The sequence below is a fragment of the Nocardioides montaniterrae genome (assembly GCF_054782655.1).
The window spans coordinates 1-363780 of record NZ_BAAGSB010000003.1 but is presented as its reverse complement, the minus strand read 5'-3'; the positions used below and the strand labels follow the sequence as shown (position 1 = coordinate 363780).

The 363780-nt window shown below is 70.6% G+C and carries 352 protein-coding genes, 3 tRNA genes, 1 rRNA gene and 1 riboswitch; of the genes, 165 read left to right on the top strand and 191 right to left on the bottom strand.

What is annotated here, in order from left to right; translation table 11 throughout:
- A 5S ribosomal RNA gene (rrf, locus tag ACYVJ3_RS07950) occupies positions 1–90 on the top strand; the annotation flags it as partial.
- A gap of 190 nt (positions 91–280) precedes the next feature.
- Complete coding sequence (locus tag ACYVJ3_RS07945; RefSeq protein ID WP_460852240.1) at positions 281–616, top strand: single-stranded DNA-binding protein; 336 nt, start codon at positions 281–283, stop codon at positions 614–616.
- Here ACYVJ3_RS07945 and ACYVJ3_RS07940 read toward each other — a convergent pair.
- Positions 576–1715, bottom strand: coding sequence for a DUF1015 family protein (locus tag ACYVJ3_RS07940; RefSeq protein WP_460852239.1), 1140 nt, complete (start codon positions 1713–1715; stop codon positions 576–578). The genes ACYVJ3_RS07945 and ACYVJ3_RS07940 overlap by 41 nt on opposite strands.
- A 62-nt stretch (positions 1716–1777) precedes the next feature.
- Between ACYVJ3_RS07940 and ACYVJ3_RS07935 the strand changes: the two genes are divergently transcribed.
- The 14 genes from ACYVJ3_RS07935 (at position 1778) to ACYVJ3_RS07870 (ending at position 16805) form a co-directional block, all read left to right on the top strand.
- Positions 1778–1954, top strand: a complete 177-nt coding sequence (locus ACYVJ3_RS07935) for a hypothetical protein (RefSeq protein ID WP_460852238.1) — start codon at positions 1778–1780, stop codon at positions 1952–1954.
- A gap of 2 nt (positions 1955–1956) precedes the next feature.
- On the top strand, positions 1957–2799 hold the full coding sequence (locus tag ACYVJ3_RS07930; RefSeq protein ID WP_460852237.1) for a TlyA family RNA methyltransferase: 843 nt from the start codon (positions 1957–1959) through the stop codon (positions 2797–2799).
- The gene (locus ACYVJ3_RS07925; protein WP_460852235.1) at positions 2796–3767 is read left to right on the top strand and encodes an NAD kinase; all 972 of its coding nucleotides are present in this window, start codon (positions 2796–2798) and stop codon (positions 3765–3767) included. The genes ACYVJ3_RS07930 and ACYVJ3_RS07925 overlap by 4 nt, the downstream gene beginning before the upstream one ends.
- Positions 3764–5500, top strand: coding sequence for a DNA repair protein RecN (gene recN / locus ACYVJ3_RS07920; RefSeq protein WP_460852233.1), 1737 nt, complete (start codon positions 3764–3766; stop codon positions 5498–5500). Before ACYVJ3_RS07925 ends, recN begins: the two co-directional genes overlap by 4 nt.
- A gap of 207 nt (positions 5501–5707) precedes the next feature.
- Entirely contained in the window at positions 5708–7399 is a 1692-nt protein-coding gene (locus ACYVJ3_RS07915; protein WP_460852232.1) for a CTP synthase, read from the top strand.
- Between the two features lie 66 nt (positions 7400–7465).
- Positions 7466–8584, top strand: coding sequence for an alanine dehydrogenase (gene ald, locus ACYVJ3_RS07910; protein WP_460852230.1), 1119 nt, complete (start codon positions 7466–7468; stop codon positions 8582–8584).
- A gap of 16 nt (positions 8585–8600) precedes the next feature.
- Positions 8601–9563: a site-specific tyrosine recombinase XerD gene (gene xerD, locus ACYVJ3_RS07905; protein ID WP_460852229.1), complete on the top strand. Its 963-nt coding sequence runs from the start codon at positions 8601–8603 to the stop codon at positions 9561–9563.
- Entirely contained in the window at positions 9560–12100 is a 2541-nt protein-coding gene (locus tag ACYVJ3_RS07900; protein WP_460852227.1) for a DEAD/DEAH box helicase, read from the top strand. Before xerD ends, ACYVJ3_RS07900 begins: the two co-directional genes overlap by 4 nt.
- Positions 12101–12125: 25 nt before the next feature.
- The gene (locus ACYVJ3_RS07895; protein ID WP_460852225.1) at positions 12126–13046 is read left to right on the top strand and encodes a methylenetetrahydrofolate reductase; all 921 of its coding nucleotides are present in this window, start codon (positions 12126–12128) and stop codon (positions 13044–13046) included.
- A gap of 309 nt (positions 13047–13355) precedes the next feature.
- Entirely contained in the window at positions 13356–14171 is an 816-nt protein-coding gene (locus tag ACYVJ3_RS07890; RefSeq protein ID WP_460852259.1) for a ParA family protein, read from the top strand.
- 86 nt (positions 14172–14257) lie between these two features.
- The gene (locus ACYVJ3_RS07885; RefSeq protein WP_460852224.1) at positions 14258–14533 is read left to right on the top strand and encodes a hypothetical protein; all 276 of its coding nucleotides are present in this window, start codon (positions 14258–14260) and stop codon (positions 14531–14533) included.
- Between the two features lie 7 nt (positions 14534–14540).
- Positions 14541–15392 carry a segregation and condensation protein A gene (locus tag ACYVJ3_RS07880; RefSeq protein ID WP_460852222.1) on the top strand — a complete coding sequence of 284 codons (852 nt, stop codon included), beginning with the start codon at positions 14541–14543 and terminating at the stop codon, positions 15390–15392.
- The gene (gene scpB, locus ACYVJ3_RS07875) at positions 15385–16053 is read left to right on the top strand and encodes an SMC-Scp complex subunit ScpB (RefSeq protein ID WP_460852218.1); all 669 of its coding nucleotides are present in this window, start codon (positions 15385–15387) and stop codon (positions 16051–16053) included. The genes ACYVJ3_RS07880 and scpB overlap by 8 nt, the downstream gene beginning before the upstream one ends.
- Entirely contained in the window at positions 16053–16805 is a 753-nt protein-coding gene (locus ACYVJ3_RS07870; protein ID WP_460852217.1) for a pseudouridine synthase, read from the top strand. Before scpB ends, ACYVJ3_RS07870 begins: the two co-directional genes overlap by 1 nt.
- Positions 16806–16820: 15 nt before the next feature.
- Here the strand turns inward: ACYVJ3_RS07870 and ACYVJ3_RS07865 are convergent, their stop codons facing one another.
- A complete protein-coding gene (locus ACYVJ3_RS07865) occupies positions 16821–17822 on the bottom strand; it encodes an IS481 family transposase (RefSeq protein WP_460852216.1) in 1002 nt (333 codons plus the stop codon).
- Positions 17823–18001: 179 nt separating this feature from the next.
- Between ACYVJ3_RS07865 and ACYVJ3_RS07860 the strand changes: the two genes are divergently transcribed.
- The 6 genes from ACYVJ3_RS07860 to ACYVJ3_RS07835 all read left to right on the top strand — a co-directional run bounded on the left by ACYVJ3_RS07860 (position 18002) and on the right by ACYVJ3_RS07835 (position 24791).
- Entirely contained in the window at positions 18002–19696 is a 1695-nt protein-coding gene (locus ACYVJ3_RS07860; protein ID WP_460852215.1) for a prephenate dehydrogenase, read from the top strand.
- A 10-nt stretch (positions 19697–19706) separates the two neighbouring features.
- Positions 19707–20405 (top strand): (d)CMP kinase, encoded by a 699-nt coding sequence (gene cmk, locus ACYVJ3_RS07855; protein ID WP_460852213.1) that lies wholly within the window; start codon positions 19707–19709, stop codon positions 20403–20405.
- On the top strand, positions 20402–21094 hold the full coding sequence (locus tag ACYVJ3_RS07850; protein WP_460852212.1) for a lysophospholipid acyltransferase family protein: 693 nt from the start codon (positions 20402–20404) through the stop codon (positions 21092–21094). The genes cmk and ACYVJ3_RS07850 overlap by 4 nt, the downstream gene beginning before the upstream one ends.
- Positions 21087–22451 carry a ribosome biogenesis GTPase Der gene (der, locus tag ACYVJ3_RS07845; RefSeq protein ID WP_460852211.1) on the top strand — a complete coding sequence of 455 codons (1365 nt, stop codon included), beginning with the start codon at positions 21087–21089 and terminating at the stop codon, positions 22449–22451. Before ACYVJ3_RS07850 ends, der begins: the two co-directional genes overlap by 8 nt.
- Positions 22452–22557: 106 nt before the next feature.
- Entirely contained in the window at positions 22558–23145 is a 588-nt protein-coding gene (locus ACYVJ3_RS07840) for a hypothetical protein (protein ID WP_460852210.1), read from the top strand.
- Positions 23145–24791, top strand: coding sequence for a DNA polymerase Y family protein (locus tag ACYVJ3_RS07835; RefSeq protein WP_460852209.1), 1647 nt, complete (start codon positions 23145–23147; stop codon positions 24789–24791). Before ACYVJ3_RS07840 ends, ACYVJ3_RS07835 begins: the two co-directional genes overlap by 1 nt.
- Before the next feature lies 1 nt (position 24792).
- On the opposite strand, the gene ACYVJ3_RS07830 is transcribed toward ACYVJ3_RS07835, so the two are convergent.
- Complete coding sequence (locus ACYVJ3_RS07830; protein WP_460852208.1) at positions 24793–25035, bottom strand: DUF1272 domain-containing protein; 243 nt, start codon at positions 25033–25035, stop codon at positions 24793–24795.
- Between the two features lie 17 nt (positions 25036–25052).
- Positions 25053–25238 carry a hypothetical protein gene (locus ACYVJ3_RS07825; protein WP_460852207.1) on the bottom strand — a complete coding sequence of 62 codons (186 nt, stop codon included), beginning with the start codon at positions 25236–25238 and terminating at the stop codon, positions 25053–25055.
- Positions 25239–25316: 78 nt separating this feature from the next.
- Between ACYVJ3_RS07825 and ACYVJ3_RS07820 the strand changes: the two genes are divergently transcribed.
- Both ACYVJ3_RS07820 and ACYVJ3_RS07815 read left to right on the top strand, forming a co-directional pair.
- The gene (locus ACYVJ3_RS07820; protein ID WP_460852206.1) at positions 25317–28625 is read left to right on the top strand and encodes an error-prone DNA polymerase; all 3309 of its coding nucleotides are present in this window, start codon (positions 25317–25319) and stop codon (positions 28623–28625) included.
- Positions 28626–28686: 61 nt separating this feature from the next.
- Positions 28687–28760 (top strand) — tRNA-Pro (locus ACYVJ3_RS07815).
- Positions 28761–28821: 61 nt separating this feature from the next.
- On the opposite strand, the gene ACYVJ3_RS07810 is transcribed toward ACYVJ3_RS07815, so the two are convergent.
- Genes ACYVJ3_RS07810 through ACYVJ3_RS07795 form a run of 4 tightly spaced genes read right to left on the bottom strand, consistent with a single transcriptional unit; the run spans position 28822 to position 31461 of the window.
- A complete protein-coding gene (locus ACYVJ3_RS07810) occupies positions 28822–29376 on the bottom strand; it encodes a type 1 glutamine amidotransferase domain-containing protein (RefSeq protein WP_460852204.1) in 555 nt (184 codons plus the stop codon).
- Positions 29376–29954 (bottom strand): hemerythrin domain-containing protein, encoded by a 579-nt coding sequence (locus tag ACYVJ3_RS07805; RefSeq protein WP_460852203.1) that lies wholly within the window; start codon positions 29952–29954, stop codon positions 29376–29378. The genes ACYVJ3_RS07810 and ACYVJ3_RS07805 overlap by 1 nt, the downstream gene beginning before the upstream one ends.
- 24 nt (positions 29955–29978) lie before the next feature.
- Positions 29979–30560 (bottom strand): DUF2231 domain-containing protein, encoded by a 582-nt coding sequence (locus tag ACYVJ3_RS07800; protein ID WP_460852202.1) that lies wholly within the window; start codon positions 30558–30560, stop codon positions 29979–29981.
- Between the two features lie 52 nt (positions 30561–30612).
- Complete coding sequence (locus tag ACYVJ3_RS07795) at positions 30613–31461, bottom strand: sigma-70 family RNA polymerase sigma factor (RefSeq protein ID WP_460852200.1); 849 nt, start codon at positions 31459–31461, stop codon at positions 30613–30615.
- Between the two features lie 440 nt (positions 31462–31901).
- On the opposite strand from ACYVJ3_RS07795, the gene ACYVJ3_RS07790 reads away from it, so the two are divergent.
- A complete protein-coding gene (locus tag ACYVJ3_RS07790; RefSeq protein ID WP_460852199.1) occupies positions 31902–32144 on the top strand; it encodes a DUF6458 family protein in 243 nt (80 codons plus the stop codon).
- On the opposite strand, the gene ACYVJ3_RS07785 is transcribed toward ACYVJ3_RS07790, so the two are convergent.
- A complete protein-coding gene (locus tag ACYVJ3_RS07785) occupies positions 32130–32663 on the bottom strand; it encodes a DUF6328 family protein (protein WP_460852198.1) in 534 nt (177 codons plus the stop codon). The genes ACYVJ3_RS07790 and ACYVJ3_RS07785 overlap by 15 nt on opposite strands.
- A 48-nt stretch (positions 32664–32711) precedes the next feature.
- Between ACYVJ3_RS07785 and ACYVJ3_RS07780 the strand changes: the two genes are divergently transcribed.
- The 18 genes from ACYVJ3_RS07780 to gcvP all read left to right on the top strand — a co-directional run bounded on the left by ACYVJ3_RS07780 (position 32712) and on the right by gcvP (position 49461).
- Entirely contained in the window at positions 32712–33038 is a 327-nt protein-coding gene (locus ACYVJ3_RS07780) for a plasmid stabilization protein (protein WP_460852197.1), read from the top strand.
- Positions 33035–34363, top strand: a complete 1329-nt coding sequence (locus ACYVJ3_RS07775) for a thiamine pyrophosphate-binding protein (protein ID WP_460852195.1) — start codon at positions 33035–33037, stop codon at positions 34361–34363. The genes ACYVJ3_RS07780 and ACYVJ3_RS07775 overlap by 4 nt, the downstream gene beginning before the upstream one ends.
- A 92-nt stretch (positions 34364–34455) precedes the next feature.
- Positions 34456–34605, top strand: a complete 150-nt coding sequence (locus ACYVJ3_RS07770; RefSeq protein WP_460852193.1) for a hypothetical protein — start codon at positions 34456–34458, stop codon at positions 34603–34605.
- Positions 34606–34667: 62 nt separating this feature from the next.
- The gene (locus ACYVJ3_RS07765) at positions 34668–35348 is read left to right on the top strand and encodes a GAF and ANTAR domain-containing protein (protein WP_460852192.1); all 681 of its coding nucleotides are present in this window, start codon (positions 34668–34670) and stop codon (positions 35346–35348) included.
- Between the two features lie 28 nt (positions 35349–35376).
- Complete coding sequence (locus ACYVJ3_RS07760) at positions 35377–36048, top strand: acyltransferase (RefSeq protein ID WP_460852190.1); 672 nt, start codon at positions 35377–35379, stop codon at positions 36046–36048.
- 92 nt (positions 36049–36140) lie between these two features.
- A complete protein-coding gene (locus ACYVJ3_RS07755) occupies positions 36141–38048 on the top strand; it encodes an acetoacetate--CoA ligase (RefSeq protein ID WP_460852188.1) in 1908 nt (635 codons plus the stop codon).
- A 144-nt stretch (positions 38049–38192) separates the two neighbouring features.
- Positions 38193–39539 (top strand): hemolysin family protein, encoded by a 1347-nt coding sequence (locus ACYVJ3_RS07750; protein WP_460852187.1) that lies wholly within the window; start codon positions 38193–38195, stop codon positions 39537–39539.
- Positions 39536–40609, top strand: coding sequence for a hemolysin family protein (locus tag ACYVJ3_RS07745; RefSeq protein ID WP_460852186.1), 1074 nt, complete (start codon positions 39536–39538; stop codon positions 40607–40609). The genes ACYVJ3_RS07750 and ACYVJ3_RS07745 overlap by 4 nt, the downstream gene beginning before the upstream one ends.
- Positions 40606–41271, top strand: a complete 666-nt coding sequence (locus tag ACYVJ3_RS07740; protein WP_460852185.1) for a CDP-alcohol phosphatidyltransferase family protein — start codon at positions 40606–40608, stop codon at positions 41269–41271. Before ACYVJ3_RS07745 ends, ACYVJ3_RS07740 begins: the two co-directional genes overlap by 4 nt.
- A gap of 8 nt (positions 41272–41279) precedes the next feature.
- Positions 41280–42143, top strand: coding sequence for a DUF881 domain-containing protein (locus ACYVJ3_RS07735; protein ID WP_460852183.1), 864 nt, complete (start codon positions 41280–41282; stop codon positions 42141–42143).
- Positions 42140–42472: a small basic family protein gene (locus ACYVJ3_RS07730; protein WP_460852182.1), complete on the top strand. Its 333-nt coding sequence runs from the start codon at positions 42140–42142 to the stop codon at positions 42470–42472. The genes ACYVJ3_RS07735 and ACYVJ3_RS07730 overlap by 4 nt, the downstream gene beginning before the upstream one ends.
- Positions 42465–43217 carry a DUF881 domain-containing protein gene (locus tag ACYVJ3_RS07725; RefSeq protein ID WP_460852180.1) on the top strand — a complete coding sequence of 251 codons (753 nt, stop codon included), beginning with the start codon at positions 42465–42467 and terminating at the stop codon, positions 43215–43217. The genes ACYVJ3_RS07730 and ACYVJ3_RS07725 overlap by 8 nt, the downstream gene beginning before the upstream one ends.
- Before the next feature lie 70 nt (positions 43218–43287).
- Positions 43288–43674 carry a glycine cleavage system protein GcvH gene (gcvH, locus tag ACYVJ3_RS07720; RefSeq protein WP_460852179.1) on the top strand — a complete coding sequence of 129 codons (387 nt, stop codon included), beginning with the start codon at positions 43288–43290 and terminating at the stop codon, positions 43672–43674.
- 90 nt (positions 43675–43764) lie between these two features.
- Positions 43765–44271, top strand: coding sequence for an FHA domain-containing protein (locus ACYVJ3_RS07715; RefSeq protein WP_460852178.1), 507 nt, complete (start codon positions 43765–43767; stop codon positions 44269–44271).
- Between the two features lie 4 nt (positions 44272–44275).
- Complete coding sequence (gene ftsR, locus ACYVJ3_RS07710) at positions 44276–45028, top strand: transcriptional regulator FtsR (protein ID WP_460852176.1); 753 nt, start codon at positions 44276–44278, stop codon at positions 45026–45028.
- Between the two features lie 31 nt (positions 45029–45059).
- Positions 45060–45527, top strand: coding sequence for a bifunctional nuclease family protein (locus ACYVJ3_RS07705; RefSeq protein ID WP_460852175.1), 468 nt, complete (start codon positions 45060–45062; stop codon positions 45525–45527).
- A gap of 263 nt (positions 45528–45790) precedes the next feature.
- Positions 45791–46339 (top strand): MerR family transcriptional regulator, encoded by a 549-nt coding sequence (locus tag ACYVJ3_RS07700; RefSeq protein ID WP_460852258.1) that lies wholly within the window; start codon positions 45791–45793, stop codon positions 46337–46339.
- A gap of 131 nt (positions 46340–46470) precedes the next feature.
- Positions 46471–46561, top strand: a riboswitch (glycine riboswitch).
- Between the two features lie 77 nt (positions 46562–46638).
- Positions 46639–49461, top strand: coding sequence for an aminomethyl-transferring glycine dehydrogenase (gene gcvP / locus ACYVJ3_RS07695; protein WP_460852173.1), 2823 nt, complete (start codon positions 46639–46641; stop codon positions 49459–49461).
- A 112-nt stretch (positions 49462–49573) separates the two neighbouring features.
- On the opposite strand, the gene ACYVJ3_RS07690 is transcribed toward gcvP, so the two are convergent.
- Entirely contained in the window at positions 49574–50977 is a 1404-nt protein-coding gene (locus tag ACYVJ3_RS07690; protein ID WP_460852172.1) for a DNA recombination protein RmuC, read from the bottom strand.
- An 85-nt stretch (positions 50978–51062) separates the two neighbouring features.
- On the opposite strand from ACYVJ3_RS07690, the gene ACYVJ3_RS07685 reads away from it, so the two are divergent.
- A complete protein-coding gene (locus ACYVJ3_RS07685; protein WP_460852171.1) occupies positions 51063–51938 on the top strand; it encodes an SDR family NAD(P)-dependent oxidoreductase in 876 nt (291 codons plus the stop codon).
- Here the strand turns inward: ACYVJ3_RS07685 and ACYVJ3_RS07680 are convergent.
- Complete coding sequence (locus ACYVJ3_RS07680) at positions 51925–52674, bottom strand: peptidylprolyl isomerase (RefSeq protein ID WP_460852169.1); 750 nt, start codon at positions 52672–52674, stop codon at positions 51925–51927. The two genes, ACYVJ3_RS07685 and ACYVJ3_RS07680, sit on opposite strands and share 14 nt — an antisense overlap.
- 64 nt (positions 52675–52738) lie before the next feature.
- Between ACYVJ3_RS07680 and ACYVJ3_RS07675 the strand changes: the two genes are divergently transcribed.
- The 5 genes from ACYVJ3_RS07675 (at position 52739) to ACYVJ3_RS07655 (ending at position 56423) form a co-directional block, all read left to right on the top strand.
- Positions 52739–52939: a hypothetical protein gene (locus ACYVJ3_RS07675; protein ID WP_460852167.1), complete on the top strand. Its 201-nt coding sequence runs from the start codon at positions 52739–52741 to the stop codon at positions 52937–52939.
- A gap of 29 nt (positions 52940–52968) precedes the next feature.
- Positions 52969–53517, top strand: a complete 549-nt coding sequence (locus tag ACYVJ3_RS07670; protein WP_460852166.1) for a cysteine hydrolase family protein — start codon at positions 52969–52971, stop codon at positions 53515–53517.
- A gap of 83 nt (positions 53518–53600) precedes the next feature.
- A complete protein-coding gene (locus ACYVJ3_RS07665; protein ID WP_460852165.1) occupies positions 53601–54002 on the top strand; it encodes a hypothetical protein in 402 nt (133 codons plus the stop codon).
- 61 nt (positions 54003–54063) lie between these two features.
- Positions 54064–55422: a cytochrome ubiquinol oxidase subunit I gene (locus ACYVJ3_RS07660; RefSeq protein WP_460852257.1), complete on the top strand. Its 1359-nt coding sequence runs from the start codon at positions 54064–54066 to the stop codon at positions 55420–55422.
- Positions 55419–56423, top strand: coding sequence for a cytochrome d ubiquinol oxidase subunit II (locus tag ACYVJ3_RS07655; protein ID WP_460852163.1), 1005 nt, complete (start codon positions 55419–55421; stop codon positions 56421–56423). The genes ACYVJ3_RS07660 and ACYVJ3_RS07655 overlap by 4 nt, the downstream gene beginning before the upstream one ends.
- A 1-nt stretch (position 56424) precedes the next feature.
- Here ACYVJ3_RS07655 and ACYVJ3_RS07650 read toward each other — a convergent pair whose 3' ends face one another.
- The 3 genes from ACYVJ3_RS07650 to ACYVJ3_RS07640 all read right to left on the bottom strand — a co-directional run bounded on the left by ACYVJ3_RS07650 (position 56425) and on the right by ACYVJ3_RS07640 (position 58707).
- Positions 56425–56718 (bottom strand): Fe-S cluster assembly protein HesB, encoded by a 294-nt coding sequence (locus tag ACYVJ3_RS07650; protein ID WP_460852162.1) that lies wholly within the window; start codon positions 56716–56718, stop codon positions 56425–56427.
- A 94-nt stretch (positions 56719–56812) separates the two neighbouring features.
- Positions 56813–57829 carry a peptidoglycan-binding protein gene (locus ACYVJ3_RS07645; protein WP_460852160.1) on the bottom strand — a complete coding sequence of 339 codons (1017 nt, stop codon included), beginning with the start codon at positions 57827–57829 and terminating at the stop codon, positions 56813–56815.
- Positions 57830–57918: 89 nt separating this feature from the next.
- On the bottom strand, positions 57919–58707 hold the full coding sequence (locus ACYVJ3_RS07640; RefSeq protein ID WP_460852158.1) for a helix-turn-helix transcriptional regulator: 789 nt from the start codon (positions 58705–58707) through the stop codon (positions 57919–57921).
- A 191-nt stretch (positions 58708–58898) separates the two neighbouring features.
- Between ACYVJ3_RS07640 and ACYVJ3_RS07635 the strand changes: the two genes are divergently transcribed.
- Positions 58899–59531: a LysE family translocator gene (locus ACYVJ3_RS07635; RefSeq protein WP_460852157.1), complete on the top strand. Its 633-nt coding sequence runs from the start codon at positions 58899–58901 to the stop codon at positions 59529–59531.
- Between the two features lie 64 nt (positions 59532–59595).
- Positions 59596–59949, top strand: coding sequence for a hypothetical protein (locus ACYVJ3_RS07630; protein ID WP_460852156.1), 354 nt, complete (start codon positions 59596–59598; stop codon positions 59947–59949).
- A gap of 191 nt (positions 59950–60140) precedes the next feature.
- Here ACYVJ3_RS07630 and ACYVJ3_RS07625 read toward each other — a convergent pair whose 3' ends face one another.
- Positions 60141–60776: a TetR/AcrR family transcriptional regulator gene (locus tag ACYVJ3_RS07625; RefSeq protein WP_460852155.1), complete on the bottom strand. Its 636-nt coding sequence runs from the start codon at positions 60774–60776 to the stop codon at positions 60141–60143.
- A 101-nt stretch (positions 60777–60877) separates the two neighbouring features.
- On the opposite strand from ACYVJ3_RS07625, the gene ACYVJ3_RS07620 reads away from it, so the two are divergent.
- The 7 genes from ACYVJ3_RS07620 to ACYVJ3_RS07590 all read left to right on the top strand — a co-directional run bounded on the left by ACYVJ3_RS07620 (position 60878) and on the right by ACYVJ3_RS07590 (position 68154).
- Positions 60878–62737 carry an acyl-CoA dehydrogenase family protein gene (locus tag ACYVJ3_RS07620; RefSeq protein ID WP_460852153.1) on the top strand — a complete coding sequence of 620 codons (1860 nt, stop codon included), beginning with the start codon at positions 60878–60880 and terminating at the stop codon, positions 62735–62737.
- 14 nt (positions 62738–62751) lie between these two features.
- Positions 62752–63600 (top strand): SDR family NAD(P)-dependent oxidoreductase, encoded by an 849-nt coding sequence (locus ACYVJ3_RS07615; RefSeq protein ID WP_460852151.1) that lies wholly within the window; start codon positions 62752–62754, stop codon positions 63598–63600.
- Complete coding sequence (locus tag ACYVJ3_RS07610; protein ID WP_460852149.1) at positions 63597–64679, top strand: oxygenase MpaB family protein; 1083 nt, start codon at positions 63597–63599, stop codon at positions 64677–64679. Before ACYVJ3_RS07615 ends, ACYVJ3_RS07610 begins: the two co-directional genes overlap by 4 nt.
- 103 nt (positions 64680–64782) lie before the next feature.
- The gene (locus ACYVJ3_RS07605) at positions 64783–65190 is read left to right on the top strand and encodes a hypothetical protein (protein WP_460852148.1); all 408 of its coding nucleotides are present in this window, start codon (positions 64783–64785) and stop codon (positions 65188–65190) included.
- Positions 65106–66068, top strand: a complete 963-nt coding sequence (locus tag ACYVJ3_RS07600; RefSeq protein WP_460852147.1) for an SDR family NAD(P)-dependent oxidoreductase — start codon at positions 65106–65108, stop codon at positions 66066–66068. The genes ACYVJ3_RS07605 and ACYVJ3_RS07600 overlap by 85 nt, the downstream gene beginning before the upstream one ends.
- Complete coding sequence (locus tag ACYVJ3_RS07595; protein ID WP_460852146.1) at positions 66065–67318, top strand: NADH:flavin oxidoreductase/NADH oxidase family protein; 1254 nt, start codon at positions 66065–66067, stop codon at positions 67316–67318. The genes ACYVJ3_RS07600 and ACYVJ3_RS07595 overlap by 4 nt, the downstream gene beginning before the upstream one ends.
- A 236-nt stretch (positions 67319–67554) precedes the next feature.
- Positions 67555–68154, top strand: coding sequence for a flavin reductase family protein (locus ACYVJ3_RS07590; protein ID WP_460852145.1), 600 nt, complete (start codon positions 67555–67557; stop codon positions 68152–68154).
- Positions 68155–68158: 4 nt separating this feature from the next.
- On the opposite strand, the gene ACYVJ3_RS07585 is transcribed toward ACYVJ3_RS07590, so the two are convergent.
- From ACYVJ3_RS07585 to ACYVJ3_RS07560, 6 genes are all read right to left on the bottom strand, one after another.
- Positions 68159–71614, bottom strand: coding sequence for an indolepyruvate ferredoxin oxidoreductase family protein (locus ACYVJ3_RS07585; protein ID WP_460852144.1), 3456 nt, complete (start codon positions 71612–71614; stop codon positions 68159–68161).
- Entirely contained in the window at positions 71611–72720 is a 1110-nt protein-coding gene (locus tag ACYVJ3_RS07580; protein WP_460852142.1) for a Glu/Leu/Phe/Val dehydrogenase dimerization domain-containing protein, read from the bottom strand. The genes ACYVJ3_RS07585 and ACYVJ3_RS07580 overlap by 4 nt, the downstream gene beginning before the upstream one ends.
- Positions 72721–72883: 163 nt before the next feature.
- A complete protein-coding gene (locus ACYVJ3_RS07575; RefSeq protein WP_460852141.1) occupies positions 72884–74365 on the bottom strand; it encodes a flavin-containing monooxygenase in 1482 nt (493 codons plus the stop codon).
- Positions 74365–75204, bottom strand: coding sequence for an SDR family oxidoreductase (locus ACYVJ3_RS07570; protein WP_460852139.1), 840 nt, complete (start codon positions 75202–75204; stop codon positions 74365–74367). Before ACYVJ3_RS07570 ends, ACYVJ3_RS07575 begins: the two co-directional genes overlap by 1 nt.
- The gene (locus ACYVJ3_RS07565) at positions 75201–76676 is read right to left on the bottom strand and encodes a flavin-containing monooxygenase (protein ID WP_460852138.1); all 1476 of its coding nucleotides are present in this window, start codon (positions 76674–76676) and stop codon (positions 75201–75203) included. The genes ACYVJ3_RS07570 and ACYVJ3_RS07565 overlap by 4 nt, the downstream gene beginning before the upstream one ends.
- Positions 76673–77638 (bottom strand): patatin-like phospholipase family protein, encoded by a 966-nt coding sequence (locus ACYVJ3_RS07560; RefSeq protein WP_460852137.1) that lies wholly within the window; start codon positions 77636–77638, stop codon positions 76673–76675. The genes ACYVJ3_RS07565 and ACYVJ3_RS07560 overlap by 4 nt, the downstream gene beginning before the upstream one ends.
- A 75-nt stretch (positions 77639–77713) precedes the next feature.
- Here ACYVJ3_RS07560 and ACYVJ3_RS07555 point away from each other — a divergent pair, with 75 nt between their 5' ends.
- From ACYVJ3_RS07555 to ACYVJ3_RS07545, 3 genes are all read left to right on the top strand, one after another.
- A complete protein-coding gene (locus ACYVJ3_RS07555) occupies positions 77714–78349 on the top strand; it encodes a TetR/AcrR family transcriptional regulator (RefSeq protein ID WP_460852135.1) in 636 nt (211 codons plus the stop codon).
- Positions 78350–78435: 86 nt separating this feature from the next.
- Positions 78436–78891, top strand: a complete 456-nt coding sequence (locus tag ACYVJ3_RS07550; RefSeq protein WP_460852133.1) for a VanZ family protein — start codon at positions 78436–78438, stop codon at positions 78889–78891.
- A 90-nt stretch (positions 78892–78981) separates the two neighbouring features.
- Positions 78982–79482: an asparaginase domain-containing protein gene (locus ACYVJ3_RS07545; RefSeq protein ID WP_460852132.1), complete on the top strand. Its 501-nt coding sequence runs from the start codon at positions 78982–78984 to the stop codon at positions 79480–79482.
- Positions 79483–79564: 82 nt separating this feature from the next.
- Here ACYVJ3_RS07545 and ACYVJ3_RS07540 read toward each other — a convergent pair whose 3' ends face one another.
- A complete protein-coding gene (locus tag ACYVJ3_RS07540) occupies positions 79565–81904 on the bottom strand; it encodes an ATP-binding cassette domain-containing protein (RefSeq protein ID WP_460852130.1) in 2340 nt (779 codons plus the stop codon).
- A 119-nt stretch (positions 81905–82023) separates the two neighbouring features.
- Between ACYVJ3_RS07540 and ACYVJ3_RS07535 the strand changes: the two genes are divergently transcribed.
- Positions 82024–82176 (top strand): hypothetical protein, encoded by a 153-nt coding sequence (locus ACYVJ3_RS07535; RefSeq protein WP_460852128.1) that lies wholly within the window; start codon positions 82024–82026, stop codon positions 82174–82176.
- Here ACYVJ3_RS07535 and ACYVJ3_RS07530 read toward each other — a convergent pair.
- Complete coding sequence (locus ACYVJ3_RS07530) at positions 82173–83957, bottom strand: chloride channel protein (RefSeq protein ID WP_460852126.1); 1785 nt, start codon at positions 83955–83957, stop codon at positions 82173–82175. The two genes, ACYVJ3_RS07535 and ACYVJ3_RS07530, sit on opposite strands and share 4 nt — an antisense overlap.
- A gap of 66 nt (positions 83958–84023) precedes the next feature.
- Between ACYVJ3_RS07530 and ACYVJ3_RS07525 the strand changes: the two genes are divergently transcribed.
- Both ACYVJ3_RS07525 and ACYVJ3_RS07520 read left to right on the top strand, forming a co-directional pair.
- Positions 84024–84434, top strand: coding sequence for a MarR family winged helix-turn-helix transcriptional regulator (locus tag ACYVJ3_RS07525; protein WP_460852125.1), 411 nt, complete (start codon positions 84024–84026; stop codon positions 84432–84434).
- 9 nt (positions 84435–84443) lie between these two features.
- A complete protein-coding gene (locus tag ACYVJ3_RS07520) occupies positions 84444–85502 on the top strand; it encodes a tellurite resistance/C4-dicarboxylate transporter family protein (RefSeq protein ID WP_460852124.1) in 1059 nt (352 codons plus the stop codon).
- Here the strand turns inward: ACYVJ3_RS07520 and ACYVJ3_RS07515 are convergent.
- On the bottom strand, positions 85480–86496 hold the full coding sequence (locus ACYVJ3_RS07515; RefSeq protein ID WP_460852122.1) for a zinc-dependent alcohol dehydrogenase family protein: 1017 nt from the start codon (positions 86494–86496) through the stop codon (positions 85480–85482). The genes ACYVJ3_RS07520 and ACYVJ3_RS07515 overlap by 23 nt on opposite strands.
- A 146-nt stretch (positions 86497–86642) precedes the next feature.
- Here ACYVJ3_RS07515 and ACYVJ3_RS07510 point away from each other — a divergent pair, with 146 nt between their 5' ends.
- The 4 genes from ACYVJ3_RS07510 (at position 86643) to ACYVJ3_RS07495 (ending at position 90823) form a co-directional block, all read left to right on the top strand.
- Positions 86643–88187: a helix-turn-helix domain-containing protein gene (locus tag ACYVJ3_RS07510; protein ID WP_460852120.1), complete on the top strand. Its 1545-nt coding sequence runs from the start codon at positions 86643–86645 to the stop codon at positions 88185–88187.
- A gap of 12 nt (positions 88188–88199) precedes the next feature.
- Positions 88200–88982: a glycerophosphodiester phosphodiesterase gene (locus ACYVJ3_RS07505; RefSeq protein WP_460852118.1), complete on the top strand. Its 783-nt coding sequence runs from the start codon at positions 88200–88202 to the stop codon at positions 88980–88982.
- A complete protein-coding gene (locus tag ACYVJ3_RS07500; protein WP_460852115.1) occupies positions 88979–90355 on the top strand; it encodes an MFS transporter in 1377 nt (458 codons plus the stop codon). The genes ACYVJ3_RS07505 and ACYVJ3_RS07500 overlap by 4 nt, the downstream gene beginning before the upstream one ends.
- A gap of 78 nt (positions 90356–90433) precedes the next feature.
- On the top strand, positions 90434–90823 hold the full coding sequence (locus tag ACYVJ3_RS07495; RefSeq protein WP_460852114.1) for an RNA polymerase-binding protein RbpA: 390 nt from the start codon (positions 90434–90436) through the stop codon (positions 90821–90823).
- Positions 90824–90856: 33 nt separating this feature from the next.
- Here the strand turns inward: ACYVJ3_RS07495 and ACYVJ3_RS07490 are convergent, their stop codons facing one another.
- From ACYVJ3_RS07490 to ACYVJ3_RS07480, 3 genes are all read right to left on the bottom strand, one after another.
- Entirely contained in the window at positions 90857–91270 is a 414-nt protein-coding gene (locus ACYVJ3_RS07490; protein ID WP_460852111.1) for an FxsA family protein, read from the bottom strand.
- On the bottom strand, positions 91176–92810 hold the full coding sequence (lnt, locus tag ACYVJ3_RS07485; protein ID WP_460852109.1) for an apolipoprotein N-acyltransferase: 1635 nt from the start codon (positions 92808–92810) through the stop codon (positions 91176–91178). The genes ACYVJ3_RS07490 and lnt overlap by 95 nt, the downstream gene beginning before the upstream one ends.
- A 436-nt stretch (positions 92811–93246) precedes the next feature.
- Complete coding sequence (locus ACYVJ3_RS07480; RefSeq protein WP_460852108.1) at positions 93247–93705, bottom strand: Lrp/AsnC family transcriptional regulator; 459 nt, start codon at positions 93703–93705, stop codon at positions 93247–93249.
- Positions 93706–93741: 36 nt separating this feature from the next.
- On the opposite strand from ACYVJ3_RS07480, the gene ACYVJ3_RS07475 reads away from it, so the two are divergent.
- Entirely contained in the window at positions 93742–94662 is a 921-nt protein-coding gene (locus ACYVJ3_RS07475) for a 5'-3' exonuclease (RefSeq protein WP_460852106.1), read from the top strand.
- A gap of 72 nt (positions 94663–94734) precedes the next feature.
- Here ACYVJ3_RS07475 and ACYVJ3_RS07470 read toward each other — a convergent pair whose 3' ends face one another.
- The 9 genes from ACYVJ3_RS07470 to pafA all read right to left on the bottom strand — a co-directional run bounded on the left by ACYVJ3_RS07470 (position 94735) and on the right by pafA (position 104467).
- Positions 94735–97464, bottom strand: coding sequence for a DEAD/DEAH box helicase (locus ACYVJ3_RS07470; RefSeq protein WP_460852105.1), 2730 nt, complete (start codon positions 97462–97464; stop codon positions 94735–94737).
- Positions 97461–98342, bottom strand: a complete 882-nt coding sequence (locus tag ACYVJ3_RS07465; protein WP_460852104.1) for a diacylglycerol/lipid kinase family protein — start codon at positions 98340–98342, stop codon at positions 97461–97463. Before ACYVJ3_RS07465 ends, ACYVJ3_RS07470 begins: the two co-directional genes overlap by 4 nt.
- A gap of 30 nt (positions 98343–98372) precedes the next feature.
- Positions 98373–98768, bottom strand: a complete 396-nt coding sequence (locus ACYVJ3_RS07460) for a hypothetical protein (protein WP_460852101.1) — start codon at positions 98766–98768, stop codon at positions 98373–98375.
- The gene (gene tatC / locus ACYVJ3_RS07455; RefSeq protein WP_460852100.1) at positions 98765–99601 is read right to left on the bottom strand and encodes a twin-arginine translocase subunit TatC; all 837 of its coding nucleotides are present in this window, start codon (positions 99599–99601) and stop codon (positions 98765–98767) included. Before tatC ends, ACYVJ3_RS07460 begins: the two co-directional genes overlap by 4 nt.
- Positions 99602–99630: 29 nt before the next feature.
- Positions 99631–99870: a Sec-independent protein translocase subunit TatA gene (locus ACYVJ3_RS07450; RefSeq protein WP_460852098.1), complete on the bottom strand. Its 240-nt coding sequence runs from the start codon at positions 99868–99870 to the stop codon at positions 99631–99633.
- Positions 99871–99882: 12 nt separating this feature from the next.
- Positions 99883–100920 (bottom strand): helix-turn-helix transcriptional regulator, encoded by a 1038-nt coding sequence (locus ACYVJ3_RS07445; protein ID WP_460852096.1) that lies wholly within the window; start codon positions 100918–100920, stop codon positions 99883–99885.
- Positions 100917–101876, bottom strand: coding sequence for a helix-turn-helix transcriptional regulator (locus tag ACYVJ3_RS07440; RefSeq protein ID WP_460852094.1), 960 nt, complete (start codon positions 101874–101876; stop codon positions 100917–100919). Before ACYVJ3_RS07440 ends, ACYVJ3_RS07445 begins: the two co-directional genes overlap by 4 nt.
- 167 nt (positions 101877–102043) lie before the next feature.
- Positions 102044–103060: an FKBP-type peptidyl-prolyl cis-trans isomerase gene (locus tag ACYVJ3_RS07435; protein ID WP_460852093.1), complete on the bottom strand. Its 1017-nt coding sequence runs from the start codon at positions 103058–103060 to the stop codon at positions 102044–102046.
- Between the two features lie 45 nt (positions 103061–103105).
- Positions 103106–104467 (bottom strand): Pup--protein ligase, encoded by a 1362-nt coding sequence (gene pafA, locus ACYVJ3_RS07430; RefSeq protein WP_460852091.1) that lies wholly within the window; start codon positions 104465–104467, stop codon positions 103106–103108.
- Between the two features lie 48 nt (positions 104468–104515).
- On the opposite strand from pafA, the gene ACYVJ3_RS07425 reads away from it, so the two are divergent.
- Together ACYVJ3_RS07425 and ACYVJ3_RS07420 are read left to right on the top strand one after the other, a co-directional pair.
- Entirely contained in the window at positions 104516–104905 is a 390-nt protein-coding gene (locus ACYVJ3_RS07425) for a nuclear transport factor 2 family protein (RefSeq protein WP_460852089.1), read from the top strand.
- A 56-nt stretch (positions 104906–104961) separates the two neighbouring features.
- Positions 104962–106380: an FAD-dependent oxidoreductase gene (locus ACYVJ3_RS07420; protein WP_460852087.1), complete on the top strand. Its 1419-nt coding sequence runs from the start codon at positions 104962–104964 to the stop codon at positions 106378–106380.
- 39 nt (positions 106381–106419) lie between these two features.
- On the opposite strand, the gene ACYVJ3_RS07415 is transcribed toward ACYVJ3_RS07420, so the two are convergent.
- The 10 genes from ACYVJ3_RS07415 to ACYVJ3_RS07370 all read right to left on the bottom strand — a co-directional run bounded on the left by ACYVJ3_RS07415 (position 106420) and on the right by ACYVJ3_RS07370 (position 116132).
- Positions 106420–107385 (bottom strand): hypothetical protein, encoded by a 966-nt coding sequence (locus ACYVJ3_RS07415; RefSeq protein ID WP_460852085.1) that lies wholly within the window; start codon positions 107383–107385, stop codon positions 106420–106422.
- A gap of 181 nt (positions 107386–107566) precedes the next feature.
- Positions 107567–108430, bottom strand: coding sequence for a proteasome subunit alpha (gene prcA, locus ACYVJ3_RS07410; RefSeq protein ID WP_460852083.1), 864 nt, complete (start codon positions 108428–108430; stop codon positions 107567–107569).
- A 4-nt stretch (positions 108431–108434) separates the two neighbouring features.
- Complete coding sequence (gene prcB, locus ACYVJ3_RS07405) at positions 108435–109268, bottom strand: proteasome subunit beta (protein WP_460852255.1); 834 nt, start codon at positions 109266–109268, stop codon at positions 108435–108437.
- 23 nt (positions 109269–109291) lie between these two features.
- Complete coding sequence (locus ACYVJ3_RS07400; protein WP_460852081.1) at positions 109292–109489, bottom strand: ubiquitin-like protein Pup; 198 nt, start codon at positions 109487–109489, stop codon at positions 109292–109294.
- A gap of 17 nt (positions 109490–109506) precedes the next feature.
- Positions 109507–111015: a depupylase/deamidase Dop gene (dop, locus tag ACYVJ3_RS07395; protein ID WP_460852080.1), complete on the bottom strand. Its 1509-nt coding sequence runs from the start codon at positions 111013–111015 to the stop codon at positions 109507–109509.
- 101 nt (positions 111016–111116) lie between these two features.
- Positions 111117–111851, bottom strand: coding sequence for an MBL fold metallo-hydrolase (locus ACYVJ3_RS07390; RefSeq protein ID WP_460852078.1), 735 nt, complete (start codon positions 111849–111851; stop codon positions 111117–111119).
- Between the two features lie 75 nt (positions 111852–111926).
- Entirely contained in the window at positions 111927–113576 is a 1650-nt protein-coding gene (gene arc / locus ACYVJ3_RS07385; RefSeq protein ID WP_460852077.1) for a proteasome ATPase, read from the bottom strand.
- An 84-nt stretch (positions 113577–113660) separates the two neighbouring features.
- Positions 113661–114626 carry a tRNA (adenine-N1)-methyltransferase gene (locus ACYVJ3_RS07380; protein WP_460852076.1) on the bottom strand — a complete coding sequence of 322 codons (966 nt, stop codon included), beginning with the start codon at positions 114624–114626 and terminating at the stop codon, positions 113661–113663.
- An 84-nt stretch (positions 114627–114710) separates the two neighbouring features.
- Positions 114711–115793 carry a site-2 protease family protein gene (locus ACYVJ3_RS07375; RefSeq protein WP_460852074.1) on the bottom strand — a complete coding sequence of 361 codons (1083 nt, stop codon included), beginning with the start codon at positions 115791–115793 and terminating at the stop codon, positions 114711–114713.
- A gap of 9 nt (positions 115794–115802) precedes the next feature.
- Positions 115803–116132, bottom strand: coding sequence for a hypothetical protein (locus ACYVJ3_RS07370; protein WP_460852072.1), 330 nt, complete (start codon positions 116130–116132; stop codon positions 115803–115805).
- Between the two features lie 225 nt (positions 116133–116357).
- On the opposite strand from ACYVJ3_RS07370, the gene ACYVJ3_RS07365 reads away from it, so the two are divergent.
- Entirely contained in the window at positions 116358–116954 is a 597-nt protein-coding gene (locus ACYVJ3_RS07365) for a hypothetical protein (protein WP_460852070.1), read from the top strand.
- Here the strand turns inward: ACYVJ3_RS07365 and ACYVJ3_RS07360 are convergent.
- The 4 genes from ACYVJ3_RS07360 to ACYVJ3_RS07345 form a co-directional block, all read right to left on the bottom strand.
- Complete coding sequence (locus ACYVJ3_RS07360) at positions 116951–117598, bottom strand: HAD family hydrolase (RefSeq protein ID WP_460852069.1); 648 nt, start codon at positions 117596–117598, stop codon at positions 116951–116953. The two genes, ACYVJ3_RS07365 and ACYVJ3_RS07360, sit on opposite strands and share 4 nt — an antisense overlap.
- 58 nt (positions 117599–117656) lie before the next feature.
- Complete coding sequence (locus ACYVJ3_RS07355; RefSeq protein ID WP_460852068.1) at positions 117657–122438, bottom strand: DUF5724 domain-containing protein; 4782 nt, start codon at positions 122436–122438, stop codon at positions 117657–117659.
- 2 nt (positions 122439–122440) lie between these two features.
- On the bottom strand, positions 122441–122842 hold the full coding sequence (locus ACYVJ3_RS07350) for a hypothetical protein (protein WP_460852066.1): 402 nt from the start codon (positions 122840–122842) through the stop codon (positions 122441–122443).
- A gap of 211 nt (positions 122843–123053) precedes the next feature.
- Positions 123054–123839, bottom strand: a complete 786-nt coding sequence (locus tag ACYVJ3_RS07345; RefSeq protein WP_460852065.1) for an alpha/beta fold hydrolase — start codon at positions 123837–123839, stop codon at positions 123054–123056.
- 42 nt (positions 123840–123881) lie between these two features.
- Between ACYVJ3_RS07345 and ACYVJ3_RS07340 the strand changes: the two genes are divergently transcribed.
- The gene (locus ACYVJ3_RS07340; RefSeq protein ID WP_460852064.1) at positions 123882–125651 is read left to right on the top strand and encodes a GNAT family N-acetyltransferase; all 1770 of its coding nucleotides are present in this window, start codon (positions 123882–123884) and stop codon (positions 125649–125651) included.
- A gap of 30 nt (positions 125652–125681) precedes the next feature.
- Here ACYVJ3_RS07340 and fahA read toward each other — a convergent pair whose 3' ends face one another.
- Genes fahA through hppD form a run of 4 tightly spaced genes read right to left on the bottom strand, consistent with a single transcriptional unit; the run spans position 125682 to position 129989 of the window.
- Positions 125682–126863 carry a fumarylacetoacetase gene (gene fahA, locus ACYVJ3_RS07335; RefSeq protein WP_460852063.1) on the bottom strand — a complete coding sequence of 394 codons (1182 nt, stop codon included), beginning with the start codon at positions 126861–126863 and terminating at the stop codon, positions 125682–125684.
- Positions 126860–127579 (bottom strand): hypothetical protein, encoded by a 720-nt coding sequence (locus ACYVJ3_RS07330; protein ID WP_460852062.1) that lies wholly within the window; start codon positions 127577–127579, stop codon positions 126860–126862. Before ACYVJ3_RS07330 ends, fahA begins: the two co-directional genes overlap by 4 nt.
- A complete protein-coding gene (locus ACYVJ3_RS07325; RefSeq protein ID WP_460852061.1) occupies positions 127576–128778 on the bottom strand; it encodes a homogentisate 1,2-dioxygenase domain-containing protein in 1203 nt (400 codons plus the stop codon). The genes ACYVJ3_RS07330 and ACYVJ3_RS07325 overlap by 4 nt, the downstream gene beginning before the upstream one ends.
- A gap of 32 nt (positions 128779–128810) precedes the next feature.
- Positions 128811–129989, bottom strand: coding sequence for a 4-hydroxyphenylpyruvate dioxygenase (hppD, locus tag ACYVJ3_RS07320; protein WP_460852059.1), 1179 nt, complete (start codon positions 129987–129989; stop codon positions 128811–128813).
- 119 nt (positions 129990–130108) lie between these two features.
- Between hppD and ACYVJ3_RS07315 the strand changes: the two genes are divergently transcribed.
- Together ACYVJ3_RS07315 and ACYVJ3_RS07310 are read left to right on the top strand one after the other, a co-directional pair.
- Positions 130109–130627: an Lrp/AsnC family transcriptional regulator gene (locus ACYVJ3_RS07315; protein WP_460852057.1), complete on the top strand. Its 519-nt coding sequence runs from the start codon at positions 130109–130111 to the stop codon at positions 130625–130627.
- Positions 130624–131691, top strand: coding sequence for a histidinol-phosphate transaminase (locus tag ACYVJ3_RS07310; protein ID WP_460852056.1), 1068 nt, complete (start codon positions 130624–130626; stop codon positions 131689–131691). The genes ACYVJ3_RS07315 and ACYVJ3_RS07310 overlap by 4 nt, the downstream gene beginning before the upstream one ends.
- Here ACYVJ3_RS07310 and ACYVJ3_RS07305 read toward each other — a convergent pair.
- Positions 131679–132575 carry a phenylalanine 4-monooxygenase gene (locus tag ACYVJ3_RS07305; RefSeq protein ID WP_460852054.1) on the bottom strand — a complete coding sequence of 299 codons (897 nt, stop codon included), beginning with the start codon at positions 132573–132575 and terminating at the stop codon, positions 131679–131681. The genes ACYVJ3_RS07310 and ACYVJ3_RS07305 overlap by 13 nt on opposite strands.
- Positions 132576–132666: 91 nt before the next feature.
- Positions 132667–136425, bottom strand: coding sequence for a methionine synthase (metH, locus tag ACYVJ3_RS07300; RefSeq protein ID WP_460852053.1), 3759 nt, complete (start codon positions 136423–136425; stop codon positions 132667–132669).
- Between the two features lie 183 nt (positions 136426–136608).
- Between metH and ACYVJ3_RS07295 the strand changes: the two genes are divergently transcribed.
- Entirely contained in the window at positions 136609–137454 is an 846-nt protein-coding gene (locus tag ACYVJ3_RS07295; protein WP_460852049.1) for a PAC2 family protein, read from the top strand.
- A gap of 114 nt (positions 137455–137568) precedes the next feature.
- Here ACYVJ3_RS07295 and mshC read toward each other — a convergent pair whose 3' ends face one another.
- From mshC to ACYVJ3_RS07275, 4 genes are all read right to left on the bottom strand, one after another.
- Entirely contained in the window at positions 137569–138792 is a 1224-nt protein-coding gene (mshC, locus tag ACYVJ3_RS07290; protein ID WP_460852047.1) for a cysteine--1-D-myo-inosityl 2-amino-2-deoxy-alpha-D-glucopyranoside ligase, read from the bottom strand.
- Positions 138793–138854: 62 nt separating this feature from the next.
- Positions 138855–139595 (bottom strand): SCO1664 family protein, encoded by a 741-nt coding sequence (locus tag ACYVJ3_RS07285; protein ID WP_460852044.1) that lies wholly within the window; start codon positions 139593–139595, stop codon positions 138855–138857.
- An 8-nt stretch (positions 139596–139603) separates the two neighbouring features.
- On the bottom strand, positions 139604–140149 hold the full coding sequence (locus ACYVJ3_RS07280) for a DUF3090 domain-containing protein (RefSeq protein ID WP_460852043.1): 546 nt from the start codon (positions 140147–140149) through the stop codon (positions 139604–139606).
- A gap of 10 nt (positions 140150–140159) precedes the next feature.
- The gene (locus ACYVJ3_RS07275; RefSeq protein ID WP_460852042.1) at positions 140160–140873 is read right to left on the bottom strand and encodes a histidine phosphatase family protein; all 714 of its coding nucleotides are present in this window, start codon (positions 140871–140873) and stop codon (positions 140160–140162) included.
- Between the two features lie 50 nt (positions 140874–140923).
- Between ACYVJ3_RS07275 and corA the strand changes: the two genes are divergently transcribed.
- On the top strand, positions 140924–141904 hold the full coding sequence (corA, locus tag ACYVJ3_RS07270) for a magnesium/cobalt transporter CorA (protein WP_460852041.1): 981 nt from the start codon (positions 140924–140926) through the stop codon (positions 141902–141904).
- Positions 141905–141975: 71 nt separating this feature from the next.
- Here the strand turns inward: corA and ACYVJ3_RS07265 are convergent, their stop codons facing one another.
- Complete coding sequence (locus ACYVJ3_RS07265) at positions 141976–142803, bottom strand: undecaprenyl-diphosphate phosphatase (protein WP_460852253.1); 828 nt, start codon at positions 142801–142803, stop codon at positions 141976–141978.
- Positions 142804–142903: 100 nt separating this feature from the next.
- On the opposite strand from ACYVJ3_RS07265, the gene ACYVJ3_RS07260 reads away from it, so the two are divergent.
- Together ACYVJ3_RS07260 and ACYVJ3_RS07255 are read left to right on the top strand one after the other, a co-directional pair.
- Positions 142904–143863 (top strand): aldo/keto reductase, encoded by a 960-nt coding sequence (locus ACYVJ3_RS07260; protein WP_460852038.1) that lies wholly within the window; start codon positions 142904–142906, stop codon positions 143861–143863.
- On the top strand, positions 143860–144099 hold the full coding sequence (locus tag ACYVJ3_RS07255; RefSeq protein WP_460852036.1) for a DUF5703 family protein: 240 nt from the start codon (positions 143860–143862) through the stop codon (positions 144097–144099). Before ACYVJ3_RS07260 ends, ACYVJ3_RS07255 begins: the two co-directional genes overlap by 4 nt.
- A 73-nt stretch (positions 144100–144172) precedes the next feature.
- Here the strand turns inward: ACYVJ3_RS07255 and ACYVJ3_RS07250 are convergent, their stop codons facing one another.
- Positions 144173–145498 carry a M20/M25/M40 family metallo-hydrolase gene (locus ACYVJ3_RS07250; RefSeq protein WP_460852035.1) on the bottom strand — a complete coding sequence of 442 codons (1326 nt, stop codon included), beginning with the start codon at positions 145496–145498 and terminating at the stop codon, positions 144173–144175.
- Entirely contained in the window at positions 145491–145784 is a 294-nt protein-coding gene (locus tag ACYVJ3_RS07245) for a hypothetical protein (protein ID WP_460852034.1), read from the bottom strand. Before ACYVJ3_RS07245 ends, ACYVJ3_RS07250 begins: the two co-directional genes overlap by 8 nt.
- Before the next feature lie 182 nt (positions 145785–145966).
- On the opposite strand from ACYVJ3_RS07245, the gene ACYVJ3_RS07240 reads away from it, so the two are divergent.
- Both ACYVJ3_RS07240 and ACYVJ3_RS07235 read left to right on the top strand, forming a co-directional pair.
- The gene (locus tag ACYVJ3_RS07240; RefSeq protein WP_460852033.1) at positions 145967–146542 is read left to right on the top strand and encodes a M23 family metallopeptidase; all 576 of its coding nucleotides are present in this window, start codon (positions 145967–145969) and stop codon (positions 146540–146542) included.
- Between the two features lie 93 nt (positions 146543–146635).
- Positions 146636–146791 carry a DUF6131 family protein gene (locus ACYVJ3_RS07235; RefSeq protein WP_460852031.1) on the top strand — a complete coding sequence of 52 codons (156 nt, stop codon included), beginning with the start codon at positions 146636–146638 and terminating at the stop codon, positions 146789–146791.
- Between the two features lie 10 nt (positions 146792–146801).
- On the opposite strand, the gene ACYVJ3_RS07230 is transcribed toward ACYVJ3_RS07235, so the two are convergent.
- From ACYVJ3_RS07230 to ACYVJ3_RS07170, 13 genes are all read right to left on the bottom strand, one after another.
- Positions 146802–147065 carry a hypothetical protein gene (locus ACYVJ3_RS07230; RefSeq protein ID WP_460852030.1) on the bottom strand — a complete coding sequence of 88 codons (264 nt, stop codon included), beginning with the start codon at positions 147063–147065 and terminating at the stop codon, positions 146802–146804.
- 67 nt (positions 147066–147132) lie between these two features.
- Positions 147133–148116 (bottom strand): cation diffusion facilitator family transporter, encoded by a 984-nt coding sequence (locus ACYVJ3_RS07225; RefSeq protein WP_460852028.1) that lies wholly within the window; start codon positions 148114–148116, stop codon positions 147133–147135.
- The gene (locus ACYVJ3_RS07220) at positions 148113–149045 is read right to left on the bottom strand and encodes a Dyp-type peroxidase (RefSeq protein ID WP_460852027.1); all 933 of its coding nucleotides are present in this window, start codon (positions 149043–149045) and stop codon (positions 148113–148115) included. Before ACYVJ3_RS07220 ends, ACYVJ3_RS07225 begins: the two co-directional genes overlap by 4 nt.
- Positions 149046–149061: 16 nt before the next feature.
- A complete protein-coding gene (locus tag ACYVJ3_RS07215) occupies positions 149062–150252 on the bottom strand; it encodes a hypothetical protein (RefSeq protein ID WP_460852026.1) in 1191 nt (396 codons plus the stop codon).
- Positions 150230–151072, bottom strand: coding sequence for a phosphate/phosphite/phosphonate ABC transporter substrate-binding protein (locus ACYVJ3_RS07210; protein WP_460852025.1), 843 nt, complete (start codon positions 151070–151072; stop codon positions 150230–150232). The genes ACYVJ3_RS07215 and ACYVJ3_RS07210 overlap by 23 nt, the downstream gene beginning before the upstream one ends.
- Positions 151072–152214: an acyl-CoA dehydrogenase family protein gene (locus tag ACYVJ3_RS07205; protein ID WP_460852024.1), complete on the bottom strand. Its 1143-nt coding sequence runs from the start codon at positions 152212–152214 to the stop codon at positions 151072–151074. The genes ACYVJ3_RS07210 and ACYVJ3_RS07205 overlap by 1 nt, the downstream gene beginning before the upstream one ends.
- A gap of 116 nt (positions 152215–152330) precedes the next feature.
- On the bottom strand, positions 152331–153674 hold the full coding sequence (locus ACYVJ3_RS07200) for an NAD-binding protein (RefSeq protein WP_460852023.1): 1344 nt from the start codon (positions 153672–153674) through the stop codon (positions 152331–152333).
- Positions 153653–154852: a cytochrome d ubiquinol oxidase subunit II gene (locus ACYVJ3_RS07195; protein ID WP_460852021.1), complete on the bottom strand. Its 1200-nt coding sequence runs from the start codon at positions 154850–154852 to the stop codon at positions 153653–153655. Before ACYVJ3_RS07195 ends, ACYVJ3_RS07200 begins: the two co-directional genes overlap by 22 nt.
- Entirely contained in the window at positions 154849–156231 is a 1383-nt protein-coding gene (locus ACYVJ3_RS07190) for a cytochrome ubiquinol oxidase subunit I (RefSeq protein WP_460852020.1), read from the bottom strand. Before ACYVJ3_RS07190 ends, ACYVJ3_RS07195 begins: the two co-directional genes overlap by 4 nt.
- A 28-nt stretch (positions 156232–156259) precedes the next feature.
- The gene (locus ACYVJ3_RS07185; RefSeq protein WP_460852019.1) at positions 156260–157117 is read right to left on the bottom strand and encodes a formate/nitrite transporter family protein; all 858 of its coding nucleotides are present in this window, start codon (positions 157115–157117) and stop codon (positions 156260–156262) included.
- A gap of 186 nt (positions 157118–157303) precedes the next feature.
- A complete protein-coding gene (gene selB / locus ACYVJ3_RS07180) occupies positions 157304–159076 on the bottom strand; it encodes a selenocysteine-specific translation elongation factor (RefSeq protein WP_460852017.1) in 1773 nt (590 codons plus the stop codon).
- Position 159077: 1 nt separating this feature from the next.
- Positions 159078–160382, bottom strand: a complete 1305-nt coding sequence (selA, locus tag ACYVJ3_RS07175; protein ID WP_460852015.1) for an L-seryl-tRNA(Sec) selenium transferase — start codon at positions 160380–160382, stop codon at positions 159078–159080.
- 33 nt (positions 160383–160415) lie between these two features.
- Positions 160416–160511 (bottom strand) — tRNA-Sec (locus tag ACYVJ3_RS07170).
- Between the two features lie 36 nt (positions 160512–160547).
- Here ACYVJ3_RS07170 and selD point away from each other — a divergent pair.
- The gene (gene selD, locus ACYVJ3_RS07165) at positions 160548–161531 is read left to right on the top strand and encodes a selenide, water dikinase SelD (protein ID WP_460852014.1); all 984 of its coding nucleotides are present in this window, start codon (positions 160548–160550) and stop codon (positions 161529–161531) included.
- Between the two features lie 121 nt (positions 161532–161652).
- On the opposite strand, the gene nrfD is transcribed toward selD, so the two are convergent.
- From nrfD to ACYVJ3_RS07145, 4 genes are all read right to left on the bottom strand, one after another.
- On the bottom strand, positions 161653–162744 hold the full coding sequence (nrfD, locus tag ACYVJ3_RS07160) for an NrfD/PsrC family molybdoenzyme membrane anchor subunit (protein ID WP_460852012.1): 1092 nt from the start codon (positions 162742–162744) through the stop codon (positions 161653–161655).
- Positions 162741–163736, bottom strand: a complete 996-nt coding sequence (locus tag ACYVJ3_RS07155; protein ID WP_460852011.1) for a 4Fe-4S dicluster domain-containing protein — start codon at positions 163734–163736, stop codon at positions 162741–162743. Before ACYVJ3_RS07155 ends, nrfD begins: the two co-directional genes overlap by 4 nt.
- On the bottom strand, positions 163736–167032 hold the full coding sequence (gene fdh, locus ACYVJ3_RS07150) for a formate dehydrogenase (RefSeq protein ID WP_460852010.1): 3297 nt from the start codon (positions 167030–167032) through the stop codon (positions 163736–163738). Before fdh ends, ACYVJ3_RS07155 begins: the two co-directional genes overlap by 1 nt.
- Before the next feature lie 64 nt (positions 167033–167096).
- A complete protein-coding gene (locus ACYVJ3_RS07145; RefSeq protein WP_460852009.1) occupies positions 167097–168308 on the bottom strand; it encodes a PucR family transcriptional regulator in 1212 nt (403 codons plus the stop codon).
- 180 nt (positions 168309–168488) lie between these two features.
- On the opposite strand from ACYVJ3_RS07145, the gene ACYVJ3_RS07140 reads away from it, so the two are divergent.
- On the top strand, positions 168489–168851 hold the full coding sequence (locus ACYVJ3_RS07140; RefSeq protein WP_460852008.1) for a thioesterase family protein: 363 nt from the start codon (positions 168489–168491) through the stop codon (positions 168849–168851).
- Here the strand turns inward: ACYVJ3_RS07140 and ACYVJ3_RS07135 are convergent.
- From ACYVJ3_RS07135 to ACYVJ3_RS07075, 13 genes are all read right to left on the bottom strand, one after another.
- Positions 168842–169765 carry an FUSC family protein gene (locus ACYVJ3_RS07135; RefSeq protein WP_460852006.1) on the bottom strand — a complete coding sequence of 308 codons (924 nt, stop codon included), beginning with the start codon at positions 169763–169765 and terminating at the stop codon, positions 168842–168844. The two genes, ACYVJ3_RS07140 and ACYVJ3_RS07135, sit on opposite strands and share 10 nt — an antisense overlap.
- A gap of 252 nt (positions 169766–170017) precedes the next feature.
- Positions 170018–170497 carry a hypothetical protein gene (locus ACYVJ3_RS07130; RefSeq protein ID WP_460852005.1) on the bottom strand — a complete coding sequence of 160 codons (480 nt, stop codon included), beginning with the start codon at positions 170495–170497 and terminating at the stop codon, positions 170018–170020.
- On the bottom strand, positions 170494–171039 hold the full coding sequence (locus ACYVJ3_RS07125; RefSeq protein ID WP_460852003.1) for a hypothetical protein: 546 nt from the start codon (positions 171037–171039) through the stop codon (positions 170494–170496). The genes ACYVJ3_RS07130 and ACYVJ3_RS07125 overlap by 4 nt, the downstream gene beginning before the upstream one ends.
- Entirely contained in the window at positions 171036–172343 is a 1308-nt protein-coding gene (locus tag ACYVJ3_RS07120) for an MCE family protein (RefSeq protein WP_460852001.1), read from the bottom strand. The genes ACYVJ3_RS07125 and ACYVJ3_RS07120 overlap by 4 nt, the downstream gene beginning before the upstream one ends.
- The gene (locus ACYVJ3_RS07115; RefSeq protein ID WP_460851999.1) at positions 172343–173542 is read right to left on the bottom strand and encodes an MCE family protein; all 1200 of its coding nucleotides are present in this window, start codon (positions 173540–173542) and stop codon (positions 172343–172345) included. The genes ACYVJ3_RS07120 and ACYVJ3_RS07115 overlap by 1 nt, the downstream gene beginning before the upstream one ends.
- Complete coding sequence (locus ACYVJ3_RS07110; RefSeq protein WP_460851998.1) at positions 173542–174771, bottom strand: MCE family protein; 1230 nt, start codon at positions 174769–174771, stop codon at positions 173542–173544. Before ACYVJ3_RS07110 ends, ACYVJ3_RS07115 begins: the two co-directional genes overlap by 1 nt.
- Positions 174768–175751: an MCE family protein gene (locus tag ACYVJ3_RS07105; protein ID WP_460851997.1), complete on the bottom strand. Its 984-nt coding sequence runs from the start codon at positions 175749–175751 to the stop codon at positions 174768–174770. The genes ACYVJ3_RS07110 and ACYVJ3_RS07105 overlap by 4 nt, the downstream gene beginning before the upstream one ends.
- Positions 175748–176779, bottom strand: a complete 1032-nt coding sequence (locus ACYVJ3_RS07100) for an MCE family protein (protein WP_460851996.1) — start codon at positions 176777–176779, stop codon at positions 175748–175750. The genes ACYVJ3_RS07105 and ACYVJ3_RS07100 overlap by 4 nt, the downstream gene beginning before the upstream one ends.
- Positions 176776–177945 (bottom strand): MCE family protein, encoded by a 1170-nt coding sequence (locus ACYVJ3_RS07095; RefSeq protein ID WP_460851994.1) that lies wholly within the window; start codon positions 177943–177945, stop codon positions 176776–176778. The genes ACYVJ3_RS07100 and ACYVJ3_RS07095 overlap by 4 nt, the downstream gene beginning before the upstream one ends.
- Before the next feature lie 5 nt (positions 177946–177950).
- Positions 177951–178805: an ABC transporter permease gene (locus ACYVJ3_RS07090; RefSeq protein ID WP_460851992.1), complete on the bottom strand. Its 855-nt coding sequence runs from the start codon at positions 178803–178805 to the stop codon at positions 177951–177953.
- 1 nt (position 178806) lies between these two features.
- The gene (locus ACYVJ3_RS07085) at positions 178807–179661 is read right to left on the bottom strand and encodes an MlaE family ABC transporter permease (RefSeq protein ID WP_460851991.1); all 855 of its coding nucleotides are present in this window, start codon (positions 179659–179661) and stop codon (positions 178807–178809) included.
- Complete coding sequence (locus tag ACYVJ3_RS07080) at positions 179658–181406, bottom strand: FAD-dependent oxidoreductase (RefSeq protein WP_460851989.1); 1749 nt, start codon at positions 181404–181406, stop codon at positions 179658–179660. Before ACYVJ3_RS07080 ends, ACYVJ3_RS07085 begins: the two co-directional genes overlap by 4 nt.
- Positions 181407–181539: 133 nt before the next feature.
- Positions 181540–182805, bottom strand: a complete 1266-nt coding sequence (locus ACYVJ3_RS07075) for a helix-turn-helix domain-containing protein (protein ID WP_460851988.1) — start codon at positions 182803–182805, stop codon at positions 181540–181542.
- A 187-nt stretch (positions 182806–182992) separates the two neighbouring features.
- Between ACYVJ3_RS07075 and ACYVJ3_RS07070 the strand changes: the two genes are divergently transcribed.
- From ACYVJ3_RS07070 to ACYVJ3_RS07040, 7 genes are all read left to right on the top strand, one after another.
- On the top strand, positions 182993–184465 hold the full coding sequence (locus tag ACYVJ3_RS07070; protein WP_460851987.1) for a class I adenylate-forming enzyme family protein: 1473 nt from the start codon (positions 182993–182995) through the stop codon (positions 184463–184465).
- A gap of 5 nt (positions 184466–184470) precedes the next feature.
- On the top strand, positions 184471–186237 hold the full coding sequence (locus ACYVJ3_RS07065; protein ID WP_460851986.1) for a DUF3556 domain-containing protein: 1767 nt from the start codon (positions 184471–184473) through the stop codon (positions 186235–186237).
- Positions 186234–187664 carry a phytoene desaturase family protein gene (locus tag ACYVJ3_RS07060; protein WP_460851985.1) on the top strand — a complete coding sequence of 477 codons (1431 nt, stop codon included), beginning with the start codon at positions 186234–186236 and terminating at the stop codon, positions 187662–187664. The genes ACYVJ3_RS07065 and ACYVJ3_RS07060 overlap by 4 nt, the downstream gene beginning before the upstream one ends.
- 1 nt (position 187665) lies before the next feature.
- Positions 187666–189012: a WS/DGAT/MGAT family O-acyltransferase gene (locus ACYVJ3_RS07055; RefSeq protein ID WP_460851983.1), complete on the top strand. Its 1347-nt coding sequence runs from the start codon at positions 187666–187668 to the stop codon at positions 189010–189012.
- Entirely contained in the window at positions 189009–189803 is a 795-nt protein-coding gene (locus ACYVJ3_RS07050; RefSeq protein ID WP_460851981.1) for an SDR family NAD(P)-dependent oxidoreductase, read from the top strand. Before ACYVJ3_RS07055 ends, ACYVJ3_RS07050 begins: the two co-directional genes overlap by 4 nt.
- 21 nt (positions 189804–189824) lie before the next feature.
- A complete protein-coding gene (locus tag ACYVJ3_RS07045) occupies positions 189825–190607 on the top strand; it encodes an SDR family oxidoreductase (RefSeq protein ID WP_460851980.1) in 783 nt (260 codons plus the stop codon).
- Between the two features lie 104 nt (positions 190608–190711).
- The gene (locus ACYVJ3_RS07040; RefSeq protein ID WP_460851979.1) at positions 190712–191977 is read left to right on the top strand and encodes a PucR family transcriptional regulator; all 1266 of its coding nucleotides are present in this window, start codon (positions 190712–190714) and stop codon (positions 191975–191977) included.
- A gap of 18 nt (positions 191978–191995) precedes the next feature.
- Here ACYVJ3_RS07040 and ACYVJ3_RS07035 read toward each other — a convergent pair whose 3' ends face one another.
- From ACYVJ3_RS07035 to ACYVJ3_RS07020, 4 genes are all read right to left on the bottom strand, one after another.
- Positions 191996–193015, bottom strand: coding sequence for an aromatic ring-hydroxylating dioxygenase subunit alpha (locus ACYVJ3_RS07035; protein WP_460851976.1), 1020 nt, complete (start codon positions 193013–193015; stop codon positions 191996–191998).
- Positions 193012–195417, bottom strand: a complete 2406-nt coding sequence (locus tag ACYVJ3_RS07030; RefSeq protein ID WP_460851975.1) for a cytochrome P450 — start codon at positions 195415–195417, stop codon at positions 193012–193014. The genes ACYVJ3_RS07035 and ACYVJ3_RS07030 overlap by 4 nt, the downstream gene beginning before the upstream one ends.
- 277 nt (positions 195418–195694) lie before the next feature.
- Positions 195695–195783: transfer RNA gene (locus ACYVJ3_RS07025), tRNA-Leu, on the bottom strand.
- A 78-nt stretch (positions 195784–195861) separates the two neighbouring features.
- Positions 195862–196317: an HNH endonuclease gene (locus tag ACYVJ3_RS07020; protein WP_460851974.1), complete on the bottom strand. Its 456-nt coding sequence runs from the start codon at positions 196315–196317 to the stop codon at positions 195862–195864.
- A 65-nt stretch (positions 196318–196382) separates the two neighbouring features.
- Here ACYVJ3_RS07020 and ACYVJ3_RS07015 point away from each other — a divergent pair, with 65 nt between their 5' ends.
- Positions 196383–196982 (top strand): LysR substrate-binding domain-containing protein, encoded by a 600-nt coding sequence (locus ACYVJ3_RS07015; protein ID WP_460851972.1) that lies wholly within the window; start codon positions 196383–196385, stop codon positions 196980–196982.
- Between the two features lie 24 nt (positions 196983–197006).
- Here ACYVJ3_RS07015 and ACYVJ3_RS07010 read toward each other — a convergent pair whose 3' ends face one another.
- Positions 197007–197561, bottom strand: coding sequence for a nucleosidase (locus ACYVJ3_RS07010; RefSeq protein WP_460851971.1), 555 nt, complete (start codon positions 197559–197561; stop codon positions 197007–197009).
- 153 nt (positions 197562–197714) lie between these two features.
- Between ACYVJ3_RS07010 and ACYVJ3_RS07005 the strand changes: the two genes are divergently transcribed.
- The gene (locus ACYVJ3_RS07005) at positions 197715–198197 is read left to right on the top strand and encodes a hypothetical protein (RefSeq protein ID WP_460851969.1); all 483 of its coding nucleotides are present in this window, start codon (positions 197715–197717) and stop codon (positions 198195–198197) included.
- An 81-nt stretch (positions 198198–198278) separates the two neighbouring features.
- Here the strand turns inward: ACYVJ3_RS07005 and ACYVJ3_RS07000 are convergent, their stop codons facing one another.
- Positions 198279–199493 (bottom strand): acyl-CoA dehydrogenase family protein, encoded by a 1215-nt coding sequence (locus ACYVJ3_RS07000; protein ID WP_460851968.1) that lies wholly within the window; start codon positions 199491–199493, stop codon positions 198279–198281.
- Positions 199493–200857, bottom strand: coding sequence for an acyl-CoA dehydrogenase family protein (locus ACYVJ3_RS06995; protein WP_460851966.1), 1365 nt, complete (start codon positions 200855–200857; stop codon positions 199493–199495). The genes ACYVJ3_RS07000 and ACYVJ3_RS06995 overlap by 1 nt, the downstream gene beginning before the upstream one ends.
- Before the next feature lie 96 nt (positions 200858–200953).
- On the opposite strand from ACYVJ3_RS06995, the gene def reads away from it, so the two are divergent.
- Positions 200954–201568, top strand: a complete 615-nt coding sequence (gene def / locus ACYVJ3_RS06990; protein ID WP_460851965.1) for a peptide deformylase — start codon at positions 200954–200956, stop codon at positions 201566–201568.
- 2 nt (positions 201569–201570) lie between these two features.
- Positions 201571–202485, top strand: coding sequence for an alpha/beta hydrolase (locus ACYVJ3_RS06985; protein WP_460851963.1), 915 nt, complete (start codon positions 201571–201573; stop codon positions 202483–202485).
- A gap of 18 nt (positions 202486–202503) precedes the next feature.
- Here ACYVJ3_RS06985 and ACYVJ3_RS06980 read toward each other — a convergent pair whose 3' ends face one another.
- The 5 genes from ACYVJ3_RS06980 to ACYVJ3_RS06960 form a co-directional block, all read right to left on the bottom strand.
- Complete coding sequence (locus tag ACYVJ3_RS06980; protein ID WP_460851962.1) at positions 202504–203118, bottom strand: hypothetical protein; 615 nt, start codon at positions 203116–203118, stop codon at positions 202504–202506.
- Positions 203119–203216: 98 nt separating this feature from the next.
- The gene (locus ACYVJ3_RS06975; RefSeq protein ID WP_460851960.1) at positions 203217–203609 is read right to left on the bottom strand and encodes a hypothetical protein; all 393 of its coding nucleotides are present in this window, start codon (positions 203607–203609) and stop codon (positions 203217–203219) included.
- Between the two features lie 48 nt (positions 203610–203657).
- Positions 203658–204731 (bottom strand): threonine aldolase family protein, encoded by a 1074-nt coding sequence (locus ACYVJ3_RS06970; RefSeq protein WP_460851958.1) that lies wholly within the window; start codon positions 204729–204731, stop codon positions 203658–203660.
- Positions 204728–206041: a DUF6421 family protein gene (locus tag ACYVJ3_RS06965; RefSeq protein WP_460851957.1), complete on the bottom strand. Its 1314-nt coding sequence runs from the start codon at positions 206039–206041 to the stop codon at positions 204728–204730. The genes ACYVJ3_RS06970 and ACYVJ3_RS06965 overlap by 4 nt, the downstream gene beginning before the upstream one ends.
- Positions 206042–206074: 33 nt before the next feature.
- On the bottom strand, positions 206075–206917 hold the full coding sequence (locus ACYVJ3_RS06960; RefSeq protein WP_460851956.1) for a serine protein kinase RIO: 843 nt from the start codon (positions 206915–206917) through the stop codon (positions 206075–206077).
- A gap of 296 nt (positions 206918–207213) precedes the next feature.
- On the opposite strand from ACYVJ3_RS06960, the gene ACYVJ3_RS06955 reads away from it, so the two are divergent.
- Complete coding sequence (locus ACYVJ3_RS06955; RefSeq protein ID WP_460851954.1) at positions 207214–208104, top strand: trypsin-like serine peptidase; 891 nt, start codon at positions 207214–207216, stop codon at positions 208102–208104.
- A gap of 8 nt (positions 208105–208112) precedes the next feature.
- On the opposite strand, the gene ACYVJ3_RS06950 is transcribed toward ACYVJ3_RS06955, so the two are convergent.
- Together ACYVJ3_RS06950 and cobA are read right to left on the bottom strand one after the other, a co-directional pair.
- Positions 208113–208916: a TrmH family RNA methyltransferase gene (locus ACYVJ3_RS06950; RefSeq protein WP_460851952.1), complete on the bottom strand. Its 804-nt coding sequence runs from the start codon at positions 208914–208916 to the stop codon at positions 208113–208115.
- A gap of 11 nt (positions 208917–208927) precedes the next feature.
- Entirely contained in the window at positions 208928–210169 is a 1242-nt protein-coding gene (gene cobA, locus ACYVJ3_RS06945) for a uroporphyrinogen-III C-methyltransferase (RefSeq protein WP_460851951.1), read from the bottom strand.
- Between the two features lie 62 nt (positions 210170–210231).
- Here cobA and ACYVJ3_RS06940 point away from each other — a divergent pair, with 62 nt between their 5' ends.
- Positions 210232–210759 carry a YbhB/YbcL family Raf kinase inhibitor-like protein gene (locus ACYVJ3_RS06940; RefSeq protein ID WP_460851950.1) on the top strand — a complete coding sequence of 176 codons (528 nt, stop codon included), beginning with the start codon at positions 210232–210234 and terminating at the stop codon, positions 210757–210759.
- 126 nt (positions 210760–210885) lie between these two features.
- Here ACYVJ3_RS06940 and ACYVJ3_RS06935 read toward each other — a convergent pair whose 3' ends face one another.
- Positions 210886–212100 carry an MFS transporter gene (locus ACYVJ3_RS06935; protein ID WP_460851948.1) on the bottom strand — a complete coding sequence of 405 codons (1215 nt, stop codon included), beginning with the start codon at positions 212098–212100 and terminating at the stop codon, positions 210886–210888.
- Complete coding sequence (locus ACYVJ3_RS06930) at positions 212093–212812, bottom strand: phosphotransferase (protein ID WP_460851946.1); 720 nt, start codon at positions 212810–212812, stop codon at positions 212093–212095. The genes ACYVJ3_RS06935 and ACYVJ3_RS06930 overlap by 8 nt, the downstream gene beginning before the upstream one ends.
- A gap of 25 nt (positions 212813–212837) precedes the next feature.
- On the opposite strand from ACYVJ3_RS06930, the gene ACYVJ3_RS06925 reads away from it, so the two are divergent.
- Together ACYVJ3_RS06925 and ACYVJ3_RS06920 are read left to right on the top strand one after the other, a co-directional pair.
- The gene (locus ACYVJ3_RS06925) at positions 212838–213791 is read left to right on the top strand and encodes an alpha/beta hydrolase (RefSeq protein ID WP_460851944.1); all 954 of its coding nucleotides are present in this window, start codon (positions 212838–212840) and stop codon (positions 213789–213791) included.
- Positions 213792–213818: 27 nt separating this feature from the next.
- The gene (locus tag ACYVJ3_RS06920) at positions 213819–214181 is read left to right on the top strand and encodes a DUF4267 domain-containing protein (RefSeq protein ID WP_460851943.1); all 363 of its coding nucleotides are present in this window, start codon (positions 213819–213821) and stop codon (positions 214179–214181) included.
- A 6-nt stretch (positions 214182–214187) separates the two neighbouring features.
- Here the strand turns inward: ACYVJ3_RS06920 and ACYVJ3_RS06915 are convergent, their stop codons facing one another.
- The 4 genes from ACYVJ3_RS06915 to ACYVJ3_RS06900 are packed head-to-tail and all read right to left on the bottom strand — an operon-like array spanning position 214188 to position 217025.
- Positions 214188–214586 carry a DUF4190 domain-containing protein gene (locus tag ACYVJ3_RS06915; protein ID WP_460851942.1) on the bottom strand — a complete coding sequence of 133 codons (399 nt, stop codon included), beginning with the start codon at positions 214584–214586 and terminating at the stop codon, positions 214188–214190.
- On the bottom strand, positions 214583–215701 hold the full coding sequence (locus tag ACYVJ3_RS06910; RefSeq protein ID WP_460851940.1) for an SPFH domain-containing protein: 1119 nt from the start codon (positions 215699–215701) through the stop codon (positions 214583–214585). The genes ACYVJ3_RS06915 and ACYVJ3_RS06910 overlap by 4 nt, the downstream gene beginning before the upstream one ends.
- A complete protein-coding gene (locus ACYVJ3_RS06905) occupies positions 215701–216174 on the bottom strand; it encodes an NfeD family protein (protein ID WP_460851938.1) in 474 nt (157 codons plus the stop codon). Before ACYVJ3_RS06905 ends, ACYVJ3_RS06910 begins: the two co-directional genes overlap by 1 nt.
- 56 nt (positions 216175–216230) lie before the next feature.
- On the bottom strand, positions 216231–217025 hold the full coding sequence (locus ACYVJ3_RS06900) for an ABC transporter ATP-binding protein (RefSeq protein ID WP_460851936.1): 795 nt from the start codon (positions 217023–217025) through the stop codon (positions 216231–216233).
- A 31-nt stretch (positions 217026–217056) separates the two neighbouring features.
- On the opposite strand from ACYVJ3_RS06900, the gene ACYVJ3_RS06895 reads away from it, so the two are divergent.
- Together ACYVJ3_RS06895 and serB are read left to right on the top strand one after the other, a co-directional pair.
- Positions 217057–217809, top strand: a complete 753-nt coding sequence (locus ACYVJ3_RS06895) for a hypothetical protein (RefSeq protein ID WP_460851934.1) — start codon at positions 217057–217059, stop codon at positions 217807–217809.
- Entirely contained in the window at positions 217806–219008 is a 1203-nt protein-coding gene (serB, locus tag ACYVJ3_RS06890; protein ID WP_460851932.1) for a phosphoserine phosphatase SerB, read from the top strand. The genes ACYVJ3_RS06895 and serB overlap by 4 nt, the downstream gene beginning before the upstream one ends.
- A gap of 115 nt (positions 219009–219123) precedes the next feature.
- Here the strand turns inward: serB and ACYVJ3_RS06885 are convergent, their stop codons facing one another.
- Positions 219124–219633, bottom strand: a complete 510-nt coding sequence (locus ACYVJ3_RS06885; RefSeq protein WP_460851930.1) for a SixA phosphatase family protein — start codon at positions 219631–219633, stop codon at positions 219124–219126.
- Positions 219634–219640: 7 nt separating this feature from the next.
- Positions 219641–219856, bottom strand: a complete 216-nt coding sequence (locus ACYVJ3_RS06880) for a dodecin (protein ID WP_460851929.1) — start codon at positions 219854–219856, stop codon at positions 219641–219643.
- A 55-nt stretch (positions 219857–219911) separates the two neighbouring features.
- Between ACYVJ3_RS06880 and ACYVJ3_RS06875 the strand changes: the two genes are divergently transcribed.
- A complete protein-coding gene (locus ACYVJ3_RS06875; protein WP_460851927.1) occupies positions 219912–220247 on the top strand; it encodes a DUF3099 domain-containing protein in 336 nt (111 codons plus the stop codon).
- Positions 220237–220428 (top strand): acetone carboxylase, encoded by a 192-nt coding sequence (locus tag ACYVJ3_RS06870; protein ID WP_460851925.1) that lies wholly within the window; start codon positions 220237–220239, stop codon positions 220426–220428. The genes ACYVJ3_RS06875 and ACYVJ3_RS06870 overlap by 11 nt, the downstream gene beginning before the upstream one ends.
- Before the next feature lies 1 nt (position 220429).
- On the opposite strand, the gene moaA is transcribed toward ACYVJ3_RS06870, so the two are convergent.
- Positions 220430–221425 (bottom strand): GTP 3',8-cyclase MoaA, encoded by a 996-nt coding sequence (moaA, locus tag ACYVJ3_RS06865; protein WP_460851923.1) that lies wholly within the window; start codon positions 221423–221425, stop codon positions 220430–220432.
- Positions 221426–221461: 36 nt separating this feature from the next.
- Between moaA and ACYVJ3_RS06860 the strand changes: the two genes are divergently transcribed.
- On the top strand, positions 221462–222295 hold the full coding sequence (locus ACYVJ3_RS06860) for an SURF1 family cytochrome oxidase biogenesis protein (protein ID WP_460851921.1): 834 nt from the start codon (positions 221462–221464) through the stop codon (positions 222293–222295).
- A gap of 4 nt (positions 222296–222299) precedes the next feature.
- Here ACYVJ3_RS06860 and ACYVJ3_RS06855 read toward each other — a convergent pair whose 3' ends face one another.
- From ACYVJ3_RS06855 to glpK, 3 genes are read right to left on the bottom strand one after another with little or no spacing between them, the layout of a single operon-like run.
- A complete protein-coding gene (locus ACYVJ3_RS06855) occupies positions 222300–223070 on the bottom strand; it encodes an SDR family oxidoreductase (protein ID WP_460851920.1) in 771 nt (256 codons plus the stop codon).
- Positions 223071–223122: 52 nt separating this feature from the next.
- Entirely contained in the window at positions 223123–224865 is a 1743-nt protein-coding gene (locus ACYVJ3_RS06850) for a glycerol-3-phosphate dehydrogenase/oxidase (RefSeq protein ID WP_460851918.1), read from the bottom strand.
- A gap of 34 nt (positions 224866–224899) precedes the next feature.
- Entirely contained in the window at positions 224900–226426 is a 1527-nt protein-coding gene (gene glpK / locus ACYVJ3_RS06845) for a glycerol kinase GlpK (RefSeq protein ID WP_460851917.1), read from the bottom strand.
- A 31-nt stretch (positions 226427–226457) separates the two neighbouring features.
- On the opposite strand from glpK, the gene ACYVJ3_RS06840 reads away from it, so the two are divergent.
- Positions 226458–227183: an ABC transporter ATP-binding protein gene (locus ACYVJ3_RS06840; RefSeq protein WP_460851916.1), complete on the top strand. Its 726-nt coding sequence runs from the start codon at positions 226458–226460 to the stop codon at positions 227181–227183.
- A gap of 6 nt (positions 227184–227189) precedes the next feature.
- Positions 227190–229742, top strand: coding sequence for an ABC transporter permease (locus ACYVJ3_RS06835; protein WP_460851915.1), 2553 nt, complete (start codon positions 227190–227192; stop codon positions 229740–229742).
- 17 nt (positions 229743–229759) lie between these two features.
- Here the strand turns inward: ACYVJ3_RS06835 and ypfJ are convergent, their stop codons facing one another.
- Positions 229760–230770 carry a KPN_02809 family neutral zinc metallopeptidase gene (gene ypfJ / locus ACYVJ3_RS06830; protein WP_460851914.1) on the bottom strand — a complete coding sequence of 337 codons (1011 nt, stop codon included), beginning with the start codon at positions 230768–230770 and terminating at the stop codon, positions 229760–229762.
- A gap of 95 nt (positions 230771–230865) precedes the next feature.
- Here ypfJ and ACYVJ3_RS06825 point away from each other — a divergent pair, with 95 nt between their 5' ends.
- A complete protein-coding gene (locus ACYVJ3_RS06825) occupies positions 230866–232464 on the top strand; it encodes an ABC-F family ATP-binding cassette domain-containing protein (RefSeq protein ID WP_460851912.1) in 1599 nt (532 codons plus the stop codon).
- Positions 232465–232596: 132 nt separating this feature from the next.
- Here the strand turns inward: ACYVJ3_RS06825 and ACYVJ3_RS06820 are convergent, their stop codons facing one another.
- Genes ACYVJ3_RS06820 through ACYVJ3_RS06810 form a run of 3 tightly spaced genes read right to left on the bottom strand, consistent with a single transcriptional unit; the run spans position 232597 to position 235956 of the window.
- Complete coding sequence (locus ACYVJ3_RS06820; protein ID WP_460851910.1) at positions 232597–233502, bottom strand: phosphotransferase; 906 nt, start codon at positions 233500–233502, stop codon at positions 232597–232599.
- 31 nt (positions 233503–233533) lie between these two features.
- Positions 233534–235093, bottom strand: a complete 1560-nt coding sequence (locus ACYVJ3_RS06815) for an ABC transporter permease (protein WP_460851908.1) — start codon at positions 235091–235093, stop codon at positions 233534–233536.
- Positions 235090–235956, bottom strand: a complete 867-nt coding sequence (locus ACYVJ3_RS06810) for an ABC transporter ATP-binding protein (protein ID WP_460852252.1) — start codon at positions 235954–235956, stop codon at positions 235090–235092. The genes ACYVJ3_RS06815 and ACYVJ3_RS06810 overlap by 4 nt, the downstream gene beginning before the upstream one ends.
- A 113-nt stretch (positions 235957–236069) precedes the next feature.
- On the opposite strand from ACYVJ3_RS06810, the gene ACYVJ3_RS06805 reads away from it, so the two are divergent.
- A complete protein-coding gene (locus ACYVJ3_RS06805) occupies positions 236070–236570 on the top strand; it encodes an SRPBCC family protein (protein WP_460851906.1) in 501 nt (166 codons plus the stop codon).
- Between the two features lie 41 nt (positions 236571–236611).
- The gene (locus ACYVJ3_RS06800) at positions 236612–237160 is read left to right on the top strand and encodes a hypothetical protein (protein ID WP_460851905.1); all 549 of its coding nucleotides are present in this window, start codon (positions 236612–236614) and stop codon (positions 237158–237160) included.
- Here ACYVJ3_RS06800 and ACYVJ3_RS06795 read toward each other — a convergent pair.
- The 11 genes from ACYVJ3_RS06795 to ACYVJ3_RS06745 all read right to left on the bottom strand — a co-directional run bounded on the left by ACYVJ3_RS06795 (position 237157) and on the right by ACYVJ3_RS06745 (position 245128).
- On the bottom strand, positions 237157–237654 hold the full coding sequence (locus ACYVJ3_RS06795) for an ASCH domain-containing protein (protein ID WP_460851903.1): 498 nt from the start codon (positions 237652–237654) through the stop codon (positions 237157–237159). The genes ACYVJ3_RS06800 and ACYVJ3_RS06795 overlap by 4 nt on opposite strands.
- A 102-nt stretch (positions 237655–237756) precedes the next feature.
- Entirely contained in the window at positions 237757–238125 is a 369-nt protein-coding gene (locus ACYVJ3_RS06790; protein ID WP_460851902.1) for a metal-sulfur cluster assembly factor, read from the bottom strand.
- Entirely contained in the window at positions 238122–238574 is a 453-nt protein-coding gene (sufU, locus tag ACYVJ3_RS06785; RefSeq protein WP_460851901.1) for a Fe-S cluster assembly sulfur transfer protein SufU, read from the bottom strand. Before sufU ends, ACYVJ3_RS06790 begins: the two co-directional genes overlap by 4 nt.
- Before the next feature lie 14 nt (positions 238575–238588).
- Entirely contained in the window at positions 238589–239836 is a 1248-nt protein-coding gene (locus ACYVJ3_RS06780) for an aminotransferase class V-fold PLP-dependent enzyme (protein WP_460851900.1), read from the bottom strand.
- A gap of 54 nt (positions 239837–239890) precedes the next feature.
- Positions 239891–240649 (bottom strand): Fe-S cluster assembly ATPase SufC, encoded by a 759-nt coding sequence (sufC, locus tag ACYVJ3_RS06775; protein WP_460851898.1) that lies wholly within the window; start codon positions 240647–240649, stop codon positions 239891–239893.
- The gene (locus tag ACYVJ3_RS06770; protein WP_460851897.1) at positions 240646–240993 is read right to left on the bottom strand and encodes a non-heme iron oxygenase ferredoxin subunit; all 348 of its coding nucleotides are present in this window, start codon (positions 240991–240993) and stop codon (positions 240646–240648) included. The genes sufC and ACYVJ3_RS06770 overlap by 4 nt, the downstream gene beginning before the upstream one ends.
- Positions 240990–242162, bottom strand: coding sequence for a Fe-S cluster assembly protein SufD (gene sufD, locus ACYVJ3_RS06765; RefSeq protein ID WP_460851896.1), 1173 nt, complete (start codon positions 242160–242162; stop codon positions 240990–240992). Before sufD ends, ACYVJ3_RS06770 begins: the two co-directional genes overlap by 4 nt.
- Positions 242159–243577: a Fe-S cluster assembly protein SufB gene (gene sufB / locus ACYVJ3_RS06760; protein ID WP_460851895.1), complete on the bottom strand. Its 1419-nt coding sequence runs from the start codon at positions 243575–243577 to the stop codon at positions 242159–242161. Before sufB ends, sufD begins: the two co-directional genes overlap by 4 nt.
- Positions 243574–244269 carry a helix-turn-helix transcriptional regulator gene (locus tag ACYVJ3_RS06755; protein WP_460851894.1) on the bottom strand — a complete coding sequence of 232 codons (696 nt, stop codon included), beginning with the start codon at positions 244267–244269 and terminating at the stop codon, positions 243574–243576. The genes sufB and ACYVJ3_RS06755 overlap by 4 nt, the downstream gene beginning before the upstream one ends.
- Before the next feature lie 90 nt (positions 244270–244359).
- A complete protein-coding gene (locus ACYVJ3_RS06750) occupies positions 244360–244770 on the bottom strand; it encodes a hypothetical protein (RefSeq protein WP_460851893.1) in 411 nt (136 codons plus the stop codon).
- A complete protein-coding gene (locus ACYVJ3_RS06745; RefSeq protein WP_460851891.1) occupies positions 244763–245128 on the bottom strand; it encodes a hypothetical protein in 366 nt (121 codons plus the stop codon). Before ACYVJ3_RS06745 ends, ACYVJ3_RS06750 begins: the two co-directional genes overlap by 8 nt.
- 88 nt (positions 245129–245216) lie before the next feature.
- Here ACYVJ3_RS06745 and ACYVJ3_RS06740 point away from each other — a divergent pair, with 88 nt between their 5' ends.
- The 4 genes from ACYVJ3_RS06740 to ACYVJ3_RS06725 all read left to right on the top strand — a co-directional run bounded on the left by ACYVJ3_RS06740 (position 245217) and on the right by ACYVJ3_RS06725 (position 248764).
- The gene (locus ACYVJ3_RS06740) at positions 245217–246029 is read left to right on the top strand and encodes an ABC transporter ATP-binding protein (protein ID WP_460852250.1); all 813 of its coding nucleotides are present in this window, start codon (positions 245217–245219) and stop codon (positions 246027–246029) included.
- Positions 246022–246792, top strand: a complete 771-nt coding sequence (locus ACYVJ3_RS06735) for an ABC transporter permease (RefSeq protein WP_460851890.1) — start codon at positions 246022–246024, stop codon at positions 246790–246792. Before ACYVJ3_RS06740 ends, ACYVJ3_RS06735 begins: the two co-directional genes overlap by 8 nt.
- A complete protein-coding gene (locus ACYVJ3_RS06730; protein ID WP_460851889.1) occupies positions 246783–247676 on the top strand; it encodes a COX15/CtaA family protein in 894 nt (297 codons plus the stop codon). The genes ACYVJ3_RS06735 and ACYVJ3_RS06730 overlap by 10 nt, the downstream gene beginning before the upstream one ends.
- Before the next feature lie 353 nt (positions 247677–248029).
- Complete coding sequence (locus tag ACYVJ3_RS06725) at positions 248030–248764, top strand: endonuclease domain-containing protein (protein WP_460851887.1); 735 nt, start codon at positions 248030–248032, stop codon at positions 248762–248764.
- Between the two features lie 104 nt (positions 248765–248868).
- Here the strand turns inward: ACYVJ3_RS06725 and ACYVJ3_RS06720 are convergent, their stop codons facing one another.
- Positions 248869–249813: a heme o synthase gene (locus ACYVJ3_RS06720; RefSeq protein ID WP_460852249.1), complete on the bottom strand. Its 945-nt coding sequence runs from the start codon at positions 249811–249813 to the stop codon at positions 248869–248871.
- A 116-nt stretch (positions 249814–249929) separates the two neighbouring features.
- On the opposite strand from ACYVJ3_RS06720, the gene tkt reads away from it, so the two are divergent.
- From tkt to ACYVJ3_RS06690, 6 genes are read left to right on the top strand one after another with little or no spacing between them, the layout of a single operon-like run.
- Complete coding sequence (tkt, locus tag ACYVJ3_RS06715) at positions 249930–252044, top strand: transketolase (protein WP_460851886.1); 2115 nt, start codon at positions 249930–249932, stop codon at positions 252042–252044.
- A gap of 52 nt (positions 252045–252096) precedes the next feature.
- Positions 252097–253215, top strand: a complete 1119-nt coding sequence (gene tal / locus ACYVJ3_RS06710) for a transaldolase (RefSeq protein ID WP_460851885.1) — start codon at positions 252097–252099, stop codon at positions 253213–253215.
- Entirely contained in the window at positions 253212–254888 is a 1677-nt protein-coding gene (pgi, locus tag ACYVJ3_RS06705) for a glucose-6-phosphate isomerase (protein ID WP_460851883.1), read from the top strand. The genes tal and pgi overlap by 4 nt, the downstream gene beginning before the upstream one ends.
- The gene (gene pgl, locus ACYVJ3_RS06700) at positions 254885–255619 is read left to right on the top strand and encodes a 6-phosphogluconolactonase (RefSeq protein ID WP_460851881.1); all 735 of its coding nucleotides are present in this window, start codon (positions 254885–254887) and stop codon (positions 255617–255619) included. Before pgi ends, pgl begins: the two co-directional genes overlap by 4 nt.
- A 38-nt stretch (positions 255620–255657) precedes the next feature.
- Positions 255658–256269, top strand: coding sequence for a DJ-1/PfpI family protein (locus tag ACYVJ3_RS06695; RefSeq protein WP_460851880.1), 612 nt, complete (start codon positions 255658–255660; stop codon positions 256267–256269).
- Positions 256270–256271: 2 nt separating this feature from the next.
- Positions 256272–256742: a CYTH domain-containing protein gene (locus tag ACYVJ3_RS06690; protein WP_460851877.1), complete on the top strand. Its 471-nt coding sequence runs from the start codon at positions 256272–256274 to the stop codon at positions 256740–256742.
- Positions 256743–256877: 135 nt separating this feature from the next.
- Here ACYVJ3_RS06690 and ACYVJ3_RS06685 read toward each other — a convergent pair whose 3' ends face one another.
- The 10 genes from ACYVJ3_RS06685 to ACYVJ3_RS06640 all read right to left on the bottom strand — a co-directional run bounded on the left by ACYVJ3_RS06685 (position 256878) and on the right by ACYVJ3_RS06640 (position 266108).
- Positions 256878–257237 (bottom strand): RNA polymerase-binding protein RbpA, encoded by a 360-nt coding sequence (locus ACYVJ3_RS06685; RefSeq protein ID WP_460851876.1) that lies wholly within the window; start codon positions 257235–257237, stop codon positions 256878–256880.
- A 67-nt stretch (positions 257238–257304) separates the two neighbouring features.
- The gene (secG, locus tag ACYVJ3_RS06680) at positions 257305–257538 is read right to left on the bottom strand and encodes a preprotein translocase subunit SecG (RefSeq protein WP_460852246.1); all 234 of its coding nucleotides are present in this window, start codon (positions 257536–257538) and stop codon (positions 257305–257307) included.
- Between the two features lie 50 nt (positions 257539–257588).
- Entirely contained in the window at positions 257589–258383 is a 795-nt protein-coding gene (gene tpiA, locus ACYVJ3_RS06675) for a triose-phosphate isomerase (protein ID WP_460851874.1), read from the bottom strand.
- On the bottom strand, positions 258383–259588 hold the full coding sequence (locus ACYVJ3_RS06670) for a phosphoglycerate kinase (RefSeq protein WP_460851873.1): 1206 nt from the start codon (positions 259586–259588) through the stop codon (positions 258383–258385). Before ACYVJ3_RS06670 ends, tpiA begins: the two co-directional genes overlap by 1 nt.
- 55 nt (positions 259589–259643) lie before the next feature.
- Entirely contained in the window at positions 259644–260648 is a 1005-nt protein-coding gene (gap, locus tag ACYVJ3_RS06665; RefSeq protein WP_460851872.1) for a type I glyceraldehyde-3-phosphate dehydrogenase, read from the bottom strand.
- 144 nt (positions 260649–260792) lie between these two features.
- On the bottom strand, positions 260793–261776 hold the full coding sequence (gene whiA / locus ACYVJ3_RS06660) for a DNA-binding protein WhiA (RefSeq protein WP_460851870.1): 984 nt from the start codon (positions 261774–261776) through the stop codon (positions 260793–260795).
- Positions 261777–261833: 57 nt separating this feature from the next.
- Positions 261834–262820, bottom strand: a complete 987-nt coding sequence (locus tag ACYVJ3_RS06655; protein WP_460851869.1) for a gluconeogenesis factor YvcK family protein — start codon at positions 262818–262820, stop codon at positions 261834–261836.
- Between the two features lies 1 nt (position 262821).
- On the bottom strand, positions 262822–263682 hold the full coding sequence (rapZ, locus tag ACYVJ3_RS06650; protein WP_460851868.1) for an RNase adapter RapZ: 861 nt from the start codon (positions 263680–263682) through the stop codon (positions 262822–262824).
- On the bottom strand, positions 263675–265639 hold the full coding sequence (gene uvrC, locus ACYVJ3_RS06645; protein WP_460851866.1) for an excinuclease ABC subunit UvrC: 1965 nt from the start codon (positions 265637–265639) through the stop codon (positions 263675–263677). Before uvrC ends, rapZ begins: the two co-directional genes overlap by 8 nt.
- Positions 265640–265682: 43 nt before the next feature.
- Entirely contained in the window at positions 265683–266108 is a 426-nt protein-coding gene (locus ACYVJ3_RS06640; protein ID WP_460851865.1) for a hypothetical protein, read from the bottom strand.
- 107 nt (positions 266109–266215) lie between these two features.
- Between ACYVJ3_RS06640 and ACYVJ3_RS06635 the strand changes: the two genes are divergently transcribed.
- Entirely contained in the window at positions 266216–267496 is a 1281-nt protein-coding gene (locus ACYVJ3_RS06635; protein ID WP_460851863.1) for a tetratricopeptide repeat protein, read from the top strand.
- On the opposite strand, the gene ACYVJ3_RS06630 is transcribed toward ACYVJ3_RS06635, so the two are convergent.
- Entirely contained in the window at positions 267486–267896 is a 411-nt protein-coding gene (locus ACYVJ3_RS06630) for a Rieske (2Fe-2S) protein (RefSeq protein ID WP_460851862.1), read from the bottom strand. The two genes, ACYVJ3_RS06635 and ACYVJ3_RS06630, sit on opposite strands and share 11 nt — an antisense overlap.
- Before the next feature lie 49 nt (positions 267897–267945).
- Positions 267946–270828: an excinuclease ABC subunit UvrA gene (gene uvrA, locus ACYVJ3_RS06625; protein ID WP_460851861.1), complete on the bottom strand. Its 2883-nt coding sequence runs from the start codon at positions 270826–270828 to the stop codon at positions 267946–267948.
- A gap of 60 nt (positions 270829–270888) precedes the next feature.
- Between uvrA and ACYVJ3_RS06620 the strand changes: the two genes are divergently transcribed.
- The 3 genes from ACYVJ3_RS06620 to ACYVJ3_RS06610 are packed head-to-tail and all read left to right on the top strand — an operon-like array spanning position 270889 to position 272491.
- Positions 270889–271566 (top strand): maleylpyruvate isomerase family mycothiol-dependent enzyme, encoded by a 678-nt coding sequence (locus ACYVJ3_RS06620; protein WP_460851859.1) that lies wholly within the window; start codon positions 270889–270891, stop codon positions 271564–271566.
- Positions 271563–272237: an MBL fold metallo-hydrolase gene (locus ACYVJ3_RS06615; protein WP_460852244.1), complete on the top strand. Its 675-nt coding sequence runs from the start codon at positions 271563–271565 to the stop codon at positions 272235–272237. The genes ACYVJ3_RS06620 and ACYVJ3_RS06615 overlap by 4 nt, the downstream gene beginning before the upstream one ends.
- The gene (locus ACYVJ3_RS06610) at positions 272231–272491 is read left to right on the top strand and encodes a hypothetical protein (RefSeq protein ID WP_460851857.1); all 261 of its coding nucleotides are present in this window, start codon (positions 272231–272233) and stop codon (positions 272489–272491) included. The genes ACYVJ3_RS06615 and ACYVJ3_RS06610 overlap by 7 nt, the downstream gene beginning before the upstream one ends.
- A gap of 12 nt (positions 272492–272503) precedes the next feature.
- Here the strand turns inward: ACYVJ3_RS06610 and ACYVJ3_RS06605 are convergent, their stop codons facing one another.
- Positions 272504–272938, bottom strand: coding sequence for a MarR family winged helix-turn-helix transcriptional regulator (locus tag ACYVJ3_RS06605; RefSeq protein WP_460851855.1), 435 nt, complete (start codon positions 272936–272938; stop codon positions 272504–272506).
- Between the two features lies 1 nt (position 272939).
- On the bottom strand, positions 272940–274673 hold the full coding sequence (locus ACYVJ3_RS06600; RefSeq protein ID WP_460851853.1) for an MFS transporter: 1734 nt from the start codon (positions 274671–274673) through the stop codon (positions 272940–272942).
- Positions 274674–274759: 86 nt separating this feature from the next.
- Here ACYVJ3_RS06600 and ACYVJ3_RS06595 point away from each other — a divergent pair, with 86 nt between their 5' ends.
- Positions 274760–276700: a GMC family oxidoreductase N-terminal domain-containing protein gene (locus tag ACYVJ3_RS06595; RefSeq protein ID WP_460851852.1), complete on the top strand. Its 1941-nt coding sequence runs from the start codon at positions 274760–274762 to the stop codon at positions 276698–276700.
- A gap of 388 nt (positions 276701–277088) precedes the next feature.
- Positions 277089–278321 carry an HNH endonuclease signature motif containing protein gene (locus ACYVJ3_RS06590; protein ID WP_460851851.1) on the top strand — a complete coding sequence of 411 codons (1233 nt, stop codon included), beginning with the start codon at positions 277089–277091 and terminating at the stop codon, positions 278319–278321.
- Positions 278322–278793: 472 nt separating this feature from the next.
- On the opposite strand, the gene ACYVJ3_RS06585 is transcribed toward ACYVJ3_RS06590, so the two are convergent.
- Genes ACYVJ3_RS06585 through ACYVJ3_RS06575 form a run of 3 tightly spaced genes read right to left on the bottom strand, consistent with a single transcriptional unit; the run spans position 278794 to position 281334 of the window.
- Positions 278794–279885: a 2Fe-2S iron-sulfur cluster-binding protein gene (locus ACYVJ3_RS06585; RefSeq protein WP_460851849.1), complete on the bottom strand. Its 1092-nt coding sequence runs from the start codon at positions 279883–279885 to the stop codon at positions 278794–278796.
- A 10-nt stretch (positions 279886–279895) separates the two neighbouring features.
- Complete coding sequence (locus ACYVJ3_RS06580) at positions 279896–280198, bottom strand: hypothetical protein (protein WP_460851848.1); 303 nt, start codon at positions 280196–280198, stop codon at positions 279896–279898.
- Positions 280198–281334: a Rieske 2Fe-2S domain-containing protein gene (locus ACYVJ3_RS06575; protein WP_460851847.1), complete on the bottom strand. Its 1137-nt coding sequence runs from the start codon at positions 281332–281334 to the stop codon at positions 280198–280200. The genes ACYVJ3_RS06580 and ACYVJ3_RS06575 overlap by 1 nt, the downstream gene beginning before the upstream one ends.
- A gap of 37 nt (positions 281335–281371) precedes the next feature.
- On the opposite strand from ACYVJ3_RS06575, the gene ACYVJ3_RS06570 reads away from it, so the two are divergent.
- Genes ACYVJ3_RS06570 through ACYVJ3_RS06560 form a run of 3 tightly spaced genes read left to right on the top strand, consistent with a single transcriptional unit; the run spans position 281372 to position 285063 of the window.
- Entirely contained in the window at positions 281372–282547 is a 1176-nt protein-coding gene (locus ACYVJ3_RS06570; RefSeq protein WP_460851845.1) for an acyl-CoA dehydrogenase family protein, read from the top strand.
- A 15-nt stretch (positions 282548–282562) separates the two neighbouring features.
- Entirely contained in the window at positions 282563–283579 is a 1017-nt protein-coding gene (locus tag ACYVJ3_RS06565; protein WP_460851844.1) for an acyl-CoA dehydrogenase family protein, read from the top strand.
- The gene (locus ACYVJ3_RS06560) at positions 283576–285063 is read left to right on the top strand and encodes an AMP-binding protein (protein ID WP_460851843.1); all 1488 of its coding nucleotides are present in this window, start codon (positions 283576–283578) and stop codon (positions 285061–285063) included. Before ACYVJ3_RS06565 ends, ACYVJ3_RS06560 begins: the two co-directional genes overlap by 4 nt.
- Here ACYVJ3_RS06560 and ACYVJ3_RS06555 read toward each other — a convergent pair.
- Genes ACYVJ3_RS06555 through ACYVJ3_RS06545 form a run of 3 tightly spaced genes read right to left on the bottom strand, consistent with a single transcriptional unit; the run spans position 285048 to position 288483 of the window.
- Entirely contained in the window at positions 285048–285704 is a 657-nt protein-coding gene (locus ACYVJ3_RS06555) for an SDR family oxidoreductase (protein WP_460851841.1), read from the bottom strand. The genes ACYVJ3_RS06560 and ACYVJ3_RS06555 overlap by 16 nt on opposite strands.
- Before the next feature lie 9 nt (positions 285705–285713).
- Positions 285714–286820, bottom strand: a complete 1107-nt coding sequence (locus ACYVJ3_RS06550) for an NAD(P)H-dependent flavin oxidoreductase (protein ID WP_460851839.1) — start codon at positions 286818–286820, stop codon at positions 285714–285716.
- A gap of 43 nt (positions 286821–286863) precedes the next feature.
- Positions 286864–288483: an acyl-CoA synthetase gene (locus ACYVJ3_RS06545; RefSeq protein WP_460851837.1), complete on the bottom strand. Its 1620-nt coding sequence runs from the start codon at positions 288481–288483 to the stop codon at positions 286864–286866.
- A 48-nt stretch (positions 288484–288531) separates the two neighbouring features.
- Between ACYVJ3_RS06545 and ACYVJ3_RS06540 the strand changes: the two genes are divergently transcribed.
- Genes ACYVJ3_RS06540 through ACYVJ3_RS06525 form a run of 4 tightly spaced genes read left to right on the top strand, consistent with a single transcriptional unit; the run spans position 288532 to position 291318 of the window.
- On the top strand, positions 288532–289314 hold the full coding sequence (locus tag ACYVJ3_RS06540; RefSeq protein ID WP_460851836.1) for a crotonase/enoyl-CoA hydratase family protein: 783 nt from the start codon (positions 288532–288534) through the stop codon (positions 289312–289314).
- Between the two features lie 44 nt (positions 289315–289358).
- Complete coding sequence (locus ACYVJ3_RS06535) at positions 289359–290069, top strand: hypothetical protein (RefSeq protein WP_460851835.1); 711 nt, start codon at positions 289359–289361, stop codon at positions 290067–290069.
- A gap of 52 nt (positions 290070–290121) precedes the next feature.
- Positions 290122–290583, top strand: a complete 462-nt coding sequence (locus ACYVJ3_RS06530) for a hypothetical protein (RefSeq protein WP_460851833.1) — start codon at positions 290122–290124, stop codon at positions 290581–290583.
- A gap of 48 nt (positions 290584–290631) precedes the next feature.
- Positions 290632–291318, top strand: coding sequence for a hypothetical protein (locus ACYVJ3_RS06525; RefSeq protein WP_460851831.1), 687 nt, complete (start codon positions 290632–290634; stop codon positions 291316–291318).
- Between the two features lie 276 nt (positions 291319–291594).
- On the opposite strand, the gene ACYVJ3_RS06520 is transcribed toward ACYVJ3_RS06525, so the two are convergent.
- Genes ACYVJ3_RS06520 through ACYVJ3_RS06500 form a run of 5 tightly spaced genes read right to left on the bottom strand, consistent with a single transcriptional unit; the run spans position 291595 to position 297177 of the window.
- Complete coding sequence (locus tag ACYVJ3_RS06520) at positions 291595–292203, bottom strand: HAD family hydrolase (protein WP_460851830.1); 609 nt, start codon at positions 292201–292203, stop codon at positions 291595–291597.
- Between the two features lie 33 nt (positions 292204–292236).
- Positions 292237–293838, bottom strand: coding sequence for a fatty-acid--CoA ligase FadD8 (gene fadD8 / locus ACYVJ3_RS06515; RefSeq protein WP_460851829.1), 1602 nt, complete (start codon positions 293836–293838; stop codon positions 292237–292239).
- Positions 293839–293859: 21 nt separating this feature from the next.
- Positions 293860–295371: a flavin-containing monooxygenase gene (locus tag ACYVJ3_RS06510; RefSeq protein WP_460851827.1), complete on the bottom strand. Its 1512-nt coding sequence runs from the start codon at positions 295369–295371 to the stop codon at positions 293860–293862.
- Positions 295368–296177 (bottom strand): alpha/beta fold hydrolase, encoded by an 810-nt coding sequence (locus tag ACYVJ3_RS06505; RefSeq protein ID WP_460851826.1) that lies wholly within the window; start codon positions 296175–296177, stop codon positions 295368–295370. The genes ACYVJ3_RS06510 and ACYVJ3_RS06505 overlap by 4 nt, the downstream gene beginning before the upstream one ends.
- A gap of 19 nt (positions 296178–296196) precedes the next feature.
- On the bottom strand, positions 296197–297177 hold the full coding sequence (locus ACYVJ3_RS06500; RefSeq protein WP_460851825.1) for an AurF N-oxygenase family protein: 981 nt from the start codon (positions 297175–297177) through the stop codon (positions 296197–296199).
- Between the two features lie 164 nt (positions 297178–297341).
- On the opposite strand from ACYVJ3_RS06500, the gene ACYVJ3_RS06495 reads away from it, so the two are divergent.
- Both ACYVJ3_RS06495 and ACYVJ3_RS06490 read left to right on the top strand, forming a co-directional pair.
- The gene (locus ACYVJ3_RS06495; RefSeq protein ID WP_460851824.1) at positions 297342–298871 is read left to right on the top strand and encodes an FAD-dependent oxidoreductase; all 1530 of its coding nucleotides are present in this window, start codon (positions 297342–297344) and stop codon (positions 298869–298871) included.
- A 26-nt stretch (positions 298872–298897) separates the two neighbouring features.
- Positions 298898–299614, top strand: a complete 717-nt coding sequence (locus ACYVJ3_RS06490) for a TetR/AcrR family transcriptional regulator (RefSeq protein ID WP_460851823.1) — start codon at positions 298898–298900, stop codon at positions 299612–299614.
- Between the two features lie 9 nt (positions 299615–299623).
- Here the strand turns inward: ACYVJ3_RS06490 and ACYVJ3_RS06485 are convergent, their stop codons facing one another.
- A complete protein-coding gene (locus tag ACYVJ3_RS06485) occupies positions 299624–300667 on the bottom strand; it encodes an LLM class F420-dependent oxidoreductase (protein WP_460851821.1) in 1044 nt (347 codons plus the stop codon).
- Positions 300668–300772: 105 nt separating this feature from the next.
- Here ACYVJ3_RS06485 and ACYVJ3_RS06480 point away from each other — a divergent pair, with 105 nt between their 5' ends.
- The 7 genes from ACYVJ3_RS06480 to ACYVJ3_RS06450 all read left to right on the top strand — a co-directional run bounded on the left by ACYVJ3_RS06480 (position 300773) and on the right by ACYVJ3_RS06450 (position 306662).
- Positions 300773–301738 carry a Zn-ribbon domain-containing OB-fold protein gene (locus tag ACYVJ3_RS06480; protein WP_460851819.1) on the top strand — a complete coding sequence of 322 codons (966 nt, stop codon included), beginning with the start codon at positions 300773–300775 and terminating at the stop codon, positions 301736–301738.
- A gap of 9 nt (positions 301739–301747) precedes the next feature.
- Positions 301748–302806, top strand: coding sequence for a thiolase domain-containing protein (locus tag ACYVJ3_RS06475; RefSeq protein ID WP_460851817.1), 1059 nt, complete (start codon positions 301748–301750; stop codon positions 302804–302806).
- Complete coding sequence (locus tag ACYVJ3_RS06470; protein ID WP_460851816.1) at positions 302803–303966, top strand: thiolase domain-containing protein; 1164 nt, start codon at positions 302803–302805, stop codon at positions 303964–303966. Before ACYVJ3_RS06475 ends, ACYVJ3_RS06470 begins: the two co-directional genes overlap by 4 nt.
- Positions 303966–304778, top strand: a complete 813-nt coding sequence (locus tag ACYVJ3_RS06465) for an enoyl-CoA hydratase (protein ID WP_460851814.1) — start codon at positions 303966–303968, stop codon at positions 304776–304778. Before ACYVJ3_RS06470 ends, ACYVJ3_RS06465 begins: the two co-directional genes overlap by 1 nt.
- Positions 304779–304878: 100 nt before the next feature.
- Positions 304879–305340: a nitronate monooxygenase family protein gene (locus ACYVJ3_RS06460; protein ID WP_460851813.1), complete on the top strand. Its 462-nt coding sequence runs from the start codon at positions 304879–304881 to the stop codon at positions 305338–305340.
- A gap of 10 nt (positions 305341–305350) precedes the next feature.
- The gene (gene map, locus ACYVJ3_RS06455; RefSeq protein WP_460851811.1) at positions 305351–306118 is read left to right on the top strand and encodes a type I methionyl aminopeptidase; all 768 of its coding nucleotides are present in this window, start codon (positions 305351–305353) and stop codon (positions 306116–306118) included.
- A 4-nt stretch (positions 306119–306122) separates the two neighbouring features.
- Entirely contained in the window at positions 306123–306662 is a 540-nt protein-coding gene (locus ACYVJ3_RS06450) for an MOSC domain-containing protein (RefSeq protein WP_460851809.1), read from the top strand.
- 124 nt (positions 306663–306786) lie between these two features.
- On the opposite strand, the gene ACYVJ3_RS06445 is transcribed toward ACYVJ3_RS06450, so the two are convergent.
- Positions 306787–308034: a cytochrome P450 gene (locus tag ACYVJ3_RS06445; protein ID WP_460851808.1), complete on the bottom strand. Its 1248-nt coding sequence runs from the start codon at positions 308032–308034 to the stop codon at positions 306787–306789.
- A gap of 153 nt (positions 308035–308187) precedes the next feature.
- Here ACYVJ3_RS06445 and ACYVJ3_RS06440 point away from each other — a divergent pair, with 153 nt between their 5' ends.
- The 3 genes from ACYVJ3_RS06440 to ACYVJ3_RS06430 are packed head-to-tail and all read left to right on the top strand — an operon-like array spanning position 308188 to position 311420.
- On the top strand, positions 308188–309306 hold the full coding sequence (locus ACYVJ3_RS06440; RefSeq protein ID WP_460851806.1) for a steroid 3-ketoacyl-CoA thiolase: 1119 nt from the start codon (positions 308188–308190) through the stop codon (positions 309304–309306).
- A 37-nt stretch (positions 309307–309343) separates the two neighbouring features.
- A complete protein-coding gene (locus ACYVJ3_RS06435; RefSeq protein ID WP_460851804.1) occupies positions 309344–310777 on the top strand; it encodes an NAD(P)/FAD-dependent oxidoreductase in 1434 nt (477 codons plus the stop codon).
- A gap of 13 nt (positions 310778–310790) precedes the next feature.
- The gene (locus ACYVJ3_RS06430; protein ID WP_460851803.1) at positions 310791–311420 is read left to right on the top strand and encodes a trimeric intracellular cation channel family protein; all 630 of its coding nucleotides are present in this window, start codon (positions 310791–310793) and stop codon (positions 311418–311420) included.
- Between the two features lie 163 nt (positions 311421–311583).
- Here the strand turns inward: ACYVJ3_RS06430 and ACYVJ3_RS06425 are convergent, their stop codons facing one another.
- Positions 311584–312462, bottom strand: coding sequence for an SDR family oxidoreductase (locus tag ACYVJ3_RS06425; RefSeq protein ID WP_460851801.1), 879 nt, complete (start codon positions 312460–312462; stop codon positions 311584–311586).
- On the bottom strand, positions 312459–313223 hold the full coding sequence (locus ACYVJ3_RS06420; RefSeq protein ID WP_460851800.1) for an SDR family oxidoreductase: 765 nt from the start codon (positions 313221–313223) through the stop codon (positions 312459–312461). The genes ACYVJ3_RS06425 and ACYVJ3_RS06420 overlap by 4 nt, the downstream gene beginning before the upstream one ends.
- Positions 313224–313263: 40 nt before the next feature.
- On the opposite strand from ACYVJ3_RS06420, the gene ACYVJ3_RS06415 reads away from it, so the two are divergent.
- Genes ACYVJ3_RS06415 through ACYVJ3_RS06400 form a run of 4 tightly spaced genes read left to right on the top strand, consistent with a single transcriptional unit; the run spans position 313264 to position 316739 of the window.
- Positions 313264–314034 (top strand): enoyl-CoA hydratase family protein, encoded by a 771-nt coding sequence (locus ACYVJ3_RS06415; protein WP_460851798.1) that lies wholly within the window; start codon positions 313264–313266, stop codon positions 314032–314034.
- Positions 314031–314918, top strand: a complete 888-nt coding sequence (locus tag ACYVJ3_RS06410; protein ID WP_460851796.1) for a CoA transferase subunit A — start codon at positions 314031–314033, stop codon at positions 314916–314918. Before ACYVJ3_RS06415 ends, ACYVJ3_RS06410 begins: the two co-directional genes overlap by 4 nt.
- Entirely contained in the window at positions 314915–315667 is a 753-nt protein-coding gene (locus ACYVJ3_RS06405) for a CoA-transferase subunit beta (RefSeq protein WP_460851794.1), read from the top strand. The genes ACYVJ3_RS06410 and ACYVJ3_RS06405 overlap by 4 nt, the downstream gene beginning before the upstream one ends.
- A complete protein-coding gene (locus ACYVJ3_RS06400; protein WP_460851792.1) occupies positions 315660–316739 on the top strand; it encodes an NAD(P)H-dependent flavin oxidoreductase in 1080 nt (359 codons plus the stop codon). Before ACYVJ3_RS06405 ends, ACYVJ3_RS06400 begins: the two co-directional genes overlap by 8 nt.
- Before the next feature lie 64 nt (positions 316740–316803).
- Here ACYVJ3_RS06400 and ACYVJ3_RS06395 read toward each other — a convergent pair whose 3' ends face one another.
- Complete coding sequence (locus ACYVJ3_RS06395; RefSeq protein WP_460851791.1) at positions 316804–319104, bottom strand: M4 family metallopeptidase; 2301 nt, start codon at positions 319102–319104, stop codon at positions 316804–316806.
- Positions 319105–319419: 315 nt separating this feature from the next.
- Here ACYVJ3_RS06395 and ACYVJ3_RS06390 point away from each other — a divergent pair, with 315 nt between their 5' ends.
- Positions 319420–319779, top strand: coding sequence for a hypothetical protein (locus tag ACYVJ3_RS06390; protein ID WP_460851790.1), 360 nt, complete (start codon positions 319420–319422; stop codon positions 319777–319779).
- Between the two features lie 21 nt (positions 319780–319800).
- Here ACYVJ3_RS06390 and ACYVJ3_RS06385 read toward each other — a convergent pair whose 3' ends face one another.
- Genes ACYVJ3_RS06385 through ACYVJ3_RS06365 form a run of 5 tightly spaced genes read right to left on the bottom strand, consistent with a single transcriptional unit; the run spans position 319801 to position 324047 of the window.
- Positions 319801–320964 (bottom strand): acetyl-CoA C-acetyltransferase, encoded by a 1164-nt coding sequence (locus ACYVJ3_RS06385; protein ID WP_460851788.1) that lies wholly within the window; start codon positions 320962–320964, stop codon positions 319801–319803.
- Positions 320957–321547, bottom strand: coding sequence for a TetR/AcrR family transcriptional regulator (locus tag ACYVJ3_RS06380; RefSeq protein ID WP_460851786.1), 591 nt, complete (start codon positions 321545–321547; stop codon positions 320957–320959). The genes ACYVJ3_RS06385 and ACYVJ3_RS06380 overlap by 8 nt, the downstream gene beginning before the upstream one ends.
- Positions 321525–322328: an SDR family oxidoreductase gene (locus tag ACYVJ3_RS06375; protein ID WP_460851784.1), complete on the bottom strand. Its 804-nt coding sequence runs from the start codon at positions 322326–322328 to the stop codon at positions 321525–321527. Before ACYVJ3_RS06375 ends, ACYVJ3_RS06380 begins: the two co-directional genes overlap by 23 nt.
- Positions 322325–323533 (bottom strand): acyl-CoA dehydrogenase family protein, encoded by a 1209-nt coding sequence (locus ACYVJ3_RS06370; RefSeq protein ID WP_460851783.1) that lies wholly within the window; start codon positions 323531–323533, stop codon positions 322325–322327. The genes ACYVJ3_RS06375 and ACYVJ3_RS06370 overlap by 4 nt, the downstream gene beginning before the upstream one ends.
- Positions 323534–323561: 28 nt before the next feature.
- Positions 323562–324047 (bottom strand): winged helix-turn-helix transcriptional regulator, encoded by a 486-nt coding sequence (locus ACYVJ3_RS06365; RefSeq protein WP_460851782.1) that lies wholly within the window; start codon positions 324045–324047, stop codon positions 323562–323564.
- A gap of 61 nt (positions 324048–324108) precedes the next feature.
- On the opposite strand from ACYVJ3_RS06365, the gene ACYVJ3_RS06360 reads away from it, so the two are divergent.
- From ACYVJ3_RS06360 to ACYVJ3_RS06335, 6 genes are all read left to right on the top strand, one after another.
- Entirely contained in the window at positions 324109–325521 is a 1413-nt protein-coding gene (locus ACYVJ3_RS06360; RefSeq protein WP_460851781.1) for an MFS transporter, read from the top strand.
- A gap of 45 nt (positions 325522–325566) precedes the next feature.
- Entirely contained in the window at positions 325567–327075 is a 1509-nt protein-coding gene (locus tag ACYVJ3_RS06355; protein WP_460851778.1) for a FadD3 family acyl-CoA ligase, read from the top strand.
- Position 327076: 1 nt separating this feature from the next.
- A complete protein-coding gene (locus ACYVJ3_RS06350) occupies positions 327077–328231 on the top strand; it encodes an acyl-CoA dehydrogenase family protein (RefSeq protein WP_460851776.1) in 1155 nt (384 codons plus the stop codon).
- Entirely contained in the window at positions 328228–328890 is a 663-nt protein-coding gene (locus tag ACYVJ3_RS06345; RefSeq protein WP_460851774.1) for an acyl-CoA dehydrogenase family protein, read from the top strand. The genes ACYVJ3_RS06350 and ACYVJ3_RS06345 overlap by 4 nt, the downstream gene beginning before the upstream one ends.
- Positions 328890–329840: an acyl-CoA dehydrogenase family protein gene (locus ACYVJ3_RS06340; protein WP_460851772.1), complete on the top strand. Its 951-nt coding sequence runs from the start codon at positions 328890–328892 to the stop codon at positions 329838–329840. Before ACYVJ3_RS06345 ends, ACYVJ3_RS06340 begins: the two co-directional genes overlap by 1 nt.
- Before the next feature lie 88 nt (positions 329841–329928).
- The gene (locus ACYVJ3_RS06335; protein ID WP_460851770.1) at positions 329929–331290 is read left to right on the top strand and encodes a helix-turn-helix domain-containing protein; all 1362 of its coding nucleotides are present in this window, start codon (positions 329929–329931) and stop codon (positions 331288–331290) included.
- A gap of 4 nt (positions 331291–331294) precedes the next feature.
- Here the strand turns inward: ACYVJ3_RS06335 and ACYVJ3_RS06330 are convergent, their stop codons facing one another.
- The 8 genes from ACYVJ3_RS06330 to ACYVJ3_RS06295 all read right to left on the bottom strand — a co-directional run bounded on the left by ACYVJ3_RS06330 (position 331295) and on the right by ACYVJ3_RS06295 (position 339792).
- The gene (locus ACYVJ3_RS06330; protein ID WP_460851768.1) at positions 331295–331420 is read right to left on the bottom strand and encodes a hypothetical protein; all 126 of its coding nucleotides are present in this window, start codon (positions 331418–331420) and stop codon (positions 331295–331297) included.
- Positions 331421–331901: 481 nt separating this feature from the next.
- Positions 331902–332867: a trypsin-like serine peptidase gene (locus tag ACYVJ3_RS06325; RefSeq protein WP_460851766.1), complete on the bottom strand. Its 966-nt coding sequence runs from the start codon at positions 332865–332867 to the stop codon at positions 331902–331904.
- Positions 332868–332922: 55 nt separating this feature from the next.
- Complete coding sequence (locus tag ACYVJ3_RS06320) at positions 332923–333588, bottom strand: flavin reductase family protein (RefSeq protein WP_460851765.1); 666 nt, start codon at positions 333586–333588, stop codon at positions 332923–332925.
- A gap of 9 nt (positions 333589–333597) precedes the next feature.
- Entirely contained in the window at positions 333598–334497 is a 900-nt protein-coding gene (gene hsaC, locus ACYVJ3_RS06315) for an iron-dependent extradiol dioxygenase HsaC (protein WP_460851763.1), read from the bottom strand.
- Positions 334494–335408, bottom strand: coding sequence for a 4,5:9,10-diseco-3-hydroxy-5,9,17-trioxoandrosta-1(10),2-diene-4-oate hydrolase (hsaD, locus tag ACYVJ3_RS06310; protein ID WP_460851761.1), 915 nt, complete (start codon positions 335406–335408; stop codon positions 334494–334496). The genes hsaC and hsaD overlap by 4 nt, the downstream gene beginning before the upstream one ends.
- Positions 335408–336592: a 3-hydroxy-9,10-secoandrosta-1,3,5(10)-triene-9,17-dione monooxygenase oxygenase subunit gene (gene hsaA / locus ACYVJ3_RS06305; RefSeq protein WP_460851760.1), complete on the bottom strand. Its 1185-nt coding sequence runs from the start codon at positions 336590–336592 to the stop codon at positions 335408–335410. Before hsaA ends, hsaD begins: the two co-directional genes overlap by 1 nt.
- Positions 336593–336656: 64 nt before the next feature.
- Positions 336657–338123: an FAD-binding oxidoreductase gene (locus ACYVJ3_RS06300; RefSeq protein ID WP_460851759.1), complete on the bottom strand. Its 1467-nt coding sequence runs from the start codon at positions 338121–338123 to the stop codon at positions 336657–336659.
- 19 nt (positions 338124–338142) lie between these two features.
- Positions 338143–339792, bottom strand: a complete 1650-nt coding sequence (locus ACYVJ3_RS06295; RefSeq protein WP_460851758.1) for a long-chain fatty acid--CoA ligase — start codon at positions 339790–339792, stop codon at positions 338143–338145.
- 69 nt (positions 339793–339861) lie between these two features.
- On the opposite strand from ACYVJ3_RS06295, the gene arr reads away from it, so the two are divergent.
- Positions 339862–340296, top strand: a complete 435-nt coding sequence (gene arr, locus ACYVJ3_RS06290) for an NAD(+)--rifampin ADP-ribosyltransferase (protein ID WP_460851757.1) — start codon at positions 339862–339864, stop codon at positions 340294–340296.
- Positions 340297–340306: 10 nt separating this feature from the next.
- On the opposite strand, the gene ACYVJ3_RS06285 is transcribed toward arr, so the two are convergent.
- The 4 genes from ACYVJ3_RS06285 to ACYVJ3_RS06270 all read right to left on the bottom strand — a co-directional run bounded on the left by ACYVJ3_RS06285 (position 340307) and on the right by ACYVJ3_RS06270 (position 344303).
- A complete protein-coding gene (locus ACYVJ3_RS06285; protein ID WP_460851755.1) occupies positions 340307–341362 on the bottom strand; it encodes a hypothetical protein in 1056 nt (351 codons plus the stop codon).
- 154 nt (positions 341363–341516) lie between these two features.
- Complete coding sequence (dmpG, locus tag ACYVJ3_RS06280) at positions 341517–342587, bottom strand: 4-hydroxy-2-oxovalerate aldolase (RefSeq protein ID WP_460851754.1); 1071 nt, start codon at positions 342585–342587, stop codon at positions 341517–341519.
- Position 342588: 1 nt separating this feature from the next.
- Entirely contained in the window at positions 342589–343485 is an 897-nt protein-coding gene (locus ACYVJ3_RS06275) for an acetaldehyde dehydrogenase (acetylating) (RefSeq protein WP_460851753.1), read from the bottom strand.
- A complete protein-coding gene (locus tag ACYVJ3_RS06270) occupies positions 343482–344303 on the bottom strand; it encodes a 2-keto-4-pentenoate hydratase (RefSeq protein WP_460851751.1) in 822 nt (273 codons plus the stop codon). Before ACYVJ3_RS06270 ends, ACYVJ3_RS06275 begins: the two co-directional genes overlap by 4 nt.
- 35 nt (positions 344304–344338) lie before the next feature.
- On the opposite strand from ACYVJ3_RS06270, the gene kstD reads away from it, so the two are divergent.
- The 5 genes from kstD (at position 344339) to ACYVJ3_RS06245 (ending at position 349161) form a co-directional block, all read left to right on the top strand.
- The gene (kstD, locus tag ACYVJ3_RS06265) at positions 344339–346051 is read left to right on the top strand and encodes a 3-oxosteroid 1-dehydrogenase (RefSeq protein WP_460851749.1); all 1713 of its coding nucleotides are present in this window, start codon (positions 344339–344341) and stop codon (positions 346049–346051) included.
- Positions 346041–346880 carry a MaoC/PaaZ C-terminal domain-containing protein gene (locus tag ACYVJ3_RS06260; protein ID WP_460851748.1) on the top strand — a complete coding sequence of 280 codons (840 nt, stop codon included), beginning with the start codon at positions 346041–346043 and terminating at the stop codon, positions 346878–346880. Before kstD ends, ACYVJ3_RS06260 begins: the two co-directional genes overlap by 11 nt.
- A 34-nt stretch (positions 346881–346914) precedes the next feature.
- On the top strand, positions 346915–347355 hold the full coding sequence (locus ACYVJ3_RS06255) for an SRPBCC family protein (RefSeq protein ID WP_460851746.1): 441 nt from the start codon (positions 346915–346917) through the stop codon (positions 347353–347355).
- 5 nt (positions 347356–347360) lie between these two features.
- On the top strand, positions 347361–348659 hold the full coding sequence (locus ACYVJ3_RS06250) for a cytochrome P450 (protein WP_460851743.1): 1299 nt from the start codon (positions 347361–347363) through the stop codon (positions 348657–348659).
- Between the two features lie 61 nt (positions 348660–348720).
- Positions 348721–349161, top strand: a complete 441-nt coding sequence (locus ACYVJ3_RS06245) for an OsmC family peroxiredoxin (RefSeq protein WP_460851741.1) — start codon at positions 348721–348723, stop codon at positions 349159–349161.
- Here the strand turns inward: ACYVJ3_RS06245 and ACYVJ3_RS06240 are convergent.
- Positions 349133–349519 (bottom strand): hypothetical protein, encoded by a 387-nt coding sequence (locus ACYVJ3_RS06240; protein ID WP_460851739.1) that lies wholly within the window; start codon positions 349517–349519, stop codon positions 349133–349135. The genes ACYVJ3_RS06245 and ACYVJ3_RS06240 overlap by 29 nt on opposite strands.
- Before the next feature lie 71 nt (positions 349520–349590).
- On the opposite strand from ACYVJ3_RS06240, the gene ACYVJ3_RS06235 reads away from it, so the two are divergent.
- The gene (locus ACYVJ3_RS06235; protein ID WP_460851737.1) at positions 349591–350100 is read left to right on the top strand and encodes a macro domain-containing protein; all 510 of its coding nucleotides are present in this window, start codon (positions 349591–349593) and stop codon (positions 350098–350100) included.
- A 42-nt stretch (positions 350101–350142) separates the two neighbouring features.
- Here ACYVJ3_RS06235 and ACYVJ3_RS06230 read toward each other — a convergent pair whose 3' ends face one another.
- From ACYVJ3_RS06230 to ACYVJ3_RS06200, 7 genes are read right to left on the bottom strand one after another with little or no spacing between them, the layout of a single operon-like run.
- Positions 350143–350634: a DinB family protein gene (locus ACYVJ3_RS06230; RefSeq protein ID WP_460851736.1), complete on the bottom strand. Its 492-nt coding sequence runs from the start codon at positions 350632–350634 to the stop codon at positions 350143–350145.
- Positions 350635–350643: 9 nt separating this feature from the next.
- Positions 350644–351813, bottom strand: a complete 1170-nt coding sequence (locus ACYVJ3_RS06225; RefSeq protein WP_460851734.1) for a lipid-transfer protein — start codon at positions 351811–351813, stop codon at positions 350644–350646.
- On the bottom strand, positions 351810–352187 hold the full coding sequence (locus ACYVJ3_RS06220) for a MaoC family dehydratase (RefSeq protein WP_460851733.1): 378 nt from the start codon (positions 352185–352187) through the stop codon (positions 351810–351812). Before ACYVJ3_RS06220 ends, ACYVJ3_RS06225 begins: the two co-directional genes overlap by 4 nt.
- Positions 352184–352606 (bottom strand): Zn-ribbon domain-containing OB-fold protein, encoded by a 423-nt coding sequence (locus ACYVJ3_RS06215; protein WP_460851731.1) that lies wholly within the window; start codon positions 352604–352606, stop codon positions 352184–352186. The genes ACYVJ3_RS06220 and ACYVJ3_RS06215 overlap by 4 nt, the downstream gene beginning before the upstream one ends.
- Positions 352603–353115 (bottom strand): FAS1-like dehydratase domain-containing protein, encoded by a 513-nt coding sequence (locus ACYVJ3_RS06210; protein ID WP_460851730.1) that lies wholly within the window; start codon positions 353113–353115, stop codon positions 352603–352605. The genes ACYVJ3_RS06215 and ACYVJ3_RS06210 overlap by 4 nt, the downstream gene beginning before the upstream one ends.
- Complete coding sequence (locus ACYVJ3_RS06205; protein ID WP_460851728.1) at positions 353112–355259, bottom strand: acyl-CoA dehydrogenase; 2148 nt, start codon at positions 355257–355259, stop codon at positions 353112–353114. The genes ACYVJ3_RS06210 and ACYVJ3_RS06205 overlap by 4 nt, the downstream gene beginning before the upstream one ends.
- A 25-nt stretch (positions 355260–355284) precedes the next feature.
- A complete protein-coding gene (locus ACYVJ3_RS06200; protein ID WP_460851727.1) occupies positions 355285–356694 on the bottom strand; it encodes a WS/DGAT/MGAT family O-acyltransferase in 1410 nt (469 codons plus the stop codon).
- Between the two features lie 60 nt (positions 356695–356754).
- Here ACYVJ3_RS06200 and ACYVJ3_RS06195 point away from each other — a divergent pair, with 60 nt between their 5' ends.
- The gene (locus ACYVJ3_RS06195; protein ID WP_460851726.1) at positions 356755–358014 is read left to right on the top strand and encodes an alpha/beta hydrolase fold domain-containing protein; all 1260 of its coding nucleotides are present in this window, start codon (positions 356755–356757) and stop codon (positions 358012–358014) included.
- 54 nt (positions 358015–358068) lie between these two features.
- The gene (locus ACYVJ3_RS06190; RefSeq protein ID WP_460851725.1) at positions 358069–359256 is read left to right on the top strand and encodes an MFS transporter; all 1188 of its coding nucleotides are present in this window, start codon (positions 358069–358071) and stop codon (positions 359254–359256) included.
- A gap of 16 nt (positions 359257–359272) precedes the next feature.
- Here ACYVJ3_RS06190 and ACYVJ3_RS06185 read toward each other — a convergent pair whose 3' ends face one another.
- A complete protein-coding gene (locus ACYVJ3_RS06185; RefSeq protein WP_460851722.1) occupies positions 359273–361261 on the bottom strand; it encodes an acyl-CoA dehydrogenase family protein in 1989 nt (662 codons plus the stop codon).
- Positions 361262–361311: 50 nt separating this feature from the next.
- Between ACYVJ3_RS06185 and ACYVJ3_RS06180 the strand changes: the two genes are divergently transcribed.
- Together ACYVJ3_RS06180 and ACYVJ3_RS06175 are read left to right on the top strand one after the other, a co-directional pair.
- Positions 361312–361935, top strand: a complete 624-nt coding sequence (locus ACYVJ3_RS06180; RefSeq protein WP_460852242.1) for a class I SAM-dependent methyltransferase — start codon at positions 361312–361314, stop codon at positions 361933–361935.
- A 487-nt stretch (positions 361936–362422) separates the two neighbouring features.
- A complete protein-coding gene (locus ACYVJ3_RS06175; RefSeq protein ID WP_460851720.1) occupies positions 362423–363658 on the top strand; it encodes an HNH endonuclease signature motif containing protein in 1236 nt (411 codons plus the stop codon).
- The last annotated feature ends 122 nt before the right edge of the window (positions 363659–363780 follow it).

Here is a 363780-nt window from a genome sequence, read left to right as displayed (position 1 = left end):
CCCGGTCCCATCCCGAACCCGGAAGTTAAGCCTGCCAGCGCCGATGGTACTGCACTGGAGACGGTGTGGGAGAGTAGGACGCCGCCGGACAAATATTTGACGAGGGTCAGCGCTCAGCGCTGGCCCTCGTCGTCATTTTTGGCACCTTTGGTCACTTTTGGGGCCAGTTTTGGTGCGGTCGGCTGTGGATGGAGCCGCTCCTCCACAGCGTTCGTGAATCCAGCCGGCCAATGTCGGCGGCGTCCGGAAGCCTGCTCGAAACGGAGCAGAGGAGGTCGCCATGGTGGCGGTGAACGAGGTTCGTCTGGTGGGTCGGCTCAGCGCCGATCCGGTGGAGCGGGAGCTCCCGAGCGGTGATGTGGTCGTGATGTCGCGTCTCGTCGTCCAACGAGATGAGGCCGGGCCGGTTCATCGCCGGCAGACGGTGGATGTCTTGGACTGCTCGGGCTGGGCAGCACGGGTGCAACGCACGATGCGTGGGTGGGAGGCGGGCGATGTCGTCGAGGTCCGAGGCGCGGTACGACGACGGTTCTTCCAGATCGCCGGGCGGACGGCGGCTCGGGTCGAGATCGAGGTCAGCTCTGCGCGTCGGGTCCGTCGTGCAGAGACCGGATGAGCACGCCGAGACTCGGCTTGGGCTGGAAGGACGTGGCCTTCTCCGGCAGCAGCCGATTGGCCGCGGCGACCTGCACGACTGTGTCGACTGGCGGAGCCGGCAGCAGCACGCCGATGGTGCCTGAGCGGTGCACGGAGCTGAGGGCGTCCTCGACCGTGTGGTGGTAGCCGATGGTCGTCGGGCCGTGCGCCAGCGCGGGGAGGAGGTCCTGGTGGAGCACCTCCACCGCGGTGCGCCCGTCCAGGGGCCCGAGCGTGAGGACGGCCCATCGGGTCCCGTCGGTGATCGGTAGGCGCTCAGCTGCCAGCGCGCTCACGGCTTGTGACTCGGTGGCCTCTTCGACGACCAAGCCGATTCCGCGGGCGGTGCTGATCATGTCCTCGAACGTCGTACCTCCCAGCGTGCGGTGGATGGGGCCGAGGAAGAGGGGAGTCGAACGCTGGTCGACCAGCATCGCGAGTCCGCTGTCGCAGGCGCCTCCGGGCTGACGGCGCTGGAGGCGGAGGTAGGCGGCGTACCGATGGTGACCGTCGGCGATGAGTGCCCGCGAGGAGGCGAGCTCAGCAGCGATCTCCCGCCAGCGCTCCGGGTCGGTGATCGCCCAGATCCGATGTTGCTGCTGGCTGCGGTCGCTGAATTCGTGGTCCGGCTTCGTGGCGACGATCCCGGCCAGGACGCGTTGCAGCTCGTCGGTGGCGTTGTGGACCAGAAGGATCGGCGCGGGGTTGAGCTGCATCTCCGCCATCCGGTCGGCGAGGTCGTCAGCCTGGGCCGGATAGACGCCTTCGTGGGGGAGCACGGCGCGGTCCTCGGGCCGGAGCGCACGCCGCGAGACGTTCAGTGCACCGACGAGGCCGCGGACGGTGATGCCGTTCGCGGTGTACTCGTGGAGGTAGAGGGCAGGTTCCTCATCGCGTTCGAGCAGCCCGCGTGACTGCCAGCGTGTGAGGCGGGCTGCGACGTCTCGGTACGGGCGCGCGAAGGCTCGACCGGTCGTGGGATCCCCGACCCGCCGCGGAACCAACCGAAGGGCGGCGAACGGGGTGAGCTGGAGTGGACCTGCGACGTACGGCGGAGGAACAAGTTGCACGACGTCCATCCGGAGATCCTACGAAGCGAGTGGTCACCCTTGTCACAGGTGGGGCGCGGTAGCCTCGAACCATGACCGAGGTTCCTGGCGCGACGCCGTCGCCGACCGGCAACGAGGCGGTCGACACTGTCATCGACATGGTCGCCGCGCTCGACGAACGGCCGCTCGCGGAGCATGCCGCAGTGTTCGAGGACGCCCACGCGCAGCTGCGCGTCGCTCTCGACCGCTCGCCGGGCGATTCCGCCTGACGATGCCGCCGCGACGCCTCAGGCTCGATGCCGAGCTGGTACGACGCAAGCTTGCTCCCTCGCGGGAGCGTGCGGCGCAGCTGATCGCCGATGGTCGCGTCCTCGTCTCCGGGCAGCCCGCCACCAAGGCCGCGACCGGGGTGACCACGGACGTGGCGATCGTGGTCAAGCAAGGAGCCAACGGCCCGGACTACGTCTCACGAGGCGCCCACAAGCTGCTCGGCGCGCTCGCAGCGTTCGGCCCGTTGGGGCTCACGGTCGAAGGCCGGCGCTGCTTGGACGCGGGGGCCTCCACCGGTGGGTTCACCGATGTGCTCCTTCGTGCTGGCGCCCGCCAGGTCGTCGCGGCGGATGTGGGGTACGGGCAGCTGGACTGGTCGTTGCAGAGTGATGCGCGGGTCGACGTCCACGACCGGACGAACGTGCGCACCCTGACCGCCGAGCAGATCGGTGGCACCGTGGATGTCGTCGTGGGCGACCTCTCCTTCATCTCGCTGACGCTGGTGCTGGATGCGTTGCTCGGGGTCACCGACGACGACGGCGACCTCGCGCTCATGGTCAAGCCTCAGTTCGAGGTGGGCAAGGAGCGGCTCGGCAAGGGTGGCGTCGTACGGGATCCGGAGCTGCGCGCGGAGGTCGTGCTCGACGTCGCCCGGGCCGCTGCGACGAAGGGGTGGGGCGCACGGGCGGTGACGGTGAGCCCGTTGCCCGGGCCCAAGGGGAACGTGGAGTTCTTCCTCTGGCTGCGCAAGGGCGAGCCGACGGTGGCCGACGAGGTGATCGCCGAGGTCGTACGCCGCGGGACCGAGGGAATGGGGGCGCCGGGTGAGAGGGTGGAGCCATGACCGAGTCCGCTGACGCCGTGCGCCGTGTCCTGGTGCTCGCGCACATCGCGCGACCTGAGGTGCGCGATGTCGCACGCTCGTTCGTCAAGGAGCTCACCGGGCACGGGCTCGTCGTACGTCTGCTGCGGGACGAGGCGGTCGCGCTCGACGTGGACCCGACCGACTACCTTCCCGCGGTCGAGCTGACCGACTCGGAGAGCGATGCGAGCCACGGGTGCGAGCTGACGGTCGTCATCGGCGGTGACGGCAGCATCCTGCGGGCCGCCGAGGTCACCCACGAGAGCCTGACGCCCGTCCTGGGCGTGAACCTCGGCCATGTCGGGTTCCTCGCCGAGGCCGAGGCCGAGGACGTCGCCGCGACGATCGAGGCGATCATCGAGCAGCGGTACACGACCGAGGACCGGTTGACGCTCGACGTGCGCGCCTACCTCGAGGGCGAGCTGTTCTACTCCACGTTCGCGGTCAACGAGGCGAGCGTGGAGAAGGCCGCGCGCGAGCGGATGCTCGAGGTCGTCGTCGAGATCGACGGACGACCGCTCTCACGCTTCGGGTGCGACGGGGTCGTCTGTGCGACACCGACCGGCTCGACGGCGTACAACTTCAGCGCCGGGGGACCGGTGGTCTGGCCGCAGGTCGAGGCACTCTGCATCGTCCCGCTCAGCGCGCACGCACTCTTCGCGCGCCCCATGGTGGTTGCGCCCTCCTCGGTGATGGCCGTCGAGGTGCTGGCCGGCACCAAGGGTGCCGGTGTGCTGTGGTGCGATGGCCGGCGCAGCGTCGACCTGCCGCCGGGTGCACGGATCGAGGTCAGCCGAGGCAGGTCGCCGGTCCGCCTGGTCCGGCTGCACGAGGCGCCGTTCACCGACAAGCTGGTCGCGAAGTTCGGGCTCTCCGTCGAGGGCTGGCGGGGTTCGGCGGAGCGCCGGCGGAGAGTGGCGCTCGGCGCCGATACGGGGGAGCAGGCATGATCGAGGAGCTGCGGATCAGCTCACTCGGTGTCATCGACTCCTCCACCCTCGAGCTCGGGCCCGGCCTGACTGTGATCACCGGCGAGACCGGCGCGGGAAAGACCATGGTCGTCAGCGCGCTGGGCCTCCTGCTGGGTGGCCGTGCGGACAGCGGGGCGGTCCGGTCCGGTGCCAAGCAGGCGCGGGTCGAAGGCGTCGTACGCGTCGGCTCGATCAGTGGCCTGGCGGCCGCGGTCGAGGAGGTCGGCGGCGAGGTCGAGGACGACACCGTCGTCCTGGCCCGCAACGTCAATGCCGAGGGCCGCTCACGGGCGTACGTCGGCGGGGCCGGCGTACCGATCGCGACGCTCGCGGCGGTGGCCGAGCCATTGGTGGCCGTCCACGGTCAGTCCGACCAGCACCGCCTGCTCAAGGCGCAGACACAGCGCGAGGCGCTCGACCGGTACGCCGGGACCGAGGCGCTGCTGGCGCGCTATTCCGAGCTGTACGCCGCCCTCGCCGCGACCGAGAAGGAGCTCGCCGAGGTGCGGGCCAGCGCGCGCGAGCGTGCGCGGGAGGCCGACCTGCTGCGCTTCGGCGTGGACGAGGTCGCCGCGGTCGCCCCTCAGCCCGGCGAGGACGCCGACCTGGCGCTCGAGGAGTCGCGGCTCGGGCACGCCGACACCCTTCGCAGCGCCGCCGAGCAGGCTCGCGAGGCCCTCTCCAGCGAGATCGGGTCACCCGACGCCATGGGCGCGGTCGCTGCGGCCCGTGGCCTGCTCCAAGGCGTGCGCGAGCACGACAAGGAGGCGGCGGCCCTGGCCGACCGGGTCACCGAGGTCAGCTACCTGCTCTCCGACGTCGCCGCCGACGTGGCGTCGTACGCCTCGAGCGTGGACACCGACCCCCACCGGCTCGCCGCGGTCTCCGAGCGGCGGGCTGCGCTCACGGCTCTGACGCGGAAGTACGGCGAGACCATCGATGCGGTGCTCGCATGGGCGGACACCTCGAGCGCGCGTCTGCTGGAGCTGGACAACACCGACGAGACCATCGCCGAGCTCGTGGGCCGGCGTACCGAGCTGCGCGAGCGCCTCGCCGACGTGGCTGCCGAGCTGTCGGCCGCCCGCGGCGATGCCGCGGTGGAGCTGGCCAAGCGGGTCAGCGACGAGCTGACCCTCCTCGCGATGCCGCACGCGCAGCTGACCGTCAACGTGTCGCAGACCCAGGGTGCCGTCGTCGACGCCGATGAGCCGCCTGCCGAGCTGTTGCAGGTGGGCGAGCGCTGGCTGCGGTTCGGGCGCCACGGCATCGACGAGGTGGAGCTGTTGCTCGCGGCCAACACCGGCAGCGAGCCCCGGCCCCTGCACAAGGGTGCGTCGGGCGGTGAGCTCTCGCGGGTCATGCTCGCGGTCGAGGTCTGCCTGGCGGGCACCAACCCGGTGCCGACGTTCGTCTTCGACGAGGTCGACGCCGGCGTGGGCGGAGCGGCCGCCGTCGAGATCGGCCGTCGGCTCGCCAGGCTGGCCGAGGACGCCCAGGTCCTGGTCGTCACGCACCTGCCGCAGGTCGCGGCGTTCGCGGACCGACACGTCGTGGTGCAGAAGTCCTCCGACGGCACGGTCACCAGCTCGGGCCTGACCGTCCTGGACGACGCTGCGCGCGAGCGGGAGCTGTCCCGGATGCTCGCCGGCATGGCCGAGTCCGACAGCGCGTTGGCACACGCCCGCGAGCTGCTGGACATGGCGCGGGGCTGACCTGATCGCGCCGATGGTGTCGTCGGCGGGTTCGGGCTCAGGCCCTCAGGCCGCTGCCTGCCGGTGGGTCGGAGGCGGCCGAACCACCTCCCGTCACGCTGCCGGCCACGCGTGCCGGCGTACCGGAAAGCCGCGGGCGGAAGGAAACGCGATCGTGAACGGCGGAGAATCGACCTTCATGCCCTAGCATGGAATCCCGTGGTGAACATGGCGTCGGGTAGTCGGACCAAGCACATCTTCGTGACCGGAGGAGTCGCCTCCTCGCTCGGCAAGGGCCTCACCGCCTCGAGCCTCGGTCGCCTTCTCAAGCTGCGCGGTCTGCGGGTGACGATGCAGAAGCTCGACCCGTACCTGAACGTCGATCCCGGCACGATGAACCCGTTCCAGCACGGTGAGGTCTTCGTGACCGACGACGGCGCCGAGACCGACCTCGACATCGGTCACTACGAGCGCTTCCTCGACACCAACCTGGTCGGCAACGCCAACGTCACCACGGGCCAGGTCTACTCCAACGTCATCGCCAAGGAGCGTCGCGGCGACTACCTCGGCGAGACCGTCCAGGTCATCCCGCACATCACCAACGAGATCGTCGACCGCATCCTGGCGATGCACGGTGACGACGTCGATGTCGTGATCACCGAGATCGGCGGCACCGTGGGCGACATCGAGTCGCTGCCGTTCCTCGAGGCCGCTCGCCAGGTCCGCCAGCGCATCGGCCGCGACAACGTCTTCTTCGTGCACGTCTCCCTGGTGCCCTACATCGGCCCCTCCAAGGAGCTGAAGACCAAGCCGACCCAGCACTCCGTCGCCGCGCTGCGCCAGATCGGCCTGCAGCCCGACGCCGTCGTGTGCCGCGCCGACCGCGAGCTGCCGCAGGGCATCAAGGCGAAGATCGCGCTCATGTGCGACGTCGACGAGGCCGCCGTCGTGACCGCGGCCGACGCGCCGTCCATCTACGACATCCCGAAGGTCCTGCACCGCGAAGGGCTCGACGCGTACGTCGTCCGCAAGCTCGACCTGCCGTTCCGCGACGTCGACTGGGCGCTGTGGGACGACCTGCTCAAGCGGGTGCACCACCCCAAGGAGGAGGTCACCGTCGCGCTGGTCGGCAAGTACATCGACCTGCCCGACGCCTACCTCTCCGTCGCCGAGGCACTCCGCTCGGGCGGCTTCGCCAACGAGGCGAAGGTCAACATCGAGTGGATCGCCTCCGACGAGTGCGAGACCCCGGCGGGGGCGGCCAAGCACCTCGCGGGCGTCGACGCCGTGCTCGTGCCCGGCGGCTTCGGCATCCGTGGCCTGGAGGGCAAGCTCGGAGCGCTGACCTACGCGCGCACCCACGGCATCCCGACCCTCGGCATCTGCCTGGGCCTGCAGTGCATGGTGATCGAGTACGCCCGCACCGAGCTCGGCCTGACCAAGGCCGCTTCGACCGAGTTCGACCCGAGCACTCCGGAGCCGGTCATCGCGACCATCGAGGAGCAGAAGTCGTACGTCGAGGGCGCCGGCGACCTGGGCGGCACGATGCGCCTCGGCTCCCAGCCGGCCGACCTGACCCCGGGCTCGATCGCCGCCGAGGTCTACGGCGAGACCCGGGTCGAGGAGCGCCACCGCCACCGCTACGAGGTCAACAACGACTATGTCGAGCAGCTCGCCGAGGCGGGTCTGGTCTTCTCGGGCACCAACCCGGACAACGGCCTGGTCGAGTTCGTCGAGCTGCCGCGCGAGGTGCACCCGTACTACATCGCCACGCAGGCGCACCCCGAGCTCAAGTCGCGCCCCACGCGCCCGCACCCGCTGTTCGCCGGCCTGATCGAGGCGGCGATCAAGCGCCAGCGCGAGATGCGGATCCCGATCGACGAGACCAACCTGTATCCGGAGCACACCGCCGACGACTGAGGCGTCGCTGGATCGTTACCTCGAAGACCTCCTGCCGGGTGGCGCCGCGCGCGTAGCATCGCCAGCGTGCGAATCGGCGTACCGAAAGAAGTCAAGAACCACGAGTATCGCGTCGCGATCACGCCCATCGGCGTGCACGAGCTGCGGGCCCACGGACACGACGTCGTCGTGGAGACGGGTGCCGGCCTCGGCTCCTCGATCACCGACGACGACTACCGCGGCGCGGGGGCGGAGATCCTGGCGACCGCGGACGCCGTCTGGGAGTCCGCGGACATGGTGCTCAAGGTCAAGGAGCCGGTCGCCGAGGAGTACCACCGCATGCGTGCGGGACAGGTGCTGTTCACCTACCTCCACCTCGCGGCCGACCAGCAGCTGACCGGCGAGCTGATCGCGCGCGAGGTCACCGCGATCGCCTACGAGACCGTGCAGCTGCCGTCCGGTGCGCTGCCGCTGCTCTACCCGATGTCCGAGGTGGCCGGCTGCCTCGCCCCGCAGGTCGGAGCGCACTCGCTGCTGAAGGCGCAGGGCGGAAGAGGCGTGCTGATGGGCGGTGTCGGCGGTGTCGCCAACGCCAAGGTGGTCATCATCGGCGCCGGTGTCTCGGGTCAGAACGCCGCCAACATCGCGCTCGGCATGGGCGCGGACGTCACCCTGCTGGACACCGACCTCGACAAGCTGCGGATGTCGTTCTGGCGCTACAACAACCGGGTGCACGGGCTCGCCTCGTCGCGGCTCGCGATCGAGCAGCAGGTGATGGAGGCCGACATGGTGATCGGTGCCGTGCTGATCCCCGGCGCCAAGGCGCCCAAGCTGGTCTCCAACGACCTCGTCTCGCGGATGAAGCCCGGCTCGGTGCTGGTCGACATCGCGGTCGACCAGGGCGGCTGCTTCGAGGACACGCACCCGACCACCCACGCGGATCCGACGTACGTCGTGCACGACTCGGTCTTCTACTGCGTGGCCAACATGCCCGGTGCGGTGCCGAACACCTCGACGTACGCACTGACCAACGCGACGCTGCCGTACGCCGTGGCGCTGGCCGACAAGGGATGGCAGCGTGCCTGCCGCGAGGACCGGAGCCTCGCGCTCGGGCTCAGCACGCACGCCGGTCAGCTGACCAACGGTCCGGTCGGTGAGGCCGTCGGGATCGCCGCCGTGACACCGGAGTCGGTGCTGGCGGGGTGACCGTTAGCCTGACCGGGTGAGTGGGAGTCCGGTCGAGCGCGCGGTGCGCGTGTACCTGGACCACCTCACGGTCGAGAAGGGCGTCGCGGACAACACGCTGAAGTCCTACCGGCGCGACCTGCGGCGCTACCTGGAGTTCCTCGCCGCGGTCGGCGTCGACTCGATGGACGCGATCTCGGAGACGACCGTGACCGAGTTCCTGATGCGCCTGCAGGAGGGCGACACCGAGCACCAGCCGCTCACGGCCAGCTCGCGGGCGCGCACCATCGTCGCCGTGCGTGGCTTCCACAAGTTCGCCGTCGCCGACGGCCTGGCGGCGCAGGATCCCGCGGCGGCCGTGAAGCCGCCGACGCCGGCCAAGCGCCTGCCCAAGGCACTCCCGCTCTCGGACGTCGAGGCGCTGCTGGAGGCCGCGGGCCTCGGCGACACCGCGCTGTCGCTGCGCGACCGTGCGTTGCTCGAGCTGCTCTACGGCACCGGCGCCCGCATCTCCGAGGTCGTCGGTCTCGACGTGGACGACCTCGACCTCGACCCGCCCGAGGACGGGCTCGCCGGCACGGTGCTGCTGCGCGGCAAGGGCGGCAAGGAACGGATCGTGCCGGTCGGCTCCTACGCCCGCGAGGCGGTGGCGGCGTACCTCACCCGTGGCCGGCCGGCGATCGTCGAGGCGTCGACGGGCGCGAGCGCGAGGGCGCGTGGGGCCGCGCTGTTCCTCAACGCGCGTGGCGGCCGGCTGTCTCGCCAGTCGGCGTGGGCCGTGCTGGTCAAGGCCGCCGAGCGCGCGGGCATCACCCGCGACGTCTCCCCGCACACGCTGCGCCACTCGTTCGCCACGCACCTCCTCGACGGCGGGGCCGACGTACGTGTCGTGCAGGAGCTGCTCGGCCACGCATCGGTGACCACCACGCAGATCTACACCCTGGTGACCGTCGACAACCTGCGTGAGGTCTTCGCGACCGCGCACCCGCGGGCCCGATGAGCTCGACAGGGTCCGGGGGCGACGCGGCGTACGACCGCATCCTGAGGTACGCCGAGGAGCGCGGGCTCGAGCTCTACCCGCACCAGGAGGAGGCGATCCTCGAGCTGCTCGCCGGCAACAACGTGGTGCTGGCGACCCCGACCGGGTCGGGCAAGTCGCTGGTGGCGATGGCAGCCGCGATGGCTGCGCAGGCCGATGACCGGGTGACGTTCTACACCGCGCCGATCAAGGCGCTGGTGAGCGAGAAGTTCTTCGAGCTGTGTGCCGTCTTCGGTGCCGACGAGGTCGGCATGCTGACCGGTGATGTCGCGGTGAACGCCGACGCGCCGATCATCTGCTGCACCGCCGAGATCCTCGCCAACATCGCGCTGCGCGAGGGCGCGACTGCCGACGTGGGCATGGTGGTGATGGACGAGTTCCACTTCTACGGCGAGCCGGGGCGCGGGTGGGCCTGGCAGGTGCCGCTGGTCGAGCTGCCGCAGGCCCAGTTCCTGCTGATGTCGGCCACCCTCGGCGACATGACCGCGCTCGGCGAGGACCTGACCGGGCGCAACGGCCGCGACACCGCGATCGTCGACCAGGCCGAGCGGCCGGTGCCACTGGACTTCCAGTGGTCGCTCGAGCCGATGGCCGACAAGCTCGAGGAGCTGGTCTCGACCGGGCAGGGCCCGGTGTACGTCGTGCACTTCACCCAGGCCGCCGCCGTCGAGCACGCCACGTCGTTGCTGGGATCCCGACAGGGGTCTCGGCAGGCTCGACCACCGCACGCGGAGGAGATCGCCGCGAAGCTGGTCGACGTACGCTTCTCGGCCGGCTTCGGCAAGACCCTGGTGAAGCTGCTCAAGGCGGGCATCGGGGTGCACCATGCCGGGATGCTGCCGCGCTACCGGCGGTTGGTCGAGCAGCTCGCGCAGCAGGGCCTGCTCACCGTCATCTGCGGCACCGACACGCTCGGCGTCGGCATCAACGTCCCGATCCGGACGGTCCTGTTCACCGCGCTCGCGAAGTACGACGGCACACGGATGCGGGTCCTCAAGACCCGCGAGTTCCTGCAGATCGCTGGTCGCGCCGGACGGGCCGGATACGACACGGCGGGCACCGTCGTCGTGCAGGCGCCCGAGCACATCATCGAGAACGAGAAGGCCAAGGCGAAGTCGGCCGCGAAGAACGCCGCGATGAGCGAGGAGAAGCGCGCCAAGCGCGCCTCCAAGCCGACACTGAAGAAGCCACCGCCCGGCACCGTGGTGTGGACCGAGCAGACCTACCTCAAGCTCGTCGAGGGGCGGCCCGAGCCGCTGCAGTCGCGGATGAAGGTCGACAACGCGATGCTCGTCAACGTCTTCTCGCGCGAGGAGAGCGCCTTCTCCGTGATGGAGCGGCTGCTGCTCGGCGGACACGAGAGCCGTGCCGACGGACTCAGGCTCGCTCGCCGCGCCATCCGACTGACGCGCAGCCTGGTCACCTCGGGCGTCCTCACGCGGCTGGAGGCCGAGGACGGGTTCGGCCGTCGGTACGTGCTGACCGAGGATCTCCCGATCGACTTCGCGCTCAACCAGCCGCTGGCGCACTTCGCGCTGGAGGTCCTCGACGTGCTCGACCGGGACGCGGCGACGTACACCCTCGACGTCGTCTCCGTGGTCGAGGCGGTCCTCGAGGCGCCGCGTCCGCTGCTGATGGCACAGCAGTTCGCCGCGCGCGGCGAGGTGATCAACGCGCTCAAGGCTGAGGGTGTCGAGTACGACGAGCGGATGGCGCTGGTCGAGGACGTGACCTGGCCGCAGCCGCTCGTGGAGCTGCTCGAGCCGCTCTACGAGACCTATCGCGAGCACCACCCGTGGCTCGACCCCGATGCACTCGGTCCGAAGTCGGTCGTGCGCGAGATGTGGGAGACGGGCATGGGGTTCACCGATCTCGTGGCCCGCTACCAGCTGGCACGCTCCGAGGGCCTGGTCCTGCGCTACCTCACCGACGTCTACCGCGCGCTGCGCCAGACGGTCGGCGCGGCGTACCGCACCGAGGAGCTCGAGCTCCTCATCGACTGGCTCGGGGAGACCGTCCGACAGGTCGACTCCTCGCTGCTCGACGAGTGGGAGGCGCTGAGCGACCCGTCGCACGCGACGCGCGCGGTCGCCGAGCACGCTCCGCCGCCCCCGCCGCGGCCACTCTCGCAACAGGGCCGGGTGTTCGAGGTGATGGTGCGCAACGCGATGTGGCGTCGGGTGGACCTGGTGGCGCGCGACAAGGTCGACGAGCTTGCCGCGCTCGATCCCGACTCCGACTTCGGCGCCGACGACTGGGACGCCGCGATCGAGGACTACTACGCCGAGCACGACCGCGTGCTCACCGACGGCGACGCACGGGGGCCGTCGCTGCTGACCGTGGAGCGGTCGCCGTCGCGCTGGCAGGTGACCCAGACGATCCACGACCCCGCCGGCCACCACGACTGGGTGGTCGAGGCGAGCGTCGACCTCGCCGCCTCCGACGAGGCCGGCGAGGCCGTCGTACGGACCATCGGGATGCGGCGGCTCGGAGGATGAGCGCGGCGCGCCGTACGGTTCGGGCATGGACCTCGTACGTCGCATCGCGGACCGCCAGGGCGAGTTCCTGCTCTTCGCGCTGACCCCGCCACGCCTGGCGACCGAGCCGACGCGCGTGCAGGAGATCGCCGACGCGACGATCGAGCGGCTGCGTCCGGTGGGTGTCGACGGCCTCGTCCTCTACGACATCGACGACGAGACCTCGCGCAACCCGGTCGAGCGGCCGTTCCCCTTCTCGCCGACGCTGGATCCCGCGGACTACCTCGGGGAGAACCTGGGGGCGTGGGAGAAGCCGGTCGTGGTCTACCGCGCCGTCGGCAAGTACGACGAGGGTGACCTGCGTGGCTGGCTGTCCGCGCAGGATCCCGCGCGGAGGCTGACCGTGTTCGTCGGTGCCGCCTCGCGGTCGGATCGGCCGACGACCAGCCTGGCCGAGGCGCAGGCCCTGCGCGAGGAGGTGCACCCCGGGCTGGGTCTCGGAGGCGTCGCGATCCCCGAGCGCCACGCCCGCCGCGGCGACGAGCACCTGCGGCTGCTGGTCAAGCAGGAGGCCGGGTGCCGGTTCTTCGTCACCCAGGTCGTGTTCGATGCGAACGCCGCCAAGGATCTGGTGTCGGACTACCACTACGAGTGCGTGACCCGCGGGGTCGAGCCGGTGCCGATCGTGTTCACGTTCTCCGTCTGTGGCTCGATGAGGACGCTGAGCTTCCTGCAGTGGCTCGGGGTCGAGGTACCTCGTTGGATCCAGAACGAGCTCGAGCACGCGGTCGACACCCTGGAGGCGTCGTACCGCCAAGCGGCGGCGATCGCGACCGACCTGCTGGCGTACTGCCGTGAGCTGGGTGTCCCGGTCGGACTCAACGTGGAGAGCGTGTCGATCCGGAAGGTCGAGATCGAGGCGTCGGTGCGACTCGCCGAGCGGCTGAGGGGCGAGCTCCGGGCGTAGCTGTGGGGGACTTGTCGACATTTTCGTCGGCGTCCCTGCGTGTCGGCGCGATGTCTCCGTGTCGACATTGTTGGATTGGGGTTGTCCGAGGCGGTGGGGAAGCCGCCTCAACAACAACTCGAGGTGGGTTACGTGGTCGGTGGATTCTTCGGCGGTTCCAGTGCACCGGACATGCCCCCGCGGGCGGTCCTCCCGACGCCCCCGCTGGGCGATGCGGACGGTGTCCAGCAGGAGACGGTCGCGCAGACGCTGCCGTTCGAGAAGCCGGTCGCGAAGCTGACCGGCGAGATCGGTCCGACCGGTCGTCCGATGCCGGTCTTCGCGGACCCGGCGCCCATCACCCGGCACGGCGGTGCCCGGGTCGTGTCGATGTGCAACCAGAAGGGTGGCGTCGGCAAGACCACGACGACCATCAACCTGGGTGCCTCGCTGGCCGAGTTCGGCCGCAAGGTGCTGCTGGTCGACTTCGACCCGCAGGGCTCGCTCTCGGTCGGCCTCGGCCTGAACCCGCACGAGATGGACCTGACGGTCTACAACCTGCTCATGCAGCGCGACGTCGACTTCCACGACGTCGTCGTCGACTCCGGCGTCCCCGGTGTCGACCTGCTGCCCTCCAACATCGACCTCTCGGCCGCCGAGGTGCAGCTGGTGCACGAGGTCGGCCGCGAGCAGACCCTGCAGCGCGTGCTGGCTCCCGCGATCGCCGAGTACGACGTCATCCTCATCGACTGCCAGCCGTCGCTCGGCCTGCTCACGGTCAACGCGTTGACCGCCTCCGACGGCGTCATCGTGCCGCTGGAGTGCGAGTACTTCGCGCTGCGCGGCGTGGCGCTGCTCAAGAACACGATCGACAAGGTCCAGGAGCGGCTCAACCCGCGCCTGGAGATCGAGGGCATCCTCGGGACGATGTTCGACGGCCGGACGCTGCACAGCCGCGAGGTCATGGACCGTTTGGTGCAGGCATGGGGCGACAAGGTCTTCCACACCGTCATCCGCCGCACGGTGAAGTTCTCGGACGCGACCGTGGCGGGCGAGCCGATCACGGAGTACGCCTCGACCTCCACCGGCGCCGACCACTACCGCCAGCTGGCGCGGGAGGTGTCGCTGCGGTGGCCCGTCGCGTGAGCCTGCCGGCCGCGGACGACCTGTTCCGTCCGACGGCTGGATCACCGGAGGGCTCCAAGGAGCACGGTGTCAATGAGCTACGTGCGGTGCCGGACGCACCGGACGCAAAGACCCCGGACTCGCCCGACTCGGCCGTGGGGAAGCGGCCGAGCGGGCGGGTCCGGCACGACGAGAAGATCACCGTCTACGTCACGGCTGCCGAGCTCATGCAGATCGAGCGAGCACGGCTGACCCTGCGCGGTGAGCACGGACTTGCCGTCGATCGCGGGCGCCTGGTCCGCGAGGCGCTGCACATCGTGCTCGGCGAGCTCGACGACCAGGGGGAGGACTCCTCGCTGGTCGCGCGCCTGCGTGAGTCATGATGCGGGCGTGACCGTCGAGGGGCGGCCTGTCGAGGAGTCGGTCGAGCACGGCGGCTTCGCGGTCCGGCTGGCGAACTTCGAGGGCCCGTTCGACCTGCTGCTGAGCCTGATCTCCAAGCACAAGCTCGACGTCACCGAGATCGCGCTCTCCCAGGTCACCGACGAGTTCATCGCGCACGTCAAGGCACTGCCGGACGCCGATCTCGAGGAGACGACGTCGTTCCTGCTCGTGGCCTCGACGCTGCTCGACCTCAAGGCGGCGCGGTTGCTGCCGCAGGGCGACGTCGAGGACGAGGAGGACCTGGCGCTGCTCGAGGCGCGCGACCTGCTCTTCGCCCGGCTGCTGCAGTACAAGGCCTACAAGCAGATCGCGGGCGTGCTCGACCGACGGCTGCTCGAGGAGGCGAAGCGCTTCCCGCGGGCCGTCGGCCTCGAGGAGAGGTACGCCGGGCTGCTGCCCGAGGTGCTGATCGGTATCGGGCTCGACCAGTTCGCCGCGCTCGCGGCGAAGGCGATGGAGCCCAAGCCCGAGCTGCAACTGTCCCTGCACCACATCCACGCACCGACGGTGTCGGTGCGGGAGCAGGCAGGCATCGTGCTGGAGCGGCTGCGGCGCAGCGGCACCCTGACGTTCCGGGCGCTGTGCGGCGACTCGCCGGACACGCACACCACGGTGGCGCGCTTCCTCTCCCTGCTGGAGCTGTTCCGCGAGGGGGCGGTGGCGTTCGACCAGGTCACCCCGTTGGGCGAGCTGACCATCCGCTGGACCGGCAACGACGACACAGACGTCGAGGACCTGATCACCGACGAGTTCGACGGGGACCCCACCCGTCAGGACGAGGAGAAGACCGATGATTGAGCCGACCGAGGAGGCGCTCGCGGTGCCGTTGGCCGCGCTGCGGCCCGCGTTGGAGGCCGTGCTGATGGTGGCCGACCAGCCGCTCGACGAGATCGCGCTCGCCACGGCCGTGGGCTATCCGGCCGACCAGGTCGGTGAGGCGCTCGCGTCGCTGTCGGCCGAGTACACCGAACAGGGACGCGGGTTCGACCTGCGCAACGTCGCCGGTGGCTGGCGCTTCTACACGCGCGAGGAGTTCGCGCCCGTGGTCGAGGGATTCGTCCTCGAGGGGCAGCAGGCGCGGCTGACGCAGGCCGCGCTGGAGACGCTCGCGGTCGTGGCGTACCAGCAGCCCGTGTCGCGGGCGCGCGTCTCGGCGATCCGTGGGGTCAACGTCGACGGCGTCATGCGGACGCTCCTCAACCGAGGGCTGGTCGAGGAGGCCGGTAGGGACGGCGAGCACGGCGCGACGTTGTATCGCACGACGTCCTACTTCCTGGAGCGGATCGGCATCGTGTCGTTGGAGGAGCTGCCGGAGCTGGCGCCGCACATGCCGGATCTCGCCGAGCTCGAGGACGAGCTGGCGGAGATGTCGGGGGGCTCGGCGGACGTGGTCTCGGTGGGGTCGAGCGCCGATGGCGACGACGGCGACGACGGCGACGGCGACGAGGGGGAGGACTGATGGGGCGCGACATCGAGACCGACGACGACGGTCTGGTCCGGCTGCAGAAGCTGCTGGCCCAGTCGGGCGTGGCGTCGCGTCGCAAGTGCGAGGAGCTGATGCTCGACGGGGAGGTCGAGGTGGATGGCGAGATCGTCACCCGCCTCGGCACCAAGGTCGACCCGCGAGTCGCGGTGATCAAGGTGTCCGGCAAGCGGCTGCCGCCCATCTCCGACCACGTCTACCTGGTGCTCAACAAGCCGCGGGGCGTCGTCTCGACGATGTCGGACCCGGAGGGGCGCCGTACGATCTCGGACTTCGTGGCGGACCGGCCGGAGCGCCTGTTCCACGTGGGACGCCTCGACACCGACACGTCCGGTCTGCTGCTGCTGACGAACGACGGCGACTTCGCGCACCGGATGGCGCACCCGTCCTACGAGGTGGAGAAGACGTACGTCGCGGAGGTCGCCGGCCGCATCGCCAAGGACACCGTGGCGGATCTGCTCGCCGGGGTGACCCTGGAGGACGGGCCGGTCGAGGTACGACGCATCCGCGTCATCGACACCAAGGCGGCCGCGTCGATCGTCGAGCTGGTGATCCACGAGGGACGCAACCGCATCGTTCGTCGCCTTCTCGACCACGTCGGTCACCCGGTCAAGCAGCTGTCGCGGATCAAGTTCGGGCCAGTGGAGCTCGGCACGCTCAAGCACGGCAAGCTGCGCGAGCTCACCGACGACGAGCTGGGTCAGCTGCTGGAGATCGTCGGTCGCTGACGGGTCTGTGGACCGCTAGGTGTAGTTCCCCGTGACGTTGTGAACGCGGTCGGCGGGGGCGAGGCCTGCGATGCCGGTGTGGGGTCGGTGGTGATTGTAGGAGTGGACCCAGGCGTCGTAGGTGGCTGAACGGGCGTCGTTGGACGGGTAGGCCTGGGCGTAGGCCCACTCGGTCATCAGGGTGCGGTTGAAGCGTTCTACCTTGCCGTTGGTCTGGGGCCGGTATGGCCGGGTCCGACGGTGCTTCACGCCTTCGCCCAAGGCAGCGGCGAAGGCGCCAGATCGGTAGCACGGACCGTTGTCGGTCATTACCGCGCTGACGGTGATGCCGGCGTCAGCGAAGAACGCCTGGGCTCGTTTCCAGAAACCGGCAGCGGTCTCCTTCTTCTCGTCCAGCAGTTGTTCGGAGTAGGCCAGCCGGGTGTGGTCATCGATGGCGTGGTGCAAGAAGATGTAGCCGCGTGACGCGGCATCACCGGCGCGGAAGGCCTTGTTGCGTGCGACATGTGCCCGCCGATCCTGGGCCGATCCGCGGCCGTGGACGCGCCAGCCACCACCGTCGGGGATCCGGCCAAGCTTCTTGATGTCGACGTGCACGAGTTCGCCCGGCGCACTGGCCTCGTAACGGACCGGTTTGGGTCTACGGACCGGCAGACCTGTGGCCTGGTCGATGTTGACCAGCAGCGGCATCCGGTAGCGGGCCAGCACGCGGCCGACGGTCGACCGCGGGACACCGAGGTGATATCCGATCCGATGCGGTCCCCACCGACGTGTGTAGCGCAGATTCACGATCCGATGCTCGATCCTCCGCGGGACCTGCTTCGGGCAGGAGCGCGGTCGTGATGGGCGGTCGGTCATCGGCTGACCGGCCCGCAGCCGACGCGCCCACTTCGACGCGGTGGCTGGTGAGACCTGGAACCGTTCAGCTGCCCGGCGCACCGGCCAGCCCTGGATCACAATCAGCTCGGCAAGGCGCTGACGACCGACCGGAGTGAGCGGAGCATTAGCGTGAGTCACGAGGACCTCCAGTTGAGGGTTGGTGTGGTAACCCCCTCCGTACTGGAGGTCCTCGCTATTCGTCTATGCCAAGCCGTTCACAACCTGTCGGGGAACTACAGCTAGGGACTATGGGCCAACTGGCCCATAGTCCCTAGCGGCCGGCGGTGATGTCGGTGCTGGAAGCCAGGCTGTCCTGCATGGCACTCATCTCCACCCGTGAAGCGGCAGGTCTGCTCGGACAGCTCGGTCTCAGCTGGTCAGCTTCGCAGCACCTGTTGGCGACGGGTATCGCCGGCCATCCGGTGCGGACCGGTGCTTCGAACCTCTACGACAGCGAGCGCGTGGGTGCTCTGCTCTCGCGTCCGGCCCTGACCGCCGGCGACCTGCAGGAGATCTTTCCTGCCGGGTGCCTGGTCGGACGGGTGCCCCGGGGGACCGTCGTGGATGTCACCGCCGGTTGGCAGGCGGCGGCGACGGTCATGGCAGGGCCATGGCCGCTGGAGTGGCGGCACGAGATGGGCATCGACCTCCGCCAGAGGCGCGACGAGCCGCTGGGGATGCTGCTGACCGTGTCCGGCGTGGTCACGGCATCCGGCTCGGTGACCGGCGTGCGTCATGTCGATGGGACGGATCGGGCGCGGCTCGACCTGCGGCCGCCCGGACCGTGGGCCTCCGACGTCCGCGGTCGGCTGCTGGCCCTGGGCCGCGGTCGTGCGCTGACCTGGGTGTGTGGGTGGACCGGCGTGGGCCCGCGGCGTCTGCGGGCGACAGCGGCCGGGAACGCGCGCGACGCTAGGGTTGCGCCCGTGGATGAAGCGAACGGCGCCGGTCGCCTCGTCGGCCCCGTCGAGGTCGTCGGGACCGGATTGATCGGCACCTCGATCGCCCTGGCCTGCCGACGTGCGGGCCTCGAGGTGCTGCTCAGTGACGCCGATCCCGACCACGTCCGGACCGCGAGCGGCCTGGGTGCAGGGCGGCCGCGCAGGCCCGAGGACGTGCCCCAGCTGGTCGTCGTGGCGGTTCCGCCCGATCACCTCGGCGGGACGATCCTGCAGGCGCTGGACCTCGCCGGGCCGGACACCGTCGTCACCGACGTCGGCAGCGTCAAGGAGGGGCCGCTGCAGGCGGTGCAGAGCCACCCGAACGCGGCTCGTTACGTCGGCAGCCACCCGATGGCAGGCACCGAGCGGTCGGGCCCGCTGACCGCGTCGCCCACCCTGTTCGACGGTCGGCCGTGGGCCGTGACCGCGACCGGCGCCAACACCGCGAGCGCGGTCCAGCTGGTCGAGAGCCTGGTGCAGGTGTGCGGCGGGGTCGTCGTACGTCTGGAGCCGGTCGAGCACGACCGCGCGGTCGCGCGTACGTCGCACGTGCCGCACCTGATGTCAGCGCTGGTGGCCGGGACGCTGGCCGGCGCGGCCCCCAACCACCTCGCGCTCTCCGGTCAGGGGATCCGCGATGTCACCCGGGTCGCCGGGGGAGACGCGCGGCTCTACACCCAGATCATCGGCGGCAATGCCAAGGCGGTGGCCGACCTGCTGGGCGAGGTGCGGTCGCGGCTCGACCTGGCCATCGAAGCCGTCCAGGCTGGTGACCGCGAGGGTCTCGCGTCCTTGCTGCTGCAGGGCAACGTCGGCACCCAGGCGATCCCCGGCAAGCACGGCGGTCCGCTGCGCCCGATGACGGCGGTGCGGGTGACGGTGCCCGACCACCCGGGCGAGCTCAAGCGCCTCTTCATGGACGCCGGCGACAGCGGGGTCAACATCGAGGACGTGCGCATCGACCACGATCCTGGCCGTGAGTACGGCCTGGTCGAGATCGACGTCGAGTCCTCGCAGGCCGAGGAGCTGATCGGGGCGCTCCAGGCTCGGGGCTGGGAGACCCAACGGTAGGCTCCCGCCCGTGAACTTGGCGCCTGTGGACCTGGACTCGCTCGTCGTTGCCGTCGATGGAACCTCCGGTTCCGGGAAGTCCAGCACGTGCCGCGCGGTGGCCGGCCGGTTCGGTCTGCGCTACCTCGACACCGGTGCGATGTTCCGCGCCGTGGCGCTGTGGATGCTGCGCAACGGCATCGACATCCACGACCCCGCGGCGGTCGCGGCCCATGCCACGAATCCGGTCCTGGTCTCCGGCACCGACCCGAGCGCTCCGACGATCACCGTCGATGGGGTCGACGCGTCGGTGGACATCCGCTCCGACGAGGTCAACGCCGCCGTCTCCCCGGTCAGCGCCGTGCCCGAGGTGCGTCAGCGGCTGCTCGACGAGCAGCGACGCATCATCGGTGACGGCGGCATCGTCGTCGAGGGTCGTGACATCGCCTCCGTCGTGTGGCCGGACGCCGAGGTCAAGGTCTACCTCTCCGCCGACCCGGCTGCTCGCGCAGCGCGGCGGGCGCTGGAGAACGGCGTCGGCGCCGACAGCGACAAGGTCGCGGCCACCGAGGCGTCCCTGCTCGCTCGCGACAAGATCGACTCCGGGCGCGCGACCGCACCGCTGACCATGGTCGAGGGAGCGGTGCACATCGACTCCACCGACCTGACGCTCGAGCAGGTCGTCGACCTCGTCGCGGGGCTCATCACGGGACCCGTCGACGACTCATGAAGCACCCGCCCCGGTGGCTGCTCCACGGGGGACGGCCGGCATCGCGGCGGCTGGTCAGGCTGCGGTACGACGTACGTCTGCACCATGCGGAGCGGTTCCCGTCCACGGGTCCGGTGATCGTGGCCGCCAACCACATCGGGATCATCGACGGCCCGTTGATGGCGATCTTCTCGCCGAGGCCGGTGCACGCACTGACCAAGCTGGAGATGTTCCAGGGACGTGCCGGTGGCTTCCTGCGGCTCGCCGGCCAGGTGCCGCTGGATCGCGGACGCACCGACCCGGCGGCGATCCGCGCCAGCCTGCACGTCCTCGACCACGGGGGCGCGGTCGGCGTGTTCCCCGAGGGGACACGGGGCGACGGCGAGCTGACGACGTTCCGCCCGGGCGCGGCGTACCTCGCCATGGTGAGTGGCGCGCCCGTCGTGCCGCTGACGTTCCTGGGCACCCGCGAGGCCGGTGGGCCGGCCGGCTCGCTGCCACCTCGGGGCGCTCGGATCGAGATGGTGTTCGGGCGGCCCTTCCGTGTCGCTGCGCACACCTGGCCGCGGACCAAGGCGCAGGTCGCGGCCATCAATGCGGACCTGCGCGACCACATGCGGGAGGATCTGTGGAGAGCAGTGAGCGAGACCGGCAGATCGTTGCCGGGGCCGCTGCCCGTCGATGCTTCGAAGAGGGACCGTGATGACTGACCAGCCGACCGACCTGACCACCGACCCGGCCGGGTACGGCCGCCTTCCGGTGCTCGCCGTGGTGGGACGCCCCAACGTGGGCAAGTCCACCCTGGTGAACCGGATCCTCGGACGGCGCGAGGCGGTCGTCCAGGACATCCCCGGGGTCACCCGCGACCGCGTCTCCTACGACGCCGACTGGAACGGCAAGGCCTTCACCCTCGTCGACACCGGCGGCTGGGACCCCGACGCTCGTGGCCTGGCCGAGCGGATCAAGGAGCAGGCCGAGATCGCGGTCTCCCTCGCCGACGCGGTGATGTTCGTCGTCGACGCGACCATCGGGATCACCGACGCCGACGAGGCCGTCGTACGCGTCCTGCGACGCTCCGGCAAGCCCGTCCTGCTGGCCGCGAACAAGGTCGACGACGAGCGTCAGGAGGCCGAGGCGTTCGCGCTGTGGAACCTCGGCCTGGGCGAGCCGTTCATGGTCTCCGCGCTGCACGGCCGCGGCTCGGGTGACCTGCTGGACGCCGTCCTGGCGATCCTTCCCGACCTGCCCGACGAGCAGGACCACGAGGTCGGCGGCCCGCGTCGCATCGCGATCGTCGGTCGCCCGAACGTCGGCAAGTCCTCGCTGCTCAACAAGCTGGCCGGCGAGAACCGTGTCGTCGTCGACAACGTCGCCGGCACGACCGTCGACCCCGTCGACGAGGTGGTCGAGCTCGGTGGACGCGAGTGGCGCTTCATCGACACCGCCGGCATCCGCAAGCGGGTCAAGGAGGCCTCGGGCCACGAGTACTACGCCTGGCTGCGTACGTCGACCGCGATCGAGCGGGCGGAGGTCTGCGTGCTCGTGCTGGACGGCCAGGAGTCGATCGCCGAGCAGGACCTGCGGATCCTCCAGGAGGTCCGCGAGGCCGGCAAGGCCCTCGTCATCGCCTTCAACAAGTGGGACCTCGTCGACGAGGAGCGCCGCTACTACCTCGACCGCGAGATCGAGCGCGACCTGGTGCAGGTCCAGTGGGCGCCACGGATCAACATCACCGCCAAGACCGGCTGGCACATCGACCGGCTGGTGCCGGCGCTGGACAAGGCGATCGAGGGCTGGGAGACCCGGGTCACCACCGGCGCGCTCAACGCGTTCCTGGGCCGACTCGTCGCCGAGCACCCGCACCCGGTGCGCTCCGGCAAGCAGCCCAAGGTCCTCTTCGGCACCCAGGTCACCGTCGCGCCGCCGACGTTCAAGCTGTTCACCTCCGGCAAGCTCGACCAGGGTTACGAGCGGTTCATCGAGCGTCGTCTGCGCGAGGAGTTCGGCTTCGTCGGTACGCCGATCGTGATCGACGTCAAGGCACGCGAGAAGCGCAAGCGCAAGTAGTCACCCTTCCGGTGGTTGAGTAGCCCGAGCCGCTAGGCGAGGGCGTATCGAAACCACGGCTCAGGCCCCTCTTGCATTGATCGAACATCTGTTCGATCATGGAGGAATGAGTCTGGCGGTCGTCGAGCAGCTGCGGGGGCAGATCTCCGCGCTGCAGGGCGGGCCGACCCGGCTGACCGTCCCGGTGCTGCCGATGTTCGACGGCCTGGTGCAGCTGCGCACCGGCGGCTCGTACGCCGTGCAGTCGGCCTCCTTGGCGATGGCGCTCGCTGCGGGGGCGTCGAAGGCAGGGGAGTGGGTCGGCTTCGCCGGCTGGGACGACTTCGGCGCCGAGGCGGCGCACCAGCTCGGCATCGACCTGGGTCGCACGGTCGTCGTACCGACACCGGGTGAGCACTGGCTCGAGGTGACGGCCGCGCTGGTCGACGTGCTCAAGGTCGTCGTGCTGCGGCCGACCTCGAAGGTCGACGCCAAGTCCGCCTCGATCCTCGACGCGCGGTTGCGGGCGCGATCCGGCGTGCTGGTGGTGCACGGTGACTGGCCGCGCTGCGAGGCACGGCTGGCCTCGCTGGAGAACGAGTGGACCGGTGTCGGTCAGGGGTCGGGGCGGTTGCGGTCGCGACGGATGACGGTCTCGGTCGACGTGATGGGTCGCCCGCGGTCTCGTGGGATCGACTTCCCGCTGGTCGGCTGATGGCGCGCGTCCTGGTCGTCTGGTGCCCGGACTGGTCGGTGACCGCGGCGCTCGCCGAGGCGGCGGATGGTTTCGATACGTCCTCGCTCGTTCCTCGCTCGGACTACTCAACCAACGACCTCTCCTCCCGCGCGCCGGCGGTGGTGCTGCACGGCAACATCGTCCAGGTCTGCAACCAGGCGGCCCGTGACGAGGGCGTGCGCCGGGGGCTGCGTCGGCGTGACGCGCAGTCGCGGTGTCCCGAGGTGGTGCTGCTCAAGGCGGACCCCGACCGGGACGCGCGCTGGTTCGAGCCGGTGCTCGGGGTGGTCGAGGACCTGCGGCCCGGGGTCGCGCCGATCCGGCCGGGGTTGATGGCGGTCTCGGCGGCCGGTCGATTCGGGGCGGGGGCGACCGGGAGCGAGGAGTCGACGGTCGCGCTGCTGGCCGAGCACCTGGTCGCGGCCGGGGTCTGGGACTGCCGGTTCGGGGTCGCCGACGATCTCTACACCGCCGAGCGCGCCGCGCGTGGCGCTCCGGTGCAGGGCTGCGTCGTGGTCGCGCCGGGGGAGTCCGCCGAGTTCCTGCGGGGACTCGCGATCACCGTGCTCGCCGACGACGGCGAGGAGGGCCGCGAGGTCGCCGACCTGCTGCGACGGCTCGGGCTGACCCGGCTGGGCGAGTTCGCGGCGTTCGGTCCCGACGAGGTCAGCAACCGGTTCGGCGCCTACGGCACCGATCTCTGGCGCCGGGTGCACGGGCGAGGCCGGTCGCTGGTCGCCGGCCGCGAGCCGCCGCCGGAGCTGGCCTGCGAGGTCTCCTTCGAGCCGCCGCTCGAGTCGGCCGAGGCGGTGACGTTCTCGGTGCGGACCACGGCGGAGAAGTTCGTCGCGGGTCTCGCCGATCGGCAGCTGGTCGCGACCGGCGTACGCATCGAGGCGGAGTTCGAGGGTGAGGGCGGGCTGAGCGCGCGGACCTGGCTGCACCCGCGTTGCTTCACCTCCCGCGACCTCGTCGACCGGGTCCACTGGCAGCTCCAGGCCGGCATGGCGACGTCCGGCCTCCGCAGCCGCAAGAGCGCGGGTGCGATCACGGCGCCGGTCGGGCTGGTCCGCTTCCTGCCCGAGACCGTCGAGCCCTCCAGCGACCATGCCGACGGGCTCTGGGGCGGCGGAGCCGAGGAGCAGGTCCTGCGCGGGGTCGCCAGGGTCCAGGCGATGGTGGGGTACGACGCGGTCCGGGTGCCCGTCCTCCAAGGTGGCCGGGGTGCCGCGGACCGTCAGGCGCTGATGCCGTGGGGCACTCGGCCGGCGGGGCTCCGGCGTACGGACGAGCCGTGGCCGGGGGCGATCCCCGGCCCCGCGCCCAGCAGGGTGTTCGCGACGCCGGTCGAGGCGGAGGTGCTCGACGCCCATGGCCAGGAGGTCGGGGTGACCGAGCGTGGTGTCGTCACCGGCGCGCCCGCCCGGCTGCGGGTCGGATCAGGCCCGCGGGCGGTCTGGTCGATGCTCGCCGGCTGGGCCGGGCCGTGGCCCGTCGAGGAGCGCTGGTGGCTGGACGCCTCGGCCGCTCGGTCGGTGCGGTTCCAGCTGGTCGGGGTCGACGGGAGGGCCTGGCTCGCGCGGCTGGCTGAGGCCGGCTGGGTCGTCGAGGCGGCGTACGAGTAGCTCAGCCCTGGTGCAGACCGGGCTGGTGGACGCGCTCCGTCGAAGCCGGTGAGGTGGCGAGGCCTGCTGCCGGTCGGCGAGGACGCCTGACCATCTCGCCGCCGCAGTTGGGGCAGACGTCGTCGAGGCACTGGTGGGCGCAGGCGGCGCACCACGTGCACTCGAAGGTGCAGATCACGGCGTCGGCGGAGTCGGGCGGGAGGTCGACGTCGCAGCACTCGCACGAGGGCCTCATCTCCAGCATGGCCCAAGTATGCGGCCTCAGCCGCCGGGCGTCTGGCTGCTGTCGTGACGGGTCCCCTCGGGGTCGTCGGTGCGCTCGTCGGACTCCTCGAGGATCGCCTCGGCCTGGGCCTCGGGGTCGTCGCTGCCGGCCCGCTCCTCCTCGGGCCAGAGGTTCTCGGCTCGTCGCTGGACGCGGTCGTCGTCGGGGGTGGTGTCGGCCATGGGGTCGCGGTACCCGGCGTGGGAAGGAACAAGCGGGGCCGGGTTGACGTCGAACACCTGTTCGATCAATGATGGGGCATGGGGTGGAACAACCCGCCGGTTCCCTGGGCGGAGATCGAACGGCGGCTCTCGGGGCGGCCGCCGAGCGAGGCGGCCAGGCTGGACGCGCCGGTCTCGCGGCGCCGACCCAAGCCGGCGCCGGCCGCCATCGAGCGGCCGGCCGAGGTGACGCCGTACGCCGAGCTCCACGCCCACAGCCACTTCAGCTTCCTGGATGGGGCGAGCAGCCCGCGCCAGCTGGTCGAGGAGGCGACCCGACTGGGCCTGCGCGGGCTGGCGCTGACCGATCACGACGGGTTCGCCGGGGCGCCACTCTTCGCTGAGGCCGCGACCGAGCAGGGGATGGCGACCGTCTACGGCGCCGAGCTGACGCTGCCCGACCAGCACCTGCTGGTGCTCGCCCGTGGGGTCCAGGGGTATCACCGGCTCTCCGGTGCGATGACCGAGGCGGGGCTGAGGGCCCCGGAGAAGGGGCGGCCGCAGCACGACCTCGACGAGCTGGTCGACCTCGGACGCGACCACTGGGTGATCCTCACTGGCTGCCGGCTGGGCGCCGTCCGGACCGCGCTGGCCCGCGATGGTGCACGGGGCGCGGCACAGGCCCTCGACCGGCTCGTCGACCGCTTCGGAGCCGACAACGTGGTGGTCGAGCTGATCGCCCGCGACCACCCCGGCGCCGATGACGACAACGACCTGCTGGCCGCCCTGGCCGCCGACCGCAGGCTCCCGGTGGTCGCGACCGGCAACGTGCACCACGCGACCCCGGCGCAACGGCGGCTGGCCACGGCGATGGCGGCGATCGGCGCCCGCAGCTCGATCGCCGACCTCGAGGGCCGGCTGGACCTCTCCGGCTCCGCGCACCTGCGCAGCGGGGCGGAGATGCTGGCACGCTTCGGTCGCCATCCCGACGCGATCAGCCGGTCCGTCGTACTCGCTCAGGAGCTGGCGTTCGACCTGCGCAAGGCGACACCCAAGCTGCCCAAGCAGGGCATCCCCGCGGGCTTCACGCCGGACACCTGGCTGCGGCACCTCACCGAACGCGGCTTCGTCACGATGTACGCCGGCACCGAGCACGAGCAGCAGGCCCGTGAGCGCATCGAGCGGGAGCTGCGGGTGATCGCCGAGAAGGACTTCGCCGGCTACTTCATCATCGTCCACGACATCGTCGCCTTCGCCCGCTCGAAGGGGATCCTCTGCCAGGGGCGAGGGTCGGCCGCGAGCTCGGCGGTCTGCTACGCCCTCGGCATCACCGCGATCGACTCGGTCTTCTTCAACCTGCCCTTCGAGCGGTTCATCTCCGAGCACCGCGAGGAGGAGCCCGACATCGACGTCGACTTCGACTCCGACCGGCGCGAGGAGGTCATCCAGTGGGTCTACGACACCTACGGCCGACGCAACGCCGCGCAGGTCTGCAACATCGTCAGCTATCGCCCGCGGATGGCGATCCGCGACGCCGCCAAGGCGCTCGGCTTCTCGCCCGGCCAGCAGGACGCGTGGTCCAAGCAGGTCGACGGCTGGGGGCACGAGGTGCCCGAGGAGACCGGCGTACCCCCGCAGGTGCGTGAGCTCGCCGAGCAGTTCCTGACCGCGCCACGCCACCTCGGCATCCACTCCGGCGGGATGGTGCTGACCGAGCAGCCGATCGGCGAGGTCTGCCCGATCGAGAAGGCCCGGATGCCCGGGCGCACCGTGCTCCAGTGGGACAAGGACGGCTGCGAGACGATGGGGCTGGTCAAGTTCGACCTGCTCGGGCTGGGCATGCTCGGCGCGCTCGACCACACGATGCGGCTCGTCGCCGAGCAGACCGGCAAGCAGTGGACGCTCCAGAGCATCCCCAAGGAGGAGCCCGAGGTCTACGACATGCTCGGGCGGGCCGACTCGATCGGCGTCTTCCAGGTCGAGTCGCGCGCGCAGATCGGCACGCTGCCGCGGCTCAAGCCGCGCAGCTTCTACGACCTCACCATCGAGATCGCGCTGATCCGGCCCGGCCCGATCCAGGGCGGCGCGGTGCACCCGTTCATCCGCCGCAAGACCGGTCGCGAGGAGATCACCTACGACCACCCGCTGCTCATCCCGGTGCTCGAGCGCACCCTCGGTGTGCCGCTCTTCCAGGAGCAGCTGATGCAGATGGCCGTCGCGCTCGGTGACTGCACCGGCGACGACGCCGACCTGCTGCGCCGCGCGATGGGGTCCAAGCGCGGGATCGAACGCATCGAGAAGGTCAAGGACAAGCTCTACCGCGGCATGGCCGAGAAGGGGATCACCGGCGACCAGGCCGACGCGATCTACGTCAAGATCCTCTCCTTCGCCGGCTTCGGGTTCGCCGAGTCGCACGCGCTGTCCTTCGCGCTGCTGGTCTACGCCTCGTCGTGGTTCAAGCTGCACTACCCGGCCGCGTTCCTGGCGGGGTTGCTGCGCAACCAGCCGATGGGCTTCTACTCGCCACAGTCGCTGGTCGCCGACGCGCGCCGGCACGGCGTCACCGTGCTGCGTCCCGACATCGCGCTCTCGGGTGCCCAGGCGGGGCTGGAGGCCGTCGTACCTGATGATCTGGCCCCGAAATCGGGTGAAAGGGGGCCAGATGATCAGGTGCGATACGACGGCGCCTTCGCGGTCCGGCTCGGGCTGGACGCGGTCAAGGGGATCGGCCTGGAGCTCGCCCGGCGGATCGAGGCCGAGCGGGCAGAGGCGGCGTACGTCGACATCACCGACCTGGCCCGGCGTACCGGACTCACCTCCCAGCAGCTCGAGGCGCTCGCGACCGCCGGCGCGTTCGAGGGCTTCGGGTTGGATCGGCGCCAGGCCCTCTGGATGAGTGGGTACGCCGAGAGCGCGACCCACCTGCCCGGCACCACCGCGACGCCCGCTCCTCCGCAGCTGCCGGCCATGGACGAGGTCGACCTGACCCTGGCCGACCTGTGGGCGACCCGGATCTCGCCGGACAAGCACCCGATCGAGCACTGGCGTGCCCGACTCAAGGAGAACGGCATCGTGGCGGTGGGGGAGGTCTCCACGATCGAGGCCGGACGGCGCGTGCACGTGGCCGGCCTGATCACCCACCGCCAGCGCCCCGGCACCGCTCAGGGGATCACCTTCCTCAACCTCGAGGACGAGTCCGGGATGCTCAACGTGATCTGCTCCCAGGGCGTGATGCGCGTCCACCGCCAGGCCGCACGCAACCGGGTCGCCGTCGTGATCCGTGGGCGCCTCGAGCGCCAGGACGGTGTCACCAACCTGATCGCCGACCGGGTCGAGCCGCTCGACGTGCTCCTGCCGGGTGCCGGTGCTGCGCTCCAGTCGCGCCAGGCCTCGCGCGACTTCAGGTGACCCGATTCCAGCTCGATCGCGGTCCTGCGATAACCTTCACAGGCTCCGGAAACGGGGTGTTCGGGCTGTAGCGCAGCTTGGTAGCGCACTTGACTGGGGGTCAAGGGGTCGCAGGTTCAAATCCTGTCAGCCCGACCGAAGTCGAAGGGGCTCCGCGGAATCCGCGGAGCCCCTTCGTCCTTGTCGGGAGGAAGTCCTACGTCGCCTCGGCCGAGGCGCTGCCGTGGTTGATCGCCTCGAGCAGGGCTGCGGTGAAGGCAGGCAGGTCGTCGGGCTTGCGACTGGTGATCAGGTTGTCGTCGACGACCAGGCGCTCGTCCACCCACTCACCCCCGGCGTTGCGGATGTCGGTGGCCAGGCTGGGCCACGACGTCAGCCGTCGGCCCTTGACGGCGTCGGCCTCGACGAGCGTCCACGGCGCGTGGCAGATCGCGGCTACCGGCTTGCCCGAGGCGAGGAATGCCGCCGTGAAGGCGACCGCGTCGTCATCGGCGCGGAGCTGGTCGGAGTTGGCGACGCCGCCGGGCAGCACGAGTGCGGCGTACTCCTCAGCCGTGCCGGAGTCCGCGAGGGCCGCGGTGGGCCAGACGTCGGCCGGGTCGAGGTGGTCGTACAGCGCGGCATCGCCCCCGCGCGGACTGAACAGGACCGGTTCGTGGCCGGCGTCCTTGATCGCTTCCCACGGCGCGGTCAGCTCGACGCGCTCGATGCCCTCGTTCGCGACCAGGAAGGCGACCTTGGCGCCGCCCATCAGCTCGCCTTGGCGATCGCATCGCGGGTCCGGTCGACGATGGAGGCGATCGGCAGGGTCAGCACCGTGGCGGTGGCGTGTCCGGCCACGGCGGGGTGCGGGCGTGTCGGCGCGATGCGCTCGGCAGCCATCAACACGCTGCCCAGGCGTTGTCGTTGCTCGACGGAGCAACCGGCGACCACGGCCGGGAACTCCAGCGTCTCCTCCGCCTCGGCGTGCTCCACAACGGAGCGCTCGAAGGCCGTGAACAGCGCGTGGAACTCCGCGCTGTCGGGGGCCATCTGGTCGAGGTCGGCGAGCACCTTCGTCGCGTCGGCCTCCTCCTCGATGCGTCCCTGGACCACCGCGTCGTCGGTGACCTGCGAGGAGACCGGGCGCACGATCAGCTGCTCGGCGGTCTCGTGGACGACGAGCAGGGCGCGCAGCTCGGCGAACAGCCGGCCGCGCTCGCTGCCGACGGCGTCGTGGACGTCGGTGAACAGGGTCCGGATCCGCGCGTGCTGCTCCAGCAGGATGCGGATCACGTCCCCCTCGGGCAGCTCGGCGGCCGCCAGCATGTCATCGGTCGCTCCAGGCATGGGTTCCTCCTGTCGTGGTGGCATTCAGGGAGTCGGGGCCGTACCCGGCGCGGGCGGCGTCATGCGGTCGTACGCCGGCCGGCGCGCCGCAGCGCCGCGGTTGAGCGCCAGCTCGCCGCCGAGGTAGCCGGCAGCGGTCATCACCACGCCGCCCAGGAGCGCCGATGCGGTCGCGCGCAGGTGGCGACCCCGCAGACGGCGCCACGCGGACTCGGCGTACAGCGTGACGGCGAGGGCGTTCCCGGCAGCGTGGAGGACGCCGAGACGGCGAGACTCGCCCTCGAGCCGCGTCCAGTCGGCCAACCCGGTGGCGGCTGTCGGCGCGGCGCTGACGACACCGAGCGTGCAGAGGATCGCTGCGGCGCGGTGCGACTTCGGGCCGCCCAGGATGTCGAGCACGCTGGTCGCGGTCCACAGGCCGACCGGTACGTCGGTGAGGACCGGGTGGGCGGAGTGCCCCATCAGCCCGCCGCCCTCGAGGCGTTCGGCGAGGCCGGAGGAGCGCAACGCCTCACCGAGGCGTTCGTACGCCGGCTCGAGTGCTCTCGCCGCAGGGGACTCGGCGAGGCGGGAGAGGAGGTCGGCACGGGTCTCGACGGTGGTCATGGTGCCGCCGTACCCGTGCCGACCTTCCCCATGCGTCTCCGGGCGGGCGGGTTCAGGCCGCGGTGCGGCCCTTGCCCTCCAGCGCACGACGCATGTCACCGAGGATGCGGGTGATCAGCCGCGAGACCTGCATCTGGGTGACGCCGATCTGCGCGCCGATCTCCTTCTGGGTGAGACCGTCGTAGAACCGCAGCCGCAGGATCTTCTGGTCGCGAGGCGCCAGCTCGCGGAGGATCGGTGCGAGCATCACGCGTGCCTCGGCCGACTCGAAGCCGGCCTCCACATCAGGAAGCAGCTCGCCGAGCGACATCGCCGACTCGTCGGCGACCGGACGGTCCAGGGACGTGGGCGAGAAGCATCCGTCTGCCGCCATGGCCTGCTCCACATCGGCAAGCGGCTCACCGATCTCCTCGGCGATCCGGGCGAGGTCCGGCTCGCGGCCGGTCTCCTGCTCCAGCAGCGAGCGGGCCGCGAACGCCGCGGCCTGCAGCTCCTGGACCCGGCGCGGCGGACGCACCGTCCAGCCGTGGTCACGGAAGAACTTCTTCACCTCGCCGCGGATGGTGGGTACGGCGTACGCCAGGAACTCCTCGGACCGCTCGGAGTCGAAGTCGCGGGCGGCCCGGGTGAGGGCGGCGTAGGCGACCTGGTCGAGGTCCTCCAGCGGAATGCCTCGGCCGGCGTAGCGCGACGCGAGCGTGTGCGCCACTTCCATGTTGAGCTCGACGACGGCGTCGAGTGCTTCCTTGCGCTCCTGCGGAGTCGCTGCGTCCCGCGCCCGAGCCAGGAGCGCGGCGGTCTCCGCGCGCCGACGACGGCGGCTCGCGGACATCTTCGAATCAGGTGCGGGCCGGGTCGGCGCCTCGGCCTGCGCTGTGTGGAGCTGTGCTGTGTCCTGCATGGTTCCCCCTCAGGGGCCGTGCGGTGCCCACCTTCTTCTCAAGCGGGCTGGTTGCGCTGCTGCGCGGACATCTCCGACGTTATCGCTGGCCGGGGTCGATGCCAAGACCCGGGTCCGCGCATGTCTGTCCATGCCTCGGGTAGCGGTGAGGGGACGGGGCAGCCGCAGGTGCTGCCATCCACCGATCGACGGAGGCTCGATGGAAGAGCTCGTCGAGGCCGGCATCATCACCGGGACCGCCGACAAGGACTACGACCTCATCCGGTTCGTCGCGACCTGCCTGCGCAGCGCGGCTCGACTGGAGGGCTACATCGAGGACGCGCGCAGGTCGGGCGACGCGCAGGCGGCGGATCTCTTCGCCCGCGCACAGTCCGGCGCCGTCCGCGGTGCGGAGGAGGCCAAGGCGCTCCTGGCATGCCGGCTCACGAGGAAGGAGATGGATGCAGATGGGTATCGGAGTAGGAGTGGTGCTGGTCCTGGCGGGGCTGATCCTGGTGCTGGACGTCGTCAACTACGACATCCCGCGCGTGGATGACCACGAGCTCGGCTGGCTGCTGGTCGTGGTCGGCGCGCTGTCGATCGTGCTCTCGCTGATCTTCGGTGCGATGGCGTCGCGTCGCCGCGTCGAGGTCGACCGGAGGGACTCGACCGTCGTGCACCACGACGACTCAGCGGTCCGCTGATCGTCGTGCGGCTGCCGGGACGAGGAGCCAGAGCAGCACGAAGGTGACGGCCGCGCCCGCGAACGCCGTGAGCGCGAGCGGGCGGGTCGTCACCACGTCGACCACCAGGAAGAAGACTCCGCTGGTCGTCAGCGCGAGGGTGCACAAGCCCAGGCGGGCGCAGATGTTCGCGGCCTCGATCAGCCAGCGACGCCGCTGGTGCCGGAACAGCACCCGGTGGAACGCCACCGGTGCGACCAGCAGCGCGGTGGCCACCATCGCGCCGGTGAAGACCAGGACGTACGTCGCGCGCTGCACGCCGTCGAGCGCCTCGAACCGGTTCGAGAACGGCACGGTCAGCAGGAACCCGGACAACAGCTGTACGCCGGTCTGGCTGACCCGCAGCTCCTGCAGCAGCTCGTTCCAGTTGCGGTCCTGGACGTCGGGGTCATCGGGATCGGGGCGCACCATGCGGGCCCGGTTCCCGGCGTACGAGCGGTGCATGCGCCGTACGCCGCCGGGTACGGCCGCGACAGGCACCGAACGAGCAGATCGACGCACATCGACGCAGATCGAGAGGTGAGCAGGATGCCGCAGAAGGCTTGGAGCAAGAAGCGCGAGCGCCAGTACGAGCACATCAAGGACGGCCTCGAGGACCGCGGGCACGACGAGGACGAGGCCGAGGAGATCGCCTCGCGCACCGTCAACAAGGAGCGGGCCCGCCACGGCGAGAGCCGGACGGCGAGCCGGAGCTCGACCCACGACATCTCCTCGGGCCGCAGGGGCGGCCTCCGCTCGCACAAGGGCGAGGGTGGGCGAACCCGCGACCAGCTCTACGCCGAGGCGCGCAAGAAGAACATCAAGGGCCGGTCCACGATGAGCAAGGCCGAGCTCGAGCGCGCCGTCGGGCGATGAGCCGGGTGCAGGTCTCCGACTTCATCCTCGAACGCCTGCGGGAGTGGGGCGTCACCGAGGTCTTCGGCTACCCCGGTGACGGGATCAACGGCCTGATCGGGGCCTTCGGGCGCGCCGATGACCGTCCCCGGTTCATCCAGGCGCGCCACGAGGAGATGGCGGCCTTCGAGGCGGTGGGCTACGCCAAGCTCAGCGACCGTCTCGGGGTCTGCATGGCCACCTCCGGGCCGGGTGCGATCCACCTCCTCAACGGCCTGTACGACGCCAAGCTTGATCACGTGCCGGTCCTGGCCGTCGTCGGGCAGACCGCGCGCACGGCGCTCGGTGGCTCCTACCAGCAGGAGGTCGACCTCCCCGCGCTCTTCAGCGACGTCGCGGAGTACGTCGAGACCGTCGTGGTGCCCGAGCAGCTGCCGGCGGTGCTCGACCGGGCGATCCGGGTGGCCACCGCGCGGCGTGCCCCGACCGTCGTCATCGTGCCGTCGGACGTGCAGGACCTCGAGCACGTCCCGCCGGGTCACGCGTTCAAGATGGTCCCGTCCAGCGCCGCCGAGAGCGAGCTCCCGCGCGCCTGTCCCGACGACGAGGCGCTCGACCGCGCCGCCGCGCTGCTCAACGCGGGGGAGAGGGTCGCCCTGCTGGTCGGCTCCGGCGCCCGGGGCGCCGCCGCCGAGGTCCGGCAGGTCGCCGACATCCTCGGAGCCGGGGTGGCGAAGGCGCTGCTCGGAAAGGACGTGATCGGCGACGACGTCCCGTTCGTCACGGGCTCCATCGGGCTGCTCGGCACTCGGCCGAGCTATGAGCTGATGCGTGACTCCGACACGCTCCTGGTGGTCGGGTCGAGCTTCCCCTACAGCCAGTTCCTGCCGGCGTACGACGCGGCGCGGGCGATCCAGATCGACGCGGACCCGACCATGATCGGGATGCGCTACCCGTTCGAGATCAACCTCGTCGGCGACGCCCGGCGTACCCTTGCGGCGCTCGTGCCGAGGCTGGAGCGCAAGGCGGACCGCTCGTGGCAGGAGACGGTCGAGCACAACGTCGAGCGCTGGTGGGGCGCCATGGCCTCCGAGGCTGCCGCTCCCGCCGACCCGGTCAACCCGATGCGGCTGTTCAGCGAGCTCTCCGCTCGCCTGCCCGACGACGTGATCGTCACCGCGGACGCCGGGTCGTCGGCCAACTGGTACGCCCGTGTCCTCCGCTTCCGCGAGGGCATGCGCGGGACGCTCTCGGGAACGCTCGCCACGATGGGCTGCGCGGTCCCGTACGCCGTCGGCGCCAAGACTACGCCGCGTTCGCGCGCTCGCTCGGGTTCACGGCGCTGACCGTCACCGAGGCCGAGCAGGTCGGTCCGGCGTGGGACGAGGCCCTCTCCTGCGGCGGTCCCGCGCTGCTCGACGTACACGTCGATCCGGACGTGCCGCCCATCCCGCCGCACGCCGATCTCGACCAGATGCGGAACACCGCGGCGGCCCTGGCGAAGGGCGACGAACGACGCTGGGGCGTGGTCCGCCAGGGGCTGCGCGCGAAGGCGCGGGAGGTGTTCGCCAGCGGCCGAGACGAGTGACGAGGTCCTTGACATGCGGGGAAGAATGGAAGCACCCCATACACCCCGCTCGGAGGCCTTCGTTGGTCGAGAACAACATCGGCGACGCCTTTGCCGACCTGGCGCACGACCTGCACAACCAAGAGGGCGTCGAGGAGACGCTGGACCTGCTGGTCGCGGCCGCGCCCGCACTCGTCGGCAGCGATTCTGCCGGCGTCCTGCTGACCCGCAGGGGCCGGCTCTGCGAGGCGGGCCCGGGCTCGGACCTGTCGGCGGAGAAGGCCGACCAGCTGCAGCTGGAGTACCAAGCCGGTCCCGCCTGGCGCGCCGTCACGGAGCAGCGCACGATCCACGTCCGCGACGTGCGCGAGGCACAGTGCCAGGCATGGGGTGAGGCCGCCGAGGAGCTGGGCATCCGCAGCGCCCTCGCCGTGCGTCTGTGGACCGCCACCTCCACGCAGGGTGCGATCACGTTCTACGCCCGCACCCCCGGGACGTTCGACTCCAACACGTTCGCTATCGCCGAGATCGTCGGTCGGCACGCATCCGTCGCGCTCGCCTCGGCCCGTCACGAGGAGTCCCTCAACCGGGCGATCGACGGGCGCAAGCTGGTCGGTCAGGCGCAGGGCATCTTGATGGAACGCTTCGCGCTCGACGACCAGCAGGCGTTCGCGGTGCTGCGTCGCTACTCCCAGGAGCACAACGTCAAGCTGACCGAGGTCGCTCGCGAGCTCGTCGACACGCGGCGCCTGCCCGAGGAGTGACGGCGTACGTCGCTGGTAGTTTCCGAAGGTGCGACGCAGCGTCCGGAGGGTCCTGAACCGCGGCGTGCTCGCCGCATGGAGCTGGGCGGAGCGCGTCGGCGTCATCGCCCCCGGCACGGAGCTGGCCGAGGAGTTCGGTCACCTCGGTGAGGGCGCATGCCTGGCGTTCCCGCTCAACACGTTGTACGGCGTCGCCGGCATGCACATCGGTGCGGCCACCTTGGTCGGCAAGTACTCCGTGCTCTCGGTCGGCTACGGGCCGACCCAGGCGGTCCTTCCCCAGCGCGGGCTGGTCATCGGCGAGCGCTGCGTCATCGGGGCGCGCGCGTGCATCACCGCCCACGAGTCGATCGAGATCGGCGACGACGTCTGGTTCGGCCAGGACGTGTTCGTCTCCGACGCCAGCCACGGGTACGCCGACCCCGAGCGACCGATCGGCCAGCAGTTCGGCGCCCACCAGCCGGTGCGAATCGGCTCGGGCTCCTGGATCGGCCACGGCGCGATGATCCTGCCCGGCACCACGATCGGTCGGAACGTGGTCGTCGCCGCCGGCTCGGTGGTGCGTGGCGACGTGCCCGACCACACCGTCGTCGGCGGGGTGCCCGCCCGGGTCCTGCGGCAGTACGACGGCCTCGACGGCTGGGTGTCCGCGCGGCCGCTCGTGGTGGAGGCCGTGGTCCCGGAGGTCGTCCTCCCGTGAGCGCGCTGCGCGGCCGCACGGGCCGCGGAGGTCGCCGGAAGGGCCCCGAACGGGGGTTAACAACCATTAACCGGCGGGGCTAGGGTGCCCGTATGAGCACCGATCGCCGCACCCGGGTCGAGGAGTTCGCCGAGCACGCGTCCGTGCTCGCGGGGAGGCGGCTGCGCGCCTCCCGGGCCGAGGAGTACGACGACCTGTGGCGCTGGTCCGTCGAGGATCTGGACACCTTCTGGCGGGCCGTGGCGAGCTTCGTCGGCGAGGACCTCCCCGGGCCGGCACTGGCCGAGGAGCGGATGCCGGGCGCGGTCTGGTTCCCGCAGGCGCGCGTCAACTACGCCGCCGCCGTCTTCCGCGACCGCCCCGACGACGCGGTCGCTGTCGTCGCCGCGACGGAGGACCCCGACGCGACGCGCACCCTCACCTGGCGCGAGCTGCGCGACCAGGTCGCCTCGCTGGCGGCCGCCTTCGAGCAGCTCGGCGTGGGGGAGGGTGATCGCGTCGTCGGCTACCTGCCCAACGGTGCCGAGGCGATCGTCGCGCTGCTGGCCACCGTGAGCCTGGGGGCCACCTGGTCGGTGTGCGGGATGGACTACGCCGCCTCGGCCGCATGCGCCCGCTTCGAGCAGCTCGAGCCGAAGGTGTTGGTGCACGCGTCGGCGTACGTCAACGGCGGCCGCACCCATGCCCGCAGCGACGTCGTCGCCGAGATCGCGGCGGCGTTGCCGACGCTGCGCGCCAGGCTCGACATCGCCAGCGCCCAGTGGCGCGGCGCCACGTCCGGTGGCGTGGACTTCGCCCCGCGTGACGTCCCGTTCGACCACCCGCTCTGGGTGCTGTTCTCCTCGGGCACGACGGGCAAGCCGAAGGGTCTGGTGCACAGCCACGGCGGCGCTCTGCTCGAGCAGGCGAAGGTCGCCGCACTGCACTTCGACCTGGGGCCGGGCGACCGCCTGCTCTGGTACACCACGCCCAGCTGGATGATGTGGAACTTCAACGTCGGCGGGCTCCTCACCGGCGCCTCGATCGTCGCGTACGACGGCAGCCCGGCGTACCCCGTCACCGATCGGCTCTGGTCGCTCGCGGCCGAGCACGGCGTCACCGCGCTCGGCATGAGCCCGGGCTACGTCGCGGCGTGCCAGAAGGCCGGCGTCGGTCCGTCCGGTCACGACCTGAACCGGCTGAAGCGGGTCGGCATCTCCGGGTCTGCCTTCCCGGCGACCAGCCACGAGGCGTTGCAGGACGAGCTCGGGCCCGAGGTGCAGATCTGCTCGATCAGCGGTGGCACCGACGTGGTGAGCGCGTTCGTCGGCCCGGTGCCGACCGTGCCGGTGTGGCCGGGGGAGCTGTCGCGTCCCTGCCTCGGTGTCGCCGTCGACGCGTTCGACCCGGCCGGGAGGAGCGTGCGCGGCGAGGTCGGCGAGCTCGTCATCACCCGCCCGATGCCGTCGATGCCGGTCCACTTCTGGGCCGATCCCGACGGCTCCCGCTACCGCGACGCCTACTTCGACACCTACCCCGGCGTGTGGCGCCACGGCGACTGGATCACCCTGACCGACCACGGCTCGGTGGTCATCCACGGCCGTTCCGACGCGACACTCAACCGCAACGGCATCCGGATGGGCAGCGCCGACATCTACGAGCCGGTCGAGGCGCTCCCCGAGATCAAGGAGGCGCTCGTCATCGGTGTCGAGGAGCACGGCGGCGGCTACTGGATGCCGCTGTTCGTGGTGCTCGCCGACGGTGCCGTTCTCGACGACGCGCTGCAGGCGCGCATCAAGGACGCGATCAGCACCCACGCGTCACGTCGCCACGTCCCCGACGAGGTGTACGCCGCTCCGGGCATCCCGCACACCCGCACCGGCAAGAAGCTCGAGGTCCCCGTCAAGAAGGTGCTGCTCGGTCAGGATCTCTCCGGTGCCCTCGACCCCGGCAGCGTGGACGCCCCCGAGCTGCTCGAGTGGTACGCCGGGATCGGCAGCGCCCGTCGCGGCGACGTGTAACTACGTGTCCTGTGCTCTGCCAGGGCGGTCGACAACCCGGGTAGTGCACACAACGCCCGGGTAGTGCACGCAACACCGAGTTACATGTCGCGGGTGCGCCGATAGAGTGGCGCTCGACCCGACCCCCGCACGACAAGGACTTCGATGACCGCCTGGCTCCTGCTGGGACTCGCCATCCTCCTGGTCCTCGCCTGCGGGGCGTTCGTGGCCGCCGAGTTCGCCTTCGTCACGGTCGACCGCGCACGCGTCGACAAGGCGGCCGCGGCCGGCGACGGCTCGGCGGTCGGCGTGCAGCGGGCGCTGCGCACGCTCTCGACCCAGCTCTCCGGGGCCCAGGTCGGCATCACGCTGACCAACCTCGCGATCGGCTTCCTGGCCCAGCCGGCGATCGCCGACATCATCGACGGCCCGCTCGGCGCGACCGGCCTCCCCGCCGGCGCCGTCGGACCGGTCTCGGTGGCGGTCGCGCTGACCCTGAGCACCGTCTTCACGATGCTGATCGGCGAGCTGGTCCCCAAGAACATCGCCCTCGCGCTCCCGCTCGGCACGGCACGCACGCTGCAGGGGCCGATGCGCCTGTTCACCACCCTGTTCACGCTGCCCATCAAGGTGCTCAACGGCAGCGCCAACGCCGTCGTACGCCGCCTCGGGATCGAGCCGCAGGAGGAGCTGCGCTCCGCGCGCAGCTCGGCCGAGCTGGCCAGCCTGATCCAGCGCAGCGCCGACGTCGGCACGCTCGACGCCGACACCGCCGAGCTGATGGAGCGCTCGGTGGAGTTCGGCAGCCGCACGGCCGGCGAGATCATGACGCCCCGGGTTCGCACCCGCAGCCTGGAGGAGAACGACCGCGCCGACGCGGTGATCGCGCTGGCCCGCGAGACCGGTCACTCGCGCTTCCCGGTACTCGACGAGCGGGACGCCGTCGTCGGCACGGTCCACGTCAAGAACGCGGTCGCGCTGCCGATCGGCGAGCGCCCGACGGTCCGCGTCAAGCACCTGATGATGCGGCCGATCGTCGTGCCCGAGACGCTGCGCCTGGATCCCCTCCTGAAGCTCCTGCGCGCCGACGGGTTCCAGCTCGCCGTCGTGGTGGACGAGTACGGCGACCACGCCGGCATCGTGACCCTCGAGGACGTCGTGGAGGAGATCGTCGGTGACATCTCCGACGAGCACGACCGGCTCGGCGCGCGCGGCCGCCTTCGTCGCGACGGGAGCTGGTCGCTCTCGGGGATGCTGCGCCCCGACGAGGTGGAGGACCTGACCGGCGTTCCGCTGCCCGAGGACGAGGACTACGACACCATCGCGGGCCTGGCGCTCAAGGTGCTCGGGCGGGTGCCCGGCGCCGGTGACGTCGCCACGGTCGAGCTGCCCAAGGTCGACGAGGACGAGCCCGACCGCACGGCCACCCTGACCGTCGAGCACATGGACGGCCTGCGCATCGACCGGCTCTCGCTGCGGGTCAGCAGCGCACCCGAGGGGGAGCAGCCATGAGCCCGCTCCTCTCGCTCGTGCTCGCCGTCCTGCTGCTGGCGGGCAACGCCTTCTTCGTCGCGGCCGAGTTCTCGCTGATCTCGGCCCGACGCAGCCAGATCGAGCCCAAGGCCCGGGCCGGCTCACGGTTGGCGCGCACGACGCTGCAGGCCCTCGAGCGGATGCCGCTGATGATCGCCGGCATCCAGCTCGGCGTCACGCTCTGCTCGCTGGTGCTCGGTGCGATCGCCGAGCCGGCGGTCTCGCACCTCATCGAGCCGCTCTTCGAGAAGGTCCACCTGCCCGAGGACGCGATCCACGTCGTCGGCTTCCTCATCGCCCTGACGGTGGTGGCGTTCTGCCACGTCGTGTTCGGCGAGATGGTCCCCAAGAACATCACCATCGCCGGGCCCGAGCGCGCCGTCCTGATCCTGGCCCCGCCGATGCTGGCACTGGTCACCGTGCTCAAGCCGCTGATCATCGCCCTCGACGCGATCGCCCGGATGATCCTCAAGCTCTTCCGGATCGAGCCCAAGGACGAGGTCGGCAGCAGCTTCACCCGCGAGGAGGTGGCGGCGCTGGTCGAGGAGTCGCGCGGCGAGGGCCTGCTCGACGAAGGGGAGGCCGCCCGGCTCTCCGGTGCCCTCGACTTCACCGAGCGCACCATCGCCGAGGTGATGATGGCGCCGGAGTCGCTGGCGACCGTCGCGCGCGGTGCCAGCGGCGCGGACGTCGAGGCGCAGTGCGCGGCGACCGGCTACAGCCGCTTCCCGGTGCGGGACGAGAGCGCAGCCGAGGGTGACCAGCTGGTCGGCTACCTCCACATCAAGGACGTGCTCGAGCCCGATGAGGTACGCCGGCTGCGACCCATCGCCGACCGCTGGATCCGTCCGTTCGCGACGGTCCGGCTCGACAGCCCGCTGCACGACGCGCTCGAGGTCCTGCAGCGCCGCGGTGCGCACATGGCGCGCGTCGTCGACGAGCAGGGCACGACGCTCGGCATCGCGGCCTTGGAGGACGTCATCGAGGAGCTCGTCGGCGAGATCCGCGACGGCGCCCACTCCGAGGAGACGCCGGGTGTGACGGCATGAGGGATCGCGGCGAGCAGACCACTAGGGTGAGCGACGTGGTGCCCGAGTCGACGAGCAGCGCCGAGCGCGCCGGTGGCCGCGTCCTCACGGTGCCGAACCTGATCAGCGTGCTGCGCCTGCTGCTGATCCCGGTGTTCCTCTGGCTCGTCCTCGGTCCCGAGCTCGACGGCCTGGCGCTCGGCGTACTGATGCTCTCCGGAGCCTCCGACTTCGCCGACGGCTGGCTGGCCCGCAAGCTCGACCAGCAGTCGGACCTCGGACAGCTCCTCGACCCCGTGGCCGACCGGCTCTACATCCTCGCCGTGGTCGTCGGCCTGGCCCTGCGCCACGTCGTGCCGTGGTGGGTCGCGGTCATCCTGCCGCTGCGTGACCTGCTCATGTGGGGCCTGATCCCGCTGCTGCGCACCCGCGGCTACAGCGCGCTTCCGGTCCACTTCCTCGGCAAGGCCGCGACGTTCAACCTGCTCTACGCCTTCCCGCTGCTGCTGCTCGGAGGGACCGACGGCACCGTCGGGACGCTGGCGAAGGTCTTCGGCTGGGCGTTCACCGGCTGGGGCATCGGCCTGTACTGGTGGGCCGGCTGCCTCTACACCTGGCAGGTCCGCAAGCTCCTGCGCACCACCGAGCCGCGCCGTGCCTCGCCACAGGGGCTGGGCGCGTAGGAACTGCCATGCCGGAGCGACTCGATCGGACCCGAACGCCGCTGCTGACGCTGATCACGCTGCAGTCCTTGGACGAGGACTACGTGACCGCGAGCGAGCGACGTACGACGGCCGGTGCCTCGGCGTCGAGCTCCCGGCTGCGCGGGGGAGCGGTCGTGGCGGCCCTCCTGTTCGGCCTCCTCGTCGCGGTCGCCGCGGTGCAGAACTCCCGTGAGGCCGGCGTCGACGACGCCAGCCGCGCCGGTCTGATCCAGCGCATCGAGGCACGGCGGGCTTCGGTCGCCGCGACCGAGCGCCAGCTCGCCCGGCTGCGCAGCGACAACGCCAAGGCGGACAGCTCGGTGACCAAGCTCGGCTCCCAGGTCAGCGCGGCCAAGGCACGCGACGCGACGTACGCCGCTCTCACCGGGCTCGGTGCCGTGAGCGGACCCGCGCTCCGCATCACGCTCGCCAGCTCGCCGTACGCCGACCGTGACAACCAGGTGCGCGACTCCGACGTGGCGCTGCTGGTCAATGCGCTGTGGGGTGCGGGCGCCGAGGCGATCACCGTCAACGGCGAGCGCGTCACCGCGCGTACGGGCATCCGGACCTCGGGCACCGCCATCGAGGTCAACGGCGTGGGCGTCGCCCCGCCGTACACGGTGCTCGCCATCGGCGACACCGACTCGCTCTCCGCCGACTTCCTGACGTCGGCGGGTGGGCAGGACTTCGTCGCGCTCGCCGGTCAGTACGATTTCAGCTATGGCCTGCACGACGTGGGTCGGGTCACCATGGCCGCGGCCCCGGCAAGCCTGCTGAAGCTGTTGTCGGCGCAGGCGCTGGCGGGCGAGGATCACACGAGCGGGAACCACAAGAAGGCGAGGAACAGATGATCGCGGTGCTCGGACTGGTCGTCGGCATCGTGCTGGGACTCGTGGTCAAGCCGGACGTCCCGCTCGGACTGGAGCCCTATCTCCCGATCGCCGTCGTCGCCGCGCTGGACGCCGTGTTCGGCGCCCTGCGTGCCTACCTCGACGGCATCTTCGACGACAAGGTCTTCGTCGTCTCGTTCCTCAGCAACGTGGTCATCGCGGCCGGCATCGTCTACCTCGGCGACCGGCTCGGCGTCGGCGGCCAGCTCTCGACCGGCGTGATCGTCGTGCTCGGCATCCGCATCTTCACCAACGTCGCGGCCATCCGCCGCCACCTGTTCCATGCCTGAGCCCGACGCCCACGGCCACACCCATGCCAAGCCGACCGCGCGCCAGCGGATCGTGGCGGGCCTGCGGCGGCCGTCGCGCCGCCAGGTCGTGGTCGCCCTGCTGGTCGGCCTGGTCGGCTTCGCCGGCGTGACCCAGGTCCGCGCCACCGACGCCAACGACAGCTACACCGGCCGCAACCAGCAGGACCTCATCGACCTGCTCGACGGCCTCGCCGGCACCCGGCAGCGCGCAGACGCCGAGATCAACCGGCTCGAGAAGGTGCGCGAGAGCCTGCAGACCGACACGACCCGCAAGCAGGCCGCCCTCGACGAGGCCAACGGCGAGGTCGCCAACCTGCAGATCCTGGCCGGCCTCGTCCCGGTGACCGGGCCCGGCATCCGGGTGACGATCACCGAGCACGGCACCCACGTCCGACTCTCCTCGATGCTCGACACCATCGAGGAGCTGCGCACCGTCGGGGCCGAGGCGATCCAGGTCAACGGCAAGGTGCGGGTCGTCGCGCAGTCCTCGATCCAGCCCGTCGCGGACGGGTTCGAGATCGACGGCGAGATCGTGCAGGCGCCGTACGTCATCGACGTCATCGGTGACCCCGGCGTCCTGAGCGGAGCGATGAACTTCGCGCTCGGGCCCAAGCAGCAGCTCGACGACGACGGGGCCGACGTCCAGGTCGACCAGCTGTCCTCGCTCGACATCGAGGCGGTGGCCTCGAAGGACCGCACCCGCTACGCCACTCCCGACGAGTGACCTGCGTCATCGACCAGTAACGTTCCACCCTGTTGCGCCCCATCGCCCGAGCGACCCGAGGAGTCCGTCCGTGAACCCCACCGAGCTGAAGTACACCGCCGAGCACGAGTGGGTCCGCGACCCCGGCACCGCCGAGGGCTCGGTCCGCGTCGGCATCACCGACTTCGCCCAGGACGCGCTCGGCGACATCGTCTACGTCTCCCTGCCCGAGGTCGGCGCGACGGTCACCGCAGGCGAGCCGTGCGGCGAGCTGGAGTCCACCAAGTCGGTCAGTGACGTGTACGCGCCGGTCACCGGCGAGGTCGTCGCCCGCAACGAGGCGCTCGACGCCACGCCCGAGCTGGTCAACAGCGACGCGTACGGCGACGGCTGGCTGTTCGAGATCGTGCCGGCCGACCGTGCTCAGGTCGAGGGGCTCATGGACGCCGCTGCCTACGAGGCCGGTCTCGACGCCTGATCTGCCCGACGGTGTAGGTTCGAACCATCCACCGAAGCCTGAGGGTGAGGGTCCAGCGCCCGCACCCGTGCGCACCCCCGAGGAGTGCTGATGCCGTTCTGCACCAACTGCGGTCGACAGAACCCCGACGACGCGCGGTTCTGCTCGCAGTGCGGTACCCGGTTGGTCACGCCTGAGTCGGCCGCGCCGGCCGACGTGACCTCGACCATGCAGTTCGGCGGGGCCGACAAGGTCGAGACCTCCGACCGCCAGCTCAGCCCGGTCGACGCCGCGGCCGTGGACGCGCTGCCCGTGGGGCACGCGCTGCTGGTCGTGCAGAAGGGTCCGGGCGCCGGAAGCCGGTTCCTGCTCGACCAGGACGAGATCTCCGCGGGACGCCACCCGCAGAGCGCGATCTTCCTCGACGACGTCACCGTCTCGCGGTCGCACGCGCTGTTCCGGCGTACGCCGGCGGGCTTCACGGTCGAGGACGCGGGCTCGCTCAACGGCACCTACGTCAACCGCAACCGGATCGAGAAGGTCGAGCTGACCGACAGCGACGAGGTCCAGATCGGCAAGTACCGCCTCGTCTACTTCGCAGGTCACGAGGGCGTCTGAGTCGATGGCCGCAGTCGAGTCGGTTCATGGTCGGGGGGAGACCGCCGGCGGCGCAGCCCTGCTCAACATCGGGCAGGTCCTCGACCGGCTCCGGGTCGACTACCCGAGCGTCACCATCCCCAAGATCCGCTTCCTGGAGGACAAGGGGCTGATCAAGCCCGAGCGCACCCCTGCGGGCTACCGCAAGTTCTCCGAGGCCGACGTCGAGCGTCTGACCTACATCCTGCGGATGCAGCGCGACCACGAGCTCAAGCTCAAGACGATCGCCGAGCACCTCGACGCCATGGACCGCGGTCTCGAGCCGCCGGCGCTCGTCTCGCTCACCCCGACCGTCCCCGCCGGGATCTTCGCGACCACCGGTGTGCCGGGCGCCGAGGAGTTCCGCCGTCATGACGACGTGCACCTCTCGCGCAAGGAGCTCGTCAAGATCGCCGAGATCTCCGAGGACGTCCTCGCCGAGCTCGAGGGCTTCGGCCTGGTCTCGGCGAGCCGGACCGGCCACTTCGGCTCCGATGCGCTCGTCGTCGCGCGCACCGCTCGCGAGCTCGCCGACTTCGGTCTCGAACCGCGCCACCTCCGCGCGTTCCGCTCGGCCGCCGACCGTGAGGTCGGGCTGATCCAGCAGGTCACCGCACCCATCCGCGGTTCGCGCGACACCGCAGCCGGCGCTCGCGCCGACGACGCTGCGGCCGAGGTCGCGGCGCTCGCCATGCGTCTGCACGCCACCTTGGTCAAGCAGGGCCTGCGGTCCTCCTGAACCCTTGATCCGATGCGCGTAGGCTGGGCTTGTGCGCGAGGTCGATGTCATGGGAGTCCGGGTGGAGATGCCCTCCAACCAGCCGATCGTGCTGCTGCGCGAGGTGGTGGGGGACCGCTACCTGCCGATCTGGATCGGTGCGGTCGAGGCGACCGCGATCGCGTTCGCCCAGCAGGGCGTCGTCCCGCCCCGTCCGCTCACGCACGACCTGATCAAGGACATCCTGGCCGCGACCGGCAGTGAGCTCAGCCAGGTCCGCATCACCGACGTACGTGACGGTGTCTTCTACGCGACCCTGGTCTTCGCCGACGGTGCCGAGGTCAGCGCGCGACCCTCGGACTCCATCGCGCTGGCCCTGCGCACGGGCACCACGATCATGTGCGAGGAGGCCGTCCTCGAGGAGGCCGGGCTCGCCGTACCTGCCGAGCAGGACGAGGAGGTCGAGAAGTTCCGGGACTTCCTCGACCACGTCTCGCCAGAGGACTTCGATACGACGTGAGTGAGCGGCGTCGTCGAGCGAGGAACGAGCTCGGTCGATGCCGCGAGCGAACTAGTCAGCCGCGAAGCGGCGTACTTCCAGCGAGGGTTGAGCGCGCAGCGCCAAGCCTCAACCTTCACTTGAGGGTGAGAGATTTCGCGACACGCCCTGCAACGTCTTTGACCCACTTCACATCGGGGCCGTACCTTCATTAAGTCCCGACTCAGCCCTTGGAGGACCGAGTGAACGAGCAGCAGCCGGAGCAGACCGACTCCGCCGCCCAGATGGCGGCCGAGGAACAGGGTCTTCTCTTCACCGACGACGTGTCGCCGCTGCCCAGCGACCTCGGATACCGCGGCCCGACCGCCTGCAACGCGGCCGGCATCACCTACCGCCAGCTCGACTACTGGGCCCGCACCGGCCTGATCGAGCCCAGCGTGCGCGGCGCCAAGGGCTCCGGCTCGCAGCGCCTCTACAGCTTCCGCGACATCCTGATCCTCAAGGTCATCAAGCGTCTCCTCGACGCCGGCGTCTCCCTCCAGCAGGTTCGTACGGCGGTCAGCCACCTCCACGAGCGCGGCACCGACGACCTGACCCAGGTCACCCTGATGAGTGACGGCGCCTCGGTCTACGAGTGCACCAGCAACGACGAGGTCATCGACCTGCTCCAGGGCGGGCAGGGCGTCTTCGGCATCGCCATCGGCGGCGTCTGGCGCGAGATCGAGGGCACCCTCGCCGCGCTCCCCAGCGAGCGTGCGAACGACGATGCTCCCTCCGAGCCGGTCGCCGGCGACATGCTCGCCGCGCGCCGCGCGGCACGCAGCGCCGTCTGAATCGGCGCAGTTGATCTTGAAGGGCGGCCCTCGGGCCGCCCTTCGCCATGTCCAGGGATGTTGAGCGTCGTCACCGGAATGCGCAGGTCGACCGGCGCGGTCCGACGCGCTTGGTAGGGTGTGGTCGCTGCTGATCCCGCACGGGAGAGTCGGGCTCCGTGCCCGCGCCGAAGGGGCAATTCCTCCCCGGAACCTCTCAGGCACCCGAACCGTGTGGAGCAGGCAACTCTGGAGGTGCGTGCCGACAGAGGGGGAGGGTTCGTCGTACCAGCGACCCGACCCCCAGGAGCCTCCGCCCCATGAGCGTGCCCTTCCTCAACCGCCACCTCGGACCCGACGACCAGCAGGTCGCGACGATGCTCGAGCGGCTCGGCTACGACTCGCTCGAGGCGCTGATGGACGCCGCGGTGCCGAAGGCGATCCGCACCGGTGCCCCGCTCGACCTGCCGGAGGCCGTCGGGGAGGAGCAGGCCGCCGCGGAGCTGCGCGCGCTGGCGGGCGCGAACGTGCCCGGCGAGGCGATGATCGGCCTGGGCTACCACGCGACCGTGACGCCGGCGGTCATCCGCCGCAACGTGCTCGAGGACCCGAGCTGGTACACCGCGTACACGCCGTACCAGCCGGAGATCTCCCAGGGCCGCCTCGAGGCGCTGATCAACTTCCAGACGATGGTCGCCGACCTGACCGGCATGGCGCTGGCCGGCTCGTCGCTGCTCGACGAGGGCACCGCCGCCGCTGAGGCGCTCGGCCTGGTCCACCGCGTGCTGCGCAAGGCCGAGGGCCCGTTCGTCATCGACGCCGATGCGCTGCCGCAGACCATCGACGTCGTCCGCACCCGCGCGGCCGGTCTCGGCATCGCGGTCGAGGTCGCGGACCTGACCGACGGCCTTCCGGCCGGCCCGGTGTCCGGTGTCCTGATCCAGTACCCCGGCGCCTCCGGCCGGATCCTCGACCCGCGCCCGCTGATCGAGGCCGCACACGCTCAGGGAGGCCTGGCCGTCGTCGCCGCCGATCTGCTGGCCCTGACGCTGCTCGAGGCGCCCGGCGCGCTCGGCGCCGACGTCGTCGTCGGCTCCAGCCAGCGGTTCGGCGTGCCTCTGTTCTACGGCGGCCCGCACGCCGGCTTCATGGCGGTCCGCGAGGGTCTCGAGCGCCAGCTGCCCGGGCGCCTGGTCGGCGTCTCGATCGACGCCGAGGGGCGCCCGGCGTACCGCCTCGCGCTGCAGACGCGCGAGCAGCACATCCGCCGGGACAAGGCGACCTCCAACATCTGCACCGCGCAGGTCCTGCTCGCCGTGACGGCCGGCATGTACGGCGTCTACCACGGCCCCGACGGGCTGCGCGCGATCGCGGGCGACATCCACCGCCTGGCCGCGCGTGCCGCCGCGTCGCTGCAGGACGCCGGGTTCGAGCTGGTCGCGGACTCGTTCTTCGACACGATCGAGGTTCGTACGCCGAACCGCGCCTCCGTCGTCGTCTCCAACGCCCACGCGAGCGGCCTGCACATCCGCCAGGTCGACGCCGACACCGTCGCGATCGCCTTCGGAGAGACCGCCGGCGAGGCGACGCTGGCCGCGCTGCTCGACGCGTTCGGTGTCGCCGCCGTCGCCGAGCACCCGGTCGCCGCGCTGCCCGAGGACCTCTCGCGCGAGTCGGAGTTCATGACCCACGAGGTGTTCCACAGCCACCGCAACGAGACCTCGATGCTGCGCTACCTGCACAAGCTCAGCTCGCGTGACTACGCGCTCGACAAGGGCATGATCCCGCTTGGCTCGTGCACGATGAAGCTCAACGCCACGACCGAGATGGAGCCGATCTCACTGCCGGGCTTCGCCAACCTGCACCCGTTCGTCCATGCCGACGACGCGGCCGGCTACACCCAGCTGATCGACCAGCTCGAGGGCTGGTTGGCCGAGGCGACCGGCTACGACCGGGTCTCGATCCAGCCGAACGCCGGCGCGCAGGGCGAGTTCGCGGGCATGCTCGCCATCCGCGACTTCCACGTCGCCCAGGGCCAGGCGCAGCGCGACATCTGCCTGATCCCGTCATCCGCGCACGGCACCAACCCCGCCTCAGCGGTGATGGCCGGCATGAAGGTCGTCGTGGTCAAGGCCGAGGACGACGGCACCGTCGACCTCGCCGACCTGCGCGCCAAGTGCGAGCAGTACGCCGACACGCTGGCCGCCATCATGGTGACCTACCCCTCGACGCACGGCGTCTACGAGGAGACCATCACCGAGCTCTGCGACGTCGTCCACGAGCACGGCGGACAGGTCTACATCGACGGCGCGAACTTCAACGCGCTGCTCGGCTACGCCAAGCCCGGCCAGTTCGGTGGCGACGTCTCGCACCTCAACCTGCACAAGACGTTCTGCATCCCGCACGGCGGCGGTGGCCCGGGCGTCGGTCCGGTCGCGGTGCGTTCGCACCTCGCGCCGTACCTCCCGACCCACGTGCTCCACCCCGACCCGGCGCGCCGTGAGGGCACCGGCGCGATCTCGGCGGCGCCGTACGGCTCGGCCGGCATCCTGCCGATCTCGTGGGCCTACATCCGGATGATGGGTGGCGCGGGCCTGACGACCGCGACCGCGGTCGCCGTGCTGTCGGCCAACTACGTCGCCGCGCGCCTCGGCGAGCACTTCCCGGTGCTCTACCGCGGTGAGTCGGGCCTGGTGGCCCACGAGTGCATCCTCGACGTCCGTGACATCACCAAGCAGACGGGAGTCACGGTCGACGACATCGCCAAGCGCCTCATCGACTATGGTTTCCACGCACCCACGATGTCGTTCCCGGTCGCCGGCACGTTGATGGTCGAGCCGACCGAGTCCGAGGACCTGCGCGAGCTGGACCGCTTCTGCGACGCGATGATCGCCATCAAGGGCGAGATCGACAAGGTCGGCGCGGGGGAGTGGAGCCCGGAGGACTCGCCGCTGCGCCACGCGCCGCACACGGGCCGTGCGCTGGTCGGCGAGTGGGAGCGCTCCTACTCCCGCGAGGTCGCCGTCTTCCCGGCCGGCATCGACCCGGACAAGTACTGGCCGCCCGTCGCCCGCATCGACCAGGCGTACGGCGACCGGAACCTGGTCTGCGCCTGCCCGCCGCTGGAGGCGTACGCCGACTGAGGCGGCGGCCTGCGGGTTTCCCAAGGGATGCAGCCGAACCTGCACTTCCCAAGCTGTACAACGCTAGGGAAGTGCAGGTTTCCCTGCATACCTTGGGAAACCTGCGGTCGGCTCAGCCCGCGTCGCGGTCCTCGACGACCTCGGCCTCCATGACGGAGTCTCCGAAGTCGAAGGTGAGCTCGTCACGCTCGATGTCGGCGATCGCCTCGAAGTCGCCGGCGGTGAGTGACCGCGGCGCCTCCTCGAGCTCGACGGGAACGGGGATCGTGGAGAGCGGGTCGGCGGCGTTGAGCTTGCGTGCGGCCGGGAGCACCGAGCGCTCGAGCGAGCCGGTGAAGGCGTTGTAGTCCTTCACGCTGCGCTGGAGGGAGCGGCCCAGCTTGTCGACGTGCTCGGAGAGCTTGAGGATGCGGCGATAGAGGACTTGGCCGAGCTCGAAGAGCTGCTGGGCGTCCTCGGTCAGCGCCTCCTGCTTCCAGGTGAACGCCACCGTCTTGAGCAGACCCCAGAGGTTGGTCGGCGTCGCGAGGACGATGCCCTGCCGGAAGGCGTGCTCCATCAACGACGGGTCCACGTCGAGGGCGGCGTTGAGCAGCTGCTCGTTGGGGATGAAGGCGACCGTGAACTCCGGGCTCACGTCCAGGCCGGTCCAGTAGCCCTTCCTGGACAGGACGTCGACGTGGCCGCGCACCTTGCGGGCGTGGTCCTCCATCAGCGCCTGACGCGCCTCGGGCGCGATGCCCTCGCGATGCGCGTCCATGAACGCGTTGTAGGGGACCTTGGCGTCGATCGCCATCTGCTTGCCGCCGGGCAGGTTGATCACCATGTCGGGGCGGCGGTCACCGGAGTCGGCGACGACGGATGCCTGCAGGTCGAAGTCGACACGGTTGAGCAGGCCCGCGGTCTCGACGAGGGTCCGCAGCTGGGTCTCTCCCCACGCGCCACGCACGGCGTTGTTCTTCAGCACCGAGGACAGCGTGTCGGCGGCCTTGCGCGACTCCTCGACGGAGCGCTGCGTGTGCTGGATCTGCTGGGCCAGCTCGGTGTGCTGCTTGACGCGGGCCCGCTCGAGGTCGTCGACCTTGCTCTGCATCGTCCGCAGGTGCTCGACGACGGGTGCGAGGGTCTTGAGGACCTGGGTCTGGCCCTGCTCGCCCTTCTCGCGCGCCGCCTGCGCGAGCCGGTTGTCCTCGACGTACTGCCGGTGCTGCTCGCGCGTCTGGGCGAGCGCGTCGCGCAGCTCGGCGAGGGTGGCACCGGCGCTGGCGAGCTCGGCCTGGAGCACGGAACGCGCGTCCGCCTCCTGCTCGCGGACCCGGGCCACGACGAGCTCCTGCTGGGCGCGGCCCAGCTCCTCGGCAGCCGCGGCGCGCTGGCGCAGCGCGACCGCCTCGACCTGCGCCTGCGCCAGCTCGCCCTGGACCTCCACGAGGGCGGCGCCGGCGCGTTGGTGCACGACCAGACCGCCGATGACGACACCGACCACGAGACCGATCAGAAGCACGACGACGAGCATGCGTTCATCCAAACAGGAACCGCCGACACAACCCGGCTTCCACGCCGGGCAGCTGCCGGCCGCGTGCTTGTGGCAACCTTCCGCCATGCGCCCATGGACCGACGTACCTCCGCAGCACGGCCGCCGGTTCGTGATCACCGGCGCCAACTCCGGCGTGGGTCTGGCGGTCGCCCAGATCCTCGGATCGCGCGGTGCGGAGATCGTGCTGGCCTGCCGGAGCGTCGACAAGGGCGAGGCCGCGGCGCGCACGGTCCCGGGCCACGACAAGGGGCGCGTCGACGTACGCCGCATCGACCTGGCCGATCTCGACTCGGTGCGCGCCTTCGCCGACGACCTCGACGGCGACGTCGATGTCCTGGTCAACAACGCCGGGGTGCTCGGCGTACCTCACCGGGTGACGCCCGAGGGCGTGGACGAGCACTTCGCCGCCAACTACCTCGGCCACTTCCTGCTCACGAACCTGCTGCTGCAGCGGATCACCGACCGGGTCGTCGTGACGGGCTCGCGCGAGCACCGCAGGGGAGTGCTCGAGCTCGACGACCTGGCCTGGGAGCGGCGCCCGTACAAGGTCTTCGGTGCGTACGCCGCGAGCAAGCTGGCCTGTCTGCTGTTCCTGACCGAGCTGGACCGGCGCCTGCGGGCTTCCGGCTCACCCGTGCGTGCTGTCGGCGCGCACCCGGGTGCGACCGCCAGCAACATCACCAGTGGTACCGGCAACGCGGTGGTGTCCTGGATCGGTCACCACGGCCAGCGGCTGGTCAGCATGCCGGCCTGGCGCGGCGCGCTGAACAGCGTCTACGCCGCGACGATGGACGTCCCCGGCAACACCTACATCGGGCCGTCCGGCCTGACCGAGCTCTACGGCTGGCCGGACGTGGCCCGACGCTCGCGCAACGCCGAGGACGCCGAGCTGGCCCGATCGCTCTGGGAGCGCTCGGAGCAGCTGGTCAGCCGACGCTGATCGACTGGAACTCGACGCGCTCCTTGGGCTCGCCCGTGCCGTCCGGTCCGGGGTTCGAGATGCCCTTGGCAGCCACGCTGTCGAGGGTGTCGATGGCGGCCTTGTCGAAGGTGCCGAAGACGGTGTAGCTCGGCGGCAGCTGGGTGTCGCCGAAGACCATGAAGAACTGGCTGCCGCCCGAGTTGGGCTGGCCCGTGTTCGCCATCGCGAGGGTGCCGGCGGGGTAGGTCTCGCTGCCGGTGATCTCGTCCGGGACGGTGTAGCCGGGGCCGCCCATGCCGGTGCCGGTCGGGTCGCCGCACTGCAGCATCTGGAAGCCGGGGCTGTTCCCGAGGCGGTGGCAGTGGCTGCCGTCGTAGAAGCCCTGCTTGGCCAGCGACACGAAGGAGTTGACCGTGCAGGGCGCCGCCTTGGCGTCCAGGCTCAGGTGCAGGTCGCCCACGGTGGTGTGGAGGACGGCCGGGACGGTGCCCGACGCCTTCGCGCGGGCCGGCGGCGGCGTCGCCTTCGACTTGGAGCCGTCGGAGGGGTAGTTGCACGTCGTGCCTGCGGCCTGGGGTGCGGACGTCGTGGCACCGGCGGGCGACGTCGGTCCTGGGGCAGCGCTGCTGGTCGCGGGCGTCGTCGGGGTCCCACCGGCATCGGTGGTGTCGCTCGACTTCGAGCCGCAGGCGGCGGTCGCGATGAGGGGCAGGAGCAGGAGGGCCGGTACGCCGGCGAGGGCACGTTTGAGCACGTGCCGACTCTACTGGCGCTCTGTCGGCGGATTCATCGACGCGCGATGTGGGCAGAGAACCACCATGTCGACGAAGGACAAGCTCGCCCAGATCGTGCCCCAATCCGCTCTCCTCGCACCGTGTGGTGGGCTGGGCGCGTACGTCGCCGAGCACGACCTCGTCTGGGCATTGAGCGCAGTGCCCGTGACGTTCGTGCTGACCGTGGTGATCATGATGCTGCTGCCGGCCCGCTACTCGCAGCGGAGGTCCCGCGCTGAGAAGTGACTGTCGGCGGTCCGGCGTACGTTGTCGGCATGTCCACTCTCGGCCGTGATGCCACCGCTCTCCTCGTCGTCGACGTCCAGCATGACGTCATGGCCTCCTCGGTCAACTCCGAGCCGGTCATCGCCAACATCGCCACCCTCGTCGATCGTGCTCGTGAGGCCGGCGTGCCGGTCGTGTGGGTGCAGCACTCCGACGACGGGCTGGTCCGGGGGAGCGAGGGCTGGACCTACGTGCCCGAGCTCGTCGCGAGCGACGACGAGCCCTGGATCCACAAGACGTACGGCGACTCCTTCGAGGACACCGAGCTGTCAGACGTCCTGGCCGAGCGGGGGATCGGGCATCTCGTGGTGGCCGGCGCGCAGACCGACTACTGCATCCGTTCCACCATTCATGGTGCCCTCACCCGCGGGTACGACGTCACGCTGGTCGGCGACGCGCACACGACCGAGGACCTTCGTGAGTGGGGCGAGTTCCCGGCGCCCGAGCTGGTGGTCAACCACCTCAACGGGCTGTGGGCCAACCAGAAGGCGCCCGGGCGCACGGCTGCCGTCGTGCCGACCGCGGAGGTCGAGTTCTGAGCGCTGCCTTCCGTGCCGGCACCTACTGGCTGGCTCCTGTCCTCACCGCCGTGGCGCACTGCGTCGTGGCCACCGTCGGCATCGTGACGGCACCGAACGGCGCCGTCGCCGTGCTGGCCGCGGTCGTGCTCGCGTGGGGCCTGCTGCGGCTCCGGCGTGCGTCGTCCCTGCACAGCCCGGTCGTCGTCGACGACACCCGCGGGGTACGCGAGCTCGTCGTGCCCACGAGCCGGATGTCCCGGTTCTACCGGCCTGTGCGCATCGCGGCCGCCGACGTGCTGGGGGTCGAGCTGGTGCCGGCCGACAGCCCCTGGCGCGGCGAGCGGCGGTGGCGCCTCGCGATCATCACGACCTCCGGTCAGGTGCTCAGCAACGCGATCACCGCGCCCTACCACCGCGACGGGCGACCACCCGGCCCTGCGGCGACGTCGGCGACGGCGGCGCTGCGCTCGGCCTTGCGCGGGAGCATCGTCCGGATTACGTGAATACATTCACAAGCGTGGGAGTTCTCGGGTCCGGGGGCGTAACTTCGCTGGTGTGATCAGCATGCTCGCGGAACCATCAGGACTCCTTCCCGCTCGTGAGCAGATGGCGTTGTCCCTGGGCTGGCACATCGTGCTGGCGGCCTTCGGCGTCGCCTTCCCGGCGATGATCTTCGCGATGCACCTGAGGGGAGTCCGGCGTGACGATCCCGTGGCGCTCGGCCTGGCCAAGCGGTGGGCCAAGGTCTCGGCGGTGCTGTTCGCGATCGGCGCCGTCTCGGGAACGGTGCTCAGCTTCGAGATGGGCGTCCTCTGGCCCGGCCTGATGGGCAAGTACGGCGACGTCCTCGGCCTGCCGTTCGCCTTCGAGGGACTCGCCTTCTTCCTGGAGGCCATCTTCCTCGGCATCTATCTCTACGGCTGGGGTCGCATGCCCGCCAAGCAGCACGTCTGGATGGTGCTGCCGATGGCGATCACCGGCATCGTCGGCGCCTACTGTGTGCTCGCGGTCAACGCCTGGATGAACGTGCCCGTCGGCTTCACGCTGGTCGACGGCAAGGTCACCGACGTCCACCCGTGGAAGGTCCTGTTCAACACCCATGCCTTCCTGGCCTTCGCCCACATGTGGCTCGCGGCGTACATGCTGACCGGCTTCACCGTGGCCGGCGTCTACGCCGTCGGCATGCTCCGCGGACGTCGCGACGCCCACCACCGGATCGGCTTCCTGGTGCCCTTCGTCTTCGCCTCGATCGCTGCGGTGACGCAGCCGTTCATGGGCCACATCCTCGGCATCGGCCTCGCCGACCGCCAACCCGCCAAGCTCGCCGCCTTCGAGGCCGCGACGGAGCCGGAGAGCCCCTCGCCGCTCCATGCCGGGGGTTGGGTCAGTGGGGGAGAGCTGCACGGGGCGATCTCGATCCCGCGGCTCGGCTCGCTGCTGGCGATGAACTCCTGGGACAAGCCCGTCCCGTCGCTCGACCAGATCCCCAAGGACGACCAGCCGCCCGTGACGATGACGCACTGGGCGTTCCAGTCGATGGTCGGGATCGGCTCGTTGCTCGCGGCCGGGGTAGTGCTGTTCTGGGTGCAGCGCAAGCGGGGGAGGGACCTGCTGGAGAAGCGGTGGTTCCTGCGGGCTGCCGTCGTCGCCGGCCCGCTCGCCATGACCGCGCTCGAGATGGGGTGGATCGCGACCGAGGTCGGCCGACAGCCCTGGATCGTGTACGGCGTGCTCCGCACCACCGACGCCGTCGGTCCCTACACCGGGCGCCTGTGGTTCCTGCTCGGTGCGTCGGTCATCGTCTACTCGCTGATGACCTGGGGAGCGGTGGTCGTGCTGCGATCGATGGCCCGGCGCTGGCGCGAGGGCGACGCCGAGCTGCCCAGTCCCTACGGCCCCGAGAAGATGGGGGCGTCGGCATGAGTCTCCCGATCCTGGTCGCCGCGGCGCTCTTCGTCGGCGTGATCGCGTACGCCGTCCTCGGTGGGGCCGACTTCGGCTCCGGCTTCTACGACCTCACCGCCGGTGGCTCGCGCAGGGGAGCGGAGCTACGCACCTTGGTCGACCACAGCATCGGCCCGGTGTGGGAGGCCAACCACGTCTGGCTGATCTACGTGCTGGTGGTGTGGTGGACCGGCTTCCCGTCGTCCTTCGCGCCGGCGATGAGCACGCTGATCCTGCCGCTGCTGCTCGCGCTGCTCGGCATCGTGCTGCGCGGTGCGGCCTTCGCGTTCCGCAAGTACGCCGACACGTTGGCCCAGGCGCGCCTGTTCGGCGTCGTCTTCGCGCTGTCGTCGGTCATCACGCCGTTCTTCCTCGGCACCGTCGCAGGTGCCATTGCCTCGGGCCGCGTGCCCGCGACCGGCCAGGGCGACGTCTGGTCCTCGTGGCTCAACCCGACGTCCCTGTTCGGCGGCGTGATCGCCGTGGGGACGTGCGCGTTCCTCGCCGGCTGCTTCCTGTGCGCGGACGCAGCGAGGGGTGCTCATGAGGGCCTGGCCGAGTCGCTGCGCCGGCGTACGCTCGGCGTCGGGGTGGCCACCGGTGCGGTGGTGTTCGCGGCGCTGGTGCCGCTGGAGCACGACGCGAGGACGCTGAGCCACGGCCTCGAGGGCCGCGCCGCCCCGCTCGTCGTCGCCTCGGCGATGGCCGGCGTCGCCACGCTGGTCCTCCTGTGGCGACGCCGGTACGCCGTTGCCCGCCTGACCGCGGTGGTCGCGGTCGCTGCCGTGGTCTCCGGCTGGGGGATGGGGCAGTACCCCTGGCTGCTGGTCGACCAGCTCACCTTGAACGAGGCCGCCGGCGCCCGAGCCACCTTGGAGGGGCTTCTCGTCGCGGTCGGGCTGGCCGGCGTCCTCGTCGGTCCTTCGTTGTTCTACCTGTTCCGGCTCACCCAGTCGGAGGACTGGAGCGAGCACTCCTGAATCAGGCGGTCGGCTGGCCCGCGTCGCCCTGCATGTCGAGGGAGAACTGCAGGTTGCCGGACTCGTCGACGCCGGCGTCGAGGACCTTGTCGCCCAGCTGCTGGGCGGCGCCTTCGTCGAGGTAGATGGTCGCACCGTTCTGCTCGACGACCTGGTCCTCGGCGTGGGCCTCGGCGGCGGTCGACACCGCGAGGCCATCGGCCATGCCTTCGGCGCTGATGCGCAGGCCCTGGGTTCCGGGCTGTGCGATGAGCGACTTGACGATGTTCGTTGCGTTGTCGGTGAGAGTGAGCATTCCTTGCCTTCCGAGAGGGGCTGTCCCTTCCACCAGAACACGCTGGGCCGGGGGATTCAAGGGCAGCCGCTCCCGGCGGCAGGTCCACAGGTGGTCAGCAGCGGTTGCTGAGGTCGGTCCGCGCATCCCAGTGCCAGGACTCCGCGGAGTACTGCTCGAAGCCGAAGCGGCGTGCGTTCCGCTCGAGGAACGACCAGACAGCGCTGCTGCTGTTGGTCGCGCGCGTCGCACACGAGCCACCGCCCTTGACGCTGGTCCCGTTGAAGTCCACCGCGACACCGCTCTGGTGCGAGGAGTAGCCGGGGCGCGCGACGTAGGTGTAGACCCCGCGGCTGCAGAGGCTGTTGGTGCTGCACAGGTAGCGCTGGTGCGCCATCGTGCGGAAGCTGCTGTTCGCCGACAGGGTCAGGCCGCTGTTCTTGGCCGTCAGGAAGATGCCCAGCATGGCGTTCGACGCGCGGGCGTTGACGATCACGTTCCCGTTGGCGCCGGAGACGTAGTACGCGTTTCCGGGCTGGCTCTCCGAGCTCGAGCTCCTGAACCCGGGGATCGCGCACAGCCGCGCGTTGATCGCGGTGCCCGAGAAGTAGACCGACCTGATTCCGAGGTTGGTCGTCCCCGCGGCGCACGCCACGTTCGAGGAGTCCTGGTAGATGCCGCCGACGATCGGGCCCCCGCAGGACCGCGCGCGGGCGATGCCCATCGCCCTGAAGGTCGCCGGTCCGGCCATGCCGTCGCCGGTCAGGCCGTGGGCCCTCTGCCAGGCGATGATGGCAGCCTTCGTGCCCGAGCCGTTGAGGCCATCGGCGGTGACGCCGACCTTGGCCTGGACCTGCTTCATCACCGCGACCAGCTGGTCACCCGTGCGCGGCCCCGCGGCGCCGTCGGCGTCCATGCAACGGACCTTCTGGAACGCCTTCACGGCGCCCGAGGTGGTGGGCCCGGCAGCACCGTCGACGTCGGCGTAGCTGAGATAGCCGAGCCCGGCGAGGTTCAGCTGGACCTGGCGGGTACTCAGGGTCGCGGCCTGAGCCGGGGCCGTCGTCATGCCGAGGACGAGCGTTGCAAAGGCGAGGAACAGGGGGAGCAGCAGGCGGTGTGGCGCGTGCATGGCGATCTCCTTCTCAAGGGGGTGGTCTTCGCGATGCTCGCCGGTGCCGCCAGTGCGCGGAATGCCGATTGCAGCAACCTGCAGGCCACTCACGCAGAGGGACGGCGTACGCCGATCCCTGACGCGGGCCACGGCTCCTGGACCATGCCCAGCTCGCTGACGCGGATGCCTGCGGCGAAGCGCGACTGGACGCCGAGGGCGCGCATCAGGGCGGCGATGTCGGAGCGCACCGTCCGCAGGCTGACGCCGAGCCGCTGCGCGATCGCCTCGTCGCCGAGGTCGTTGGCCATCAGCATCGCGATGCGCCACTGGCGCGGGGTGAAGCCCTCCGTCGGCGGCTCGGACGACGTGACGGGGAACCCGCTGCGCATGAGCTTGCGGAAGAGCGCCATCGCCGACTGGACGATCTCTGGAACGGTGATCGCCAGCAGGCTCGGCTCGCTGTCGATCCGCGGACCGGGGACGACCAGGAGCCTGCGATCGAACGTCTTGAACTGGAGGCCGGCGGCACCATGGCAGTAGCGGTAGTTAGCGCTGGTGGCTGCTGCGAGCCAGGCCCGCGCGGCCGGTTCGGTCGTCGCGAAGTCGAACAGCCCGGTCATCCGCTTGCCGAGGGCGGCCAGCGCAACATTGGTGTCGTGGTTGAGGACCAAGGACTCGGCCGTCACCGAGCTGCGGACCGACAGCGTCTCGCTCGCCTCGGCGCTGAGCTGCTGCAGCACGGCCCGGATGTCGACGATCCCGACGGCGCGGATCGTCGTGCCCGGCAGGGGCGCCTCCGTGCCCGCAGCGTCGATCGCCACCCGGGAGAGGCGTTCGAAGCGTTCGGCCGTGGTGTCCGTGTCCCACGGCGAGTCGTGGTCGGCCAAGCTCGTCATCGATGCCCCTAGAGAATGCGTCTCGAACGCCTACCTAGACGGGCATACCCGCGCATCGGCGAACGAACCATGCCGGCCGTGGCGCGATCGAGGCTCGGTGCCCACCCCTGTCGACGGCGCGCACGCCGGTCGGGAGATTCGAGGGCAGAACTCGGAGGCGGGGTTCTCCCGGGTCGGGTTGAATGGCTCCCATGATCAGCACCGGCGCAGCCCTCGGCATGGCCGCGATCGCGTTCGGGATGGTGCTCACGCCAGGCCCGAACATGATGTACCTGGTGTCGCGGTCGCTCACCCAGGGCAAGCGCGCCGGACTGGTCTCGCTGGCCGGGGTGGTCACCGGGTTCCTGTTCTACGTCCTCGCCACCGCGTTGGGCCTCTCGCTGCTCTTCGCGGCCGTGCCCGAGCTCTTCCTGGTCGTGAAGGTGCTCGGCGCGGCGTACCTGATCTGGCTCGCCTTCGGCATGGTCCGCGGCAGCCGTAATGCCTTCGACCCCGACACCTCGCTCCCGCAGCACTCGGTGCGCCGGCTCTACGTGATGGGCCTGACGACCTGCCTGCTCAACCCCAAGCTGGCCCTGATGTACGGCGCGCTGCTGCCTCAGTTCGTCTCGCCGGGCTCCGGGTCGACGGCCGCACAGGTCGTCCAGCTGGGGCTGGTCCAGATCATCGTGGCTGCGACCATCAACGGCGTCTGGGTGCTGCTCGCCGACCAGGTCGCTCGGCTCGTACGCCGCAGCCGGCGGGCCGATCTCGGCGTACGGTGGACGACCGCCGGTCTGCTCACCTTCTTCGCCGTCCACCTCGGGTTGGCACGAGCCGCGTGAGGCGGGAACTGCTGACGTCGCGCTGACGACACCCGCCGAGAATCCGTGTGCTACAATAATCAGCATGGCTGACCTGGACTGGGATCCGGCGGTCGGGGAGGTCGAGGCGCTGTTGCCGCCGCCCGCCGTCCTTCCGGGAGAGATTCCGATCGCCCTGTGGCTCTGCGCCTGCGTCAGCGAGCGGGACGCCCCGACGTGGTTGATCCACGAGTCGGTCGACGGCGTCGTCGGTTGGTGCCGACTTGCTGACGAGCTCCGGGTGGCCGATGTCGGTGCGCGCGAGCTGATCGGCGGGCACGGCGTGCCGTGGCAGGTTCTGTCGTGGCTGCAGGGCAACGATCCCGACCCGTGCTGGGACATCGAGGGGGAGCGACGTACGACGGCGCGACTGCGTGCCGCGCTCCTCGGCTCGCCGTAATCTGACATAATGTCACTTATCGGCGGTCAGACGGACCTGCCGAATCGACGCAGGTGACGGGTTCGCCTCGATCTGTCATCGCGCGTCGCGTCCGGGCTGGCGGATGGGCCTTCCTCGGCGACTCCCCTTCGTCAACACGTCACCGCGATGAGCATTGGTGAGCGGCTCCGCCGTCAGTTGTTCAGCGCCGCTCAGGCGCCCTCGAATGCCCGGTGGACGGCCTGTCCGACGAAGGTGCCGAGCTCGTTCCGGTCCCACTGGTTCCGCTCGTCGAGGAGCGATCGCACTGCGGACTCGCACGACGACATGAACAACTCGATCAGAACCGGGAGCTTCGCCTCGAGATCGCTTGTCTGCCACCAATGCTTCATGGCGGGCGCGATCCACCGCGTGGCCCGGTCCTGGAGGTGGGCCCTGGCAGCCCGGAAGCGCTCGGCGACCGCGGGGTCGGGGTCGCCGGTGAACAGGAACCGCCAGGTGTCGGGAGCCTCGGCCGCTGTCGCCAGAAGGGCTTGGAAGCCGCTGACGAAGGCCAGTTCGGAGTCATCGATCCCTCCAGAGCTGTGCAGGGCGGCAACGAGCGACTCGAGCAGCGCTGACGTCTCGCGGTCGAGGAGCGCCTCGACCATCTCGACGCGGTCGCAGAAGCACGCGTAGACGACGGGGCGGGTCACGCCCATCTCGCCGGCGACCGAAGCCACCGTCACCGCGCCGATGCCGTCACGCACCGCGATCGCCAGCGCGGCATCGAGGACCTGCGGGCGCCGTCGTTCGGGCCCGAGGTGGGACGCTCGCTCACGGGGACGGCGCTGGGCAGTGGCAGGCATGAACGGGATCCTAGATCGGCGATGTTTCCTACGTCACTGTAGCAAAATCCTACATCGGTGTATTAACGTGGGTCGCGTCCCCTTCCAGATGGAGAGTCCCCGTGTCACTGCTCAACCCGCACAAGCCCGACTTCGCCGAATTCGATGCGGAGACCCGCCGGATCTTCGAGGCGACCATCGCCTTCTTCGAGGGCAAGGGCAAGGGCTGGCTGCTGCAGCAGGACCGCGACCGTGTCTGGTTCGCCGAGTTCCTGGAGTTCCAGAAGAAGGAGAAGGTCTTCGCGACCTTCCTCACGCCGGCCGAGATGGCCGACGGTGACCCGAACAAGCGCTGGGACGAGGCCCGGGTCACCAAGTACAGCCAGATCCTCGGCTTTTACGGCATGTCCTACTGGTACGTCTGGCAGGTCACGATCCTCGGCCTCGGCCCGATCTGGCAGACCGGCAACGAGGCGGTCAAGCGCAGGGCCGCGCAACTGCTCGACGACGGCGAGATCTTCGCGTTCGGTCTGTCCGAGCGCGAGCACGGCGCCGACGTCTACACCTCCGACATGGTGCTGACTCCGGACGGTGAGGGCGGCTACCGGGCCAATGGCGGCAAGTACTACATCGGCAACGGCAACAAGGCGGGCATGGTGTCGGTCTTCGGTCGCGTCGAGGGGCTCGCGACCGGTCCGAAGACCCAGGACGGCTACGTCTTCTTCGTCGTCGACAGCCAGCACCCGGCGTACAAGCTCCGCAAGAACGTCGTCAACTCCCAGATCTACGTTGCGGCCTTCGACCTCGAGGACTACCCCGTGCGGGAGGAGGACGTGATCCATGCCGGGTCGGAGGCCTTCGACGCGGCCATCAACACCGTCAACGTCGGCAAGTTCAACATCGGCTTCGGGTCCGTCGGCGCCACCCAGCACGTGTGGCACGAGGGTCTGACCCACGCCGAGAACCGGGTGCTGTTCGACACCAAGGTGACCGACTTCGCCCAGGTCCGCGCGAACTTCACCGAGAGTTGGGTCCGGCTCCAGGCCATGGACCTGTACTCCGAGCGCGCCGTCGACTACATGCGATCGGCCTCTGCCGACGACCGTCGCTACCTGCTCTTCGACGCGATCGAGAAGATGACCGTCAGCCGCCAGGGTGCGAAGGTCTACGACCTGATCGCCGACTGCATCGCGGCTCGCGGCTTCGAGAACGACATGTACTACCCGGTCGGCGCGGTCGCGATGATGGGTCTGCCACGCCTCGAGGGCACCGTGCACCTCAACATGGCACTGTCGCTGAAGTTCCTGCAGAACTACATCTTCAGCCCGACCGATCCGAGCCTGGCCCTGCTCGCGGTCCGCGGGAGGGCCGACAAGGTCCCCGACGCGGTGTTCACGCCCGCTTTCAAGGCCGCACGCGCCGCGATCCGTGCCGCGAAGCCGCTCGGCGCCAGGCTCGCCGCTCGCTCGCCGGAGCTGCCGCCGCGGCGTCGCGACACCGCCGACGACACCTACCTGTGGCATCAGGGTCCGACCGAGGGCCTGGGCAAGGTCGTCTTCCACGACTGGCGCGCGGTGTACGCCGAGTGGGCGCACCTGCCGAACGTCAAGCTCCTGCTCGAGCAGGCCGACGCGTTCCAGGCCCTGCTCGGCACGACCCCGCTGGACAAGGCGCAGATGCGCGACCTGGACCTCCTGCTGGTCATCGGCGACATCTTCACCACGATCGCGTACGGCGACCTCATCCTGCAGCAGGCCAAGATCTGGGCGGTCGACACTGACCTCGTGGACAGCATCTTCGAGGTGCTCGTGGGAGACATCTCCGCACACGCGGTCACGCTCACCCGCAAGCCGTCCCTGACCAACGCCCAGGTGAGGGGCGCCAACGCCATGCAGCGTCGCCCCGCCTTCGACGCCGAGCGCTCCGCCCGCGTCTGGGCCGAGGCACGCTCGACTGCCGGCAGCTACGCGATGAACCCGTGATCGGGGGTCGGACCATGGGCATCCCTGCACCGACCGCTGACTCCACCGCACTGGTCACCGGCGCATCGAGCGGGATCGGAGAGGCGCTCGCGCTCCAGCTCGCGGCCCGCGGCCACCACCTCACCCTGGTCGCCCGACGCCGGGAACGGCTCGACGAGCTGGCCGCGCGGATCCGCGAGCTGCACGGCGTCGAGGCCGAGGTCGCCCCGTGCGACCTCGCCGACCGCGCAGCGCGCACCCAGCTGGTCGCCGACGTCCGCGCGGGCGGTCGCCGGGTCTCGGTCCTGGTCAACAACGCGGGCTTCGCCACTGGAGGCGACTTCGCGACCATCGACGCAGACCGTGAGGTGGAGCAGGTCCGGGTCCTGATCGAGGCGGTCGTCGACCTCACCTCGTCGTTCCTCCCCGAGATGATCGACCACCGGGCAGGGGCGATCCTCAACGTCGCCTCGACCGCCGGCTTCCAGCCGCTGCCCTGGTCGGCCGGCTACAGCGCCGCGAAGGCGCACACGCTGACCTTCTCCGAGGCGCTGCACCACGAGGTGGCCGTCCGCGGCGTGACGGTGACGGCGCTGTGCCCGGGGCCGGTCCGCACGGAGTTCTGGAAGGTGGCCGGTGACCAACCGATCAAGAAGACCATGCCCAAGCCCATGTGGGTGTCCACCGAGTCGGTGGCGAGCGCCGCACTCAACGGCTTGGAGCGCGGCCGGCGCGTCGTCGTACCAGGCGGCATGGTCCGCATGTCCGGCCTCGGCGCCCGCTGGACACCCCACGGCATCCAGCTTCCGCTCCTGGCTCGAGCGATGAAGCCGACCCCCACCCGACGACCTACGAACCCCCGGCCCGCAAGGAGCAAGCGATGAAGCACGTGACGAAGCACGCGAAGACGAAGGCACGCCGCGAGATCAAGACGCCGGAGGACTACGGATTCTTCGGCCCGGACTCGATCACCCACAAGGTCTGGGGCTACCCCACGACCCCGCTGATGGGGATCGTGCGCGCGGTGACGATCGAGGAGCTCGATCCGAACCTGCTTGCAGCGGTCCACAACACCGGAGCGAACTACGACCGGCTTGACACGCGCTACGCCCGGACTGTGCAGTACTTCGCGGCCGTGGCCTTCGCCGACAGCCGCAGTGTCTCGAAGATGGCCGACGTTCTGGTCAAGATCCACTCCAAGGCGATCGGCATCGAGCCGGTCAGTGGCAATCGGTACGACGCCAACGACCCGGCCTCTCAGCTGTGGATCCTCATCACCGGCTGGCACTCGGTGCTGACGGCGTACGAGACGTTCGGCCCGGGCAGGCTGAGCGAGGCCGAGGTGAACCAGTACTGGGCCGAGTGCGCCATCGCCGCGGAGTTCCAGACCTGCGATCCGGCCGACGTCCCCCGCTCCCGCGCCGAGGTGCAGGCCTACTTCGAGTCCTGGCGTCCGAGGCTCGCTGCCAGCGAGGCCACCCAGCGGATGATGAAGCACCTGCTGAACGGGGCCGACGCGATCATCCCCCGCAAGGGTCTCCTCGGCCTGATCCGGCCGATCGCGAACGCGCTGATCTACAAGGGAACGGTCGCGACGCTGCCGCACCACATGCGCGCGCTCGCCGGCATCCGGCAGTCCCGTGTCACCGACATTGCGATCACGCTGATCCTGAAGATGATGATGGCGGTCCTGCACCGCAGCATCCCGCTCCAGCGTTGGCTGCTCAGCATCCTCGCGCCCGCGACCCTGGCCATCGTGGAGCCGGTCTGGCGGGAGATCGAGCCGGCGAACCCGGTCGTGCTCACCCCTGCCGAGGCCCGTGAGCGCTACGGGTACGTCAAGCCGGCCGAAGCGCACCTGGAACTGCGCGCGCGTCAGTACGCCCGCGTCTTCGACGACCACCAGGCGCCGAGCGACGAGGGGCTGATCGAGTCCCAGGCCGTGCTCGGGAGGCTCGCTTGATCCAGGCCGCGCATCCGCTCGGAGTGTGCTTCCCGCGCTGGTGGAGGGTGCCCGAGCCTCTACGGCGACTGCGATCGGTATCGTCGCTGACGCTGTGCGGTCTGTGGACCCTCACCTGGCTGAACAGGTCTCGGCGTCGAGGACGTGGCGCTCGGAGTACATCGAGTCCTTCGCCAGCCTGACGGCGTTGAGCGCTGATCCGGTGGATGCTGTCGGAATCGCTGCTGCAGGGCTTGATTCCATGCGCCGGCGGATGCGTCTCCGCCAGGGTGATGACGAGGTGCCGCTCTCCGAGGCGTCGTACGTCGACCAGGTCGCGCCCGCCACTGTCCGCGTCGAGGGTTCGGCTTCACCGGCGGTGCGCTTGGAGATTCCTTATCGCGGCACGATGTTGAGTGGGTCGCGGCTTCGCGACCAGCTCCATTGTTGGCTCGAAGCCGGCGTTGTCGAACCCGGATTCGTCTCGTCGATCGAACCTGCCCCCGACGACAGCAAACGAAGGAACGCATGATGAAGGACTTTCACGACAAGGTCGCAGTCGTGACCGGAGCCGGTTCTGGCATCGGCCGCGCGCTCGCGCTCGCGCTGACCGCAGCAGGTGCGCGCATCTCCATCAGCGACTGGGACGCCGCAGGACTCGAAGAGACGTCTCTGCTCTGCGCCCGCGTCGGCGCACCGCCGCACAGCCAGGTGCTGGACGTACGCGATCGGGTTGCCGTCCTGGCGTACGCCGACGCTGTCGTCGAGCACTTCGGTGGCGTGAACCTGGTCATCAACAATGCCGGCATCACGATCTTCGGCACTGTCGAGGACAGCCCGTTCGAGGACATCGAGAAGGTGATGGATGTCGACTTCTGGGGTGTCGTCAACGGCACCAAGGCGTTCCTGCCGCACCTCATCGCCTCCGGTGACGGACACGTCGTCAACATCTCCAGCATCTTCGGCCTCTTCGGAGTTCCGACGCAGAGTTCCTACAACGCCGCCAAGTTCGCTGTACGCGGCTTCAGCGAGTCCCTGCGGCAAGAGATGCTCATTGCTGGTCATCCGGTCGGCGTCACCTGCGTCCATCCCGGCGGCATCAAGACCAACATCGTCAACAACGCCACTGGGAGCAACGGCGTCGACACCTCCGGCATCGAGCGGCTGTTCGACACGCGCCTCACTCGTACCTCGCCCGAAGAGGCCGCCGAGAAGATCTTGCGCGGTGTGAAAAGCCGCCGGGCCAAGGTCCTGATCGGCGCCGATGCCCACGCGGTGGACCTGGTAGTCCGGGTCATGGGATCTGCCTATCAGCGACCATTTGCGATGGCCTCGAAGCTTATGACCCGGTCGCTCAAGGCACCGGCCACGGTCGTGACGAAGTCGCCCTCGAAGAGGATCGGCGCGTGACTCCGACGACCGGGCTCGGCGATCCGCTGACCCTGCGCAACGGTCAGAGGCTCCCCAACAGGCTGATGAAGTCCGCGCTCAGCGAGGCACTCGGCGACGTCGACGGCTCCCCCACCCCGGAGCTCGGCCGCCTCTACGCGCGCTGGGCCGCCGGCGGCTACGGCCTCGTCGTCACCGGCAACGTGATGATCGACCGACGCCACCGCGGCGAGCCGGGCAACGTCGTCATCGAGGACGACCGGCACCTCGATGCTCTCAAGCACTGGACAGGCAGCTTCCGCGACGTTGAGACTCCGCTGTGGATGCAGATCAATCACCCGGGTCGCCAGGCGAACGCGCTCGTCGGGAAGAGCCGACCCGTGGCGCCCAGTGCGATCGCCTCCCGGGTCCCCGGCGCGATGAAGCCACGTGCGCTCGAGGACAGCGAGATCCGCGACATCATCGAGCGTTACGCCACCGCGGCGGCCGTCGCCGAGTCCGCCGGATTCGACGGCGTGCAGCTGCACGGTGCCCACGGGTACCTGATCACGCAGTTCCTGTCTCCGCTGAGCAACCAGCGCAGCGATCGTTGGGGCGGGGATCCCGAGCGCCGCCGCCGCTTCGTGATCGAAGTGCTCAGGGCTGTCCGTGTCGCGACCACGCCCGACTTCGCTGTCGGCATCAAGCTGAACTCCGCCGACTTCCAGCGCGGTGGGTTCACCGAGCACGAGTCCCGAGAGGTCGTGGCCCAGCTCGTAGCAGAGGGCATCGACCTCATCGAGATCAGCGGTGGTTCCTACGAGGCGCCGGCGATGATGGGTGTGATGAGAAGGGCGTCCACGGTCGCGCGAGAAGCCTACTTCCTGGAGTACGCCGCCACGGTGCGTGAGATCGCCGGAGATGTCCCGATCGCCGTCACGGGTGGCTTCCGGACGACCGGCGCCATGCAGGCCGCGGTTGCCTCCGGCGAGTGCGACATCGTCGGCCTGGGCCGCCCCACCTGCGTGATCCCGGAGGCACCAGTTCAGGTGCTCAATGGCATCGAGGACACCCTGCCGAGTGCGAACGTCAAGGCTGGGCTGCGTCCACTGCTCAGCAAGGTCGTCAACCTCAAGCAGGTCGACGGCGCCCTCGACCTGTCGTGGCACACCGATCAGCTGCACCGTATCGGCTCCGGCCGCGACCCCGACCCGAACCGGTCCTGGGCGCGCACCGCCCTCGCAATGGGCGTGCGCAACGGCCCGAAGGCCTTCCGCGCCAAACGCGGTTGAATAGTCCGCATCGGCGGCAGCTACTCGTCCCACATCAACACGTCTCGTGACCAGTCCGGAACCGAGGGCCGGAAGTGGTGCGGTTTGGTGACAAACCGCAGTTCCTGCGCCGGTTTCACTGCGGTTTGTCACCAAACCGCGGCTTCTGGAGTCGACGCAGCGCCGCTGGTTCGCTCAGACGATCCTGAGCAGCTTGTCCGCGAGGAACGTCTCGAGGTTCTCGCTACGGTGGCTGCATGAGCGACTCGGAACGCATCATCCGCAGGGTCGGTGATCCACAGACGCATCCGTACGAGCTCCTGGGCGCCCTGGTCGTCCCGCGGCCGATCGCCTGGGTGAGCACCGTCGACGCTGACGGCGTCGGCAACCTGGCGCCGCACTCGTTCTTCACCGTGGTGTCGACGGATCCGCCGATGGTCGCGTTCACGTCCGTCGGCGCCAAGGACACGCTGGCCAACGTCGAGGCCACCGAGGAGTTCGTGGTCAACCTCGCCAGTGAGCCGTTGCTGGAGCAGGTGAACGCCTCGAGCGCGCCGTACGGTCACGAGGTCGACGAATCGGCACAGCTTGACATAACGATGTCGCCGAGCGACTCCGTCTCCCCTCCGCACGTCGCCGCGTCGCCGGCGGCGATCGAGTGCCGGCTGCACCGGACCGTTCCGCTGGGTGACTCGGTGCTGGTCATCGGCGAGGTGGTCGCGTTCAGCCTGCGTGCCGACTGCCTGGTCGACGGCTACCCGGAGATGAGCCTGCTCCAGCCCCTCTCCCGGCTCGGCCGTGACGAGTGGGGCCGGCCGCCCGAGGTGTTCCGCCTCGAGCGGCCGACGACAGCCTGAGTCCTCAGAAGTCGGCGCTGAGGCCCTCGGCGGTCAGCAGCTCGCGGTATGCCTCGACATTGCGGAGCTTGACCGACTCGTAGCCGCGGACGACGTCCGACAGACCGGCGATCCGGCAGGCGCGGTCGTACGTCGACCCGTCCAGCCCGTCGCAGAGCGACTCCAGCAGCTGGCGGTAGTGAGCGACGAGCGCGCGCTCGAGGCGGCGTACGTGCATCCGGCCGAACGGGTCGAACGCCGTGCCGCGCAGGAACTTGAGCGTCGCCAGGAGCCGGATCACCCACACGAGCCGCGGGCCGATCGAGATCTTCCGCTCCCCCAGGATCCGCCCGAACATCGGTGGGCGGAGCTTGAGGACCATCCGCGTCCCGTTCGGCACCTGCTCGCGGACGGCGTCCAGTGCGGAGGGATCGGTCAGCAGCCGTGCGACCTCGTACTCGTCCTTGTACGCCGTCAGCTTGAACAGCTGGCGTGCAGCCGTCTCGGTGAACGTCGTCCGATCGGTGACGCGACGCTCGGCCTGCCAGAGCTGCTCGATGGTCTCGACGTACGCCGTCGCGACACCCATGTTCTGGAAGTCGACGAGGCGAGGCGCCCGCTCCCCCACGATCCGGCGTACCTCTCCGGACAGCGGTGACGACGCGAGCGCTGGGACCTCGACCGGAGCCTTCGCCGTCGGTCGCGCGACCGCGGCCGCGAACGTGTCCGGCGCGGCGACGGCGACCCGGCCCCAGCGGAAGGCCGCGACGTTCGCCGCGACGGCGACACCGTTGATGCCGATGGCCTCCTCGATCGCCTCCTCCGGGATCGGCAGCGCGCCGGCCTGGTAGGCGGCGCCGACCAGCAGGAAGTTCGCGGCGGCGTTGCTGCCGAACAGCGCCTCGGCGGCACCGATCGCGTCGAACGCGACCACCTCGGACGTCACCGACTCCAGGCGCGAGAGCAGCTCGGAGTCACCGGGATAGGCGACCGACTTGTCGTAGACCATCGGACCGGTCGGAGTGTGGCTCGTCGAGACCACTCCCCTGGTCGCCGACGCCGAGCCGTAGGCGAGGTTCTTGCCCTCGGCCAGCGTGAGCAGGTCGAAGCCGAGCAGCGTGTCGGCGGCGCCCGGCGTGACCCGGTTGGACGGCTCGACCTGGCCGGGCCCGAATCGCAGGTGCGCGGTCACCGGACCGGCCTTCTGGCTCATCCCGACCTGGTCGAGCGACTCCACCCCGAAGCCGGCGCGCAGGGCGGCGGTCGCGAGCACCTGGTTGACGGTGACGATGCCGGTACCGCCGATGCCGGCCATGAAGACGCCGTACGTCCGCGTCAGCGGGGCGCGGTCGGGCGACGCCACGGCAGGCGGCTCGGGTGACTTCTTCCTCGCGACCTTCGCCGACGGATCGGTGTCGACCATGACGAACGACGGGCACTCGCCGTCGACGCAGGTGTAGTCGGTGTTGCACCCGGTCTGGTCGATCCGGGTCTTGCGGCCGAGCTCGGTCTCGACGGGCTGCACCGAGAGGCAGTTGCTCTTCACACCGCAGTCACCGCAGCCCTCGCAGACGGCCTCGTTGATCACGACCCGCTTCGTGCGCGTCGGGAGCGTGCCGCGCTTGCGCTGGCGGCGCGCGTCGGCCGCGCAGTGCTGGTCGTAGACCAGCACGGTGACGCCCGGGATCTCCCGCAGCACGCGCTGGGCCTCGTCGAGGCGGTCGCGGTGCCACAGGTCGACGCCGCGGGGGAAATCGCGCTTGCGGTAGCGACCCGGCTCGTCGGCACAGACGATCACCTTGGCCACACCCTCGTTGACCAGCTTGTGGGTCAGCTGCGCCATCTGCACCGCCCCCTGGCGCTTCTGCGCACCGGTCATCGCCACGACGTCGTTGTGCAGCAGCTTGTAGGTGATGTCGACGCCCGCGGCGACGCATGCCTGCACGGCGAGCTGGGCGGAGTGGAAGAAGGTGCCGTCGCCGACGTTCTGGAAGGTGTGCTCGGCACGCGCGTACGGCGCCTGCCCGATCCACTGCGCTCCTTCGCCGCCCATCTGGGTGATGCCGGTGACCGCGCTGTCCTCGCGCTGCGAGACCGTGACGAGGGTGTGGCAGCCGATGCCGCCACCCCCGATCGATCCCTCGGGGAGAGCCGTCGAGCGGTTGTGCGGGCACCCCGAGCAGAAGTACGGCGTGCGCGACGTCGACAGCAGCGGCAGGTCGATGCGCGTCGGCGGCGGTGGGGCCATCTCGACCCGGCCCGCGAGCGCCCGGCGGAGCGGAGCTGCCAGGCGACCGGCGGTGAGCTCGCCGTCGTACGGCACGAGAGGTACGCCGGAGGCGTCGCTCTTGCCGATGATGGCGGGTGCGTGGACACGGCCGTAGAGCAGCTCGCGGATCCCCTGCTCGATGAAGGCGGTCTTGTCCTCGACGACCACGATCTCCTCGAGGCCGTCGGCGAACTCGTCGACGATCGTCGGCTCGACCGGCCACATCATCCCGAGCCGCAGCACCCGGATGCCGGCCGTCTCGAGCGACTCGTGGATGAGGCCGAGGTCGGTGAGCGCCTGCCGCATCGAGTCGTAGCAGCTGCCCGAGGCGACGATGCCGACCTTCGCGCCCGGCGCGCGGACGTCGATCCGGTTCAGCTTGTTCGCGGCGGCGTACGCCTTCACGACCGCCATCCGCGGGCCGTAGAGCTTGTTCTCGGCGCCGACGATCCGGTCGGGGTAGAGCTCGATCTTGGTGGGCTCGTAGGTGAAGGGCTTCCCCTCCCACGACACCGCCGGGACCACCGGGTCGATCACGCCGATCTCGGGGTTGACGACCCAGGCGCCGTCCGCGACGTCGGCGACGATCTTCAGCGCGACGACGCAGCCCGAGGCACGCGACATCGCGATGCCCTCCATGCCGTACTCGACGATCTCCGAGGCGTTGCGCGGGAACAGCACGGGGATCCCCAGCGAGGCGAGCGTGCGCTCGCTGACCGCCGGGACGGTCGACGACTTCGCGGCGGGGTCGTCACCCACCAGCATGAGGAAGCCGCCCTGGGGGTGGACGCCGTACATGTTGGCGTGGCGCAGCGAGTCGAGCGCCCGGTCGACGCCCGGCCCCTTGGCGTACCAGACGCCGGTGACGCCGTCGTAGCGCGAGGTGTCGAGGGTGACCGCCGACTGGGAGCCCCACACGGCGGTCGCCGCGAGCTCCTCGTTCAGGCCCGGAACGACCGTGATGTCCGCGTCGGCCATCTCCTCGGGGAGGCTGAGCAGCAGCTGGTCGAGGCCGCCGAGAGGGCTGCCCGGGTAGCCGGAGATGAAGGTGCCGGTGCGCAGGCCGTGGCGCCGGTCCAGCGCTCGCTGCTCGACGAGCATCCGCGCGATCGCCTGGACGCCGGTGAGCAGCACCGGACCGGCGCCGACGCGATAGCGGTCGGCCAGGTCGTAGGCGTCGAAGACGGTGCCGGGCTCGAAGACCGCGGTCATCGGCCGAGCTCCGCGCGGCGGGCGGCGAGGCGGGCCTCGACCACGGCGTCGGCGGCCGCTCCCGTGGTGGTGCCGAGGTCCTCGGCCATCGCCAGGATCTCGCGGGTGGTCGCGCCGATCGCCCCGATCTTCGCCTCCACCTCGTCACGGCTGTGGCCGTACAGCTCGCCGCCGACCTGCACCACTCCCCCTGCGTTGGCGACGTAGTCGGGCACCCACAGGATGCCGCGCTGGTGGAGCAACCCGTCGACGTCGTGGGTCAGCAGCTGGTTGTTGGCGGCACCGCAGACGATGTCGGCGCGCAGGTTCGCCACGGTGTCGGGCGTCAACGAGGCACCGAGCGCGCAGGGTGCGTAGACGTCGACGTCCTGGTCGATCGCGGCCGGCACGGCACGCACGTCGGCCAGCGTGGAGGTCAGCTGCGCGACCGCGAGCTCGTTCGGGTCGGAGACCACGATCCGCGCGACGCCGGCCGCCGCGAGCAGGCCGACCAGCCGTGCGCCGACCTTGCCGACGCCCTCGACACCGACGGTGCGGCCGGCCAGCCCGGCCTCGCCGTACCTGTGCTCGGCGGCGGCCCGCATCGCGCAGAAGACGCCGTACGCCGTGGAGTAGCCGCTGTCGCCCGTGCCGCCCTTGTTCTTGCCGACCACCCAGCGCGTGGACTCGGCGACCACGTCGAGGTCGTCGGCGGTCGAGCCGACGTCGCCCGCGGTGACGTAGCGACCACCGAGGCCGTCGATGAACCGGCCGTAGGCCAGCAGCAGCTCGCGGGTCTTGATCACCGCGGGGTCGCCGATGATGACGGCCTTGCCGCCGCCCAGCTCCATGCCGGCGGCCGCGGACTTGGAGGTCATGCCCTGCGAGAGGCGCAGCACGTCGGTCAGGGCGTCGGCCTCGGAGGCGTACGGGAAGATGCGCGTGCCGCCGAGCGCCGGACCGAGGGTCGTGTCGTGGAGGGCGATGATCGCCCGGAGGCCGCTGGCTCGGTCGTGGCAGAAGACGACCTGCTCGTGTGCGGCCGAGGCCAGCTCGTCGCGGCGGTCGAAGACCGATCCTGCGGGGCGGACCTGCTCGGGGTTCAGGGTGCTGACGGTTGCGGACATGCGGTGGCTCCTCGCGTACGCCGGGCGGTGCGGATGGTCCGTCCGGAGATGTGCGGGCCGCCGTGGTGGGGCGGCCCCGTTGTTCCACGTCCGCAAGGGTGCGCGGCCGTGTGACTCACATCATGCACCTCGGTCGACCGTGCTGGTCAAACCGGCACGCGGGTCACGCCAGGGAGTAGTCCTCGAGCGGGAACGACCCCGCCTCGCGGTGCGCGTTGATCGTCGATGTCGGGCGCAGCAGGGTCGCCTCACCGTGCTGGTTGAAGTAGTAGCTGCGTGACGTCGAGCAGTCGCCCAGCTCGAAGACGCTGTCACCGAGCAGCTCGCGCATCCGCGCGAGGAACGTGTCGTTGGCTTCCTCGGTGACCTCGAACGTCGCGGCGTCCTGCGCCTGCAGGTGCGCCAGCAGCCGGGCCATGTGCTTCATCTGTGCCTCGATCGTCGTGAAGTACGACAGGCCGCTGTAGGAGTAGGGGCTGTTCAGGCACAGGAAGTTCGGGAACCGCGGCACCGTGATGCCCTCGTAGGCCTGGAACCGGGTCTCGCGCCACCACCGGCCGAGGTCGCGCCCGCCCCGCCCGATCACCCGGATGGCCGGGAAGTTCGTCTCCCACAGGTCGAAGCCCGTGGCGCAGATCAGCACGTCGATCTCGGTCCGGTCGCCCTCGGTCGTCACGATCGCGTCCGGCTCGATCCGCGCGATCGATGCCGTCTCGAGCCGCGCCTTCCCCGAGGTGAAGGTCGGGAAGTAGGTGTTGGAGAACGTCGGACGCTTGCAGCCGAAGGAGTAGTCCGGGGTCAGCTTGCGACGCAGCTCGGGGTCCTTCACCTGGCGCTTGAGGTGCGCCCGACAGGCGCGCTCGCCGATCTTGTGCGCTGCCGGGATCGAGCCGTAGTGCAGGACGCCGGCCACCATCATCACCTCGAGGATCGACGTACCGACCAGGCGTGCGGCCTTCTGCGTGACCGGCACCTTCTCGAAGACACCACGCACCGCGCGCGGGACGGGGCCGTCCAGCTTGGCGCTCACCCAGATCGGCGTGCGCTGGTAGACGGTCATCTCGGCCACGGTGTCGGCGATCGCGGGGATCAGCTGGACCGCGGTGGCGCCGGTGCCGATGACGGCGACGCGCTTCCCGGTGAGGTCGTAGTCGTCGTCCCAGGCCGCGGTGTGGATCGCCTTGCCCGCGAACTCCTCGATGCCCTCGATGTCGGGCAGCTTGGGCTGGGAGAGGAAGCCGGTCGCGGTCACCAGGAACCGCGCGGTGGCCGTCTCGCCGTCGCGGGTCGTCACGGTCCAGTGCTGGGCGCCCTCGTCCCATGCCGCGCTCTCGACGGCCACTCCGAACCGCATGTGCCGGCGGAGGTCGTACTTGTCGGCCACCCGCTCGGCGTACCTCTTGAGCTCGGCGCCGGGCGCGAACAGCCTGCTCCAGTGCGGGTTGGGCTCGAAGGAGAAGGAGTACGTCGAGCTGGGGATGTCGACCGCGAGGCCCGGGTAGTGGTTGACGTGCCAGGTGCCGCCGAGGTCGTCCTCGCGCTCGAGGATGAGCAGGTCGTCGTACCCGGAGCGCTGGAGCTGGATCGCGGCGCCCATGCCGCCGAAGCCGGCCCCGATGACGATCGCGTCGTGCTGGGTCTGCATCACTGGTTCTCCACCCGGTCGAGGTAGCGCTGGCGGACGGTCGGATCGACGCGGTTGATGGCCGCGTCGTCGTGGGCGAGCCTACGGATCAGCCGGACGGCGCCCTCCGGGATCAGCGGGACGGTCTTGGTCGCGAAGCCGACGTACGACGGCACCGCGATCTCGGCCGCGCGCGACCGGACCGAGCCGACGATCGCATCGGCGATGTCCTCCGGCTCGACCGTCGGGAGCACGCCCAGGTCGATGCCCGAGCTGAGCTCGGTGCGCACCGCGCTGGGCAGCACGCAGGTGACGCTGACGCCGGTGCCGGCCATCTCGAGACGGACGGCGGCGGTCAGGCCGACAGCGGCGAACTTCGTGGCGTTGTAGACCGCGAGCCCCTGGAGCGGGAACTTGCCGGCCAGCGAGGCGACGTTGACGACGTGGCCGTGGCCCCGCTCGGTCATCGCCGGGAGCACGGCCCGCATGCCGTGGATCGGGCCGTGCACGTTGACGTCGAACTGGAGGCGGTCGATGCGCTCGGACCCGTCGAGGAAGGCGCCGTTGGGCATGATGCCGGCGTTGTTGACGAGCACCTCGACGTGGGTGCCGTGGGCCGCCTCGGCAGCGGCGACGAACGCCTCGAACGAGTCCTTGTCGCTCACGTCCAGCGGGTGCGCGGTCACTGTCGGGCCGAGCTCCGCGGCCGCCGTCGTGGCCAGCTCGACGTCGAGGTCGCCGATCGCGACGCGCGCCCCCTTCGCCACGCACGCCTTCGCGGTCGCCAGGCCGATGCCTCGCGCGCCGCCGGTGATCGCGACGAGCGCGCCGTTGAGCTGGATCTTCGGGTAGCGGCTCATGCCGAGACCTCTTCCTCGTCGGTGGTGCGTGCGGAGACCGCGAACACGGTCGGGTCGAACGTGGCGAACTGCCGGGCGAGCGCGCTGCTCGACCACGGCCACGCGAAGCTGTTGCGGCCGTTGGCGTCGCGGTAGTAGCTGTTGCACTCGGCCTGGTTGTAGGCGGTGCCCTCCAGGGCGGCCTGCACGGCGTCGACGTACTCCCGCAGCACCTCGGGGCGTACGTCGAGGGTGACGTCGGCGCCCCGGGCGTGCCCGATCGCCTCGACGACGTACGCCGTCACCGCCTCGACGATCTGGAACGCGCTGGTGTGCCCGGTGCCGAGGCTGGGCCCGAGCAGGATGAACGCGTTGGGGAAGCCGGGGACGACCGTGCCGAGGTACGCCTCGGGCGATCCCTTCCACCGCTCGGCGAGGGTCTCCCCCGTGGCGCCGCGGACGTGGTCGGCGACGGGCATGTCGAGGATGTGGAAGCCGGTGCCGAGGATGATCGCGTCGACCTCCGCCTCGCTTCCGTCGGCACCGATGACCACGTCGCCACGGACCTCCTGGACGCCGGTGGCGAGGACGTCGACGTTGGGCTCCTGCAGCGCCTGGAACCAGTTGTTGGAGAACAGGATCCGCTTGCAGCCCATGGCGTAGCCGGGCGTCAGCCTGGCCCGGAGCCCGGGGTCGCGGACGACCGCCTGGAGGTAGCCCTCAGCGACCTTCTGCATCGCGGCCATGACCGGCTTCGGGCGGCGGAAGCCGCGACCGAGCAGCTCCATGGCGGCGTACTCGACCCGCTTCATCGAGCGGCTGAGCAGCGGCACGTGGCGCAGCGCCAGCTTCTCGAGCGACGGCACGGCGTGGTCCGCCTTGGGCAGCACCCAGTGGGCGGTGCGCTGGAACAGGCTCAGGTGCGCGACCTGCTTCTGGATCTCGGGCACGAACTGCACGGCGGAGGCGCCGGTGCCGATGACGGCCACGCGCTTGCCGGTGAGGTCGTAGTCGTGGTCCCACTGCGCGGAGTGGAAGACGGCGCCTGGGAAGTCGGCCAGGCCCGGGATGTCCGGGATGTTGGGGGCGTCCCACGGCCCGGCGGCGGAGATCAGGAAACGCGCGCTGATCGGTCCGTCGCTGGTCGTGAGCTGCCAGCGCGCGCCGTCCCAGGCGGCCTCGTCCATGCGTACGCCGAACCGGGTGACCTCGTCGACGCCGTGCTCGCGGGCGACGCGTTCGACGTACTCCTTGATCTCTGCCTGCCCGGCGTAGACCCGCGACCAGTCGGCACTCTGCGCGAAGCTGAAGGAGTAGAGCCGCGACGGCACGTCGCACGCGCAGCCGGGGTAGGTGTTGGCGCGCCAGGTGCCGCCGAAGCTGTCGCCCTTCTCCAGGACGACGACGTCGGTGACGCCGGCCTCGCGGAGCTTGATCGCGGCGCAGATGCCGGAGATGCCGGCGCCGATGATGACGACCTCGTGGTGGGTCATGCGGTGGTCTTCTCCTCGGTGGTCGAGCCTGTCGAGACCGCGACCGCGGTCGCGACGGTGGTGGGCAGCGCCTTGCGGGCAGCGGCCAAGGTGGCCGGACGGCGGCGGAGGTCCATGAAGTTGGCGCCCATGGCGTCCAGCTCCGCCGCACCGGGCTCGACGCGGATCACCCGGATGCCCGCGCGGCGCAGTGCGGTGACCTCACGGTCGAGACCGGCGGTCATCTGGCGGCGCAGCAGCCGCTCGACGCGGCTCGCACCGCGGCCGGGCACTCCCCCGTGCGTGGTCATCGGGGCGAGCACGACCACCTCGTCGACGTCCTCGCCGAGCAGCAGGTCGGCGGAGACCGAGGAGCTCGACCCACCGTCCACGAAGCTGCGATTCCCGATCGGCACGGGCGGGAACCAGCCCGGGATCGCCCAGGACGCGGCGATCGCGTCCGCGAGCTCGGCCTGCGGAGTGCCCGGCGACCCGAACGCCACCCGCTCGCCGCTCCGGGTGTCCGTCCCGACGATCCAGGTCGCGCGATGGGCGACCCACCCTGTCGTGGGATCGGCGAGGGCGGCGCCGTACTCCCTCAGGAACGTGGCGTCGCCCCTCCCCCGGGGCAACAGCCCCGCCAGCGCGGTGTACGTCGAGCGGTTGCGGAGGCCGGCCTTCACCAGGCCGGTGCCGGGCAGGGTCGGGAACGGGAGCGGCGGGATCATGCCCGGGTGGGCCGCGACGTGGCGGGCAAGAACAGGGTCGGCGCCCTCCTCCCCGTCCAGCGCCGCGAGCAGGTCCGCAGGTGTGCGGCCGCTGCCGAGCGCGGCGACCAGCTCGGAGCCGGCCGAGGTGCCGACCAGCACTGCCGCCTCGCGGACGTCCCAGTCGAGGGCTCGTTGCACCTCGTCGAGGGCGACGGCGGTCCAGGCGAATCCGAGGGTGCCGCCGCAGCCGATGGCCAGCGCGCGCTTGGTCATGAAGATCCTCGCGGAATGGAATGTCAGTACCGGAACGCTATGTCATTTCCGGGCGACGGACAATAGGCTGGTCCCATGTCCACGACCGAGGCGGCCGCGCCCTCGCGTGCCGAGCGCCGCAAGCAGGAGACGCGCCGCGAGATCATCGACGCGGCCTTCGCCTGCTTCGCCGAGCGTGGCTACCACGGCACCGGCATCGCCGACATCGCCGCGCGGCTGGGCATCGGGCACGGCACCTTCTACCGCTACTTCGAGAACAAGCGCGACATCGTCGAGCACGTCATCGACGACGTCCTCGGTCAGGTCGTCGGCGCGCTTGGTGCCGAGAACGCGCCCGACGCGGTCGACACCCTCGACGACTACCGGCTCCAGTCGGCGCGCATCGGCGCCGCGCTCGCCCGGATCATGCTCGAGGACCCCCGCGTGCCGCGGATGCTGATCCTCGAGGCGCCAGGGATCGATGCGGCGATGGCTGAGAAGGTCCTGGGCTTCCACGAGGCGGCAGCGACGCTCACCGCCGGCTACCTCGAGCACGGCGTGCGGCTGGGCTACCTGCGCGCCGACCTCGACATCGACGGCACCGCCCGCGCGATCAACGGGATGATCCTCGGCTCGATGCTCGCGGGCATCGCCAACCCCGACGCTGCCGACCAGAAGCGCCTCAGCGAGGCCATCCTGCGGGTCATGTACGACGGCATCTCGTCGCGCTGACGGTGGCTCGCGGCAGTGCGCCGTCATCCCTCGGCCCGTGATGGGTCACACGTTGGGTCCAACCACGCGCTGGGCACACTGGACGGATGCTCCACCGCCACCCGTTCCTCAGCCTGGTGACCGGCGCCTACCTGGTGCTCGTCGGCTGGCTGACGCTGTCGCCGCAGTCGTCGGTCACGCCGACGACCGATCTCTTCGTGCGGCTGCTCGACGCGCTGCACCGGCGCGGGTACGCCACGTCGATCGACTACCTGCGCATGGAGCACCTGGCGAACATCGCCCTCTTCGTCCCCGTCGGAGTGTTCCTGTTGCTGCTCTTCGGCGCGGGCGGCTGGTGGATCGCCGCGCTCGCCTCGTTCGCGATGACCGGTGGCATCGAGTACGCCCAGCACTGGATCCCCGGCCGCGTCCCCGACGGTCGCGACCTCGAGGCCAACGGCATGGGCGCGCTGATCGGGATCGCCCTCGGCCTGGTCCTCACGCTCCCGGCGACGCTGCGCCGGCGTCGTCTTCGCCGGTCCCGGGCGTACGCCGGCGCGTGACGGATCCGCGCGACCTGGCTGGAGCGTGAGAACACGTTGTTCTCACGCTGCGGAGACCTCCGCGCATCGTGCCGCCGATAGCGTGGACCCATGCCCCACATCCACGTCCTCGCGACCGGCGGCACCATCGATAAGGTGTACGGCATCTCCGGGGAGCTCGAGATCGGACCGCCGTCGTTCGGGTCGTTGGTCGCGCCGGTCCTGACGGACCTGACCTACGACGTCGCCTCGGTGGTCGCCGTCGACAGCCTGGACATGACCGACGCCGACCGGGACCTCCTCGTCGGCGCGGTCGACGCGCTGTCGGGCGACCTGGTGCTGGTCACCCACGGCACCGACACCATGCCCGAGACGGCCGCCTACCTGCAGGCCCACCTCTCCCCCGCGTCCGCGAGCAAGGTGCTCGTCCTGACCGGCGCGATGCAGCCGGCCTCGATGCGGACCAGCGACGCGGCGTACAACCTCGGCGCAGCGACCGTCGCCCTCCAGCTGCTGCCGCCCGGTGTCCACGTCGCCATGAGTGGCCGTGTCTTCCCTGCGGGCCACGTCGTCAAGGACCGCACTCGCGGGATCTTCGTCGAGCCGAGCTGAGCCGCCGAGCTGTTGCCGTTTGGGCACAAAGCGCAGTTCTGGGGCCGGTTTCATTGCCGTTTGTGACCAAACGGCAATGAATTCAGCCGCCGACGTACGCCGCGAGGTGCTCGCCGGTCACGGTGGAACGCGCGGCGACGAGGTCGGCCGGCGTGCCTTCGAAGACTACCCGGCCACCGTCGTGGCCGGCGCCGGGCCCGAGGTCGATGATCCAGTCGGCGTGGGCCATCACGGCCTGGTGGTGCTCGATCACGATGACGGTCTTGCCGGCGTCGACGAGCCGGTCGAGCAAACCGAGCAGGTTGTCGACGTCCTTGAGGTGCAAGCCGGTCGTCGGCTCGTCGAGGATGAAGACGCCGCCCTCGCCCTTCATGCTCATGGCCAGCTTGACCCGCTGACGCTCGCCGCCCGAGAGCGTGTTGAGAGGCTGGCCGAGACGGAGATAGCCGAGCCCGACGTCGGACAGCCGGGACAGGATCGAGGCCGCGGCCGGGACCGCCGTCCCGCCCGGCGAGAAGAAGGCGAGGGCCTCGGTCACCGGCAGGTCCAGCACCTCGGCGATGTTCAGCCCGCCCCAGCGCAGCTCCAGCACGGAGGCCTGGAACCGCTTGCCGCCGCAGTCCTCGCACGGCGTCGAGACGGAGTCCATGAAGCCGAGCTCGGTGACGATCACACCCGCGCCGTTGCAGGTCGGGCAGGCGCCTTCGGAGTTGGCGCTGAACAGCGCCGGCTTGACCCCGCACGCCTTCGCGAAGGCCTTGCGGATCGGCTCGAGGAGACCGGTGTACGTCGCCGGGTTGCTCCGCCGCGACCCCTTGATCGGTGCCTGGTCGACGACCACCACGCCCTCGCGTCCGGCGACGGAGCCGTGGATCAGCGAGCTCTTGCCCGAGCCCGCGACACCGGTCACGACGGTCAGCACACCGGTCGGGATGTCGACCGAGACGTCCTGGAGGTTGTGCGACGTCGCGCCACGAACCTCGATCACACCGGTCCGCTCCCGCACGGTCTGCTTGAGCGTCGCCCGATAGGCCAGCGCGCGACCGGTCGCGGTGTCGGCGGCCTGCAGGTCGGCGTACGTGCCCTCGAAGACCACCTCGCCGCCGAGCGACCCGGCGCCCGGCCCCATGTCGACGACGTGGTCGGCGATCGCGATCACCTCGGGCTTGTGCTCGACCACGAGCACGGTGTTGCCCTTGTCGCGCAGCTCGAGCAGCAGCTGGTTCATCCGCTCGATGTCGTGCGGGTGCAGGCCGATCGTCGGCTCGTCGAAGACATAGGTGACATCGGTCAGCGCGGAGCCGAGGTGCCGGACCATCTTGGTGCGCTGCGCCTCTCCCCCGGACAACGTCCCCGACGGCCGGTCCAGCGAGAGGTAGCCGAGGCCGATCTCGGTCAGCGCGTCGAGCAGGTGCAGCAACGAGGCCGCCAGCGGAGCGACCGACGAGTCGTCGATGGTGCGCACCCAGGCAGCGACGTCGCTGACCTGCATCCGGCACACGTCGCCGATGTCGACGCCCTTGATCTTGGAGGTGCGGGCCGAGGCGTTCAGCCGCGTGCCGTCGCAGGTCGGGCACGGTCCGAACACGGCGGCGCGCTCGACGAACGCCTTGATGTGGGGCTGCAGGGAGTCGGGGTCCTTGGCGAACATCGACTTGCGGATCTTCGGGATCAGGCCCTCGTAGGTCATGTTGATCTTGTCGACCTTGACCTTGCGCGGCTCGGCGTACAGCAGGTCCTGCTTCTGCGCGTCGGTGAGCGAGCCGACCGGCACGTCGGAGGGGACGACCGCCTTGAACGCCGCCACCAGCCAGCCGTCGGCCGTGTAGCCGGGCACCTGGATCGCGCCCTCCTCGAGTGACCGCGACTCGTCGATGATCGCGGTCAGGTCCAGCTCGGACACGGTTCCACGGCCCTCGCACGCCGGGCACATGCCGCCGAGGTACACCTTCTGCTTGATCACGTTCTTCTTGCCCGACTCGGTCACGGACGCGCCGCCGACAGTGGTCGTCGGGATGTTGAACGAGAAGGCCGTGGGCCCTCCGATGTACGGCGTACCGAGGCGGCTGAACAGCGAGCGCAGCATCGCGTTGGCGTCGGTGACCGTGCCCAGGGTGGAGCGCGGGTTGGCGCCGATCCTCTCCTGGTCGACCAGGATCGCGGTGGTGAGGCCGGACAGCGCGTCGACGTCGGGCCGCGGCAGGTTGGGCATGAAGCCCTGCACGAACGTCGAGTACGTCGCGTCGATCAGCCGGCGGCTCTCGGCCGCGATCGTCCCGAAGACCAGCGAGCTCTTGCCCGATCCCGACACCCCGGTGAACACCGTGAGCCGTCGCTTCGGGATCTCGACGCTGACGTCCCTGAGGTTGTTCTCGCGCGCTCCTTGGACCCGGATCGTGTCGTGGTTGTCGGCGGTGCTCATGCCCGTTCCTCCCGCTCTGCCGCTGGTCCGAAGGACCGCGCGTCTGGTCAGTCCGGACCATGTGGATCCGGGGCGTCTGCCTGACGTACGACGTCGCGGCGGAACCTAGTGTGACAAGCATGTCCAGCACAGCTCGGGCGATCCGGATCGAGGTCGCCGAGGGGGAGCACCAGCCCCATCTCAGCCACGACCTCCCGTGCTTGGTGTGCGGGCACGCGCCGCACTTCTACCTGCCGTGCGACCACGGCTGTGGCTGCCCGGGGACCCGCTAGGAGCGCACCAGGCGGACCGACAGCACCCGCTCGCGCTCCCGTGCCTCCTGCTGGTCGCGACGGCGCGCGTCGAGCAGCTGGGGCAGGGAGACCACGCCGACGACGCGGCCCTCGTCGGTGCGATCGAGCACCGGCAGGGTGGTGACGCCGCTGGTCGCCATCAGCTCGGCGACGTGGCGCAGGGTCTGGTCGCTGTGGGTGGCGACCGGGTCCAGGCGAGCGGCTTCGCCGGCCGTCCGGTCGGTGGCGTCCGCGCCGGCGAGCAGGTCCCCGCGGGTGAGCACGCCGACCATCCGGCCGTCGGCGACCACCGGGTAGAGCTGTTGGCGCCAGGCCGCGTGGTCGTCGCCCGGCTCGTCGATGGCGGCGCGTGCCGTCGGCAACGTGGCGTCCGCGTCGAGCTCCAGCACGGTGGTGCTCATGACCTCGCTGACGAAGACGATCTCCAACGGGTCGACGTCGTACTCGCGGCTCAGGTGGTAGCCGCGTCGCGCGATCTTCTCGGTCAGCACCGAGCGCTTGAGCAGCACCACGGAGACGCCGTACGCCGTCAGCGCGCCGATCATCAGCGGCAGCAGCGCGTCCCAGCGGTGGGTGAGCTCAAGGGAGAAGACCACGCCGGTGAAGGGCGAGCGCATCACCCCGCCGAGCACCCCGGCCAGGGCGACGAGCGCCCAGAAGCCGGGTCCGACCGACGGGAAGAGGTGTGCCTCGAGTGCGCCGAGCGCGCCGCCGATCATGAAGACCGGGGCGAGCACTCCCCCGGAGGTTCCGCTGCCGAGCGAGATCGACCAGATCAGCGTCTTGACGACGAGGATGCCCACGACCAGGCCGAGACCGATGGTGCCGGTCAGCTCGGCGTCGATGACGTCGTACCCGACGCCCAGGGCCCGCGGCTCGATCATGCCGCCGACCCCGATCACCACGCCGCCGATCGCCGGCCACCACATCCAGTGGAGCGGGAGCTTGCCGAAGGCGTCCTCGGCGACGTAGACGAGCAGCGTCGCAACGACGGCGAGCAGGGCGGAGACCACGCCGCTGACCACGCACAGCGCGTAGTCGACGTCGTGGAGGTGCAGGTCCCCGCCGGCGAGGAAGACGGCGCCCCCGCCGAGGATGTGGTGGCGCAGGACGGTGGCGACGCTGATCGCCGCGGCGACCGGCACCAGGCTGCGCGGGCGCCACTCGAACAGCAGCAGCTCGGCGGCGAGCAGCAGGCTCGCCAGGGGTGCGTTGAACGTCGCGGCCATGCCGGCCGTCGAGCCCGCGACCAGCAGCGTCTTGCGCTCGTCGGCGGTGAGGCGCAGCAGCTGCGCGAACAGCGACCCCAGGGCGCCCCCGGTCATGATGATCGGCCCCTCGGCGCCGAACGGGCCGCCGGTCCCGATCGTGATCGCCGACGAGATCGGCTTGAGCACGGCGACGCGGGGCTGCACCCGGCTGCCGCCGAGCAGGATCGCCTCGATCGCCTCGGGCATGCCGTGGCCACGGATCTTCTCCGATCCGTAGCGAGCCATCAGTCCGACCACGAGGCCGCCCGCGACGGGAGCGCCGAGCAGCAGCCACCAGGGGTGGCCGCCGCCCGGTGACGTCATCCTCGACGACAGCTGCTGGTGGAAGACGAGGTTGGTGATGAGCGCGATGAGGCGCAGCAGCGCCCAGGCGGCACCGGCGCCCAGGGCGCCGATCGGCAGCGCCAGCGCGGTGATCACGAAGATCCGGGGTCCGGCGGTGAAGTCTCCGAGGTGGCGTACGTCGCGCACCGTCGAGTGGTCGGTCACTCGGCTCTCCTTGGCTGGTGGATGCCCGGCAGTTTAGGTCGTGTCACGATCTTTTACGCTGTCGGGGTGCCCACCGACGCGCAGTACCAGCGCCTGCTCGCCTTCCGCACGGCGTTGCGCGAGTTCGACCAGTGGAGCCGGCGCGCGGCCGAGGACCACGGCCTGACCCACACCCAGCACCAGCTCCTGCTCGCGATCCGGGGCAGCACCACCGAGGGCGGCCCGACGATCGGTGAGGTCGCCGAGGCGCTGTTCATCAAGCACCACACGGCCACCGAGCTGATCGACCGCGCGCAGCACCTGGGTCTGGTCGACCGGGTGCGCAGCACGGTCGACGCGCGCCGCGTCCAGCTGCGGCTCTCCGCGCACGGGGCGCAGGTCCTCGGCGAGCTCACCTCGGTCCACGTCGAGGAGCTGCGGCGCCTGCGTCCACTCCTGCAGCCGCTCGAGGAGACGCCCGGAGACGACCCGGCATAATCGGCCCGCGTGACCCGCTCCCCCGGTACTTCCCTCTCGACGGCGGTCCGGGGTCTCACGCCCGGCTACTTCGCGCTGGTCATGGCCAGCGGCATCCTGTCGATCGGGTTCCACGTCCGCGGTGACCGGCTGATCTCCCTCGCGCTGCTCGCGGTCGCGACGACGGCGTACGTCGTCCTGCTCGGTCTGAGCGCCTGGCGGCTCGTGCGCCACGCGGATGCGGTGCGCGAGGACTTCGCTGATCCTCGCCGCGCGTTCGGCTTCTTCACCCTCGTCGCCGGGACCGACGTGCTGGCCATCCGGTTCGGCACCGCCGGGAGCTTCACCGTCGCGGCGGTGCTGGTCGGCTGCGCGGTGGCGACCTGGGCCGTGCTCGGCTACGTCATCCCGTGGACGGCCGTGCTCGGCCGCTCCGAGCGTCCGGTCCTGGCCGCCGCCAACGGGACCTGGTTCATCTGGGTCGTCGCCAGCCAGAGCGTCGCTGCGGCGTCCGCGATGCTCGAGGTCCACTACGGCTCGGTACGTCGCGAGCTGGCCATCGTCGCCGTGTGCGCGTGGTCCGTCGGCGTCTTCCTGTACGCCGCCGCCGGCATGCTCGTCGCGCTGCGGCTGATGCTCTACCCGTTCGGCCCGGAGGACCTCACGCCGCCCTACTGGGTCGCGATGGGTGCCGCCGCGATCACGGTCGTTGCCGGCGCCCGGATCGTGGAGATGGCCGATGCGCCGATGGTCGACGCGACCCGCGGGCTGATCGCCGGCCTCGCGGTCGTCTTCTGGGCGTTCGCGACCTGGCTGATCCCGGTGCTGGTGGCGGCCGGGTGGTGGCGGCACGTCCTACGCCGTGTTCCGCTGCGCTACGAGCCGACGCTGTGGAGCATCATCTTCCCGCTCGGGATGTACGGCGTCGCGTCGGCGTACCTCGGCGAGGCCGACCACCTGCCGCTGGTCCACGCCCTCGGCGAGGCGTGGCTGTGGCTCGCCCTCGCAGCGTGGGCCCTGGTGCTCGTCGCGATGTGCCGGGCGCTGGCGCGCCTCGTGCTCGGCTTCAGGGCTGCAGGAGCACCTTGATGGCGCGGCGCTCGTCCATCGCCGTGTAGCCCTCGGCCGCCTGGTCCATGGGCAGGGTGAGGTCGAAGACCGGGCTCGGGTCGAGGCTGCCGTCGAGCACCTTCGCGAGGAGGTCTGGCAGGTAGCGGCGTACCGGAGCGATGCCGCCGCGGACGCCGACGTTGGTCTCGAAGAGCTTGCGGACCGGGAGCTCCACGCCGTGGGGTACGCCGACGAAGCCGACCCCACCGCCCGGACGGGTGATCCGCAGCGCGGTCGACATCGAGTCGCCGGTGCCGACGCACTCGAGGACCGAGTCGGCGCCGACGCCGCCGGTCAGCTCCTTGATCCGGGCGATGCCCTCCTTGCCCCGCTCGGCCACGATGTCGGTCGCCCCGAACGTCGTCGCGATCTTCTGCCGCGACTCGTGCCGGCTCATCGCGATGATCCGCTCGGCACCCATCACCTTGGCCGCCAGCACGCCGCACAGCCCGACCGCGCCGTCACCGACGACGACCGCGGTCCCACCCTCGCGCACACCGGCGCAGACGGCCGCGTGCCACCCGGTCGGCATCACGTCGGAGAGCGCGAGCAGCGCGGGGTGCAGGGCGGGGTCAGGCGCCTCGGGGAGGCCGACCAGGCTGCCGTCGGCCTGGCGGACGAGCGCGAGCTCGCCCTGGCCGCTGGCGGTCATGCCGAGGTTGACGCAGGCCGAGTGGGCGCCGTACTCGCAGTTCGCGCACGTGTTGTCGCAGTGGCAGAACGGCACGATGACGAAGTCGCCGGCCTTGAAGTCGCGGACGTCGGCGCCGACCTCCTCGACCACCCCGATGCACTCGTGGCCGATCGTCGACCCGGGCCGGATCGGGTTCTCGCCGCGGTAGGGCCACAGGTCGGACCCGCAGATGCAGCCCGCCACCACCCGGACGACCGCGTCCGTCGGGGCCTTCAGCTGCGGGTCGGGGACCTCTTCGAAGCGGATGTCTCCGGGGCCGTGGATCGTGGTCGCGCGCATGGGTCGCATTCTGCTCCCCCGGGGCAAGTGACTGCCGTTTGGGCACAAACCGCAGCTCTCAGGGTCGGAAAGCTGCGGTTTGGCGCCAAACCGCAGTTCCCGGAGCCCGTTTCGGGCTATCTCATATGTGAGTTACCGTTGGTGCCATGACGTCCGAGACGAGCGCCGAGCCCGACTACAAGAGCCGGATCGGCAACCTGATCCGCGATGCGCGCAAGCACCGCGGACTCACCCAGGCCCAGCTCGCCGACCGCCTCGGCACCAGCCAGAGCGCGATCAACCGGATCGAGAAGGGGCACCAGAACCTCTCCCTGGAGATGCTGGAGCGCATCGGCACCGCCCTCGACTCCGAGATCGTGGCGCTCGGCGCCGGCCCGACCCACCTGCGCGTCAAGGGCCCCACCACGCTGTCGGGCGAGATCGACGTCAAGACGTCCAAGAACGCCGGCGTCGCGCTGCTCTGTGCCTCGCTGCTCAACCAGGGCCGCACCACGCTGCGCAAGGTCGCGCGCATCGAGGAGGTCAACCGCCTGCTCGAGGTGCTCTCGAGCTTCGGTGTGCAGACCCGCTGGCTCAACGAGGACAACGACCTCGAGATCATCCCGCCGCGCGACCTGGACATCAGCGCCGTCGACGAGGAGGCCGCCCGGCGTACGCGCTCGGTGATCATGTTCCTCGGCCCGCTGCTGCACCGCTCGGACAACTTCGACCTGCCCTACGCCGGCGGCTGCAACCTCGGCACCCGCACCGTCGAGCCGCACATGTCCGCGCTGCGACCGTTCGGCCTCGAGGTCAAGGCGACCGACGGCTGGTACCACGCCCAGGTCAACCGGGCCATCTCCCCCGACCGCGCGATCGTGCTCACCGAGCGCGGCGACACGGTCACCGAGAACGCGCTGATGGCCGCCGCGCTCCACCCCGGCACGACCGTCATCCGCAACGCCTCGTCCAACTACATGGTCCAGGACCTGTGCTTCTACCTGCAGGCGCTCGGCGTACGGGTCGACGGCATCGGTACGACGACGCTGACCGTCGAGGGCCTGGAGTCCATCGACGTCGACGTCGACTACGCCCCCAGCGAGGACCCGATCGAGGCGATGTCGCTGCTCGCGGCCGCGATCGTGACCAAGTCCGAGATCACCGTGAAGCGGGCCCCGATCGAGTTCCTCGAGATCGAGCTCGCCGTCCTGGCCGAGATGGGCTTCCGCTACGAGCTGTCCGAGGAGTACCTCGCCGCCAACGGCCGTACTCGCCTCGTCGACATCCGCACGCTCCCGTCCGCGCTCACCGCGCCGCGCGACAAGATCCACCCGATGCCGTTCCCCGGCCTCAACATCGACAACCTGCCGTTCTTCGCCGTCATCGCGGCGACGGCCGAGGGTGCGACGTACCTCCACGACTGGGTCTACGACAACCGCGCCATCTACCTCACCGACCTCAACAAGCTCGGTGGCCGGGTCACCCTGCTCGACCCGCACCGCGTGATGATCGAAGGCCCGACGTCCTGGACCGGTGCCGAGCTGATGTGCCCGCCCGCCCTGCGCCCGGCCGTCGTCGTGCTGCTCGCGATGCTGGCGAGCAAGGGCACCTCGGTCCTGCGCGGCACCTACGTCATCCACCGTGGCTACGAGGACCTCGCCGAGCGACTCAGCTCCCTGGGCGCCAACATCGAGACGTTCCGCGACATCTGAGAAGGTCGGTCCGTGGCCTTCCTGGACGCGGACCGACCGATCGCCTTCGCCCACCGCGGTGGGGCGTACCACCCCGAGATCGAGGGCTTGGAGAACACGCTCGTCGCGTTCCAGCATGCGTTCGACCTCGGCTACCGCTATCTCGAGACCGACGTCCACCTGACCAAGGACGGTGTCCTGCTGGCGGCCCACGACACGGTCCTGGACCGGGTCAGCGACCGCACCGGCGCCATTGTCGACCTGACCCTGGAGCAGGTCCGCGAGGCGCGGGTCGGAGGGCGCGAGCAGCTGCCGACGTTCGAGTCGCTCCTCGACGCGTTCCCCGATGCGCGCTTCAACGTCGACCTCAAGGCGCCGGGCACCGCGTCGGCGCTGGCCGACCTGGCCGAGCGACGCGCGCTGCGCGAGCGGATCATGGTCGGCTCGTTCAGCCGGGCGCGCCTCGAGGAGTTCCGTCGCCTCACCCACGGCACGGTGGCGACGTCGGCCCATCCGGCCGAGATCGCGGCGTACCGGCTCTCCCCCACGCTCGCCATCGCCCGCCGCCTCGGCGGTACGGCGTTCGCTGCCCTCCAGGTCCCCCACCGCCGTGGTCCGCTCACCGTCGTCACTCCCCGATTCGTACGCCGAGCACACGCGGCCGGTGTCCAGGTCCACGTCTGGACCATCGACGACCCCGCCGAGATGCACGAGCTGCTCGACATGGGGGTCGACGGGCTCTTCACGGATCGCACCGACCTGCTCAAGGATGTGCTCGGGGAACGGGGCCAGTGGTCCGGAGGGAGCAGCGCATGACACAGCCGAACGCGCTCGGTGACTTCGCGCCCGTGCGCCTGGCGGGCGAACGAGCCAAGGAGCAGAAGGCCTGGTACTGGTACGACTGGGCCAACTCCGCCTTCTACACGACGGTCCTGACGGTGCTCTTCGGCCCGCTGATGATCACGGTCGCGGGCCGTGCCGCCGGCTGCGGCGACAGCCCGGACGACACCTGCAAGAAGGCCGTCGACGTGCTCGGCCTGCACCTCGCGGCCGGGTCGCTGCCGTCGTACCTCACCAGCTTCGCCACCATCGCCAGCGCCTTCGTGCTGCCGATCGTCGGCGCCATGGTCGACCGCTCGGGCCGCAAGCGCCTGCACATGGCGTGGTTCGCGTGGTCCGGTGCGCTGGTCGGCTGCCTGCTGTTCTTCCTGCAGGGCGACCACTGGCAGCTCGGCGCCATCGCCGTCGTGGTCTCCAGCGTCCTGGCCGGCTGCTCGCTGGTGAGCTACTACGCGATCCTGGTCGACATCTCGACCGACGCCGAGCGCGACGCCGTCTCCTCCAAGGGCTGGGCGTTCGGCTACCTCGGCGGCGGCACGCTGCTGCTGATCAACCTCGCCATGGTGCTCGGCCACTCGGCGATCGGGCTCGACAAGGAGCTCGCCGTACGGCTCGCGCTGCTCTCCGCCGCGGTGTGGTGGGCCGGCTTCACGATCATCCCGGTCAGGGGCCTGCGCGACCGCGCCGCCCAGGACGTGGTGCCCGAGTCCGGCGGACTGCTCAAGCGCAGCTTCGGCCAGCTCTGGGCGACGCTGCGCGAGCTGCGGTCCTACCCCGTCACCATGACGTTCCTGATCGCCTACCTCTTCTACAACGACGGCATCCAGACCGTCATCTACAGCGCCTCGATCTACGGCTCCAAGCAGCTGCACCTCGGTGACAGCGTGCTGATCGCGGCGATCCTGCTGATCCAGTTCGTCGCGTTCGGCGGTGCGCTGATGTTCGGCCGCATCGCCGCGCGGTACGGCGCCTACCGCTGCATCGTCGGCGGCACGGTCGCGTGGATGGTGCTGGTCGTGCTCGCGATGGGCCTGCCCGATCGCAGCGTGCCGCTGTTCTTGTCGATGGGCGTGGGGATCGCGATCGTCATGGGTGGCACCCAGGCGCTGTCGCGATCGTTCTACAGCCTGCTCATCCCGCGTGGCCGCGCCGGCGAGTACTTCGCGCTGTACAACGCCTGCGAGCGCGGCACCTCCTGGATCGGCACCCTGATGTTCGGACTGGTCTTCCAGCTCACCGGCTCCTACCGCCCGGCCATCCTGTCCCTGATCGTCCTGTTCGCCCTCGGCCTGGTGTTCCTGTCCCGCGTCGACACCGAGCGGGGCGTCCGGGACGCCGCTCGTGGTTGAAACCTTTTGGGCCTGGGTAACGTTGACAAGTCGGGGGCGCGATCCGTTCCCATCAACCAGCTAGCTGGAGGGGTAGCAATGGCCGAGCGCACACTGCGAGGAGCCCGCCTGGGCGGGCAGTCCTTCGAGGACGAGCGCGGCATCGAGTTCGCCGCGCGGCAGCAGGTCGGGTACCGCTGCACCCAGGGTCACGAGTTCGAGATCACGATGTCCGTCGAGGCCGACGTCCCGGCGGTCTGGGAGTGCCCGCGCTGCGGCGTCGAGGCGGAGAACGTCTCGGGCATCGAGCGCGAGGTCAAGGCGGAGAAGCCCCAGCGCACCCACTGGGACATGCTGCTCGAGCGCCGCTCCGAGAAGGAGCTCCAGGCCATCCTGGACGAGCGCCTCGAGCTGCTTCGCGGCGGCGAGATCGGCCCGGCGCACCTGCACCGCGCCAGCGTTCGCAAGAAGCGCGCCGCGAAGGTCTGAGCGCGCGGGCGGAGTCGGTCCGGCCGGTCTGGGTCAGTCCACGACGTCGCCGCGCACCACATCACCAGGAGGTACGCCGGGTCCGCCCGGCGTACCTCCTCGTGTTGTGTACGCCGACGCGCGGCCGGTCGCGTAGGTCGTCGCCCGCGAGCCGGCGTACGAGATCACCAGGCGGCGGAAGAGCGGCCGGGTGACCGGCAGGATGAGCAGGATGCCGATGACGTCGGTGACGAAGCCGGGGCTGAGCATGAGCGCACCGCCGAGGACGACCAGTGCGCCGTCGGCGAGCTCCCGATGGGGCACCCGCCCGGTCTGCACGCGCTCGTTCAGGGCACGCCAGGCGCGGGCGCCCTCACGACGGATCAGCCAGGTCCCGATCACCGAGTCCAGCAGCAGCAGCGCGATCGTTGGCCACAGGCCGATCCAGCTGCCCACCTTGATGATCACGTAGAGCTCGACCAGCGGCATCACCAGGAACGCGACGAACAGCCATCCGACCACCGACCGCCTGCGCTTCCCCACGACGCCGACGATAGTCGAGCGCACCAACGGCCAGGGCCAGCAGGGCGAGGACCGCGATCAGCCGTCCGGGCCACGGGCCCAGCCACATCGCGGGGGTCGTGGCGGTCGAGAGCCCGACGTAGGCCTGCAGGATCGCGGACGTACGCCGCGGCGCCGTCGCCACCACCTCGCCGTGCGGGTCGATGATCCCGGAGAGCCCGTTGGTGGACGCGACGACTACCCAGCGGCCGGTCTCGATGGCCCGCAACCGGGTGATGGCGAACTGCTGGTCCACCTGTGCGGTGTTGATGAAGGTGGCGTTGCTGGTCTGCACGGCCAGCAGCTGGGCGCCGTTGCGCACCTGGTCGCGCAGCACCTCGTCGTAGGCGACGTCGAAGCAGATCGCGTCGCCGAGCCTGGTGCCGGCGACAGTGAGCGGCGTGGTGCGGGTGCCGGCCTCCATGTCGCGCGGGACCAGGGCGAGGCGGCCGAACCCCGGGTTCCAGATGCTGCGGAACGGGACGTACTCACCCCAGGGCACGGGGTGGCGCTTGGTGTACCGGTCGCCCGCGCCGGTCACCGGGTCCCAGACGATGCCCTGGTTGAGCATGTGGTGGTCGCCGTCCTGGGCGACTCCCCCGACGACGATCGGCACGCCGATCGAGTGCACGGCGCGGTTGATCATCGCGTTGACCGGCGGGTCGTAGAACACGTCGACGACGCTGGAGTTCTCCGGCCACAGCACGAACGCCGGCAGGTCGCGCTTGCCGCTGGCGATCTCGTGCGCGAGGCGACGCGTGCCCGCCAGCTGGTTGCGGGTGATGCCTCGGGGGTCGGCCAGCATGTTGTCGCCGCCCGGCACGTCGCCCTGGATCGCCGCGACGTCGGTCGTCCCCTGCTGGTGGAAGGGGTACGGCGCGACCGCGGGCACCAGGAGCGCCGCTGCTGCCGCGACGGCCAGCAGCGTGGGACGCAGGCGCCGCTGCTCGATCGCGTGGGCGATGAGGAAGCCGAGGAAGGCCAAGCAGGCACCGGTCAGGCTCATCCCGAGGTAGGCGACCGCGGGGGCGAACGGGGTGTCGATCACGGCGTACGACAGACGGCCCCACGGCATCCCGCCGACGGGCCAGGTGCTGCGCACGTCCTCCATCGCGATCCACACCAGCGCGAGCGTGAGCGGCCACGCGCGCCCGCGGCGGAGGATCGGCACGGTGGCGGCCACTGCGGCGTACGACAGGGACAGGGCCAGGCTCAGCGCCAGCCATGCGCCGACACCGATGGAGCGGGCCAGCCAGTCGAGGTGGATCGCGGAGAACGCCAGCCCGAAGACCCAGCCGGTGGCGGCCGCCGTACGGATGCCGCAGCCGCGGGTGACCAGGGCGAAGCCGGCCAGGGCGAGCGGCAGGAGGTAGCCGATCGCGATCGGCTCGTACGCCGCCGCCAGCAGCCCGCCGGCGAGCGCTGCGAGCATCAGGCGGGCGGTCACAGGCGGCAATCTATCCGCGGACGACGGCCGCGCTGGGAGGCGGCTTCAGGCTCCGGAAGGATCCCGCCCACCTTCGGTCCACCGTGAGGCAACGACCGGCTGTCGTTGTCGCGCTGTTGTCTTTGGGGGAGCGGGATCCTTCCGGTCCGCTCTCGCGGGGCGAACCGACCTCCGCGAACTGTGGGCAGGCGGAGTTGGCGCTACTCCCCCGACCTCAGTCACTCGGACATCGGTCCGCTCGGCCACGACCTGCATGAGCGAACGGATCGTTACTCTGGGCGCTCCCGGTGGGGCCTGTCAACCGCCGTCTGACCTGCGACTTTGTCCGTTTGCGCAGGTCAGCGCGAGGTGCTCCGTACCCGGATTTTGCGAAAAATCTCAGGATCCGTCGGCATGTCGCTTGCGACGCGCCGACGGATCCGTGGGGTGGCTGCGATCAGCCGTTGACCGGCCGGTTCTCGTAGTAGGTCCGCAGCACGATCGTGGTGCGGGTGTCGACGTTCGCGACCGAGCGGATCCGGGCCAGGAGGTCCTCCAGCTCGGAGGGCGTCGTGGTGCGGATCTTGATGAGGTAGGAGTCGTCGCCGGCCACCGACCAGCAGCCCTCGACCTCCCTGATCGTGCCGAGCTTGTCGGGCGCGTCGTCGGGCTGGGAGGGGTCCAGGGGACGGATCGAGATGTACGCCGTCAGCGGGAGACCGATCTCGGCGTAGTTGACCGTCGCGCCGTACCCGAGGATCAGGCCGCGCTGCTCGAGGCGCTTGACCCGCTGGTGGACAGCGGACGTCGAGAGGCCCGTCGCCTTGCCGAGGTCGGTGTAGGACATCCGGCCGTCGGTGGCGAGGAGCTCGAGGATCTGGCGGTCGGTCGCCTCGACCGGGTTGGGCTTGCTCACGCAGGCAGCCTATTGCAACGCCCTATGGTTGCGTCCGTGACAGATCGATTGCTGCTGCTCGACACCGCCAGCATGTATTTCCGCGCGTACTTCGGCTCGCCGGAGATCCTTGCCCCGGACGGCACCAACGTGAACGCCGTGCGTGGGCTGCTGGGCTACATCTCGACGCTGGTCGAGCAGTACGAGCCGACCCACCTGGTCTGCTGCTGGGACGACGACTGGCGGCCGGCGTGGCGGGTGGAGCTGATCCCGTCGTACAAGGCACATCGGGTCGTCGCCGAGGTCCCGGACGCTCCGGACGTCGAGGAGGTGCCGGACCCGCTCGAGGCGCAGGTACCGATCATGCGGTCGGTGCTGTCCGCGTTCGGGATCGCCGTGGTCGGTGCTCCCGGCTACGAGGCCGATGACGTGATCGGGACGCTGGCCACCTCCGCCGGGATGCCGGTCGACATCGTCACCGGCGACCGTGACCTGTTCCAGCTGGTCTCGGACGCGGCCGGCGTACGGGTGCTCTACATCGGCAAGGGCGTCGGGCGTCACGAGCGCGTCGACGAGGCGTGGGTGCTGGAGAAGTACGGCGTCCGCGCCGACCAGTACGCCGCCTTCGCGACCCTGCGCGGCGACGCGTCCGACGGTCTGCCCGGGGTCAAGGGTGTCGGCGAGAAGACCGCCGCGTCGCTGCTGCAGCGCTTCGAGGACCTGGACGGGGTCGTCGCTGCGTGCGCCGATCCTGCGTCGGGCCTCGCTGCCGGCGTACGGACCAAGATGGCGGAGGCTGCTCCGTACCTCGCGGTCGCGCCGAAGGTCGTCGCCGTCGCCCGGGACATCCCGCTCTCCCGTGACGGGCTCTCTCTGCCTTCCTCCCCCGCCGACTCCGGACGGCTCGCCGAGCTCACCGAGCGGTGGGGTCTGGGGTCGGCCGTCGAGAGGCTGACGGGGGTCCTGGCGGCTCGCTGATGGATGCGGTTTGTGCACAAACCGCAGTTCTGAGACGCCAGGAACTGCCGTTTGGCACCAAACGGCAGCTTTTCAGTCGCCCGAGACGATCCCCCGACGCAACAACCCGACCAGCTCTCTGGCGGTGTTGCGGACCGGGGTGCCGGCGGCGGCATCCGCGATCTGGCCGGCGAAGTCGACCAGCTGCTTCATCTGGCGGACGAAGTCACCGGCGGTGAGGTCGGCGCGGCGGAGCACCTCGTCGAGCCGCTCGCCCTCGGCCCAGCGGTAGGCGGTCCAGGCCATGCCGGTGTCGGGCTTGCGGAGGAAGTCGAGGCGGTGGTCCTTCTCGAGGCGCTCGAGGTCGGCCCACAGCCGCATCATCGCCTCGATGGTGGAGGCGACCGGACCTCCCGGGACCGGCGGCGGCGCGTCCTCGGGACGTCGCGACTCGTAGACCAGGACGGAGAGGACGGCACCCAGCTGCGGCGCGGTGAGGTCGTTCCAGAGGCCCCCACGCAGCGCCTCGGCGGCGACCAGGTCGAGCTCGGAGTAGATCCGCATCAGGCCACGCCCGCGGTCGGTGACCTCCGGGTCGTCGCCGGGGGTGAGGTAGTCGAGCGCGGTCAGCACCTCGCAGACGCGGTCGAAGGTGCGTGCCACGGTGTTCGTACGCCGCTCGACGCGTCGGGCCAGTGTCTGGGTGTCGCGGTCCAGCTTGAACCATCGCTCCGACCAGCGTGAGTGGTCCTCGCGGTCCTCGCAGGTGTGGCACGGGTGCGCCTTGAGCTCCGCACGGAGCCGGGCGACCTCGCCGGCGGTATCGCTGTCCGGGGCGACCTTCTGCTGCCGTGGCTTGACCACGCTCAGCGGCAGCGCGCGAACCGCCTCCTGCACCTGCAGCGCGACGTCCTTGCGTTGGGCGGGGTTGCGTGGGTCGAGCTTCTTCGGCAACCGGATGTGGGCGACCGGCTCGACCGGCGTCGGGAAGTCGAGCATCGCAAGGCGGCGGCCCTGACGCTCGGCGGTGATCACGAGCGGCCGGTGGCCGTGCTCGGACAGGCCTGTGTCGAGCACCACGGCAGGCCCGGCGAACTTGCCGGCCGGCACCACGATCACGTCTCCGGCCTCGAGCCGCTCGATCGAGGCCGACGCCTCGGTACGCCGGTCGGCGCGGCGGTTGCGGCTCGCGTCCTTCTCCAGGTCGCTGATCCGCCGGCGCAGGGCGGCGTACTCCATGAAGTCGCCCTTCTCGCAGTGGGCGGCCTCGGCGTACCCCTCGAGCGCGTCCTCGGCCTTGCGCAGCTGACGAGCGAGCCCGACGACAGCGCGGTCGGCCTGGAACTGGGCGAAGGACTGCTCGAGCAGCTCGCGCGCCCGGTGCTTGCCGTAGGAGTGCACCAGGTTGACGGCCATGTTGTACGACGGTCGGAAGCTGCTGCGCAACGGATAGGTGCGCGTCGACGCCAGGCCGGCGAGCTCGCGCGGGTTCATGCCCGGCTGCCACAGGACGACCGCGTGGCCCTCGATGTCCAGGCCCCGGCGACCGGCACGGCCGGTGAGCTGGGTGTACTCCCCCGGCGTGATGTCGGCGTGGGTCTCGCCGTTCCACTTGGTCAACTTCTCCAGCACGACCGTGCGGGCCGGCATGTTGATGCCGAGCGCCAGGGTCTCGGTGGCGAAGACGACCTTGATCAGGCCGCGGAGGTAGAGCTCCTCCACGCAGGTCTTGAACGCCGGCAGCATGCCGGCATGGTGCGCGGCGACGCCGCGGGAGGCGGCGTCCAGGAACGTGGTGTAACCGAGCACCTCGAGGTCGGCGCCGGGCAACGACCCGAGCTCCTTCTCGACGTACCGGATGACCTTGTCACGCTCCTGCGGCGTGGTCAGCCGCATGTTGGCAGCCAGGCACTGCTCGACCGCGGCGTCGCAGGCCGCGCGGCTGAAGATGAAGTCGATGGCCGGCAGCAGTCGCTCACGCTCGAGCCGGTCGATCACCTCGACCCGGGTGGGGATCCAGACGCGGCGGCCGTTGCCGACCTGTCGCGGTCCCTTGCTCGAGCCGGGCCTGCCCTGCCGGGGCGAGCGGCGGTCGCGCATCAGCCGAGAGCTGGCCCAGTCGTCGCGGGCGATCCGGCTCAGCTCGTCGTTGACCCGGGCACCCTCGCGGACGAAGCCGGCAGCGGCGTCGACCTCCGAGGAGGCGAACAGGTCCAGGAGCCGGTTGCCGACCATGACGTGCTGGTAGAGCGGCACCGGCCGCCGCTCGGCGACGATCGTCCTGGTCGTGCCGCGGACGGTCTCCAGCCACTCACCGAACTCCTCGGCGTTGGAGACCGTCGCCGACAGCGAGATCACCGACACCGACTCCGGCAGGTGGATGATGACCTCCTCCCACACGGCGCCGCGCGAGCGGTCGGCGAGGTAGTGCACCTCGTCCATCACGACGTACCCCAGGCCGACCAGGGTCCGCGACCGCGCGTAGAGCATGTTCCGCAGCACCTCGGTCGTCATCACGACCACGGGCGCCTCGCCGTTGATGGTCGTGTCACCGGTCAGAAGGCCGACCTTGTCGGCGCCGTACCGGTCGACGAGGTCGCTGTACTTCTGGTTCGACAGCGCCTTGATCGGCGTGGTGTAGAAGCACTTGCGTCCTTCGGCGAGGGCGAGATGTACGGCGAACTCCCCCACGATCGTCTTGCCGGCGCCGGTGGGCGCGGCGACGAGCACGCCGTGCCCGGCCTCGACCTCGGCGCACGCCTCGACCTGGAACGGGTCGAGCGGGAACCGGTAGCCGGCGGCGAAGTCCTCGAAGACGCTCATGCCAGGACCCAGGCTGCGGCGGCCACGCACTCGACGGTCAGTGGGAGCGCGCCGAAGCGCTCGCCGTCGGCGTACGCGATGATCCCGGGCGCGGCGACGGTGACCTGGCGGACGCGATGGCGCTCGTACTGCGGATGGCTGATGTGGGTCCCCTTGAACAGCTTCGGGTAGGTCGTGAGGAGCTCGCGGCGGGTGATCGGCTTGATGACCACGACATCGAGCAGGCCGTCATCGATCTCGGCGCCCTCGGTGATCCGCAGACCGCCGCCGAAGGAAGGGCCGTTGCCGACGGCGACCAGGACCGCGTCGAGCTGCTGCTCGACCCCGTCGAGGGTCAGGACGTACGGCCGCGCCCGGAGCACGCGCAGCTCGGCGATGGTGGCCAGGTTGTAGCGCATCTGGCCCCTCGGCCACGTCATGGCGTTGGCGCGCTCGTTGACGACCGCGTCGAACCCGGCGGCCAGCACGGTGGCGAACCAGCGGTCGCCCGCACGGGCCAGGTCGATGCGCTGAGGACGCGCCGCGACCAGGTGGCGTGCGGCGGCGACGACATCACCGCGGGGCAGCCCGATGGTGCGCGCGAAGTCGTTGCCGGTCCCCGCGGGGATCACGCCGAGGACGACCTCGGTGCCGGCGATCGCCTGGATCGCCGCATGGACCAGGCCGTCGCCACCGAGCACGACCAGCGCGTCCACACCGTCGGCGACGGCCTTGGCCGCGAGCGACTCGGCCTCGGCGCCATCGACGCCCTGCAGGCGGCGTACGTTCCAGCCGGCGGCCTCCAGGACCGGGACGACCTGGTCGACGTGGTGGGTGCCGCGCCCGCGGCCGGCCGTCGGGTTGATCAGCAGCGCGACGTCTCGGATGGTGCGGGGCACGTGGTGAACCCTAGTGCGAGCAGGTGTGGTTCAGTGCCCGGCACGCAGCCGTACGCCGTAGCGCGACGGTCGGGCGCCGACCGCACTGGCGAGCCGGCCGATGGCCTCCAGGATCAGGTCGGCGTCCTGGGCGGTGCCGGGCACCGCGAGGGTGAGCCGGTCCTCGCACATGAGGAGCTCGACCTGGCCGTCGCGCCACGCCTGGTGGACCCGGATCCGGGTCGCGTCGTCGACGATCGGCGCGGGGCAGGCGATGTCGGCCGAGACGAGGTCGCAGACGATCTCGGCGTCGTGGGTGTCGCTGCGCAGCAGCCCGGGGACCGTGGGTGCGCCGAGCGCGCACGAGGCCGACCAGGTCACCTCGTCGGTGCCGAGCCAGTCGGGCAGCTCGAACGGGTCGACCGAGGTGAACACGCGGCAGGTCACAGCGGGCTCGCCTCGTCGGGCGAGAGCTCGGCGTTCAGGTCACGCCCCGCGCGACGGCGGTCGTTGACCCGGGCGATGACCTCGGAGAGGCAGAACAGCAGGCACATCGGGACCGCGAGGAACGTCATCGTGAACGGGTCGGTCGACGGCGTCGCCGCGGCGGCGAAGATGAAGGTGCCGACGATGATCCACGGCCGGTAGGCGCCGAGCTGCTTGCCCTTCACGATGCCGGCCATGTTGAGCAGCACGACGAAGACCGGGATCTCGAAGGCCACGCCGAAGGTCAGCAGGGTCCGGCTGAAGAACGAGAGGTACTCGTTGAAGTCGACCAGGTTGTGCACGTTGGCCGGCGTGAAGCCGATCAGGATCTGCAGGCCCTTCGGCAGCGTGACGTAGCCGATCACGACGCCCACGATGAACAGTGGACCGGCGATCGCGGCGAAGACGTGCGACCACTTGCGCTCGTGCGGGTGCAGCCCGGGCAGGATGAACGCCCAGATCTGGTAGAGCCAGAACGGGCTGGTGCCGACCAGCGCGGCGAGCCCGCTCAGCTTGAAGAAGAGCATGAAGCCGCCCAGCGGGCCGCTGGTGTAGATGTCGGAACGGCCGTCACCCAGGGCCTTGCGCGCGTCGTCGTACGGGCCGGTGACGAGGTGCAGCAGCTGGTGGTAGAAGCAGGCCGCGAGGACCAGGCCGACCAGCATGATCAGGGCGCACTTGATGATGCGCGCGCGCAGCTCACGCAGGTGGTCGGACAGCGCCATCCGCCCGTCGGCCGCGACCGGGTGGACCGGCTTGCCGACGAGGAGCGAGACGACGCCGGACAGGGACACGTCAGTGGTGGTTCAGGAGAGCGCGCGGCTCAGCCGGCGTTGGTGTCGCGCGGCGTCTCGACGATCTTGCCCTCGAGAGGCTTGTCGGCCTCGGTGGCCTCCTTGTCGTCGCCGTCGCGCAGGCCCTTGGTCTCGGCCTTGAAGATGCGCAGCGCCTGGCCGGTGCCACGGGCGAACTCGGGCAGCTTCTTGGCGCCGAACAGCAAGATGATGACGGCCGCGATGACGAGCAGCTCCCAGCCGCCCGGAATGTCAACAAGGGGGAACATCGGCGATCTGCCTCAATCTCGAACGTCGGTCGTGCGGACAGGCACCATGCTACGCCCCGGGGTCTCATAGAGCGCCAAGGTCTCCCCCGCGTGGGCGGCGAGCTCGTCGGCGAGCGGCGAGGGCTCCAGGATCTGGGCGTGGGGGGCCAGCCTCAGCAGCAGCCGGATCAGCCAGCGCGGGTCGGCGACCGTGAGGCTCGCAGTGAGGCTGCCGTCGGCCTGCTCGGCGACGTTGCGCATCGGGTAGTACTCGGTCGCCCAGCGCGCCTGACGGTCGAGGTGCAGCGTCACCATGGTGCCGCGCTCGGGTGCCGGGTCGTAGGGCCCTTCATCAAGGTCGCGCGGCTCTCGGTGAGGCGTGGTGATCGGGTTCGCGAGCACGTCGGCCTCGTCGATGCGGTCGAGCCGGAACAGTCGGTCCGCGTTGGCGCTGTGGCACCAGGCGTCGAGGTAGGAGAAGCGGCCGCTGGTCACGACCCCGAACGGGTCGACGACGCGCTCGGAGACCTCGTCGCGGGCCGGCACGTGGTAGCGCAGGCGTACCTGGCGGCCCTCCTCGGCCGCCTGCTGGAGGCGGGCGCTGAGGGCGGCCTGCTGAGCCTCGCCCGGATGGGTGGCCAGAGTGGGGCCGAGGTTCGTCGCGGCCTCGAGCTTGGCCAGCACGCCGTCGACGATGCGGCGTACGTCGGGCGGCGACCCGTCGCGCAGCGTGTGCAGGGCGACGATCACCGCGCTCGCCTCGGTCGGGCTCAGCCGCATCGGCCGGGCGAGGTAGTCGGCGTTGTCGATCCGGATCACGCCCTCGGTGCGTGCCGAGCCCTGGTCGCTCTGGATGGCGTCGAGGTCGACGTCGATCAGGTCGTCGGGCAGGCCACCGGGCAGGCCACACATGAACAGGACCCTCAGGTCGGACAGCACCGCGTCCGGCGTGCTGCCGAGCAGGCTGGCCGCGTCGGCCAGACGGACCTCGTCGCGGGTGTGCAGGAACGGCACGAGCGTGAGCAGGCGCGAGACCTGGTCGCGGGCGCCGAGCGCCGGGCGGGCGCTCACGCGACCAGCGCCTGGAGGCGCGCGACGACCTGGGCGCGGAGCTCGGCCGGCTCCTCGAGCACCACGTCACGACCATGGTGGAGGACCTCGTCGACCAGCCCACGGCCCGGCTTGTCGAGCACGATGCGGTCCCAGCCACTGGCCTCGTCGGGGCCCGGCACGTCCTGCTCGATCGTGGCCGCCCTCCGTCGGAACGTGTGCCCGGCGCCCGTGCGGGCGAGCACCACCGCCTCGTCGTACGCCGGACGCGGAGCCAGGCGGGCGATCACCGCGCGCAGGTCGGTGTCGGCGGGGACGGCGTACGCCCCGATCGGGCCGACCGTGCGCACCTTGCCGCGGAACCGGTCGAGCCGGAAGACGCGCTCGGCCTGGCGGTCGAGGTCGAGGGCGACGAGGTACCACCGACCCGATGAACGGACGACGCCCCACGGCTGCACGCGGCGCCTGGTCGGCTCCTGGTCGGGGCGCTGGTAGTCGAAGTGGATCGCCTGGCGCTCGCACACGGCCTGCCAGCACGCCGCGAACGCGGGCTCCTCGGACCGTCCGCGCGGCTGGGTCAGGTCGAGCGCGCTGAGGTCGACACCGACGCCGGCCGCGCTGAGCTTGCGGACCGCGTCGGTCGTCGCCTGCGCCATCGTCGCGTCCTGCCAGACCTTCGTCGCCAGGCCGACCACCGAGGCCTCCTCCGGCGTCAGCTCGATCGGCGGGAGCGCGAACTGCTCCGAGGGGATGCGGTAGCCCAGCTCGTCCTCGAAGATCGGGTCGATCGCGGCGACCTCGATGGGTACGCCGAGGCTGCGCAGCTCCTCCTTGTCCCGCTCGAACATCTTCTCAAAGGCGTCCGGCCGGGCGTCCGCGTAGAGCAGCTCGCGGATCCGTTCCTTGCCGATCGGGCGCCGCTGCACCAGCAGCATGATCAGCAGGTTGAGCAGGCGCTCACTCTTCGGGACCGGCATGGTCCTGATTCTGCCTGGTCACCGTGAGTTCGATCAAGTGTTCGAAGTCGGGTTGTGGAGTGTTACGGGGCTCGCAGCCGACGGATTACTGCGGTTTGGTGACAAACCGCAGCAAAAACGCCGCTGGAGTTGCCGTTTGGCACCAAACGGCAACTCCAACGAAGGCCTCAGGCAGCCCCGAGGACGTCGACCACGAAGTAGATCGTGTCTGTGCCCTTGATCTTCGGCGTGGCCTGCGAGTTACCGGCCTTGCCGTAGCCCAGCGCCGGCGGGATCTCGAGGATCACGCGGCTGCCGACCGGAACACCGACCAGCCCGTTCACGAACCCCTTGACCAGCCCACCCATCGAGAGGGCCTTGTCGGCGCCCTTGCCGGACGTGTCCATCCAGCCGTCCAGATAGCGGTCCTGGAGGTAGCTGGTGCCGTCGAACGGCTTCTTCGCGCCGTAGGCCTGACCGAGGTACTTCACCGACGCGGTCTGGTCGCGCTGCACGGCCGGGCCGGTCCCCTTGATCAGGGTGGCGACCCGGAGCTTGCCGGTCGGGCGCGGCGTGCCCTTGAAGTCGAGTGCGGAGATCTTGCCACCGGTCTCGACCAGCTTCGGCGCCCAGGCAGGTGCCGACTGGGTCGCGCCAGATGCCGCGTCGGCCACGCCGACCACGTCGATCACCAGGACGACGCCGTCCGCGTTGCCGATGTTGTACTTCAGGTTCGGCAACATCTGCCAGATGTCGGGGAACACCTTGTCGGCCTCGCCCGCGATCGCGATGCGGGTCCCGGTCTTCACACCCGCCTTGACGTAGCGCAGCATCTCCGGCAGGAAGACGTCGCTCAGCGACTGCGGCGTGGTCGGTGCGGCCTGGCCGACCTGCAGGGCGAGCGCGCCGGTCGAGTCGTCGAACGACGACATCGGGGTCTGCTTGGTCGTCGTGTCGGCAATGGCGAAGTTGACCAGGACGTGGTCTCCGCTCGCGAGGGCGGAGCCGTCACCGGGGATCAGCGTCTTGGTCTGGGCATCGCTCGAGCCGATGTCCTTCTTGAAGGTGAAGGACGGCGCCTTGCCGAAGTCGCCGCTGATGCCGACGTCGTCGAACGCCTTCGACGACGAGCCGCACGCGGTCAGCGTGACGGCGAGGGCAGGAGCGATCAGGAAGACGGCGGTACGCCGGAATCGGGTCGACACGGCCGCAACCATAGCCAACCCGCGCGAGGCTCCCGCCAGGCTCGCCTACATGCCGTCGATCAGGCGTTGCACGCGTTCGTCGTACGCCCGGAACGGGTCCTTGCAGAGCACGGTGCGCTGCGCCTGGTCGTTGAGCTTGAGGTGCACCCAGTCGACCGTGAAGTCGCGGCGACGTTCCTGCGCCTTGCGGATGAACTCGCCGCGCAACCGGGCGCGCGTGTTCTGCGGCGGCACGGACTTGGCCTCGAAGATCTTCAGATCGGTCGTGGTGCGCGCGACCATGCCGCGCTTCTCCAGGAGGTAGTAGAGGCCCCGGTTGCGGTGGATGTCGTGGTAGGTCAGGTCGAGCTGGGCGATGCGGGGATGGCTCAGCGGGAGGTCGTGCTTGGCGCGGTAGCGGTCGATCAGCTTCCATTTGATGACCCAGTCGATCTCGCGGTCGACCAGGCTGAGGTCGTCGGACTCGATCGCCTTCAGGCCGCGCTCCCACAGGTCCAGGCTGCGCTCGATGACGGGCGTGGAGATGCCGCGGCGGTCGACGAACTCGCGGCACTTGGCGAGGTACTCGCCCTGGATCTCGAGCGCGCTGGCCTCGGGGCCGTTGGCGAGCCGGACCTTGCGGCTGCCCGAGACGTCGTGGGAGATCTCGCGGATCGCACGGATCGGGTTCTCGAGGGTCATGTCGCGCATGACGACGCCCTCCTCGATCATCCGCAGCACCAGGTCGCAGCTGGCGACCTTCAGCATCGTCGTCGTCTCGGACATGTTGGAGTCGCCGACGATGACGTGCAGGCGGCGGTAGCGCTCGGCGTCGGCGTGCGGCTCGTCGCGGGTGTTGATGATCGGTCGTGACCGCGTCGTGGCGCTCGAGACGCCCTCCCAGATGTGCTCGGCGCGCTGGCTCACGGAGTACGACGCTCCGCGGGGGGTCTGGGTGATCTTGCCGGCGCCGACGATGATCTGGCGCGTCACCAGGAAGGGGATGAGCACATCGGCGAGCTTGCTGAACTCGCCCTCACGGGAGACCAGGTAGTTCTCGTGGCAGCCGTAGGAGTTGCCCGCGGAGTCGGTGTTGTTCTTGAACAGGTAGATCTCGCCGGCGATGCCCTCGTCGCGGAGTCGTTGCTCCGCGTCGAGCAGCAGGCCCTCGAGCACGCGCTCCCCCGCCTTGTCGTGCGCGACGAGATCGTTGATGTCGTCGCACTCGGGCGTGGCGTACTCCGGGTGGCTGCCGACATCGAGGTAGAGCCGGGCGCCGTTGCGCAGGAAGACGTTGGAGCTCCGCCCCCAGGAGACGACCTTGCGGAAGAGGTAGCGCGCTACCTCGTCAGGGCTCAGCCTTCGCTGACCCTTGAACGTGCAGGTGACGCCGTACTCGTTCTCGATCCCGAAGATGCGGCGGTCCATGAAAAGAGCCTAGTGCGTCGTGGGTCACATCGCCCGTAGGGTTTCTGCATGTCCGCGATGCCGCCCACCGTCGCCAGCTGGCACGCCGTCGTCGCCTCTCGCGATGTGGCCGAGCTGTCCGCACTGATCGCGGACGGGGCGGTCTTCCGCTCCCCCGCGCTCCACACGCCTCAGGCCGGCAAGGAGCTCACCCTCAAGTACCTGACGGCGGCGCTCGACGTGCTGGGTCCGACCATCGCCTACCAGCGCGAGTGGTACGCCGACTCTTCGGCCGTGCTGGAGTTCAAGGCCGATCTGGAGGGCGTGATCGTGCACGGCGTCGACATGTTCGAGTGGGATGTCGCCGGTCAGATCAGCGACTTCCAGGTGATGGTGCGCCCGTTCAAGGGACTGGTGAAGCTGATGGAGCTGATGGTCGGCCGGCTCGAGCAGGGCTGAAGAGAGCAGACCAGCCCAGATCTGACTGCACCGCCGGTCGCCGGGTACTGAGCGGCATGCGCGCCACCTCGCCGCTCTGGAGCTCAGACCGCCACCCCGTACGCCCACCTATCCACGCGGATGCGACGTACGACGTCGCTGTGGTCGGCGCCGGCATCGCCGGCCTGCTGACCGCACTGCTGCTCGCCCGGGCGGGGCGGTCGGTGGTCGTCCTCGAGGCGCGCTCGACAGGTGGTGGGACGAGCGGACGTACGACGGGAAAGGTGAGCCTGCTGCAGGGCACCAAGCTCTCGCGGGCGCGGCGGCTCCACCCGGCGCAGATCGTGCGGCAGTACGTGACCGCCTCGCGCGAGGGCCAGGCCTGGCTGGAGGAGTTCTGCGAGACCCACGGAGTCCCCCTGCAGGACGGGCACGCGACGACGTACGCCACGACAGCGCAGGGTGAGCGCAGGGCGCGTGCCGAGCTCGACGAAGCGCGCCGGTGCGGGCTGGCCGTGAAGTGGTGCAACGAGACGGAGATGCCGTTCACCGTGCGGGGCGCGGTACGCCTCGACGACCAGCTTCAGCTCGACCCCCTGCGCCTGCTGGCCGCCGTCGCGGACGCGGTGGAGGCGGCCGGTGGGGTGATCCACGAGGGCACACGGGTGCGGGACGTACGTCGGACCGGCGAGCGGATCGAGCTGGTCGCCGGCGACTGCTCGGTGCGAGCGGTCAAGGTGGTGCTGGCCACCAACCAGCCGATCGGGATGCGCGGGCTGTTCTTCGGACGGATGCGGGCACAGCGGTCCTACGCGCTAGCGCTCGAGCCGACCGCGCCCGGCGGGCTCTGGATCCCGGAGGGCATGCATCTCTCGGCCGATGCGCAGGTGCGCTCGTTGCGAGCGGTGCGGCGTGAGGGCGCCGAGGACCTGCTGCTGATCGGCGGTGCCGGCCACGAGACCGGCCACGACCGACCGGGTGAACGTCTTGATGAGCTCGCTGCGTGGGCGGCCGAGACGTTCACCGGCGGCCGGGTCATCCATGCCTGGTCGGCCCAGGACCAGTCGCCGCTCGCCTGCCTGCCGTACGCCGGTCCGGTGCTGCCCGGCTCGTCCGACCTGCTCGCGATCACCGGCTTCGACAAGTGGGGCCTCAGCACCGCTCCTGCAGCCGCGCTGCTGCTTGCCGCCTCGATCCTCGGCGGCCGTACCCCGGACTGGGCGGGCGCGTTCCGGACCTGGTCGCTCGACGAGCTCAGGGCCGTCCTCGGACTCGCCTCCCACAACGCTGCCGTCGGCTGGAACCTCGCCTGCGGTCACCTCACCCGCGCCGTCGGTACCTCGGATCGCCCCCTCTGCACCCACCTCGGCGGTGTGCTCAGCTGGAACGACGCGGAGCAGACCTGGGACTGTCCGCTGCACGGGTCGCGCTTCGCTGAGGACGGGTCGGTGCTGGAGGGGCCGGCTGTTCGGCCGGCTTCGGTGGGTGGATCCTGATTCCTGCCGTTTGGCGCCAAACCGCAGCAATCAGCCGCCTCAGGATGCAGTCTTCGACCATTCGATGACTCCCATGGCTCGCGCCCATCGGTTGACCAGCCGAGACCGGCCAGCCTCGGAGTAGAGCGATTCCTCCACCAGGGTCTTCCATCGACGCAGTCGCCGTCGGTCACGCGTCCGGTCGAGCAGTCGGTCGAGCTCGTCCATGACGACCGCCGGATGGTTGAGCAGGTCGTCGAGCGTGAAGCCATTGCGCCGGTACGGCGTCGACGCCCATGCGCGTTCGCGACGAAGGTCGTTGCGGTGCTGCCGCTTGTCACGATGGCCCGCGCCGTCGTACTCATGGATGATCGTTGTTCCGCGCAGGCGAAGATCGCCACGTCCCAAGAAGGTCCCGGCATCGTTGTAGACCTCGAACTGGCTCTCGACCTCGACCTCCATCGCGGTATGGAAGGTCCGCAGCACGGTTTCCCCAGCGGATTCTGCCTTCGGATCCGAGCGGTTCCACGCCTCGCGAAGCCTGCTGACGCCCGGCCGTCGCGAGTGGAGCAGGTCCCGCATCCGCTTGTCGTCGACCTGGCCATGTCGGCGCGCTGAGTCGACCAGGATCTGGAGATCCAGCTGACCCAGGTCGCGAGCACACCGCAACAGGATCTCCTCACCGGAATCGACAGGAAGGCCGCGGATGAACCCGGTCGGCGCGTCGTGAGTCAGGCGGGAGCAGACGAGACCCTGCCGGCGCGGCGTCCTCGTGCCGCGAACGGCGGCGAAGTACGGGACGCCTTCGGGCAGAGCTGGTAGCTGCCACCCTGCCAGGCGAGCCGCCGTGACATGGGTGAAGACCGCGCCCGGCGGCAGGACGAGCAGCAGTGCTTCAAGATCACGCACGAACTGGTCGGTCTCGGTGAGGCCGGGTTCGTCATTGCGGAAGAGGCCGTGACAGACGCGGCGGTGGCCCTTGCGTCTGGAGTGGCCACGAAACGGTGCGTTCGGCTGGATGAGCATGGCCCAAGCCTTCGGCTTCGCACCGACATTCAGCCGGCGCCACACGTCCGCCTGTGGAAAACGCACCCTGTCCACAGGACCGACGCCAAGAACTGGCCCGCTTTGTGACGCCGTTTGCTCCCAAACCGCGATCGCTCCAACTGAACCACTGCGGTTTAGGACCAAACGGCAGTCGAACGGCTCAGAGCGGAGGGGCAACCGGTGGCTCGCCGGTCCCCGGGTCCTCCAGCGGCGGTACGGCACCGCTGACCTGGTCGGTGGGGTCGTCCGGTGAGTCGGTGGCAGCGTCCGAGGGGACGTGCCCGGGGTCGCCGTCCTCGGGAAGAGCGGGCGCGTGCTGTTCGGGACCGCGGGGGCCGAGCAGCTCCTCGAGCCGATCGGGTCGGATCCGCGAGAACTTCCGCGGCTGGATGCGGGTCCGGTCCAGCACGGCGACCTCGAGGTCGCTGACCGGGATGACGCGGTCCTCGCTCGCGGTGTGGCCGAGAGCGGCGACGGCCACCTTGAGCGCATCGGCGAGTGACCCGCCGGCGACGTACGCCGTCGAGAGGTACGCAGCCACGGTCTCGGCGTCGCCGCCCATCACGGCGTACCCGTGCTCGTCGGCGACCCGGCCCTCGTAGGTCAGCCGGTAGATCTGGTCGGCCTCAGGGCTGTCGCCGATCTCGGCGACGAAGATCTCGACCTCGTAGGGCTTCTCGCCGCCCGAGGAGAAGATCGTGCCGAGGGTCTGCGCGTAGGCGTTGGCCAGCCCGCGGCCGGTCACGTCGGAGCGGTCGTAGGCGTAGCCGCGCATGTCGGCCAGCCGGACACCGGCGATGCGGAGGTTCTCGAACTCGTTGTAGCGGCCTACCGCGGCGAACGCGATCCGGTCGTAGAGCTCGGCCACCTTGTGCAGCGCCTTGGAGGGGTTCTCGGTCACGAACAGCACGCCGTCGGCGTACTGGACGGCGAGCAGCGAGCGACCGCGGGCGATGCCCTTGCGCGCGAAGTCGGCGCGGTCCTTCATCAGCTGCTCGGGAGAGACGTAGTACGGCATGCTCATCGGCTCACTCCTCTCCCTCGACGGCCTCGATGGGCGCCAGCGGCCCATCGGGGCGGCGCATCCGACCACCGACCACGCGGTCGGCCAGGGAACCGATGGTGGCCTCGTCGAGGCGTACGCCGCCGTCGGCGGTCAGCACCCAGACGACCGGGAAGATCCGGCGGGTCAGGTCGGGTCCGCCGGTGGCGGAGTCGTCGTCGGCGGCGTCGTACAGCGCCTGCAGGCAGACGCTGACGGCGTCCTCCTGGGTTAGATCCTCGCGCCAGAGCTTCTTCAGCGCGCCGCGGGCGAACATCGAGCCGGAGCCGACGGTGAAGTACTGCCGCTCCTCGTGGCGTCCGCCGGTGATGTCGTAGCCGAAGATGCGGCCGAGACCGGCGACGAGGTCGTACCCGGCGAACATCGGCACCACCGCGAGGCCCTGCATGGCCATGCCGAGGTTGCCGCGGATGAGCGCGGAGAGGCGGTTGGCCTTGCCGTCAAGCGACAGCGGCGCCCCCTCGATCTTCTCGTAGTGCTCGAGCTCGACCTGGAACAGCCGCACCATCTCGACCGCGAGGCCGGCCGTGCCGGCGATGCCGACCACGGAGAACTCGTCGGCCGGGAAGACCTTCTGGATGTCGCGCTGGGCGATGACGTTGCCCATCGTGGCGCGGCGGTCGCCCGCCATGATCACCCCTCCGGGGAACGTCACCGCCACGATCGTCGTGCCGTGGGGCGCGAGCTCGCCGATCGATCCCGCCGGCAGCGTGCCGCGGCCCGGGAGCAGGTCGGGCGCGCTCTCGGCGAGGAAGTCGCTGAAGGAGCTGGAGCCAGGACGGAGGTACGACGGGGGCATGCGGGCGTCGCCGCCCAGGTTGCTCACTCGCCACCCTTCTGGATGAACGACTTCACGAAGTCCTCGGCATTGGTCTCTAGCACGTCGTCGATCTCGTCCAGGATGGCGTCGACGTCGTCGTCGAGCACCTCCTTGCGCTCGCCGACGTCGCTCTCAGTCGCGGCCTGGGTCTCGTCGACCTCTTCGCCGCTCTTGCGGGGCTGCTTGTGCTCCTGGGCCATGCCGCAACCCTAGCCACTTATCCCCCGAGCGCACGGACCAATTCGTCAGCGGTCGCGCTCGCGTCGATCAGGTCGCCGACATGGGCCTTGGTGCCCCGGAGCGGGTCGAGGGTCGGGACCCTCTGCAGCGAGTCGCGCCCGCTGACCTCGAAGATCACCGAGTCCCACGATGCGGCAGCCACCGCGTCGGCGTACTTGTCGAGGCAACGTCCGCGGAAGTACGCGCGCGTGTTCTCCGGCGGGTCGGTGATCGCGCTCTCGACCAGGTCGTCGGTCAGCAGCCGTTGCATCCGCCCTCCGACGACGAGGCGGTGGTAGAGGCCTTTCTCGGGGCGGATGTCGGAGTATTGGATGTCGATCAGCTGGAGCTTCGCGTCGTCCCAGTCGAGGCCGTCGCGCGAGCGGTACTGCTCGAGCAGCTTGAGCTTGGCGACCCAATCGAGCTCGGTGGCCAGGCTCATCGGGTCGCGCTCGAGGCGATCCAGGACGTCCTCCCAGCGCGTCAGCACGTCGGCGGTCTGCTCGTCGACGTCGACGCCGAGGCGGTCCTCGACGTACTTCTTGGCCAGCTCGAGGTACTCCAGCTGCAGCTGTACGGCGGTCAGGGTCCGTCCGTCGTTGAGCGTGATCAGCTCCTTCAGGGACGGGTCGTGCGAGACCGCACGGAGCGTCTTGACCGGTAGCTTCACGCCGAGCTCGCGGTCGATGAACCGGTCCTCGATCATCGCCAGGACGAGAGAGGTGGTGCCGACCTTGAGGTACGTCGAGATCTCCGACAGGTTGGCGTCGCCGATGATCACGTGGAGGCGGCGGTACCGGTCAGGATCGGCGTGCGGCTCGTCGCGGGTGTTGATGATCGGACGCTTGAGCGTCGTCTCCAGGCCGACCTCGACCTCGAAGAAGTCGGCACGCTGGCTGATCTGGAAGCCCTGGGTGCGACCGTCCTGGCCGATGCCGACGCGGCCGGCTCCGGTGATGACCTGGCGACTGACGAAGAACGGTGTCAGGTGCTTGACGATGTCCGCGAACGGCGTCGAGCGGCGCATGAGGAAGTTCTCGTGGGCGCCGTAGGACGCACCCTTGTTGTCGGTGTTGTTCTTGTAGAGGTTGATCACCGGGTTGTTCGGCAGCCGCTGCGCGAGCGCCATCGCCTCGAGCATCACCCGCTCGCCCGCCTTGTCCCACCGGACGATGTCCAGGGGTGTGACGACCTCGGGCGTGGAGTACTCCGGGTGAGCGTGGTCGACGTAGAGCCGCGCGCCGTTGGTGAGGATGACGTTGGCCAGTCCGAGGTCCTCGTCGGTGAGCTGGCTCGGATCGGCCACCTGGCGGCTCATGTCGAAGCCGCGCGCGTCCCTCAGCGGCGCCTCCTCCTCGAAGTCCCAGCGCGCCCGTCGGGCTCGCGCCGCGGAGGCGGCGTACGCATTGACGATCTGGGAGCTCGCCACCATCGCGTTCGCGGTCGGCTGTCCCTGGACCGAGATGCCGTACTCGACCTCGGTTCCCATCACTCGCCGCACACTCATGCTTCCAGCGTACGGCGCGCGATCACTGCGGTTTGGGCGCAAACCGCAGTGATCCGCCGCCGATGATTGCCGTTTGTGCCCAAACGGCAACCCTCAGGAGCTTACGAACGGGCCAGCGCCACGGCGTCGGCCATGGTCCCGCGCCAGGCAGGACCATGCCCGGGCAGCAGCGTGTCGGCGTCGAGGGCCGCGATGTTGTCCAGGGCCTCGTCCATCTGCTCGGGTGCGTGGCTGAAGAACGTCGGCAGCAGATGCGGACGACGGACGCCGGTGACGGGGTGGGCGGTGACGAGTGCGTCCCCCGAGGCGACGGCGCCCGCGGCGGCGAAGTGGTACGCCGTGTGGCCGGTCGTGTGCCCGGGCGTCGGCACGGCGACGGGCCGACCCGGCAGGTCGAGAGGTACGCCGAGCCGACACGCGGCTGCGGTCGGGACCGAGACGTCCTTGGTCGCGCCGAGCGCGGCGATCTGCAGCGACCAGAGGAGGACTCGGGGTCGCCACGCACGCAGCAGCACGTCCTTCTCGGTCGCCTGCTGGAGGTACTCCCGTCTCGCGTGGGCTGCCTCGGCCTCCGAGGACAGGACCGGAGCCGTCACCCCTGACCCGGCGATGCCGCCGAGGTGGTCGACGTGGGCGTGGGTCAGCAAGACAGCCGCCACGTCTCCCGGCGTACGTCCGATGGCGGCCAACGACGCGCGCACCCGCTCGCCGTCGCGTGGGTATCCCGCGTCGACGAGGGTGACCTGGCCGTCGGCCTCGGCCAGGATCCAGTTGGCGAGTCCGGTGGAGGCCAGGTGCATGCCGTCGGCGACCTGGCTGACGGTGAGACGCGGCACGAGCCCACCCTACGGCGCCCCGCGTGGGCTGGACGTGCGGCGCCGACCGGCACCAGCAGGCGGAAGTCGTGACTCCTAGAGGTACTGACCCGTGTTCGCGACCGTGTCGATCGAGCGGCCCGGCTCGGTGCCCTGCTTGCCGGTGATGAGCGTGCGGATGAAGACGATCCGCTCGCCCTTCTTGCCGGAGATGCGCGCCCAGTCGTCGGGGTTGGTCGTGTTCGGGAGATCCTCATTCTCCTTGAACTCATCCACACAGGCCTGGAGCAGGTGGCTGACCCGCAGGCCCTTGCCGGCGTTGTCCAGGAAGTCCTTGATCGCCATCTTCTTGGCACGGTCGACGATGTTCTGGATCATCGCGCCCGAGTTGAAGTCCTTGAAGTACAGGACCTCCTTGTCGCCGTTGGCGTAGGTGACCTCGAGGAAGCGGTTCTCCTCGGTCTCGGCGTACATCCGCTCGACCGTTGCTCGGATCATGCCGGTGATGGTCGCCTGTCGGTCACCGCCGAACTCGCGGACGTCGTCGGAGTGCAGCGGCAGCGTCGTGGTGAGGTACTTGCTGAAGATGTCACGCGCCGACTCGGCGTCGGGACGTTCGATCTTGATCTTCACGTCGAGTCGGCCGGGCCGCAGGATCGCCGGGTCGATCATGTCCTCGCGGTTGGAGGCACCGATGACCAGGACGTTCTCGAGCAGCTCGACACCGTCGATCTCGGAGAGCAGCTGCGGGACGATCGTGTTCTCCACGTCGGAGCTGACGCCTGATCCGCGGGTCCGGAAGAGCGAGTCCATCTCGTCGAAGAACACGATCACCGGCGTACCGGTGGAGGCCTTCTCGCGCGCCCGCTGGAAGACGAGGCGGATGTGCCGCTCGGTCTCGCCGACGTACTTGTTGAGCAGCTCCGGGCCCTTGATGTTGAGGAAGTAGGACTTGCCCTCGGAGCCGGTCTTGGCGGCGACCTTCTTGGCCAGCGAGTTCGCGACCGCCTTGGCGATCAGCGTCTTGCCGCAGCCGGGAGGGCCGTACAGCAGGATCCCCTTGGGCGGCTTGAGCTCGTGCTCGGCGAACAGGTCGGGGTGGAGGTAGGGCATCTCGACGGCGTCCTGGATCATCTCGATCTGGTTGCCCAGGCCGCCGATCGACTCGTAGCTGATGTCGGGCACCTCCTCGAGGACCAGCTCCTCCACCTCGGACTTGGGCACCCGCTCGTAGGCGTAGCCGGCCCGGGCGTCGAGCAGCAGCGAGTCGCCGGCACGCAGGGTCTCGGTGAGCAGGGGCTCGGCAAGGCGTACGACGCGCTCCTCGTCGGCGTTCGCGATGACGAGCACCCGCTCGCCGTCGGCCAGCACCTCCTTGAGCATGACGACCTCGCCGACCGTCTCGAACTCGAAGGCGCCGACCACGTTGAGGGCCTCGTTGAGCATGACCTCCTGGCCGCGCTGCAGCGTCGCGACGTCGACCGCCGGGCTGACCGCGACGCGCAGCTTGCGGCCTCCGGTGAACACGTCGACGGTGTCGTCGTCGTTGCGCTGCAGGAACGTCCCGAAGCCGGCCGGCGGCTGGGCGAGTCGGTCGACCTCCTCCTTGAGGCGGAGGATCTGGTCACGGGCGTCGCGCAGCGTTCCCGCGAGGCGCTCGTTCTGGGCCGTGACGGCCGCGAGCGATCGTTGCGCCTCGATCAGGCGCAGCTCGTTGGCCCGGTCACCGGGGTTCATGTCCGACATGGCTACCTCCTCGACGATTTCGACCCTACTCGTCGGGGAGAAGGAACACGGGAGGTTCTCCCGCCGTACGGCGCGCCGCGGTGCTCAGTCCTCGTCGGCCTCCGGCAGCGGGATCCCGGCCGGACGCGGGCCGACGTAGTCCTTGCCGTAGGCGCCGGGCGCCGGACGCCGGGTCTTGCGCGGCGGCTTCTCCCCCGGCGCGAGCCTGCGGGCGGTGACCAGGAACGCGGTGTGGCCGATCATCTTGTGACCAGGGCGTACGGCGAGGCCCTCGACGTGCCAGTTGCGCACGAGCGACTCCCACGCCTGGGGCTCGGTGAAGCCGCCGTGCGTCCGAACGGTCTCCACGAACCGGCTCATCTGGGTGGTGGTGGCGACGTACGCGCAGAGGATGCCGCCGGCGTACAACGCTTCGGCGGCGGCATCGACGCACTCCCACGGCGCGAGCATGTCGAGGATCAGGCGGTCGCAGCGTTCACCGGCGGCGGGCAGCGCCTCGGCGAGGTCGCCGAGGGTGAGCTCCCAGGCGGGATGGGTGCTGCCGTCGGGGGCGCTGAAGAACTGGCTGACGTTCTTGCGGGCCACGTCGGCGAACTCCTCGCGGCGCTCGAACGAGTGCACCCGGCCGTAGGGACCGACGGCGCGGAGCAGCGAACAGGTCAGGGCACCCGAGCCGACGCCCGCCTCGACCACACGCGCACCCGGGAAGATGTCGACGAGCGCGACGATCTGCGCGGCGTCCTTCGGGTAGACGACCGCGGCACCCCGTGGCATGGAGACCACGAACTCGCTGAGCAGCGGGCGGAAGCAGAGGTACTCACCACCGGTCGAGGCCGTGATGGTGAAGCCCTCCTCGCGGCCGATCAGGTCGTCGTGCTCGAGGTGGCCCTTGTTGGAGAAGAACCGCTTGCCGGCGGTGAGCTGGAAGTTGTGGCGGCGGCCCTTGGCGTCCGTCAGCCGGACCCACTCGCCTTCGCGGAGCGGTCCTCGGTGCACCCCCGACCAGGCCTCGGCAGGAACATCACCTGTGGTCTGCGGGGCGTTCGTCACCGGCGCAATCTATCGAATGCCGTTTGTGCACAAACCACAGCCCGGGCCCCCGAACAACTGCGGTTTGTGCACAAACCGCAGTTCTCAGCGCAGGTGCCGGGCAACGTCCGCGGTCGCGAGCACGCCGCAGATCGACCCGTCGTCCTCGAGGAGGAGGTACTCCGTGGCCGGCGTGTTGCGGAGCGCGGCGAGCAGCGCGGTACCGGAGATGCCGGCGGGAAGGGTCAGCCCGGACTCGATCCGGCGGGTGACGGTCGAGACGGCGACCCACGGACGGCGGTCCTGCGGCGTGGCCAGGACGGCGCGCTCGTCGACGATGCCCATCGGCACCCCCGAGCCGGAGATGGTGACGATGCTCCCAGCGGCGGCCTCCTGCGCGCGGCGTACGGCCTCGCCCAGCGGGAGGTCCTCCGGGACGCCGAGCGTACGTCGGGCCAGGGACCGGATGTCCACGCCGGCCAGGCGGTCGTTCAGGCGCGCTCCGGCGATGGCCTGGGAGGCGCCCGTCCACAGGAAGGCTGCCATCAGCATCCAGATGATCATGTCGATGCTCGACACCCGGCTGAGCTGGGCCAGCACGAGTGCCACCGCGACGATGCCCAGCGCGAGGATGCGGCCGGCCCAGCCGGCGACGAGCGCGCCCTGCGACGCCCGGCCGCTGGCCGCCCACACCGCCGACTTGAGCACCCGGCCGCCGTCGAGCGGCAGGGCGGGCACGAGGTTCAGGACCCCGATGTAGAGGTTGCTGACGGCCAGGCCCTCGAGCACCAGCCGGGACAGGCCGTCGGGCACGACCAGCACCAGTCCGATGGCCGCGCCGCCGACGAGCAGCGACGTGATCGGGCCGACGACGGCGATCCAGAACTCCTGCCGCGCGTTCTCGGACTCGCGGTCGATCGTGGTCGCGCCACCCAGGAAGTGCAGCGTGATCGCCTCGACCCGATAGCCGAACCGGCGCGCGACGAGCGCGTGCGAGGCCTCGTGCAGCAGGACCGCGCCGTACAGCGCGATCGCGAAGACCACCCCGACGGCGTACTTCCAGGCGCCGAGCCCGGGCTGGGTTTCCTCGACGACCGGCCCCATGAACCATGCGATCAGGCCCGCGATCAGGAACCACGAGGGGGACACGAGGACCGGGCTCCCGGCGATGGTCCCGATCTTCAGCACTCTCCGAGCCTAGCCACCGGTCGTCGAAGGGCCGGCGGGCGATCCGTAGAGCACGCACGCCACGTCGACGTCGCCGTCCTTCCGAAGAGCCGGGTCGACTCCCTCCCGGAACGCCACCCGTACGCCGGTCCCCTCCTGGGTGATCGACTCGACGCCGCGCCAGAGCGGTTCCTCGTCGTCTCGGATCCGCTCGAGGAGGCTCGCGACCTCGGGAGCACCGCCGGCTCCGAGGTGCACCGAACGCTCCCCCGGTACGTCGAGCGCGGCCAGGTCGCCCACGAGACGGGCCTCCTCGGCGTACGTCTCGGGACTGACGCCGGTCCAGTGCCGCTCCAGCATGGCCCGGAGGTCACGTCCTTCCCATCCGCACTCGGCGACGGCGACCGGGCACCGCGGGTGGAACGAGCAACCGGTCGGCGGTGATGCCGCGTCCGGGATCTCGCCGCGGCGCCTGCCAGAAGGGCAGCGGCCTTCGAAGATGAGACATGAACCGAGTGCCGACGATGTTTGCATCCACGCGGCCACGGGGAGAGGTGTCGCACACGACAAACCGACGGAGCCCAAATGAAGCATCTCATCTCCAAGCTGATCACCGTCGCTCTACTCGCGGTCGGGCTGACCGCGGTGGGCGTAGTTACTGCTACTCCGAGCCAGGCCTATACCTGCGGGTATGCCTGGGGATATGCAGTGCGGATTACCGGCCACGGGTTTCGCCATGCGTGGTCCGATGGCGGATATTCCAGCGTGTCCGGCGATCCAGGCGTCACCCTCCAGATCGCCAAGGGACGCGACTTCGGAGTCAGCGGCAGCATCACGACGACCGCATCAGTCAGCGCTGGCGTGATCTTTGCCAAGGTGAGTACCGCGGTTGGGGTGACTGTCGGCGGGAGTTACAACCGGTCCAACCAGATTTCCGGGTCGTGGACGGTTCCTCACACCTACAAGTATCGACACGGCGGAACCCTTGAGATCGGTGCCATCCACTACTACGGCTATATCCGGCGGTGGCACGAGACCGGGGCTACGTGCACGCGTACTTGGGCGCGCGTCGGCCGCTTCAACGCAGCCACGCAGCAGTTCTACTTCCACCATTCGCCCATCGTCTTCCAAGCGTCGCGGGACGTCGCTGCCGCGGCCATGCGCAGCATCACGAACGGCTAAGCCCGCACCAAGTCGTCCGGCGACAGGCCACGCAGGCTGGGTACCTCGTACCACCCAGCCTGCAGTTGCACGGGCACGTGGTTGGGCACCACCAGGACCCGGCAGCCCGCGGCTCCCGCAGAGGTCGCTCCGGTCGGGCTGTCCTCGATCGCGACACAGTCCTCGGGCCGTACGCCGAGCGCGGCGGCCCCGACGAGGTAGGGCTCCGGGTGCGGCTTGCCGTGGGTGACCTTGTCGCCGGTGATCACCGCCTGGAACGTGTGCGGCGGCAGCTGGGCCAGGATCGGCTCGACGAAGCGCTGGTACGACATCGTCACGAGCGCGCACGGCACGCCGGCGTCGGCCAGCGCCACCAAGAGCTCACGGGCGCCGGGGCACCACGGCACCCGCTCCTCCACCCGCGCCACGACACCGTCGAGCAGCATCTCGACGACCTCGGCCGGCTCGTAGGGCAGCGGCACCTGCTCGACCATGAGCCGCCCCGAGGTCAGCAGGTCGTTGCCGACCATCTGCATCGCCTGCTCGTGGGTCCACGTGCCGCCGTGCGCCTCAGCGATGGCGACCTCGGTCTCCATCCAGTACGGCTCGGTGTCGACGAGGGTGCCGTCCATGTCCCACAGGACGGCGGCGGGAAGCTCGGTCACGCAACGGATCGTCCCGCACCCGTGCGCCCATCCCCCAACTCGCGCGGCCCGTGCCGGATCACCCGACGAGCTGCTGCAGGATCGTGGGGTCCTTGATCTTGTCGTCGCGAGCCAGCAGGACGACCTTCGCCACGATCTCGGCGGTGCGCGGGTCGTCGTCGGCGAACGGAAGGAAGACACGGCCCCGGTGCTGCGCGGAGACCGGCACGATGCACACGGCGTTGCCTGGGATCCGGTGCACGACACCGGATCCGAGGTGCACCGAGTAGGTGCCCAGCTTGCCCTTGACCCGCGCGTGGTGGCCGCCGACCTCGACGTTGGACATCCCGAGCATCGCGGCCGTCTCGTCGACCAGTCGCGCTCGTACGTCGACGGACGACTCGGACGCCTCGGGGTCGACGCCGCCGGAGTGGGCGACGGACACGACGAGGTCGAGGTCGCGCATCGTCTCGGAGAAGACCCGGGCGGGGACCTCGGACAGCGACAGGGGCTGCCACTCGCCCGCGGGGTGGAAGGTGACGGCGTCGACGGTCGCGTCCTCTACCTCGGTCGGCGATCCCCAGCCATTCAGGACGTGGCACCAGGCGGTGATCTTCTGCTGGTGGAAGGTGCGCGAGAAGCCCTGCTCGAAGTCGGCGACCCAGCCACGCGACGTGAAGATGCCGGCCGCGCGGCCGGCCTCGACCTGGTGACCGGCGTACCGGCGTGAGCTGGTCCCCGCCTCGTCGCGCTCGTTGTCGTTGAGCGTGTAGAGCTCGCGGAAGAGCTGCTTGAACGGCTGGCGGCGCCCAGCGGTCATGAGCGCGTGCTGGAGCTCGGGCCACTCGCCGGAGGACAACAGGTCGGTCGGGTGGGCGATCCGGAGCACGCCCGACGTACGCCGCTCGGCGCCGTTGGGACCGGCAATCGTCGAGCCGTCGAGCGGCAGTCCGATCACCCCCTCGGCATCGACCAGCACGAGCTCGCGCAGCATCGGCGCGAGGATCGGGTGCCGCAAGAGGTCGGACAGCTCGTCGGCCTCGAACGCGTCGCCGAGGACGCATGCCGACTCCAGCGAGGCGCGCATCCGGCGGACCTGCTTGCGCAGGCTCGCGGCGCGGTCCCGGAGCTCGGCGACGGCGGGCACCTTCGCGCTCTTGGCGGGCACCGACTTGAGCGGCTTGCCGGCCCGGTGCACCGAGAGCTCCGGTGACCCGTTGGCGTCGATCGCCAGCGTCACGACCAGGTCACCGTCCTCGGCGGTGAGGGGGCCGTCGGCGAGGTCACGGACGGCCTCGGCCTCCATCGCCCACACCAGGCGCTGCGGATCGCGGAAGCCGGCCGTACGGGCGAGGTTCTCCAGGCCCACGGCCACCGCGGTGGACTCCGAGGCCCGCCGCTGGGAGCCCGAGGTCCGGTCGGAGGCCACGAAGCCGCGCAACAGCTCGTATCGGTCGAGCAGCACCTCTCGGCTCGCGAGCGGGAGCAGCCCGAGCGAGCGGACCGAGTCCTGGTGGCGCTTGGCGCGGATCCGTTCGAGCAGGGCGGACTCGTCGACCTGTCCCAGCAGCGCATGGGCGAACAGGTCGGCGCGCTTGTGTCCACCCGACGACGAGGCGTACTTGGCGGCCTCGAGGACCTGTCCGAAGCGGTCCTCGCCGAGTGCGGAGATGACGTCGTGGAACCAGCGGACGTCGGCGGCGCCGTTGACCAGGTCGGTCGCGTGGAGCGGTGTCCGCTGGCTCACCTCGGTGGCCCACTGAGCCCGGATCTCCGTGTCGACGGACCAGCTCTCGTCCTTGGTGTGCGCGTGGACCCACCAGACGGCGGACTCCAGCCCCTCCCAGCCGAGGTGGGCCTCGATCACCCGCGACCACTGGGGCGCGTAGACCGCCGTCTCGATGAGTCGTCGGTCGGCGACCTTCGCACCCGCGACGAACCGGCCCAGCTCGGCGGCGGTGTCCGCGGGCGTGGGCTGGTTGACGCGGATCAGGTGCGACAGGCTGCTCTCGCGTGACTCGTTCCGCGCGTACGAGCGGGCGAACGGCCGCTTTCCGAGCGCCGAGAGGCACCTGACGAGCTGCTCGGCGCCGTACGTCGTGCGCAGCTGTTGCGCCGTCTCGGAGAGCTCGGTCGGGAGGTCACCGCGCTCGACCTCCGCGTCGATGACCGCAGCGCGCACGTCAGCCACGACGGCCTGAGCCTCGTCGGCCGTCGCCCACGGCTCGGGTCGCAGCCCGGTCAGCATCCGGAGCGCGTCCTGGCGCGGCTGGTTGAAGCGCCAACGGCCACTGTGTGGCGCGAGGACGAGCGCGTCGACGACGTCAGCTCTCGTCGCCGAGCCGCGGCGGAACGACTCGACAAGGATCCGCGATGGTGCCGGCCAGCGATCGGGCTGGTCGGGCACGCGCTCGCTTCCGCTGGCGCGTCCGTAGACGTTCTGGGTCTCCACCTCGACCGTGGGACCGTCCCACCGGTCGATGGCCCCCTCCGGCTCGTCGACGAATCTGAGTGTCCGCCAGAGGCGGCGTACTTGGTCGTCGCTCATCCGCTCCGGCTCGAGGAGGTCGGGCGCACCCCTGAGCAGCTGGCCGAACACTGAACGCGGATCGACGCCGAACGTGTTGCCCCACCGGTCGCGTTCGACCCTGCGGCCACGACGTTCGAGGACCTCGGCGGGGCCCTGCAGCTCCCCGACAGGGAGGGCTGCTGCGGCGGCGTCGAGCAGGTCGAGCAGAGGCTCGGCCCACGAGTCGCGGCGGGCATGCCGCGCAATGGCCCGGAACACCTGCCACTGGAGCGCGTTCGCCCCGGCACGCGGAAGCTCCGAAGCGACCGGCCCCACCACGGTGTGGGCAAACTCGTTCGCCCACGCGCGGTTGACCTGGGGGACGTACATCAACAGCGCGAGCTCCACGCCGCCGTCAGTGAGCTGGGGCTGCATCCGCTCCCACCAGGGTCCGAGGATCTCGGGCAGGGGCACGGCTCCGTCCCTGGCGACGTGGAGCCAGCGGATGTTCGCGAGCAGCTCAACGCCCTGGTTGGTCTGGACCTCGGTGTCGGCATGCTCGGCGAGCCACCCCGAGAGCGAGGTCCAGGCGAGCCGGCAGCGGTCGTGGTGCTCTCGCCAGGAGGCCGGCGCCGCCGCAACAGGGCGCTCCGCAGGTGTCCGATCCGCGACCGTGAACCTGATCATCGACGGGACGCCGGTCGTCGGCACAGCGGGTGTGCCGGCTCCTCGGAGCTCGTCGGCGGCTCGGCGTTGGTCGGCCGTGCCGGCGGCAAGGCGCTCGATGGAGGCGGCGAACGCTGCGTCGTCCTGCTTGTGCAGGAGCGTCAGTGCAGTCGTGCGCAGGTCGGCGGCCTTGCGGCCCAGCGCGTCCTCGAGGATGAGCGCCTCACCGGCGTGCACCTCCGGCAGTGTCTGGAGGGCGTCACTGACGGTGTCCCGGACCGTCGTCGATCGATCGGACACGAGTGAGTACAGCCCCGCCCGGTTGGCAGGCGGGTTCTGGGCGTAGTGGCGTGCTGCGATCCAACGACCGTCCGCCGATGCGGACGCGACCAGGGCAGGGTCCAGTGGCCGCCCGCCGGCATGGCAGATGAGGACGTCGGCGGCGAGGGTGCCGCCGACCTTGGTGCGAGCGGTTCCGACGAGACCGGTGTCGACCTCCTGCACCTTGCCGAGCGACCGGATCCGGGACCGCAGCTCGGCCCGTACGGCGTCCGGCATGGGGATCGAGCCGCGCTCGGAGCCATAGGCGTGAGCGGGCCAGGCGGCAACCGCGGCGGCGTACACGGGCAGCGAGGTGTCCGCGATCAGTCGTGCCAGGCCTGGACCGGCGGCAGGAAGGTCGCTGTCGGTGAGGAGCCGGGCTGCGGCCAGCCTCGTCCCGTCGTCAGGGCTCGCCAGCAGGGCCTCGGCCGAGCTGATCGCGGTGCGGACGTCGCGTACGGCGAGCGACCACAGCCCGAGGTGTGCGACGGCGGGATCGGCCGCGAGGAGCTCTGCCGCCGATGGTGGCCGTCGGATGAAGTCACGGATAGTGGCGATCGCGGCAGCGACCTGCTTCTCCTGGCGGACGGAGAGGTCCTCTCCGATCCAGACACCGAGCGCCCGCACGGTTCCGGCGAACCTGGCGAGCCTGTGCTCGACGACCAGCTCGAGGATGCGCGCGAACGCGTCGGGGTGTGCCAGGTCCGCCGACTCGAGGATCGCCTGGCGCAGACCCTCGGCACGCTGGGCGGTGACGAGCAGCCCCTCGACCTCGGCCCATCCGGCCGGGTCGGGCGAGGAGAGGAGGCCGACGAAGGCCGATCGTGAGGGGCCGCTGATCGGGTGCTCCCCGCGGAGGCTGGAAACCAGGATGCCGGCGACCTCGGTGTTGCCATGGGCGATCGCGGAGGCGAAGAGCGAGCCCAGCGGGACGTACTCACCCAGGTGCATCGCCCACGCGGCCTGCCACTCGATCGGCTGCGGGAACGCGACTGCTTGGTTGAGGTACTGCCGCAGCTCGCTCCAGCGGGCGGCGAGGGAGTCCGCCCGGTCGCGCGACCGATAGGCGCGTCGTTCCCAGCCCCGCTGGTAGGGCTGCTCGGCTGACCAGTCCCACCAGCGAGCAAGCTCCTTGCCGAGCTCCGGGGACAGGGCGGTCAGCACCTTCTCGCGCTTGATGACGCCGATCTGGTCGAGCTCCTGGGCGACGGCGAACCAAGTCCGTTGGCGATCGGCTAACGCGCTGACGATCTCGCCGGCCAGCTTGGGCGCGACGAGCTTGCGCACACGGATGCCCTTGGCGCGCTCGCTGTTGGAGGCGGCGTACGGCTGGATCGCCGCGCGTGCGGCGTCACCCGACAGCACGCTCAGCCGCCGGCGAGCGCGACGAGGCGGACGAGCCGCATGGTGGAGTCCGGGTGTACGACGACCGGCGCGTCGAGGTCCTCGACCTGGACGCCGTCGAGGAACACGAAGAACAACCCGTCGACGAACGCCTCGAGCGCGCGGTCGGCGGCCTCGCGCTCCGAGGGCGGCGCCGGCACCGCCCGGGACTCGCGACCGTACGTGCCGGTCTCGACGCCCCGCGCGAGGTCGGCCGGCGTGAGCACGCGAAGGACCCTGCTGGCAGCACGTCGCTGGTCGTAGGCAGCGATCTCGTGACGAACCAGCTCGACGACGAGGTCGCGCAGGGTGCGCACGTCGTGGCGGAGCAACACATGCAGGTGCTCCGTGTCCTTGCTACCGACGACCTTCGTCTCAACAATCACGACGCCACTCTTGCACCGAGTCGGTGTCGATGGGCGGCTTCGGGGCGCTTGCACAGCGATCCGGCGACGTGCAGGCCGAGCACATCTCGCGCCGAGACGAGGGTCCGCCAGTGCGTCCTGTGGCTCAGGTGTGTCCGTCCCGACAACCGCCGGCCGAGCCGCGTCAGATTCTGCTCGATCCTCGGCACCCATGACTCGCGCGAGTCGTCGTTCAGATGGGTGGAGCGTCGCGTACGTCGGCCATCAGGATCGCGGGCCACTCGGCGACGTCCTCGGGGGTCGAAGCGACGTGGAGGGTGGCGTGCGGCAGGACGCCGGCGAGCGCGTGCGCGGTCGACAGCGGGTGACCGGCGTCCTCGGTCCACGCCAGGATCGTGACCGACGCCTGGATCGTGGCGATGGCCTCGAGCGTGGGCAGGTCGCTCATCGCGGCACCGCGGAACAACGACGGGAACACCTCGGCCGAGACGTCCGGGAAGGTGGTCGGCACTCCCCGTTGGGCGGGCACGGGCGGATAGCCTGCGCCCGCCGCGACGAAGGCTTGAAGACCTCGCTTCTCCACGAGGGCGGCCGCGCCGAGGTACTCGTCGGACTTGGCGGCGCGTGTCGCCCACGCGGTCGGCGGGAGCATCAGCGTGAGGCCGTCGAACCGGTCGGGGTCGCGCATCGCGGCGTGCAGGAGCGTCGCGCAGCCCATCGACGGGCCGACGCCGTGCACCTTCTCCCCCGGGAACCACGCGTCGAGCAGCCGCAACAGGTCTTCGGCGAGGGCCGGCCACCGGTAGTCGTCGGGCACCGCGCGTCCGGTGGAGCGACCGTGGCCACGGGCGTCGTACCTCAGCAGGCGCGTGCCGCTCAGGCCCACGCCGAGGTCGAGGTTCAGGAGCCGGTCGCGCTGGCGGCTCGACGTCAGCCCGTGCAGCTGCACGACCGCGTGGCCACCCTCGTCGCTGAGCTCGACGTCCAGCTCGGCGCCGGGGACGGAGAACGACGTCAACGAGGCCTCCTCCCGTAACAATCCGCCCCTACCGTAGCGGCCATGCGACTCACCCACGTCGGTCACATCAGGCTGCCCTTCGGCCGTCTGTGGGGGTACGACGTCACCGCCGGACCGCCCGGCGACACGGTCGACATCTCCTTCGACCAGGGGCGCCACGTCGGCTCCGGCGATCGCGCCGGGTCGTGGATGGCGCTGTCGTTCCAGCTGAGCGCGCCGGTCGACCGTGACCTCCTCGCGGCCGCCTGGCTGGCGGTGATCGCGCGGCACGGGACGCTCCGGACGCGGTTCGCTCTCGGCGCCGACGGGGAGCCGACGTTGCACACCATCGACGTGACCCCGGGCGCCTGGACCGAGCACGAGATCGCCGCGGGTGAGAGCGCCAACGACGCCGTACGCCGCGTCCTCGACGAGCGCTGCCGTCCCCTGTCCGCGCCGTCGCACCGGCTGTGCGTCGTGGAGACGGCGACCGCGCCGACCATCGTGATCGCCGCCGACCACTCGCACGTCGACATGTGGTCGTTGCTCGTGCTGGGCCGGGACCTGCTGATCGGGCTGGACCAGGCCCGCGCCGGGTCGGAGCCGTCGCTCCCGCCCGCGCCGGCGTTCGCCGAGCACACCCGTGCGTTGACGGAGCGACCGGCCGCGCCGGACGACGTACATCAGACCTGGGCGCGCGTCATCGACGCCTCCGGCGGAGTGATGCCCAGGTTCCCGCTGGACCTCGGCGACGTGACCGCGCCCGTGGCGGAGCGGGTCGAGCTGCGCGACGTGCTGGACGTCGACGACTCGGCCGCCTTCGCCGCGCAGGCGCGGGCCGATGGTGTCTCCACGCTCGCGCTCGTCATCGCCGCGATGGCGGCCGTGACCGAGAACCTCGCGCAGCAGCCGTTGCGTGCGCTGTTCCCGGTGCACAGCAGGTACGACGAGACCTGGCACGACTCGGTCGGCTGGTTCATCACCAACTCGGTGATCGAGTGCACCGACTCGACGCCCGCGACGGCCGCCGCTGCGGTCAAGGACGCCATCCGACTCGGCTCCTGGCCGCTGGCCGAGGTCCTGGCTCCCTGGGGCGGCATGCCCACCGCGCCGGGCATGTTCGCGATCTCCTGGCTCGACCTTCGGCGGCTGCCAGTCCGCTTCGACTCGGTCGGGATGCAGGCCCACTACGTCAGTGCAGCGCTCAAGACCGACGGCGTGATGATCTGGTTCATCCTCGACGAGGCCGGGCTCCACCTGCGCTGCCGCTACCCCGACACGGTCCAGGCACGGACCAGCGTCGGTCGCTGGCTCGACGCCCTCGTCGACCGTCTCGGCCGCCAAGCCAGGACCTCGGCAGGCGGACGGCTCGACGCCGCGGACGGGAGCCTGCTGCTCCAGCGCGCCACGCGTTCGGACGCCCCGGCCATCGCGCGGCTCCTCGCCGACGATGTCCTGGGCCGGCGCCGTGAGGGCGACGACGTGGCGCGCTACGAGGCGGCGTACGACGCCATCAGCCGCGACCCGGCCCACTACCTCGCCGTCGTCCGGGACGAGGCCGGACAGGTCGTCGCCACCATGCAGCTGTCTCTGATCCCAGGGCTCTCGCGGCACGGCGCCACCCGGCTCCAGATCGAGGGCCTCCGCGTCGACCCGGCATGGCGTGGCCGCGGCGTGGGCTCGACGATGATGGCGTGGGCCCACGAGCACGGCCGGGCGCGCGGTGCCGTCCTCGCCCAGATCACCACGGACCGTGAGCGCGATCGGGCCTTGTCCTTCTACGCCGGCCTCGGCTACCAGCACTCGCAGGTGGGGCTGAAGCGGGCCCTCTGAGCCGACCGGCGGTCCATCGCTACGTCGGCCTCAACGTCGAGGCGCTCGCGCGCCGAGGACGCGACCGCGGGCCTCACCGAAGCCGAGCCGGCAACCGTCGGCAGCCGGAGCGGTGGCGCGGAGGACCAGCTCGTCGCCGTCCTCGAGGAACGTCCGCTCCTCCCCCGCGACGACGATCGGCTCGGCGCCGTTGCGGGTGAGCTCGATCGCCGATCCGACCTCGTCCCGCGAGCGCCCGGAGACGGTGCCGGAGGCGAACAGGTCGCCGGGCCGGGTCGGGGCGCCGTTGGACGTCAGGTGGGCGAGCATCTGCGCGGGCGACCAGTACGTCGAGGCGTACGGCGGCCGCGACACGACCTGTCCGTTCCACTCGACCTCGATCGCGAGGTCGAGGCCCCAGGGCCCGTCTGCGGCGAGGTAGGGCAGCACCTCCGGCTCCTGCCTCGGCACGGGAACGCGCGCGTCGGACAGCGCGGACAGCGGCACGACCCAGGGCGAGATCGTGGTCGCGAAGGACTTGCCCAGGTGGGGCCCGAGCGGCTGGTACTCCCAGGCCTGGATGTCGCGCGCGGACCAGTCGTTCAGCAGGACCACGCCGAACACGTGGTCGGCGTCGGCGTCGACCGGGATCGACGTACCCATCGGGCTCCCCTGCCCCACCACGAACCCGATCTCCGCCTCGTAGTCGAGCTTGGCACTCGCCTCGAACACCGGCTCGGTCGAGCCGGGCGACACCCGCTGGCCCACGGGGCGGCGTACGTCAGTCCCGGAGACCACCACCGATCCGGCCCGTCCGTGGTAGCCGACGGGCAGGTGGCGCCAGTTCGGCAGCAGCGGCTCGGAGTCGGGCCGGAACAGCCGGCCGAGGTTGGTCGCGTGGTGCTCGGAGGCGTAGAAGTCGACGTAGTCACCGACCGCGAACGGCAGGTGCAGGCGTACGTCGGACAGCGCGTGCAACGCCGCCGCAGGTACCTCGCCGGCCACCAGCTCGGCCAGCCGGGCGCGAGACTCGGACCAGCGGCGGGGGCCGCGCGCCATGAAGGCGTTGAGGCTCGACTCGGCGAAGACGTCCTCGTCGAGGAGGACGGCGAGATCGACGACCCAGTCGCCGACCCGGGTGGCCACCCGAGGCGCGACGCCGGGCAGCGAGTAGACGCCGTACGGCAGGTTGTGGAATCCGAACAGGTCGTCGTCGGCGATCTCGAGCCTCATCGCACGACCGCCTCGGGAAGCAGGCCGAGCTCGACGAGGGCCGCTGCCGGCTCGTCGATGCTGCAGGTGCCGATCGAGGTGAGCATGGCCCGCGGATCGGGACCGTTGACGGCCCGGTCGGCGAGGTCGGCGGCGTCGTGGGACGTGAGGACCGCCCGCACCTCGTCGAGGTCGGCGCCCGCCCAGGCGGCGCCCGCCGCGACCATGAGGTTGAGGAAGCCGTGCAGTCCGTCGTGCGGCAGGGCCGCGTGCAGTCCCGCCGTCGCCTTGAACCGCACCCGAGCCGCCGCCAGGTCGACCAGTGTCTCCGCGAGGGTGTCGGCCGACGGACAGCGTTCGGGTGTCGGGCCGAGGCGGACCTTGGCCCGGAGGCCGGTGGGCCAGGTCGGGGGCTCCGAACTCTTGCGGTTTGGTGACAAACCGCAGTTTCCGGGGCCGATTTGCTGCCGTTTGGCTACAAACGGCAGCTCGACGTACGCCTGCGAACCACCCCCAGACAGGTGGACCTCCAGGTCACCCGAGACGACGGCCAGGTCGAGGCCCACCGAGGAGCCGAGGTCGGGGAGGTGGTGGGACGCCACCACCAGCGGTCCGACCAGCGCACCCAGGGGGCCGCCCCGTCGGGCGACGTACGCCGCCACCGCGTCCGGCAGCGCCGCGTTGCCCGGTGGGAACACGGCGGCGTCGTCGAAGAGGTGCTCGAGCACGGCCATCATGAGCGGTCCACCGTCCAGGAGGAGGCGTAGCGACCGTCGTCCGAGGCGCGCCCGCCCTCACCGAGCTCGAGCGGGCGGAACGTGTCGACCATGACGGCCAGCTCGTCGAAGTGGTCGACGCCGATCGATGCCTCGTAGGCACCCGGCTGCGGGCCGTGCGGGTGGCCTCCGGGATGCAGCGTCACCGATCCGGCGGCGATGCCGGCGCCCTTGCGAGCCTCGTAGTCCCCCGCCACGTAGAACATGACCTCGTCGCTGTCGACGTTGGAGTGGTAGTACGGCACCGGGATCGAGAGCGGGTGGTAGTCGACCTTGCGCGGCACGAAGTTGCAGATGACGAAGTTGGCGCCCTCGAAGACCTGGTGGACCGGCGGCGGCTGGTGGATCCGACCGGTGATCGGCTCGAAGTCGCGGACGTTGAAGGCGTACGGGTAGAGGCAGCCGTCCCAGCCGACCACGTCCATCGGGTGGTGCGGGAGGACGTGGACGGTGCCCGCCAGCCCGCTTCCTCCCGGGCCGCGGTGCTTGATGAAGACCTCGGTCTCGGCGGGCTCGCCCACCGAGGCGGGCTCGGCCGACGGTGCGGGCGGCCGCAGGTCACGCTCGCAGTACGGCGCGTGCTCGAGCAGCTGCCCGTGCTTCGAGAGGTAGCGACGGGGCGGGGTGATGTGGGAGTTGGCCTCGACGGCGTAGATCCGCACGACCCCGGAGGGCACGATCCGGTGGGTCGTCGCGCGCGGCACGACGAGGTAGTCGCCGGGCCCGAACTCGATGTCGCCGAAGACGGTCTCGAGCACGCCCTGCCCGGACTCCGCGAAGAGGCACTCGTCGCCGATCGCGTTGCGGTAGTACGGCGACGCAGCCGCCGCGACGACGTACGAGATCCGGACATCGGCGTTGCCGAGCAGCAGCCGGCGGCCGGTGACCGCGTCGACGTCGGTCACGTCGGCGTCGAAGAGCGTGTGCAGGGCGAGGTGGCGCGGCAGCAGCGGGTGGTTCGGCAACGTGGTCACGTCGGGCAGCGACCAGATCCGCGACGACAGGACCGCCGACGGGATGTGGCGGTGGTAGAGCAGCGAGGAGTCCGAGGAGAAGCCCTCCTCCCCCATCAGCTCCTCGTAGTAGAGCTCGCCGGTGGGCGCGCGGTGCTGCGTGTGGCGCTTCGGTGGGATGTTCCCCGACGAGCGGTAGTACGGCATCGCGTTCTCCTTCGGATCGAGCCGGTCGAGGCCTAGACGTTCCCGCGCAGCTCCTGCTCGCGCTCGATGGCCTCGAACAGCGCCTTGAAGTTGCCCTTGCCGAACCCGAGCGAGCCGTGCCGCTCGATCAGCTCGAAGAACACCGTCGGCCGGTCGCCGATCGGCTTGGTGAAGATCTGCAGGAGGTAGCCGTCCTCGTCGCGATCGACCAGGATCCCGCGCGACTGCAGCTCCTCGATCGGCACCCGCACCTCGCCGATCCGCGCCCGCAGCGCCGGGTCGGAGTAGTAGGAGTCGGGCGTGGTCAGGAACTCGATGCCCTCCTTCCGGAGGACGTCGACGGCGGTCAGGATGTCGCCGACGGCCAGCGCGAGGTGCTGGACACCGGCCCCGCGGTAGAACTCGAGGTACTCGTCGATCTGCGACTTGCGCTTGCCCGGCGCCGGCTCGTTGAGCGGGAACTTCACCCGGTGGTTGCCGCTCGCGACGACCTTGCTCATGAGTGCGGAGTACTCCGTGGCGATGTCGTCGCCGATGAACTCGGCCATGTTGGTGAAGCCCATGACCCGGTTGTAGAAGCCGACCCACTCGTCCATCCGGCCGAGCTCGACGTTGCCGACGACGTGGTCGAGCGCCTGGAAGATGCGGCGAGGCCGACCCTCGCGGGCGACGTACGACGACGTGCGCGCGACGTAGCCGGGAAGGTAGGGGCCGGCGTACCGGCTGCGGTCGACGAGCGTGTGGCAGGTGTCGCCGTACGTCCGCAGCACAGCCATGCGCACGGTCCCGTGGGAGTCGGTGACGTCGTGCGGCTCCTCCAGCACGGTCGCGCCGGTCGCGTGTGCGTGGGCGATGCAGCGGTCGACGTCGGGGACCTCGAGCGCCACGTCGATGACGCCGTCGCCGTGCAGCGCGTGGTGCCGGGTGATGCCGCTGTCGGCATGCACGCCGCCCTTGATCACGAACCGCACGCCGCCGCTGCGCAGCACGAACGCCTCGTGGTCGTGGCAGCCGGTCTCGGGACCGGCGTACGCGACCAGCTCCATGCCGAAGGCGGACTGGAAGAAGTGCGCGGTCTGCTTGGCGTTGCCGACCGCCCAGGTGACGGCGTCCCAGCCGGTCACGGGGAACGGGTCGCGACTCGGGTCGTGGTCGACCTCGCCGACGAGCTGGTGGAGGTCCTCACGGGTCAGGGTGTCCTGCTGGCTCATGATCGTCAGTGAACTCATCGGCCAGCAGATGGGCAATCAGTCTCCTTCGGACTAGTCGGACTGTGCATCTTGCGCAGCAGACAGTGACGCGCACTAGGCATTGCGCTTACCGTGACGCCATGGCTGATGACCTCGCGCTGGACGCCCTCGACGTCGCCCTGCTGGAGGCGCTCGAGCGCCACCCCCGGATCGGGGACCTCGAGCTCTCCCGCACCACGAAGGTCGCGCGCGCGACCGTCCAGGCCCGGCTGCGCCGGCTCGAGGAGCGCGGCGTGATCCGCGACTGGGCGCCGACGCTCGACGTCGCCGCGGCCGGCTACCCGGTGCAGGCCTACGTGACGCTGGAGATCAGCCAGGGCGCGCTCGCCGAGCTGTGCGACTACCTCGCCGCGATCCCGGAGGTGCTCGAGGCGACCGCCACGACCGGGACGTTCGACGTCGTCTGCCGGGTCGCGACCCGCTCCCACGCCGACCTCCAGGACGTGCTGGTGCGCATCGACCAGTGCCCCGCCGTACGCCGCTCCACCAGCGTGGTCGCGCTCTCGGTCCTGATCGCCAGCCGGGCGGTCCCGCTGCTCGCCAGCCGCGCGGCACCGGCGCACCGTGCGCCCGCCTACCGCGCGGGCGGCCCCCGATGAGCGGGCCGCGGCCGCTGGCGCACGTGGCCGCGCTGCCGGCGTACGTCCCGGGAAGGCCGCCGTTGAGCATCGAGGGCCTGACCTCCTACAAGCTCAGCTCGAACGAGAGCCCGTTCGGTCCGCTGCCCGGGGTCCTCGACGCAGCGGTCGCCGCGGCGGCAGCGATGAACCGCTATCCCGACATGGGCAGCTCGCTGCTGTACGCCGCCCTCGCCGGCCACCTGGGCGTGACCGAGGACGAGCTGGCGATCGACACGGGCTCGGTCGCGGTGCTCTTCCACCTGCTCGCCGCGTTCTGCGGCCCGGGCGACGAGGTCGTGCACGCCTGGCGCTCCTTCGAGGCGTACCCGATCGCGACGACGGCAGCCGGCGCGACCGGCGTGCAGGTGCCGCTCGTCGACGGCCGGCACGACCTCGACGCCCTGCGCGCGGCGATCACCGAGCGCACCCGCGTCGTCCTCCTCTGCACGCCCAACAACCCGACCGGTGCAGCGCTCACGCACACCGAGGTCGCCGGCTTCGTCGCCGACGTCCCGGACGACGTGGTCGTCGTGGTCGACGAGGCGTACGCCGAGTACGTCCGGATGGCCGACCCCGTCGACGGCCTCGCGCTCCACCGCGCCCATCCGAACGTGGTCGTGCTGCGGACGTTCTCCAAGGCCTACGGTCTGGCCGGGCTGCGCGTCGGATACGCCGTCGCCTCCCCGGACGTCGCGCACGCGATCCGCTCGCTGGTGCTGCCGTTCGGCATCTCCTCGGTCGCCCAGGCGGCTGCCGTCGCCTCGCTCGAGGCGCGGGCGCACCTGCTCGAGCGCGTCGAGGACGTCGTCGCCGAGCGGGAGAAGGTGATGGCGGCACTCGCCGACATCTCGTGGGTGGCGGCCGAGCCGCAGGGCAACTTCGTCTGGTTGCCCCTCAGCGCCGGGACGGCCGACTTCGTCGCAGCCGCCGAGGGGGTGGCCCTGTCCGTGCGGGGGTACGCCGAGGACGGCGTACGTGTGACCATCGGCGAGCCCGAGGCGAACGCCCGGTTCGTCGAGCTGGTGCGGTCCTACGCCCCCTGAGCGACCTTGACGCCGAGGCGGGCAGGGGTCTCGTCGTCGCAGTCGCGGAAGAACGACCCGACCGCGTCGATCATGTGCGTGAACGACTCCGCCGCGAACAGCACCGGCTGGTAGTGCGTGATGTCGTAGTCGATCGTGGCCATCTGCGCGAAGTCCAGCGGCCGGATCTCCATGCCACGGAACTCCTCGATCTCGCCGTACGACGACAGGATGCCGGCGCCGTACGCCTTCAGCTCGCCCGCCTCGTGCAGCACGCCGAACTCGACGGTGAACCAGAAGACCGACGCCACCAGCTTCAGGCCCTCGGGCGTGCGCATCCGTCGCGCGGCGCGTCCGGCCTCGCGGTTGACCGCGGCGACCTGCGGGTCGGCGAGCAGGTTGGCGTGCCCGACGACCTCGTGGATCAGGTCGGGCTCGGGCGTGTAGAGCGGTACGGCGTGATGACGCAGGTACTGCGTGGAGTGGAAGACGCTGTCGGCGAGGGAGCCGTAGAACTCGTCGACGGGCACGATGCCCGCTGCGGGGACGTAGGAGAAGCCGGTCAGCGGCTGCAGGCCCGCACTCACCTCGCTCAGCTGCGGGACGCGGTCCTTCGGAAGGTCGAGGGCGTGGGTCGCCTCGACGTACGCCGTGCAGGCGTAGACCTCGTGCAGCGGGTCGATGTGGGCTCGGACCGTGCGCCAGACCTCGTGCTCGACGTCGGTGTACTCCACGCTCGGCAGCGGCTCCCCCGGCGACCAGCCGAGCGCCACCGCCGCGATCTCGTTGCGCCGGCGCCGGTACGCCTCGTCGCTGACCCCGGGATGGTCCGCGGCGAGGTGGACCGTGACGCTGCCGTCATCGGCGGTCGTCACGGGTGAGTAGAGCTGGGCCTCCTCGAACACGCCTCCACGCTAGGGCGGCTGCGCAGACCCGACAACGGACGTACGCCGACCTAGGCAACCTGCCTAGATCGGCGTACGTCGTGCGCGACGCTCAGTCCTCGGGGTCGTAGCCGAGGTTGGCCGACAGCCAGCGCTCGGCGGTCGGGATGTCCCAGCCCTTGCGCTCGGCGTAGTCGGCGACTTGGTCGCGACCGAGGCGACCCACCACGAAGTACTGCGAGGCGGGGTGGGAGAAGTACCAGCCGCTGACCGAGGCGCCCGGCCACATGGCCATCGACTCGGTGAGCTCGATGCCGGTGGTGGCCTTGACGTCGAGGAGCTCCCACAGGGTGCTCTTCTCGGTGTGGTCGGGGCACGCCGGGTAGCCGGGCGCCGGGCGGATGCCCTTGTAGCGCTCGGCGATCAGGTCCTCGTTGGACAGCTGCTCGTCGGAGGCGTAGCCCCACAGCTCCGCGCGGACCCGCTGGTGCAACCGCTCGGCGAACGCCTCGGCGAGCCGGTCGGCGAGCGCCTCGAGGAGGATCGCCGAGTAGTCGTCGAGGTCCTCCTTGAACGCCATGATCCGGTCCTGGATGCCGTGGCCGGCCGTCACCGCGAAGCCACCGACGTAGTCGGCGATGCCGGTCTCCACATGCGCGACGTAGTCACCGAGGGAGCGGTTCGGGATCCCCTCGCGGTGATCGCCCTGCTGGCGGAGGTGGTACAGCGTCGTGAGGACCTCGTCGCGCTCCTCGGAGGTGTAGACGACCGTGTCGTCACCGACCCGGGCCGCCGGGAAGAAGCCGATGACCGCGCGGGCGGTCAGCCACTTCTCGGCGATGATCTTGTCGAGCATCTCCTGGGCGTCGTCGTACAGCTTGCGCGCCGCCTCGCCGGTCACCGGCGAGTTGAGGATGTCGGGGAACTTGCCCTTCATCTCCCAGGCGTTGAAGAACGGCTGCCAGTCGATGAACTCGCGCAGCTCGGCGATGTCGTAGTCGTCGAACACCTTGGATCCGGTGAACGACGGCGCCTTCGCGGTGTAGCCCTCCCACGAGATGGGCGTGGCGTTCGCACGCGCCGCCTCCAGGGTGACCATCGGCCGGTCGTGCTTGGCCGAGTGGCGCTGGCGAAGGGCGTCGTAGTCGGCCTTGATGTCGGCCATGAACGCCGGGCGACGCTCGTCGGAGAGCAGCGTGGCCGCGACCGGCACGGAGCGGGAGGCGTCCTTGACCCACACGACCGGCTGGTCGTACTTGCCGTCGACCTTGACCGCCGTGTGGGCGCGGCTCGTGGTGGCTCCGCCGATCAGCAGCGGGATCTTGAAGTCCTGGCGCTGCATCTCGGCGGCCACGTTGACCATCTCGTCCAGGGACGGGGTGATCAGACCGGAGAGGCCGATCATGTCGGCGTTGTGCTCGCGCGCGGCGTCCAGGATCTTCTGGGCGGGCACCATCACACCGAGGTCGATGACCTCGTAGTTGTTGCACTGGAGCACGACGCCGACGATGTTCTTGCCGATGTCGTGGACGTCGCCCTTGACCGTGGCCATGATGACCGTGCCGTTGGTGTCCTTCTGGCCGGTCGTGCCGTTGTCGGCCTTCTCCTGCTCGATGAACGGGATGAGGTAGGCGACGGCCTTCTTCATCACGCGGGCGCTCTTGACGACCTGCGGGAGGAACATCTTGCCGGCGCCGAACAGGTCGCCGACGACGTTCATGCCGTCCATCAGCGGGCCCTCGATGACCTCGATCGGGCGGCCGCCGGCCGCCTTGATCTCGGCGCGCAGCTCCTCGGTGTCGGACTCGACGTGCTGGTCGAGGCCCTTGACCAGCGCGTGGGTGATCCGCTCGCGCACGGGCAGGTTGCGCCACTCCTCGGTGGCCGCCTCGGCGACCTCACCGCTGCCGCGGTGCCGCTCGGCCAGCTCCAGCAACCGCTCGGTCGCGGCCAGGGAGTCGTCGGTGCGGTTGAGCACGACGTCCTCGATCGCGTCGCGCAGCTCGGGGTCGACCTGGTCGTAGACCACCAGCGCACCGGCGTTCACGATGCCCATGTCGAGACCGGCGTTGATCGCGTGGAACAGGAAGACGGCGTGGATCGCCTCGCGCACCGGGTTGTTGCCGCGGAACGAGAAGGAGACGTTGGAGATGCCGCCGGAGACCTTGGCACCCGGAAGGTTCTGCTTGATCCAGCGGGTGGCCTCGATGAAGTCCATGCCGTACGTCGCGTGCTCCTCGATGCCCGTGGCGACGGCGAAGACGTTCGGGTCGAAGATGATGTCCTCGGCCGGGAACCCGACCTGGTCGACCAGGATCCGGTAGGCCCGCTCGCAGATCTCCTTGCGGCGCTCGAGGTTGTCGGCCTGACCGTTCTCGTCGAACGCCATCACGACCGCGGCGGCGCCGTACTTCTTGCACAGGCGCGCCTGCTCGATGAACTTCTCCTCGCCCTCCTTCATGGAGATCGAGTTGACGATCGGCTTGCCCTGGATGGTCTTGAGGCCGGCCTCGATGACCTCCCACTTGGAGGAGTCGACCATGATCGGCACGCGACTGATGTCGGGCTCGGAGGCGATGAGCTTGAGGAAGCGGTCCATCGCGGCGACGCCGTCGATCATGCCCTCGTCCATGTTGACGTCGATGACCTGCGCGCCGGCCTCGACCTGCTGCGCGGCGACCTGGAGCGCCGTGTCGTAGTCGCCGTCCTTGATCAGGTTGCGGAACTTCGCCGAGCCGGTGATGTTGGTGCGCTCGCCGACGTTGACGAAGAGGCTGTCCTCGGTGACCGTGAACGGCTCGAGCCCCGAGAGGCGCAGGGCGGGGTCGATGCTGACGACGTCGCGGCCCCTCGCGCCGTGGACCTTCTCGGCGATCGCCCTGATGTGCGCGGGCGTCGTACCGCAGCAGCCACCGAGCAGGTTGACGAAGCCCGCCTCCGCGAACTCCGCGACGACCTCGGCGGTCTGGTCGGGGGTCTCGTCGTACTCGCCGAAGGCGTTGGGCAGACCGGCGTTGGGGTACGCCGAGACGAAGGTGTCCGCGACCCGCGCCATCTCGGCGATGTAGGGGCGCATCTCCTTGGCGCCGAGCGCGCAGTTGAGGCCGACGGCGAGCGGCTTGGCGTGGCGCACGGAGTCCCAGAACGCCTCGGTCACCTGGCCGGAGAGCGTGCGACCCGAGGCGTCGGTGATGGTGCCGGAGATGACGACGGGCCAGCGGCGGCCGGTCTCCTCGAAGAGGGTCTCGACCGCGAAGATCGCGGCCTTGGCGTTGAGGGTGTCGAAGATCGTCTCGATGAAGATCAGGTCCGCGCCACCGTCGACCAGCCCGCGAGCCGCGACGAGGTAGGCCTCGGCGAGCTGCTCGTAGGAGACGTTGCGGGCACCCGGGTCGTTGACGTCGGGGCTGATGCTCGCGGTGCGCGTGGTCGGGCCGAGGGCGCCGGCGACGTACCGCTTCACCCCGGTGGCGGCCTCGACGGCGTCGGCCTCGCGGCGCGCCAGCTTCGCGGACTCGTAGTTGAGCTCGTAGGCGAGCTCCTCCATGCCGTAGTCGGCGAGGCTGACCGCGTTGGAGGAGAACGTGTTGGTCTCGACGATGTCGGCGCCGGCCTCGAGGTACTCGCGGTGGATCCCCGCGATGATCTGCGGCTGGGTCAGCGTCAGCAGGTCGTTGTTGCCGACCAGGTCGCTCGGCCAGTCCTTGAAGCGCTCACCGCGGTAGCCGGCCTCGTCGGGACGGTCGCGCTGGATGGCCGTGCCCATGGCACCGTCGATGATGACGATCCGCTCGCGCATCAGCGCAGTCAGCTCGTCGGTCGCGTCCGGACGCCAGCTCGTCGGCTGGGTGGTCGCGTCGGGGGTGCTCATAGGTGCTCGATCCTTCCGTCAACGGAAGGCGTCCTTGGAGTCGTACGCCGAGCGTGGCGGGTGTGCCATCCCGGCAGGACCCGTTGCAACGCCTCTCGGCTCGCGCAATGTTACCCGTGCGACGTACGGGGTCGGCATCGATATTGCCCGCTGGATGGAGGGATCGGTGGCTAGGGTCGCAGTGTGATCGAGATCGAGAGGCTCCCCGAGCTCGTCGACCCCGTCGTGATCGCCGCCTTCGAGGGCTGGAACGACGCGGCAGAGGCGGCATCGTCGCTGGTCGACCACCTGATGGCCGAGTGGAACGCGACCGTCGTGGCGGCCATCGACCCGGAGGAGTACTACGACTTCCAGGTCAACCGGCCCAACGTCGGGGCCGACGAGAACGGCTTCCGCAAGCTGACCTGGCCGAGCACGCACATCGCGGTCGCCTCTCCCCCGCACCTGGATCGTGACGTCATCTTCATCCGGGGCATCGAGCCCAACATGAAGTGGCGCTCCTTCACCGAGGAGCTGCTCGGCGTCGTCGAGGAGCTCGAGGCGTCACTGGTGGTCACGCTGGGTGCGCTGCTGGCCGACGTGCCGCACACGCGGCCCATCCCGGTCAACGGCAGCTCCTCGGAGCCCGAGATCGTCGACCGACTCGATCTGGAGCCGTCGACGTACGAGGGCCCCACCGGGATCCTCGGCGTCCTCCAGGACGCCTGCACCCGTCTGGACATCCCGACAGCGTCGTACTGGGTGGCCGTGCCTCACTACGTCGCCCAGCCGCCGTGCCCCAAGGCCACGCTCGCGCTGCTGACCCACCTCGAGGAGCTTCTCGAGACCAGCCTGCCGCTCGGCGACCTGCCCGAGGAGGCCAAGGCCTGGGAGCGTGGCGTCGACCAGCTCGCCGAGGAGGACGAGGACATCGCCGAGTACGTCGCCTCGCTCGAGGAGACCCGTGACACGGCCGATCTCCCGGAGGCCACCGGCGAGGCGATCGCCCGCGAGTTCGAGCGGTACCTGCGGCGCCGTACCGACGAATGAGGCCCGCGAAGCGTCGCCAGGCCCTCGTGGCCGAGTAGCCGACGGGCTTGCATGCATGCAAGCAAGGGGCCGGGCCGCGGTCCTTGCATGCATGCAAGCAAGGACGGACAGAGGTCAGAGGAGCAGGCCGAGGGCCGCGTTCGCGACCGTCGAGATCGCCGCGCTCGCGGCCGGGTCGGAGGTGTCGCCGGCGAGGGTCGCCTCGACCCAACCGTCGATCGCGGCAACGGCACGAGGGGCGTCGATGTCGTCGGCCAGCGCCGCGAGGATCTCGGTGACCACGGGTTCGGCCGGAGCACCAGAGCCACCGTGCAGCGCCTGCTTCCAGCGCGCCAGGTCGTCCACGGCCTGCCAGAGCTGGGCATCGGTCCACTCCCAGTCGTCGCGGTAGTGGTGGCGCACCAGCGCCAGGCGGATCGCCATCGGGTCGATCTCGGCGTTGCGCAGCGCGGAGACGAAGACCAGGTTGCCCAGCGACTTGGACATCTTCTCGCCGTCGTACGCCACCATCCCCGCGTGGCTGTAGGCCTTGGCGAACGCCTCATCCGTGAGCGCCTGCACGTGGCCGGCGCACATCTCGTGATGCGGGAAGACCAGGTCGCTGCCGCCTCCCTGTACGTCGAACGCGAAGCCCAGGTGCTCGAGCGCGATCGCCGCGCACTCGATGTGCCAGCCGGGACGGCCGCGTCCCCACGGCGAGTCCCAGGACGGCTCGCCCTCACGCTCACCGCGCCAGACCAGCGCGTCGAGCGGGTCCTTCTTGCCCGCGCGCTCGGGGTCGCCCCCTCGCTCGGAGAAGAACCGTGTCATCGTCTCGCGGTCGTAGCCGGACTCCTTGCCGAACGCGTCGTCCGCGGCGACGGAGTAGTACAGGTCGCTCTCGACCGCATAGATGGCGCCGTGTGCCTCGAGGCGCTGGATCAGTGCGACCACGAGCGGGATCGACTCGACCGCACCGACGTACTGCGCCGGCGGGAGAATCCGCAGTGCTTCCATGTCGCGGCGGTAGAGATCGGTCTCGCGCAGCGCGATCTCCTGCCAGGGGATGTCGACCTTCTTGGCACGCTCGAGCAGCGGGTCGTCGACGTCGGTGACGTTCTGGACGTAGGTGACCTCGTGCCCGGCCGAGCGCCAGGCCCGGTTGAGCAGGTCGAAGGCGATGTAGGTGTTCGCGTGCCCGATGTGCGTGGCGTCGTAGGGCGTTATGCCGCAGACGTACAGACGCGCGGGCCCGTCGGGCGTGAGGGTGACCTTGCCGCCCGTCGAGGTGTCATGGACCGCCACCTCCGGCCCCTTGACGGCAAGCGTGGGGATCTCCGGAGCAGACCAGGCGCGCATGACGGCGATGCTAGCCACTCACCGCTCGCGGCGGTGGGCGCGGTCCGTTCTGGTCGACGTGATCAGAACGGTGGCCACGGGATGCTCGGCCAGTCCGTGCCGGGAAGCGGCAGCCTGCCGGCCGCCAGCAGGTCCTCGATCCGCCGCCCGAGGGCGTCGAGCTCGCGGGCCGCGACGTGCTCCTCCAAGGTCGCGGCGAGCGATCCGCCGAGTGCTGACCGCAGAGCAGTGAGCACGCCGACCTCCGACTCGTCCAGCGGCAGCCCGGCCCAACCCCAGAGCACCGTGCGCAGCTTGGGCTCGTGGTGGAACGCGACGCCGTGGTCGACGCCGAGCCGGCGACCGTCGGCCATCGCGAGCACGTGGCCGCCCTTCCTGTCGGCGTTGTTGATGACGGCGTCGAGCACCACCATCCGCCGCAGGGCCGGGGTGTCCTCGTGCACCAGGACGATCGGTCGCTCGTGCTCGTCGTACCCCTCGACGACCTTGATCCAGCCGCTCGCGTCATCGTCCTCGCCCAGCAGCGTGACGGCGTCGTCCTCGCCGATGACCTGCCACTCCTGGATCATCCCGAGGCCGTGCGGGCCCTCACCGAGCCACGTGCGGGGCACCACTCCCCAGCCCGTCGCCTCGGAGACGACGTACGCCGCCACCTCGCGGTCGGCGAGCGTGCCGTCGGGGAAGTCCCACAGCGGACGCTCCCCCGCGATCGGCTTGTAGACGACCTCGGTGCCGTCCTCGTCGAGCGTGGCCAGGAACGTGGCGTTCGAGGCCGGCATGATCCGGCCCTTGAGGGTGAGCATCGGTCGGCTCAGGGGTCGCGGCGCTTGAAGCCGTTCGCCCGGACGCAGAGGTGGCCGTCGGGATCGATCGGGCGGCCGCAGAACGGGCAGTCGGGGCGTCCGGCGTGGACCACCTTGGCGGCACGCTGCACGAATGCCCGGGCCGGTCCCGGCTCGAGACGGACCAGCAGCATCTCGCCCGCCTCACCCTCGGGATCCGGGTCGTCCCCGACCGGGAACACCTCGATCACGACGCGCTCGTCGTCGGGATCCCACGACAGCGTCATGGTCCCGCCGCGGAACTCCTCGACGATCGGCAGCTCCAACGGAGCGTCGTCCTGGAGGCGTTCGGGCGTGACGGCGGGAATGACCGCGTTGCTGGTCTGCTCGCTCATCACCTCGTCGAGCAGCTCGTCGATCCGCTCGCTGAGCGCCTCGACCTGCTGCTTCTCGACGGCCACCGACACCACGTTGACGCCCGAACGCGCCTGCAGGAAGAAGGTGCGTGCACCGGGCTCGCCGACGGTGCCGGCGACGAAGCGCTCGGGCGGGTCGAAGGAGTGGACGATCGCCATGGGCCCAACCTTAGGAGCGCGCCGGTCCCGCGCCGCCACCGACCACGGCACCAGCGTCGGGCTCGTCGGTCGGGTCGTCGGCTTCCGCGGCCCGCGGACGGGGAGCCAGCCAGGACAGGTCGCCGGCGTGGGTGTTGGTCGCCAGGACGTAGGGACGGTCGGCGGTGTAGCGGACGATCGAGATCGACGCGGGGTCGACCTGGATTCGCTGGAACATGTCCAGGTGCATGCCGAGCGCGTCGGCGAGCACCGACTTGATGATGTCGCCGTGGCTGACGGCCACCCACACGGCGCCGCTCCCGTGCTCGGCCTCGACAGCCGCGTCGTGGCGGCGTACGGCCTCGAGGGCGCGGTGCTTCATCGTGGTCATCGCCTCGCCACCGGGGAACGCGGCGTGCGAGGGGTGGCGCTGCACCGTCTTCCACAGCGCCTCCTGGGCGAGCTCCTTGAGCGGGCGCCCCTGCCACTCGCCGTAGTCGCACTCCGCGATCCCCCGCTCCGTCGCGACCCTCAGCCCGAGCGAGAGCAGCTTGGCGGTCTGCTTGCAGCGTTCCTGCGGGCTGCTGACCACCTTCGCGAGCGGTACGCCGACCAGCCGCTCACCAGCCTGGCGCGCCTGCTCCTCGCCCGCCTCGTCGAGGCGTACGCCGGGAAGCCGGCCCGCAAGAATGCCGGACGCGTTCGCCGTCGTACGTCCGTGCCTGACCAGGATCACCGTCGCCACGGTGAAGGAGCCTACGTCCCGAAGCAGCGGGTGAGGGCTAGCGTGGCTCCGTGATCGTCGACAGCGCCGTCTACCGGCACGGAACGCGGCTCCCCGTGGACTGCCGCGTCCACGACTACGCCACCCTGCGGCACAACGCGACCGAGGCCGGTGACTTCGTCTGGGTGGGCCTCTACGAGCCCAGCCACGTCGAGCTCGCCGAGATCGCCGAGGCGTTCGACCTCCATGCGCTCGCCGTCGAGGATGCCGTGGTCGCCCACCAGCGCCCCAAGCTCGAGCAGTACGGCGACAGCATGTTCCTGGTGCTCAAGACGCTCTGGTACGTCGACGAGGACGACGCCGTCGAGACCGGCGAGATCAACATGTTCATCGGCCATGACTTCATCATCACCGTGCGCCACGGCCGCGGAGCGCAGCTCAGCGACGCCCGGCACACGCTCGAGTCGCAGCAGGCCATGCTCGACCACGGCCCGTCGGCCGTCGTCTACGCCGTGTGTGACGTCGTGGTCGACGGCTACGTCGATGTGGTCGGCGAGCTCCAGGTCGACGTCGACGAGGTCGAGGCATCGGTGTTCTCCTCCGAGCGCACCGACGACTCGAACCGGATCTACGTCCTCAAGCGCGAGCTCTCGGAGGTACGCCGAGCGGTGATGCCGCTGCGCGAGCCGATGCGCCGCTTCGCCTCCGGCACCGTGGACCTGATGGAGCAGGGCGCGATGCCGTTCTTCCGCGACATCACCGACCACCTCACGCAGGCCGCCGAGGAGATCGACAACCTCGACTCGCTGCTCTCGACCGCGTTCGAGGCCCACATGACGCGCGTGTCGCTCAACCAGAACGAGGACATGCGCAAGATCTCCGCGGGCGTCGCGCTCGCGGCCGTGCCGACCCTCATCGCGGGCGTCTACGGCATGAACTTCGACCACATGCCCGAGCTGGGCTGGGAGTTCGGCTACCTGTACGCCGTCGTCCTGATGGTGCTCTGCGTCGGTGGGCTGTGGTGGTTCTTCAAGAAGTCCGGCTGGCTCTGAGAACTGCGGTTTGCGCACAAACCGCAGTCTTTCGGGGCTCAGAACTGTCGTTTGTGCCCAAACGGCAACGCTCAGGTCGCCGACATGACGCTCGTCGCGACGAGCCCGAGGACGACGACACCGAGGACGACGCGGTAGGGAACGAACGCCGCGATGGAGTGGTGGGCGACGAACTTGAGCAGCCAGGCGACCGAGGCGTAGGCGACCACGAACGCGACGGCGGTACCGACCAGGGTCGGGCCGACGCCGATGCCGGTGCCGACGGCGTCCTTGAGCTCGTAGAGCCCGGCGCCGGTCAGCGCCGGGATCGAGAGGTAGAACGACAGCTTCGTCGCCGCGACGCGGTCCAGCCCGCCGAGGAGCCCGGCCGAGATGGTCGCGCCGGAGCGGGAGACGCCGGGCACGAGCGCGATGCACTGCACGGCACCGACGGTCAGCGCGTCGCGCAGGGTGACACGCTTGAGGTCGCGGGTCTGCTTGGCCGACCGCTCGGCGTACACCATGACGGCCGACCACAGGATCAGCGCGGCGCCGACGACCCACAGCGAGCGCAGCGGCCCGGAGATGAAGTCCTTCGCGGCCAGGCCGATGATCCCGATCGGGATCGACCCGAGGATGACGTACCAACCCATCCGGAAGTCGATCGTGCCGCGGTACTCCGGCTTGATCAGCCCCTTGCTCCACCCGGCGGCGATCTGCCAGATGTCGCGGGCGAAGTAGAGCAGCACCGCGAGGATGGCGCCCATCTGGATCACAGCGGTGTACGCCGTGACGCCCTTGTCGTCGATCGGCAGCTTGAGCAGCTTCTCGGCGATCGTCAGGTGGCCCGTGCTGGAGACCGGCAGGAACTCGGTGAGTCCCTCGACGATGCCGAGCACGACGGAGTCGAAGTAGTTGATCATCGGGGATGACCCTAGACGCCCTGACCTGCCAGCAACCTGAACGATGTACGGCGAGCCGGGGTCGGGTGTACGCGCGGGCCGCACTAAGTTCTCTTCCATGCAGCACAGGTACGTCGGCGCCAGCGGTCTTCGGGTCTCCCGACTCGGGCTCGGCACGATGACCTGGGGCAAGGACACCGACGAGCACGAGGCTCGCGACCAGCTGGTGGCATTCATCGAGGCCGGCGGTTCCCTGATCGACACCGCGGCCGGGTACACCGACGGCCACTCCGAGGCGCTCATCGGCTCCCTGCTCGGCGACGTCGTGGCACGCGACGACGTGGTCCTGGCGACCAAGGCCGGGATCTGGCGCCGCGGCGGCGACCGGGCCACCGACACCTCCCGGGGCGCACTCCTGCGCGGCCTGGACACCTCGCTCAAGCGCCTCGGCACCGACCACGTCGACCTCTGGCAGGTCCACATCTGGTCCGACGACGTCCCACTCGAGGAGACCCTGAGCGCGCTCGACACCGCAGTGAGCAGCGGCAGGGCGGCGTACGTCGGCATCTCGAACTACGGCGGCTGGCAGACCGCCCAGGCCGCCACCTGGCAGCGGGCCGGTGCCTCGGCGGGCCGGGCACCGCTGATCTCGACCCAGGTCGAGTACTCCCTGGTCAACCGGCGGATCGAGCGCGAGGTCATCCCCGCTGCCGAGACCCTCGGCCTCGGCGTGCTGCCCTGGTCGCCCCTCGGCCGCGGTGTGCTGACCGGCAAGTACCGCACCGGCACCCCGTCCGACTCCCGCGCCGCCTCCCCCGTCTTCGCGAACTTCGTCGACGCCTACCTCGACGAGCAGAGCCGTGGCATCGTCGAGGCGGTCTGCCGCGCCGCCGACGGTCTGGGCTGGACGCCGCTCGAGGTGGCCCTCGTGTGGGTGCGCGACCGTCCCGGCGTCACCGCGCCGATCGTGGGCGCCCGCACGGCCGCTCAGCTCAAGACCGCACTGCTGACCGAGGGGCGGGTCCTTCCACACGAGCTGCTGGCCGCGCTCGACGACGTCTCCGAGCTGGCTGTATGACCGCTCCCGCCCTCTCCCGCCGCGGCGCCTTGGCCCGCGGGTTGGGTCGTGCGGTGGAGTGGGAGTTCGAGCGGGTCAGCTTCGAGCGCGAGTGGTCACGCAACGCCGTCACGCGGCTGCTCGTCGAGCGTGCCGAGCACGGCGGCTGGGAGCTCCATCGCGTCCAGATCGGGCCCGACGGCAAGCGCCGGGTGGTGCTCCGGCGCAAGATCATCCGCGCCGTCCGCACCGCCTGAGTCGCTGCCGTTTGGTCACAAACGGCAGTTCCAGGGGGCCGAGAACTGCGGTTTGTCGCCAAACCGCAACGATTCAGACCTGGTCGAAGAACCGGTCCATCACCCGCGCACCGAACTCCAGCGCGTCGACCGGCACCCGCTCGTCGACGCCGTGGAACAGCGCGGTGAAGTCGAGGTCCTCCGGCAGCCGGAGCGGGGCGAAGCCGTAGGTCCGGATGCCGAGCTTGCCGAAGTGCTTGGCGTCGGTGCCGGCGCTCATGAGGTACGGCGCCACCCGGGCTCCGGGGTCCTCGGCGAGCAGAGAGGCCGTCATCGCATCGACCAGCGGAGTGTCGTACGGCATCTCCCAAGGCGGCTGCTTGGAGAGGTAGTCGACGGTCACGTCGTCGCCGATCAGCTCGCGCAGCGTCGAGAAGAACTCGTCCTCGTAACCGGGCAGGAACCGGCCGTCGGCGTACGCCGTGGCCTCGGTCGGGATGACGTTCACCTTGTAGCCGGCATCGAGCATGGTCGGGTTGATCGAGTTGCGCAGGACCGCGCCGAGCATGCGTACGGCGCCGCCGAACTCGGTGACCAGCTCGGTGGCGTTCTCCGGCGTGGCCTCCACCCCGGCCATCTCGCCGACGGTGGCCAGCAGGGTGCGCATCGTGGGGGTGAGCCGGACGGGCCACTGGTGGGCGCCGATGCGCGCGATCGCCGAGGCCAGCCGGGTCACGGCGTTGTCGTCGTTGACCATCGAGCCGTGCCCTGCTGTGCCACGGGCGGTCAGCTTCATCCAGGCCATGCCTCGCTCGGCCGCCTCGATCAGGTAGAGCCGTTGGCCACGCACGGTGGTCGAGAAGCCGCCGACCTCGCCGACGGCCTCCGTGCAGCCCTCGAACAGGTCGGCGTGGTCGCGGATCAGCACCTCGGCGCCGTGGTGGCCGCCGGCCTCCTCGTCGGCGGTGAAGCAGAGGACGAGCGGCCGCTCGGGCACCCGTCCGGCCCGGGCACGGGCCCGGACCACCGACAGGACCATCGCGTCGAAGTCCTTCATGTCGACCGCGCCCCGGCCCCAGACGTAGCCGTCCTGGACCTCGCCGCTGAACGGGTCGACCTGCCAGTCCTCGGCCCGAGCCGGTACGACGTCCAGGTGACCGTGCACCAGCAGCGCACCGTCGCCCGAGCCGGTGGTCGAGCCCGTCGAGACCCCGCCCCACCGCGCGATCACGTTCGATCGACCGGAACCCGTCTCCACGATCGTCGGCTCGATCCCGACCTCGCTGAGCAGCTCGGCGACGTACTCGGCAGCCTTCCGCTCGCCCGGCCCACGGTTGCTGCCGTCGTTCGTGGTGTCGATGCGGATCAGCCGGTGGCAGAGGTCGACGACCTCGCCGTCGACGGCGTACCGCTCAGGCATCGGACTGCTTGAGCTTGTCCTGCTGCGTCTGCCGCAGGGCGTCCATGTGTGCCTGGGTCGGCGTGCCGTCCGGATGGTGCTTGTGGCACACCATCCACGGGGTTCCCTCGACCGCCATCTTCCCGATCCGCCAGCACCGGTGCACGTGGCACTTGTTGCGGCGGTAGAGACCGGCCGCCGCACCGATCAGGGCCACCTGGCCCAGGTCGGCACCGAACCCTGACCAGAAGGAGTACCACTCGGCGCCATCGAAGCCGAAGAAGTGACTGATGCCGAGCGAGATCACGCCGCCAGTGAATCATGCGTGTGACGTCGCTCCCAGATGCACCTGCCGTTGAGCGGGGGGTGTGACGCAACCGGGTGGGCGGGGCCACATCGGGCCGCCTGGCCGATTTGAGCCTTCACGCTCGGTTTGGCTGACTGGTCGCCGTGCTTGCTACAGCAAGCACTCCCGATCCGAAGGAAATCATGGACTTCCGCACCAGCCTCAAGCGAGCAGCGATCGCTCCCAGCCTGATCGGCCTGGCGATCACGGCGGCCGTCGTCGTACCCGACGATGCTGCTGCCGACTCCGACACTGTCACCCTCGCGGCGTACGAGATCCCTGCTCCGAAGTACATCGAGCGACCTGCGCTGCAGCCGATCGCCTACGAGCTGCCCGTGGCCTCCTACCACCTCACCGGCCGGTTCGGCGACGTGAGCGGTCTGTGGAACACGGTGCACACCGGCCTGGACTTCGCTGCCCCCGCGGGCACCCCGATCCATGCGATCGCCGACGGTGTCGTCGTGTCGACCGAGTACGACGGTTCCTACGGCAACAAGACGGTCGTCAAGCTCGACGACGGCACGGTGCTGTGGTTCTGCCACCAGACCGAGTTCCTCGTGCAGCCCGGCCAGCGGGTCCACACCGGCGAGACCATCGGCACGATCGGCTCGACCGGCAACACCACCGGGCCCCACCTCCACCTCGAGGTCCACCCGCACGGCCAGGACCAGGCGATCGACCCGTTCAGCTGGCTGCGGAAGCAGGGTCTTCGTCCCTGATCAGATTGCCGCGTTAGCGAGCAAGTGCGACGGGTACCGGACTCCACCGGCGGTCACCCCTCGACCGCCTCTGGATAAGGAGGCGAACCCCTCATGATCATCCTCGGAGTGATCCTGCTGGTCCTCGGAGCGGTGCTCAACGTGCCGATCCTCTGGACCCTCGGCATCATCGCTGTCGTCATCGGAGCAGTGCTCTGGATCGCCGGCGCGATGGGCCACGCGATCGGCCCACGCGAACACTATTGGTGAGGCCTGAGCCTCAGGGCAGCCACACCTCGGCCGCCGCTCCGCTGTCGATGGCGGAGCGGCGGCGGCCTGCTTCCACCCGTCGAGGGACCAGTGCGAACCACACCGCGACGTCCGCGATCGCCAGCACCGGCCAGGTCAGCGCCTCCAGGCCCACCCGTACGCCGACCACCTGCACGGCTACCAGGCACATCACGAGCGCCAGCACCTCAGGCACCGTCATCGGCGGCAGCAGGCTGCTGGAGACATAGCGCGGCTTCGGCGTACGACCACTCATGCGCGCACCGTACGTCGCGAGACGCCGCGGCGTCCCGGGAACGCTGCTGGTCGCCCGCCGCTCAGGCTCAGTCGGCGAGGTACCAGGCCGGCAGAGTGCCTGGCGAGAGATCGGTCGCGTCGCCCGGGCGGGTCAGGGTGAGGACGGCCCGCTCGATCTCGCGCCGGGTCTCCAGGGCATCGGCGACGCCGGCGAGACGCGCCGCCACGGCCGACTCCGGAGCATCGCCCGTGAGGTCGACCGCGGCGACCAGGTAGATGCGGTCGGCACCGAGCCACTCCATCCGCAAGAAGCTGACCCGCTCCACGTCGGGGTGCGCGCGCAGCGCCTCCAGGGCACGGTTGCGCGCGAGCGGCGTCACCGACTCGCCGGTGAGGAAGTCGATGTTGCGCCGGATCAGGAAGAGCGCCACCACCCCGAGCAGGATGCCGACGATGATCGACCCCACCGCATCCCACGCCGCGTGCCCGGTCGCCTGGTGCAGCCCGATGCAGGCCGCGGCGATCGCGATGCCGACCAGCGCCGACAGGTCCTCGAGGAACACCGCGCGCAGCATGGGGTTGGAGGTGATCCGCACGTAGCGCAGCGGGTGCAGCCGACGCGCGACCGCCCCCGCCCGGGTCTGTCGCAGCGCCTGCAGGAAGGAGATCCCCTCGAGCGCGGCCGAGACCGCGAGGACGACGTACGCCGTGAGGTACGACGCACCCTCGTCGGGCGCGCGCAGCGCCTGGATGCCATGCCAGATGGAGACCGCCGCACCGACCGTGAACAGCCCGAAGGCGGCGAACATCGACCAGACGTAGCCGACCCGCGCATAGCCCAGCGGGTGCCGGGCATCCGGGGGCTGCGCAGCCCGGCGCTCGCCGATCAGCAGGAAGACCTCGTTGCCGGTGTCGGCCCACGAGTGCGCGGCCTCCGCGGTCATCGACGGCGATCCGGTGATCACCGCCGCGACGGTCTTGGCGATCGCGACGAGGGCGTTCGCGGTGAGGGCGAGGACGACGGTGAACAGACTCTCCCCGCCGGCCGGCTGCTCCGCTGAGGCGCTCACTCCCCCAGCCCGTCCAGGAAGTCGCTGGTCGGCACGAAGTAGAGGCCGCCCGTGACGGCGGTCGAGAAGTCGAGGATCCGATCGGTGGTCCCGACCGGCTCCCCGATGAACATCCGGCGCAGCATCTCCTCGGTGACGCCCGGGTCGGCGGCGTACCCGATGAAGTAGGTGCCGAACTCGGCGGCGCCGACCCGGCCGAAGGGCATGTTCGCGCGCAGGATCTGCCGCTGGACGCCGTCCTCCTCGATCACGGTCAGCCGCGTGTGCGCGTCGGGTGCCTTGGCGTCGTCGGCGAGCTCGACGTCGTTGAGCTTGGTGCGGCCGATGGCGGCCTCCTGCTGCTCGACGGTGAGGTCCTGCCAGGCCGCCATGTCGTGCAGGTACTTCTGCGTGATGACATAGCTGCCGCCGGCGTACGCCGGGTCCTCCTCGCCGATCACGACGGCGGCCTGTGCGGCGGACCCCTCGGGGTTCTCCGTGCCGTCCACGAACCCGAGCAGGTCGCGCTCGTCCCAGGACCGGAAGCCGTGCACCTCGTCGACCACGCGCGCGGCGCCGTCCAGGCGCTGCACCGCGAGCTGGGCGAGCTCGAAGCACATGTCGATGCGGCTCGCACGCAGATGCAGCAGCAGGTCGCCAGGCGTCGACGGGGCCTGGTGCTTCGGCCCGTCCACAGCCGCGAACCGGTGCAGGTGGATCGGGCGCGGGGATCCCGGCACCATCCGGTCCCACAGGTCCGACCCGATGCCGGCCACGCAGCTCAGCGTCGCCTCGGGAACCCGGAAGCCGACCGATCGGCGCAGCCCGCTGAGGTCGCCGAGCAGCTCACGGACCACTGCCTCACCGCCCGGGTCGACCGTGAGCGTCAGGAAGATCGCCGCGTCGCTGAGCGGCGCGAGAACGGCCTGCGTCTGGGGCTCTGTCTTCACAGCTGGGATCCTCGTCTCACATGAAGTTGCGGGTGTGCAGGGCGGACAGGTCCGCGGCCTCGTCGTCGGGGAAGCCGATCGCCGCGAGGCGACGGCGCCGTCCTTGGTCCATCCTGGACTGCAGATCCTGGACCGCGCGCCACCCGCGGCTGATGGCGTCCGGCTCCCAGGACCCCGCAGCCATCAGGACGAGGGCGTCGTAGACCGACTCGTTGAGCCCGCTGGCCTCGCGCAGCGCGTCGTGGCGTCGCTCGATCGCGCCCCGCAGGCGCCCGAGGAAGGCCGGGTCGCTGCGGGTCAGGTGGGTGGTGTGGGCGACCCCGAACACGACGTGGCGGGCCTCGTCCCGCGCCGCGAGGCGGGTGACATCGGCGGTGACCCGGTCCGGCGCGTGGGTGTTGAGGAACTGCAGCAGGTCCACGAACGTGCCCTCCCCCAGCACCGAGAGCAGGAAGGACGCCAAGGTGAAGTCCGGCTCGTCGAGGAGCGTCTGCAACGACTCGCGGCCGGCCACGCTCGACGTACCCATCTCGTCGCGAGCCAGCAGAGCGCGGCGGGTGAAGATCTCGACGTGGCGGGCCTCGTCGGCGATCTGGGACGCGAGCAGCTGCATCACCTCGCGGTAGTGCGGGTGCAGCGAGGCGAGCATCCGGGCCGGGATCATCAGAGCCGCCTGCTCGTTCTCGACCAGGTAGGTCATGACCTGGACGACGGCGTCCTCGATGTCGTCGGGCACTGCCTCGGGCGTCCAGTCGATGACGGTCGCGGGGTCCCACTGCGACGCCGCGGCACGCGCATAGAGGGTCGGCGCGACGTCGGCCCAGACGTGGTCACGCTCCACCCACGCGACATCGAGCGCCGGCCCGCCCTCCTCCACCAGCGCACCTCGCGCCGCGAGGCCCCACCGGCGGTCCGCGATCGCGGCCGGCGCGTCGGCCCGGCCGGCGCGCGTCGCCCCCGCCCAGCGCCGGTCGTCGGAATCGCCCTTGTGCACCGTCACCCGGTGCACGCCCCCCTCGGCCTCCGGCCAGGGCTCGACCCGATGACCCTTCGCCCGGCACCAGGCTCCCAACATCAGAGGCAGCGCCGGGTCGTAGCCCCGCACCTCCAGGCTCTCGCCGCCCCCCAGGACGGCGAGAGCCCGAGCCACGAGCAGATGCCCGCCCTCGTCGAGGGCGAGGTGCTCAAGGTCGATAGCCGACGGCATCGACAGCACCCTCCGCGGAGTAGAAGCCGGTCTCGTCGACCGCGCGCTCGAGCTGGGCGAAGCCGTCGGTCCTGCCCGGGAGCCAGGCCCTGAGGCCCTCGAGGTCGAGCAGACGGCGCACGTGTGGATCGGCGTACGACATCGCCAGGAAGACCTGCGTGAGCCGCTCGACCTCGGCGGCGTCGGCCGACGGACCGGCCGTCATCATGCAGTGGTCGAAGGGCTCGGTGTGGCCCAGGACCCGCAGCGAGCCCGACGGGGCGGTGCCCTCCTGGCTGAACAGCAGCAGGTTGGCGTCCAGGACACAGGCCGCATCGACGTCCCCGGCACGCAGAGCGCGTACGGCGTCGCGCTCGCCGCCGACGTGGTCGCCGTGCAGGCCGACACCGACGTCGTACCGGACCACGTCGAGGTCCTCGCCGATCTCGGAACGCAGGTACGACGACGGGATCAGCGTCGCCTGCGGCGAGTCGATCGCACCCACGCCGATCCGCTTGCCCTTCAGGTCGGCCAGGGTCTCGATACCGCTGTCGGCGCACGTGACGACAGCGGAGCGGAGGTCGCGGTCGGTGTCGCGCATGAAGATCGGCTCCACCGTCACCCCCTCAGCCCGGGCGAGCCGGCTGGCCCGGACCCATGCCAGCGGCGAGTTCCAGGCGAGGTCGACCCGGCCGGCGACGAGGTCCTCGACCTGCCGCTCGTAGTGGGAGTAGAGGACGTAGTCGGTCTCGACCCCCTGGCCGCGCAGGTACGCGCGGAAACCGTCCCAGATGGTGACGACCTTGGGGTCGTAGGCCACGGAGCCGATGAGGAGCACCATCACGCATCACCCAGCAACGGCAGGCCGGTCAGGGCGCGGCCGATGATGTCGAGCAGCGCGTCCGTCGTCGGCGCCATCACACGCGCGGCACGGGCGTCGCGGAAGCGCCGTTCGACGGCCAGCTCCTTGCGGAACGCGGCGCCGCCGCAGGCCGTCATGGCCAGGTCGGAGACGAGCGCGACGCTCTGGTCCGCGGCGGCCTTGGTCTGGAGGACAAGCAGCGGGGCGATCTCGAGGCCGGCGGTCGCCGCCGCGATCGCGTCGGCGATCTGGGCGCGGGTGCGGTCGGTCTCGATGTTCATCTGCGCGAGCCGGGTCCGGCCCGGCAGCTGCTGGGCGAGCGACTGGTCGAGGTGCTCCAGCGACGTGCCGGTCAGGTGGGTGGCCGTGGCCGCGGTGAGCGCCTGCATGGCGCCGAGGCTGGCTGAGGCGTTGAGGACCAGGAACACGGGCAGCACGTGGCCGAGCGCGAGGTCCAGACCGGCACCGTCCTCGCCGAGCATGGCTTCGGGCGAGACCCGTACGCCGTCGGCGACGACCGGGCAGGAGTCGTTGCCGCGCAGGCCCAGGCCGTCGAACGCGTCGGGTGAGGACAGGCCGGCAGCGCTGCTGTCGAGGTACCACAGAGTCATCGCACCGTCGGCGGCCAGCGGACGCGAGGACCAGACATAGCTGTCGGCGTGGTGGGCGGAGGTGACCCAGGACTTGAACGCGTCGAGCACGACCTCGCCGCCGTCCGCGGTGGCGGTGCTCATCGGCGCCCAGAACTGGCTGCGCGAGCCGCGTTCGGAGAACGCCAGGGTAGTCAGATGGCGCCCGGCGCCGATCGCGCTCAGCGAGGCAGCATGACCGGCCGTGGCCAGCATGGCGGTGCCTGAGTAGTGCATGGTCACGACCATGCCGGTCGAGCTGCAGGCGGTCGCCAGCCGGCGTACGAGGTCCGCGGCGGCATCGAGGCCGAGCCCCGCTCCGCCGAACTCAACCGGGACGGTGAGCGCGAGCAGGCCTGCTTCGGCGAGGGCCTGGACGGCGGCCTTCGGGTAGGCGCCGTCGGCGTCGATCGCCGCCGCCTGCGGCGCGACGATCTGCTCGATGATCTGGTCGAGGCGGGCGTCGAGGGGGGTGGGAAGGGTTCCAGGCATGGGTGTTTCTCCGAGTCTGTGGAGTGTGGGAGCCGCCCGACCGGACGGCGAGGAAGGTCGCGGGTCAACGACGGTGCAGCACGGCGGCCTCCTCTCGATCCACGGCGACGTCCGGTTCAGGCGGCCGCGACGTGGGCGCAGCCGTGCGGACGGGACGTTCGCCACTCGACGGAGTCGCCGGACGGGAGCAGGAGCAGCACCCGATTGCCGTCGAGCAGGACGTGCGCGGCGTCCACCCCCAGCAGCCGTGCGACGACGTACGCCGAGCTCAGCCGGGTCACGTCGCGGGTCTCGCCGAGCGGCAGGAGGGAGGCGGTCTCGCTGATCAGCTCGTGCTCCCCGGCCCGCACCACGATCCGCGCGTCCGGAGCGACGCCGCGGGCGGAGACGGCGACCGAGATGTTGTCGAGATCCGCAGAGCCGACGGCGGCGACGGCGACGGCGTGCGAGATCCGCACCCGCTCCAGGACCGCGCGGTCCCCACCGTTGCCGATGACGACCGGGATCCGCAGGTTGCGCGCCACCTCCACCCAGCGGGCGTCGCCGTGCCGCTCCACCGCCACGGCGGGGATCCCGAGGGCCTGCAGGTGGCGGCACAGCCGCAGGCCCACCTGGCCCAGGCCGATCACGACGACGTGGCCGGCGCGCGGGAGCGCGCGGGATCCGAAGAGCCCGATCAGCCGCGGGCCCAGCAGCATGTCGACCAGGCCCGCGGTGAACATGCCGGTGAACAGCACCGAGGACAGCATGGCCACACCGGCGAACACCCCGTAGGCCTCGCCATGATGACCTTCCGGACCGACCGTCGCCGCGACCTGGGCGGCCTCCTGGAAGGCCTCGGGCCAGGGCGTGCCGATGCTCAGCAGCCACGTCCAGTCGCACAGCAACGCCAGCGTGGCGCCCCCGAGACCGAGGTAGAGGATCCGGCTGCCCGCGTCGTGCGGTCGCAGCTGGCCCGCGATCCGACCGCGCAGGGCGCGCATCCGCTCCGACAAGGTACGGCGCCAGGCGTGGCGGGCGACCCCGCTCCCCTCGATCGAGACCGCCTCGGCCCGGTTCTTCGCGGTCGGGAACAGCGCCGCGCCGTCACCGAGGCACGCGGCCACCAGCACCGGAGCCGCGAGCTCGGCCGGTGAGGTGACGATGCACGTCGGCAGGAGGCGGTGCAGCTCATCCGACGTGGTCGCGTCGAAGATCGCAGCGATCAGCGGTACGCCGGGGGCGAAGTGGGCTGCCGCCAGGGCGTAGCGCAACCCCACGTCGTCCTGGTGCAGCAGGACCGCTACCCCGGCCACCTCGGCCTGCAGCGCTACGCGGAGCTCGGCGTCGTCGGGCGCGGGCAGGTGGTGGACAGTGTGCCCACGATCGGTAAGGGCTGCGCAAACGCGGCGGGCCAGCGTGGTCGCACCGATGACGAGGAAACGCTTCGGCGCCCCCGTCACGAGCGCCGGCTCAGCCATCGCGCGATGCCCGCGGCCGCCACGCCGGCCGCCACGATCACGCCCAGCGGCACGAGCTCCTGGCCGGTCTGGCTGGTCGTCGACGCGGCCGCCTCCCTCGTGACCACTCCGCCGGACGGCACCGGGGCGGAGCCCTGCGGGACCGCCGGCACGCCGGTCGGCGCCTGACCGTGGCCATCGCCGGACCAGCTCTCGGACTGGGTGAGCCGGAACAGGTAGACCAGCGCCGGAAGCACCGTGACGCCCGCGAGGCCGACGACGAAGAGCAGCGCCCACAGCGTGGCAGGAGCGCCGGCCCCATCGACGATCTTCAGCTGGTCCACGAGCAGCCACGGGAACTGCGCGACGCCCCACCCGCCCAGGACGCACACGACGGCCGCCACGGCACCCACGCGGGCGGCGGCGTACTTGCGCTTCCACAGCAGGAACAGCGTGGCACCGCCAGCGAGAGCCGACAGCACGATCAGCGGTGAGGCGGGCCCGATCAGGCCGTGGCTCAGGGTCTTGGCGTGTCGGAACAGGGGCACCAGCGCACCGAAGACGATCACTCCGGTGCCGACGCCGACGAGGAGAGCGCGGTGGCGCAGCTCCTCGGACAGCTCGTGGTGTCCGCTGCGCTCCGCGTCGGCGGTCAGGAACGCCCCGGCGAGGAATGCGCAGGTGCCGACGGCGATCAGGCCGCCGAAGATGGAGGTCGGGTTGATCCACGAGCTCCAGACGTCGCCGTACCCGGCGGCCGGGACCCGGCCCGACGCGATCGCACCTGCGGCCGCGCCGAGGAAGAACGGCGTGATGAACGAGGTGGACGCGAAGATGACGCCGAACAGGCGCGCCTGGTCGAGCGTGGCGGCGAACTTGCGGAACGCGAAGCTCGCACCGCGCAGCACGATGCCCAGCAGCGCCAGCAGGATCGGGACGATCAGCGTCGTCATGGCGGCTGAGAACGCGCTCGGGAAGCCCGTCCACCAGATCACCAGGACGTAGATCAGCCAGACGTGGTTGGCCTCCCAGACCGGCCCGATGCTGTGGTCGACGAGCGTGCGGAGCTCGGCTCCGCTGCGGGCGTCGCCGGCGGTGAGGTCGTAGAACCCGGAGCCGAAGTCCGCGCCCGCGAAGACGGCGTAGGCGACGACACCGACGAACAGGGCCGCGCAGACGGCGTAGGCGGCGAACGTCATCGGTGCTCACCTGTGGTGGCCAGGGCCGGCCCGTAGGGACTCGGCAGATCGACCATGCCCGCTCGCCAGCGGCGCGACATGGAGCGGAGTACGACGACGGCGCCGACCGTCATCCCCGAGTAGACGACGACGGTGGTTCCGAACAGCCACCACAGACCTGCGTGGGTGCTGGCCGCGTCGACCGTCTTGAGGTAGCCGTAGACGACCCAGGGCTGACGTCCGACCTCGGTCGCCGTCCATCCGCACTCCAGCGCCATGATCGCGGCCGGCCCCGCGACCGCGCAGGCGCGGAGGAACCACTTGTTCCTCAGCAGATCCCGGCGGCGCCATCGCATGAACCAGAACAGGCAGACCCCGGCCGCCAGCATGCTGCCGAGACCGATCATCGACTGGAACGCCCAGTGCGCGGTGTTGATCTCGGCGGCGACGGGGCGGTCGGCGGCGGGAACGGTGTCCATGCCGGTCACCGGCTTGGTGAGGGAGTTCTCCGCGACCAGCGATCCGACGCGCGGGATGTCGATCGTCCCGCGCACCTTGCCGTCGATCCAGATGCCGCCGATGCGCAGTGGCGAGGGTCCGTCGGTGGTGGTCTCGGCGTACTCGAACGCTGCGAGCTTGGAGGGCTGGTGGCTGTCCATGCCGAAACCGAGCACGTGCCCGATCACCGGCTGCACCAGGGCCGCCACGCTCGCGAACACGAACGGCACGATGAAGCCGAGCCGGTGGTGCTCGTCGCGACGACCCTTCAGCATGCCGATTGCGTACACGCCGGCCATCGTGAAGCCGACGACCATGAAGGCGCCGACCCACATGTGCGCGAACTCCAGCCAGACCCGTGCGTTGAACATCGCCTTCCACGGGTTCACGTCGGTGACCTTGCCGTCGGCGATCTTGAAGCCGGTCGGCCAGTTCATCCAGGCGTTGACCGCGAGGACGCAGAAGGTTCCGACGATGCCCGCGGTGATCATGGGCAGCAGGGCGAGCAGGTGGGCCCGCGGCTTCATCCGTCCCCAGCCGTAGAGGTAGATGCCGAGGAAGATCGCCTCGATGAAGAACGAGAGCCCCTCGAAGGCGAAGGGCAGGCCCAGCACGTCGCCGAACTTGCCCATCAGCCCGGGCCACAGCACGCCGAACTCGAAGCTGAGCACGGTGCCGGACACCGCTCCGATGGCGAACAGCACAGCGGCCACCTTCGACCAGCGCCGCGCCAGCTCGAGTGCGACCGGGTCGTCGCGGCGGATGCCGCGGCGGTGCAAGGCGAAGATCATGGCCGGGAACGCGACGCCGAAGCACGACATCACGATGTGCCAGCCCAGCGACAGGGCCATCTGCTCACGGGCGGGCAGGAGCCCGGGCGGATCGGCGAGGAGGGAGATCATGGGCTTCTCCTAGAGCGTGGCCGCTCGATCAGGTGGCGGAGTTCGCGGTCGCGGTGACGGTCCTGCCGTAGATCGCCCAGTACGAGCCGGCCACGAACACCGCAGCGCCCACGAGGTTGCCGCAGAAGGCGAGGACCAGGTTCATGACGGTGTTGCCGACGGTGACGTCCGGTACGCCGGCGAAGAGGGCGAGCGGCAGGAAGAACATGTTGGCGACGACGTGGTCGAATCCGAGCGCGACGAATGCGGTGATCGGGAAGACGATGCCGAGGATCTTGCCGCCGACGTCCTTGGCGGCGTACGCCAGCCACACGCCGAGGCAGACCAGCCAGTTGCAGCCGACTGCGCGCAGGAAGACCTGCAGGTGCGACTCGATGTGTGCCTTGCCGGCCGCGATGGTCGCGAGTCGCTCGTAGGCGTTGTCGGCGCCGGTCTTGGTCGCACCGGAGCCGACATGTGCGAGATCGACCGCGTGGCTGCCGATGACCCCGGTCTTGTACGCGATGAAGTACGCCACCACCAGGGAGCCGATCAGGTTCATGACGGTCACGACCGCCCAGTTGATCGCCAGCCTCGACGGCGTGATCCGCCGCGCCGCGGCGGCGAGGGGCAACAGCATGAAGTTGCCGGTCAGCAGGTCGGAGCCCGCGATGACGACCAGGATCAGGCCCAGGCTGAACGTCACGCCGGTGATCAGACTCGTCGCGCCACCCCAGGTAGCCGCGACCCCCGACGTCGCGACGATCGCGAGCAGCCCTGCGAACGCGATGTAGGCGCCTCCGAGGAACCCGTTGACCACCATGGAGGGGATCGGCTGGTTGGCCTTCGCCTCCCCCGACGCGACAGCTACAGCCGTCGTCTCCGCAGGCGTGTTGTACCCACTCATCCTGACCGTCCTCTCCCGCATGCGGCCCCAATGCAGCGTGCGATAGTCCAAGGGTGACCGTCTCGCAGCCGGGGCCGTCGGACAAGACCCCACGTCGCGGCTATCGCCGTTTGGTGCGTACCGACAACGGCGGTTAGCCGCCGTGACGGATGGCCGTGCGACGGGCCGCGCGGACTCTGGTCACGATCAGCGGACGACCTGGCGGAGCGAACCGTCCAGCCGCCGGGTCCATCCGCGTCCGTCGAGGTGCTCGAGGAGCGGGATCACCACGCGCCGCGTCGTACCCAGCGCCTGGCGGGCCCCGCTCGTCGTGAACGGCTGCTCGAGACCGGCCAGGACGCGCATCGCGCGGGCGGGGGCGTCGGGCAACAGCACGACGCCGTCACGGAGCCGGAGAAGCCGACCCGCGCGCGCGGCGGCGCCGAGCTCCTTCGGCCCCAGACCCGCCTCCGTCAGGTCATCCGCCTCCGGAGCGTGGAACGGATGCTCGGCGAGGCGCGCCTCGAGCCGTGCGACCGCGACCTCGGCCGCGCCGAGACCGGCGTGCCCGGGCTCGCTGAGGTACCCGTCGCGGCTCGCCACGCGGGCAGCGTCGGCGACCAGGTCCAGGAGAGCGTCCGTGTGCAGCCCGAGCTGGGCGCCAGCCGCGGAGCGGCTCAGACCCGGCGACAGCGGCTGGGTGCTGTGGACCCCGGCCACGAGCTCGCGCAGGCGCGCGGCCCACGCTGTCACGGCATCCGGGTCCACCAGCCAGTCGCCCTCGACCAGCACGCGGTCCGGCACGTCGCCGGTGATGCCCAACCGGCGCAGGAGGGTCAGCTCGACGGCACCGCGCCGCGCGACCTCGGCCGCCACCTGGGAGGCGGGCGTGAGCGCGGCCAGCTCCGCGTCGCGGCACGCTGCGTCCCCGCGGCGACGCAGCGCCGGCGGGTCGACGTCGAGGACCACTGCGCCGCCGAGGATGCGCTCGCCCGGCAGGCGGAGCACGAGCCGGTCCGCGACGCTGACCGGTACCGCTCGGTCGAGGCTGAGCCGGGCCCGGTCCGCCGAGAACGGGCGCACCCGGGCCGACAGGGCGGCCGTGCCGAGGTGTGCTGTCACGTGCTCGGGCATGGCGTCGAAGGCGTCTCCGCCGATGCGTCGTACGTCGATCACGGCGCTGGTCCACCACGCGCCCGGAGTCACGAGTGCGTCGCCGCGCTGCACCTCGCCTGCGCTCACCCCGCGCAGGTTCATCGCAGCCCGGCTCACCGGCCCCAGCTGTTCGGCCGGACGGCCTTCGCTCTGCAGGCCACGCACGGTCACCACCTGGGTCCGGTGCGGTCCGACGAGCTGGAGACGTTCGTCCACCCGGACCGTGCCCGCGGACAGGGTGCCGGTGACCACTGTCCCCGCGCCGGCGATGCTGAACGCGCGATCGACCCAGATCCGCACCCGACCGTCGCGACGCGGGTCGGGCAGCTGGGACAGCACGGCGTCGAGCGCCGCGTCGAGGTCGTCCATGCCGGTGCCGTCGACGGCAGACACCGTCACCGCGGGCGCGTCCGCGAGCCCGGTCGAGGCGAGCTCTCGGCGTACCTCGGCCAGCACGTCGGTGGGCCGATGTGCCCGGTCCGAGCGGGTCAGCACGATCACGCCGTGTGAGATGCCGAGCGCAGCGATCGCGTCACGGTGGTCGCTGGACTGGGCCTGCCAGCCCTCGTCGGCAGCGACGACGAACAGCACCACCGGCGTGGGCCCCAGGCCCGCCAGCATGTTGCCGAGGAAGCGCTCGTGGCCCGGGACGTCGACGAACGCCACGTCGCGACCCGAGGCGAGCGTGGTCCACGCGAACCCGAGATCGATGGTCAGGCCGCGGCGGCGCTCCTCGGCCCAGCGATCCGGCTCCATGCCGGTGAGGGCGCGAAGCAGGGTGCTCTTGCCGTGGTCGACATGACCGGCAGTGGCGACGACGTACACCTCAGGCGTCCGCCAGCCCCGCGAGCACGTCGCCGATGACCCGGGCGACGACGGCGTCCTGGCCCTCTGGGACGCAGCGCAGGTCGACCAGGCACAGCCCGCCGCGGGTGTGGGCGAGGACCGCGGGATCGGCGGCGCGCAGCGCCTCCGCTGCGGCCTCGGGCAGTGCCAGCGCCCATCCGTGCAGCGGCAGGCCGGGCGCGCCGCCGCCGCCGACCCGGCCGTCGTGCGGCACCACGTCCACCCTCAGCTTCGCCGCCAGCTCCCCGGTACGGCGGCGCAGCTCGTCGGGCTCGGCATGGATCGCGCGCGCCACCGGGGAGTCGGCTCCGTTCAGCGTCGCCTCCAGCGCCGCCAGGGTCAGCTTGTCGATGCGTACGGCGCGCGCCAGCGGGTGTCGCGCAAGACGCTGGACGAGGTCGCTGCGACCCAGCAGCAGCCCGGCCTGCGGGCCGCCCAGCAGCTTGTCCCCGCTGGCGATCACGAGGTCGGCGCCCGCCGCCAGCGCGGTGGCGGCGTCGGGCTCGTCGGGGAGCGTCGCGTCGGGCTCGAGCAGGCCGCTGCCGAGGTCCGCGACGAGCGGCACGTCGAGGTGCGCGCGCAGCTCCGCCAGGGACACCTCGCTGGTGAAGCCCTCGACCCGGAAGTTGCTCGGGTGCACCTTGAGCACGCACCCGGTCTCGGGGCCGATCGCGTCGAGGTAGTCGCGCAGGTGGGTCCGGTTTGTCGTTCCTACCTCGCGCAGGCGGGCGCCGGTGGACGCGATGAGGTCGGGCAGCCGGAAGCCCGCGCCGATCTCGACCAGCTCTCCGCGGCCGATGACGACCTCCCGGCCCGCCGCGAGCGCGGTGGTCGCCAGCACCAGGGCGGCGGCGCCGTTGTTCACCACCAGCGCATCCTCAGCCGCCGGACAGCGACGCAGCAGGGCCGCACGAGCCGCGACACCGCGCTTCGAGCGCAGGCCGGTGGCGAGGTCGAGCTCCACGTCGACGTACCCGCTCGCGGCGACGACCGCCTCCACGGCGTCCTGCGACAACGGTGCCCGGCCGAGGTTGGTGTGGACGACCACCCCGGTGGCGTTGATGACCGGGGTGAGGCTCGCGGCGCGGCGCGACATCAGCGACTCCTGCACCACGGAGCGGACCTCGTCCGGTGCCAGCTCCCCGCGGCGCGCCCGATCCTGGACGTCGAGGATCACCGAGCGCACGAACGCATCACCCCACCGGCCGCGGGCCGCCACCGCCTCGGGAAGCTCGAGCAGCAGGTCCGTGCGCGGGATCAGACGCCGCGGATCGACCTCCGTCATCGCCACACCTCCCGCCCTCGACACCTGTCTGCGTGGCGGAGGCGGACGGGAATCGAACCCGCCAGACCGAGATACTCGGCCTCACCGGTGTTGAAGACCGGGGGGCCCACCAGGAACCCAGACGCCTCCACGCGGGGAACAACCTACTGGTCTACGCTCCTGAACGTGAGCACCGCCGAGACGATCCGCCTCACCGGCTACGCCCATGGAGGCGGGTGTGCGTGCAAGATCCCGCCCGGCGAGCTGGAGGACGCGGTCCGAGGCCTGACCGGTCAATCCGGGGCCGAGGTGCTGGTCGGCCTCGACGCGGGCGACGACGCGGCGGCGGTCCGCGTGGGTGACATCGCCGTGCTCTCGACGGCCGACTTCTTCACCCCCGTCGTCGACGATGCCTACGACTGGGGCCGCATCGCCGCCGCCAACGCGCTGTCCGACATCTACGCCATGGGCGGTACGCCGATCATGGCGATCAACCTCGTCGGCTGGCCCCGTGGCGTCCTCCCGATGGAGCTGATGACCGAGGTCCTGCGCGGCGGCCTCGACATCGCCCAGCAGGCGGGCTGCCCGGTCATCGGCGGGCACACCATCGACGACCCCGAGCCCAAGTACGGCATGGCGGTCACCGGGGTCGCCGACCCCGCGCGGCTGCTGCGCAACGACGCGGCTGCGGCGGGCCTCCCGCTGACCCTGACCAAGCCGATCGGCGTGGGGCTGCTGAACAACCTGCACAAGCAGACCGGCGCGGTGTCGCACGCCGCCATCGAGGTGATGACGACGCTGAACCGCGACGCCTCGATCGCCGCGCTCGACGCCGGCGCGGTCGCTGCCACGGACGTGACCGGGTTCGGTCTCCTCGGCCACCTGTTCAAGATGTGCCGTGCCTCGGGCACCGGAGCCGTGATCGACAGCGCCGCCGTACCCCTGGTCGACGGTGCCCGCGCGGCCCTCGATGCCGGCTACGTCTCCGGCGGCACGCACCGCAACCTCGACTGGGTCCGGCCGCACCTTGCCGTCGCCGGTGTCGCCGAGGCCGAGCTCCTGCTGTTGGCCGACGCCCAGACCTCGGGCGGGCTCCTGGTCGTGGGCGAGGTCCCGGGCTACCCGGTGATCGGGCACACCACGACGTCCGGGGTCATCGAGATCCGCTGAGGTCGATGGTTCGATACGCCGCACGCCGGCGCTCGCGCCCCCTCGACCAACGACAAGCCAAGTCGTTGGTTGAGTAGCCCGAGCCGCTAGGCGAGGGCGTATCGAAACCACCGACGGCGCGTCAGCCGGCCGTTGTTATCGAATCGTTGGTGATGCCGGCGGCACGCCGCTCGGCCAGGCGGCGCTTCTGCGGCTCGACGGTGTAGCGGGGGTCCTTTGCCGAGTGCAGGCCCGCCTCGAACACCCCGAATCGGGTGAACGCCGAGGCGGTCATCAGGGCCGCCCCGGAGGCCACCGCGACCGACCGCGAGCGTCCCCCGAACAGCGAGCCGATGCCGCCGGCGATCGCCAGCCGCTCGGCCCACTTCAACAGCTTCCCGGGGGTGCCGTGGTGCAGCGGCTCGAGCAGCACCGGGTCCATCCGGCTCTCCATGTACTTCATGGCCGCGATGTCCCCGACCACGCCGAGCTGGGCCAGCAGCCGCGCGGGACCGGTCTCCGAGGTGGGCGTGGTGATCATGGCGAGGCCGCCGGAGGCCAATGACGCGGAGCTGATGAAGACGAACGGCAGGTCGCGGTGCGCACCGTTCCAGGTCGGTACGGCGGTGTCGGCGAGCAGCACGGCCGTGTACCCGGCCAACGGCGGCCCGAACAGCCCCGCCTCGAGGCCGGCAGGGCCCTCGATGAGACGCAGCAGCTTGCGCAGCGGGCCGAGGGGCAGCCGGTCGCCGGTCATCCGGTCGACCTCGTTCGCGACCGCACCGCTCAGACCGATGCTGAACGCGGTCAGGATCCACGACCCGACGCTCATCGGCGAGGTCACCTTGAAGGTGCGCAGCATGTTGTAGAACCGCGAGGGCTTGCCGAGGTCGGCGACCAGCGCCGCCCCGGAGATGCCGACAGCCGTCATCGCGCCCAGGCGGGCGTTGCGGCGCAACGTCTCGCGACCGGTCAGCTGCGCGCCGGCGGCGATGACCCCCGACCCGCCGGCGACGCCGCCGACGAACAGGTACAGCGCGACCGGCCACTCCCACGGAGGCGGCTTGACGATGTTGTGCCCGTAGTAGGAGCTGAACTCGATGGGCGGGACCATCGACTCCTCGTGGTTCCCGTTGCCCCCGGGCCGGAACCCCGCGGCCCGCTTGCGCTTGCCGCCGCGCTTTTTGCGCGGCATCTCCGGCGGGCGGACGCTGTCGTACTCGGACGTGCTCATCGGCGGCCCTTGAGGAAGGAGAAGGTGGCTGCTCCGACCATGCCGAGCATCGCCATGCCGGCGCGCTTGTACATGGTCATCAGGTCGGCGGTGCACACGCGCGGGTCCGGCGGCAGGCCATAGACCTCGGGCTCGTCGAGGAGCAGGAAGACCGAGCCGATCCCCCCGACGCCGTCGAGCTCGTTGGCGCCGTACAGGCGGGCCTCGGTCATGCCCTGGGCGTGCAGCTCCGCAACCCGCTCGCGGGCCTGGCTGACCATGTGGTCGTGGTCGCCGAACTTGATCGACGTGGTCGGACACGTCTTGGCGCATGCCGGCGTCTCGTCGTCGAGGAGCCGGTCATAGCAGAGCGTGCACTTCTGGGCCACGCCCCGCTTGGGGATGTCGGGCTGCTCGCCCTTGCGCTCGCCGGCGCGCGTGGTGGGGGCCGCCGTACCGTCGCTGCGCCGTTCGACCACGCCGAACGGGCAGCCACCGACGCAGGTGCCGCAGCCGTTGCACACGTCCGCCTGGACGACCACCGTGCCGAACTCGGTGCGGAACAGCGCGCCGGTCGGGCAGACGTCGAGACACCCCGCGTGCGTGCAGTGCTTGCAGACGTCCGAGGCCATCAGCCAGCGGAACTCGGGCGTGTCCGGGACGTAGGCCTCGGTCGAGTCGGCGCTCGGCTCCTCGACGGGCCGCAGCGTCGGCATCCCGAGCTCGACCAGCGCCCGGCCCGAGGCCTTGGCCTCCGCGATCCGGTCGGCGCCCTGCTCGATGAACGCCACGTGTCGCCAGGTGGAGGCGCCGAGCGCCTGGGTGTTGTCGTAGGACCACCCCGTCAGTTCCAGGTCGCCGTCGCGCGGGTTCTCGTTCCACTGCTTGCACGCGACCTCGCACGCCTTGCAGCCGATGCAGATGGATGTGTCGGTGAAGAAGCCCTTGCGGTGCTGGTGCGTGTGCCAGTCGACATCCGCGATCGGGTCGGTCGGCCCCGCGAGCTGGCCCATCAGTCCTCCTGTGCGACGTGCGGCGTGATGCGGACGTTGTCGGTCTCGACGGTCACTCCGGCGCGCTCCTGGTACTCCCGGACCAGGGCGAGCAGGTCCGTCCCGTGCGGCCGGCGTCCAGCGATGACCTCGCAGGAGCCGACCTTCGACTCCTGGATCTGCGTGTTCGGGTCCAGCGTGACACCGATGAGGTCGTTGGCGGCATCACCCTCGACGACCGCGTCACTCCCCTGGCCCCAGTGGTAGGGCAGCCCGACCTGCTGGACCTCGCGGCCGTTGATCGTGAGCGTCTTGACCCGCTCGGTCACGAGCACGCGTGCCTCGATCGCCGCACGCGGCGAGATGATCGTTGCCCAACCGCCGTTCTCGAGCCCGCGCTCGGCGGCCAGCTCGGGAGAGATCTCGCAGAACATCTCCGGCTGCAGCTCGGCAAGGTACGGCGACCAACGGCTCATGCCGCCGGCCGTGTGGTGCTCGGTCAGCCGGTAGGTCGTGAACACGCACGGGTAGACGTCGGCACCGGGTTCGCCGAAGCTCGGCGCGTCCATGTTGTCCTCGCGGGCGTAGATGACCCGCGTCGGCGCCTGCTGCTGGGTGTAGAGCGCGTTGTCGACCGGCGATTCCTGCGCCTCGAAGTGCGTCGGCAGCGGACCGTCCACGAGGCCCTGCGGTGCGAACAGCCAGCCCTTGCCGTCGGCCTGCATGATGAACGGGTCGTCACCCGCGATCGCGGCCGCGCCGCCCAGGTCGGGGTCGGGGCGGGCGTGCGGAGCACGGTCGACCGGGAAGTCGGGCACGTCGGGACCGACCCAGAGGCCGGCCTCCTCGTCCCACCACATGTACTTCTTGCGCTCGCTCCAAGGCTTGCCGTCGGGGTCGGCGGAGGCCCGGTTGTAGAGCATCCTTCGGTCCGCCGGCCACACCCAGCCCCAGTCGGACTGGGTGAGACCCGGCCCGCCGTGCGGCGTACGCCGAGCAGCGTGGTTGGTCCCGTCGGCGTACACACCGGTGTAGATCCAGCAACCGCCGGCGGTGGTCCCGTCCGCACGCATCTCGGTGTAGGACGTGAGGAACTTGCCCTTGTCGGGCCCGTCGACGTAGAAGCCGTTGATCTCGGCCAGGACCGCCTCGGGGTCCGGGTTGCCGTGCTCGTCGGGCGGGTAGTCCCAGGTCATGTCGAGCAGCGGGCGGTCGCGCTCGTCGGGCGAGTCCGCGAGCCGCTCCCGGATCTTGTTGCCGAGCTCGTAGAAGAAGTCCAGCTCGCTCTGCGCCTGGCCCGGCGGCTGCACCGCCTGGTGGCGCCATTGCACCATCCGCTGGGTCTGGGTGAAGGAGCCGGCCTTCTCGACGTGGGTGGCCGCCGGCATGAAGAACACCTCGGTCGCGATGTCCTCGGTGCGCAGCTCGCCCGATGCGATCTCCGGCCCCTCCTTCCACCAGGTCGCGGACTCGATCATGTTGAGGTCACGGACCACCAGCCACTTCAGGTGCGACATGCCCAGCCGCTGCTGGCGGCTGTTGGGTGTGCCGACGGCCGGGTTCTGGCCGAGGATGAAGTAGCCGTCGACCTGGTCGTTGAGCATGTCGATGCAGGTCTGGTACGTGCTGTGCGGGCCGTTCAACCGGGGCAGGTAGTCGAAGCACCAATCGTTCTCGGCCGTCGCCGCATCACCGAAGTAGGCCTTGAGCAGGCTGACCGCATAGCTCTCCGCGTCGGCCCAGTATCCCTTCTGCTTCTTGGACGCGATGCTGTCGACCCACTCGCGGAAGGTGTCGTGCTTGCCGACGGACGGCATCGGGAGGTAGCCGGGCAGCAGGTTGAACAGGGTCGGGATGTCGGTCGAGCCCTGGATGCTGGCGTGACCGCGCAGCGCCATGATGCCGCTGCCCGGTCGACCCACGTTGCCCATCAGCAGCTGCAGGATGGCGGAGGTCCGGATGAACTGCGCCCCCTGCGTGTGCTGGGTCCAACCGGTGGCGTACCCGAACGTGGTGGTGCGCTCCCGACCGGAGTTCGAGGCGATCGAGTCGGCGAGGTAGTCGAAGTCGGCGCGGCTGATGCCGCACATGCTCTCGACCATCTCCGGGGTGTAGCGGGAGTAGTGCCGCTTGAGGATCTGGAACACCGAGCGCGGGTGCTGCAGGGTGTCGTCACGCAGGACCTTCGCGTGCTCGAGGGCGGGGCCGCCCGAGCCGTGCTCGTCGCCGGCCGCCCGCTCCCCGGCGCTGGCGCCGTGCTCGACCCCACCGTCGGGGCTCTGGATCGAGTCGTCGGTGCCCTCGTCCGTCGCATAGGCCCAGGTCGACCGGTCGTAGGTTCCGGTCTCCGGGTCGAAACCCGAGAACAGGCCGTCCAGGTCCTCGGCGTCGCGGAAGTCCTCGTTGATCAGCGTCGCCGCGTTGGTGTAGGCGACGACGTACTCGCGGAAGTAGAGCTCGTTGCTGATCATGTGGTTGATCAGCGCGCCGAGCAGCACGATGTCGGAGCCGGCCCGGATCGGGATGTGGCGATCAGCGACCGCACCGGTCCGGGTGAACCGAGGATCCACGTGGATCAGGCGAGCACCGCGCGCCTTGGCCTCGGTCACCCACTGGAAGCCCACGGGATGAGCCTCCGCCATGTTGCCGCCCATCAGGACGATGCAGTCCGCGTTGGCCATGTCCTGCAAGGACTGGGTGGCCCCACCGCGGCCGAACGAGGCTCCCAGACTGGGAACCGTGGCGGAGTGTCAAATACGGGCCTGGTTCTCGATCTGTATCGCGCCCGCGGCGGTGAAGAGCTTCTTGATGAGGTAGTTCTCTTCGTTGTCCAGTGTCGCGCCGCCGAGCGAGGCGATCCCCATGGTGCGCCGCAGCTTGCGGCCCTTGGCGTCAAGTTCCTGCCATCCGCGGCGGCGAGCCTCGACGAAGCGGTCCGCGATCATGTCGATCGCCTGGTCACGGTCGAGGTCGGTCCACTCGCTGGCGTAGGGCGCGCGGTAGCGGATCGTGGTGGTCCGCAGCGGGTTGGTGACCAGCTGCGCGCTCGAGGAGCCCTTGGGGCAGAGCCTGCCACGCGAGATCGGCGAGTCCGGGTCGCCCTCGATCTGGATGACCCTCTCGTCCTTGACGTAGACCTTCTGCCCGCACCCGACCGCGCAGAACGGGCAGACGCTCTGCACGACCCGGTCTGCGGTCGCGTTGCGCGACTCCATCGCCTTGGTCTTGGCGGACTGCACCGCCGGTCCACGGCCGAAACGGTCACCCGAGCGCAGCTGGCGCAGGACCGGCCATTCGAGAGGACTCAGTGACGCCATGATCCGACACTAGCGGCCGCGCGGAGTCGGACAGAAGGGGTCGGACGCGGGTTTGTCGCGGACGTCAAAGCCTGTTGTCGGCCCGTCGCCCGCGCGTCATGTTGACGGCGTACGACGCCGCGGCAAGCTCCGCCAGGGCGAACGCGTCGGAGGTCGAGCGCCCGGTCAGCTCGTGGATCCGCCGCAGCCGGTACCTCACCGTGTTCGCGTGGCAGTGCAGCACCGAGGCCGCGACCTCGGCCGAACCGGCGGTGTCCAGGTATGCCGCGAGCGTGTCCAGCAGGGCGTCACGGTCGTCCGCGGCGAGCGCCAGCACGCCGCCCAGCACCTCCTCGGCCAAGCGGTCGCCCTCGGTGGGCGACTGTGCCATGAGCGCCGCGAGAGGGCTCTCGGCGAACATCGTCACCCCGGTCGAGCCCCTCGGCCGCATGGTGAGTGCTGCGCGTGCCAGCGAGAGTGCCCGCGGCGACCCGCCGATCGCTCGGTAGCGCGGACTCACACCGACGCGCGTCCGGGCGACGGACCCGAGAATCTCGAGCATCTCCTCAACCTGCTTCTCCTGCACGGCCACGATGCCGAGCTGCAGCGCCGGCGTCAGCCGCCAGGCGGAGGCGATGGTGGCCGCACCCAGCGCAGCCTCGATGCCGGGCAGCGCTTCCTCGGCAAGCCGGCGCGTCTCGGCCGCGACCACGACCAGGTCCCCGTCGGGCGGCAGCCCGAGCAGTGCTGCGGCGTCCCACGGCCCGGCGTCGGACGCGACCTGACCGGTGAGCACCGCCTCGACCAGTGCGCCACGTCGTCGCTGCTGCTTCAGCATCAACTCGGCGGTCGTCATCCGGTAGGCCTCGGTGACAGCCACCGCGTGACGATCGGTCACCTGCCAGACGTGGCTGGCGGCATCGAGCAGTGCCGACTCCGACGAACCCATGTCGCGGGCCCGCGCGCGGGCGACGAGCGCGTCCCACAGGGTGGCGAAGCTGATCCGGTAGGCCTGCAGCACCTCGGGCAGCGGCGCTCCCTGGTGCGCCCGCCGCCGGCCGGTCTCCCGCGGTACGTCGAGATCCGGGGGCGTCTCCGGGTCCGCGAGCGCCGCGATCATGAACCGCATGTTCTGCGTGACCGAGCGCGCCAGCTCCGACGCAGGGACGATCTCACCACTCGCATAGAGCGTGATCCGGTCCCGGACGAGATCGCAGGCCTCGGTCACCAGGACCGCGAGCTCACCTTCGGCCCAGTCCGCGAGCTCGGCGAGCACCGGCTCCCGGATCGCCGTCATCGGGGCCACCTCACGTCGTCCTGCATGATCGCGAATCTACCGCTGCTCGGTGCGTCCTCCACTGTCCGCCGAGGCCGTACACCTCGGCCTTGCCGGCAGGCACAGCGTCGCTTGTGGTCACCCACAGACCTCGACGCCAGTGATTCCGGCGCGGCGTCTGTGCGTGGTATCCCAACGAGCATGAGGGAGCATCACGTCGACGTGGCCGACACTGCCGCCGCCAGCGGGTCCGGCGACGTCGCCTGCCTCGGCACGCCCCGGCTGCTGGCCTGGTTCGAGGCCGCGACGTGCGAGCTGTCGCAGGCCGTGATCGACGAGAGCCAGACAACGGTCGGCACGGCGGTCGAGCTCGAGCACCTCGCGCCGTCGGCGGTGGGCAGCACCGTGAGCATCGCCGCGACCGTCCGCGAGTCGACGAAGCGGTGGATCGACTACGACGTCACCGCGATCGACCCCACCACCGGGCGGCTGCTCGCGCGCGCGACCATCACCCGAGCCATCGTCGACCGGACGAACTTCGTCGCGAAGCTCCGTCAGCCGTGACGCCCACGCACTGATCGCTCGGTGCGGTCGCGGATGAGATAGGTGACGACGAACCCGCACAGCACCCCGAGCATGGTGCCCAGGGCCCGGGTCTCGATCAGCTCCCGTACGCCGATCGGCGCGGCCAGCTCGGTCATCAGCATGATCATCGGCGTGAAGAAGCTGAGTGCGAGCGTGTAGTTCGCGGCCATGAACAGCTCGGCAGGGAACAGCAGCACGATGACCACGACTCCCAGGGACCGCGGCCCCATGCCCGTCGCCAGCAGAAGCGCGGTGATGCCGAGCCCAGCGACGGTCCCGACGATGCGGTGGATGCCGCGCCAGAACCGTCCGCGCGGGTCGGCTGCGGCCAGGGTGACCGCGGCTCCTGCGATGGCCCAGTTGACGTGACTCAGCCCCGCCGCGTGGGCGAGGCACCCAGCGAGGGTGACGGCGACGGCGTACCGGAAGGCGTGGAGGACCGCCGCCGGCCGGGAGCGCACCCGCTGCCCGCGGAACGCCTCCGCTACCGCACGAGGGGTGATCGGGTTGGCGTCGCCGCCGCTCAGACCGATGCAGATCGCGATCGCGGCGCCGCCTGCGGCGATCGCCCACGACGCGAACGGGTCGAGCACGCTGCTCGGGATGCCGGCGATCGCACCGAGGGCGAAGATGCCGTAGAACGGGCCATCCGGGCGTAGTGCGAAGAAATCCGCGACCAGGGACCCGATCACGGAGAACGCAGCCGCGGCACCGACCACCGCGAGAGATCCCGCGTGCTCGTGGGCGAGCAGGATGCCGACGGCGGTCCCGGACAGCAGGAGGAGTGCTCCCTGGGACTGGTGCAGCAGCCGCATCACCCGGGAGTCGGTCCGGCCGTACATCCCCGTGAACGAGCCGAACACCGCGTAGATGATGAGGCCCGGACGATCCACCGCAACAAGTGCGAGGCCAGGAATGACGAGCCCCGCGGCGACCCGCACCGCATGGGCTCGATCGCTGTCGGGGACCACAGACCGCAGACGGACGGCGCTCGTCATCGCTCTCAAACCTTCTCGCAGTACAGCAGTGGCGCTGATAGTGCCGTACGCGAGGTCCGTTCGCCACCTCGCCGACTCGTGCTTGACCCCTGCGACAACTCGTCTTGTCGCCGGCAGACCCGTCCGGTCGCGTCGGCGTCGTCCGTCTCAGACAGGCTTGAGTCCGGCGATCTTCCACGTGCCGCCGGCGTGCTGCATGGTGACCTCGACCCGGCTGCCTGAGACCGACTGGCGCTGGGCCCTGTTGGTGGTGGTCTGGGTGAGGAACATGAGCACCACGACCTTGTTCGCGTCGCCCGCAACGACGCCGGCGGAGGAGACCTCGGCGTCGGTGCTGATGCCGTTCTTGCTCGCGGTCGGCTTGACGACGCCGGACAGGATCTTCGCGTAGTCGGTGGCGAAGCTGCCCGTGGTCTGCCGGTTGGCGACCGCGAGGTCGGATGCGAGGCTCGAGACGCGATAGGACAGGAGCGCCGGGACCCGGGTCTTGGCCGCCGCGAGGGCGTCGGTGCGGGCGTCGGCGGTCGCCCGCGCTGCCCGCGCGCCGAGGAACGTGGTGGTGGCGGCAGCGAGCGCCAGCAGGACGGCGGCTGCGATCACGACCAGACGGGTCCGCGGGTTGCTCATGACACCAGCTCCAGTCCCGACACCAGCCACGCGCCGTCGTTCTTCTGCAGGCTGACCTGCAGGCGGTAGTTCCGCGGTTGCGCCTTGGTCGTTCTCTTGTTCTTCACCGTGCCGGCTGCGGCGACGATGACGGTCGCGCTGTCGTCGCCGTACGACGCGATGCCGGCCGAGACCACCGACCCGGTCGCCGCGACGTCGTTGCTGCTCAGCGCATGCCGCAGCGCCTCGGACTGCTTGCCGAGCTGGGACCTGAAGTCCGCGGTCGCCCGGCTCAGCAGGGTGTCGATGTCTGCCTGCGAGCTCGAGGCGTTGATGCTGATCAGGCCGGTCACCTCCGTCGAGGCCACCGAGACGGCCGCCCTCCGGTCGCTCTCCTGCCCGTCGAGGTGCCACCAGACGTAGCCGCGCCAGGCGGCTGCGGCCAACAGCGCCACGACGAGGACGCCGAGGGCGAGCTCGAGCGGACGGCGGCCGAGCCGGTCGGGGGTGCGGCCCTTCGGCTCCAGGGACTGGGTCACAGATTCGGTCATGGTGTCGCTCACGGGGTCATTCCCAACGGTCCGAGGACGAGGATCTTCCAGCTGCTGCCGGACGGAGTGGTGGTGGTCGAGGCGCCGCGGCCCAGGGCCAGCTCGTAGGCGGTCGTCGCGGACGGGGAGACGAGCTGCCTGGCCCCGCGGAACCGGATCCCGCACGAGGACGGGAGCGGGCCGCGGGCCGAGGAGCTCGGGCACGGCAGGTTGCGTACGCCGCGCACGACCATCGGGTTCGACGACGGGACCGCGCAGTGGGCGAGCGTGTCGACCTTCCGGATGGTGCGCACCGACGGACTGCGGCGCTGGGCGGCGGGCAGGTAGCCGGTCGTGCAGGTCGCCGGATCGTCGAAGGTGGTCCGCAGGTCGAGCTGTACGTCGCCCTCGGCGGCCCTCGGGTTCACGGCCTGCTGGACGCGGGCGATCGTGGCCGGGTAGATGACCAGGGTCTCCTTCAGCTCGGGCAGATACGTCCTCAGCACCGAGGCGTCGGTGGTCAGGTTGGTCAGCAGGGTGGGCAGGATCGGCTGCAGGCTGTCGATGGTCGAGCTGAGCGAATCGAGGCCCGGCGCGCCGTTCGCGAGCAGGCCGCGCAGGTCGCCGTCGTGTGTGGCGACAGCGGTGGTGAGCGCGTTGAGGGAGCGGGCGTAGGCGCCGGTGTAGCGGGCGAGGGCGATCTGGGTGCCGAGCACCGGGCGCAGGGTGGCGATCAGCGAGGTGGTCGCGTCGACCTGCTGCTGCGCGGTGGCGAGCAGGGCGCTGGTGGAGTCGATGGCCTGGCCGAGGTCGCGGCCCGAGCCCCCCAGGCCCTGGCCGACCTCGTCGAGCACCCGCGTGGTCTGCTGCTTCGGGACCGACTTCAGCAGGGTGTTGAGCTTGTTGAGGACCGGGGTGATCTGGGGCATCTCGATCGCGCGGTCCGGCCCGATGACCGACCCGTCGTGGAGGTACTGGCCGTCGCTCGCTCCGGCGCCGACCAGGTCGACGTACTGCTCGCCGATCGCGGAGGTGCTGTGCAGGTGCGCCACGGCGTTGGCGGGGATCCTGGTGCCGTCGTCGATGCGGAGCACCGCCACGGTGCCGGCGTCGCTCAGCTTGAGCGAAGAGACCTGGCCCACCTTGACGCCCTCGTAGGTGACGAGCGCCTTGGGGTAGAGGCCGCTCGCGTCGCGGAAGTCGACCGACACGTTGTAGACGCCGATTCCGACCATCGCCGGGACCCGGGCGTAGACGAACACCGTCATGCCGATCGCGAACGCGGCCAGCACCGCGAAGACGCGCAGCTGGTTCTTGACGAATCCGGTGAGGAGCATCAGCACAGTCCGATCAGCTGGAGGAGGCACGACGAGCCGGAGGAAGTGCTCGGCGATGCGCTCGAGCTCTGCGCGGATCGGTGCTTCGCCGCCCCGCCGGTCCCGCCGGAGGCCGTGGCGCCCGCGGCGGAGCCGGCGGCGAGCGGAGCCTGGACCGGATCGGTGAGCTGGTCCGCGACCGGTAGTCCGCCCAGCAACGCGCTCACGTCGGGCAGGCTCTTGCTGCGCAGGTCGAGGGTGAGGAACAGGTTCGCGTAGTCGCCTCGGACCGCGTTCATCGTGGTCATCACCGGGAACGGGATGGTCAGGCCGATCTTGAGCGCGTTCGGCAGCTGGCTGCTGGCCTTGCCCAGGTTGGTGAGGATCGGCACCAGCGCGTTCAGGTTGCCCAGCAGCGCCTGCCGGCTCGCGCGGACGACCCCGACCGCCCGGATGCTGGCGTGACCGGCCGCGCCGAGCGCCCGGACCAGCCGCACCCGCTCCTGCTCGAGGACATCGAGGCCGGGAGTGATCCGGTCGATCGCCGTACCGATGCGCTCCTTGTCGTGGCGCAGGCCGGTGCTCAGCCGGTCCAGCGAGTTCAACGCGGTGACGATGGCGCCCTTGTTGTCGTCCAGCACCTTGAGCAGCCGGTTCGCGTCCTGCACGAACGCCCGGGTGTCGGGCACCCGGTTGTGCAGCGCGGTCGAGAGCTGGCTGGTGATCGTGCTGATCTGCGAGAGGCCGCCGTTGTTGAGCAGCAGCGCGACGCCGCCGAGGACCTGCTCGGTGGAGGGGTAGCTGCCCGTCTGCGAGGCAGGTACGACGGTGCCGTCGGTCAGCGAGCCGGCGGATCGGCCGGCCGGTGTGGTGACGTCGACGTACTGCGCACCGAGGAGCGTCTTCTGCCCGATCGAGAAAATCGTGTCGGCCGGCAGATGCACGTCCTTGCGCAGGCGCAGCGTGACGATGGCCTGCCAGTCCTCCTCGTCGATGGAGGCGACCGTGCCGATCGTGACGTCGTCCTTCTGCACGGTGGAGTTCGGCACCAGGTTCTCGACCTGGTTGAAGTGGACGGTGACGGTGTACCCGTCGCTGCCGACGCCGACCTGCCCGGGCAGGGTGTTGTCGTTGGGCTGGATCTGGCAGCCGGAGGCGGTCAACCCGACCAGCACGGCGCCGGCGGCGGTGAGGCGGCGCCAGCCGCGGAGGCGGTTCATCACTTGCCTCCCGTGCTGAGCAGTCCGGACAGCAGGCCCGTGAGACCGTCGGTGGTGGACTTCACCGTGCCGCCGAGCCCGCCGGAGCCGCCCGAGGACGACGATCCCTTCGCGGTGCCCGGGCCCGCGGTCGGCGTACTCCCCTCGCTGAGGCCCGGGAGTGACGCGCTGGACAGGCCCAGCAGGTCCAGAAGCGGCTGCAGTGCCGCGCTGCACTGGGCTGCGGTGCCGCCGGAGCCGAGGATGGAGCCGCAGATCAGCTGGGGCACGTTGTCGAAGTTCGCCAGCGCGCTGCGGGCGGTGATCGCGTGGTTGTCGATGATGTTGTACAGGTTGACCAGGGAGTGCGGCGCGACGTGGAGCACACCGGCCAGCTGGTTGGAACGCGACGCGATCGTGGCCGCGGTGATGTTGAGGTCGCGCAGCGAGTGGGTCAGTCGGGCACGGTGGTGCCGGAAGAAGGTCGTGGTCGTCCGCAGCACCGTGCTCAGGTCGCGCATCACGCCGGTGAGGTTCTGCCTGTTGTCGGACAGCACCCTGCTCGCGTTCGTGAGCTGGCGGGTGAAGCCGCTAACCGCCGCGTCGTTGAGGGCGAGGTTGCGGGTGAAGGTGTTGAGGTTCGCGATCGTCGCGAACAGGTCGCCACGGCCGTTGGACAACGAGCCCGCCGCCCGACGCAGCCCGGTGATCGCGTGGCGGAGCCGGGTGGAGTTGCCGTGGTGGAGGCTGTTGTCGATCGCGTCAATGGCGGTCGCCAGCGCGCCGCGCTTGCCGCCCTGCGGGCCGAGCGCGGAGGTGAGGTCGGTCAGCTGCTGCTTGACTGCGTCGAAGCTGAGCGGGACCGCAGTGCGCGCCTCGGGGATCGAGTCGCCGTCGCCCAGCTTCGCTCCGCCGGCGTACACCGGGGTGAGCTGGACGAACCGGCCGCTGACCAGGCTCGGCGAGACGATGGCCGCCTTGGCGTCCTTCGGGATCGGCTGGCTGGAGTCGACCTGGAGGCTCACCACGACACCGTCGTCGGTGGGCTCGAGCTGGGTCACCTTGCCGACCTTCACGCCGAGGACCTTGACGTCGTCGCCGACGTAGAGGCCCTCGCCGCTGGCGAAGGTGGCCGTGATCGTGGTCGAGCTGCCGTCCTGCAGCAGCTTGAGGCCGACGACCGCCACCAGCAGCACCACGACCAGCGTGATGATCCGGCGCGGGGAGAGGAACCGGGTGAGCGCGTTCACTGGGTCGCCCCCGAGATGATCGGCGCCAGGGTGCCCGGCGAGGTGAGGTTCTGGACGTAGGCGTCGAACCAGGGGCCGCTGCCGAGCGCGTCACCGAATGCGGTCGCGTAGCCGCGCAGGCCGGTGATGGTGTCCTGCAGGTTCCTCCGGTTCTTGTTGAGTACGCCGAGCAACATGTCGAGCTGGTCGAGGGCCGGCCCGAGCCGACCGTCGTTCTGCGCGAGCACCAGGTGCAGCTGGCGCGCGAGTCGGCGGCCATCTCGCAGCAGCGCCACGACCACGGACTGGCGGGCGGTGAGCTCGGAGAGCAAGGAGCGGCCGGAGGTCAGCAACGGCGTGATCTCCTTGTTCCGGCTGGCCAGGACCCCGGTCACGCGGTTGGCGTGGCTGAGCAGCGAGCGCAGGTTGGCGTCGTTGCTGGAGATCGCCGATGAGAGCGAGACGATGCCGCGCAGCGCCGGTCCGACCGAGCCCTGCGAGGTGTCGAGGGTCTTGGAGAGCTCCTCGAGCGCTCCCTTGAGCTGGGACTTGTCGATTCCCGAGGTCTTCACCGTGAGCTCGTTCAGTGCACTGGTGATGTTGTACGGCGAGGACGTCCGCTCGACCGGGATGGTGTCCCCTGCCTTCAGCTCGCCGCCGCCGGCGGGCACGAGCTGGATGCCGGCACGGCCCAGCAGGGTGATGGTGATGATCGCAGCAGTCGTGTCGTCGCCGAGGCGGAGCTTGCTGTCGGTGATGACCGCGTCGGCGACCACATGGGTCCCCTCGATCTTGACCGCGCGGACCTTCCCGACCTGAGCGCCGGAGACCAGCACCACGTCGCCGGCCTGGAGGCCGCCCGCCTCGGCGAACTCGAGGTGGATGACGTCGTTGTTGCCGATGAGCGGCAGCTTGTTCAGGTTGAGGCTGGCGAGCACCGCCAGCACGATGACGAGCGTGCCGAGGATGCCGCGGGCTGCGAGCGCGCCGGGTGTCTTCATCGGCCGCACCTCGCCGCTCCGGACGTCGTGATCGGGACCGTGCCGGTGACGTCGGTGATCACCTTGACCTCACAGAGGTAGAAGTTGAAGAAGCTGCCGAAGGACGCCGTGTCCTGGATCATCGCGTAGTGCTTCGGTAGCAGTGAGAGGACCTTGTCCAGGGTGCCGGCGTTCTTGTTGACACCGCGGGCGGCGACCGTGAGCCGCGTGAGGGAAGTGCCGAGGTCGGAGCGCGAGGACTGCAGCAGCGAGGAGGCCTCGTTCGCCAGCGGCACGATCTGTGCCGCGGCGCCGATGACCTGCTTGTCCTGGTGTTGCAGGCCGACGACCAGGCGGGAGAGGTTGGTGATCAGCTGTCCCAGGGTGCCCCGGCGCCGGTCGACGGTGCCCAGGACGGCGTTGAGGTTGCCGATGACCTGGCTGACGACGTGCTCGCGCGAGCCGATGGCGCCGGTGAAGGAGCCGACGTGCTGGATCAGCGTGTCGACAGCGGATTCCTGGCCCTGCAATACCTGGATCAGCTCGCCGGAGAGCTCGTTGATCTGGGAGGTGCTCAGCCCGGCGAACAGCGGCTTGAAGCCGTTGAGCAGGTCGTCGAGGTCGAGCGCCGGCGTGGTCCGCGACTCCGGGATGGTGCCGCCGTCCGGGAGCGCCGGCGCGTTCGGGTTGGCGGTGGCGAGCTGCACGATCCGTTCGCCGATCAGGTTCTTGTACTGGATCGTCGCGCCCGTCGCCGTGTTCAGGCTCTGGTTGTCGGAGACGTTGAAGGTGACGCCGACGGTGTTGTCGGGCCGGACCGCGATCGCCTGCACCTTGCCGACGTCGACGCCGGCGACGCGCACCTCGTCGCCGACCTTCAGGCCGGAGACGTCGCTGAAGACGGCGTGGTAGGCGTTGCGGTGCCCCGGCCGGTACGACGCGGTGATGATGCCGACCCAGACCGTGAAGATCGCGGCGACCAGCAGGAAGATGCTGAACTTGATCAGGTCCGCACGTTCCCGCTTGCGAAGCACGCTGCTGCCTGTCATCGGGTGCTCCTTCCGGCGAGCTGGCCGAACAGCGCGGTCAGCGTGTCCTGCTTGGTGGCGGTCGACGTACCGGTGGCGTTCGGGTTGGCGCCGGTGTGGAAGGCGGTCGCCGGCTGCCGGGCCTCGGCGGCCGTCACGTAGGGAAGGCCGTAGCAGGCCGGGCCTCGGTCCTCGCCGAGCAGCGGCACGTTCCTGGGGTAGGTGTAAGGGTCGGCCCCCGGCACGATGCGGGTGATCGTGGTGACGCCGGGGTTGGTGCCACCGACTGCCGCCTCGGCGAGCTTGTTGGCCGAGGACAGGCCGAAGACCATGCAGGGCAGCTCGGAGGAGTAGCGGGCCAGCACGTTGCTCACCGGCTGCAGGGTGTCCAGCGTGGTCACGATGCCGTGCCGGGTCAGCTTGAGGAACGTGTCCGCCTTGCCGCTGAAGGAGGTCAGGCTCAGCTCGAGCGCCTTCAACGACGCCTGCTGCTGCACGAGGGTCTGCGACGTCGTACCGAGGTTGGCGAAGGTGTCGACCAGGTCGTGCTCGGAGCGGGCGTAGGTGTCGACCACGTCGTCGGTGCGGCCGAGGTCGGCGCTCAGCGTCTGCAGCGACGGGTTGAGCGAGCGGAGGTAGGTGTCGGTCTGGGTGATCAGGCTGCCGATCAGCTGACCGCGCTGGTCGACGGCTCCGGCGACGGCGGTGAGGGCCTGGTTGACCTGTGCCGGGTGGGCGGCGTCGAGGAGCTCGGTGAGGTTCTGGAAGGCATCGTTGATCTCGACGGTCACGCTGGTCGCCTCGATCACGTCGCCGGCCGCCATCGGCGTACGGTCCGCGTTCGTGGCCGAGGTGAGCTGGACGTACTTGCCGCCGAAGGCGGTGGGCGGCACGATCTGAGCAGTCACCGACGCCGGGACCATCGCGACATCGCCGGAGTTCATCGCGAGGCGTACGTCGACGGTGCGACCGTCGGTGGTGACCGCGTCGACGTGGCCGACCTGAACGCCGCGGTACTTCACCGGTGCGCCGTGGGCGAGGGTGAGGCCTGCCCGGTCGGTGTGCACGTCGACCGACACGGTCGACTGGAACGCACCCTTGTAGCTGGCGACGGTAGCGGCGACGACGCCAGCAATGAGAAGCACGAAGACGATCCCGTAGGCGGTCCTGCGGTCGAGCAGATGCATCCGGATCACCCTGCGATGTGGACCGACGGACCGCCCCAGATGGCGATACCGAAGACCAGGTCGACGAACATGGAGCAGATCAGTGCCGAGCGCACGGCGCTGCCGACCGCCTTGCCCACGCCGGCGGGGCCGCCGCTGGCCTGGAAGCCGTGGTAGCAGCAGATCGAGACGATGACGAGCGCCATGATGAGGACCTTGAGGATCGACAGGAACAGATCGCTGGGGATCAGGAACGTGTCGAAGTAGTGCTGGTAGGTGCCAGGCGGCTGGTGGTAGCCGACCGTGACCACCAGCCGGGTGGCCAGCCAGCAGGTCATCAGCGAGATCATGAACAGCGGCACGACGGCGATCAGGCCGGCGAGGATCCGGGTCGTCACGAGGTAGGGCACCGACGGCACCGCCATGACCTCGAGCGCGTCGATCTCCTCGCTCACCCGCATGGCGCCGATCTGTGCGGTGAAGCCGGCGCCGACGGTCGCGGTGAGCGCCACGCCGGCGATGATCGGCGCGACCTCGCGAGTGTTGAAGTACGCCGAGAAGAACCCGCTCAGCGCCGAGACGCCGATGTTGTCGAACGAGGTGTAGGCCTGCAGGCCGACCTCGACACCGGCGGCTGCGGTGAGGAAGCCGACGACGAGCACGGTGCCACCGATCATCGCGAGGGCACCCGAGCCGAGGGCGACCTCGGCCAGCAGCCGGATGATCTCCCGGGGGTAGTGCTTGATCGCCATCAGGAAGTGGCTGTAGGACCGCCCGTGGAACGCGAGCTGGTCGCCGAGGTTGCGCAGCGCGCCCGCGGGCTTGCCGAGGGCCTTCATGGCCCTGCCGCCCAGTGCATGGTCGGATGCTTGGTCAGACATCTCAGGCTCCCAGCTTCAGCTGCAGGAACAGCGCGCTGAGCACGCTGTTGGTGGCGAACAGCTGCATGAACGCGAACACCACGGTCTGGTTCACCGCGTCCCCTACGCCCTTCGGTCCGCCCTTGGCGTTGAGGCCCAGGTAGCAGGCCGTCAGGCCGGCGAGCAGGCCGAAGGCTGCCGCCTTGATCTCCGCCTCGATGAAGTCGGGCAGCTGCACCAGCAGGGTGAGGTCGTTGAGGTACAGACCCGGCGTGGCGCCCTGGAGGACCACGGAGAAGAAGTACCCCCCGAGCAGACCGACCACCGTGACCATGCCATTGAGGGCGACACCGACCAACGTCGAGGCCACGATCCTGGGCACGACCAGCCGCTCGATCGGGTTGATGCCGAGGGTCACCATCGCGTCGATCTCCTCGCGGATCTTGCGCGACCCCAGGTCTGCACAGATAGCGGTCGCACCGGCGCCGGCGACGACGAGGACCGAGACGATCGGCCCGATCTCGCGGACGACCGCGACGGCCGCACCGGCGCCGGCCAGGTCGACCGCGCCGATCTGGATCAGCAGCTGGTTGACCTGGAAGATGATGACGACGCAGAACGGGATCGAGACCAGCAGGCCCGGGACCAGCGACACAGTGGTGATGAACCACGCCTGGGAGACGAACTCCCGGAAGTGGAACTTCGTCGTGAAGAGCGTCCGGAAGGTCTTGCCGGTGAAGCCGAAGAAGTCACCGAAAGTGCTGAACGTCTTGAAGATCATCGTGCCCTGGAACGCGTCCTTCGCGATCGCGCGGGCACCGGGCGACATCCCCGCCGGGGCGGACCGGTCGGCGACCGGGGGCGTGCTGGCTGTCACGAGCAGGCTCCCCCGCCGATGACGGTGAGCGGCAGACGCAGGGCCGCAGGCGCAGTGGGAGGTACGACGGGGAAGCTCGGGCTGACCGCGCGCACGGCGGCGTACGCCGTGCCCAGCTCCGGGCGGCTGTCGGGCTCGCCGTGGTTCGGCCACAACGCCATCGCCCGCTCCGCCTGCGCGGTGATGGTCAGGCTGGGGTTGACGCCGAGGTTCGCGGAGATCGCCGCACCGTCGACGACGTGCAGGCCGGGCTGCCGGTAGACGCGGTGGTAGGGGTCGATCACGCCTGTTGTCGGCGAGTCTCCGATCGGGCAGCCGCCCAGGAAGTGGGCGGTCATCGGGATGTTGAAGACCTCGCCGATCGTGCTGTAGGAACCGCCGTCGATCTTGTCGCTGATCGAGCGGACCACGTCGTTGCCGGCGGGGATCCAGGTCGGGTTGGGCTCGCCGTGACCCTGCCGGGAGGTGAGGCTGATCCTCGAACGCCGACCCAGGCGGCGCTTCTTCGGGGACACGGTGATCGAGTTGTCGCTGGTCTGCATGACCAGCGCGATGATCGTGCGCTCCGGCCAGCTGCGGAGGCCGCCGACCGTCGAGAGCAGCAGCAGCGGGTGCCGCACCGCCTGGCCGATCCAGCGCAGCCAGCGCGGGACGCGGCCGCCGCCGTCGGTCATCAGCGTCAGCAGCAGTCCCATCAGGCCGGAGCCGTGGCCGTAACGGACCGGCTCGACGTGGGTGACGTCGTCGGGGTGGATCGAGGAGGTGATCGCGACGCCGTGGTGGAAGTCGTACTTGTCCTTGTTCCGCATCTTCGTGCTGGACGCGCACAGCGCCTCGGAGTTGGTGCGGGTGAGGTAGCCGAGCCGGTCGGAGAGGTGCGGCAGATGGCCCGAGCGGGCAGCGCCGTGCAGGAGCTCCTGGGTCCCCCAGGTCCCGGCGGCCAGGACCACCTGCTCGGCGGTGATCGTGGCCGTCGTACGCCGAGCCGACGCACCGCTGCGGTGCGTGACGACGTCGTACCCACCCCCAGACCGCTCCACGACCGCATCCACCGTCGTGCGTTCGCGGATCTCGGCACCGGCCTTCTCGGCGAGGTAGAGGTAGTTCTTCAGCAGCGTGTTCTTGGCGTTGTGCCGACAGCCGGTCATGCATTCACCGCACTCGGTGCAGCCGCTGCGCTCGGGGCCGGCGCCACCGAAGAACGGGTCGGCGAACGATGTCCCGGGCTGCTTGGTGCCGTCCGGCCCGAAGAACACGCCGATCGGGGTCGGACGGTAGGTGTCGCCCACGCCCATCTCGTCGGCTACCTGCTTCATGATCTCGTCGGAGGCGGTCACGGTGGGGTTCGTGACGACACCCAGCATCCGCTTCGCCTGGTCGTAGTACGGCGCCAGCTCCCGCTTCCAGTCGGTGATGTGCGCCCACTGAGGGTCGGTGTAGAACGCGTCGGACTTCGGCTCGTACAGCGTGTTCGCGTAGACCAGGGACCCGCCGCCCACGCCGGCACCCGCGAGCACCACGACGTCGCGCAGCAACCGGATGCGCTGGATGCCGAAGCAGCCGAGTCGCGGTGCGTAGAGGAACTTGCGCACGTCCCACGACGTCTTCGCGAACTCGTCGTCGGCGAACCGGCGGCCGGCCTCCACGACCAGGACGCGGTAGCCCTTCTCCGTCAGCCGGAGGGCGGCCACCGAGCCGCCGAAGCCGGAACCGATCACGACGACGTCGTACTCGTGCTTCGACATGGGGCGCCTCCTGGCTCGCGGTGTGCGGAGCGCCCATCCCACCAGCGCCCGGACCCGCGGCTCTTGGGCACAGCGGCCAAACTTCGCGGGGAGCCTTGTCGGACCGCACAGGCCGCGCAGCACCCTGCTCGGGTCAGTCCGACGCCGCCGCCAGGACCGAGGTGCCCAGCCACGCGCACGCGACCAGGGCCAGCTCGAGGTCCAGGCGCTCCTCGTCGATCGGGCGACCGCGCAGCTCGGCTGCGCGGCCTATCCGGTACTTGGCGGTGTTGGGGTGGATGTGGAGTGCGGCCGCCATGGCGGCGTACCCGCCGCCGAGCGAGAGGAAGACGAGCAGGGACTCACGGAAGCCGGCCGCCGTCTCGGTGTCCTCGGCGAGAGCGCCGAGCTGGTGACGGACCAGGTCGCGAGCGGCCGGTACGTCGCCGGCCAGCATCGCGGCGGCTCGCAGCTGCGGATGGGTCCACGCGATCACCGCGGGCGCTCGCTCGCGCGCGACGAGCGCGACTGTGCGGGCGGCGCCCGCCTGCTGGTGGGTACGCCGGAATCCGTCCACCCCGGCTGCGGCGGCACCGACCGTGACTCGGGTGCCGTCGGACCCGACGAGCGCCGCGACGGCGGCTTCGTCGATGACCACCCCGGGCACCCGGCCGAGCGGCAACCAGGCCCAACCCGTGGCCTGGTCCTGCGCGACGAACAACGGGGAGCCCGCCGCTCCGACGGACTGGCCGATCCTGCTCGCCAGTCGCTCCAGCTCGCCCAGGGTGTCGTCGTCGGCCCGCTGTCGCCACAGGATCAGGCCGAGGTGGTGTTGACGCAGCCGATACCCGAGCGCGGTCTCTGCCGCGACGACATCTGCGCGGGTGCCGGCCAGCAACTCCGCGAGTGCCGCCGCCCGTACGGCGCCGCGGTGGGACAGCCACCGGATCCGTTCCGCCTCGTAGGTCTGCACCAGCTGTTCGGAGATGGCGTCGACGTAGCCGAAGGACGTGGACACGAAGGCAGCGGACGCCCCGACCACGAGGTCCCGGTCGGACGCCACTTCGTCGATCCGGCGCAGCGCCCACTCCAACGCACCCGCCTGGCCGAGCCGGTAGGCGCGCAGCAGCGCGTTCGGTGTGATGCCGCGCTGGGCGAGGGTGCGGGCGTACTCGAGGGCGGCGGGTGGAGCCGCGATCTCGTCGACCGGGCCTCCGGCCGCGGCGGCTTGCACGAAGAGATCGAGGTTGCTGGCGATGCTGGCGAAGAGCAGGTCGAGCATGGCCGGGTCGCCGTCCAGCTCGGGGATGCCGCCTGCGAGCCGATCCTTGAGCGTGCCGGCCAGCTCGGAGCTCGCCCGACCCATGTCCCGGGCGACGGCGCGGGCGAGCGCGTCGAGAGCATCACGATCTGCAGCCATCGGTCTCCTTGGCCCTTGTCCACAAGCACGACGGACCGATCTGCCGCCGCTCCCCCAGCATCCTCGCCCCTGAGGCGGTCCGCTTGTCCCGGATCGACAAAGCGACCCGCCCTCGTTGGCGCCCTGGACAGTGCGGAGGGATTGCGCACGTTCGTACCGTGAGGCATCGCCCACGAGAGGACCCGAGATGACCGCCGGCTACCTGCCCTGGACCCGCCCCGCGTCGTACGACGACCGCCCCTGTGTCGGCGACGAGCGCCAGACACTGACCTACAGGCAGCTGGGTCAGCGGGTGGACGCCGCCGCTGAGCAGCTCGCCGAGCTCGGCGTCGGTCCCGGTTCGGTGATCGCGGTCAAGCTGCCCAACCGGGTCGAGACCCTGGTGGCCATCATGGCGGCCTGGCGCCTCGGCGCCGCGGCGACGCCGATGAACCCCACCTTCACCGCGGCCGAGGCGGCCCACCAGATCAGCGACTCGGGGTCGGTCGTCGTCGTCGCCGAGGACGGCGAGCGCCTCGAAGGCGTCACGGTCATCCCGGTCGGCGAGCTGCGCACCGAGCGCCGCGGCGCGGACCTTCCGACCGCCGTCACCGACGACGCCGACCTGGCGCTGCTCATCTACACCAGCGGCTCGACCGGCAAGCCCAAGGGCGTGATGCTCAGCCACGCGAACCTCCACGCCATGGTCGAGATGATGGGGGCCCAGATGGGCGTCGCCACCGACGACCACTGCCTGCTCGTGCTGCCGCTGTTCCATGCGAACGCCTTGCTCGTCAGCTGCCTGCTCCCGCTCAGCCGCGGAGCCCGGATCAGCCTGCTCGCCCGCTTCCACCCGGTCAGCTTCCTGGAGTCGATCGCGACCCTGCGGCCGACGTACTTCTCAGCCGTGCCGACGATCTACGCGCACCTGCTCGCCGCGGTGGACGCGGGTGTCCCGGCCGACACCTCGTCGGTCCGCGTCGCGATCTGTGGGGCGGCACCCGCCCCCGCTGGGCTGCTGCCCCGCGCCGAGGAGGTCTTCGGCTTCCCGATCGTGGAGGGCTACGGGCTGTCCGAGGGCACGTGCGCGTCGACGTGCAACCCGCCCGACGGTGTCCGCAAGCCTGGGACCGTGGGCGTCGCGCTGCCCGGCCAGACCGTCGCGATCATGGCTCCCGACGGCACGTTGCTACCGGCCGGCGAGCGCGGCGAGGTGGTGATCCAGGGCGCGAACGTCATGCAGGGCTACCTCGGCAACCCCGAGGCTACCGCCCAGACGCTCGGCGACGGGTGGCTGCACACCGGCGACGTCGGCATCCTCGACGAGGACGGCTACCTGCGCATCGTGGACCGGATCAAGGACATGATCATCCGCGGCGGGGAGAACATCTACCCCAAGGAGGTCGAGGCCGTCCTCGAGGCGCACCCCGACGTCACCGAGGCGGCCGTGGTCGGCAAGCCCGACCCGGCCTTGGGTGAGGTCGTCGCGGCGTTCGTCGCGCTGACCCCGTCGGCCACCGTCGACGAGGACGCCCTCAAGGCGCACTGCGCCGAGCAGCTCACCAAGATCAAGGTCCCCGTGTCGGTCACGATCCTCGACGCGCTGCCCAAGAACGCGGTAGGCAAGAACGACAAGCCCACCTTGCGCCGGCAGCTCGCCGACCAGACCCAGGGAGCGTGACCCCGATGCCGTCGTTCACCCAACCCACGTTGCCGCCCGTCGACCCGGCCGAGTTCCGCACCAAGCCGCTGAACGAGCGGATGAGGCTGCTCACCACGTTCTGGGCCGAGAACGGCTTCGGCAGCCCCTACATGCTGCACGCGATCTACATCGCGAAGTTCCTGCTGATGTCCTCGCTCGGCGGCCTGCTCGTGGTCACCCTGACGTCCCCGCACATCGGATCGATCCTCGATGTGTCCACCTGGTGGCACGAGCCGATCGTGTACCAGAAGCTGATCCTGTGGGTCGCCTTCCTCGAGGCCTTCGGGGTCGGCGGTGCCTGGGGCCCGCTGACCGGTCACTTCAAGCCGTTCTACGGCGGCGCTCGCTACTTCAGCCGCCCGGGCCTGCTGCGCATGGCACCGTGGCCGGACAAGGTCCCCTTCACCGGTGGCACCCGGCGTACGCCGTTCGACGCGGTCCTCTACCTCGCCTACCTGGCCAGCCTGGTCGTGGCCCTGGTCCTCCCCGGTGTCCAGTACGGCGACCCGCTGCCGCACGCCGCTGGCGGCGTGGTCGGGCACACCGCGATGATCGCGCCGATCGTGCTGTTCGTGCTGCTCGGGCTGCGCGACAAGGTCGTGTTCCTCTGCGGCCGGGGCGAGCAGTACCTGCCCGCCATGCTCTTCTTCGCGCTGCTCACGCCGCACGACATGCTGATCGCCGGCAAGCTGCTCATCGTCGTCGTGTGGGTCGGCGCGGGTTGGTCGAAGGTCGGCAAGCACTTCGAGAACGTCGTACCGGTCATGGTCTCGAACACGCCGTGGACGCAGAAGTTCGTGCGCCGCCTGCACTACCGCAGCTTCCCCGACGACCTGCGCCCCTCGAAGGTCGCGCTGTTCATGGCCCACGTCGGCGGCACCACTGCCGAGATCATCGTCCCGCTGATCCTGCTGTTCACCACCAGCTGGCAGATCACACTGGGCTGCGTCATCTTCATGGTCGTCTTCCACACGTTCATCACCTCGACATTCCCGCTGGCGGTGCCGCTGGAGTGGAACATCCTGTTCGGCTACATCGCGGTCGCGCTCTTCGCCGGCTACCCCAACAGCGACGGCTACTCGATCTACCACTTCAGCCACGGCTGGCTGCTCCCCGTGGTGGCGTTCGGCCTGCTCTTCTTCCCGGTGCTCGGCAACATCCGGCCCGACCTGGTCTCGTTCCTCCCCTCGATGCGGCAGTACGCCGGCAACTGGGCCTCGGCCGTCTGGACCTTCGCGCCCGGCGCCGATGAGAAGCTCAAGCGGGTCGGCATGCCGGTCGGGCTGCACCGTGAGCAGCTCGCGGACCTCGGCACACCCCCGGACGTCGCCAAGATGATGGTCGAGCTGTTCGTCGCCTGGCGTTCCATGCACAGCCAGGGCCGGGGTCTGATCTCGGTGCTGCGCAGCTACCTCGGCGACGACCTCGACGGACGCGACATATGGGAGGGCGAGACCGGCGCCAACGTGGTGCTCGGCTGGAACTTCGGCGACGGCCACATCCACGGCGTCCGCTTCCTCGAGGCGCTGCGCGAGAGCTGCGGCTTCGAGCCCGGCGAGTTCGTGGTGGCGTGGGTGGAGTCCGAGCCGTTCGGCCGGGGCAAGCAGGACTGGTTCGTCTTCGACGGCGCCCTGGGCGTCGTCCGACGCGGCACCTGGAAGGTCGCCGACTGCGTGGCCGAGCAGCCCTGGCTGCCCAACGGCCCGATCCCGCTGGAAGTCACCTGGTCCGCGGCCGGGGCCACGTCGTGACCACGGCGGTCGTCGTCGGGAGCGGGCCGAACGGGCTCGCCGCGGCCGCCGCCCTCGCCCGCGCAGGCGTGACCGTGACGGTGCTGGAGGCCGCCGACGAGATCGGCGGCGGCACCCGCACCGGGGAGGCGATCGTCCCCGGGCTGCTGCACGACCACTGCGCGGCGGTCCACCCGATGGCGGTCGGCTCGCGGTTCCTGGCCGACCTCGGGCTCGCCGAGCACGGCCTGGAATGGGCGTGGCCGGAGGTCGACTGCGCGCACCCCCTCGACGACGGCACGGCCGGCACGCTGCTGCGGTCGGTGGCGGAGACCGCCGCCGGCCTCCCCGATGGCGACGGGCGGCGCTGGCAGCGGCTGTTCGCCGGCCCCGCCTCGTCGTACGACGCGCTCAGCGAGGACATCCTGCAGCCACTGCTCCGGGTCCCGTCGCACCCGCTGCGACTGGCGCGGTTCGGCGCGCCGACGGTGCTCCCCGCCGAGACCCTGGCCCGCTGGTTCCGCAGCGAGCAGGCACGCGCCCTGTTCGGCGGGGTGGCCGCGCACGGCTTCCAGGCGCTGTCGCGCCCGCTCAGCTCGGCGATCGGGCTGGGCATCCTCACCGCCGGCCACCGGCACGGCTGGGCTGTCGCGAAGGGCGGTTCCCGTGCCATCACCGACGCCATGGCGGCGGTCCTGGTCGCCCATGGCGGGAAGATCGAGACCGGCATCCGGATCACGGCGGCTACCCAGCTGCCGACGTCCGACGTCGTGCTCTACGACCTCGACCCGCACCAGGTCGCGGAGATCCTCGGCGATCTCCTCCCCCGACGCGCGGCGCGCGGCTACCGGCGGTTCCGGTTCGGGCCTGCCGCGTTCAAGGTCGACTTCGCGATCCGCGAGGGCGTGCCGTGGACGGCCGAGTCCGCCCGGCGGGCCGGGACCGTGCACCTCGGCGGGCCGTTCGCCGAGCTCGCCGCGGCCGAGCGGGACGTCTGGCAGGGCCGGATGCCCGAGCGTCCGTTCGTGCTCGTCGGCCAGCAGTACCTCGCCGATCCCTCGCGGTCGGTCGGCGACGTGCACCCGCTGTACTCCTACGCCCACGTCCCGCACGGCTACGACGGCGACGGCGACGCGACCCAGGCGATCATCGACCAGATCGAGCGGTTCGCCCCGGGCTTCCGCGACCGGATCGTCGGCTACGAGGTGCGCTCCCCCACGGGCTTCGCGTCGTACGACGCCAACTTCGTGGGCGGCGACATCCTCACCGGCGCCAAGACCATCCCCCAGCTCGCGCTCGGACCACGTCCCTCGCTCACGCCGTACGACGTCGGCATCCCCGGCCACTTCATCTGCTCGGCCGCCACCCCGCCCGGCCCGGGCGCCCACGGGATGTGTGGCGCCAACGCCGCCCGTCGCGCCCTGCGCCACCTGGAAAGGACCGCCTGACATGGCCAACCATCGCCGGCTCTCCGTGCTCGACTCGACCTTCCTGCGGATCGAGACCCCCGACACCCCCATGCACGTCGGCGCGCTGATGGAGTTCGCGATCCCCGACGGCGCACCCGCGACATTCGTGGCCGACATCGTGGCCCGGATGCGCGAGCCGCAGCCGCTGCGGCGACCGTTCAACCAGCTGCTGACGCACGGACCGACCTCGGTGCTCGCGCCCGCCGCGGCGACGGTCGAGACGATCGACATGGAGTACCACGTCCGGCACTCCGCCCTTCCCGCGCCGGGCAGCGAGCGCGAGCTCGGCGACCTGGTCTCGCACCTGCACAGCACCCTGCTCGACCGCACCCGCCCCATGTGGACCAGCCATGTCATCGAGGGGCTCGAGGGCAACCGGTTCGCGATCTACATGAAGATGCACCACTCGCTGACCGATGGGATCAACGGCATCCGGGTCGCGACCGACCAGCTGGCCCGCAGCGTCGACGGCGACTGGCAGCCGCCCTGGCAGGCGCCGACCGAGCCGCGGGCCCGCCGGGCGAAGCGCGAGGGCGGCAAGGGCCTGGCCCCGCACCGCGCGCTCACCTCGCTCGCCCGCGGTTTCGTCGGCCTCCGCGGTGGTGGCGAGCCGGTGCGGCTGCCGTTCCAGGCACCTCGCTCGGCCCTCAACCTGCGCGTCACCAACGCCCGCCGGGTCGCGACCCAGCAGCTCGGCATGGAGCGGATGCAGGCGATCGGACGGCGTACCTCCACCTCGCTCAACGACGTCTTCGTCGCGCTGTGCGGCGACGCCCTGCGCCGCTACCTCGGCGACCTCGGCCAGCTCCCGGAGCGCACCCTGATCGCGGGCGTGCCGGTGAGCCTGCGGTCCGAGGGCGACGACGGCGGCAACGCGGTGGGCTACCTGTGGGCCGACCTCGGCACCGACACCGACGACCCGCTCGAGCGTCTGGAGGCGGTACGCCGCTCGATGGCCGCCGCCAAGGCCCACCTGCAGCGGATGCCGTCGCAGGTACGGCCGACGTTCACGCTGCTCACGATGTCGCTGCCGGTGCTGGCGGTGCTGAGCGGGCAGAGCCCGAAGCTGCCGCGTCCTCCCATGAACGTGACCGTCTCCAACGTCCCCGGGCCGCGCGAGACGCTCTACCTCGCCGGCGCCGAGATGCTCACCTGCTACCCGATCTCCCTGGTCTTCCAGGGGATGGGCCTCAACATCACCTCGGTCAGCTACCGCGGCGCGTTCAACGTCGGCGTGGTCGGCAGCCGCGACACACTGCCGTCGCTGCAGAAGATCGCGGTCCACCTGGGCGAGGCCCTGACCCGCCTCGAGGAGGCGAGCTCGTGAGCACGACCACCGCCGTGGTGACCGGTGCCGGGCGCGGCATCGGTCTCGCGGTCGCCCACCGGCTCGCGGATCGCGGCCACCGGGTGCTGGTCACCGATGTCGACAGCGACGCGGCCGCCGAGGCCGCGGAGGCGATCGGGCGCGGCGCATGGTCACTCGCACAGGACGTCCGGGACGCCGCGTCGCACGACGAGGTCGCCGCGGCCGCTCGCGCACACGGGCGGCTCGCGGTGTGGGTGAACAACGCCGGCGTGCTCGAGGCGGGCGACGCCTGGTCCCTCGACGACACGGCGATCACCCGGCTGCTCGACATCAACCTGCGCGGTGCGGTCTCCGGCTGCAACGCCGCGGTCCGGGCGATGCGCGACGGTGGCGGCGCGATCCTCAACATCGCCTCGATCTCCGCCCTCACGCCCGTTCCGGGACTGGCTCTGTACGCCGCGAGCAAGGCCGCCGTCCTCTCGTACACGACCTCGCTGCAGGGCGACCTCGACCACGCCGGCATCCCCATCCGCGCCCGCGCCCTGTGCCCGGACGTCGTCGAGACCCGGATGGTCACCGAGCGCAGCCAGGACCCGGGCGCGGCGATGCTGTTCTCCGGCCCCGCACCGCTCTCGCCCGACGACGTGGCCCGCGCGGGGCTGGACCTGATCGACAGCCGTCAGGTCTTCCGCGTCGTTCCGCGCTGGCGCGGCGTCATCGCCCGCTCCGCCGGGGTCGCTCCGGCGCTCGGCCTCCCCACCACGGCCCTGATGCGTCGCATCGGCGACCGGCGCCAACAGCACTCCTGACTCGGACACCTGGAGGTTCCCATGAAGACCGTCGCCATCACCGGTGCGACCGCGGGCATCGGGCGCGCCACCGCCCTGCGCTTCGACAAGGCCGGCTACCGCGTCGCCGCCTATGGCCGCAACCCGGCCGCGCTGGACTCACTGCGCGAGGAGCTCGGCCCCGATGCGGTCGTCGCCCCCCTGGACGTGGTCGATGCGGACGCCTGGCGCACCCGGATGACGGAGCTCGGGGGGATGACAGGTGGCCGTCTCGACGTACTCGTCAACAATGCGGGGATCCTCGCATCGGGGCCGTTCGCCGAGATCCCGCTCGAAGAGCAGCAGCAGATCCTGTCGATCAACGTGGGCGGCATGCTCAACGGCTGTCACGTCGCCTATCCCTTGCTCAAGGCCACGCCGGGAGCGTCGGTGATCAACCTGTCATCAGCGTCGGCGATCTACGGCCAGCCCGAGCTGGCGACGTACTCCGCCACCAAGTTCGCAATCCGCGGCCTCACCGAGGCGCTCGAGCTCGAGTGGGCGCCCGACGACATCACTGTCTCGGCGATCTGGCCGCTGTTCGTCGACACCGGCATGGTGCAGGGCGTCGACACGGCCAGCACCCGCAGCCTCGGCGTGTCCCTGACGGCCGACGACGTCGCCGACACCATCCTTGCGGTCGCGCGCGGCAGGCAGCGGCTTCCGCACAGCGTCCACCACGCCGTCGGTCGGCAGGCCAAGGGTCTGATGGCGCTCTCGGGTGTCGCGCCGGGGTGGTTCATGCGCGAGGTCAACCGCCATGTCACCCGCTCGGCAGGACACTGAGCGGCGAGCGGCGAGCGACGCCGGCCCGACCGTGGGTTGCGCTAGTTTGGCCGAAAGGTTCCAACATGTTGGCTGTCGGTGCGTCCGACGGGAGAGTGGGTGTCGTGGCGGTCGGTCCAACACCGCACGGACTGGCCGATTGGCTGCCCGGGTTCGTGGCGAACGAGGCCCGTCCGGAGATGGTCGACGCATGGGCGGAACGCACCACGCTGGCGATCCAGGCCGAGGTGCCGGAGATCGCGCGGTTCGACGGTCTGCTCGCCGAGATCCGCGATGCCGTGGGCGAGCACTGGCTGGCCTTCTTGTCCGCGTTCCCGCAGCCTGACTTCAGCTTCCACATGGTCCCGGGAGCGGCGGAGCTGGCGGCCGAGGTCGCCCGGCTCCAGATCCCGCTCGAGACCCTGATCCGGTTCTACCGAGTAGCGCAGCTGACCACCTGGAACTACATCACCGGACTCCTCAGCACGATCCCCGCCGAGCGGATCGACCACGCCGCCGTGCTCATCTACTTCTGGAACAGAGCGAGCAGCTGGATCGACCGCTCGATCACGGTCTCGGTCGACATCTACCAGGCCGAGCGGACCAAGCTCGTCGCAGGTGTCGACGCCCAACGCTTCGAGACGATCCAAGCCGTCCTCGCCGGCCAGATGGACGACGTACGCCGGATCTCGTCGGCCCTCGGCGGCTACCCGATCTCCGCGCACCACACCGCGATGGTGCTTGCGTGCGACGACGATGACGCCATCGCGCGACTCGAGCAGGTCGGCCTGGATCTCGCCCGCAGCGTCGGTTCGGGCAATCCCTTGCTGGTCCGTCCCGGCGGCCGGCGGCTGTGGGTGTGGATCGCGACCCGCGACCCCATCAGCACCGACACGCTCGTCGAGGCATTCCAGAACGGGGACCGCGGCGCCACCGTCGTAGGTGTCGGCACACCCGCGCACGGTGTCCATGGCTTCGCCGACAGTCACACCGAGGCGCTCGGCGCGCTGCAGGTGATCGGGACTCGGACGACCGCGCGCATCAACGTGTACGCCGATGTGGAGCTGCTCGTCCTGCTCGGCTGCAACCCCGGGGTGGATCGATTCGTGGCCCGCATCCTCGGCGACCTGGCCGGTGAGGAGGAGAGCGCGCAGCGGATCCGAGAGACCCTCGACGCCTATCTGAGCAGCGGCGGCAACGTCGACGAGTCCTCACGCCGCCTGATGGTGCACCGCAACACGATCCGCTACCGGCTCGGTCAGGCCGAGGAGCTCCTCGGTCGCCCGGTCGGCAAGATCAGCACCGAGATCTCGCTGGCCCTGCGCCACCTGAGCGCCTTCCACCCCGAGGGCTCGTTGGCGCGGGATGAGCACAGGAGCAGCCGGAAGTAGCTCGGCCTGGGACCACCCTCAGCGCGCCCGCTCGTCCTCCACCATCGAGGTCAGGATACGACGGGCCCGGAGGGCTGCGCGGTCGGCCTTGACGTTGAAGTAGCGCCGCGGCGTCGTGTCCTCGTCGAGGCAGCGCTGCACGGTCTCGAGCACGGCGATGTCGCGGTCGGCCATCTCGTGGAAGACGGCGGCCAGCGCCCCGCCGGCATCGGGCGAGACCGCCGTGCCGCGCCACGAGATCTGCAGGAAGACATGGGTGGCCCCGGCCGACTCGGGCGTGAAGCCGTGGGTCCGCACGAGCTCGAGCTCCGGACCGTCGGGTCCGGTGATGGTGTAGGTCTGCTTGTGCAGACCCGGGGTCACGAAGGTTCCGGTCTCCTGACGGCCGAACGCCTCGCTGCTGTCGAGGCCGGAGACCTGGGCCTCCCACGGCGCCAGCGGCGCCTTGGGCAGCTCGCGCTTGTACGACACAGAGACCTCCGACACCTCCACCTCCTCCAACGGCGGCAGCGCCTCGATGCCCGGGGGCACCAACTCGGGGTGCATCTCGAACACGCTGGTCAGGTCGAGGTAGTGCTCGTGCAGCAGCATCAGGTTGGCGGCCACGGTGCGCTGCTCGCCCACGCTGCTCCAGCCGTCACCGTGGAGCCAGGGTGTCGCCGGGGGCGGACGCAGCCGCTCACCACCGGGCGTACCCGTCCACACCCAGACGAACGGACCTCGCTCGACGGCGGCGAATGCACGCACCTGGGCGCCTGAAGGGACCGCGTCCTGGGAGGGAACCCGCACGCAGCGGCCCGTCGCGTCGTAGGTGCAGCCGTGGTAGCCGCACACGACGAGGTCGCCCTCGCGGTGGCCGGCGGACAACGGGTAGGGCCGGTGCGCACAGCGGTCCTCGATCGCGGCGACCGAGCCGTCCGCGAGGCGGTAGGCCAGGATGTCTGCATCGAGGATCCGGCGGGTCAGGAAGCCGTCGCCGACCTCGTCCAGCTCGTCGCCGGTGGCGGCGACGTACCAGCAGTTCCGTGGATGCCTCATACGTCCAGCACCAGCCTCTTGGAGAGTGAGCGGGAGACGCAGAGCATGATCGTGTCGCCACGCTCGCGCTCCGCCTTGGACAGGATCGAGTCGCGGTGGTCGGGTGTGCCCTCGACCACGTCGACCTCGCAGGTGCCGCAGATGCCCTCCATGCAGGAGCCCAGCACGTCGACGCCGGCCTGCTCGACCGCCTCGAAGATCGACGTGCCTTCAGGCACCGTCACGGCCACGCCCGAGCGCGAGCACTCGACCTCGAACGAGTCGAGCGCATCCTGGGACGCCTCGACCTTCCTCGCAGCGAACCGTTCGAGGTGCAGGCTGCCCTCGGGCCATGCCGCGCACCCGTCCTCGACCGCGTCGAGAAGCGGGCCGGGGCCGCAGCAGTACACCAGGGTGTCAGCTCGGGGGGTGCCGAGCACCGCGGCCAGGTCGAGCAGACCGTTCTCGTCCTGGGGCCACACCGTCACCCGCTCGTCGCCCTCGAGCCTGTCGAGGAACGCCATCGACGCACGCGACCGACCGCCGTACAGCAGGTTCCACTCGGCGCCGCGCGCCTCGGCCGCCTCGATCATCGCCAGGATCGGGGTGATCCCGATGCCCCCGGCGATGAACTGGTAGCGCGGCGACGCGACGAGCGGGAAGTGGTTGCGCGGGCCTCGGACCCGGACCGTCGCGCCCTCAGCCAGCTTCTCGTGGACGTACGCCGAACCGCCCCGGCTGCTCGGGTCGCGCAGGACACCGACCCTCCACGACGACTCCTCGCCGGCCGGGCCGCACAGCGAGTACTGCCGGGTCAGCGACGGGCTGAGAACAAGGTCGATGTGGGCGCCGGCGGTCCAGGACGGGAGCGGTGCGCCGGTCGGGTCGGCGAGGGTGAGCTCGACGATCCCGTCAGCCACCTCGCGACGATCCGCGACCTGCAGGTCGAGCTCGGTCTCGGTCGTGGTCACGACCCAGCCCTCGCGCGACCGGGCCGTCGCCGGTTGGGGAGCCGCGACCTTCCGGGCACGCGGTAGTGGCTCCTGCCCGATCGGCGTGAGCCTCACCATCATCTTGGTGTAGCCCCGGACGAAGTTCGACTGCAGGTACGCCGGCTCCTCGACCACCTCGATGTCCGAGAACCTCGCCAGCAGCTCCTCCCAGAGGATCCGCAGCTGCATCTCGGCCACCCGGCTGCCCATGCAGCGGTGGACGCCGATGCCGAAGGAGAGGTGGTGGCGGGCGTTGTGTCGGTCGATGACGAAGTCGTCGGGGTTCTCGAAGGTGCGTTCGTCCCGATTGGCCGAGGCGTACCACATGACGACCTTGTCGCCCTTGCGGATGAACTGGCCGTTCAGGACGGTGTCCTTCGTGGCGATCCGCCGCATGTACGCCAGCGGCGTCTGCCAGCGGATGATCTCCTGGACGAGCTTCGGGATGAGCTCCGGGTTCGCCTTGAGACGATCGAACTCATCGGGGAACTGGTTGAGGGCGTACACCCCGCCGGACATCGAGTTGCGGGTGGTGTCGTTGCCGCCCACGACGAGCAGGATGAGGTTGCCGAGGAACTCCATCGGCCGGTTGATCAGGTCCTTGGTGTCCTCGGACATCTGCATCAGCGTGATCAGGTCGTAGCCGGGCTTCTCCCCCGCCGCGCGGCGGGCAGCCTTGTCGTGCCACAGAGCGCTGAAGCTCTTCGCCATGTCGGCGACGCCGGTGTACAGCTCATCCATGTCGACGGCGCCGCCGGTGGCTCCGGCGCTGGCGCCCGCGAGCTCGGTCCAGTAGACGAGCTTGCGGCGCTCTTCGTAGGGGAAGTCGAGCAGGGTGGCGAGCATTCGCGAGGTCAGCTCGATGCTGACCTTGTCGACCCAGTCGAACGGCTCGTCGACCGGCAGGCTGTCGAGGACCTCCTGGACACGGGAGCGGATGAGACCCTCCATCTCCTCAAGGTTCTGGGGAGCCACGACACCCTGGACGGCTCCGCGCTGCTGGTCGTGCCTGGGCGGGTCCATCGCGATGAACATCTCGATGTCCAGGCCCTCCGGCGGCGTGCCGATGACGATCTGCGGCTCGGCCGAGAAGGTCTCGAAGTCCTTGTCGACGGTGATGATGTCGTCGTACCGAGTGATCGACCAGTACGGCCCGAAGGCGCTGTCGCCCCGGTAGTGGACCGGCGCCTCGTCCCTCAGGCGCTTGAAGTACGACCGCCACTGCCCCTGGCCGTACAGGAACGGGTTGCTCACATCGATCTCGGTCAACTCGAGCTCGTCGACGTCGGGGATCTGCTCCTCGACGAAGACCGGTTGCCGGTCACCGACCACCCGCCGCTTCGCCTTCTGAAACAGATGCAGCCCCTGGACCTGCCGCTCCATCGGGATCGTGGCCTGCGCCTTGGTGAGGACCCGGTCGAGAACGCTCATGTGCAACCGCCTTGGTGAAGAGGATGATTCATTTTCTCCCCGCACGACATGCCGGGTCCTCGTGTTTCCTGGCAAGCATCGCGTCCAGGTTTGGACCGACGCACAAGCGGTCTTGCGCCCGAACCATGGGCGCAGCCAGGTAGGCCTCAGCAGCGCCCTGCGGCGATCCTCCGACAACCAGGTGCGGTCGATGCGACCGCGCGCTCCGCCGCGCTCCCTGCGGCGGAAAGCACTGTGGCCCCCGCTGCGTCTCCGCAGGTCAGGGGCCACTTCGCGTTGGTGTCCGAGGGGGGACTTGAACCCCCACGACCGATAAAGGTCACTAGCACCTCAAGCTAGCGCGTCTGCCAATTCCGCCACCCGGACGAGTGCGTGAGAACAGTAGCAACAGCGGCCCCAGGGGCGCACATCGGGGCGGCACCTGGGACGACGACCACGACGGCCTCAGCGCGGCCAGCCGGTGACCTGCGCCCGGGTCGGCTCCCAAGGGGTGAATCGGAGCGCCATGCCGGCCTCCGCCGGCGTGCGATCGGCCTTGCGGTTGTTGCAGCGGCTGCACGCGGCGACGGTGTTCAACCACGACCAGGTCCCGCCCCGTGAGCGTGGCACCAGGTGGTCGACGGTGTCGGCACGCTCGCCGCAGTAGGCACATCGATGTCGGTCCCGGCGGAGCACCGCGTCGCGCCCGTACGCCGCGGGGCGGTACATCCAGCTCGCGACGACGTACCGCACCAGGCGGACGACCTTGGGCCACGGGTGGGGGCCGATCGACCGCTGGTCGTCGGCCTCGTGGACGACCGCGACCCCTCGGAAGAGCATCCGCACGGCGTGCTGGAAGGAGACGACGTCGTGCGGCTCGCAGGACGCGTTGAGGATCACCACGGGGCCATAGGCAGCCATGCGACAGGCCCCCTTCCGCGAGCCGGTTCGAAACCTCTCCCCTCCAGTGTGAATACTCGGTCGACGTGCAGCAACTGCGAATTGCGTTCGTCCCCGGTGTCACCCCCGACAAGTGGTTCCGGGTCTGGCGTGAACGCCACCCGAAGATCGCGCTGCAGGTCGTCCCGCTCGCGGACGACTCCACCGGCCGCGCCTGCCTCGACGACGACACCGCCGACCTGCTGCTGGGTCGGCTGCCGATCGACGTGGAGCAGCCCAGCCCGCTGCACTGCGTGCGCCTGTACGACGAGCTGCCCGTCGTCGTCGCCTCCGTGGACCACTGGGTGGCGGCCGCGGACGAGGACGCCGAGATCCCGCTCGCGGACCTGGCCGGCGAGCAGCTCGCACTCCCCCACGCCTCGGGCTGGACGCCGGACACCGAGCAGCTGTCCTTCCCGCCGATGAGCGTCAAGGACGCCGTCGAGGTCGCCGCCTCCGGCAGCGCCGTCGTCATCGTGCCGATGTCACTGGCTCGGCTGCACCACCGCAAGGACGCCGTGCACCGGGTCGTCTCGGGTCTCGAGCCGACCTCGATCGCGCTGCTGTGGCGACGTGACGCCGACTCCCCCGTCCACCAGGACTTCGTGGGCGTCACGCGCGGGCGCGGGTCGCGCAGCTCGCGCTAGCCGGTCTCGATACGCCGCTCGCGGCTACTCGACCAACGAGGTGGACACCCAGTCACCGAGCTCGCGGGCACAGTGGTCCACGACCTCGTTCCAGTCGCGGGCCGACTCGTCGGCGGCGTCGGAGACGTACTTCACCATCCGCACCGGTACGCCGAACTCCGCGGCGACGTACGCGACGGCGTACCCCTCCATGTCGACCAGCTGCGCCCGGAGCGCGAGCGCGTCGCGAAGGACGGGGTCGGTGACGAAGACGTCGCCGCTCGCGAGCACGGTCGGCCCGGACCCGATCGTCAGCGACTCGCGCGGGTCGTATCCGAGCGCCCGGATGGCGTCGGCGTTGATCTCGTGGTTGAGCACGGTCCCGATCTCGTGGAGTCCCGACAGGTGCGGGAGCAGCGCACCGGCCGTACCGATGTTCACGACCTGGAGCGACGCCAGGGCACCGTCCGAGAGGCCCGCGAGGTGGCGGGCCAGCGACGCGGCCGCGGCCGTCTTGCCCATGCCCGTGATCAGCACGTCCGCGCCGGAGGGCAGATGGCGGGCTTCGGCCTCGGTCGCGGCGACCAGCAAGGAGTGCACGGCCGGAGGCTACCGAAGCGTGGTGCCGGTGTGACAGTTGTTACGCGGACGCGATGCGGACGGCGCGTTACCTGCCAGTAGGTCGGCAGTTAGGGTCCACGTAACGGGTGAATCCCGTCTCGGGTTCATCGCACGATGAAAGGAAGTTCCGTTATGAACAAGCGCATCGCATCCGCCGCTGCCGTCGCTGCCATCGCCGCCGTCTCCCTGACCGGCTGCTCCAAGGACGACGCCAAGGGCGCGCTCGACAAGGGCAAGGCCGCCGCGAGCCAGGCCGCCAACAGCAAGCAGGGCAAGGACGCCCTCAAGAAGGCCAAGGACAAGGCCTCCTCGATGATGAACGGCGGCAGCTCCGCCGCTCCGTCCGACACCGCCTCCGGTGCCGCCAGCCCGGCCGCGACCGGCGCCACGGTCGACCTCGGCAAGTTCGCCGGCAACAAGAAGGCCAAGATCGTCGGCGCGTTCTACACCAAGCGCCGCGACGGCAAGCCGGGCCCGTTCCTGGTCACCGTGACCGGCGTCAAGGCCAACAAGGTCGCCGTCTGCGTGGGCCCGAAGGGCACGCGCTCGCAGGCCGTCGTCGTCGCCAAGGGCAAGGTCAAGGGCGTCCAGAAGGGCTCCGCGTCCTGCGCCTGATCTGACGATCACCGCACCAGCACGGAAGCGGCCCACAACCGGGAGGTTGTGGGCCGCTTCGGCGTTCTCAGCAGTACGCCGTCACTTGAGCTCGGCGCTCGACAGGCCCAGGACCCGGCGCGCCACGATCAGCTGCTGGATCTGCTGGGTGCCCTCGAAGATGTCGAGGATCTTGGAGTCGCGCGCCCATTTCTCGAGCAGCTCGCCCTCGCTGTAGCCGACCGACGTGCACAGCTCGACACAGCCGAGCGTCACGTCGGAGCCGACGCGGCCGGCCTTCGCCTTGGCCATCGAGGCCTCCAGCGAGTTGGGCTTGCGGTTGTCGGCCATCCACGCCGCCTGGAGGGTGAGCAGGCGGCCCATCTCCCAGTTGGTCTCCAGCTCGAGGAACTTGGCCGCGGCCGCCGACTGCAGCTGTGCGGGCCGGTCGTAGTCGACCTCGACGCCGGCCTGCTTGAGCAGGTCGCGGGTCAGGTCGAGCGACGCGCGCGCACATCCGACGGCCATCGCCGCGACGAGCGGCCGGGTGTTGTCGAAGGTCGCCATCGCACCCGCGAAGCCGGCCTTGACGTCGATCTCCGGGGAGCCGAGGAGGTTCTCCTTCGGGACGCGCACGTCGGTGAAGGTGATGACAGCGGTGTCGGAGGCCCGTATGCCGAGCTTCTCCTCGAGCCGCTCCACCTTCACGCCCGGCATGTCCTTGGTGACCAGGAACGACTTGATCGCCGCACGACCGAGCGACTTGTCGAGCGTCGCCCAGACGACGATCGAGTCGGACCGCTCGCCGGAGGTCACGAAGATCTTCTCGCCGTTGATGACGTAGTGGTCGCCGTCGACCACCGCCGTGGTGGAGACCTGCGCGGAGTCGGAGCCGAACGACGGCTCGGTGATCGCCATCGAGGCCCACGTGCCCTTGAACCGCTCGAGCTGCTCGTCGTTGGCGACCGACGCGATCGCGGAGTTGCCCAGACCCTGGCGGGGCATGGACAGCAGCAGGCCGACGTCTCCCCAGCACATCTCGGCGACCGAGGTCACCGAGGCCATGTTGGAGCCGTTCTTGACGCTCGTGTCCTGGTCCTTGTCATCGCGACGTACGCCGGTCGCGCCGGCGCCCTCGCTGGCACCTGACTCGGACAGGCCGTCGATCATCGCAGCCAGCATGTCGAGCTCGGTGGGGTACTCGTGCTCGGCGATGTCGTACTTGCGGCTGATCGGCCGCAGCATGTTCATCGCAACCTGGTGCGCCTGGTCGATCAGCGCCCGGTGCTTCTTGGGGACTTCCAGATTGATAGCCATCAGACCAGAACCGTGCCTTCCATGATGCCGATGGCACGCAGGTCGCGGTACCACCGCTCGACCGGGTGCTCCTTGACGAATCCGTGGCCACCGAGCAGCTGGACACCGTCCAGGCCGATGCGCATGCCGTGGTCGGCACACGCCTTGCGGGCCATGGCGACCTCCTTGCTGAAGTCCTTGCCGGCGGCCGCACGAGCGGCAGCGCGGTAGGTCAGCAGGCGCATGCCCTGGAGCTCGATCGCCATGTTGGCGACCATGAATGCGACCGACTGGCGGTGGCCGATCGGCTCTCCGAACGCCTCGCGCTCCTTGACGTAGGGCGTGACGTAGTCGAGGACGGCCTGGGCCGTGCCGAGCGAGAGCGCACACCAGGCGAGGCGCGAGAGACGCACGCAGTCGGCGTACGTCGACCCGTCGGTGTCGCCGAGGACGGCCTCGGCCGGGACCTTGGCGTCCTCGAGGGTGAGCGTGGTCAGCGAGCCGGCGCGGACACCCATCGCGGGGTCACCGCCGACGCTGAGTCCCTCGGTCGAGGACTCGACCAGGAACAGCACCGGCTTGCCGTCGAGCTGGGCGCCGACGATGAAGAGCTCGGCGTGGTCACCGCGGGCGACCAGCGACTTCTTGCCGTTGAGGACGTAGCCGTCCGCGGTCTTGGTCGCGGTGGTCGACGGGGCGAGCACGTCGAAGAGGACGGCCGGCTCGTTGAGCGCCAGCGCTGCGGCGGGGACCTCGGTTCCGGTGAACGCCGGCAGGTACGTCTGCTGCTGCTGGTCGGTGCCCCACAGGCCGATCGCGGTGGCGACCGAGCCGGGCGCGAGCGTGGCGACGGCCAGGCCCATGTCGCCCTTGGCGAGAGCCTCGGCGACGAGCGTGCCGGCCATGGCCGAGCGCTCCTCGGAGATGCCGCCGAGCTCCTCGGGCAGGCCCAGGATCGGCAGACCGATCTCCAGGCTGGCCTTCAGCAGGTCGTCGGGAGCCGCGCAGTCGTGGTCGGCCTGGGCCGCGGCCGGGCGGACGACCTCGCTGGCGAAGTCGGACACGACGTCGACGAGCATCTGCTCGTCCTCGCTCGGGGTCAGGTCGAAGGGGCCGCTGCCGGCGACCGGCGCCGGGCGCGCACCCGGCGCACCGTTCTTGCCGGACTTGGCGAAGGTGCGACTCGCGTTGGTCGCGGCCTTGAAGCCGGTCCGGGTGACCGTGAAGACGGCCTGCTCGGTCTGCTTGCGCAGACCGATCTTGTCGATCAGATCGCTCTGGGCGAGCCTGCTGAGGCCGGCGACGAGGATGCCGATGGGATCACGGCTCTCGTTGCGCGGGACCCCGTGCTTGCCACCTGGCTTGAAGTTGGGGATGAGGGACATGCCCAAAATGTAACTCAGAGTTACACATCGGTCTACAGCCGCTCGGCGCGTCGCCCCCTGCAATGTCGCGACAGCCGCGGACCTATGCTCCGACCCATGGCTCGCGGCAAGACTCCCCCACCCGAACCGGTCGTGCATGCGCCGTACGGAGCGCTCCCGGAGGGCGGCACCGTCCGCCCGATGACGCGCTGGGGCACCGACGTCATGCACCGTCCACAGCAGCCGGTGACGGCGTACGACGACGCGCTCCGCGCGCTCGCCGCCGACATGGTCGCCACGATGTACGCCGCCGAGGGCGTCGGCCTGGCTGCCTGCCAGATCGGCGAGGACGTGGCGATGTTCGTCTTCGACTGCCCCGACGCCGCCGGTGAGCACTGGCAGGGCGTCGTGTGCAACCCGACCGTGATCCTCCCCGAGGGCAAGGAGCGCCGACTCGACGACGGCGACGAGGGCTGCCTGTCCTACCCCGGCGCGTTCGTTCCGTGCGCGCGGCCGGACTTCGCGACCGTCGAGGGCTTCGGTCTGGACGGGCAGCCGGTCCGTTTCGAGGGCGATGGCCTGCTGGCGCGCTGCCTGCAGCACGAGACCGACCACACCGTCGGCACCGTGTTCGGCGACCGCCTCGGCGATCGGGCTCGCAAGAAGCTGCGCAAGCAGCACGACGGCGCGGTCCCGGACTATCCGGAGGACTGGCCCGCCACTACGGTCTGAGCATGCCCGTAGACCCGCAGCTGCAGCCGCTTCTCGACCTCCTCGCCGGCGCGAGGCCGATGCAGGAGATGACGCCCGAGGAGGCCCGGATGGCCTTCCGCACCATGGCGATCGACATGCGGCCCGCCGCGACGAAGACCGCGGTCGCATCGGTGGAGGACATCGAGGTGGCGGGAGCCGTCGGACCGCTCGGAGCCCGGGTCTACCGGCCCGAGGGTGACGGCCCCAAGCCGACCATCGCGCTGTTCCACGGCGGCGGCTTCGTGGTGGGCGACCTCGACACCCATGACGCGATGGCACGCACGATCTGTGCGGGAGCCGACGCGGTCGTCGTCTCGGTCGACTACCGCCTCGCGCCCGAGCACGCCTTCCCCGCCGCTCCGCAGGACGCGATCGCCGCGACGAAGGACATCCAGGCGCGACTGGCCGAGCTCGGCGGCAGCGACGTCCTCGCCGTGGCGGGCGACTCTGCGGGCGGGAACCTCTCCGCCGTCGCCGCCCAGCAGGTGCCCGGGATCAAGGCCCAGCTGCTGATCTACCCGGCCACCGACCTTGCCGGGCGCTACCCCTCCAACGAGGAGAACGCCACCGGCTACTTCCTCGACGAGCCGCTGATGCTCTGGTTCGGCGCCAACTACGTCGGCGGCAGCGCCGACCTCGACGTCACCGACCCGATGCTCGCCCCGATCCACGGCGAGGTCGCCGGCCTGCCGCCGGCCGTGATCGTGACGGCCGAGCTCGACCCGCTCCGCGACCAGGGCATCGCGTACGCCGACGCGCTGGCCGCTGCCGGCGTACCGACGGAGCAGGCGACGTACGCCGGCCTCATCCACGGCTTCTACGACATGGACTTCTTCTGCGACGCGGCCAAGGACGCGATCGCCGACTCGCTCGGGCGGTTCCGCGCGCTGCTCTGAGCGACGAGGCGCAGCCCGTCACTCGCCTCCTTGGCCCCACCGGATCGGCGAGTCCATCGACCAACGGGGGTCGTCCAGGCTCACCCACTGCGCACCGTGCACGACCCCGCCGTCCTCGACGTCGTCCCACGCGCAGCCGTTGGCACCGGACGGGTCCGGAGCGCAGTCGTCGGGCTGCTCGAGCATCTTCCCCGACGTGGCGCCGCCCTCCACCCACAGCACGCTCAACGGCGCGAACGGCGCCGTCGGCATCTCGGCGTGACCGTCCATCGTCGACTGGTAGCGCACCACCCACACCGTGCCGCCCTTGAAACCATCAGGCAGGGCGCTCGGGGCGAAGGACGCATCGGTCGACTCCTCCACCGCCGTCACCGTGAGCTTCGCGCGGAGGATCGGCTGGTTGGAGGTGTCGCGATAGGGCACCGTCGCCGTCGTACCGAGGCACAGGACCGATCCGGGCACGGTGAAGCCGTCCTTGGTCACCTCGGGATGGGTCGTGCACTTCTCCTGCGGGAGGTCGCTGCCGCCAGCGTGGGGAGCGGCTCCGTCGCTCGCTCCGCCGCAACCGGCGAGGACGAGCGCCGAGGGAGCGAGCGCGAGGAGGATGGACAGGGCCCGAGAACGTCGCGACATGCGCGGTGCCTACCCGCTTCGACCTCGGCCGAACCCCGCGCCACAGACGCGAACGAGCACCGGCCCCGAGGGGACCGGTGCTCGTGCGTCGTGGCGGTTCAGCGACCGAGGGCGGGAGGGAGGAAGGTGAGGGCCAGGAACGCCGCCGACAGGCAGCCGATGATGAGGCCGGCCAGCGCGACGCCGAACCCGGTGTTCGGGCTCCGACGGCGGACCCCGAGCCCGACGCCGGAGCAGACGAAGCCGATGAGGGCTGGAACGGCGAAGATGCCGAGGAAGAAGTAGCCGAGCTCGGGGCCGAACATCTGGTCCTGCTTGACCGATTCGGGCGTGCTGGCCCACTCGGCCCAGGTGACCGCGGCGATCCCGCCCAGCGCGAGGAGCTGGACCCCGGACACGATCAGTCCCCAGACCCCGACGACGCCGGCCGGCGGCGTCGAGGAGGCGGGACGGCGGGAGGTGGACAGGTCAGCGGCGGCGTGAGTGTTCATGGAGCCAACGCTGGCGGGCGGCCGCGTCGGGGACACGGGTGCTCCTACTCAGATCCGTTCGCCCGCAGCGGCGAGGGCCGCGACGAAGGCGTCGACGTGCGCCTCGGTGTGGTCGAAGCTGCACATCCACCGTGCCACCGGATGGGCGTGGTCCGTCTCGTCCCAGAGGTAGAACGGGAAGTCCTTCTCGACCCGCTCGGCGACCGCGCGCGGCAGCCGGGCGAAGACGGCGTTGGCATGGACCGGCGAGGTCACGCTGATGCCGTGGATGCCCTCGACGCCGGCCGCGAGGCGCCGGGCCATCGCGTTGGCGTGGGCCGCACCGCGCAACCACAGGTCGTCGGTGAGCAGTGCCTCGAGCTGGGCGGACACGAAGCGCATCTTCGAGCTGAGCTGCATCGAGAGCTTGCGCAGGTAGAGCTCGCCGCGCAGCCGCTCCGGCGACAGGACCACCACCGCCTCGCCGTACAACATGCCGTTCTTGGTGCCGCCGAAGGAGATCACGTCGACGCCGGCATCGCGGGTGAACGCCCTGACCGGTACGCCGAGCGCGGCGGCCGCGTTGGCGATGCGGGCCCCGTCCATGTGGACGGCCATGCCGTGACCGTGCGCGATGTCGGCCAGCGCCTTGACCTCGGCCGGCGTGTAGACGGTGCCGTGCTCGGTGCTCTGGGTCAGGCTGAGGACAGACGGGCGCGCCCGGTGCTCGTCCTCGAACTCCCTGACCGGGATGCTGAGCAGCTCGGGAGTGAGCTTGGCGTGCTTGGCCGGGATCGCGAGCAGCTTGAGCCCACCGATGCGCTCGGGGGCGCCGCACTCGTCGGTGTTGATGTGGGCGTCGCTGGTGCAGACGACGGCGTCCCAACGCTCGGTCATCGCCATCAGGCTGACCACGTTGGCGCCCGTGCCGTTCCAGACCGGGTAGACCTCGATGCCCTCGCCGAACAGCGGGGCGAACAGGTCCGGCAGCGCCTCGGTGTAGGGGTCCGCGCCGTACGCCGTGACGTGGCCGCCGTTGGCGCGCGCGATCGCCTCGAGGACCTCGGGGTGCGCGCCGGCGTAGTTGTCGCTGGCGAAGCCGACCCGCTCGGGGTCGTGGCGCTGGATGATCGGGGCCCTCATGCCGACAGTCTGCCCGTCGCACCCCTCGTCGACTCGATGACTCCCCCGAGCTTCTTGGCCAGGGCCTCGTAGAACATGCTCAACGGGAACTCGTCGGGAAGGACGTCGTCCACCAGGTCGCGCGGCGTCCGGGTGAGGTCGAGCGCGTCCTGGGCGCGGGCCCAGCGCGAAGCAGGGTGCGCCGGGAGGTACGCCGACACGAGCGCGTGCCCGGCGAGCCAGTGGCTGAGCTTCGGGCGGTCGATGCCGGCGCGGTAGAAGCGCTCGACCTCCTCACCGAGGTGGATGGTGTGGAGCCGCGCGGCCACGAAGTCGATGTGCAGACGGTTGTCGGTCCAGCGGATCGCGTCGTGCTGGTGCAGGTAGGCGAAGAGCAGCTGCCCACCCAGTCCGTCGTAGTTGCGGACCCGGGTGCCGGTGACCGGGAAGCGGAAGAGCCGATCGAACAGGACGGCGTACTGCACGTCGCTCGCCTGGGCGACGCCCTCGTTGACCAGCTTGCCCGCCTCGCGGAAGGCGGTCAGGTCGCAGCGCAGCTCCTCGAGGGCGTACATCCAGAACGGCTGGCGCTGACGGATCATGAACGGGTCGAAGGGCAGGTCGCCGCGGCTGTGGGTCCGGTCGTGGATCAGGTCCCACAGGACGAACGCCTCCTCGCAACGGGCTTGGTCGGCCAGCAGCGCCCGGGCGTCCTCGGGCAGGCCGATGCCGAGCGTCTCGGCCGCCGCCCCGGCGACGGCGCGGAACCGTGCCGCCTCCCGGTCGCAGAAGATGGCTCCCCAGGTGTAGCGCTCGGGGGTCCGGCGTACGGCGACCGTCTCGGGGAACAGCACGGCCGAGTGGGTGTCGTAGCCGCTGGTGAAGTCGTCGAAGCGGATCGGGACGAACATCGGGTTGTCGTAGCGGGTGCGCTCGAGCTCGGCCAGCCAGTCGGGCCACACCTCGTGGATCAGCACGGCCTCGAGGTGGCGCTCGGTGCTGCCGTTCTGGGTGTACATCGGGAAGACGACCAGGTGACCACGACCGTCGGCCCGCCCCGTCGAGGGGTGGAAGGCGGTGAGCGAGTCGAGGAAGTCCGGCGTACCGAAGCCGTCGGCCTGCCAGCGCTCCAGGTCGGCGTCGAGCACCTCGAGGTAGGCACCGTCGTGCGGGAAGCGCTCGGCGAGCTCCCCCACGCACGAGCGGATCGTGTCCATCAGCGCCGACGGCGCGCCGGGTGCCGAGCCGTCGGCCTGCTGATGGGCCTGGAACGCACCGATCGCTTCGCGGAGCGCGGTCCAACGTGCATCGTGACGAAGATCTTGCGGCATGTGATCGATCCTACGACAGATCTTCCCGTCTGGTCAGAAGGCGTGCGCGACCAGATCACTGAACACCGCGCCCTCGTCGACCTCCAGCCCGCGGGCCCGGAACCAGCCGCAGACGTTCGCGCAGTCACGCAGCAGCAGGTCGAAGCCGGCCGGGTTGCCGACCAGGTCGACGATCTGGGGCAGGTCGATGATCACGAGTCGCTCGCCGGTCGCCAGGATGTTGTACGGCGAGAGGTCACCGTGGACGATCCCGTCCTGGACCATCAGCGCCAGCGCGTCGACGAGCTGGTCGAAGTAGGTCTGCAGCAGCGCCCGCTCCGGCCGGACCTGGGCCAGTCGGGGCGCCGACTCCCCCGTCGTGTCGGTGACCCACTCCATCAGGATCTCGGTCCCGTCGATCTGCACCGGATAGGGCACGGGCGCGCCGAGGCACCACAGCCGGCTCAGGGCGTTCCACTCCGAGGCGGCCCACTCGCCGGCCGCAACGCTGCGCCCGTACGCCGACTTGCGGTTGAGCGCCCGCTCGTCGCGGGAGCGGCGTACGGATCGGCCGTCGGTGTAGGAGGCAGAGCGGTGGAAGTTGCGGTGGTCGGTGTCGCGGTAGCGCTTGGCGGCCATCACGACGCCGGGACCGGGGTCGTGCGGATCGGCGCGCTCCAGCAGGAAGACGTCGGCCTCCTTGCCGGTCTTGAGGATGCCGAGCTCGGTGTCGACCGCGCCCTGCGAGGTCACCAGCCAGTCAGGTCGCGGCTCCGGGCCGCGCGAGAGGGGCTCGACGGTGAGCCAGGTGGACCAGCGTTGACCGGGCGCGAGGTCGTCATAGGTCGTGAAGTCGAAGACGAAGGAGGGGTCGATCCCCTCGAGGTCGTGGGACAAGGTGGGTGCTCCGGGGGTGAGAGGTCTGGCTGTTCGGGGACAGGCCAAGGGCAGTCATGGACACGTCACGACTCCTCTCATCACGGTGCGGTCCTGAGCCGGCACCTCGTCGGTGCCGATGGTCACGCCTGGGTGCCGCGTACGGCAACCGGATTTCGGCTGGGCCTTGCTCGCCGGGCACGCCTGCGTCGACAACTCGGACGATTCCCGGACAGCCAAACCACCCTCATAGGTCGAACGGTCCGCTTCCCTGGGTGAACCACATGACACCGACCAGCCACATCAAGGGAGCCACCGTGAAGATCAGGCGCCGCATCGCGGCCATCGCAGCGGCCGGAGCCACCATCGCCGTCGCCGCACCCGCGCTGGCTACCGTCACCGGTCACGGCGAGGTCCACATCAAGCTGCCCATGAGCGACATCTCGGCCGCAGCCGGCTACCTCATCACCGAGAACTCCGCCGGCACCGACGAGCAGTGCTCCGGCGCCCTCGTCGGAGCCTCGACGTTCCTCACGGCCGGGCACTGCATGTTCCCCGGCGGCGGCTCCCACGCCACTCACCTCGCCTTCGTGGACCTCGGCCGCACCCGCGTCCCCAAGAGCGGCGGGGGCTACAGCACGCAGTACATCTACCGGTGCTGGGCGGACAGGTCCTACACGCCACTCACCTCGTCTCCGACCGGGTGGGCAGCCGGCGTCAACTCCATGTACACCAACGACTGGGCCGTCATGCACCTCGCGCGGTGCTACACCCGCGGCGGTTCCCGAATCTCGGGAGCGCCCGGCGCCAGTGGCCGGATTGCCTACTACGGCGTCGGCGGGACCCCCAGCAGCAGCCTCGGCCTCTTGTCGCCGACCTACCCCCTCAACCTCAAGGGTGGCCTGCTGGAGGTCTTCGGGACGGTCACGACCGCCGGCTCCGACATCGGCGACTGCGTGCACTACACCAACTCCGTCACCGACTTCTGGAACTTCTCCGGCGCTCAGACGGCCGGCGTCACGCATGGGTCGTCGGGTGGCCCGCTACTGATGAACTCCAAGAACCCGACGGTCGTCGGCATCGTCAACGGCGGCTGCTGGTCCAGCAGCAACACCTACTACGTCAAGGCCACCAACGCGATGGTCAACAGGGTGGCCGCCGCGCGCGCAGGCAACTGGTCCGGCGCGAAGACCATCACGCTGCCCTGACCAGCGCGTCAGCGCTGGGCGGTGACGTAGCACGCGACCGCGGAGGCGGCGGCCACGTTGAGCGAGTCGATGCCGCGACTCATCGGGATGATCGCCCGTCGATCGGCGCTCTGCTGCCATCGGTCGGAGAGGCCGTGGCCCTCGGAGCCGAGCACGAGGGCGAGCCGGTCGACGCCGGCGACGGCCTCCTCGATCGGGACCGCGTCGTCGGCGAGCGTCAGGGCGATCGTCGTGAAGCCACGAGCGGTGAGGTCCGGCAGGGCGTCGTACCAGGCGGGCAGGCGGGTCCAGGGCAGCGAGAACACCGCGCCCATGGCGACCTTGATCGAACGGCGGTAGAGCGGATCCGCGCACCGGGGCGCGAGCAGGACGGCGTCGAAGCCGAGGGCGGCGCCGCTCCTGAAGATCGCGCCGACGTTCGCGTGATCGACGATCTCCTCGAGGACGAGGACCGAGCGGGCACCGTCGAGGACGTCGTCGAGGCTGGGCAGCGGGGTCCGCTCGAGCGAGGCCAGCGCTCCGCGGTGCACGTGGAAGCCTGTGACCTCCTCGGCCAGCCGCTCGCTCATGACGTAGACGGGTGCGTCCGTCGTGTCCAGGACGTCGGCCAGCCCCTCGAGCCACTTGGGCGCCATCAGGAAGCTTCGGGGCGTGGCGCCACCGGCCACGGCGCGGCGTACGACCTTCTCGCCCTCGGCGAGGAAGAGGCCGTGCTCGGCCTCGAGCGACTTGCGCAGCTGTGCGTCGCGCAGGTCCCGGTAGTCCGCGAGACGCGGGTCGGCCGGGTCCTCGATCTCGACGTGCTCAGCCATGTCGTCGAGGCTCAGTAGGCGTCGGGATGAGCGACCCGGACGACCTCGCCGATCACGATGATCGCGGGCGGCTTGACCTCCGCCGCCCTCATCTCCTGCTCGAGCGTGCCGAGCGTGGCCAGGACGGTGCGCTGGGTCGGCATGGTGCCGTCGCAGACGACCGCGACCGGGGTCTCGGCCGGGCGGCCGCCCTCGAGGAGCGCGGTGGCGATGGCGGGCGCGTTCTCGACGGCCATCATCAGCACGACGGTGCCCTGCATCTTGGCGAGCGCGGCGTAGTTGACCAGCGACTCGGGATGTCCGGGCGGCAGGTGGCCGGAGACGATGCTGAACTCGTGGGTCACGCCGCGGTGGGTGACCGGGATGCCGGCGATCGCCGGGACGGAGACGGGCGAGGTCAGGCCCGGGATGACGGTGACCGGTACGCCGGCCTCGCGGCAGGCGATGATCTCCTCGTAGCCGCGGCCGAAGACGAAGTTGTCGCCGCCCTTGAAACGTACGACGTGGTTGCCGGCGAGCGCGCGCTCGACGATGACCTGGTTGATGTACTCCTGCGAGGCGTAGCGGCCGCGCGGCAGCTTGGCGACGTCGATCAGCTCGACGCTCGCCGGCAGGTCGGAGAGGAGCTCGCGCGGAGCGAGACGATCGGCCACGACGACGTCGGCCGCGGCGAGCGCCTTGCGTCCGGCGACGGTGATGAGGTCGGGGTGGCCCGGACCCCCGCCGACGAGGGTGACGGTGCCCGCGCGCAGGTCCTGGGCGTCACGGCCGTGCGGGGCGGCGTACGCGCCGTCCTCGAGGTGCTCGACGATCGCGTCGCGCACAGCGGCCGAGCGGCGCGGGTCGCGGTTGCCGATGACCGCGACCGTGAGGTCCTCGTGGCGTCCGACGGCCGGCGTCCAGGCCGTGCCGAGGGTGGCGTCGTCGGACCGCACGCAGAACGTGCGCTGCTCCTCGCAGAGCGCGCTGATCCGGTCGTTGACGGCCTTGTCGTCGGTCAGCGCCAGGACGTACCAGGCACCTCGGACGTCGGCGTCGTCGAACCGGCGCTGCTCCCAGGTGACCTCGCCGGAGCCGACCAGGCCCTCGATCGACATCGTGACCTCGGGCGCGACGACCTGGACCTCCGCACCCACCGCGATGAGCTGGGGAACGCGCCGCTGCGCGACGTGCCCGCCACCGACGACGAGGACGCGGCGGCCGGCGAGGCGGAGACCCGAGAGGTACGGCGCAAAGTCAGTCACGTGGGCCATTCTCGCCGGTCCTCGGGCCCGGCCCCTGTCGCGGGGTCACGGTGCGGACTAACTTCGGTGGCATGAGTCTCGATCGCCCCGTCACGCCCGACCCGTACCCGCTCCTTCCCGCTGCACCGTCGTTCTCGGTGACCAGCGCCGACGTCACCGACGGCCAGCCGCTCAAGGACGACCAGGTCGCCGCGCTGGGCAACACCTCGCCCCAGCTGTCGTGGGAGCCGGGCCCGGAGGGCACGAAGAGCTACACGATCACCTGCTTCGACCCCGATGCCCCGATCGTCAGCGGCTTCTGGCACTGGGTCGTCGTCGACGTACCTGCGTCGGTGACCTCGTTGTCGACCGGGGCCGGGGCGTCGGACGACTCCCTCCCCGCGGGTGCCTTCCACGTCCGCAACGACGGTGGCGAGGCCTGCTTCATGGGTGCCGCGCCACCGGAGGGCGACCAGGTCCACCGCTACTACTTCGTGGTGCACGCCGTGAACGAGGAGTCGCTCGGCGTCGACGCTTCCGCCACCCCGGCCGTCGTCGGGTTCAACCTGGCGTTCAAGACCGCCGGCCGGGCGATCCTGCACGGGACCTACCGGCACTGAGGGTCGGCGCCGGCGTGATCATGTAACACGCTGTTCGACCGTCTACCGCCCCGTTTTCTGCACTTCCACGTCGTCACGACGGCGTGGAAGAGCAGAAGACGGGGCGGTAGACCTGCGGACGACGTGTTACTTGTGCACGGTCCGCCGAGGCAGCACCACCAACAGCGCGACGAAGGCCAACGCGTTCACCGCGACGATGAGGACCTGGGCGAGCACCCGGCTCCCGTCGTAGGCCCAACCGAGCACGCCGCCGGCGATCAGCAGACCCAGGCCGCGGACCAGCGCGAGCCAGCCGAAGGCGACGGCGCGGCGTGCCGGGAGCACGAGCTCGGTGACGACGGCCTTGACCGTCGAGTCGAGGACGCCGTTGACCACGCCCCAGACGGCGACGCCCGCCCAGATCATCCAGGCGTGCAGGCCGAACGCGATGACGGCGGCACCGCCGGCGATCGGCACGAGGAGCAGGACCACCGGGCCACGCCTGTCGTAGAGCTGGCCGATCACGAGCCCGGTGAGCCCGTCGACGGCCATCGCGACGGCGAACAGGATGGGGATCATCGCATCGCTGAGCAGCCCGACATGGGTGGCGTGGAACGCGAGCAGCGGGAACGACGCGACGCCGCACGAGATGACCGCGACGGTTCCGACGTACCACCAGAAGCGAGCCGGCAGGCTCTGCGTGAGGTCGGGTGTCGACGGCAGCTTGGTGCCGCCCTCGGGCTCCTCGTAGGCCAGCGGGTCGGGGACGCGGGCTCGCAGCCAGAGCAGCACCGCGAGCACGGCGACACCCGGGACCGCGAGCACGCCGAACGCCAGCCGGTAGTCGCCCTCGTGCAGCGAGAGGACGGCGGCCAGGAGCAACGGGCCGAGGATGGCGCCGGTCTGGTCCATCGCCTGGTGGACGCCGAACGCCTTGCCGCGACCGGTCGCGCTGGACGCGTGGCTGAGCAGGGTGTCCTTGGCGGGCGCGCGGACAGCCTTGCCGAGACGCTCCGAGCCGTAGAGCAGCAGCGCCGGCACCATCGCGCCGGTGGCCCCGATCAACGGCACGCTCAGCACCGTCAGCGCGTAGCCGAGGATCGTCCACGGCCAGTAGCGACGGCTGCGCGCGACGGCGTACCCGGTGAACACGCGGAGGCCATAGCCGATGAACTCCCCCGCGCCCGCGACCAGGCCGACGACGGTCGCCGAGGCACCGAGCGTGGCCAGGTAGGGGCCGATGATGCTGCGGGCGCCCTCGTAGACCATGTCGGCCAGCAGGCTGACCACGCCGAAGGCGACGACGAACGACCACGGCCGCAGGGTCGGTCGGGCGTGATCGGTCGTCAGCGGGTCAGGCACTGCCGGCCTCCTCGAGAAGTCGTCCGAAGTCGTCCGCGTCCATGATGACGCGTGCCTGCTCGGCCAGGCGGTCGGCCCACTGCTCATCGCCCGGCCCGCCACGCCCACGGAGCCAGTCGCTCCAGAGCAGCTGCGCGACGAGCTGCCACAGGCGGACCCGCGCGACCTGTCGCGCGCTCGCGGGGGCGTAGTACAGCTGGGCCAGCCGCGCGGCTCCCGCCGCGTCCATCTCGCCACCCGCCGCGAGCCCGCCGAGGTCGGCGCCCGGCTCGTTGGTGCCGGCGTACTCCAGGTCGATCAGCCAGACCCGCTCGCCATCGTCGACCAGGTTGGCCGGCGTCAGGTCGCCGTGGCAGAGCACGGTCGGCTCGGGTGCGGCCCGCAACGCCGCGACGATCCCGTCCGGGTAGGTCGTGGCACCCAGCAGGTCGACGGCGTACGACGACCGTGCGCCGGTGTGCAGCGCACGGACCGCGCTGACGACCCGCCCGAGGACGGCATCGTCGCCGAGGTCGTCACGCGACAGGGGCCGGCCCTCGACGTACGCGACGACCAGGTGGTGCGGCCCCTCCTCCACGACGGTGGGGCCCACGCCCGCGCGTGCCGCGAGGACCGCGCCCTCGATCTCGGGCCGGCCGACGTCCAGTCGCACGACCAGGTCGACGTCGGCACGCACCCGGACGACGTCGGGCGCGAGCCGCTGGATGGTCATGGGCGCACCCTGGCAGACTTCCGGCGTGACCCGCGAGACCGACATCCTCGGCGAGCCCTGGCAGGCGGAGACGATCCGGCTGGCCGACGACTTCGAGGGCGAGGTGGTCGCCACGCTGGTGAGCCGTCCCACCGAGGAGCCGACCGAACGCGCCGTCCTGCACATCCACGGCTTCTCGGACTACTTCTTCCAGACCGAGTACGCCGAGTGGTGGCTCGACCGGGGTCACGACTTCTACGCGCTCGACCTGCGCAAGTACGGGCGGTCGCTGCGTCCGCACCAGTCGGGCACCTACGTCGACGACCTGACGGCGTACTTCGAGGAGCTGGACGCCGCGTGGGAGCGCATCACCCAGCGCGACGGGCACACCCGCGTCGTGGTGGTGGCCCACTCGACCGGCGGCCTGGTCGCGCCCCTCTGGCTCGATGCTCGGCAGCCCGACGCTCTCGAGGGCCTGGTGCTCAACTCCCCCTGGCTCGACCTCCAGGGCAAGCCGATCATGCGCTCGCCGCTGGTCAACCTCGGTGTCACGCAGATCGGCCGGTTCCGCCCGATGCAGGTGCTCGGCCGCGAGGTCGAGGGCTTCTACGGCAAGGGACTGCACAAGGACCACGGCGGCGAGTGGGAGTTCAACCTCGACTGGAAGCCGTTGAGCTCGTTCCCGGTCCGCTTCGGCTGGCTGGCCGCGATCCGGGCGGGGCACGCCAAGGTGCAGGCCGGGCTGGACGTGCCGGGCCCGGTGCTGGTGCTGTCCTCCGACCGATCGGGGGCGCCGACGAGCGCGGACGACGTGAAGGTGTCGACGACCGACATCGTGCTCGACGTACGCCAGATCCGGCGGTGGGCCACGGCCATCGGCAAGCACGTGACGTACGCCGCCGTGCCCGGCGCCATCCACGACGTCTTCATCTCGCGGCGGCCCGCGCGCGACCGCGCCTTCGACGAGACCGCCCGCTGGCTGGGCGCGTACGTCGACTGATCGCGGCATCGCCCCTAGGGTCGGGTCATGGACCCCGTGACCGGACTCTCCCTCGGCCGAATCGTCATCGGCATCGGCGCCTTCTTCGCCCCTGAGCTCACCGCCAGGATCTTCGGGCTCTCCCCCGAGACCAACGCCCACCTGCCCTACATGAGCCGCATGTTCGGTGCCCGCGAGATCGCCGTCGGCGCAATCACGCTCACCGCCACGGGCGAGGCGCGCACCAGGCTGGCGATGGTCGGCGTCGCGATCGACGCCGCCGACGCCACCAACGGGCTGCTCGAGCTGAAGTCGAAGCGGGTCCCCGTTCTTGCCGGCGGCATGCTCGCCGTCGTCGCCTCCGGCGCGGTCGCCTCGGGCGTGCTGGCGCTGGTCAAGAACCGGGACTGAACCAGGTCAGGATGTCGCCGACAGGTCGCGGTAGATGTTCGGCAGGTGACCGATGACCATCACGATCAGGACGAAGAACACGACGGCCAGGACACCGAGCACGAAGCTGAACCAGCCGATGACGATGCCGGCGGTCGCCAGGCCGCTGCCGCCCTCACCGGTACGCCGGATCTGGCTGTCGGCGACGTGGCCCATGATCGCGCCGACCAGGCCCAGGACGCAGGCGAGGCCGCAGGTCGCGAAGCCGGCGAGCATCGCCAGGATGCTCGAGACCATCGAGGCGATCGCGAGACCGTTGGTGGACGCGGGGCCGGGCGGAGGTGGCGGCGGAGCGCCGTACGGCTGATAGCTCGGGTAACGCTGCCCCTCGCCGTCCGGCAGGCTGCCGTACGGAGGTGTGCTCACTCCGGTGCCGGTCCTTCGTCACCCTCCTCGGGGGCGTAGGGCTCGACCGGCGGGACGTCCTCACGACCGGGGTGGGCGGCCGACTCGGCCTCCGCGATCGCCTGGGCGACGGCGGCCCGGGTCGACTCGACCTCGGCGTCGGTCTGGGCGACCTCGGGCTCGGTCGGTCCGGTCTCGACGCGAACGCGCGGGCCGTCGACCTTCTGGGGCACGCCGGGGATCTCACCGAACGTCGTACCGAGGCCCTTGAGCGCCTCGCCGAACTCGCTCGGGATGATCCACATCTTGTTGGACTCGCCGTTGGCGAGCTTCGGCATCATCTGGAGGTACTGGTAGGACAGCAACGCCTGGTCGGGGCGCCCGTCGTGGATCGCCTGGAAGACCGTCTGGATGGCCTGGCCCTCGCCCTGCGCGCGCAGGATCTGCGACTCGCGCTCGCCCTGGGCCGCGAGGATGCGGGCCTCCTTGTTGCCCTCGGCGGTCAGGATCGCCGACTGCTTGCCACCCTCGGCGGTGAGGATCGCGGACTGGCGCTGGCCCTCGGCGGTCAGGATGACCGCGCGCTTGTCGCGGTCGGCGCGCATCTGCTTCTCCATGGCGTCCTTGATGGAGGCCGGCGGGTCGATGCTCTTGACCTCGACGCGGTTGACGCGGATGCCCCACTTGCCGGTCGCCTCGTCCAGCACGCCGCGCAGGCCGTTGTTGACCTGGTCACGGCTGGTCAGGGTCTGCTCGAGGTCCATGCCGCCGACGATGTTGCGCAGCGTGGTCATGGTGAGCTGCTCGATGGCCGAGATGTAGTTCGCGATCTCGTACGTCGCCGCGACGGGGTCGGTGACCCGGAAGTAGATGACCGTGTCGATGTCGACCGACAGGTTGTCCTCGGTGATCACCGGCTGCGGCGGGAAGCCGACGACCTGCTCACGCAGGTCGATCAGGTAGCGCACCTTGTCGATGAACGGCACGACGAAGTTCAGGCCCGCGGGGAGCGTCTCCTTGTACTTGCCGAAGCGCTCGACGATGCCGGCCCGTGCCTGGGGCACGACGCGCACGGTCTTGGTCAGCACGATGATGACGAACAGGAAGACGATCGCCAGCAGGACCAGATAGATCATCAGATCTCCTTGTTGCTCGGGGTTTGAGCGGGATCGATCACGGCGCGGACATGGGCGGTCGCGCCCCGGATCTCGATCACCTCGACGGTCGCCCCGGCGGGGATGTCGGCGTCGGCACTCGCCGACCAGACCTCGCCGTCCATGGCGACCCGGCCGACCTGGAGCGGCCCGATCGGCTCGCGGACCTCGCCACGCATGCCGATCAGCCGGTCGTTGCCCATCCGGATGTCCGCGCCGCGCTGGAGGCGGCGGGCCAGCGACGGACGGACGACGGCCAGCATGGCAACGGCCACGACGGCGGCGACGATGCCCTGCACGATCCACGAGCCGCTCAGGATCGCGGCCGTCATCCCGGCGATCGCACCGACCGCCAGCATCGCCATGATCAGGTCGAGCGTGACCATCTCCCCGATGAGGAGGAGGATCGCGACGCCGAGCCAGACCTCCCAGTGATGGTCCTGCAGCCACTCCATGATCGGAGCCTATCCGCGCTGCGAAGCGGCCAAACGGGTGCGGCGCACCAACCGGCTCAGCTGCGGTGGCTGCGCCGGCGCGCGGACCACCGGCCATCGCGGTGGGACAGCTCGAGCGGCATGCCGAACGTGGTCGAGAGGTTGTCGGCGGTCAGGGTCTCCGCGAGCGGTCCGGCCGCCACGACCGAGCCCTGGCGCAGCATCAGCACGTGGGTGAAGCCGGGCGGGATCTCCTCGACGTGGTGCGAGACGACGACCGTCGCCGGGGCGTCCGGGTCCATGGCGAGGACCGACAGCGTGGACACGAGGTCCTCACGTCCACCGAGGTCGAGGCCCGCGGCAGGCTCGTCGAGCAGCAGCAGCTCCGGGTCGGTCATCAACGCACGGGCGATCTGCACCCGCTTGCGCTCGCCCTCGGACAGCGTGCCGAAGGTGCGGTCGGCGAGCTTCTCGATGCCGACCTCGCGCATGAGGTCGTTGGCGCGGCCGTGGTCGAGGTCGTCGTACTCCTCGTTCCACCGACCCAGCACGGCGTACGACGCCGAGACGATCAGGTCCCGAACGGTCTCGTCGCGCGGGATCCGCTCGGCGATCGCGGCGCTGGTGACGCCGATGCGCGGACGCAGCTCGAACAGGTCGACCGTCCCGATCAGCTCGCCGAGCACGCCGACGGCGCCACCCGACGGGTGGATCTGCGCGCTGGCGATCTGCATCAGCGTGGTCTTGCCTGCGCCGTTGGCACCGAGGATGACCCAGCGCTCGCCCTCCCGGACGATCCAGCTCACGCGGTCGAGCAGATCGGCCCCGCCGCGACGGACGCTGACCTCGGCGAGCTCCAGGACCGCAGACATGTCCGCAACCCTACTAAGGTCTCGCGTCGAGATGACGGACCGAAACAGCCTGTACGCCGCACTTCCCGTGTCAGCGCGGCTCGCGTGGTGGGGCACGGCCTGGTTGCGCGGCGCGATCGGGCCCGACGACCTGCTCGACGCCGTCGTCGCCGACGACGTCACCCACGTGGTCGTCGGCGGCGTCACCGGTCTCATCCCCTACCTCGCGGCGCAACGCGACGCCGGCGCCCACGCGATCGCCGCCTCGTTCCCCGCTCCGGGCGATCCGGTCGGGCTCCGCGGGCCCGCACCGTTGACCGCCGCGGCGCTGGAGGCGGGCGAGGCCGCGCTGCTGCTCGGATCGGGCACCGGCCTGGTGCCGGCCGGCGTCGGCAGGGTGGTCGAGTGGACGGCGTACGACGCAGCGCGGCGGCCGCCGCCGGACCTCGGTGAGGCCGACCGGGCGCTGCGGTCGGCGGTGCTCGAGGTGGCGAACGCGCTGGCCCGGCTCGACGTCGCGCGCTGGCGCCCGGAGATCGCCGACGAGCTGATCGACCTCAGGGCGCGCGAGCCACTCGCACCGCCGCCCGGGATCCCCGAGCGCTGCCTGGACCTGGCAGGCCGCGCGCTGCACCTGTGGCGGGTGCTGGACCTCGCCGCCGACGACATCGGCGCCGCGGTGAGCGCGGTGGAGATCACCCGGCGCCAGGAAGCGCTCCGGCCGCTGGCGCATGCCGTGCGTCTCGCACTGACGGCAGCGTTCTCCCCGGACGGCTGGCCGGGCGATACCGTGGGCCCGCGATGAACGACACCCTGCTGATCTCCGTCACCGGCAAGGACCGCCCCGGCGTCACCTCCGCGATCTTCGACGTCCTGGCGCACGCCGGCGTCGCCGTGGTCGACATCGAGCAGATCCTGGTACGCCGACGCCTCGTGCTCGCAGTGCTGGTCACCGCGCCGCGCGACAGCAAGAGGCTGCGCGCCACGATCGAGACGGCAATGGCCGAGCTCGGCATGTCGGTCGAGATCGAGCAGGGGTCGGGCGACAACACCGCTCGCGCCGGAGGGCGCTCGCACGTGACCGTGATCGGTGCCCCGCTCAGGGCGGCCGCGATGAGCGCGATCGCCGGGCGGATCGCCGACGCCGGCGGCAACATCGACAAGATCGAGCGGATGGCGCGCTACCCCGTGACCGCCATCGAGCTCGACGTCTCCGGCATCGACCCCGCCGTGCTGCGCGTCGACCTGGCCAAGGAGGCGGCCCGGCAGGGCATCGACGTCGCCGTGCAGCCGGCGTCCCTGCTGCGGCACGGCCAGCGCCTGATCGTGATGGACGTCGACTCGACCCTGATCGAGGGCGAGGTCATCGAGATGCTCGCCGAGCACGCCGGGTACGGCGCCGAGGTCGCCGAGGTGACCGAGCGCGCGATGGCAGGCGAGATCGACTTCGCCGAGTCGCTGCGCCAGCGGGTCGCCTGTCTCAAGGGGCTCGATGCATCGGTGCTCGACGAGGTGTACGACCAGATCGTGGTGAACCCCGGCGCCCGGACGCTGGTCCGCACCCTGCGCCGGCTCGGCTACCGCTTCGCCATCGTCTCCGGCGGCTTCTCCCAGATCACCGATCGGCTGGCCCAGGACCTCGGCATCCATCGCGCCCGCGCCAACACCCTCGAGATCGTCGACGGCCGGCTGACCGGCGACGTGGTCGGCGAGATCGTCGACCGGGCCGGGAAGGCCCGCGCGCTGCGGGAGTTCGCGGCCGACCTCGGCATCCCGGTCGAGGCCACCATCGCCATCGGTGACGGCGCCAACGACCTGGACATGCTCGACGCGGCTGGGCTCGGCGTCGCCTACAACGCGCGCCCCGTGGTCCGCGAGGCCGCCGACACCACCTTGAACGTGCCCTACCTCGACTCGATCATGTACCTCCTCGGCATCCGCCGTGAGGAGATCGAGGCGGCCGACGCCGCTGCCGGGTTCGTGACGCCTGCTCCGCCGGTCTGAGGCCTGCAGGTTTCCCAAGGGATGCAGGGAAACCCGCACATCCCCATGGTTGTAACGCTTGGGGAGTGCAGGTTTCCCTGCATCCCTTGGGAAACCTGCAGCAGCCTCGCGTGACTCAGCCGCGCCCCACGTGGAACGCCCGCGGCGTACCGGACATCTCGGCGACCTCGGACCACGGGACGGCGACGTCGAAGACCGTGACGGCGCAGGTGGGATAGCCGATCAGGAGGCTCTCGGACACCTCGGGAGGGCCCTCGCCGTCGGAGACGAGCTGGGCCAGGATCTCCACGGTCGGGTTGTGGCCGATGACGACCACGGTGTCCACCGACGCGTCGGTGAGGTTGATCAGCTCGAGGACACCGGTCTCGTCGGTGCCGTACAGCGCCTGGTCGTACGCCGGCTCGAGGTCCCAGCCGGCTGCCTCGGCGAGCGCCGTCCAGGTGCCGCGGGTCCGCGCGGCGGCGGAGACGTACGCCGCTCCCGGGACCACGCCCTGCGCTGCGAGCCAACGGCCCGCCTCGGCTGCGTCGGCCCGGCCGCGATCGGTCAGCTCACGCTCGAAGTCGCCGCCACCGGCGTACGGCTCGGCCTTGGCGTGCCGGATGACGACGAGCGTGCGCGCCACGGTCGGACTACTCGTCGTCCTCGAGACGGAAGCCGATCTTGAGACCGACCTGGAAGTGCTCGACGGCACCGTCCTTGACCTGGCCGCGGACCTGCGTCATCTCGAACCAGTCGATGTGGCGCAGCGTCTGGCCCGCGCGCTCGATGCCGTTGCGGATGGCCTGGTCGATCCCCTCGGGAGAGGTTCCGACGATCTCGGTGACGCGGTAGGTGCGGTTCGACATGTCCCGGAGCCTACTCGCGCGTCCCGGGCGCCGACACGCGCCGTAGGATCCAAGCATGGCGCGATCCGACTCATCCGACGCGATCCGGATCACCACGGCCGGCAGCGGCCCCGCGGCCGACCTGGCCCGCCGGCAGCGGCGCTACCTGATCTCGATGTCCTTCCGCGCCCTGTGCTTCGTGGGCGCGGTCATCGCCGGGGCCAACCACGTCAACTGGCTGTGGCCGATCCTGATCCTGCTGGCGCTGGTCCTGCCGTACGTCGCGGTGGTGATGGCCAACGCCAGCGACTCCCGCGAGACCACGATGGGCCTGGTCGGCGGGATGTCGCCGCACAAGGAGCTCGCTCCCGAGGATGAGCCCGGCGAGACCGAGGGCACCGATGGAGCCTGACGTCTGCTCGGCCAGGGGCTGCCGAGCGCCGGCCACCTGGCAGCTGCTCTGGAACAACCCCAAGCTGCACACCCCCGACCGTCGCAAGACGTGGCTGGCGTGCGACGAGCACCGGGGCTCGCTGGAGACGTTCCTGGGTGCGCGCGGCTTCCTCAAGGAGACCGTCCCGCACCTCGCCTGAGCTACCCGCCGATCGCCGACATCGGCCGGTCGGGCTGGAGGAAGGTCACGTCGTCGATCCCGTGGCCGGCCGCCTTGCCGAGCATGGCCGTGCGCCAGCGGGAGGCGAGCTCGTCGTCGGAGGCACCGGCCCGCAGCGGCGTACGGAGGTCGGACTCGGCGCGGGCGAAGAGGCAGTCGCGGACCTGGCCGTCGGCCGTGAGCCGGACGCGGTCGCAGTCGCCGCAGAAGGGGCGGGTGACCGAGGCGATCACGCCGACGGTGGCCGGGCCTCCGTCGACGGCGAACAGCTCGGCCGGAGCGCTCCCGCGCGGCTCCGACGCCGGCGTCAGCGAGAACACCGACGACAGCGACGCGAAGATCTCGTCGGCGGTGATCATCGTCGCGCGATCCCAGCCGTGCTGGGCGTCGAGCGGCATCTGCTCGATGAAGCGCAGCTGGTAGCCGCGGTCCAGGCACCACTGCAGCAGCTCGGGCGCCTGGTCGTCGTTGGTGCCGCGGATCAGCACGGCGTTGACCTTGACCGGTCCGAGCCCGGCCGCCTCGGCAGCAGCCAGACCGGCGACCACGTCGGCCAGCCGGTCACGGCGCGTCAGCTCGGCGAAGGTCGAGGACCGGACCGAGTCGAGCGAGACGTTGACCCGGTTGAGACCTGCCTCTGCCAGCGAGGCTGCCATCTTGTCGAGCCCCAGGCCGTTCGTGGTCACCGACATCTCGACGTCGGCCGAGAGCTCCCGGACGCGGCGCACGATGTCGACCAGGCCGCGGCGTACGAGCGGCTCACCTCCGGTGAAGCGCACCTCGCGCACCCCCAGCGAACCGACGGCCACGCCGATCAGCCGGACGATCTCGTCGTCGGTGAGCTGCTCGGAGGCGGGCATCCACTCCAGGCCCTCCGGCGGCATGCAGTAGGTGCAGCGCAGGTTGCAGCGGTCGGTCAGCGAGACACGCAGATCGGTCGCGACTCGACCGAAACGGTCCACCAGATCGCCCTGCATGCGGCCAGTCTAGGTGCGCGCCCTACCGTTGTGGCCGTGACGTCGCACGATGGCCCGCAGAGCTGGCGCTTCCTCCTCTCCCGGCGCTGGGTGCTCTTCTTCCTGGCCGTGATCCTGCTCGGCTACGGCTGCTGGTGGCTCGGCGAGTGGCAGTTCCACCGCCTCGAGAACCGCAAGCACGAGAACGCGACGATCCGCGCCAACTACGAGCAGTCCCCCGTGCCGGTGGGCGACGTGCTCTCCCCGAACCACACCGTCGCCGACGACGACGAGTGGAAGGTCGTCACCGCCACCGGGACCTACGACGCCGCCGACACGATCATCGTCCGCTACCGCAGCAACGACGACGGCGATCCGGGCGTCGACGTCGCCGTCCCGCTGAAGACGGCCGACGGCACCTCGCTGCTGGTCGACCGCGGGTGGCTGCACACCAGCTCCGACGTACCGGCGCCGTCCGAGGTCCCCGCTCCCCCGTCCGGCACCGTCACCGTGACCGGCTGGATCCGCCAGGACTGGTCGGGCACCAGCACGACGGTGAGCAACCACTCCGTCCGCGCGCTCTCGGGCAAGGTGATCGGGCAGGCGCTCGGCCTCCCGATGTACGACGGGTTCCTGCAGCTCAAGTCCGAGGACCCGAAGCCGGCCACGGCGCTCTCCCCCAACGACCTGCCCGACCTGGGCAACGGGCCGCACTTCTTCTACGGCCTGCAGTGGTGGTTCTTCGGGATCCTGGCCGCCGGCGGCTTCGGCTACCTGGCCTGGGACGAGCGGCACCACGGCGACCGTGGCGAGCGCCGGCGCGCGGCCGCGGCCGCGATGGACGCCGAGACCGAGCGCGGCCGAGCCGCCGGTCGGCGTACCGACGCCTGAGGCCTCACAGGCCGCGCGACATCCCGCCGTCCACCGGCAGCATCACGCCGGAGAGGAACGACGACGCGGGCGACAGCGCGAAGGCCGCGACGCGGCCGAACTCCTCGGGCCGGCCGTAGCGGCGCAGCGGGATCTGCGCCTCGTGGCGCGCGCGGGTGGCGGCCGGGTCGTCGGTGCTCGCGTCGAGCTCGGCGACGCGGCCGGTCGCGATCCGTCCCGGGAGCAGCGCGTTCACGCGCACGCCGTTCGGGCCGAGCTCGTCGGCGAGGCCCTTCGCCACCATGCCGAGACCCGGCCGCAGGCCGTTGCTGATCGCCAGGTTGTCGATCGGCTGCTTGACGCTGGTGGAGAGCACGAACGCCAGGGCACCGCCCTCGCCCAGCACGGACCCGATCTCACGGCCGAGGCGTACCGCACCGAGGAACACCGAGCCGAACGCGGCGGTCCAGTCCTCGTCCGGCGTCTCCAGCAGCCGGCCCGCCGGTGGTCCGCCGACGCTGATCAGCGCGCCGTCCAGGCGGCCCCACTTGTCGCGCGCCGCCGCGATGAGCGCCGCAGGGGTGGCGGGGTCGGCGTTGTCGGCAGGTACGCCGATCGCGACGTCCTCGCCGGTCGCCTCGACGAGCGCGATCACCGTGTCGGCCAGGGCCTCGGTGTCGCGACCCGAGACGACGACCCGCGCGCCCTCGGCGACCAGCGCCTCGGCCGTGGCGCGGCCCAGGCCGCGCGAGCCGCCGGTGACGATGTAGACGCGGTCGCGGAGCTGGAGATCCATGGGGCCGAGCCTAGGGGGTTGGTTTCGACACGCGGCCCGCTGGCGCTCGCCGCTACTCGACCAACGAAGGGGCGTGGGTGACGGGTACGACGTCCGGGGCACCCTTGCGAGCTGCGTCGGCGGTGAGGTCGTCCGGCTGGCGCTGGCTCTCCCGCTCGGCCTCGATCCGCTTGACGTAGTGCTGGAGCTCGCGGGTGTGCTGGGCCGAGTCCCAGCCGAGGTGGCCGCGCACCAGGTCCGCGACGTACGGCGCCGCGGCGACCCCGCGGTCGAAGGTCTCGATGGAGATCCGGAGCCGGCGGGTGAGGACGTCGTCGAGGTGGCGGGCGCCCTCGTGGGTGACGGCGTACACCGCCTCGGCCTGGAGGTAGTCCTCGGCGCCGGGCAGCGGCTCCTTGAGGTCGGGCTCGGCGGCGATCAGGTCGAGGAGCTCGAGGGTGAGCGAGCCGTAGCGCTCCAGGAGGTGCTCGATCCGGTTGACCGCCAGCCCGGAGGTCACCGCGAGGGAGCGACGCTGGTTCCACAGCGCCTGGTAGCCGTCGGCACCGACCAGCGGCACGTCCTCGGTGACACAGGGGCCGACCGAGCGACCGAGCAGCGACTCCAGGCCGTGCACGGCCTCGTCGACGGCGTCGGCGGCCATCACGCGGTAGGTCGTGTACTTGCCGCCGGCCACCACGACCAGCCCGGGCACCGCGTGGGCGACGGCGTGCTCGCGCGACAGCTTCGACGTCGCGGCGCTCTCGCCGGAGAGCAGGGGCCGGAGACCGGCGTACACGCCCTCGACGTCGTCGCGGGTGAGCGGCACCTCGAGGTGGGCGTTGACCTGCTTGAGGAGGTAGTCGATGTCCTTGGAGCTCGCAGCCGGGTGGTCCTTGGAGAGCTCCCAGTCGGTGTCGGTGGTGCCGATGATCCAGTGGCGCTTCCACGGGATCACGAAGAGGACCGAGGTCTCGGTGCGCAGGATCAGCCCGGTCTCGCCGCGGATGCGGTCGCGCGGGACGACGAGGTGGATGCCCTTGGAGGCACGGACGTGGAACTGCCCCCGCTCACGTGCCATCGCCTGGGTCTCGTCGGTCCACACGCCCGTCGCGTTGATGACCTGCGAGGCCCGGATCTCGAACTCGCGGCCGGTCTCCAGGTCGACGACTCGGGCGCCGACGACGCGCTCGCTCTCCTTGAGCAGCTTGACGACACGGGTGCGCGAGGCGACGGCGGCGCCGTACGTCGCGGCGGTGCGGGCCAGGAACATGGTGTGCCGGGCGTCGTCGACCTGGGCGTCGTAGTAGCGGATCGCCCCGACCAGCGCGTCCTTGCGCAGGCTCGGGAACATCTTGCGGGCGCCGTGGCGGGTCAGGTGCTTGTGGACCGGCGTGGACTGGCCGTAGCCGCTCGCCTTGGACATGGCGTCGTAGAGCGCGACGCCGCTGCCGGCGTACCACCGCTCCCAGCCCCGGCCGGTCAGCGGGTAGAGGAACGGCACCGGCCGCACCAGATGCGGGGCGAGCCGCTGCATGAGCAGGCCGCGCTCCTTGAGCGCCTCGGCGACGAGGCGGAAGTCCATCATCTCCAGGTAGCGCAGGCCGCCGTGGATCAGCTTGGAGCTGCGCGAGGACGTGCCGGAGGCGAAGTCACGCGCCTCGACCAGGCCGACGTTGAGCCCACGGGTCGCGGCATCGAGTGCGCAGCCGCTGCCGACGACGCCACCGCCGATGACGAGCACGTCGAGGTGCTGGCTCTCGAGCTTCTTCAACGCGCTGCTGCGCGCCCGCGGTGAGAGTGCGGCAGGTTGCATGGGTTCCCCCTGGTGGTCGGGCGTGGCCGACGCGTCAGTCGATCTCGACCCAGCCGAGCGTGCGCTCGACCGCCTTCTTCCATTGTGCGTACCCCTGGGCACGCTGTACGTCGTTCCACCGAGGCTGCCACCGAGCACCCTCGGCCCAGTTGGCGCGGAGCTCGTCGGTGGAGGCCCAGAAGCCCACGCTCAGCCCCGCCGCATAGGCGGCGCCCAGCGCCGTCGTCTCCGGCACCTGCGGCCGGCTGACGTCGACGCCGAGGATGTCGGCCTGGATCTGCATGCAGAGCTCGTTGGCGGTGACTCCCCCGTCGACCTTGAGCGTCTCCAGGCGTACGCCGGAGTCGGCGCACATCGCGTCGACGACGTCCTTGCTCTGGTAGCAGATCGCCTCGAGGGTGGCCCGGGCGACGTGCGCCTTGGTGTTGAACCGGCTCAGGCCGACGATGGCCCCGCGCGCGTCGCTGCGCCAGTGGGGCGCGAACAGGCCGGAGAAAGCCGGCACGAAGCAGACGCCGCCGTTGTCCTCCACGCTCGCCGCCAGGGGCTCGGTCTCCGCCGCCTCGTGGATGATCCCGAGCTGGTCGCGCAGCCACTGGACGGCCGAGCCGGTCACCGCGATCGAGCCCTCGAGCGCGTAGACGCACGGCTCGTCGCCGAGCTGGTACGCCGGGGTCGTGAGCAGTCCGTGCGTGGACCGCACGATGCTCGTGCCCGTGTTCAGGAGCAGGAAGTTGCCGGTGCCGTAGGTGTTCTTGGCCTCGCCCGGCGCGAAGCAGACCTGGCCGACGGTCGCTGCCTGCTGGTCGCCGAGGATGCCCGTGATCGGGATCTCGCCCTCGAACGGGCCGTCCTTGCGGGTGGTCCCGAACGGCCCCCTGCTCCCGGCGGAGGACTCGCGGATCTGCGGCAGCATCGCCCGCGGGACACCGAAGATCGCGAGGAGCTCGTCGTCCCAGTCGAGCGTCTCGAGGTCCATCAGCATCGTGCGGCTGGCGTTGGTGACGTCGGTGAGGTGCACGCCCCCGTCCACCCCACCCGTGAGGTGCCAGAGCAGCCACGTGTCCGGCGTACCGAACAGCGCGTCGCCGTTCTCGGCCTTCTCGCGCACTCCGTCGACGTTCTCCAGCAGCCACTGCAGCTTGCCGCCGGAGAAGTACGGCGCGGGCGGCAGCCCGGCCTTGTGCCGGATCACGTCACCGCGGCCGTCGCGGTCGAGGGCGGCGACGATGGAGTCCGAGCGGGTGTCCTGCCAGACGATCGCTGTGTGCAGCGGGCGGCCGGTGTTGCGGTCCCACACGATCGTGGTCTCGCGCTGGTTGGTGATGCCGATGGCGGCGAGGTCGCTCGCCTGGAGCTTGGCCTTGGCCAGCGTGCTGCGGATGACCGCGACGGTCCGCTCCCAGATCTCGATCGGGTTGTGCTCCACCCACCCGGCCCTCGGCAGGATCTGCTCGTGCTCGAGCTGGTGGCGCGCCACCTCCGCGCCCGCGTGGTCGAACACCATGAAGCGGGTGCTCGTGGTCCCCTGGTCGATCGCTCCGACGTACTGCGCAGCCATAGACGGAACCTTGCCATGGCAGGCTGGGATTGTGACGTCAGTCCAGCTCGCCGCGCGCGCCCAGGGTGTCTCCAAGTCGTACGGCGGCGCCGGGGCCGAGGTGCGCGCGCTCGACGACGTCTCGCTCTCGATCGCCGCCGGTGGGTTCACCGCGATCATGGGGCCCTCGGGCTCGGGGAAGTCGACGCTGATGCACTGCCTCGCCGGCCTGGACACACCGGACGCCGGTGTCGTCGAGATCGCCGGGCGATCGCTGGCCGCGATGGGCGACAAGCAGCTGACGATGCTGCGACGCGACCAGGTCGGCTTCGTCTTCCAGTCCTTCAACCTGGTCCCGACGCTGACCGCCGAGGAGAACATCCGGCTGCCGCTGCAGCTCGCCGGGCACCGCGCCGACGGCGACTGGTTCACGACCGTCGTCTCGGCCCTGGGGATCGCGGATCGGCTCGGTCACCGGCCGGCCCAGCTCTCCGGCGGCCAGCAGCAGCGGGTCGCCTGCGCCCGGGCCCTGCTCGCCAAGCCGGCGATCGTCTTCGCCGACGAGCCGACCGGCAACCTGGACACCGCGGCCGGTGCCGAGGTCCTGGGGTTCCTGCGCCGCGCCGTCGACGAGCTCGGCCAGACGGTGGTGATGGTGACGCACGACCCCGTCGCGGCGGCGTACTGCGACCGCGTGGTGGTGCTGCGTGACGGCCGGATCGTCGACGACCTCGTCTCGCCCTCGCGCGACGAGGTCCTCGCGCACCTGGCGCGCTGAGGTCCGATGATCGCGTTCACCCTGCGCGCGCTGCGCGCACGTCCGTGGCGCCTCGCGATGAGCACGCTCGCGGTGACGCTGGCGGTCGGGTTCGTGGCCGGTGTGCTCACCTTCGGTCACGGCCTGTCGACCAGCTTCCACACGCTCGTCACGGGCTCGACACCCGACGCGGTCGTGCGCGCGGACTACGCCAAGGGGCTCACCGAGAGCGCTCAGCCGACGACCCTCGACGCCGCGCTCGTACGTCGCCTCGCGGCCCTGCCGGAGGTGGCTCGGGCCGACGGCGAGGTGCAGGCGACCGGGCTGACCGTGCTGGCCTCCGACGGCCACGCGCTCGGGGGCGCCGGTGGTCCGACGATCGCCGTCGGCCACGACGACGCCCCGAACATGGACGGTCGGCCGATGCTCGACCTCGGCTCGGGCCGCTGGCCGGCCGGGCCCCATGAGGTCGTGCTCGACGCCGACGCGACCAAGGCGGGCGGCTACCGGCTCGGCGACGCGGTGAAGGTGCTGATGCCGGGCGGCGCACAGCCCGAACGGTTGACGCTGGTCGGCACGGCCACGTTCTCCGGAGGAGGTACGGCGGGCTCGACGCTGGTCGTGCTGAGCACGCCGGCGGCCCAGCACTGGCTGTTGGGCGGCAAGCGGGTGTTCACCCGGATCGCCCTCACTGCCGCGCCGGGCGTCACCCAGTCACAGCTCGTCGCAGCCGCCTCCCCGCGGGTTCCCGCGGGCTATCTCGCCGTGTCGGGTGACACCGTCGCCCAGCAGGCCCAGGACCTGATCGGAGGCTTCCTCGATGCGATCTCGGCCTTCCTGCTGATCTTCGCGGTCATCGCCGTCGTCGTCGCGGCGTTCATCATCGCCAACGCGTTCACGATCCTGGTCGCCCAGCGCACCCGCGAGCTCGCGCTGCTGCGGGCGCTCGGCGCGTCCCGGCGCCAGGTCGTCGCGTCCGTGGAGGTCGAGGCGTCGATCGTCGGGGTGGTGGCGTCCGTCCTCGGCGTCGCGCTCGGATGGGTGCTCGCCCGCGTGCTAGCCGCGGCGTTCGCGGCACTCGGCCTGCACATCACCACGTCCACGCTGGTGCTCACGCCCGGATCGGTCGTCGCCGGGTTCGCGGTCGGCATCGGCATGACCCTGTGCGCGGCGTACGTCCCGGCCCGGAGGGCCGGCCGGATCGCACCTCTGGCCGCCATCCGGAACGAGTCGGCACCTCCCGCACGTGCCTCGATCGGCCGGAGCCTCCTCGGCGCCGGCGCCCTGCTCGCCGGGATCGGCTGTGTGGCCATCGGCTTCGCCGGCCTGCACCCGCAGCCCGGCTCACCGGCGCTGTGGGTGGGCTTCGCCGCGGTGCTGTGGCTGGTCGGCGCGGCAGCCCTGGTCCCCCTCGCCGTCGGACCGCTCCTGTGGCTCTGCCGGATCGTGTGGTCGCGCCTGTTCGGTACGCCGGGCCGGCTGGCCGCCGACAACGCCCGCCGGGACCCGCGGCGGACGGGCGCGACGGCATCGGCCCTGATGATCGGCCTCGCCCTGGTCTCCACCATCGCCGTCCTGGCCGCCTCGCTGAACGCCACCATCGCGCGCAGCGTCGACCAGCACTTCAGCTCCGACTTCCGCATCGAGGGCGCGAACCACAAGGCCTTCCCCGTCGCGGTCGGCGACCGGGTGGCCGCCGTGGCAGGGGTCGCCGTCGTCTCGCGCGAGCAGGACGTACCGGTCAACTACGTCGCCGCCGGGAAGGCCGGCTGGACCATCGGCGCCGGCGTCGACGACCACTACGACGCGACGCACGGCGTCCAGGTCCTGTCGGCGGTGCCGGTGCCGGGGCCCCTCTCCGTCCGTGTCACCGCGAGCTTCGCGCAGAGCACCCACCTGCGCGCGGGCGACGACCTGGGCCTGGTCGTCGGGTCCCACCGGGTGAAGGTGCGGATCGCCGCCGTCGTCAGCGGCCACGACGTCACCGCCCAGGTCCTGGTGCCGCTGCGGGCGATCACCGCCGCCGGCGTACCGCGTCAGGACAGCGCGCTCACCGTCGTGATGAAGCCCGGCGCCGACCCCGCGCGGGTGCGCGACGCGCTCGAAGCCGCCACGGAGGCCACGCCGTACGTCGCGGTCTTCGACAAGCACCAGTTCACCGAGCAGCTGCACAAGCGCGTCGACAACCTGATGAACATGATCTACGGCCTGCTCGCGCTGGCGATCGTGATCGCGGTGCTCGGCATCGTGAACACGCTCGGCCTCAGCATCCTGGAGCGCACCCGCGAGATCGGCCTGCTGCGGGCGGTCGGCATGACCCGCGCGCAGGTACGCCGGATGGTGACCCTCGAGTCGATCGCGATCGCGCTCGTGGGCGCACTGATCGGCATCGGGCTCGGCGTGGTCGTCGGCGTCCTGCTGCGCCAGGCCCTCGCCGACGACCTGACGGCGCTCGGGGTGCCGATCGGCGGCCTCGTCGGCTTCGCCGGCGTCGCCGTGGTCATCGGTGTGCTCGCGGCCGTCGGGCCGGCCATCCGGGCCGGCCGGATGGACCCGCTCTCAGCGGCCGCCGACGAGTGAGGACACAGGTCGGGGGATCAGCCGATCGAGGTCGGGTCGTCCAGGTTCTGGGCGTGGAAGGTGTCGCAGGCGCCGAGGTCGCCGGAGGAGTCCTGGTAGCCGGTCTGGAACCACGCCATCCGCTGCTTGGAGGTGCCGTGGGTGAAGGAATTCGGGTCGACGCTGCCACCCATCTTCTGCTCGATGTAGTCGTCGCCGACGTGCCCGGCGGCGTCGATCGCGGCCTTGATGTCGTCCTGCGTGATCTCACTGTAAAGCGCCTGTCCGTCGGCATCCTTCGTGTTCACCGCGGCGCTGGCCCACATGCCGGCATAGCAGTCGGCCTGCAGCTCGAGCCGGACCGAGTCGCTGTCGGGACCCTTCTGGGTGCGCACGTTGTTGATCGTGCCGAGCAGGTCCTGGATGTGGTGGCCGTACTCGTGGGCAACGACGTAGGCCCGGACGAAGCTCGTCGCGTCACCGGCGTCGATCCCGATCTGAGGCGCAACGGAGTTGTAGAAGTTCTCATCGAGGTAGATGTTGCCGTCGCCGGAGCAGTAGAACGGCCCGACATCTGTGGTCGCCGTTCCACACCCACCCGTGCTCACCGAACCGGAGAAGGTCACCAGCTTGTTCTCGGGCTGGAACTGCACCTTCTTCGCGAGCGACGGCTGGTGGGACCAGTAGTCGTACAGCGAGTTCTCCACAGCGACGAGCGCGCACTCGATCGAGTTGTTCGCGTCCTGTCCGGTCTGGCACTGGGCGTAGTCGCCGCTGTAGCCACCCTGCGACGACACCGTCGTCCCGTGTTGCGTCAGAGAGCTGCGCGCTACGCCTGCGCCTCCGCCGCCCCCGAACACCTGGATCGCGATCCAGATGATCGCGACGACGAGGCCGAGGCCACCGCCGATGTGAGGGAGTCCGATGCCTCCGCCACCACCACCGGGGAGGCCGGGGAAGCCGCCGCCCATGCCGCCACCACCACCGCCCCCACCGGCGTTCTGCATGCGGGACGTGTCGAGCCGAGCCTTCGGGTTGAACCGCGCCATGAGCGGCACTGTAGGGCACGTTCGCGGCCGCGGGGAGTACGCCGGTGCTCCGGGATGTGTGTCGGGCACGCTCCCCGTGGGACGATCGACCCCTCATGATCACCGTGCACCAGCTCGAGGTCCGGGTCGGTGCCCGCCTCCTCATGGAGAACGTCAGCTTCCGCGTCGGCCCCGGCGACAAGGTCGGTCTGGTGGGGCGCAACGGCGCCGGCAAGACCACTCTCACCAAGGTCCTGGCGGGCGACCTGGAGCCCGCGGGCGGAACCGTCAACAGCACCGGCGAGCTCGGCTACCTCCCGCAGGACCCGCGGGTCGGCGACCCCGAGGTGATGGTCCGCGACCGGATTCTCTCCGCGCGAGGGCTCGACGACGCCGTACGCCGGATGCGGGCGGCCGAGGAGCAGATGGCCTCCCCGGAGCCGAAGGTCCACGACAAGGGCATGCGCCGCTTCGCGCGGGCGCTGGACGAGTTCGAGGCCGGTGGCGGCTATGCCGCCGAGTCCGAGGCCAAGCAGATCGCGAACGCGCTCGGTCTTCCCGAGCGGCTCTGGGAGCAGCAGCTCAAGACCCTGTCGGGTGGTCAGCGTCGTCGTGTCGAGCTGGTCCGGATCCTGTTCAGCCAGGCCGAGATCCTGGTCCTCGACGAGCCCACCAACCACCTCGACGCCGACTCGATCGCCTGGTTGCGCGAGTGGATGAAGACCTACAGCGGCGGCTTCATCGTGATCTCCCACGACAACGCGCTGCTCGAGGAGACCGTCAACAAGGTCTTCCACCTCGACGCCAACCGAGGTGTCGTCGACATCTACAACATGGGCTGGAAGCACTACCTCAACCAGCGCGAGACCGACGAGGCGCGCCGCAAGCGCGAGTCGATGAACGCGCAGAACAAGGCCAAGACGCTCACCGACCAGGCCAACAAGATGAAGGCCCGTGCGTCGGGCGCGTCGGCCGCGCAGTCGATGCTCAAGCGCGCCGAGAAGCTGATGGTCGGCATCGAGGGCGAGCGCCAGAGCGACAAGGTCGCCGCGATCAAGTTCCCGACCCCGGCGCCGTGCGGCAAGACGCCGCTCACGGCCCACGACCTGTCCCGCTCGTACGGCGCCCTCGAGGTCTTCACCGCCGTCGACCTGGCCATCGACAAGGGCTCGCGGGTGGTCATCCTGGGCCTGAACGGTGCGGGCAAGACCACGATGCTGCGCATCCTGGCCGGCGTCGACGAGCCGGACACCGGCGAGGTCGTGGCCGGTCACGGCCTGAAGGTCGGCTACTACGCCCAGGAGCACGAGACGCTCGACGTCAAGCGCACGGTCCTGGAGAACATGCAGTCGGCGGCGCCGAACCTGACCGACACCGAGGCCCGCTCGGTCCTCGGCTCGTTCCTCTTCAGCGGCGACGACGCCCACAAGCCCGCCGGCGTGCTGTCCGGCGGTGAGAAGACCCGCCTCGCGCTGGCCTCGCTCGTCGTCTCGCAGGCGAACGTGCTGCTGCTCGACGAGCCCACCAACAACCTCGACCCGGCCTCCCGCGAGGAGGTCCTCAACGCGATCCGCCGCTACGAGGGCGCGATCATCCTGGTCACCCACGACGAGGGCGCCGTGCACGCCCTCGAGCCCGACCGGGTCCTGATCCTCCCCGACGGCGTCGAGGACCTCTGGTCCGCCGACTACGCCGAGCTGATCGAGCTCGCCTAGCCCGCGCTCCGGCGCGCGACCACGTGCTCGCGCGCATCGGGCGAGAGGACACCACCTTGTCCGACCTCACTCACTTGTGAGTGAGGTCGGACAAGGTCGTGGTCGAGGAGCTCGGCGCCGCCCTCGAGCAGCTCAGACCTTGAGCAGGGCCTCCATCAGCGGGAACGTCCGCTGCAGCGTGCGGAGGTGGGGCGCGACGGCCGGGTGGCGGTACTTCGAGGCGAGCGCGCCCTCTCCCCCGGCGACGCGGGCGAGGGCCCACTCGGCACGGGTCAGGGCGGTGTAGACGGCCACGACCTGGGCGCCGAGCACCACGTCGTCGTACGACGCGAGCCCCTTGGGCAGGCCGAGCAGGTAGGCGTCGAGCAGCGGCTCGAACTCCTCGCGGGCCGACAGCGAGAGGTAGCCGAGGTCCCCGCCGACCGGGCCCGTGCCGAGCGTCCCCCAGTCGATGGCGATGGCGTCGTCGCCCTCGCGGCCGGGCAGGTTCGCGGCGGTCGGGTCGCCGTGCTGCGGGACCTGCGGGAGCGCCTCGGCCAGGTCGAGCAGGCGCTCGCGCTGGCGCCAGAGGTGGTCGGCGACGTCGGCGACGGTCGTGCGCGCCAGCACCTGCCAGCCGCCCGCCCGAGCGACCCGGGTGAGCCGGTCGCGCAGCAGGTGGCGGGCCAGGAACATCGGACGTGGCAGGTCCGCGCCGGCGAAGCGGCCGAGGGACAGCGACAGGAACAGGCCGCTCGAGCAGGCGTCCTCGGTCCAGTCGCGGGTGATGGTGACGCCCTCGGAGTCCTCCTCGATCGACGCCGGGCCTGCCCGGAGCCCGGGCGTGCCCGAGGTCAGCCCGGTCAGCAGCACGTCGGCCTCACGCCGCCAGTAGCCGACCTGATCGGGCTCCCCCAGCTCCGCCGGGTCGCCCGCGACCGGCGCGGCGAGGCGCTTGATGACCACCGGACGGTCACCCATGGCCGCCCGCCACACACCCACGGTGGACGTTCCCGTGCCACCGGGAAGCGCCACCCACTCGGGCTCGGGCTGCCACATGACTCGGAAACTAGCGCACCGCAGGCCGGTTTCAGCCGATATCGCGCGCCCGGAAGCGCACGGATGCGATCACCAGGACGAGCCCGGCCACCGCGGTCAGCCCCAGCTCGGCCGGCCAGGACCACGACTCGGCGGGCAGCTGCGGGACGTGGCGGTACGGCGAGACCCCGAGCAGCCACCCCGGCGCCTTGAGCAGCTCACCCACCATCGTCAGCACGAAGAAGGCCGCCGGCCACACCCAGACCAGGACCACCAGCGAGGGTCGTACGGCGAGCGAGAGTGCCCCCAGCGCGGCCACCACCCAGACCGCCGGAGCCCATGCCACCGCCGCCGCGAGCAGGTTGCCGATGTCCGGACCACCTGCGACGGCGTACCCGACCCACAGGCCGACCCCGGTCACCACCAGCAGCCACAGCACGCCGATCGCCCCCACCGCGACGGACGCCGAGAACCAGGCGACACGCGAGGTGCCGGTGGCGAGCACCATCTCGGCTCTGCCGTCGTCCTCGTCGCGGCCCGCGTGGGCCAGCACCGTCGCGGCGAAGTACGCGATCAGGATCGCCACGATGGACAGGATCGCGGCGATCAGCGCGCCACCGAGCTTGTCGAGCACCTGCTGGGCCGCGACCGAGCCCAGGAAGTCGTCGAGGGCGGGCGTGATCGCCCCGAACAGCGCGCCCATCACGGCCATCGCGAGCGACCACAGCACCAGCGCGGTCGCGTGCAGCCGGAGAACCAGCGCCAGGACGTTGCGCATCCGCGCCGAGCCGTACGCCGGGCCCGGGCGGGCCGCGACGAGACCGGACCCGAGGTCGCGGCGCGACCTCAGCCCCACGGCGAGGGCGACCAGCACGAGGGACAGCACCAGGTAGCCGAGCAGCAGCCACCAGCGCGGCTCGGACCAGGCGCGCACCCGGGTGTTCCACCCGAACGGGGTGCACCAGCTCAGCCACGACGGACCCGTGTCGCCGGCCGCGCGCAGCACGAACAGCGCGCCCAGCACGCCCGCAGCCCAGGACGCGCACGTCCGCGCGCTGGCGGCGACCTGGGCGGTGACGGCGCCGACACCGATCCCGACACCGGCGACCCCGAGCCACATGAGGGCGAACGCGCAGGACCCGCCGACGGCGAGGCCCGACGCGATGTCGCCGACGGCGACCAGGGCGCAGAGGAGCACCGACCACAGGAGGCCGGCCAGGACCGCGGCGGCCAACGGGGCGTCACGGCCGACCGCGGTGCCACCGACCAGCTCGGTCCGGCCGCTCTCCTCCTCGACCCGCGTGTGCCGGCGTACGACCACGACCAGGAACACGGCGACGAAGAGCGCGTAGAGGACCGTCATCTTGGTCATCGCCACCTCGCCCGTGCTGGTCGGGTCGAGGATCGGTCCGTAGAGCGCGACGATCGCCGGGCTGCCGTTGATCGCGTCGGCGGCGCGCACCAGGTCCGCCTGGGTCTTGTAGAGCGCCGGCGTGGCAGCGGCCGAGGCGACCGTCATCATCAGCAGCACCGCGATCCAGGCCGGTGCCAGCACGCGGTCGCGGCGCAGGTCGAGCCGCAGCAGCAGCCCGGTTCCGCGCAGCGTGCTCATGGAGCGCCCCGGTAGGCATCGAGGAAGAGCTCCTCCAGGCTCGGCGGGGTCGACGTCAGCGACTCGATGCCCGCGTCGCCCAGCGCCTTCAGCACGCCGGCGAGCGCATCGGGCTCCACCGAGCACGAGACCCGGGTGCCACCGTCGACAGGTGCCGCCGACACGTCGTGCACGCCAGGTGTCCCGGCCAGCGACGGCGCAGGACCCGACACCACCGCGACGACCCGGCTGCGGTGGAGGTGGCGCAGGTCCCCCATCGATCCGGTCTCGACGACCCGGCCCTCCCGGATGATCGTCACCCGGTCGGCGAGCCGTTCGACCTCGCTGAGGATGTGGCTGGACAGCAGCACGGTCGCGCCGCGCGCAGTGTGCTCGGCGACGCACTCGTTGAAGACCTGCTCCATCAGCGGGTCGAGACCGGACGTCGGCTCGTCGAGGATCAGCAGCTCCGGCGCCGTGGCGAAGGCCGCGACGAGGGCGACCTTCTGCCGGTTGCCCTTGGAGTAGGCGCGACCCTTCTTGGTCGGGTCGAGGGCGAACCGCTCGACCATCTCGTCGCGGCGGCTCGCGTGCGGATCCGCGCCGCGCATCCTGATCAGCAGGTCGACGATCTCCCCACCGGACAGGTTCGGCCAGAGGCTCACGTCTCCGGGCACGTAGGCGAGGCGGCGGTGCAACGAGGCCGCGTCGGACCACGGGTCCCCGCCGAGCAGTCGGACGGTCCCGGCGTCCTTGCGCAGCAGGCCGAGCACCACCCGGATGGCCGTCGACTTGCCGGCCCCGTTGGGCCCGAGGAAGCCGTGCACCTCCCCCGCCCGCACCTCGAGGTACAGACCATCCAGCGCCCGGAACGGGCCGAACATCTTCACCAGGCCACTGATCTCGATCACCGCGGGCTCGGTCACGCATCCACGCTATCCGCCTCGGGGGCCGACGCGACTGGAAACAGAACTAGAACCTGTTCTAATCTGACCTCATGGCGAAGACGATGCACCCCTGCGAGCGCGTCGGGATCGACTACATCGACTCCGCGCCCTACCGCTACTCCAACAGCGTCGACCTGGCGATCACTCCGGAGCAGCTCTTCGAGGTGCTCGCCGACGCGAGTGCCTGGCCGCACTGGGCCAAGGTGATCACCCACGTCGAGTGGACCACGCCCGAGCCGCGCGGCGTCGGCACGACCCGGGACGTGACGATGCGCGGCGGGCTGGTCGGCTCCGAGGAGTTCATCGCCTGGGAGCCCCCCACGCTCCTGAGCTTCCGCTTCAACCAGGCCAGCGAGAAGTCGATCAAGGCGTTCGCCGAGAGGTACGACGTCGCACCGACCCCCGAGGGCTGCCGTCTGACCTGGACGCTGGCGCTCGACGTGACCGGACCGGGCCGGTTCTTCATGCCGATCAGCGGCCTCGCCTCCAACGCCGCGTTCCGGATGTTCCTGCGCAAGCTGCGGCGCTACACCGACACGCGCTTCGCCTGACGCACGGGAACCGATCCCGCGCGACCGGCGTCGGAGCGGACATGACAACTCGGAACCGCCGCCGCAGCGGCACCCTCATCCTCCTCCTCGCCGCCCTGGTCGGCCTCCTCGTCCCGCGGGCGAGCGCAGGCACCGACCCGATGCCGACGTACACCTGGACCGGCACGCCCTCACCGCTCTACGTCCTGCGCAACGGCGCCGACCTCCCGCTCAGCGCGTACAGCTGGTGCTGGACCGGCCCGAGCGTCAACGGCTCCCCGTCACCCGCATCGTGCGCCGACGGAGTGGTCCCGCCGGTGCGCGAGCAGCCGAAGACCTGGTCGCACGGCGACCGGCGCCTGTGGTTCGGGCGTCCCGGCTGGACGTTCCGCGCCCGGGCGCAGAACATGCACAGCTGCTTGGTCGTCAACGAGCGGCTGCGCGCCGAGCGGGTGGCGCCGCGGCGCTTCGTCCTGCACGCGCCGGCCGAGCCGGGTGACTACCGGGTCAGGATCTTCGGCACCGGCCCCGAGGGAGACGTGTCCATCGCCTTCGTCTGGCACTACCGCACCACCACGCGTCTCGCCGGCGGGTGCGGACCGGTCGACTAGCGCCGGTAGGAGACCGCGAACCGCTCGAGGACGACGGGCATGTCGGGGGCGAAGCCCCTGGCGTGCTCGGCGTTCTCGGTGAAGAACCTCTCGTGCACCGCGCGCCAGTGCTCGAGCGAGAGGTGACCCTCGCCCTCGAGACGCGCGTGCTCGGCGTCGACCGCGTCGAACGGCACGACCCGGACGTCGGTGGTGCGGACCAGCGCCCGCGGTTCACCGCCGCCGTCGACGACGATTCCGAGCTGACCCACCTCGGGCAACGGGACGTCCTCGGCCTCGTAGTCCCACGCAGCACTCGCGGTCGCGGTCTTGGTGCCGTCCAGCACCAGCCGTGCCAGCTCGTCGGCCTGCTCGGGCGTGGCGCCGAAGGACCACGACGGCGGAGGTACGGCGGCCAGCGGGTTGGGGCCCATGTAGACCGCCACCTCCTCGAGGTGGATGCGGCGCTTGGCCTCGTTCCAGAAGGCGACGATCCGCTCGTCGACCCCTGTCACGGGGTCTCGATACACGCGGTCACGGGCTCGCAAGCTCGCCCGTGCGCGCACTCGACCTCTTCGGCCCGACGCGTGCCGCTCGTACCTCGCGACACGCTGGCTTCAGACATTGAAGCCGAGAGCGCGGAGCTGCTCGCGGCCGTCGTCGGTGATCTTGTCCGGGCCCCACGGCGGCATCCAGACCCAGTTGATCGCCACGTCGTTGACCAGGCCCTCGAGGGCGGTCTCGGTCTGGTCGGTGATGACGTCGGTCAGCGGACAGGCCGCGGAGGTGAGCGTCATGTCGAGGACGACGTTGGACGCCTCGTCGAGGTGGACGTCGTAGACCAGACCCAGGTCGACGACGTTGATGCCCAGCTCGGGGTCGACGACGTCCTTCATCGCCTCGGTGACGTCCTCGACCGTGGTCGCGCCGAGCGGCGTACCGGCAGCGGGGACCTGGGGCAGGTCGGTGTTGTCGATGTCGGTCATGCCGATTCCTCCAGGGATTGGGTCGTGGCGTCCTTCCAGGCCATCCACGACAGCAGCGCGCACTTCACGCGTGCGGGGAACTTCGCGACACCGGCGAAGGCGATGCCGTCCTCGAGCACGTCCTCGTCCGGCTCGACCTTGCCCTTGCCCTGCATGAGCTCCTGGAACTTGGCGTGGATCTCCATCGCCTCGTCCACCGGCTTGCCCTTGAGCAGGTCGTAGAGCACGGACGCGGAGGCCTGCGAGATCGAGCAGCCGAGCGAGTCGTAGGAGATGTCGTCCACGACGCCGCCGGCGAGGTGCACCCGGAGGGTGATCTCGTCACCGCACGTCGGGTTGACGTGGTGCACCTCGGACTCGAAGTCTTCGCGGAGTCCCTTGCCGTGCGGGTGCTTGTAGTGGTCGAGGATGATCTCCTGGTACAGGGCATCCAGGTCGGGGGACGTCATCGCTGAACTCATCCTTAGGCCAACTTGAAGTACGAGCGGGTGTATTCCAAGCCCTCGACGAGCGCGTCGATCTCGGCCGGCGTCGTGTAGAGGTACGACGACATCCGGGTCGAGGCCTGAACGCCGAAGCGGGCGTGGGCGGGCTTGGCGCAGTGGTGACCGGCGCGTACGGCGATGCCGCGGCTGTCCAGCACCTGCGCGATGTCGTGCGGGTGGACCCCGTCGAGCTCGAAGGAGATCGCTCCCCCGCGCAGCGCGGCGTCCAGCGGGCCGAGCACCTTCAGGCCCTTGACCGAGGCGAGGCCCTCCAGCGCGTAGCCGGTGATGGCCTGCTCGTGGGCGTGGATCGCGTCGAGCCCGATGTGCGAGAGGTAGTCCACCGCGGCGCCGAGGCCGACGGCCTCGACGATCGGGGGCGTCCCGGCCTCGAACTTGTGCGGGATCCCGGCGTACGTCGACCGCTCCATGGTGACCGTGGCGATCATCTCGCCGCCGCCGAGGAACGGCGGCAGCGACTCGAGCACCTTGCGGGCACCCCACAGCACGCCGATGCCGGTCGGGCCGACGACCTTGTGACCGGTGAAGGCGAGCAGGTCGGGGCGCTCCTCGACCGCCATCGCCGCGAGGTCGATCCGCAGCTGCGGCGCGGCCTGCGAGGCGTCGACGACGACGAGCGCGCCGACGGCATGCGCCTTCTTCGCGATCTCGGCGATCGGGTTGATCGTGCCGAGCATGTTCGAGACCCAGGTCAGCGAGACGACCTTGGTCTGCTCGGTGATCAGCTCATCGATGTTCGAGAGGTCCAGCTGGCCGTCGTCGGTGATCCCGAACCAGCGCAGCTCGGCGCCCGAGCGCTGCGTAGCGAGCTGCCACGGCACGATGTTGGAGTGGTGCTCCATCTCGGTGATGACCACCCGGTCGCCCGCCGCCAGCGGGATCGTCTGGGCGGCGAGGTTGAGCGCCTCGGAGGCGTTCTTGGTGAAGATGATCTCGTCGCGCTCGGGGGCGCCGAGGAAGGCCGCGACCTTGTCGCGACCCGCCTCGAAGGCCTCGGTCGACTCCGCGCCGAGCTGGTGCATGGCGCGCGCGATGTTCGCGTTGTGCCGCTCCAGGTGGTCGACCATCGCGTCGATCACGATCTGCGGCTTCTGCGAGGTGTTCGCGCTGTCGAGGTACACCAGCGGCATCCCGCCCGCGAGCTGACGCTCGAGGATCGGGAAGTCCTTGCGGATGACCTCCAGCTCAGGCAACAAGCCCTTCATGCCCAGCTCCCTTCCGTTGGTCGAGGAGGTTGCCCAGCAACCGTCTCGAGACCCTCAGGCCTTCGCGCCGATGTACTTCTCGTAGCCGCTGGCCTCCAGCTCGTCGGCGAGCTCGGGACCACCGGACTCGGCGATGCGCCCGTCGACGAAGACGTGGACGAAGTCCGGCTTCACGTAGCGCAGGATGCGCGTGTAGTGCGTGATCAGCAGGACGCCCTTGCCGTCGCGGCCGGCGTAGTCGTTGATGCCGTCCGAGACGACCTTCAGCGCGTCGATGTCGAGACCGGAGTCGATCTCGTCGAGGATCGCGAACTTCGGGTCGAGCAGGTCGAGCTGGGCGATCTCGGCGCGCTTCTTCTCGCCGCCGGAGAAGCCCTCGTTGACCGAGCGGCCCGAGAAGGCCGGGTCGAGGTTCATCTTGTCCAGGGCGCCGTTGACGTCCTTGACCCACGTGCGGAGCTTGGGGGCCTCGCCGTCGAGGGCCGTCTTGGCGGTCCGCAGGAAGTTCGCCATCGAGACGCCGGGCACCTCGACGGGGTACTGCATGGCCAGGAAGAGACCCGCGCGGGCCCGCTCGTCGACGCTCATCTCCAGCACGTTCTCGCCGTCGAGGAGGACCTCGCCGCCGGTGATCGTGTACTTGGGGTGACCGGCGATGGAGTACGCCGTGGTCGACTTGCCGGAGCCGTTGGGGCCCATGATCGCGTGGGTCTCGCCGGACTTGATGGTCAGCGTGACCCCCTTGAGGATCTGCTTGTCGCCATCGTCGGTCGCGACCGAGACGGCCAGGTCCTTGATCTCGAGAGTGCTCATGCGGGGGTGACTCCGTTCGTGGTGGTCGTGATGTCGACGTACACGTCTCCGTCACGGATCTCTGCGGGGAAGGTGGCGACGGGCTCGGTCGCCGGGAAGGACAGGGGCTTGCCGGTGCGTACGTCGAAGCGCGAGCCGTGCAGCCAGCACTCGACGGTGCAGGCGCCGTCGACGATCGCGACCTCGCCCTCGGAGAGGGCGACCTCGGCGTGCGAGCAGAGGTCCTGCATCGCGAAGACCTCGTCGTCCTGACGGGCGATCGCGACGTCGTACCGGTCGATGGTGACCTTGAGGGCCTCGTCGGTCGGCACGTCGGCCAGCGCGCACGCGCGCTCGAAGCTCACAGCTGGACCCCGTCCAGGACGTTCTTGGCCAGCTCGGCCTCGACGGTCGCAGCGAGCTGCTCCTCGAGCTCGGGTACGCCGACCTGGCGGATCAGGTCGTTGAAGAAGCCGTGCACGACCAGGCGCTGCGCCTCCTTCTCGGAGATGCCGCGCGAGCGCAGGTAGAACAGCTGGTTGTCGTCGAACCGCGCCGTCGCGGACGCGTGTCCCGCGCCCTCGATCTCGCCGGTCTCGATCTCCAGGTTGGGGACCGAGTCCGCCTGGCACCCGTCGGTGAGGACCAGGTTGCGGTTCTCCTCGTAGGTCTCGATGCCCTCGGCGACCTTGCGGATGAGGACGTTGCCGATCCAGACGGTGTGCGCCTTCTCGCCCTGCAGCGCGCCCTTGTAGACCACGTGCGACTTGGTCTTGGGGGCCGTGTGGTCGACGAAGAGGCGGTGCTCGATGTGCTGGCCGGCGTCGGCGAAGTACAGGCCGAGCATCTCCACCGAGCCGCCGGGACCGGCGTAGTCGGTCGTGGTGTCGTGGCGGACCACGTCGCCGCCGAAGGTGATGTCGACGTGCTTGAACTGCGCGTCGCGACCCACCCGGATGTGGCGGTGGCCCACGTGCACGGCGTCGTCGGCCCAGTCATCGATCGAGACGACGGTCAGCTGGGCGCCGTCCTCGACCACGATCTCGACGTTGTCGGCCAGGGTCATCGAGCCCTCGAAGCGCAGCACGACGGTCGCCTTGCTGAACTTCTCCGCACGGATCACCGCGTGCGCCGCGGTGGCCTCCTCGGTACCGGTGCCGTTGATCGTCAGGAAGACCGCGCGATCGAGCACGGTGTCCTGCGGGATCGTGACGGCCAGCGTGCTCTTGGCCTCGGCCAGGGCCCGTGCCGAGATGCGGTCCCACGGCACCAGGCCGGAGACGCCCTTGAGCGACGGGTCCTCGACGCGCTCGACCTTGACGCCCTCGGGGGCGTCGACGGTCGGCGTGAACGACGTGCCTGCGAGCGCGGCGTCGGCGTGGATGCCGCGCAGCCGCTTGAGCGGGGTGAACCGCCAGATCTCCTCGCGCCCCGTCGGCACCGCGTGGGCGTCGACGTCGAAGGAGCCTTCGGGGTGGAGGTGCGACTCGATCTTGTCGATCTCGAGCGCGGTCTCCAGTACTTCGGCCGTCATCCGACAGCACCCTCCATCTGCAGTTCGATCAGTCGGTTGAGCTCGAGCGCGTACTCCATCGGGAGCTCCTTCGCGATCGGCTCGACGAAGCCGCGGACGATCATCGCCATGGCCTCGTCCTGCTCCATGCCTCGCGACATGAGGTAGAAGAGCTGGTCGTCGGAGACCTTCGAGACGCTCGCCTCGTGACCCATGGAGACGTCGTCCTCGCGGATGTCGACGTAGGGGTAGGTGTCCGAGCGGGAGATCTGGTCGACCAGCAGCGCGTCGCACAGGACGTTCGACTTGGAGCCGTGGGCGCCCTCGTTGATCTGGATCAGCCCGCGGTACGACGTACGACCGCCGCCACGGGCGACCGACTTGCTCAGGATGCTCGAGGACGTGTTCGGCGCCGCGTGCACCATCTTGGCGCCGGCGTCCTGGTGCTGGCCCTCGCCGGCGAACGCGATGGAGAGCGTCTCGCCCTTGGCGTGCTCGCCCATGAGGTAGACGGCCGGGTACTTCATCGTCACTTTGGAGCCGATGTTGCCGTCGACCCACTCCATGGTCGCGCCGGCCTCGCAGACGGCACGCTTGGTGACGAGGTTGTAGACGTTGTTCGACCAGTTCTGGATGGTCGTGTAGCGGCAGCGGCCGCCCTTCTTCACGATGATCTCCACGACCGCGGAGTGCAGCGAGTCGGAGGAGTAGATCGGCGCGGTGCAGCCCTCGACGTAGTGGACGTAGGCGTCCTCGTCGACGATGATCAGCGTCCGCTCGAACTGGCCCATGTTCTCGGTGTTGATCCGGAAGTAGGCCTGCAGCGGAATGTCCACGTGGACGCCCTTGGGGACGTAGATGAACGAGCCACCCGACCACACCGAGGTGTTCAGCGCGGCGAACTTGTTGTCACCGACCGGGATGACGGTGCCGAAGTACTCCTTGAAGAGCTCCGGCTGCTCGCGCAGGGCCGTGTCGGTGTCCAGGAACAGCACGCCCTGGGCCTCGAGGTCCTCGCGGATCGAGTGGTAGACGACCTCGGACTCGTACTGGGCCGCGACACCGGAGACCAGGCGCTGCTTCTCCGCCTCGGGGATGCCGAGCTTGTCGTAGGTGTTCTTGATGTCCTCGGGCAGGTCGTCCCACGTGGCCGCCTGCTTCTCGCTGGAGCGCACGAAGTACTTGATGTTGTCGAAGTCGATCGCGCTGAGGTCCGAGCCCCAGGTCGGCATCGGCTTGCGGTGGAAGAGCTTGAGGCCCTTCAGGCGCAGGTCGAGCATCCACTGGGGCTCGGACTTCTTCGCAGAGATGTCGCGCACGACGTCCTCGCTCAGGCCGCGCTTGGCCGTCGCTCCCGCGACGTCCGTGTCGGCCCAGCCGAACTCGTAGCGGCCGATCCCCTTCAGCTCGGGGTTGAGCTCCTCGATGGAGGTCATGAGACCTTCTCCTTCTCCTTCTCGGGTGCGGTGGGGATGCACGTCGTGCACACCCCATCGCCGTGGGCGATCGTCGCCAGGCGTTGGACATGGGTGCCGAGCACGCGGCTGATCGCCTCGGTCTCGGCCTCGCAGAGCTGCGGGAACTCGTGGGCCACGTGGGACACGGGGCAGTGCTGCTGGCACAGCTGCTCCCCCACGACGGGGAGCTGGCGGACACTGGCCGCGTAGCCCTCCTCGGAGAAGATCAGCGCCAGGATCTCGGCGGGCGTGGCACCCGGGTTGGCCGCAGCGACCTCGGGGAAGCGGGCCTCGATGAAGCCGGCACGGCGTACGGCGAACGCCTTGACCGCCTCGTCGCCCGCGGTCTCCCGCAGGAAGCGCAGGGCCTCAGCGGCGAGGTCGTCGTACTGCTTCTCGAAGCGGTCGCGACCGTGCTCGGTGAGCGCGAACGCCTTGGCCGGGCGGCCGCGTCCACGCTGGCCGGCGGGACGCTGGTCGCGGGTCTCGACGGCGCCCTCCTCGACGAGCTGGTCGAGGTGGCGGCGTACGGCGGCGGGCGTCAGGTCGAGCCGCTCCGCGAGCTGTACGGCGGTCTGCGGCCCGGTCTCGAGCAGGAACCGCGCGACGCGCTCACGGGTCGGCGCATCGACTGCGCTGACTCCCTGTGAGCTCCGGTCCACGAATTCCACAACACAAGTGTGGCGTTAATGCTTCCCGGTATTCAAGGCAGGTGACCCTAAGTTGGTTTCGACACGCCGCTCGCTGGCGCTCGCGGCTGCTCAACCAACGACGAGGGGCCGCGTGTGGCGCAGCCAGGCGATGCCGAGGAACGGCAGGACGAGGGGGACGTAGCCGTAGCCCTGGCCGAAGTGCGACCAGATCGTCTTGTCCGGGAAGAGGTCGGTCGCGAGGTAGCTCAGCAGGCCGATCCCGAGGACGCCGGCAGCCTCGACGACCACCGAGACCGAGGCCACCCTCCAGGCGGTGCGCCCGCCGAGGAGCAGGCAGCCGGTGGCGACGGCGTACAGGACCGCCGCGAGGGCGGAGAGCGAGTAGGCGAGCGGGGCGCGGCCGAAGTGCTCGGCGATCTGCACGCTCGAGCGGCCCGTCGCGGCGACCACGAAGACGCCGTAGGCGAAGACCAGGGCGCGGCCCCAGCCGCTGCGCATCGCCTCGTCGGGCTCAGACATGGGCACCGTTCCAGATGGACCACAGACGCGCCTGCAGGGCGGCGATGGTGACGATCGCGACCAGGAGGACCGCGGTGCCGCCGCGACTGCGCTCGGCCAGCGACCAGAACGCGCCGATGGGCGCCGCCGTGCAGATCCCGATCAGGTAGGAGAAGAACAGCGTGCCGGCGACGTCGCGGTCGGTCGAGCCGAACGCGATCGAGCCCCAGACCAGCTGAACGAGCAGCGCGACCTCGGCGCCCGCGAGCAGGATGAACATCGCGTCCTCGACCGGCTTGTCGCGAACCAGGTGGACCAGCGAGAGCACGGCGGCGGCCGCGCACAGGGCCAGGATCACACCGGACAGCACGTGGTTCACGGGTCCGAGGTTAATGCTGGGTACCGCGCCCTAGACTCCCCGGGTGCCCGCCAGCAGCTCACCAGCCGTCGTCGTCGACGGCTTGGTCATGAGGTACGCCGACAAGACGGCCGTCGACGGGTTGTCGATGACCGTCGAGCGCGGCTCGATCACCGCGGTCCTCGGACCGAACGGTGCCGGCAAGACCACGACCCTGGAGACCTGCGAGGGCTATCGCAAGCCCCAGGGCGGGACCGTGCGCGTGCTCGGCCTCGACCCCGTCCGGGACCGCCGCGAGCTACTCCCCCGGATCGGCGTCATGCTGCAGGGACAGGGCGCCTGGTCGGGGGTGAAGGCGATCGAGATGCTGCGCCACGTCGCAGCGCTGCACTCCCACCCCCTGCCCGTCGGCGAGCTGATCGAGCGGCTGTCCCTGGACGAGTGCGGCTCGACGCCGTACCGACGTCTCTCCGGTGGCCAGCAGCAGCGCCTCGGCCTGGCCATGGCGCTGGTCGGGCGCCCCGAGCTGGTCTTCGTCGACGAGCCGACCGCGGGCATGGACCCCGGCGCCCGGCGTACGACCTGGGAGCTGTTGCGCGAGCTGCGCGAGGCCGGCGTCACCGTCGTGCTGACCACGCACTACCTGGAGGAGGCCGAGCGCCTCGCCGACCAGGTCCACATCATCGACCGCGGGCGCCTGGTCGCGTCGGGCTCCCCCGACGACCTCACCCGCGGCTCGTCCGCGACCGTGCGGCTGGTCGTCGACCGCGAGCTCGGCTCCGGACCCGAGGCCGCGCTGCGCGACGCGATCCGCGCCTGGAGCGCTGAGCACGGCGTCGGCGTGGAGTCGATCAGCTTCGGCTCGCGCACCCTCGAGGACGTCTTCCTGCAGCTCACCGGGCGGGAGCTGACCGATGACTGACTTCACGCCACGGCCCGGCGGCGCGCCCCTGCTCCAGCAGATCCGCGCGCAGGCCGCCATGGAGGCGCGGCTGATGCTGCGCAACGGCGAGCAGCTGCTGATCGCCGTGGTCATCCCGGTGATCGTGCTGATCGGAGGCGTGACGGGCGGTGCCCACCTGAACCTCAAGGAGTCGCGCCCGCTGGTCGACATCTTCACGCCGGGCGTGCTCGCGCTGGCGATCATGTCGACCTCGTTCACGTCGCTGGCGATCGCGACCGGCTTCGAGCGCCGCTACGGCGTGATCAAGCGCCTGGGTGCCTCTCCCCTGCCCCGGCTCGGGCTGCTGGCCGGCAAGGTCCTCGCGCTCGTGCTGATCGAGGTGCTGCAGGTCGTGGTCATCGGCGGCGTGGGGCTCGCGTTGGGCTGGTCGCCCCAGGTCTGCCTGGCCGGCGTCGTCGGGTTCTTCCTGGCGGCCGTGCTCGGCACGGCGGCGTTCGCGTCGCTGGGGCTGTTCATCGCGGGTGTCCTGCGTGCCGAGGCCACCCTCGCCGCCGCGAACCTCATCTACCTGCTGCTGATGGCCGGCGGTGCCGTCGTGCTCCCGGCGTCGTCGTACGGCGGCTTCGGGTCGGTGGCCAAGTTCCTGCCCTCCGGCGCGCTCGGCGAGAGCGTGCGGCGGGCCTTCGAGGACGGCCGGATCGACTGGCCGGCCCTGCTCGTCATGCTCATCTGGGCGGTCGTCGGATCGCTGCTGACCGCGAGGACGTTCAAGTGGGAGTGAGCCTCACCCCGATCACGCAGCACCCGCGCACCGTGGCCACCGTGGAGTGGCTGCGCGCGCACGTGGTCGGCGTCGCCATCGCCGACGTGGTCGCGAACATCCTGATCGTGGTGACCGGTGGGGTCGTGCGCCTGACCGGATCGGGCCTGGGATGCCCCACCTGGCCGCAGTGCCAGGACGGCGACCTGGTGCCCCACGGCGCGCTGAGCGTCAACAAGTTCATCGAGTTCACGAACCGCACGCTGACCTACGTCCTGGCGGCGGTCGCGATCGCCGCGGTCGTCGCGACCTGGAACCGTCCCGGCAAGGTACGCCGGATCGCGATCGGCATCGCCCTCGGCATCCCGCTGCAGGCGGTCATCGGCGGCATCAGCGTGCTGACCGAGCTCAACCCGTGGGTCGTCTCCCTGCACATGCTCGCCTCGATGGCGATGGTCTGCCTGTGCGTCTGGCTGCTGGACCTGCTCTGGTCGCCCGCTCGCGTCTCCGCATCAGGCAGGGCGAGCTGCCTGTCCGTCGCCGTCTTCGTCGTGGGGTGGGCCGTGCTCTGGCTCGGGACGGTCACCACCGGCTCGGGCCCGCACTCAGGCGACCTCGACTCGAAGCGAACCGGACTCGACCCGGCCCACCTCGCGCTGGTCCACTCCTACGCCGTCGACGTGCTGGTCGCCCTCACCCTCGCCCTGCTCGCCCTCGGATGGAGCGACCGCTACCTACGCATGGTCGTCGGCGCACTGCTGGGCGTCGAGCTGGCCCAGGGCCTCATCGGCTGGATCCAGTACGAGACCGGTCTTCCTGCCTGGGTCGTGGGCCTGCACATGCTCGGCGCCGGCCTGACCGCCGCCGGCCTGGCTCGGGTCGCCCTCGCCACCCGCCCCAAATAGCCGAGACCGCCCTCCGTCGCCGCCGAGATCGCCTTCTGTCGCCGCCGAGAACGCGATCCGTCACACGCCAGCGGCCACTTCCTGTCCACAGAGCGCACCTGGCCGCTGCTTCTCCACAGGCTGCCCGGAGGCACCTGACCGCACCACGCACTGCGTCCCATCATCCGGACATGACCCGAGTGCCGTTGCCCGATCGCCCGTTCACCCTCGCGGAAGCGAGGTCCCTCGGGCATGAACGGTGGCGACTGCACCGACTCGTCCGATCCGGCAGCCTGCGAAATCCCGTCGCAGGGGTGTACGTCGACGCGGCGGCTCCCGGCTCACACGAGTCCCTGGCAGCCGCGCTTGCGCTCGTGCTCCCCGATGGACACGTCTTCACCGACCGAACGGCCGCGCTGCTGCACGGCATCGACACCTTCACCTGGAGCGAGTGGGAGGCGGTCCCCCAGGTCGAGACCTGCGCCGTCCGGGGCTCCCGCCCCACCAAACGACGGCAGGCATTCGGCGGAACCCGCACTCTCGAGCCACGCGACATCATGCAGCTCAGCGGCACCCTGGTGACGACGCCGCTGCGCACAGCGCTGGACCTCGGATGCCGTCTCCACCAGCGCGACGCGCTGGCGGCGCTCAATGCGTTCGCCCGGCTGCACGGGATCACCCCGGCGCAGCTGACGGCAGAGCTGCCGCGCTATCGCGGGCGCCGAGGCGTCGTACAGCTGAGAGACCTCGTCCCACTGGTCGATCCACGGATCGAGTCGTTCCGCGAAAGCTGGGTCTGGTTCGAGCTGCGCACGAGCAACCTTCCTGCCCCGGTCCCGCAGTACTGCGTCACCGAGGACGGCAAGGAGATCTACCGGCTCGATTTCGCCTATCCGAGCGCCCGGGTCGCGATCGAATACGACGGCGAGGAGTTCCACTCCAGCGACGATCGGCGCCGGGCGGACGAGAAGCGCCGCGCATGGCTGCGTCGCAACGGTTGGACCGTCATCGTCGTACGCAAGGGCGACTTCACGGGCCGCAACCTCGACATCTGGATCGGCAAGGTGCGCACGGCGCTCGCCCACCCGGTCACCAACCGACGCTGGTGACGGACCGCGACCTCGGGTGCGACGGACCGCGACCTCGGGTACGACGGAGGGCGATCTCGGACGCGACAGAGAGCGATCTCGCGTGCGACGGAGGGCGGTCTCGGCTATTTGAGCAGCGGGTCGATCGCGACGGCGACGAACAGCAGGCTGAGGTAGAGGTTGCTGCTGTGGAACAGGTGCATCGGCTGGATCACCGACAGCTCCTCGGTCCCGCGGGAGCGGCCCCACATGCGGTGGGCCTGGACCAGGAACACGGCGCCGAGGACGGCGGCCGCGGACGGGTAGAACCAGCCCGTCGAGGCGATGGGCCACAGCGACAGCGAGACGGCGACCATCACCCAGGAGTAGATGACGATCTGGCCGGAGACGTTCCGTGCGGACTTCACCACGGGCAGCATCGGCACGTCGACGTTGGCGTAGTCCTCGCGGTAGCGCAGCGCCAGCGCCCAGGTGTGCGGCGGCGTCCAGAAGAACACGACCAGGAACAGGATGACCGGCGCCCAGGCGAGGTGGTTGGTGACCGCGGTCCAGCCGATGAGGGCCGGGAAGCAGCCGGCGATGCCGCCCCAGACGATGTTCTGGGTCGTACGCCGCTTCAGCAGCATCGTGTAGACGAAGACGTAGAACGCGTTCGCGCCGACCGAGAGCCCGGCCGAGAGCCAGTTCACACAGAAGCCGAGCGCCAGGGTGGAGAGGACACCCAGCACGGCGCCGAAGATCAGCGCGGCGCGGGGCGTGACGATGTGGCGCGGCAGGGCGCGACGGCGCGTACGCCGCATCTGCTCGTCGATGTCCCGGTCGTAGACGCAGTTGAACACCGAGGCGGAGCCGGCCGAAAGCGTTCCGCCGATGACGGTGGCGACGACCAGGCCCAGCGAGGGCACCCCGCGGGCGGCGAAGAACATGACCGGGACGGTCGTGAGCAGGAGCAGCTCGATGACGCGCGGCTTGGTGAGCCCGACGTACGCCATGACGACGTCGCGGACGGTCGCACGCTCGTCATCGGCGACGGCTCCGTTGACCCCGACGACCTCACTACGGTCACCCAGATCGGGGCGCGCGGGATCGACAGCAGTCACGGCACAGGAGTGTAGCCGCGTTCACCCCTGGTTCCGTCACCGAGCGCGGTGTTGGATCACACACGTCCCTGGATAGGCTCGGACCCATGATCCCGGAGCTGGACTGGACCGAACTCGACGACAAGGCGGTCGATACCGCCCGCGTGCTGGCGATGGACGCCGTGCAGAAGGTCGGCAACGGCCATCCCGGTACGGCCATGAGCCTGGCGCCGGCGGCGTACCTCCTCTTCCAGAAGGTCATGCGACACGACCCCGCCGACCCGCACTGGATCGCGCGCGACCGGTTCGTCCTTTCCTGCGGCCACAGCTCGATCACGCTCTACAACCAGCTCTACCTCGGCGGCTTCGGACTCGAGCTCGACGACATCAAGGCACTGCGCACCTGGGGCAGCAAGACCCCCGGCCACCCCGAGGTCGGCCACACCGCCGGCGTCGAGGTCACCACCGGTCCCCTGGGCCAGGGCGTCGCGAACGCCGTCGGCATGGCGATGGCGGCCCGCCGCGAGCGCGGCCTGCTCGACCCGGACGCCCCCACCGGTGAGTCGCTCTTCGACCACAACATCTACGTCCTGTGCTCCGACGGCGACCTGGAGGAGGGTGTCTCGTCCGAGGCCTCCTCGATCGCCGGCACGCAGGAGCTCGGCAACCTGACCGTCATCTACGACGCTAACCGGATCTCGATCGAGGGCGACACCCACATCGCCTTCAACGAGGACGTCGCCAAGCGCTACGAGGCCTACGGCTGGCACGTCCAACAGGTCGACTGGACCGACGGCGGCAAGTCCTACACCGGCGGCGACTACCACGAGGACGTCCCCGCGCTCCACGCCGCGATCAAGGCGGCCGACGACGTCACCGACAAGCCGTCGCTGATCATCCTGCACACCGTCATCGCGTGGCCGGCGCCGCACGCCCAGAACACCGAGGCCGCCCACGGCAGCGCGCTCGGTGACGACGAGGTCGCCGCCACCAAGAAGATCCTCGGCTTCGACCCGGAGAAGCGGTTCGAGGTCAGCGACGAGGTGCTCGCGCACACGCGCGGCCTCCTCGAGCGCGGCAAGGCCGCCGGCGACGCCTGGGACCAGCAGTACGCCGAGTGGGCGGCTGCGAACCCCGAGCGCGAGCAGCTCCTCCACCGGATGAAGGCGCGCGCGCTGCCCGAGGGCCTGGCCGAGGCGCTGCCGACCTTCGAGGCCGACGCGAAGGGCATCGCCACCCGCGCCGCCTCCGGTCAGGTGATCAACGCGATCGCCGACCTGATGCCCGAGCTCTGGGGCGGCTCGGCCGACCTCGCCGGCTCGAACAACACCACCATCAAGGGTGCCCCGTCGTTCCTGCCCAAGGACCGCTCGACCCACGAGTGGACCGCCGACCCGCTGCACGGCCGCGTGCTCCACTTCGGCATCCGCGAGCACGCCATGGGCGCGATCATGAACGGCATCGCCCTGCACGGCGGCACCCGCGTCTTCGGCGGCACCTTCCTGCAGTTCTCCGACTACATGCGCGGCGCGGTCCGCGTCGGCGCCCTGATGGGCGCCCCGGTCATCCACGTCTGGACCCACGACTCCATCGGTCTGGGCGAGGACGGCCCGACGCACCAGCCGATCGAGCACGTCGCGGCGCTGCGCGCGATGCCCGGCCTCGACGTCATCCGGCCGGCCGACGCCAACGAGACGTCCGCCGCCTGGGGCGCGGCGCTCGCCAAGTCCGACCGTCCGCACGCGCTGATCCTCAGCCGGCAGAACCTGCCGACGTTCCCCCGTGCGACCGAGGGCTTCAAGAGCACCGACGGCGTCGCCAAGGGCGGCTACGTCCTCATCGACGCCGAGGGCGGCCAGCCCGACGTCGTGCTCATCGCCACCGGCTCCGAGGTCCAGCTCGCCGTCACGGCTCGCGAGCAGCTCAAGGACGAGGGCATCAACGCCCGCGTCGTCTCGATGCCCTGCGTGGAGTGGTTCGAGGAGCAGACCCAGGCCTACCGCGACGAGGTGATCCCGCCGATCGTCAAGGCGCGCGTCAGCGTGGAGGCAGGCGTCAAGCAGGGCTGGCGCGAGTACGTCGGCGACAACGGCCGCATGGTCAGCATCGACCACTTCGGCGCCAGCGCCGACGCGGCCACCCTGTTCCGCGAGTTCGGCTTCACCCCCGAGGCGGTCGTGGCCGCCGCCAAGGACAGCATCGGGGCGGCCGCCAGGGCCTGACCCCCGGTCAGTAACCTGGATCACACCCATCGAGATCGATCTTGGAGGACTCATGAGTGACCGGCTGAAGGAACTCAGCGCCGCCGGAGTTTCCATCTGGCTCGACGACCTGTCGCGCGAGCGCATCGAGACCGGCAACCTCGCCGATCTCGTCACGAACAGCTCGGTCGTGGGCGTCACGACCAACCCCACGATCTTCCAGGGCGCGATCAGCAACGGCGAGCGCTACGACGCCCAGGTCCGTGAGCTGGTCGCGGCGGGCAAGGACGTGGACGAGGTCATCTTCGAGCTCACCACCGAGGACGTCCGCAATGCCTGCGACATCCTCGCTCCGGTCGCCGCCTCCACGAAGTCCGACGGTCGCGTCTCGATCGAGGTCGAGCCGACGCTCGCCAACGACACCGACGCCACCATCGCCTCGGCGAAGGCGCTGTGGGCCGCGGTCGACCGCCCCAACGCCTTGATCAAGATCCCGGCGACGCTCGAGGGCCTCCCGGCCATCACCGCGGTCATCGCCGAGGGCATCTCGGTCAACGTCACCCTGATCTTCTCGGTCGAGCGCCACCGCGCGGTGATGGACGCCTACCTGACCGGTCTCGAGCAGGCCGCCGCCAAGGGCATCGACCTCGCCACCATCCAGTCGGTCGCCTCCTTCTTCGTGTCCCGCGTCGACACCGAGATCGACGACCGCCTCGACAAGATCGGCACCCCCGAGGCGCTCGCCGCCCGTGGTCAGGCCGCCGTCGCCAACGCGCGCCTGGCCTACGCCGCCTTCGAGGAGGTCTGCGCCTCCGAGCGCTGGCAGGCGCTCGCCGCCAAGGGCGCCAACCCGCAGCGCCCGTTGTGGGCCTCGACCGGGGTGAAGAACCCGGCGTACTCCGACACGATGTACGTCACCGACCTCGTCGTCGCCGACACCGTCAACACGATGCCCGAGAAGACGCTCAAGGCGTACGCCGACCACGGCGACCTGGTGCCGACCAACAACGGCGACGCGGTCAGCGGCAAGAGCGCGGAGGCCCGGGCGGTCTTCGACACCATCGCCGGGCTCGGCGTCGACCTCGACGACGTCTTCACGGTCCTGGAGACCGAGGGCGTCGACAAGTTCAAGGCCTCGTGGACCGAGCTCGTCGACACGGTCCGGACGCAGATGGGTGGCTCCGCGTCGTGAGCAACCAGCCGCCGGTCGACGCGACGACCACGGCTGCCTGGAACGACCTCAGCAAGCACGCGGACGGGTTCGCCCCGGACCTGCGCGGCTGGTTCGCCGCCGACCCGGAGCGGGTGCAGCGGATGACGTTCGACGCCGCCGACCTGCACGTCGACCTGTCCAAGGGCCTGGTCACGCCGGAGATCCTGGACTCGCTGGTGGCCCTCGGCGACCAGGTCGGGCTGACCGAGCGACGCGATGCGATGTTCGCCGGCGAGCGGATCAACGTCACCGAGAACCGCGCCGTCCTCCACACCGCCCTGCGGCTGCCGGCCGACGCCACGCTGATGGTCGACGGCAAGAACGTGGTCGCCGACGTGCACGCGTCCTTGGAGCACATGTACTCCTTCGCCACCGAGATCCGCTCCGGTGAGTGGAAGGGCGTGACGGGTCGCCGCATCCGCACCGTGGTCAACATCGGCATCGGCGGCTCCGACCTCGGGCCGGCGATGGCCTACGAGGCGCTCGCGCCCTACCGCCACCGCGACCTCGAGTGCCGGTTCATCTCCAACATCGACCCGACCGACGCGGCCCGCAAGCTCGAGGACCTCGACCCCGAGTCGACGCTCTTCGTCGTGTCGAGCAAGACCTTCTCCACGCTCGAGACGCTGACCAACGCGCGGCTGTGCCGCGAGTGGCTGCTGTCGAACCTGCGTGCGCGCCGGCTCTTCCGGGGCGAGGACCGCGAGGCCGTGGCCCGCCACTTCGTGGCGGTCTCGACCGCGGTGGACAAGGTCGAGGAGTTCGGCATCGACCCGGCCAACGCGTTCGGCTTCTGGGACTGGGTCGGCGGCCGCTACTCCGTCGACTCCACCATCGGCACCTCGCTGGCGATCGCGATCGGCCACGACCGGTTCGCCGAGTTCCTCGGCGGCATGCACGCCATGGACGAGCACTTCCGCACCACGCCGATCGAGCGCAACGTGCCGGCCCTGATGGGCCTGCTGAACATCTGGTACGTCGACTTCCTGGACGCCGCCACGCATGCGGTGCTCCCCTACTCGCAGCTGCTGCACCGCTTCCCGGCGTACCTCCAGCAGCTGACGATGGAGTCCAACGGCAAGTCGGTCCGGTGGGACGGCTCCCCCGTCACCTCGCACACCGGTGAGGTCTTCTGGGGCGAGCCGGGCACCAACGGGCAGCACGCGTTCTACCAGCTGATCCACCAGGGCACCCACCTCGTGCCGGCCGACTTCATCGCGTTCGCCAACCCGGCGTACCCCCTCAAGGACGGCGACACCGACGTCCACGAGCTCTTCCTGGCCAACTTCTTCGCGCAGACGCAGGCGCTGGCCTTCGGCAAGACGCCGGCAGAGGTGCGCGCCGAGGGCACGCCCGAGCCGATCGTCGCGGCGCGCGTCTTCCCGGGCAACCGGCCGACGACGTCGATCATGGCGCCGGACCTGACGCCGTACGTCCTCGGCCAGCTGATCGCGCTCTACGAGCACATCACGTTCACCCAGGGCGTCGTGTGGGGCATCGACAGCTTCGACCAGTGGGGCGTCGAGCTCGGCAAGCAGCTGGCCAAGCAGATCATCCCCGCGATCGGCGGCGACGCCGCTGCCCTCGCCGAGCAGGACGCCTCCTCGCGCGAGCTGATCGACTACTACCACCGGCACCGGGGGAACCGATGAGCGCGGCGCCCGCGCCTCGGATCGAGGTGCAGGCGGACCCCCAGATCCTGGCCACCACCGTGGCCGGAGAGCTGGTCCGCCGCATCGCCGACGCGCAGGCCGCGGGAAGCGTGCCCGCCATCTGCCTGACCGGCGGCACCATCTCCGACGTCATCCACCGCGAGGTCGCCCGGCTCGCGCCCGAGTCCGGGGTCGACTGGGGCGCCGTGGACTTCTGGTGGGGCGACGACCGGTACGTCGACCCGGCCGACCCCGACCGCAACGCCGGCCAGGCGATGGCGGCGTTCCTGGAGCCGCTCGGCGTCCCGGCCCACCGCATCCACGCCACCCCGACGACGTCGTCGTCCTGCTCGGTCGACGAGGCCGCGAAGGCCTACGCCGCCGAGCTTCGTACCTCGGAGGCCGGCGAGTTCCTGGTGACGATGCTGGGCGTCGGTCCCGACGGCCACGTCGCCTCGTTGTTCCCGGGGTTCCCGCAGCTGGAGGCCGACGGGATCGCCGTCGGCGTCACCGGCTCCCCCAAGCCGCCGCCCAACCGCATCTCGCTCACGTTCCCCGCGCTCAACCGCTCTGCCTCGGTGTGGTTCGTCGTCACGGGCGAGGGGAAGGCGGACGCCGTACGCCGTGCGCTGGCCGACGAGGGCACCGTCACCGAGACCCCGGCACGTGGTGTCAGCGGCAGGCTCGAGACGGTCTGGTTCGTCGACCGCCAGGCCGCCTCGCTGATCTGAGGAGCCCGTCGCGCCCGGGACGCCCTAGTCTCGGAGGCATGGTGGGTCGCCGCATCGAGATCGTGCTGTTCGAGGGCTTCGAGCTCCTGGACGTCTTCGGACCGGCCGAGCTCTTCAGCAAGGTGCCCGGGCTGTCCCTGACCTACCTCGCGCCGTCGACCGACCCGGTCCGCAGCGCGCAGGGTGCGGCCGTCGTCCCCGACCGCACGTACGCCGACGCGACCGCGCCCGACATCGTGCTGGTCCCTGGCGGCATCGGCACCCGTGCCCTGCTGCGCGATCCCGCCTTCCTCGACTGGCTCACCGGCTACTGCGCGAGCGCCGAGCTCGTCGCCTCGGTCTGCACCGGAGCCGCGGTCCTCGCGGCCGCGGGCCTGCTCGACGGTCACCGAGCGACGTCGAACAAGGCGGTCTTCGACCTCGTCCTTCCGCTCGGCACCTCGATCGAGTGGGTGCCCCAGGCCCGCTGGGTCGAGGACGGGGACCGCTGGACCTCCTCCGGTGTCGCTGCCGGGATGGACATGGCCGCGGCCCTCATCGACCGTCTCGCCGGCGACGGCACCGGTCGCAGGATCGCCGATCTCATCGAGCTCGAGCTGCACACCGACCCCGACTGGGACCCGTTCGCCGCGATCCACGGACTGGCCTGACCATGGGGGCGGAATCCGCGGAGGTCTCCCTGAAGTACGCCCACCTCGAGTCCGAGCGACGCTTCCTGCTGCGGTCGTTGCCGGCTAGCGTGGCCGGCTCGATGACGATCAGCGACCTGTACGTCGACGGCACCCGGCTGCGCCTGCGCGAGGTCGTCGAGGACGGCGTCGTCGTACGCAAGCTGGGTCAGAAGATCCGGCTCGGCGACGTCACGCGGATCGCCCACACGACGCTCTACCTCGACGACGCGGAGTGGGCGCTGTTGTCGACCCTGCCCGGTCGCCGACTGACCAAGGTGCGCCACCGGACCGTCGACCCCACGGTGGCGGTGGACGTCTTCCCCGACGGCACGATCGTGGCCGAGGTCGACGGCGGCTCCGCTCTGCCCGAGGACGTCCCCGCCTGGCTGGACGTCGTGCGCGAGGTGACGTACGACGAGAGGTTCTGCGGGGGCGGGCGGGCGATCAAGTAACACGCTGTCCGTCGGTCTGCCGCCCCAAAAACAACACTTCCACGCTGTCACAACAGCGTGGAAGTGTCTCGGAAGACGTGGGAGACGGGAGAACAGCGTGTTACTTGTTCACGCCCACCCGGCCCGAAAGATGCCTCAGAAGACGACCTCGCCCGACTTGCGCCGGGAACGGAGGAGCTTGATCGCGTCGTCGAGGATGACCTCGGCCTCCTTGTCGGAGCGACGCTCCTTCACGTAGGCGAGGTGGGTCTTGTAGGGCTCGATCTTCGTCGGCGGCGGCGCGTTCTCGGAGTCGAGACCGGCCGGGAGACCGCACTTGGGGCAGTCCCACGACTCGGGGACGACAGCCTCGACGGAGAAGGAGATCACCGTGCGGTGCTCGTTGCCGCAGAAGTACGTGACGGTCTGTCGCGGGGCGGCCTCGCCACGCTCGGCCTCACCCATCGGTCCAGCGCCGACCCGACTACCTCGGATCGCGTTGCCTCCACCGGCCAAGGGACTCTCCTGTCGTTACATGCTGTGGCCGGTCCGCGGACGAGCGGACCGGTCGAGAAGTTCTGACTTACTTGTAGGCCAGCAGCAGGCCGAGTGCGATGACGCACGCGAACCAGATGAGGCCGATGCCGATCGTGAACCGGTCGAGGTTGCGCTCAGCGACCGACGAGCCACCGAGGGAGCTCGACACGCCGCCACCGAACATGTCCGAGAGTCCGCCGCCACGGCCCTTGTGCAGCAGCACCAGCATGATCATGAGAACACTGCTGATGATGAGCAGCACGGTGAGGAACGTCGACAGCACGTGGTGGATCCTACGTCAGGGCGCGTGAGGTGCGGGCACCGAGGTGCTCAGCCGAGGACCGGCATGTCGTAGAAGCGGCAGATGCCGCCGAACTCGTCCGCCTGGAGGCTCGCGCCACCGACCAGGCAGCCGTCGACGTCGTCCTTCGCCATGATGCCGGCGACGTTGCTGGCCTTCACCGAGCCGCCGTACAGGATGCGTACGGCGTCGGCGGTCTCGTCGCCGTACGACTCCCTGACCTGCCCGCGGATGGCCGCGCAGACCTCCTGCGCGTCGTCGGGGGTGGCGACCTCGCCGGTGCCGATCGCCCAGACGGGCTCGTAGGCGATGACGAGGGAGGCGACCCGCTTGGCGGTGAGGCCCGCGAGGGAGCCCTCGACCTGCGCCATCGTGAACGGCACGTGCTCACCGGCCTGGCGGACCTCGAGGCCCTCGCCCACGCACACGATCGGCGTCATGCCGGCCTTGATGGTCGCCTTGGCCTTGGCCGCGACCAGCTCGTCGGTCTCGGCGTGGAGCTGGCGGCGCTCGGAGTGCCCGACCACGACGTAGGAGCAGCCGAGCTTGGCGAGCATGCCGGCCGAGATCTCGCCGGTGTAGGCCCCCTCGGCGTGCGCGGAGACGTCCTGGGCGCCGTACTTGATGGCCGTGCGGCCGCCGTCGACGGTGGTCTGCACCGAACGGATGTCGGTGAACGGCGGGACGACCACGACCTCGGCCTTGGCGAAGTCGTGGCGCTTGTCGGCCAGCACGGTCGCGAGCTTCTGGACCAGGTGGACGGCCTCGAAGTGGTTGAGGTTCATCTTCCAGTTGCCCGCCATCAGCGGGGTGCGCTTGCTCATCAGGACTCCATCACCGTGATGCCGGGGAGCTCCTTGCCCTCCAGGTACTCCAGCGAGGCGCCACCGCCGGTGGAGATGTGCCCGAAGGCCGCCTCGTCGAACCCGAGGGTGCGTACGGCGGCCGCGGAGTCGCCGCCGCCGACGACGGAGAGTCCTGCGGTCTTGGTGAGCGCCTCGGCGACGGCACGCGTGCCCTCGGCGAACGCGGCCTGCTCGAAGACGCCCATCGGGCCGTTCCAGAAGACCGTCCGCGCATCGGCGAGCGCAGCGGCGAACGCCTTGCCGGACTCGGGGCCGATGTCCAGGCCCAGCGCATCGGCCGGGATCTCGGAGGCCGCGACGACGCGGGCGGAGGCCTCGTCGCCGAACGAGTCGGCCACGACGATGTCGGTCGGCAGGATGATCTCGACGCCGGTCTTCTCGGCGCGGGCCAGGTAGTCGAGGCAGACCGGGATCTGGTCCTCCTCGAGCAGGCTCTTGCCGACCTCGTGGCCCTGGGCCTTGAGGAAGGTGAACACCATGCCGCCACCGATCAGCAGCTTGTCGGCCTTGCCGAGCAGGTTGTCGATGACGCCGAGCTTGTCGGAGACCTTGGAGCCGCCGAGGACGACGGCGTACGGGCGCTCGGGCGTCTCGGTGAGGCGCTTGAGCACGTCGATCTCTGCCGCGACCAGGTTGCCCATGGCGTGCGGGAGCCGCTGCGCGACGTCGTACACGGAGGCCTGCTTGCGGTGGACGACACCGAAGCCGTCGGAGACGAAGGCGTCCCCGAGGGCTGCCAGCTCGTCGGCGAAGGCGCCGCGCACGGCGTCGTCCTTCGACGTCTCGCCGGCGTTGAACCGGACGTTCTCCAGCAGGGCGACCTGTCCGTCGGCCAGACCGGCGACGCCGGCCTTGGCCGACTCCCCCACCGTGTCGGTCGCGAACGCGACCTCGGCGCCGAGCAGCTCGCCGAGGCGAGCCGCGACCGGGGCGAGGGAGTAGCGCGGGTCGGGCTCACCGGTCGGGCGGCCCAGGTGGGCGGTCACGACCACGCGCGCGCCGGCGCCGGCGAGGGCCTGGATCGTCGGCACGCTGGCCCGGATCCGACCGTCGTCGGTGATCGTGCCGGCGTCGAGCGGCACGTTCAGGTCCGAACGGACCAGGACCCGCTTGCCCGAGACCGAGGCGAGGAACTCTTCGTCGAGAACGTTGTAGGTAGCCATCGCGGGTCAGCCTAGTGGTGCGCCAGAGGTGCGCCACTCAAGGCTGACGTCGAGATCAGGCGGTCAGGCCCGCGGCGACGTGCCCGACGAGGTCGGCGAGCCGGTTGGAGTAGCCCCACTCGTTGTCGTACCAGCCGGCCACCTTGACCTGGTCGCCGATCACCTTCGTCAGCGGCGCATCGAAGATGCACGAGGCCGGATCGGTGGTGATGTCGGAGGAGACCAGCGGAGCCGTCGAGTACTTCAGGATCCGGCCGTCGGCCACGGCGCGGACCGCCTCGTTGACCTCCTCGACCGAGACCTCCCGCGAGGCGCGGAACGTCAGGTCGGTCATCGAGCCCGTCGGCGTCGGCACGCGCACGGCGTACCCGTCGAGCTTGCCCTTGAGCTCGGGCAGGACCAGGCCGATGGCCTTGGCCGCGCCGGTCGACGTCGGGACCAGGTTGAGCGCGGCCGCGCGGGCACGTCGCAGGTCCTTGTGGATGTTGTCCTGGAGGTTCTGGTCGGCGGTGTAGGCGTGGATGGTGGTCATCAGGCCGCTCTCGATGCCGATCGCGTCGTTGAGCGCCTTGGCCATCGGCGCCAGGCAGTTGGTGGTGCACGAGGCGTTGGAGATGACCGTGTGCAGCTCGGGGTCGTAGATGCCCTCGTTGACGCCCATCACGATGGTGGCGTCCTCGTTGGAGGCCGGCGCGGAGATGATCACCTTCTTGGCTCCGCCACCGTCGACGTGGGCGCGCGCCTTCTGGCCGTCGGTGAAGAAGCCGGTCGACTCGATGACGACGTCGACGCCCAGGTCGGCCCACTTGAGGTGGGCGGGGTCGCGCTCGGCGCTGACCGTGATCTCCCGGTCGCCGACCAGCAGCCCGCCGGGCGTCGCCGACACGTCGGCGTCGAGGCGACCGAGGATCGAGTCGTACTTGAGCAGGTGGGCCAGCGTCGCGGGGTCACTGAGGTCGTTGACGCCGACGATCTCGATGTCGAATCCGCCGGCGCGAACCGCGCGGAAGAAGTTGCGGCCGATCCGGCCGAATCCGTTGATGCCTACGCGAACGGTCACTGTGGTGCTCCTTGTGGGGCGTTACCAGGTCAGGGCGTGAACGTGGTGTGGGTCACGCCTGACCTCCACAGTAGCGAGGCCGTTCCACTTATGCACCCCGAGTCTCATCTTTTGAGTTTCAGGAACGCATAAGGGTGTCTCGGATCAGCCCTCGGCGAGCATCTCCGGCGTCAGCGACGCCTCGGTGTCGGGTACGCCGAGCTCCTCGGCGCGCTTGTCGGCCATCGCCAGCAGCCGGCGGATGCGACCCGCGATCGCGTCCTTGGTGAGCACCGGCTCGTGCAGCTGGCCGAGCTCCTCGAGCGAGGCGTTCTTGTGCTGCAGCCGCAGCTCACCGGCCATCTTGAGGTGGTCGGGGACCTCGTCGCCGAGGATCTCCATGGCGCGCTCGACGCGGGCGCCGGCGGTGACCGCAGCGCGGGCCGAGCGACGCAGGTTGGCGTCGTCGAAGTTGGCCAGGCGGTTGGCCGTCGCGCGCACCTCGCGGCGCATGCGGCGCTCCTCCCAGGCCATCAGCGTCTCGTGGGCGCCGAGGCGCGTGAGCAGCTGGCCGATGGCGTCGCCGTCGCGGATCACGACGCGATCCACCCCACGGACCTCGCGGGCCTTGGCCTGGATGCCCAGCCGGCGCGAGACACCGACCAGGGCGAGGGCGGCCTCGGAGCCGGGGCAGGTGACCTCCAGCGAGGACGAGCGACCCGGCTCGGTCAGGGAGCCATGGGCCAGGAACGCGCCACGCCACGCAGCGACGGCGTCACAGGCGCCGCCGGAGACGACCGCCGGCGGCAGGCCGCGAACGGGACGACCGCGCTGGTCGAGCAGCCCGGTCTGACGCGCGAGCGCCTCGCCGTCACGCACCACCCGCACGATGTAGCGGCTGCCCTTGCGCAGGCCGTTGCCCTGGACCATCACGACGTCGGAGCTCTGCCCGAAGATCTCGGCGATGTCCTTGCGCAGCCGGCGAGCGGCGGAACCGGTGTCCAGCTCGGCCTCGACCACGATCCGGCCACCGACGATGTGCAGCCCACCCGCGAAGCGCAGCGTCGAGGCCACCTCCGCCTTCCGGCAGCATGCCTTCGTCACGGGGATCGCCGCGAGCTCTGCCTTCACCTGAGCGGTCATCGCCATGGCCACAACCCTCTCACGCGCGTCAACGACCCTCCGGCCCACGTCGGCGGCCTGGACTCACGGGGTGGCGAAGACCTCGGCGTACACCTCGGCGAGGAGCCGCGGGTCGTGGCGCGGGGTGCCGTCGCCGACGGCGACGTCGGCCAGGAGCAGCCTCGCGTCGTGGGCGGCGACGCAGTGCTCGAGCTCCTCGAGATGGTCACCCTCGAGGCTGCCGCGGTCGGCGATGACGGTGTGGACATGGAGGTCCGGCGCATGCTCGAGGAGTACGCCGAGGTGGTCGGCCGGTCCGAAGCCGCCGGTCTCCCCCGGCTGCTCGGCGAGGTTGAGCACCACGACCAACCGGGCGTCAGTGCGAGCCAGCGCCTCGCGCAGCTGCGGCACCAGCAGGTGCGGGATCACCGAGGTGAACCAGGAGCCCGGGCCGAGCACGATCCAGTCGGCCTCCTCGATCGCGGCGACGACCGCCGGGCTGACCTCGGGGTCGGTCGGGACGAGCGCGACCGAGTCGATCACGCCGTCGGTCGTGGCGACCTCGACCTGGCCGCGCACCGCGACCAGCGCGTCGGGATGACCCGGCACCAGGCCCCGCACCTCGGCAGTGATGTCCATCGGCTCGAGCGCCATCGGGAGCACCCGGCCCTTGGCACCGAGCAGCTTGCCGACCATGTCGAGCGCGTCGACGTGATCGCCGAGAAGGTCCCAGAGGCCGGCGATGAGGACGTTGCCGACGACGTGGCCGCCGAGGTCGCCGTCACCGGTGAAGCGGTGCTGCAGGACGCGGGCCCAGGTGTCGCCCCAGCCGTCGTCACCACAGAGGGCGGCGAGCGCCATCCGGAGGTCACCGGGAGGGAGCACGCCGAACTGGTCGCGCAGGCGCCCCGAGGAGCCACCGTTGTCGGCGACCGTCACGATCGCGGTCAGCTCGTCGACGGTGAGGTCGTCGACCAGGTGGCGCAGGGCACTGAGGGAGGCGTGCAGGCCGTGGCCGCCGCCGAGGGCGACGACCGCCTGGGCGCGATCGCCGGGCGGGATCGGGGTCACCTCACTCCCGCCCGAGGTCGCGGTGGAGCGCGCGGGCGGCGAACCCGAGATCGGTCAGCCGGCTGGCGATCTCCTCGCTCATCGCGACGCTCCGGTGCTTGCCGCCGGTGCAGCCTATGGCCACGCGCATGAACCGCTTGCCCTCGCGGGCGTAGCCCTCGGCGACGCCGGCCAGCACCGGCACGTAACCGGTCAGGAACTCCTCGGCGCCCGGCTGGGAGCGCACGAACTCCGAGACGTCGGCGTCGCGCCCGGTGTGGTTGCGCAGCTCGGGGACCCAGTGCGGGTTCGGCAGGAAGCGCATGTCGGCGACGTAGTCGGCGTCGACCGGGATGCCGTACTTGAAGCCGAAGCTGATCACCGTGACCCGCAGCCGGGTCGCGTCGGGGCTGCCGAACGCGTCAGCGATCCGCGCGGTCAGCTGGTGCACGTTGAGGCTGCTGGTGTCGATCACGAGGTCGGCCTCGGCGCGCAGGTCGGCCAGCGCGACGCGCTCGCGCTCCAGCCCGTCGAGCAGCCGGCCGCCCTGCTGGAGCGGGTGCGGGCGGCGTACGGCCTCCTGGCGGCGGACCAGGACCTCGTCGCCTGCGTCGAGGAAGAGCAACGTGGTCGCGCGTCCGGCGACGCCCTGGGCCAGCGTGTTCGCCAGCCCCTGGAAGAACGAGCCGGAACGTACGTCGACCACCACCGCGATCGGCTGGAGCGGACCCTGGTCGGCGTCGACGAGACGTACGACGTCGGGCACCAGGCTCGGCGGCAGGTTGTCGACGACGTAGAAGCCGAGGTCCTCGAGCTCCTTGGCGGCCGTGCTCCGGCCGGCACCGGTCATGCCGGTGACGACGACCAGCTGTCCCTCAGTCATGGGCGCCATTCTTGCGCGTCGCCGAGCGCTTGGCGTCGTCCAGCGCCAGCGCGTCCTTGATGGCGGTCGCCGTCGACGGGCCGATCCCGGGCACGGTGGCCAGCTCCTCGACCGACGCGGTGCGGAGCTTCTTCAGCGAGCCGAAGTGGCGCAGCAGGGTGCGTCGGCGTACCTCTCCGAGGCCGGGTACGTCGTCCAGCACGGACTCCACCATCGAGGAGGTACGCCGGTTGCGGTGGTGGGTGATCGCGAACCGGTGGGCCTCGTCGCGGACGCGCTGCAGGAGGTAGAGGCCCTCGCTGCTGCGCGGCAGGATCACGGGGTCCTCCTCGCCGGGCAGCCACACCTCCTCGAGCCGCTTGGCCAGCCCGCAGACCGGGATGTCGTCGATGCCGAGCTCGTCGAGCGCCCGCTGGGCGGCCGCGACCTGGGGCGCGCCACCGTCGACGACGACCAGCCCCGGCGCGTAGGCGAACTTGCGCGGGCGGCCGGTGTCGGGGTCGACCAGCATCGGACCCTGGGCCCCGTCGCCCGCGCGGAGCTCGGAGTTGGCCTGCTCGTCCAGGAGTCGCTTGAACCGCCGGGTGATGACCTCGTGCATGGCCTTCACGTCGTCGGAGCCCTCCTGGTCCTTGATCACGAAGCGGCGGTACTCGCCCTTGCGGGACAGGCCGTCCTCGAAGACCACCATCGAGGCGACGATCTCGGTGCCCTGGAGGTGGGAGACGTCGTAGCACTCGATCCGCAGCGGGGCCTCGTCGAGCTCGAGCGCCTCCGCGATCTCGGCCAGCGCCAGGTTGCGGGTCGTCAGGTCGCTGGCGCGCTTGGTCTTGTGCACCGCCAGGGACTCCTTGGCGTTGCGCTGGACGGTCTCCTGGAGGTTCTTCTTGTCGCCGCGCTGGGGCACCCGGATGTCGACCCGGCTCCCCCGTCGGTCGCTGAGCAGCTCCTCGAAGGTCGCCAGGTCGGGCGGCAGGGCCGGCACCAGGATCTCGCGCGGCACCGCGTCCCGGGCCTCGTCGGCCGAGACGCCGCCGTAGAGCTGGAGCAGGAACATCTCGACCAGCTCGGCCGTGCCGCCCTCGTCGGTGCGGTCGGCGACCCAGCCGCGCTGGCCGCGGATCCGGCCGCCCCGGACGTGGAAGACCTGGACGGCCACCTCGAGCGGGTCCTCCGCCAGGGCGATGACGTCGGCGTCGGCACCGTCACCGAGCACCACGGCCTGCTTCTCCAGCGCCTTGTGCATCGCACCGAGGTCGTCACGAAGGCGGGCCGCCTTCTCGAAGTCGAGGGCGTCGGAGGCGGCGTACATCTCCTTCTCGATGCGGCGGGTGAACGCGGTCGTGCGTCCCGCCATGAACTCGCAGAAGTCCTCGACGATCGCGCGGTGCTCCTCGGCGCTGATCTGGCCGACGCAGGGCGCCGAGCACTTGTCGATGTAGCCCAGCAGGCAGGGGCGGCCGATCTGGCCGGAGCGCTTGAAGACGCCGTTGCTGCACGAGCGCATCGGGAAGACCCGCAGCAGGATGTCGACCGTCTCGCGGATCGCCCAGGCATGGCTGTAGGGACCGAAGTAGCGAGTCCCCTTGCGCTTGGCGCCGCGTCCCACCATCACCCGCGGGAACTCCTCGCCGACCGTCACAGCGAGCCAGGGGTAGGACTTGTCGTCGCGGTACTTGACGTTGAAGCGCGGGTCGAACTCCTTGATCCAGGAGTACTCCAGCTGCAGCGCCTCGACCTCGGTCTTGACGACCGTCCACTCGACCGTCGCCGCGGTCGTCACCATCTGGGCGGTGCGGGGGTGCAGGTTGACGACGTCCTGGAAGTACGACGTCAGCCGTGCACGGAGGTTCTTCGCCTTGCCGACGTAGATCACGCGGCCGGTCTTGTCGCGCCACTTGTAGACACCCGGCTCGGTCGGGATCTCCCCGGTCCTCGGGCGGTTGATCAGTGGCACGGCCCAACCCTACGGATCGCCACCGACCATGGGCTGCGCGCGGTCAGCAGCGGCCGATGCTGCCGATCCCCACGGGCCCGCCGTTGCCGCTCTGCGACTCGTGCTCGCTGTGCACCAGCGTGAAGGCGGGGTTGCCCTTCGGGATCGACACCGAGCCGACGTCGGAGGTGTGCCCCTTGGCGATCAGGCCGGAGTCCCACACGCGCGAGGTCTCCTCGTTGTTCTTGAGCACGATCATCCCGGCGCCGACCCGTGCCTGGTTGCCGTTGACGAGCCGGTTGTAGATCCGCCAGGTCGCGCCGCTGTTCACCAGCTCCTTGCACGCCTGGTGCTTGGCGCCGCCGTACGTCGCGATCGTGGTCCAGGACCGGCCCGACGCATGGGCCGGAGCGACCATCGCTCCCACGGGTACGGCCACCAGCAGTGCGGTGGTGGCGGTCAGGGCAGCGAGGTGGCGGGGGGTGCGCATGACTCGAGTGTCCGCCTCGCATCGCCGTCGCGCGGCCGAATCGGATATCTGGCGCGCATCGCCCCCGATCGCGCGTGATCCAAAGTGCAGTCGTCTACTTTGGTTTCATGCACCCCGTCGATCGCTACGGCCTCCGGCTGTCGACGACGCCGGTGGCAGCGGCGGCGTACAACGAAGGCCTGCTGGACGTGCTGCGGCTCAAGCGCGGCGCGCTCGACCACTTCGCCGAGGCGATCGCGCACGACCCGTCCTTCGCGCTCGGGCACGCGGTGCTGGCGCTGATGGGGCACGAGTTCGGGGCGCCGGTGGACGTGGACGCACGGCTCGCGCGGGCGCGCATCCACGCGGGTCGCTGCAGCGACCGCGAGCGCTCACACATCTACGCGCTCACCCGCTACATCGAGGGCGACACCGCTCCCCTGCTCCGCCATGTCACCGAGCACCCGGCCGACTCGTTGCTGCTCTCCATCGCCGTGCCGACGATCGCCTTCGCCGGCGCGACCGAGGTCCCCGAGCAGGCCTGGGCGTTGGTCGAGCAAGCCGCTCCGGCGTACGGCGAGGACTGGTGGTACGCCGGGCTGCTCGCCTTCATGCGCCAGGAGCAGTGCCGCTTCGACGAGGCGATGAGCCTGTCGTGCGCCTCGCTCGCGATCGAGCCGGGTGCCGGGCACTCCGCGCACGCGCGGGCGCACGCGCACTACGAGACCGGCGACCACGTCGGTGGGCTGCGATGGATGTCGGAGTGGGTGCTCGCCGACGGATCGGCATCGGAGTCGCTGTCCCACTTCTCCTGGCACGCGGCCATGCACGAGCTCTCGCTCGGCGACCTCGACGCGGTGCGCACGCGCTACCACGCCCAGCTCGACCCCGCCGGCGCGCTGGGCTGCCGGTCGTTGGTCGACAGCGGCTCGCTCCTGTTCCGCTGGGCGCTCACGCCGTCGGCCGAGGCGGTCCCGGACATCGGCGACGTCATCGCCACGACCAACCCGCTGACCATCGAACGCCCGGCCACGCCGTTCCTGGCCCTGCACGTGGCGACCGCGCTCACCGCGGCCGGCGACGTCGACGAGCTCGACCGGATCACGGCGTGGGCGGCGGTCCACGCTCACCCGACGTTCCGCGAGGTCGTCGCACCCCTCGCCTCCGCGCTGGGCCGGCTCGCGCGCGGTCACGCCTCCGAGGCGGCCGACGCACTCGGACTGCTCGACGCCCACCAGTGGCGCCTCGGCGGGTCCGACGCCCAGCGGGAGATCATCGAGGAGGCGCGCATCGCCGCGCTCCTGCGCGCCGAGCGCTGGACCGAGGCACGGGACCTGCTCGACCGCCGGCTGGACCGTCGCCACGCGCCGCGCGACGTCGCGTGGCGGGAGTCGACGCTCAGGCCGTGAGGATCGAGTCGCCCTTGACCTTGATGGCGACCGCTGGAAGCGCGACCGTCGCCGGTCCCTGGAGCACCGAGCCGTCGGCGAGCGAGAACTGGCTGTGGTGACAGCCGCACTCGACGTGGTCGCCCTCGACAGCGGTGATCGGGCACTGCATGTGGGTGCAGATGTTGGAGTAGGCCTGGAACGTGCCCGCCTTCGGCTGGGTCACGATCACGTTGTGCTCGGTGACCACGATGCCGCTGCCGACGGGGACGTCTGCCTTCTTGGCCAGGAGCGTGCCGGCGGCCGGTGGGGCGGCGCTGTCCCCAGGAGAGCCCGCGCCGCCGCACGCCGCGAGGAGAGGTACGCCGGCGCCGAGCGCCGCGACGCCACAGAGGGCCTGGCGCCTGCTGATGTTCGTCATGGGCGGAGCGTAGAACGCGTGGCTGTGAACCGGCTGAGCGGGCGCGGGGTCAGGCCTTGACCCGGACCGGCCTGCTCTGCTTGGCCTCGCGGCCGTCGAGCAACGGCTTGAGGAACATGCCGGTGTAGCTCTCGGCGACCTTCGCGACCTCCTCGGGCGTGCCCTGCGCGACGACCTGGCCGCCGCGCGAGCCGCCCTCGGGGCCCATGTCGATCAGCCAGTCGGCGGTCTTGATGACGTCGAGGTTGTGCTCGATCGTCAGCACCGTGTTGCCCTTGTCGACCAGGCTCTGCAGGACCGAGAGCAGCTTGCGGATGTCCTCGAAGTGCAGCCCTGTCGTCGGCTCGTCGAGGACGTAGACCGTGCGGCCGGTCGACCGCTTCTGCAGCTCGGTGGCGAGCTTGACCCGCTGGGCCTCGCCGCCGGACAGCGTGGTCGCAGGCTGCCCGAGCCGGACGTAGCCCAGACCGACCTCGCAGAGCGTCTTCATGTGGCGGCTGATCGCGGGTACCGCGGCGAAGAACTCGGCGGCCTCCTCGATCGGCATGTCCAGCACGTCGGCGATGGTCTTGCCCTTGTAGTGCACCTCGAGCGTCTCGCGGTTGTAGCGGGCGCCGTGGCAGACCTCGCACGGGACGTAGACGTCGGGCAGGAAGTTCATCTCGATCTTGATCGTGCCGTCGCCGGAGCACGCCTCGCAGCGGCCGCCCTTGACGTTGAACGAGAAGCGTCCCTGGAGGTAGCCGCGCATCTTGGCCTCGGGCGTCTGCGCGAACAGCTTGCGGACGTGGTCGAAGACGCCGGTGTAGGTCGCCGGGTTGGACCGCGGCGTGCGGCCGATCGGGCCCTGGTCGACGTGGATCACCTTGTCGACGTGCTCGAGGCCGGTGATCTTCTGGTGGCGACCCGGGATCGTGCGGGCGCCGTAGATCTGCTTGGCCAGCGAGGTGTAGAGGATGTCGTTGACCAGCGTCGACTTGCCGGAGCCGGAGACGCCGGTGATGGCGACGAACATGCCGAGCGGGAAGGCGACGTCCACGTTCTGCAGGTTGTGCTCCTTGGCGCCGATCACCTTCAGCTCGCGGCCGATGGTGCGGGGACGGCGTACGGCGGGGACGGCGATCTCGCGCCTCCCCGACAGGTACTGCCCGGTCATCGAGTCGGGGTGCTCGAGCAGGCCCTTGACCGGCCCGGAGTGGATGACCTGGCCGCCGTGCTCGCCGGCGCCCGGGCCGATGTCGACGACCCAGTCGGCGACCTTGATGGTGTCCTCGTCGTGCTCGACGACGATGAGGGTGTTGCCGAGCTCCTTGAGCCGGACCAGGGTCTCGATCAGCTTCTGGTTGTCGCGCTGGTGCAGGCCGATGGAGGGCTCGTCGAGGACGTAGAGCACGCCGACCAGGCCTGCGCCGATCTGCGTGGCGAGCCGGATGCGCTGGGCCTCGCCGCCGGACAGGCTCCCGCTCGGTCGGTCGAGCGAGAGGTAGTCGAGGCCGACGTCGAGCAGGAAGTTGAGCCGCTCCTGGATCTCCTTGAGGACCCGCTCGCCGATCTGGCGCTCGCGCGACGACAGGTCGAGGTGGCGCAGGTAGTCGGCCGCCTCGTTGATCGGCAGCGCGCAGACCTCGGCGATGTTCTTGCCGCCCTGCTCCTTGGAGCCGAGGGTGACCGACATCGAGACGGGCTTGAGGCGGGAGCCGTTGCAGACCGGGCAGGGCACCTCGCGCATGAATCCCTCCATGCGCTCGCGGCTGACGTCGCTCTCGGCCTCACGGTGCCTCCGCTCGACGTAGCGGCGCACGCCCTCGAACTCGGCGTAGTAGGCGCGCTCGCGGCCGTAGCGGTTGCGGGTGACGACGTGGACCTTGGTCGAGTGACCGTTGAGGATCGACTTCTGCGCGTTGGCCGGGAGGTCCTGCCAGGGGGTGTCGACGTCGAAGCCGAGCTCCTCGCCGAGCGCGATCAGCAGCTTGCCGAAGTAGTCGGCGACGTGCGCGTGGCTCCACGGCTGGAGCGCGCCCTCGGCGAGCGTCGCGGTGGGGTCGGGCACGACCAGCTCCGGGTCGACCTCCATGCGGGTGCCGAGGCCGGTGCAGGTCGGGCAGGCGCCGAACGGGGAGTTGAACGAGAACGAGCGCGGCTCGAGGTCGTCGGTGTCGATGGGGTGCTCGTTGGGGCAGGCCATCTTCTCGCTGAAGCGCAGCTGCTCGCCGGAGTCGACGAAGTCGAAGAGGACCAGGCCGCCGGCCAGGCCGAGGGCGGTCTCGACGGAGTCGGTCAGGCGACGCTTGGAGGTCTCCTTCACCGCGAGGCGGTCGACGACGACCTCGATGGTGTGCTTGAGCTTCTTGTCGAGCGTGGGCGGGTCGTCGAGGCTGTGCGTCTCGCCGTCGACCCGCGCGCGGCTGAAGCCCTGCGCCTGCAGGGTGCGGAAGAGGTCGACGTACTCACCCTTGCGGCCCCGGACGACCGGGGCGAGGACCTGGAAGCGGGCCCCCTCCTCGAGCGCGAGGATCCGGTCGACGATCTGCTGCGGCGTCTGGCGCTCGATCGGAGCACCGCAGGTCGGGCAGTGGGCCCGGCCGGCGCGGGCGTAGAGCAGGCGGAGGTAGTCGTAGACCTCGGTGATGGTGCCGACCGTGGAGCGCGGGTTCTTGCTCGTGGACTTCTGGTCGATGCTCACCGCAGGGCTGAGGCCCTCGATGAAGTCGACGTCCGGCTTGTCCATCTGGCCGAGGAACTGACGGGCGTACGCCGACAGCGACTCGACGTAGCGACGCTGGCCCTCCGCGAAGATGGTGTCGAAGGCCAGGCTCGACTTGCCGGAGCCGGAGAGGCCCGTGAACACGATGAGCGAGTCGCGGGGAAGGTCGATCGAGACGTCCTTGAGGTTGTGCTCTCGGGCGCCGCGGATGATGAGCTGATCCTGCACCCGGCCAGCCTACGGAGCGCCACCGACATACCCACATCACGACTGCGGGAGAATGGGGCCGTGAACTCCGTCGAAGCCCTGCTGGACGCCACCGACCGCTATCTCGCCTCGCTCGCGGACCTGACCGACGAGCAGCTGCGCGAACCGTCGCTGCTCCCGGGCTGGACCCGCGGCCACGTCGTCGCCCACGTCGCCCTGAACGCCCACGGCCTCGCGCGGGCGCTGCGCGGCGCCCGGACGGACGCTCCGATCCCGGTCTACGACTCCCAGCAGTCGCGCAACGCCGAGGTGGAGGAGCGCTCCTCCGGGTCGGCCGACGAGCTGCGCGCGCAGAACCAGATGGCCTCGCTGCGCCTGGCCGGCGAGCTTCGCCTGATGAAGGTCGGCGTGAGCGTCGAGCGGATCCCCGGCGGGCCGGTGATGGACGCACCGACCATCGTCGAGGCCCGCTGGCGCGAGGTCGAGGTCCACCGGGTCGACCTCGGTCTCGGCTACACGCCGGCCGACTGGCCGCTCCCCTTCGCCGCCTCTGCCCTCGAGACGGCCGCGGCGGACCGCGGCGAGCAGGTCTCGCTCACGTTGCACGCCCAGGACCTGGGCCGGACCGTCCTGGTCGGCAAGGGCGGACACGGCGTGGCCGGCTCCGCCGGCGACCTCGCCTGGTGGCTGCTCGGTCGCGGCACGGGCGAAGGGCTGACGTCCACCCGCCCCCTGCCTACGCTGGGCGCATGGCGATGACCTACACCGGCGACGTGACGGTCGGCGGGCCGGCCGACGTACGCGAGCTCGCGAGGCTGACCATCACCAAGGTGGCCGTCGACGAGAAGATGGCCAACAACGCCTACCTGCTGCGCTGCAACGCGACCGGCGAGCAGCTGCTCATCGACGCTGCTGCCGAGGCCGAGACGCTGCTGCCGCTCGTCAGCGACGGCCTCGCCGCCGTGGTCACCACCCACCAGCACTGGGACCACCACCGGGCGCTCGCCGCCGTGGTCGAGGCGACCGGCGCGACGACGTACGCCGGAGCGCCGGATGCCGACGCGATCACCGAGCAGACCGGCGTACCGGTGTCGGTGCGCGTCGCGGACGGCGACACGATCTCCGTCGGCGGGTGCACGCTCGAGGTCGTCCGGATCACCGGCCACACGCCCGGCTCGATCGCGCTGGCCCACGACGACACCGCGAACGGTGGCACCTGGCACCTCTTCACCGGCGACTCGCTGTTCCCCGGAGGCTGCGGCGCGACGTTCGGCGACAAGGCGGCGTTCGCGACCCTGATCGACGACGTCGAGCACAAGGTCTTCGGCCGCTTCCCCGACGACACCTGGTTCTACCCGGGCCACGGCAAGGACGGCGTCCTGGGCGACGAGCGGCCCCACCTCGCGGAGTGGCGCGAGCGCGGATGGTGACCGGAGGCGGTGCCGGATTCGCCCCCGAGACTCCCCCGACGGCGCCGTTGGTCTGGCTGCTCCGCGGCATCTTCTACACGGTCGTCGGCCTCGGCATCACGGCCTGGGCGCGCGGCATGCGCGAGCCCGGGCACCCGACGCCGGCGATGGTGCACTTCCTGGTCGGGGTCGGCCTGTTCTCCGCGGTCCTCGGTCTGGCGTTCGTCGCCTGGGGCCTGATCCGGCTGCTGCTCGATCGGCGTCCCAGCGAGTAGCTATCCCTCGACCTATCCCTCGACGAGGTGGTGCAGCAGCGGTGCCAGCTCGGCGAGGCGCGCCTGGTCGACGGCAGGCAGGGTGCCGATGCGCCGGCGTACGTCGGAGATCCGGGCCTCCGCGCCGGCAGCGACGACCTTGCGCCCGGCCGCCGTGAGCCCGACCAGGACCGCGCGGCCGTCGTCGGGATCGGCCGACCTCTCGGCGTACCCCAGCTCGCAGACGCGGTCGACGATCCGGGTGACCGCGGCGGCACTGACCCCCTCGAACTCCGCGAGCGCGCTGGCCCGGCACGGTCCGAGACGCGAGAGCGCGTACAACGCGCTCAGGCCGCTGGCGGCGACGCCCTCCTTCGGGGCGCTGCGCCGGAGGTCGCGCAGGAGCCGGACCATCGCGACGTACAGGTCGGCGGCGACATCGCCGTCGCGCTCCTGGTCGGTGGTCACGTCACTCCTCCTCGGGGAGTGCCATGTTGACCGCGGCCTCGCCGACGACCGGCTCCTCGGCATGGACGTACTTGCCGCCGGCCAGCCACGAGGTGAGCGCGGCGAGCAGGCACATGCCGGCGGCGGCGCCGAAGACCACGATCAGGCCGTGGTGGAAGGGATCCGACATGAGCTCGGGGAAGAACTGCTTGCCGGTCAGGGTGGAGAGGTCCGGCGAACCGAGCGAGATGCCGTGCGCCTGGATCTGGTCGAGGATCGTCCGGATCGGGTTGAAGCCCAGGAACGAGGCGAACAGCGAGGCGACCGGCGGCATCTGGCCGGCCGCGTCGGCGGCCTTCGCCGCGACCCCGTGGGCAGACAGGCCGCCCGTGAGCGTCGACGGCAGCTGGGAGGCGAGGCCGGCGATCATCAGCGAGAAGAAGACGCCGATGGACAGCGACGAGCCGGCGTTGAAGAACGTCCCGCGCATGCCGGACGCAGCCCCGCGCTGGTGGGCAGGGACGGAGTTCATGATCGCGGAGGCGTTGGGGGCCGCGAAGAGTCCCATCGCCAGGCCGTTGACCAGCAGCAGCGTCGCGAAGACGCCGTAGGCGAAGTTGGCGGGGATCAGCAGGAAGCCCACGAACGTGGCGGCCGCCAGGATCATCCCGCCGGTGGCGAACAGACGGGCGCCGAAGCGGTCGGAGAGCACGCCGGACAGCGGGCCCGCGATGAGGAAGCCGACGGTCAGCGGGAGCATGTAGATGCCCGCCCAGAGCGGCGTCGACTCGTAGGAGTAGCCGTGCAGCGGCAGCCAGATGCCCTGCAGCCAGATGATCAGCATGAACTGCATGCCACCGCGGGCGATCGACGACAGCAGTCCGGCCAGGTTGCCGGCCCAGAACGGCCGGATCTTGAACAGGCTCATCGCGAACATCGGGTCGGCCGAGCGGGTCTCGATCCAGCAGAACAGCACGAGCACGACCGTCCCGCCGATCAGGCCGGTCAGGACCCACGGGTTCGTCCAGCCCATCGTGTGCGCACCGTACGGCTGGATGCCGTAGGTGATCGCGACGAGGATCGAGGTCAGGCCGACCGCGAAGGACAGGTTGCCGGGCAGGTCGAGGCTGCCGTGCCGGCGTACGCCCGTCTCGTGCAGGGACAGGTAGGACCAGATCGTGCCGACGACACCGATCGGGACCGAGACCCAGAAGACCAGGCGCCAGTCGATCTCCGACAGGACGCCACCGATGATCAGACCCAGGAACGACCCGGCGACGGCGGCGACGTTGTTGACGCCCAGCGCCATGCCCCGCTTCTCGGGCGGGAAGGCGTCGGTCAGGATCGCGGTCGAGTTGGCGAAGAGCATCGAGCCGCCGACACCCTGGAGCACGCGGCCGACGATCAGCCACATCGCTCCGTGACCGCCGGTGAACGGGTCGAGCGAGAGCAGGATCGAGGAGATCGTGAAGACGACGAAGCCGAGGTTGTAGATCTTCACCCGGCCGTACATGTCGCCGAGGCGACCGAGCATCACCACCAGGACCGCGGAGACGACCAGGAAGCCCATGATCATCCAGAGCAGGTAGCTCACGTTGCCGGCACCGAGCGGGTCGAGGTGGATGCCCTTGAAGATCGCCGGCAACGAGATCAGCACGATCGAGGAGTTGATGGTGCTGATCAGGATGCCGAGGGTGGTGTTGGACAGTGCGACCCACTTGTAGCGGGGACTGTCGACGTCGGTCCGTTTGCTCACGTCGAGCGAATTTATTTCACATCGGCTAAGTAAATCCAGCCCACGCGCCCTGTCGCTGCGAATGTGATGCGCACTACAGTCCGCGCATGGCCTTCAGCGAGAAGCAGATCGCCGCGATGCGGCTCATCGCCGACACCTTCGTCCCCGGCACGGACGACATGCCCGCCGCCAGCGAGACCCGGTCGGTCGACTTCGCGTTGAGGATGGCCGAGCGCAACCCCCGAGCGGCCGAGGTCAAGCAGCTCAAGCTGCTGCTCGCCGGCTGGAACTCACGCGGTCTCGGGCTCGCGCTCACCGGCAAGCCGCGCCGCTTCTCCGACCTCCCCACCGCCGAGCGCGAGGCCGCCCTCCGGTCGTTGCGCGACTCGAGGATAGGCGCCAAGCGTGCCCTCTTCTGTGCCCTGAAGGGTGCCTCGATCGGCCCGTACTACATGGCCGGCGGCGAGTCCGTCTGGGACGCGATCGGCTATCCCGCACCGCCCGGGGTCATCGACAACCCGCCGGCACCGACGATCACGCCCGTTCCGGTCACCGGCGACGTCACGCTCGACTGCGACGTCGTCATCGTCGGGTCCGGCGCCGGCGGTGGCACCGTCGCCGGCGTCCTGTCCGAGGCCGGCCTCGACGTCATCGTGCTCGAGGCCGGGCAGATGCACGACGAGCGCGACTTCGACGGCAGCGAGGAGCACGGCTTCGGAGAGCTGTACGCCGCCGCGCCCGCCGCGACCACCGAGGGCCAGATGATGCTGCTGGCCGGTGCAGGCCTGGGCGGAGGCACCGTCGTCAACTACTCGACGTCGTTCCGCACCCCCGATCACGTGCGCAAGGAATGGGCCGGTCACGGCGTACCCCAGTTCGACACCGACGAGTACGCCGGCGCGATGGACGCCGTCTACGACCGGCTCGGCGTCAACAGCGACAGCAGTGCCGCCTCGTCGCGCGACGCGATCATGGAGCGTGGTGCGGCCGCCCTCGACTGGCCGGCCGCGCCGATGCCTCGCAACGTCAAGGGCTGCGACCAGGGCATCGAGTGTGGCCGCTGCGGCCTCGGCTGCCGGATCGGGGCCAAGCAGTCGACTGCGAAGACCTGGCTCGCCGACGCGGCCGGGCGCGGGTCGCGCATCCTGACCGACGTCAAGGTGCGCAGCATCGACCGCTCCGGCGGACGAGCCTCGGGCGTCACGGGACGTACGTCGAACGGCCACACGGTCACCGTCCGCGCCCGCGCCGTCGTCGCGGCCGCGGGCGCGATCCAGACCCCCGCCCTCCTCCAGCGCAGCGGGCTGACCAACCCCAACATCGGCAAGAACCTGCGACTGCACCCGGCGACCGCGATCATGGGCGTGCTCGACGAGCGGGTCGAGCCGTGGACCGGCGGCATGCAGACGAGGTACGTCGACCAGCTCGCCGACCTGGACGGCGAGGGCTACGGCGTCATCTTCGAGACCGCTTCGATGACACCCGGGTTCGCCAGCTCATTCATCGGCTGGCGCAACGGCGCCGACCACCTGCAGCGCATGAAGCAGTCGGCCCACATCGCCGGCATCGGCGTGCTGCTGCGCGACAAGGACTCCGTCGGCACCGTCAAGGCCGGCAAGGACGGCGAGCCCGTGGTCCGCTACACCCTCTCCCCTGGCGACACCGACCGGATGCTGCGGGGCTTCGACGGTGCCGCGCAGATCCTGGAGGCCGCCGGCGCCCACACCATCTACTCCCCGCACCAGGCGATCGCTGAGTACTTCCCCGGCAAGCAGGGCTCGCGCCAGGCATGGGTCGCCGAGTGCCGACGCCTCGGCTTCGCGCCGGGCAAGGTCGCCGTCGGTTCGTTCCACATCCTCGGCTCCGCGCGCATGGGCGGCTCCCCCACGACGTCAGCCGTCGACCCCGACGGCCAGGCCTGGGACCTCCCCGGCCTCTACGTCATGGACGGCGCCTGCTTCCCCACCGCCTCCGGCGTGAACCCGATGATCTCGATCGAGTCGATCGCGTACATGTCGGCCAAGCGCCTCGCCGCCAAGCTCGCCTGACTCGCCTGCTGATCGCCGGTTGCCGCTGGCCGGTGCTCCGCGGCGTCGACTGGCGGCCGCGCTTATCCGACCGTCTCCCGCCGTCAAGGATCCTCGCTTCGCTCGGCCCGCTTCGCGGCGCCTACGGCGTCCTTGACCGCGGGTCCCGGACGGTCGGATGGCGGCGCGGATGGGCGGCGGCTCGCTTCGCTCGCGCCGCCGCCAAGCGGCCGCCTCCCGGCCGTTGGTTGAGTAGCCCGAGCCGCTAGGCGAGGGCGTATCGAAACCAATTCCGCCGGCAGCGAAAAGTGGCTCTGACCTGCACGTCTGGTCGAATCTTGCATTGAGGAAACGTTCGAACACATGTATGATGAAGGTACGAATCAAGCCTCATCTCTCGGGAGTCACCATGACCGCAGCATCGGTGTCAGAGCACCCGATGCTGCGTGCAGTGAACACCTCTCGCCGCGCCTTCGCCGGCGTCGCTTCAGTCGAGCCCGTCTACATGACACCGGGCGACAAGGCCACGGCGTTGCGTGGGCTGGCAGCGTTGAAAGCCCAGGTCGAAGAGGCCGAGATGCGGGTCCTCGCCGCCGCCGGCGACCTCGCCCAGGACGCCGGCGCCCGCGACGCCGGGATGTGGCTGGCCCACGAGGCCCACCTGGATCCCCAGAGCGTGCGTGCCGAGCTGAAGCTGGCGGAAGCCATCGACGAGCGGTGGCGCCAGGTCGGCGCGGGCATGCGGACCGGGTCGGTGAACCGTGCCCAGGCCCAGGTGATCGTCGCGGCGTTGGAGAAGCTCCCGCCCGAGATCGACCAGGTGACGAGGCGGCGCGCAGAGAAGCACCTCGTCGAGCTCGCCGGCCAGTTCGGACCGCGTGAGCTTCGCACCCTGGGCGACCGGATCCTGGCTGTCGTCGCGCCCGAGATCGCGGACGAGGCTGACGCCAAGGCGTTCGAACGCGAGGAACAACGCGCCCGGGTGAGGACCTCGCTCCGGTTCAAGCGCCTCGGCGACGGCCTGACGCGGATCGTGGCGTTGGTGCCGGATGCAGTCGCTGCCCGCCTGGAGACCTACCTCGACGCGTTCTCCTCCCCGCGGCAGGACGCCGAACACGCACCCCGGTCGCAGAAGCTCGGCCACGCCTTCTGCTCCCTCCTCGAGCGCCTCGACCCCAGCAAGCTCCCCGACCACGGCGGCGACACCACCACCATCATGGTCACCGTGACGCTCGAGGAACTGCGTCGCGACCTCGCCACCGCCGGCATCATCGGCTCCCTCGACAGCGACCTCCGCATCACCGCCGACGAAGCACGCCGCCTAGCGTGCACCGCGAAGATCGTCCCCGTCGTCCTCGGCGGCAAGGGCGAGATCCTCAACCTCGGCCGAGCACGACGGCTCTTCAACGCCGCCCAACGTAAAGCGCTGCGACTGCGCGACAAGCAATGCAGAGCGGAGGGATGCTCGATCCCTGCCACCTGGTGCGAGGCACATCATTCGCATCCGTGGAGTCAGGGCGGGAAGACCGACCTCGCTGGTGGCGTCCTGCTCTGCAGCCATCACCACCACGCGGCCCACGACCCCCGCATGACCCATGAAGTCATGCCGACCGGCGCCTGGCGCTTCCATCGACGGCCCTAGACATCGTGTGGATCTGGAGCCACCACGTGGCCACGAATCCACACGATGTGGCCGCATCGCGGTCGGCCGACGCCCGCGCCACCGTCACCACGCCGCCCACGACCCCGCGTCGCCCACGACCCCGAGTCGCCCACCGGCGCGTGGCGGTTCCACCGACGTCCCTAGACCAAGATCGTGGAGTCCCAGAGCCACCTGGCGACCCCAGAACTCCACAATGTCGAGCCACGGCCCAACCCACACACCGATGGGGCCGCCGAAGGCGGCCGCATCGCGTCGGCGCGAGCGAAGCGAGCCGCCGACACCCGCGCCACCAGCGCGCCGCCAGGGACCCGCAGTCAAGGACGCCGAAGGCGCCGCGCAGCGGGCCGAGCGCAGCGAGGATCCTTGACAGCGGGGAGCGGCGCGCTACGCGCGGCCGCCACAGTCGCAGAGTCGCCGCAGTCGCCGATCAGCGGCGACGCGCTCGCGCCCTCTAGCTGTAGGTGACCTTCACGGCCTCGGTCAGGGGGTGCGACTGGCAGCCGAGTCGGATCCCGTCGGCGAGGTCCTCGGCCTCCAGGACGTCGTTCTTGTCCATGCGCAGGTCACCCTCGATGAGGCGTACGGCGCACGCGGAGCACTCGCCCTCGCGACACGAGAAGGGCGCCTTCACACCCTTGCCCTCGAGGAAGTCGAGCAGCTTCACCGACGGGTCCCAGTCGTCGTAGGCGAAGGACTCGCCGTCCAGCTCGACCTCGACCGACACCGGTCCGGTCGGACCCTCCGCCACGGGGGGCTCCTCGGGCTCGAGGGCATCGGCCTGGTCGAGCTCGGCCTCGGCGCGGCGTACCTCCTCGATGTCGCCGAACGGGTTGCCGCCCAGTGACACGAACTTCTCCTGGTGGCGCTGGCTGCGGGGCAGACCGGCCTCCTTGGCGACGTCCATGACGGCCTTCATGAACGGCGCGGGACCACAGCAGAAGATGTCGAAGCTCAGGCAGGGAGCCATGAACGCGCGCAGCTGCTCGAGCGTCGGGATCCCCTGGACCGACTCCAACCAGTGGGTGACCTGGAGCCGTTCGGGGTGGGCGGCGGCGAGCTCGCGGAGCTCCCGGGCGAAGATCACCGAGGTGTCGTCGCGATTGGCGTAGAAGACGACGATCCGACCGGTGCCCTCTTCGAGGGCGGTCCGGATGATCGACATGACCGGCGTGACGCCGGATCCTCCGCCGAAGAGCAGCAGGTCCGCGTCGAGCGAGGCCGGGGTGAAGATGCCGGACGGCGGCAGCACGCGCATGGTGTCGCCGACCTCGAGGTTGTCGCAGATCCAGTTCGACGCGTAGCCCTCGGCGGTGCGCTTGACCGTCACGGTCAACGGTCCGCCGTCGTGGGGGCTCGAGGAGAGCGAGTAGCAGCGCGCGGCGATCCCGGTCCGGTCCGACGGTACGGCGAGGGTCAGGAACTGCCCGGGCTTGTACGCGAACTTCTCCTCGGCACCCGCGGGCACCGCGAAGCTGATCGACTTGGCGTCGGCGGTCTCCTCGACCACTCCGACGACATCCAGCACGAAGGACTCGATGTCCACGGGGTTCCTCTCAGTAGGACTCGTCGACGCCGACGGAGATCTCCCCGTCGCGCACGGCGGCGTCGATGCTAGCCATCATGTTCGGGCACGAGCGGTGGATGTCCCGTCGCCCGGGCGACGGATCCCGCTCGGCAAACACTTTACACACCGACAGTGATTGTAAAGTCCACTGGATCGAGGTGTGGCGCTCGCTGTTCTTGCGTACGCCGACGCAGCCCCCGCACGCCTCGCAGGTCACCTCCGCGAGGCCAGCACTGGTGTACCGGCGCTGCTCCTCGAGGGTGGCCGGGTCGCGCGGCTCGAACGAGGCCATCAGGCCTCGGCGGGCGCGGGCTCCGCCGCCCGCTTCGCGAGGTTCTCGGCGACCTCGGCGTGCCAGTACTCGTTGGCCTTGGTGGTGTCGACCTCGAACTCGAAGCGGTCGGTCATCTCCGGCTTGATGTCGGCCACGTCGACGTAGAACTGCTCGTACCAGCGACGCAGCTGGTAGACCGGGCCGTCCTCCTCGCACAGCAGCGGGTTCTGGACCGCGACCTTGTTCTCCCAGATCGCGACGTCCTGGAGGAAGCCGTCACCGAAGGACTCGGTGTACTTCTCGGCGATGTAGGCCACCGTCGCGTCGTCGAGCCCCTCGGGCTTCTTGACGCTGATGCCGTACTGCAGGGTGAACGTGTCCGGCCCGGTCGGGATGTGGCAGTTGACGAGGATGACCTCGGTGATGAAGCCCTTGTAGTCGACCTCGAGCCAGTTGATCATGTACGACGGCCCGTAGTACGTCGCCTCCGAGCGCAGCGTCGAGTCCTCCCCGCTGTAGCCGCCGTCGGACTTGTCGGGCCGACCCTTCGACTCCATGAACTGGGTCGCCGTGTGCCCCTCGAAGATGTTGCGGAAGCTCGTCGGGAACGCGAAGTGCACGTAGTAGAAGTGCGCCATGTCGGCGACGTTGTCGATCAGCTCGCGGCAGTGCGAGCCGTTGATCTCCTTCACGTGCCACGACCACGGCGTGTACTTGTCGGTCAGCACGTCCGGCAGCTCGGGCGGCAGGATGTCGTGGTCGGCGGCCGAGCCCTCCGGGTCGTTCCAGATGAACAGCTGGCCGTTGCGCAGAGCCGTCTCGTAGCGCTGCGTGCGCGCACGCATCGGCACGCGCCGCGCGTACGGGATCTGCTTGCACCTGCCGTCGCCGCCCCAGCGCCAGTCGTGGAACGGGCAGGCGATCGCGTCGCCCTTGACGGTGCCCTGGGTGAGGTCGCCGCCCATGTGCCGGCAGTAGCCGTCGAGCACGTTGAGCCCGCCCTGGGAGTCCTGCCAGACGACGAGCTTGGTGCCGAAGCCGTTGATCGCGTGCGGCTTGCCGTCGGCGAAGTCCTGTGCCAGGCCGAGGCAGTGCCAGCCTCGCGCGAAGCGCAGCGGCGTCGTCCCTTGGTCCAGCGTGCGGGTCTCACTCATGTAGAACACGTTACAGTTTTGCGGCTAGAGTGACAACGTGCACATCACCCTGGACGCGCAACAGATCGCCCTCCGCGACGAGCTCCGTGCCTACTTCGCCGACCTCGTCACCCCTGAGATCCGCGCCGGTCTCTCGTCCGCGACGGGCGAGTTCGGCGAGGCAACGGTCTACAAAGACGTCATCCGCCAGATCGGCAAGGACGGCTGGCTCGGCATCGGCTGGCCCAAGGAGTACGGCGGGCAGGCCCGCTCCATGGTCGAGCAGCTGATCTTCACCGACGTGGCCGCCGTCGCCGGCGTACCGATCCCGTACCTGACCCTCAACACGGTCGGTCCGACGATCATGCGCTTCGGCACCGAGGAGCAGAAGGAGTACTTCCTGCCCAAGATCCTGGCGGGCGAGTTGCACTTCTCGATCGGCTACTCCGAGCCCGGCTCGGGCACCGACCTCGCGTCGCTGCAGACCAAGGCGGTGCTCGACGAGTCGGCGAACGAGTGGGTGATCAACGGCCAGAAGATGTGGACCTCGCTCATCCAGTACGCCGACTGGATCTGGCTCGCGTGCCGCACCGAGCCCGACCAGCCCCGCCACAAGGGCCTGTCGATGATCCTGGTCCCGGCCGACGCGCCGGGCGTGTCCTACACCCCCGTGCACACCGTCGCCGGTGTCGGCACGAGCGCGACCTACTACTCCGACGTACGCGTTCCCGCGAGCAACCTGGTCTCCGAGCGCGGCGGCGGTTGGGCGCTGATGACCAACCAGCTCAACCACGAGCGGGTCGCGCTCACGTCCGCCGCTCCCCTGGTCCACTCGCTCGGGCTGGTCAAGGAGTGGGCGCAGCAGACCGGCGAGATCGAGAAGGAGTGGGTGCAGATCGCGCTCGGTCGCGCGCATGCCCGCGTCGAGGCGCTGTCACTGATCAACTGGAAGCTGGCCGCGGACGCCGATCACGGCGTCGCGCTCTCACCCGCCGAGGCCTCCGCCACCAAGATCTACGGCTCCGAGCTCGCGACCGAGGTCTACCGGAGCCTGATGGAGGTCGTCGGCCCGAACGCCGGCATCACCGCCGACTCCCCCGGCGCCGCGGTCGCCGGGCGCCTCGAGCGCTACTTCCGCTCCGCCCTGGTGATGACCTTCGGCGGCGGCACCAACGAGATCCAGCGCGACATCATCGGGTACGTCGGCCTCGGCCTCCCGGCCGCGAAGCGATAGAGGACGAGGACGACCATGGACTTTCTCTTCACCCCCGAGCAGGACGAGGCCGCCGAGCTGGCCGCGTCGATCCTCAAGGACAAGACCACCAACGAGCGGCTGAAGGCCGTCGAGGCGAACGGCGACCGGTTCGACCGCGAGCTCTGGAAGCTGCTCGGCGACACCTTCGACTGGGCCGAGCTGGACCTGATCACCCTCGCGCGGGTGCTGGTCGAGGTCGGCCGGCACGTCGCGCCCGTCCCGCTGGCCACCCACGCCGCGTGCGTCTCCTTCCTGACCGCGGCCGGCCGTTCCGCCGATGCGTCCTTGTACGCCGCCGCTGTGGCCGAGGAGCGCGCCCACCTGCCCGAGTCCCCGACGGTCACCGCATCCGCTGACGGCGAGCTGACCGGCACCAAGACGATCGTGCGCGCCGGCATGAGCGCCGACGCCCTCCTGGTCACCGCCACCGGCCCCGACGGGCCCGGCGTCTACCTGGTCGAGGAGCTCGACCAGCTCGGTTCCGTACGACGCGACGCGCAGCGCACCTCCGACGGCGACGTCGCCGCGCTGATCACCTTCGACGCTGCGCCGTCGGTGCGCGTCGGCGACGCCGCGGCGTTCGGTGACCTCCTGGTCGCGTTGAGCGCCGCCGAGCAGCTCGGCGCGACCGAGGGCGCGCTGCGGCTGACCGCCGACTACGCCAAGACGCGCGAGCAGTTCGGCCGGCCGATCGCGACGTTCCAGGCCGTCTCCCAGCGCCTGGCCGACGGCTTCATCGACGTGCTCGGCCAGCGGCTCACGCTCTGGCAGGCGATCTGGCGGCTCTCCGAGGGACTGCCCGCATCCACCGAGGTGGCCGTCGCCAAGCTCTGGGCGGCCGACGCCGGCCACCGCCTCGCGCACACCACGACGCACGTGCACGGCGGCGTCGGCATCGACCTCGACGGCGGGGCCCACCGCTACTTCACCTCTCCGAAGCGGTTCGAGCTCCTCTTCGGTGGTGCGACCGAGCAGGCGCTGAAGATCGGTCGCACCTTCGTCACCGCATGAGCACCCTGCGCGACCAGCTCGTCGCCCGCGCCGACGACGACCGGCCGGCGCTGCGCTGGCGCGACGGCGACGCCGTACGGGAGCTGTCGTGGCGTGAGTACGTCGCCGCCGCGACCCGGTTGGCCGCGAGCCTCGAGTCGCAGCTGGCTCCCGGCCTGCCCCCGCATGTCGGGGTGCTGCTGCCGAACGGCCCCGCGTTCGCCCTGCACCTCGCGGCGGCCGGGCTCGGCGGCCACGTCCTGGTCGGGCTGAACTCGACCCGTACGCCGGCCGCGCTCGACGCCGACGCCGCCCGCGCCGACTGCCAGCTGGTGCTCGACTCCCCCGCCATGGCCATGGCGGCGGTCTCGGCAGGCCCGACCACCGCGGCGAGCCCGTCGGTACCCCCGACCCCGGACTCGCTGTTCATGCTGATCTTCACCAGCGGGACCAGCGGCGAGCCGAAGGCGGTCCGGATCACCCACGAGAAGGTGACCTTCCCCGGCGAGATGCTGGCGGCACGGTTCGGCCTCGGTCGCGATGACGTCGTCTACGTCTCGATGCCGATGTTCCACTCCAACGCGGTGATGGCCGGGTGGGCCGTCGCGCTGGCGGCTGGGGCCACGATGGCGGTCAGCCCGTTCTCGGCGAGCGGGTTCCTGCCCGACGTACGCCGGTTCGGGGCGACGTACGCCAACTACGTCGGCAAGCCGCTGGCGTACGTCCTGACCACTCCCGAGCGTCCCGACGACGCCGACAACCCGCTCCGGGTGATGTTCGGGAACGAGGCGAACGAGAAGGACATCGCCGAGTTCGCACGACGCTTCGGCTGCACCGTCGTCGACTCCTACGGCTCCTCGGAGAACGCCGTGATCGTGCAGCGGCAGCCGGGCATGCCGGCCGGCGCACTCGGCTGGCCGCTGGACGGCGTCAAGGTGCTGCGACCCGACGGCAGCGAGACGCCCGACGCCACCTTCGATGCACGGGGACGCCTGACGAACCCCGACGAGGCGGTCGGCGAGCTGGTCAACACCACCGGGGCGGGCGCCTTCGCGGGCTACTACAACGACCCCGCCGCCGAGGCCGACCGGATGCGCGACGGCATGTACTGGTCCGGCGACCTCGCCTACCGCGACGCCGCGGGCTGGATCTACTTCGCCGGGCGCACCGGCGACTGGCTGCGCGTCGACGGGGAGAACCTGGCCACCGCCCCGATCGAGCGGATCCTCCTGCGCCACCCGGCCATCTCCGAGGCGGCCGTCCACGCCCTTCCCGACCGCGTCGGCGACATGGCGGCGTACGCCCTGGTGCTGCGCGCCCCGCTCGACCAGGCGGGCCTGCACCGCTTCCTGACCGAGCAGCCCGACCTCTCGCCGAAGGCGTACCCGCGGGTCGTCCGCGTCCTCGACGACCTGCCGCGGACCGCGACCAACAAGGTGCTCAAGCGCGCCCTGCGTGACCTCCCCGAAGACGCCGGCGCGACCTGGCGCTACAAGCCCCTGTAGGGAACCTCGGGCTGCCAGGCCGCCTCGTCCTGGGCGATCGCGGCCCGGAGGGCGACCGCGACGTTGTCCGGCGTGAACGCCCCCTCACGACCGAGCATGCCGCGCACGGTGACCGAGACGGCACGGATGCCCTCGCCCTTGAGCCTGGCGTCGATCGAGCGGACCAGGTTCTGCAGGCCGGCCTTCTGCACGCCGAGGGAGGCAGCTCCGAACCACGGCGAGTCGGCGGCCATCGAACCGGTCGCCGAGACCCGGCCACCGGAGGTCATGAAGGGGCGAGCGGCCTGGACCACCGACAGCAGTGCCCCGACCCCCAGCCGGACGTCCTCGAGCAGCTCGTCGACGCCGAGGGTGAGCGGGTCCTTCTCGCGGTACGCCGACGGGTTGAAGTGCACCACGGCGAGCGACCCGAGCTCCTGGCCCAGCTTCTCCACGGCGGCCCGGGTGGCGGTGTCGTCAGTCAGGTCGACGACGGCGGAGAGCGCCGTTCCGCCCGCCTCCTCGACCTCGGCGGCGAGCGTCGACAGCGCACCCGCCTCGGCACCGAGCAGGCCCAGGCGAGCCCCCTCGGCGGCGTACGAGCGGGCAAGCGATCCGCTCACACCCGGTCCGGCCCCGGCGATCAGCACGTTGAGCGTCATGCGCCCAATCTATGCCTGGGCGATGCCGTCCAGCCGGCGTACGGTCGTCTCGAACTCCGCGACCAGGTCGGCCATCACGTCGGCAACCGGACGGACCTCGTTCATCCGGCCGACGATCTGGCCGACCGGCATCGAGATGACGTCGGGGTTGTGCGAGGCGTTGATCCGGTTGTGCGCGTCGGCGACGAGCAGGTTCTGCAGGGGCATCGGCAGCGGCTGCGGCGCGCCGTCCTCGGCCCACGCCTCGGTCCACTTGGTCTTGAGCAGGCGGGCCGGCTTGCCGGTGTAGATGCGGGTCCGCACGGTGTCGGAGGACGTTGCGCGCAGGAAGGCGGTCTCCCAGCCCTCGTTGCTGGCGAGGTTGCGGTACTCCTCCGTGCCGAGCCAGATCGAGCCGGTCCACACGCCCTGCGAGCCGAGCGCCAGCGAGGCGGCGATCTGGCGGCCGGAGCCGATGCCGCCGGCACCGAGGACGGGTACGTCGGGCCCGACGGCGTCGACGATGTCGGGGGTGAGCACCATCGAGGCGATCTCTCCGGTGTGACCGCCGGCCTCGTAGCCCTGGGCGATGATGATGTCGACGCCGTTCTTGACGTGCGAGAGCGCGTGCTTGGGCGCGCCGGCCAGCGCGGCGACCTTCAGCCCCGCCTCGTGGCACTGCTCGATGACGTCGACGGGCGGCGAGCCCAGCGCGTTGGCGATGAGCACCGGCCGGTGCTGCAGCGCCACGTCGACGTGCGAGCGGGCCACGGAGTGCAGCCAGCCGAGGACTCCCTCGCGGCCCTCACCCTCCGGGAGCGGGGGTACGCCGAGCTTGAGCAGCGTCTCGTCGACGAACTTCTTGTGCTCCTCGGGGATCATCGAGGACACGTCCATGCCCTTGACCTCCTCGGGCACCTTCATCGGCATGACCACGTCGACGCCGTACGGCTTGCCGTCGGTGTTCTCGTCCATCCAGGTCAGGACCCGGTCGAGCTCGTCGGCGTCGTTGAAGCGGACGCAGCCCAGGACGCCCAGGCCGCCGGCGCGCGACACCGCCGCGGCGACGTGCTCGGACGGGGTGAAGGCGAAGATCGGTACGTCGATGCCGAAGGCATCGCACAGCGCGGTGCGCATGGTTCTCCTTGTTTCGGTGGTCGAGCCTGTGCAGACCCGGTGATCAGACGGTGATGCGCTCGGCGAGCGCGAGCTCCTTGGCCCGGGGGTACTGCGCCTTGCCGGTGGCGTTGCGCGGGATCTGCGCGACGACGGTCAGCGACCGCGGCAGCTTGTAGCCCGACAGGTGGGCGCGCAGGAAGTCGCGCAGGTCGGCGAGCTCGACGGTCTCGCCCGCACGCGGCTCGACGACGGCCGCCACGGCCTGGCCGTACTTGTCGTCCGGAAGGCCGACCACGAGGGCGTCGTACACCGCGGGGTGCGCCTTGATCGCCTGCTCGACCTCCTCCGGGTAGACCTTCTCGCCGCCGGTGTTGATGCAGTTGGAGCCACGGCCGAGCAGCGTGAGCCGGTTGCCCTCCTCGATCCGCGCGTTGTCGCCGGGGATCGCGTAGCGGACGCCATCGATCTCGATGAACGTCTTGGCCGACTTCTCGGGGTCCTTGTAGTAGCCGAGCGGGACGTTGCCCGAGCGGGCCGTGCGGCCGACCTTGCCGACGTCCTTGGCGGGATCGAGGATCGTGTTGTCCTCGCCGATGATCACGGTCGTCGGCGGGATCGAGACGACCGGACCGTCGGTCGACAGCGTCGACGCGTCCTGCAGGCCGGTGCCCTGGAAGCCGGTCTCGGACGAGCCGACCGAGTCGGTGAACACCGCGTTCGGGAAGTGCGACATCCAGCGCTCCTTCACCGACTTGGAGAAGATCGCGGCGGAGCTGGCGATCGCGAAGAGTGTCTGCCCGTCGAAGTCGCCCTCCTCGTAGGCCTCGATGAGCGGGCGCGCCATCGCGTCACCGGTCATGAACAGCATCTGGACGCCGTGCTTGTCCACCAGCTCCCAGGTGCGGACCGGGTCGAACTTCGGCTCCAGGATGGTGACCTGGCCGGCGAACAGGTGCATCAGCAGCGACGCCTGGGCGCCGCCGTGCATCAGCGGGCTGAGGGGAAGCGTGATCAGGCCGCCGTCGAGCGCCTTCTTGGACTGGTCGTACTCCTCGAGCGGCTCGCCGGTCATGAAGTCGATGCCGCCGCCGAGCACCCGCCAGAAGTCCTCGTGGCGCCACATGACGCCCTTGGGGAAGCCGGTGGTGCCGCCGGTGTAGATGATGTGCAGGTCGTCGGGGCTGCGGTCGCCGAAGTCGCGCTCGGCCGACTGCCCCGCCAGGGCGTCCTCGAGCAGCACGCCACCGAACGGCGTGACATCGGAGGCGTCGTCGGGGTCGATCGGGTCCGGCAGCACGACGAAGACCTCGAGCTGCTCGTGCTTCGGCGCGACCTCGGCGACGAGGCCGGCGTACGACCGGTCCACGACGAGGCCCTTGAGGTCGGCGTTCTCGAAGATGTAGTCGAGCTCGCCGGCGACGTAGCGGTAGTTGATGTTGATCGCGACCGCGCGCACCTTCAGGACCGCCAGCAGCGCGACGACGTGCTCGGCGCTGTTCTTGGCGTACAGGCCGACGTGGTCGCCGACGCCGATGCCCCGAGAGCTCAGGAAGTGGGCCAGCCGGTTGGCGTCGGACTCGAGCTCGGCGAAGGTCACCACCCGGTCGCCCACCTGCACGGCGGGCTTCTCGGGAACGACGTCGACAGCATGCTCGAAGAGATCAGCGATGTTCAGGACCACGCCAGCGAGACTAGAACACGTTCCAGTTTTTCGCTAGCGTGACCCACCATGAGCGATTGCATCGTCGAGCAGGACGGCCACAAGCTGATCGTCACCATGAACCGGCCCGAGCGCCGCAACGCGCTCTCCAGCGAGATGCTGCGGATCATGGAGTCGGCCTGGGACCGCGTCAACGAGGACCCCGAGATCCGCGTCTGCATCCTGACCGGCGCCGGCGGCTACTTCTGCGCAGGCATGGACCTCAAGACCGCGGACGAGAAGCCGCCGTCGGAGAGCTTCGAGTCCGGCGAGTTCGACCCGTCGGTGATCAAGGGGCTGCTGAAGGGCTTCCGCCTGACCAAGCCGCTCATCGCCGCCGTCGAGGGCCCGGCGATCGCCGGAGGCACCGAGCTTTTGCAGGGGACTGATATTCGGATTGCCGGCCAAACAGCCAAATTCGGGGTCAGTGAGGCCAGGTGGTCCTTGTATCCGATGGGCGGGTCCGCCGTACGGCTCCCCCGCCAGATCCCGTACACGGTGGCTGCCGAGCTGCTGCTGACCGGCCGCACGCTGCTCGCCCCGGAGGCCAAGGAGCTCGGCCTGATCGGCCACGTCGTTCCCGACGGCCAGGCGCTGGCCAAGGCGCACGAGCTCGCCGACATGATCGCTGCCAACGGCCCGCTGGCAGTCCAGGCGATCCTGAAGACGATGCGCGACTCCGAGGGGATGCACGAGGACGACGCCTGGGCAGCCGACGCCAAGGTGGGCGCGGCCGTCTTCTCCTCCGACGACGCCAAGGAGGGCCCGCGCGCCTTCCTCGAGAAGCGCAAGCCGGAGTTCAAGGGCCGCTGACCCCGAAGGTTTCCCTCGCCGGGCGGCGGACCAGACTGACCGGCATGCGCTTCGCGGCCCTGTTGGGTGTCTTCCAGTGCTTCGTCCTGCCGGTCGGCATCGTGGTCCTGATCGTGGTGATGATGCGGATCCAGGCGAAGCGGGCGGCCGAGCGCAAGGCCGTCTTCACGTCGTACGCCGCTCAGCGCGAGTGGGACTACCGTGCCGAGGACCCGTCCCTCACGACGCGCTTCCAGGCGCCGCCCTTCGGGCACGGCTACGGCCAGCACGCCCGCAACGTGCTGCTCGGCAGGCACGACGGGCGACCGTTCGTGGCCTTCGACTACCAGTACTCGACCAGCTCGGGCACCGGCCGGAGCCGCAGCAGCCACACCTACCGCTCCTCCGTGCTGGCCATGAACCTCGGCGTGACCGCCCCGGACCTGTCCGTCGGACCGGCCTCGATGATGGGCCGGCTGTTCAGCGGCCTGTCGAGCACCCGTGTCGAGGTCGGCGACCCCGCCTTCGACCATGACTTCCTGGTCTACTGCCCCGTGGCGGAGTTCGCGAGGGACGTGCTGACCCCCGAGGTCCGCGACGTCACCCGCCAGGCGCTCGAGACCGGCTGGCGGATCGCCGGCGACTCGCTGCTCGTCGTACGCACCGGCCAGCACACGCCGGCCGAGGTCGAGCAGAACCTGCAGCTGATGGACGCGCTCCTGGACCGCGTCCCGCCCCACGTCTGGCAGCGGCTCGGCGGCGAACCGCCCCGCTGAACCTTGGACGACATGCGTGACCTGGGCCACAACCGGCGCTAGTGTCCGACTCGTGACGAACTCACGCAGCATCAGCGTCGGCGGCCACGCCCTCGGGGGCCTGCGCGCCCTCGCCATCTTCGCCGTCGTCTGGATCCTCGGCCTGGTCGCACCGGCCGTCGTCCTGTGGGTCTACCAGGAAGCCACCTCCGGCGACTTCTGGCACGCCTGGCCCGCGATGGCTGCGATGGGGGCCTGGTGGTGCGGCGTGATGATCCTGCTCGCCGCGGGCGTGATCTGGGGCCGTCAGCACCTGACGCTGACCAAGCCCATCCGAGTCGTCCTCGGCCTGATCGTCGCGGCCACCGGTGTCGCCACGGTGATCTACTACATCGCTCTCAGCGACGGCTCGACCGGCCCCGCCATCGTCCTGTTCCTCCTGCTCGGCACCGGCGCGATCCTGCTCGGCGGCGTCGTCGACCTCTCGCTCGGCCCGTGGGAGAAGGGCTACGACTCCCGGCACGTCACCCCCTGACGCGTTTCGTACGCCGCCGCGACGGCTGTGCTGGGTTAACGTCCAGCCGTGCTCATGTACGTCTTCCTCGGGATCTTCGGGGCGCTCTGGCTCGGCCTGATGGTCTACTTCGTGCAGGGCTTCACGCGCGCCGTCCTGCGCCGCAAGCGGGACCTCCGCGAGCTCCCCGCGTGGGCCGCGGAGCACGGCTGCGAGTTCCGTGAGGAGGACGGCAAGCTTCCGCGGCAGTTCCACCTCGCGCCGTTCGACCGAGGCAGCCTGAGCGCGCAGATGGTGGTGACCAGCAGGACCGCCGAGCGGCCATGGACGGCCTTCGTGCTCCGGTCATGGAGCAGCGGCATGAGCAACAGCGCCGCCGGGTCCGCAGCCAGCAGCAGCCACACGTCGTACCACCGCGTCGTCGCCATGTGGCTCGGCAGGCCCGCTCCGACGTTCGAGGTACGACCGGCCGGCACCATCACGCACGCGTTGAGCAACCTCGCGCACGGTGGCGACATCGAGATCGGCGACCAGTCGTTCGACAGGGCCTACGTCGTGCGCGCCGACCTCCCCGAGCTGGCACCCCTGCTGCTCGATGGGACCGTGCGCGCCGAGCTGGCCAAGGACCCGAAGGTCGGCTTCCACTTCGACGGCATGTCGCTGGTGGTCGTGCGACAGGGGACGGACCTCTCCGTCGCCCAGGTCGAGGAGATGGTCCGGCTGGCCAACCTCGTGCTGGACCGCCTCCCAGCCTGATCGAGCCGATCACGTTCCTTCGCGAGGAAGCTGCGACCACACCGAACCGCCGCTCCGTCATCCCCCTTCGACGTCCTTGCTTGCATGCATGCAAGGAGGCGCCGGCGGTCACTTGCTTGCATGCATGCAAGAACGCGCCGACCGCCACTTGCTTGCATGCATGCAAGAACGCGCCGACCGCCACTTGCTTGCATGCATGCAAGTGACCGCGTGCACCCCTATCCCCGCTCCTGGACGTCCGTCCCACCGAGCCGGACCCGGCCACGCTGCGCACCCTCAGGCCAGGTGGGAGTCGAGCCAGGCGGGGAACTCCGTCAAGGTCTCGAGCACGACGTGCGTGCCCGCGTCGAGCAGCTCGTCGCGGGTGCAGCCGCCCGTCAGCACCGACACGCTCGTGACGCCGGCCGCCAGTGCGCCCTCGACGTCGTGGACATGGTCACCGACGTAGATCGACGCGCCCTCGCGGCGCAGCGCGTCGGCCTTGCCGACGCCCCACACCCAGCCCTCGAGCAGGTCGATGTCGAGACCGGTGTGGTCGACGTGCAGCTGGGCGTTCGCCGCGAACTTGCCGGTCACGACGATGACCCGGCCGCCACGGCGGCGTACGGCGGCGATGGCCTCGTGCGCGCCTGGCAGCACCGGGACCCGGGCGATCGCGTGGTCGGGGTAGAGCGCTCGGAAGCGCTCACCCGCGGCAGGGATCCGGTCGCGGGCCAGGTACGGCTCCAGCAGCATCTCCAGCGGCGGACCGAGCTTGCTCGTCATCTCGTCGACCGGAAGCTCGACGTCCAGCTCGGCACCGAGCGCGAGCAGGACGTCCCGGAACCCGGGCACCGTGTCGATGAGGGTCATGTCGAGGTCGAACCCGACGACGAGATCCGTCACGCCCCCACGCTATCCACGGCGTGCTGAGACCGGTCAGCCGACCGAGCGCTCACCCGTCCAGAACATCGCGCGCAGCGCCTTCTTGTCGGGCTTGCCGAGGCCGGTGAGGGGCAGCGCGTCGACGGCGATCACGTCCTTGGGGACGTGGACCGAGCCCTTGCGCTCCTTGACCATCGCCTGGATCTCCGCGACGGTCCCATCGGTCAGCTCGGCGCCGTCGCGCAGCACGACGACGGCCGTGACCGCCTCGCCGAACTTCTCGTGGGGCGTGCCGATCACGCCGACCTGGGCGACCACGGGGTGGGTCGCGACGACGTCCTCGACCTCGCGGGGGAAGACGTTGAAGCCACCCGTCACGATCATGTCCTTGGTGCGGTCGACGATGTACCAGAAGCCGTCCTCGTCCTCGCGTGCGACGTCGCCGGTGTGCATCCAGCCGTCGTCGCGGAAGGTCTCGGCAGTCGGCTCGGGCAGGTTCCAGTAGCCGTCGGCCAGCAGCGGTCCGGCCACGCAGATCTCCCCCGGCTCACCAGCCTTCACCGGCGTACCGGTGTCGTCGAGCAGCGCGGTCCGGAGGTACGCCGACGGCCGGCCGCAGGACGTCAACCGGTGCTCGGCGACCTCACCCGAGGGGAGCACGTGCTCGCTCTTCGGGAAGTAGGAGATCACCATCGGCGCCTCGGACTGGCCGTAGTACTGCGCGAAGATCGGGCCGAACCGCTCGATCGCCTCCTTGAGGCGGACCGGGTTGATCGCGGACGCGCCGTAGTAGACCGTCTCCAGCGAGGACAGGTCGCGCGTGCGGGAGTCCGGGTGGTCCATGAGGGCGTAGAGCATCGTCGGCACGACCATCAACGAGTTGATCCGCTTCGCCTCGATCGTGGCCAGCACCTCGGCCGGGTCGAACCGGGCCGAGACGAACAGCGTGCCGCCCTTGATGACCACGGGGACGAAGAAGGCGGCGCCGGCGTGCGAGAGCGGCGTGCACATCAAGAAGCGCGGCTCGGCCGGCCACTCCCACTCCGCCATCTGGATCTGGGCCATCGCCGAGAACGCCCGGACGGTGCCGACGACGCCTTTGGGCTTGCCGGTGGTCCCGCCGGTGTAGGTGATCGAGGTGACGTGATCCGGTTCGAGGACGGCGGCGGCGAGCGGCCCCGGCTCGAACTCGGCGGCCACGGCCGTGAGGTCGATCGCCCGCCCCTCCAGCGCCGCCGGCACCGGACCGATGGTCAGGACCTGCTGGAGGCCCGGGCACTTCTCCAGCAGCTCGACCGCACGGTCGGCGAAGTACGGGTCGACGATGAGGTAGCCGATGCCGGCGTCGTTGATGACGTACGCGTGGTCGTCGGCCGACCCGAGCGGGTGCAGCGACGTACGCCGGAAGCCCTGCGTCTGCCCCGCGCCGAGGATGAACAGCACCTCGGGTCGGTTCAACGCCAGCAGGGCGCCGGCACTGCCCGTGCCGGCGCCCACTGACTCGAAGGCCTGGATGTACTGGCTGATCCGCTCGGCGACCTCGCCACCCGTGAGGGTGACGTCGCCGAGGTGGATCACCGGGCGGTCGCGGTGCCGCTTGAGAGCGGCGACCATGAGGTGCCCGTTGTGCGTGCCGGTCCGGATGAGGTCAGTCACGCGCCAAGACTAGAACGTGTTCTACTCAGCGGCAACCGGCACGCCGTTGACGGGCTGCCCCACCTTGCGGAACGTCAGGGCGCCGTCGGCGTCCGGGTCGGGCCGCATCTGCTTGGCGTCGGCGTAGTAGCTGTCGAGCTGCTTGAACGGCGCGCGCGTGCCCTGGCGGGGCATGATCGCGTCGCCGCGCTGGATGTAGCCCGAGTTCAGCGACTCACCCATGATCGAGTGCTCGGAGTAGGCGTCCGCGTCGGCCTCGACCGTGTAGTACTCGTCGGGTCGCTTCGACATCCGCGTCACGAGCCGGCTGAAGAAGCGCGCCAGCAGATCGGCCTTGAGGGTCCAGGACGCGTTGGTGTAGCCAATGACGAACATCGCGTTCGGCACGCCGGAGAAGAGCGTGCCCTTGTAGAAGAGCCGGTCGTGCGTCTCGACGACCTCGCCGTCGACGACCATCTCCGCGCCACCGAACAGCTGGATCTGCAGCCCGGTCGCGGTGATCACGATGTCGGCCTCGATCTCCTGACCGCTCTGGAGCCTGATGCCCGTGGGCGTGAAGGACTCGATGCGGTCGGTGATGATGTCGGCCTTGTGCGACTTGAGCACCTTGAACAGGTCGCCGTCGGGCACGACGCAGAGGCGCTGGTCCCACGGGTTGTACGACGGTGAGAAGTGCTTGAGGTCGACCTTCTTGCCAAGCTGGGCCTTGATGCCGGCGAGGACCACCTTGCGGGCGGCGGCAGGACGGCTCTTGGACAGCTTGTACATGCCGCGCTGCAGGGCGACGTTGCGCGCCCGCCCGATCTTGTAGCGAGCCGCGGGCGGGACCTTGGCCTTCTCCAGCAGACCCGCGACGGGGTCCTGGGAGGGCACGGTGACGACGTACGTCGGCGACCGCTGCAGCATGGTGACGTGCTCGGCCGCGCCCGGACCGGTCGCCATCGCGGGCACCAGGGTGATGGCCGTGGCGCCGGAGCCGATGACCACGACGCGCTTGCCCGCGTAGTCAAGGTTCTCGGGCCAGAACTGGGGGTGGACGAGCTGCCCCTCGAAGGACTCCTCGCCGGGGAACGACGGCCGGAAGCCGTTGTCGTAGTCGTAGTAGCCGGTGCAACCGGACAGGAAGCGGGCGGAGTAGGTCTCGGTGCCGCCGTCCTCAGTCTGCGCGGTCACGGTCCAGCGGCCGGTCTCGGAGGAGAACTCGGCGCGGACGACGCGGCGGCCGAAGCGGATCTTGTCGGTCAGGCCGTTCTCGCGTGCCGTCTCCTCGACGTAACCGCGGATGCTCGCGCCGTCGGCCAGGACCTTCGTGCCGTGCCACGGCTTGAAGTCGTAGCCGAAGGTGTACATGTCGGAGTCCGACCGCACGCCCGGGTATCGGAACAGGTCCCACGTGCCGCCGATGGCCTGGCGACGCTCGAGGATCACGACCGACTGGTCCGCGTTGTCGCGCGCCAGGTGGGCGGCGACGCCGATTCCGGAGAGACCGGCGCCGACGACGAGGACATCGACCTCCGCGGTGAACTGGCTCATGCGACTTCTTCCTGCTGGCTGCCGCCGCGGCTGCTGCCCTGCAGCAGCACCTCGACGACGAGGGACGGGTCGTCGGGCATCGGCACGTGGCCGACGCCGGACATCATGACGTGCTCGGCGTCGGGGTACTGGAGCGCGGCACGCTTCGCCTGCGAGGGCGGCAGCACGCGGTCGTGCTGCGCCCAGGCGATCGTGACGGGGACGTGCGCGGGGATCGGTCGATCCATCACGGAGGGCTGGTTGATGATCTCCTTCAGCGCGGGCCGCGCACGCAACATGGCGCGCGCATCACCGAGGAACGCCTCGGGTGACACGTTCGAGCCGTGCGTGTGCAGCCAGGCCAGCGCGGCCTGCCGGCCGAGGTCGCTGCGGGCGATCACCGGGGTGAACCGGCTGGTCAGCTGGTTGATCCGGATCACCGTGGCGAACAGCGCCTTGGTGTAGCGGAACTGGAGACCGCCGTCCTTCCAGAAGCCCGCCGGCGACAGCGCCGTCGCGCTGGCGACCAGGTCGTCGGCTGCCGCCTCGAGGGCGATCCGTCCGCCGAGCGAGTTGCCGGCGATGTGCGGCCGGTCCAGGCCGAGCCCGTCGAAGAAGCCGACCAGCTCGTCATGGAGGACGTCGATGATGGGACGGCCGTTGGTGACCAGGTCGTGCGACTCACCGTGGCCGGGGAGATCGAACAGGACCACGGTGCGGTGCTCGGCGAGCTGCTCGGCGACCGGGTACCAACCCTGTCGTCGGTGGCTGATCCCGTGGACCAGCACCAGGGGCTCGCCGGAGCCGATGATCTCGTGCTTCAGCATGCGAGAAACCTAGTCCTGTTCAGGCGGCGATGGGGGCGGGTTCGCTGCGATAGCGCGCGGGACGGCCGTCGATCTTCAAGGCCTTCCAGAGCCGGCGGGAGGCCTTGTTCATCAGACCGGCCTCCTCGGCGAGGGTGCGCACGTCGGCGAACAGGTCGCGCTGGAGCTTGCGGCCCTCGGCGCTGTCCCAGTACATCTCGTCGATGACGCTCTTGGGGATGCCGTACGCCTTGCAGAACTCCGGCGTCGGCTTCATGATCGCGTCGCCCAGGACCCGCATCACGATCGGGAACACGACCGAGAGCAGCGCCCGGCGCCAGCGCGGCAGCTCGCCGGCGGTGCGCTTGAGGTAGGCGTGCGCGAAGGAGATGTGCCGCGCCTCCTCGGCGACGTGGATCTGCATGACGCGCACCATCAGCGGGTGCATGTCCGTCGAGGCGGCGCCGCGCAGCACGGCCTTCTGGATGTGGTCGATCGGCTCCTCGCCGGCGAGGACGCCGGTGAAGAAGATCTCCGGCAGCCAGCCACCGAAGAGCGCCGCGAGGGAGTTGAGCGCCTTGAGGCCCTTGCGCGCACCCTTGACGTCGGCGCCGATCCGGTTGACCAGCTCCTGGAACATCTGGGTGTGGTGGGTCTCCTCCGTCACCTCGTGCATGAGGTACCGGTACTCGGGGTCCTGGTTGTCCAGCTTGAAGACGTACTCCATGACGCCACGGATGAGGACGCTCTCGAACTGCAGGCCGACCTTGGCCAGCTGCGCCTGGTAGGCCATGCCGACCTCGATCTGGCGCTCACGCGGGAGCGAGGTGTACCAGGGGTGGCGTCCGATCGGCATCTCGGCCGGCAGGATCCAACGGTCGTCGTCGGGGACGACGGCGTACGCCGGGTCGTCCCACGCGATGTCGACGAAGGCCTCGAAGTTGGTGTGCACCGAGCCCTCGGAGAGGGTGCGGAGCAGCTCGCGGTAGGCAACGTCATCCTTGACGGTCACGGCGGTCATGAACGGCAGGTTACGCAGCGGTCAACTGCTTGCACAAGGGCTAGCGCTACAGCGTGTCGCAGAACACTGTCGTACGCCGCAGCTCAGTACCCATGGGCGTTGACGCGTCCCAGATCACAGGGGAACCTGCAAGCGCTACACCCTGTAGCGGGTACCGTACGCCCATGCCTCACGTCGTGACCCAGTCCTGCTGCGCCGACGCGTCCTGCGTCCTGGCCTGCCCGGTGAACTGCATCCACCCGGCGCCGGGCGAGCCCGGGTTCGGCACCGCCGAGATGCTCTACATCGACGCAGCGGTGTGCGTGGACTGCGGTGCCTGCACGACGGCGTGCCCCGTCGGCGCGATCGACCACGTCGAGCGCCTGACGCCCGACCAGCTCCCGTTCGTCGAGCTCAACACGGCGTACTTCGTCGAGGAGCCGCACGCCGACCGCACTCCCCTGGCCCTGGTGCCCAAGAAGGACTACACCGGCGTCGGCACGCTGCGGGTCGCGATCGTCGGAGCCGGGCCGGCCGGCCTGTACGCGGCCGACGAGCTGCTCAAGGTCCCCGGCATGACGGTGCACGTCTACGACCGGCTGCCCACGCCCCACGGACTGGTCCGCGCCGGCGTCGCTCCCGACCACACCCGCACCAAGCAGGCGCAGGAGCTGTTCGCGAAGATCGAGCGGGAGGCCGGGTTCGACTACCGCCTCGGCGTCGAGGTCGGCAAGGACATCACCCACGCGGAGCTGGCCTCGGCGTACGACGCCGTCCTCTACTCGGTCGGTGCCGCGACGGATCGCCGCCTCGGCGTACCCGGTGAGGACCTGACCGGCAGCGTGTCCGCCACCGACCTCGTCGCCTGGTACAACGGCCACCTCGAGCACGCCCACGACGAGGTCGACCTGTCCTCCGAGCGGGCCGTCATCATCGGCAACGGCAACGTGGCGCTGGATGTCGCGCGGGTCCTCACCGTGCCGACCGCGCACCTGGCCGGCACCGAGATCAGCGACGTCGCGCTGACGGCGCTGCGCGACTCGCGAATCAAGGAGGTCGTGGTCCTCGGGCGCCGCGGGCCCGAGCACGCCGCGTTCACGCTGCCCGAGCTCATCGGCCTCGCGGGCGAGGACGGCATCGACATCGTCGTCGAGGGCGACATGCCCGACACGACCGCGAAGACGAGGCAGCTGGCCACGCTTGCCGGGCGCGCGTCCCACGGTGGCGACAACCGCCGGATCGTCTTCCGCTTCAACGCCGAGGTCGACCGGGTGATGGGCCAGGACAAGGTGAGCGGTGTCGAGCTGAAGCAGACCGGTGAGGTCATCGACGCCGGCCTGGTCGTCCGGTCCATCGGCTACCGCGCTCGCCCGGTCGCCGACCTCCCGTTCGACGAGGAGCGGGCCGTCGTGCCCAACGACGCGGGACGCGTCGAGCCCGGCACCTACGTCGCCGGCTGGATCAAGCGCGGGCCGAACGGGTTCATCGGGACGAACAAGACCGACGCCGAGGAGACCGTCGCCTCGCTGCTCGCCGACGCCGCTGCCGGCCTGCTCACCGCGCCGACGTCCGCTCCGCCGACGGTCGACGCGATCGACCTCGCCGGCTGGCAGCGCATCGCCGCGGCGGAGCGCGCCGCGGGCCAGGCTGCGGGACGGCCGCGGGTCAAGCTGGTGGACGCCGAGAGCATCACGCGGGCAGCCGCCGAACGCTAGGTGACCCGCGCCACTACTATGTGCGCGTGTCCGACGTCTTCCCGCCCCGCCGCGCTGCGCGCTGGGACGCGCACAACGCGACCCGGCACGACCTGATCGTCGAGGCCGCGATCGCGGCGATCCAGGACGCACCCGAGGGCGTGGAGCCGAAGGTCCAGGAGATCGCCGATCGCGCGGGCCTCGTCCGCACGGTCGTCTACCGCCACTTCAACGGTCGCGAGGAGCTCAACCGCACGGTCCAGCGCCGCCTCGTCGAGCAGATGTACGACGCCATCACCGCCGGCCTGAACCTCGAGGGCACGATCCCGGACATCATCGAGCGCGGCGTCGCGGCGTACGTCGGCTGGGTCGCCGACAACCCCAAGCTCTACCTCGCGGCGACCCGCGACCTCGGCGACGGCGACATCAGCGAGGCGGCCAAGGGCATCGACCTCCTCGCCAGCCGAGTGATGGCCGTGATCCGGTTCGCCGCCGGCCTGCTGGCCAGCGAGGTCGTGATCGACCCCCAGCTCCTCGAGCCGATGGTCTACGGCGTCATCGCCCAGGCACGCGGCATGGTCGAGCACTGGGCACGCACGCCCGACGGCGTGCTGAGCCAGAAGGTCGTCGTCGCCACGCTCTCGCGCTCGATCTGGTTCCAGATCCAGGGCTTCGCCGGCGACCTGGGCATCCCGCTCGCCGAGCACACCGAGCTCCGCGAGCTCTTCGGCCCCGGCGCCGAGATCATCCCGCCCAGCGCCTGAGCCGAGCGGTCAGGCGAGCACCTCCGCCACCTGGCGCACCTCGTCGGCGCTCTGGCAGGTGATGAGCAGCGTGGTGACCCCCGTCGCCTCCCAGTCCTTGACCTTGGCACGGACCTCGTCCGCCGTACCGACGATGTGCATGTCGTCGACCAGCTCGGTCGGGATGAGCGCGGCAGCCTCCTCCTTCTGGCCGGAGAGGTAGAGGTCCTGCACTCGCGCGGCGAGGTCCTCGTAGCCCATCCGGGCGAAGACCTGGGTGTGGAAGTTCTGGTCCTTCGCCCCCATCCCGCCCATGTACAGCGCGACGAACTGCTTCATGAAGTCGAGGACGGCCTGCTTCTCGGCCTCGTCCTCGACCACCTGGAGGTGGCAGGTGGCGGCGATCTCGAAGTCGGCACGCGTACGCCGCGCGCCCGGACGGGCGAAGCCCTCGTCGAGCCACGGCTGGTACATCGCCGCGCTCCTGGGCGTGTAGAAGATCGGGATCCAGCCGTCGGCGATCTCCGCGGTCTGGGCCACGTTCTTGGGCCCCTCGGCACCGAGCCAGATCGGGATGTCCGCACGCAGCGGGTGCACGATCGGCTTGAGCGGCTTGCCGAGGCCGACAGCGCCCGGGCCGTCGTACGGCAGCGGGTGGTGCGGACCGTCGTTGGTGACCTTCTCCTCCCGCGCCAGCACCTTGCGGATGATCGAGACCACCTCGCGCGTGCGGGCCAACGGCTTCTCGAAGGGAGCGCCGTACCAGCCCTCGACGACCTGCGGCCCACTCACGCCCATGCCCAGGATCAGGCGGCCGTTGCTGAGGTGGTCCAGCGTCAGCGCATGCATCGCGATCGAGGTCGGCGCGCGGCCGGACATCTGCACGATGCTGGTCCCGAGGCGCACGCGCGAGGTCTCGCGACCCCACCAGGCCAGCGGGGTGAACGCGTCACTCCCCCACGCCTCCGCGGTGAAGATGGCGTCCCAACCGGCCTCCTCGGCCGCGGCGACGAGCTCCGCCACACCCGTCGGCGGCTGTGCGCCCCAGTAGCCGAGCTGCAGTCCGAGCTTCATCTGTTGATTCCCTTCGTCGGTCGAGGCCGTTGCACGGCAACTGTCTCGAGACCATCGGCGGTTGGTCGTTGAAACCGAATAATAGAACGTGTTCTACTTGGTGTCATGAGCCGGACCTTGTCGGCACCTGTGACGGTGTCCTTCGACTACACCCGTTCCGTCGGCCCTGTCCTCGGGCGCTTTCTTACCGGACTCCGCGAGCGCCGCATCGTCGGCGCGCGGCTGAGCGACGGGCGGGTCGTCGTCCCCCCTCCGGAGTACGACCCCGTCACCCACGCGGCGACCGCCGACTTCGTCGACCTCCCCGACACCGGTGTCGTGACCTCGTGGACCTGGGTGAGCGAGCCCGTCGCCGGGCAGCCGTTCGACCGGCCCTTCGCCTTCGCGCTGGTGACCATCGACGGCGCTGACACGCCCTGGCTGCACGCCGTCGACGTCGCTTCGGCCTCGAACATGTCGACCGGGATGCGGGTCCGTGCGCGCTGGGCGGACGAGCGGTCCGGCATGGTCACGGACCTGGTGTTCGAGCCGGATGGTGTCGATACGCCGCCTCGTTCCTCGGCGGCTACTCAACCAGCGAATTTTGCGGAGCCGGTCACGGGCATCGTCACGCCGACCAGCCTGGACTACACCTACGCCGCCTCCCCCGAGGAGTCCGCGTTCTTCCGCGGCCTGGCGGAGGGCCGGATCCTCGGTCAGCGCTGCCCGACCTGCCAGAAGGTCTACGTGCCGCCGCGGCCGGCCTGCCCGGTCGACGGCGTGGCCACCGTCGAGGAGGTCGAGCTCAGCGACACCGGCACGGTGACGACGTACTGCATCGTCAACGTGCCGTTCCTCGGGCAGAAGATCGCTCCTCCCTACGTGAGCGCCTACGTGCTGCTCGACGGCGCCGACATCGCGCTGCAGCACCTGATCCTCGACATCCCGGCCGAGGAGGTCCGGATGGGCCTGCGGGTCAAGGCGGTGTGGAAGCCCCGTGACGAGTGGGGCACCTCGATCGAGAACATCAGCCACTTCGCGCCCACCGGGGACCCGGACGCGGACTTCGACACCTACAAGCACCACCTCTGAGGGGCTGACATGCGCGACGTTGCCGTTGTGGGCTTTGCCCAGCGACAGATGCAGGACTTCGACGGGTCGCCGACCTGTGCCGAGCTGCTGATCCCGATCTTCAAGGAGTGCTACGACCAGACGGGCTGGACCAAGAAGGACATCGGCTTCTGGTGCTCCGGCTCCTCGGACTACCTGGCCGGACGGTCCTTCTCGTTCGTCTCCGCGATCGACGCGATCGGCGTGATCCCGCCGGTCAACGAGTCGCACGTCGAGATGGACGCCGCGTGGGCGCTCTACGAGGCGTGGCTCAAGATCCAGTCCGGCGAGGTCGACACGGCCCTCGTGTTCGGCTTCGGCAAGGCGTCCGCGGGCATCCTGCGCCGCACGCTGGCGCTGCAGCTCGACCCGTACACGATGACGCCGCTCTGGCCCGACACCGTCTCCATCGCCGCCCTCCAGGCACGCCTCGGCATCGACGCGGGCCTCTGGGACGAGCGCGCGATGGCCGAGGTCGTCAACCGCTCGCTCACCGACGCGGAGAAGAACGAGTACGCCGTGCGCGCCGGCGGGTCCTCGGTCGAGGACCTCCTCGCGCGGCCGATGTTCGCCGACCCGCTGCGCAAGCACGACGCCTCGCCGGTCACCGACGGCGCCGCCGCGATCGTGCTCGCCGCCGGTGACCGCGCCCGCGAGGTGCGGGAGCGGCCGGCCTGGATCACCGGGCTGGCGCACAACGCCGACGGCCTGCACCTCGGCACCCGCGACCTCACCACCTCCGGCTCCGCGACGCGGGCCGGCGCCGCGGCCGGCGGAGCGGCCGGCATCGACACCGCCGAGCTGCACGCCCCGTTCAGCCACCAGGAGCTGATCCTGCGCTCGGCGCTCGGTCTCGCGGACGACGTACGGATCAACCCGTCGGGCGGCCCCCTCGCGGCCAACCCGATGTTCACCGGCGGCGCGATCCGGATCGGCGAGGCCGCTCGCCGGATCTGGGACGGCTCGTCGGACAAGGCGCTGGCGACCGCGACCAGCGGACCGGCCCTGCAGCAGAACCTCGTGTGCGTGATGGACGGAGCAGCCCGATGAGCAAGATCCCCGCAGCAGTCATCGGTGTGGGCCAGACCCACCACCGCGCGAAGCGCGAGGACGTCTCCATGGCGGGACTCTGCCGCGAGGCGATGGACCGCGCGCTCGTCGACGCCGGCCTGACCCTCGACGACGTCGACGCGATCGTGGTCGGCAAGGCGCCCGACCTGTTCGAGGGCGTGATGATGCCCGAGCTCTACCTCGCCGAGGCGCTCGGCGCGGCCGGCAAGCCGCTGCTGCGCGTGCACACGGCCGGCTCGGTCGGCGGCTCGACCGCGATCGTGGCGGCGTCGCTCGTGCAGAGCGGTGTGCACAAGCGCGTCCTGACCGTGGCGTTCGAGAAGCAGTCGGAGTCCAACGCGATGTGGGCGCTCTCGGTGCCCGTGCCGTTCGTGATGCCGGTGCACGCCGGCGCCGGCGGCTACTTCGCGCCGCACGTCCGCTCCTACATCCGCCGCTCGGGCGCACCGCGCCACATCGGCGCGATCGTCGCGGCCAAGGACCGCAACAACGCGCTCAAGAACCCCTACGCCCACCTCCACAACGAGGGCACCACGGTCGAGTCGGTGATGGCCTCGCAGATGCTGTGGGACCCGATCCGGTACGACGAGACCTGCCCCTCCTCCGACGGCGCCTGCGCGCTCGTCATCGCCGCCGAGGACGTCGTCGGCGGCGAGCACACGCCGGCCTGGATCCACGGCACCGTCATGCGGTCCGAGCCCACCTCCGCGGCCGAGCGCGACCAGGTCAACCCGCAGGCGGGTCGCGACGCCGCGGCGTACCTCTGGAAGCAGACCGGCATCACCAACCCGCTCGAGGAGATCGACGCGGCCGAGATCTACGTGCCGTTCTCGTGGTTCGAGCCGATGTGGATCGAGAACCTCGGCTTCACCCCCGAGGGCGAGGGCTGGAAGCTCACCGAGGCCGGCGAGACCGCGATGACCGGCAAGCTGCCGATCAACTGCTCGGGCGGCGTGCTCTCCTCCAACCCGATCGGCGCCTCGGGGATGCTCCGCTTCGGCGAGGCCGCCCTGCAGGTGCGCGGCATGGCGGGCGAGCACCAGGTGGACGGCGTACGCCGGGCGCTCGGCCATGCCTACGGCGGCGGCTCGCAGTTCTTCTCCATGTGGGTGGTCGGCGCCGAGAAGCCGAGCAACTGATGCCGGACGGCGAGTTCGTCCTCGTCGAGAAGCGCGAGGACGTCGCCGTCGTCACGCTCAACCGCCCCGAGCGGATGAACTCGATGGCGTTCGACGTGATGGTGCCGCTGCGCGAGCGGCTGCAGGCCCTTGGCGACGACAACAGCGTGCGCGCGATCGTGCTCACCGGCGCCGGTGGCGCCTTCTGCTCGGGCGCCGACCAGAGCGGCGAGCGAGGGCGCATGCCGAACATCGGCGGGCTGACCGCCGTGTCGGTGGCGCTGCGGGCCATGGAGATCCTGGACGACCTCATCCTGACGCTGCGCCGGCTGCACCAGCCGGTCATCGCCGCCGTCAACGGCCCGGCCATCGGCGGCGGGCTCTGCCTCGCGCTGGCCTGTGACGTGCGGGTCGCGGCGGAGTCGGCGTACTTCCGCGCAGCGGGGATCAACAACGGCCTGACCGCCTCCGAGCTGGGGCTGTCCTACCTGCTCCCCCGCGCCATCGGTCACTCGCGGGCCGCCGAGATCATGCTGACCGGACGCGACGTCCACGCCGACGAGGCCGACCGGATCGGGCTGGTGTCGCGCGTCGTGGACGGCGGGAAGGCCGTCGAGGCGGCCCTCGAGGTCGCGGCGTCGATCACCCGGTGGAGCCGGCCCGGTGTCGAGCTCACCAAGAAGACCCTGTGGGGCTCGCTGGACGCCAGCAGCCTCGAGCAGCACATGCAGGCCGAGGGCAGCGGGCAGCTGCTCGTGCGGCTGATGACGCGCAACTTCGAGGAGGCCGTCGCCGCGCGCAAGGAGAAGCGGACCCCGGTCTTCGAGGACTGACCCGTGCCTGTGCCGGCGGCGCTGTCCCAGCTGTCCCTGCCCGTCCTCGCGGCGCCGATGTTCCTGGCCTCGGGACCGGACCTGGTTCGACGGGCCGCTGGTGCTCGGAGGGGCGATCGCGCACGGCTCGTCGATCCTGGCCGCGCAGGCGGCCGGCGCCGACCTGGCGTACGTCGGCAGCGCGTTCCTCTCGACCGACGAGGCCGTCGCACCCGCGGCGTACAAGGACATGGTGGTGGCGGCGGGTGCGAGCGACGTGGTCGCGAGCGACTGGTTCAGCGGCATCACCGCCAACTACCTGCGCGGCAGCATCGCCGCCGTCGGCCTGGACCCCGATGCGCTGCCCCGCCACGAGCCCGGGACGCCGGCGTTCGCGCGCCCGGCCGGTGTCGACGAGCCGAGCTGGCGGGCCTGGCACGACATCTGGGGCTGCGGGCAGGGCGTCGGCGCCATCGGCGTACGCCGTTGCGTGGCCGACCTCGTCTCCCACCTGCGCAGCGAGTACGACGACGCGGTCGCCGACCTGCTGCCCCGTCTCGGTCCCAGCGCGCCGCGACCGTAGGCTTGCGGACGTGATCGAGCTCCGTACCCCGACCCAGATCGAAGAGATGCGTCCCGCCGGGCGCTTCGTCGCCTCGGTGATCAGCGCCCTGCGTGACAAGGCCGCGGTCGGCGTGAACCTGCTCGAGCTCGACGAGCTCGCCCACCAGATGATCAAGGACGCGGGTGCGGAGTCCTGCTACATCGACTACCACCCGTCCTTCGGCGCCAGCCCGTTCGGCAAGGTGCTGTGCACCTCGGTCAACGACGCGGTGCTGCACGGACTCCCCCACGACTACGTCCTCCAGGACGGTGACCTGCTCTCGGTCGACTTCGCGGCATCGCTCAACGGCTGGGTCTCCGACTCGGCGCTGTCGGTGATCGTCGGCACCGTCGACCCCCGGGACCAGGCGCTCATCGACACCACGCAGCGCGCGCTCGACGCGGGCATCGCAGCCGCGACGGTCGGCAACAAGATCGGCGACATCTCGTTCGCGATCGGATCGGTCGCTGCGGAGGCCGGTCTCAAGGTCAACCTGCAGTTCGGCGGCCACGGCGTGGGCCGGACCATGCACGGCGAGCCTCACGTGCCCAACGACGGCCGCGCGGGCCGCGGGCTGCGGCTCAAGCCGGGCCTGGTCATCGCGATCGAGCCGTGGTTCCTGCATTCCACCGACGAGATCACCTTCGACCCCGACGGCTGGACCATCCGCTCGGCCGACGGGTCGCGCGGCGCCCACACCGAGCACACCATCGCGATCACGCCCGACGGCCCGCTCGTCCTCACCGCCCGGGACTGACCTCGTGGCTGCTCGGGTGGTCGCGGTCCATCGCTCGCCCGAGCACGAGTTCAGCAAGGTCGCTGCCGATGTCGTGCGGCTGGTCGAGGGGCTCGGCGTCGAGGGCGATGCCCACTTCGGCGCGACGGTCCAGCACCGCTCGCGGGTCGCGGCCGACCCGAGCCAGCCGAACCTGCGCCAGGTCCACCTGATCCACGGCGAGCTGTTCGAGTCGCTCGCCTCTGCGGGCTTCTCCGTGGCTCCGGGCCAGCTGGGCGAGAACATCACCACGTCGGGTCTCGACCTGCTCGCGCTGCCCGTCGGCGCCCGGCTGAGCATCGGCTCGGCGGTCGTGACGCTGATGGGGCTGCGCAACCCCTGCGTCCAGATCGACATGTTCCGGCCCGGCCTGCTGAAGCGGCTCGTGCACACCGACGCTTCCGGCGCCGTCGTACGGCTGGCCGGCGTGATGGGGATCGTCAGCCGCGGTGGCGACGTACGCCCTGGCGACGTGATCGCCGTCGACCTTCCGCCCGCGCCGCACCTCCCGCTGACGCGGGTCTGAGGGTCCCACCGGTCACATCAGTCACCAGCTCTCACCAGTTCCTGCACTTCCACCCCGTTGCATTGGGGTGGAAGTGCAGGAATCACCGGTGAACCGGTGATTCCCACACGCGTCCGAACGACCCTCAGGCCCCGTAGCTGACCTGCAGGTCCTTGATCCCGTGGATCCAGCCGTGGCGCAGGCGACGCGGCTCGGCGAGCTTGGTGATGTCCGGGACGTGGTCGGCCAGCGCGTTGAAGATGAACTTGATCTCCTTGCGGGCGAGGTTGGCGCCGATGCAGTAGTGCGCGCCGTGGCCGCCGAAGGAGAGGTGCGGGTTGCTCTCCCGGGTGATGTCGAAGGTGAAGGGGTCCTCGAAGACCTCCTCGTCGAAGTTGCCGGCGGCGTAGAAGATGCCGACGCGCTCGCCCTTCTTGATCGCCTGGCCACCGACCTCGGTGTCCTCCATCGCGGTGCGCTGGAAGCAGAGGACCGGCGTGGCCCAGCGGATGATCTCGTCGACCGCCGTGTCGGGGCGCTCCTTCTTGAACAGCTCCCACTGGCCGGGGTTGTCGAGGAAGGCGTTCATGCCGTGGGTGATGGCGTTGCGGGTGGTCTCGTTGCCGGCGACGGCCAGCATGATCACGAAGTAGCCGAACTCGTCGTCGCTCAGGCCGCGGCCCTCGTGGTCGGCCGTGATCAGCTTGGTGATGATGTCGTCCTGCGGGTTCTCCTTGCGCTCGGCGGCCAGCCCCATCGCGTAGCCCAGGATCTCGGCAGCGGCGACGTCCGGCTCACCAGGGACCTCCGGGTCGTCGTAGGACATCATCTGGTTGGACCAGTCGAACAGCTTGTGCCGGTCCTCCTGCGGTACGCCGATGAAGTCGGCGATCGCCTGCAGCGGGAGCTCCGCGGCGACCTCGTCGACGAAGTTGCCGGTGCCCTTGGCCTTCGCGGCCAGCACGATGTCGTTGGCCCGCTTCTCCATCATCTCGTCGAGCGCGCCGATGGCGCGCGGGGTGAAGCCACGGCTGATGATGCGGCGGAAGAAGGTGTGCTCCGGGTCGTCCTGGTTGATCAGCATGACCCGCTGCAGCTCGACCTGCTCGCGCTCCATGCCCTCAGCGAAGCGGATGATCGCGCCGTTCTCCATGTTGGAGAAGACCTTGGAGTTCTTCGAGATCGCCGAGACGTCGGCGTGCTTGGTGATCGCCCAGTAGCCGTTGCCGGCCTCCGGGTTCATGCCGTCGCGGGAGCCCTGGGGCTGCTCGACCCAGTGCACCGGGTCGCTCTGGCGCACGGCCTTGAACTCCTCGTGCGGGATGCCCCCGCGCTCGATCAGGTCGGGCAGGGTGAAGTCGAACCCGGTCGGGAGGATCTCGACAGCAGTCACGTCGGCGGTGCCTTTCGGTCGCGGGCGCGGAGACCCGACTAGAACACGTTTCTGTGACCGAGGCTACAGAGCATCGGAGAAATACGAAAGGCTTTCGTAAGTGTTCGTCGAAGAAAATGAGAACACGTTCTAGTTCGGTGTACATTTGCCCGCATGGGCAACCCTGTGATCGTCGAAGCCGTCCGCACCCCGCTGGGCAAGCGCAACGGTGCGCTGGCCGGCGTACACCCCGCGAACCTGCTGGGTTTCGTGCAGTCCGAGGTCCTCCGCCGGGCCGGCGTCGACTCCGCGCTGGTCGAGCAGGTCATCGGCGGCATCGTGTCGCAGGTCGGCGAGCAGTCCAACGACACCGTGCGGCGGGCCTGGCTGCACGCCGGGCTGGCACAGCACACCGGCGGTACGACGCTCGATGCCCAGTGCGGCTCCGGCCAGCAGGCCTCGCACCTGATCAACGACCTCGTCGCGGCCGGCTCCATCGCCGCGGGCGTGGCCTGCGGTGTCGAGTCGATGTCGCGGATGCCGCTGGGTTCCAACGTGCCCGAGGGCATGGGCGACCCGCGTCCCGGCGACTGGTCGATCGACATGCCCAACCAGTTCGAGGGCGCCGACCGGATCGCCAAGAACCGCGGCATCACCCGGGCCGACCTCGAGGAGCTCGGCCTCGCCTCCCAGCAGAAGGCGCGCATCGCGGTCGACGAGGGCAGGTTCAAGCGCGAGATCGCGGCGTACGGCGACGTCGACACCGATCAGGGTCTGCGCGAGACCACGCTCGAGGGCCTCGCCGGCCTGCGCACGGTGCTCGAGGGCGGCATGCACACCGCCGGCACCTCCTCGCAGATCTCCGACGGCGCCGCCGCCCTGCTGATCATGGACGAGGACAAGGCCCGCGAGCTGGGCCTCAAGCCGCGAGCACGCATCGCCTACCACTGCCTGGTCGGCTCCGACCCGTACTACCACCTCGACGGCCCGGTCGACGCCACCCAGCGGGTGCTCGACCGCACCGGCATGAGCATGTCCGACTTCGACCTGTTCGAGGTCAACGAGGCGTTCGCCGCGGTCGTGCTGTCCTGGGCACGCGTGCACGGCGCCGACATGGACAAGCTGAACGTCAACGGCGGCGCCATCGCGTTGGGACACCCGGTCGGCGCGACCGGCGTACGCCTGATCACCACGGCGCTGCACGAGCTCGAGCGCCGGGACGCCTCGACCGCCCTGATCTCGATGTGCGCGGGCGGCGCGATGGCGACCGGGACGGTCATCGAGCGGATGTGATCCCCGGGAGCGTTGCGCTTCTGGAACACTCGCGCCCATGAGCTCCCCGCGTCACCAGGTCGTCATCATCGGATCCGGCTTCGGAGGCCTGTTCTCCACCAAGGCCCTCAAGCGTGCCGACGTCGACGTCACGCTGATCTCGAAGACCAACCACCACCTGTTCCAGCCGCTGCTCTACCAGGTGGCGACCGGCATCCTGAGCCAGGGCGAGATCGCGCCGCCGACCCGCGAGATCCTGAAGAACCAGGACAACGCGCGCGTCGTGCTCGGCGAGGTCACCGGCATCGACCTGGCCAACCGCACGGTCACCTCCGACATCCAGGGCCGGCTCACGGTCACGCCGTACGACTCCCTGATCGTCGCCGCCGGTGCCGGCCAGTCCTACTTCGGCAACGACCACTTCGCCGACTTCGCGCCCGGCATGAAGTCCATCGACGACGCCCTCGAGCTGCGCGGCCGCATCTTCGGCGCGTTCGAGCTCGCGGAGCTGGCGCACACCGAGGCCGAGCTCGAGCGCTACCTGACCTTCGTCGTCGTAGGCGCCGGGCCGACCGGCGTCGAGATGGCCGGCCAGATCGCCGAGCTCGCGCACCACACGCTCAAGAAGGACTTCCGCTCCTTCGACTCGACCAAGGCGCGCGTCGTCATGGTCGACGCGGCACCCCAGGTGCTGCCGCCGTTCGGCGCCAAGCTGGGCGCTCACACGCAGAAGTCGCTGGAGGCCCGCGGCGTCGAGGTGATGCTCGGCGGCATGGTGACCAACGTCGACGAGCGCGGGATCGACGTACAGGCCAAGGACGGCACCGTCACGCACATCGAGTCCGCCACGAAGGTGTGGGCCGCCGGCGTCGCGGCGTCACCGCTGGGCAAGATGCTCGCCGAGCAGACCGGCTCGCCGCTCGACCGCGCCGGCCGGATCGCCGTCAACCCCGACCTCACCCTGACCGGCTACCCCGAGGTGTTCGTGGTCGGCGACATGATGGCGCTGGACAACCTCCCCGGTGTCGCGCAGGTCGCGATCCAGGGCGGCAAGTACGCCGCGAAGACGATCGAGGGCCGGATCCGCGGCAAGAAGCCGCTCAAGCCGTTCTCGTACTTCGACAAGGGCTCGATGGCGACCATCTCCCGCTTCTCCGCGGTCGCGCTGGTCGGCCGGATCCGGGTCACCGGCCTCATCGCCTGGTTCATGTGGCTGGCCGTGCACCTGATGTACATGACCGGCTTCAAGAACCGGTTCTCCGCGCTGCTGCACTGGATGAACACGTTCATCAGCAACAACCGGTCCGAGCGCACCATCACCGCGCAGCAGATCTATGCCCGCCGGGCGATCGGCAAGCTGGAGGGAGGTACGGCGTCCGTCGCCTCCTCCTCCGACGAGTGGAACGCCGCCCGGGCCGAGCTCGAGGCGCGCGCCGCCGAGGAGGCTCGCCTGACCGACTCCCACCAGCGGGGCGTCACCGAGTCGGCCTGACCGTCGTACCGGCATGCTCGTCGACCTGCTGGCGATCGCAGTCTTCGGCGTCTCGGGCGCGCTGACCGCGGTCGCCGCGCGGCTCGACGTCGTCGGCGTGGTGGTGCTGGGCGTGGTCACCGGTCTCGGCGGCGGGCTGATCCGCGACGTCCTGATCGGCGACACTCCCCCGCCCACGCTGACGGACTGGCACTACCTGGCCGTCGCGATCGGCGTCGGCCTGGCGACGTTCGTGTGGCACCCGCAGATCGGCCGGCTGGGCCGGCCGATCAACGTCATGGACGCGTTCGGGCTCGGGCTGTTCAGCGTCGCGGGCGCCCTGAAGGCGGCCGACTACGGCGTGTCGCCGGTCGGCGCCGTCGTGCTCGGCGTGGTCACCGGGGTCGGCGGCAGCATCTTGCGCGACCTGCTGGTGGGCCAGGTCCCGCTGCTCCTGCGCAAGAGCGAGCTGTACGCCATCCCGGCGACGGTCGGGGCCGCGCTCGCCGTGGCCGGCGACCACCGCGGCCTGCCGTCACCCCTCGTGGTCACCGTGTCGGCCGGCGTGATCATCGCGTTCCGGCTGGTCGCGATCTGGCGCGGCTGGACCGCGCCCGAGTCCGGTGAGCCGTTGGTGCGGCGGGCGCGTCGAGCCGACAAGTAACACGTCGTTCGCCGGTCTACTGCCCCGCTTTTCGCACTTCCACGCCGTCACGACAGCGTGGAAGTGCAGATTTCGGGGCGGTAGACGGCCGAACGACGTGTTACTCCAGCCGTATGCCGACGCCCGAACGACGTGTTACTCCACCGGTACGCCGACGGCGGACTCAGGCCCCGTAGACCGGCTCCGGGTCCGGGGCGATCGCGATCAGCTGGCGGAGGTGCTCGCCGACGTCGGCGGCGTCCCAACGGCCGTCGGCCACGGCCGAGGGCCCGTGGGCCCAGGCGTTCTCGACGGTCAGCCGGGAGCCGTCGACCTCGAGGACCCGGCCGGTGACGTCGCCGGACTCCTCCGAGGCGAGCCAGGCCACGATCGGGGAGTTGTCCTCGGGCAGCGCCATCGCGGAGGTGTCGAAAGCGCCCTCGGTCATCCGGGTCCGGGCGACCGGTGCGATCGCGTTCACCGTCACCCCGATCCGGCCGAGCTCGGCAGCCGCCACGAGGGTCATGGTCGCGATGCCGCCCTTGGCGGCGGAGTAGACGACCTGGCCGATGGAGCCCTGCAGCCCGGCACCCGAGGTGGTGTTGATGACCCGCGCGACCCGTTGCCGGCCGGCCTTGGACTCGGCCCGCCAGTAGGCGGCCGCGTGACGCAACGGCGCGAAGTGTCCCTTGAGGTGCACCCGCATGACCGCGTCGAACTCCTCCTCGGTGGCGTTCACCAGCATCCGGTCGCGCACGAAGCCGGCGTTGTTGACGAGGACGTCGAGGCCGCCGTACGTGTCGATCGCCTGCTGCACCATCGCCGCGGCTTGGTCGAAGTCGGCCACGTCGGCGCCGTTGACCACGGCCTCGCCGCCCATCGCCTCGATCTCGGCGACGACGTCGTGGGCCGGCGAGTCGGTCTTCTCACCGTTGTTCGAGACGCCGTAGTCGTTGACGACGACCTTGGCGCCGTGCCGGGCGAGCTCGAGCGCGTGCGCGCGGCCGATGCCGCGACCCGCTCCGGTGACGATCGCGACGCGACCTTCCAACAACCTGCTCACTGGTGCTCCTTCTGGGCGATGTGGAGGAAGACGGGCTGCTCGCCGCCGCCGTGGCAGGCGATGCGGGCGCCCGAGACGTACGACGCCAGGTCGCTGGCCAGAAACGCCACCAACCGGCCGATCTCGGCGACGTCGGCCATCCGGCCGGCGGGGATGGTGGCCTCGATCGCGGCCACGGTCGCGTCGCCGCCGTAGTGGTCGGCGGTGTCGGCGGTCCGCACCAGCCCGACGTCGACCGCGTTGACCCGCACCGTCGGGCCCCACTCCATCGCCAGGCTGCCGGTCAGCGAGTCGAGGCCCGCCTTGGCGGCGCCGTACGCCGCGGTGCCGGGACTCGGTCGCGTCGCGGAGACCGAGGAGATGTTGACGATCACTCCCCCGCGCTCCTGCGCCTGCATGGCCCGGTTGGCGGCCTGGCTCACGGTGAGCGCGGCGGTGAGGTTGAGGCCGAGGATCTTGTCGTGGAACCGCGGGCTCGCGGTGGCCGCGTCGGCGTACGGCGCTCCCCCGGCGTTGTTGACGACGATGTCGAGGCCGCCGAGGTCGGCGACGATGCCGTCGACGAGGGCGCCGACCGCCTCGGGATCGCGTACGTCGCACCGGCGGTGCGTCGCGCCCGCCGGCGGCTCCGCCTCGGAGCGCCCGCAGGTCACGACCGTCGCGCCGGCCTCGAGCAGCACCTCGGTGATGCCGCGGCCGATGCCGCGGGCGCCCCCGGTGACCAGGGCGACGCGACCGGACAGGTCGATGCTCAGCGACATGGCTGCACCATACCAAGCAAATGCTTGGTAGGTTGGTGGCATGACTTCAGGAAGCGTCAGCAGCGAGCTGCGCGACGACGGGATCCGGGTGATCACGATGGCCGCTCCCCCGGTCAACGCGCTGACCGTGCAGGGATGGTTCGACGTCGCGAGCGCCCTCGACGAGGCCTCGGCCGACCGCGCCACCAAGGTGGTGATCCTGCGGGCCGAGGGCAAGGGCTTCAACGCCGGGGTCGACATCAAGGAGATGCAGAGCACCACCGGCTTCGACGCGCTGCTCGGCGCCAACAAGGGCTGCTTCGCGGCCTTCAAGGCCGTCTACGAGTGCAGCGTCCCGGTGATCGCCGCGGTCAACGGCTTCTGCGTCGGCGGCGGCGTCGGCCTGGTCGGCAACGCCGACATCGTCGTCGCCTCGGACGACGCCTACTTCGGCGTGCCCGAGGTCAACCAGGGCGCCCTCGGCGCCGCCACCCACATGGCGCGCCTGGTCCCGCAGCACATGATGCGCACCCTCTACTTCACCGCCCGCACGATCCCGGCGCGCGACCTCGTGCAGTTCGGGTCGGTGCTCGAGGTCGTGCCGCGCGAGCAGCTGCTCGACGCCGCGCTCAAGGTGGCGGGCGAGATCGCTGCGAAGCACACCTCGGTGATCCGGGCCGCCAAGGAGGCGCTCAACGGGATCGAGCGGATCAACGGGGTCGACGTCAACGCGTCCTACCGCTGGGAGCAGGGATTCACCTTCGAGCTCAACCTCATGGGCGTCAGCGACGAGCTCCGCGACGACTTCGCGGGAACGGAGAAGAGCAAGTGAAGCCACGCGACAAGCGGATGACGATCGAGGACGTCGTCGGCAGCCTCGAGAGCGGCATGACGATCGGCATCGGCGGCTGGGGTCCTCGGCGCAAGCCGATGGCGCTCGTGCGCGCGATCTACCGCTCGGACCTCACCGACCTGCACATCGTGAGCTGGGGCGGCGCCGACGTCGGCCTGCTCGCGCGGGCGGGCAAGATCCGCCGGCTCACCTACGCCTTCGTCTCCCTCGACACCGTGCCGCTCGAGCCGAACTTCCAGCGCGCACGCCAGGAGGCGACGATCCCCCAGATCTGCGAGCTCGACGAGGGCATGTTCCAGACCGGCCTGCGCGCGGCCGCACAGCGCCTGCCGTTCCTGCCGATGCGCGCGGGGCTCGGCTCCGACGTGCTCGTCAACAACCCGGACCTGCGCACCATCACCAGCCCGTACGCCGACGGCGAGGAGCTCGTGGCCGTACCCGCCCTCGAGCTCGACGCCGCGCTGGTCCACCTCAACCGCGCCGACCAGCACGGCAACGCGACGTACCTCGGGCCGGACCCGTACTTCGACGACCTCTTCGCGATGGCCGCCGACAAGACCTACCTCAGCGTCGAGCAGGTCGTCGACACGGCTGGGCTCACGGCCGGCCCTTCGCCTGTGCCCGTCCAACGACTGCTGCTCAGCCGGATGATGGTCAGCGGCGTCGTCGAGACCCCGAACGGCGCGCACTTCACCAGCTGCGTGCCGGACTACGAGCGCGACGAGCCCTTCCAACGGGCGTACGCCGCAGCCGCGGGGGGCTCCGACGAGGAGTGGCAGGCGTTCCACGACCGGTTCCTCGCCGGCGACGAGGCGAGCTACCAGGCGGCGGTCGCCGCCTTCGCAGAGGAGAGCAGCAAATGAGCGCCACCCGAGCAGACGTCTGCGCCGCCGCGATCGCGGACGCGTTCAAGGACGACGGAGAGATCTTCGCCAGCCCGATGGGCCTGCTGCCCACGGTCGGCGTACGCCTCGCACGGCTGACGTCCAACCCGGACCTGGTGATCAGCGACGGCGAGTCGGTCTTCCTGGCCGGGACTCCCCCGCTGGGCGGCAAGGACGTCGTCGAGGGATGGATCCCGTTCCGCAAGGTCTTCGACGTCGTCGCCTACGGCAAGCGCCACGTGATGATGGGCGCCACCCAGGTCGACCGCCACGGCAACCAGAACATCTCCGCGATCGGCGACTTCGCCCAGCCGCGGCGCCAGCTGCTCGGCAGCCGCGGCGCCCCGGGCAACACCGTCAACAACCGCACCTCCTACTGGGTGCCCCGGCACTCCAACCGCGTCTTCGTCGAGCAGGTCGACGTCGTCTCCGGCGTGGGCCCCGCCCGCGCGAAGGCGGCCGGACCGGCAGCCGAGCGGTTCAACGACATCCACCGGATCGTCACCAATCTCGCGGTCCTCGACGTGGCGGGCGAGGGCGGGACCGTTCGCCTGGTCAGCATCCACCCCGGGGTCACCCTCGACGAGGTGGTCGACGCGACCGGCTTCACCCTCGAGATCCCCGCCGACGTCGCGCGAACGCGCGAGCCCACGGCCGAGGAGCTCACCCTCATCGAGAACGTCATCGACCCGAAGGGCCTGCGGTTCAAGGAGGTGCCGAATGCGTGAGCAGGTGATCCGCACGCCGTTCACCGACCTGGTCGGCGTACGTCATCCCGTCGTGCAGACCGGCATGGGCTGGGTCTCCGGCCCGCGGCTCGTCGCCGGCACCGCCAACGCGGGCGGTCTGGGCATCCTCGCCTCGGCCACCATGACGTTCGCCGAGCTGGAGCAGGCGATCATCTCGGTCAAGCAGCGCACCGACCAGCCGTTCGGCGTGAACATGCGCGCCGACGCGGGCGACGCCAAGGACCGGTGCCGGCTGCTGATCGACCACGGCGTCAAGGTCGCCTCGTTCGCCCTGGCCCCCAAGCCCGAGCTGATCGCGCTGCTCAAGGAGAACGACATCGTCGTGATGCCGTCGATCGGCGCCGCCAAGCACGCGGTCAAGGTCGCCGCCTGGGGCGCGGACGCCGTGATGGTGCAGGGCGGCGAGGGTGGGGGCCACACCGGCCCCGTGCCGACGACGCTGCTGCTCCCGACCGTGCTCGACGCGGTCGACATCCCGGTCATCGCGGCCGGCGGGTTCTTCGACGGCCGCGGCCTCGCCGCCGCCCTCAGCTATGGCGCCGCCGGTATCGGCATGGGCACCCGCTTCCTGCTGACCCAGGACTCCGCCGTTCCCCAGGCCGTCAAGGACCTCTACCTGTCCAAGTCGCTCACCGACACCGTCGTGACCGCCAAGGTCGACGGCATGCCCCACCGCATGCTGCGCACCGACCTGGTCGAGGAGCTCGAGGGGACCAGCGCCGTACGCCGCCTCGCCCCGACGCTCCGCCGCACCCTGGAGTTCAAGCGCGAGTCAGGCATGACCTGGACCCAGCTGGCCAAGGACGGCCGCTCCATGAAGAAGGAGCAGGGCCGCACGCTCGCCCAGATGAGCCTGGCCGCGAACACGCCGATGATGCTCAAGGCCGGCCTGGTCGAGGGCGACACCTCCGCCGGCGTCCTGGCCAGCGGCCAGGTCGTCGGCGTCATCGACGACCTGCCCACCTGCGAGGAGCTCATCGACCGCATCGTCGAGCAGGCCGCCGTCGAGCTGCGCCGGGCCTCGTCGTACGTCGTCAGGCCGCAGGGCTGAAGGATCGGGTGGCTGAACGGAGCGTTTCCGCTCCGCCCAGCCACCCGACCGTCGTCGCCGGGGGTCAGCCCAGGTTCAGCGAGGTGTCATCCACGATGAAGCTGGTCTGCAGCGAGCTGTCCTCGGTGCCCGAGAAGCTGATCGTGACCGTCTGGCCCGCCAGCGAGGACACGTCGAACGACTTAAGCACGTAGCCCGAGCCCTTGTTCAGGTTCGAGTACGTCGCCAAGGTGGTCGAGCCCGCCTTCACCGTCAGCTTGTCGTACGCCGACGAGGTGGTCGTCTCGGCGGAGTCGACCCACAGGTAGAAGCTGAGCGTGGCCTTGCAGCCCGACGGGATCGTGACCGACTGGCTGAGCGTGTCGGTGTGGGTGGTGCCGTAGCCGTCCATCCAGGCCTTCCACGTGCCCGCGTGGGCGGCCGCGCCGGAGTCGTTCGTGATCACGCCGCTCGACGCGGTCCATCCGATCGCTCCCGACTCGAAGCCGGGGTTGGCCAGCTTCTGACCGGAGCACGACGTGCCGCCGGATCCCGAGATCGTCCAGGTGAACGAGGCCGACCCCGAGGCGCCCGTGGCGTCCTTGGCCGTGACGGTGGTCGAGTAGGTGGCCGCCGTGGTCGGCGTACCGGAGATCAGGCCGGTCGAGGCGTTGATCGACAGGCCGGCCGGGAGACCCGTGGCCGAGTAGGTGAGCGTCTGACCCGACGCCGAGTCGGAGGCCGAGACCTGCAGGCTGGTCGCCGTGCCGACGGTGCCCGAACGGCTGCCGGGGTTGGTGACGGTGACCGTGTTGCCGCTCGTGGTCGAGCAGGTCGGGTCACCGGTCTGCGCCGGGACGCTGACGGCGTTCCACGCCGCCTTGACCGCGTTGAACTCGGTGCACGAACCCGGGTAGAGGTTCTTGGCCGCGGTGAGCGTCCAGGTGCGGTACTTCAGGTACGACGAGGACGAGGTCTTCATCAGCATCGCGTTGTACATGATGTTCTCGGCCTTCTGGATGCCGATGCCCGTGATCGAGGTGCTGTTGCACGTCGGGCTCGTCGGCTGGCCGTTGGTCGGGTTGGTGCCCTCGGCCAGCAGGTAGAACCAGTGGTTGCCGGGGCCGGCGGCCGCGTGGACCTCGGCGGTCGGAGTGGAGGAGGAGTAGCAGTTGGAGTCCCCCGCCAGCGACGGGTTGTACATGTAGCGGATCGGGCCGCTGCCGACCAGGTCCACCTGCTCGCCGACGGTGAAGTCGGGGGTGTCGACCGGGTTGTTGGCGTACCACTCGGTCGCCGCGCCGAACGTGTCGGCGACGAACTCCTGGGTGCCGTTGCCGGACAGGCCGCCGGGCGTGTGGTCGTCGACGCCGTGGCCGAACTCGTGGGCGACGACGTCGATCGAGCCGATCCACCTGCCACCGCTCTGGGAGTGGCCGACCTGCACTTGGGTGCCGTCGTAGTAGGCGTTCACGTCGTTGAGCCCCACCCGGATCGGGACCCAGCCGCCGGAGCCGTCCATGCCGTTGCGGCCGTCCCAGGCCGAGAGCATCTTGCGCTCCTGCTCGGCGGCGTAGAACGAGTCCACGCAGCCGGTCTCGCGGCTGGTCGCGTCGCCGTTGCCCCAGCTGTCGTCGGTGCCGCTGAAGGTGGTGTTCGTCGCCGCGTCCTGGCACACCAGGGTCGAGGCGTTGCTGTTCTTCATCGAGTACGTCGACCCCGACAGCGTGGTCGGGATGCTCACGCTGCCGTCGTACGCCGAGTTCCCGGACCCCTCGGCCACGTGCTCGACGGTGTCGAGGACACCGCCGGTGTGCGCGTCGACGTACACGGTCAGCCGGGAGGCGTCGCCGTTGCGGGTGCCGGTGACCGTGGTCTCCCAGGCGAGCGCGGAGTGCGCGCGCTGGAGGACGACGAGCCGGCTGGCACCGTCGTAGGCGCCGTGGCCGACCTGGTCGAGCGACGTACGCCGGGCGGCCGCGCGCGTCACGCTCGGACTGATCGAGTCGAGCGAGACGTCCGAGGTCTGGGCCACGCTGGTGTCGAGCAGGCGACCGGCGCCGTCGGTGACGACCACGAAGTCGCCGCCGATGACCGGCAGGCCGCGGTAGGTGCGGTCGTAGGGGACGTACTGGATGCCGTGCGAGGCCACCACGGCGTGGGCCTGGAAGGCGTCGTGGGCGGAGGCGTGGAGCAGGCCGGGTGGGGTGGCCACCAGCTTGCGCGCGGTGGCGAGGGCGTGGTCCTTGGACGGGCCATGGGTGGCGACGGTCTTGACGGGCGGGGCACCCGGCGTGGTCGAGGCCTGTGCGCCGGAGGGCGCGGTGGCGAGGGCCAACGCCGAGACGAGGGCTGTGGTGAAGCCCCCTGCGACGAGTCGTTTCACTGACACTCCTTGAGAGGGGGTCCGGGTAGGACCCGTGGTGATGAAGTGACCCGACGCCTCGAGGACCTGGGTGCGTCCCCCACAGACGCGAGCCTCACGCACTGTCGTCCCGCCGCAAACCCAGCGTCAACGAACGCAGTGGATCAGAAAGATGCACTGCAGGTTCATGAACCACCGGAGACCTTCCTGCGAACCACGGCGCGCTGGCAGAAGATCTGTCATCGAGCGGAGCGACGGGGCGGACGTGGCGGATCCCACCCACCGTCAGCCGCCGTTCCGGGGGTACGCCGGCCCGCGGGCCGATATCGTGAATACGTGAACCAGCCGACGACCGCCCCGCGCCGCAAGCACCTGATGGACCCCAACGCGCCGCGCAAGCAGGTCGACCCCGAGGCCGTGAAGAAGCTCGAGACCACTCAGCGCCGGGTCGTCTCGGCGGTCGTGATGACGATCATCTTCCACCTCACCGCGGCGCTGATCGTCTCGGCGGTCTTCGACGTGGCGGGCGACAAGGCGGCCTCGAAGGTCGGGCTGGTCGTGATCGGTGCCCTCTTCTGGAACGTCGGCATCGCCGCGGTCCGCGCCCTCAACGGCAAGAAGCCGCTGTCGCTCTGGCACCTGACCAGCCTGGTGCCGCTCGGCATCGGCCTCTGGCTCGCCTTCACCTTCGGCTGAGTCGTTCGGCGTCGCGCGATCTCAGAGGCGCTCGATGATGGTGACGTTGGCCTGACCGCCGCCCTCGCACATCGTCTGCAGGCCGAAGCGGCCGCCGGTGCGCTCGAGCTCGTTGAGCAGGGTGGTCATCAGGCGGGTGCCGGTGGCTCCGATCGGGTGGCCGAGCGCGATGCCACCGCCGTTGACGTTGACCTTCTCGTGGGGCGCGCCGGTCTCCTTCATCCACGCCAGGACGACCGAGGCGAACGCCTCGTTGCACTCGAACAGGTCGATGTCGTCGATCGTCATCCCCGCCCGGGCCAGCGCGTGCTTGGTCGCCTCGATCGGTCCGGTGAGCATCCAGATCGGGTCGTCGCCGCGGACCGAGAGGTGGTGGATCCGGGCGCGCGGCGTGAGGCCGTGCTCCTCGACCGCACGCGACGAGGCGATCAACATCGCCGAGGACGCGTCGCAGATCTGCGAGGCGACGCCGGCGGTGATCCGGCCGCCCTCCTGCAGCGGAGCGAGCGACGCCATCTTCTCCAGGGAGGTGTCTCGCGGGCACTCATCGGTCGAGACCACCTCGCCGGAGGGCAGCACGAACGGAACGATCTCGTTGGCGAAGCGGCCCTCGGCGATCGCCGTACGTGCTCGCTGGTGGGAGGCGAGGGCGAACGCCTCCATCTCCTCGCGGGTGACGTCCCACTTCTCGGCGATCATCTCGGCCGAGTTGAACTGCGACACCTCGACGTCGCCGTAGCGCGCGGCCCAGCCGGGCGACTCGGCGAACGGTGTGGTGAAGCCGTAGGGCTGCGCGACGAGCATCGCCGCGGAGATCGGGATCGCGCTCATGTTCTGCACACCACCGGCGATCACCAGGTCCTGTGTGCCGGACATGACACCCTGGGCGGCGAAGTGGACGGCCTGCTGCGACGAGCCGCACTGACGATCGATCGTCACGCCGGGCACGTGGTCGGGCAGACCGGCCACGAGCCAGGCCGTCCGAGCGACGTCGCCCGCCTGCGACCCGATGGTGTCGCAGCAGCCGAGGATCACGTCGTCGACGAGGCCGGCGTCGATGCCGGTCCGCTCGACGAGCGCCCGCAGGGAGTGAGCGGCCAGGTCGGCCGAGTGCACCCCGGCCAGGGAGCCCCGGCGTCGCGCTACCGGCGTACGGACGGCGTCGATGATGTAGGCCTCAGGCATGGGTGATCCCGTCCAGGAGAATGCGGATGTACTGGTCGGCGACCTCCGTGTGGGTGAGTCCGCCGCCGGGTCGGTACCAGCGGACGGCGACCCACACGGTGTCGCGGATGAAGCGGTAGGTGAGCGTGATGTCCAGGTCCTCGCGGAGCACCCCGGACGCGACACCCTCCTCGAGCAGCGTGATCCAGACCTGGCGGGACTGGGCGTTGCGATCGGCGAGGTAGCCGAAGCCCTCGAGCCGGCCCAGGTGCGCGGCGTCGTTCTGGAAGATCGCCACCTCGTGGGGGTGGTTCTCGATGGCCTCGAAGCTCACCCGGACGGCCCGCTCGAGCTTGGTGCGGGCGTCGTCGGAGCTCGCGAGGATCTCGTCGTACTGCCCGAAGAGCTCGGTCTGGAACTCACGCATGAGCTCGTCGGCCATCGACTCCTTGCTCGGGAAGTGGTGGTAGAGGCTGCCGGACAGGATGCCGGCGGCGTCCGCGATGTCGCGGACCGTGGTGTTCTTGAAGCCCTTGGTGGCGAACTTCTCCCCCGCGATCCGGAGGAGCTCCGCTCGCCGGTTAGGCGTGCTGGCTGCTGACACTGATCACCTCTCCGGTCAGGTACGACGAGTAGCCGCTGGCGAGGAACACCATCACGTTGGCGACCTCCCAGGGCGCGGCGGCCCGGCCGAAGGCCTCGCGCTGCTTGAGCTCGACGAGCAGCTCGGGCGAGGTCACCTTCTCCAGGAACGGGTGCATCGCCAACGACGGCGAGACCGCGTTGACCCGGATGCCGTGCGGCGCGAGGTCGAGGGCGGCACAGCGGGTCAGCGCCATCACACCGGCCTTGGCGGCGGCGTAGTGGGCCTGGCCCTCCTGCGCGCGCCAGCCGATGACGGAGGCGTTGTTGATGATCACGCCCTTCTTGCCCTGCGCGACGAAGCGCGCTCCGGCGGCGCGGACGCAGCGCATGGTGCCGGTCAGGGTGATGTCGATGACCCGGCCCCAGGACTCATCACTCATCTCCAGGATCGGGTCGGTCCCGCCGAGCCCGGCGTTGTTGATCATCACGTCGACCCCACCGAGCTCGTCGGCCGCGTCGAGCAGGGCCTGGACGTCGGCCTCCTGGGTCACGTCGCAGACGAGCTGTCGCACGCGGTCGCCACCGAACTCGTCGGCCAGCTGCTGCTCGGCCTCCGCGAGACGGCGCGCGTGGGTGTCGGAGAAGACGACCGCCTTGGCGCCCTCCTCCAGCGCCCGGCGTACGACGGCCGCGCCGATGCCGGCGCCCGCGGCGGCCGTCACGACGACGACCTTGCCGTTGAGCAGGTCGTGGCCGGGGACGTAGTCGGGCGTGGGCTGCTCGGGTCTGGTCACGGTCATGCGCGGGCCTCTCGGGGCAGGCCGAGCACGCGCTCGGCGAGGATGTTGCGTTGGATCTCGTCGCTGCCGCCGTAGATCGTGTCGGCACGCGAGAAGAGGAAGAGGCGCTGGTGGGCGTCGAGCTCGTACGCCGCGCCCTTGGTCAGCAGGCCGTCGGCTCCGGCCACGGCCATCGCGGCCTCGCCGAGACGCTTGTGCCAGTCGGCCCAGGCCAGCTTGAAGATGCTGCCGGCTCCCCCGCCGGCGGCGGAGTCCGAGCCTCCCTCGACGTTGCTCAGCGCCCGCAGCGCGAAGGCGCGGATGGCCACCAGCTCGGCGTTGAGGCCGGCGAGGCGGTCGCGGACCACGGGGTCCTCGATCGAGCCGTTGGCGCGAGCGCGGGCCGCGACGTCGTCGAGCTCGCGGGCGAAGCCGACGGTCTGGCCCAGCGTCGACACCCCGCGCTCGAAGCCGAGCAGGCCCATCGCCACGCCCCAGCCGGCGCCGGGCGCGCCGACGATGTTGTCGGCCGCGGTGCGCGCGCCGGTGAAGAAGACCTCGTTGAACTCCGACCCGCTGGTCAGCTGCTCGATCGGCCGGATCTCGACACCGTCCTGCTTCAGCGGGACCAGCAGGAAGCTCAGCCCGTGGTGGCGCTGCGAGCCCGGCTCGGTGCGCGCGACCACGAAGCACCAGTCGGCCACGTGCGCCATCGAGGTCCACACCTTCTGGCCGTCGATCACCCACTCGTCGGTGGTCGAGCCTGCCGAGTCCCGACGCGCCTTGGTCTGCACGTTGGCGAGGTCCGAGCCGGCGCCGGGCTCGGAGTAGCCCTGCGCCCACAGCTCCTCGACCTTGACGATCGCAGGGAGGAAGCGCGCCTTCTGCTCGTCGGTGCCGAACGCGATCAGCGTCGGCCCGAGCAGCTGCTCGCCGAGGTGGTTGACGCCGTGCGGCGCGTCGGAGCGGGCGTACTCCTCGTGGAAGATCACCTGCTGCCACAGGCTCAGCCCGCGGCCGCCGTGCTCCTTCGGCCAGCCGACGCAGGTCCAGCCGGCCGCCGCGAGGTGGCGGTTCCAGGCGAGGCGCTCGTCGTGGGCCTCGTGCTCGCGACCCGGGCCGCCCAGACCCTTCAGGCGGCCCCACTCGCCGGCGAGGTTGTCCTCGAGCCACGCGCGGATCTCCGCGCGGAAGGCACGGTCCTCGGGGCTCTCGGTCAGGTCCACAGGATCACCCTACCAAGCATTTGCTTGGTCAGCTCCGGGTGCGGCGCCTTCCGGTCACCACGACGTCGGTCTCGGCGACGTCGTGCCCGTCCTCGCAGCGCAGGACCGCATGGACCTCGGCGCCGCAATCGGCGTGCGAGAGCGAAGGGCCGCCGGAGCCTGCGGGCAGGTAGGTACGGCCCCACTCGACCAGTCCGAGCACCACGGGCGCGAGCGCCTCGCCGGCCTCGGTCAGGACGTACTCGTGACGCGTGCGCTGACCCGGTTCCCGGTAGGGCTGCTTGGCCAGCACCCCGGCACCCACGAGCTCGCGCAGTCGCTGGGAGGCGACCGCCTCGGTGACGCCGACGCGGCGCACGAGCTGCTCGAAGCGGCGCGCGCCGTAGAACGCCTCGCGGATCAGCAGCATCGCGGTGCGGTTGCCGATCACGGCGTAGGCACGGTCGATGGGGCACGCGTCACCGAGAGGTACGTCGCCCCGCTGGGCCAGCCGCCCCGCCACCTGTACTCCCATGACGCTGATCATAACCCGGCTGGGTTGTGCATTCCATAGTCAGGGTTCTAGATTGCTGGCTATGTCCCAGCAAAGTCAGACGTCGCGGCCCGGACTGGTCACCGCGCTGCTCACCGGCGCCACCTTCCTGGCCGGTCTCGACCTCTTCATCGTGAACGTCGCCTTCGACGACATCGGCCGCGACTTCGCCAGCCACGGCAGCGCACCGAGCCTGAGCCAGCTGAGCTGGGTCCTCAACGGGTACGCCGTCGTGTTCGCCGCCCTCCTCATCCCGATGGGCCGGCTGACCGATCGCTACGGCCGCAAGGCCGGCTTCATCTCCGGCATCGCGGTGTTCGCGGCGGCCAGCCTCGCCTGCGGCCTGGCCGACAACGTCTGGATGCTTGTCGCGTTCCGCGTCCTCCAGGCGATCGGAGCGGCGGCGATGACGCCGAGCAGCCTCGGCCTGCTGCTCGGGTCGCTGCCTCCCGAGCGTCGCGCCGCCGGCGCGCGCATCTGGGCGCTCGCCAGCGCTGTCGCCGCCGCGCTCGGCCCGGCCGCCGGCGGCGTGCTGGTGCAGATCTCGTGGCACTGGGCGTTCTGGATCAACGTGCCGATCGGCGTGCTGCTGGTGATCGCCGCGGTGCGGTTCGTGCCCGACGTACGCCACAACGACGGCGCCCCGCGCCCCGACCTCCTCGGCGCCACGCTCATCGCCGGCGCGATCGGCGCGCTGATCCTCGGCATCGTCCAGGGCAATGACTGGGGCTGGCACTCCCCCGGCGTGATCGGCTCGTTCGTCGCCGCGGTCGCCCTGGTCGCCGCGTTCGCGCTGACCAGCGCGCGCCACCCCGCCCCGGTCATCGACCCGGCCCTGCTGCGGATCCGCCAGGTCCGCTGGGCCAACCTCGCAGCCATCGCGTTCAACACCGCTTTCGGCTCCTCGCTGCTGCTCGGCATCCTGTGGATGCAGCAGGCGTGGGACTACTCGGCCCTGCGCACCGGCGTCGCCGTCGCCGCCGGCCCGCTGATGGTGCCGCCGGCATCGATCCTCGCGTCTCGCCTGTTCCCCCGCGTGCGACCGGGCCGGCTGATCGCCGTCGGCAGCGGGCTGTTCGCGCTCTCCGCGCTGTGGCAGACGCTCGTCATCTCGGCCTCCCCCGCCTACGCGACGACGTTCCTGCCCGGCTGGCTCCTCGGTGGTGTCGGCGTCGGACTCGCCATGCCCAACCTCGTCGCCGCCGCGACCGCCGGACTCCCGCCCGAGCAGGCCTCGACGGGCAGCGGCGTCAACAGCATGGCGCGCCAGGTCGGCATGGCCCTCGGCGTGAGCATCCTGGTGGGCATCCTCGGCTCCGGCGCCGGCTCGCTCGACACCGTCCGCGCCGGGTGGATCTTCATCGGCGCGGCAGCACTCGTCGGCGTGGTCGCCGCCCTCACCATCGAAGGCGTACGTCGCCCCGTCGCGGAGCCGGTCGCCGTCGAGGTCGCCTGACCCGCACCCGCTCCCTACCAAGCATTTGCTTGGTAGGGTGGCGGCGTGGACACCATCCCCGCGCTCCTCCGCCACGCAGCGGCGACGTACGGCGACAAGCAGGCGTACGTCGAGGGCGACCGCACCGTCTCGTACGCCGACCTACTGCACCTCGTCGAGGCCACCGCCGAGCTCACGGTGAACAACGGTGTCTGCTGCGGCGACAAGGTCGTTCTCTGGGGCCCGAACAGCATCGACTGGGTCGTCGCAGCCCTGGCGGTGACATACGCCGGCGGCGTGCTCGTCCCGGCGAACTCCCGCTATCTGGGAGCCGAGGTGGCAGAGCTCGCGCAGCGAACGAACGCGGGAGCCGTCATCGTTCATGACGGGTTCCTCGGGCGCGACCAGGTCGCCGAGCTCCGTTCCGCCGGCGTCAGCGAGCGCGACATCTGGCCATTGGCTTCGCTGACCGCCCGCGCTGCCGAGATCGACGGCACCGGCTTCCGACACGAGGATGTCTCCCCCGACGACGTCGCCGACATCCTCTTCACGTCCGGCACGACCGGGAAGCCGAAGGGCGCGATGAGCGCGCACCGGCAGTCGATAGGGGTGGCGCGGGCGTGGGCCGAGCTGGGCGGCGTGACGAGCGACGACCGCTACCTCGTCGTCAACCCGCTCTTCCACTCCTTCGGCTACAAGATCGGCATCCTGGTCGGCCTGCTGACCGGCGCGACGCTCTACCCGATGGCGACGTTCGACGTCGACGCCACCATGCGGCTGATCGCCGACGAGCAGATCTCCGTGCTGCCCGGCGCTCCGACGATCTACCAGTCGATCCTGGCCGCACCCACCCGCAAGGACCACAACCTCAGCTCACTGCGACTCGCGGTGACCGGCGCGGCCGTCGTGCCCGTCGTCCTGATCGAGCGGATGCGCGAGGAGCTGCAGATCGACCACGTCGTCACCGCGTTCGGCATGACGGAGGCCGTGGTCGTCACCATGTGCCGTGAGGACGACGACGCCGAGACCGTGGCCACCACCTGCGGCCGCGCGATCCCGGGCATGGAGACGCGCATCGACGACACCGGCGAGCTGCTGGTCCGGGGCGAGTTCGTGATGCTCGGCTACCTCGACGACCCCGCTGCCACCGCGGAGGCGATCGACGAGGACGGTTGGCTGCACACCGGCGACATCGGCATCATCGACGAGCGCGGCAACCTGCGGATCACCGACCGCCTCAAGGACATGTACATCTCGGGCGGCTTCAACGTCTATCCCGCCGAGGTCGAGCAGACCCTGCTGCGGATGGGCGGCATCAGCGACGTCGCCGTCATCGGTGTTCCCGACGAGCGGCTGGGCGAGGTGGGCAAGGTCTTCGTCGTGGGCGAGGCCTCCGAGGCCGACGTCCTCGCCTTCGCCAAGGAACGCCTGGCCAACTTCAAGGTGCCGCGGTACGTCGAGGTCGTCGACGCACTCCCGCGCAACCTTTCCGGCAAAGTCCTGAAGAACGAGCTGAGGGGTTTCGGTACGCCGCCTCGTCCCTCGGCGACTACTCAACCACCGAAAGATGCCTGACATGGATCTGGATCTCTCCGCATCCGAGCTGGCCTTCCGCGACGAGGCACGCGCCTGGCTGGCGGCCAACGTGCCCGACGTACGACTGCCGTCGCTGGACACCCCTGAGGGCTTCGAGGCCCACCGCGAGTGGGAGGGCACGCTCTCGGACGCGCGCTGGTCGGTGGTCTCGTGGCCGAAGGAGTACGGCGGCCGGGAGGCCTCGCTCGTGGAGTGGGTGCTCTTCGAGGAGGAGTACTACCGCGCCGACGCTCCGCTGCGGGTCGGCCAGAACGGCATCTTCCTGCTCTCGCCGATCCTGTTCGAGCACGGCACGAAGGAGCAGCAGGACCGCTTCCTGCCGTCGATGGCGACCGGGGAGAAGGTCTGGGCGCAGTGCTGGAGCGAGCCCGAGGCCGGCTCCGACCTCGCCTCGCTCAAGTCGACCGCGCGCCGGTCCGAGGGCGGCTGGGTGCTCAACGGCCAGAAGACCTGGTCGTCGCGAGCCGCGCTGGCGCACTGGGGCTTCGGGCTGTTCCGCTCCGACCCCGAGGCCGAGCGCCACCACGGCCTGACCTACTTCCTCTTCCCCCTCGACGCGCCCGGCATCACCGTCCGTCCGATCGCCCAGCTCGACGGCGAGGCCGGCTTCGCCGAGGTCTTCTTCGACGACGTCTTCGTGCCCGACTCCGACGTCCTGGGCGCGCCCGGCGACGGCTGGCGGGTCGCCATGAGCACCGCCGGCAACGAGCGCGGGCTCTCGCTGCGCTCCCCCGGCCGGTTCACCGCCGCCGCCGATCGCCTCCTCGACCTGTACGCCGCCACGCCCGACGGCCCCGACAAGGCGGCTGCCGGGCAGGGCGTGGTGGACGCCTGGATCGGCGCCGAGGCCTACCGCCTCTACACCTGGGGCACCGTCACCCAGCTCAAGGGAGGCGGCGACATCGGCGCCGCTGGCTCGGTCAACAAGGTCTGGTGGTCCGAGCTCGACGTGGCCCTGCACGAGACGGCCCTCGGCCTGCTCGGCGCCGACGCGGCCGAGGAGTCGCGCTGGCTCGACGGCTACATCTTCAGCCTCTCCGGCCCGATCTACGCCGGCACCAACGAGATCCAACGCAACATCGTCGCCGAGCGCATCCTCGGCCTGCCCCGCGAGCCGAAGGGGGCCCAGCGATGAGGTTCACGCTCACCGACGAGCAGGTCGCGCTCCGCGATGCGCTCGACAGGCTGGTCTCCTCCGCCGCTCCCGACGCTCTCTGGCAGCGACTCGACGAGCTCGGCATCAACGACCTGGCCAACGACGCCACCCCGGTCGAGGTCGTCGTCGCCTTCGAGGTCCTCGGGAGGTACGCCGTCCCCGACGCCCTCGCCTCCGTCGCCGGTGTCGCCGACGACACCGAGCTGGCCACGCTGGCGACCGCGGCGTACCTCCTGGGAGCCGGCGAGCGGGTCCTCGCCGATTCCGTCGCCTACGTCAAGCAGCGCCGCCAGTTCGGCCGCGAGATCGGCTCGTACCAGGCGATCAAGCACAAGCTCGCCGACGTGCGCATCGCGCTCGACTTCGCGAGGCCACTGGTCCTCGGTGCAGCCCTGGCGTCGGGCGAGTCCGCCCCGACCAGCCAGCGCGCCATCTCGGCCGCCAAGGTGTCGGCCGGCGACGCGGCGTACCTCGCCTCCCGCGTGGGCCTCCAGGTCCACGGCGCCATCGGCTACACCCGCGAGTTGGAGCTGAGCACCTTCATCACCGTGATCCGCGAGCTGCAGCCGGCGTACGGGACTCCTGCCTTCCACCGCGCACGGATCCTCGACTCGCTGCTGGCCGATCGGACGGCGTGATGGACTTCGCGCTGAGCCCCGAGCAGGAGGAGCTCGTCCGAACGGTCCGCAGCCTGGTCGCCAAGCGGGCCTCGCCGCGGGTCGACGACCTGTCGGTCTGGTCCGCGCTGGCCGGTGAGATCGGGGTTGCCGCGCTGGCGATCCCTGAGGAGCACGAGGGCGTCGGCGCGTCCTTCTTCGAGACCGCGCTGGTCCTCGAGGAGCTCGGTCGCAGCCTCACACCGACCCCGATGCTGGCGACCGCGCTGGCGACCGAGGCCCTCCTCGCGGGTGGCACGGACCAGGCCAAGGAGCGCTTGCTCCCCCGGATCGCGGAGGGCGCCGTCGCGACGCTCGTCCTCGACGCCGACCGACCCGTCCTCGACGCCGACCGGGCCGACATCGTGCTCGCGCTCGTCGACGACGAGCTGGTCGAGGTCACCGACGCCCGAGCGACATGGGCCGAGTCGATGGACCAGACCCTGCACCTCGCACACGTCGCGAGCACGACCGGCGACGTCATCGGGTCCGGCGCACCGGCCCGCGAGCGCGCCGAGACCGTCGCAGCCGCCGGGGTGGCCGCGCTGGCCGCCGGCCTGTGCCGCCGGGCGCTCGACATGACCGTGGCGTACACCAAGGACCGCGAGCAGTTCGGCCGGCCGATCGGGTCCTTCCAGGCGCTCAAGCACCGGATGGCCGACATGCTGCTGCGCACCGAGCTGGCGCGGTCGACGGCATGGGCGGCCGCGTACGCCGTCGCCGCGAACGCCGACGATGCTCCCCACCAGGCGGCGGCCGCGGCGGCGTACACCCTCGAGGCGGCAGCCCACCTCGCCGGCGAGTGCATCCAGCTGCACGGCGGGATCGCGATCACCTGGGAGCACGACGCACACCTGGTCCTCAAGCGCGCCCACGCGCTCGGTCAGCTCTTCGGCAGCGCCGCCGACCACCGGCGCGCGGTCCGGATCTGACGCCACCCGTCAACCACGGCGTCTCGAATAGGCAAAGAATTTGCCATAACGGGTTTCAAACCGGGCCGTTTCCTTGATGATGGGAACCATGCGCACCGAGGACTCCGAGCTGCTGCGGTCGGTCGACCCCGCCGAGCTCGGCGCTCGCGTGCGCGCAGCCCGTGTCCAGCGTGGCCTGACCCAGACCGATCTCGGCGGCGACGGCGTGTCCACCGGGTACGTGTCGCGGATCGAGAGCGGCGCACGCCGCCCGACACTCGCCGTGCTCGCGCACATCGCCGAGCGGCTGGACACCACCCCCGAGCAGCTGCTCCGCGGAGTGCCGCGCGACGAGTGCGAGGAGATCCGGCTCCTGCTGAACTACGCCGAGCTCGCGCTCGAGACCGGTGAGGTCCGCGAGGCCGAGACCCAGGCCCGCGCGGGCCTGCAGCGCGCGGTCACGGCCGGCCAGAGCGACCTGCGCCGTCGCGCGACGTACCTCCTCGGACGCGCCGTCGAGGCGCAGGGCCGGGTGCACGAGGCGATCGCGATCTACGAGGAGCTCGCCCCGGACCTCCACGGCCTGGCGCTCGCCGAGTGCGGCATCGCGCTCACCCGCTGCCACCGCGACGTCGGCGACGTCTCGCTCGCCATCGACACCGGCGAGCGCATCGCCGCACGGCTCAGCGAGGCCGGCCTGCTCGCCACCGACGAGTCCGTCCGGCTCACCATCACCCTCGCCTCGGCGTACGCCGCCCGCGGCGACCTGCACCACGCCGAGCAGGTCTGCCGGCAGCTGCTGGAGACCGCCGAGCGCATCGACTCCCCCGCGACCAGGGCGTCCGCGCTGTGGAACGCCAGCCACGCCCGTGCCGAGGCCGGCGCCACCGACGACGCGATCGTGCTCGCCGAGCGGGCGCTCGCGCTGCTCGGCGAGGGCAACGACGCGCGCAACCTCGCGCGTCTTCGCGCACAGCTCGGACGGCTCCTGCTGCGCGTCGAGACCGGCGACCCGGCCGCCGCGCTGGCGCACCTGACCCGTGCCCGCGAGGAGCTGACGGCGAGCTCGGCCAGCGCCGCGCACGTCGCGATGGCCGATCTCGGCCTCGCGCAGGCGCACCTCGCCAGCGACGCCCCGGAGGCCGCCGAGGCGGCCGCCGAGCAGGCCCTGCTGAACACCCCCGACGAGATGCCTGAGCTGCGCGCCGAGATCCTCGTGGCCCTCGCCCAGGCGCGGCTGATGAACGACAGCGTCGACGGGACCCGCGCCACGCTCGACGAGGCGCGCTCCGTGCTGCAGGCCTGCGGCGGCTCACGCGCCGCGGCGGCGGTGTGGACCCAGCTGGCCGTGCAGCTCGAGGAGATCGGCGACACCGCCGGTGCGCTGCTCGCCTACCGCACCGCGACGACCGACGTGGGGCTGACGGCCCAGTCCCCCGTCGTACGCCGACGGGCCGACCAGCGCCGCTGAGCGATCAGCAGCAGGAGTCGTTGACCTGCGGCGCGAGGGTGTGGGTGGCCGCATCCGCCGGCACGACCGTCGACACCGTCGCGACCAGAACGAGCACCGCGGTCGCTGCCATCTTGAGCATCTTGTCCATGGGTTGATCCTCCCGGGAAGTTCAGGCGCGTCTCGCCTCCCAAGATCCTGTCACATTTCGGCGAATCCGCTAGGCAAATCGGTGCTAGTGTCTGCGATGTCGGGGCGGGCGACAACCAGCTCCACGGCCCAGCTTCAGCCAAGACCCCCAGTGACTGGAGCCCGGTCCACGGAGCGTCTCCCACGCCGACACTCTCGGGTCGCAGACCCGTTGTGTGGCCCCTCGTTGGTCGGCGCTGGCGAGGGGCCACTGCACTTTTGGGGCGCGAGCTCGTCGCCGCTTTCGGCGCCTTGCCTCACTTAGGCGCTTCGGCTCCTCCGGTCGCTCGTTCCTCGCTCCCTCCGTCGCCTCATCGCCTGCGCTCGGCAACCGGCGCCGGCGGCGCCGCGCTGCCGCGCTCGCGGTCGGCCGCCGCCGCGGTCCCTCGCCGTTGGCGGCCTACGGCCGGCACCGACGGACACTCCCCGCGGGCCGGGAAGCGCTACCCGTTGGCCCTCTGGATCAGCGTGCGGAGCGACCAGGTGAACGGGTGCGCCAGGAGCTCGCTCGGACCGGAGACCGTGCCCCGGGAGGTGACGGCGAAGATCGTGCCGATGTTCGCGGTGCGGTTCTTCGCCAGGATCCACGGCCCACCGCTGGAGCCCTGGGTCATCGAGCACGCGATGCGGGCGTCGCCGACGTTGTCGGAGTCGTCGCGGACCGTCGTACCGTCGCAGCGCCAGGCGCTCTCTCCGTCGTACGGCGACGCCGCGGGCCACCCCCAGATCCGGACGTGACCCTGGTTGGCCGACGCGCCGTAGGCGACGCGGTTGCCACCGGTGACGTCGACGATCCGCTTCCCGTTGTGCGCGCCCAGGGCGAGGATGGCCTGGTCCTGGTCGAAGTTCTCGCTGTTGATCCAGCCGCTCGCGACGAACCGGTTCGTGGCGACCCACTTGCCGAGCGGGGTGCGACCGTCGAGGTAGCGCGGGGCGTACATCCAGTTCGCGAAGTAGTGCGGCGTGCCACCCAGCAGGCCGCCGAGCAGGCCGTCGTCCGGGTGCGGACCCGTGTGCACGCAGTGGCCCGCGGTGACGATCTGGTTGCGGCTCCTCGTCGCGATCGTCGACGCCGAGCAGACGTAGTCGACGCTGCCGTCGGTGAAGAACAGCTTGCCGACCGTCTTCGGGACGTACGCCGAGGAGCCCGACTCGATCGCCTGGCCGGTGGTCGTCCGCGGCGCGAGGCGCGTCGAGGTCGACCCGCCGGATGCCTCCGCGCCCATCGGGGTCGCGTCGAGCATGCGGTCGCGCGTCCAGTAGGCGCGCACCTGGGCCGCACGGCTCAGCGCCGTGAGGACCGGGGCCGAGGGGTCCGAGGCGGCCGACGAGGTCGACGCGGACGTGAGGAGACCGGCGCCCGCGAGCGCGGTGACGGCGAGGGCGGCGAGGGAGCGGCGATGTTTCATCAGGTGCACAACGCGCGACACCCTCCCGGGTGACGGGCGCCACACGCCGAGAAGATCAGCTGTCGGTCGTGCGGTAGCGACCGCGGAAGTAGAGCAGGGGCTCGGTCTGCTCGACGTCGACGTGCTGCTCGAGATGCTCGACGCGGCCGATGACGACGAAGTGGTCGCCGCCCTCGTAGACCGCGTGGATGGTGCAGTCGAGGTGTGCCAGCGATCCGGTGATCACCGGCGAGCCGGTCGCGGGACCGGGCGTCCAGTCGATGCCGGCGAACTTGTCGACGCCACGGCTCGCCATCTGCGCCGAGACGTGCTCCTGATCGGCCGAGAGCACGTTCACGCAGAACCGTCCGGCGCGGTGGATCATCGGCCAGGCCCGCGACGTACGCGCGGGGATGAACATGACCAGCGGCGGGTCGAGGGAGACGCTGGAGAACGACTGGCAGGTCATGCCGACCGGCTCGTCGCCGCTCATCGTGGTGATCACGGTGATGCCGGAGGCGAAGCAGCCCAGCACGTCGCGGAAGCTGCGCGCCGCGGCCTTCGCCTCGGGGTCGTCGTGGACGACGACGTCCTCGCCGGGCCGGAACTCGAAGTCGACGTCGGCGTCGCCGAGGAAGTCCCCGATCAGCGAGGGGTGCGGCCAGGTCTCGCGGGCGTCGTCGCTCATGCCCTCGGGAAGCCCGTTCCTCTGCCCGTCCGTCTGCTCCACCACAGTCTTCACGGTATCGACCTAGTTGTTCCCACCGAAGTTGTGGCCCCAGTACGAGACCGCGGTGGACTCACGCGCCACCCACCGCTCGCCGTCGACGCGCAGGCCCTCGGTGCCGAACTCGATGTCGAAGCCGCCGGGCGACCTGACGTAGAAGGAGACCATCTCGTCGTTCATGTGCCGCCCGAGCGTGGCCGACAGCGGAGCCTTGTGCTTCTTGACCCGCTCGAGCGCACGACCGACGTCGTCGAGCGTGTCGACCTCGAGCATGATGTGGACGCACCTGCTCGGGTTGGGCATCGGCAGGAACGCCAGCGAGTGGTGCCGCGGGTTGACGCCCAGGAAGCGCAGCCAGACCTTCGATCCGGGCTCCTTGCCGACGAACTCCCCCGGCATGCTCATCGAGTCGCGCAGCTGGAAGCCGAGCACGTCGCGGTAGAACCGCAGCGCCTCGACGTCGTCGAGCACCGGCACCACGATGTGGCCCATGCCCTGGTCGCCGGTGACGAACTTGGCGGCGTACGGCGTGACGACGGGCCGGCTCTCGTAGGTGATGCCGTGGAAGAGCTCGAAGACGTTGTCCCACGGGTCGCTGAAGCGGACGAGCTCCTGCACGCGACGGTCGGCGAGCTCCTCGGGCGTGCCCTCCTCGAAGGCGACACCGGCCTTCTGGAGGTGCTCGCGGGCGGCCTGCAACGCGGCGTGGTCGGCGAGCTCCCAGCCGGTGGCGGCGAGCTCGTCCGTGTCGGAAGGTACGACGACGAGCCGCGCGCTGACCTCGTCGATGCGCCAGTACTGGTGGTCGGGGTTCGGGCCGCGGCCCGCGGCCAGGCCGAGCACCTTGCCCGCGAAGGTCTCCCAGGCGGACAGGTCGGTGCTGTTGACCCGGACGTAGCCCATGGACTTGATGTCGATGCTCACGATGAAGCCTCCGGTGATCGAGCCTGTCGAGATTCGACGTGAGCGGCCAGGAACGTCGTGCACACGGCGGCGAACTCCTCGGCAGCCTCGATCTGCGCCCAGTGGCCGCAGTTGGGGAAGACGTGCAGCTGGGCCTTGGGCATCTGCTTGAGCGCGACGAGCGCGCCGTCGAGCGGGTTGACGCGGTCGTCGCGGCCCCAGGTGAGCAGGGTGTGCTTGCGGATCCGGTGGACCTCGCGCCAGAGCATGCCGTCCTCGGCCCACTCGGGGTTCCAGAAGGAGGCGCCCATGGAGCGCATGGCCTCCATCGAGCCGGGGGCGGTCGCGTCGGCGTACCGCTCCTCGACGAGCTCGTCGGTGACGAGTGCCTGGTTGACGACCATGCTGGAGATGAAGGCCCGCAGCCGCTCACGCGTGGGGTCCATGGAGAACTCCATCAGGCGCTGCACGCCCTCGGTGGGGTCGGCATGGAACAGGTTGAGGCTCAGCCCGCCGGGACCCATCAGCACCAGGCGACCGACGCGATCGGGGTAGGACAGCGCGAAGCGGGTCGCCGTACCGCCGCCGAGCGAGTTGCCGAGGAGGTGGACCTTCTCGATCTGCAGCTCGTCGAGCAGCTTGAGGAGATGGTCGGCGGAGTGGCGGAAGTAGTTGGCGGTCACCGGCGGCTTGTCGGACTGGCCGAAGCCGGGCTGGTCGACGAGCAGCGTGCGGAAGCTCTGCGCGAAGCGCGGCAGAGCGGCGCCGAAGTTGCTCCACGCCGACGCGCCCGGCCCGCCGCCGTGCAGCAGCACGAAGGGCAGACCAGCGCCGAGGTCGGTCGACTCACCGGCCTCGTAGTAGTTGAGGGTGATGTCGCCGGCCTTCGCGGACCGGCGTACGTCCTCCTTGTCGAGCGGAGCGGGCGTCATCAGTACATCCCGGGGTCGACCTTGTGGCCGAACTGGTGGGCGCCGTACATCTGCAGGGCACGCTCGGGGTCGTTGGCCGCGTGGACGCGTCCGGCGTGCGAGTCGCGCCAGGCGCGCTGGAGGTACGTGCCCTCGGCCAGCGCACGGCCACCGGACGCCTCGAACAGCGCATCGATCGCCTCGATCGAGCGGGCGGTGCCGAGCACCTGGTCACGGCGCACGCGCAGGCGCAGCTCGAGCGGGATCGTCTCGCCCTTGGCCACGATCGCCTGCTCCTCGCGGATGTTGGCCATCAACAGCGCCCAGGCAGCGTCGATCTCGGAGGACGCACGGGCGATCCGGACGGCCGCGAACGGGTCGAGCGAGGCCTTCTCACCGAGGTACGCCGCCCGCACGCGCTTCTGCTGCATGTCGACGTGCTCGGCGTACGCGCCCTTGGCCATGCCGACGATCGGGGTGGCGATGGTGGTGGTGAAGATCGAGTGGAACGGCAGCTTGTAGAGGTCGCTGGTGTTGACCGCCTGGCCGGGGCCCTTGCACGCGCCGGTCTCGCCCATGGAGAGCGTGAACGCCTCGGGGACGAACACCTCGTCCACGACGATGTCGTTGGAGCCGGTGCCGCGCAGGCCGACGACGTTCCAGACGTCGAGGATCTGGTACTTCTCGCGGGGCACCATGAAGGTGCGGAAGTCGACGACCTGGCCGTCGGTGTTGAACACCAGGCCACCGAGCAGGACCCACGAGCAGTGGTCGCAGCCGGAGGAGAAGCTCCACTTGCCGCTGAGGGTGAAGCCGCCCTCGGTCTGGATCGCCTTGCCGGTCGGGGCGTAGCTGGAGCTCAGCCGCGTGGAGGTGTCGCTCCCCCAGACCGCCTGCTGCGCCTCGTCGGCGAACAGCGCGACCTGCCACGGGTGGACGCCCACGACGCTGGAGACCCAGCCGGTCGCACCGTCGGCGCTCGCGATGTCGCGGACCGCGGAGTAGAACGCGACCGGGTCGGCCTCGAGGCCGTCGTACCGCTTCGGCTGGAGCAGCCGGAAGAAGCCGGTCTGCTCGAGCTCCTTGATGGAGGCATCCGGCACGACGCGCAGGCGCTCGCCCTCCTCCGCGCGATCACGGAACGTCGGCAGAAGATCGCGTACGCCGTCCAGGACGGCCTGCACCTCAGGAGCGAAGTCGGTCATGCCGGCAATACTAGAACACGTTCTCGTTTTGTGCGAGAACCTGTTCTAGATCGGAGTCGCCGTGTCACCAGGGCTGCGGCTGGTTGAAGAAGCCGTGGGGGTCATAGGTCCGGCGTACGTCGGAGAGCCGGGCGGAGTTGGCGCCGAAGTAGGCCTGTCGATACTCGGTCAGCGACGCGTCGGCGTAGTTGACGTAGGCGTGCTCGCCCCAGTGGGGCAGCATCGCGGCGCGCATCGTGTGGACGGCGTGGTCGGCACCGCGCGCGGTGCCGCTCGGGAACGTGGCGGTGTACTGGACGGTGGCGAGCGCCTCGCGGTGGACGAACGCGGTCGCGTCCGGCGCCTGCTCCCCCACGGTCCCGCCGAGGGCGTCGATCGAGGCGCCGACCTCCTTGAGGCCGGTCGTCGACGCCTGCTCGACGGCGTGGACCAGGTCGGCGATGGCGGAGGAGTCGAGGCGGTCGTAGGCGACGTGGGAGGTCGCCGCGAACGCCTCGCGGCCGGGCGCGCCGGCGTACGCCCGCATCGCGTCGAGGTAGGAGCGTGTGTGCCGGGTGTCGGCGCTGGGGGCCGGGAGGTGGTTGGTGAGGCCGTCGAGCCTCGCCTGGAGACCGGACGTCGGGCCGATCCACGTCCCCGAGACGAAGACCGTCGGTCCGTCGGGGTGGGTCGCACCGCCGAGGAGCTTGAGGGTCGACCAGAGCCGGTCGTCGGCCGAGGGCGCCCACTGCTGCCAGGCGTCCACCACGTCACGGGCGCCCGACCACGGCCAGGCGAGGTAGAAGCTGTTGATCGTCGGCGCCGCATGCGTCTGCATCTCGAACGACGTGACGACGCCGGCATGCCCGCCTCCGCCGCCACGAAGTGCCCAGAACAGGTCGGGGGCCGTGTGGGCGGCAGCGGTGCGGACCCGGCCGTCGGCGGTGACCACCTCGATCGAGCGCACCGCGTCGGAGGTGAGTCCGAGCGCCCGGGTGAGCACACCGACGCCGCCACCCATGGTCAGGCCGGCCACGCCGACCGTCGGGCACGAGCCGCCCGGGATCGCGCGGCCGCGACCGCCGACCTCGTCGTAGAGGTGCGCGAGGGCGGCGCCGGCACCGACGTTCGCCACCTCACCCGACCAGGTCACCTGCGCCATCGGGCGTACGTCGATGACCAACGCACCTGCTCCGGCCGACCAGCCCGGATAGCTGTGACCGCCGGAGCGCACCGCGATCGGGATCCCCCGATCCTGGGCGAAGCGGAGGCCGACGGCGACGTCCTGCGCGCTCGCAGCCGAGAGGACCGCGAGCGGACGCAGGTCGTCGTACCGCGGGTTCGGCGTCAACCGCAGGCGGTCGTACGCCGCCTCGCCGGGTCGCGCCAGCCCACCGGAGAGGTGACGGCGCAGCTGGGCCCAGCCGGCGCGGGGGACCGGCGGTGCGGTCGTCGAGGGCGCGACGACCGGTCGCGCCGTCGGCGCGCCGCACGCGGACAGGGCACCGACGGCGCCCACCCCGAGGACCGCGCGGCGACTCAGCCCAGGCATGTGGTCACGGGACCGACGGTCATGGTGCCGTCACGACCTCGAGCTCGCCGTCGGCGTACTGCTGACGGAGGACCTTCTTGTCGAACTTGCCGACCGACGTCTTCGGTACGGCGGTGATGAACGCCCACGAGTCGGGCAGCTGCCACTTGGCGAACGTCCGGCCGAGGAAGTCGCGCAGCTCGGCGGCCGTGGCGGTGCTCCCCTCCTTGAGGACCACCGAGGCGAGCGGGCGCTCGTCCCACTTCTCGTCGGGGATGCCGACGACGGCGGCCTCGAGGACGGCGGGGTGGGCCATGAGGGCGTTCTCGAGGTCCACCGAGGAGATCCACTCGCCGCCGGACTTGATGACGTCCTTGGCGCGATCGGTCAGCGTGATGTAGCCGAGCGGGTCGATCCGGCCGACGTCGCCGGTGCGCAACCAGCCGTCGTGGAACTTGGTCGCGACGTCGGGGTCGTCGCTCTCGTAGTAGGCGCCGGTGATCCACGGCCCCCGGACCTCGACCTCGCCGACCTCCTCGCCGTCGCTGGGCAGGACGGTGCCGTCGTCGGCCGTGATGCGGCCCTCGACGCCGCAGACCAGGCGTCCCTGCCCGCCGCGGTAGGTCCACTCGTCCTCACCACTCACCCCGAGAGGTACGCCGGCCGCGCTGGCCACCGGCGACGTCTCGGTCATCCCCCAGGCCTGCCGGATCTCCAGGCCGTGCCGCTCCTTGAGCGCCCGCTGCAGGGCGACCGGCACCGCGGATCCGCCGCACAGGATGCGACGGATCGAGTCGAGCCGGATGTCGGGGTGGGCGTCGAGGTGCTGGAGGACGTCGTTCCAGATCGTCGGGACGGCGCCGCTCAGGGTGGGCCGGCTGTGCTGGATGAAGCGCACCAGCGGCTCGGCCTGCAGCCAGCGATCGGGCATGCAGAGACTCGCTCCGCTCATCAGCGCGGCGTAGACCAGACCCCAGGCGTTGGCGTGGAACATCGGCACGATCGGGAGGATCCGGTCCTCCCAGGTCAGGCCAGCGACGTTCCCGGTGCTGACCATCTGGGAGTGCAGCCACGCGGACCGGTGGCTGTAGACCACGCCCTTGGGGTTGCCGGTCGTGCCGCTGGTGTAGCACATCGCCGCGGCGTCGCGCTCGTCCACCGACGGCCACGCGAACTCGGGCTCGTGGGCGGCCAGGAGCTCGTCGTAAAGGTGGACCTGCTTGCCGGTCGAGCCCAGGGAGTCGAGGTCGGCGTCGGCCGCGTCGGGGCCGGCGACGACGACGTGCTCGACCGTCGTGAGGTGCTGCAGCTGGGGCGCCAGCAGCCCGACGAGCGAGTCGTCGACGATGACGACCTTGTCCTCGGCGTGGTTGGCGACGTACACCAGCTGCTCGGGGAACAGCCGGATGTTGAGCGTGTGCAGGACCGCCCCCATCGACGGGATGGCGAGGTACGCCGCGAGGTGCTCGGTGTTGTTCCACTGGAACGTGCCGACCCGCTGGTCGCCGGTGATGCCGAGGCTGCGCAGGCCGTTGGCCAGCCGTGCGGCCTGGCCGCGCACGTCGGCGTACGACGTCGTGCGGCCGCCGTCCGGCGTCGCTGTGACGACCTCGGAGTCGCCGTGCACGCGGGTGCCGTGGTCGAGGATCGAGCCGATGGTGAGCTGGGCTTCCTGCATCGTCGAGCGCATGACGCAGATGATCCCGCGAGAGCCAGGTCACGTCGAGGGGCGCGGCGCGCTCCCGTCTAATCTCGCCCCATGAGCACTCCTCGGGAACCGGTGCCGTTCGAGATCTACCAGGAAGGCGTCTTCCTGCACGGCACGAAGGCCGCCCTCGCCGTGGGCGACCTGCTGGTGCCGGGGCGCGGGTCCAACTTCGAGGAGGGTCGGGTGATGAACCACATCTACTTCACCGCCACTCTCGACGCAGCGACCTGGGGCGCCGAGCTGGCGGCCGGTGAGGGTCGCGGCCGGATCTACCTTGTCGAGCCGACGGGCGAGTACGAGGACGACCCGAACGTCACCGACAAGCGGTTCCCCGGCAACCCGACGCTGTCCTACCGCAGCCGGTCACCGCTGAAGGTCGTCGGCGAGCTCGCCGACTGGATCGGTCACTCCCCCGAGGCCGTGCAGACCCTGCGCGACAACGTCGCCGCCGCGATGGCACGCGGCGAGGCGCCGATCTACGACTGAAACGGGATCCTCAGAGCTTCGACGCCGCCGACAACGCGGCCAGCGCCGGCTTCGGCGTGAGGGACCGCCAGAAGAGACCCAGGCCGTTGCCCCACGCGTTGCTGTCGGTCCCGTCGACGTCTCGGTACCAGAAGATCGGACCGACGTACCGATAGCGCTGGCGCACCAGCGCCACGGCCTGCTCGAGGTAGCGAGCCTGCACCTGCGGCGTGACGCCCTGGTCCCACGGATCGGGATCGTCCGAGACGCCGGTGGACCAGCCGATCTCGGTCATCCAGATCTTCTTGTCGGCGTCGCCGAAGTCGGTCATGACCTTGCGGACGGCCGGCGTGTGGGTCAGCCGCCACACCCCGATGTCCGGAGCGTCCGGAGGCACGTCGGCAGGGGCGACGTACGGGTGCGTGCCGACGGCGTTGAAGCACCTGCGCGCGCCGTTGAGGTACATGCCCCGCAGGAAGCGCGCGTCGTTGTACTGCAGGCCGCCGGTGACGACCGGCGAGGAGTCGTACTCCTTGACCGCCGGGTACGCCGCACACAGCAGGCGGGTGTACTTGATCGGCGAGGTGTCGATCAGGTAGTCGGGGTGGTTCGGTTCGTTCCAGATCTCCCAGGCGTCGACGCGGCTCGCCCAACGTCGGGAGGCCCACCGCAACGCGTCCCCGTAGTCGGCGACCCGCGTCGGCATCGCGCGGATGCCCGCATCGCCGTTGGCCCAACCGGGCGTGAGCCAGAACATCGCGAGCACCTTCAGGCCGTGCCGGTGTGCGTCGGCGAGGATTCCGTCGACCAGCTTGGCGTACCACCCGGCGAAGTGGCCGCGGGTCGGCTCGAGCGTCACCCAGCCGATGTCCATCCGAATCCACCGTGCCCCGGCATCTGCGATCCGGGTCATCACGTAACGGCGCCGCGTCGCGCTCATCCAGGTCGCCGGGGAGATGTTGACCCCAAGGGGCTTGGGTCGCGCCGTGGCCGCTGCCCGAGGGGCGAGGGGGGCCGCGGGGGTCGCGGTCTGCGGGACGGTGACCAGACCCACCGCCAGAACCATCGCGACGAGCGCGCGCCTCATCCACAACGTTCCCCACCCCATGACGCACGACCGTAGGGCCTGCACACCACGGCCGGAACTCTGCGCAGGGTGTTCAGCCCGATCGATTCTCCGACATGGTCATTCGGGACCAGAGGCGTTCTCCGAACGGCCCGCCCCTACCGGCTGGCGACGCTCAGGAACCGCCGTCCCGCAGCATCAGCGCGATGTCGATGAGCTGGTCCTCCTGGCCACCGATCAGCTTGCGGCGACCGGCCTCGAGCAGGATCTGGGCACCCGAGACGCCGTACCGCTCGGCGGCGTTGCCGGCGTGCTTGAGGAACGACGAGTAGACGCCGGCGTACCCCATCATCAGGGTCATCCGGTCGAGCTGGCACTCCTCGGGCATCGCGGGCTTGATGACGTCCTCGGAGGCGTCGACGATCTTGAGGAAGTCGACGCCGGTGGTCCAGCCGAGCTTGTCGGCGACACCGACGAACGCCTCGAGCGGGGTGTTGCCCGCGCCGGCGCCGAAGCGGCGTACGGAGCCGTCGATCTGGGTCGCGCCCGCGCGGGCCGCGATGACGGTGTTGGCGACACCGAGGCCGAGGTTCTCGTGGCCGTGGAAGCCGACGTCGGCGTCGCGGCCGATCTCGGCGACGACGGCGGAGACGCGGTCGGCGGTCTGCTCCATGATCAGCGCGCCGGCCGAGTCGACGACGTACACGCACTGGCAGCCGGCGTCGACCATGATCCGTGCCTGCTTGGCCAGGACCTCGGGCGGCTGGGTGTGGCTCATCATCAGGAAGCCGACGGTCTCCAGCCCGAGCTCGCGGGCCAGGCCGAAGTGCTGGATCGAGACGTCCGCCTCGGTGCAGTGCGTGGCGACGCGGCAGATCTGGCCGCCGTTGTCCTGCGCGGCACGGATGTCGTCCTTGGTGCCGAGGCCCGGCAGCATCAGGAAGGCGATCTTGGCGCGCCGCGCGGTCTTGGCCGCGATCGCGATGAGCTCCTGCTCGGGCGTCTTGGAGAAGCCGTAGTTGAAGCTCGAGCCGCCGAGGCCGTCGCCGTGGGTCACCTCGATCACCGGGACGCCGGACTCGTCGAGCGCGCGGACGATGTCCTCGACCTCCTGCGCGGTGAACTGGTGGCGCTTGTGGTGCGAGCCGTCGCGCAGGCAGGTGTCGGTCAGGCGCAGGTCGAGCTTGCCGAACGGCTCGTCGCCGTGGATCCCCGACCAGGTGCGGGTGAGTGCGTTGAGGTCCATCTCAGACTCCCAGGATCGAGCGGGCGATGTTCTCGCCGACACGGGCAGCGGCGGCGGTCATGATGTCGAGGTTCCCGGCGTACGGCGGAAGGAAGTCGCCCGCGCCCTCGACCTCCACGAAGATCGACACCCGGCGCATGCCGCGGGTGAAGTCGGACGGGCCGTCGAACTGCGGCTCCTGGAGCAGGCGGTAGCCCGGGACGTAGTCCTGGACCGCCTCCTCCATCTCCAGGATGGACGCGGTGATCGCGTCCGTGTCCGCATCCGGCGAGACCGCGCAGAAGATCGTGTCGCGCATGATCATCGGCGGCTCGGCCGGGTTGAGGATGATGATCGCCTTGCCGCGCTCGGCACCGCCGATCGACTCCACGCCGGCCGACGTCGTGCGCGTGAACTCGTCGATGTTGGCGCGGGTGCCCGGTCCGGCGGACGCGGACGAGACCGAGGCGACGATCTCGGCGTACGGCACGGCGGTGACCCGCGAGACCGCGTTCACCATCGGGATGGTGGCCTGGCCGCCGCAGGTGATCATGTTGACGTTCATCGCGCCCACGTGCTCGGACCCGTTGACCGGCGGGATGACTGCCGGACCGACCGCGGCGGGGGTCAGGTCGATCGCGCGGATGCCGGCCTCGGCGTACCTCGGGGCGTACTCGCGGTGGACGTACGCCGAGGTCGCCTCGAACAGCAGGTCGGGCAGCTCGTCCTGCTTGAGCAGCCAGTCGACGCCCTCGTGGCTGGCCTCCAGCCCCTTGTCGGCGGCGAGTCGCAGACCCTCGGACGAGGGGTCGACGCCGATCATCCACCGCGGCTCGATCACGTCGGATCGCAGCAGCTTGTAGAGAAGGTCGGTCCCGATGTTGCCCGGGCCGACGATCGCGGCCGTCAGCTTGCTCATGCGTCCTCCTTGAAGTTGGCGACCAGCGGCGCGAAGCCGCTGATGTGGGCCTCGACCCGGTCGCCGGCCGCGAACGGCACGAACGGCCCGAGGGCACCGGAAAGGATCAGGTGGCCGGCACGCAGCGGGTCACCGAATCGATAGGCCTGCACGGCCAACCAGCGCAGCGCCTCGAGCGGGTCGCCCAGGCAGGCGGCGCCCGTCCCGGACGAGCGCTCCTCGCCGTTGATGGTCAGCGACATGGTCACGTCACGCGGCTCGACCTCGCTGAGCGGCAGCGCATCGGCGCCGATCACGAACAGCCCGCTGGAGGCGTTGTCGGCGACGGTGTCGGTGAAGGTGATGTCCCAGTCGCCGATGCGCGAGTCCACGATCTCCAGCGCGGGCAGAGCCACCTCGACGGCGTCGCGCACGAGCGCCAGGGTGATCTCGTCCTCGCTCGCGGGGTCGATGTCCTTGCCCAGGCGGAACGCGACCTCGGCCTCGACCCGCGGCTGCACCAGCGTGCTCATCGAGATCGGCTCGCCACCACCGATGCCCGCGGTCGGCGAGGCATCCATGTCGGAGAGCAGGTAGCCGAAGTCCGGCTGGTCCACGCCGAGCTGGTCCTGCACCGCCTTGGACGTCGCACCGATCTTGCGGCCGACCACGGTCACTCCCGCGGCCAGTCGCCGCTGCACGAGCCCCTGCTGGACGGCGTACGCCGCATCGAGGTCGTCGGTGCCGATGAGGTCGCGTACGGCGGCGCACGGGACCCGGGTGGCCTGGGCAGCCGCCAGCCGCTCGACGGCGGCCGCGATCGCTTCTGTGGACGTCACGAGAGCAATACTAGAACCTGTTACAGTTTTGTGCCATGACGGGTCTCGACAAGCTCGACCACCGAACCCTCCCTGAGGAAGTCGATGTGGTCGTCGTGGGCGCCGGTGGCGCCGGCATGAGTGCTGCGCTGGCGGCGGGCCGCAAGGGCCTGGAGACAGTGCTCCTCGAGAAGAGCGCCTACTTCGGCGGCTCGACCGCGCGAAGCGGCGGCGGGGTCTGGATCCCCGGCAACTACGCGCTGAAGGAGGCCGGCCAGGTCGACGACGGTGACGCCGAGGCGGCCCGGCTCTACCTCGACTCGATCGTGGGCGAGGCCGTGCCGAAGGTACGCCGCGACACCTACCTCGCGCGCGGCCCCGAGGTCATGGACTTCATCCGGGACAACACGCGCGTGCGGTTCCAGTGGGTCCCCGAGTACGCCGACTACCTGCCCGAGCAGCCCGGCGGGCGCGCCCGCGGCCGCAGCGTCGAGCCGGTGCCGATGGACGCCCGGTTCCTCGGCGAAGAGCTCGCGCGGCTGCACCCGGCGTACACCAAGGCACCGGCGAACCTGATCGTCACGCAGGCCGACTTCCGCAAGATCAGCCTGGGGCTGCGGACCTGGAAGGGTCCGGTCACGATCGCCAAGGTGATGGTCAAGCGGATGATCGCGATGCTGACCGGCAAGAAGATGTACGCGATGGGCAACGCCATCGCGATCGGCCTGCGCCAAGGCCTCGCGGACGCCGGCGTGCCCGTCCACTACGAGACCTCGCTCGCCGACCTCATCGTCGAGGACGGCCGCGTGGTCGGCGTCGTGGTGGAGGTCCCGACCGGCTCGATCGACGGCGAGACGGTACGCCGCGAGGTCCGCGCGCGCCGCGGCGTGATCCTCGGCTCGGGCGGGTTCGAGCACAGCCAGGAGCTGCGTGAGAAGTTCCTCCCCCACCCGACCCTGCACGAGTGGTCGACCGGCGCGGCGTCCAACACCGGCGCGGGCCTGCTCGCGGGCACCGGCGTCGGCGCGGCGACCGACCTGCTCGACGACGCCTGGTGGGGCCCGACGATCCCGCTCCCGGGTCGCGCCTGGTTCTGCCTGGCCGAGCGCAACCTGCCGGGCTCGATCATCGTCAACAGCGCCGGTGAGCGCTACATGAACGAGGCGCTGCCGTACGTCGAGGCGACCCACGAGATCTACAAGGGCGAGGCCACCGGCGTCGGCCATGTGCCGAGCCAGATGGTCTTCGACCAGACCTACCGCAACCGCTACCTGTTCGCGGGCATCGCGGGTCGCCAACCGTTCCCGGGCCGTTGGTACAAGGAGGGCGTGGTCAGGCGGGCCGACACCCTCGAGGAGCTCGCCGCGAAGATCGGCGTACCGGCCGCGTCGCTGACCGCGACCGTCGAGCGCTTCAACGGCTTCGCCCGCAACGGCGTCGACGAGGACTTCCACCGGGGCGAGTCGGCGTACGACAAGTACTACTCCGACCCCACGGTGAAGCCGAACTGCTCGCTCGCTCCGATCGAGAAGGGCCCGTTCTACGCGGTGACCATCGTCCCCGGCGACCTCGGCACCAAGGGTGGTCTCGTCACCGACGAGCGCGCCCGCGTGCTGCGCGAGGACGGTCAGGTCATCCCCGGCCTGTACGCCGCCGGCAACGTCTCGTCCGCGGTCATGGGCAACACCTACCCCGGACCCGGCGGCACCATCGGGCCCGCCCTCGTGTTCGGCTACCTCGCAGCGGAGGACATCAGCAATGCCCATTGATCCGAACAAGGCCATCGGCGCCGACCTCGGCGCCCGCTCGTTCGCCTGGACCGAGAGCGACGTCCTGCTCTACAACCTGGCCGTCGGCGCGCACCGTCTCGACCAGACGCTGGAGACCGCAGGCCTCCAGGTCCTGCCGAGCTTCGGCGTCGTGGCGCCGACGTTCCACGAGACCGACCCGCCGCCGCTGGACCTGCCCGGCTGCGACATCAACCTGTCCCAGGTCGTGCACGGGTCGCAGGCGATCTCGATGACCGGCACGCTCCCGACCTCGGGTTCGGCGACGGTCCGCACCACCCTCACCGACGTGTGGGACAAGACCAAGGCCGCCGTCATCTGGCAGGAAGGCGTGGCCACCTCCGACGACACCGGCGAGGAGCTCTGGCGCGTCCGGTCCTCGATCTTCGTCAAGGGCGAGGGCGGCTGGGGCGGCTCGCGCGGCTCATCCTCCGCGGTCGAGGTGCCGGACCGGCCGGCCGACCTCACCACGACGTACGACGTCGCGCCGACCCAGGCGCTCCTCTACCGCCTCTGCGGCGACCGCAACCCGCTGCACGCCGACCCGGACTTCGCGAAGGCCGCCGGCTTCCCGGCGCCGATCCTGCACGGCCTGTGCACCTGGGGCATCGTCCTCCGCGAGCTCACCGACGGGCTGCTCGACGGCGACACCACCCGCGTCGCGTCGTACGCCGCCCGCTTCGCCGGCGTCGTGTTCCCCGGCGAGAAGCTGACCATCAACGCCTGGCAGACCGACGCCGGGATCGTGGCCGACGCCACCGTCGGCGACGGTCGTCCGGCGCTCGCGGACTGCCTGCTCACCACTCGCTGACCGGTCGCTGATCGACCGCTGACAGACTGCAGCCATGGGTCAGGTCTCCGCACGCACCACGATCATCATCCACGCGCCCGCCGCCGACGTCATGGCAGCGCTGAGCGACTACACCACGGTCCGGCCGTCGCTGCTCCCCGAGCAGTACACGGACTACGAGATCCTCGAGGGCGGCGTCGGCACCGGCACCGTCGTCACCTGGCAGCTGCACGCCACCGAGAAGCGGGTGCGGCACGTGGTCGCCGACGTGATCGTCGAGGGCGAGTACCTCACCGAGAAGGACCGCAACTCATCCATGGTGACCGTCTTCCACGTCGAGCCGCTCGACCCGATGGACACCGCGGTCATCCTCACCACCACGTGGGACGGCGCCACGGGCATCGGCGGCTTCTTCGAGCGCACCTTCGCCCCCAAGGGCCTCAACCACATCCACGACGCGCTGCTCAACACGCTCGCCGCGCGGCTCGACAGCTGACGCTCGTGCTCGGCGCGGCGAAGCCGGCGGTCCGTTGGGGGCTGTGGCACGCACTCCCCCGTACGGCGCTGCGCCGGTTCGCCCGCGACGGAGACATCCAGGCCCGACTGGTCATGGAGACCGCCGGTACGCGACCGGCCGAGCTGCACGCGCTGCTCGACCAGGTTCGCGCCACCGGGGACCGCGTCGTCCACGGGCGGTTCGCCTCGATGACGGTGGACCACGCCGCCGTACGACAGATCCTGGCCAGCGACGACTTCACCTCCTCCTTCCCGGCGCCGCCGAACCCGGTGGTCCGCAAGCTGGCCGACTGGTCGTTGTTCCCCTACGTCCACCCGATCCAGCCGCCGTCGCTGCTCGCGGTCGACCCGCCCGACCACACGCGCTACCGCAAGCTCGTCACGCGCGTCTTCACCAACCGCGCCGTCGCCCGGCTGCGCGACCGGACCGAGCAGATCGCCGCATCGCTGCTCGACGAGCTCGATGCCGCGCAACCGGTCGACCTCGTCGCGGCGTACTGCGCACAGCTGCCGGTCACCGTGATCTGCGAGATCCTCGGCGTCCCCGCGGCGGACACCGACCTGATCCTGTCGTACGGCGCCGCCGCGGCCCCCAGCCTCGACATCGGCCTGCGGTGGGGCACGTTCCGCGAGGTCGAGCACGGTCTCCGTGAGTTCGACCGGTGGCTCGACAGCCACATCGCACGGCTGCGTGCGAACCCGCAGGACGACCTGCTGAGCGAGCTCGTCACGGCTCGTGAGGACGGCGTGGGGCTGACCGACCTCGAGCTCAAGTCGACGGCCGGTCTGGTGCTCGCGGCCGGCTTCGAGACGACCGTCAACCTGCTCGGCAACGGGATCGCCCTGCTCGCCGACCACCCGGCGGAGCGGGCCCGTCTGACCGCGGACCCGTCGCTGTGGCCGAACGCGGTCGACGAGGTGCTCCGCTTCGACCCACCGGTCCTGCTGACCGGGCGGGCGGCGCTGCGCGGCGTACCGATCGCGGACACCACCGTCCGGGCCGGGCGCGTCGTCACCGGTGTCGTCGCCGGGGCGAACCGCGACCCCGCGGTCTTCACCGACCCCGACACCTTCGACGTGGCGCGTCCGAACGCCCGCGAGCACCTGTCCTTCGGCCACGGCCGGCACCACTGCCTCGGCGCCTCGCTGGCGCGGATGGAGGGCGAGGTGGGCCTGCGGGCGATCTTCGACCGCTTCCCGGACCTCCGGCTGCTCGACGGCGCCACCCGCCGGCCGACCCGCATCCTGCGGGGCTACGAGAAGCTGCCCGCCCTCCTGGGCTGACAGGGTTGGTGCCGCGCCCTAGCGTGAGCAGGGACCGATCCCCCTCTCGTTAGGCGACCCCATGCCCACTCGCACCGCACGCACCGCCTGGAACGGCGGCCTCCAGGACGGCAGCGGCCAGGTCGAGCTCAGCTCGTCCGGCGCCGGCACCTTCGACGTCGATTTCCCCAAGCGCGCCTCCGACGACGCCCAGGGCGCGACCAGCCCCGAGGAGCTCATCGCGGCCGCTCACTCGGCCTGCTACGCGATGTCGCTGTCCAACGAGATCGCCAAGGCCGGCGGCACGCCCCAGGCGCTCGACGTCTCCGCCGACGTGACCCTCGGCCAGGTCGACGGCCGTCCGACGATCACGACCATCAAGATCACCGTGCGCGGCGAGGTCGAGGGCATGGACGCCGCCGGCTTCTCCGCCGCTGCCGCCGCCGCCAAGGCCGGCTGTCCCGTCAGCCGGGCGCTCGCCGGTGTGACCGAGATCAGCCTGGACGCTGCCCTGGAGGAATGAGCTCGGGTGGCGCCTTGGCGAGCCAGCCCTCCGTGAGGACCTCGGTCAGCTCGGGCTCGTCGACGTCGGCGAGGCAGACCAGCACGGCGGCGTACCCGTGGAAGTGCTCGATCGTGAACACCGCGGACGAGGTGGTGGCGAGCAGCGCCTCCTTCTCGGCGAGGCCGGCGGTGCGTACGCCGACCAGCGGCTCGGGCGGGTAGGGCGCCGAGCCGAAGCGCTTGATGTCCGCCTTCGTGTACGGCCGCTCCCACGCGAACACCTGCCCGGCCACCGTCCAGGTGAGGCTGCCGCGCCGCTCGCCCTGCTCCACGGCGGGCAACGTCGCGGCGATGCGGGCCACGTCGTCGATATCCACCTGCCCACCGTAATCCGAGCCGACCAGGGTGGTGGTCGACGACAGCATCACCGAGCGGTGAGGATGGAGCCATGAGCGGTCCGCACATCGTCGCCGTGCAGGGCGACATCACCACCCTCGCCGTCGACGCGATCGTCAACGCCGCCAACGCACGCGTGCGGGGCGGTGGCGGGGTCGACGGCGCGATCCACGCCGCCGGCGGGCGGGCGATCCTCGACGACTGCGTGGCCCGCTTCCCCGACGGGCTGGCGACCGGCGACGCCGGCGCGACGGTGGCGGGCGACCTGCCGTGCCGCTGGGTGATCCACGCCGTCGGCCCCAACCGGCACGCCGGCCAGGACGACCCGGCGCTGCTCGAGTCGGCGTACCGCCGCAGCTTCGAGGTCGCCGAGGAGATCGGCGCGGGCACCGTCGCCAGCTCGCTGATCGGCGCGGGCGTCTACGGCTGGAGCGTCGCGGAGTCCGTGAGCGCCGCACTCCGCGCGCTCGAGCACGCCGGCCAGGGACTGGAGGAGGTCCAGCTGGTCGGGTTCAGCAGGACGGCGTACGACGAGGTGGCCGGCCTGCTGGCAGCGCGCTAGCCGTCCGGCCCTTCGCGACGTGGAGCGCGACGACGGTGGGCGTCACGCGGCTCCCCGCGCGGCGAGGATCTGCTCGCGCAGGATGTCGCCGTGACCGGCGTGCCGGGCGAGCTCCTCGATCATGTGGGCGTACATCCAGCGCACGCTGACCGGCCCGTGGCGCGCGTGCTCGCCGGTGTCGCCGAGGTCGTGGCCGAGGGCGATCCGGTCGGACTCCTCGCACACGTTCCGGAAGCGCTCGCTCACCGACGCGATGGTGTCCTCGGGCGCGAGTCGGAAGCTGTCGTCGATCTCGGTCGGCACGCCGAGCTCGGCCCGGGTGCGGCCGGCCAGGGTCACGTGGAACCACACCTGCTCGGCGAAGGCGGCGTGCTTGACCAGCCCGAGCAGCGTCGTCAGCGACGGCACCAGGCTGCGCCTGGCCTCCTCCTCGGAGAGCCCGTCGAGCAGCTCGAGGATCTCCGCGCGGTTGGCGGCCAGGACGTCGACCAGGGTCTTCCGCTCGTCAGCGGTGAAGTCGGGGTGATCACTCACCCGCCCAGGCTACGAGGAGCCGAGGACCAGCCCCGACGTCGGTACACCGGTCCCGGCCGTCACGACGAGGTGCTCGACACCGGCGACCGGGTTGACCGACGTACCGCGGATCTGGCGAACACCTTCGGCGATGCCGTTCATGCCGTGGATGTAGGCCTCGCCGAGCTGACCGCCATGGGTGTTGATCGGCAGCCGGCCGCCGACCTCCAGGGCGCCGTCGCGCACGAAGTCGGGCGCCTCGCCGCGTCCGCAGAAGCCGAGCTCCTCGAGCTGCATCAGGACGTACGGCGTGAAGTGGTCGTAGAGGATCGCCATCGGCATGTCCGCCGCGGTCAACCCGGACTGGCGCCACAGCTCGCGGCCGACGACGCCCATCTCGGGGATGCCGATGTCGTCGCGGTAGTACGACGTCATCACGAACTGGTCGCGCCCGCTCCCCTGGGCCGCCGCCTTGATCAGCGCCGGCGTCTGCTTCAGGTCGCGTGCCCGCTCGGCCGAGGTGATGACGAGCGCGACCGCTCCGTCGGACTCCTGGCAGCAGTCGAGCAGGTGCAGCGGGTCGGCGATCATCCGCGAGGCCTGGTGCTCCTCGAGCGTGATCGGCTTGCCGTAGAAGAACGCCTTCGGGTTGGTCGCGGCATGGCGGCGATCGGCGACCGCCACGCGACCGAAGTCGGCGGAGGTGGCGCCGTACTCGTGCAGGTAGCGCCGCGCCTGCATCGCGACCGTGGCCGCCGGGGTCGACAGCCCCAAGGGGTAGGTCCAGGCGTTGTCGAGGCCGTTGGTGTTGACCTGGCTCGCGGCGCCCACGGAGACCTGGCCGAAGCGGTCACCGGAGCGCTCGTTGAAGCCGCGGTAGGCGACCACCACGTCCGCGACACCGGTCGCCACGGCCATCGCCGCCTGCTGCACCGTGGCGCAGGCCGCGCCTCCGCCGAAGTTGATCCGGCTGAAGAACCGCAGCTCCGGTACGCCGAGCTCCCGGGCGACCGCGATCTCCGAGGAGCTGTCCATCGTGAAGGTGGTGAAGCCGTCGACGTCGGCCGGCGTCAGGCCGCAGTCGTCGAGCGCGTGGCGGACGGCCTCGACGCTGAGCTGGAGCTCGGAGCGCCCGGACTCCTTGGAGAACTTGGTCGCGCCGATGCCGACGATGGCGGCCTTGCCGCTCAGGGTCCTCACGCGGCCACCTTCACGGTGCCGATGACGTGGTCGCCGAGGCTGACTGCGCCGACCACCTTGATGGTCGCCACGCCGTCCTCGATCTCGGTCACCTCACCGCTGAACGTGAACGTGTCGTACGGGTACGCCGGCGCGCCCAGCCGGATCGCGATGGCCTTGATCTGCACGTCCGGGCCCGCCCACTCGGTGACGTAGCGCTCGCAGAGCGCGGTCGAGGTCAGGATGTTGACGAAGATGTCCTTGGAGCCCGCGGCCTGCGCGATGTCGCGGTCGTGGTGGACGTCCTGGAAGTCGCGGGTCGCGATCGCCGTGGAGACCACCAGGGTCGGGGTGATGGGCAGGCTCCACTCGGGGAGCTTGTCGCCGACGTTCATTGGACCTCCGGTCGTCGAGTAGCCGAGGAACGAGGCGTATCGAGACGCCAGATAGGGAGCGTGAGCTCGTCGTCGATCGTGTTCCAGCCGACGGCCACCCGGTCGCCGATCTCGACCGGCCCGGTCATCTCGGCGACCATCCGCACGCCCTCGTCGAGGTCGACGAGCGCGATCACCAGCGGCAGCTCCTTGCCCGGCACCTGCGGGGCGTGGTGGACGAGGTAGGAGAACACCGTGCCGGTGCCGGCGGCGACCACGTGGCCGCGGTCGAACGCACCGCAGTCGGGGCACGCCGGGCCGGGTGGGTGGCGCAGCACGCCGCACGCGTTGCACTTCTGGATCCGCAGCTCGTGGGCACGGGTGCCGTCGAAGAAGTAGGCGTTGTCCCGGTTGACCACCGGGCGGAGCGGCCCGCTCACGACGTCGCCCTGGGCACGAACTTCAGCACCCGGAAGAGCATGGTCGCGACGCGTTCGTCGCCGACGTACCAGGTGTTGCGCGAGGTGACGAAGTAGCCGACGCCCATGCCGGTGGCCTTCGGGCCGACGACGGAGTCGAGCGCGGTCGTGACGCGGACCCGCTCGCCGACGCGCAGGTAGCGGTCGTAGGACTGCTCGCAGTTGGTGCCGAGCACGGCGGTGAAGCCGGCGTCGGTCAGCACACGCATCATGGAGTGCAGCGGGTCGTCGTCCGAGGGCTTGCCGCCCAGGCCGTACATCGTCCACACCTGCGCCATCGACGGCGGCGCCTCGCCCGCTCCCCCGTCCTCGAAGCGCGGGTTGACCAACCCCATGGCCTCGAGCCAGTTGTTGATCGTCGGCTGGTTGACCTCGTCGCGCGCGACCCGCTCGGCCGCCTCTCCCCAGGCCTTGATCCGCTCGGCCTCGGCCATCACGTGGTCGTGCACCTCGGGTGCGACGTCGCTCATCGGGGAACCCGGGGCAGACCCAGCCCGAACATCGCGATCAGCTCGCGCTGCACTTCCTGCACTCCGCCTCCGAAGGTGAGGACCAGGTTCCGCTTGGCCTGGGCGTCGAGGTAGTCGAGGAGCTCCAAGGTGTCGGGCTCCCCCGGGTCGCCGTACCGGTGGATCAGGGCGATCAGGTCGGCGTTGAGGTGCTGGACGGCGTCCGCGGCGAACACCTTGGTCGACGAGGCGTCCGCCACCGAGATGGCACCTGCCGCGGCGGCGCGGGCGACCTCCCAGTTGAGCAGCTCGTTGACGCGGACGATCGCGGTCGCCTCGCCGAGCAGCGCCCTCACGTCGGGCCGGTCGCCGACCCCGGCGGTCTCGGCCCAGCGAGCGACACGGTCGCGCAGGCCCTCGATCCGGCCGGCCGGGCCGAGCATGACCCGCTCATGGTTGAGCTGCGTGGTGATCAGCTTCCAGCCCTGGTTCTCCTCGCCGACCAGCATGTCGACGGGCACGCGGACGTCGTTGAAGTACGTCGCGTTGACGTGGTGCGAGCCGTCCGCGGTGATGATCGGCGTCCAGCTGTAGCCCGGGTCGGTGGTGTCGACGATGAGGATCGAGATGCCCTTGTGCTTGGGGGCGTCCGGGTCGGTGCGCACCGCCAGCCACAGGTAGTCGGCCTGGTGACCGCCGGTCGTCCACATCTTCTGTCCGTTGACGACGTAGTGGTCGCCGTCGAGCCTGGCCGTCGTCCTCAGCGACGCGAGGTCGGTGCCCGCCTCCGGCTCGGAGTAGCCGATCGCGAAGTGCACGTCCCCCTTGAGGATCCGGCCGAGGAACATCTCCTTCTGCTTGGCGGTGCCGTACTTGATCAGGGTCGGCCCGACGGTCTGCAGCGTCACGGCCGGCAGGTGCACGTCGGCGTACTGCGCCTCGTTGGCGAAGATGGTCTGCTCGACCTCGCCGAGCCCGTGGCCGCCGTACTCCTTAGGCCAGCCGACACCCATCCAGCCGTCCTCGCCGAGGCGGCGGATCAGGCGTTGGTACGACGGACCGTGCCGGTCCCATGCGCCCTCGACCGGGTCGGGGTCGTCCAGGTGGCCGAACTCGGCAGCCACCTTGCCGAAGTAGGCACGCAGCTCGGCCTTGAGCGCGCGCTGCGACTCGGTCAGCTCGAGGTTCTTGGCGGCGGGGTCCTCGACCGGGACCTGGTCGGCGCGGGTGTCGAGCGCGTGCGCGAGGTCGGTGCCCCACGTCGTGAAGCCGACCAACGGGTAGGTGATGTCGACACCCATGCCTCCGTGCAGGTGGTGGCAGGTCCGGAAGGCGGCGGGCGCGACCTGGCTGGCCCAGTAGGCGGCGACGGCGAGGTCGTCAGCGGCTGGCAGCCCCTCGGCGACCCGCCAGACGGCGTTGTCGGCGGCGAGGTCGAGCGTCCGGCTGGTGACGTAGACATCGGCCATCTGCAGGCTGACGGCCTGGAACTCGGCCAGCGAGCGGCCGAACTGCTGGCGCCCCTTGACGTAGTCGGCGGTCAGGTCGCGCGCTCCCGTGAGCACGCCGGCCGCGGTCACCGCGAGCGCGGCGGTGTGCAGCTCACGCAGGCGAGCGGCGTCACCGACGACCTCCGCGGGCGCACCCTCCAGGACGACGGTGTGCTGCGGAGCGGAGCCGGAGCGGCTGGACTCGACCAGCCGCACCCCGGCGTCCGCCGGGTCGACGAGCACGACGACCTCGCCGTCGTCGGAGTCGGCGACGACGAGCAGCCGCGTGGAGTCGGCGCCAGCAACAGCCAGCGGGCGACCGGAGACCCGGGTGTCGGCGTACGACGCCGAGCCGCGTACGGCGACACCGAGGGTGACCTCGCCATCGACGACGCCCGGCAGCCACTCCTTCGCCTGCTCGGGCGAGCCGACCTCGGCGAGGTAGAGCGCACCGACCAGGGTGCCGACAGCCGGGGTGACGACGCCACGGCGGGCGGCCTCCCGCAGCACGACCGCGACGGCAGGCAGGCCGAGACCCGCACCGCCGTGCTCCTCGGGGACCGCGAGGCCGGTCAGGCCCGCGGCCGCCCAGGCCGACCACGACGCAGCATCGGCCTCACGGCCGAGCACCTCGTCGATGACGGACCGGACCGCGCTGAGCTCGTCACTCTCCACGCGGGAAACTATAACGTGTTCTAGTTCAGAGCGCGCGAACTGCCGCGAGCGTCCGTTCCAGCTCCCGCGGGAAGTGGCCGACCAGGGCATCGGCGTCGGGCACCGACTCGCGGCAGGCGATCGCACCGACGTGCAGGACGCCGGCGTTCGACATCACCGTCAGGTTGAGGCCGGCGCCGTGGAAGACCGGGCCGAGCGGGTAGAGCGCGTCGACGCGGGCTCCCAGCAGGTAGAGCGGGACCGGCGGCCCGGGCACGTTGGAGATGACCAGGTTGTGCACGACCGGGTGCCGCTCGGCCAGCCGCAGGTTGGCGTACGCGCGCACCGCGAGGCCGAAGGTCCGCGGCGCCGCGAACTCCGCCCACTCCTGGAGCGCGTCGGCCGGGATGGCGTTGTGGTGGTCCTTGGCATGCCTGTTGCGCTCGGCCATCATCGCCAGCCGCTCGAGCGGGTCCTCGATGTCGGTGCCGAGGCGGGTGAAGAGCGCGGAGACCTTGTTGGCCCCGCCGGCCCGCCGCGACGTCTCGCGCACCGACACCGGGACGGTGGCCAGCAGCGAGGTCACCGGGAGCTCGTCGCGCTCCTCGAGGTAGGCCCGCAGGGCTCCCCCGGACAACGAGAGGACGACGTCGTTCACGGTCGTGCCGGTCGCGTTCTTGATCTCGCGCACGTCGTCGAGCGAGATGTCGGTCAGCCCGATCGTGCGGTGCCCGGTGATGGTGCCGTTGAAGGAGGTCCGCGGCGCCGAGAACGGCGCCGCCATCGAGGTCCCCTGCCGGATCCGGCCGATGGTCTTGGTCACGACCGCAGCCGACGGGCGGACGACGCGCGCGACGGTGACGGGTCGCATCGCCGTGCCGATGACGGCACGGGTGAGCAGCTCGCGCCGACCCGGGTCGCGCAGCGGCGCATGGTCCTTGACGACCAGCGCCGGTACGTCGGGGTCGATGGTGCACAGGTGCGAGATCAGGTTGGCGCCGGAGACGCCGTCGACGGTGGCGTGGTGCATCTTGAGGAAGATGACGACCCGCTCCTCCCCCTCCGGCCCGTCGGGCCAGTAGCCCTCGATCACCCACATCTGCCACAGCGGGCGCGACCGGTCCAGCGGCAGCGAGGCCAGGTGGGCGCAGGCATCCATCAGCTCGGCGTACCCACCGGGCGTGGGCAGCGCCTGCCGGTGGACGTGCCGCTCGATGTCGAAGTCCTTGTCGCTGACCCAGACCGGGTGGTCCAGGCCGAGCGGGACCGCACGGATCTTGCGGGTGAACGCCGGAACGCTGCTGACCAGCCCGTCGAGCTGCTCCTGCATGGTCTCGAAGGAGTACGCCGAGGGCATGGTGCTCGGGTCGAGGACCATCACGGCGCACACGTGCATGAGCTGGGCAGGGGTCTCCAGGTAGAGGAAGCTCGCGTCGAGCCCAGACAGCCGTTCCATGCACACACTCCCTAGAACACGTTCCAATTCCTGGGAGAGCCTACGGCTAGTCTGGGGACCATGGGTTTTCGCCGACGTCAGGTGGTCATCGCAGGCCTCGTTGCGAACGCGCTCCGGCCGCTGCCGGGCGAACGTCCAGGGCTCGCCGGGTTCTTCCCCGGCTGGCTGACCGGCGAGCTCTCCCCGCACCTCCTCGCGGGCGTCGCCGTCGACACGGCGGTCCACGTGGCCCGCGGGCGACGCGACCGGGTCGCGCTGCTGCTGGCCGGCGCGTCGGCGTACGGCCTGGTCCGGATGATCCAGCAGGGCCGCTCCTCCGGCGACGTCGTGCGGACGGCACTCGAGGAGGGACTCTCGGCCGGCTTCGACGCGGACCTGCCGGCCTCCGACCTGATCGGCGCGGTGACCCGTCGTCGCCTGGTCAACCCGTTCGGCTTCGCCGGCGAGGGCCGTCGCGCCGGGGTCACCGTGCGCAAGAACATCGAGTACGCACCGCACGGCAAGCGGGGGCTGCTCGACGTCTACACCTCGGAGAAGACGCCCTCGTCGGGCGCACCCGTCCTCCTGCACGTGCACGGCGGCGGCTGGACGATCGGCAACAAGGAGCAGCAGGGCATCCCGCTGATGCAGCACCTCGCCGCCAAGGGCTGGGTCTGCGTGTCGATCAACTACCGCCTCGCACCGCGCGACGCGTGGCCCGCGCAGATCGTGGACGTCAAGGCCGCGATCGCCTGGATCCGGTCGCACATCGAGGAGTACGGCGGTGACCCCGACTACCTCGCCATCACCGGCGGATCCGCCGGCGGGCACCTGACCGCGCTGGCCGCGCTGACACCCGGCGACCCGGCGTACCAGCCCGGTTTCGAGGACGCCGACACCCACGTCGAGGTGGCTGTGCCGCACTACGGCGTCTACGACCTCGCCGGCGTGACCGCGCTGCGCAACGCGCTCTACATGCGCGACCGCTTCCTGGCGCCGCGGGTCTTCAAGCAGCGGTTCACCGACGCGCCCGAGGTGTACGCCGCCGCGTCGCCGCTGCTGCGGGTGACCCCTGACGCGCCGGACTTCTTCGTCATCCACGGCACCCACGACACCCTGGTCGACGTACGCCAGGCGCGGGCGTTCGTGGCCAAGCTGCGCTCGATCTCGCAGCGGACCGTGACGTACGCCGAGCTGCCGGGGACCCAGCACGCGTTCGACGTGTTCCCGTCGCTGCGCTCGCAGGCGGTCGTGCGCTCGATCGACCGCTACCTGACCTGGCACCGCGCCACCTGGCTCCACCAGCACTCGGTGACGCCGAAGCACCGCGCCGACGCCTGAGCGGGCGCCGGATAACGATTCGCACTTCCGCCGGTTTGGCGGAAGAATTGCGGCATGGGATTCGTAACGTACCGTGATGTCTTGCGGATTCCCGCCGTACGCCGGATCGTCCTGCTCGGCCTGGTCGTGCGGATCCCGCTCTGGGCCGGCAACATCGCCCTGACGCTGCACATCGTCGGCCACCTCCACCGGTCCTACGCCGACGCCGGCGTGGTCGCCGCCGTGGGTGCCGCGGCGCTCGGCATCTCCGGTCCGTGGCGTGGGCGCCGGCTCGACCGGATCGGCGTACGCCGCGCGGTGACGCCGTCCCTGGTCGTCCTCGGGGCGACCTGGTCGGTCGCACCCTGGGTCGGCTACTGGCCCCTCGTGGGGCTGGCGGCGCTGGCCGGCCTGTTCACCATCCCGAGCTTCTCGATCATCCGCGCGGTCCTGATGGGGGCCGTGCCCACCTCGCAGCGGACGACCGCGCTGTCCATCGACTCGATCGCGACCGAGCTGACCTTCATGGTCGGGCCCGTGCTCGGCGTCCTCGCGGCGACGACGCTGCCGACCTCGCTCGCCGTGCTGATCTGCGAGCTCGCCTCGGTGCTCGGCGGGCTGCTGATCTGGTGGCAGAACCCCGCGCTCCAGGGCCTGCACGACGAGGAGCCCGTGGCCGGGGCGACGATCGGCCGGATGCGGATCACCGCGCCGCTGCTCGCCGTGATGGCGATGTCGGTCGCGGCGATCGTGATCCTGACCGGCGAGGACCTGGGCTCGGTCGCCGCGCTCCGCCACTGGGACCAAGCCTCCTCGATCGGCTGGGTGCTGGCGGTCTGGGGCCTGGGGTCCGCGATCGGCGGCCTGCTGTACGGCGCCCTGCACGTCCGTCCCTCGGGTGCGCTGCTGCTGGTCCTGCTGGGTGCCACGACGATCCTGGTGACGGTCGCCCACGAGCGCATCGGCTTCGCCGCGCTGCTGTTCGTCTCCGGTGCGTTCTGCGCCCCGACGCTGACGGCCCTCACCGCGATGGTCGGCGAGCTCGTGCCCGCCGCCAACCGCGGTGAGGCCATGGGCTGGCACGGCTCCGCGATGATGCTCGGCTCCGCCGTCGCCGGACCGATCATCGGCGTGGCCCTCGACCTCGGCGGCTGGCGCTGGGGCCTCACCACCGCCGGCCTGGTCGGTCTCGCCGTCGCCCTCCTGGGCTACGTCCTGACCGCACGACGGGTACCCGCCGTCACGGTCGAGCCGGCCGGCTGACCCCGCCGACCTCGGGCTAGCGAGGCAGACCGAGGATCCGCTCCGCGACCACGTTGCGGAGGATCTGGGTGGTGCCGCCGGCGATGGACAGGCAGCGGGTGTTGAGCTGCTCCCAGATGTCGGCCTGGAGGCCCGAGCCGAACTTGTCGATCGGGCCGAGGGTGGCGAGGGCGTCGCCCTGGAGACGTACGACGAGCTCGGAGGCGTCCTGCCGCGAGCGGACACCCAGCAGCTTGGCGACGCTCGACTCGGCGCCCGGTCCGTGTCCGCCCAACGCCCGCAGCGTGGTGCGCACCCCCAGCAGGCCGCAGACGGTGGCCAGGGCCACGGCGCGGCCGACCTCGACCCGCTCGACGGGCCCCAGGTCGAGCTCGTCGACCAGTGCCACCGCACGCTCCGCGCTCTTCGACAGGCGGGCGGACGCCATCGCGACCCGCTCGTTGGCGAGCGTCGTGCGCGCGAGGCGCCAGCCGTCGCCCGGCTCGGCGACGACCATCTCGTCGGGCACCAGGACGCCGTCGAGGAAGACCTCGTTGAACAGCGCCTCACCGGTGATCTCGCGCAGCGGCCGCACCTCGATGCCGGGTGAGCGCATGTCGACCAGGAAGTAGGTGATGCCCTTGTGCTGAGGGACGTCCGGGTCGGTCCGGGCCAGGCAGATCGCCCAGTCGGCACGCTCCGCCATCGAGGTCCAGACCTTCTGGCCGGTGAGCCTCCATCCACCGTCGACCCGCTCGGCGCGGGTCCGCAGCGAGGCGAGGTCGGAGCCCGACCCCGGCTCGGAGAACAGCTGGCACCACACGATCTCGCCCAGCAGCGACGGCCGCACGAACCGCTCCTGCTGCTCCGCGCTTCCGTGGGCCAGGATCGTCGGCACCGCCCAGCCGGCGATGACGAGGTCCGGTCGCTCGACGCCGGCCGCGGCCAGCTCCTGGTCGATGACGACCTGCTGCACGGCGTCCGCACCGAGGCCGTACGGCGCCGGCCAGTGCGGCGTGAGGAAGCCCGACTCGGCCAGCGCCTTGCGCTGCTCACCGGTGGGCAGCCCGGCGATCTCGCGGGCGGTGGCCCGCGCCGACGGCCGGATCGGCTCGTCGCGGCCGTCGAGGTCGACCGAGACCTGTCGGCGTACGCCGGACGCGGCATCGCCCGCGAGCCGCGACGCCGCCTCGGAGGACGACCCGACCAGCGAGCGCAGCGACAGCGCGCGGCGCAGGTACAGATGGGCGTCGTGCTCGTAGGTGAACCCGATGCCGCCGAGGACCTGGATGCAGCTCTTCGCCACGTCGACGGCGCCGTCGAAGCACGTCACCAGCGCGACGTCCACCGCGAAGTCCCGCTGCTGCTCATCATCGCCGTCACCCGCCGACGCGGCGTCCCACGCGGCCGCCGTGATCGCCTCGCAGGTCTCCAGCATCTCCGAGCAGAGGTGCTTGATCGCCTGGAAGCTGCCGATCCTGGCCCCGAACTGCTCGCGGACCTTGGCGTACTCGACGGCGGTCTCCAGGCACCAGCGCGCGACCCCCGACGCCTCCGCGGCCGCCAGCGTGATCGCCGTACGTCGACACCTCTCGGTGGTCGACCAGGCGGAGGCGCTGGCCGAGGCCGCATCGAGACCGCCGTGACGCGCACTCAGGTCGATCCCGATCGAGCCACCGCCGTCCCAGACCACGCCGCCGGCGTACACCTGGACGCCGTGGCGTCCGGGCTCGCCCGACAGCACCGAGCCGATGGCCGCACCCAGCAGCCCGCCGGGGAGCAGCGCCCCTGCGCACGCCTCGAGCGCGACGGCCTGGTCGACCAGCGATCCCCCGCCGCCACCCGACGACTCGGGTACGGCGATCGCGTGCACGCCCATCTCCTCGGCGGCGTTCCAGATCTCGTCGAACGACGCGGCGGCGTCGCCCTCGGCGGCACGGACGGCCTCGATCGCCCCGAGCGACGACGCCCACTTGCGCAGCGAGGCGGCGAGCTCGACCTGGTCATCGGTGATCGCGATGGACATGGGCTAATTAGAACACGTTCTAGTCGGTCTAGGATCAGTCCGTGACCGAGATGCCGCAGGACCTCCTCGCCCACGCCCGCGAAGCGAAGGGCTTCATGCCCGAGGACGAGGGAGCGGCGCTCCACCGGATCGCGCTCGAGCGACTCCCCCACGGCCCGGCGCTCGAGGTCGGCACCTACTGCGGGAAGTCCGCGATCTACCTCGGTGCGGCGGCCCGCGCGACGAGCGGCACGGTCTTCACCGTCGACCACCACCGGGGCTCCGAGGAGAACCAGGCGGGCTGGGAGCACCACGACCCCAGCGTCGTCGACCCCGAGTTCGACAAGATGGACACCCTCGGTCAGTTCCGCAAGAACATCGCGCGCGCCGGCCTGGAGGACCAGGTCGTCGCGATCGTCGGCAGCTCCACCACCGTCGGCCGGCACTGGAAGACACCACTGAGCCTGCTGTTCATCGACGGCGGCCACGGCGAGCAGCCGGCCACCGACGACTACGAGACCTGGACGCCGCACGTCATGCCGGGCGGCTACCTGGCCATCCACGACGTCTTCGAGAACCCCGAGGACGGTGGGCGGCCGCCGTACGAGCGGATCTACCTCCCCGCCCTCGCCCACGGCTTCACCGAGGTCGAGGCCGTCGGCTCGCTCCGAGTCCTGCGCCGCGACAGGCCGTGATGCCCCAGCACGTCGGCCGAGGAGGTCGCGCAGCGACCGGCTCGAGACCCGTCGCCGTCGTTGGCTGAGTAGGCTGAAGCGCTTGCCGAGGGCGTATCGAAACCAACGACGTGGCCGGTCGCTCCTGGTCAGTCCTTTGCGTCATCGACTGGCGGCCGCGCTTATCCGACCGTCCCCCGCCGTCCAGGATCCGCGCTTCGCTCGGCCCGCTCCGCGGCGCCTACGGCGTCCTTGACCGCGGGTCCCGGACGGTCGGATGGCGGCGCGGATGGGCGGCAGCTCGCTTCGCTCGCGCCGCCGCCAAGCGACCGCCTCCCGGCCGTTGGTTGAGTAGCCCGAGCCGCTAGGCGAGGGCGTATCGAAACCAATTCCGCTGGCAGCGAAAAGTGCCTCTGACCTGCACGTTTGGTCGAATCTTGCATTGAAGAATAGTTCGAACACATGTATGATGAAGGCACGAATCAAGCCTCATCTCTCGGGAGTCACCATGACCGCAGCATCGGTGTCAGAACACCCGATGCTGCGTGCCGTGAACACCTCCCGCCGAGCGTTCCACGAGGTCGCATCGGTCGAGCCGATCTACATGACACCCGCCGACAAGGCCACGGCGTTGCGAGGGCTGGCGGCGCTCAAGGCGCAGGTCGAAGAGGCCGAGATGCGGGTCCTCGCTGCCTCCGGTGACCTCGCGCAGGACACCGGTGCCCGCGACGCCGGGATGTGGCTGGCCCAGGAGGCGCATCTCGACCCGCGGACCTGCCACAGCGAGCTCAAGCTCGCCGAAGCGATCGACGAGAAGTGGTCCCAGGTCGGCGCAGGCATGCGCAACGGTTCCGTGAACCGTGCCCAGGCGCAGGTCATCGTCGCCGGCCTCGAGAAGCTCCCGCCCGAGATCGACCAAGTCAGTCGCCGCCGCGCGGAGAAGCACCTCGTCGAGCTCGCCGGTCAGTTCGGGCCGCGTGAGCTGCGGACCCTGGGCGACCGAATCCTTTCGGTGGTCGCGCCCGAGATCGCGGACGAAGCCGACGCCCGCGCGTTGGAGCGCGAGGAACGCTCCGCGCGGATCAAGACCTCGATCCGGTTCAAGCGCCTCGGCGACGGGATCACCCGGATCATCGGCCAAGTGCCCGACGCCGTCGCGGCGCGCCTCGAGACCTACCTCGATGCGTTCTCCTCGCCGCGGGTCTCGACCGGTGAGCGCCTCCCGCGGAGTCGTCGTCTTGGCCAAGCGTTCTGTGCGTTGTTGGAGCACCTCGACCCCAAGAAGCTCCCGGATCACGGCGGCGACGCCACGACCGTGATGGTGACGATCCCGCTCGAGGACCTGCGTCGCGATCTCGCCACCGCCGGGATCATCGGCTCCTTGGAGGGCGATCTCCAGATCACCGCCGACGAAGCCCGGCGCCTGGCCTGCACCGCCAAGATCATCCCCGTCGTCCTCGGCGGCAAGGGCGAGATCCTCAACCTCGGCCGAGCACGACGCCTCTACTCACCGGCCCAGCACAAGGCCCTCCGCCTGAGCGACAAGCAGTGCCGCGCCGAAGGCTGCACGGTCCCCGCCACCTGGTGCGAAGCACATCATTCACAACCCTGGCCAGCCGGCGGGAAGACCGACCTCAAAGACGGCGTGCTCCTCTGCAGTCACCATCACCACGTCGCCCACGACCCACGCGTGGTTCGTGAGGTCACCTCGACCGGCGCGTGGCGGTTCCACCGACGTCCCTAGACATCGTGTGGATCTGGAGCCACCCCGTGGCCACGAATCCACACGATGTGGCCGCATCGCATCGTGCCGACACCCGCGCCACCATCACCACGTCGCCCACGACCCCGCGTTACCCACCGGCG

Excerpts from the sequence above, each read along its gene's own strand:
- serB (WP_460851932.1), top strand. The coding sequence starts at position 217,806 with ATGAACGACACCCTGCTGATCTCCGTCACCGGCAAGGACCGCCCCGGC.
- ACYVJ3_RS07130 (WP_460852005.1), bottom strand. The coding sequence starts at position 170,497 with ATGAGCAACCCGCGGACCCGTCTGGTCGTGATCGCAGCCGCCGTCCTG.
- ACYVJ3_RS06480 (WP_460851819.1), top strand. The coding sequence starts at position 300,773 with ATGAGCCGGACCTTGTCGGCACCTGTGACGGTGTCCTTCGACTACACC.
- ACYVJ3_RS06540 (WP_460851836.1), top strand. The coding sequence starts at position 288,532 with ATGAGCGATTGCATCGTCGAGCAGGACGGCCACAAGCTGATCGTCACC.
- ACYVJ3_RS07700 (WP_460852258.1), top strand. The coding sequence starts at position 45,791 with ATGGCGGCCGAGGAACAGGGTCTTCTCTTCACCGACGACGTGTCGCCG.
- ACYVJ3_RS07540 (WP_460852130.1), bottom strand. The coding sequence starts at position 81,904 with ATGAGCACCGCCGACAACCACGACACGATCCGGGTCCAAGGAGCGCGC.
- ACYVJ3_RS07330 (WP_460852062.1), bottom strand. The coding sequence starts at position 127,579 with ATGATGGCCGTGCTCGAGCACCTCTTCGACGACGCCGCCGTGTTCCCA.
- ACYVJ3_RS06300 (WP_460851759.1), bottom strand. The coding sequence starts at position 338,123 with ATGCCTGGGCTGAGTCGCCGCGCGGTCCTCGGGGTGGGCGCCGTCGGT.
- ACYVJ3_RS07590 (WP_460852145.1), top strand. The coding sequence starts at position 67,555 with ATGAGCGACTCGGAACGCATCATCCGCAGGGTCGGTGATCCACAGACG.
- ACYVJ3_RS07250 (WP_460852035.1), bottom strand. The coding sequence starts at position 145,498 with ATGCCTGAGCGGTACGCCGTCGACGGCGAGGTCGTCGACCTCTGCCAC.
- ACYVJ3_RS07115 (WP_460851999.1), bottom strand. The coding sequence starts at position 173,542 with ATGAACCGCCTCCGCGGCTGGCGCCGCCTCACCGCCGCCGGCGCCGTG.
- dmpG (WP_460851754.1), bottom strand. The coding sequence starts at position 342,587 with ATGGACCTCAACGCACTCACCCGCACCTGGTCGGGGATCCACGGCGAC.
- ACYVJ3_RS06475 (WP_460851817.1), top strand. The coding sequence starts at position 301,748 with ATGCGCGACGTTGCCGTTGTGGGCTTTGCCCAGCGACAGATGCAGGAC.
- ACYVJ3_RS06640 (WP_460851865.1), bottom strand. The coding sequence starts at position 266,108 with ATGCGCACCCCCCGCCACCTCGCTGCCCTGACCGCCACCACCGCACTG.
- ACYVJ3_RS06190 (WP_460851725.1), top strand. The coding sequence starts at position 358,069 with ATGGGATTCGTAACGTACCGTGATGTCTTGCGGATTCCCGCCGTACGC.
- ACYVJ3_RS07140 (WP_460852008.1), top strand. The coding sequence starts at position 168,489 with ATGAGGGAGCATCACGTCGACGTGGCCGACACTGCCGCCGCCAGCGGG.
- prcA (WP_460852083.1), bottom strand. The coding sequence starts at position 108,430 with ATGAGCATGCCGTACTACGTCTCTCCCGAGCAGCTGATGAAGGACCGC.
- ACYVJ3_RS06195 (WP_460851726.1), top strand. The coding sequence starts at position 356,755 with ATGGGTTTTCGCCGACGTCAGGTGGTCATCGCAGGCCTCGTTGCGAAC.
- prcB (WP_460852255.1), bottom strand. The coding sequence starts at position 109,268 with ATGCCCCCGTCGTACCTCCGTCCTGGCTCCAGCTCCTTCAGCGACTTC.
- ACYVJ3_RS06495 (WP_460851824.1), top strand. The coding sequence starts at position 297,342 with ATGCCTCACGTCGTGACCCAGTCCTGCTGCGCCGACGCGTCCTGCGTC.
- hsaD (WP_460851761.1), bottom strand. The coding sequence starts at position 335,408 with ATGACGCCCGCTCCGCTCGACAAGGAGGACGTACGCCGGTCCGCGAAG.
- nrfD (WP_460852012.1), bottom strand. The coding sequence starts at position 162,744 with ATGAGCACGTCCGAGTACGACAGCGTCCGCCCGCCGGAGATGCCGCGC.
- ftsR (WP_460852176.1), top strand. The coding sequence starts at position 44,276 with ATGGCCGCAGTCGAGTCGGTTCATGGTCGGGGGGAGACCGCCGGCGGC.
- ACYVJ3_RS07315 (WP_460852057.1), top strand. The coding sequence starts at position 130,109 with ATGGCTGATGACCTCGCGCTGGACGCCCTCGACGTCGCCCTGCTGGAG.
- ACYVJ3_RS06260 (WP_460851748.1), top strand. The coding sequence starts at position 346,041 with ATGCCCATTGATCCGAACAAGGCCATCGGCGCCGACCTCGGCGCCCGC.
- ACYVJ3_RS06465 (WP_460851814.1), top strand. The coding sequence starts at position 303,966 with ATGCCGGACGGCGAGTTCGTCCTCGTCGAGAAGCGCGAGGACGTCGCC.
- ACYVJ3_RS06210 (WP_460851730.1), bottom strand. The coding sequence starts at position 353,115 with ATGAGCGACGTCGCACCCGAGGTGCACGACCACGTGATGGCCGAGGCC.
- ACYVJ3_RS07630 (WP_460852156.1), top strand. The coding sequence starts at position 59,596 with ATGGCTGACCTGGACTGGGATCCGGCGGTCGGGGAGGTCGAGGCGCTG.
- ACYVJ3_RS07825 (WP_460852207.1), bottom strand. The coding sequence starts at position 25,238 with ATGGCCGACACCACCCCCGACGACGACCGCGTCCAGCGACGAGCCGAG.
- ACYVJ3_RS06615 (WP_460852244.1), top strand. The coding sequence starts at position 271,563 with ATGACCTACACCGGCGACGTGACGGTCGGCGGGCCGGCCGACGTACGC.
- sufU (WP_460851901.1), bottom strand. The coding sequence starts at position 238,574 with ATGACGTCCCCCGACCTGGATGCCCTGTACCAGGAGATCATCCTCGAC.
- ACYVJ3_RS06900 (WP_460851936.1), bottom strand. The coding sequence starts at position 217,025 with ATGTCTGCGGTCCTGGAGCTCGCCGAGGTCAGCGTCCGTCGCGGCGGG.
- recN (WP_460852233.1), top strand. The coding sequence starts at position 3,764 with ATGATCGAGGAGCTGCGGATCAGCTCACTCGGTGTCATCGACTCCTCC.
- ACYVJ3_RS07515 (WP_460852122.1), bottom strand. The coding sequence starts at position 86,496 with ATGCGCGCGACCACGATCCACGGCCCCGGAGACATCCGCTTCGAAGAG.
- ACYVJ3_RS07105 (WP_460851997.1), bottom strand. The coding sequence starts at position 175,751 with ATGAAGACACCCGGCGCGCTCGCAGCCCGCGGCATCCTCGGCACGCTC.
- ACYVJ3_RS07545 (WP_460852132.1), top strand. The coding sequence starts at position 78,982 with ATGCCCCACATCCACGTCCTCGCGACCGGCGGCACCATCGATAAGGTG.
- ACYVJ3_RS07690 (WP_460852172.1), bottom strand. The coding sequence starts at position 50,977 with ATGCTCGTCGTCGTGCTTCTGATCGGTCTCGTGGTCGGTGTCGTCATC.
- ACYVJ3_RS06245 (WP_460851741.1), top strand. The coding sequence starts at position 348,721 with ATGCCCACTCGCACCGCACGCACCGCCTGGAACGGCGGCCTCCAGGAC.
- mshC (WP_460852047.1), bottom strand. The coding sequence starts at position 138,792 with ATGCGCGCCTGGTCTGCTCCGGAGATCCCCACGCTTGCCGTCAAGGGG.
- ACYVJ3_RS06565 (WP_460851844.1), top strand. The coding sequence starts at position 282,563 with ATGGACTTTCTCTTCACCCCCGAGCAGGACGAGGCCGCCGAGCTGGCC.
- ACYVJ3_RS06350 (WP_460851776.1), top strand. The coding sequence starts at position 327,077 with ATGGATCTGGATCTCTCCGCATCCGAGCTGGCCTTCCGCGACGAGGCA.
- ACYVJ3_RS06420 (WP_460851800.1), bottom strand. The coding sequence starts at position 313,223 with ATGTCGCTGAGCATCGACCTGTCCGGTCGCGTCGCCCTGGTCACCGGG.
- ACYVJ3_RS07090 (WP_460851992.1), bottom strand. The coding sequence starts at position 178,805 with ATGTCTGACCAAGCATCCGACCATGCACTGGGCGGCAGGGCCATGAAG.
- ACYVJ3_RS07045 (WP_460851980.1), top strand. The coding sequence starts at position 189,825 with ATGAAGACCGTCGCCATCACCGGTGCGACCGCGGGCATCGGGCGCGCC.
- ACYVJ3_RS07005 (WP_460851969.1), top strand. The coding sequence starts at position 197,715 with ATGAACAAGCGCATCGCATCCGCCGCTGCCGTCGCTGCCATCGCCGCC.
- ACYVJ3_RS07420 (WP_460852087.1), top strand. The coding sequence starts at position 104,962 with ATGCGCGCCACCTCGCCGCTCTGGAGCTCAGACCGCCACCCCGTACGC.
- ACYVJ3_RS07260 (WP_460852038.1), top strand. The coding sequence starts at position 142,904 with ATGCAGCACAGGTACGTCGGCGCCAGCGGTCTTCGGGTCTCCCGACTC.
- ACYVJ3_RS07890 (WP_460852259.1), top strand. The coding sequence starts at position 13,356 with ATGCCGGTCTTCGCGGACCCGGCGCCCATCACCCGGCACGGCGGTGCC.
- ACYVJ3_RS07055 (WP_460851983.1), top strand. The coding sequence starts at position 187,666 with ATGGCCAACCATCGCCGGCTCTCCGTGCTCGACTCGACCTTCCTGCGG.
- ACYVJ3_RS06735 (WP_460851890.1), top strand. The coding sequence starts at position 246,022 with ATGACTGACTTCACGCCACGGCCCGGCGGCGCGCCCCTGCTCCAGCAG.
- ACYVJ3_RS06985 (WP_460851963.1), top strand. The coding sequence starts at position 201,571 with ATGCCCGTAGACCCGCAGCTGCAGCCGCTTCTCGACCTCCTCGCCGGC.
- ACYVJ3_RS07195 (WP_460852021.1), bottom strand. The coding sequence starts at position 154,852 with ATGACGTTCGCCGCCTACGCCGTCTGCGCGGCCCTGTTCGTCGGTGTC.
- ACYVJ3_RS06855 (WP_460851920.1), bottom strand. The coding sequence starts at position 223,070 with ATGGATCTCCAGCTCCGCGACCGCGTCTACATCGTCACCGGCGGCTCG.
- ACYVJ3_RS07790 (WP_460852199.1), top strand. The coding sequence starts at position 31,902 with ATGCAGATGGGTATCGGAGTAGGAGTGGTGCTGGTCCTGGCGGGGCTG.
- def (WP_460851965.1), top strand. The coding sequence starts at position 200,954 with ATGGCTCGCGGCAAGACTCCCCCACCCGAACCGGTCGTGCATGCGCCG.
- ACYVJ3_RS07280 (WP_460852043.1), bottom strand. The coding sequence starts at position 140,149 with ATGGCGATCGTCCACTCCTTCGACCCGCCCGAGCGCTTCGTCGCCGGC.
- ACYVJ3_RS06505 (WP_460851826.1), bottom strand. The coding sequence starts at position 296,177 with ATGCTGAAGCACGAGATCATCGGCTCCGGCGAGCCCCTGGTGCTGGTC.
- ACYVJ3_RS07560 (WP_460852137.1), bottom strand. The coding sequence starts at position 77,638 with ATGACCAAGCGCGCGCTGGCCATCGGCTGCGGCGGCACCCTCGGATTC.
- ACYVJ3_RS07940 (WP_460852239.1), bottom strand. The coding sequence starts at position 1,715 with ATGGACGTCGTGCAACTTGTTCCTCCGCCGTACGTCGCAGGTCCACTC.
- ACYVJ3_RS06790 (WP_460851902.1), bottom strand. The coding sequence starts at position 238,125 with ATGACCGACATCGACAACACCGACCTGCCCCAGGTCCCCGCTGCCGGT.
- ACYVJ3_RS07440 (WP_460852094.1), bottom strand. The coding sequence starts at position 101,876 with ATGCCGGTCCCGAAGAGTGAGCGCCTGCTCAACCTGCTGATCATGCTG.
- ACYVJ3_RS06330 (WP_460851768.1), bottom strand. The coding sequence starts at position 331,420 with ATGGACAAGATGCTCAAGATGGCAGCGACCGCGGTGCTCGTTCTGGTC.
- ACYVJ3_RS07820 (WP_460852206.1), top strand. The coding sequence starts at position 25,317 with ATGGGGTGGAACAACCCGCCGGTTCCCTGGGCGGAGATCGAACGGCGG.
- ACYVJ3_RS06235 (WP_460851737.1), top strand. The coding sequence starts at position 349,591 with ATGAGCGGTCCGCACATCGTCGCCGTGCAGGGCGACATCACCACCCTC.
- ACYVJ3_RS06535 (WP_460851835.1), top strand. The coding sequence starts at position 289,359 with ATGCGCTTCGCGGCCCTGTTGGGTGTCTTCCAGTGCTTCGTCCTGCCG.
- ACYVJ3_RS06365 (WP_460851782.1), bottom strand. The coding sequence starts at position 324,047 with ATGGGAGTACAGGTGGCGGGGCGGCTGGCCCAGCGGGGCGACGTACCT.
- ACYVJ3_RS06295 (WP_460851758.1), bottom strand. The coding sequence starts at position 339,792 with ATGCGCTCGACGATGCAGGAAGCCCAGCTCACCATCGGCTCGATCCTC.
- ACYVJ3_RS07755 (WP_460852188.1), top strand. The coding sequence starts at position 36,141 with ATGAGCACCGATCGCCGCACCCGGGTCGAGGAGTTCGCCGAGCACGCG.
- fahA (WP_460852063.1), bottom strand. The coding sequence starts at position 126,863 with ATGAGGCTCGAGATCGCCGACGACGACCTGTTCGGATTCCACAACCTG.
- ACYVJ3_RS06385 (WP_460851788.1), bottom strand. The coding sequence starts at position 320,964 with ATGCCTGAGGCCTACATCATCGACGCCGTCCGTACGCCGGTAGCGCGA.
- dop (WP_460852080.1), bottom strand. The coding sequence starts at position 111,015 with ATGAGTGTGCGGCGAGTGATGGGAACCGAGGTCGAGTACGGCATCTCG.
- ACYVJ3_RS06995 (WP_460851966.1), bottom strand. The coding sequence starts at position 200,857 with ATGTCCCTCATCCCCAACTTCAAGCCAGGTGGCAAGCACGGGGTCCCG.
- ACYVJ3_RS07810 (WP_460852204.1), bottom strand. The coding sequence starts at position 29,376 with ATGGGCGGCGCCAAGGTCGCCTTCCTGGTCGCGAACGAGGGCATCGAG.
- pafA (WP_460852091.1), bottom strand. The coding sequence starts at position 104,467 with ATGGACCGCCGCATCTTCGGGATCGAGAACGAGTACGGCGTCACCTGC.
- ACYVJ3_RS07510 (WP_460852120.1), top strand. The coding sequence starts at position 86,643 with ATGACGTCCGAGACGAGCGCCGAGCCCGACTACAAGAGCCGGATCGGC.
- whiA (WP_460851870.1), bottom strand. The coding sequence starts at position 261,776 with ATGGCGATGACCGCTCAGGTGAAGGCAGAGCTCGCGGCGATCCCCGTG.
- ACYVJ3_RS07210 (WP_460852025.1), bottom strand. The coding sequence starts at position 151,072 with ATGGTGCTCCTCATCGGCTCCGTGGCCTACGACCCCAAGGTCGTCACC.
- ACYVJ3_RS07915 (WP_460852232.1), top strand. The coding sequence starts at position 5,708 with ATGGCGTCGGGTAGTCGGACCAAGCACATCTTCGTGACCGGAGGAGTC.
- ACYVJ3_RS07235 (WP_460852031.1), top strand. The coding sequence starts at position 146,636 with ATGATCATCCTCGGAGTGATCCTGCTGGTCCTCGGAGCGGTGCTCAAC.
- ACYVJ3_RS06500 (WP_460851825.1), bottom strand. The coding sequence starts at position 297,177 with ATGACCGCCGTGACCGTCAAGGATGACGTTGCCTACCGCGAGCTGCTC.
- ACYVJ3_RS07670 (WP_460852166.1), top strand. The coding sequence starts at position 52,969 with ATGTCCACTCTCGGCCGTGATGCCACCGCTCTCCTCGTCGTCGACGTC.
- ACYVJ3_RS06880 (WP_460851929.1), bottom strand. The coding sequence starts at position 219,856 with ATGTCGAACCGCACCTACCGCGTCACCGAGATCGTCGGAACCTCTCCC.
- ACYVJ3_RS06670 (WP_460851873.1), bottom strand. The coding sequence starts at position 259,588 with ATGGCTACCTACAACGTTCTCGACGAAGAGTTCCTCGCCTCGGTCTCG.
- ACYVJ3_RS07310 (WP_460852056.1), top strand. The coding sequence starts at position 130,624 with ATGAGCGGGCCGCGGCCGCTGGCGCACGTGGCCGCGCTGCCGGCGTAC.
- ACYVJ3_RS06595 (WP_460851852.1), top strand. The coding sequence starts at position 274,760 with ATGGCCTTCAGCGAGAAGCAGATCGCCGCGATGCGGCTCATCGCCGAC.
- ACYVJ3_RS06360 (WP_460851781.1), top strand. The coding sequence starts at position 324,109 with ATGTCCCAGCAAAGTCAGACGTCGCGGCCCGGACTGGTCACCGCGCTG.
- ACYVJ3_RS07035 (WP_460851976.1), bottom strand. The coding sequence starts at position 193,015 with ATGAGGCATCCACGGAACTGCTGGTACGTCGCCGCCACCGGCGACGAG.
- ACYVJ3_RS07495 (WP_460852114.1), top strand. The coding sequence starts at position 90,434 with ATGGCCGAGCGCACACTGCGAGGAGCCCGCCTGGGCGGGCAGTCCTTC.
- ACYVJ3_RS07215 (WP_460852026.1), bottom strand. The coding sequence starts at position 150,252 with ATGCCGTCGGCTATCGACCTTGAGCACCTCGCCCTCGACGAGGGCGGG.
- sufD (WP_460851896.1), bottom strand. The coding sequence starts at position 242,162 with ATGACGGCCGAAGTACTGGAGACCGCGCTCGAGATCGACAAGATCGAG.
- tkt (WP_460851886.1), top strand. The coding sequence starts at position 249,930 with ATGATCCCGGAGCTGGACTGGACCGAACTCGACGACAAGGCGGTCGAT.
- ACYVJ3_RS07200 (WP_460852023.1), bottom strand. The coding sequence starts at position 153,674 with ATGGCTGAGCCGGCGCTCGTGACGGGGGCGCCGAAGCGTTTCCTCGTC.
- ACYVJ3_RS07585 (WP_460852144.1), bottom strand. The coding sequence starts at position 71,614 with ATGACCGCGGTCTTCGAGCCCGGCACCGTCTTCGACGCCTACGACCTG.
- ACYVJ3_RS06415 (WP_460851798.1), top strand. The coding sequence starts at position 313,264 with ATGACTTCAGGAAGCGTCAGCAGCGAGCTGCGCGACGACGGGATCCGG.
- ACYVJ3_RS06610 (WP_460851857.1), top strand. The coding sequence starts at position 272,231 with ATGGTGACCGGAGGCGGTGCCGGATTCGCCCCCGAGACTCCCCCGACG.
- ACYVJ3_RS07370 (WP_460852072.1), bottom strand. The coding sequence starts at position 116,132 with ATGCTGGAGCGGCACTGGACCGGCGTCAGTCCCGAGACGTACGCCGAG.
- ACYVJ3_RS07870 (WP_460852217.1), top strand. The coding sequence starts at position 16,053 with ATGGGGCGCGACATCGAGACCGACGACGACGGTCTGGTCCGGCTGCAG.
- ACYVJ3_RS06970 (WP_460851958.1), bottom strand. The coding sequence starts at position 204,731 with ATGAGGGCCCCGATCATCCAGCGCCACGACCCCGAGCGGGTCGGCTTC.
- ACYVJ3_RS06400 (WP_460851792.1), top strand. The coding sequence starts at position 315,660 with ATGCGTGAGCAGGTGATCCGCACGCCGTTCACCGACCTGGTCGGCGTA.
- ACYVJ3_RS06980 (WP_460851962.1), bottom strand. The coding sequence starts at position 203,118 with ATGTCGCGACGTTCTCGGGCCCTGTCCATCCTCCTCGCGCTCGCTCCC.
- ACYVJ3_RS06630 (WP_460851862.1), bottom strand. The coding sequence starts at position 267,896 with ATGACGAACATCAGCAGGCGCCAGGCCCTCTGTGGCGTCGCGGCGCTC.
- ACYVJ3_RS07565 (WP_460852138.1), bottom strand. The coding sequence starts at position 76,676 with ATGACCCACCACGAGGTCGTCATCATCGGCGCCGGCATCTCCGGCATC.
- ACYVJ3_RS07325 (WP_460852061.1), bottom strand. The coding sequence starts at position 128,778 with ATGCCGTACTACCGCTCGTCGGGGAACATCCCACCGAAGCGCCACACG.
- ACYVJ3_RS06325 (WP_460851766.1), bottom strand. The coding sequence starts at position 332,867 with ATGAAACATCGCCGCTCCCTCGCCGCCCTCGCCGTCACCGCGCTCGCG.
- ACYVJ3_RS06185 (WP_460851722.1), bottom strand. The coding sequence starts at position 361,261 with ATGTCCATCGCGATCACCGATGACCAGGTCGAGCTCGCCGCCTCGCTG.
- glpK (WP_460851917.1), bottom strand. The coding sequence starts at position 226,426 with ATGGCTGCGCAGTACGTCGGAGCGATCGACCAGGGGACCACGAGCACC.
- ACYVJ3_RS07745 (WP_460852186.1), top strand. The coding sequence starts at position 39,536 with ATGAGCCCGCTCCTCTCGCTCGTGCTCGCCGTCCTGCTGCTGGCGGGC.
- ACYVJ3_RS06835 (WP_460851915.1), top strand. The coding sequence starts at position 227,190 with ATGATCGCGTTCACCCTGCGCGCGCTGCGCGCACGTCCGTGGCGCCTC.
- ACYVJ3_RS07725 (WP_460852180.1), top strand. The coding sequence starts at position 42,465 with ATGCCTGAGCCCGACGCCCACGGCCACACCCATGCCAAGCCGACCGCG.
- ACYVJ3_RS06940 (WP_460851950.1), top strand. The coding sequence starts at position 210,232 with ATGAGTCTCGATCGCCCCGTCACGCCCGACCCGTACCCGCTCCTTCCC.
- ACYVJ3_RS07145 (WP_460852009.1), bottom strand. The coding sequence starts at position 168,308 with ATGACGGCGATCCGGGAGCCGGTGCTCGCCGAGCTCGCGGACTGGGCC.
- ACYVJ3_RS07775 (WP_460852195.1), top strand. The coding sequence starts at position 33,035 with ATGAGCCGGGTGCAGGTCTCCGACTTCATCCTCGAACGCCTGCGGGAG.
- ACYVJ3_RS06590 (WP_460851851.1), top strand. The coding sequence starts at position 277,089 with ATGACCGCAGCATCGGTGTCAGAGCACCCGATGCTGCGTGCAGTGAAC.
- ACYVJ3_RS07185 (WP_460852019.1), bottom strand. The coding sequence starts at position 157,117 with ATGAGTGGGTACAACACGCCTGCGGAGACGACGGCTGTAGCTGTCGCG.
- ACYVJ3_RS06510 (WP_460851827.1), bottom strand. The coding sequence starts at position 295,371 with ATGAGCCAGTTCACCGCGGAGGTCGATGTCCTCGTCGTCGGCGCCGGT.
- ACYVJ3_RS06815 (WP_460851908.1), bottom strand. The coding sequence starts at position 235,093 with ATGAGCACGCTGCGCGGAACCGGGCTGCTGCTGCGGCTCGACCTGCGC.
- ACYVJ3_RS07895 (WP_460852225.1), top strand. The coding sequence starts at position 12,126 with ATGGACCTCGTACGTCGCATCGCGGACCGCCAGGGCGAGTTCCTGCTC.
- ACYVJ3_RS06180 (WP_460852242.1), top strand. The coding sequence starts at position 361,312 with ATGCCGCAGGACCTCCTCGCCCACGCCCGCGAAGCGAAGGGCTTCATG.
- ACYVJ3_RS07900 (WP_460852227.1), top strand. The coding sequence starts at position 9,560 with ATGAGCTCGACAGGGTCCGGGGGCGACGCGGCGTACGACCGCATCCTG.
- ACYVJ3_RS07840 (WP_460852210.1), top strand. The coding sequence starts at position 22,558 with ATGAGTCTGGCGGTCGTCGAGCAGCTGCGGGGGCAGATCTCCGCGCTG.
- pgl (WP_460851881.1), top strand. The coding sequence starts at position 254,885 with ATGAGCGCGGCGCCCGCGCCTCGGATCGAGGTGCAGGCGGACCCCCAG.
- ACYVJ3_RS07095 (WP_460851994.1), bottom strand. The coding sequence starts at position 177,945 with ATGCATCTGCTCGACCGCAGGACCGCCTACGGGATCGTCTTCGTGCTT.
- ACYVJ3_RS07795 (WP_460852200.1), bottom strand. The coding sequence starts at position 31,461 with ATGCAGGACACAGCACAGCTCCACACAGCGCAGGCCGAGGCGCCGACC.
- ACYVJ3_RS07240 (WP_460852033.1), top strand. The coding sequence starts at position 145,967 with ATGGACTTCCGCACCAGCCTCAAGCGAGCAGCGATCGCTCCCAGCCTG.
- ACYVJ3_RS06805 (WP_460851906.1), top strand. The coding sequence starts at position 236,070 with ATGGCGAAGACGATGCACCCCTGCGAGCGCGTCGGGATCGACTACATC.
- ACYVJ3_RS07365 (WP_460852070.1), top strand. The coding sequence starts at position 116,358 with ATGAAGCATCTCATCTCCAAGCTGATCACCGTCGCTCTACTCGCGGTC.
- ACYVJ3_RS07685 (WP_460852171.1), top strand. The coding sequence starts at position 51,063 with ATGCGCCCATGGACCGACGTACCTCCGCAGCACGGCCGCCGGTTCGTG.
- tpiA (WP_460851874.1), bottom strand. The coding sequence starts at position 258,383 with ATGAGCAAGCGCACCCCGCTGATGGCGGGCAACTGGAAGATGAACCTC.
- ACYVJ3_RS07735 (WP_460852183.1), top strand. The coding sequence starts at position 41,280 with ATGCCGGAGCGACTCGATCGGACCCGAACGCCGCTGCTGACGCTGATC.
- ACYVJ3_RS06340 (WP_460851772.1), top strand. The coding sequence starts at position 328,890 with ATGGACTTCGCGCTGAGCCCCGAGCAGGAGGAGCTCGTCCGAACGGTC.
- ACYVJ3_RS06345 (WP_460851774.1), top strand. The coding sequence starts at position 328,228 with ATGAGGTTCACGCTCACCGACGAGCAGGTCGCGCTCCGCGATGCGCTC.
- ACYVJ3_RS06580 (WP_460851848.1), bottom strand. The coding sequence starts at position 280,198 with ATGGCCTCGTTCGAGCCGCGCGACCCGGCCACCCTCGAGGAGCAGCGC.
- arr (WP_460851757.1), top strand. The coding sequence starts at position 339,862 with ATGAGCACTCCTCGGGAACCGGTGCCGTTCGAGATCTACCAGGAAGGC.
- tal (WP_460851885.1), top strand. The coding sequence starts at position 252,097 with ATGAGTGACCGGCTGAAGGAACTCAGCGCCGCCGGAGTTTCCATCTGG.
- ACYVJ3_RS07425 (WP_460852089.1), top strand. The coding sequence starts at position 104,516 with ATGTCCGCGATGCCGCCCACCGTCGCCAGCTGGCACGCCGTCGTCGCC.
- ACYVJ3_RS06690 (WP_460851877.1), top strand. The coding sequence starts at position 256,272 with ATGGGGGCGGAATCCGCGGAGGTCTCCCTGAAGTACGCCCACCTCGAG.
- ACYVJ3_RS07070 (WP_460851987.1), top strand. The coding sequence starts at position 182,993 with ATGACCGCCGGCTACCTGCCCTGGACCCGCCCCGCGTCGTACGACGAC.
- ACYVJ3_RS06850 (WP_460851918.1), bottom strand. The coding sequence starts at position 224,865 with ATGCAACCTGCCGCACTCTCACCGCGGGCGCGCAGCAGCGCGTTGAAG.
- ACYVJ3_RS07850 (WP_460852212.1), top strand. The coding sequence starts at position 20,402 with ATGAAGCACCCGCCCCGGTGGCTGCTCCACGGGGGACGGCCGGCATCG.
- ACYVJ3_RS06405 (WP_460851794.1), top strand. The coding sequence starts at position 314,915 with ATGAGCGCCACCCGAGCAGACGTCTGCGCCGCCGCGATCGCGGACGCG.
- ACYVJ3_RS07030 (WP_460851975.1), bottom strand. The coding sequence starts at position 195,417 with ATGAGCGTTCTCGACCGGGTCCTCACCAAGGCGCAGGCCACGATCCCG.
- ACYVJ3_RS06695 (WP_460851880.1), top strand. The coding sequence starts at position 255,658 with ATGGTGGGTCGCCGCATCGAGATCGTGCTGTTCGAGGGCTTCGAGCTC.
- ACYVJ3_RS06285 (WP_460851755.1), bottom strand. The coding sequence starts at position 341,362 with ATGAGGCGCGCGCTCGTCGCGATGGTTCTGGCGGTGGGTCTGGTCACC.
- sufC (WP_460851898.1), bottom strand. The coding sequence starts at position 240,649 with ATGAGCACTCTCGAGATCAAGGACCTGGCCGTCTCGGTCGCGACCGAC.
- ACYVJ3_RS07500 (WP_460852115.1), top strand. The coding sequence starts at position 88,979 with ATGACACAGCCGAACGCGCTCGGTGACTTCGCGCCCGTGCGCCTGGCG.
- ACYVJ3_RS07100 (WP_460851996.1), bottom strand. The coding sequence starts at position 176,779 with ATGACAGGCAGCAGCGTGCTTCGCAAGCGGGAACGTGCGGACCTGATC.
- der (WP_460852211.1), top strand. The coding sequence starts at position 21,087 with ATGACTGACCAGCCGACCGACCTGACCACCGACCCGGCCGGGTACGGC.
- ACYVJ3_RS06335 (WP_460851770.1), top strand. The coding sequence starts at position 329,929 with ATGCGCACCGAGGACTCCGAGCTGCTGCGGTCGGTCGACCCCGCCGAG.
- ACYVJ3_RS06950 (WP_460851952.1), bottom strand. The coding sequence starts at position 208,916 with ATGGCTGAGCACGTCGAGATCGAGGACCCGGCCGACCCGCGTCTCGCG.
- ACYVJ3_RS07570 (WP_460852139.1), bottom strand. The coding sequence starts at position 75,204 with ATGAGCCGCTACCCGAAGATCCAGCTCAACGGCGCGCTCGTCGCGATC.
- ACYVJ3_RS06905 (WP_460851938.1), bottom strand. The coding sequence starts at position 216,174 with ATGGAGTGGCTGCAGGACCATCACTGGGAGGTCTGGCTCGGCGTCGCG.
- ACYVJ3_RS07640 (WP_460852158.1), bottom strand. The coding sequence starts at position 58,707 with ATGACGAGCTTGGCCGACCACGACTCGCCGTGGGACACGGACACCACG.
- ACYVJ3_RS07800 (WP_460852202.1), bottom strand. The coding sequence starts at position 30,560 with ATGACCACCGTCGAGACCCGTGCCGACCTCCTCTCCCGCCTCGCCGAG.
- ACYVJ3_RS07190 (WP_460852020.1), bottom strand. The coding sequence starts at position 156,231 with ATGATCTCCCTCCTCGCCGATCCGCCCGGGCTCCTGCCCGCCCGTGAG.
- ACYVJ3_RS06870 (WP_460851925.1), top strand. The coding sequence starts at position 220,237 with ATGGAGCCTGACGTCTGCTCGGCCAGGGGCTGCCGAGCGCCGGCCACC.
- ACYVJ3_RS07730 (WP_460852182.1), top strand. The coding sequence starts at position 42,140 with ATGATCGCGGTGCTCGGACTGGTCGTCGGCATCGTGCTGGGACTCGTG.
- ACYVJ3_RS07155 (WP_460852011.1), bottom strand. The coding sequence starts at position 163,736 with ATGGGCCAGCTCGCGGGGCCGACCGACCCGATCGCGGATGTCGACTGG.
- ACYVJ3_RS07860 (WP_460852215.1), top strand. The coding sequence starts at position 18,002 with ATGGCACTCATCTCCACCCGTGAAGCGGCAGGTCTGCTCGGACAGCTC.
- ACYVJ3_RS07120 (WP_460852001.1), bottom strand. The coding sequence starts at position 172,343 with ATGCTCCTCACCGGATTCGTCAAGAACCAGCTGCGCGTCTTCGCGGTG.
- ACYVJ3_RS07075 (WP_460851988.1), bottom strand. The coding sequence starts at position 182,805 with ATGGCTGCAGATCGTGATGCTCTCGACGCGCTCGCCCGCGCCGTCGCC.
- ACYVJ3_RS07930 (WP_460852237.1), top strand. The coding sequence starts at position 1,957 with ATGCCGCCGCGACGCCTCAGGCTCGATGCCGAGCTGGTACGACGCAAG.
- ACYVJ3_RS07805 (WP_460852203.1), bottom strand. The coding sequence starts at position 29,954 with ATGCCTGGAGCGACCGATGACATGCTGGCGGCCGCCGAGCTGCCCGAG.
- ACYVJ3_RS07020 (WP_460851974.1), bottom strand. The coding sequence starts at position 196,317 with ATGGCTGCCTATGGCCCCGTGGTGATCCTCAACGCGTCCTGCGAGCCG.
- ACYVJ3_RS07945 (WP_460852240.1), top strand. The coding sequence starts at position 281 with ATGGTGGCGGTGAACGAGGTTCGTCTGGTGGGTCGGCTCAGCGCCGAT.
- ACYVJ3_RS07415 (WP_460852085.1), bottom strand. The coding sequence starts at position 107,385 with ATGCTCATCCAGCCGAACGCACCGTTTCGTGGCCACTCCAGACGCAAG.
- ACYVJ3_RS07675 (WP_460852167.1), top strand. The coding sequence starts at position 52,739 with ATGTCGACGAAGGACAAGCTCGCCCAGATCGTGCCCCAATCCGCTCTC.
- ACYVJ3_RS07580 (WP_460852142.1), bottom strand. The coding sequence starts at position 72,720 with ATGTCCGCAACCGTCAGCACCCTGAACCCCGAGCAGGTCCGCCCCGCA.
- ACYVJ3_RS07925 (WP_460852235.1), top strand. The coding sequence starts at position 2,796 with ATGACCGAGTCCGCTGACGCCGTGCGCCGTGTCCTGGTGCTCGCGCAC.
- ACYVJ3_RS07550 (WP_460852133.1), top strand. The coding sequence starts at position 78,436 with ATGCTCCACCGCCACCCGTTCCTCAGCCTGGTGACCGGCGCCTACCTG.
- ACYVJ3_RS06435 (WP_460851804.1), top strand. The coding sequence starts at position 309,344 with ATGAGCTCCCCGCGTCACCAGGTCGTCATCATCGGATCCGGCTTCGGA.
- selA (WP_460852015.1), bottom strand. The coding sequence starts at position 160,382 with ATGACGGAGGTCGATCCGCGGCGTCTGATCCCGCGCACGGACCTGCTG.
- ACYVJ3_RS07835 (WP_460852209.1), top strand. The coding sequence starts at position 23,145 with ATGGCGCGCGTCCTGGTCGTCTGGTGCCCGGACTGGTCGGTGACCGCG.
- ACYVJ3_RS07750 (WP_460852187.1), top strand. The coding sequence starts at position 38,193 with ATGACCGCCTGGCTCCTGCTGGGACTCGCCATCCTCCTGGTCCTCGCC.
- ACYVJ3_RS06175 (WP_460851720.1), top strand. The coding sequence starts at position 362,423 with ATGACCGCAGCATCGGTGTCAGAACACCCGATGCTGCGTGCCGTGAAC.
- ACYVJ3_RS07650 (WP_460852162.1), bottom strand. The coding sequence starts at position 56,718 with ATGCTCACTCTCACCGACAACGCAACGAACATCGTCAAGTCGCTCATC.
- ACYVJ3_RS06220 (WP_460851733.1), bottom strand. The coding sequence starts at position 352,187 with ATGAACGTCGGCGACAAGCTCCCCGAGTGGAGCCTGCCCATCACCCCG.
- moaA (WP_460851923.1), bottom strand. The coding sequence starts at position 221,425 with ATGCAGGGCGATCTGGTGGACCGTTTCGGTCGAGTCGCGACCGATCTG.
- ACYVJ3_RS07340 (WP_460852064.1), top strand. The coding sequence starts at position 123,882 with ATGCGACTCACCCACGTCGGTCACATCAGGCTGCCCTTCGGCCGTCTG.
- ACYVJ3_RS07625 (WP_460852155.1), bottom strand. The coding sequence starts at position 60,776 with ATGCCTGCCACTGCCCAGCGCCGTCCCCGTGAGCGAGCGTCCCACCTC.
- kstD (WP_460851749.1), top strand. The coding sequence starts at position 344,339 with ATGACGGGTCTCGACAAGCTCGACCACCGAACCCTCCCTGAGGAAGTC.
- ACYVJ3_RS06375 (WP_460851784.1), bottom strand. The coding sequence starts at position 322,328 with ATGACCGTGACCAGACCCGAGCAGCCCACGCCCGACTACGTCCCCGGC.
- ACYVJ3_RS07065 (WP_460851986.1), top strand. The coding sequence starts at position 184,471 with ATGCCGTCGTTCACCCAACCCACGTTGCCGCCCGTCGACCCGGCCGAG.
- ACYVJ3_RS06550 (WP_460851839.1), bottom strand. The coding sequence starts at position 286,820 with ATGCGCACCGCGCTGTGCGATGCCTTCGGCATCGACGTACCGATCTTC.
- ACYVJ3_RS07080 (WP_460851989.1), bottom strand. The coding sequence starts at position 181,406 with ATGTCGAAGCACGAGTACGACGTCGTCGTGATCGGTTCCGGCTTCGGC.
- ACYVJ3_RS07230 (WP_460852030.1), bottom strand. The coding sequence starts at position 147,065 with ATGAGTGGTCGTACGCCGAAGCCGCGCTATGTCTCCAGCAGCCTGCTG.
- ACYVJ3_RS06275 (WP_460851753.1), bottom strand. The coding sequence starts at position 343,485 with ATGAGCAAGCTGACGGCCGCGATCGTCGGCCCGGGCAACATCGGGACC.
- ypfJ (WP_460851914.1), bottom strand. The coding sequence starts at position 230,770 with ATGGCGCGGTTCAACCCGAAGGCTCGGCTCGACACGTCCCGCATGCAG.
- ACYVJ3_RS07645 (WP_460852160.1), bottom strand. The coding sequence starts at position 57,829 with ATGCACGCGCCACACCGCCTGCTGCTCCCCCTGTTCCTCGCCTTTGCA.
- ACYVJ3_RS06740 (WP_460852250.1), top strand. The coding sequence starts at position 245,217 with ATGAGGTACGCCGACAAGACGGCCGTCGACGGGTTGTCGATGACCGTC.
- ACYVJ3_RS06975 (WP_460851960.1), bottom strand. The coding sequence starts at position 203,609 with ATGAACACTCACGCCGCCGCTGACCTGTCCACCTCCCGCCGTCCCGCC.
- ACYVJ3_RS06920 (WP_460851943.1), top strand. The coding sequence starts at position 213,819 with ATGGACCCCGTGACCGGACTCTCCCTCGGCCGAATCGTCATCGGCATC.
- gcvP (WP_460852173.1), top strand. The coding sequence starts at position 46,639 with ATGAGCGTGCCCTTCCTCAACCGCCACCTCGGACCCGACGACCAGCAG.
- ACYVJ3_RS06440 (WP_460851806.1), top strand. The coding sequence starts at position 308,188 with ATGGGCAACCCTGTGATCGTCGAAGCCGTCCGCACCCCGCTGGGCAAG.
- ACYVJ3_RS07000 (WP_460851968.1), bottom strand. The coding sequence starts at position 199,493 with ATGGCTATCAATCTGGAAGTCCCCAAGAAGCACCGGGCGCTGATCGAC.
- ACYVJ3_RS06930 (WP_460851946.1), bottom strand. The coding sequence starts at position 212,812 with ATGACCATCCAGCGGCTCGCGCCCGACGTCGTCCGGGTGCGTGCCGAC.
- ACYVJ3_RS06255 (WP_460851746.1), top strand. The coding sequence starts at position 346,915 with ATGGGTCAGGTCTCCGCACGCACCACGATCATCATCCACGCGCCCGCC.
- ACYVJ3_RS06825 (WP_460851912.1), top strand. The coding sequence starts at position 230,866 with ATGATCACCGTGCACCAGCTCGAGGTCCGGGTCGGTGCCCGCCTCCTC.
- hsaA (WP_460851760.1), bottom strand. The coding sequence starts at position 336,592 with ATGACCGACTTCGCTCCTGAGGTGCAGGCCGTCCTGGACGGCGTACGC.
- ACYVJ3_RS06910 (WP_460851940.1), bottom strand. The coding sequence starts at position 215,701 with ATGATCTATCTGGTCCTGCTGGCGATCGTCTTCCTGTTCGTCATCATC.
- ACYVJ3_RS07655 (WP_460852163.1), top strand. The coding sequence starts at position 55,419 with ATGAGTCTCCCGATCCTGGTCGCCGCGGCGCTCTTCGTCGGCGTGATC.
- ACYVJ3_RS07470 (WP_460852105.1), bottom strand. The coding sequence starts at position 97,464 with ATGAGCGTCTTCGAGGACTTCGCCGCCGGCTACCGGTTCCCGCTCGAC.
- hppD (WP_460852059.1), bottom strand. The coding sequence starts at position 129,989 with ATGAGCCAGCAGGACACCCTGACCCGTGAGGACCTCCACCAGCTCGTC.
- ACYVJ3_RS07255 (WP_460852036.1), top strand. The coding sequence starts at position 143,860 with ATGACCGCTCCCGCCCTCTCCCGCCGCGGCGCCTTGGCCCGCGGGTTG.
- ACYVJ3_RS06485 (WP_460851821.1), bottom strand. The coding sequence starts at position 300,667 with ATGAAGCTCGGACTGCAGCTCGGCTACTGGGGCGCACAGCCGCCGACG.
- ACYVJ3_RS07555 (WP_460852135.1), top strand. The coding sequence starts at position 77,714 with ATGTCCACGACCGAGGCGGCCGCGCCCTCGCGTGCCGAGCGCCGCAAG.
- rapZ (WP_460851868.1), bottom strand. The coding sequence starts at position 263,682 with ATGACTGAGGGACAGCTGGTCGTCGTCACCGGCATGACCGGTGCCGGC.
- metH (WP_460852053.1), bottom strand. The coding sequence starts at position 136,425 with ATGAGCACCCCCGACGCGACCACCCAGCCGACGAGCTGGCGTCCGGAC.
- ACYVJ3_RS07740 (WP_460852185.1), top strand. The coding sequence starts at position 40,606 with ATGAGGGATCGCGGCGAGCAGACCACTAGGGTGAGCGACGTGGTGCCC.
- ACYVJ3_RS07400 (WP_460852081.1), bottom strand. The coding sequence starts at position 109,489 with ATGGCCCAGGAGCACAAGCAGCCCCGCAAGAGCGGCGAAGAGGTCGAC.
- ACYVJ3_RS06200 (WP_460851727.1), bottom strand. The coding sequence starts at position 356,694 with ATGGAACGGCTGTCTGGGCTCGACGCGAGCTTCCTCTACCTGGAGACC.
- ACYVJ3_RS06635 (WP_460851863.1), top strand. The coding sequence starts at position 266,216 with ATGCACCCCGTCGATCGCTACGGCCTCCGGCTGTCGACGACGCCGGTG.
- ACYVJ3_RS07205 (WP_460852024.1), bottom strand. The coding sequence starts at position 152,214 with ATGCCTGGAACCCTTCCCACCCCCCTCGACGCCCGCCTCGACCAGATC.
- ACYVJ3_RS06820 (WP_460851910.1), bottom strand. The coding sequence starts at position 233,502 with ATGTGGCAGCCCGAGCCCGAGTGGGTGGCGCTTCCCGGTGGCACGGGA.
- ACYVJ3_RS07715 (WP_460852178.1), top strand. The coding sequence starts at position 43,765 with ATGCCGTTCTGCACCAACTGCGGTCGACAGAACCCCGACGACGCGCGG.
- ACYVJ3_RS06575 (WP_460851847.1), bottom strand. The coding sequence starts at position 281,334 with ATGAGTGAGACCCGCACGCTGGACCAAGGGACGACGCCGCTGCGCTTC.
- ACYVJ3_RS07575 (WP_460852141.1), bottom strand. The coding sequence starts at position 74,365 with ATGCAGACCCAGCACGACGCGATCGTCATCGGGGCCGGCTTCGGCGGC.
- scpB (WP_460852218.1), top strand. The coding sequence starts at position 15,385 with ATGATTGAGCCGACCGAGGAGGCGCTCGCGGTGCCGTTGGCCGCGCTG.
- ACYVJ3_RS06555 (WP_460851841.1), bottom strand. The coding sequence starts at position 285,704 with ATGACGCTCAACGTGCTGATCGCCGGGGCCGGACCGGGTGTGAGCGGA.
- arc (WP_460852077.1), bottom strand. The coding sequence starts at position 113,576 with ATGTCGGACATGAACCCCGGTGACCGGGCCAACGAGCTGCGCCTGATC.
- ACYVJ3_RS07830 (WP_460852208.1), bottom strand. The coding sequence starts at position 25,035 with ATGCTGGAGATGAGGCCCTCGTGCGAGTGCTGCGACGTCGACCTCCCG.
- ACYVJ3_RS07535 (WP_460852128.1), top strand. The coding sequence starts at position 82,024 with ATGTCCAGCACAGCTCGGGCGATCCGGATCGAGGTCGCCGAGGGGGAG.
- ACYVJ3_RS07285 (WP_460852044.1), bottom strand. The coding sequence starts at position 139,595 with ATGCTCACCCTCAAGGGCCGGATCATGCCGGCCTCGAACGCCACGTTC.
- ACYVJ3_RS06750 (WP_460851893.1), bottom strand. The coding sequence starts at position 244,770 with ATGTCTGAGCCCGACGAGGCGATGCGCAGCGGCTGGGGCCGCGCCCTG.
- ACYVJ3_RS06780 (WP_460851900.1), bottom strand. The coding sequence starts at position 239,836 with ATGAAGGGCTTGTTGCCTGAGCTGGAGGTCATCCGCAAGGACTTCCCG.
- ACYVJ3_RS06810 (WP_460852252.1), bottom strand. The coding sequence starts at position 235,956 with ATGTTCGGCCCGTTCCGGGCGCTGGATGGTCTGTACCTCGAGGTGCGG.
- ACYVJ3_RS07660 (WP_460852257.1), top strand. The coding sequence starts at position 54,064 with ATGCTCGCGGAACCATCAGGACTCCTTCCCGCTCGTGAGCAGATGGCG.
- ACYVJ3_RS06470 (WP_460851816.1), top strand. The coding sequence starts at position 302,803 with ATGAGCAAGATCCCCGCAGCAGTCATCGGTGTGGGCCAGACCCACCAC.
- ACYVJ3_RS07935 (WP_460852238.1), top strand. The coding sequence starts at position 1,778 with ATGACCGAGGTTCCTGGCGCGACGCCGTCGCCGACCGGCAACGAGGCG.
- ACYVJ3_RS06560 (WP_460851843.1), top strand. The coding sequence starts at position 283,576 with ATGAGCACCCTGCGCGACCAGCTCGTCGCCCGCGCCGACGACGACCGG.
- ACYVJ3_RS06965 (WP_460851957.1), bottom strand. The coding sequence starts at position 206,041 with ATGCCGCAAGATCTTCGTCACGATGCACGTTGGACCGCGCTCCGCGAA.
- ACYVJ3_RS07615 (WP_460852151.1), top strand. The coding sequence starts at position 62,752 with ATGGGCATCCCTGCACCGACCGCTGACTCCACCGCACTGGTCACCGGC.
- ACYVJ3_RS07635 (WP_460852157.1), top strand. The coding sequence starts at position 58,899 with ATGATCAGCACCGGCGCAGCCCTCGGCATGGCCGCGATCGCGTTCGGG.
- ACYVJ3_RS07780 (WP_460852197.1), top strand. The coding sequence starts at position 32,712 with ATGCCGCAGAAGGCTTGGAGCAAGAAGCGCGAGCGCCAGTACGAGCAC.
- ACYVJ3_RS06800 (WP_460851905.1), top strand. The coding sequence starts at position 236,612 with ATGACAACTCGGAACCGCCGCCGCAGCGGCACCCTCATCCTCCTCCTC.
- sufB (WP_460851895.1), bottom strand. The coding sequence starts at position 243,577 with ATGACCTCCATCGAGGAGCTCAACCCCGAGCTGAAGGGGATCGGCCGC.
- cobA (WP_460851951.1), bottom strand. The coding sequence starts at position 210,169 with ATGGCCCACGTGACTGACTTTGCGCCGTACCTCTCGGGTCTCCGCCTC.
- ACYVJ3_RS07450 (WP_460852098.1), bottom strand. The coding sequence starts at position 99,870 with ATGTTCCCCCTTGTTGACATTCCGGGCGGCTGGGAGCTGCTCGTCATC.
- ACYVJ3_RS07610 (WP_460852149.1), top strand. The coding sequence starts at position 63,597 with ATGAAGCACGTGACGAAGCACGCGAAGACGAAGGCACGCCGCGAGATC.
- ACYVJ3_RS06895 (WP_460851934.1), top strand. The coding sequence starts at position 217,057 with ATGACGGACCGAAACAGCCTGTACGCCGCACTTCCCGTGTCAGCGCGG.
- ACYVJ3_RS06430 (WP_460851803.1), top strand. The coding sequence starts at position 310,791 with ATGCTCGTCGACCTGCTGGCGATCGCAGTCTTCGGCGTCTCGGGCGCG.
- ACYVJ3_RS06875 (WP_460851927.1), top strand. The coding sequence starts at position 219,912 with ATGGCGCGATCCGACTCATCCGACGCGATCCGGATCACCACGGCCGGC.